This is a genomic window from Armatimonadota bacterium, from assembly GCA_016789105.1.
Classification (GTDB): domain Bacteria; phylum Armatimonadota; class Fimbriimonadia; order Fimbriimonadales; family Fimbriimonadaceae; genus UphvI-Ar2.
Genome location: JAEURN010000008.1, coordinates 1 through 452,024, shown reverse-complemented (window position 1 = coordinate 452,024; position 452,024 = coordinate 1). Strand labels below are relative to the sequence as shown.

Here is a 452,024-nt window from a genome sequence, read left to right as displayed (position 1 = left end):
TTGGCAGGTGGAAAACCATCCGCCAAAAATTGGCACGGCCAAAGTAGCGCGTGCCGGCGCGCATCTCTGCGACTTCTTCGGCAGAAAACCGGTCACAAGTTGGGGCATCGGCAATCGAAGGCAAGGCGTCTTCCCCGGTTACCCGGCAAGTGAACAGGTGCAACGCCCGCAAACCGAGAATTTCCAGGACCTTGATCACCATGCCCTCATTTGGCCGAGAACATCTCGGAACGGCTGAGACGGGGCCGCCACCCTTTGGATGCCGGGGTCTCGGGATTGAGCCAGAGGAGCTCCAGCCGGCCATCGGCGTGTTCGACCACCGCCGTGCAGTTTTCAACAAAGTCCCCGGTGTTGACATAGAGGAACCCGTCTGGTTGCTCCACAATCTGTGGCCGATGGACGTGCCCGCAAACCGCGCCATCGAATCCGGCCTCGCGGGCGTAGTCCATCACCAATTCTTCATAGTGGGTGGCCTTGCCGATGAATTTTTTGATTGAGCGTTTGGTGACCGTGGTGAAGTCAATCGGGTGTTTGCCATCTTCACTGCGTTTGCGGTTGAGACTGGCGTTGGCTAACCCAAGAACTTCATAGGCCCAAGCCCCCACAAAGGCGATGGGCTGGTACTTGGTGCAACTGCGGTCAAAGACGTCCCCGTGGACAACGAGGAGGTCGCGTCCGTCGGCGGTTTCGTGGTGGAAGCTGGGTTCGATGTCGATGTTGCCGAGTTGAACCCCATGCACGCGCCGCATAAATGCGTCGTGGTTGCCGGGCGTGTAACGGACGGTGGTCCCGCGGCTCCCATGCTCCAAGATCTCCCGGATGATGCCGGTTGCGGTCGGACCCCATTTGCGGTCCTTTCGCCCAACCCACCCGTCGATGAGGTCGCCAACGATGTACAGGTACTCCGTCTGGAACGATTCGAGGAACCGGAGGGCCTGTTCCCCTCTTGAGCCGACGGCGCCGATATGGACGTCCGAGATGAACACGGACCGGTATTCGTTGCGTTCCGACATCGGTTGGTGCGCAGTTGCGCCAGCCGGATTGTACGCGATCTGCCCTTTCCGGTCTGAGCGCAAGGCACGGGGACACGATTGCCGTGTAAGATCGTTAACCGATCCAACGCATGGCCACCGCAGCCCCGGCACCGGCACCGACCGCCGCAAACATCCCCCAACCACCCTATTGGGCCGGGATTTGGCCGGTAGCCGCCACAACCTTGCTGATCCACCTCGCTTGCATCGGTGGGTACGGCTATTTCCGGGACGAACTCTATTACCTGGCTTGCGCCAACCGCCTGGATTGGGGGTATGTGGACCACCCGCCCCTTTCGGTGGCCGTGCTCAAACTGTTCACATCGGTTTTGGGGACCCACTTGTGGGCCGTGCGCACCCCAGGGATCTTGGCGGGCTGCGGGTCGGTCATCCTTTACGGCTTGGTTGCGGCACGGCTCGGCGCCGGCCGGCTGGCCCAGACGATGGCCGCCATTTTTGCCGGCCTCACCCCCGTTTATGCGGTTGTCAGCCATTTGTATTCGATGAATGGGATCGACATCGCCCTTTGGGCGGGGGCCGCTCTGCTCTACTTGTGTTCGGCGGACGAGAGCCGCCGGAAGCTTTGGCTTTGGCTAGGGCTTGTCTGCGGCCTAGCGATGCTGAACAAGCTGAGCGGCTTTTGGCTCGTGGCCGGCCTGGGATGCGCCACCCTGTTCAGCCCCCGGCGGGCCGAATTGAAAACGGTTTACCCGTGGGCGGCGGCGGGCATCGCGTTTGCCGTCTTCTTCCCGCACTTCGTTTGGCAGAACGAGCACAACTGGGTCACACAGGAGTTTGTCCGCAACGCCGCCCAGTTCAAAATGGTGCCCCAACCGCCTTGGATTATTTTGGGGGTGCAGGCGGTGGTGACCAATCCGGTCATGGCCACGCTGTGGGTACTCGGTGCTTATTGGGCGTTGCGAAAACCGGAATGGCGCCCCTTTGCCTTGACCTACTTCCTGGTGATCGGCATCCTTTTGCTTTCGATGCGGAGCCGGGAGAACTACCCGGCGCCCTCCTATGTTTTTGTCGTTCCGTTCGGGGCCATCGTCTTTGGCGAGTGGCTCAAGGCCTCAAGGGCCCGGTTCTATGCGATGCTGGCCGTGTTCGTCCCAGTTGGAGTCTTTTGTATTTCCCTTGCTCTCCCATTGTTGCCACCCCCTCGGGTTGAAGAGATTGCCGAAAAGAGCCAGGTGGATGTCCCTTCTGCCGAAAAAGGGGCGAAATCGCCGATGCAAGGGTTCGCGGATATGTTCGGCTGGCCAGAAATGGCTTCTGCCGTCAGAGCCGTTTGGTTGGGCTTGCCCGAGGATGAACGGCTCAGAACCCCGGTTTTTGGCATGAACTATGGTGAGAGCGCGGCCTGTTGGTACTTCAACCGCAATGAACCCGGGTTCAAGGTCATTGGGCGGCACAACCAGTATTGGCTTTGGGGGCCCGGCGATTGGGATGGGCGGACCCTAGTGGTCATCGGCGAACCGACCCCGGCCATCCTCGATTCTTTTGAATCGGCCCACATGGTGGCCCAACTCAATTCTCCCAATTCGGTGCCCGAAGAAGCCCATGCCCCGATCACGATTCTGCGGGGCCTCAAGAAGCCGGTTGTGCAATTTTGGCGGGAAATCCGCCACATTCAATGACCGCAAAACCCCGTAGCCCTGCCTGAGACCGGGTGGGCGGCAAGTTGGAACAACCCTCTTGGAGTCCCATTTAGGGGCTCTGGATGCTTGCCGTTTCATGAAGGCCCAATTCAGCCAAGACCATATCCCCCCAGTACCGGTCCAGCCCCCTCACTTCCAATTGCAGGTGGCGGGGCAGGTTGGGCGCGTCTTGGCACCGGCGGAGGCGAAACAGGCGGAGCCAGACAGCGGCCGACGGCAAGAGCCGGAAGGCGGAGCAAGGGCCGGGAACGCGGCTGGCAGCCCCGCCGCTGAGCTGTCCCCTCAAGCCCTCAAGGCGAAGTCGCAACTCGAAGGGGCGCAAACGACGTTGCACCAACTCGGCGACTTGTTGGACGGGTTAATCGAAGGTGTTGCCGCATCGGGGTTTGGACCCCAAAGCACCCGTCAAAACCAAAGGCTCCTCAAAGGGGCCGTCAGTATCGGCCGGGAAATCCTCGCCCAGGCCGAAGCCGATGGCAACCCCCTGTTCCGCGTAAGCACGGCCGACCTTTACAGCCACTCACGCCCGGTTGCCGTCCGGCAGGCGGCGGCGGCCTATGGGGCGGCGGCTTCGTTTGCAAAGGAAGCGGCGGGCGACCCACCGGTCATCCGCCAGACCCAACAGGTTGTCCAACAGCATATCACTGGACCAGATGGAATCCTTTCTGCCCTCCAAGACCAAGCGGACAATGGCCCCTTTTCAACCGACCGTGTGAAACGAAACCTGAGGGAAGCCAAAGAGACGGTCGACGGAATCCGGTCGGTGGTCGCCCGGTTCCAAGCGCAAGACAGTCAAAAATTCCGTCCGGTCGACCGGGCCGTTTAAGTGACGAGCTTTTTCCATTCGTCGAGCTTGAGCAGCGCCTCGAGCGGCGAGAGCCTGTCCACATCCAACCCCTTGAGGGCTTCGACCACCGCGTGGGGTTCGGCCTCGAATAGGGTGAGTTGCATCCGGTTGAGGGAGGCCGGGACTTCGAGTTCTTGCCCGCGACCCTCCAATGAATTCAGGACTTCTTCCGCACGGCGGAGGACGGGTTGAGGCACCCCGGCCATTTTGGCGACGTGGAGCCCGTAACTCCGGTCTGTGCCGCCCGGGAGCACCTTGTGGGCCCAGATGATTGTGTCGCCCCTCTCTTCAACGGCTACCCGGAAGTTGGCGACCCCCGGGGTTTGCCCGGCGATCTGGTTGATCTGGTGGTAATGGGTGGCAAAAAGTGTTTTGGCCCGGATGCTGGCCAGGTGTTCGACCATGGCCCAGGCAATGGCCAAACCGTCATAGGTGCTGGTGCCCCGGCCGACTTCATCGAGGACGACGAGGCTCCTTTCTCGGGCATTGTTGAGGATGTTGGCGCTCTCCACCATTTCGACCATGAATGTGCTTTGACCAAGGGCAATTTCATCTTTCGCCCCAATGCGGGTGAACACACGGTCGCAAATGCCCATCCGGCATTTATCGGCGGGGACGAAGCAACCGATTTGGGCCATGCAGACGATGAGTGCCGCTTGCCGGAGGTAGGTTGATTTCCCGCTCATGTTCGGTCCGGTGAGGACAATCAGGCGGGTGGGGTCGCCCAAATCCAGGTCGTTGGGGATAAAGGTTCCGACACCGGCATCGACAACGGGATGGCGGCCATTTTCCACGGTCAGGACGTCTTCGTCTACGATTTCTGGCTTGACGTAATGGCGGGCCAAGGCGACTTCGGCAAAGGTGGCGAGAACATCGAGTTCGGCGATGGTCCGAGCGGTTTGGAGGAGGGCGGGGCCGTTGCGGGCAACAAGGTCGCGCAGCCGGCAAAAGATGTCGTATTCCAGTTCGTCGGCTTTTTCTTCCGCCCCCAAAACGGCCGATTCGTGTTCTTTGAGCTCGGCAGTGATGTACCGCTCGGCATTGGCCAAAGTTTGCTTGCGGATGTAATGCCCGGGAACTTTGTCCGCATGTTGCCGCCCAACCTCCAGGTAATAGCCGAAGACGGAGTTGTAGCCCACTTTGAGTTTTTCCAGGCCGGTTGCCGCCCGTTCCTTGGCTTCCAATTGGGCGATGTACCCTTTGCCGTCCCGGGAGAGGCGCCGGAGTTCGTCGAGTTCCGGGTCGAACCCGGGTTTGACGACGCCTCCTTCGCGGGCGGTGGCGGGGGCGTTGTCGGCGACGGCTCGGCGGAGTTGGTCGGCAAGGGGCTCGTGATCCCCAAATCCGTCCTTGAGCGTTTTGAGGTGGCCGAGGGCGATTTTACCGACGGCGTTTTCGATGTCGGGCAGGGCTTCCAGCGAGTCGCGGAGCCCGAGCAGGTCGCGGGGCGTGGCCAGCCCGCCCGCGCAGCGCGACACCGACCGCTCGATATCGCAAAGCCGTTTGAGCGCCTTGCGCAGGTCGCTGCGCACCAACACGTGTCCGCAAAACCTCTCGACCGCCCCCAAGCGGTTGGTGATCGCTTCCGGATTGAGGAGCGGCTGTTCGATCCATCGCCGCATCAGCCGGGCCCCCATGGTCGTGACGGTTTCGTCCAAAACGCTGAGCAGGGTGTTGCGCCGACCGCCATCGGCAAGGTTCTGGGTGAGTTCCAGGCTCCGCCGGGTACCGGGGTCAAGTTGCATGAACCCGTCCGTCGAATAATAGGAAATCGCCGACACATGCCCAAGCCCGATCCCGTTGGTCCGGGCGTAATCCAACACCATGGCCGCGGCGACCGATGCTCCAGGCCGCCCTTCCAACCCGAACCCTGCGAGCCCGCTGACTTCGAAATGCCCGCAGAGGATGCGGTCGGCCTTCCGGGCATCCAGGCTGTCCCTTACTGTCGAAGGGATGCCGAGCCCGTTCGCAACCGTTTCTTCGACCCCGGAGGCCGTCTTTTCGGCGTAGAGCAGTTCTGCCGGCATGAGCCGGGCCAGCTCTTGGAGGATTTTTTCAGCGACGTGGCCGCCAACGACTTCGGTGGCCATGAATTCGCCGGTTGAAGGGTCGAGGGTCGCAATGCCGGCCTTTCCATCGATGACGCAAAGGGCGGCCAAAAAATTATTCGCGCCCGGCGCGAGCATCGAATCTTCCATGAGCGTCCCTGCCGTCAGGATGCGGGTGACCTCGCGCTTGACAAGCCCCTGGGCCTTTTTGGGGTCTTCGACTTGGTCGCACAAAGCGACCCGATGGCCCATCCTCACCAATTGGGCCAGGTATTTCTCAACCGAGTGGAACGGCACGCCGGCCATGGCGATCCTCCCGTTCTTGCCGTCTTCTCGGCCGGTGAGCGTAATTTCAAGGGAATTCGCCGCCGTTTCGGCGTCTTCCCCATAGAATTCATAAAAATCGCCGACCCTCATCGCCATCAACACCCCCGGATGGGCTTCCTTGGCTCGGAAGTACTGTTGGAGCATCGGGGTCTGGGGGGTGAACGCCAAGTCTCTAGTATGCCGGATGGCTGGCCGCCGGCTCGGCGCGCCGACCAGCTAAAATAGGAGTGCGGCGATGAAGAACCTTTTGATCCGATGGGCGGCTTTGGTGGCCTCGATTGTCGGGGCGAGCTATTTGACGAACATGGTGATCCCCAAGGGGATTGAGATCTCGCCGACGTTCAACGGGGTCATGACCCTGTTTGTGGGCGCGGCCCTGCTCGCGGTGGTGAACGCAACGCTTGGCAAGATCTTGAAATTCATTTCCATGCCGATTAGCTGCATGACCTTGGGATTGTTCGCCTTGGTCATCAATGCGGCTCTGTTTTGGGCCGTCGGCAGCCTGGGCATGGGATACAAAGTGAACGGGTTCTTGGCCGCGTTGGTTGGTTCTTTGCTTGTTTCGGCGATCGGGGCCGTGCTCCACATGTTTGTTCCCGATGAGAAAAAAGAGGACTAACCGGCACCTGCAATCCTTTTTGCCCCGGGCCGACCTCTACCGGTATGTCGCCCTGGCGGGCGGGGGCTTTTTCGTTCTGCTGCTCGGGATCCACATGAGCTTCCAGTTTGTCCTCCGGACGGCATTTGCCGGGGTCGGCGAAGCCTGGGATTCGTTTGCCGCATCGTTTTCCAGCACATCGGATGGGCGGCAGCTGACCCACTTGGTGGGCGGGTTGATGATGGCAGTCGGAGGCTACGCCGTCTACCGGGGCGTGCGCGGCTTTTTCAAGCGTTTGGCCATGGGCGGCCCCACCCCGGCGGCGGGTGGCAAGGCCCTGGTGGGGAGTTACATCAAGCGTCAGCAGTTGGCCCGCGGACCCCGCATCGTCGCGCTGGGGGGCGGCACGGGGATGTCCACGCTTCTCCGGGGCCTCAAGCAATATAGTTTGAATATCACGGCCATCGTCACGGTGACCGACGACGGCGGGAGTTCTGGCCGGCTGACCCAAGAAATGGGGATCATTCCGCCGGGCGACCTCCGCAACTGTCTTGTCGCGCTCGCCGATGCCGAAAAGCGGATGACCGACCTCTTCCAATTCCGATTTTCGCAAGGTGCGGGCGCGTTGAGCGGCCACAGCGTCGGCAACCTGATGTTGGCCGGCTTTGTGGAACAGGCAGGCGGCGATTATGACGAGGCGCTGATCCTGGCGAGCGAGGTTTTGGCGATCCGGGGCCGGGTCATTCCTTCCACAACCGACCGAGTGACGCTGCGGGCCCTTATGGAAGGCGGATCCACCTTGCAAGGGGAGACGACCATTGTCGAATCGGATCTCAAGATCCAGCGCATCTACCTTGATCCCCCTCACGTCCGACCGCACCCTGCCGCGATCGAAGCCATTCGAGAAGCTGATTTGATCTGCATTGGTCCGGGGAGTGTTTACACGAGCATCGTCCCGAATCTGTTAGTGCCTGGCATCGCCGAAGCCGTGCTGGAATCCGATGCCTTGAAAGTGTATATCTGCAACGTGATGACGCAACCTGGTGAAAGCGACAAGTTCTCGGCGGCCGAGCACGTCGTTGCCCTGCAGGCAAACGTCCCCAACCGGGTTTTTGACTACGTGTTGGTGAACACGGCCACCCCCCACCAAGACTTGCTGGCCAAATACCGGGCCTCAGACCAAGATTTGGTCGTGGCCGATACAGACCGGATTAAACAAATGGGCTATAAGCCGATTCCGGGCAACTTCATGTCGGAATCCGACTATGTTCGCCACGACCCGTTGCGGATCGCGGCCCGGCTCATGGATTTGCTGAGGAGGCCATGAAAGGGATTGCTGTGATCCTGAGCGGCCCCAGCGGGGTCGGCAAAGACACCGTCATCGACCGCTGGTGTGAATTGGACCAAACGGTTGAACGCGTGGTGGCTTGCACAACCCGCAAACCGAGGCTCGGTGAGGTGGACGGGGTCGCCTACCATTTTATGGATCCGGCTCGGTTTGAAGAGATGGCATCACAGGGATTCTTTTTGGAGTATAAAAACGTCCACGGAAACTATTACGGAACCCCTAGGATTCAGCTAGAAGACATGGTGAGGGCCGGGAAGAAGGCGATTCTAAAAATCGACGTCCAAGGTGCATTGCAGATCATGCAAGCCCAACCCAGCATCCTCTCGGTGTTCTTGCTGCCTCCCAGCCGCGCGGAATTGGCCCTTCGGCTCCGCAACCGTGGGACTGAGAGTGACGAAATGTTGGAGCACAGGCTCAAAAATGCCGAATGGGAGATGGATCAGGCCGTGCATTACCGATATCGGATCATCAACCATTCGGTTGATGCCTGCGTGGCCGAGATCATGCGGATTGTGGAGGAAGAATGCCGGATGTCGTCTTAGGAGTTTGCGGTTCGGTGGCCGCCTACCGCGCATGCGATTTGGCTCGCGACCTGATGCGCGCCGGGTGCACGGTTCGGGTCTGCCTCACCGATGCCGCCCAGAACTTTGTCACGGCGGCCCAGTTCGAGGCCCTAACCGGCCAACCGTGCCTGGCCGATACATTCGAAGAGCCGGAAAGGGGCCGCATGGCCCACATCGATTGGGCCCGCAAAGCCGACCTGGTTTTGATCGCGCCCGCCACCGCCAACACCCTCAACAAGGTCGCCAACGGGATTGGCGACGACATGCTGACCACTTTGCTGCTGGCTTCCACCTGTCCGATTGTGGCCGCACCGGCCATGAACCCGGCCATGTACCAGCATCCTGAGACGCAATCCAGCCTCGCCAAGCTCACCTCCCGAGGCGTTCTGTTCATCGAGCCGCAAGAAGGCGACGTCGCCTGTGGAGAGAACGGGCAAGGGAAACTGGCCGCCAACCGCGAAATTGTCGAATTCGTGGGCACTGTTTTGTGCCGGAGCAAACTCCTTGCTGGCAAAACCTTGCTCTTGACGAGCGGACCGACTCAGGAACCGGTCGATTCGGTTCGATACCTCACCAATCGGTCGAGTGGGAAAATGGGGGTAGCCATGGCCCGCGCCGCAAAGCTGATGGGGGCGGAGGTCACCATGGTCGCCGGGCCAAGCCAGGCAATCGCCCCCCGAGATGTCACCGTCGTGCCCGTGCAGACAGCCAAAGAAATGCTGGAGGCATGCCGCCGTCACGTGGCATCGGCCGACTGGGTCATCGGCTTAGCGGCGGTTGCCGATTATAGGGTGGCGGGGGCGGCTCAGACGAAAATCCGGCGGACAGAAGACGACTTGGTGCTCACATTGACGCCAAACCCGGACATCATCGCCACCTTGGCATCGGAAAACTTGGACAAGACAGTCATTGCCTTTGCCGCCGAACCGGGGATCGACCCAGAATACATTGCCGACAAACTCAAGCGGAAAGGGGTCGCTGCCATGGCCGTCAACGACATCTCCAACCCTGAAATCGGGTTTGGGTCGGACGAAAACGAACTCACCCTCTACTTTGCCGGCGGCGCGGTCGCAAAATCGGGGAGGCGTTCGAAACTGGCCTGCGCCCTTTGGATGTTGGAACAGCTCGCGGAAAAGCTTTAATTCCTGGTCAGGACAAGCTCCGCACCCGCTTCCCCACTGCCAAACAAGCCCTTGACGTGGGCCTTCAGCGACTTCCATCGGCCTGACTGGGCATCGATTTTCCACTCGCCTTTGCCGATTTCAGTGTGCGAGCGATCATCGGACCCAATCGTGAAGGCGACGGTGGCCACGCCGTCGGCAACCGACGTCAGTTTGTAGCTGATGCGGGCCCCTTCGAACCCTCCTTCGGGTTTGTAAGCATATTGCCAGCCCCCGCCAATGGGGACGGGTGATTCGGGAGAGATGAACGTCCGCAAGACGGCGAAAAGCCAAATATCGCCTTCGGGTCCATTGGGCTTCCGCAAGAACTCCTTCACGGCGCCACGTTCGTTGAATTCCACCATCGTCTTGGTGGTTCGGGTGTCTTTGATCTCTTCCCCGCCCATGCGGACAAGCGATCCTTTGCCCACGGTCTCCGCCTCATATCCATCGGCGTCGACTTTCATGACGGTTTGAACCAAAACAGATTCGATTTCCAGCGGATTGGCTTTGTCCAAGCTTTTGAAAACCATCGAAAAGGATGTGGCGTCACCCGCCTTTGGTTCCCATTTGAGGGAGTAATCCTCTGTCGGGGCCAATCTCAAAGCGGCGAAGAAAGCAAGGCTGAACACCGTCATACTCATGGGGTTAGACGGTCAAGGACACAAGTCCGGTACTACCCGAGAGGTCGAATGATGAGGATCCAGGCTTTGATGTGCTGTTTGGCGGCCGGGGTGTTGGCCCTAGGCCAAGTCCCAACTGATTTGCTGCTGCAATATCCCGTGCCCAACTTGTTCGTTTCCGGTGGCAAAGCGGTTTATGTGCTGCCGCCTCGCCAGGTGTTTTTTGGATCGGTGAGCCCGGTGGAAGTCCGGGACGACTCGCAGTACCTGGCCTTTATCGGCGACCAGGATGGCAACCAATCGATCCCCGACCCGTCGCCCTATCGCGGATACACCTTCAATGTTGGCCCCCAAAAGGCCCTTTACCTTTTGAACCTTGCCTCCGGCGAGACGGTGAGGTTGGCAGGCTTACCCGACTCGGACAACTTCGTCATTTCTGATCTCCACTGGTTGACGGGGTCGAAAGAGTTATATCTCTCCGGATACAAAAATGAGGACGCCTTTGCGATCCTCTATGAGCCGGAAAGCAAGAGGCTGGTCGATATCCGGATGGCCGATGCGCCGGCAAAAAACATTTTGCCGCTCCTGGTTGCGGGGCAAGATGCCGTTGTGTTTTTTGAGCCGATCGGCGGCAAAGGGGGAACAACCCGACTTTCAATCTATTCGATTGCCGGGCGAACGTGGAAGACGGTGCAGCTCGATGCCAACGGTGCAAGCTTTTACAGCGATGGCCAGCACATTTATTCCGTGGCATACGACCGGGAAATTGACGACATCCGGGCGATTCAAGAATTCGACGTCGCTTCCGGCCGTTTGGGTCCGGTTGTCCACCCCATGCATGAGGTTCAAAAATATCCGCCCTACAACGTTTGGGTGGACAAAGGCAACGTGATAATCGGCGAAGGGTGGGATGGCCAGCAGTTTTCAAAGACCGAAGGGCGGCCAGCCAACATCCCTGTCCGGATCCCGGCCGAGGCGTTTTGGGCTGGCTGCACCAACGATGGCCGGTTCGCCTACTCCGTGGATCGCAGCGGTTTGAACCTCATCCCGCTCAAGGCGCTGACCGATGCCGAATTCGAAGCCCTGTTCCGGGACAACGTCCGGAACCAAGCCATGAGGCGAGCCAAACAGGTTGCGACCGCCATGATGATCTACGGGTCTGATTACGATGATCTGTTGCCGCCGGTGGACGATTGGCAAAGCCGAATCGACCCTTATATGAAAAATCGGGAGTTGGCCAACGGATTCGTTTACCTGCTCAATGGCGACGATTTGAGCAAGATCTCCGATCCATCCAACACCACGCTCGGGGTGGTAGACACCCCCTTTGGGAGCGCGACGGTTCGCGCCGATGGCTCTGTTGTTTGGAAGGATCGCCCGAAGACGGCAACCCTCCGGTCTATTGGCCAGGATTAGAACGCCAGGCCACAATATTCGGCCAAACCCTTGAGTTCTCGGGCCAGGCTTGTGAACTGGTCGCCATCCAGGGCTTGAGAGCCGTCGCTGAGTGCCTCCTCGGGGTCTGGATGCATTTCGACCATCACCCCATCTGCGCCGGAAACAAGGGCGGCTTTTGCCATGGGGCCAACCAGGCTGGCAACCCCTGTCCCATGGCTGGGGTCGACCACGACGGGCAAGTGAGTCAGGCTTTTGAGGACCGGGACGGCATTAAGGTCCAAGGTGTTGCGCACATATGTCTTGTCCAGAGCAAGCACACCCCTCTCGCACAAGACGACCTGCTGGTTGCCTTGGTTGAGAATGTATTCGCTTGCCAGGAGGAATTCGTCAATCGTTGCCGAGGGGCCACGCTTCAGGAAAACCGGCTTCCCGCTTTTGCCAGCTTCGATGAGTAGCGGGAAATTCTGCATGCTCCTTGCGCCAATCTGCAACATATCGCAATGTTCGGCAACAACTTCGACCTTCTCGGCCGACATAACTTCGGTGATCGTCGCCAATCCGGTCTCGCCGGAAACCTGCTTCATGATTTGGAGGCCTTCTTCTTGCAATCCTTGGAAAGAATAGGGAGATGTACGTGGCTTGAAGGCCCCTCCCCGGAGCATTTTTGCGCCGGCGGCCTTGACGATATCGGCGGCTTTGCGGAATTGCTCGTAGCTCTCAACACTGCAAGGCCCTCCGATCAAGGTGAACGCCCCTGGGCCAAATCGGGCCCCGCCTGCCGAAACCGCCGTCCGTTCTGGCTGGAACTCCAGGCCAGCGAGTTTGAATGGGCTGGAGGTTTGTGTGACCTTACTGACGAACTCCAACCGGCCAAGGACCGCTTCCAGGTCGATCCGCTGGTCGTGGCTCAGGCTGGCCGGGATGCCAACCGCCCGCCGGGGTTCGCCGGGCAGAACCAGCGGCTCGATCCCCCGGTTCCGGATGATGGAGCAAACCTGGTCGATCTGGGCATCGCTTGCCCCCACCTTCATCAAGATCAGCATGGCAATGGTCAGGATACCGATTCAACCCGTGTGGCCCAGGCGGCTGGCAATTGTGCGGAGCAGTCCGGCGACCATCGGTTTGCTCAAACATTCGTTGCGGCTTTCGCAATGGGGAGACAGGGTGCAAAGTGGGCACCCATCGCGGCATCCGCACAAGCTCAAGAGCTGCGCCGCCTGCATGACGAGACCGACTCTCTGTCGGAACAGTTGTTCGGAAAAGCCCAACCCACCCGGCGCAAGATCATACAGATAAACCGTTGGGGACAAAGTGTCGGGAGCGGCGACAAACCAGCTTGAGCCGATGTCCCGCCGGTCGCAACCGGCGATTAGGGGGGCTACAGCCGCCAAAACGTGCTCCAAGGCATGGATCCCAGGAGCCGCGGCTTCTGGGCTCGGCCCGATGCCAAAATCTGCGCCGAGTTCGAACGAAATCCGCATGGCGACCGTGTCCATCGTTCGACTAGCCGGGTCAAGCGGCACCTCGGCCAAAATTTCACTTCCTCGGGAACTGATCATCCGGTAGCCGGTGACGAGGGTCGTGGCGCTCACCGCTTGCAGGGAGAGTTTGAGCCCGTTGCGGGATTCGGCCTCGAGTTCCGCGCGAGGTTCAATCAGGCTTTGGACAATGGGCTGGGTGTGGTAATCGCCGTCGAACTGGTCGCACTGGATGGCTTTGCCGTCTCCGCTCCGGCCCGTGACGATGTAGGATTCGCCCCGGTGCAGGTGCACCGCCCCGGTGTGGGCAAACTGCATCGCCCGCCACTCTTCCATGTCCCCGAGGGAAACCCCGGCGGCAAATAGCGGTACCGAATCCAAATCCGCGCTGCGGATGGAGAACTCGCGCGAGGGCGGGGTGAACGCCGGGTAGAAGAGCATGCCCGCCGATTCTGCCAGTTCCCCGCTATCGATGAGGTCTTGGGCCGCCGGCCGGGCTCCATAAGAGTCGATTTCTGACCAAGTCAGGGGGCGCTCGGCGGCGGCGCACTTGAGTTGCCGGGCCGCGATAAGGGGGTTCCCGACACTGGCGACGCAGGGTTCAGGTTCGCCAACGAGGAGGTTGATCCGCCGAGCCAGGTACTGCTCCATGGGATCCGCATGGGCAAGCATCAACGCCATGCCGGATCTCCCCGCCCGCCCGGCCCGTCCGGACTGTTGCCAAAAACTCGACCGGCTGCCCGGGTACCCGTTCATCACAACAAGATCCAATCCCCCGATGTCGACTCCGAGTTCCATCGCATTGGTTGCCGCCACACCGCGCAGGGAACCGCCGAACAACCGGCGCTCGATCTCCCTGCGTTCGTCCGGCGTGTACCCGCCTCGGTAGGCATCAATCCACGCCGGGTCGCCGCCGACATTGCCGAGTTCTTGCCTGGCCGCCCGCAACAACAGCTCGACTCCGTTCCGGCTCCGGCAAAAGACCATGGTCTTGACGCCGTTGGTCACGGCCTCGGCGAGGATTCCCGCGCACTCGACGGTTGGGCTTTTGATCTCGGCGGCCTCATCGCCCGGGGCTTCCACGACGACGATTTGCCTTTCGCCTTGCGGGGCCCCATCTCCGGCAACAAGGTGCGGTTCTCTCCCGGTGAGGGTCGAAAAGTGTTCTGTCGGGTTGGCAACCGTCGCGGAACAGGCGATGAGTTGCGGGCGGTTGCCGTGCCAGGCACAGAGTCTGAGCAACCTCCGCAATATCCAGCCCATATGACCGCCAAAAGCTCCGCGGTAAACATGGGCTTCGTCGATGACGACCAACCGGAGGTTCTTGAGGAACCGAAGCCAGTTTTCATGCCCGGGGAGCATGGCCAAATGGACCATGTCCGGGTTGCTCAACACAATGTTGGCCTGCCGGCGGATTGCCGACCGGTGCGCCCGTTCGGTGTCGCCATCATAGGTGGCGGCAAGCACATGGTCGCCGGGGATGAGCTTTTGAAGTTTGCCCAGTTGGTCTTGGGCCAAGGCTTTTGTCGGGAATAAGAAAAGGCACCGGGCGGCAGGTTCTTCCAGGCATGCCTTTAGGGCTGGGAGGGTGTAGCACAGCGACTTTCCGCTCCCCGTTCCCGTGACCACCATCAAATCGCGCCCTTGGGCGGCAAGCCGGGCGGATTCGGCTTGGTGAGAATAGAGGCTTGTGATGCCCTGCGCCGCCAACCAATCCTGGATGACGAAAGGCACGCAATCGGGGATCTTCTCGCAACGGCCATCTTGGGCTGGGATGATCGCAGCATGAACCGGCCTGCCGCCAAGAAGTTCCCCGATGCGCCGGGGTTCCACCATCAGTCCAACGCGTTGAGCACGTCGTTGGCCCCATCTTGAGACCGCATGGTCAGCCGGGCGGCGGCGATGCTGCCAAAGGTCAAAACGACCAGCGGGATCCCCATGAGGAGCATCGAAAAAATGTCGCCGCCGGGGGTGATGATGGCGGCAGCCGTCATCACGCCGACGGCAGCCTGGCGCCAATACCGGGTGATCGCTTCCGGACTGATGATGCCCAGCCGTGTGAGGAAGAAGACGATTAGCGGCAGTTGGAATCCGATGCCGAAAGCGAGGACCATTTTCACGCTGAACATAACGATATCCACCGGGTTTTGGTAGATAACCGGGTCTTTGAAATCGGTGGCCATTGAGGCGAACCAGCCAAAGGCCATTGGCAGGATCACATATCCGAGGACCGAACCCATGATGAACAACCCGACGGAAAATGGGACAACCGTTTGCAGGGGTTTTCGTTCATGGGGTCGCAACCCGGGCTTGACAAACCCCCAGAGCTGCATCACGGAAAGCGGGATTGTGAGGATGGCGCCGATGACGAATGCCATTTTGAGGTGGAACATGAATGGATCGCTCAACCCGCTCCAGACGACTTTGTAGGGGAAATCTTTGGGGAGCGAGTCCTTGACCATCGCGTTGATGTTGTCGAACACCGGCGGGGTGAGGAACCACCCGGCGGTCATGCCGATGCAGACGATCACCAAAATGCGGATAAGCCGAACCCGCAACTCTTCGAGGTGCTCACCTAACGTGAGGCGAAGCTCTTCGGGTTGTTCCGGAGAGCTTCGTCCATCTTGTTGGTCGAGCCGTTGCGCCATGCCCTGTATTATTGGCGATTGCGCTGGGGCTCCGGGGCCTTATTGTTCCAGGACGGTTGACCAGCGCGACGTTTGCCGCAGGATCATCTTGACCGGGGGTCCGCCGGCGCTGCCGCTGCCGCGACCGCCGAACCCTTGTCCGCCAGATGGGCCGTCGGGCCCAAATCCGGCGCCGTCGCCACGGCCGTTGTCTCCGCCATTTTCTTGGCCGGCCTGCAACATGAAGTTGAGCGGACCTTGGGACATGGCTTCAAAGTAGTTGTTGGTGAGGAAGATGCCGGGGCCGATGCGCTTGTCTCCGCCCGGAGGTGCGATCCCGCCCGGGTTGCCGCCGCCACCACCGGATTCACCGGCGCCGAGGGGTCCGCGCCGGCCTCCGCCAGCCGCGCCAGGGGCTCCGGCACCGCCGCCGCCTGCCCCGACTTCCACCAGGACTTCCGAGGTGAACCGGGTTTCTTCACGGATCATGATGCCGCGGTCGAGGGCGAACCATTGCACCGATTCAATTTTGAGCGACTGGGCGCTGCCTTGCACGCCTTCGATATTCTTGATGTTTTTGAGGTCGTTGGCGCCGAGCGAAAGTTCAGACCGGATTTTTGCGCAGGGATACCCTTGCTCCCACTCGACGGCTTCGAGGGTGGCCCGGCCGGTCAAGTTTTCGACCATATGTTCGACTTTGTCGCGGTTTTCAAGGTCGATATTGCCGAACGGGATGGCGGCTTCCCAGCTGTCGCCGACTTCCTTGCGGCCAGCCGGAAGGACTGGCGGCGGGAACAGCGCGAACAAGTCGGTGCGGGCGTCGGTGGAATCGCCGTCCCACGGGAAGTAGATGGGGAGCGAGGTGAAGACTTCGCGGCCGGTGTTGGTGATCCGCATAAAGATGGGGTGCATCTCATAGTCCATGAACTTCGTGGGGGTCGGGTTACCGACAGTCACGAGGTAGGCGTAATCTTTGCCCTTTTCCGGAAGGGCTTGCAGGCGGATCAGACCTTCGTTGCCATAGTTGTTCTGGTGGGCGACCAGGTAGCGCACAGATCGTTGGCCAAGCACGATTTCTGCGGCGCGCGAACCGAGTTGCGCCTGCGCTTGGCTGACAACAGAGACGGACGATTCATCCGTGCGGCGGTAGGAATACTCCTTGCCCGGATAGAACTTGTAGCGCATCAAAAAGCCGTTGGGGTTCTGGCCCTGGATCCCGGCGGAGTTGTCGAGAACCACCGTGACGCTAGACCGGTTGCGAACCTGGGGCGCCCCTTGGGTGTAAAAGTAGAGAACTGCTTCGATAGTGAGTTTGCCGTCGGGCAGTTTGTGGGCCTTGGTGTCCAGGCTGTAAACGTAATCGTTGCCTTCAAGGTCGGGCACCACGGCCTCAAGGAATTTGCCATTGACGAGGATGCCGATGTACTCCCCTTCTTGGATGCTGTTCTTGGGGATGCGGACTTTGACGACTTCGCGGACTTTGGAGCCGTCGGCGGGGCGCCGGATCGTAAACGTCCCTTGGGCAAACGCGCTCCCCACGGCAAGGGTCGCCAAAGCCACTGTGATCAAACGGTTCATGTCTTTCAATTCTCCGGTGCTAGTGCAACACCTGCGCACGCACGGCTCAACTGGATATTCTGACGCCAAGGGAGTCGCCGCACGTTACAGGCCCCGTGAGGAAAAACCCGGGTCGCACGGGGAAAATTCTACCCGGGCCGCCACGTTTTTGAGCCACAATTATACGCGACCCATGTCTGCTATTTCGCCTGACCTCGCCTCGCTCAACCCCCGCCAGCTTGAAGCGGTGCGGCACGCGGGCGGCCCCTTGATGATTGTGGCCGGTGCCGGATCGGGCAAAACACGGGTGATCACAACGCGGATCGCCCAATTGATCGCCGACGGCTGCCCCCCTTACCGGATTTTGGCCGTGACCTTCACCAACAAGGCGGCTAAGGAGATGCGTGAGCGGATCGAGGCTTTGGTCGGCCCGCCCGCAAAAGATATCTGGATGGGCACTTTCCACGCCCTGTGCGCCCGCATGCTGCGGATGGATGGCGAATCCGTGGGGCTGGATCGGAACTTTGTGGTGTATGACGATTCCGAGCAACTGAGCCTGGTCAAAGACTTGATCAAAGCCAAAGGGTACGACGATAAAGCCGTCCAAGCGCGGGGGGTATTGAGCGAGATCAGCCGCGCCAAGGAAAAATTGCTGACTCCCGGCAAGTACGGGGAACGGGCCTCCTCTTTCTTTGAGCGCACAGTTGCCGGGATCTACAAGGACTACCAGAAGCGCCTTGCGGCCGCCAACGCATTGGATTTCGACGACCTCCTGTTCCGGGCCGTGCAGATGTTGGAAGAATGCGCGCCCGTTCGCGAAAAGTACCAGGAGCGGTTCCTTCATGTTTTGGTGGACGAATACCAAGACGTGAACTTCACCCAGTATCGGTTGGCCGATTTGCTGGCGGGTAAGCACCGGAACCTGACCGTGGTCGGCGACGACGACCAATCGATCTACGGGTGGCGCGGAGCCGATGTCGGATTGATGATGCGGTTCACCTTGGATCACCCGGACGCCACGTTGGTGACCCTCGACCAAAATTACCGCTCGACTCAGAACATTTTGGGGGGCGCGCACTCCGTCGTGCGACACAACCGCAGCCGCAACGACAAAAAACTCTGGACGGCCAACGATTCTGGCGAACTGATCCAAATCGGCGAAACCGGCACCGAACACGACGAAGCGAGATTGGTTGTTGAGAAAATCCAGCGCGAGATCCGAACAGGCCGCCGGACATACGGCGAGTTTGCCGTGCTCTACCGCACCAATGCCCAATCCCGGGTCGTGGAAGAAGCGTTCTTGATGAACCAGATCCCCCACATCCTTGTTGGGGGCCAACGGTTTTATGACCGCAAGGAGGTCAAAGACATGATCGCCTACCTGCGCGTGGCTTGGAATCCGGCGGATGAGGTCGCGGTGCGCCGCACGGTCAACACTCCAACCCGGGGCATCGGTCCCACGGCCATCCAGAAGGCCGCAGGGTTTGCGACTGGGCAGGGGATCTCACTCTACGCCGCGTTAGGCGATCCCCGATTTGAGCAAGAGCTCCAGAAAAAGGCGCTCCACGGCATCCGTGCGTACCGCAAATGCATTGAGGATGCCCGCGAGATGATGGTGGCCGGGGCCGTCACGCCCGTGCTGAAACACGTGATGCAAGCCAGCGGATATTTGGACGAACTGAGGGCCGAACGGACCGAAGAAGCCCAAAGCCGGCTTGACAACCTTCAAGAATTGGTCAACGTGACCGCCCAGTTCGACAGCGATCCGAGCCAGGATCACAGCTTGGGGCAGTTCCTAGAGACGGTCGCGCTGGTTAGCGACATCGACACGATGAAGGACAGCGGCGAAGGGGTGAAGCTCATGACCCTGCATTCCTCCAAGGGGCTGGAATTTCCTGTCGTCTTCTTGATGGGGTTAGAAGAAGGTGTTTTCCCCCACTCCCGCGCGCTGGGGGACGATGGGGAGCTCGAGGAAGAGCGGCGGCTTTGTTACGTCGGCATGACCAGGGCGCGTCAGGAGCTGTATTTGACCTATGCCCGCCGCCGATCCCAATATGGCCAGGCCAATTTCAACCCCCGATCTCGCTTCATCGACGACCTGCCCCGGGACATTGTCGACCAGATGCCCGGCACGACGATGGAGAATTCTTTGGCCCGGACAAGCCACGCCCCAAGGCTCGAACCACTCCGGACGGGCGGCTATGCGATTGTGGAAGAGCCCAAGGCGGCTCCCAGTTGGGATCCCCCGTTCGGGGTTGGGCAAAAAGTGACCCACCGCAAGTTCGGCGTGGGCATTGTGGTGGCTTGCGCGCCATTGAAAGGCGATGCCGAAGTCACCGTAGCTTTTCCTGGGGCGACGGGGATCAAAAAAATGGTTCAGTCACTTGCCAAACTGGAGGCGGTATGAAAGCATTTGTCGCTCCCATTTTGGCGCTGCTTTTGCTCGCCGGTTGCAATCGGGGTTCCCAGCTCATGCCTTTAGAATCCGGCAACACCTGGACATACGATTGCACGGCTGGGTTGGTGAACCGGGTGGCCACCGTCCGTGTTTCCCGCCCCGCCCCCGTTGGCCAAACCAGCGGCTGGGCTTTGGTTTCAGAAATGGGCACCACGACCCTGGCTTGGCAGGATGGCCGCTTGATTGCCGGGCAACTCGGCAATTCGGAATTCTTCCCGCCGCTCCCGATTTTCTCCGACCAGAAACCGGGGACGGTCAGCAAATGGGCGGGCCGGGTGCGGACGGCGGGCCATACGGTTCCGGCAACGGCGACACTCAAAGTTTCGTCGAGCGAGGAATCGGTGGACGGCAAGAAGACGGTTTTGCCGACGGGCCAAGTGGAGCTGACAGCGGTCGGGGTGATCCATGAGATCGACACGTGGTTCCGGCTTGGCAAAGGGATCCACTTGCAGGAGCACCGGGTCGGCGGCCAGCTCGTTTCCCGGATGCGCTACGTCAGCGGGCCTTAAAAGGCCATTCCCTGGTAGTCCCGCATCAGGCCGATGACCCGGCCGATGACCCGGGTGTTTTGAGGGTCGTCCACCGGGATGGGCTCGTAGGCGGGGTTGCTGGGCATCAATTTGATTTCCCCATCGCGCATGTGCATCCGTTTGACCGTCGCCTCGTTGTCCACCAAAACGGCGACGAGTTCGCCGTGGGTGGCAGTGGCTTGGGGTTTGATGACCACAAGGTCGCGCGGGTTGATCCCGTCCCCCGTCATGGAATCGCCTTTGACGCGGAGGACGAAGGCATTGGCGATATTCCGAACCATTTCGCTCGGCACGGGGATCATGTCTTCAACATAGTCTTCGGCCAGGATCGGTGCGCCCGCGGCAATGGATCCCAGGAGCGGCAACATGCTCACGTTCACAGAATTCTGGAAAGCCGGGTGGACGACTTTGATGGAGCGGGGGGTGTTGGCCCGTTCGATGTACCCTTTTTTCTCCAATGCGTCGAGGTGGACGGTGACGCCCCGGAGCGAACCGATTTTGAACCGGGCCCCAATTTCGCGGATCGACGGCGGGTAACCATGTTCCGCCTGGTAGTCGGCGACGAATCGCAAGATTTCTTCCTGACGTGCGGTCAATCCTTTTGCCATCGGTTTTCCCTGCAGACCCTGACTTGTGTCTGCCAGACGTCTTGATTATTCACATATTTTGTCTACATGTCAAGGTCTGGGCCGGGCCGTGGGAATGGTGTGGTGCCAAAATGTGTTGCCTTTCAGCAGTCAGGGAGCAATCGACTTGTCCATCGTATCAATCCGCAAAGCCATGGAAACCAAAGGGTGTCAAGCCCTGTTGGTCGTCATCGGAACCCTCATGGTCATTGGCATGGTTGCCGGGAGTTGGATGTCCCACAACCAGACTCCGGGCCAAATGTCAGAAGAAACTGTCCTGTTCACCGTAGCCGGGAGGAAGGTGACGGCCAAGGAATTTTCAGAACGCCTGGCCGAGTATTCCCAGCAGCAACAGATGCAAGGCAGCCAGGGAACGGCGATCGGCGAGCTTTCCACCGCGGTTGCCGCCGCCAGCAGCTACGCCCAGTCGGCCGCTATCGGGGCCTTGGCCCAGCAAAAAGGCGTCCAAGTCACCGAAGAAGGGGTTCGGTCGGTTGCCGAGCGGGTGGCCAAGGATCAGATCCAGCAGTACCGTGAGCAGCTGACGCAGATGGGGATGATCAAGGCCGGCGATGCGCCGGATGCGTTTGACAAACGCTTTACCGAGCTGATGAAGAAAACCCCCGCGGAGTTTGAGAAAGCCCAGGTGGACGGCATCATGCAACGGTATGCCGATGCCAAGACCAAGGCTCAGGTCACGACGGCAGTCCAGCAAGAACTTGTCAAAGACGCCTACACGAAATCGGCTGTGGTGTCCGAGGAAGATCTCAAGAAGGGTTTTGAGGAATTCACGTTGGCCACGATCCGCTTCGACGACTTGAAGAAACCGCTTGCCGATCGCGAAGCCCAAGCCAAGGCCATTCAAGCCAAGGCGGCCGGCGGAGGGGATTTTGCCAGCCTGCAAAAGGAAGCTGCCCCGGCCGCAAAAGCCGAAGAACGACAGGTGAAACTCACCCGTGCGATCATGGAAAACACGCCGGAACTCAAGCCTCTGATGGACTTGAAGCCGGGCGAGGTCAGCGGCGTGGTCATGTCCGGGGGATCCCCAGTGATCTTCAAGCTCGTCTCGGTCAACGCCAACCTCCCCAAGGATTTTGAATCCAAAAAGGCGGAACTGCTTGAAAACGCCCGCCGGCAAAGCGGCGCCGAGGCCTTTGCCAAAGATTACAAAGCCAAGCTTGATGAGTTCAAGCCCAAGTTTGCGGATAAGGGGCTGGAAATCGCCTACGACTTCGGTTCCGGCATGAGCGACCCGGAAAACACTCTTTCGCCCGAGAAGCGCAAAGCGTTCTTGGAAGGGATCAAAGCTCGGCTCAGGGATCCCGAGACTTCCAGCGTCTCCTATCCCAATCTGATTGCCGCCACAGAATTTTTGGTTGTGGAACAGCTTTACCAATCGGCCTCCGAACTCGAAAAGCCCGGCATGCTCGACGAGCGGATTGAAGCCGCCAACCGCATGTTGGAATTTTTTGAAGACAGTTCTTTCCGGCTGGATTTTGCCGACGAACTCTTAAAGGCCAAAAGGAACGACGACGCCTTTGCCATGGCTTTGGCGGCGGCGCAAAACAACGGCGACTACAGCCAAACCGGCGAGATGGTCTACCAAAAGCTTTCGCAAATGACCTTGTCGGCGGCCCAGACAAAAGCTTGGACCGACGACCAGATCAAGCAACTGCGATCTGAGCTCGAACGGTGGCAAACAGAACACCAACGGGATCTCGACGATCAGAAGAAGAACGAAGAGGAGCAGAAAAAGGCCACTACCGACCTCGACAAAGATCTGGTGCCTGAGCAGGCTCCAAAGGCAAACGGCGAGACCCCTGCCCCGAAAGACGGCGCCGGCAAGGCGAAATCCGGGAACTGACCGATGGGGCCCGGCCGCCTCTTTGTCGTGGCCGGGCCGATCGGCAATTTGGCCGACTTGAGCCCAAGGGCCAAGGAAACCCTGTCATCGGTGGATTTGGTCTTGGCCGAAGACACCCGGGTAACCGGCAAACTGCTCGCCCATTTTGGGTTCAAATGCCCGATGGGGACGCTGAACGAACACACGTCCCCGGCAAAAATCGAGGGATTTTGCCGACAAGTGGCAGAAGGGGCCAGCATCGCATTATTGAGCGATGCCGGGACTCCGACGATCAGCGACCCCGGAACCCAATTGGTGGATCTTTGCTTGGAATTGGGCCTGACGGTCACGCCGATCCCCGGCCCGAGTGCGGTGGCCACCGCCCTCAGCGTCAGCGGTTTTTTTGCTCAAAGGTTTGCCTTCTTGGGGTTCCTGCCGCGCAAACCGGGACCCGCAGCAAAAATTTTGGAGCCGTTCGCCGATTCCGCCCTGACCCTGGTTTTGTTCGAGAGCCCCCACCGGTTTGAAAAAACTTTAGCCTTGGCGGGCAGCGTTTTGGGCTCAAGGCGTTATGTTGTGGCCCGCGAACTATCGAAATTGAACGAGCAGGTTTACCGCAACACCTTGCCGGCCCTCCCGGCAGAAAGCGACGTTCCGGCAAAGGGCGAGTTCACTTTGGTCATAGAGGGGTGCAGAAAGCTGGCCAGCGACGGATAATTGAGCTATACTGACCAGGATTTTGGAGATGTCGGTGGATTGCGCAACTTGGAAACGGTGGGGCCGTGCCGCCCTGTGCCTGCTGGCCCTTTTCTCGGGCTCGGCATTTGCGCAGACGGCGGGCGAGACCTATCGGCTTAAACCCGAAGATGTCCTTTCGATCCAGATTTACCGCGTTCCGGAAGTGGCCGCGGTGCTCCCCATCGGCCCCGACGGCAATATTTCTGCCCCGTTCATCGGCACCGTGAAGGCGGCCGGAAAAACGATCAAGGAGCTGGAGGCTGACTTGACGGCCGCTTATGCCGACCGCCTCCAATTGAAAGACCCGATCGTTTCGGTCACCATTCGCGAGTTCCGGCGGATGCGGGCTTCGGTCAACGGATTTGTCGGCCGGCCAGGGGTTTACGATATCCGGCCCAATGACCGGCTCCTCGATTTGCTCAGCGCCGCGGGGGGAACCAGCACCGACGGCCGGGCCGACCTCAGCAAAGCCTATTTGGTGAAAAAGTCGAGCGGCGAACGCATCCCCATCGACCTAAGGGCCCTCCTCAGTGGCGACTCCAGCCAGAACTACCCGATTGAAGATGGCGACCTGCTCCAAGTTCCCGAAGAGACGGATAGCCGGATCATCGTAGCGGGACGGGTTCGCACCGAAGGGCCAGTTGGTTACCGCGACCAGATGAAGCTGTCCGAAGTGATCGCGACCGCCGGCAAAATTGAGCGCCGGTCGCGGCTTTCCAAAGTCCAGGTGTTCCGGCCCATCCCGGGAAGACCGAAGGACTTTTTGGTCATCGAAGCCAACTTGGTGGACTTTGAAGCCGGTAAGGATCCCGCGCAAAACATCACCATGAAGCCGGGTGACCTTGTTTACGTGCCGGATAGTGGCAACGTCGATTTCGACATCATCAACTCGGTTGCCAACCTGTTCTTCATCTTCGACCGGCTAGGGTTCCGGCCGTTCAGGCTCGGCGGCGGCAACTAACCCGCAAGGCAAACTGGAATGATATGGCCCCCAGGCGGTTGCCTGGGGGCCATTTTGGTCACTCGACGGTGTAGGTGGATTCGATTTGCGGGGACAGGCGGAGAGTGGCCAAAACGGTGCAGTATTTTTCATCCGAAAGCTGGATGCTCCGGGCAACGGCCGCTTCGTCAAGTCCATCGCCTTGCACGATGTGCCGAACGCTCATTTTCTTGATCGGGCGTGGCCATTCGCCCGGTGGGTCGCGTTCGATCGAGACTTCGATCCGGTAGCTGGTCAGCTTTTGCTGCTTTTTTCGGAGGATGCTGACCACATCCATCCCTGAGCAAGCAGCCGCTGCCGCGAGCAATGCTTCAACCGGAGAGACTCCGCCATCTTCCCCGCCATGGTCTGGATGGGCATCCATCACAAACGACTCGCCATTGGCACCCGTTGCCTCAAACGCCATCCCGCCTTTCCATTCGACTTTCATCATCGTCAACTATGAAGTCGCGGCTGTGGGCAATGATTCCCAAGGCCCACGCCCGGGTAAACCACAGCCATGTTTCCGGCATTGCTGGCCCTGGCCCAAATCAGAGAGCCCGGGCAACTGGCTTTTTCCGACGAGTTTGACTATGTGGGCCGGCCCGATCCAGCCAAATGGGATTTCGAAGTCGGGTTCGTCCGCAACAAGGAGTTGCAATATTACCGGCCGGAGAACGCCCGGGTCGAAGGCGGGTTCCTGGTCATCGAAGGCCGTCGGGAAGAGTTTTCGAATCCGGGCTATGTCAAAGGCTCTGCCGATTGGAAAACCAACCGCGCTTCTGCGGATTACACCTCGGCCTCGGTGGTGACGAGGGGGAAATTCTCTTGGCGGTATGGCCGCTTGGAGGTGAGGGCGCGGTTCCGACCCGAAAACGGGCTCTGGCCCGCCATCTGGACGAAAGGGGCCGACCGTCCGTGGCCCCAGTGCGGTGAGGTCGATGTCATGGAGTTTTACCAACAGCAGTTGTTGGCCAACACGGCCTATGGATCGGCGGACCACCAGGTTTGGGACACGGTCAAGACCCCGATCTCTCACTTTTTTGGTCGCGACCCCGATTGGGGGCGGCATTTCCACACTTGGGTAATGGATTGGACCGCCGAAACGATCCGGCTTTCGGTCGATGGTGAGTTGCTCAACCAGACGGATGTTTCCAAGGCGGAAAACCCCGACGGGTTCAACCCGTTCCACCAACCGCACTGGCTGTTGCTCAACTTGGCGATCGGCTCCACCGGGGGCGATCCGGCCCATACGGAATTCCCAGCCACGCTCGAAGTGGACTATGTCCGGGTTTATGTGCCCTGAAGCCGCAGCACTCGTTGTCCCATAATCGTTGAGGCACAGGGGAGCGGATGGGTGCTGGTGTGCCTCCCGGTCTTCAAAACCGCGTGTGGCGCTTTTGGGCGCCGGGTGGGTTCGATTCCCACACGTTCCCGCCAAATTGTCGATCGATTCTTCGTCTCTTCCAAAGAGACTCCGATGTCGCTAGCCCCCGAATACCGTGCCGCATGCCTGGATCCAACGGGGCGAGTGGTCACGCTCCACCCCGGAGAGCCGTTCCCCGCAAACGGTTTGACGTGGCTATTAGCAGGGCACCCGCTGCCCGATCCGCCGGATCCGTTGGCCGCATTGGCCGCCCAGTTCCCGCTGACGGCCGGGGACTTTGCCGACGGCTTTTTCCGGATCGGAATCGAGAGCCGCCCCGCCGGAATCGCCCTGTTGTGCACCTTCAGCCGGTGCAGTCCAGAACCCGAATACATCCCTATTGCCGTATACGTGACCCAAAGCAGTCTGCTGACTGTGTGCAAGTCCCCGATCCCGGCGTTCGATGAACTGTTCGACGCGTGGTCGTGCGAACCGCAAGAGCACGGATCCACCTCATCGCGGCTCCTCTATTCCGTCCTCGATCTGTGCGTCGATTCGTTTTTCCCGGTTGTGGACGAACTCCACGACCGAATCGACGATTTGGAAGACAGGATCTTTGCCGAAAACGGCAATCACTCCGGCGAAGCGATCCGGATCAAGAAAATGCTGCTGACGGTCCGGAAAAATGTCTCCCCGCTCCGGGAAAACATCAACTCGCTAATCCGCATCGGCCAGCCTTCTGTGCAGCCCGGAGACCTGCCCGAATACCAGGATCTGTACAACCACAGCCTGCGTCTGGCCGAGAACATCGACCTGGGCCGAGACATGGTCAGCGGTTTGATGGATGTCCAGTTGAGCATCACAGGCAACCGCCTCAACGAGATCATGCGGACCCTGACGATCATCAGCACGATCTTGATGACCTCGGCGCTAATCGCCGGGATCTACGGCATGAACTTCAAATTTATTCCGGAACTCGACTGGAAACTCGGCTACCCCTTTGCGGTCGGCCTAATGGTCCTCTCCGGGTTTGGGATCTACTACTGGTTCCGGAAACTGGGATTTGTGGGCCGGGATTAGGAGTCTTCGCGCCCTTCCCACTCCAAGGGGAACCGCCCGTGGTCGTCTTCCGGTTCGACGTGGACGTAGACCCGGCGGACGAAAGGGAGTTGGTTGGTGACGGCGTTGTGGACTTCGTGCGCGATATCGTGGCCAGCGCGGACGCTGATGTCGCCATCGACAAGGACGTCGAGGTCGACAAAGTAATCCAGGCCATGTTTACGGACCCAGCAATGGTGGGTGCCTTTCACGTTAGGCACGGTGCGCGCGATCCGAGCGACTTCGAGAACCAAGTCTTGCCCCGGGTTCGCGTCCGTGAGTTCCCCGACCGCCGGCCTCATGATTTGCACCGCGTTGACCGCGATGACAACGGCGGCGATCAGCGCCGCCCAGGCATCGGCCGATGCAAAGGCGGGGCCCAAAGTCAGAGACATCAGTATGCCGGCGAACGCGGCCAGCGATGTGAACGCGTCCGACCGGTGGTGCCAGGCGTCGGCCTCCACCGCGATGCTGCCGGTTTCGCGGCCTTGCCGTTGGGCAAAGCGGAACATGCCTTCTTTGACGGCGATGACAACGACCAATGTGACCAGAGTGAATGGCTCCGGCTTTTGGTGCGGTTCGACGATGTGCTGGATTCCAGAGATGACGATGCCTGCCGAAGCGGCCAGCATGAGGAGCCCGATCAGCGCGGCTGCCAAGGGCTCGGCGCGGCCCTTGCCATAAGGGTGGGATTCGGTGGGTGGCCCGCCGGCAACCCTAAGCCCCGCATAGACGACCGCCGATCCCACGACATCACTAGCCGATTCGATGGCGTCGGCGACAAGTGCCTGCGAGTGCCCGGCCACCCCGGCCACACCCTTAACCAGCACCAAAACGCTGTTGACCGCCATCCCCGCCAAAACTGACCGCTTGGCCTGTTGGACGGCGGTCGACCGCTCGGGGTGGGGCATCTCTCAAGGTTATCCCATGTCTTTGTCGCCGTACAGGGTTTGGATGTAATTGACTTGCCCGACGTGATAGACCATGTTCCAGTTGTGGAAGTTGAGCACGGCGGCCACGGTCCAGGGTTCTGGCCCCCAAAACGGCATGGATTCCAAGAGATCGGCATCGGGGGTCGCCCGGATCGCCTCGCACAACTTGGCGGTCGCCTCTCTCAGCCGGGACGTCGCGGTTTGCAGATCCATCGACCTCTTGTCACGGTCGAACTGTTCCATCATCTCGGCGGTGAAATCCGGCATTTTGCGGTTGGCGATGATCCCGGGGAGAGATTCGCCGATGAGCGCACATTCCGCGACTTGGTCGAGGGCGGATCGGCCCTCTTCCATCGGGTTCCAACTCGGTTTGCCGTCTGGCATCCTGGTGGCCTGATGGATGAGGGCTTCAGCAGCGCGGGAGGTTTCGTTGGCGATGAATTCTTGTACCGTCACGTTTTATAGTATAGTTATGTCTACTTCCCTTGTCAAGCCTCTTTTCTGAAGCTTTTCGCCTCGCCGTCTGCGACTTTAGGCATTTTTGCGGGCTTTCTTGGGATTTGGCCCCACTTGAGAGGAATTCTGGGATACTTTGACCCGAGGGGATTCCCTCACTTTCCTTTTTCGGAGAAGGTTGACATGATGAAAAGAACGCTTACCCTGGCAGCATTTGCGGCCGTGGCCGCCGGTGCCCATGCCCAGGTTATCTACACCGAGAATTTCTCGACCGACGTCACGGCGAACTGGAACTATTACGGATCGATCACCGGCGATACCGCCTCGATCGGCGACCTCGGCGGGACTGCCGACTTCTTCTTCGACTATTCGACGGTCGGGATCCCCGTCGCCCCGAACGGGACGGACACCCATGGCCTCAAAATGCAGGCTAACGTGGTGGGAACCGGCGTGTTCAGCGGCATGTCCGTCGTTTTGCAAACTCAGTCCTTCACGGGCGATTACACTTTGCGGTTCGACGCTTGGCAAAACATCATCGGCCCCCTTCCGGCCGGTGGGAGCGGTTCGACCCAAATCACCGGAGCTGGAATCGGGGGTAGCAATGTCTCGCAATGGATCGGCTCCCCGATGAGCGGGGTCAGCGTCTATGCCACCGGTGACGGGGGCAGCGCATCGGACTACCGGATGTACAACCAAACGGCCGGCGCCATCGTGGGAACCTATGCGGCTGGATCCCAAAACAACAGCAACGCTTACTATGCCGGCTTCCAAGGCACCGTTCCGGCAGCGCAAACCGCATGGGCAAACGGCCAAGGGTTTTTGAACCAAACCGGCTCTACGCAAGTTGGGGCACTCGGCATGGCCTGGCACCGGTGGGAAGTCGCCAAGGTCGGTTCCACGGTCACGTGGTCGGTCGATGGCTTGCTCATCGCCACGTTGACAAACGCAACCTTCAGCGGCAACCAACTGTTCTTTGCCCACAGCGACATCAACGCGACGTCTTCGACGGATCCGTTCTCGAACCTGTCCTCGTTTGGCTTGATCGACAACGTTCAAGTTGAAGCAGTTCCCGAACCGGCGACCCTCGCCGTCCTCGGGTTGGCCGCTGCGGCCGCCCTCCGACGCCGGAAGAAATAACCCCAACAATTGGAATCAAAAAGGCCCCTGGTCATTGCAACCAGGGGCCTTTTGCTTGCCCAATGAACCCGGGCACGCCTCCGTTCGCTCTGTCAAACTGGAACCATGAGCCGATTCGATGACGTCTTAGCCCGCCTGATCCCAGACCTTGACCAGTATCGGGGCAACGATCTGGCCGTGGCATCGCCCATCGATGGTTCACCGCTGGCCACGCTCCGCAAACACTCGCCTGCCGAAATCGATGCCATCCTCGCCCGATCGGTGGAGGCCTTCCATGCGTGGCGGGAAGTCCCCGCCCCCCGGCGCGGGGAACTTGTCCGCCAACTGGGCAACAAACTCCGCGAACACAAGGAGGGCCTGGCTCAACTGGTCACCATCGAGTGCGGAAAGATCCTCGAAGAGGGCCGTGGCGAAGTCCAGGAGATGATTGACATCTGCGACTTTGCCGTCGGACTCAGCCGGCAACTCTATGGCTTGACAATCCAAAGCGAGCGACCCAACCACTCCATGCAAGAGAATTGGCTTCCCCTCGGCCCCGTGGGAATCATCAGCGCTTTCAACTTCCCTGTTGCCGTTTGGAGTTGGAATGCCGCCCTAGCTTTTGTCTGCGGGGATTCCACGGTGTGGAAGCCGAGCGAAAAAACCCCCTTGACGGCCCTGGCCGTCCAGCACCTGCTGAACGAAGTCCTCGCCGGGTTCCCCGATGCCCCTAAGAATCTGAGCCAAGTCATACTCGGTGCGGTGGCAGAAGGCAACCAAATGGTGGAAGACCGCCGGATCCCTTTGATCTCGGCCACGGGTTCAACCCGGATGGGCGCAGCCGTCGGACCCAAAGTTGCGGCCCGGTTTGGCCGTTCACTGTTAGAACTGGGTGGCAACAATGCGGTCATTGTCACGCCGAGCGCCGATTTGGGGGTCGCGGTGCCCAGCATCTTGTTTGGCAGCGTCGGCACTGCCGGCCAAAGGTGCACCACCACCCGGCGGGTTTTTGTGCACGAATCCATCATCGACAAGGTTTTTGATACCCTGAAGGCCGCTTACCTCCAGATTGGGGCCGGAAAAGTTGGCGATCCCCTTGAAGCAACAACCCTTGTCGGGCCATTGATCGACGGCGCGGCCTTTGACTGCATGCAGTCGGCCATCGACGCCGCCCGGCCCCATGCGGCCGAGATCGTGGGTGGACACCGCCTGCGCGAAGAATCTGGCGGTTACTATGCCCACCCTTGTCTCGTCCGCCTCAAGAACCACCCGGATGTGATCCATACCGAAACTTTTGCCCCCTTGACTTACCTGATCCCCTATTCCGATCTGGCAGGCGCGATGGCGATGCACAACTCCGTTCCGCAGGGCCTCAGCAGCGCCATCATGACGACGGACGTGCGGGAAGCGGAGTTCTTCAAGCGGCACTCGGATTGCGGGATCGCCAACGTGAACACCGGCACCTCGGGGGCCGAAATCGGCGGGGCATTCGGCGGCGAAAAGGAAACGGGAGGGGGCCGGGAATCGGGTTCGGATTCTTGGAAAGCCTATATGCGACGGCAAACCAGCACCACCTATTTCGGCTTGGAAAAGCCCGCGCTCGCCCAAGGGATCAGCTTCGACGCCTAGTCTTGGACTAGGCCCCGGGGAATTAGTGAACGACTCGTTTCGTTATTAACACCATGACCAACCGGATCGAAGGAATCCATCACGTCACCGCGATGAGCGGGAACCCGCAACGCAATGTTGATTTTTACTCGGGGATTTTGGGGCTGCGCCTTGTCAAAGTCACCGTGAATTACGACGACCCAAGCACCTACCACCTGTATTACGGAGATCCGGCGGGATCCCCCGGCACCTTGCTCACGTTCTTTCCCTGGCCCGAAAGCCACCGCGGCACAGTTGGGGCAAGCCAGGCCGAAGCCATGCAGTTTGCCGTCCCTCGCGGTTCGCTGAGCTTTTGGGCGGAGAGGCTGCGAAGTGCTGGGGTGGTTTTCACTGAAAAGGAGATGTTCAATCAATCATTCCTCTCGTTTTCCGACCACGATGATTTTGCGCTGGAGCTTGTAGACAGCGTGGCCTCCCCCAATCCGGCTGTGGCGTGGGGCGGGATCTCCGCAGATCAGGCGATCCACGGGTTCCACGGCGTCCGACTGGCGAGCCTCCACCCGGATCGTTCGGTAGACCTGTTGACCGGCACGATGGGATACGAGTTGGCAGGAGAAGAAGACGGTATCCAACTGCTCCAAAGTCCGGCGGATATCGGTAATTTTTTGCAGTTGAACACTAATAACACACAACTCGGGCGGGGCGGTGTGGGCACCGTCCACCATGTGGCATTCCGGGCCAAGGACGATGCCGACCATGCCGAGTGGCGAGCGAGGTTCGTTGCCGCTGGCATGCGGCCGACCGATTTCATCGACCGGAACTATTTCCACAGCATCTATTTCCGCGAACCCGGCTCGATCCTTTATGAAATCGCCACGGATCCCCCGGGCATGACTTACAACGAGCCGTTCGAAACCCTGGGGACAACCTTGGTACTGCCGCCTTGGTTGGAGCCGCACCGGCCAGAGATCGCCAGCGGGCTGCCTGGATTCACGAGCCGTGAAGGGGCGGTCTTCCCGTGATCGGGCCAGATTTCGCTACGGTCTTCACCCCCTCTGCGCCTGGAAAGCCGGTCGTCCTGGCCCTCCACGGCACTGGGGGGGACGAGCATTCCTTCACTGGTTTGCTCCAGGATGTCTTGCCTGGCTTTGGCGTGTTCGGTATTCGTGGTCAAGTTAAAGAAAATGGTGCAAACCGATACTTTGCCCGATTTGCCGAAGGTGTTTTGGATTATGAAGACCTGGCTTTCCGCACACAACAATTGGGAGAATTTTTAACCAAAAGGTCAGAGTTGGCGGATGGCGAAGTATTTGCCCTCGGTTACAGCAACGGGGCCAATATGGCCGCCAACCTGATGTTGACCGGAGCGTTCCCGATCGCACGTGCCGTTCTGTTAAGACCGATGGCTTTGCCATCTGAGGCCCGGGATTTGGATCTCGCGGGAACCAGGGTTTTGATCTTGGCCGGAGCTCACGATGAAATCTGTCCTCCCAGCCAAGCAGGTGAATTGGCGCGAGCCTTAGAAAGGCAGGGAGCCACCGTCGAACTCCAGGTCGTTCCGTCGGGCCACAATCTGATCCGGGCGGATATCGTGGCCCTGCAATCCTTTTTCAGCTAGAAACCCCAATCGCGGTCACCCATCACGGTCTGCAGGTACTCCAGCTGCGCCAAGTGCCACAGGGTGTGGGCCGCGCCGGCTTCCAGCATGGTTCGACGCGGCGCCTCACCCAAGCCGTAAGGCAATGTGACAGGGTCATCAATCTGACTAGCCGAGAGGGCCGCGACCGTCTCTTTCCATCGAGAGGCGTTGGTGTGCAGCAGCTCCGTAGCTTCCTCCAAGGATTTGAACCCGGCATCGAATTCCCGCATGATCCGGTCTCCTTCTGCCGTCGTCGGCGCCGCAAAGGGGGTCCCAAGGATCATGCGGCGCATTTGTTCCAATGCCCAAGCAGCGTGGGCGACCTGTTCAACGGCATTCCGGGCGCTGGGGCTGGGCGACCAGAGGTGGTGCGATTGGGGGACCCGTTCTGCGGCGGCGATGAGCCTGGCCACCGATGAATCGAGTTCCTGGCAAGCCTTTGAAATCAGGGATTGCGATTCCGCCTCATCAACGAGCCTTCCTGGCGTTCCGCCAAGATCTTGGGCAGCGCTTTTGCCGCCAATATTCGCATCAGATCCTTGACCCATGGTTACCGCTTATACCAGTCCGGCCAGGGGTTGTGCCTTGGCACTATTCCGTTGAGCGGATTGGCCCTGAAGCCAGTCCTTTCTGGTAGCTGTCGCAAAGCCGCCATCTACGGATGGTAGGGCTTCATTAAGACGGCGGCCACTTTGGGGCCCTCTTTGTACAGCGCGAGGATGACCGGGTTGCCTTCGGGGACGTCGAGCTGCCGGATGACTGAGGCTGGTTCGGCCGGAACTCCACGCTTTTTGACCGCCGCCACGTGCATCTCCCGTTGGATGAGGACGTCTTTGACGGATCGAACTCGCCAGGGCCCTCGCCAAAGCACCTCGTAAGACCGCAGCCAGGGGGAATCCATTGGTTTGCGGGAAGAAAGGTAGCCGTTGGAATCCCCGACCCCCGGCAATCCCAGAGCGCCCATGGCGTGGGCTCGGATCATCGCGGGGTCGGCTTCGTGGAGGAATGCATCAGGCTCGGCGACGGTGCCGGGCAACGGCGTCGCGGGGGCGATCTTGCCGCTTTCGATGTGGACAGCGGAAACCTGTCCAGAACCGGGGAAGACGGTCAGCGCCTCCCGGCATTCGCGTCCAAAACTAACGAACTGGATGTCTCCCCCGAGTTTGTGCAAGTATTCATCCCGCATCATGGGTGAAAGCTTCATGACCGCCCGCTTGCACTTATCAAAGTAGAAGGCCAGCTCGTCGGGAGGGGGGTTGAAATCGTCGGGGTTGATATGCCGCCGGCCATCGTCCCGGCGGCCTGGGTCACAGAAGACGTAGTCCCAACCTTTTTTCAAGACTTCTAACGCATCACCCCGGCCGACTTTCCCTTCGAATCCGAAGAGGGCCAGGTTGTGTCGGGCGCAAAAAACGTGCTCGCTATCCGTATCGATGCCAATGACCGGCCCCCTGGCCCCGAGGGCCACGAGGTCAGAACCGATCCCGCATGTCGCATCGAGCACCTCGGCCCCGGGCGGAAAAAGGGAGGCGTGGTAAGCGGCAATGGCGCCATGCGTTGCCATTTCCAGGCCGGCCCGCGTGAACAGCATTTTGTTGGCGCGGGCGAACTTTTCCGTCGCCTTGCGCCGCAACTGCCACTGCGAGATCGCCCATCTGCCGATTTCCGGCGAATACTTGTCGCCCAGCCTCTTGATGTTTTTGGCGTTCGGCTTCATGTCCTCGGCTTCAGCCAAGGCGGCGGCCTGTTCTTCGTTCACTTGGCAGATTATCCCGTTTGCCGCCCAGTCCCTGCCCGGAACCCGGGGTCAGATGTACACTTTTGTTTGGACGGCGCGACCCCACCCAACCCCAAAGCGCCTGATGGATCCAAACCTGCAACTATGGAAACTTTGAACGGGAATGTTGGCCAGTCATCAAAGACTTGGCGCGAAAAGGTCGGCTTGGCAGAAATGCTCAAAGGCGGTGTGATCATGGACGTGGTCACCCCGGAACAGGCCCGGATTGCCGAAGATGCCGGCGCGGTCGCCGTCATGGCATTGGAACGTGTCCCGGCCGACATCCGCAAAGACGGCGGTGTGGCCCGCATGTCGGACCCTGAAATGATCTTGGGGATCAAAGAAACCGTTTCGATCCCGGTCATGGCCAAATGCCGGATCGGCCACTTCGTAGAAGCCCAGATTTTGGAAGCATTGGAGATCGACTTCATCGATGAAAGCGAAGTCCTGACTCCGGCCGACCATGCCAACCACGTGGACAAGCATGCCTTCACCGTTCCTTTTGTTTGCGGGGCCCGGAACCTTGGCGAAGCCCTACGCAGATGCGCCGAAGGGGCGGCGATGATCCGCACCAAGGGCGAGGCCGGAACCGGCGACGTCGTGGAAGCGGTGCGCCATATGCGGACCATCATGTCCGAAATCCGCACCGTGCAAAACGCCCGCGAAGATGAACTTTATGTGCTGGCCAAAGAACACCAAGCGCCGCTGGACTTAATCCGTGAAGTCAAGAAACTGGGCAAGTTGCCCGTCCCCAATTTTAGCGCGGGCGGCATTGCCACACCCGCCGATGCGGCCCTGATGATGCAGCTTGGCGCGGAGACTGTTTTTGTCGGCAGCGGCATCTTCAAATCCGGCGACCCGGTCAAACGGGCTCGGGCCATCGTGGAGGCGGTCTTGTTCTACAAAGAGCCGAAAAAGTTGGCCGAAATTAGCAGAAACCTCGGCGAGGCGATGGTTGGGATCAACTGTTCAACGCTTCCGGAACAAGAGCAACTCGCCGTGCGAGGCTGGTGAACCAAACCTTTGAGGTCACCAATCCGTAAGTAGCGCAGTTGAACAAATCCCAAAAGATCCTCCTCCTCGCTGCATTGGCCGGGGTTGCCCTTTGGGCGGTGCCGGGTCTCAGGATCTTGATGTTGCCTTTCATTTATTTGGGAACTCATATTCATGAGCTCTGCCATGCCGTCATGGCTCTGGCGACCGGGGGACAGCCCGAATCAATCCATGTCTTCATGGATGGCAGCGGGGTCACTCCGGTAAGCGGTGGCAATGTTTTGCTGGTAGCGGCAGCCGGTTATCCCGGGGCAGCGTTTGCCGGAAGCCTCCTAATCCTCTCCGGAAAGACGGAACGAGGAGCCCGTCGGGCCTTTGCCGGAGTTGCGACGGCCCTGGGCCTCTCCCTATTACTCCTCGTTCGGGGCGACTTGGCCGGAGTGCTGAGTGCCCTGTTTTGGATACCCGTGTTGGCGTGTGCCGCCTGGAAGCTGGATGACGGCCAAATCCGGTTCGCTTCCCAGTTCGTGGGCATTGTGGTGGGGCTGAACGCTTTTCAATCGCTCCTGAATCTTTGGAACATCAGCCTCTCTGGCTCAATCCCGACCGATGCCACCATCTTGGCCGAGCATTATTGGATTCCTGCCCCTATTTGGTCGGCCCTGTTCTTTGCTCTTGCGGCAGTGGTGACGGGTGCCGCGTTGGTGCTGACGACCCGGGCCGGCCAAAAGCAAAGCCGTTGAAAGAACCCAACCTGCGGATTGCAATTCCCAGGTCCACCCGGGTTCCCGCGCCGATTCGGCGCGAGAGCCCGTCTTGTTAAGCCAAGGTAAAAGAACAAAAGCTATGCGCGCCGAATCCCTCGATTTCCTCCGAACGCTTTGCAACACCCCGTCCCCCAGTGGATATGAAGAGCGGGCCGCCCAGGTCTATCGCGACTACACGGGCCAATTCGCGGACGAAATCCGCACGGACCGGCATGGCAATGTGATGGCTGTTTTGAACCCGCAGGCTTCGCAAAAAATCATGCTGGCTGGGCACATGGACGAAATCGGCTTCCAAGTCCATTACATCGATGACAAAGGTTTCCTCTTTTTCCGGGGAATTGGCGGGCACGACACCATGGTTCCGGTGGGGAACCGGGTGCTCGTCCACGGTTCTGAGGCGGTGCCGGGCGTGATTGGGCGCAAGCCGATCCACCTTTTGGAAAACGGGGAAAAGGACAAGCGCCCCGACCTGGCCGACATGGTCATTGATATTGGGGCGACAAGCAGGGAGGATGCGGAAAGCGTGGTCTCGATCGGCGACTGTGTGACCTACCAATATGGGTTTGCCGAGCTGCGCAACGGGCGAGCGGTGGCCCGGGGATTCGACAACCGGGTCGGCACATTCGCTGTTGCCGAAGCGCTCCGCCATGCCAAAGAATCGGGCAGCCTCGACCCGGGCGTTGGCATCTATGCCGTGGCAACGGTGCAAGAAGAGATTGGCCTCCGGGGGGCCAGGACGGCGGCGCAGGGCCTTGGCGCCCAATCTGGGATCGCTGTCGATGTCGATTTCGCCATCGACCACCCGGGGCTGAGCCAGACCAAATATGGGGCCTGCGACATCGGCAAAGGCCCGAGCATCACCCGGGGAGCGAATATCAACCCGGTCGTGTTCCGAATGCTCAAGGATGCCGCGGAAAAGGAGGGGATCCCTTTCCAAATCGCAGCCGAACCGGGGGGCACCGGCACCGACGCCAATGCGATGCAGGTGGCCGGGGCCGGCATGGCTACCGGCCTTGTGGGGATCCCCTTGCGCTACATGCACACGCCCTGCGAACTATTGGATCTGGCCGATGCCGAAAATTGCGCCCGGCTAATGGCCGCCTACTGCCTTGGCGTGAAAGCCGACACAGATTTCACTCCCCGCATTTTCTAAGGGAAACGGCAAACCCAGGCAATCCTATCGGAACCGCCGCTAAAATGCCGGTAACGGATATTGACTGATGATTGCCACCCTTGCCCTCGCCAGTGCCTTGCTCAGCCCCGCCCAGGATCCCATGGCCGTGCCTCCGGTCCCCAAAGAGCTTGACCGCATCAAGTTCATGCTCGGCACATGGAAGGGCAAAGGGACGATGACTGGTTCAGACCTCAAATCGATCCCGGTCACCGGCGGCGGGACATGCAAGATGACGATGGACCGCTGGGTGAGTTGGGATGGCGATTACATCATGCCGGGCCAAGGCAAGATGTCCGGCCGGATGATGGCGACCTACAACAACTACACGGGGAAATTCGAGGGCGAATGGTTTGACAACCTCACTCCCTACGCCCTGCACCTCACCGGCTACACTGAAGGGAAGTACCTTGTTTTCATGAGCCAAGACATCCCCGATGGCAATGGCGGCTCGATGAAGTTCAAGATCACCTATGTGAACGAATCCCCGAAGAAGATTGGGTTAACGGTGAAGTTGGCGGCGGGTGGCAACTATATGACGGTGGTCACCTTTTCCTATGACAAAAAATAGTCCGGGCCGCTGACCCGGCGTGGCCATTTGCGATTTTTGGCCGGAAGTCGTTTGTCGGCATTCAGCGGGCACTTCCGTCGATCAAATTGGTACAGGAGAAAACGATGATTGCAACACTCACCCTGACATCGATGCTGCTCAACCGAGCCCAAGACCCCATGATGCCGCCGGTTCCAAAATCGGAACTCGAAACGGTCTCCTTCCTCAAGGGCCGTTTTTCTGGCAAGGGCCAGGGCGTGGACATGCAAGGCAAGACAATTAAGATCACCAGCACATCCCTGGGCAATTTGGAAATGGGCCGTTGGATGAACATCACCTACACATACGACCTCGGTTCGATGGGCAAGATGGAAGGGCGGCTGATCTTCACCTACAACGCCACAAAAAAAATGTATGAGGGGACTTGGTACGACAGCATGAGCGAATCGCCCATGGCGTTCACCGGCTATACGGAAGGGAAATACTTTGTTGCCAATTCCCCCCATGTGATGATGGGTGAGATGGCGATGGACATGAAAATCGTCTACGCCAAGGAATCGGCAAACCATTACAAACTTTCGGTGAAATCCCGCCCCGAAGGCGGAGATTGGATGACCGCCATGGATATGGACTACATGAGGCGATAGGGCCCGATCCTGATCCGGGGGATGGCAAAACCTCCCCCGGTGTTCCTCACGTAGAATGGGGGCAGTGCGCCGCGCATTCACCCTGATCGAACTCCTGGTTGTGATCGCCATCGTCGCGTTTTTGGCGGCGGTGCTGTTCCCCGTGTTTGCTCGGTCCAAGGAAGCCGCCAAGAAGGCCACCTGCACCAGCAATCTCAAGCAACTGGGTTCCTCTTGGGAGTTGTATCTGGCGGACTACGACGACCGGATGCCTGACCGCCGCGACCTGAAGCAAACGGCCCAAGGAGGCTTCCGGCCTTGGTCGAACTGGCCACCCTCAGACCCCCGCGGCGGGTGGTTGCTGGCACCCCTGGCCCCGTACAAAGTCAAGGCCACACTCGCCTGCCCCAGCACCGAGGGAATTTGGAAATCCGACCCCCAAGTGACGCAAGACGGCGTGAACTACTGGCTTTGGCGGTTCGACCAAATTGCCGACCCCGTCCCACTGGACAACGGCTGGGGCAAGTCGCCCGAGCAGCTTGTGCAAGATTTGGCGTCGGCTGCCAACCCTTTCATCGGCATCCCCGATGGGGTGGCGGATGTTGAACTCGCCGTCGACCCCTACTTTCCTTCAACCGTTCCATCAATCCTGTCCGCCAAACGGGGGCGGGCGGTTCATTTCGGCGGCCGGAACCGGCTATTCCTCGATACCCACGTCAAATTTCTGCGCGATGTCCGGACAAATTGAAACCGCCACCGATACTTTGTGGGAAAGTAGAATCCGTTGCATCAAGGCAGTGTGCCGTAGCCGCCGACAGCCTTCTTCCCCGCCCTTTCCAACGACTACGTCTGATTGACCCCATGGCAGAAACGACGCACCACGACATCATTTCCCAGCTTGAAAGCCCGCGTCGGGAGGAGATCCAGCAGCTCCACGACCTGATCTCCGGCATCGTGCCCGAGTGGGAGCAATGGGTGACCAAAGGGATCATGGCTTTTGGCCGCTATAGCTATTACGGCTCATCAAAAAAGTGTTCGGGCGACTGGTTTTATGTCGGCCTTGGCTTGGGCAAAGCAGGGATGAGCGTTTACATCACGCCATCCGACTCTGACCTCACCCTACCCGAACAAGGCAAGGGCAAACTCGGCACTTCGGACATCGGCAAGAGTTGTATCCGGTTCAAATCGGTGGACAAGCTGAACCTCCCCGAGCTTGAAAAACTCCTCCGCCGGTGCAAACAAATCATCGACGCCGGCGGCACCGGCCCCGGCGGAAAAATCAGCTAGCCGTCTTAGGCTTTTCAGCGACGCAGCCTTGCCGGGGGCATTGTTTTTCCGACAATCGGAATATGGATGGCCATCCTTCCAAGGCAGAGATCCTGGCCGCGCTGTCGCTTGCCCTCGACCTTGTGGAAGGGCAGCCCGAGGGCCACGCCGTCCGCACGTGCGCCATCGCTTTGAAACTGGCCGACCTCATCGGATTCAACGAGTTTGAGCGGCAAGATGTCTATTACGCGGCCATCCTCAAAGATTCCGGATGTTCGAACAACTCGGTGAGGATCCAAAAGATCTTTGGCGGAGACGAATTCATTTCAAAGCGGGCCGTCAAAACCGTCGACTGGACATCCCCGCTCGCCAGCATCCGGTTTGCGTTTGAATACACGGAGCGGGGGAACGGCTGGGGGGCCAAGCTCCGTCGCATGGCGGCCAACATCGGCCCTCCGAATGCCGTGATGAACCAAGTGACGTTGGCCCGATGCACACGCGGAGCCATGATCGCGCGGAAATTGGGTTTTGGCGAGACGGTCGCGGAAGCTGTCCACCAGCTGGACGAGCACTGGGACGGCAAAGGGTCGCCGCATGGCATCAAAGGCCGCGACCTCAACCCGGTCGGCCAATTGATCTGTCTTGCCCAAACGGCGGAGGTTTTCGCCGTCACTTATGGGATCCCCGCCGCAATGGAAATGGTGCGGGAAAGGTCTGGGCGATGGTTCGACCCAGAGCTGGCCCGCGCTTTCCTCAGCTTGGAGGAGGACACGGCGTTTTGGAACGCGTTTGGAGCCGCGCATTACCGGGGGATTGTCCCACCGGGGCTCCGGGATGCCGCCGCAGAAGCCGATATCGACGCCATCTGCGAGGCCTTTGCGATGATTGTGGACGCCAAATCATCGTTTACAGCCGAGCATTCGGCGCGGGTCGCCGGATATGCGGCGGGGATCGGGAGCCAAATGGGGCTCGGCAACGACCGCATGAGTTTGCTCACGCGGGCCGGGCTCTTGCACGACATCGGGAAACTGGCCGTTTCAACCGCCATTTTGGAAAAGCCCGGCAAACTGGATGAAGCAGAGTTTGCGGCGGTTCAGTCTCACCCGATGCACAGTTTTGTGATTCTGCAGCGGATTGCGGGCTTCGATTCGATCGCCGAAATCGCCTCTGGCCACCACGAACGGCTGGATGGCAAAGGGTATTGGCAGGGTTTGGGGGCCGACCACTTGCCCCTCGAGACCCGGATCATGACAGTGGCAGACGTCTACGATGCGCTCAGTGCCAAGCGTCCTTACCGCGAGGCCCTGCCCTATGAAAAATGCCGGGCCATCATGGATGCCGACGCGGGCACGGCGTTCGACCCCGAATGCCTCGAGGCGTTGTGGCAATCCTTGGAATCGGTGCCGCTGGCGGCCTAACTTGGGAGAACCCTCAGCATATTGCCTCCCTTTGAAGGCGCTTTGTAGCCGGCGCGTTCCAACCGCTCGGCCATCACCTTTTCGCTGAATGCGATGGCATTGTAAGAACTCCTGATAAACGGGCCGCTTGCGACAAACGCAAAGCCCATGCCCTCGCCGATCTCTTCGTATTCTTTGAACACGTCCGGGTGGATGTATTCAACGACCGGCAGGTGTTTCATTGTGGGGCGCAAGTATTGGCCGATCGTCACCGCATCTACGCCGATTTTGCGCAGGTCTTCGAGCGTTTTAACGACCTCTTGTTTGGTTTCCCCAAGTCCGAGCATGAGGCCAGACTTGGTGTAGATCGCCGGGTCGATCTCCTTGACCATTTCGAGTACCCGCATTGTGCGTGCGTATTTGGCTTGGGGGCGGACGATGGTGTGCAACCGCTCCACAGTTTCGATGTTGTGGTTGTAGATTTCGGGTTTCGCATCGCAAACCAGGCGGATGCAGGTTTCGTCGCCCCGGAAGTCTGGGGTGAGGATCTCCACGATGACATCGGGGAGTTCCTTGTGTAGGGCGGTGATGGTTTTGGCGAATTGTGTTGCGCCCTGGTCTTTCAGGTCATCCCGGGCCACGCTGGTGACGACCACGTGCTTAAGCCCGAGCTCTTTGGTGGCTTTAGCCACATTGAGCGGTTCGAAGGGGTCGAGTTCAAGCCCTTTGCCAACCTTGATCGCACAGAACCCGCAGCTGCGGGTGCACGTGTCGCCCAAGATCATGAAGGTGGCGGTTTTTTTGCTCCAGCATTCCGGCAGGTTGGGGCATCGGGCACTTTCGCACACCGTGTGCAGGTTCTTGCCCCGCATCATCTCCTGGACCTCGTTGATCGTGTCTGGTCGGGGGAGTCGGATCGTCAGCCACTCGGGCAGGCGCTGGGCCATAGTTCGATTGTATCTGACGCCAGGTTGGGGACCCGCGCGGCCCGGGCTCAGTTCAAATGGGCGGTAAAGAACCTAATTAGTTCCTCTGTCGCATCGATCTTCGCCACTTCGGGGCCGATGATCGAGGCCGGGAGTTCTCCTTTTTTGCCGCCGGGCCAGCCGTGGCCGTGACCCAGGCATTCCCACACGTGGACGGACTTGCCAAATTGCATGCGGACCACGCCGCCGCTTTCGGCTTTGGAGGCCAGGCTTCCCTTCCCATCCATCCAAGCGGCCCAATCCTCAGCCGATTCGACGACGGGGGGATTGTCCTTTTCCGTTCCCCAGAGGGGCATTTTCGTCGTTCCGCCTTCGAACGGGGAGAGGGGGTCTTTTTCGCCGACGATCCAAAGGGTTGGGATGGGGTGCAGCGGCTTTTTTGTTAGCGGGAAGAGCCGGATGCCGCTCATCATCCCGACGGCTTGAACCCGGCCCGCCCATTCGTAGGCAACCCGGAACGTCATCCCCGCGCCGTTGGAGTGCCCGGTGACGAACAGCGGGGCCTTACCGATTTCTTTGGTAGCGGCTTGGATCATATTGTCCAAGGCCGCAAGGTCATCGACCTTGACCCGTTGGGAACGGGGGTTGAGTTGACCGGAGTTCCAGACACGGGGATTGGTGGCGAAGCTGGGTTCGGCGTTCGGCCGCGAGGGGAGTCCGCTTGGACAGATCACGGCAAACCCGGCGGCGGTAGCCTTTTGGGGCCACTGCGCTGATTCGGCAAATTGGGGTCCGCTCCCGCCGGCGCCATGCATCGCCAGGATCAATCCCTTTGGTTGGCCGGCGGGCTTGGCGAACACGTATTCCCAGGTGAATCCGCCGCTTTCAACCGATTTGGTTTCGACAGAAGGCATGGCCATGGCGAGCGCCAGGAAGAAGACATTCATTTCAGTTGGCTCCCAAAGAACTTGACGATCTCCTTGGTCGCATCGACCTTGCCGGAATCTTTGCCGGAGTTCCGCCCAAACAACGTGCCAGACCGGCCGCCCGGCCAGACGTGGCCCTGGCCTTTGATCATGATGAGCTTGACATTGCGGCCGTAATCGTAAGTCACAACCCCATCCCCTTCTTGGGGGGCGGCTGTTTGGGCCAACCCGTTCCAAGCCGCCCAATTGCCGACGATCGTCAACACCGGTTCCGTGTGCCGCTTGAGGTTGCCCCAAGGCATGATCTCGACCCCGCCTTCCCAGAGCAGGAGCGGGTCGTTCTCCCCGGCATAGATCAGGCTGGGAATCGGTTTTGACGGTTTTTCCCCCAAATCGCACTTGAGGTCGCCCGCCATCATCCCAATCCCGCCGACCCGGTCTTTCCACCTTGACGCCATCATGTAGGTCATTCCGGCACCATTGGAGTGCCCGGCGAGGAAGACCGGCAGTTTGCCAAGCTCCTGGTCACAGGCGGCAAGGATGAGCGCCAAGGCCTTGGTGTCGTCGATTTTTTGGCGCGGCCCCCTCTCGCCAAATTCGCCCGAGTTCCACACGTTTGGATTGGATTGAAAGCCCGGTTCGCGGTTGGGGAGGATGGGAACCCCGGTCGGCAGGGCAATGGCCAATCCGGCCGAGGTGGCGGTCTCGACCCAGCGGGAGTCGACAGCGAACTGCTTGCCGCTCCCCCCGGCCCCGTGGAAGGCGATGATCAAGCCTTTGGCCTGGCCCTGCGGCCTGGCGAAAATGTATTCCCAGGTTCGTCCCTCGGCCTCGACCGTGCGGGTTTCCTCACTGGTTGAAGATCCAAAGTTACCAGCATGCCGGAGTTCCCGGGTAGGCGAACACGCGGTGACAAAAACAAGGGGGGCGAGGAAGGCAGCCATGATCAACAACCCCCTCACAAGAACATCCGGCGGACTGCCCGGCGGCGGAGGCGGCGGCGGAACCGCCTCCCGCGGAATCCAAAGCCGGCAAGGGCGGCAACAACGGCAACGGCAAATATCACGATCCACATGGGGGTTTCCTGATTGCCCCTTGGCGGGGGCTTGCCGGAACAGACGCACCGGCTGTCCAGGGGTTCAAGGGTCTGGGGCCAGTAGAATCCCGGGGATATGGAGGCAAGGCTGCTAGGCGTCGCCCAAGACGGGGGTTTCCCTCAGCCGGGTTGCCGCTGCTCGAACTGCCGGAATTTGGGGATCTTTCGGAGCCCGGCGGCTTGCCTCGCCATCGTTGACGAATCCAACCAGCGCTATTGGATAATCGATACCCCGCCCCAATTCGGCGAAGCGATCCAACCGCTGGCGGGCTTGGAACTCGCCGGAATTTTCCTCACCCATGGACACGTCGGCCACTACACCGGCTTGATGTTTTTGGGCAAGGAGGCTATGGCAACCCGGGAGTTGCCGGTTTGGTGCAGTCGCCAAATGCGACGACTTTTGGAATCAAACGAACCGTGGGCAAGCCTCATTTCTGGAACGCACATTGCAGTCCAAGAAATTGCAACGCTCGAAACCTATCGGATAGCACCGGGCCTGCAGATCGCACCCGTCGCGGTGCCCCACCGGGGGGAATTCACCGATACCTTCGCTTATTGCGTGATTGGGCCAAAGCAATCACTGTTCTATTGCCCGGATATCGACTTTTGGCCGATCGACAACCCCAGTCTGCATACGCTGTTGCATTTGAACGAGCACCTCTTGCTGGACGCCACGTTTTTCAGCCCCGATGAACTCCCGGGTCGGGATTTGAAGCAAATCCCGCACCCGTTTATCACCGATGCGATCGACCACTTGGGCCCGTATGCCGAAAAGGTCACCTTTATCCACATGAACCACTCTAACCCGATCCTTGACCCAGGTTCCTCAGCATCCAAGATTGTCCGGGAAGCCGGTTTCCAAGTCGGGTCTGTGGGTCAACGTTTCGCTTTGGCATGACGGGCAACCAGCCAAGTTCCGCCCGCAATGGCACCCCAAAGTGGTGAAAAAACCAAGAGCCAAACAGCCACTGTCCCACCCATTTGCAGTACGCCCAAAAAGGCCCCAGTCGCTTGACCCCAGGATTCGTTGAGCCATCCGGCTTGGCCTTGGGTCGCTGGCAAGGTGGCGGCATCTTGGGTAAGGGTGATTTTCAGCTCGCTCATGGCCGCCCGATCGGCCATTGATTTGCGGGTGGCCGAGATCCGCTCAATTTGAGTCCTCACCTCGCCAAGTTTTGACTCAATCTCTGCGATCTGATTGATGTTGTTCGCCTTGTTTAGCAAATCGCGGTATCGGGATTCTTGTGACGTTAGGGTTTTGAGCCGTGCCTCCGCATCAATCAATTGATCGGTCACATCCTCGCTGGAAAGTTGCTTGTCCAGAACCACTCCGTAGGCCGAAATTGTCTCGATGACACCGTCGAGCCGGGCGGCTGGAATCTTCAAATTGAGTTCGACTGTGGGCGATCCCGTTCCATAGCCCGCGCTATGGGAACCGGCAACGTAACCACCAACTGAAGCAAGGTCGCGGGTGAGTTGCTTTTCGGTTTTTTCGACATCCGGCACCCGCACAGTCATCGAGCCGTTGCGGATGACGTTCCTGAGAGGTGTTTCCACCGGTGTCTGGGGAGGCGTGCTTGCCGGGCTTGTTGCCACCCGGCTGCTCTCATGATCTGCATTTTTCGCGCTTACGCCTGCCTCAGGCACTTCATCGGTACACCCGCCAACAGCGAGTGCCAAAACGACGACCAACAACCAAGGAGTCTTCATATCTTTGTCTCACTTGGCCGCGAACCCCGGATCCTCCCCCTTTGCAACCCATCTGGCCGACACCGGGTTCCCCGCCATGTAAACTGCCGGCGATGCTCGTGCAGTTCGGCGCCGACCGGATGGATCCCGAATGGCCGGGTTCGGTTGTTTGCATCGGCACGTTCGATGGCGTCCACCTGGGTCACCAAGCGCTGATCGGCAGGGCGGTTGGAATGGCACGAGAGCGCGACCTGCCGGCGATCGTCCTCACGTTCGACCGGCATCCGGCAGAAACCCTCGCGCCGGCCCATGCGCCAGCCCCATTGCAGAATCTCGGGCAGAACTTGGCGCAAATCGCCAAACTCGGCGTTTCCGCGACAGTTGTGTTGCCGTTCGACAAACATTTGGCGCGGTGCCCGGCGGAACAGTTCTATCAAACGGTTTTGCGCAATACCTTGCGGGCCGAAGCCGTGGCGGTCGGGCATGATTTTGCCTTCGGACGAGGGCGGCAAGGCACTCCCGAATGGCTTGCGGAACGGGTGGAAACCGCGGTCTTGCCCCCTGTCGAATCCGCGGGAATCCGCGTGAGTTCTTCCCGGATCCGCGAGGCCGTTGCATCCGGCGATTGCCAACTTGCATCATCACTTTTAGGGCGCCCGTTTTCCCTTGAAGGCGTTGTCGTCCGTGGTAAGCGCTTAGGGCGCACTCTGGGCTACCCGACGGCCAATTTGGCCCGCCCAGGCCGGGTAGCCGGGCTCCCGTTCGGAATTTACGCAGCCGTGGCCGACACTCCTTTTGGGCGGTTCAAGGCCGCCGTCAGCATCGGCATTCGGCCAACAGTGGACGATTCGGGCGTCCCTTCGGTCGAAGCCTTTTTGTTGGATTACCCGGGCGAGAGTCTTTATGGACGGGTCATCAGCCTAGAATTCCACCAAAAACTGCGGGAGGAGATGCGGTTCGATTCCATCGAAGACCTCTGCGTGCAGATGGGGATGGATGTGGAGTTGGCCCGCCAAGTCCTAGCCGGTGCAACGGCCGACCTGTGATCGGGTGTCCATAACTTAACCATGAACAAGCTTTGGCTGGCCTTTCCCGCTGTCGGGCTCGTGGCATTCCTTGCCAGCGGATACCTGTTTGCCCCCTCCGACCAGCAGATGATCGACAAGGCCCTCAAGGAATCGACGGATGCCGCCGCGAAGGGGGAACCTAGCGACGTGCTCAAGTACTTGAGCCGGTCGTTCACCTATGGGGGCGAAGCGGCCAACACGTTCGACATTTCCAAGGTGATCCACCAAGCCAGGCCCAAGATCGCCATTTTGGAAACCCGCGCCAGCATTCACGGTGAAGATGCCGAGGTTGTGACGCCCGTGGACGTCCAACTGGACTACATGGGCTTTGCGATCAACAAGACAATCCCCAACGTTTCGATCACGCTCAAAAAGGAGTCGTCGTTCAAATGGGGGATCGTGCCCGAACCGCGGTGGCGAATCACCGGGGTAACGGCCGAACAACTCCCGGACTATTGAATCGGCCCAGGGCTGGAGATCTGGGGCCAGACCAGCCGAAAATGTTAGGGAGGCGGCCCGTCATGATCACTCCCAAAAAAAGCGTCCTGGTCATGGTGTACGCAGTCGCCATCGTGCCCCTTGTTGCCGTCGTAGGGGGATCGGTATGGCTTTATTCCGACCTCTATGCGACGGGAGAGCGGTTTGGGCAAGCGGTCGAAAACGGCTCGTCGGATCTGGTGCCGACCGAACCTCAAGCCTTCGAGCGCTCCGATCCTCCCGAACCCGGGCAAGACGCAGCTGTCTTGTTTAAAAGGGCGGCGGCTGAATGGGAGCAATTCCCAGAAGAAGAGCGCACACGCCTTGTGGCCGAATCTCGGCTTTATGCACTGCCCGGGGACAAGCCGGACGGCCGGTTTGGAGAATCGTTTGCCAAGTGCCGCCCCTTTGTGCAAAGCCTTGGGCAGGCAGCCTCGTTGTCAGATAGCCGGTTCCAAAGGCAATGGTCTGGCGACACGGAACTTCTCGAACCCCATTACCACACGACCATCCAATTTGGGCGGCTGATGACGGCATTCGCGCTTGCCGATGCGCGGGATGGCCGATTCGACCAAGCATTCAACCGCCTTGGCCAGTTGCGGCGGATCGGGTGGCACATCTCTCGCGATTCGGGGCTCGACGGCCTGGTGACCCACGTCAACCTGGAAACCCAGGCGCTTGCCGCCGCGGTTGAGATCGCCTTCAACTATGGTGACCGGCCCGGGACGATCGACCGGTACCGGGCCTTCCTTGCCGAGCGGGGCACACGCCCTGATTTGTTCCGGAACATGCAAGGCGAGGCCATGCGAACCATCCACGTCCTCAGCCGGCCCGATTCGTTCAACGACCGGATGTTCAGCGGGAGCCGGCTATCGATCAACAACCCCATGTTCCAAAGGGCCGCCGCCGTTCGGATGGCTGAATTCTGGTCATCGGCCTTGGAATCATCTCAAGAAGACGGGAACGACCCCTTTGCCTCCGCAGATTCGTACCGGTCAGCCGTCCGCGATTTTGCGCGCCTCAAAAGCCCAAGCCGGATTGTTCCGCTTGCCATTGCCGACTGGAACTTAGCCCGGGTTGGGCTGGCGGCATCCTTGGAAGCCCGGTATCTGCTCGCATCGGCCCTTGCCGGAGCTCTGGAAGGATCCCACGGCACTGCTTCGCTCCCAGAATCGCTTGGCACCATTCGGGAGCTCGACCCTTATACCGGTGAAGCCCTGGCCTACTCCAAAACCGCCGAGGGCTGCGCGATCTGGTGCGCCGGATCAGACCGGCGGATGGGATCCGGATCGGGCGATCCTGCCGATGTGAGCCTCTCGATCGCCGGTGGGACGGCCTCGTTCGAGGGGCAGTAGACTAAAGCCGTGGATCAACGGCCCGGACGGCGGATCACGGTCCGCGGCCTCAGCGGAAGCGGCAAGACAACGCTTGCGCGCGATCTTTCGCAAAAGTTGGCGATCCCGCACACCGAACTCGACGAACTCTATTGGCAACCGGGGTGGACACCTTCCACTGACGAAGAGTTCCGGCCCAAGGTGGAACAGTTAGCTTCCCAGCCTGAATGGATCGTTTGTGGCAACTATTCCCGTTGCCGCGAAATGCTTGACCAGCGGGCCGACACCACCATATGGCTGGATTACCCGTTCCCGCTGATCTTGGGGCGGCTCTTGAACCGATGCGTGACCCGGAGTCGGCGAAAGGAATTGTTGTGGGGTCATTGCCAAGAATCGCTTTGGAATGCCTTCTTTGGCAAAGACGCTATTGTTTGGTGGATTTTCCGGGTCCGCCGCCGGCAAAAAAAGCAGATGGAAGCGATCTTTTCATCACCAGAACCAAACAAAACCTACCTGCGGTTCCACCACCCTCGCCAAACGCAGGATTGGTTGGAATCGGTTGGGCCAGGAAACAGGCGCTGAGTTGCCCCGTCAGAGGGTTTGAACCCCAGGGTCGTAACTGGGGTAGCTGCCCAGGATGACGGTTTCGATTGCCACGCTCCGCAAATCGTTGACCGCCCGCATCACGTTTTGATCCGTCCGGTGCCCATCCATATCCATGTAGAACATGTATTGGAACGTGTCCCTAGGGTCGGGCCGCGATTCGATCATGGTCAGGTTGACCTCGTTTTCAACAAAGCAACCGAGCACCCGGTACAGTTCCCCCCGCCGGTTTTTGAGCTTAAACATCAACGAGGTCTTGTCGTGCCCGCTGGCGGCTGGCTCGTTGTATCCCAAAACGACAAACCGTGTCCGGTTGCTGGCATGGTCTTGGATATGTTCGGCGAGTGCCGTCAAACCGTAGAGAGAGAGCGAGACTTCGTTGACGATTGCCGCCCCTTGGGGGTCGGCGAGCGCCCTCTTTGCGGCTTCGGCGGTGGGCACGATGTCGACGATATCGGCGTGCGGCAGGTGGTCTCGGAGCCATTCGCGGCACTGGGCAGCGGGTTGCGGCCCGGCATAAACCCGTTTGACCTCCTCCAATGATCCCGCCACCGATCCCAGGTGGTGGTGGATGTCTAGGAACGTTTCGCTGACGATTTTGACGTTCGATTTGGGGAACATGTCCAGCGTTTCCGGCACGACGCCCGCTACGGAGTTTTCAATGGGCACGACACCATAATCGGCTTGGCTGCGCTCGACGGATTGAAACACTTCTCGGATGTTATAAACCGGGACAAGCGAGACGCTGTGGCCAAATGCCGCGGCCGCCGCCTGGTGGGTGTAAGTCCCTTCGGGGCCCCAGTAGGCGACGTGCAGCGGTTTTTCGGCCGCCCTACCGGCAGAAATGACTTCCCTGAAAATCGCAACCAATTGGTCGCCGGTCAGGTTGCGGTACTTGGAGTTGCGCAACCGTTCATACATTTGCCGTTCGCGTTCCGGGGTGAAAAACGGTGAATTGTCCCGGCCCTTGATGGTGCCAACTTCCCTGGTGAGGTCGATCCTGCGTTCGAGCAGGCGGATCAGTTCGGCATCGACCGTGTCGATTTCGATGCGGACATCGGCAAGTGTCCGTCCATCCTTGTCCCTGCTTTCCACAAGGGCTATTGTGCCTGCTGGCAGCAAACCGGTTCAGGCCCGGTAACCTTTGGCGGTGCGGGCGCTATTGGTGAACCGGGCGGACGCCTACCAGAATTTTGGCGGCGACGTCGTGCAAATGGAGCAGACGGCGGCCTGCCTGGCCGAGTTCGGAGTTGAGGCGGAGATCGCCTTGGGTGAAGAGGCCGTCGACAAAATGGCTGGGGCCGACGTAGTCCACCTGTTCAACCTCCAAACGCCCAAGTTCACCCATTCCATGCTTTTGGCGGCTAAATCCGCTGGCAAGCCCACCGCGGTCAGCACGATCTGGTGGGATTTCATCGCCGACGAAGTCTTGCACAACTCGCCCAAATGGCGGCTTGCCCGGCGACTCATCGGGACATCCGCCGCCCGCACGATGATCCAGCGTCGGATCGAGCCAATGGTCCATGCGGAACGCCAGCCCCACCGGGAGATCATTGCGCGGGCTGATATTCTCCTCCCCAATTCGGAGTCGGAGAGCCGCCACCTCAGGGCACTCGGGCCGTTCCAAACCCCAGTCTGCGTTGTGCCCAATGGGATCGCGGCCGAGATGCCTTCCGATATGGAGAAGGCTTCAGAAATCCTGGCCCGCCACGGCTTGGAGCCCGGCGGGTTCATCCTGATTGCGGGGAGGGTGGAAGCGGTGAAGAACCAAGTTTCTTATATCCAGGCGGTGGCACCACTTGGGTTGAGGGTCGTTTGCGCCGGTGCCATCCGCGAGCCGCAAGGGGAGATCTGCCGTAGCCTGGGAGCGACGCTTTTGGGCCGGGTTGAACCCCCCGTCCTCCACGGGCTTTACCGCCTTGCCAAGGTGCATGCTCTGCCAAGCTTTCGGGAAACTCCCGGCCTGGCGACCCTGGAAGCGGCATCGGTCGGCACGCCTATCGTTTCCACCGACGTGGGTTCGGCACGGGATTACTTTGGCCCCCTCGCCGATTACTGTGACCCCCACGACCCGGTTTCCATGATCCGGGCGACCTCGGCGGCTCTGGCCCGCCCAAAGTCAGAAGATTTGAAGGAACAAGTCCTCTCCCGGTACACCTGGCGCCGTGCGGCCGAGGCGACTTCCCGGGCTTACCGGCAGATCCTCGCTGGCGGATAGCCTAATCCGGGTCCAGTTCAAGCCCAGGGAGTGTTAAACTCAGGCGACGTTGTGGAAGCGATACTCAACCGCTTGGGGGTACTTTTTGAACCCTCTTGGCGCGGGTTGGTGCACGTCGTTGACATCCTCCTTGTCACCTATCTGACGTTCCGCCTGCTCAAGCTGGTCCGTGGCACCCGCGCCTGGCGGGTGGTGCTGGGGATCGGCGTGTTCGTCGCAGCCTTGGCGCTCAGCGATTACCTGGGTTTGCAGACCCTCCACTGGATCTTAGACAAGGCAACCCTTTTGGCCCCGGTTGCCCTCGTCATTTTGTTCTTGCCCGAACTCCGGCAGGCCATCGATGGGTTCGCGCGGCTCGGCCTTTGGTCTGGTCGGTTCATCGGGGGTGAGATCTCGGTTGAAGAAAATGTAATCGAGCAGATTGTGCAAGCCGCGGGCGAAATGTCCGACGAGCGCACCGGGGCCCTCATCGTCATCGAGCGGAACAACCACTTGGACGACATCGCCGCCAACGGCGTTCCGGTCCATGCCGACGTGACTGCCGCGCTGTTGGGGGCCATTTTCTACGAAGGCAACCCGCTCCACGATGGAGCCGTCATCGTGCGGGATCGGGAGGTTTTGGCCGCCGCCTGCCGGTTGCCGGTCAGCGAATCCAGTTCAATCGGCGACAAATACCATATGCGCCACCGGGCTGGAATCGGCGTCAGTGAGCAAGCGGATTGCGTCGTCTTGATTGTCAGCGAAGAACGGGGTTCCATGCAGCTTGCCATTGATGGCGGACTGATCCAAATCCAAAACAAGGAAGAGTTGGCCACCCGCTTGCGACAGGAACTCATTTCCGAAAAACCAAAGCGAAGCATCCGGTCCCGAAAGAAGAGTGTTCCCGGTGAAGAGGCCACCTTATGAAGCGCGAAGACATCCCCTTGCTCATCGCTAGCCTCGTCATTGCCATCGCCCTTTGGTTCCAGGTTCAGCCTCTTTACGAGCCCGGTCGTGAACGCGAATACATCGTGCCGCTCAAGATTGAAGGAAAACCGGACGGTTTGGCTGTGTTCCCCGCCGCCGACAGCGTGACCCTCATCGCCAGCGGGACATTGACCGACCTGGACAAGCTGGATGCCGGGAAAGTGATCGCATATCTGGATCTTTCGACCATCAAACCTGGGGAGAGCAACCAAGTCGTCCAAGTCCGGATCCCGGGGGATTCGAATCTTGAATTCCGGCCCAAAACCCGCACGGTCAAGGTCTCCTGCGAGCAAATCTTGCGGATTCAGCGCGACATCGAGGTCGTGACGACCGGAACGCCCCCGGCCGGGTACGACCTGGCAAGCACCGCCGCCAACCCCAAAACGGTCGAGCTTTACGGGCCGGCAAGCTACGTGAAGCAAGTCAAGTCGCTCAAGGCCACTGTGGATTTGAGCCGCCTGAAACCCGGGCAATCGGCCTCCGTCCCCGTTGCTTTATTGGATGACAAGGGGGATCCGGTTCCATCAACCTACACCAACCCGGCCAACGTGACGGTGGCCGCATCGTTCACGGCATCCCGTGCCACCCGAGAAGTGCCGGTCATCGTGGATTGGACGGGCAAAGTAGCGGCCAAGGTTTTGATCCAGGAGATCACGGTCATCCCCGATAAAGTGGAGATCAGCGGCAAGTCAGAAGACGTGTCGGCCATCAACACGGTGGACACCATCCCCCTTAACGTCGATGGGTTGAGCGGGGATAAAACCTTCACCCTCAAGTTGATCGCCCCCCCGGGCGTCACCCTGAAAACGACGGAAGTATTGGTAAACGTGAAAGTAAAACGGCGATAATGCCAGATCGATGATCGAAATCCGGGCGATCGAAGAAGGCGAAGCGTCGGCATTCCTAGACTTGTTGTGCCAGATATTCGAACTCGACCCCGGCCGGGCGGCGACGGTCTTTTACAGTGAACCGTTTTTCGATTTGAAGCGGAAATGGGCCCTGTTTGCCGAAGGGCAGATGCAGAGCATCCTCACAACGACTCCATTGGACTTTGGGTTTGGCCGCGCGCTGGGGATTGCCGGCGTGGGAACCAGAAATGGGTTCCGGGGGCGAGGTTATGGCCAACGCCTTTTAGAATTCGTCCTGGAAACCGGCGAGCGTGAGGGCGAAGCCGCCGCGATGTTGTTTGCCCACCAAGAGGTGCTCTACACCCGTTGCGGCTTCCAACTGGTGGACGAGGTGGTCAAGGGCCCTCTGGATGCCCATTGCCAGCTACCTTATGCCGGAATGCTGCCCGAAGGTCAAGTGGAAGAAATCTACGCGACTTGGGCGATGGGAAACCCAATGCGCCTGCGCCGCGACGCCCGCCGGTGGCACTATTGGCGCTACGTCTACCGGGAGTGTTATGCCGCACCTGGGGGTTATGTGGCAAGCGAGACGAATCTTTGCCGGGAGGCCCTGTTCAACCAACTGCCGACAACTTGGCCGATACTGCCAGAAGCCGAGTGGTATGGCCTCCGGTCGATGACCGACCTACTGGGAATCCCGATGAAAACCCAAGGGGTGGAACTTCTGGTGATGGCCAGGGGGTTTCCAGCCACCCCCCAAATGTTCATGTCGGATCAGTTTTAGCCGCCCGAAGACCCGCCTTGGCCGCCACCGCTGCTACGGCCGCCGGCACTCCCGCCACCTGAAGAAGATCCCCCGGCACCGGACGTTTGGCCCGCGGCCATGGGGAGGTCGGCCTCCATGAGGCCGATCCGCGAGAACTCGACTTGGTAGGGCGTGATTTCATAGGTTGCGGCTTGGCTTTGGACCAGTGGCGAACTTTGTGCCAGCCGGACGGCAAGATCCGGCGTCCCCTGGACAATGGCCAACCGGCCGCCATATTGGCCAGCCAATACTCCCTCGGTCAGGATGCCGAATTCTTTGCCATGGGCGCGGATGAATTCGCGGTGGGCGTCAACAACTTGCGCCGCGTTGGACGCCTTGATGTTGGGTGTCCATTGCACCAGGAACAACGTGCCTTTGACCGCTGCGCCGCCGGCCATGCCACCGCCACCGGCCGACCCCGATTGGAGACCCCCGCCCCTTGCCGAACCTTGGGCCGAAGCTTGGGCGCTAGCTGAAGCAGACGCCGAAGCCCGTGAACTCCCGCCCGAAGACTGGGTCTGGGTGTTTGTTTGGGTGTTTTGTTGGGTGGACGTTTGGGCAAATGCGGCCAAGCCGGCCATGAGGAGGGCGACGCCGACAGCCGCCGCCGTCAACCGGAATTTTGGTTGTGCCATGTCCTCTCTGACTCTCCCTTGCGTGTCGCAAGTTTCACAACTTGCGTTGTAGCCGGAATTATCTCCTTCCTGCGAGACCGAACTAATCATCGTGGCGTAGTATCAGGCATGAGCCCGCTCGTTGCCCTGGCCTTGCTTTCTCCCCTGCCTCAGCAGGGCCCGATCGTCGCCGATTTCAAGGATCCCAAAGGTGTGAATGCTGTGAGCATCGCAACCGATGGAGCCATGGAGCCATTTTTCGGCATGGCCTCCGGAGTTAGTGGCAAATTGAGGTTCGATCCGGCCAATCCGGAAGCGACGACCGGGGACATCATCGTCAAAACCCAGAGCATCAAGTTGCCGCTCCCCGAACTGGAAGAGAGCATGAAAGCCGAATGGTGCCTGGATGCGGAAAAGTATCCCGACATCGTGTTCTCCATCGACAAAATCTCCGATGTGAAAAAAAATGGCAACCGTTACGACGGCACGGTGACGGGCCGGCTAACGCTGCACGGCGTGACCAAACCGTTGACCACGACGGCTTCGACGACGTTCCTGGCCGGCAAAGCTAAGGAGAGGTTCGGCGACAAACCGGGTGATTTGTTGGTCGTCCGTTGCGATTTCGAGTTCAACCGCTTGGATTTCGGGATTGGGAAGGGGCTGAGCGAACAGTTGGTAAGCAACATGGTCAAAGTCCGTGTCGCCATTGTCGGCACAGCCCTGCATCCGTGATGTTTCTCCGTTAGAGCTTGAGGTCGACGATTCCGCTGACCCCAACCCCATCGACGGCCTTGAGTCCCTTGGCGTCGGTGGGGTTGTCTGTTGCAACCGGGATGAGCGCCTGGATCCGGATTTCATCCCCGAAAAGCCCCGCCTCGGGCGCGGCGACGGATTTGACCTTATCGACGTTGACTTTGGAACCCATTACCTGGGCGGCTCCGATAGCACCGCGGGTGTTGAGCCCGATTTTGATGATGGGCACCACTTTGGTGTAAGAGGCGTTGGTGTCTTTGTGGTCCGTGAGGTTATTGATCGCCTTATTGATATCGGGCCCGAACTGTTTGACGGCCGCACCGACCCCTAGAATCTTGATGATTTCTTTGACCTGGCCGCCGCCGAATGCAAAGCCGGTGCTGCAAATAGCAAGGGCTGCGCTGAGGGCCAGGGTCATCCGGAACGTGCGGGATCTGCGAGAGGCGGGTTTCTGCATGGCTTTATCCTGTTTTTCAGACGTCCAAGCCCCTTTCGCCGTGCCAAAAAATGATGAAGCCCCTGCCAGTTGGCAGGGGCTTTGTTTTCAAGATCGGGTTCTGGTTAGAACTTAATCTTGAGTTGGGTGCCGAACAGGCCACCGCGGAACTTGCCTGCGCCGGGCATACCCGGGAGGAAGATCGCTTTGCCATCAGCATCGCTGAACATGTAGGTGAACATGAGCGAGGTGTTGGTGCTGACGTTGTAGCCGACGTTGAGCGTGTACCAGCGTTGGAACGGATCGTTGGCGACGCCGCTGAAGTTCCAGTCCACGTTTTCGTAGCTCAGGCCGAGGTTGACGTAGTTGTTGAGCTTGTAATCGAGACCGATTTTGATGCTCGTGACATCGTCATCCTTGCCGAGGACGGCACCGGCGATGTTTTGGTCGCCTTCAAGTTGCTCGCCTTTACCCCAGATGGTGAAGTCTTGGCTCGGGTTGAAGTGCACCCCAACGTTCCAACCGCGCACGTTGGTCGGGTTGTACCAGGTACCGATCCGGCCCCAGTCGCCCGCAGCGGCGAAGTTGTTTTCAACGGTGCGGTAGCCCGCTTTGACGCCCCAGTTGCTGCCGTGATAACCCAGCGCCGCGCTCCACGCGGTGTTGTCGTCATCGAGGGCATTGTGGGTGTTTTCGCTGAAGTTGGATTGGCTGTACGCACCGTAGAAGTGGACATTGTTGAACTTCAGGTTGGCTTCGGCACCGAAGACGTTCAACCGGTTGGCCGGTTGGTTGCCCGCAAGGCCGGGGTTGACGTCGGGGATCAAGGTGTCGCTGTCGTGGAACAGGTAGGCCAGCTTGACGTTGCCCATGTCGTTCAACGGGAAGTTGAGGGCCACACCGAGGGTGCGGTCGACAGTTCCGCCGCCAAAGCCGATCGGGTTGATGTCAACTCCGCCTGCACCGGTGTTCAGGGTGCGGTCGCTGTTGCGGCCACCGAACACGGTCAGGGCGACTTTGCCGAACATGAAGTCGACGATTCCACCATCGAAGATGAATTCGCCGTTGTCGCGCCAGTCATTTTGGTAGTAGCCGCTGGTGAAGCTTTGGCGTTGGAACAGGTAAGGACCGACTTTGTAGCCGACGCGCCCGAGTTGGACGTGCATGCCTTGACCGGCCAAGGCCGTACCAAAGGAGACGTTGAGCTTGCCAAAACCGACAGCGGTGTCAGCGGTGTCGTCGAAGTTGGTGCCGAAGGCCATGTTGTCCAGGCCGCCGAGACCGGCAAACGCATTCCCGACGTACAGGACGCCGTTGAATTGCGGTTCGCCTTCTTTACCACCTTGCAGGGTGATGTAGGCTTCGTGGAAGATGTTCAGGTCTTTGTCCATGCCGACGGGGACGCCGGTATAGGAACCAGAACCTTCGCCGAGCACGCGGCCGTCCGGCGTGATGCCGAAGTTGCCGTCGCTGCTGTGGCCACCAAGGATGAGGACATCAACTTCAGCGCCGATCTTGATCGCTTGGGTGCGGTTTTCAAGAGCGGTGACGCGCTTGTCCATTTCGGACATTTGGTCTTTCATGCTGTTGACGTCGACACCGAGCTTTTCGAGCTGCGGTTCGAATTCCTTGACCATCTTTTGCATGGTGTCGATGGAGCTCTTCCAGCTCTTCATCGAGTTGACGTCAGCTTTCAGGTCGGCCAGTTGCTTGGCCAGGTCTTGGTTGCCACCGCTCGGCATGTTTTTGATCATGTTTTCGAGCGAGGTGACCTTACCGTTGAGACCGTCGAACTGGGCCATCATCAGCTTCCAGATCTTGTCGAGCGCCACGGCGAATTCGTAGCGCGAGGTCATGCGGGGGCCGCGGTAGAAGCCGTCCGGGTAGCCGAACAGCACCTTGTCCTTGAGGTTTTCAAGGGCTTGGTAGGCCCAGTGGTTTTCCGGAACGTCCGGGAAGTTGTCTTGTGCGAAGGCCGGTGCAACCAGCGCGACACCCAAGACGGCGCTCAGAGCGAGCTTAAGGGTTTTGTTCATGGTTTTTGTTTATTCTCCATTCACCGGAAATCGGCAATTTCGAACAAACCGCTCAACCCTGGGCGGGGAGTCTTCCCTCACAACTTTCCTTAAGTTCCCTGTGAGTTCCAAGCCCTAGCCCTGACTTGGCGACGCGTCCTAGTTGCGTCATTCCTGTTTGGCAGAGACACGCCCTACCAAGTACGATTATGACCTGCCAGAGCGCAAGGGCAGGCCCCAAATATTAATACTGGGCTAATGGTCCCGGCCGTCAGGTTCAAATTGAATCTGGATTGCCTGTTCTCTATTAGCTTCGGATTAAGGCAAGCAACGCCGCCGTTTTTTCTTCCAACAGAGCCCGGTCGCCCCGCGTTTCCACATTGAGGCGGATCACCGGCTCCGTGTTGCTTCCCCGGAGGTTGAAACGCCAGTTGGGGAATTCGATGCTGAGCCCGTCCGTGCGGTCAATCTCGCCATCCCCAAATTCCGATTCTACTTTTGCCAGGGTGGCCCGCACATCGGCGACCGTACTGTTGACCTCGCCCGAACAGGGGTATTTCTCGATCATCGCCCCCACCAGTTGACCTAGGCTTTTGCCCGTTTTGGCCATCAGCTTGAGCACCAGCAGCATCGGGATCATCCCGCTGTCGCAATACCAGTGGTCGCGGAAGTAATGATGGGCGCTCATTTCGCCTCCATAGACCGCATTCTCGGCCCGCATCCGCTCTTTGATGAAGGCGTGCCCGCTCTTGCACATCACGGCCCGCCCGCCAGATTCCCGGACGATCTCCAGGGTGTTCCACGTCAGCCGGGGGTCATAGATGATCGTTGCGCCGGGGTTGTCTTGCAAAATCGCTTGGGCAAGCAGTCCAACAATATAATATCCCTCAATAAAGTTGCCGTTTTCATCAAGCAAAAAGCAGCGGTCGTAATCGCCGTCCCAAGCGATTCCCAAGTCGTAGTGCCTTGCCCGCATTTCGGCTTCTACCGGTGCCCGCGACTCCTCCAATATGGGGTTAGGAACGCCGTTGGGAAACGTTCCGTCGGGTTCGAACATCATCCGCGTCACCTCGATCGGAAGGTGCGGGGCCAGCGCGTCCATCGCAATGCCGGCGGCCCCATTGCCGGGGCTCGCCAAAACCTTATGCTCGCGCAAGTCGTTCCCCGGGCAGATCTTGAGGAGGTGCTGGACAAAATCTTGGTAGCAATCCTTCAGGCGAATGGTGCCACCTCCAACACCGGCCCGAACACCGCCATCCAGGATGAGCTTGCTGAGCCGTTCGATCTCATCCAGTCCGGTGTCGCCGCTGATCGGCCGGCTTTCTTGCCGGATCATTTTCATGCCGTTATATTGGGGTGGGTTGTGGCTGGCGGTAATCATCACGCCACCGTCATAGTGATAAAAGGCTGTGGCAAAGTACACCATTTCAGTGCCGACCATGCCTAAATCGATGACGTCGCACCCTTCTTCGTTGAGCCCTGCGGCCAGCGATTGGGCAAGTTCCGGACCGCTCAATCGGATGTCGTAACCCACGCAGACCGTTTTGGCTTTGGTGTATTGCGCATAGGCCCGGCCGATGGCGTAGGCGACATCTGGATTGAGCTCATCGGGCACAACGCCGCGCACGTCATAAGCTTTGAAACAGGCGAGGTATTGCCCCATGGATGGCCCAGGTTACCCGCCGCCCATGTCCCGGTTTGGACGGGATGAGTCAAAGTATCAGTACACTTGGGAAATGGCCCTCCGCCCACAACTTCAGGACGGCATGGAGGTTCGGCCTGCCGATCTGGTCCTCATCCACGGCGGACCGGGGGCCCAGGGCTCTCTGCATGGGTTGCGGGCCGCTTTGCCCGCGGATCTCAATGCCCGGGAGATTCTGCAGAGGTATGCGGGTGGTCAGCGGCTTTCGGTTCAAACCCACGTGGACGATATGGCGGCGGTTGTGCAATCCGACGCCAACATCCTTGGCCACAGCTGGGGGGCCATGCTCTCCCTCTCTTTTGCCAGCCAGTTTCCCCACCGGTGCCGTCGGTTGCTCTTGGTCGGATGCGGGACATATTCCGAAGCGTCCCGGCAAGAATACGTCCGCCGCATCCTGTTGCGCTTCGACCCAGAAAGGGCCGCTCTCCTGAAAGAGTTGGTTGCACAAGCCCCAACCGCGGCTGAGCGGGCCGCGGCGTTCCGGGCATACGGCGACTATGCGACGTCGGTCCAAGCCTTCGACCCGATCCCCGACCCCTGCCCGGACCCCGATCCTCAGTATGACCCCGATGGCCACGCCCAGACGTGGGCGGACGCGATGCGCCTGCAAGAAGAAGGGGTCGAACCCGCCCGTTTTTCCAGCATCCAATGCCCGGTTACCCTGATCCAGGGGGCCGACGACCCCCATCCCGGCCGGCTGATTTTCGACGATCTCAAGCCCCACATCCCTCAACTGGAGTTTATCGAGCTGGAACAATGCGGGCACGAACCGTGGCTGGAGCGGCACGCAAGGGAGCGTTTTTTGGAGATTGTCACCCAGCTTTGCCGCTGGTAACCTCAGATCCATGCCTGCCCAGCTGATCGGTGCCCACATGCCCACGGGAAAAGGCTTGCCCGATGCCGTCCGGCGGGGCAAAGCGATCGCGTGTACGGCGGTGCAGGTGTTCACCAGCTCCCCCCAGCAGTGGCAATCCAAACCTCTGGCCGAGGACGCGCCCCAAAAGCTCCAAGAAGCGATCACCGAAACCGGGCTCGACCCCCAAGCTCTGGTCAGCCACGACAGCTACCTGATCAACCTGTGCGCGCCGGAGCCCGAAAAAGCCCAGATGTCTCGCGAGGCCCTGACCCGCGAACTCACCCGCTGCGCCACGCTTGGAATCCCCTATGTCGTCAGCCACATGGGCGCACACATGAAGCAGGGCGAAGAGGCCGGCCTGCAAAAAATTGCCGAACAAACAAAAGCGATCCTGGCGGAAATCCCCGCTGGAGTGACGCTGCTCATGGAAACCACGGCCGGGCAAGGCTCATCGCTCAACTACAAGTTTGAACATTTGGCCGAACTGTTCGACCTCACCGGTTCGCCTTCAAACCTAGGGGTCTGCCTCGACACCTGCCACATCTTTGCCGCCGGGTACGACATCCGCACGCCCGATGCCTACGAAGCGACCTTCGCGGAGTTCGAGCGGCTGGTCGGATGTTCACGCATCAAAGTCATCCACTGCAATGACAGCAAAAAAGACTTGGGCTCACGGGTCGACCGGCACGACCACCTCGGCGAAGGGCTGATCGGGGAAGCGGCTTTCCGGTGCCTGGTTCACGATGCGCGGTTCAAGCGCACGCCGATCGTCGTCGAAACCCCCGATGCCGACACAATGCACGAGGTCAATGTGGGTCGGCTGTGGAATTGGGCTGGCGAAAAGGCACCCTAATCAGGCGGCTACCGGGTCGCCGGTCATTCCGGAACGTCGCTCATGTCCGTCCCCGAAGCCGAAACGTTCTCTTGCTGGATCTGTTCAAAGATCTCTTTGCGGTGGACGGCGACATCGCGGGGGGCTTTGATGCCGATGCGCACCTGTTCGCCCCTCACCTCAAGGACAACGACTTCGATGCCCTCGCCGATGACGATGCTTTGGTTGACTTTCCGGGTGAGTACCAGCATGTTGCCCTCCTTGGCGCTGGCCGCGTGAACTGTCCGTTCAGGCGGCGGTTTGCCCCATCTCTTGTTTGGGGAAGACCCGGTGGCGGATGGCGTAACGGACGTCTTCCACGACGACCTGTTTGGCGAGGCGCTTTTCCAGGTTAATCAGGATCGGCCCAGCCAGGTTCAGGGTCATATCATCGGGTTTCCCTTTCGGAATGGTGACGATAGTATAGACGAGGCGGGGCGTCTCTTCGCCCAATTCGAGTTGGCGGGCAGTTTCGTCGGGCAATTCCGGGGCATAGTCCGGCACATAGTAGGCCGGATCCACAACCAAAAAGGCCAGTGCGCCGTCGTCTGCGCTTTGGAGCCAGCAAAACGGGCTTCCTTCTTTGTGTTGGATTACAAGGTAGCGGGTTTGACCCGGGAAACCCAGGATTCCTTCGGCGAGCGTTACCAGGTCGGCGTCGCAGAATTCGATGGTGCCGAACCGAGCCGTTTCAATCAATTGGGTCGTTTTCATCTCAGGAAGTCCATGAGGGAGAGGTTCATGCCTTGGCTGGCCACTTGCATGGCGGCCTGGTAAGCGGATTGAGTTTGTTGGTAACGGACGATGGCGTCAGAGAGGTCGACGTCCTCGTAGTCGGAGATGTCTTTGGTGAAATCGTCGATCCGCCGCGTGTTCTCATCCTTCAGGCTTTGCACGGTTTGCAGCCGCGATCCGACTTCGGCACGGAGGTTGGTGACCTTGTCCCGGATCCCTTTGATGTCGGCAAGAGACTGGGTGGAAATGGCGACGACATCTTGGTTGGACAAGTTTGTTTTGAGCTGTTCCAACTTGGCGTACATGTCCACAAAGTCGGTGTCGATTCCCGCCAGGTTGATATCCATGTATTCGCCCGACCGGATTTCAGCGCGGATGGGGTTTCCATCCCCGCTGTAAGTCAGCACGCCACCCGAAGCCGAATAGGGGGCCGTCCCGTTTTTTTGTCCAGCAAAAATGTATTGTCCCTGGCCCCCTTGGGTGTTGGCCAGCCGCACCAGGCGCTCTTGCAGTTTGCCGACTTGGTCGGCCAGGCTTTGGGCGGCACCAACATCGATGGCGCTGCTGGCCCCTTGGATCGCCAGTTGGTTGGCTTGGTTGACCACATCGGTGACGTCGGCCAAGGCATTTTCGCTGAACCCGAGGTAATCGTTTGCACCCCTCAAGTTCTTGTCGAACTGTTCGAACCGCGATTTGAGTGTTCGGGTATTGATCGAAAGGCGGGTTGAAAGCGGGTCTTCGCTAGCAGATTCGAACTTTTTGCCCGTGGAGATCTGCCGCTGAACGCGGAAGTACGCCTCCTGAGCGGTGCGGATGCTGTTAGAAAATGTTTCGAATTGGTACGGCGTGCTCACCCTCATGGCTTATCTCCGGCCTAGCGGCCTAGGTTGACGAGCTCCTGGCTGACTTCGTTGAAAATTGAAAGGGCCCGTGCAGCGGCTTGATAGCTGCGCTGCATCTTGACCAGGTTGGCCATTTCATCGTCAATGCTGACCCCGCTGACGGCTTGGATTTGGTTTTCCACTTGCGCCAAAACGGCCGATTCGGTTTCGGCGGCGGCGGCCGCATAGTTGCCGTCGCTGGCCAACCGGCCGACGATGTCGGTGAAGAATCCGTTAAACGTGCGGTTCCCAAGGGCGGCTTGGGCGGTGTCTCGCATTTCGCCGAGTTGTTGGGCAACCGACCCGTCGCCCGGATCGCCAGTGAGCCCGGCAGCGATCGCGTCCGCGCTCGCCATCACCTCGGCACTCAATTGAAAGTCGACCGCGCCGGTTTGCGGCGGGGCCGCCACATCATTGAAGAAATTGACGCCGGTGTTGCCAAGGGCGTTGACCCCTCCGGCGTGGAGGGTATTGACCTGGGTCCGCAGGGTGTTTGCGAGGTTGTCCAGGTTGGACATTTGGGTTTGGGTTTCATTCAACCCAGCCAAGTGGCCGGCCAGGGCCCCGCCCCGGATGTTGTAAGTGATCGCCCCGTCGGTGAACGTGGCCGCCGCCGGATCATAGGAGCTAGGGAAGGTCCTGGCGTTGCTTCCTTGCACCAAGGTGAATCCAGCCGCGTAAATGGCATAGGATCCATCCGGGAAGGTCTCCCGTTGCAGGTTGACGAGCTTACTCAGATCCTCCACCGCGACGTCCCGTTGGTCCATCAGGCTGTTGGCGTTCCCATTGGCCGCGGTAGCGGTCGTGATCTGGGCATTGAGCTTGGCAATGGTTTGGGCCAAATTGTTGATTTGCGTGACCGTGTCGGTGATTTGTGTGGTTTGGCTGGTTTGCAAGTTTGTGAGGTCGGCGTACTTGTTGCGCACCCGGTCAGCCAGGACTTGACCGGCCAGCCGGACTTCGGTGCGCGCGGCTTGGTCGCTGGGGTTAGAACCGAGGCCGGAGAACGCGTTGAAGAACCGGTTGAGAGCCTGGTTGACACCAGAGTCCGATGGCTCGCCATAGATCCCGTCGATCCGTTGCAGATGGGCCCCCAGGGTCGAATACCGGCTCTGGGACGACAGCGCGGCGGAATGGCTACGGTCGAGATAGACGTCTCGGAGCCGGTTGACCGAGGTGATGATGGCCCCTTGCCCAATAGACTTGATACCGTTGTTGTAGAACGGCAACTGGGGGAGAGTGCCAAAATCCACCGTCTGGCGCGAATACCCCCGGGTGTTGAGATTGGCGATGTTGTTGCCAATCGTGTCGATGGCCCGCTGATAGTTGCTCAGCGAAAGCCGCGACATGTTCAATCCAAGGAATGGTCCAGCCATATTGATGCTCCCAGTAATATTGTCGGCATCAGGCAGCCTGATTCATCAGCACATTTGCCTGGGAAACCCGCGGAGCATAGGGGCCGCTGGATTTTTGGGATTCCGTGCAGATCACCGAGATCGAGCCGTTGACATATTCGAGCTCGTTTTCGATGAGGGCCCGGTTCTTGTCGATAACGCGTTGCAGGTTTCGCCCCGCGACGATGACTTTGTTGGCCATGGCTTGCACGCGTTGCGCATCGGCTTTTTCAAGCACACCCACCAAGCTTCGAAGGTTCGGTTCACATCCGAACTGTTCGGCCAGCTCTCTGGCGGATGCCGCGGCGTTAGCATCGATCGATTCCATCGCTGCCATTTCGGCATCGAGAATCGGTTGCAGTTCCTCAATCCTTTCAACTTGCCGCATGGTGAGGGCGGCGGTTTGTTGGTGGAGGATGTTGAGGAGGTCGTCGGATTTGCGGAGCCAATCGGCCCAGAAGTTTTCCAATTGCTTTGTGGTGGTCATGATTTGTTCCCTGATGGAGTGGAGGCGACTTCGGCAGCCCGCTTGCCCATTTCTTGTTGGACAACCGTGGCGGCTTGGGCCATGAAAACGGTTTTGGCGATGCCGAGGGTGGATTGACCCTTGGCGGCCTGGTCGGCGACAGCCTGATCCATGGTGTCTTTGGCAAAATCCATCATGGGCGTGCTGTTTTGGGACAAGCTGGTCTGGCGCATTTGCGACAGCAGCTTTTTGACAAAGAACGATTCGAACTGCTCGCTGGCTTCCTGGAGTTTGTGGAGTTCCTTTTGGGCGGCTTCGGGCAGCTTTTCGATGTCGATCTTGCCGTCGGTCAGGATCGGCGAAAACGCCTTTTCCATGATCTTTCGGGTCTCCGATCCCGGTTGGCCGAGCTTGGGTTGCAACTGGTCGGCAAGCCCCTGGGCAAAGTCTTCCCGCAGCCGGTACCGGTTGTTGGCGACAGGCGTCATTGGATTTTCACCCTTGCTTTGAGCGCCCCTTGCTGGGCAAGGGCCTGGATGATGGCAATGATGTCCCGCGCGGAAACATCCATGGCTTGGAAAATCTTGGCGAGGTCGTCTAATGTGGCATTGGGGGCAACCACGACCACTTGGGGCGGCTGTTCGTTGGCATTGGTCAACGTCGCGGGGGTCACCGTGGTTTGGCCTTGGCTGAACGGCCCCGGCTGGCTCGTCACGAACTCGGTGTCGATCGTCACCCGCAGCGATCCGTGGGCGATTAGGGCTGGGCCGAGCCGGACGTTACCGCCGACCACAATGGTGCCGGTCCGTTCGTTGATGACGACGGTGGGTTCGGTATTGGCGAACACTTCCAATTTTTGAACCTGGCTGATCACATCGACCGCATCATTCGGGTCGTCGAGGGTGATCGCCACGGTGACGCCGTCAATCGCCGAAACTCCCAGACTGGGGAAACTGCGGGCAATGGCGTCCCGGACGCGCTGGACGGTTGTGAAATCAGGCTGATCCAGGTCGAAATAGATGATGTTGCCGCCAAACACAAACTGGGTGTCCACTCCCTTTTGGATATCTGCCCCGTTTGGAATGCGGGCCACCGTCGGGTGGTTTTGGCGCACCGAGCTGCCCGAATTGCCGGCATTGAACCCACCGATGCTCAGGCCGCCGCTTGCCATGGCGTAAATCACCGTGTTATCGGCCATAGCCCCTAGGGAAGTCGGGAGCAAGAATCCCCCTTCCAGGCTCTTGGCGTCACCCAGGCTCTGAACCGTCACATCGACCTTGCGGCCCGGAGCGGCAAAAGCAGGCAGCTCCGCCGTGACGCTGACAATGGCGATGTTCTTGGCCGTGAAATTGGCGGGATCGACCATCGTCCCCCATCGGGACAGGGCGTTGGCCATGGACGTGTTGGTCGCCGCGATCTGTTTGGAATCACCGGTGCCGTTGAGCCCGACCACCAACCCATAACCCAAGATCACGTTTGACCGCGAGCCCCGGAATCCGCCGATGGCCGAAATCTCAACCGGGATGCCGTTGGTTTCTGCATTGCGGATGGCGGCACTGCGCCGCTTTTCCAGATCCTCTTGCTCTTTGCGAGCCTGGGATTCGGATTTCGTGTCCGGCTTGGCGGCAGCGGCACCGGTTTGACCGGTGGTGCCATTCTGGCCCAGGGCCGCCGCGCAAACCGCCGCTAAAAGCAAGGTGAAAAGCAATTTCTTCATTAGAACAACCAGTCCAGGATGGTCGTGAGCACGCCTTTGCGCTGCCTTTGGCTGATTTGGCCTTTGCCTTCCATCTTGATTTCCGCCTCGGCGATTTTTGTGCTGGCAATCGTGTTGTCGGGTTTGATGTCCCGCTGGCGGATGAGGCCGCTGAGGACAAAAGTCTGAGTTTCTTTGTTGGTGACCAGCGACCGGCGGCCTTCGATTACAAGCGTCCCGTTGGGGAGCACGTCCTTGACGACCGCACTCATCTTGGCCGTCATCTTGGAGTTCTGGCTGGTGTTGCCGTCGCCGGAGGTACTGCTAGTGGCCCCGTTGCTGAGCGGCCCGAAAAGCTGGGTCAGGAATCCGGTTAGGATGTTGGGCTGCACCGATGTGGAGTCAGATTTGTTGGCGGTAGTCGATGCGGCAAATGTGCTGACCGACTGTTCGTCGATAAGGATCATCACCACATCTCCCTTGCCGCGGGCAACATCGTCAATAAAAGGATTCTTGACCGAACCTCCATAAATCGATCCGGCATTTTCTTTGCCGCCTTGGTTTTGGGAACTTTGGTCGGCATGGGACCAACAAATCGTCCCCAAAGCGAAGAGCCCGATAAGAATCAGACGTGTTTTCATAGCTTGACCTCTACTTTTCCGGACTTGGTCCAACGGCCGACAAGGGTTTTGCCCGTCGACAATTCGACCGTGACTTGACCCGAGACCGGGTCGACTTTCTTGACCTTGCCGGTCGATTCGATTTGCACGGGGCCGCTTTGCACGCAAACGGTCACCTCGTCACCCGGTTTAACCGAGATCGGGGCCGCCGCATTGGTGAAGGAGAGCGTGCGGGAATTGATCCGCTTGCCATCGATATAGGCGGCAACTGTCACGCTGAGCGCCTTGCCCGATTTGGCCACGTTTTCGACGATGAGCTCCAACTTTCCGGCGGGCGCCTGCAGGTCGGGCACCGGTTTGGCCGATTCCGGTTCAAAGTCCGGGTATTGGCTGGCGATTCCGGCGGTGGCGGCATCTTCGAACATCTTTTGCGTGACGGTTTGCCCGATCCGCTCGATGGTCAGCCTGACGGGGCCGATGATCCGGATTTTGGCGGCCTGGTACCCGGCGCCTTTGAGTTGGGCGATCACCCAATTGCGGTCATAAGTCCGCGGGGCCCCAAACACGGGCGGGTTGCCCATGTCGAGTTTTTCCAAAACTGCCCGGTCGGCGGGGCTGGCAAAGATGTCGGCCAAGTCCCCCAAAGCCATGGCATTGCCGGAGATCTGGCACCGCGCGGGGAAGGCGATTTCAATGCCCCCTTGGGCGATCCAGGCATCGTCGCCTTGGTAATCGGTCTTGTGTGCCGCCAGATTGGAGACGGTGATTTCCGTCCTCTCGCCTCCCGGTTCGCCGTTTTGGTCGAAATGCACTTTGACAAAGCTCTGCTCGCCCTGTCCGGCTGGCTGGCCACTTGGCTGCCATGGGCGGATGACCCCAGCGAGACCTTGGCCCGGCTCCGCCGGTTCACCGTCGCCAAACAGTTTCAGGTAGTTGCCGCTGACAACGGGCCGGATGTCGTCTGGGAAGAGGGCGACCACCAGTCTCCCGGCTTCGATTTGGCGGTCTGGGAAGATGGCGGTCACCCTCCCTTTCAGGTCGACCTGGATGGCCGCAGGTTCTTGTTCGACACGGATTTTGGGCCAGACCGGGTCGCCATCTTGGCTTACCACGAGGCCGTTTTTCCAAGTCAGTTCGGCATGCTTGGCATAAACCAGCGCGCCATCTTTGGCGAACCGCAGGTAGCCGTCGCCATCGACCTGGATCGGGGCACCGGCCACCGAGCCGAGCAGGAGGGTGCAGATCAAAGAGACCATTTGGATTACCGCTTGAGGTTGTTGAGGACAGACAGCATGTCGTCCGAGGTTTGGATCGCTTTGGAGTTGATTTCGTAAGCGCGCTGGGCGGCGATCATCTTAACCATCTCTTCCACCACCTGGACATTGGAGCCTTCCAGGTGGGATTGCAGCAGGGTGCCGCTCCCTTCTTGACCCGGCGTGACGACGGTGGCATCGCCGCTGGATCCGCCGGCCAGGTAGAGGTTCTCGCCAGCCCGGGTGAGGCCGGCCGGGTTGCTAAACAAGGCGAGCTGGATCTGCCCGAGTTCGGTGGGGTCGTTGTTGCCCGGCAAAATGGCGCTCACGAACCCTTCGGGTGAAATCGTCAATGCGCGGGCTCCGTTGGGGATCGAGATATTGGGGATCAACGGGTTGCCGTTACTGGTGACCATGAGGCCGTTCGAGTCGGTTTTGAATCCACCGTCGCGAGTGTAGGCCGTGGTGCCATCTCCCATTTGGACTTGGAAGTAGCCGTTGCCGTTGATGGCCAGGTCGGTCGGGTTGCCGGTGATTTGCGGTGACCCGGTCTGCAGGTTTGTGGTGGATGCCGCAAACCGGGACCCCAAACCGACTTGGAGCGACTGGGGCAGCTTGGCGCTATCCCCGTTGGCGGCCCCGGAAGCCGAGATGTTTTGGTACATCAAGTCTTGGAACTCGGCCCGCTGGCCTTTGAATGCGGTCGTGTTGACGTTAGCCAGGTTGTTGGCAATGACGTCCAAGTTCATTTGTTGGGAGACCATTCCGGTTCCCGCGGTGTTGAGTGCTCTCATCATAAGGGCGGTGTTGTTCCTGTATTGTTTTCCCGTGGTTCACCGGCGCCTTCCTTAGTCCGTTGCCGCCTGGCCGTTCGGGCCTTTGGCGGTGCTCCAGAGGGCTTCATGCCCTCTGTCCAGCATTAACGTCCTTGGAGGATGCCGATCAATCGTTGTGTCGAGTCGTCTTGGCTTTGGGCTGATTTTTGGGCCAGCTCAAAGGCGCGGTTCAGCTTCACCATCGCGATCATTTCTTCGACCACGTTGACGTTGCTTCCTTCAATAAATCCTTGTTGCACGCCGGCTTCGGTTGCCGCGACCGGAGCCGCATCGGTGGAGGCGTAGTTCCCGTCCCCGATTTTGGAAAAGGTGCCGGCGTAGAAGCCGATTTGGCCGACCGTTTTGCCGTCGATGGAAACCGTCCCGTTGCGGTCGATCGCTAATTGGCCGGACGTGATGCGGATGGGATTGCCATCCGTGCCAAGCACCAACCCGCCCGTCGAGGTGCAGAGCTGGTTGTCGGGGCTGACGGAGAGGGCGCCGTTGCGACTGTATGCTTCCCCTTCCGGCGTCGAGACTTTGAACAGGGCGCGGTTGCTGCCGATGGAGATGTCAAAGGGGTTGCCGGTGGGGGTCACCGCCCCGTGTTCCCAAACGGTGATGACGCGGTAGGCCTCTGGCCCGACACCCAGGTTGCCGACTTTGCTGCCGTCTTCCGACGTCAATTGGCGTTCGTAGGCTTCGTTGAATGCCAGCACGTCGCGCTTGTAGGCGGTGGTGGAGGCGTTGGCAAGGTTGTTGCTGATCGTGGAAATCCACTGATCGGCGATGTTCATCCCCGTCGCCGCTGCGTAAAGGCCCCTTTCCATCCTGTTCTGGTCATCGGCACAATTACCGGGAACCTAAGAGCCAGAACTTCGCAATCGACTTGAGGTTTTGGCGTTCAGGCTTTGTGATAGGTGGCTTTGACAGCCCAAATGCCCTCTTCGCCAGGGGGGATGTTGTCCATTGCCATGGTGAGGTTGCCGTCTTTGCTTTCCAAAACGATGCGCCAACCCCATGGCGGACTGTCCCCGACGGAATACTGCCCGAGGGCTTCGACACGGCCATCTTCATAAGTGCCCGTGAAGTGCATGACATCGGTGTTGGAATGCCAGCTGTCGGCCCACCCGATCGAGACCTTCTTGGATTTGGCCCCACCGGCTATGACCATCAACCCTTCTTGGCGCTTTCCTTCATAAGTCCACCAATAAGAGATGGTGGCGAAAGCCTGGTGCGCATCCACCTCGATGTGCATGCCGCTTGGCCCAGTTTGAACCCGTTTGGATTCATCTTCCAACCAGGATAGGTGGAGCGAGGATTCTCCCGTCCACTGTCCGACAGAATTCTTCAGGAAACTGTTTGCCGCCACGCCCCGAGTATATCGTCGGCCCCAGTTAAATGGACCCCGGTAGCCGGAAATCCCTTCGGTATCCTAGCCCCCGACCCCAATGGCAACCTGGAACATCTACACATCTGAGAGTGTGAGCGAGGGCCACCCCGACAAGCTGGCCGACCAAATTTCTGACGCCCTTTTGGACGAGTTCCTGCGCCAAGACCTCGAACTCGGCGTTCCCGAGGGCAAGAAGTGCCGCGTCGCCATTGAAACAATGCTGGCGCACGGCGTCGCCATCGTCAGCGGCGAAGTGACGAGCGAAGGTTACGTCAGCGTCCAGAACATCGTCCGAGAAACGATCAAGCAGGTGGGATACACCAGCACGGACATCGGGTTCGATGGGGACAATTGCGGCGTGTTGGTCGCCATCCAGCCCCAATCCTCAGATATCGCCATGGGCGTCGACACCGGGGGTGCGGGTGACCAGGGGATGATGTTCGGCATGGCATGCAACGAATCGCCGGAGCTGATGCCGCTCCCAATCTCGATCGCCCACGCGCTAACCCGGCGGGCGGCCGAAGTGCGCCGCTCAAACCCCGGCCTCGGGTTCCGCCCGGATGCGAAGTCGCAGGTGTCGGTCCGTTACGAAGACGGCAAGCCGGTGTGCGTGGACACCATCGTTTTTAGCCAGCAACACGAAGAACGGGTCAGCGACACGGTTCGGGGACTCATCCAAACTGAGATCGTCGATCCTGTGCTTGCGGGCTATTCGGAATTCATCCAGGGCGAAATCACAACCCATTACAACCCAACTGGCCGGTTCGTCCGGGGGGGCCCGGCTGGCGACACCGGTTTGACGGGCCGCAAGATCATTGTGGACACCTACGGGGGGATGTGCCCGCACGGGGGCGGGGCGTTCAGCGGCAAAGACCCCACCAAAGTGGATCGCTCGGCGGCCTATATGGCCCGGCACATCGCAAAATGCGTGGTTGCCGCCGGCCTTGCCGACCGGGCCGTGATCGGCCTAGCCTACGCCATCGGGGTCGCGCAACCGGTCAGCGTGAATGTGGAGACCTTCGGCACAGAGACCATGGATGTGGCCGAAATCGCCAAACGGATCAGGGCCAATTTCGACATGTCCCCCCGGGGCATCAACCAACATTTGGATCTGCGCCGGCCCATTTACCTGCCGACCGCCAAAAACGGCCACTTCGGCAACCCGGCCTTCCCGTGGGAAGACACGGCCCCAGCGGCGGCTCTAAAGTAGGCATGGGCTTCCCTCCCCAGCCCTGGGGAGGGATTGATGACCACTGGCTCCACCTAAATGACTCAAACGACACGAACTGAAGTCGGGAGGGAATCACCAAAATGCTTGGGAATTGTGTAAAGTAAGGCCATGAAGAAACTCATCGCGCCCATTGCCACCATTGTCGCCCTGACCGGGGCCGCCATCGCAGTGAGTGCCATGACCGCACCGGAAGCCAAATGCCACAAGTCCGGCCAGTCAGTGGTTTCTGCCCCGGCCGCCGCTGCCGTGGATGCCAAATCGGATTGCTGTAGCAAAGCCAAGCCGGTCGCGGTCGAATCCAAATCGGATTGCTGCGCAGGTAAAGACAAGCCGGCGACTGCCGCAACCCTTTAAAGCAAGCCACCCGCAAACATGCCCCGGTGGGGATTCCCCTCCGGGGCATGTGTTGTTTGTCAGTGGACCCGCAGGCTGGTCAAAGACCCATACCCCGCCCGGTCGGCCAGGGTGACTTGGGGATTCGTGGTCGGATGTTCGTCCCCGAGCCACAACTCCACGGCCTGGAGGGCGGAGGCGACTTGGGAGCGGAACGCAGCGTCGCGGCTCTGGGCATACGCCAGCTCAAAATCTTCGGCCGAACGGCGCAACAGGCCGATGGACATATAAGCCATGCCCCGCGTGTAGCGGTATCCGGGCTCATAAGGGTTCAGCCGCAGGAGGCGTCCGGTTGTGTGGATCACATCTTGGTATTGCCCGGCCAGCCACTGGGCTTTGACCAGGGTTTCAAGGGCGCCCAAATGGTCTGGGTCGTCCTGCAAAACCTCGCGGCACATTTCCATTGCGCCCCGCCAATCAAATGATTGAACCATCGAATCCAAAATCCCCGACTCCCAAACCAACGCCCGGTTTGGGGCCTTGGCGGTTGCCTGAAAAGCAATCGGCGGCTTCACTGCCGGCCACCACACCTTGGGCAGGCGTTCGGCCACCGTGGAACAACTCTATCCGAAGGGAAGGTCAGGGAAGAACTCGTAATCATGCCGTTTCGCACCTTTAGGCCGCGGATTGCCTGGAAACCTGGGATTTTTGCGGGGAGAACGCCGCGACCTTTGCCCGGATTTGCAGGCTGATCCGGTGTCTCCCATCGGGGGTTGTCAAATAGAGTCCGTTGAGCGCAGCGGCCGCTTCGTTCGCCCATTTTTGGGCTGATTCGCCCGACCCTCCGGACAAATACGAAACGAAGTCCCCTTCTTCCCTCCGGCACATGGCCCCTTTGGCCGGGAGCCTTGTCCGGAGCCGGTGGGTGAGTTTGCGCATCGCGGCATCGAGGGCAGGGCGGCCGTAATCACGGGCCACGATCTCGCGGTTGGTGACATCGAAATAGACAAACCACCCCTCGCCGCCTTTCCGGACGGCATCGTAGAATTCCTTGGGAGTCATCGCACCCAGGGGGGCGGCATCGCTTTGACCAGCCCGGGATAGGGCCTGCCCCATTTCTGCAACGATTGCGCGCAGGCTTTCGAGTTTCGCGTTGTCGATCCCGCCGACCCGGTGGGTTGCGGCGGTGACGAACCCGACGGTTTCTTCTCCGGAGAGGATGGGGATCAGGGCAAAGCTCCCGACGCGGCATTTGAGGGCGCTGGCCCGGTCGATCCGGTCATCGTCAAGGGCGTCTGGGGCCACGACTTCGGGGGTGCCGGTGGCAAGCCAACCGGTCATTCCAGAGCCGTAAGCGAACGAAATGTGATCCATGAGCCGGTTTGCCGATCCGATGGTTGAGACTGGGGCGGCCTGCTGCCCATCCACCAAGTAGGCGGCCAGGTGGTCAGCGGAGATGGTCTCCCCGATTTCCCGGAGCACTCGCGAGATCAGGCTCTGCCGGCTTTCGGCACCAATGGAAACGCTGGCCACCCCGTAAAGCACTTCAGCTTCCCGGAGGCGGCGCGACTCATCTTCCTTCTTCCGCACTTGCGAGATGAGCCCTCCGAGGTAATCCATGACGGGCTTGGTGGCCGAAGAAGCTTCTTCCACGGTCAGGTGTTGGGGGTCGAACAGGGCGACGCACCCGTTGGGTTTGCCCTGGTCTTTGATGATCAAGACCTTGATTTTCACAGCCCGGTCTGGATCGCGCAAATCGGTGAGTTGGCGGGTCAGCCGGTCGGCCATTTGAGCTTCGCTCAATCCTTTGCCGATGACCAGGGCGGAATCCCGCGCTTTGGTCGGGACTTCCCCGCTGACCGCCCCGACGACAAACCGCCTTTCCCGGGTGTCCAGGGTGTAAAGCACGACGCCTTCCAGTCCGGAATCCTCACGGAGTTTGGCGGCCATGGCCGGGATAGGCGATTCGTCGCTTTGGTTGGCAGCCATCCAAAGCTTCATGCCGAGCCGCTCCCGCTTGTTGCTCTCTTCCAGTTCGGAGATGTGGGATTTGAGGCTCGCGTAAGACTCCCGCATGCGGATGGACTCTTCAGACTCCACTTCGACATTCCGGGTCACTTCGACCGGGATGTTGCGTTCTTTCACAACGACTTTGGCCTGGTTGGTCAGCAACCCGACGGCAAGGATGCCGAGGGTGTGGAACATCACGGGGAGCGTGAACCCCTCCCCGCCGAAAAAGTTGCTGCTGACCATGACGGTGGCGGCGCAGAGCGGGGCCATGGCGGCGGCATCGGAACTGTATCGCCCGGTCGCCCACATCATGGGGGCGAGGACAAGGAACCCGTACCGGTCAAGCTGGCCGCATGCGGCCAAGGCCACGGCAATGAACGTGGCATCCATGACGGCAACAAAACCGGCGATCCCCGAATTGCGGCCCTTGGCGCGGTCGAGCACAAAAACGCCGCACGAAGCAAGCAGGTAGACCAAACCGATCTCCATTGCGGATTGGGCCGGGGGTTTGCCCAAAGTGATGCCGGCCGCAGCCACTGCCACCGCCAACAAGATCCGGACGCCGAGTTCAACAATCATGCCTTACTCCAGGTTTTCGGGCTTAAAACCTGGAACTGGAGGGTTGTTTTCGGGTGCTGCCCCGATCCCAGAAAATTGCGGGGGTATACCCTCGGGCATTGTGAAACGGATTGCCGGAATCTTGATCGCGGCCGCGGTGGCAGCCGGGTGTTGGGCCCAGGGAGCGGACTTCACCATGACGGTGTTGCACACCAACGACATGCACTCCCACGCCGACCCGAGTGTGGTCAAGGGCAAAAGCATCGGCGGATACGCCCGTCAAGCCAGCGTGATCATCGACCGCCGGTCCAAGGTGGTCAACCCCGTATTGCTGAATGCCGGCGACACGTTCCAAGGCACCCTCTATTTCAACGAATACGAAGGGCTCGCCGACCTCAGCTACATGAACATGATCGGCTACCAAGCTGCGTGCCTCGGCAACCACGAGTTTGACCGGGGCATCCCCGCCTTGGTCACCTTTGCGAGCCTGGCCCGGTTCCCGATCGTTTCGACCAACCTGGATGTTTCGGGATTGCCCGAATTGGCCAAAGTCGTCAAAAAATCGGCCGTCCTAGAAGTTGGGGGCCAGCGGATCGGTTTGGTGGGGGCGGTTCCCGACGACCTCCTCAACCTTGTGTTGCCGGTACCTGGTTTGAAAGTCTTGGACTACACCAAATCCATCCAGGCAGAAGTCGACAACCTCACCAAGCAAGGCGTCGATAAGATCATCTTGCTCAGCCACGGCGGATTGGAACAAGACATCGCCACGGCCCCAAAATTCAAAAACATCGATGTGATCGTCGGTGGGCACAGCCACACGCTGCTCGGCAAAGTGGACATCCCAGGGTTCGATGGATCGCGGGGCGACTACCCGATTGCCGCCAAAGATGCCGGCGGCAACCCGCTGCTCATCGTGCAAGCCTGGGAATGGGGGAAGGTCGTCGGCGAACTCGAGGTGACTTTCAACGACAAGGGCGTTTTGAAATCATGGAAGGGTGCACCGATCCTGGTTGACGAATCGTGGCCGGAGAATCCGTTTGTCAAAGCCCTTTATGCCGCGTTTGCCAAACCGGTTCAAGCCTTGATGACCAAGGAAATCGCCCAACTGGATGTTGACCTGAACCGGAACTTCGGCCAACTGAGCGAGCCCTCCATGGGTTATGTAATCGCCGACGCTGCCGTCGAGAAAACCAAAGGTTTAGGTGCCCAATTCGGGTTTTGGAATGCTGGCGGGGTCCGCAGCCAGCTGTCAAAAGGCAAGGTCACCTATGGCCAACTGGCCGAGGTCTGCCCGTTTGGCAACCAGCTCGTCGTTTTGGATTTGAAAGGGTCGGAACTGCTGGCCGCCCTCCAACAAGGGGTCGGGACGGGGGGCCAACTGTTGCCGAGCAACGGATTTGTTTACACAGTGCAAGGGGGCAAGGTTGTTTCGGCCACCTTTAACGGGCAAGCCATCGAACCCACCAAGTCCTATAAAGTGACGTTCAGCAACTTCACTTCTGGCGGGGGTGACGGCCACACGGTTTTGAAAGAGGCCAAGGGCCAACGCATCGACACGGGGTTTGTGGATTTGGAAGCGCTGATCGCCTACTTCCAAGCCCATTCCCCGGTCAAAGACCCAGGCAGCCGGATCCGGCAATAAGCCGCGAAAAAGCCTATTCCACAACCGGGAATGCGCTGATCCGGAGCCGAGCCGCCCCCATCGGGACGAGCTCGATAGGCTGCTCGGCACCATCGGCATGGATCGGGCTTGGGGGCAATGTGCCACAAAGGCCGTGTTCGTCCAGAGTCCAACCAGGGATCTTCTTTCCGCGGGCGTGGATCGCCAACGGGGCGGCTTGCAGGGTCCAGGGGTAATCATCCTTCGGCCACAGTTTGCGTTCGATATCGAACTGCCTACCGGGCAAAAGCCCAAAGTTCCATGCCGAACCCGGTTTGATCAGGAATGAGGGCCATTTTTCCGGGTCGGCACCGGGTTGCCATTTGCTGTCGCCGATCGCTCCGGAAATGCTATCGGCCCGCTCGTAAATCTCCTCAATCCTCAGGGAGAACGTCAACGGGCCGTAATCGACGCTGACGCTGCCTTTGTTGGCGGTCCAAGTGCGCAGGCTCACCGCCATTGGGAATTTGACTTCCACCTGGTCACCCCGGCTCCATGTCCGGTCAATCTTCAAAAATGGCCCCACCAACCCAGGGAGCGGGACCTCGCGGCCGTTGATTTTGACCTCCGGCGAACGGCACCAGGCCGGGATGCGAAAATAGAAGGGGAAAGCCGTGGGCACGTCGGGATCCACCGCAAACCTCAAAGTCTCCTCGAACGGGTAGTGGGTTTCAAGCGCGATGGCGACCGTCTGCCCGTTGCCGACCTTCACTTTTGCCTCGAACGGGGCATAGACGGCGGCCAAAACCCCCCGGTCGGCGGATGCCATCAGCAGGTTCTTAATCAAATAGGGCCAGCCCATGCCGTGGTTGTGTTGGCAACACCGGGAACTGAATGGGTTCATCATCAAGAACGGGCCACGGTTTTGGATGCCTGGGCTGTGGTTTTGGTCGTCGCTGAGCACCATGTTTGGGGCCGTGAGGTACCTCAGTGACTTCATATCCGGCATGTAGGCCGCGGGCAGGGTGTTGAACACGACATCTTCGACATGGTCTCCCCAAAACCGGTCGCCGGTGATGCGCAGCATTTCCAGGTCAGAGTTGACCTGCTCCACCATGCCGCAGGTTTCGACCGCCTGCCGGGGATCCGAATAGCCGGGACGGGCATCTTCATCGGCTCCGAACATTCCGCCCGGCACCTGCCCAAAATAGCGGCGGACGGTGCGGAACGCATCGGTGCTGGCGGCTTTGTCGCTCTCCTTGCCACTGACCTGGCTGTAAATTGCCGGCTCTCGGAACCCCTGCGCAATGTTGACGTTATGCCAATCCGGCATCGATTCCATGCACTGGTCTGGCGGGGTGTCGCGGGGGGTCCAATCGATCCCGCACCGGTGGATTTTCCGGGCCAGGTCAAGCAGCCATTCCTCGCCCGTGAGGTTATAGAGCCAAAGCACAGAATGGAGGTTGTCCCCAGTCCTCCGGGATTGCCAATACATTTTGAGAAATCGGTCTTCGGGGTATGCCAACTGGTACCGGAAAAACTCCTCCATTAGGTCGATAACCCGTTTGTCGTGGCTGTGCGCGTAATAAGACTGCAGCACATACAGCATGATCATCTTGGGCCAGAAATCTTCCACCCCGTTCTCGTCGGTTGTGACGGGGCCGAAGTTGCCATCTGGCTTTTGGCTGGCCAAAACCGCTTCGATCCAAGTTTGGGCTTCGGCAATGACGGTTTTGTCGCCCAAGATGTATCCCATTTCGGCGTAACCCTTGAGCCAATAGGGAACCTCTTCCCAACCCCAGGCGCCTTTACCCTCCGGGCTGAGCCAGGCGTTGTCGGATTTTTGGAGCCAAGCGCTGATTTCTCCGAGGTTCCCGTTCAACCCATGCCGTTGCCGGTTGAGAACCTCGGCCACCCACCCCCGGGGCTTAACCACCCCGGCCGGAAGTTCCAAGAACGGGGTCGCGGTGAGCGGTGCCCGGTTGGCCAGGTAGTTCCCGTTCTCCCGGGATGGGACGGGGCCAAACGAATAGCCGGCGGATTCTATCGTGCTTGCCATGAGGGTTGCCGCCACAAGCGGGAGCATCGGCAAAGGCTACCGTCTTTGTCGGCGAAACGCTCACCTTTGGGTGAAAGCGGGTAACACCTTGTCCAAGATCCGGCTGGACAAGCACCCTTCGATGGGGTCGAAACTGCTGACGAACCGATAATAGACTGGCCCCCAGATGAGGTCGATCAAGAGTTCGAAATCGGTTTCCGGCGACAATTCACCGCGTTCGACGGCCTCGGAAAATGCGTGCTCAAAAACACGGTGGCGCTTGTCTGTCCACCCTTGGCGGAACCGCTCGGCGAGTTCGGCATCGCTTTGGACAGCGGCAATGACGGCCCGGATCGTTTTGGCTTCTGGCCCGTTGAGGAATTCGACGAGCGCCGAAACCTGCTTTTCCAAATCCCCACGCAATGTCCCGGTTCCTGCCGTGCAGAACTTGCCACATCCGGCCAATTCCATCGCATCGAGCATCAGGTCGGCTTTGCTGTTCCACCGGCGGTACACCGTGGCCTTGCTGACGTGGGCCCGTTGTGAGATCGCTTCCATGCTGAGCGCCTCGTAGCCATGCTCTGCCACTTCGGCCAGCGCCGCTTCGAGGATCTTCTTGTGGGCTTCTTGGCATCTCGGCCGCCCAGGTCGCTTGTCACAGGCTGCGGCTTCGACTTCGCAAACGTCGGTTTTGGTCACTCTTTCCGGTAGTTACTATGACGGTTCGGAACCCTTGCCTGTCGCTTTGTCCCAAAAACCCGTAAACTCACGGACGGTTTGTCCGTATGTTGGCCCCTCTTTGCTGCCTTGCCGCCGTCGCCCGTGTCCAAACCGGAGCCGAAGTGATGGAGCGCAACGGCTTTGCATCGCTGGAAGGCCACCGGGTTGGATTGGTGACCAACCACACCGCCGTTGTTGGCAACCAGCACCTCATCGACGCGCTCTTCGACAACCCGAAAATCAAGCTGGTGGCCCTTTTCGGCCCGGAACACGGACTGCGGGGCGAAGCGGATGCGGGTGCGAAAGTCGGCGATTCGACCGATGCGCGCACCGGTGTCCCGGTGTATAGCCTCTATGGGAGCAACCGCCAACCAACGCCAAAACAGTTGGAGGGCTGCGACATTTTGGTTTACGACATCCAAGACATCGGGGCTCGGTTTTACACCTATATCTCCACTTTGGGGCTTTGCATGCAATCGGCGGCAAAAGCGCACATCCCATTTCTGATCCTCGACCGGCCCAACCCCCTGGGAGGCCAACAGGTCAGCGGGTATGTCCGCGAGGACAAGTACGAATCGTTTGTCGGGCAATACCCCGTACCGATCCAATACGGCTTGACCGCCGGCGAACTGGCTCAGATGATCCAAGGCGAAAAGTGGGTTCCCGGTGTGGAGGCGTTGGATTTGCGGGTTGAAAAGGCCAGCGGGTGGCGCCGGGGCGAGTTGTTTTCGCGAACGGGCCTCAGTTGGGTAGCACCTTCACCCAATATCCCGGACTTCGAAACAGCACTTGTTTATCCCGGCAGCTGCCTTTTTGAGTCGGTGTATGCCAGCGAGGGGCGCGGGACGGACAAACCATTTTTGACCCTGGGCGCCCCGTACTTGGATTCAGCCGAAGCCGCCAAGCGCCTCAACGGGGCCCATCTGCCCGGAGTGGTTGTTTCGGCGATGCCGTTCACCCCCCGCTCAATCAAAGGCATGTCCGAAAGCCCCCGGTTCCAAGACCGTCCGCTCCACGGGATCCAAATCTCGGTCACCGATCCTGCGGCAGTCCGACCCGTCGAGCTGGGCATCCACTTAGTAGCCGAGTTTTTCCGGCAAACAAAAGGGTTGGATCGTGTCCGGTTTTTCAACTCCAGTTGGATGGCTAAGCTTGCCGGGACTTCCCGACTTGAAGCCGACCTGTCGGTCGGAAAGTCGCCGGAACACATCATTGCTTCTTGGCAATTCGAGGTTGAACAGTTCAAGCAGCTGCGGGAGCCCTACCTGTTGTACAAACCGTGACGGAACGGCCCGGCAATTCAGCGGGTATTCCCTGATAACCCCCGGTTTGGAACGAGGTCTGATAAGCTTTTCGGATATATGGTTCTCCTCCTTGCCGCCGCCCTTGCCTCCACCCCTGTCGAGGTCGAAATCAGCTCCGTTGACCGGCATTCGGTAACGCTGGGTCGCCGAGGTGAGCGCATCCGCGAAACATGGACTGTCCGGGTTGCCGGCAAGACGGCGACCGTTTCGTTCGACGCCTACCATACGCGGATGGCCGGAACCCCTCGGTTCCACTCGGCTGGCGACCAAGTCCACCTATCGGTCGATTCCGGCCAGCGCAAAGCCTTGGAAGAAGGCGGGGTTGCCCGCCTCCCCATTAGCGCCGTCCGCGATTGAACGCCCGGCTAGAACCGGGTGCCATAGATCAGCATAAAGCTGTGGCCCTCGGGCTCGCTGGACATATTGGGCCGGCTGAACGACCCGAACAGGGTGAATCCTTGGCCCAGGTCGTACCACACGCCAAAGTTGGTTGCCCCGTCCGCGTTGCCAGAATGGTCGAGTCCCAAAGTCCACCGGTCGACGGAATAATCCACCCCGACAAGTCCGCGGTGGTCGCTATCCCGTGTCCATCCCGCGTGCAGGTTGGCGGGGCCAAAGTTGGCCCGGACCATGGCGAATAGGTCGCTTTGGCCTCCGTTGATGTTCTGAGCCCCGATTCCGATGGCGTACTTGTCGTCCGCACTGCGGATGGGGACGAACTTAAATCCCCATGCCTGGCCCCCCAGGTAGTCGGTTGCCCCGGCGATTTCAAAACGGTCGTGCAACCCCGCCAACACATAAGCGCTGTGGGAGTACTGTTTAGAAACCGCATGCTCGGTGCCCGAAACCGAGTGGCCGAATTCGATTTCCCGCGGGCCGATCGTATCGGCCGTCGGAATCGTGACGAGGCCTGTCACCTGGCCAAAACTGCAAGCGGCCAAGCCGCCAAGTGTCAAAAACGCGATGATGCCCTTTGCCATCCCTTTCACCAAGCGGGTTTGTTCCGCCGGAATGGCCGTTGAGCCACGTGTGAATTACCTGGTCATAGGGCTGAATCTTGTGTTTCGGCAAGCAATCTGGCTTGGTGTTCTTGGACCAAAGCGTCGATGACCTTTTGGATATCCCCATCCATGACTAAGGGCAGGGAGTGGACAGTCAAACCGATCCGGTGGTCGGTGAGGCGGTCTTGGGGAAAGTTGTAAGTCCGGATTTTCTCGCTGCGGTCTCCCGAACCGATTTGCCCTTTGCGGAGTTCGCCTCGTTCTTTGGCGATCCTATCTTGCTCGGCTTCGTAGAGTTTTGCCCGGAGCACACTAAGGGCCCGGAGTTTGTTCTGCTGTTGGCTCCTTTCGTCTTGGCAGGTGACGACCACTCCGGTCGGCTTGTGGATGATGCGGATGGCGGTCTCGTTTTTTTGGACGTGCTGCCCGCCGGCGCTCGAGCTCCGGAACGTCGAGATTTCCAGATCCTTTTCGTCGACTTCGATTTCTGCTTCTTCGGCTTCGGGCATCACGGCCACCGTGACGGTGCTGGTGTGGATGCGCCCGCCAGATTCGGTGGCGGGGACCCGCTGGACGCGGTGGACGCCGGATTCGTGCTTGAGTTGACTGTAGGCCCCGTCTTTGTCGATGCTGAAGACCACCCGGCTGGCCCCGCCGATCCCGGTTTCCTCGAATTCGATCACGTCGTATTTCCAGTTGTTGCGTTCGGCATACCGGGTGTACATGCGGAACAGTTCGGCGGCAAACAGCCCAGCCTCGTCCCCTCCGGCAGCGGGGCGGATTTCGATGATGACGGCCTTGTCGTCGTTGGGATCTTTGGGCAGGAGAAGGAATTTGAGCCGTTCTTCCAGCCCGGGGATCTGCGGCTTGAGGATGGCCAATTCTTCAAGGGCATACTCTTTCATTTCCGGGTCACTGAGGAGTTCTTCAGCTTCTTGGATTTGGAGCAGTACCGATTTGTATTCACGGATGGCGGCGACGACGGGTTCGAGTTCGGCGCGCGTTTTGCCCAGCGACCGCATTTCCTTGGGGTCGGCGACGATGGCGGGATCCATGAGCCGCTCTTGGACCGCTTCGTATTTCTTTTCGATCTCGGTGAGTTTTTCGAGCATCGGGCTTGCCAGGGGCAGATTGTACTTCCCGCCCTTTGCCCCCTCCTGTGCCGGACCAGATCGCCCATACTTACCGTGATGGATCGGATCCACGGCAAAGCAGACGCCCAGGGCAAAAAGATCGGCGTGGTGGTGAGCCAATGGAATGAGTTGGTCACCAATGCCCTGCTCGATGGGTGCCTTTCCACCCTCGCCTCTTCAGGGGGGCCAGAAGTCGTCGTCGTTCAAGTGCCGGGGACTTGGGAGATCCCGGTGGTCGCCAAAAAGCTATTGCGGGATTGCGACGGTGTGGTGGCCCTTGGGTGCATCCTGCAAGGAGCGACTACCCATGCCCAGCTTTTGGCTGGTGATGTCGGTTCGGCATTGATGGGCTTGCAGATGGAGACCGGCAAGCCGGTTTCTTGGGGGATCCTGACCCCCGAAACTCAAGAGCAAGCCCTGGAGAGGGCCGGGCTCAAACTGGGCAACAAAGGCCGGGAAGCCGCCGCCGCGTTGGTAGCTACGCTGAGCTGCCTGGGCCAGATTCCGTAGCAAGCCGGCGATATTCGTCCACCGTGTCGATGTCGGCCATGGCCCACGGATCGCAATCTGGGACGACAATTCCGGTGCCGCTGAAAACTTTGGAAAGGACTCGGATCCCCTCTTCCAGAGTCATGCGGTGTAGGAGGTATTTGGCCATGGGCCACAGTCCGATCCTCAAGAGCATGCCGACCTGGCTTTTGCGGCTCTTGGAAAACCCTTTGAATTGCTCAACCGCATCCAAAAACCCTTCCCGGCTCGTTGCAAAAAATGCCCCGCTCATGTAGTCGCCGTCGGCAAGGCGGATATGCGGGTGCTCGAACCCTGGGAGAACCTTGAGGAACTCTTGGTAGGGGCAGAGCCCGGCCGAGAACCACTTTCCTTGGCCCCCTGCGAGTTGGCGTTCCACGCCGTCCACGAAGTGGCGGATGGCTTCAGCATGCAAAAATGGCGTGTCGGCAGGCAAGAACAGGATCGAATCGCACCCTGGCAAGGCTTCCACCCCGGCCAAGGCGTTTTCCATCTGCCCCGACCCTTCGGGGACGAAAACCGCACCGTCGGCATATGGCCTCACATCTTCTCCGCTCACCACGGCGATGCGGTTGAACCCAGCTTGTTTGACTGCATCCAACGTGCGGGAGAGACAGGCTTCGCCCCCGATCATGGCCAGTGCCTTGCGCGGGGTTCCCAAGGCCGACGCCAGAGGATCCTTGACCAGCCCGCCGGCGGGGATGACGACGCCCCAATCACGCCCCACGGAAAAGCCCCCAGAACAGATACGCGACCATCACGAAGCCATAGAGCACGACGGCAAACCGCAGCTTATCGGCGGCGATTTTTTGGGCAAGAAACGCCGAAGCGTAGCCTCCGAACAAGGCCCCGACCATCATGGCGGCGGCAAAAGGGAGGTCAACCAGCTTTTGGCTGAGGAGGATGATGCTAGCCCCAAAATTGATGACCACGGCCAGCCAGTTTTTGAGGACGTTGAGCCGATGCAGATCCAAACCTTCGTAAAGGGACATAACGGCGAGCATCATGATGCCCATCCCAGCGCCAAAATAGCCGCCGTAAAGGGAAACCAGGAATTGCAGACCTGCAACCTGCCAGGCCTTGAGTTTGAACCCGCTTTGATCTGCGGCCCATTTAATGCGGCCCTGGAAAGCCAGGAGCAGGGTTGCCGCCAGGATCAAGAACGGCACGACCACTTTGAAGGTTTTTTCGTTGGTGGCCACCAAAAAAGCCGAACCGAGGAGCGCTCCGGCAATCGTCGGCGGTAGCAAGGTTTTGAGTTGGGACTTGGTTTCGTCGAAGTATTTATGGAATCCCAGGGCTCCGCTGGCTGAGCCCGGCCAGAGGGCCACGGCGTTTGTGGCATTGGCGGTTTTGGTCGGCAAACCCAGAGCCATGAGGGTCGGAAACGAGATGAGAGTTCCGCCCCCGGCGACCGCATTGACGGCGGAGGCCGCAAATCCGGCGAGCGCGGCGAGCACGTAGGGGAGCAAATTTCCCAAAATCCGGGGGCAGTGTAGCCAATCCCCGTGCCGCAGGCCGTGACATCTGCCTCCCCCTCCATGCTAATCTAGCCAGGACGATGTTGTTGAACCACGTTGCGACCGCCGCCGCTGCCGCCCTTCTGGTCGGTTCTGTGGTTTTGAGCGAGTCCCTGGTCAAGCCCGAGCCCCGCAAAGATGGCCGGGTTGTGGTGACCTATTGGGAAAAGTGGAGCGATTTTGAAGCCGAGGCGATGCGCAAAGTCGTCGACAAGTTCAACAAGTCGCAAGACAAGATTTTCGTCGAGTTTTCCAGCGTTTCCAACGTGGCCGGCAAAACCCTTTTGGCCACCAGCGGAGGGATCCCGCCCGACATTGCCGGCTTGTTCGGGCCCAACGTCGCCCAGTACGCCTACAACAATGCGGTGATCCCATTGGACGAAATGGCGGCCGAAGCGGGGATCAAACGCGACAACTACATCCACCAGTATTACGATTTCTGCACATACCGCGGCCACCTGTGGGCGCTGCCAACCACCCCCGCATCAACCGCGCTCCATTACAACCGCAAGCTTTTGGCCGATTCCGGCTGGGATCCTAATTCCCCCCCTAAGACCCTGGAAGAGCTGACAAAATTGGACGAGATGGCCTTCAAAAAGGAAAACGGGGTCATTGTGCGCATGGGCTTCTTGCCGAGTGAGCCCGGCTGGTGGAACTGGGCTTGGGGCCCGATTTTCGGCGGGAAGTTTTGGAACGGCACCGACAGGATCACGATGACGGATCCCAACAACATCGAGGGCTACACCTGGATGGGGAGCTTTGCCAAGCGTTACGGTTCGGGGACGGTGCAGTCCTTCCAACAAGGGTTCGGGGGGTTCAACTCGGCCCAAAACGCTTTTATGGATAACAAAGTCGCCTGCGTTTTGCAAGGCGTGTGGATGGCCAACTTCATTGAAAAGCACAATCCGGACTTGGATTGGGGTGCGGCGCCGTTCCCTTACCCGGAGAAGCGGCCGGATCTTGCCAATTCCAGCCTGCTGGACCTGGACATTTTGGTGATCCCGGTTGGGGCCAAGCATCCCAAAGAGGCGTTCGAATTCATCAAGTTCGTGCAGCAACAAGAGAACATGGAGCTCCTCTGCCTTGGGCAAAAAAAGCATTCACCCCTGGCGCAAGTCAGCCCTGGGTTCTTTGAAAACCACCCGAACCCCAACATCGAACTCTTCCAGAATCTCTCCAAATCCGGGACGACTTTGGCCCCGCCAAAAACCCCGATCTGGCCGCAATGGAGCGACGAGATCAATACGATGGTGCAGAGCATCAATAGTGGATCCAAAACCCCCGAACAAGCCCTGCGCGACGTTCAAACGAAAATGCAACCGATTCTCGACAATTGCCTGCGCCATGAACGGGCGCTCGGCATCCAACCCCGCTCCGAGGACAACGGCGAATGAAACGCGGCAAGTTGGGCAACCAAACGCTGGCCGGGCTTCTGTTCGCCTCGCCCTGGCTGATCGGATTTACCGTCTTCCTGCTCTTCCCGCTGTTGGCATCGCTTTACAACAGCTTCACTGAGTACACGATTTTGACCCCACCGGTCTGGATCGGGGTCGAAAACTATGCAAACCTTTTGAAAGATGAGCTTTTTTGGAAAAGCTTGATCAATACGTTTCAATATGCCATTGTTGCGATTCCGGTGGGAACCGTTGCGGCCATCGGCATGGCGTTGCTGTTGAACCAAAAGGTGAAGGGCCAAGCGTTTTACCGGACGTTCTTCTTCCTTCCCAGCTTGGTTCCGGCCGTCCCGATGTCGATCCTGTGGCTTTGGATCTTCAATGGAGAAAACGGGATCATCAACTCGTTTGCGCGGCAGATCAACTTTGGCCCGATCGCCACATTGAACAAATCATTCGGCCTTTCGATCCCCCCGATCCCGATGCCCAACTGGTTGGGCGACGTCCACTTGGCCCGGTATGTGTTGGTGGTGATGGCCATTTGGGGCGTCGGCAACGCGATGGTCATCTACTTGGCCGGATTGCAGCAGGTGCCAGTATCGCTTTATGAAGCGGCCGATATCGATGGGGCCACGCCATGGCGAAAAACGTGGAAGATCACTTTGCCGATGTTGAGCCCGGTGATGATGTTCAACATCGTCATGGGCATCATCGGGTCGATGCAGGTTTTTGCCCAGCCTTACATCATGTTCCCGGGCGGAGCGCCAGAGCGCACCACCTACTTCTTCAGTGTGTACATCTATGACACCGCTTTCCGCGACAACAAGATGGGTTATGCCAGTGCCATGGGCTGGGTGATGTTCCTCATCATCATGGCCCTGACCTATTTCGCCATCAAATTCATGGACCGCCGGGTGCATTACGAGACCGCATAACGCCATGGCCAAGAAATCACTCAAACACCAGAACCTGACCAGCGTTGCGGTCGTCCACCTTGTCCTCATCGTCCTTTCGGCAATCTTCCTGATCCCGTTGATCTGGATGATTTCGACTTCTCTCAAAACCGAGCGTCAAGCCTCGGCCTTCCCGCCGGTCTGGATCCCCTCGCCGATAGTGTTGGAGAACTACAACACCGCCTGGACCTACAACCAAGAACAGATGCACGGCCAAGCGCCGATGCTGATTTATGCCCGCAACTCCTTGCTTATCGCGATTCTCGCCGTGAGCGGCACAGTGGTCTCCAACGCGATCGTGGCCTATTCGTTCGCCCGGCTCAAGTGGCCCGGCCGCGACCTTGCCTTTGCCGTGACCCTGGCCACGATGATGGTTCCGTTCCCGGTTTTGATGGTGCCCCTGTTCGGCATGTTCAAAGAATTCGGGTGGGTCGGCACCTTCCGCCCGCTGTGGATCCCAGCGTGGTTTGGTGGCGCGTTCAACATCTTTTTGCTCCGCCAATTTTTCCGCACGATCCCATTTGAACTCTCAGAAGCGGCCAAAATCGACGGCTGCAGCGAATGGGGGATTTTCTACAAAGTCGTTGCCCCATTGGCCAAACCGGCCCTTGCCGTCGTTGCCCTCTTTAGTTTCATGTTCGTGTGGAACGACTTTTTGGCCCCGTTGCTCTATTTGCAAAACCAAGACACCTGGACCTTGGCCATCGGCTTGCAGGCGTTCCGTTCCCAGGCCGGTTCGGCCCCCATCCATCTCCAAATGGCGGCTTCCACCATGGTGGTCGCGCCCATCATCATCCTGTTCTTCTTTGCCCAAAAGCAGTTCATCCAAGGGATCGCGACCAGCGGGCTAAAAGGGTGACCCTGCTCATTGGAGGGGGATCGTGTTCCGGCAAATCCACGTTGGCCCGTGCGATATCGGCGGAAACCGGGTGGCCGGTGATCCATTTGGACGCGTTTTTCCGGCGGGGCCAACTTGGCGCCCCCATGATCGAGATCGATGGGGAATCCGTTTTCGACTGCAACCATCCGGACACTATCGACCTGAAATCGGCTTTGGAAGCCATCCGCAAAACGCCGGAACCCCGGATCATAGAAGGGCACTTCGCCTTGACCTACCCTGAACTGCGTGAGCTGGCCACCCAATCGGTTTTTGTGGATTGCCCAGCAGAAATCCGCGAGGCGAGGCGTTTGGCGCGGGATTGCCCGTCAAAGGGGACGGAGGCGCAGGTATTGGCTTATTACCGGGCGTGCGCCGTTCCTGGATTTGAGAAATACATCTGGCCCTCGCGCCAGCACGCCGACCTTGTCGTGGACGGTTCATCGGCAGCCATGCCGCATCTTGAGTCGCTGACCAAAATCCTGTCCATTTAGCGGTTGACGCCAATGATAAATCGTTGTATCATAGCCGAATGGCGTTAGCTTCCTTGAGTTTGGCGGTCGCCTTGGCATCACCTCTCCCCAAATTGCCGGCTTTGCAAGTTCAAGGTAGCCAATTGGTGAATCCTGCGGGCAATGTAGTGCTCCTTAAAGGGACAAACCTCGGCAACTGGTTCGTGATCGAACCCTGGATGCTAGGCTGGACGGAAGGGGAATCGCAAATCGGCGACCAGTACGAGATCGAAGCGACTTTGGCCAAGCGATTCGGTGAATCTGAGAAGAACCGACTAATGGATCTCTACCGGTCGAACTGGATCCGGCCGCGCGACTTCAAAGTTATCAAATCATTTGGGATGAATGTGGTTCGCCTCCCGATGAACTACCGCTTGTTCGAGGACGATTCCAACCCATACCACCTAAGAAAAGACGCCTTCAAATGGATCGACCGGGCGGTGGACATGGCCGCTGCGCAGGGCCTTTACACGATTTTGGACATGCATGGCGTCCAGGGCGGTCAATCGCCGTATGACCACACGGGCCATGCGGGTCAGAACCACCTGTGGGACAACCCGGAAAACCCCAAAAGGCTGGCGTGGCTCTGGGGTGAATTGGCAAAGAGGTACCGGTCCAACCCGGCCGTGGTCGCCTATGACGTCTTTAATGAGCCCTATGGTGGGTCGCACACCCAAATCAAGGCGGCATTTGCGCCGTGCTATTTGGCCATCCGTCAATTCGACCCCGACAAGTTGATTTTTGCCATGGGGTCGTATGACGGCTTTTCGTTCTATGGCACTCCCACTGAAAACGGGTGGCACAACGTGGGGTACCAAATGCACTATTATCCCGGGCTGTTTGGTGGTGGCGACCCGTCGCCGGAAACCCATGCAGACCACATCGCAGGCCTCGCAAGCGTGGCTGAAGAGGCCAAACGGTTCCAGGGCCCGTTTTTGGTCGGCGAGATGAACGTTGTCTTCAAATCTGCCGGCGGCGGGCCGTTGATGCGGAGATATTTTGATCTCCATGCCGGCTATGGATGGCATACAACAATGTGGGCGTACCGCCTGAACAAGCCGGATGCCAAGCCGGAGGAAGACTCTTGGGGGATGGTCGTTAACCAAAACCCAACGCCCCGGATCTCGATCAAATCCAGTTCAAAGTCGGCGATCGAGACGTTCTTCAAATCCCTCGGTGAGATGGAGCTGAGGGTCAACGAGCCCTTGCGTCGGGCCATGACGGCAAAATCGCCGCCTGCGGTTTCGCTGCCCAAACCGCCAAAGCGCAGAACCGTCGCCCCCAAGGGGGTTATTCCCGGTTGGAATTTAGATGAAATCGGGACGGATATACCAGGCGGGGTGGAAGAATTGGGCCAGGATCGGTTTGCCGTCTACGGCGCTGGGGCCGACATTTGGGGACAGCAAGATGCCTTTGTATTTCTGAATCAGCGGGTGGTCGGTGATTTTTCTATCCAGGTTGAAGTCACCGGCTTGGAACGGATTGAAGCGTACAGCAAAGCCGGGCTCATGATCCGGTCTACGACTGCCCCTGGGAGCCCCCATGTGCTCCTCTCCCTGTTCCCGAGCGGTGAAGTCCAAATGGCCGTGCGTCAAGCCGCCGGTGATAGCACCGAAGGATTTGGGGATGTGGGGAAATTGGAGTTTGGAAAGGCGTGGCTGCGCCTTACCCGGAAAGCCAATTTCGTGATTGGCCAGATTTCCACTGATGGACGCTCTTGGCGCACGGTGAAAAAGGTCGCGGTACCCGGATGGCCGGAAGAAGTGATGGCGGGAGTGGTCTCCCTTTCCCACCGTCCGGGGTGGCTCGCCCGGGCCGAGTATCGGGGCGTGAATATTCAAAAATGACGCACACAATGATGATAAAACGTTGTATCATAATCAAAGAGATGAAGAGTCCAGTTCAAATCGCATTCGGCTGTTTGGTTGCCGTTTCCATCTTCGCGCTATTGGGCGGATGCGACAACTCGGAGGTCAGCCGCACGGTGAAGCCAGCTGAGATTCAAGAATCCAACACTCGCCGGGCCGCTGAGATCGATAAGTTGAACATCCCCCAAGCCCAGAAAGACCAGATGAAGGCCCACTTGGGCGGCAACAGTGCGGCTCCGGCCAACACTGGCCAGCCGGGGGGCCCGGAGGGACGTTGAAAAACCGCCTGCCCGAAACCGTGACCCTAAAGCAAGTCGCCGCGAAAGCCGGCGTCTCGGTCACGGCTGCTTCGAGCGTGCTCAACCGCAAGAACCCCAACATTAGGATTTCTGCCGATAAGGCGCTTTTGATCCAAAAGGTAGCCGAGGATCTCCATTACGTGCCAAACGGGCTCGCCAGTTCGTTGCGCACCAACCGAACCCAGAATATTGGGTTGGTCTTTGAAAACTTTGGCGCCATCACCGACGGCATGTTTTATGTCGAATTGCTGGATGGGGTCGCCCAAGAACTCTTCAAGAACAAATACCGCCTGACGATCTTGCCGGAGGTTGACCGCGAAGCCCCGCTCAATTCCTTGGGCAACGGAACCTTGGATGGCGTCATTTGGTGCAAATTGCCCCAATCGCCCGATGTCCTCAAGATCTTGAAGCATTCAAATATTCCTTTCATCGCCCTCCATGCGCGGCCTTCGAAGGGGCATGAAGCAGCGGCCTATGTCTCTTCCGACAACGTCGGGGGGGCAAAACTGGCCGTGGAGCACCTGGCTTCGTTTGGGCACGAGAAAATCTTGTTCGTCCTCGAACAATTCGAAGAAGACGTTCCTGACGCTGAGGCGCGGTTGGAAGGGTTCCTGGCCGGCTGCAAGGAGCAGGGACTTGCGGTTTCTGCCGAAGACATCCAGGTTTGGGGCCGCGACATGGCTGATTTTGATCAATGGCACGCCGAAAGGCCCCCGCACACTGCGATCATCGCCTGGAACGAGCGCTCGGCAGCGGCCATCCTCTCCCGTTGCCGCGACTGCGGCGTCCCGGTGCCGGACCGCTACAGCGTCATGGGGTTCGACTCCACCCCGTTCGCCGAGATGACCGTCCCGCCTTTGACTTGCATCCACCAGCCTATCCGCCAGATGGCCGGTACTGCCGTCCAGCTCCTACTGGATCGGCTCAACCACGACAACCCCGTCAAAGATGTCGAGTTCCCGATGGAGCTCGATGTCCGCGCCTCGACCGGCCCAGTACGGCCATCCATTTTCACTGCCTGAAAAATCAATCCTCGAAGTAGAGAACTGCTATGAAACGAGCCTTCACACTCATCGAACTGCTGGTGGTTATCGCCATCATCGCCATCTTGGCTGCCATCTTGTTCCCGGTTTTTGCGCAAGCAAAGGTCGCGGCCAAGAAAACCCAGTCCCTCTCCAACGTCAAGCAGATCGCGACGGGAGTCATGATCTATGCCACCGACTACGACGACCTGAACGCGATGAGCGAATATGGTCATGGCGACACCCAGATTTTGTGGTACGCCACCTGCAACCCGTACATCAAAAACGGCCGCACTTACCTGAACCCCGTCTCTGGTGTTGTTCAAAGCGCGGGGGTTGATGGGATTTGGCGGTCGCCGTCTTTTCCGCAAAACGCTTCTGCGAACCCGGCCGATTGGGAGCAGGCGCAAGTCGGCGGGATGAGCTACGGCCTCCACCTGTCGATCTTCGCCTCCAACTACAACTCGGACCAGAGCTGGTACCCCGCCGCCCAGGTGAAGCCTTCATTGAGCCAAACCCAGCTGGACAACCCGGCTGACAAAGTCATGATGATGGAAAAGGGCGCCAACGTCACTTGGGCCTATCCTTGGTTCCACCCGTGGCAACAAATGTGGATTGGTTCCATCGCGACGACCCCGGGTAACGAAGCGACGATCACCCGCGACGGGGTGGATGTTTACACTCCGGGAACTACGGTTTACGATCCTCGGTTCGATACGGATTGCAATGCGACAACCAACGGCAACTGGGAATGCGCCGCCCACGCCCGCTACCGGTTTGCGCAAACCGCCCCCATGACGTTCATGGACGGCCACGCGAAGGCGATCAAGAAAGGGGCCATCAAGTGGTACCAAAACCTCTTTGTGCGGCGCGGCGATGCGGCCGGTTCCTGGACCTACTGGTACTTGGACGGAGCCGTCCCCTACTAGGTTCCCTTCCACCCTTGGACACGGTTGGCCCCTTTGCACCAGGCGGGGGGCCGCCGTTTTTTTGTGGCTCTTGCTGATCTGAGACCATCAATGGTGACCTTCTACCAACGAAAATTGGCGGAACCCAAGGCCATTCAAGATAGAACAAGGGCATGGCCTATCCAAACCGCGTCCGCGCCTTCACCCTCATCGAGCTCCTGGTAGTCATCGCCATCATCGCCATCCTCGCCGCCATCCTGTTCCCGGTTTTTGCGCAGGCAAAAGTCGCGGCAAAGAAGACCGCCGACCTCAGCAACATCAAGCAGATCGGCACGGGCGTGATGATCTATCTGGCCGATTACGACGACACTTACCCTCAAGTGTGCTGGTGGAACTCCCAAACCGGCTCCTATTGGATGTGGAGCAACCGGGCCGTGACCGGGCCGTACATCAAAAACCGGCAGATCTTGTCCAGCCCTTCCCGATCACAATCGACTGTGGCCATTTCCGCCGGTGCCCTGCCCAATGGGGAAACATCGGCCCCCAGCCGCAGCTACTTTGTCAACAGCCTCTTTCGAACGAGTGCCACCCCTAACGGGCAGTTGATGTTCGGCCCCACCTGGCCATCCGGCAAGGAAGTCCAGGGCCCGTTTGGATTCACCAACAATGTGGGGAGCGTTGAAAACATCTCTTCGTCCCAAACGGCCATCGACCAAGTTTCAGACTTGTTCGTCGTCTTGAACGGAGCCGAGGACATCGAATCGGCTTATGGGGCAGCCGCCCCCAACACGGAGATCTATTGGAACAACTACTTTGAGTTCTGGAATGGCCTCGATGCCCTTTCATGGGCTCAAGGGAACTATTACGGCACGGCCAACGCCAGCGCAAAACGGGCCTGGCAGCAGTTTGCCAACGGGAACAATTTTGGCCGGGCTGATTCGAGCGCCAAATTTTTCCGGCCAGCCGCGCTCTTCAAAGGCGCATTTCTGGATCCCAAGTACTTTGTCGTCCAACCCAACTGAGGCGATGGCTGCCCGCCTTGCCCTCATGATTCTGTTTGCCCTCGGGCTGGCCGGTTGCCAGCCCGAACCGGGGCTGGATAAGGGATCTGCTGCCGAAGTCGGCGCCGACACACTAACGGATGCGATGGAGGAATCAGGTGGCATCTGGGACAAAGTGAGCCCGGCCCACCAGCAGAAATTGGCCGAAATCTATGGCAGCGAACAACTTGCCCGGGAAGCCATTGAGCGCACCAAAGCGGTCAAGGATGCGCAAACTCCACTTGGGAGGTGAAATTGGCGACCCCGGCGCGATTCGAACGCGCGGCCAACGGCTTAGAAGGCCGTTGCTCTATCCACTGAGCTACGGGGCCATGCTTGTCAACCTCCCGAGTGTACCAAGGGGTTTCCTGCCGGCCCGACAAGCCGGGATCTCCGCCATGGCGATCTTTTTTATATAAATTTGCAATAACTTGGAACTGCGATAATATTGCATTATGTTGTGCCGTTTTGAGCATTGCGGAAATTGCCGGCAGGCAAGAGGCCGCATCTCTAGGAAGAAACTCATGAACAAACACTTTTGGGCAACCCTGGCCGCCGGTTTGGCGCTGATGTCTTTCGCTGCGGCCCAAACCCAGCCGAAGGGCACGACATCCCCCTCCAAGGGCACGGCCAGTTCCACAACCAAAAAGCCGGCCGCCAGCCCATCCCAAGCGGGCAAGGGCAAACCCGCGGCAACAAACAAACCGGCTTCGGCCAAAAAACCTGCTGCGACCTCCAAGGGCAAATCAACATCCAAATCAACTTCCAAAAAGTCGACCCGTCGGACCCCGGCGCGGGATCCGAAAACCGGAAGGTTCGTCTCTACAAAGAAGCCGGGTACCGCCAAGCCCGCGTCCACAACCAAACCCAAGACATCGGCTAAGCCCACATCCACGGCTAAACCGAAGTCTACGGCTAAGCCCAAGGCGACAGCCCCTAAAACGTCTGGAAACCACTAACCAGTCGGGCGTTCTTGCCTCCACATCAAAGGGTCGGCGGATTCCGCCGGCCTTTTCCAATATCTGGAACATCCGGCACCAGAAACCCATAGACTAGATATATGCCGATATCCCGCCGCGAATTGCTGGCTACCGCCGCCGCGACATCACTGACTTCCCTCCCGGTTCTGTCCATCGCGCAAGATAAACCGGTGCCGCCGCCCCTCAACCCGGATTTGGTGCGGGACTTTGTCATTGCCGCCCACAAGTCGCTGGATGCCGTCAAGCCGCTGTTGGAAGAAACCCCGGCCCTCTTGAACGCAACCATTGATTGGCGGGCGGGAGATTTTGAATCGGCGATTGGTGGCGCGGGGCACATGGGGCATCGGGACATCGCGCAATTCTTAATTGAAAAAGGCGCCCGGACAGACCTTTTTGTTCACACGATGCTCGGCCACACAGATGTGGTGCGCCCTATGCTCACCCGCTACCCGCAGATGGTGGAGTGCAAAGGCCCCCACGGGATCTCGTTGGCCCGGCATGCCGAGGCGGGCGGGGAGCCCGCCAAAGAGCTTTTGGATTTCATCAAGTCTTTGATCCGGTCGGCAAAGCTGTAGACTGCTGGCAATGTCCAAGCTGACGGAACTCGCGGCACGGTGCATCCGGTGCGGCTTCTGCATCGAGTCTTGCCCGACTTTCCAGCTGACGGGCGACGAGAGCCAATCCCCACGTGGCCGCATCTCGCTGGCCCGTCAAGCGGAAGAATCCGGGGTTTGGGATGACACGACGCGTTCGGCGTTGGACACCTGCCTTGGTTGCCGGGGATGCGAAACGGCTTGTCCTTCCGGAGTCCAATATGGCGAGATCATCGAACTCGCTCGGGCGGCGATGCCCAGGCAACGGTGGTTGGAAGAACCCTTTTTGGCCTCTTTGACGAACCCTGCGGCCGCCCGGGCCCAGTTCGCCCTGGGCGGACTGATCCCAGGGGGACGCCTCCCGGGTGTGGTTTCCCGGATGCTCACGGGATCATTGCCGGAAGCCGAGATTCCCCGATTGCCGGATCCGGCCGAGTTCCCCCTCTTGCCCTCTGGTTCTCTGCCACCGGTGGTTGGGGAGGTTTACCTGTTGGAAGGATGTGTGATGCGCGTCCTCTACCCGGATGTGCATCAAGCGTTGCGGCGGCTCCTCCGGCGCATCGGGTTCACTGTCCGCGAGGTGCGGCAAGGGTGCTGCGGGGCCTTGCACGCCCATTCAGGGTTTTTGGATGAAGCCGAATCCCGCGCCCAAGCACTTGGGGAGGCTTTCCCCGACGAACTGCCGCTGCTTGTCGATTCCGCCGGCTGCGGAAGCACCATCAAAGGATACGGGACGGTGGTCGGTAAAGGGCTTGAAGGGTTGGCCGCCCGCACTTGGGATGCCACGGAATTCCTACTGGCCAACGGGCTGGCCCCCATCTTAGCCGAAAGCCCCGGACTCCCCGGCATGCGCATCGCCTACCACGAGGCCTGCCACCTCGTCCACGGCCAAAAGGTAAGCGCAGAACCGAAAACCCTGTTGGCTTCCATCCCGGGGGTCGAGTTGGCACCCTTGGCCGAAGCCGACCTGTGTTGTGGCTCGGCCGGGACATACAATGTCTTCCACCCTCAATACGCCCGGCGGCTTCTGGACCGGAAATGGGCCAACATCGCCGCGACAGGAGCCCAGATTGTGGCCATGGGCAACCCGGGTTGCCAGTCGTGGATAGCCCAGGCCGCCCGGGAGAACGGTTCGGCGATCCGGGTTGCCCACACGCTCTCGGTTCTCGAATCTTCCTTTAGCGGGCTGACAGTCTAGGGTGTGGCCGGGCAATCCGCCCTCCCGCCGGGAATCTTTTGCGGGCGCCCAGGCTTTGGTCACATGGCAGGCTAACCCCTGGTGCATTGCCGGCGTAGGCAAGACTGCGGGTCACCGGCCTTTGGGGCATTACAATGGGTGGCACGACAAATCCGATGGATCACATTCAATCGCAAGACCTCCCCGACATCCAAAAAACTCCGGACAAACGAAACATCGCAATCGACCGGGTCGGGGTGCGCAAAGTCAAGTTTCCGATTGCGGTGCTGGATCGCGCAAATGAGTGGCAGCACACAATCGGCGAGTTCACCCTGACCGTGGATCTGCCAAGCGAGTTCAAAGGCACCCACATGAGCCGGTTTTTGGAAGTCTTGAACGAGCACGGCAAAGAGGTCAGCGTGGAAGCCCTGCCCCGGTTGCTCGAGAAGATGCGAGACCGCCTGAAGGCACAAAAAGCTCATGTCGTCGTGGAATTCCCGTTCTTTATGGAAAAGGCGGCGCCGGTGACCGGCAAGACGGGAATGATGCAGTTCGACTGCGGGTTCAACGCGCAAATCAACGGCACCTACCAAGTCGAGATGTTTTTGAAGGTTCCGGTGGCCACCCTTTGCCCCTGCAGCAAAGAAATCAGCCAATATGGGGCGCACAACCAGCGGGGGTGGGTTTCTGTCCGGCTCAATTCTAACGGCCATGTTTGGCTTGAAGAAGTCATCGAGATGATCGAGTCATCGGCATCATGCGCCCTGTACCCGGTGCTCAAGCGCCCCGATGAAAAGTTTGTGACCGAAACCGCCTACGAAAACCCCCGGTTTGTGGAGGATATGGTTCGGGAAGTCGCCCTCAAGTTCGACTCTGATCCGCGGATCACCCGGTACAGCATAGAAGTGGAAAACGAGGAGTCGATCCATGCCCACAACGCCTATGCCTTTTTGGAACGGGAAAAGTAAAGGCCGCCCGTGGCCGGTAAGGGGAGAGCAAAACCGACTCGGTGCGGCAATCCCTACTATACGGCCATCCGGACCCTGGCGTCTTGCCGAGAGTTGCCGGGAATTCGAACCCGCTTGCCGACTCCCTATAAAAAAGAAAGTTGGGGTGCAAAACATGCTTATATCAAAACATTTTTCGTTCATAGATCTGCAACGGGGGCAAATGGGGAGCCCATCGGATTCAGTCGAAAGGCCCATGTTGGAAGTGATAGGTACACTCGTTCCAATGGGTGGATCGGGCGCAAACGTCGCCCCCCTTACCGGATAGAAGTCAATGGCTGCAGAACGGACCGTCATCGTAGTTGGAGGGGGCCTTGCCGGCCTCATGACGACCATGAAGCTCGCGGAGGCGGGGCACAAAGTCAAGCTGTTCTCGGTTGTCCCGGTCAAACGCAGCCACAGCGTGTGTGCCCAAGGGGGGATCAACGGGGCCGTGAACTTGCGCGGCGAGGGCGACAGCCCCTATCTCCACTTTGAAGACACCATCACCGGTGGCGACTTCTTGAACCACCAGCCGCCGGTGATGCGGATGGCCGAACGGGCTCCGGCGATCATCTACCTGCTGGACCGCATGGGGGTGCCGTTCAACCGCACAAACGAAGGGTTGCTGAGCTTCCGGCGATTTGGGGGGACGTTGAAACACCGCACCGCCTATGCCGGGGCGACGACTGGACAGCAGTTGCTTTATGCGTTGGATGAACAGGTCCGCCGCTATGAAGCCAGCGGGCAAGTCGAAAAATACGAGGGCTGGGAGTTTGTCGGCCTCATCAAAGACGAAAAAGGTGTTTGCCGGGGGGTTGTGGCGCAAAACCTCAGGAACATGGCCATCGAGGCATTCACTGCCGATGCCACGGTGATGGCCACCGGGGGCAACGGGGTGATTTTTGGCCGCTCCACCAATTCCATCATCAACACGGGCTCGCCGGTGAGCATCTGCTACCAGCAGGGCGCGGTTTATGGGAACCCAGAGATGGTTCAAATCCACCCGACCGCCGTTCCCGGCGAAGACAAATGCCGGTTGATGAGCGAATCGGTTCGCGGAGAAGGTGGGCGCTTGTGGGTGCCGCGCAATGTGGACGATAGCCGCAAACCGTTCGACATCCCAGAAGCCGACAGATGGTATTTCTGCGAGGAGCTGGATCCGGTCTACGGGAACTTGCTCAGCCGCGACCTGGTGAGTTTCATCATCTATTGCGTCTGTCGCAAGGGCATGGGTTACAAAGGTCGCCAACAGGTGTTTTTGGACATCACCCACTTGCACCACAAAAAAGGGATGTCGCGAGAACTGATCCAAGACAAGTTGGGCGGCGTCTTGGAAATCTACGAAAAGTTCATGCGCGAGGATCCCATTGACACCCCAATGCGCATCTATCCCGCCGTGCATTACACCATGGGCGGATTGTGGGTGGACTATGAAACCACGGGCAACGAAACGGCATTGGATGTGGATTCTGCCCGCAACCAAATGACCAGCATCCCCGGGCTTTATGCCGCCGGGGAATGCGAATACCAATACCACGGGGCCAACCGGCTTGGGGCCAACGCCTTGCTCACCTGCCTCACCGGTGGCGAACTCACCGCCCTCGGCGTGCTTGCTTACCTCCGTAACCTGGATGTCTCGCATGACGACCTGCCCAGCTCGCTGGCCGAAGAGGCCAAGCGATTCCGGCAGGCCGAATATGAAGGGCTCAAGGCTGCCAAGGGTACTGAAAACCCCTATCAGCTTTCGGCCGAACTGGCCGAAACTATGTGGAACTATTGCGGCATCTGGCGGCTGCAAAGCGAATTGGAAGGGGCAAAATCCAAGCTTGCCGAACTCAAGCAACGGGCCGACCAATGCAATTTGCTCGATGCGGGCAACTGGTCCAATCAGGCCGTTCCCTTCACTCGCACGCTCAAGCATATGATCGAAATGAGCGAGGCGATTGTTGGCGGGGCCCTGTTGCGGGACGAATCTCGCGGCGCGCACTTCAAGCTCGACACGCCGGAGCGGGACGACAACAAATGGTTGGTTACCACCAAGGCGTCGTGGACTCCCAGCGGCCCGACATTCGATTTCAACGAAAAGGTCGATTGCCGCGCCCTTTCGCCCCGCCCGCGCAAATACAAGATCAACCAGAACTCGGTCGCTCGGTTCATCCTCGGCGACGATGTGTTGCCCAAAAAGAAAGAAACGGCGACCCCTGGCGACTAGGCGTCGGTGCCAACGACCGGGCTTTCAAGAATCCCGCCAGGTGCATGTGCGGTCGGCATCGCCGTGGCTACTGGAAGACGACGGCCACGTCAATGCTGGGGCCCTTGAGCCGCCAGGTTGGTTGTCAGATGTCTTTTTGCACGGCTTCCGTCCACGATTTGCCAGATTCCGGCGGGCTTTCCACCCATCGGCGGACAGTCTTGAGCCACTCGATCCGGGCTTTGGTCTCGTAAATGGTCGAGAGGGTGGCCAACACCCCAAAGTAGTCCCCAATTTCCTCGTTTTGCGGCAACAGCGCATAACAAGTCTCCAAAAATTGTTGGAGTCCGGCGATCGACCGGTCGATGAAGTCGAGGCGCTCTCCCGGCTCGACAACTCCCAGGAAGAAAAACCTCAACCGGAGCAGATCGGCCGAGTGGGCGATGTCCCCCATGGGAACGGCAGCCGTGATCCAACGCTTCAATTGCGCGACGCCTTCAGGCGTCACAGAAATGTGATCTTCCTGCACCTTTTCCAAATATCCGAACCCGATCAGCCGCTTTGAAACCGAATAGGCAGCCCCCGCCCGGCCCTTGTGGAACGAAGAAGCCGAAAGAGACAGTTCCTTCATGACGGAGTAGACCGTGCAGGGGCCCCGCAGCCAAGCGAGGCCCAAAAAGGTCAGTTCCAAATTGGAAAGCGGTCGACAAGACATGTCCGAGGTCTAAATTAGCATCTTCAAGCGAAAAAACCGATTGGACGGAACCAAGGCCCTTTGATCGAGTGTATTACAATTTGTAATAAGAGACGCAAATGACTTTCCTCCCGCTCCTTGCCCTCACCCAAATTTCGATTGTCCATCAGAATGCACCTTCTGTAGAGACGCCGCCAGCCGCCGTGGTTGGCCAAGAACTCCAGCAAGACGGGTTGCCGCGCCGCGGGGCGCTCGGTTTGTCGTTCACTCCCATGCCTCCGGAAAAGGCGGCGGGTTTCGGCCTGTCCGAAGGCCAAGGTCTGGTGTCCCAACAGCCTGCCCCCGACCTCACGGCAGACAAGATGGGCGTCAAGGCGGGCGACATCATCCTCCGGTTGAACGGCGATCCGGTATCCGCCCAGTCAATCGGGCGGGTCATTCGGGAGATCCCGGCTGGTTCGGAACTCACTTTTCGCATCGTTCGCAACGGCAAGCAATCAGACCTCAGGGGCAAGCTGCTAGAAAAACCCCGCGACCCGGGCAATGGTAATTTCCAGGTCATCTACAGCCATGTTGTGAGCCACGGGCAAAAGATGAGGACGATCATCACGGTGCCCAAAAGTGCGGGCAAGCACCCTGGCTTCATGTTCATCCAAGGCTTCTCTCCGATTTCTTACGACTATGTGTTAGAAAAGGCGACTGGGGATGTCCAAACTCTCGACGGTCCAATCCTGTTTGAGTTCGCGAACTCGGACTTTGTCACGATCCGGGTTGAAAAGCCTGGCGTGGGCGATAGCGAGGGGGGCCCCTTTGCCGAACTGGATTACATCACCGAGCTCGATATCTATCGGCAAACGCTCTTGCAGCTCAAGTCTTTGCCTAATGTGGATACCGAGAACGTGTTTATTTTTGGGCATAGCATGGGGGGATCGTTCGGGCCGATGATTGCAGCCGAAATCCCTGTCAAGGGGCTCGCCATCTACGGGGCGGCGGCCCGGACGTGGTTCGAGTACCTCTTGGACACAATCCGGTACCAAGGGCTGGTGGGCGGCGACAGCTATGAATCAGCCGATGAGGTGACGCGGCAAGGCGCGCGGATGATGGCCTTGGTGATGCTGGAAGACAAATCTCCCGAAGAGGTTAAGGCATCCCACCCCGATCTGGCCCCGTTGGTGGATTCGTTCTTTCCTGGCGGGATGTTCAACGGCAAGTCGCTCTCGTTTTGGCGTCAGTTGGGCCAAATCAACTTTGCTTCTTACTGGGCCAAGTGCAATGCCCGCGTCCTTGCCGTTAGGGGTCAGAGCGATTTCGTTACCTACGATGCCGATCACCGGCTCATGGCTGACATCGTCAACCGCGCTCACCCGGGCTGGGGGGAATTTGCCATCGCGCCGAATTCCGACCACTTGTTCCACAACTTCCCATCAGAGCAGGAGAGCATGAAGAACTTCCAGCGCGGCAAATTCAATCCCGCCTTTACCAAGATGATGAAGGACTGGATCACGCGGGTCATGGCTTCAGATTGATGGCCTGGCTAACCCGTCGGTGGATTGGTGGTGGAGTTAAATTGCGACGACTTTCCCCGATTTGGCCTAAAATCCAAGAAATGCCCAAAGAAACCCACAGCTATTCCAATGGCGAGGTCACGGTCATCTGGCGGCCCAAGGTGTGCATCCATTCGGCCAAATGCGCCTTGGGCCTGCCTCAAGTCTTCCAACCGCGCGAAAAACCGTGGATCAAAATTGACCAAGCCACTACCGAGCAAATCAAAGCCCAGGTGGATCAATGCCCGTCGGGGGCTTTGAGCTGGGTGCCGGTTCACCCCGGCGATTGATCAGTCGTACCAGCCCACGAGTGTGATCGCCAACTCGACCGAACCCCGTGATGGCGCATCCAGGAGGCTGGTCGAAACAAAACCGCTGCCCCCGCCGGTTTGGCCGATGAAATTGTAGATGCCGTAGTTGAACAGGTAGGCAATCACCGGGTCGCCGTTGCGGTCGTAATCCACGGGGATCGTCGCTTCGACGTGGCGGATTTCACGTTGGTAAGTCCAAGGGTCGACCCAGAGGTCGGTTTCGCAGATGGCAAGGTGGTTTTGGGCGTAATCCGCGAATGTTGAGGATTGCAAGACTTTGCCCAGCTGGCTTGGGCGGGCCATCGAAATGTCGCATTGCGCATAGGCTGGGTACCCCTGAAGGTCGGATTCCACAACGGCTTTGATTTTGATATTGACCCGGACGGCCTTTGTGGTTTGGGGCAATCCGATTTGCTCGAACGACCCGTTGACAAAACGACCCTGCCGGAGGTTGATCAGCCCATATATGCCGTATTGGGATTGGGTCGCGTATTGCTGCGAAACCCAGGGCGTCGCCGAGCTTTCGTGGTATTCAGGATAAGGCATCAAGATCCGTTGCCCGGGGGCCGAAGGGGTCGAAAATGTCCCGATCATGGCCGAATGGTTCGATGGGCCGTCATCCAGTAAGTGGTACACGCCCAATTCCCGGCTAGGTGGCGGCGTCTGGGCAAAGGCGGCAGCCGTGACCAGCAAGGCGGTGAGTGAAGTGAGTCCAAGTTTTTTGGGAATCATCGGCGGATCCTGCTTCCAGTGATATCGGATAAGCCACGAAAATTGCCAGTGCAATTCTTGCGGATTTTCCCAATTGCGGCAAAAGAATGGCGGCCTCTCACGAATACCTCACAGAACCCATAATCCATTCATCGCCATGTCGCTCACCGAGATCGTGACTGTGCTCTTCACTGCCTATATCACGGTGGATATGGCCAAGTATCTGCGTTCGGGCGAATTGCGGACTGATTTCTGGGCGTTCCGCACCCTAAAACGGTGGCGTTGGGTTGGGGCCGTGGCCGCCTGCCTTTTTCTCGCGGCGGCCACGTTTGCCATTGGCATCACCCTTTATTCGCTGGCCGGGCCGTTGGCCCGCTGGAGTTGGCTGCTTCTGTTGCAGAGCCCCGCCCATCCCGAGCCACAAGCGGGGAACCTGATGACGGCCGGCATCAAGATCCCTTGGTTCGCCTTGGCCTTTTTCCCGCTGCTCGCCCTCAACATCCCCCGGCTGGCCAAGCGAGAGGAGGAGGTTTTCCGCCACCGGATCCGGTCAGTGCCGCAGGCCATGCTGAAGAGCGTGAAATTCGGCTTCGTGCATGCGGTGGTCGGCGTGCCTCTTGGGTTTTGTGTGGCCCTGATCCTGCCCGGGCTAGTGTTCAGTTGGGTTTACACCAAAGGGGGAACCCGGCTTTCCACGGCTTGGCACGCCACGTACAACTACATCATCCTGGTGGTGGCGTTCACCTTTCTCTATGGGCTGCCGTTTTTGGGCCAGCTCACAACCCGGCAAAACTGATAGCCCTGCGGATGGCGATGTGGGCGTCCCGCCAGCTGGCAAATTCTTGCCGGATGCGGTAGGCGTCCACCCGCGTCCAACCTGGGAGTTGGGAAGCGGAGTCGGTTTCCTCGCTCCGGTTAAACTCCAGCTCGGCGACGGGGCCCGGATTGGTTTGCACAGGCGCGACGGAGGCCGCCATCGCCGCCCGGGCGGCCGATTCGATCGCCGGGCCGGTCACCGATGGGTGGAGCAGCCGCGCCATGTAACGCCCCATTCCGAACTTGGTGGTGGCCGTTGCGATGTTGGCAACCAAGGACTTTGCTTCCGCGACACCTTTATCATCGGATGTGGCCAAGGCAACCGGGACGCCGTGGCTGCCGGCTTCATAAACTGAGAGGCCCATTTCGCCCCTCTCCCGCCCGTCGATCCACAACCGGTGGACGCGGCCGCTGATCGTGTGTTCCATAACGCCTTCCGTCGAGCCGGCCATTCCGTGGTAGCCGACCAAAAATGCCCGGTTGAATGTCCGGTCGATCCCTTCCATCATGCCGCCGGGGCCGGGCCGTGACCCAGAAATGAGCTCCACCCCGGGCTCAAGTTCATCGATGAGGAGGTTGAGGCCGACATTGTGCGAATCTTTGACGACGATGTGCGTTGCGCCTCCGGCCTTGGCCCCGCGGATTGCCGCGTTCACGTCGTGGGTCATCATCCGTCGGGCAAACGCCCAGTCAAAGCAACTCCCATCCGGGGCCCCACATTGCTTCCAATTGACGACACCCGTCACCCCTTCGATATCCGCCGAAATGTAGACTTTCATTCGCTCTTTGTCACCGTCATCCCCACAATCTCCCACTCTTCCTGTTCTCTTTCCTTGGGTGTCATATTGCGTTCATCCGGGGTGCTTTGCCTCTTGATGACCAAGCTCACGCGGGCGTTCCCTTTCTCGTACTTTCCTGTGAAGTCCACTTCGGCATAGATGACCCCGCGGTCGTCTTCTTCGGCGGCCCGGGATTCGTCGGCGCTGATGCGCTCCGTGGACTTCAAGGGGCCAAGCTCCGTGGCAATCCACTGGAAATCCCCGGCGCGGATTTTGTCGCAGAGCCCGGGATCCGAATAGTCGATCAGGTTGTCGCCCTTGACCATTGCGGGGATGACCTCCCGTTCAACGAACGCCTTTGCTTCGCGTTGAATCTTGGCGTGGCCGTCGGTCCAAAAGTAGACCAGCCCGAGGAGCGGGGTCAACAAGAAGAATGCCAGGAACAAAGCCTTGACAGGCTTGGAATCGGTGTCGGGGATGCGGGTGACGGTGTCTTCGGTCATGGTGTGAGGGCGGCAATCTGTTCAAAAACGATCCATTGGGCAACGAACAGGCCAAGGCAGGCGGCAATTCTCAGCAAGATTTTTGCGGGCAAGGTGAGCGTGCCAAGAGGGATTTTTGTGGTGGCGTATCCGGCAAACAATGTTGTTCCGGCAATCCCTCCGTTGTTCACCGGGCTAAAGGGCAAGCCTTGCAAAAGGTAAACCCGGCCTGGGGTGGGCACCGTCGCGCGGATCAATTCGGCCCAGCCGAGGGCAGCCCCGCCCAAGCACAGGGCAAGAGTCAGGGCGCCCCAGGCTTCAGACTTCTGCCACAGGAAGATCCAGGCGGCCACCGTCAGCACAACCAAAAAATCAATGCCCAAGGAGCTGGCGTGGAAGGCGCGGACAAAAGGCTCCTGAAAATAGTAGCTCAGGGCGGTTTGGGGGTCGGGAACCGTGGTGATGCTCCGCAACTGGGTTCCGGCCAAGATGGTGCAACCGAATCCCAGAAGCCATTCGGGCCAGCCGGGGCCTCGATATTCACCCTTTGCCGGGCTTCCGGGCACAACCAGTTGAATGGGCATCGCCAAGTCCATTGTGCACCCTCCCAGCCAGGGTGCATGGGCGGGGCCTTTTCCCTGATGCCGCCGAGGTCTGCGAGCATAATCCCATAACCTTTTGGCGACCCTTTACGACGTCCTCGGGATATCCCACCGATCCAATGCCAAGCAGGTGCGCGAGGCGTACCACAAGTTGGCCCGCGAGTTCCACCCGGATGTCAACACGGCTTTGGATGCGCATGAGCGCATGGCCGAAATCAACGTGGCTTTCGAGGTTCTCAGCGACCCGTTGCGGCGGTCGCAATACGATTCCAGCATTGGGTTCCAGGCAACCGAACGGGAAACCCGCCAAGGCGACCAGGGCCGCCCGACAGCCGTCCGGGCAGAAATTTTCCGACGTTTGCGCCACCACCGCACCCCGGTTTACGGGATCGCTTTTGAACCAGGGGGACGGATGGTGAGCTCGTCGTTTGACAACGAGGTGATTTGGTGGGACTCGAAAATGGAACACCGCGCACACACCCACCGGTTCGAAGGGGGGGTCGTTAACGCGATCGGCGTTCCCGCCGACGGCCGAGTCGTGGCCGCCGGAAGCACCGAGCAGCTGCTGAGCTGTTGGACCTTGGGCCCGGGGGGCGAGGCGACCAGCTGGCGGCAATCGCCAAAGAGCTGGGTTTGCTGCGTGGCCCCTTCGCCCGACGGCAAACTGTTGGCTTATGGGACGGTCAACCGGAGCGCCCATGTTGCGAGGGCGGCGGACGGTTTTACAGAAGTTTCGGTGTTCAACCATGAAGAGTCGGTGACCGCGCTGGCTTGGCGGGCCGATTCCCGGGTTTTGGCCACCGGCAGCGCGGATGCCACCGTGCGGTTGTGGGACCCGCGCTCGGGGAGGGAGATCCACACCGTGAACCGGATCATCAGCACCGTGACGGCGATCTCGTTCAGTCCCGACGGCCGCTGGCTGGCAGTTGCCGCCGTGGATCTCAGCATCCGGATCGTCAAGCTCAGCGACATGAGCTTGGTCAAGACGTTCCACGGCCACTCCAGGCCGATCGAGGCCATGGCGTTCCACCCCCGCTCCTGGCTTTTGGCAACCGCCAGCCGTGACGGCTCGGTGGGGCTATGGGACGTCAAACGTGGCATCGGCCATGGGCAGATCGAGGCGAGCCACCAACCGATCAGCTGCCTGGCCTTTTCGCCGAATGGGCACTTTTTGGCCGCAGGGGGTTTGGACAAGATGCTGCGGGTGTGGAAACTCGGCGCAGCCTGAGGCTGGCGAAGGCCTAAAGGATCGTGGATCCTTGCCGATGATCCAATTGGGCAAGCCTGCGGATGCAGGTTCAAAGCTCACAAACGGGATCAAGAATGGCTGTCAAAAACATCGAGTGTCAGATCGCGACCGTTCTGATGAAGCGGTTTTTGGACGGGGACAACCTCCCCCAAGGGCTGCTTGATGATTTGGAGCGCCATTTGCGGGCATGTCCCAGCTGTCAAGCGATTTTGAACAACGAGCACAAATCGATTGAGGAAGTGCTCGACGGACCAATGGAAGCTAAAGGCGTGGCCGGGTGGATGTCTCGACTGGGCGCCCAGCCAGCCGGTCTCGCGATGGCCGGCCCAGCCCAGGCGTTTATGCATTCTGGGTCCGCTTCGTTCGCCATCGCCGCCCCGGCTCCCGGGATTGCCGCCCTCAAAAACCCCAAGGTTTTGTTCCTCAGCATCGCGTTGGCTGTGGTGCTGATCGCGATGAGCACCCTTTTGCGCAACCCGACTTCGCTCCTTGGCCCCCGCGCCTCCAATACCGCCGCTGCAACCTACACCGAGCCCAAAGACGAGCATCCGGCCGGGGGTGGAACCGAGGAATCCGGCCATGACACCGAACCGAAGGCCGACACCACCAAGCACCCTGCCCCAACCAAGGAGTCGGAAGCCGAAGCCGTCGAAGATCACAAGCAGCCGGAAGGCGAACCCAACCACTCCACGACTGAGATCCCGAAACAGAAGGGCCCCGAAAAGCTCGTGCCCGATCCCCGCGTGCCGGGCGAACCCACTTTGCAGAACTCCGGAATCATCGTCGCCGGAGGCAACAATCAAAAGAAGCCTCAAGAACCGGCACAAAAGCCCGCGGGCAATGGGGCAAACGCCAAACCGGTGACAACGAAGAAATCCCCGGCCCCAACACAAAGGACTTCGACTTCGCGCAAACCGGCCACAACCCGGAAACCATCCCCCAAACCCAAACCGGCGGCAACCCAACCAAAGTCCAAATCCGGAATCAAAGTTTATGATGAACACGGAAAACCTGTGCATTAACGACCAAACAGAGAGAAAACGATGAAACTAGCCGCACCGATCGCCCTCATCCTGGCTTCCATGACATGCCTGGCCACCGCCCAGGAAGAGGTAAAGCCAAACCCGGTTGCCGTGGATGGCCCGCAAGTGTCGATCTCGGCCAAAGGGGATGATGTCCGCAGCGTCCTTTACGAACTGTTCCGGCAATCCGGACACAATTTCGTGCTGGATGCCGGGGTCCGCTGGGTGCTGTACCTCCACCTGGAAGAGGTCACGTTCCAAGAGGCATTAGATATCGTCGTCCAGAATGCCGAAATCGGATATGAGGTGAAAGGAGGCGTCTATTACATTGGGAAGAACCGTCCCAAACCTCAGGCCAAGCCGACCTCAGCCAAGCCGAACCCCACACCGACCCGCCCGGAAAACACCGGCCAACCAGAAACTCCGGCCAAAGGACGCGTCTCCGACGAAGCGCTTCAGAAGCACCTCACAACCCGGTACAGCGTGACGCCGATCCGCAAAGTCTTTGAAGAGTTCTCCCGGCAGACCGGGGTCAAGATCGAAGTCGGCGAATCGGTGCCCGATTACAAGCTGGACGCCTTTTTGATCGACACGAGCCTCAAATATGCCCTTGACGTGATTTGCGATGCGGCAAAACTCAAATGGTCAAAAACCGACCGGGGCACGATTTTGATTGAGAAGGCCGGTTAGGCAAACTGTTCTAAAAACCGGCGGTCTGCCTGCAGGAGCGATTCCAAACGGCGGTCAGCCAGGCTGAGATCGAACGAGGCTGTGACAGGGTTGGGGATGGCCACAGCCGCCATCCCGGCCCTCTTTGCGGCGAGGAGGCCGTTGGTCGAATCTTCAAAGGCCAAGGTTTCGGCTGGATTTGTCCCGAGTTCGGCGACCGCCGCCAAGTAGACCTTGGGATCTGGCTTTTTTGCCCCCACCCGGTCTGCGGTCCAAATGATCGGGAACCGGTCTCGCAGACCATGGTTTTGCAGATGGCCGTCGACCCACAAATGCCGGGAGCTGGAAGCGATGGCAAAGGGGATCTGCATGTCGTCTAGCAGGGAAAGGATCTCGAAAACTCCTGGCCTAGGTGAGATTTCGAGTAGCCGAGCATCGCGGATACGCCTCACTTCGGCTTCTGCGGCCCGAACGTCGATCCCTGGAACCAGTTCAGCCAGGTGGTCTTCTACTTTCCAGGGCACTTCGCCCCCTCCGACACAATTGGCCCACTCGTTAGGCTCCAGGGTGGCACCGTGAGAGGCAAACACGCACGCCCAGCTTTCGAACTCAGGGGTTTCGGTATCGAGGATGAGGCCGTCAAAATCGAAGACGACCCCCCGGACAGCCACTAGTTGTTGAGTTCCTTGGCCTCTTCGATGTTGATGCGTTTGGGCATGGTGAAAAGGAACGTCGAGCCCTTGCCGATTTCCGATTCAACCCAGATTTGCCCCATGTGCACTTGTTCAACAAGGTGCTTGACCAAGAAGAGCCCGAGCCCGGTTCCGTAGATCTTGCGGTTGTCTTCGTTGTTGACCCGGTGGAACCGTTCAAAAACGCGGGCCAGGTGCTCTTTGGGAATCCCGATCCCGTGGTCTTCGACGCCGACTTTGATCTGGTCACCCTCTGTCCAAGCATGCACGACCACGTCGCCGCCTTCGGGGGAGTATTTGATGGCGTTGTTAAGGAGGTTGGTAAGGATTTGGTCGAACTTGTCTTCGTCGCCGATGATGGTGGCCGGCGCATCGCCATGGATTTGCAACTTGACCTCGTGCCGGTTGGAGGCCTGGTTTTGCACGCGGACAACTTTTTCAAGCAGCGGGACAAACTCGAACTCGGTGTAGTTGGGTTTGAGGCTTTCTCCCGATTCGATCCGGGCGGTGTTGAGGAGGTCGTCGATGAGGCGGCGGAGCCGGTCGCATTCGCCGACGATGATCCCAAGGAACTCCTTTTGGTCTTCTTTGCTGTAGAGTTCGTGGTCAACTCCGTCCAGGAGGGTGCTGGAAAATCCTTTGATGGCGGTGAGCGGGGTCCGCAGTTCGTGCGAGGCCATGGCCACGAACGAACTCTTCATCTTGTCGAGGTTTTTCTGCTCGGTGATGTCGTTGATGATCATCACATATCCGAGTTGCTTTCCTTCTTCGTTGCGGACTTGAGCACCTTGAACCTGGTAGTCGCGCATCGAATGGCTGAGGTCGATTTCAACGTCGATGGCCGCGGGCTCTTCCCCGTTCAACCCCGAAGCCATGAAGGCGCGCAGGATATCGGAATCGGTGACTTCTTCATAGTGGCGTCCGATGACCTCGCCCTCCATGCGGAAGATAGCGCGGGCAGTGGCGTTCATCTGGCTGATTTTGCCTTCTGGCGAAACGAGCACAAGTCCGCTGGTGAGGGATTCGAAGGTCTGCAGGAGCTCTTCGTTTTCCCGCATGACGGCTTTGTAAAGCTGCAGGTTCGCGATGATCGAGCCGACGTTTTTGGCCATCCGCTCCAAGAGCCGCACGTCTTCGTCATTGAATTCTTCGCCGTGGCGTTTGTTGAACGCGTGGAGGACCCCGATGGTTTTGCGGTCGGTGATCCGGTTTTCTTCGTCTCGCTTTTCAATAACCAAGGGCACCGTGACCCCATTGGTGACGTGGAGCAGGGTGACCAGGTCTTTGCTGGTGCGGTCATCGGTGGCGGCGTTGTGGAAGACCGCCGGGATGCCTTCTCGGAAGACTTCGCCAGAAACCCCTTGGGTGGCGCGCACGCGGAAATGGCTGAGCTTTTCGTCGTCGAGGCCATAGGCCGGGGGGATAGCGACGAGTTCGCCGGCCTCGGACTCGAAGAACATGATGACGATCTTCTCGGCCTGGAGGATCATGGCGATCCGTTGCACAAGCCTTCTCAGGGTGACGTCGCCTTCTTGAATGTTGGCGACTTCTCCACTGGATTCGACCGGCGTGGCGCGGACGGCGCTATCTGAGGCCTGGCCCTCTTCTTGGCCACCGCCAGACTTGAGCGAATTATTCTCCTGTCTGAGCCGTTCGAGTTCGGCGGTGAGGTCTTGTAGCTTGCGCTGCAAGTCGTCGGATTCGAAAGTTCCCATATCGGTGATGCTCATGCTGCGGCCCCGCCCCGTTTGACGCCAAAAATCCGCTTGGTTGAGGTTACCCAGCTTTGCCAGGGCCGCGACTTGGCGCAGGGGTTGGACAGCCAACTCCCGGACTTTGTGCCCTCCAAAGACTGTGATCGGACCGAATTGCCCAGGGGCGGCAAGCAGGTTTTTTGCCCGGCCCGGTGGCTATACTCGCTCCTATGCTGGATCAGCTTGAGGAACTCCCGTTGTTTCCTCTCAATGCGGTGCTGTTGCCCCACGCGCGCATGCCGATCCATATTTTTGAGCCGCGTTACCTGGAACTGGTGCGCAATTGCCTCCGCAACGAAACCGGATTCGGGATCTGTCTCAACAAGTCGGCGGGTGGTTCGGGCGGGCTCGACGACCCCCATTTGGTGGGCACGGCCTGCCGGATCCTCTCCGTCCAAACCCATTCGGACAAGACGATGGACATCGTTGTTGAGGGGCGGCGGCGGTTCCGGATCCGCCGGATCGAAGAAGACAAATTCCCTTACCTTGTCGGGCATGTCGAACCGGTGACGGAGGAAGAATCGGCTGAGCCTAACCGCCAAGAAGCCCTTGCGATCCGGGTCCGTGAGCTGATGTCCACCCTGATCGAGCAAGCCCTTCAGCACGCCAACATGCAAGTCGCATCGGTGAAACTGCCTGAAGATCCGGTGGCTTTGTCGTTTGTTGTCGCCGAATTCCTTGGCCTGGAGCCCATTCGGCAACAGCGGTTGATCGAAGTCACCGATACCGTTGAAAGGCTCGCCGAATTAGTCCCCGTGATCGAAGACCACCTTGCCGAACAAGAGCAGCCGCTTTATTCCCGGCTGACCCCTCAAGACTTGGCCGAGTGGATCAACCTGAATTAGGCAGCCGCCTTGTGGGCCTTACCAACCGCCTTGGCCACCGCCACGGGAAGCAGGTGGTCGGTGTCTAAAAGGACTGTCAAATTGTCGCCTTTGCGGCCGATCGCCTCAAAAAAGGCATCATCGGCGTTTTTCAGCATCGCCGGGCTCTCATCGATCTCCCCGTCTTCAAAGGCCTCGATGCCTTGGACGCCATCCACACGCAAGGCCGTCCGTCCGAAAGCCCCGGAGACGACGATGTAGTTGGCGCGGCCATCGCGGGTGGGGAAATCCATCCTCGTGCGCAGGTCGACAGCAGCGAGGGTCTCACCCCGCAGTTCAAAGACGCCCATCACCATTTTGGGTGCGCGTGGGATGTGGGTCGGAGACTGGTTGTCCAAAATCCTTTCGACCCGATCGATCGGGATGCCGTACCGCTCTCCTTCAAGCGTGAAGATGACGTATTTCATTTCTGCCATAGACAGGTCCTCCAGTACTCTGTTCCGTTAAACCCGACCGATATTCCTGTTAAATCCGCCGGAGTATCTGCCATGATGGGATCCAGTGATGATTGCTGCGGTCATGGCGGTATCGGCAATTGCCCAATCGGGCCCGGTCGAGCGCCTCGTCCAGTTTTTGAATGCGGCTGACCGCCGGGGAATCACCTTTTCAGCCACTGCCGGGGCATACCGCCTGACCGCCAAGCTCAGCTACGCTTGGCCAGATCAGCAGATGGCCGCCTTTTCCATGCCGGAGGGAAAGGTGGATTTTTATCAACAGGGCCACCGCGTCCTTTTGGCAAACCATGCCTCCAAAGCGTATTACGAATATGAAACCGGCGCGAAGATGTCGCCTCCCCCGCCGGAAGCCTCTTTTGCCAGCGACCTCTATCCGGGATTCCTGTGGTCGTTCCGCAAAATTGAGAACCTGAAGAAGGCCAAGCCAGATGGCAAGTCAACAATCCAAGGGGTCGAATGCGATTGGATCAAGATGACCGAGCAATCGATGGAAGGGCCGAGTTCGGCCCGCTTTGCCATCGGCCCCGACGGCATGTTGATGCGCGCCGAAATCCAACAGCCGCAAAACCCATTGATGACCTTTGAATTCACCGAGTACACATGGCCTTATTTCGACATTTCGGCATGGGTGTACCAACCGCCGGTCGGATACGTGCTTGGCAATGCCCCCAAAGTCCACTACCCACCCACAACCGGCGCCAAGCTCAACTTGAAATCTTGGAAAGGGGCAGACTTTGCCGGTTTGAACAAGGGTGGCCTCGCGATTCTGGTCACCGCCGAGGGCGGCAATCCAGACAATTTGATCGTCAAGGATGCCCCAGCGCTGGCCGCGACCCTGAAAGGCTTGGGGGTTGCCTTGGTCGAAGTGCATTTGGATGGGCCCGCCCCCAAACGCAAGTGGACGGCGGTGGCGGACCCCTCGGGGGCGATCGAAGGTGAGCTCGACATCCCCGTCACCCCCTACATCTTCTATGTGGGACGCGACGGGGCCGTCATCAGCGGATGGGCCGGATATGCCCCGGATCAAAAGGAAAAGCTTCTCAAATCGGCGCGGGACGCCTTTGCGGGTGAATAGCCATTAGAGGGGTCTGAGCCGTGGCCAGTCCGTCTGGACCCCTGCTCGCCAAAGCCGGTTCCGGAATTCGTTGAATCTCTGTTCGGAGCCATGGATCCCCGCCGGCTCCGTTCCTTGTTGCAGGCACGATGCGGCAAGGTGGGCGGCGGCTTCGCCGATGTTCCACTCGATGGGGTGCAGCCGGTAACACCCGTTGGTGATGTGGGTGACGCCCAAGTTCTTGCCAGCTACGATCAAGTTCCGTACCCGCACCGGGATCAAGCTCCCCAGCGGGATTTGGAAGGGCAAGGTGCTGGTGTCGATGGTCGGGTGCCCATTGGCGCTGGGGTGGAGGTCGATCCGGTAGGCCCCAACCCCGACGCTCATCGGCATTTCGGGCGCCACGGATAGTCCTGGGTTGGTGTAAGCCGCAATATCCTGTTCACACACGGTGTGAAGGGCTTCGATTCGCCGGCTTTCACGGATGTAGGGTTCGGCGGCGAGCCCGTCGTCGGTGCCCGTGTGCTCTGGGGCGAACCGCAAGCCCCGGTACCCATGTTCTTTCTGGAGCCAATAGAGCATCGACCGGGTGAGGTCTTTGGCTGATTCAAAGTGGCTCTCGGCCTCGCGGGGATCGACATCGACCACCGACCCCAAGGCGTAATCGTTCATGGGCCAGTTCATGATCGTGGCGGCCGGCACCCCATCTTTGTGGATTTCGGGATTTGCGATTTGGCGGTACGAAAACAAGTTGAATCCGCCGTTGCCGAACAGGGGGAAGTGCCGGGGCTCCCCAGTCTGGACATTGAGCATGCTGAAGCTCAGAAGTTTGTCCGGCCAATGGGGAGGCTGGTGATCTCGCCAAAAAGGGTAGTTCGCAGGCTCTTCGATGGTGTGATCCGCACCTTCTTCATAAGTGAGGGCCGCGCACCAGGTGAACGACTGGACGTTTCCAGGTTCCGGTTCGCCCGGCAAGGCATTCGGCTCCCCGGTTTGAGCTTGGGACTCTGCTCCCAGGCGGTATTCGGTTCCAGTTGCTCGGATGAGGTCGCCGAGCTCAGTGGCATCAAGGAAGAATGCCGCCTCAACCGTGATATCGTCCGCCCCCGGACGGCTGAAACGCACCGATCTGATCCGGTCACCGGCAACGTCGGCCGCGAGGGGTACCCAGTTGTCCTGCATGGAAATGTCGGCCGGAGCCCCGAGCATGGCGTGCAGGACTTCGACCCCGACTACCGGGGAAAAGCAAAGCCGGCTCACCCAGCCTCCACCTGGGTTCAGGAACGGATCGGCCTGGGCGGCGGGCGTTATGCCGCCATGCAACCGGTAGTGGGCTCTGACCCGGTTCCGGAACTCCCGATAGGTAGCCGTGCATCCTGTGGTCTCGATCCAAGGGTGCTCGTCTGGCGGCACGGCTTGGGAGGTCAACTGCCCTCCGATCGGGCCGGGCCCCGTGATCCACAAGACCCGGACATCTGTTCCGGCCAGGGCCAGGGCGGCGGCCGTGCCCCCGGTCCCGCCACCAACGATGCAAACATCGCATTCCAAGTGGAACCGGTCGCTCACACAACCATCGTACCCACCGGAAACCAGCCCTGGCCGACCCTCAACCCAACGGGGCGAAAAGATCGACCTTATTACCGTCGGGATCGACGACTTGGGCGTAACGCTGTCCCCAAAAAGCATCGAACGGTTCCATCGAGCCTTTGAACCCAGCCGCCAACACCGAAGAGAAAACCGAATCGACGCCGGCCGCATTTCCACAGTGGAAAGCCATTCCCGTGCGCTGGCCGACCGGGGACTGCCAATTCTTGTCCAATTGCTTGATCAGGTCGAGCGAATCCCACATCAACCGGATGCCATTGGGGAGGGTTGCTTCCAAGTGATCCTCGGTCGCGTCGAAGTCCGGTACCGGCACCCCCAAGAGGGCGTAAAATCGCAACGAGGCCGCAATATCGGCGCTCACAATGCCGATGGCGTCAAGCCGAATTTCCATGAATCGATCTTACCCCCGATTAACCGACGTGCGTCTACTATTTTTACAATATTGCGAGGTTCATTTTTGAAACGCCGGGTTTTGTGGATCGCCATCGGGTTGGCCATTTTGTTCCTGGCCCTTTGCGGCGGAGGCGGATTGGCCCTTTATCGGAGCCTGAATTCAGCTTCCAATTCGCTGGAAGCCGAGTTTTCCAAGGCACGGTCGCATGGGATTCCTCTAACCGCCGACGAGGTACCAGAGCCGGTGTCCGTCGAACCGTCACGGAATGCGGCATTGGCCTATAAGGGCGTTTTCGACGAATGGCAACGAGTCCGGCCAAAGATCGACGACAAGCGTTGGCAATCCCTCTCCAACGGTCGGATTTTGGATGAAGACAAGGCCCAACTCCTTTCCGAATGCGGGGCGCTTGCCGACCTTTTTGCCCGGGCCGCTTCCAAGCCGGCAGCCCAATGGTCGATCGACTACCGGTCGGCGGCATTTTCTGATTACCCGGTTTGGTCAGCAATCGGGGACGCGGCCACTGTGTGGGCAGAACGGTTGCCGGCATTCGGCCCCGGTGAGGCCCGGACCGGCTTTGCCGCATCCGGGCACGTGTTGTCATCCCACGACCCCGGTTCGCTGCGCACGGCGAGCCTCATCCGGATTGTGACGCTGAAAGAGATCGCGGAAGGTCTGCCGGAGGGCGACCGGTCCTGGACCAAATCGATGCATGAAGTGCTGGACCAGGCCAAACCCATTGATCCGATCCCGGTTTGGCGGACAACAGCCTTTTTGCAGTACGAGACATGGACCCGCTACGGGGAACTCACCAAGGAGCAGAAAGAGACTTTTGGTGCGGCCATGCGCGAGCAGGGCGTGGTGGTGGATGCCCAAACAGCCGAAATCCTCAAGTTTTGGAACGAAGCCCTGGCCGACGCCGAGGGCAAACCGGCCCTAACGCAATACATCGAATTGGGGGAAAAGGTGCGCAAGCTGCGAGAGCGCACAGACCCCGGGGCCGTGGCCTTGCAAAAATTGTGGGGGCTTCCCTCGGCCAAGGGGGGCGCAGGGTCGCTGGAATGGCTGATCGCCAACGAGCAGCTTGCGCTGATGCAACAAGCCCTGGATATCCTCGTGCAATCGGAAGACCTCCCCGACCGGTTTGATTGCAAACGGGTCAGCGTCTTGGGCCAGGTGCCGTTCACCTACCAAAGAACTCCAGATGGATTTAGGCTTTCCGCCAAACCGGCACCGGTGCTGGCGGCGGATTCCCCGCTCGCTCAGCAAAACCTGGCCTACGAATTCCGTTCCAAATAGTCGGCAAGCCCGGCCAAAGTCGGACTGCCCATGAACCCTTGAACAGGACTTGAGGTGACCCCGGTTAGAACCAACCAAGGCAGGCACCCGGCGTTCAATGCCGATTGGATGTCCGTGTCAGGACGGTCGCCAGCAAAAACCGCTTCAGAGGGTTCGACACCTAGGCTGTGCGCCGCCCACGCGGCCATGGCGGGCGACGGTTTGCCCACGATCTCAGGCGGGATGCCACTGGCCGCCTCGACCGCGGCGACGATCGCCCCCGCCCCGGGGGCGAACCGGTTGCCTTCGAACGGATACGTTTTGTCCGCATTGGTGGCCAAAAACGCCGCCCCCTCACGGATGGCATCCGCCGCCGCCTGCAGCATGGCGTAATCGAAGGTGTGGCAAATGCCGACGACCACCGCTTCCGAAATGCCGAACGGCACGGCGCTCAGCCCCGCTTCGGCGAGTGTTTCAAAGAGTCCCGGATTGCCCACAACCCCGACGGAGCGGATATTCCTCTCAACAAGGGTTTGGGCGGCCACTTGCCCAGATGTGACGACCCACCCTGGTTCGCAAGGGATGCCAAGACCCCGGAGTTTTTCCGTGACCTGGATTGGCCGCGCCGCCGAATTGTTCGTCAAGTACCGGACTGGCAGGCCCATCCGGACGATCCGGTCGATGGCTTCTTGGGCGCCGGGGCAAGGTTCGCTCCCCCGGTAGACCGTTCCATCGAGGTCAAGGAAAACGGCCCGGGCCATGGGTTCAGCTTTGACGCCGGACGACGCCGTAGGTCACCCCAGCCAAAAGCCGCCGCTCGGAAGAATCGGCAAGGGCGGAAAGGCTTTCCCGGGCGCTCGAAGCCTGTTCCCGGGCGTCTTGGTCGGCCCTGGCCAATGCGTTCCGGTCGTTCATCCAACCGAGGATCAGTTGCAGGTCTTCTTCGCTTGCCCCGTTTCCAAATTTTTTGGCGACGAATGCCCGCTCTTCGGTTGAGAGTTCGGTGAGAAGGTAGATCAGTGGCAGCGTGGCTTGGCCCTCGCGGAAATCCCCGGCGACCGGTTTACCGGTTTTGGCGGCATCCCCCCGGAAATCCAAGATGTCGTCAGCTATTTGGAACGCCATCCCCAAATGGTGGCCATAGGTTCCAAGGGCCGTTGTCTCCACGGCCCCGGCGCCGGCGATCAGCCCGCCGATGCGGCAGCAGGCTTCGATGAATCCCGCCGTTTTCATGCGGAGCACGCGGAGGTGTTCGTCCCTCCCCAATTCGATATCGCCCCTGACCCCGATTTCGAGGATCTCTCCTTCCGCCAATTCCACCACGGCCTGGCTCACAAGCCGGATGATCGCCAAATCGCCGTCTTCGGCAAGGATTTTCATCGCTTTGGCCAACAGGACGTCACCTCCGAGGATGCTGGGAGTGATTCCGTGGGCGGAAAATGCAGTCGGCCTGCCCCGGCGGGTGTCGGCATCGTCAATGACGTCGTCGTGGATGAGGGTGGCCATATGCACCATCTCCATCGCCGCCCCTAGCCGCACCGCCCGGCCTTGGTCGAAACCGCCGTTGGCTGCACGGGCGCTGAGAAAGACCAGTGCCGGACGCAACCGTTTGCCGCCACCTTCCAGGGTTGTTCTTCCAACGGCTTCCGCCAACGGGACGGCCGAACCCATTTGGCGTTGCAGTTCCGCTTCGACTTCGGCAATATAGTCTTGCGTGTCGGCAATCGTCTTGGGATCGATCCGGAGCGATTCGAATGCTTCGCCAAGAGAGCTCAGAAATCCGCCGACGGTCATGCCTTCACCCCCCAATGGATGGCGATGTTGCCGAAGAATCGGCTTGTGGAGTGGACTCGGGTGAATCCCGCAGCCTCGATCTCCTTAGTGAGTTGTTGCCTGTCCATGAACCGTTCGGTGCTTTTGGGGAGGTAAGCGTAGGCCTCGGGTTTGCGGAGGATCCGCCCCAACAACGGCACCGAGACGTGGTACGCCCACCGGCTGACCGGCCCGAAGAATCCTTTTGGCTCAGACATATCCACGCTCACAAACCGTCCCCCTGGCTTGAGAACTCGTGCGGCCTCGCGCAAGGTCTTGCCGATGTCGGGGACGTTCCTCAACCCCCATCCGACCGTGACCGCGTCGAATTGCGAACTGGCGATGGGGAGTTCGGTGGCATCCGCCAACATCAGGTCGGCAGAACCTGCGAGCTTTTGTGCGGCGATTGCCAGCATCGGCGCACAAAAATCGAGTCCCGCCACGGAGCCTTTTTGGCCGACGGCCGCCTTTGCTGCCACCAAGAAATCTCCGGTTCCGCAGCAGAGGTCGAGAACCGATTCGCCGTCTGTGAGGCCGATGAGGCGGCAGGCTTCTGCCCGCCACCGGTAATGCCCGCGGGCCGACATGATGGAATTGGCCAAATCGTAAGTGGGGGCGATGTCGGCAAAGAGACCCCGCACGGCTTCCCGTTTTTCGGCCCCCTCGGCTTCCCATGGGGGTGTTTGGGTGGATTGAGCCATATCCGTGTCGAGATACTACCGGTTCGGCTCTGAATTTTCAATATTTATTGAAATTACAGGAATTTTTGTCCTTCTTGCCCTGTATTTTTACCAGGCTTGTTAATATCGTCGGGTTGGAATGTGTTAACCATGCCTAGAGTGTTGGTGAGAATCCGTTCCGCACTTCGTCAGAATGATTGACGCATGGCCAAGATCCCCGACGGTCTCCTGCAATTCTTAGAAATCCTCCCCCCTGTCATCCGCGAAAAGCTGGATTACCACCCCGACCTGCACAGCTTGGTTGAAGTCGTTATGGACTACGGCCGCCCGGCAGAAGCCCGGTTTTTGCGCACGGTCGAACGGTGGCCGGGGACAGTGATTTCTGAGCACGACATCGAATTCACTGTCAAAGCCATCGGTGAATTCGGGGGGGACAACCGCGCCGGGATCGAGCGGACACTGCACCGCATTTCGGCGATCCGGAACCGGCACAACCGGGTGATCGGCCTGACTTGCCGGGTCGGCCGGGCCCTGGAGGGCACGATCGACATCATCGACGACATCGTGCGGAGCGGTCAATCCATTTTGATCCTCGGGCGGCCCGGAGTCGGCAAAACAACCAAGCTCCGCGAGGTGGCCCGGGTTCTTGCCGACGAAGTGAACAAACGGGTCGTCATCGTGGACACCTCCAACGAGATCGGCGGCGACGGCGACGTCCCCCACCCGGCGATCGGGAGTTCGCGCCGGATGCAGGTACCGAATCCGGTGGACCAGCACAACGTGATGATCGAGGCGGTGGAGAACCACATGCCGGAAGTCATCGTGATCGACGAGATCGGCAACGAGTCGGAAGCACAGGCCGCCCGGACAATTGCCGAACGGGGCGTCCAGCTTATTGCCACCGCCCATGGCCAAAGCCTGGAGAACTTGATGCTGAACCCCGCGCTTTGCGACCTGATTGGCGGGATCCAGGCCGTCACGCTCAGCGACGACGAAGCCCGGCGGCGCGGTTCTCAGAAGACGGTTTTGGAGCGCAAAGCCCCGCCAACTTTCGATGTGGTTCTGGAACTACTGGATTTCGACCGATTGGCCGTCCACCACAACGTGCAAAAGACCGTGGACTTGATGCTCCGTGGAGTTGCGCCCCGGCCCGAGCTGCGCGTTCGCACCGAATCCGGTTCGGTTGAAGTGCTCCAGAAGGAGTTTTCGCCCGAGATCGACGAGCCCGGCTTCAACGAGCGGTTCCCGAGCCTGAGCAAAAAGCCCAAAGATCCAGAGGAGCCGAAAACCGCCGCCAAGCCGCCACAAGGGGGCCAAAACCAACGCGACAAGGCTGCCGCCGCCGCCAAAACTGTGCGGATCTACCCCTATGGCATCGCCCGGACCCGTTTGGAGAGGGCGATCCGCGAGCGCAAAGTCCCCGCCCTCATCACCAACGACATCCACCAGGCCGACGTGGTGATCGCCATCCGCAGCGTCCAGCAAAACCAGCCCGGCAAGTTGAAGACGCTCAACAAGAACGTCCAGGTGATCGCGGTCAAGTCCAACACGTTCGGCCAGATTTCGGGAGCGCTGGATGAGGCGATGCGGGGGGTCACCGGTCAGGATATGGGGTTGGATTCGGCGCTGGAAGAAGCAGCCGAAGCCGTCAAATCGGTTTTGCAATCCAACAAGCCGGTTGAACTCGCCCCACGCGACGCCCGCCTGCGCAAGCATCAACACCAATATGTGGAGACTCAGCGCTTAGCCAGCGAAGCGGTCGGCCAAGAGCCCGAACGGCGCATTCGCATCTTGCCAGTCAAGCTCCGGTAGCGGGCTGCTGGGTTGGTCACTGCGGCCGACATGCAGTAGAATCGGGGGAAGGCGTTCCGGTCGCCCCCCCGTCCGCGGAAAGGAGCCCAGCCCACCGGAGAGAAACAAATACAACCACATGGCCTTTCGGCTTTTCCGGCGGCGGACGACGGAATCACAGGAAAGACCATGTCAAAAACACTCCCGACCCGACCGGACCTCGACGTTTTGAAGCGCGAGGCCAAATCCCTCCTCCGATCAGACGGATCCTTGGCCACTTTGGCCCAGGCCCAGCACCAGCTTGCCAAAGGCTATGGCTTTAGCGGCTGGGCCGAGCTCAAATCGCATGTCGAAGCGGTCAACGCGGCGCGATTGGATCCCGAAACTTGGTTGAAGTCGGCCGATTCGCCCCATCCCAAGCCGCGCCACCCCAATCCAAGCCACGATTTTTGGCTTATGCTGGCAAACGGTGACCCGGCCGTCATCCCGTTGTTGCAGGCTTCCCCCATATTGGCCGATACGCCGGGTGGGCCACTCAACCGTTATCCTTTGCATTACCTTTGTTGCCTGAACGTGCAAACATCTGACTTCCTAGGCGTTCTCCGGGCCTTGTTGGAGGCGGGGGCGGATCCCAATGTCCGGTTCGAGCACCATGCCTACAAGGGGAGTTCGCTCAGCCCGGCCTGGGGAACCATCCAATACCACCGCGATCTGGAAGGGCTCCGGATTCTTTTGGAGCGCGGGGCCGACCCCAACGACAACGAATGCGTCTACCACGCCGCCGAATTGTCCGACCCCGCGTTCCTCGAACTCCTCTTCGCCCACGGCGCCACCGAAGTCGGCACCAACGGGTTGGCGAGAGCCCTGGACTTTGAGCGCATTCGGCAAGTCCAAATCCTGCTTGAAAACGGCGCCGATCCCAATGACCGCACAACTGGCGAAACCCGCCTCCACCACGGTCTGCGCCGTGGCCGAACCAAAGCGGTTTTGCAACTCGTGGTGGAAGCCGGGGCCGACCTCAATGCCCTCAGCAAGGAGGGCATGAACGTGGCCGAGCATGCGGCCACCCGCTGCAACTGGGAGACCTTTGAGTGGATGCGGGCGATTTCTGGGCTCCCGGTGACCGGTGAAGCCGAAATGGTTGCCCGGATCCGCGGCGGCCAGCCTGTCGACGTCCGTTTCCACCCCGGAATGTCTCGTTCGACCAAGGCCCTGTTGGCGCACGCCGCCTATTTTGGGGATGCGGAGTTGGTCGACCGGTTGCTTGCCATGGGTTGGCCGGTCGACGAGCCGGACAACGCCAACGCCTCGGGCAGCCGGACCGCGACTCCGTTGGAGTGCGCGGCTTTTGCGGGCCATGTCGAAATCGTCCGGACGTTGATCGCGCATGGGGCTGACCTCGCCCATTACGACCCGCATTACCGCGGCACGCCGTTCACCTATGCCTGCTATGGAAGCGAAGCCAACCCTGGGGGTCGGCAAGTGGAATGCGTTCGCCTGCTTTTGGAGGCGGGTTGCCCGTTGCCAGACTCCCCCTACACCGCTAGCGATGAGGCAAGGGATGCCGTGGCGGCCTTCCTGGCCCAAAAGCGCGGCCAGTGACCGTCATCCCCCGGTGATGCCGAGTTTCAGGCGAGCTGAGACAGAACGGCTTCTGCAGCGGCAAGGGCCTCGTCCACTTTGGCGGGGTCTTTGCCACCGGCGGTGGCAAAATCCGGTCGCCCGCCGCCCCCACCACCGGCGACCTTGGCGGCTTCCCGCACGATGTCTCCGGCTTTTGCCCCGGCGGTGAGGGCGGCAGCACCCACTTTGCAGACGAACATGATTTTTCCGTCTGCGACAGCGGAAACCAACACCACCGCCTCCGGCCGACCATCCACGAGGCGGTCGGCGGCAAGTTTGGCCTCGGCGGGGTCGCAATCTTCGAGTTTTTGGATCCGCAGCACCACCGGCCCGATGGCTTTTTCCGTGGCAGCGGCGGAACCTGCCCCTTGTTGGACAAGCTTCTCCCTCTTCTTCCGCTCTTCGCGGAGGGATTCGAGCATTTTTTCAACAGCAGTGGCTAGGTCGCGGGGTTGCGCTTTGAGCTTGTGGGCCGCCTCGGCGATGAGCGCCTGCTGGCCGTGGAGCCAATCGTACGCCCCGACCCCTGTGACGGCAGTGATCCGCCGGACACCCGAAGCGGCCGACGATTCGTGGAGGATTTTGAATAGCCCGATCTCCCCCGTCGCCGCCACGTGGATGCCGCCACAGAGTTCGCGACTAAAGCTGGGGTCGCCGGGGGGCATGCCCCCGATTTGGACAACCCGAACGTGGTCGGCGTATTTTTCGCCAAAGAGCGCCATGGCCCCCATCGCCCGCGCCTCGTCGATCGGCACATCTTGGTAAGTGACAACCGGGAGGTTCGCGATGATGTGCCGGTAAACCGCGGATTCGACTTCGCTGACCTGTTCCGGGGTCATGGCGGCTCCGTGGGTGAAGTCAAACCGCAGGATTTCGTCGTTGACCAAGGATCCGGCTTGGGTGACATGGGTCCCCAGCGTTTGCCGCAGGGCGGCGTGCATCAAGTGGGTAGCTGTGTGGTTGCGGGTGACCGCTTTGCGCCGGTCGGCATCGACCAGGGCCTGCACCGGCTTGCCGAAATAGAGCTTATTCAGGTGCATGAGGGCTTCGTCTTGGCCCATGCCGAAGGCGTTGGGGCTTTGTTCCGGCTTGACGATGTGGACGAAGATGCCGTCTTGTTTGGTCACATCCAGCACCCTCAGGCGGAACCCGTCGCCGACGATCACCCCGGTATCGGCGACCTGCCCCCCGCTTTCGGCATAAAACGGAGTAGACCGGAGGGCGAGGACGAACTCGTCGCTGGCCCCTTCCGGTTCCATGACTGGGTGGGCGCCAGTGATCTCGGTCTCGGCTTCAGCAGCGTGGTAGCCCAAGAATTCTGTGGGTTCGGGCTTGGTTTCGGCGGCAAAGATGAGCACACCAACGCTGCCATAGACGGTGTCCATGCCGGCACTGGCCCGAGACCGTTCCTGGGCTTCCGCCATGGCTTCCCGGTAGCCTTCGGTGTCGACAGTGACGCCGGCTTCGGCGCAGATTTCTTGGGTGACCTCGAGCGGGAATCCGTACGTATCGTAGAGTTGGAAGGCGAAGTCGCCCGGAAGGGGGGTCGAAGCGGATCGAGATCCATTGTTCCAAGCGGCAAGATGCACGGTCAGGATGTCCGTCCCCTGCTCCAAGGTCCGCCGGAACAGGGCCTCCTCATTCCGCAAGGTCTCTAAAATTGTGTCGCGCCGGTCGGCCAATTCCCGGTAGTGGCCGCCCATGTCCGCAATCAAAACCTCGGCCAGCTTGTAAAAGAACAGATCGCCAAAGCCCAGAGTCCGCGCACCCTTCAACACGGCCCGGCGGATCAGGCGGCGCAGCACGTAACCCCGCCCGGTGTTGGACGGCAACACCCCATCCGCGATGCAGAAACACGCCCCGCGCAAGTGGTCGGCGACAATGCGCATCGCGCGCTTAACTTCGGGCGTGGATTCGTACCCCAATCCGCTGAGTTCGGCGAGCCGCTCCAAAATCGGTTTGAAGGCCCCGGTGTCATAGACCGATTTAAGTCCGCTCAGCACCATCGCCGTGCGTTCGAGCCCCATGCCAGTGTCGATGCTCTGGAACGGCAGGTCGGGCATGCCGGTTTTTTCGTACCCCTTTTCCGGCCGAGATGGTTCGCGCAAAACGCCCTGCCATTCGTATTGGATGAAGACGTCGTTCCAGATTTCGACCCAATTCTTGGCCGCGTCGTCGGCCAGCCAATCTTCGCGGGTGTAGCCGGGGCCGGGCACAGGGTCGTCGCTGGTCCAGTAGAACATCTCGCTGTTGGGACCGCAGGGCCCGGGAGGGCCCTTGCTAAAGGCTCCCGCGGGCCAATAGTTGGTTTCTTCACCCAACCGGAAAATCCGGCTGGCTGGGTCGAGCCCCGCCGAGGCGACGTGCCCGGCCCACCGGTCAAAGGCTTCGTCGTCCGTTTCAAAGACTGTGAAACTGAGTTTGGCCGGGTCGAGCCCGAGCCATTCCGGACTGGTCAAGAACTCCCAGGAATAGTCGATCGCCTGGGTTTTGAAATAGTCGCCGAAACTGAAGTTGCCCAGCATCTCGAAAAACGTGAGGTGGCTGTCATCGCCGACCTCTTCGATATCGCCGGTCCGGAAGCACTTCTGGGCCGTGGCCAATCGCTTGTTGGAGGGTTCGGCAACCCCCCGGAAGTAGGGCTTGAACTGCACCATGCCCGCCCCGTTGAAAAGGAGGGATTCATCGAGCCGGCCCGTCACATCGTAAGGGATCAGCGACCCACTGGGGAATTCGCTGTGGCCCTTGGAGATGAAGAAATCCAGGTATTTGCGTCGCAGGTCGTGCGGGCTCATCGGCGGGATTGATGGTACCTGCCAGGTTCGGGGGTGGGATGGCCGCTCGGTTCCCGGCATCACTGGGGGATCGCCTCCCCAGAATCTCGGGATGCCGAAATCCCCGCCACCCGCCCACGCCAAATGGAGAGGGACTAAACTCGGCCTGTGAACCTCTACGAGATTTGGGTCGATGTCGCCCCTGGCGAGAGCGACCGGGAGCTGGTTGCGGCCATGCGAACATGGCTCGACCACCATGTCGCCCACGGAACGGCCGAGGGGTACCGCATCAGCCGGCGGAAATTCGGGTTCGGTTTCGCCCCTCTCGGGGAATTCCATGTGACGATCGAGTTCAAAGACTTGGCGCAACTCGACCAGGCCTTCTCGTTGGCGGCAGCCCGTGTCGGCGAATCAGAAGCGCTGCATGCGGAGGTGTACCGACGGGTCGTCAATTACCATGCCGCGCTCTATCGGGATTTTCCCGATCCGGAAGACCAGCGTTAGCCCCGGGGCAAGCCCAGGCGGGGGAGGAGATCCCCATCCCCGGTAAACTCCCCTAGTGGAACCCCTCATCGGCAAGACAACCGCCGAACTGGAACAGCTCGCCCTAGCATGCGGCGAAAAGGCGTTCCGGGGTCGCCAACTTTCGGGGTGGATCTATCACAAAGCCGCCCGCAGCCTGGCGGAAATGAACGATTTGCCCAAGGCGCTCCGCACCGCTTTGGCGGAATCGTACACGGTTACCCCTCTCGAACTAGCCGCCCACAAACACAGCCTGGACGGGGTGGACAAACTGCTGGTTCACAACGGAGACGGCCAAGTCTATGAATGTGTTTTGCTGCCTTACGCCAAACGCGTCAGCTGTTGCCTGAGCAGCCAAGTCGGCTGCCCAATGGGTTGCACGTTTTGCGCCACCGGGATGGGCGGGTTCGACCGCAACCTGACCCATAACGAGATCGTGGCCCAATACCTGTGGCTGCAATCGCTCACCGAGCGCCGGATCAGCCATGTGGTGTATATGGGCATGGGCGAGCCGTTGTTGAACTTTGACAACGTCGTGCGGTCGCTCGAGTTGTTCCATTCCGAAGTCGGGTTGAGCTACCGCCACCTCACGGTCAGCACGGTGGGTTTGGTGCCGCAAATCCGGGAACTGGCTAAGCTCAAGTTGCCGATCCACTTGGCCTTGTCGCTCCATAGCCCCATCGATGCGGTGCGCTCAAGGCTGATGCCCGTCAATAACAAGTGGGATGTTGCGGAGACTTGGGCCGCCATGAAGGAATATCACGCAGCAACGGGCCGGAAGGTGACGGTCGAATACCTTTTGATCGACGGGGTCAACGACACCCCCGACCAGGCTTCGGCTCTGGCCAAGCTGGTGCAAGGCACCCCCAGCGTTGTCAATTTGATCCCGTTCAATTGGGTGGATACGGGGAACGGTTTTTCGCGGCCAGGGAAAGACCGCGTCCGGTCGTTCCGGATGGCTTTGGAATCGGCCGGGGTGAACGTGACTCAGCGGGTGGAAAGGGGACACGACATCGCCGCTGCGTGCGGCCAACTCGCCGGTCAGCACAAGGGCCGGTTTGCACGGAGGTCGGCATCGCACCCCTTGCCCGTTACATCGTGAGCACGTTGGCCCTGTCCGCATTGGTCGGATGCGGTGCCAGAGGTCGGCCTCCAAAGCCGAGCGCGGCCGTTGCTGGTTCTGCCGCCAAAGCCAAGGAAAACGCCCCACGCAAGGTCGTCCAAACGGGCAGCGTCATGCTGGAGAGCGCGAACGATGACGGCACAACCGCTTGGAAAGTGCACGGCGAATCGGCCCGAGCCGGGCTACAAGAAGGGGCGCCTTCCGAATTCTTCCTCAGCAATGTGACCGGCGACGTGTACGATGGCAAGAAAGTGGTCAGCACGCTTGCCGCAGAAGAAGCAAAGGCCGAAACGGCTTCCAAGAAGCTCGTGTTGAGCGGCCAAGTCTCGGTGACTTCGACCGAGCAAGACATCGTTCTGCATGCGGACAAAGTCCGCTGGATGGAAGACCGGCGTTTGTTTGCCGCTTCTGGGAACGTCCAAATCGAAAGCCCCGACTTTGCATTGGGGAAAATGGACGAGGTTTGGGCCACCCCGGATCTCCGCCGGATCGGAAACCCCTCGAAATTCAAATGAACCGCCCCCTCACTGCAACCACCCTCTTCATTGCCGCCGCCGTGGTTGTCTTGGCGCAGAACCTGACCGGCGTCGAATTTAAGAGCAAGTCGGGCGACTTCAGCATTGCGAACATTTCTGAACAGATGTTTGAATCGGATGCCGCTGCCAAAGCGATCGACTTCGAATTTTCGGGCAAGCCTTTGCGAGGGCGTTCCGATTCCCAGTCGGCGGCATTTGAATCGTTGGCGGCCAAGGGCCAGATTCGGTCGGGCAGCGGGGGCACGATGTACCTCTTATCTGCCACGCTTTCTGGCGGGGTTATCCTCCGCCAAAACCCGGGCAAACCGGACGAAGTCGTCCTCTCCAGCCCGGCGGTCACGCTCAAGGAAACTCCGAACCGCCTGGCGATGACCGCTACGTTTTCCGGCAACTTGACCGTGTCTGCCAAAGACCCGGATGCCAAGATCACCGCCGGTTCTGGCACGGTGACCTTGAGCGGCCCAGCCGGGCAAAACCGCTCTCTGGACCAAGCCACCCTCCGGGGTGCCGTGTCGGTCACCGCAAATTCTCAGGGCACCACGACCCTCACCACCAACGGCTTGTTGCTGAACCAACGGTCTTCGAGCACGGTTTTCCAAATGGCGAGCCCGTTCACCATCATCCGCACAGCCAAGGATGGGAACGGCCGGCCGGTCCGGGTCGAATTCAAAGGTGCCAGCGGGAATGTGACGACCCCGGATATCACTAAGGCCGGCAAGGGCAGGCCAGTCACTCAGGCCAGCATCCGGGGCCCGGTGACCGTCACGTTCGATGGGAAATCCAAAGATGGCGACGACCTTCACCTTGTCGCCCGTGGCGACCGCATGACGCTGGATCCCGCCGGAAAGTTGTTGTTGACCGGCAATGTTTCCATTGAAGGCGGGGGGCTGGATTATCAGAGCCAAGGTTCGGGCCAAACCGTGTACATCTTGTTGGATGAGAACATGAAACCTACCCGGTATGGCGCGGCCGGAGACCCGGCGAAAATCGATGTCAAGCCAAATGGGGGTGGCCGTTGATGCAAGTTTCCGCCCACGATTTGGTCAAAGTCTATAAGCGCCGCCGTGTGGTGGACGGGGTCAGCGTGGAATTCACATCTGGCGAGATTGTCGGCCTTTTGGGCCCCAACGGGGCCGGAAAAACGACCACCTTCTATATGATCACGGGGTTGATCCGTCCCAACCAGGGGGTGGTCAAACTCGATGGCAAACCGATCACTCGATGGCCGATGCACCAACGGGCGCGCGCCGGAATCGGATACCTGGCCCAAGAATCCAGCGTTTTCCGGCGGTTGACGGTGGAAGACAACATTCGCCTGGTGCTGGAAGCCCGTGGCCTCAGCCGCAAAATCCAGGATGAGCGGATCGGACAACTCAGCGAAGAGCTGCACATCACCAAAATCATGTCGAGCTTTGGCGGTGTCCTTTCGGGCGGCGAACGCCGCCGGGTCGAGATCGCCCGGGCCATGGCGACCGAGCCCCATTTCATCCTGCTCGACGAACCGTTCACAGGGATTGACCCGGTGACCATCGAAGAACTGCAGCACATCATCGCCCGCTTGGCCGCAAAGGGCATTGGCATCCTGATCACCGACCACAACGTGGAAGCCACGCTCAACATCACGGACCGGAACTACATTTTGGTGGACGGCAAGATCATCGCGACTGGCGATCAATCCGCCATCCGCGCCAACGAGCTGGTCCGCAAACATTACTTAGGCCAAGGCTACGACCAGATCGCCAAAGACCGGGGGCCCCGGCCAGTTCGCTCCCACCAAGACGCCCCGGAAGAGCATGAAAAAGATTGACCGCCTGATCATCGGCGAAATTTTCGGCCCTTGGGTTTTCGGGGTTGCCATCTTCACCGTGCTCATCATGGCCGGTTCGTTCCTCTTCACGTTCACGCGGTTTTTGAGCTTGGGTATCCCCCTGTTCCTGGTGATCAAACTCACTGCGCTGCTTTTGCCTGGGATCTTGGCCAAAACGTTCAGCATGGCCATGTTGCTCGGCACCTTGCTGGCCTTTGGACGCCTGAGCGGAGATAGCGAAATCGTCGCCTTGCGGGCTGGCGGGGTGAGTGTGGTGCGCATCATGGCACCCGTTGCCGCCTTTGGGCTTATGGTCTCGCTGCTGACCTATGCCTTCACCGATTACGTGGTGCCGGGGGCCAGCTACCAAGCCTCGGCCATGCGACAGACGGTTGAAAAGAGCATCGACACCTCCCAAAAGCGCCCCACAAGCCGCCCGATTTCGGAAAAAGGGAAATTGGCCGGCTACGTGGTGGCGGAAGATTACAGCCTTGCTGACGGCACCCTGACAAACGCCAAGATCCTCAAGCTGAGCCCGGATGGTCAAGTTGAATCGGTATTGGAAGTTCCCAAACTGATGTTTGACACATTGGACAAATGGCAAATTTATGGCCGCTCCCGCCTGCATTTTTTGAATGCCGGCAACCGCATCACCGTTGACGTGGCCGATGGCATTTGGCCAGAAGGCACGGTCCGCCCGACAGAGAGCCCCAAAGACATGAGCGCTGGGACCGAACAAGACCTTGACACTCGCTCGTCCCACGAAATCCGTCATATCCTTGAAACCACCTCGGATATGGATAAGGCAACTCGCATCAACTGGGAGTTCGGTTATTGGAACAAGTTTTCCCTGCCTTTGGCCGCGTTGATTTTTGGCTTGGTCGGGGCCCCGCTCGGTATTCGCAATCACCGTGCAGGCACGGCGACCGGTTTCTGGTTGAGCGTGATCATCATTTTCGGCTACATGCTGGTTACGAATGCGCTGAGCATCATGGCTCAGGGCGGGGCGATCCCCGCGTGGCTGGCCAGTTTTGGTCCAGTCTTGGTGGGGGGTATTGTGGCGATTGAGCTGATCAGGAGGAAGAACCAGCAGTAACGATGGATGCCGTCCCAATCCTCTTCTTGCTGGCAATGGTTTTGGTGGGCGGGCTTGTCGCGTATTACGGCGACAAGATCGGGATGGCCATCGGCAAAAAGAAGCTCAAAGCCTGGAAGCTTCGTCCCCGGCAAGTGGCCTCGCTGGTCACCTTTCTGGCTGGGGCATTGGGTACGGCCCTGACGATTGGCGCGCTGTTTTTGCTTTCCCAACCCGTGCGCAGTTGGATCACTGAGCGCAAACTCACCGAAGAAAAACTGGCCACAACCAAAGCCGACCTGAGCAATGCCCAACTCAGCGTCCAGGAAACCCGCAACCGGTTGAAATCGGTGGAAGGCGAACGCCAAGCGCTCACAACCGACATTCAAAAGAAGAACCAAGAGCTCAAGGATGCCCAGATCGAGCAAATGACCTTGAACTCGAAGAACAAAGACCTCGACCGCAAGGGGAAAGACCTGTTGAAAAAATTCTCGCGGCTCACCGGTGAATTGAAGTCCGTCAACTCCGAACTGAAGACCACGCAGTCGGAGAAGGTGAAAGTTGAGGAGGAAATCAAAAAGTCGCTCACTCAACAGGGCGTGCTCACCAACAACAACCAGGCGATTCAAGAACGGAACCTGGAACTGACCAAAGAAGCACTTGACTTGGAAAAAAAGGCCGAGGCTCTGCAAAAGCAGATCAGCCAAATCAACGAGGAATACAACGCCCTCATCAAGGCCAGCAATGAGGCCGACGCCAAATTCAACAGCCAGTTGGAAACCTATCGCCAAGAACTCAAGAAGGCCGAAACGGAATTGTCCAAGACTTTGGCCGACTTGCAACGCAGCCGGAATGCCATGGAAGCGGCGGCTCAAGGGGAGACCGGGGCGAACCTCAAGTTGAAATACACGCTCAACAATGCGCTGATTTTCCCGATCGGAGCCGAGGTTTACCGGGCGGTATTGCCGGCAAATATGAGCCTTGGCGATTCGTTGCGGGCCGTTGAAGGATTCAAGCGCCAGCTCCGGGAGGCCGCGCGCGAGGCGGGCGCAAAAGAAGACATCGATGGCCGGATCGCCGACCTATTGCCCGACTATACGCACCCGAAACCAATTTCCCCCCAAGACCAATGGGAGGCCTTAGCCGATGGCATTGCCGGGCATCCCGTCGAATCTCTGGTTGTCGCCACGGCCAAGCTCAATTCGTTTGAAGGCGATTTTGTCCCGATCGAAATCCACGTGTTCGAAAATCTCAAGGTTTACGATCAGGGTGATTTGGTCGTCTCTCTGCAAATCGACGGGCGGAAATCCGTCCCAGATATCGTCGCCCAGATCGCAGCCCAAATCGGCAAAGAGCTGCCAAAAACCCTCTCCCAAAAGAAAATGATCCCCGTTGTCGGGTCCGACCAGCCATATGGGTCGCTCGACACGGATCGCATCATTGCCATTGCTTTGGAGATCAAGGAAGCCGGGATCCCTTTGCGGCTGCAATTGATGGCGGCCAAGGAAACCTACCGGGCCGACCGGATCCAATTCACCTACCGGTTGCGGCCCTGACCCAGGCGGCCAAAAGCCCGATCAGCCACAATCGATCCCGGCGGCAATGACCGGCGAGAAAACAATTTTAGCGATAGATCCTGGAAGCAGCAAATGCGGGATGGCCCTTGTCCGCCGCGATGGGATGGATCATCTGCATTTGGATTGGCATGCGATCGTCCCGACCGTCGAACTGCCAGCCCGGGCCGCCGAATTGCAAGGCAGCCACCCATTCGGATTGATCGTGGTGGGCAACGGTACGCGGTCGCGTGCCGTTGTTGATGCCCTGCGTGAAAAAATGCCGAGCATCGGCATTTTGGTTGTGGATGAAAGGGACACCACGATGATCGCCCGCGAGCGCTATTGGGAGCATAACCCCCGTCGGGGCTGGAGAAAACTGCTCCCGGCCACTCTGCAGGTGCCACCGGAAGCCATTGACGACTACGCTGCCCTCGTCTTGGCCGAACGGGTGCTTACGTCCGATTGATCCGGACGGCGGCGGCAAGCTTTCGAGCGGCTTCGACATTCCATTTGTGGCCGGTGTATTCGGCCACAACGTCCAAATGGGCAACCGGAACTCCAGCAAGGTACATGTCGCCGATGCAATCGAGCAGCTTGTGCCGCGCCGGCTCGTCTGGGAACCGGGCGGAGTTCAAGTAGCCGAGCGGTCCAATGGCGAGGCAACTTTCTCCGTCGAGCCCTTGGCCAAGACCATATTGTTTGGCGACTTCAATTTCTGATTCGAGCACAAAAGTCCGCGCCGGGGCCACTTCGTTGGCAAAAGACTCCGGATTGAGCTCGACTTCAAACTCTTGGCGGCCGATGAACTCACCATCCCTCACGTAGATGCTCCGCCACCACCCTTCGCCAAGCCCGACGGCGAACTTGGTGGGGAGTTCCTGCAAAAAGATCCGGGCAAACGGCCCTTCGATTTCCAATATCCCGCAACCCGTCAACCCAGCGGATCGGATTGCCTCGACATAAGGAGTTGCGCAGCCCGCGGCGGCAGGGAGTTCCCCTCCCTCGACGACGACATCGGCGTCAGTGACCTCCAGCCCGGCAAACGCAGCCATGAGGTGCTCGATGGTTGAAATCGCGCCGAGCCGCGTGCAGCGGGATGTGTCGGTGACGTTCTCTGGTGCGGCCGCGACCCAATCGCCGTCCGGTTCACGGAATCGGATCCCTGCATCGCCCGGCCCGATGCTGGCGGCAGCTGACGCTCCCGAATGCAGACCCGGCCCTTCGATCCTGACTGTGCCGGATACGGTTTGCCGGTTATAGGCCCGCAGCACCCTTCAGCTCCTCAATCTGCTTTTCCAGCTCCCTCATCCGCTTATAAAGGTCGGGCAGCCTGCCCTGCAGGGCCAAGACGCGCATGGCCGTGGAAAGGGGCACGGGTGGAGTCCCAAAATATTGTCCGGGGGTGTCCATGTCCCCCATCACGCCGGATCTTCCCCCAAAAACCATGTCGTTGCCAACGGTGACGTGGTCGCTGGTGGCGGCTTGGCCGCCAAAAACATTGCGCTCGCCGATGACTGTGCTTCCGCTGATCCCAACTTGGCTGGCCATGACGGTGTGGGCGCCAATGCGGCAGTTGTGACCGATCTGGACCAAGTTGTCGATTTTGACTCCGTTGGCGATAACCGTATCCCCGCAAGTCGCCCGGTCGATACAGGAATTGGCCCCGACTTCCACATCGTCTCCCAGGATGACGCCACCCGCCTGCGGGACTTTTTGTTGAGCTTTGCCGTTCCAAAAATATCCGAATCCGTCCGACCCGATTACCGCGCCAGGATGGATTCGGCAGCGGCGGCCCAGGGTGACATCTTGCACCAGCACGGCATGCGGAAACACATCACAGGCTTCGCCTAGCCGGCATCCGGGGCCGATGACGGCGTGGGACATGACCCGGCATTGCGGACCGACTTGGGCGTCGGCCTCTACGACGGCATAGGGACCGATCGCGGCCGTGGGGTCGATCTGGGCCGACTCGTGGATCCTCGCTGTGGGGTCGATTCCCAGGAGTTCCCGTTGGCGTTCGTAAGCGGCCAACACGATTCCAAATGCCATGCGGGGGTGGGCGACCCGGATGCATGGTTTGGAAATCGATGGGGTCTCAGCCGGAACCAAGAGGGCCGCAATCCCAGAATCCAAGGCGGTGCGCAGGAATTTTTCGTTCTCTGCAAACGAGATTCCGGTGTCGTCATCAGAATCCGCCGGAACCGGCCGGTGGATCACGAGGTCGGCCGGGCCAACCATCTCCCCGCCGACCATCTCGGCAAGTTGACTCAACGTGTAACGGCGTTGCGATTCAGCCATTCCCGGAACTCCTCGGTTGCATCGTGGGCCCGGCGGTCTTTCACCATGCGGTATCCCTTCGAATCTAGGAACACCTTGGCATATTTCTCGATTTCCTTCTGGGTGAGCCCCTTTTGCCAGACCGCTGTCGCGAAACCTGGTTGAAGAGCCGCGGGCCCCTTCCCGGTCAGGTTTTTTGCGGGGAGTGCCGCAAGCTCCCGGCTCAGTTCCGGAACTGCGGCGTCGACTTGCCCCATGACCTCCCGGATCGCCTTGTCGGCGTCTTCGGCTGCCCGGGCGACCCCCGCTTGGTCGGCAGCGTAATCGAGCTCTTTGAGTCGAGCCCTCCGGTCGCGCACACCCGATTCATAGGCACCCAACACCTCGCCGAGCTTGGCCTGGAATTCGTCGTCGAGGGTTTGGATCTCCCCTCGGATGGTGGCGATCTTTTGCTCGCGCCATTCCCGGTAGATGGCTTCGCTCCGGGCTGGCGGCGGCGCCTGCCCATTGTCGGGGAATCCGATCCGGGCGGCAAGGTCGACGGCGAAATCAGCACGTCGTGCCGCGTAGTCCTCCACCAACGACCGGGCCTTGGCCAGGGTTGCCTGCCAGTTGGCGTCGTCTTCCAGCTCGGCTTGCTTTTCGGCTTCGATCACCTTTGCCCGTTCTTCACCAAGATATTTGCGCTCCAGGTCGCGCTGCAACCTCTCCCGGCTCCTTTCCCGGTTGGCGCGGAGGGTTTCTAATGCCTCTGCCCAAAGGGCGGCCCCTTCCGATTCTTGGAGGTGCCGCACGGGTCTAGATTGCATAGACGCCGCCAATCCGCCTTGCTTGGTCGGAATCTGGGGGCCATCCACACGGGCAGATCGTTCTTGGGCGTCTGGCTTGAATTGCGCCAGGTCGATCCAAACTTGTTTGGGGGCTGGCGCACAGCCCCCAAACGCGATCAGGATCAAGACAAGTCCAAACCCTTTAGTTGGATTCATCCACGGCTTTGATGGCCGCATCGGTGATATCGTTGGAAGCATAAACTGCAACCGTGGTCGGGAAGATCACGGTATATCCGTCCTTTTTGCCGACCCCTTGCGCCGCGTCGCGGGCCTTTTTGAGCACGTTTGCAAGCATGTCGTCTTGCATGTTGGTCAGCTGTTGGGAAAATTTTTGGTTCCAGTCGTTCAACAAGGCATCGGAACCGCGGCGGAGGTCGGCGAGCTTGTTAAATTCGGCCCTTTCCGCGTCGGAGAGAGAGGGTTTTTGCATCAGGCTCTCAAATTTCTTACTCTCGTTCCGGATTTCTGTCTTGAGCTTTTCGAGCTCATCTTTGTCCGCTTGGGTAGGGGAATCTTTGAGGGTCAGCGATTCCAGCTTGGTGGCTTGCTCGGGCGTGATGACCTTGTTGAGGTTCACGAACTCAAGCAGTCCTTGGCGCAAGTTGACTTGGACCGTCATGTCGTCGCGCACTTTTTTGCCGGCTTTGGATTCGGACAGGATGCGCTGCATATCGACGACGGCCATTTTGTTCTGTCCCGCTTGGAAGCCGGAAGCGAACATGGTCATGGCCATGACCCCCGCCACTAGCCAGCCCAATCCTGATAAGTTCTTGTTCATTTTCTTGTCTTTATCCGTTTGTTAGAAGCTGGATCCCACGGTGAAGTGGGTCCGGTTGCTCCCTTTTTCGTCGAACGCGAGGTCTACGCGGATCGAGCCGAGTCCGGGGACGCGGAACCCGAGCCCAACGCCGTAGCCAAAGTGCAGCCGCGGAGAGTCCGATTGTTCGAAGTTGTTGATGACGCCGTAACCGCCCCATGCCCCACCCCAATCGGTGAACCCGATGATGTTGAAGGATTTCTGGATCGGATACCGGTACTCCAAGGTGGTCAGCATGGATGTGCTCCCCCAGAACCGCTGGTTGGGATAGCCGCGCAGGGAGCTCGCCCCGCCGACAAACAGCTGCTCGAAGAACGGTACGGTGCCGCTGAGGTGCCCGAGTTCGAATTTGAAAGCCAAAACGGGACGGGGCTTGGCCAATCCAATTTCCGGCGTTTCATCCGGGGCCAAGGTGGGCGACTTGGACCAATACTTTTTAACCGTGAGGGTGGAGCGGAGGAACGTCGACTTGCCCAATGTGTCCGAGAACTTGGCGACGTTCCCACCGATCTTGGTGATGTTGCTATAGCCAGGTTCCAAGAGCAGTTGGATAGTGTCGCCTTGAACAGGCTCGGCATAGGGTTGGGCCGTGCTGTAAGTTCCGCCGATTTGCAAGGTGACGAGGTCGCCATCTTGCTGGACGATGTCGCCCGTCGTTGTTGAAGTCAAGTTGATCGTGCGATTGTTGCGGGCCGTCAAGCCAACGTTGGCCCGGTACCGCTCCCCATAGGGTCGGTTGAAGTTGAGCGAAAATCCGGTTTGGCGTTCATCGAATTGGCTGTCGGCCGAACTGCCCGAACCGACAAACCCGTTCCCGGTGAAGTTGTATTGCACCGTCGAGAAAATCTTAAACTGCATCGCCGTGTCTTTGCGGTCGTAAAACCGGTTGCCAAAGACGAACTGGGCGCTGAGCCCCCCGCCGACGGTTGCCATTTCAAATTCTGCGCCCACGGTTTGCCCCATGCCGCGGAAATTCGATTCGGTGTAGCTGGCGGTGCCAACAAGCCGGCTTTGCGGATCCAAGGCAACGCCAGCGTTGATTTGCGCAGTACGAGCTTCTTTGAAATTCAGGGTGATATCGACGACTTCTGGCCGATCGCCAACGCTTTGTCCACCTTTGATATCGTCAAACCAGTACGTAAAGTACAGGTTTTCGATATCATTCTGAATCGTTTTCATATTCAACGGCGCCCCGGGTTTGGATTTCATCATCCGTTGGATGGTTTCGGGTCGCGTCCGAGTGAGTCCTTCCAGCTTCACGTTGCCGAGTACGGTTTCCAAAATTTTAACGGTGAGGGTGCCCTCGGATTCCTCGATGGGGCCGAACTGTTCGAAGTTGATGAGGTAGCCCTTGTCGGTGTAGATCTTCTTGATGGCGTTGGTTAGGCCCTGGGCTTTGTTGTTGTTCCAAATGTTGCCGATGACCTCTTCGGTATCGAAGAGGGGCAAGATCTGGCTGTCGGGCACCACGGTGTTGCCTTCAATCCGGATTTCTTTGATGACAGGGAATTCTTTGACGAGGACGGTGAGGTCGGTGTCGGTTTCGGTGATGTCGCGGCGCAAGATCTCAACTTTGCTGAAGAATCCGAGGGCCCGGATATCCTCTTCGTCGCGCACGATGGAGGCTTGGTCGACCGGCTGCCCCGGCTTGAGCCGCATGACGGCTTTGATCGCGACCTCGTTGATGTTCTTCAACCCCTCTACTGAGACGTTGCGCACGGTGCGGGTTTGCGCCCATGCCCCTCCTGCCAATGCCACTGCTGCAAGCAAAACCCAAATCCGTTTCGTCAAATCCACCCTCGCCCTGTTGTGATTGCTAGTTTAGACGCATGGCCCCAATGGTGGTTATAAAAACTGTGGGACCGGGGAAATTGAGGCCGTTTGCCATCAGAATCTCGTGGAGTAGGAGATCCCGACTTTCCAGGGCACCTGCTCGTTCACCCCGGCAAACACCCGGAAACGCGAAAAGAGGATGTCTTTGGTCGGCGGCCGGTAGCTGAGACGCAGTTCGAACTTCAGTTGCTCCACCCCTTGCCTGGCTACCTGGCGACTCCCTTCAATCATCAGCCCCTTTGCCAACTCGCGGCCCCCGCGGATCACGGCCCCGTCGAACGGGTTGTAATCCAGGGCCAGGTAATCCAGGTCGAGGGCCGTGGCAAGGCTCCCGGTGAACCGCTGGGTCAGAGAGGGAACGGCCAACGAAAAGAGGCTCTGGGTGATTCCGCTCCTTTGGCTGGGGTTCCCAAACGCGGAATCGGCGATCGATTGGATGAAGTCGCGCTGCCCGATGATTGCGCGAATCTCCTCCACGGAAAGGTCTGGCGGGTCGCTGGAGCCGTTGATCCGGACGTTTTCGGGATCCAGCAGGTTCCCTTGGATTTGCAAGTTTAGGCGATACGTCTGGTACTGATCGCTTGTGCGCCGAACCGTGACCACGGTCCAACCCTCGATGTTGAGGTCCGCGCGCGGATCGCTACCCGCGCCAACTGTCACCACAACCGTGCCTTCTTCGAGGTTGATTCGGCTGGACGGCAGATTCATCTCCCCGGATTTAACTGTGAACGGGGCCCGGATATCGACTTCGCTCAAATGTCCATTCAGCACGGCCGCTCCCGAAAGCTTGATGTTTCCAGTTGGGATGTTAAGGGTTGCGCCTGGCCGGGCGACGAGTCGGAAATCTTGGAACTGCGGATCGACCGGAAGGGATCCCCCGCGCTGGGTGGCGGGGAAAGCCGGCGGAAGGGTGATGTTCAAATTTTCTGCTTCCAAGTTGCCCGAAACCGTTGGCGCGCCAAGCGTCCCCCCAATCTTGACCATCCCATTCACAACGGCCTGGGTTGGCTTGTCGGCCGCCAAAACCTCTGGTTCGCCCGGTCCGGCCCCGGGATTGGCCAATTGGATTTTCTCGCTTGCCCGGAGGTTGTCGATCTGGATGATCCCCCCTTCGATGGTTGCTGCCAAGAGGGCATCGAAATCCAATTCACCTTGCAGGAACCGCCTCAGGTTGATATCCCCCTGAACGGCGACCGTTCCGCCTTCGGCCCCTTGAGCCTGGCCGGTGATGGTGGCCTTTTCGCCAGACGTGAGCAAGGCGAACTCAACCCCTTGCAGCAGGAGGTTGGTCGATTGCAGGGCAAATTGTGCCGGCCCGCTGCCATCGGCACCGAACCGTGCTTCCCCACCAAGTGTGTAGCCGTCGCGGTTCCCGCTTGCCCGGATCTGCCCGAAAATCGACCCGTGCGTCCGGCTGAAGTCAATTCCGGGGAAGTATTCGGCCAAGGTCGATATCGGCCTCTTTGTCAAGGTCAGGCTGGCTTCAGCCTGACCGTTGGGGTGCTCTTCAAAAGCGTCCAAGGGGGCCGTGGCCTCGATGTCCCCTTCGATCCCCCGGAACCGAAGTTTGCCAGACGCGGTCAGTGTTTGATTGCTGAACTCGATAGTGTCCACGTTGGCGCTGAGGTCGATAGGCGAGAGTTTCCCGTCCGCTCCTTTCGTTTGGAAATCTGAAGCGGTCAGGCTGGCTTGGCCGGTCAGGTTGTCGGTCTGTCCTTCGGCGACAAAATCGGCATTAATCCGGGCGTGGAACTCTGGCGCATTGTCGATGAACAAGTTGAGCGTATGGGGGTCGAAGCCAACCAGCCGCCCTTCTGCCGTGATGTGGTCAGATCCTTCACCTTTCTTCCAAGTCCCAATCAGCTCAGCAATCGACTCGGCTTCCCCTTCTTCCCCGCCGGCGGGTGCCCGCCAGGAGAACTTTTTGAGGTTGGCTTCGGTGGCGGTGCCGGAACCGGCCAAATCCACCGCCCCCAGCGACCGGCCAAGGGATTCAAGCCGACTGGCCACAAGGCTTTTCACGTCGATCGACCACTGTTCCCCGGTTTGCGTGAAGCCGATTTCGGCGGAGACCAACCCTTCAAGGTCGCGAACAACGCGTTCCGCTTGGATATCCGGGATGCTGATCTGCCGGGAAGCGGCGCGGATGATCCCGCCGATCTCGACATTGGTGGCGATAAGTGTGCCAGCCACACTCCCGTCGTCCAGACGGTAAGCGGCTTCGGGGACTTCCACCAAACCCGAAATCGAACTGACACCGCCCGAGACGGCCAAGACCCCGTTTGCAAGATCGATTTGGAATTGGCCGGAGCCGGCCTCGAACTGGTTGACTTCCATCCCTTCGATGCTGAGGGTGGCTTGCCCAGACCATTTGCCGTTTTCATCGGATTGCGCGGCGCCCGCCACCCCTGCCGTCCCGGTGACATCCAGGAGTTCGGCGTCCACGGGCAGCCTCCCCAGCGGGATTCCGTCAGCCTTGAATTCAAACTTGGCCCGCTTGTCGGCAAGGTCGAATGAGCCAGAGCCGTCAAACGCGCCGTTCCCGATCCGGCCCTGTAGGCTGTCCACCCGGATCCGGGTACCCAAACCTGAGGCTTGCAAGGCCACGGAATCGACCGGCACACCGGCGACGATGAGGTCGCTTGAATGGGCGGTGGCCTGGAACTCGGGCTCATCCAATGTCCCGGAGACCGTGATGGCATCGGAATCGACCCGGCCAACGAACGGCGCATCTGGCAGCAGGTCGGCCAGGAAGATGTCTTTGGCGGCAAGGTTGGCCAGGATTCCGCCCGATTCGATGTCATAAGTCGCTTGGCCAGTCACCCGTCCCAAGCCGAATTGGGAAACGATCCGACTGGCCGAAACCTGCTTGCCATCAAAGGCCAACGTCGCTTCCGTCCTGGGCAAAACCGTGTCCCCTGCGCGAAGGTTGAGCACGGTGGCTTCCAAAACGGCCCTCGGCGACTGGAAAGTCCCCGTGAGCGTCCCCGAGCCATAGGCGACACCTGTGAGTTGGTTTGTGTAGGCCGAGAGGTCAACCCCGCCCGCTTCGACCTCTAGGTTCAGGGCCTGCTTGTCGGTGTTCACAGACCCGCTTGCGCTCAAAACGCCGTTCGGGCCACTCGCAACGGCCCGCTCGATCGTCGCCAACCCTTTGCGCCATCCAATCCGGGCATCGACTTCGCCAAGAAGGTAGTCCTTGTCTCCCAGGCTCAACTGGGCATAGCCGGCGACATCGGCCAAAATCTGCGGGTCAGCGGGGGTTCCGGTCAAAAGGGCCTTGGCCCGGGCGGCCAAAACGAATACCCCGTTGTCCAGTGGGAATTCGAGCGGCACGATCTTGTCTCCCACCGTTTCGACTTCCCCAGCGACAAAATTGCCGCGGTAATCGGCGGTGACCCACCCTTTAAGGGCGGCCGACTGCCAAATCGCCCGATCGATCACAACACTCACCCGCTCGCCGTCTGCAACCACGTTGCCGGCGATCTGGCCGACCCTTTCCCCGGATGCGTCGATCCGGTCTGCAGAAACATTGCCACTCACCGAAACCTTCCCCCGGTCGATGGAAGCCACCCCTTCAAACCGCCCTCCGGCAAGCGCCACGCCTTTGGGGATTGCGCGGGAGATGGCCGGCCAAGCGCGGCGGGAATCGGCCAGGACCGCCACCACCTTCCCCGAGCCGGAAAATCCGCCGGACCAACTCACGGGCCCATCCCAACTGAGCATGCGCCCGGGCTCCTCGACCCGGGCGGTGATTTGGGCGGACTGGGAGTACAAAGAGACCCGGGCGGCAAGGGCCGCCCCGCGGAAGTAATCGGGATCCCTGATCCCTTTCCCCGTCAGGGCCAACTCGCCGTGGATTGAGGAAATGTGTTTTTCGTCGCCGGCAACCGTCGCGTCGCCGGCCAGGGACAGGTCGTCGGCCTGCCAGCGGTCGGCGATCCGCCGGGTTTTGAGGTCGAGAAAGGCATTGGCAAGGGGCCGCATCCGGTTGAGGTTGGCGGCCAACCCCGTGACCTGCGCCTTGAACCGGTTTTCCCGGTCAAACGCGGCGTTGATCCTGGCCTTTGCCGCGCCCCCCCAATCAAAATCGCCAGAAACAACGTTCTGCTTGCCGTCGGAGGAGAACTCGAGCCCCCTGACAATCAAGGATTCTGCAACCGGCCTTTGCCCCGATTGGTCGCTGACCGTGAGTTGGGCGCGATCCACCATCAAATGGATCGGCTTGGGCTTGGCATCCGGGTTGTGGGGGGGCAAGATGTCGAGGGTGTTGAAGGTTCCGTCCTTGCGCCGGACGATGGTCCCCGTGACCGAATACACCCGTGCGTCAAAGGTTTCCGCCTTGCGGGCCACAAAAATCTTCTTTGCCTGGGCCACCACTTCGCCTTGCTGGTTGCGGACGGTGACCCCGGTAGCGCCCAAGGTTTGCGAGACCGGATCGATGGAATAGGATTCGGCGCTGATGTGGATTGTTCCGCCCCGCCCCGTGTAAGCGATATCTAACCCGGTGCCCGGCGCAGCCAGGACTTCGAGGCAGTTGAAAAGGTAGATCGCGCCCAGGACGGTCAAAAGCAGGGTCGGCGACCAAGCGAGCAACGCCCGCCCAAATGCCAAAAAGATGCGCCAGAGCGCGTCGGTCGCCTGCTTGAGCTTCACTGTGTCAATTGGTTAGACGTGGCACCTTGGTCAATTGTCCGACAAGAGCCGGGTGAGGCGTTCGATGTGGTAGAGATCATGCCCGATCACCGTGCAAATCACCGATTCGGCACCCATGCGGCCTTGCTCAGGGTGGATGATGTGCCCGGACCAATCAGTGACGCTACGGACAAAGGCCAGGGTTTCCTCCCGGTCGGCTTTCCAGGCGGCCAACTGCTGGCCAACATCGGATCCGGCGTAATTTTTGTTGACCGCCTCGGCTTCTTCGTCAAACAACTCGACTTCAGATCCGGGGGCTTGCACGGCGGCGGCAAATCTCGCCCGGAGCATCGGTTCGCAATCGGCCAGGTGGGCAACTGTTTCCCTGGGGGTGAAAAAACCTGGTTCGGCCCCGTCCCATTTGTCCTTACCGATGGCTTCCATCAGCCTTGCGACGGAAAGGGGGCCAGCTTCGAGGGCATTGAGCAGGTAGCGGTTGTTCACGGCTCGCTTTTACCCTGGGGCGGGGGCGGTTTCGGCATGGGGCACGGCCAAAGGGGCGGCGAAGGCGACGAGCAGGCACACCCCGCCGGCCACGAGGTAAGGCAAGGCATGCCACCGGTCAAAGAGGGCCCCGCCGATGAGCGGCCCAAGCATGAACCCAATGCTCCGGGCCGATTGGAGAACCCCGAACACTTCGCCTTGCCGGTCTTCAGCCACGGATTTGCTGCACAGGCCGTTGACAGTCGGGTTAGCGACGCTCACTCCGACGGCATAGCACAGGCTGGCGGCAAACAATCCCGCTAAATTAGGCACAAACGGAGTCATGGCGAGCCCCAACCCTTGGAGGATGTAACTGGTCCACAGGAGCCCCCGTTCGGGGAATGCGGCAACCAGCCGCTTGAGGAGTAGGCCTTGGACGAGCAACCCGACAACGCTTTCGAACCCGAACAGCAGTCCAAAATGGAATTCCTGCAGACCCCATACCGCGTTGAGGAGGCGACCGAACGTGCCTTCCAATGTCGCCAAGGCGAACCAGGCCGACCCAGCAAGGAGGACGAGCGGGAGGAGTTTGGGGAATTCCCGGACCAAGGGGCGGAACCCGAACTTCCGCCGGGTGGCCACGGCCTCGTTCTGGGAGAATTCTCCCCACAGGAGGACGGCGGCAACCCCGGTCACGGAAAGCCCCATGGCCACCCATCCAAGCACATGCGACCCAAAGGCGGTGGCGATCACGCCGCCGATGAACGGCCCGGCAATCAACCCGGTGCTTTGGGCCGCACTCAGGTAACCGAGCCCCACCGCCCGGGACTTGCCGTCGGTGGAATCGGCGATGCTCGCCTGGGCGACGGCGACATTGGCCCCACCCAGGCCGGCAATGATGCGGCTGGCAAAGAGCATGGCTGCCGTCCCCGCCAGGGCATAAACCGCCATCGCCCCCGCACTCAGCAAGGTGCAGGCGACGAACACGTTCTTTCGGCCCAAATGGTCGCTTTTGGCCCCCCAGACTGGGCTCACCAGGAACTGCACGATGAACATGCTGGCGAGAATGAGTCCGATGACGACCCCATCGGTCACTCCGGGGGGCAGGCTCCACCGCTCAGCACGCAGGAACAACTCGGCCCGCGTCTGGATGTCGGGGATGATCATGCCGAAGCCCGTCATATCCAGGGCCACGGCGGCGATCAGCGGGATTTGGCCGCGCTTCACAGGTCGATTGTATTCGGTAGGCCGGAATTCAGCGGCAATTGTGTTACCATGCCGGCTTGTCAGTGCCGACGGGGCGGAAGAAAAAGCATCCGCTGGTCATCTTTTCCGGCGCCATCTCCATGTCTAAATTTGCGGGTTGTTTGCCGGATAGCTTGCTCAGCTCCAAGTTCAAATCGTTGAGCATCGTTTTGTTGTATCCCGGCCAAACCTGGACGACGGTGCCTTCTTGGTCGGCCACGTACGTGTAAACCGACTGCTTGGCTCCAAATTCTCGGAAGACGGTATCGGTCTCACTCGCTAAGATCGGATAGGGGACTGAGAAATCGGTCTTGAATTTCTTTGCCGCCTGGCTTCCGGCATCGAACAAGCCGACGAATTGCACATCCGACCCGTAGTGCCGGGCCAACGCGGTGAAGAACGGCTGGGCCTCGATCGAACAAGGGCACCCGTCCTTAGTCATCACAACGACTGCCGGTTTGCCACCGAGCAGTTTTTTGCTTTCAATCTCGGCTCCCTGGGTGTCGGGGAGTCGGAACTGTGGCAGAGGTTCTCCAACGAACGAAGCCGCATCGACTTCCATTTTCTTGGTCACCGGGTGCCGGGGGACATCCTTGATGTTGTAGGTGCTGACTTTGACCCCCCGGAAGGCCGGCTTGGCGGACTGCACCCAAACCCCGGCGCCAACCACGGCAGCGCAGAGCACACCAACGGCAACGGGGAGCATTTTCATGGACCTAGTTTATGGCATTCCTCCCGCGTCCCCGGGGCCAATGTAGAATGGAATCGTGCCAAGGCTGACCATTGAATACTGCGTGCAATGAAACTACCTCCCCCATGCCGCCAGGTTGGCGGCGATGTACCGGGAGGAGTTCGGACTTGAGGCGGAGCTCGTCCCCGGGAAGGGTGGGATCCTGGAAATCTCCTATGACGGATGGGTTGTTTGGACCAACCGCGACAACCGGGGTTTTAAGCCGAGCAATGAAGAGGCTGGGAGTGCCATGCGGGAATTCCTGGACCGGCACTAGGGCCCGGTCGGGGCAGATGCCGGATCGCCTGAACGGATTTTTGCGTATTGGCAGTTGGGTAGGAATCGGACGATGAAGCCAGGACACGTGATTTTGATGGGCGTGGGGTTGTTCGGCGTGGTGTTCGCCGCCTCCTTGGTTGCGTTTAAAGTAGGGGCGGCATCGCAAAGCCCGGCGGTGTACCGCATTGAACCGAGCACCGTTTCCAGCGTGGAGGTCCAGAATGCGGCGAAATCATTGCCCGATTTCCGGGCCGCGGCGAAAAAAATCTTGCCGAGCGTTGTCAGCGTGACGACGTTGATGGAAGGGGAAAACTGGTTTGGCGAACGGTACATCGAGCCCAGCGGGACCGGGAGCGGGGTCGTGCTCAGCACCGATGGGCACATCGTCACCAACAACCATGTGGTGACTGCCGGGGGCAACCGGACGGCCGACAAAATCCTGGTCAAGTTCAGCGACGGCACCACCGCCGAAGCCAAGGTCATCGGTAGCGACGAACGATCCGACATCGCGGTTCTGCAGGTGAAGCACGGGGGCCTCACCCCGATCGAGGTTGGCGACAGCGAGTCCTTGGAAGTCGGCCAGTGGGCCATTGCAGCCGGAAACCCCCTTGGATTTGAACAAACGGTCAGCGTGGGCATCGTCAGCAACACCAAGCGACCGCTGAAAACCGACGACTACGCCATTTTCGTCGACGGCATCCAAACTGACGCGGCCATCAACCATGGGAACTCGGGTGGGGCGCTGTGCGATGCCCAAGGCCGGCTGATCGGGATCAATTCGATGATCGCCTCAACGGACCAAGGCTCGGTTGGGATCGGATTTGCGATTCCCGTGAACCGGGTCAAGACCGTTGTTGACGAAATTTTGAAGTTCGGACGGGCGCGTTATGGTCGCATCGGAATCGCCGTGCGCAGCGACAGCAGCATCCTCGGCATTCCGCAGATCCGGGCACGGCTCAAATCCCAAACCGGGGCCCAGTCTGAACCACCGACGGAAGGCGTCATCGTCAGCCAGGTCTTCCAAGGTCCGGCGGCCCAGGCGGGCATGGCCCCGCTCGACGTCATCACCGAAATCAACGGCAAGCCGATGCACGCCACCGAGGACTACCAAGTGTTCATGGCGGATAAAAAGCCGGGGGCAAAGCTTACGGTCAAGATTTGGTCGCGAGGCGAGACCAAAACACTGACCATCACGCTTGGCGACGATCAGGCTTAGAAAGAAGGGACGATCAGCTTTACCCCGGCCACGGATCCGAGCGACTCGGCAACCCATACGATCGACGACCGGCGCTAAGGCTTTTCGGGAACCGGCGGAGAATCCGGTGCGAGCCTTTTCGCCAGCAGGGGGATCGTCGGGCCTTGCAGGACGGTTGAGAAAACCACCACGAAAAACACGAGATTAAAGATTTCGTGTGCCCGCGGCAAATCGGCGAGAAGGGGGAATGTGGCGAGGACGATCGGCACGGCACCCCGCAGGCCGCACCAGGAGACCAGAAGTTGGTCGCGCCAGGGGATGCGGAAGGGGGCAAGAGAGACAAACACCCCGAGCGGCCTGGCCACGAACATCAGAATCAGCGCGACGAGGGTGCCGGGTCCTGCCACATGGATCAGCTCGCGCGGAAAAACAAGGAGCCCCAGCACCACGAAGAGGCCAATCTGCATCAGCCAAGCGACTCCGTCGAAAAACCGAGCGAGACCCTTTTGCTGGCGGAATTCTCGGTTGCCGAAGATCACCCCCGAGACGTAGGCGGCCAGGAATCCGCTACCCCACAGCATCGCCGTGCCGCCGAACGCCACCAAGACAATGGCAATTCCGAGCCCGTGGTAGAGGCCGACGAATTCGAGCCGGAGCTTGCGCATCGCCAGGACGCCCAGGCGCCCGACCAGCCATCCCCCGGCCCCGCCGATCGCCATTTGCGTCGCGAAGCCGAGTGCGCTGGCTCCGGCGTTGAAGGTCGGTTCGGTCAGCGAGGCAATGAGGGCTCCGGCGAGAAAGATTCCGGTCGGGTCGTTGGTGCCCGATTCCATTTCCAGCGTGTCGCGGAGCTCGGGTTTGATGCGGATATCGCCCCGGCTCAGGGTGCTGAACACGGCGGCAGCGTCGGTGGGGGCGACGATGGCGCCCAGGAGCAACCCTTCGGTGATCGAGAACTTTAGGAAATAGTGAGCCGCCGCGCCGACCACGGCGGCGGTGGCGGCGACGCCCAGGGTCGCAAGCACCAGGGCTTTGGGGAGCTGGGGTCGCGCCGTCCTCCAATCGAGGCCGATACCCCCTGAGAACACGATGAAGGCGAGGGCGACGATGCCGATCTCTTGGGCGAGGCGGGCATCCGAGAACCAGATTCCGCCTGGCCCTTGCGACCCGAGGGCCATGCCGAGCACTAGGAAACTGAGCAACACGGGGACGCCAAGGCGTGAAGCCAACCGGCTGGCGACGATGCTCACAAGCAACGCCAACCCAATGCCGAGCATCCACGCTTCAACCGCCATGGCTGTTCCTACCCCAAATCCAGGCGGCGCAGTGCGCAAAGGGCGAGAAGGGCGGATTCGCTGACTCCGCGCCAAACGACGACCAGGTTTGAAGGGCTTTGGCCCGCAAATTGCGGTTAACCCTTCCATGAAGTCTCGGATGTTCTGGTTGTTGGCTCTGGTGTTGACGGCCTTGGCCGGGTGCGGCGGCAATGGGATCGGCGGGACGGTGACTGACCCGGGCCATTCAGGCTCTTACACCATCGACTGAAAAGCAGTTCGCCGGGAGCCTGATGGCCACCCGGCGAACATTTCGGCCATCCGCCTTCTTACTTCTTTCGGCGGCGCAACGCGGCGAGTCCGCCCAAACCCAGCAGACCGAGGGTCATCGGCTCTGGCACCGGGGTGCCGCTGAACTTTGTGACGATGAAGTTTCCGTTGGAGTTCACGGTCGTGGAGGTGGATCCACTTTGCCACTTGGCGGCGAAGAGGGATCCATAACCGTTGGCGGTGTCAGTGGCCGCAATGGCGTCGAACGCGGCTTGTCCGGCCGTGCCCCCGATGGGGGTTTGGGTGGCGAATCGGATGAGAACCGCCAAATCGCCGCCGTTGTAGGCGTAGCTGCCCAAGTTGAATCCGAAATTGGGCCCAAACCCGTTGGGCGTCCCCCCGGTCGGGAAGTCACCGGGGAAGAACGAAATCGCCCCCGAGCGGACTTGTGTCGCCGTGCCGATGAAGTTGCTGTCGACCGTCGTCGTGATCGCCGTCGGGTCGACTCCTTCCCCAACCCAAATGTCGAACTGAGACATATCGACCTGGACGGGGGGCCAGGTAGCCCCGGAATTCAGCCGGAACGACATGCCATCCAAGTTAGTCCCGACCAGCCCGGTCAACTGAGAAGAATCGATGACCATTTGGTATACGCGGCCGCCGGCCGTGTTAGTGGTCAGCGAAAAAGTTCCTGGGCCCTCGGTGGCTGCGAAGGCATTCGGGGCGACGACATCAACCGCCGAAGCCACAGCCGCACACGCAAAGACCGAGATTATTGCAGTGATTTTCATTTTTTCCTCAACTCCCCAAACAGGGTGCATCAACAGACTATCAGACTTTCCTATTTGATTCACTAATAAATTTGCTAGGTTGCCGGCTGGGAGCGTTGTCTGCTCCCCCGAGCCGTGCAGCCCTTCAAGATCGGGTTAAGGAAATTGGCGCCTCTGTGGCCGCCCCTGAGTCCCTTGATGGCAGAATCGCGCTTTCGGGATACACTAAAGCCCCTCCCCGCCCGTGTTCTATCTCCAACGCCATGGATCGCCCGACCAGGAAGGGCCTTACAGCTATGAGTACCTTTTGCGGATGGCAAAGGGGGGTGGGCTCACGGCCGACGATTTGCTTTTTCCCGCCGAAGGGGGTGAGCCGTTCCGGGCCGGCGACAACCTCGAATTCGGCGATCTGCCCCCGGGTGGGCACGCGGAGCCGGAGGCAGAAGCCGCAGTGCCTGGCGTGATGACCGATGGGGGTGCCCCACCGGTGCTTGGCCCGCAAAAAGCCTCCCAAGGGACGGTTGCCGTCATCGTGGCCGTCGTGGCCATCAGCCTGTGTTGCATCCCTGGCTTCCTGCTGTTCCAAGGGGGCGGGCAAGGGGCCGGCGGGGGCTTGGTCGGCGGCGGAGTTCCCGGTGTTCAGTCGATGGATGCGATCAGTGCCCTCAACCGGGTGACCGAGGCGACGATCCAATATTGCAACGACCACGACGGGTTTTTCCCATCGGGCATGGATTCGGACAAATGGAAGGACCAGATCCGGCCCTACTTGGAACCGGGGAGCCGCTTGGATGCCGGGCCGGGGCTTCCGATTGAAGCCAACCCGAACTTGAGCGTGATCCGCCAGGGTTCGGTGATCGACCCCCGGCAAACCCTGATGTTTTTCATCCGCAAGCCGGTGTTTGGGAACCAATCCGCCGTTTCCAATGTCTCGGGCCGAACCGGTTATGTGGATTCGGAAGGATTGGAGAAGTCGATCCGGGGCAACATTTACAACGTCCCGTTTCGCAACCGCTAGACTAGATTGTTGGGGTCGACATCGACCGTGACGCGGGCCTTTTGGGTTTTGAGCCCCTCCAACGCCTGGGCGACCGGGCCGGGGTCGGCACCGGGTGGGAGTTTGACCAGAATGTGCCTCCGGTGGAGGTTGCTGAGTTTGCTGAGCGGGCAATCGACCGGGCCCAAAACAGGGGCATCGGGGAGGGCGAGCTTGATTTTTTGCCCGGCAACGGCAGATAGGCCATACACCTCGTCCCGATCAGGCCCGACGAACAGCACATTCACCAACCGGACGAAGGGTGGGTACCCCGCCGCTTGCCGTTCTTGGATCAAGTTGGCATAAAAGGCCTCATAGTCGTGGCTTTGGGCCATGACGACCGACGGATGATCCGGAGAAAGGGTTTGGATGACGACCTGCCCGGCCCTTTGGCCGCGTCCTGCCCGGCCGGCGACTTGGCTCAGGAGCTGGAAGGTGCGTTCGCTGGCCCGGAAATCGGGGATGGCGAGGCTGATGTCGGCGGCAATCACCCCAACTAAGGTGACATTGGGGAAGTCGAGGCCCTTGGCCACCATTTGAGTGCCAACAAGCACATTCAATTCTCCCGTGCGGAACCTGGCCAGCGTGTCTTCCAATGCGCCTCGTTTGCGGGCAATGTCTCGATCCAGCCGCGCCACATTGGCCCCGGGGAACTGCTCCGCAACCGACTGCTCGACGCGCTCAGCCCCAATGCCGAAGGCCTTGACGCGGTCGCTACCGCATTCGTCGCACGATTCGGGGGCGGGCATCTGGTAGTCGCAGTGGTGACACCTTAGCTTGCCATCCCGCCGGTGGAGCGCCAATGCGACGGCGCAGTGCGGGCACTGAAACCGTTTGCCGCAGTCGCGGCAAACCACAAACGGGGCAAATGCCCGGCGGTTGAGGAACAAGATGGCTTGTTCTCCCCGGGCCAGCGTCTCATTGACCGCTTTGGAAAGGCGGGGGGAAAATACGCCGGCGGATCGGTCTTTGTAGCCTTCCCGCAAATCTTCGATGAACACCTGCGGCAGCTTGGCGCTTGCTGCGCGGCCCGGGAGCTTCAGAAGTTCCATTTCCCCGCTCAGCGCGGCATGGAACGATTCGATGGCCGGGGTTGCCGAACCCATTACCACTGGGCACGCATACTCTTGGCCGAGGAATCGGGCCAGGCTTTTTGTGTGGTACCGGGGCAGGTTTTCCTGCTTGTAGCTGGCTTCGTGCTCCTCGTCCAAAACGATCAGGCCGAGGTTGTCGAGCGGAGCGAACAGGGCGCTCCGTGGGCCCAGCACAACCGGGGCTTCGCCACTGGCCACTCGGAGCCAGTTTTCCATCCGCTCACGGGCCGATAGGTTGCTGTGCAGCACAGCGACACGGTCCCCAAACCGGTCGCGGAGTTGGGCGACGACTTGGGCGGTGAGGGCGATTTCCGGCACCAAGTAGAGCACTTGGCGGCCACGGGACAAGGCTTCTTCGGCACACCTCAGGTACACCTCGGTTTTCCCGGATCCGGTGACGCCGAAGAGGAGGAAATCCTTGTGACGGCCGCCTTTGACCTCGGCACAGATGGCGTCGATGGCTGCTTGTTGGTCGGGGTTGGGGAGTGGCGGAGGTTTTGCCGCCCTCGGGCCGGATTCCGGTTCGACGAGCAGCTTTTCTTTAACCAAAGCCTTGAGTGTGGCGTCGCTCACTTGTCCAAGGGCCTTGATCTCGTCGGTGGAGAAAGCGACCCCCTCGGACCCTTGCAACCGCATGAGGGTCACGACCTGGGCTGGCCGTTTCTTGGCGTGTTTGGTGATATAGGCATCGACTTTTGCGGCGTCGGCGGTGAGTTGGTATGCCTCGCCGGCCTGGCGGCGAGAGGCAAACGGCTGCACGCTGGCAACGGGCTCGATGAGGCCGCGCGCCCGGAGCGCGTTGAGTGTGCTTTTGAGGCCCCTTGGGATCACCGTCCCCTTTTTTTCGACCAACGGCTTTTCGGCCAGCGCCAACAAGGCTTCTTGTTGGGCCGTGGTCAGCGGTGATTCCGGGGCCTTCCCGGTCGGCCTCCATTCGCGGGTGAGGCGGTCTTTGATCCCTGGGGGGGTTGCCAGGCTCAAACAAACCGGTACGGGGGAGAGGGTTTGGCGGGCGGTTTCATAAACGAGCCCCACCCCCTGCTTGGGAAGCGAGAGGTTGGCGATTTTGGAGCCGAGCGGTTTGAGGTTTTCCACCGGGAAACCAAGTTCGAGGTCGAAGATTTCTTTGACGGCCAAGACGTAACCGACGGTCTGCCGGGGGCCGAGCGGCACCATGTAGGCTTCTCCGACTTGGGTGGCCGGGGTGGCGGCATAGGTGTAGACAGCCTCGGCCCCCGCCATCCGGGAATCCAGTCCGACCTCTGCCACATGGATGCGTTGCGCCATTCCTCAGGGGTTACTGTATCCGCATTTTCTGGCCGGTCTGGGCAAATTTGGGGGGCTATCGCCCGGCATCGCTTACCGTCCAGCCGCCGCGGAAAACTTCATCCGGGTCAGGTTGCGGATCTGGACCAGGGTGAACCCGATGAGGATGGCGCCGAGAACCCAAGCCGCGGCCGTGGCATAGCCGAACTTGAGGTACATGAAAGCGATTTCCCAAACTTCAAGGCCGATCACCCGGGTTGCCCGGTTGGGACCGCCGCCGGTGAGAATGAAGATGTTTTCCATCGCCTTGAACCCCGCAATGAAGACGCCGAGGAAATTGATGAGCATCAGGGCGCGCAACCCGGGGAAGGTGATGAACCAGATCTTTTGGATCCATGTGGCCCCATCCAGATCGGCGGCTTCATAACGTTCGTCGGGGATCTGTTTGAGTGCGGCCAGGTAAAGGATCGACCCCGGGCCGGCTCCAGCCCAGATGCCCGGGATGACCACGGCAAACATCGCCAATTGCGGCGAACCGAGCCAATCCATGGCGAGGGGCACATGTTTGACATGCCACAGCGAATCCCAAAAAGCCAGCGGCAAATCCAGGGCGGAGTTGAGGACGCCGTGCTCGGATTTGTCGTAAATCTGCCGCCAGAGGAAGGAGACGACGATGGCGCTGGTCATGGCCGGGAGGTAGAAGATCGTCCGAAACAGAAGTTTGAACCGCGGGATTTCGTTGAGGGCAATGGCGAGGAGGATCGGGAGCAAAAAACCCACGGAAATGGTCAATCCCACATAGACGAAGCTGTTCCCCAATGACTGCCAAAAGATCGGCTGGGTGAAAACGTCGATGAAGTTGTCGAGCCCCACCCAGCGGGTCTCTTTCATGATCCTGTAGTCTTGGAAGGCGATGGTGAGCCCCTTGAGGAGGGGGTAGTAGGCCCAAACCAACAGGCTCAAAACCGCCGGGGCCAGGCAGAGAGCCACAAATCTCAGGGCGCGGCGGCGGTCGGTTCCCGCCGGCAGGCGGTCTTGGACTTCTTCCAAGTGCTGCGAGGCACTGCGGAACCCGCGGTACACCAATACCCCGCCGATCAAAGTCGCCGCGATGAGGATCCCCAGCGCCCAAGTCCGGCGGACTTTTTGGATCTCAGGCGGGGTGTAACCCAACAACACTTGGTCCATTTCGCCCTGCACTTGTTGCAAAATCTCCATGGCTGGGCGGTCTGGTTGGGTTCGAGCCAAATCCATCGCGGTGTCCAGGACGGTGTAGACCTGGCCGCAATTCCGGCCGTAAGGTTCGGGTTTGCCGTGTTTGAACAGCTCCCGGTTTGCGGCGACGTAGCTTGGGTCGACGGTGGCGGCATACCGTTCGTAACCGAATTTGTTGAGCAGGTCGGGGTTGACCAGGTTCGCCATCCCAAAATCGACGAACTTGTCCGTCGAAACCTTTGCGGCCCTCTGGCTCACAAAGTAATCGATGAACCGCCAGCAGGCGTCGAGCTTTTTGGGGTCTTTGACGTTGGCGTTGATGGCCCACATCCCGGCGTTAATCTCGTTCCAGCTCCCACCGGGGCCGGCGGGCATTTGCGCAATGCCGATGACGCTGGGCGGCAGGCTGGATACATTGAGAACGGTATCTTGGGAATAGGCAAACCACATGCTGGTCTTGCCCGCCGTGATATCTTGCGCATAACTAGTGCCGACGCTGGCGGCGGGGCCATAAGTTTTGCCGCCCGTGACCCATTTAGCGGTCGTCAGCTTCCGATAGAACTCGAGCGCGGTTACCCCGGCTGGGGTCGCAATGGTGGCGCGCCAAGCCCCGCTGGGGGTCGGCTCAACGATTTCGCCGCCCGCCTGCCACATGAAATTGACCCAAAAATACGCCTGCCCCTGGGGTCCTGAGCTAAACCCGAACCCGCTCCGGCCCGGTGCCGATTCCGTCAACTTTTGGGCATAGGCATAGAATTCATCCCATGTTTTGGGTGGCCGGTTGGGATCCAATCCGGCTTCGATGAAATGGTCTTTCCGGTAATAGAGGGCCTGGGCGACTTGGAAATACGGAAGGGCATAGATGTGCCCGTCGTAGCTTTTGATAATGTCGAGGATCGTCGGGTTGACGGGGTCCATGACTGACGGGTCTTTGGCAACCAAGTCGTCCAGCGGGCGGCAGAACCCTTGGTCAATGTAGTTGTAGTACTGGCGAAAGTTGACATAAAAAACGTCGGGGGCCGTGTCGCCCGCCATGGACATCAGGAAATTACTTTCGGCCTTTTCCCCGCTGAGTTCAAGACCTCCGGCATTGATCACCTGGACATCGGGGTTTTGCCGGTGAAATTCTTCAAAAACGGCCCGCCTGGCGAGGGATCTGGGGTCGGTGGCATTGGGCGATGGCAACCCTTGGCCCGAAGCCATCATGCGGATCGTGGTGACTTCCTTGGCTTGGGCAGGGGCAACCGCCGCAAACAAGGCGACGACGACGGCCAGCCACCACTTCATAGGGTTGGATTATACGCAGGGCGGCGGCACACAGGCACCGCATGGGCTGCACCCAACCCTCTAAGGGGTGCGGCCCACGCGGCTTGAATGCCTGATGTCTGGGTTAGCGCGCGCGGCGCCGGGCGGTGAACGCCGCAACCCCAAGGGCCAGCAGGGTCATGGAAGCCGGCTCTGGCACCACGTCGGCCGATGAGGTCATCGAAGCCGTGTAGGTGTGCACGTTGCCGTTGTAGACGGGGTTGGCGAAGGAATAGGCGATGACCTCGTTGGTCAGGTTGCCGTTCAAAGCACCAAGGCCGGAACCGCTGAACGTCACATTGTTCCCGGTCAGGTCGGCCGCTTGGGCCGTCGCGGGTTCAACAAGGGTGGCAGAGTCGAAATTGACTTGAAAGACCGGATTGTTGATGTCGGTGTCCCAGTACCGGATTTCTCCCGCGCCGAGCGTGAGGATCGTCAACGGGCCGACCACTTGGACATTGGTGATGGCCATATTGGCGACCGACATCGTCAGGTTGTTGTAATTGCCTGCCAAGACCGGGATGCTCAGGTTCAGGCCCGGCAACGCCCAACCGCCCATCACGGTGTTGGTGTTGTAGTCGATTGTGAACACCTGAGGCGCTCCGACAGAAGGATCGTCGTGGGTGGCAATGGTGACCGCTTGGGCCGCCGAGACACCGCATAAGGCGACAACGAGGGTTGTGATTTTGAGTGTATTCATTTTTGCTCCTCTCGAATCACGGGCCACCCAAAGAGGGCAGATCCCGTTGCCTCAACAGTATCAGGTCCGGCCAACGGAATGGGAGGAAAACAGGCACCCTAACGATCAGTTAACAAAATAACCGGCAAGATTGCTGGGAATCTTGCCGGTCGGATGGGATGTTTGGGCTCTTGGAGCTTACTTGCGCTTGCGCTTGGCCAGGGCCGCCAAGGCAAGACCGGCAACGGCCATGGTCGCCGGTTCGGGCACCACGTCGGCCGACGAGGTGAACGAGGCGGTGTAGGTGTTACCGTTGGGCGTTTGCACCGGGTTGGCAAAACTGAACGCGAACTGGGCGTTTTGGAATTGCAGCCCGTTGACCGCCGAACCGCTGAAGGTGACGTTATTGCCTTCGATGTAGCTGCCGCCAAGCCCAAACGGTTGGAAAATGGTGGCGGAGTTGAAGTCGATTTGGAACAACGGATTGGCGACGTTGGTGGTATAGAACACGACGCTGCCGGCACCCAGGGTGTTGCCGGTTTTGGTCACCGAGTTCATTTGCATCTTGACGTTATTGAACGATTGAGAAACCACCGGCACGTCGAGAGTCAGGCCGTTGCCGGTCCAGGAGCCAGTGACGCTACCGTTGGCGCCCGGCGTCACAAAGAACAAGGGGGTGGACCCGTTGAGGGCCGGATCTTGATGGGTGGCGATCGTGACGGCATTGGCCGCGGCGAAAGCACCGAAAGCCAGACCGATGATGAGAGCTTGTTTGAGCATTTTTTAGCACCTTCCTCCGCAAAGCGGAAACCGAATCAATGCGCTGTTTCCAGCAACATGGACACGATATCAGGAAAGGCGCAAGATATGCGCCATGCCGTGCCAAATTTGGGAAGAACGGCCTGAATTCCAGTAATATTGACGATGTCGATTTCATGTCTTGCCTTTTGTCTGCTAACTATGTATACTGATGTTTACCAAAAGGAGAATTGAACGTGCCCCCAGAAAAAAACTCCCAATCCGACAAAGACCGCAACCTCGAATTAGCCCTGCAACAGATTGAAAAATCGTTCGGCAAGGGTTCAGTGATGAAGCTTGGCAGCCAGACAGCCGAGAAGATCGCCGCCATTCCCACCGGCTCCCTGGCCCTTGATTACGCTTTGGGGATCGGCGGGGTGCCGCGTTCTCGGATCACCGAAATCTATGGCGCTGAATCGAGCGGGAAGACAACCGTTGCTTTGCAGATCATCGCCGAAGCGCAAAAGCTTGGCGGCATGGCCCTGTTCGTGGACGCCGAACATGCGTTGGACGTGGAATACGCCAAGGTTTTGGGGGTCGACACAGACCGTCTTTATGTTTCGCAACCAACGACTGGTGAAGAAGCCTTGGAGATCATGGAATCGATGATCCGCAGCGGCGCCATGGATGTGGTCGTCCTGGACTCGGTGGCCGCGCTGGTGCCCAAAGCAGAGATCGAGGGCGACATGGGCGATGCCCATGTCGGGATCCAGGCGCGGATGATGTCTCAGGCTCTCCGGAAGCTGGGTGGGGTTGTGAACAAGACCAAAACCTCGGTGATCTTCATCAACCAAATCCGTGAGAAGATCGGGGTGATGTTCGGCAACCCGGAAACAACCCCCGGGGGCCGAGCCCTCAAGTTCTGGGCGAGCTGCCGGCTTGAGGTGCGACGCGGCGAGTTTTTGAAATCGGGGACCGAGGCCTATGGGGCCCGAACCAAGGTCAAAGTCGTCAAGAACAAGGTCTCCCCGCCATTCCGCCAGGCGGAGTTCGACATCATTTTCGGTCACGGGATTTCCACAGCGGGCGACGTTCTGGATCTTGCCGTCATGCATGAGGTCGTGAGCCGGGCCGGAACTTATTACAATTACGGCGAAACGCGGTTGGGCCAAGGCCGGGAAAACGCTCGGGCGTTCTTGGACGAAAACCCGCAGCTCCTGACCGAGCTCGACCAGAAAGTCCGAACGATCCTTGGCTTGCCGACAACTCCGCTCGACCCGCCCGAGCTCGGCGCGCTTGTCAGCCTTGAGGATTGACCTTGGCCGAGCAGTCGGCCCTGCAGGCGGCCCTCTCATGGTTGGAGAGGGCCCACCGGTCGGAACCAGAACTCCGCAACTATCTTGAACGTAAGGGGTTTGGGGCTGCCGAAACTGCCGAGGCCCTTGAAAAGTGCCGGGGCTATGGTTATCTGGATGACGAGGCACTGGCTAACCGCGTCCAATCCGCCATGAAGAGGGGGCTTGCCGGGGACCTTAAAATTTTGGACCGGCTTGAAAAACGCGGGCTCGATGCCGAGGTCGAATCCAGCGATGCCGTCCAGAGAGCCCTTTTGGCGCTGGGCCGCCGCTTCAACGGGCAGGAATCGAGTGCAGACCCGAAAGTCTGGGCAAGGGCTGCCCGCCATCTCGCCGGAAAGGGGTATCGGGAAGAAGAAATTTGCCGGGCGCTAGAGATGTACTTTCCCGGCTGCGAGTTTTGAGCCGGTACCATCTGCCTTGTGGAGAGGTACCGGATTTTGTTCTTGGGCGACGTCGTTGGCCGGCCCGGCCGCGATGCAGTGCTTGCTGAACTTCCGTCCTTGCGGGCAGAATTCGACCCCTTGTTCATCGTGGTTAATGGCGAGAATGCCGCCGCCGGAATGGGGATCACCCCTAAAATCGCCGCCGAGCTGTTTTCTGCCGGAGTGGATGTGGTCACATTGGGAAACCACGCCTTCAACAAACGGGAGATCTACCCCTATCTTGATTCCGGCGCCGCAATCATCCGTCCGGTCAATTTGCCGGAATCGGCACCCGGCCGGGGCATCTGCCATGTTCAAAAAAAGGGGATCGAACTCGCGGTCATGAACATCCATGGCCGAGTCTTCATGGATTCATTTGACGACCCGTTTGCGGCGTTCGACCGGTTGGACGCCCAAGTCCAGACCCGTCACCGTTTTGTCGATTTCCACGCGGAGGCGACCAGCGAGAAAGTGGCGTTTGGGTTCCATTGCGATGGCCGAGCCACCGCGGTGGTCGGCACGCACACCCACATCCAAACCGCCGACGAAAAGGTGCTACCCGGCGGTACCGCCTACATCACGGATGTCGGCATGTGCGGACCCTATCCAAGCGTGATCGGCATGGATCGGCGGATAATCTTGCAAAAGTTCCGCACTTCCATGCCCGCCCGCTTTGAAGTCGCGGACGAACCTGGTGTAATCTGTGGGGTGGTGATAGACGTCCAAGTCTCCACCGGAGCGGCGTTGCGCATCGAGCGAATCCAACGCTAACCTTGCAAGGGAACGGAAAATGAAGCTGATGACAAAGATGATGGGGCTGGCCTGCTTGGTCGCGTTTGGGGCTTTGGCCCAAGCCCAGACGGTTTACGACCCCACGCGCACCGCCGCCGACCAAGGGTTGAAACTTGTTGGTTGGGGGAGCGGTTCCGTGGCCGAAGACGATTCGGTGGCCTATGATGGCGGCACTTCGATCCGCATCTCGAGCCGCAACTTCTTCCAAGGTGGCAAAATCATGCTCCTCAAACCGTTCGATATGAGCGGACTTTTTGAAAATAAAGACAACTTGTTGCGGTTTATGCTCAACATACCCAACCAAGGCTCGCCCACCACGGGCGGATCTAACCGCGGTGGCCGGGGTGGTGGCGGCCTTGCCGGGGCCGGGACTGCCGGCGGCGGCGGGGGTGGTGCTGGTGTCGAAGGAGGCATCGGCGGCGCACCGGGAGGGGCAGGTGGCCCGCAAGCCACCGACCAGTCTAAACCGGTGAGCAAAATCCGCGTCGTCTTTACAACAACCGACGGCAAGCACGGTGAAGTTTATTTGGATGTCTCGACCAGCTTGAAGGACGAACGCGGTTGGTTCTCGGTCGGTGTTCCTTTGCAAGCGATCAACGGATTGGCCAACACGAACAAGGTTCTTGCCAGCATCTCGGTCAGCCTTGATTCGGTTGCAACCGTCTATCTCGGCCAAGCGTCGATTTTTCGGGATTCGACCCCTGTTTTCGCCGACCCTAACGTGCGAGAGTTGAATTTGGGTTATGGTGATGAGTTCACCTTCACTGCCTCTGGTTCGGCCGGGGCAACCCCGGTGAAGTTCCTTTGGGATTTCGACAGCTCGGACGGGATTTCGGTGGATGCCGAGGGCCCCTCGGTCAAGCGCCGGTTCCGGACGGCGGGCACGTTCACCGTGACTTTGACGGCCGTCGACATTTACGGCCTAAAGCAACCCTACAAAACAACGATCCAAGTGACGGTCAACCCGTAGCCGTATAAGGAAAGGATCATGTCATCGGCCGGCGGCCCGCACCTGAGCGCAGATTCGGTGTCGGCCGCCGTTTCCTTTCAAAACCTCTCCAGCCGGGTTCGGACGGCCGTCCTCTTGGCAGCAGGGAGCCTCGCTGCCATCCTGGCAACCCCAGAGTGGCCCATTTACCTGCTTGCGGGGGCCGTGAGTTTATTTGCCGCTTTGGAGATCGACGAAATCCTCGGCGGGCGCAACCGAGTGCTGGCACTTTTGGCCATGGGCGGTTCCCTTGCCGTGGTGTGGCTCCTTAGTTTGTTCATGGCCGCACCTTTTGCGGCATTGGCCGTAGTTTTGGCCGGCACCGTCGGCCTGGCGCTCCGTATCCGGCGGGGCAAGCCCAGCGCTCTGGATGGGCTCTCTTTTGGCTGGATTGCTGGCCCGGTGGCTTGCGCCATTTGGCTCCATAACGCCTCTGCCGATTCTTCCCGCCTGTTTTCCCCCAACCTGCTGGCCGTTGTGGCCCTTCCGCTGTGGCTTGGCGACACGGCCGCCTACTTCTTTGGCAAAAAGTACGGAAAGCGCCTTCTCGCCCCCGGGATATCGCCCAAGAAAACGGTTGTGGGTTCGATGGCGAATTTGGTGGTTTCCGTCTTGGCATCCCTTGCCGTCGGGGCCGCACTCAACCAGCACTTGGTGGAACCGGTTGCCACCCCCATTTTGTTGGCCGTCGGGCTCACGGGGGGCATCTTGGGCCAGATCGGCGATTTGCTAGAAAGCGCCCTCAAGCGGAGCGCGGGGGTCAAGGATAGCGGGAATCTGCTCCCCGGGCATGGCGGAATCTTAGATCGGATCGATTCCTTTCTGTTTGCCTCCGTCCCCGTGTGCCTGATTCTGTGGCTTCTCGCCCGCGGGAGTTTCACGTGAAACACACCTGGCGTCTGAATTGCGGGTCCACCTAACGGTTGGACCCGTTTCACGTGAAACACCGGTGGTAACCTAACCGGGTCTACACGACAGGTAGGTGCACAACATGGAGCAGAAATCAGGTTACGACGCCAAGGGCGTCGAATCCAAATGGTACTCGCGCTGGGAAGAATCCGGCGCTTTTTCGCCGAAATCCGGCAGTGATCCCTATGTGATCACAATTCCCCCGCCCAACATTACAGGGTCTTTGCACATGGGGCACGCCCTGTGTTACAGCATCCAAGACCTGTTGGGAAGGTACCACCGCATGCGGGGCCGGCCCGTTTTGATCTTGCCTGGCCAAGATCATGCCGGGATTGCAACCCAAAGTGTGGTGATCAAGCAGCTCAAAAAGGCTGGGGTCAACCCGTTCAGCCTTTCTCGCGATGAGTTTGTCGAAAAAGTTTGGGAGTGGCGGAATGAGTCGGGTAATGCCATCCTTAACCAGTCCCGGTCGCTTGGTTGCGCTTTTGATTGGTCGCGCACCCGGTTCACGCTCGACCCGCAATACGCCGAAGCCGTGCTTAAGGTGTTTATCGACTGGTTTGATGCGGGCCTTATATACAAAGGGCTACGGGTGGTCAACTGGGATATTGCCCTCAAAACCAGTGTCAGCGATATCGAAACCGAGCGCAAGGATGTGGCCGGCAAGCTTTACCATATCCGTTATCCGTTTGCCGATGGTTCGGGCGACGTCGTGATTGCCACAACTCGGCCCGAAACGATGCTTGCCGATGTTGCCGTGGCCGTGCACCCCAAAGACGCGCGATACACGGGCCTGGTCGGCCGGATGCTGAGGCTGCCGCTCGTCGATCGGGAAATCCCCTTGATCGCCGATGAATACCCCGACCCCGAATTCGGCACCGGGGCCGTCAAGATCACGCCGGCCCACGACCCCAACGACTACGAAGTGGGCCAGCGCCACAACCTGGGCATCCCTTGCATGATGGATGAGTCGGGCAAAGTAACCGAAATCGGGGGGCCCTACGCCGGTTTAGACCGACTTGAGGCGAGAAAGGAGGTTGTCGCTGACCTGGAAGAGCAGGGATTCCTGGTCAAGGTGGAAGACCATTCGATCCCGATCCTGGTTAGCGAGCGGAGTGGGGAGATCATCGAGCCTTTGGCCAGCGAACAGTGGTTCGTCTCGCAAAAGCCGCTTGCTGAGCGTGCCATCCACGTGGTGGAATCGGGTGAGGTGACGTTCCACCCGCCCCGATACAAAGATGTCTATCTGGATTGGATGAACAACATCCGGGACTGGTGCATTTCCCGCCAACTGATGTGGGGCCACCGCATCCCCATCTATTACACTGAGTCGGGCCGGGCCGTGGCCGCTTTGAGTTGGGAGGAGGCAGAGGCCAAAGCCGGTGAACCCATCGCGAGCCAAGAGAAGGATGTCCTCGACACCTGGTTCAGTTCTGGATTGTGGCCCTTTGCCACAATGGGGTGGCCAGAACAAACAGAAGACCTGGAAAGGTACTTCCCCACCGACGTGCTGGTGACGGCGAGGGACATCATCTTCCTCTGGGTGAGCCGGATGGTGATGATGTCGCTCTATTTCACCGGAAAAATCCCGTTCAAAGACGTTTATATCTATGCCACTGTTCTGACGGAAAAGGGCGAGCGGATGAGCAAAAGCCTGGGAACGGGCGTCGACCCCATGGGAGTTGTGGAATCCAAAGGGGCGGATGCCTTGCGGTTCACGCTGCTAAGCCAAAGTGGATACAACCAAGATATCCGGTATAGCGAACGCAAAACCGACGATGCCCGGAACTTTTGCAACAAGATTTGGAACGCTTCCCGGTTCATCTTAATGAATCTGGAGGGGTATGAGGACTCCCAACCAGCCAAATTGGATACGTTGGACAGGTGGTTGTTAAGCCGGCTGGCGCAGTGCGAAGAGACGGTTCGGACATCCTATGAGTCTTATGACATCCAGGCCGGAATGGCTGCTTTATATAAGTTTTTCTGGAGTGAGTTGTGCGATTGGTATATTGAACAGTCCAAAGTCCGGCTCCAAGACCCTGCCAAGCGGCAGACCCCGCAATGGGTTTTGTTGCAGGCCCTCTCCACCTTCCTCAAGATGATGCACCCGGCCATACCGTTCATTACAGAAGAGGTTTATGCCCTGCTCCCCTTGAGTGGCAAGGCCGGGCACCTGATGGATGAAACCTGGCCAAGTGTCCCATCCGAATGGTGGGACCAGGAGTCTGAATCCAAGGTCGAATCCTGGATTGAAATGACCCGGGCCATCCGTGCTTTGCGGGCCGATGTCGGGTTGCAGCCGCTCAAATCATCGCCGCAGCTGTACTGCAGCGAAAGCCTCGGCGATGGCGCCGAATTGATCCGCGGGCAGGCTTGGTTTGATGACCTTTTGGTTGGGCCCGCGCCAGGCACCCATGTCACGGTGACGTCGCATGGGGTTGACTTCCACATCCCGCTCGAAGGGGTCGATGTCACCAAGGAATTGGCCCGGTTGGAGCGAGAGGTTGAAAAGACTGCCGCGGAGCTGGCCAAGCTCTCTGCCCGGTTGGAAAACCCCAGTTTTGTCGAGCGAGCCAAGCCGGAAGTTGTCGAAAGGGAGCGAGCGGCTGCCGCAGATCTTGCCTCAACGTTGGAAAAGCTGGAAAAGCGGCGGGCGGTCTTCGGCGGGGGCTAACTTCAGCCGGCCGCCACCATCGGCAAAGAACCGGACTGACCCGTCCCGGTCTGTGCGGAACACTTGGGCGCCGGATGCTGCGGCCCTTGCCGTTGCTTCCTGGGTCGGGTGGTGCCACTGGTTGTTGCGCCCGGCACTGAAGACGACGAATGCCGGCTTGATGGCGGCAAGCCATTCGGGACTCATCGATTGGCTGCTACCGTGGTGCCCTGCTTTGAGGATTCGCGCCGGCTTTGCCCCCTGGGCAATCCACTGGGCTTCGACTAATGATGAAGCATCGCCGGTCAACACGGCGGAATCAGTTCCGAAGTGGAAAATCAGGTAGGGCGACTGATCGTTGTCGTTTCGGTCGCTTTGCAAGATGCCAGGCATGCATTCGACCGTCAATCCGGGGAAATCAAGGTTTATTGCGCTGCTATAGACAACCAGTTGGTCGGACCTGACGCCAGCCTCGATCAAGAGCTGACGGTGGGCGTCGTCAATACCGGCCGGTGTGACCATGACGACATGGTCGACAGAAACCCGCTTGAGAAGCGATTCCAGCCCACCAATGTGGTCTTGGTCAAAGTGGGTGAGGAAGACGGCATCGAGATGGGTGACCCCCTGCTGGCGCAGTTCCGGCAATACCAACCGAGATCCGGAATCAAACCTCGGGTTGCGTGGACCCACGTCTACCAAAAGGTGGGTGTCTTTCCTGTTAACCAAAATACAGTCACCCTGGCCAACTTGGATAAATGTAAGTCCATCATGTGGTTGGTGGGACCAAATATCGGCAATCAGAATGCCGAGGAGTGCTAGGCTAATCCACCGCATAGCGACCCCAAGCCAGCACCAAGATTCCATAAAGACAGCAGAGGCCAACGACCGAATAGGGCGGTACCGGCACCGTCGATCCCGGTAGGCGGCCCATAGTGTCCACCAAGTCCATGGTCAAGGCCGCAAACGGTTCAATTGCCTTAAATAACGCTCCACCGATAGGTGGGACCAGCACGGTGCTGATCCATGCGACAAGAGAGGCTACAACCAAAAATCCGACGAGTGGCCCGGCGATGAGGTTCCCGGCTAATCCAAGGATGCTAATTTCACCGAAGACATATCCGGTGAGTGGGAACACCGCGGCAGTGGAGGCAAGGGTGGGAACGGTGACCCGCAACGTGGGGCCCCATTCCCGCCATCGCGGCCTGGTCACCACCATCACAAGCCCGAGCGTTGCCGCTACCGAGAGGTGGAACCCCAAATCGGCAATGGAAGCCGGGGCCCAGGCGAGCGTGGCCAATCCCGCCAACGATACGGCGGTCAGCCCATCCGCCTCCCGACGGAACAAGTAGGCCGAAAGCGCAACTACCGCCATCAACACAGCCCTCACAATGGGTGGCTTGAATCCAGCGGCCACGGCAAAAAGGGCTAGAACCGCAAACACGGCGGCCAACTGCACCACGCGCGGAATCGGCAACAAGGAGGCCAGCCAAAGCAGTGCGCCGGCGACGATCGCCACGTGGAAGCCGCTTGCGCTCAACAAGTGGACAACTCCAAAACGCCGAAAGGCCTCCCAGTCGTCCAAATTCAAGCCAGCGGTTTGGTTGAAACACACTCCCTTGACAAGCGCGGCAGAACGTGGCGTCAAGTGCGATTCCACGATAGTCCGGAAACTTTCCGATGCCATCAGGCCCCAGTGCCACCAGGGCGGGCCGGTTGCGATGGCCACAACCGACTTGGCGCGGATCATCCCTTGTGCTCCCCCGCTATAGCCAGAGGCCTCTCCCAGGGGGCCTAGTTCTCCAGAAACCCGGATCTGGTCGCCCAATGTGAACAGGGGGGCGGGCGGCGCGGAGAGGCGGTACCGGACGCCTTGGGATTCAACGAGGCAGCCAACCCCATCCGCATATCGGTCGGGCACGCTGGCAACCGTCACAATACCGTTAAAGGCAAACGTCTCAAACCAGCCGCTGGGCGCGGGCGGTTTCAAGAAACAACCTGCGGCCAGCGAAAGCGCGGCAAATGCAGAGATCTTCCAGTTACGAAGCCAAAGGACGAAGAGAGCAAACAAGACGGCGGGCCAAACGCCGAATGTGAAAGAAAGCCCAGCCGAAAACCCCAAGAAGGCCACAAGCAGCGGCCGGTTGAGGAACTGCGCGCGCACGGGGATTTGATCCCTATCCCAACATTTCCGGCTTGCGGGCCCGGTGGAGCACCCGAACCTCTCGGAAAAGCGGTTCGCCGGCGATTTCGTTCATTTTGTCAACGATGACCCCCTGGGCCATCCGGATCTCTTGCGACCAGGCCGATCCGCTGGTTTCGACCCACAAAACGCCGTGGTCGTAGCGGTCGGGCGACGAGTGGTCGGCCAGCATGTCGCCGACGGCGACTCGCCACTGCCTCATGGCCAAACTCGCCCTCGCCGCATTGGGCACGTCGGAATCGGCAAATGCCGTCCCCAGTACTTCCGAAAGCCGCCTCATACCTCCCTCACACACCCCGATTCTACAGAAAACAGCTTTGCATGTCCAAGCAAGCTTTCCCCAGCTTGTCCACTTTCGGTGCAGGTGACAAAAACCTGTCCTCCGGCCCCCATTGCAGATTCAACAAGCCGGTGCCGACGGCCTTCATCCAGGTCGCTGAAGATGTCGTCGAGCAACAAGACCGGTGGAAAACCCAACGTTTCTTGGGCTGCGCTTTGCACGGCCAACTTGAGCGAGATGACGGCTGTCCGTTGTTGTCCCTGACTGCCAAACTGCCTCGCCGGACGTCCGTCGATCAAGATGTCCAGGTCGTCCCGGTGGGGTCCAAACAGGCTGGCTCCTCGGGCGATTTCGCGGTTTCGGGCCGTGGCGTAAAGATCGGCGAGATCCCCCGGTTCTTTCACGGCATAGCCGACTTCCAACACTTCCCCCAACCCCATAAAGGCGTGGGTTTGGGCGGCAACGGGCCGGATGGCCTCCACCCACCTCATCCGGTAACTGCGCATCTGGCTGCCCGCAGATGCCATCTGAGCCTCCCAACCTTCAAACAGTTCGTTGGGCACAAACCGCTCGTGTGCGGTTTTCAGCAGGGCGTTCCGTTGCTGCAAGGCCCGTTTGTAAACCCCAAAGGCCTTGAGGTAACCGGGATAGATTTGGCTGATTTCGGTATCCAGCATCAAGCGGCGGAACGCAGGGTCGCCCGTTGCCAAGGCCAGGTCGCCAGACCAAAAACAGACGGCGGGCATCCGCCCGATCAGGTCGCTGGCCCGGGGCAGGGCAATGCCGTTGATGGAAGCCTTCTTGCGTTTACCTGCCGCCAGTTCCACTGCAATCGCCGTGGTTCCGGGTTCGATTTCGCCTTTGACGGTGGCCCCATCGGCCCCTTCTTGGATGGCTTCGACATCGCGCGTCCCCCGCAACACCTGGCTGGAGGAGAGGAGGTACACGGCTTCCAAAAGGCTTGTTTTGCCTTGGGCATTCTGGCCGGCCAAAATGTTGAACCGGGGCGAAAACGCCAACCCCGCGGGCTGAAGGTTCCGGTAGTGCGAAACCTCAATTCCCCGGAGCCAGACCGGCTCTTTCCCACCGACGCTTTTCATTAATCATCCAAGGTGATTCTAAAAGAATCAGTAGTTGTTAGGCTTTGAATTTGGTGGATAAACACGTTGGGGCTACCCGACGCCGAAGCTGGTTGGAGTTCAAAAACCGCCCGAGATGGCAACAGGGGAAATTGGTGGAAATCCATCGTGAAACCCGGGGGTTTTTCCTCAGTCCTGGGAAAGGCCCATGATTCCCCCGGATTTCCCCCGATTTCACACAAGGTTTTTCAAGCGGCCAAATTTCATGACGACTGCCTCCATTTGGTAGATCGGGTGGACATTGGCCAGGGGGGCGATCGCATGTTTTTCCCGGAACGGCTCCCAAATCGAGGCGATGCTTTTGTGCTGCTCGGTGTAGGGCAGGTTGGGGAACCGGTCGCAGAGCCTTTTGATGGCGTGGTACTCGGGCAGCGACATCCCGGCAAGGTCACCAACCGAGTATTCCAAAGGGTGGATGCCAACTTTGTAAGGCGCCAATGCGAACCCTTGCGGGACGTCGTTGACTTTGACGACCACCGTTCCCGCGATCAAGTCGCCGAGCCTTTGGGATTTTTCGTTGAGGAACATGGTCACAAACCCCACGCCGTAAAAAATTGGCAACAGATCGGCAATCCTCAGGATGTTGCGCAAAAAGGATCCCCGCCAGCTGAGGGGCGTCCCGTCGGCCATGAGCACCCGGATGTTCATTGCGCGTTTACCGAGGGTTTGGCCACGCCACGCGGCTTCGCAAACGATGAAATACACAAATCCGGCGAAGGAGACGAAAAGCCCGATGAACAGGTTTGCGAGGCCTTGCCCGACGGCGACTGCGGCAATCACACCGGCGGTGAGGGCGAAGAAGTACATGAGAAACACGATGATCAGGTCGATGACCTGGGCGACGATACGGGCCCCGTAGCCGGCATGTTGGTACGAGATCACCACCTTTTCCGGCGTGAGAACCAAGTACCGGTCGTTCACGAGTAACATCGTACCTCTGGCATGGCGACGATCCTCCCGACCCCCCGGCTCTGGCTGGTGCTGGCCTTGGGCATCCCCCTGGCGTTGGGTGGGGCTGTCATCCCCGGTCTGGAACGGTTCGTCTTTTTCTTCGATGTCGGGCTGCTCACCGTTTGGTACTTGACGGGTCGGCAGGCCCGGACATGGGAGGTTGCCCGCGTGACCCGTGTAACCGATCCGGTGCTGTCAGTCCGGGTGAAGAACGTGGTGACGCTGGAGATCGAAAATCTCAGCGGATCGTCCATGACGGTCGCCATCCGGGATGAGCCCCCCGAAAACTGCCATGCCGAAGGGAATGAGTTCCGCATCTTCCTGCCCCGACGCGAGCGGCTCAAGAAGAAATACGCCCTCACGCCCACCAGCCGGGGCGAGTGGGAATTCCGGGGCTTGTTCATCCGCTATCCCGCGTTGCTGGGGTTGGCGCAGGTTCAAAAAATGATCCTGCCACCAACTCCGGTTCGGGTCTATCCCAATGTCAAAGCGATCGAGGAATTTGAACTCCTCAAACAAACGGGCCACTTGAACCACCTGGGGATGCGGCAGTCGCGGCAAAAAGGGTTGGGGATGGAATTCGAATCCCTCCGCGACTATAACGAAGACGATTTCCGGAAGATCGACTGGAAAGCCAGCGCCCGCCGCGGGAAACTCGTCGTCCGCAATTTCGAACAAGAGACTAACCAAGGCGTGGTGGTGTGTGTGGATGTGGGTCGCCACATGTTGGGCGAAGTCGAAGGTGTCCGCAAGCTCGACCACTGCCTGGACGCCGCCTTGTTGTTTTTACATTCGGCCGAACGCGCCGGCGACCAGGTGGGGCTGCTCACCTTCAACGACCGGGTGGAGAGCTATATCGCCCCTCGCCGGGGGAAGACCCAAGTCGCCCGCATTTTGGAATCGCTTTACGATGCCCAAGCCGAGCCGGTGCAGCCGAATTACATCGAAGCGTTCAGTTTTTTGGCGTCCCGGTGGAAGAAAAGGTCGCTTGTTGTTGTGTTCACCGATGCCGAAAATGTTGACCAGGCGGGGATGCTGACCGTGGCCCTCAGCCAAATCCGCCGCCGGCATCTGGTGTATGTCGTCCGGGTTAGCGACCCGAAGTTGCGGGAATTCCTGGCCGCCGACATCGACGGGGAGCGTGAGTTGTTCGACCAATCTGCCGCGCTCTGGTACATCGGCGACAGGAAAAGGGCGGAAGCCGCCCTGCGAGGGGCTGGGCTCAATAGCCTGGAAGCGGAGCCTCAAAACCTTGCCAAAGAGTTGGTGACCGCCTACTTGCGGGTCAAGCGGCTCAGCCTGATTTAGTAGGTAGCTGAGGGCCCATAGGCATAGGCTCCGGGGTGTCGGATCACAATCCCCAACGCCAGGCCGGCTCTCAGGAAATCCCGCGTGGCCAATGCGTTCTCAATCCTGGCTTGCGCCGATCCTTGGTGGTCGCCATGGCCTTCTTTGTCGCATGAGCCCGGCAGTTCCCCGCTGAGTTGGACGAACTGGATTCCCAGCCGGCGCCACGTGAGCAAGGCGTTTTGTCGCCAATGGATCCCGGCAAAACTTTGCCAGCAAACGGGAGAGTCCGCCCCGGCTGTCCTGTCCTTCGGCTCAGCCGGGATTTGACCGAGGTCGGATTCAGTGCCGGCAGCGACCTTTGCTTTTTTCGCCATGGCGACGAACGCCCCGACCGCTTCGATGTCTTCTGCGGTTGGGGCCGACCAGGCGATCCCTGCCGACAGCGGCACCAGGACGGCATCGTATCCTGCTTTGGCCGCTTGCTTCACTTCGGATTCCGAGGCTGGCCAGGCGGTCAGGGTTTTAGCTTTCAGGGCATTCCATGGGCAAAGTGATTCGGCGGTGCGTCGGCGGGTGCCGTCTACCCACCGGCCCTGGGGGTCGAGGCTGTACCAGGCATCGGGGAGCTCGATAACCCGTCCGGGCCGGATCACCCAGTGGAGCATTTGACTCCTGAAGACCTCTCCGGGCCATTGCCCTCCTCCATCCATTTGGTCGATAGAGATGGCGTAGGGCGACCCGTTGCGAATGGTGAGGGTTTGGTTGAGGACAGGTTCCCGGTCCACCATTTGGTATCGCAACTCCACGATGAGGTCAGGCATTTCAGGGTGGTTCCAGGTGAATTTGACCCCCATGCCACGGGGGGGCCAAACGAAGGCGGGCCCTGGTGTTTCCCGGATGTCGAACGGCTTGGCAAACAAAGTTCCTTGGGCGGTCATCGGTCTCAACGGGTTTTCGGCCGTGCCCAGCGCACAGGCCACCCCATTGAGGGTGATGATGGGCATTGGCAGGTCGGCTACCGTTTGCCCAGTAGACCGCACGGAAAACGATTCGATCCGACCGAATGGTTGGACCAATGCCTGGACTTGGACAATGCCGTTATCAATGAACGCCTGACCCGGTTTGGCGCCTCGGTAAACCTTGGCCAGCGATTTGGCCTTGAGGCTGTCGGAATCGGCCAGGGCGATGGTTGGCGACTCGCTGATGGGGGGGAAGAGGTCAAACGCTTTGATGAGCCGTCCATCCACGGTCTGGGCAATCGCCAAAGCGGTCAAAAGTCCGGTCATTGCTCTAATTGGACGCCCGGGCCCGTAACAATGTGCGAATCGTAGCGTGTTGACGGCGATGCCCCGTAAACTGGAACACCAAGAAATGCCGCCCAAAGAACCCGCCCCCTCGCTCGCCGCGCAACTGGAGTTGTCGGTCGGAAGTTGGCCAGACCTGGTCAGCCACATGGTGCCGGATGGCAAAGGGTTCAAATCCTACACGTTCCGCGAATTCCACGGGCTTGTCTTTGAAAGGGCAAAGGCGTTGGCCGCCCTCGGGGCGGAACGGGGTGACCGGGTGGCGATTGTCGGGGAAACGTCGTTTGAATGGGCCCTGGCAGACTGGGCCTGCCAAATGCTGGGCGTGGCCAGCGTTCCGATTTACCCGACCCTCCCGCCGGATCAGGCCCAATACATCGCTAAAGATTCCGGAGCCAAGTTCGCCCTGTGCAGCGATACCCGGCAGGCGGCCAAGTTCCCTGATTTGCCGACTTACACATGGAGGCCCGGAGACGGCGACAACTATGCCGATTATGCCCTGGGGTCTCCGTTGACTCGGGAGGATGTCTCTCGTTTGGCGGCACAGATCCAGCCCGACGATTTGGCCACTTTGATTTACACCAGCGGAACAACGGGCCAACCGAAAGGGGCGATGATCAGCCACCGCAACATCACGTGGATGAATTTCAATGTTCCCAACACGCTGCCGGTGGGAGTGGGCGACCGGTTCTTGAGTTGGCTTCCCCTCGCCCATGTTTTTGAGCGGTATGCGGGCCATTTCTTGCCGGTTTCGATCGGGGCAACGGTGGCATATTCCAACGGGATCGCCTCGCTGGCCAGCGATATGGCAAAGGTCCACCCCACAATCGTTCTGTGCGTCCCGCGCTTTTTGAACAGCTTGCGCGCCAAGGTCTTGGATGGCGTTGCAAAAAAGAAGCCGTTTGAGCAAAAGCTGTTCCATCTGGCCTTATCCCAGGGTTTGGCTAGGTTCCAGGGGAAGTTCGCCCCGCTGGCCGGATTGCTGGACAAGGTGGTGTGCGCAAAGATCAGGGAGCGAACGGGGGGGAGCCTCCGCTTTTTCGTGAGCGGGGGCGCGGCCCTGCCGCCGGCGACCAACGAGTTTTTCAACGCCCTTAACATCCCCGTATTGCAGGGTTACGGGCTCACGGAGACCACGGCGGCCAGCAGCCTGAATTCACCCGACGACAACCGGCCGCACACCGTCGGCGCACCGATCCGGGGAGTCGAAATCAAAATCGCCAGCGACGGCGAAATTTTGATCAAGGGTGACTCGGTGATGTCGGGCTATTTCAACCTGCCGGATGCGACCAAAGAGGCGATCGATTCTGAAGGGTGGTTCCACACGGGCGACATCGGCGAGTTCGAAGGCACCCACTTGCGGATCACCGATCGGAAGAAGGACCTGCTAGTTTTGGGCAACGGCAAAAACGTCGCTCCCCAGCCGGTCGAAAACCGATTGAAGGAGAGTGAATTCATTGCCGAGGCGATGCTGCTCGGCGACGGGCAAGAGCACTGCACGGCCCTCATCATCCCCGAATTTGAGCGCGTGCAAGGGTGGCTCAAAGCTAAAGGGGTCGATGAGCCCGACACATCGAAAATCGTCGAACGGGATGACGTCCGGGATCTGATCCGGAAAGAAGTGGAGGCCGCCAACAAAACATTGGCCGACTTTGAGCGGGTTCGCCGGCATGTTTTGGTGCCGCAGGCCTTCAGCGTCGATGGCGGTGAACTGACCCCCAGCCTCAAAGTCCGGCGGAAGGTCGTCAAAGACAAATACGCCGACTTGATCCAATCCCTCGAAAAGTGATCAGCGCGCCCAGGCAGAGATCAATTTTTCGACATGCTTGGCCAGGGCATCGAATTCGATGTTAACCGGGTCGCCAGGTTGGAGCGAACCCAGAGTCGTCTCGGCAAAGGTGTGGGGGATCACCGCCACCCGGAACCGGCCGTTTTTTGGCTGGATCACGGTTAATGAGACCCCATCTACCGCGACGGATCCCTTGTCGACGAGGTAGCGGTCGCCATCGGCCCCGCATTCGAACTCGAAATCCCAACCGCCCTTCTGCCGGGTAATGGCAACCACTGAACCGACCCGGTCAACGTGGCCCTGGACGATATGCCCCCCGAACCGGTCGACCGGCCGCATGGCCCGTTCGATGTTGACCGGATGCCCGGGCGCAAGGCGGCCGAGCGTCGTTCGGGAGTCGGTCTCGCCGCTGACATCGAATTCCATCCCCGCCGAGAGCCCTGTCAAGGTCAGGCAAACACCGTTGACGGCGATGCTTTCGCCGATCACCCAATCTTCGACCCCTTCAGGGGCGGAGACCGTCAACCGAGATCCGTTGCGGGCGACCACGGATGACCGGGATTGGACGAGGCCTGTAAACATGCTCAGATTCTAGCGGCGGGAGGGGCATGCCAATCGGGCCGGTTGGCAAGAAACCTGGCAATCCTTGGGATGACCGGCGGCCCGGCGAGCTCCAACCATCAACTCAAGAACGATGAACAACGGATTGAGGCAAAATACGCGCGCCGGGCTGGGACAGCACCAGCGCGTTGACCCCAAGGTGGTGCTGGGGAGCCACATGTTGCAGCTCTCGGGCCAAGAGCTGGAGCAAATGATCCAATCCGAGTTGATGGAAAACCCGGCGCTCGACCGGCTCGATGATTTCGAAGACGTGGTCGGGATCGATGAAATCCTGAAATCGGTGGCTCCGCAAGAACTCAAACCGGGGAGCAGCGACCGAGAGTTGTTGCGCAGCATGCCCAACGACACACCGGATGTCGATTGGCTGGATCTGACGGTGAGTGATGATTCGTTGTGGGATCACTTGTTGGCGCAGATGCGGGTCCGCCTGGAAGAAGGGCACCTAGATCTGGCTACTTACTTCGTGGGGTCGGTTAACGACCGGGGATATTTGACCTGCACGGTCGAGGATGCCGCCCTCGATTGCGGGACCAGTTTGGAGGAGGCGCAATTCGTGCTCGACGCGCTCCGTTCCTGCGAACCGGCGGGGGTGGGGGCCTTAGACCTCCGCGACTGCCTGACATTGCAATTGCGCGAGGCCCAAACCGAAACCGAACGTCTGGCTAGGATCATTCTCAAGCGGAATTGGGAGCAACTTGTTGCCCGGGACAAAAAATCGATCTGCAAAAAATACAATTTGGATCCCGAACTCGCCGAAGCGGCGTTCGAGGTCATCACGGGGCTCAACCCGTTCCCCGGCGAGAGTTTTAGCCGGCAATCGTTCGCCAACTCTTCCAAGCACAAAACGGTCTCGGCCCAACCGGATGTGGTGATCACGTTGGAAGAAGCGGGTTACCTGATCGAAGTCCCCGGGCCATCTCCTGTGCACCTCCGGGTGAACCCAGCCTACGAAAAGCGTCGGGCCGAGCTCAAAAAGAAGCGCGGGTTGGATCCCGCCGAAAGCCGACATGTCAACGAATTTGTGGATCGGGCCCAACGGTTTTTAGATGCCCTGACCCAGCGCCGGCAACAGTTGGCTCGGATCGGTAAATACCTGGTTGAGCACCAGGGCGGGTTTGTCCGGACTGGGGAATACCGGTTCTTGAAGCCCCTGACCCGGTCGCAGGTTGCGGCCGACCTGGGCGTGCACGAAAGCACGGTCAGCCGGGCGACCGCCGGCAAATTCGTGCAGATCGTCAACGGCGACACCGTGAGCTTCGAGGTGTTCTTCAAACCGGCTCTCCGGGTTCAAAAAATGATCGAAGAGATCTTGGAAAGCGAGAACCCGTCAAGCCCGCTCAGCGATGAGCGGATTGCCCAGATGCTGGAAGAAAAAGGGGTTTCGGTGGCGCGCCGGACGGTGAACAAGTACCGGGACCGCACCAAACTGCTCAGCAGCCGGTTGCGGAAGTCGGGGTAAGCCCCGGCGCCAGCCTTACCAGCGGATCAGGTTTGCGCCCCACACCAATCCCGCGCCAAAGCCGACGGTGAGAACTACGTCGCCGGGCTTGAGCCTGCCGCCTCGTTCGGCCTCATAGAGGGCCAACGGGATCGAGCCAGCCGAGGTGTTGCCGTATTTTTCAATGTTCAAAAAAACCTTGTCCGGGTCGAGGCCGATACGTTTGGCCGCGCTGTCGATGATGCGGACGTTGGCTTGGTGGGGGACGAATAGGTCAACATCGGCGGCCGTCATCCCCGCCTTTTCCAACACTTTGAAACAGGCGTCGCCGAGCGCGGTGACGGCGAACCGGTATGTTTCGTTCCCGTTCATGTAGAGGTAGGGGGAATCCACCTGTTCGATCTGCATGAACGGCGGGTATTTGGTTTTGCCGCTCAACATGCTGATGTGCGGCCCTCCCGCGCCGTCGCTGAACAAAACCGTCGCAATGACCCCGCGGTCCGTGCCTTCGGCGGCGGAGACGACGGCGGCCCCAGCCGCATCGCCGAACAAGACACAGGTCGACCGATCGGTCCAATCCAGGTATTTGGTTAGGGTGTCCACGCCGACGACGAGGATGTGTTTGGCAAGGCCGGACCGGATTTGGCCGTCGGCGAGGTGCAAGCTGTAGATGAAGCCGGCGCAGGCCGCCCCGATGTCGAACGCCCCGCATGTCGCCCCGATCTCGTTTTGAACCCGGCAGGCAGCACTGGGGAAGATGAAGTCGGCACTCACGGTGGCGACAATGACCATGTCCAGGTCGGCCCCGGTGATCCCCGCGGCGGCGAGGGCTTCTTTGGAAGCGGCCACGGCCAAATCAGAACAGAGTTCGTCCGGGGCACAGATTCGGCGTTCGCGGATCCCCGTGCGCGAAAAGATCCATTCGTCGTTGGTGTCGACGATTTTTTCCAAATCGAAGTTGGTGAGGATTTTCGCCGGGATCCCATGCCCGGTTCCGGTGACCACCGCTCTAGTCATTCAAATTGTGTCCCTGTCAGCTGGGCGGCGACCCTATCCCGAGTTGCGCCGACCACATCCGATTCCACACACTTGGCCGCATTGAGCAAGGCGTTGTGGATGGCTTTGGCGTTGCTGCGTCCGTGGCTAATGATACACACCCCGTTCAACCCCAACAGGGGCGACCCGCCATATTCCGCGTAATCCATTTTGTCGCGCAATGGCCGGAGGGCGCCCCGCATGGGCAAAAACAGCAGCTTTTGCGGCCCATCGGGGATGGCGTTGCGGATTTCGTCCATGATGAATTCGGCAACCCCTTCGCAGGCTTTGAGCAGGATGTTCCCGACGAAGGCGTCGCAAACCACGACGTCCACATTTTTGCGGAAGATGTCTTTGCCTTCGATGTTCCCGGCAAACCAGTCCTGCCCGGCCAGCAGCTTGTGGGCTTCTTTGGCAAAGGCGTTGCCCTTGGCGGGCTCTTCCCCAATATTGAGGAGGTGGACGGTGGGGTTTTGGCGCTGGAGGACTTGCTCTAGGTAGGCGCGGCCCATGATGGCGAATTCGACTATGTGCTCGGGATCGACATCGGGCGATGCCCCGGCATCCAAAAGCAGGAACCGCCCGGTTTGGGAAGGGAAAACCGTGGCGATGGCGGGACGGTGGATGCCTTCGATCTGCCGCCAGGCGAGCAGGGCGGCTGCCGTGCAGGCACCCGTGTTCCCGGCCGAAACCATCGCTTGCGCCTTTCCATCCTTGACCATTTGAGCGCAGACGCTGATGGAAGAGTCCTTCTTTTGGCGCAGGGCGGTGGTCGGCGTTTCATCCATGCCAATGACCTGGGTTGCAGGGACGACCGAGATGTTGGCTGGGCACCCGGCCGGCAAGTACCGCTCGATTTCGGCAGGGATCCCGACGAGCAGGATTTCGCCCTTGATTTGCGTAGCGGCGGTCAGGGCCCCGGCGACGATCGGTTCGGGGGCGTAATCCCCTCCCATCGCGTCAAGGGCGATTTTCAATCCGCATCGCTCCGGTACTGTTCGAGTGCTTGCATAGCGGGGTGTCCCCCAGTGGCGCTCCGAGTGGTAGGTGCTGCATTGGGGCAAGGTGTGTCCCAACTCCCCGAGCAAAGGGGCTGAGTTGGCAAGTTCAGGATTAGGCCCTGTCGAGCATATTTATCAAAGATGAGCCCGTTTTTATCGAACACGGGGTCGGCTTCGTCGCTCACCACTTCGGCGTACCCGTCGGAGGCGTAGCAGCTGGGGACACCTTCCACGGCGAAGTCGTCTTCCATGCCGAATTCGAGGGAGTATTCCAGCGGCTCGCCACACCGGGCGCATTCCACCACTGCCCTCGTTTTGAGGTGTGCGGAAACCAAAAGGGCGTTCCCCGTGCTTACGGCCTCGATTTCCCCGGAGAGGGGTTCCAACAGATCGATGTCCGCCTCATCCGGGAGGACCGTTTCGACGGCAAAGGCCAACCGTTTGCCCGGGTTTTGAACCGCCTCGTTCAAATCGATCAGCCCGTGGCGTTTCATGCGCAGAAGTTTACCAATCTCACTGGGGGTGTGTTGGCGGGCGGGCCCGCGTCCCGGACATCTTCAATATTGTTGATTTCGCAACAACCTCTAACGGTGCCGGATTGGGCAGCAAACCATGATCAGTGGGGGAGGCGATATTCAAGCCCGGTAGAGCAGAGATGAAGAGGGATTCGGCGACAAGGGACAAGCAAGCAGACTCGGGACTGCGCAATGCGGTGTTCAAATCCCTGAGCCATAAATGTGTTGCCGGGGCGGCTTCAAAGCTTTCTTCGATCGTCAACAACGACCAAATCTCACCTGTTCTGATTACGCGGCTGGCCGTGACAACTCCAGAATTCGAGGCGAACATCCGGACGGGCATCTGTTCGGGAACATATTGTCCAGAGCCCATAGACATTGCGGATTTGCGCCAGGCTTTTGCTATGTTCGACCAGGCGACAACGTGGGAGATCGTTGTGGCCGCGGGTTTGGAAACGGTGGTCAGGCCTTTGTTGGAAACGACCGACATTGATATCCGGGAGTTCATGCGGCATGCGATGGCGACTTCGGCGGGTTGTGGAGTGGTGGCCGAATCGCTGAATCTTCCCCGGGCGATGTTCGTTGCTTCGGGTTTGTTCCACAACATCGGTTTGGCCGTCATGGCCCACGCGCACCCGGAAAAGTATTTGTCGGCCCAGTTGGCCCTCCAAGGTTCCGCGACGACGCTGGAAGACTGGGAGTACGGTGAGTTTGGGTTCACGCATGAAGATGCGGGGGCAATGTTCTTGGCAGCGTGCACGATGCCGGACGCCGTCTGGTCCAGCGCGGGGACGCACCATTCGCCAGAGCCGACAAGCGACTTGTTGGTGGCTTCGGTGCGGGTTTGTGCCAACGTTGCCCACCAGGTGGGTTGCACTGTGGGTTTTGCTAATGCCTGCGGTCCAATCCACCCGTCTTTGATCCCCGACATCGGGCTCTCTGAAGCAGACCTTGGCCGGATGGCCGAGCGGATGGGCCAAGCGGCTCTGACGGCGGCAAATATCGCCGCCTAGCTGGTCCCGGCCAGTTTTTTAGCGACTTTCTGAACGAAGGCGGGCATTCGCATCGTCCTTTGGTGTACGCTCTGGCAACGAGCGCATGGTGGTCGTGAGGGTGCCGTGTGCCAGCGTCAGCAACTGTGAGTGAGCGAATGCAGGATTTTGCGATGAAGAAGGGTTGGATCCTATTCTTGGCCGGTGCGATTGTCGCGGGCTGTGCCGGCGGGATCGGCGACCAAGCCAGCACAACCGGGGGCGTGACCACCGGGACGACGACAGGGACGACGACCGGTTCGACGACCGGTGGCCCCGTTCGATCGGTTCCCCAAGTCAACATGCCGTCCGATCAGGCCGATGTGCGCGTGGCCTACCTTTCCGGCCAAGGGCGCCGGGTACCGGGATCCCTTTACTGCCAAGCTAGCCAGATCCGTTTGCGTCTAGGCTCTACTGATATCATCCCGACCGAATTCAGCGGCTCCACCGATGGGGTCAACCTCCAACTGGACGGGTACACGACGAACAAATTCGGATTCGCCCAATCGTTGAACGGTTCATCCGGCAAGGACTACCAAGTCCTTTCGATGAACATCACCAAGATGCTTGAAGAGCAACCGGATGGGACGTTGAACCTGTTGTTCAACGGTTCGTTCGGCATCCCGGATGTCCCGGTCAATGTCCCTGTCCGGCCCGGCCGCCAAACCACGGTTCAAGTTTATTTGAACAACGCTGCACTGGGGTTTGACAACCTGTTCCTGAGCCCGACCTTCGACCAAGCCCAATTTGACTTGGAAAACGGGTTGACCGGATCCAACCGGATCGACGGATTTTTGAGCGACATGGTGTCATTCGACATCTCCAACGTGGCAAGCCGGCCAAACATGAGCTCTGGGGGCACTGCCGACAAATTCATGCTGACCGGCGATTCGATGGGGATTGGGCGTCAATCCGGCTTCGATGGTTCGTTCGACCTCTTCAGCCCCAACTTCGTTGAATCGGGCGTGTTGACCAACCCGGTCATTCTGCCTGACGGGACTGCCCCGGGGACATACAACGTCCTGGAGCCGAACCCGGCGGTCATTCCTCCGGCCATTGTGCGCATCGTCGCCCTCCAGGGGACATGGCGCAACGTCACCGATGTCGTCAACAATCTCGGCGATTCTGGAATCCTGATCTTCCCCACGACGCGAGCTGGCCAGCCGGATATGGCTGTCGCCTATGTCCGGTCCGGCGGTGTGATCACCGGTTTGTGGTTCGGGGATGCGACAATCACATCTAGCGGGGGAAGCGTCAACCTGTGGCCCGTGGATCAGGCTGGGATCGATGCCGGCAGCCGCACTGGTGGCTTCACCGGCACGTTCAGCAACTTGACCAAGGTGGGATCCAAAGTCATCGACGGTGACTTCTCCTTGACGGGCGCCCCTGCGGCGCTTCCGGCAACCGGCACGTTCGCGGTTTACGCCCTGTAACGACGCCAGCGTGACCCTCAGCGGTATCGACACCGAGTACGGTTTCACCGTTGAGGGCCACGGCGTCCAATCTCAAGCTGATGACAGCATCGCCCTCGTCCGGGCTCTGCCGGATGGGGGCGTTCCATTTTGGGATTACCGTGACGAAAACCCGAGGCGGGACATGCGGGGGTTCCAGGTGGATCGCCTGGCGGTAGACCAAGCCGATGCGCAATACGATGTTGGGCGGGCGAGGCCCGGCGGTGCCGAAGAGCGGTCTGACCGTGTTTTGGCGGCCGGCTCCCGGTTTTACAACGACCACGGGCATCCTGAATATGCCACACCGGAGTGTTGGACGCTCCAAGATCTCATCAACCACGAGCAATGGGGCGACCAGGTGGCCTTGCGGGCGGCAGGGGCTTACGCCGCCTCCATCGGCTCCAAAGTCAAGCTTTACAAGAACAACACAGATTTCCATGGGGCTTCTTGGGGAACCCACGAAAGCTACTTGGTCCCCCGGGAGATCCCATTCAACAGCCTCGCCAAGGCGTTGATTCCGGTCTTGATCGCTCGGCAAGTTGTGAGCGGGGCCGGCAAGGTCGGCTCTGAATCACGGGGGCCGGTTCGCTTCCAAATCTCGCAACGGGCCGATTTCTTTGTCGAGGCGATGAACGTGGAAACCCTTTCCCGCCGACCGGTGTTCAACACTCGCGACGAACCGCATGCCGAGTTTTCTCAGTGGCGCCGCGTCCACGTGATTTGCGGCGACAGCAACATGCACCCGGGATGCACGCGCCGCAAGGTGGGGCTGGTCAAACTCGCCTTGCAGTTGCTGATCCAGGACGCGGTGCCCAATTGGGAGATCCCCGACCCTGTCCAAGGGTTCCAGTTGGTGAGCCGGGACGCCACGGGGGAAGGGCGAGTGGATTTGGAAGGCCGGAGTTGGACGACTCCCCGCAACATCCTCGAGTCGTATTGCCTGGCGGCTCAGGCGGCTGGATTGGATGATCGCGAGGTGGCCAATGTGGCCGATGAGACTTTGACGTTGCTCGAGGCCCGGCACTCCGACCCCGATTCCTTTTGGCCCCACGTGGATTGGGCCGCCAAATTGTGGCTGCTCGAACAGTTTGCCGCCGATTCTGGGTGGGAGGAATCGCAGATGCAGGCCCTCGATTTGCAATATCACCTACTTGATAAAGGGGAAGGATTGTATTTCGGGCTTTTGGAAAGCGGATGCCTCCAAATCCCCGAAGTGCCATCACCACCCCCGCTTCCCGCGGGTTCTCGGGCGCGGATCAGAGCGGCGGCCGTGCAAAAGCTCCCGGATCAAGTCGAATCGCTCTCTTGGGGCCGGATCAGGTTCAAATCGGGAGAAGAGGTGTTGCTAGACCCTTCGCGGTGGTACACGGCGAGCCCTGAGGACGTAGAATCGGTTGGAGATTTGATTTCTGCCGCAAAGCCATGATCCACGCCGACCGCCAACAATCCCCGCGCCCATCCGAACCCGAACGCAAGCTCGGCGATGACAGTGGGCCCTCCAAGCCGGATATCGGACGTCCCTCGGTGCCGAACGAGCTTCTTAAGCGCATGAAGAACGTTGATCCGGACCAGGCCAAGAAATACCGCCAGCGGTCAGGGGAATGACGGTTTTGCCAACCCGCGACTTTGCCGAATTGGTGGGGTTCCGTCCCCAGCCGGTTCCTGCCGACCATGTCCACGGGACCACGGTCATTGCCATCCGCCACAAGGAAGGCGTTTTGGTGGTGGGGGATCGCCGGGCCACCATGGGCAACCTCATCATGTATGAGGGTGCAGAAAAGATCGAGGTCCTCGATGATTCGACGGTGGTGGCGATCAGCGGGGCCTATGCGCGTTCGCTGGAAGTCTGCCGGTACCTCCGGCATGCTTTTATGTACTACGAGCGGTTGAACCTGTTCGAGATCTCGACGGAGGGCAAGCTCATGGAGATTTCGCGGGCACTGGCCAACAACCTGGAAATCGCGATGCAGGGCGGGGTGTTTTTGCCGATCGCGGCGACTTATGACCGCAAAGCCGATTCATTCGGGGTCTATTTCTTCGATACGGCGGGGGCACGGTTCATGGGGGCCGATTACGCGGCAGCCGGATCGGGATCAGAGCGGATCCGTGGGGTTTTCGAATATGTGGCGCGGACCAAGGGCCATTGGTCGACCCGGGCTCGGGAAGACGTGTTGGTTGATGTTTTGACGATGTTAGAACTAGCTGCAGACATGGACAGTGCGACCGGCGGGGTTCGGCGGCACCTGCCGGTGGTTGCCGAATTGACCCGGGACGGTGTCCGCCGGTATGGCGAAGACGAAATTTTGGCGGCCGTGCAACAAATCCCGGTCGGTTGACCAAAAAGAACCCCCGGTTGCGGGTGCAACCGGGGGCCTTTCCTCAATCCGGATAGCCGGGTTAGAACTTGTAGCCGAGGTAGAAGCCCAGGGCCGTTGCGCGGGCACCGTTGGCCCCGTCGGAGTAGAAGAAGTTGATTTCCCCGAACAGGGCGTCACCCAGTTCGCGGCCGACACCGACCCGTCCGGCCAAAACCGTTTTGGTTGAGGTCAGGTCGACAATCGCGACGCCAGCTCCGATTTGGAAGTAGTCGCGGTGCTCGGGATCCTTGCCGTCAAGATAGAACCGTTGGTTCAACAAGATCGGGAAGGCGTTGCCTTTTGCGCCCGAGCCGGATTTGCCCATCCAGTCAATCGAGAGCATCGTGGTCGCATCTTGCAGCAACCGGATATCGGTAACGAAGTCGGCACCGACGCCGATATAGCTTGCCGCGATGTCGCGCATGGTTGCGTCGACGGGGTAGACGTACCCGAGCCGGAACGAGACGTTGGTCGGGGGTTCGAGGTAGTTCACTTGGGCCGAGCTGATCGCCGCAAGGCCAATCGCTGTCAGCAGAGTCACATGCTTCATGGTTCGCTCTTCCAATCAGGAAAGCCCAAGGGAGTTGGGCGCCCTTATTCTACTGGACTGGACGCCTCAGGATAAACAGTTGCCGCAATTTTGTGTTCGGTACACTCACTTTTGATGCCGGACCTGTTGTTTGAATTGGGATGTGAGGAGATGCCCGCGACCGCGGTGGACCGCGCAACAAAAGACCTTGCCGACTTGGTTTGTGCCCGGCTCGTTGAATCTGGGATTGAATTCGGGGCGGTCCGCCATCTGGGAACCCCGCGCCGCCTGATCTTGGGCATCGACGGCCTCCCGGACCGGCAGCCAGACCGCGAAGAAGAGGTGCGGGGGCCCCGTCTAGAGGCCGCCTACGGGCCGGATGGACAACCGGCAAAGGCCCTAGAGGGGTTTTGCCGGGGCCAAGGAGTTGAGCCAGGCAGCGTTTTCCGGCGCGACGGCTACGTTTGGGCGGTCAAGCAGATCCCGGGTCAATCTGCCGGCTCGCTTTTGTCATCCGTCCTCCCAGATGCCGTCAAATCGCTGAAGTTTGAAAAGACCATGCGCTGGGGGTTGGAAAAAGCCCGATTTGTCCGTCCGGTCCGGTGGATTTTGGCCCGATTGGGTGACGGGTTGGTTGATTTTGAACTGTTCGGCATCCAGTCCGGGCTTTCGTCCAGGGGTCACCGCTTCATGGGGGATGTGTGGTTTGAACCATCAGGTTGGGATAACCACATGGCGTTGCTTCGGTCGCACTTTGTGGAGCCCGACCCTGCCGAAAGACGGAAGAGGATTGTTTCTGAGGCAAAGAGCGTCGCCCGGGGAGAGCCGGATCTTCCGGAGGCGCTCGTGCAGGAAAATGTGCAGCTCACAGAATGGCCCACCGCCCACGAAGGGGTGTTTGCCGAAGAGTTCTTGGAGCTGCCGGAACCGGTCTTGGTGACCGCCATGGCCAAGCACGAACGGTTTTTCCCCGTCCGCGACCGGGGCAAGGTGACAAACCGGTTCGTCTCCATCCGGAACAACGGCAGCGAGTCCTCCGTCCGCGCCGGCAACGAGTGGGTTCTCAATGCCCGGTTCAACGATGCCCGGTTTTTCTACAACGAAGACAAAAAGCGCACGATGGACGACTTTTTGGCGATGACTGGACGGATGCTGTTCCAAGACGGTTTGGGAACCGTCCGCCAGCGGGCAGACCGGTTGGCCAAGCTCAACCAGCAGGTGGATTCACTGTTTGGCGGGGATGACTCCGACTCAGCCCGGTTGGCTGGCCTCTATGCCAAAGCCGACCTCAGCTGCGGCTTGGTCAGCGAGCTCAGTTCTCTGCAAGGTGTCGTCGGGGGCGAATATGCGGCGCGGGAAGGGTTTCCGGAGTTGGTGAGTTTGGCGATCGGTTCCCAATACCAGCTGCCCGATGAGTTCACGCCATCGACCCGCCCGGGTGTGTCGCTTTTGGTTTCCGACCAATTGGATAAATTGGCGGGGTTCCTTGGGTTAGGGATGGTCCCCAAGGGCAGTAGCGACCCGTTTGGCTTGCGGCGTGCCGCCAGCCTGGTGATCCAGGCGGTTAGGCTGAGTGGCCTGCTGGTGGATTTGGATCCCCTTCTATCGCTGTCGTTTGAAACCTATGCTTCGCAAGGGGTGCAGCTCGACGAACCGGCGGCCCGGGCCGCGCTGGCCGACCTGTTCGATGGCCGGTACCGCTCCCTGCTTGCCGATGTCCCCCACGATGTGCATGATGCGGCATCCGCCCCGGGTTCATGGGAACGGCTCCAAAGCCCCAACTCGTACTCAGCCAGAGTGGAGGCCCTGGCCGCCGCCAAGGGGGATCCGGATCTTGTCCAAACGTTCACCCGGCCGCTCAACATCCTCAATGCGGAGAGGGCCAAGGGGCCGATCGAACCAACTGCGTTGCCCCAGGACGCCTTGACCGGCGCCGGCCGCGACCTCCTTCAAGCGGTTGAAACGGGTGGAGACTTGCGTGGCCCGATCCACGCCTTTTTTGAAGCGACAATGGTCAACGACCCAGATCCCGCGATCCGTAGCCGCAACCTGAGCCTCCTTTTATTGGTGGAAGCTGAGCTCCTGAAAACCGGCGATTACACCAAATTGGTGATTAGCTGACGGGATACGATTTGACGATCTGTAGGATGTCGCGGAACTCATCGGTTCCCGCTTCCCCCATCCACTCATAAACCGCGCTCTCCGTGTGGCAAACCCATGCCCCGGCATCGCGGAGCCGCTTGACGGCGAATTTGGTCGCCTCGGCCGAACGGCTTGTCACCGCGTCCATGGCCAAAAAGACTTCATAGCCAATGGCCAGGAGGTCGAGTGCGGTTTGGCAGACGCAAATGTGAGTTTCGCACCCGGCCAACACGATTTGGTTGGCACCGGAATCCCGGAGTTCAACAAGGAAGTCTTCATTGCCGCAGGCAGAAAAGGCCATTTTGGCCAAGGCCGGTTTGCCGATGAGGGCAGCCAGCGATTCTTCGGTTCCTCCCATGCGTTCGGGATATTGCACCGTGTGGTGGACGGGGACGTGCAGGTGGTTGGCACATTCAACCAAGAACTTGACCCGGTTGAGCGTTTTTTCGTAATCGAGGCAGCCTTGCATGAATTTCGGCTGGACGTCGATGACGGCAACAAAAGATTCGTCGGCTCGGAGCTTCATCTCATGCCTCCGCCGGCTTGATGGTGCCCTCGCATTCCCCAAACCCGATGCGGAAACCATCGCCTTGGGCATAGGCGCGCATGGAGATAGAGTCGCCGTCTTCGAGAAATGTCCGGGTTTTGCCGTTGGAAAGCGCCAATGGCTGAGTCCCTTTCCAAGTCAATTCCAGCATGGATCCGTAACTGCCCGGCTCGGGTCCGCTGATTGTCCCGCTGGCATAGAGGTCGCCAAATTCAATGGGTGTGCCGTTGCTGGTTTGGTGGGCAATCTGTTGGGACATGGACCAGTAGAGGTGTTTGGTGTTGCTGGCGCAGATCTGTTCCCCGTTTAGCCACACTTCCAAGGCGATGTCGAAATGCTGGCGGCCCTGTCGCCGCAAATGGGGCAGGACTTCCGGGTCTTGCTCCATGCCCTCGATGCGGAAGGGCTCCAGGGCGTCCATGGTGACCAGCCAAGGCGAAACAGAAGTCCCGAAAGACTTGCTGAGGAACGGGCCGAGGGGTTGGTATTCCCACCGTTGGATATCTCGGGCGCTCCAGTCGTTGACGATGACCATGCCGAGGATATGTTCGTCTGCGGCTTTGCAGGTGATCCGCTTGCCCATGTCGTTCCCCTCTGCAATGTAGAACCCCATTTCCAGTTCAAAGTCCATTTCCAGCGTCGGCCCAAACGATGGGGCCTCTGCGTCGGCGGCTTTTGTTTGGCCTTTGGGCCGCACGATGGGGGTGCCGCTGGCGACTACGCTTGAACTCCTACCGTTGTAGCCGACGGGCAAGTGTCGATAGTTGGGGAGAAGGGCCGGCATATCGGGGCGGAACATCTTTCCGACGTTGCTGGCGTGTTCGATCCCCGAATAGAAGTCGACGAACGATGTCGGCGGGATGGGCACGGCCATTTGCAGCGACTTGCGATCCAAAACGGCTTTTTTGCGCACCTTGGCATTGTCGCGGAGTTCACTGTGCGAGTCGAGGAGGAGTTCATAGAGCCGTTTCCTCAGGGCGGTCAATGATTCCTTGTCCAAACCCAAAAAGCTGTCGAGCCAGGGGAACTCTTCTTCATCGATCATTCCGTGTTCCATCAAGACTGGCAGGTCAAGCGCAAAATCCCCGATGGCACAGACCATTCCGTCCCCCCGGTTTTTGTGGACGGCAACGCCAAACGGGAGGTTTTGGATGGGGAAATCGCTTTCGGGCGACACCTCAATCCAACTCCGGTCGGTCGGCGGGACGATGAACGGCTTCATGCCGTCCAGTATCCCAGCTTTTTGAGCCCGTCCACGGGTTCGGCAATGCTACAACTGCCAAACCCCCCGAACCAGTCTTTGAAAAGCCGGATGGCTTCTTCATCCGCCTGGTGGCCGCGCCAGATCAACATTTCGCCGCCAAGCTCCAGAGCATCGGGGCTTTCCATGGCCAAGATGTCCCCGATCTCCGCTGTGGAGAGGTCGGCGGCAAGGGCAAAAAGCCCGGCCAGGCACACGTTCAAGAACCCATGCCGGTGGACGCTCAACGATTCGTCCCAATGGCGCAAGGGGTCGTGCAGCCCGGCCGTCATCTTGAACGGGATTTCGATGTTGACGGCGGTATGGATGAAGAGGGCGAGCTGTTCAATGCCGGGGAAGGCGTCGGCGGTTGTCCCGCCGGTTCGGGCTTTTGCTCCGAATTCCGGGTTGATGGCCGCCAGTTCGTGGAGGCAATCTTCGAGGCCGCCCGGCCAACCGAGCTCCACATAGGCGTCGTCGACGAGATCGAGTATGCCGCTGCGGTCCAGGGCTTTGATGGATCGCGCGACCCCGCCTTCGCCGTGGTGTCCGATCCGGACTTCGTAGGCCCCGAATTCAAGGTTGGCGCACCCTTCCATGCGCTGGATGTCCCGTTCAAAGCTGGCGAGTGCCTTGTCGGGGGATTCGACGGGGTTCCCGATGACGGAGACGGCTAATCCGTCGACCCCTTTCCTTCTGGCGAGGGCATCAAGTTCGGCAAGTTTGTTGCTCGGACAGACGAAAAGGTCGGCCAACCACGCAACATCGGTGGGCAGGGATTGGAACTCGCCAAAGGCGTCTTCCAGCCCAAGCTGGGCCGGGGGGAAGAGGCCGGCATAGTCGATCACCCCGTCGAGCAGTTGGCCCAGCAGCGGATTCACGCTGGGGAGTTTATCCCGAGAGGTGGGGGAATTTTGGTATCTTTCATCAACCTCCATTGCGCCACGATGCGGTGTCGTCCCGATTGGGGGTCAAGGAAACACGATGCGTGTACTCATTGCGGATGACGATCCGATTATCCGTTTGGACTTGCGGCAAATGCTCGAAACCCTTGGCTACCAGGTGGTGGCCGAGGCGGAAGACGGCTTAGCGGCCGTTTCGCTGACGAAGAGCGAATCCCCCGATGTCTGCCTTCTCGATGTGAAAATGCCCTCGCTGGACGGCATCGATGCGGCCGGCCAAATCGCCGAAGAAGGCCTTGCCCCCACCGTCTTGCTGACCGCCTACAGCGATTCGGAATTAATCGAACGGGCCAAGGAGGCGGGGGTCTTCGGATATTTGGTCAAGCCGTTCAAACCCAGCGACCTCGGCCCGGCCATCGAAGTCGCCCGGTCACGGTTTGAAAGCAACCAAATCCTTAACCGGGAGATTTCCGACTTGACAGAACGGCTCGAAGCGAGGCGCGCCATTGAAAAAGCCAAAGGCATCCTGATGAAGGATCAAGGCCTGGACGAATCGGAGGCTTACCGGCGGATCCAGACCCAGTCCATGAATGCCCGCAAATCCATGCGCGAGGTCGCCGAGGCGATCATCCTGGCCAGCGAAGTCTGATCCCTGGTCAGCCGGCCACGCTGCTTTGAAACGGTTCGACGGGCACATATTCCAACAAATCGCCCGGTTGGCATTGCAGGCATTCACAGATGGATTCCAACGTGCCAAACCGGATGCCTTTCACATGCCCCTTTTTAAGCAGCGAGAGGTTCACTTCCGAAATTCCAATGGCTTGCGCGAGATCCTTGGAAAGCATTTTCCGCTTTGCGAGGACAACGTCGAGCTTGACGATGATCGGCATAGTCTTAAAGGATCGCCTCAGAATCGAGTTGGTAGGCCAGGGCTTGGTCTGCCTTAGCCTTGAGTCCGGCACAAAGCTGGGCTAACCCAACCAATCCGACAGTGGTCACAACCGTCCGGATGGGGGCACTACCAAGGTCGGCAAACAATGGCCAAACCGAGGGCAGGCCCAACTTAGCGATGACAAATACCGCCGCCGCCGCCAAGAACAATCCTCGTGCCAAAGGCAGGCGATCCCATCGGCGGTCTAGAAATCCCGAACCATTGAAAATCGAACCAAGGCAGAGTATGCCTGCTGCGGCGGCCAGGCAAGCCGGTGCGATTCCTGCGCCAACAAGCCAGCCACCTTCTCCATTGAGTGACCGGATCAGGGGCCAAGCCGCTACAAATGCGGCCATCAAGATGGCCATGAGGGGGACACTTCGGAAAAGTTTTTCGGCGCGCTTGGCCATGCCCTATTGTGGACTGGAAGTGACCTCCCTCCCAGTGACTTGATCGGTGAATCGGATTCGACCGTCATTCTGGTCGGATTCAATTTTGAGGAGACGGGTCTCCCCTGCGGCAAACACGCTGCCTGTTGCCACTGCCTGGATCGTGAATTGCAGGTTGTCGCCCATGAGTTGAGCCGAACCTGTGGCGGAGCCCCCATCGTCCTCCACAATCGTGAAGGGCGCGGCATTTTGAGAGTCGAACACGCCGAACTCCAAAGAGAAACTGCCGAGACTGTCTTTGATTGGATTCCCAACTGGAAACCAATCGAATCGGAACGACTTGCTTTGTAGGTCAGAAATGACAGTGACGCGCGGGTCGATGCCTTCAAACGAGCCGATGGCACCGCCGCACCCAACTAATGCAAAGGTGGCAGCGATGACAATGGTGAAGGAAGCAAATTTTATGTGGGACATAAATAAATTATGGAAAAACAAAATGAATAATCCAATGAGGGCCCAGGCCCTTGATCTGGCAAAATGGGCTGATGGCGGAGCAACTTTGGGCACCGTGGCGGTTCGACTACGTCAAATCGGCTGACCACGAAAGGAAAGGCGGTTGCATCTTCGTCGATCTCCCGGCCTTGCAGAACGATCGAGAAAATTTGATCCTCCACCGGGGCGCAACCGCGTTCGTGATCCTCAACAAATACCCCTACACGAGTGGCCATGTGATGGTCGCGCCGTACCGCCATACGGCTGAAATTGGCGACTTGGCGGATGATGAGCTGCTTGAGGTCCAACAACTAATCCGCGACGCGGTGGGGTGGATCAAGGCGGCGTTTCGGCCGGATGGGTTCAATATCGGGCTCAACATCGGCACGGCGGGCGGTGCGGGCATCCCCAGCCACCTCCATTGGCATATCGTGCCCAGGTGGAACGGCGACACCAACTACATGACTTCGGTCGGCGGCGTGCGGGTGATCCCGCAATCGTTGGAAACCACCTACGACCTGTTGGAGCAAGCGAAGTATGGCGGATCTTGAAGCCCTGAAGGCCGAGTGCGAATCCTGCACCCGTTGCGGCTTGAGCGAGCGGCGGCTAAACGTTGTTTTCGGCGAGGGCGACCCGGCAAGCCCGCTGGTGCTGGTCGGCGAGGGCCCTGGCGACCAAGAAGACCGGTCGGGCCGGCCCTTCGTCGGCCGGAGCGGCCAAATGCTCGACCAAGCCCTTGCCGAAAACGGGCTGAACCGTAAGATGGTTTACATCTGCAACACGGTCAAGTGCCGGGCCGCAGATTGGGGGTCGGGCAAGCCGCAAAACCGCCCTCCCACACCTGCAGAAACGGAAGCGTGCCGTGATTGGCTGATCCCCCAACTGGCGCTGATCGCCCCCTTTGTCATCCTGGCAATCGGCGCACCCAGTGCCAAAAACCTCATCAAGAAAGATTTCAAGATCACAAAGGAGCGCGGACTCTACTTCCCTTGCTCTTACGCAAAAACGGCGATTGCAACCTTGCACCCAAGCTACATCTTGCGGCAACAGAACATTTCCGGCGATGGCGGTTACGGCCTTTTGGTGGCCGACATCGGGAAGGCATGGTCAGCCGCCCAAGAACTTCGGCGAAAAGCCGCCGACACCGTGGCCCCGCGTGCCGTAGATTAGACCGTGCCTGACCGAGCGATTGTCTGGCTGCGACGCGACCTCCGGTTGACCGACCATGCGGCGCTGACCTTTGCCACCCAGCATTGCCGTGAGGTGTGTTTGGCTTTTGTGTACGACGCCAACATTTTGGATCGGCTGCCCAACCGGCAAGACCGCCGGGTTCAATTCATCCACCAATCCCTCGAAGAGATCTTCCGGAAAACGGGGGCCTTGGTCACGCTCGTCGGCGACCCGGTCGAGCTGATCCCGGCCTTAGCCCAAGACCTGGGAGCGGATTGGGTGGTTGCCGCCCATGACGACGACCCCTACGCCGTTAGCCGGGACAGTCGCATTCGGGAGGTGTTGGGGGAGCGGTTCCAAACGGTGCTCGACCATCTGGTGCGGGAAAAGCAACAAGTGGTCAAGGATGATGGGACGCCGTACCGGGTTTATTCGCCCTATCGGCGGGCATGGCAGGCATCGGTGGTCAGCCAAGATTTCGCGCCCAAAGATCCAGATCTATCCCGGTTGAAACGGCCGGCCAGGGTCAATGTCGGCCAGGTCGGCAACCCCACTCTGGAACATATCGGGTTCCAAGGTTGCGGCCGCCTAGTTGTGGAGCCGGGCGAAGACGCCGCGCGGGGCCAGCTTGCGCAGTTTGCGGCGAAGCTCCCCAACTACAAGATTGACCGGGACACCCCATCGCGGCTCGGAACCAGCGGGCTCAGCACGGCCCTCCGGTTCGGCACGATTAGCATCCGGGAATGCTTGCGGGTTGCCCGGGCCGATGGCTCGCCCGGGGCGGAAACTTGGGAGAACGAGTTGATTTGGCGGGAGTTCTATCACATGATCCTCGCCAACTTCCCCGAAGTCGGGGCAGGTCGCGCGTTCAACCCGCAATACCAGGGATTGGAGTGGCCGGGCGACCCCGGCTCATTTGACCTTTGGAAGGCGGGCCAAACCGGGTACCCGTTGGTGGATGCCGCCATGCGTTGCTTTGCCGCAACCGGCTGGATGCACAACCGCCTGCGGATGGTGACCGCGATGTTCCTGACCAAAGACCTCTTGCTAGATTGGCGGCTTGGCGAGGCGTATTTTGCCGATAATCTTCTGGATTTCGACCTGGCCAGCAACAACGGGGGATGGCAGTGGTCTGCGGGGACGGGCGCGGATGCCCAGCCCTATTTCCGGATTTTCAACCCGGTGTTGCAAAGCCGCAAGTTTGACCCGGAGGGTGAATTCATCCGCGAATGGGTTCCTGAATTGCGCGGCCTGGATTCCGAATCGGTTCATTGGCCCTTCTCGCCCGACGGAACCCGAAATTTGGTCACTCCTCCGGGTTATCCGGATCCGCTGGTCGACCATGCGGTCCAAAAAGCAAAGGCCATCGCGTTGTTTCAAACCGAGTTCTGATTGTTCCGCTTTTCTCCAGGTTGCAGAAGGCACTTGCGGCATGCCGCGATTGGTACCTCACTATCGGTTGTGGGGAGGTTCTCGGCAACGGCATCTCCAAGGGCATTCCGTAAGTCCGCGACAGCCTGCTGGAGTTCTCCCGCGCGTCTTTCGAGCCCTTCTACCGGCACACCTGCCGCGATGTCGAGCAAGAAGAGCGTGGAGACCTCGTGGAGTCGGATGGCTTCAAAACTGACGGGGCCGGACTTGACCCTGTTTTTGAGCCGCTCGACAGACCTGTCCATGTCCCCATTGTCGCCAGAAAAACGCTGTTTCCGAGAGGGGGATTTTGCTCAATCTCGGTCAAGTTTCCGGTTCGGGTGCCGGTTCCAGTCGGTCGCGACAGGCACCCCTGCTGGGGGCGGGCAATGCGGCCGACGCCGGCCGGGATGCCCATTTTGGTTTTGGATGATGCCGTTCCCGAGAATCCCTTGGCAGGCATTGAGCAGGTTTTCCATCTGGATGACAGCTCCGCTCAGCCCACCTAGCCGGCTTTGGAGGGCGTCACACCGGACACCGTTTTCCAGGTCAAGGAGCAAAAGTTGGGTTTGTTGGTTCACATGTTTGGCCATTTGCAGGATCGATCGGTTGACTGATTCTCCGTGATTGCTCTGCTGGACATGGGCCATGGTCTTTGCCAAATGATATGTAATGGATTACGAATGTTATTTGGCGATAATTGCGATTTTGGCCGCATGAGGCATAATTGCGGTCGATGGCGCAAAACGGGCGGTGGTACCGGTTCGCAGGGTGGTTTTGCCGGACATTTTTCTTCCGCCCCCTTGGACGGCTGGAAGTCCGCGGCTTGGAGAACGTCCCTGCGGAAGGCCCCCTGTTGGTCGCCCCGATCCACACCAGCCATATCGACCCTCCTTTGGTGGGATCTGTCTGTCCTCGAATCTTACGTTTCATGGCCAAAAAGGAACTGTTCTTTTTCCCGTTGGGCCCGCTGATCCGCAGCCTAGGAGCGTTCCCGGTCGGCCGTGGCGAAGGGGACAGTGCGGCGATCCGTCTGACCTTGGCCGAATTGGAACACGGTGCGGCGATTTTGATTTTTCCGGAGGGGACGCGGGGGGATGGCCGCCGTTTGGGAGACATCCAGATCGGCACGGCGATGATTGCCAAAAAGTCGGGGGCAAAGATCTTGCCGGTCGGTATTGCGGGGGCTGCCGCCATGTTGCCCAAAGGCAAATTGTTCCCTCGGCGGACCAAGCTGGTTGTCTGTTTCGGCCCGGCCTTCACCTATCAAGACACAGCGACAGGATCCAGCGAGCGGGAGAACCGAACCCTGTTTGTCAAGGCCCTCACCGGGCGCTTGCACCAGGCATGCACGCAAGCAGGCCTGGAATTGGATCCCCTGGACTAGAACTTCTTTTGCAGGGAAAACCCGAAGGCCGGCGCCCCCTCACGGAAAAGGTACTTGAGTGAGGCCTCGGGGAATGGTTTGTATTCCACCCCCGCGGTGAGCGTGCCTCCGTCGTGGTCCCCGATCAGGCGAAATTCGTTGGTCAAGGGGATGGAAATGTTGAAGAAAAACCCACCGCCATCGCGCGACCATCCGCCAAATGTCAGGATTGTGGGGGTGTCTTGGTTGAAAATGTCTAGATTCCCAAAGTAGTAGGTAATAGCCAAATAGGCGGCACGCCTTTCGGCGGTTTGGTCGGTGGCGTCCAGGATCCCGGCGCTGACCCCGGGTGCCAAGTCCGTGATGGGAGTGAGGTAGTTGTAAGAGAGGTTGAGGCCGGGTATGACCCGGTCGTTGTTGAATCTCTCGCCGGACAGTTCCAATTCGATGGAATTGGTGAGGCCGAGCCCGATCCACCCGAACGACGCGTCTCGGCCGGGCACGGACAAGAATTCGAGCTTGGCCGCGTTTTGCGGCACTTTTTTGCCCATGGGGGTTGAGATGATCCGGTCTGCGCCGGCAGTGGCGGCGGCAACCGCGGCAGCGATCAGGAAGATTGCTTTGGGCATGGGCGTGGTTTTACCTGTCAGCGCCCCGGCTCACAAGACGGTCGAGGGTTGCCTCCATGATCTCGGTGGTTTGGGCCGATACCGTGTAGACGAGCGCTTCGCGATAGACGCGTTGGGCGTCGTGGTGGATACTGTTGGCAGCACCCGAGCTGGCGGCGACTCCCGCATGGGCGCACCGGGCGGCCATATCGATCGCCCAGGCCCGGGCCCTCAGCCTGGCGTGGAGGTCATCCTCGTTCTGCAAGATTTTTTCCCGGCACCGGGCGAGTTCCGCGTCCAGGGCCTTCCAAGCGGCAAGGAGGAACCCTGCCCCCCGTTTGACGGAAGCGGCATGCACGATGTCCAGGCCCGCCCGGGCGCACCCCAAGGCAAACCAGGCTTGCAGCGTGACGTTGATCATGTCATTGTTAGCCAACCATCCGGCAGGTTTGATGAACGCCGTATCGTCATAAGATATCAACCAATTGGTGAGGGTTGCGGACATTGTCCGGGGAGATTCCATTGCGGCGAGGCGCATCGGCCCTTCAAACACGATGGAACCGCCGTTGGCCTCGGTGTCTTGGAACGGCACAATCCCAAAGAGGGATTCACCCGATGGCAGGGCGGCCCCGACAAGGAATTCGCCAAAGAATCCATGGCCGGTCACCCACGGCACCAAGCCATCTAACCGATAACCCCCGTCTGCCTCCTTTGCCTTTAGGATTGGATCCCCCGGCCTCCTGAGTTGACTGAACCCGATCCCAACCAAGCGGTCGGCTGCCATGTGCGGGAGGAGCCGGGCTTTGAGGGGCTCATTTCCCCACCGGGCCAGCATGCTGACCGCGCTCTGGTGCTGGGTTTGCAAAAATGCCAAAGACCCGCTCCGGCGGGCAACCGACTCTTGGAAAAGCCGGAAAGAGGTTTCGTCCAGGTCGGGCCCGCCATATTCTGCCGGTCGGCGCAGGGCCATCAAACCGCGATCCCTCAGCCCTTGCAGGGCCTGCGCCAAGGCCTCTTCGCTCCCATCGACCGCATTGGCATTGGGTGCGACTTCGGTAGTCAAGTAGTCCTCGGCTTGCTGCAGGATCTGGCTCGGGGTCCGCTTGTCCATCACTCAGAGAATACACCCTGGGGATCCAGGGCTTGCTTCAGGTTTGCCCGGAACCGCGCCGCCAAGGGGCTTTGTTCCCCAAGCATCCGCCCATCTGGGTGTATAGACCAACCATAAGGTGGAAGAGCTATCGGTTCTTCTGTCCACAGCCATTTTCCCGACGGGTCACGGATGCCTTCTCCCCACCCGGTTGGCACGCGACTGGCCCAATGCGGCCTATCGGGCTCTGGCGCCCGGGCGCCATCGGTCTGGCCAGCCGGCTTGAGCCGAAGCGCCACTTCCAGAATCGCGGCAAGGCTTCCCCGAGAGCCAACGAGTGCCCGATGGATATCGAATCCGGCGACGCTTTTGACGACATCTGCCCCCGACCGGACGATGGAACCGTCCCCCGTGACGAATGACATTCCGGTCACCCAATCGCGGACGGCGCCCGTTTGTTCTTGGTGGTAATGCGGCATCCCCGTGGCGACAAGCCCCCCAACCGTCTGACCGGTGTATCCGAGCCACCCACGGTGGATGGGGAGGCAAAGCCCATCTTTGGCCGTCAGTTCGGCCAGTTCGTCGAGCAAGAATCCGGCCCCGACCCGCACCACCAGATCGTCCGGTCGGTAATAAACCAAATGGTGAAAATTCTGCATGCTCAGGGTTGGGGGGTTTTTGCCCAGGCATCGACTTGATCCGCGGCCGCCGATCCGCAACGGCCCTTCCTTCACCGCATCGCAGATGTCTTGGATGTTATCGGCAATGGTCATGTTGCGGCCCCGCTCCACCTCGGCCGGTGTTCCAGGCAGCCCTTTGCGTCGGGGATGACTTTGCAGGGGTTGCAGAGACTCCCTGATTCAAATACGCCGCGCATTCGGCCGTGGACTTCGAGGCTTGCCGGGTCGAACATCTGGGCCAGGAGGTCGGTTTTTTCGACCCCGACCCCGTGTTCTCCGGTGACCGAACCGCCGAGGGCCAGGCAGTGCCGGATGATCTCTTCTCCAGCTTGCACGACGCGGTCCACCGCGCCCTCCTCTCGTTCGTCAAAGTAGAAAATGGGATGCAGGTTGCCATCCCCGGCATGGAAGATGTTGGCCACGCCGAGTCGGTGTCGGCGAGCGGTTTCGTAGACGGCGTCCAACATCTCTGGCAACCGGCTCGGAGGAATCACACCGTCGTGGGTGACGACGGTCGGGGCTAGTCTCCCCAAGGCGCCGACTCCTTTTTTGCGGGCTGTCCACAGTTTGTTTCGTTCTCCGGGGTTTTGGGCTGTCCGGGTTTCGATGGCCCCATGGCGGCGTCCGATTTCCAAAAGGGTTTGGAGCTCGTCCTCTGCTTGGTTGGCTTCGCCGTCGGTCTCTACCAGCAGCATTGCGGCTGTGCCCTCCGGGTATTCGAGACTGAAAGCAGCGCGGACGGCGGCAAGGACGGCGGCGTCCATCATCTCGAGAGCGGCTGGGGTGACCCCGCTCCGGATCATGTCCCCCACACATCGGGACGCGTCTCCTACGGCCGCGAAGCAGATGGTTGCGGTAGCGGTGGCGGCCGGGAGCGGGGTGAGTTTGAGCCAGGCTTCGGTAACGATTCCGACGGTGCCTTCGCTCCCCACGACTAGGCTGAGCAGGTCTGGGTCGCCGCCGAGCGGTCCTCCGAGGGTTGCGATTTCACCCTGGGCGGTCACGATCCGCACTCCAGAAACATGTTGGGCCGTCACACCATATTTGAGGGTGTGGGGCCCGCCGGAGTTCATGGCGATGTTGCCGCCGACCGTCGAAACGCTTTGGCTGCTCGGGTCAGGGGCAAAGTGGTAACCAAAAGGTTGGACCATTTGGCTGACTTTGGCGTTGGCAACTCCGGACTGGGCAAGGAGCCACTCGTCGCGGATCGAATAGTCGAGGATTGCGGTGAGGCGTTTGGTGCTGACCACGACGCCGCCGAGCGCGGGCATCGCTCCCCCGCTGAGCCCGGTTCCCGCCCCCCGGGGGGTGATGGGCACCCCGTTGGCGGCGCACCAGCCCACCACCTGAGCGACCTCGGCTGTTGTTTGTGGCAAAACAACGACAACGGGCTGCGATTGTTCGACCGTGTAGGCATCGTGGGCATAGACCCGGCGGACGGCGTCTCCGCTGAGCACCGCTTCGGCGCCTAGCAATCCTACCATCGCATCTTCCAACTGCTCTGCCACCAGGTTCAGTTTATCCGAGTAACATGGATGCGTGTTCATCGTCTTCGAAGGGCCGGAAGGGGCCGGGAAATCGACCCTGGTCGCCCGGCTGGCCCAGGAGCTCGGAGAACGTGCAGTGGTCACCCGGGAGCCCGGATCTGGGGAGTTCGGGGTGGCCATCCGCCGATTGTTGCTGGAAGGCGAGGGAATACCGCCCTGGTCGGAACTGTTCCTGTTTCTGGCAGACCGGGCCAACCATGTGGAGACCGTGATCCGCCCGGCGTTGCAAGCAGGCAAAACGGTCTTGTGCGACCGTTATGCGGATTCGACAGTGGTGTATCAGGGCCACGCCCGGGGGTTAGACCTAGATTTTCTGCGGACGGCCAATCAAATGGCCACCGGTGGCCTCATCCCAGATATGACAGTCCTGTTAGATTTGGATCCGGCCGTGGGCCTCGGCCGGCAAAGCCGGCAAGACCGGTTGGATCGCGAGCCGATAGAGTTCCACCAAAAGGTGAGAGCGGGGTTCTTGGCCGAAATGTCCCGCGATCCGTCGCGGTGGTTGAAAATCGATGCCGCCCAACCTCCTCAAAAGGTGTTTGAGGAAGTTTGGGCGGCGATCCGTACTCGCGCTTAGGGGAAAATCCCGCGCATCAAGGTGGCTTCGGCCACGCGTTTGACCCCGATGATCATGGCGGCTGTCCGCATGTCGGTGTCGTGGACCCGCATTTCGTGGGCCACAGCGCCATAGGAGTGCTTCATCAGCCGGCTCAGCCTGTCGTTGACCTGGTCTTCTTCCCAGAAGAAGTTTTGGAGGTCTTGAACCCATTCGAAGTAGCTACAAACGACCCCTCCCGCATTGGCCAAGATATCCGGGACGACCAGGATGCCCTTGTCGTGGAGGATCTTGTCGGCTTCGAGCGTTGTGGGTCCGTTGGCCCCTTCCACCACAATCTTCGCCTTGACTTGGTCGGCGTTTTTCTCCGTGATTTGAGCTTGGATGGCGGCCGGGATCAGCACGTCACAATCGAGGGCGAGCAGCTCATCGTTGGAGATCTTGTCGCATTCCGTATAGTTTTGGATTCCCCCGTCGACGCCACTGTATTTGTCGTAAAGGTCTTGGATCGGGAGCCCGTTGGGGTTGGCGATTGCCCCGCTGGTGTCGCTAACCGCGATGACCTTGGCGCCTTTCTGTTCGGCCAGGCGGGCGGCCACCGAACCCACGTTGCCAAAGCCCTGGACAACGATCCGCGAGCCTTCGAAGTTCATGTTGGCGTTGTGGCAGGCTTCTTCGGCGCAGACGATGACGCCGCGGCCGGTGGCTTCAACGCGCCCTTCCGACCCGCCGAGTTCGATCGGCTTTCCGGTGACGACCCCCGGCACGGTGTAGCCGGACTGCATGGAATAGGTGTCCATGATCCAGCTCATCACCTTGGGGCTCGTCCCTACGTCGGGGGCGGGGATGTCGGATCGCTCGCCAATGATCGGGCTGATCTCGGCGGTGAACCGCCTCGTGAGCTTTTCCAGTTCCCGCATGCTGAGCTCTTTGACATTGACTTTGACCCCGCCTTTTGCCCCGCCATAGGGGATGTTGGCAACGGCGCATTTCCAGGTCATCCACATGGCAAGCGCAGTCGTCTCGCCCAAGTCGACATCCGGGTGGTAGCGGATCCCGCCTTTTGTGGGCCCGCGGCTTTGGTTGTGCTGGACGCGGTAGCCCTCGAAAACTTGGACTTCGCCGCTATCCATCACGACCGGGAAATTGACGACCAGGGCGCGTTTGGGGCGCCCCAGGACTTCGATCAGGCCCTCATCGAGGTCGAGATAAGCAGATGCTTGTTGCAACTGCTGCCGGGCCATTGCCTGTACGTCGTAATCGCTCATGTTTCTTTTTTCAAACCACTCTGTTTTGGAACATCCTTGCAGTGAGCGCAAAGACCGGGATGGCGGCAACTCCGTTGTAGACCGCCGAAAGCATTGTAGCCGCTACGGCTGGGAGCAGGGGGTTCGGTGGGGCCAACAGGATGAGTATCCCTTGGCAGAATGCGGTTCCGGCGGCGACCCAGATGACGGCGGTGCGGCCGTCAATCTCCTCATGCCCGCGGGTGGCTATCGCATACCCGCCCAAAATCCGGCTGACCGCATAGTGCATCATGGTCGCCCCGGAAAGCCCCCCGGTCAGGATGCCGCTCAACAGTCCAAACGCTCCGCCGGCGGCCGGGCGGCTCACCAAAGAAACACAAAGCACGACGACAACGGGCAAGTTCGCCTGGGCGCCCAAAAGCGTGTACCGATTGAGGACGCCTTCTTGCAAAACGGTGGCGGCAATGAGCATGACTACGGCAATGGCTGCGCCGACGGGGTTCTTCATTTCAGGATCGTCACCTCTTTGCTGAACCCGATCTGGCTGGAAGGGACGATGAAAGCCCGGCGGACGCCGAATTCACGGTCGTTGACGTACTCGGAGACGGTTCCGATGCGAATGCCTCGGGGGATGAATTCGCTGTACCCGGTTGTCACCACGTCCGCCCCAGGTGTGATTTCAACGTCGTCAAACACGTCCATCACAAGGCGGTCGCTGCGTTGCCCTTTCACCAATCCGGCCACATTGGGCGAACCGATCGCCAAGCAACCGATGCTGACCGTGCTCGATGTAATAAGCACGGCTTGGCACGTGTCGTCCTGGACGGTGCTGACCAGCGCAAGGAGTCCATCTTGCGTGATGACGGGCAGGTTGGGTTTGACCCCGTCGCGGGACCCTTTGTCTAAGGTGATCCGGTTATCGTAGGGCACGTAATGGATGATGTCTGCGTCCACCCGCTCCCTGCCGATGGTGTTGAGGTGCAGTTTGGCCCGCAGGTCGCTGATTTCCCGATCCTTGCGTTGCACGGTTTCCTGGTAATCGGCGGCAGCCCGTGCCAATTGACGAAGCCGGGTGTTTTCGGCCTTGATCCTTTCGGCTGAAAAAACGCCGGCAAAAAATCGGTCGATGTTGCCCATGCTTTGGGAGAGCGAGGCGACCGGCCGGATCAGCAGGGCCTGCACCGTTGTGCTGACAGGATCCAACCTCCCTGCCCCCCTCATGCGGTTTTGCAAGGTGCCGAGTCCCATTGCCGCGGCGAGCAATAGGAGGAGCCAGACCCATTCCCGCCGCGGGGGGTCGGTTAGCCTCTCGATGCGTTCTCCAACATCCGCCGGATCGACGGGTTTTCGTTCAACAAATCTAGCATACGGCCCGTTCCGATCGCGACACAGCTCAAGGGGTCGCGGGCGATGAGGACGGGCATGCCGGTTTCGCGGGAGATGAGTTGGTCCAGCCCGCGGATCAAGGCCCCTCCCCCGGCGATGACGATCCCATGGTTCATGCAGTCGGCGGCAAGTTCGGGCGGGGTCGCTTCCAAGGTGAGCTTGACGGCCTCGACGATTTCTTGGACGGGATCGTGGATGGCGTCCCGGATTTCGACGCTGGTGATGTCGGCGCTCCTGGGCAGGCCGCTGATGAGGTCGCGCCCTTTAATGGACATGGAAAGTTCTTCGTCCATCGGGTACGCGGAGCCGATTTCGATCTTGACTTGTTCGGCGGTCCGTTCACCGATGAAGAGGTTGTAGGCCCTTCGGACATATGCGGCGATGGCTTCGTCGATTTCGTCGCCGGCTGTGCGGACACTGCGGCTGTGGACGATGCCGGCCAGCGAGATCACGGCGACTTCGGTGGTGCCGCCGCCGATGTCGACGATCATGGATCCGACGGGCTCTTCGACCGGCAGCCCGGCGCCGATCGCCGCGGCCATGGGTTCTTCAATGACGTAGGCTCGGTGGGCCCCGGCTTTGCGGGCGGCATCGAGCACGGCGTCGCGCTCGACTTCGGTGACTCCGCTAGGGATTCCGACGACGACCGTGGTTTGGAGGGCAAATCCGCGGCTGGCCTTCTTGATGAAGTGGCGGATCATGGCCAGCGTTTGCTCGTAATCAGCGATCACGCCATCGCGGAGGGGGCGGATCGCGACGATGTTGGCCGGGGTCCGACCAAGCATGCGTTTGGCTTCTTCACCAACGGCATAGACTTCGTTGGTATCTTTGTTGATGGCGATGACGCTGGGCTCACGGATGATGATCCCCCGTCCAGCAAGGTGGACGAGGGTGTTAGCCGTTCCCAGGTCGATCCCGATATCTCGACGGAACCGTGATGTGAGGGAACGGATCCAGGCAGGAGGTTGGCCGTTGGACACTCAGGTGCGGTTCAGCCCGTCTTACCTGCCGCCGGCGTTGTCTGCGGTGATCGGCCCGCGCCGCGGTTGGCCGTTGCCGCCGAGCGCGCCGCCTGCGGCTCCGGCTCCGCCGGTTGCCGCGCCTTTGCCAGCGTTCGGAAGCGCGTTCGCGAAAACGACGGCGCCTTCCTGTGGCGAAACCGGGGCGACTGGCACCGCTGCCGGATCCTGCAGCACAACGGTCTTGCGTTGGCTCAAGGCAAATCCGAGCGTCCAGCCAATCATAAACACGATGGCCACGATAATCACGATCAAGTTCGTTTGGTCTTTCAATTCCGGCTCCTGACGGGGTTCCCTGAGTTTAGCACGGCGGTGCATCGAGTGTGATGCACCTTGCCTGCCAAAAGGTTACGCCCCGCCGGGTCAATGGCGGAAGTGCCGGGTGTCCGTGAATGCCATGGCGATCCCCAATTCGTCCGCTTTAGCGACGACTTCGCCGTCGCGGACACTCCCGCCTGGCTGCACGATGGCGCGGATGCCGGCTGCGGCCGCGGCTTCGATGCTGTCGGCGAACGGGAAGAAGGCGTCGCTGGCCAATACGCACCGGCCCGCAGCTGGCCCCGCTTGTTCAATGGCCAACCTCACTGATTGCACGCGGTTCATTTGGCCGGCACCAACCCCCAAAAGCTGCCGGTTGTCGGCCAGCACGATGGCATTGCTCTTGACATGAGGGATGATCCGCCACGCGAGCCGGAGGGCTTCCGATTCTTCCGGAGTCGGCTGCCGTTTGGTGGCAATGGTCCACTCGTGGCCCGGATCCTCGTCAGAATCTTGGACCAGCACCCCTCCGCGGATCGAACGCAGGGCCAGGTAATTTTGAGCCGGCGAAGGCTCTGCGGCCAATAACCGCACATTTTGGCCCCACCCCTTCCGGGCGGTGAAGACCTCGACGGCCTCCTGGGTGAAGCCGGTGGCGATGACGACCTCCAAGAAGTTTTCCGGCTTCGTCATCTCTTCGGCAGCGTCACGGTCGATCTCCCCCAAAAAGGCCGCGATGCCGCCAAACGCGGAAACCGTGTCGCTGGATCTTGCCAGGGCGTAGCTTTCGGCGAGGCTTGAACCTTGGGCCGCCCCACAAGGGTTCCCGTGCTTGATGATTGCGCAAGATCCTTCGGCCAGGTCGCAAACCAACTCCCAAGCGGCATCGGCATCCAGGATGTTGTTGTAGCTCAGCTCCTTGCCCCAAAGCTGGCGGGCCCGGGCGGCGCCCCCCCGTTGCAACGGGTCGGTGTAGAGCCCGGCTGTTTGGTGAGGGTTTTCCCCGTACCGCATATCCAGCGTTTTGCGGAGGCCGAACGTGGCCGTGGATGATAGGGGCTCCACCCCGGCGGCGGCTGTCAGATAGCGCGAAATCACTGAATCGTAAAACGCGGTGTGCCGGAATGCGGCGGCACTCAATTCCAGCCGGAGGGATTGGAGTCCGCCCGATGCGATGGCATCGGCAACCCTTCCATAATCTGCCGGGTCAACAACGACGGTGACGCTGCCGAAGTTTTTGGCCGCGGCGCGAACCATCGCCGGCCCCCCGATGTCGATAGATTCCACGGCGTCTGCGAGTTCATGGGGGCCCGAAACCGTTTTTTCGAACGCATAAAGGTTAACGCAGACCAAGTCGATAGCCGCGATGCCGGATTCTTCGAGTTGCCGCACGTGGCCCGGGTTGTTCCGGTCGGCCAAGATTCCGCCGTGGATGTGGGGGTGTAGGGTTTTCACCCGGCCATCAAGCATTTCCGGAAACCCAGTCACATCCTTGACATCGGTAACGGGGAGGCCGGCCTCCCGCAAGGCTTTGGCGGTGCCGCCAGTGCTTAGGATCTCAAAACCTGAATCGAGGAGTCTTTGGGCAAATTCAACGACGCCGGTTTTGTCGGTGACGCTGATGAGGGCGCGGGGCATTCCGGAGAGACTACACCCTGTTGCCGCCCGTTACAGGCCGCTTGACTCCCCCGGTGTCGCCCGGGTTGTCCCCACCGGTTCCGGTGGTGCCAGGATCGACGGTGGGCTCTGCCGGTTTCTTCAGCTTGACCGTGATCGTCTTCCGGTTTTCCAGTCCCTGGTCGTCGGTGGCCACCAGTGTGAAAGTGGTCTCCTCGCCCAGGCTGAATTCTCTTTGTCCTTCCAACTCGGTCAAGGATTCCCGCTGATCGCCTTGGATGAGTTCGAGTCGGGCGGCTCCCGCAACCCGCCATCGGATAGTGACTTGGGGGGCTTCCGGGTCGATTTCGGGAGGGTTCGCCTCGAATTGCGAGATGACGGCTTTGGAATCTTTGATGAATTTGACGGAGATTTTTTTGCTGACTTCGTGCCCCTGTGCGTTCCGGGCGATCAGGGTGTAGGTGATGGATTTGACGCCCTTCCCTGGCAGGTCGTCGGGTGGGGAGGGCACTTGGATGGATTGCGCCTTGGGGTCAATGGCCCCGATCGGTTCCAGGTAAGCGTAGGTAGCCGCATCGTTCAGACGGTAGTCGATGACAATCGAAGAACCCAGCGGCACTTCTGACCGGCCGGCCGAAAATGCCAAGATTTCCGGTTCGGGGACAGTGGGGGGTTCCTTGACTTCCACGGAGATCGAGATGGGGTTGCTCCGGACATCCCCGGAGACGGCGATGATCTTGATATCGATCTTCCCGGCCTTGTCGGCGGCAATTGGCAATGTCCCCTTGACCGGTTGCATCTCGTAAAGGGTTTCGCCGAACTCGACGGTGACGCTGGAGGCATTTTTGGCCTCCCAGCCGATTTCGATTTGGTCGCCGACGGTTGCTTGTCGGGGTTGGACGGAGTAGTTGGCGATCGAGGGCGGTTTGGGGATGCTGAGGATCCACCCGACGAGGAGGGCGAGAACGACGAATGCCGCAATCATCGGCCCTGGACTGACGACCGGGCGGATTTCCACATGCAGCTGGCAGTTGGCCGCCACGGCGGGCCGGTCGGTGCTGCGGGTGCTGACGGTGACGGGGGCCACCTGGAGCCCCTGGAGGGCTTTGACCTTTGTCCCGGTGGCCGTCATGGAAACGACTTTGGACTGGCCGGGGGCCAACGTAACGGTGTTTTGGGCGAATTCGAAAGCGATCAGGTCGTCGACATCGCTGGCGTACAGTTGGAGGTTTTCCTCGGTGTTGCCGAGGTTCATGACCGTCACTTCGAACTGGGCTGAGCGGTTGAGGGCTGTGAGCTCGGCGCGTTTGGGCGTGGCCTCAATGCTGACGTGGCTGAAAGGGTTGACGGCCAGGGAGCTCTGGGCCGAGCGGGCCTCCCCGGAATCCATGGACCGCACTTTGATGACAAAGGGGTAAACCCCGGCTCGGCTTTCGGCTTCCCGGGGTGGCTTGATGAAAATCCGGTCAACCCGGGTCTCGCCGGCGGGAACCCACAACGTTGGCACCGGGATGGCCGTCCATTCGGGGTCAAGCCCTTCGACGGAAACCTCAAACTCCTCTTCTTGGTCTCCGTCGTTAGTGATTTCGAAGGCAACCGGGGCGCTGGATCCGGGCTCGACAGTGGACTCGTCATTTGCCAGCCGGACGGAAAAACCCATAACCGGATTGTACACCGGCATTTGCCCCTGCCCAGCAAGGCGTAGAATGGCAGGGCATGACCATCTCTTTGGCGATGGCTTTGGCGTTGCCGGCCTACGGGTTGCAGGCATACAACCAACCGTTGATCCCTCCGGCCGCCTTGCCACTCGGCGGCTACACGGAGCGCGGGGATCGGCTCTGTGAGCCGGGCGGCCAGCCGTTGGCCAGCCACACGCTCATCCTGAGCCAGGGGGGCAAGCAAGTCGCCCTGGTGGCGCTTGAGGGCTTGACGGTTCCCGAAAGCCTTTACCGTGAAGTCCGCCGCCGGGCGGAGATGCCGGTGTTTTTGGTGGCCACGCACACCCACTGCGCTCCCGACACCCAAATGCTGAATGAGCGGATGACCCTGCGTATCCCGGGGATCGCCCCGTTCAAGCGAGAGTGGCTGGATTGGTATTCCCTCAAGATCGCAGGAGGGATCGCCATCGCCGGTCAACAGGCCAAGTTGGAATCAGAATTGCGATTCGGACAGGCGAAAGCGGGGTTGGCCCGCCCAAGGCGGCAGGGCACGACGGTCACCAACCTGCTCACCGTCATCCAAGACGACCAGGGATCCGCAAAGCTGATCGTCTTTGGCGCCCACGCCACATGCCATGGGCCAGACACAGTGGTGGCCGATGGGGATTGGCCCGGTCGGTTGATGAATATGACCGGCGGATTGGTTTTTCCGGGGGCGATCGGCAACGCATCGCCAAATATCGATGGCCCCGATGGCGATGCCAAAGCCGGCGATTTCGCCCGGTTGCTTTCCCAAATCCCGACGCCGGACCGCACCCGGTTGGACGGCTTGGGTTATTGGGAGGAGCCGATCCGGCTCGACCCCGTGAAACCGCACCCGGATTTTGCCAAGGACTACAAAATCAACGACGCCCTCGCCCAGATCGCCGTCTCCAAGTTCGCCCCTCAGCAGGCCAACTTGAGTGCCGTCGTGCTGGGGGAGTTGATCTTGCTCGGTGTTCCGGGTGAGCCGAGCGGCGACTTGGAACTGCAGATCCAAGCGGCGGCCAAGTCCCGGGGTTATGCCTGCGCGGTGGTCAGCCATTGCAACGGCTGGATCGGGTACATCCTCACCCCCGGCGATTACGACCGTGGGGGGTACGAGGCCACCTTGTCGTTCCATGGCCGGGAAACGGGCCAACGGTTGTTCGAAGCCTCAGAGCGGTTGTTCGCGCGGTTGCCTAACCGCGCCAAAGCCGGTACTGCAAGTCGGCGATGACTTTTTTCAAAGTGGCCATCGCGGCATCCCGGTTGGCGGAGATGGATTCCCCCTCTTTGAGGTCTGCCGGTTTGAGGGTGACGAGGGTGCGGCCGTTGCCTTGGATCTCGTCTCCGTTAGATCCCAACTGATACATTTGGGGGACGGTATCCAAAAAGGCATTAAGGCGTAGTACCGAAGCCGCCCCGCGGTCTTTGGCGTCGGAACCCCGGTACGTGGCGATTAGGTAGTTGCCAAACCAAAGCTCAAAACTGCCGTCGTCTTTGGGGATGGATCTCGCGGAGAAGGAAGTGGTGGTGAGGCTACGTTTGACGGCAATGCCGAACTCGTTCATGGATCGGATCATGAACCGGGCCCGTTCTGGGGTTGGCGGGTGGGTCCGGTAAATGCCCCAATCGATTTGCGGAGCGACCCTTTCTTCGTAGCCGAGCCGCTCCATGAATGTCAGACACCCGACGGGGCTGTAGCGCGACTTCATCATGTACTGGAGACCGCCGTAGTCGGCCGCGGTTTCGGCCTTGACGCTCCAACCGCTGCTCAGCCCGGCCCCAACGAGTTGGACGGCGATCAAGGCCTTCATCGCGTCCGGGTTGGAATTGCCGGCCAAGGCTGCAGCGATCAACAACGGGATTTGCGCAATGTCGACTTTGGCTTGTTCGCGGCGCAAGGCGTCGAGGTGGCGGAACGAAGCGTGGGAGATTTCATGGGCCAGCACCCCGGCGAGCTCGTCGTCGGATTCGGTGAAATCGACCAACCCCTCATAGACATAGATGATGCCGCCAGGTAGGGAAAAGGCGTTGACATCTTCCCCTTTGACCAGTTTGAATTCGTATTGAAACGTGTTGTGGCGGGGGTCGCCCCACATTACGTTGACCGTGGAGGCATTGGCGATTTCCGCCATTTCGGCCCCGATCGCCTTAACCCGGGCGACCTGATCTTGGTTTTCGCTGGGCTTGAGTTCTTTGTCAATTTCTGCCGCGGCTTCTTTACCAATTTTGACGTCGTTGGCCAGGTCGTCTTGGTGGCGCTTTTCGTCTTTGGTTTGCGGCGTGTTGGGATCGGGTTGCTTTTGGCTTTGGTCCTGCTCTTGGGCGTGGGCCAGGGCCGTCACCGCGATTTCCGGCATGTAAAAGCCGTAGCTGCAAGCGCAATCCGTGTGGATTGCCGGGGCGGCGAGCACAAAAGCGGCGATCAAGGGGGACATCGGGCTCTCAGCTATGACGATTCGGCCATGGTTTCGTTCCCAAGCAGGATAGGACGGTCTCTTTCCTTGTCGACGACGCAGAGGATGCCGAAGGGCTCGGTGCCCCGGTTCCGGAACTGATGGGGGGCGTGTGGGGGAACGTGCACCACATCGCCGGGGGATACCGTACCCCATGCTCCCTCCAAAAAGACTTCGCCGCTCCCCCTGGCCACGATGACGCAGTGCTCGTGGCCGTGCTTTTCGTGCGAGGTGTATCCACCGGGGGCGATCTCAAAGTACCGGGTCTCGAACTGGCTGTCCGGGGTGGCAAACAACACCCGCCGGCTGACATCTTGCCAGGTACCGGGTTCATTTTTGTAGTCTTGCCGTTCGACGCCTGGCCACTCGAACCCTTTGGAACGGAGGATCATCAGAACCGCACCACCGCTTTCAAAATCTCCCCATTTCGCATCGCGTGGTAGGCGGCGGGCAGGTCGGCAATGGCGACCTCAGTGGTGTAGATCTGGTTTCCCCTGACTTTTCCCTGCGTGAGCCATTCCAAGGACTGCTTGGTGTCGTCCGGCCCGCATGAGTAGCTGTTGATGAGCTCGATATCCTTCATGTACGCCGTTTCGAAATCAAATGGCTGCGGCCCAGGCGGGAGGGGGGCAAAGAGCCCGATCCGCCCGCCCGGTTCGGTGGCTTGCAAAGCAAACACCAGGGCCTCGGAACTCCCCGGGCACAGGATTGTGCACAGCGACCCCCCGCACTCATTTGGTTGCTTCACGTCGACCCCTTGCTTTTTTGCCCATTCGGCCCGGAATGGATTCGGTTCAACCGCGGTGCAACCAGGCATGAGGAGGGCGTGGAGGAGCCCCATGGCTCCGAGGCCGACGACGCAGGCCGGCTCACCCTGCTGGTATCGCACCCGGCGGAGTTGTTTTGCCACGCAGGCGAGGGGTTCGACCAATGTGGCCGTCAGGGTGTCCAAGCCGGTTGTGGCCAGGCAGTCGGCCAGGTTTTCTGCCGGAACGGCGAAGTATTCGGCCATTCCGCCCGGATCTAGGCGCGACCGCTTCCAGGTGTCACAGTGGACAAACGCCCCCCGGCGGCAATATTCGCAATGAAGGCAAGGGGCGTGGTGGTGTGGCGAAACCTGGGTTCCGATGGGGAAGCGACTGTCGTCGGATTCCACGACGATCCCCACGGCTTCGTGTCCCAAAACATGGGGCCCTTTAAGGGCTTTGCGCTCCATGTACCACCCCATGAGTTCCCCGCTGCAAAGGCCGCAGGCGAGGGTTTTGACCAAAAGTCCGCCTGGGGGGCATGGCGGCACCGGGAGGGTGTCTACCGCCACTTGTCCGCCAGAATGGAAACGGACCGCCGCCATCGTGGCCGGCCCGTTAGGGGTGGAAGACATATTTGATCCCCCGCCCTGCTTCCAAATCGCGGAAGACCGCTTCGCCCTCGTCCAGGGCCCGGTCGCCACTGAAGAGAGGCCCAAGGTCGAAATCGGGGTGCATCAGCCAGTTCCGCGCTGTCCGAACGGCCCTGGTCCCAAAGTGGAACGGCGAGAGTACGGTGAGGTCGTCGTAGTGGAGGCGCTGGGTGCTGAACTTGACTTGCGACCCTGCTTTGCAGCCGCCAAACAGGACGAGCGTGCCGCCCCGGCGGACGAAATCAGCCGATTTTTCCCAAATCTCCAATTTCCCCGTGCATTCGATCACGAGATCGTATTCCCCGGTGGCCTCGTCCAGCTTGGTCGGTCGGGCCCCCAGAGCTTCCCCGACTTGCAAGCGGGCCGGGTTCCGCCCGGCAAGGGTCACATCTTTGATCCCGATGTGGCGGAGGGCTGCCACAAACATCAGCCCAATCGCCCCCGGCCCGATGACCAAGACGTCTCCGTGGGTTTTGGGGTTTGCCCGTTCAAGACCTTGCGCCACACAGGCGAGCGGCTCCAGCAAAGCCGCCGTTTCAAAGCTCAGGCGATTGGGTTTTGGGAAGACGTTGGTGCGGGCGATCCGTTCCGGGATCAGCAGGTATTCGGCGTAGGTGCCCAGCACCTTGGTTGCCATGATGGAATCGCACAGATTTTCTTGGTCGTTGAGGCACCATCGGCACTGCTGGCAAGGGGCGGAGTGGACTCCCATGATCTCGTCGCCGATGGCAAAGGGGGCACCCGCGCCAACGCCGACCACCGACCCGCTGTATTCGTGCCCAAACACGCCGGGCATCGGGATTTGCGGGTGTCCCCGCAAAAAGGCTTTGAGGTCGGTTCCGCAGGTCGGGGCAGCCTGAACCCGGATCAGGATGTCGCCTGGGCCTGGTTCGGGGATCGGCACGGAGCAAAAGTCGAGTTCCCCGGGAGCCTTGAGGACCAAGGCTTTCATCATGTCGCGGTGTCCGTTTTGGTTGCTCAATGCCTCACACCTTGGGCGGTACACTCCCGCCGAGCGGGATCCGCCCTAACGATACTCCAACGAGACCTCCATGCCCAAAGTTGCCAATTCGGTTTGGATAAAAGCCCCGCTCGACCGGGTTTATGCGATTGCCCGCGACAACAAGTCTTTTCCCGAGTTCATGGATGATGTGGATTCGGTGACGGTGCTGGAAGAGGATGGGGATGTGGTGGTTTCGCAATGGGCGGCTCGCGTCCCGGCCTTTGGGCTCAAAGTGCGGTGGTCCCAGCGCGACGAATGGTCCCGAGAGCCGGTGATGTGCCGATTCAGCCAAGTTTCTGGCGATTACGATTCCATGTCTGGCACCTGGGAGTTTTCCGAAAAGGATGGCGGCACGTTGTTTGAATCGGTGGTTGACTATGAGTATTCGGTTCCCGGGCTCGGCCCCCTGGTCGGCAAAGTCATCAAGGGCCTCGTCGAAAAGAACATGGATGGGGTCTTGAACGCGATCAAGAACCGGGCCGAATCCGGGGCCGCATCAAGTTGAGAGTCGGCGACCCCCCGGTCGGGCACGTGATGGTCGGCGTCGAGAGCGCCGATTCCGGCAACAGCCTGGTTGCGGTCAGCACCATGTTGATCGATTACGGCGTGCCAGGCATCCCGGTCACCGAAGATGGTCGCTATGCCGGGATGGTGTTTGAAGACGACATCGTCAGCGCGTTGGCCTCGGGCCAGGGCCCCGAGACTTCGGCCCTGGCGATCTGCAAGCCGGTGCCTCCGGTTTCTGGCCGGGGCTCGACGGCTGAAGCACTGCGGTTGATGCATTCCTGCGGCGTTGCCGCCCTCGCCGTCACCGACGATTTGGGCCGGGTGCTGGGGGTCGTGACCGCTTCCCGGCTCTTGGCGACCAACGATCGGTACGCCAAGCCGAAACTCGTCGGTGGCATGGCGACTCCTGGGAATGTGCGGCTTTTGGGCGGCGGCGCAACCGGGGGCGCCAAGAATTGGGAACTCGTCATGACCGGAGCGCTGATGCTCTTGACGTTCCTAGCCGGCAACTATTTGGCCCTGGCGGTGAGTTGGTTCGTGCCCGTCGACATCCGCATCACCGATTGGTATTACTCGTTCCACAACTTCCTTTCGATCGCCTTCTTTTTGGTGTTGTTGCGGCTCCAACCCCTAGCCGGCTACCATGCGGCCGAACACATGGTTGTTCACGCCATTGAGCAGAACGAGCCGTTGGAATTGGAGACTGTTGCCCGCATGCCCCGTGTCCACCCCCGGTGCGGCACCAACATCGCGGTGGCGGCGGGATTGTTTTTTGGCCTCCTCAACTTGCCTGTGATCCCTTGGGAGGAGGTTCGGCTTTTGCTGGCCTTTGTCGTCACCTTGTTCGGCTGGCGCCCGATTGGTTCGTTTATCCAATCGGCATTCACGACCAAACCACCGAACGAAGTCCAACTCCGGGCGGGCATCCGGGCTGGCCGCGAGCTCCTCGAAAACTACCAAACCGCCAAAAACGCTTCGCCCCCCATCCACCTGCGGATCTGGCAAAGCGGGATCCTGCACGCCATGGCGGGCAGTTCGTTGACCGCATCGGCGGCCTATGCGGTTCTCCGAGTCCTCCCGATCCCAGATTACTGGAAGGTAATCTTATAAATCGTCCTTGAGGTTATTGGAACCGTGCAAACCGTCTACAACATCTTGCTCACAGTCGCCGCTTTGGTTGCGGTGGCCATGTCCTTGCTGATTTTTGTCACCGGCAAGGGGGATGCGATGGGCGGCGGTGGCGGCGTGCGCACCACGTTCAAAGGCAAGGCGAGTTTCGACGACCAGATGTACAAGTTCACGCTCGGCCTCGGTGGGGCGTTTTTCGGCCTGATGGTCGTCCTGGACATCATTTCCAGCAAGATCTGAACCTTGGGCCGTGGGCCTCACCATCCTCCACACCAACGACCTCCACGGCAAGCTCACCGCTGGCCGTCTTGATTTTTTGAAGCAGCTCCGCCCAGCGGCAGACTTATTCTTCGATTGCGGGGATTGCATCAAATCCGGCAACCTCGCCATCCCATTGGGTCCCGACCCGGTGTGGCCGATGTTGGCTGATGCCGGGATCACTGCCTCGGTGCCGGGCAACCGCGAATCCCACGTTTTGGAATCTGTGGTGCGGGTCAAAACCGGGGGGGCGGTGCACCCTATCCTCTGCTCGAACTGGTTCCGGAATGATGGTTCGCCGGTTTTTCAGGGGCCGACCCTGCTTGATGCCGGGGGTTTCCGGATCGGCGTTTTCGGCGTGATGGTTCCGATGGTGACCGAATCCATGGCGACGCGGCGGGCAAGCCAGTTTGTCTGGGGTTCGCCGATCCCGGCTGCCGTTGAGGCCGCCAAGCAACTGCGGCCCGATTGTGATTTGCTGGTCGCCTTGACGCATATCGGCTATGGTCAGGACCAAAAGCTGCTTGCGGCGGCCCCCCAAATCGATCTGGTGTTGGGTGGACACAGCCATACAGTGCTGGAAGGCCCTGGCAATATCCGCCAGACGGGTTCCCATGGGCGGTTCATCGGCCGGTATGTTTGGGATGGCGGGCTCGTTTCCGCCGAATTGATCCCGTGGGGTGGGGCATGATCCTCTACGCGTCTGGGCTCGGCCACCGGTTCGAGCAGGGCTGGCTATTCCGGAACGTGGAGATCGGGGCCTCAGCTGGCGACCGGATTCTGGTCCAGGGCAGGAACGGGGCCGGGAAATCGACTCTCCTCAAATGCCTTGCCGGTCTTTTGATCCCGCGCGAAGGTGAAATTGGGGTCTCTGGCCCAGTCGGGTATTCGGCCATCGACCTTGGACTCTACCCAAACCTCTCGGCCAAAGAGCACCTTGAGGCCGCCGCCGAGTTCCGCGGGTGCGCCGGAGATTCAACCAAATGGTTGGAGCGAGTCGGATTATCTGCCGCTGGCAGAAAGCCCTGCCGGACGTTCAGCACGGGGATGCGATCCCGCTTGAAATTGGCTTTGGCCTTGCAACATTCGCCGGCCCTCTTGCTTTTGGATGAACCAACTGCGGCGCTGGATGGCGAGGGCCGCGAGTTGGTGGCCGGTGTAATTTCTGGATTCCCGGGGGCAGTTGTTTTCACCTCCAACGACCCGGCCGACGGGAGGTTGGCGACCCATGCCATCGGGCTCTAACCGGGCATTCGCTTCTGCGTTCCGCAAGGAGTTACAGGGTGAACTCCGGGGAAGGCATGGATTTTTTCTCAGCGGGATGTTCGGGCTGATGGCCATGGCCGCGGTTTCGTTTTCGATGGCCAACCAAAGCCCGTCCCCAATGGTGGCGTCCGGCCTTTTTTCCTTGGTTGTGTTGTTCAGTGCGATGACGGCGGTTCCCCGCCTGTATCTGGCCGAGGATGAACAGGGGACATTCGACCTTGTGCGCCAATGGGGCAACTGCGGTTCCTTGTGGTTGGGGAAGGCCGTGTTTGCCGCCATCCACCAGGGCTTGACGGCACTTTTGCTTTCGTTGCTCTTTTCAGGAGTAATCAACCTTAATGTGGAAAATTGGCTGTTGTGGGTCCTTGGAGCGGGTTTGATCGGGGTGGCCTCGGCCAACGTCCTCAGCCTGACTTCTGCGTTGGTGGTGACCGCGGCGAACCGCTGGGTTTTGGCGGTTGTGGTGGCGTTCCCCCTCCTGTTCCCTCTTTTGTTCTTGGGCATCGGCATGCACCGGGTGGCCTTTGGCCAGGGTTCGTTGGAATCGGCCTACCAAAGTTTGGCGGCCCTCGTCTTGTATGCGGCTGTGCCTTTCGGGATTGGCCCCATGTTGGCGGAAAGCCTGTGGGATGAGCGCCAGACGGCGCGCAAAGGCCCCAGTCCAGGTGGCGGCCCGCCGCAGAATGGGGGTGGTTCATGAAACCCTTCCGCCATGGCGCACTCGGCCTCGCAATGGCCGGGATGCTGGTGTTTTCGATGTTGGTGCCCAACGGGGCCGGATTCCAGGATCCCTATCTGGCGCGGATTATGTTCACGCATGTGCCGTGTGCGATGATCTGCTCGGTATTGTTTTTGATCTCGGCTTGGCATGGGGTTGCATTGCTCAGGTCGTATAACGATTCCAGTGCCGCCAAGATGCACGCCGCAGCGGAACTGGCCTCGATTTTTGCCGCGCTGACGATGGTCACGGGGATGATGTTCAGTCAGGTGCAATGGGGTGCGTTTTGGCACAACGACCCTCGCCAGGTCAGTTTTTTGGTTGTGCTATTCATTTATGGCGGCATGATCGCCTTGCGAGGGGCTTATGCCGACCAGATCCGCCGCGACCGCAACACGGCGTGGTATGCGGTCGGGGCCATTCTCCCGGCATTGTTCTTCACTTTCATCTATCCCCGGTTGAAGTTTGTGGAGCAGCAGTCCCTCCACCCAACAAACACCATCGTTCAGAACCAGCTGGACATTTACTACAAGATCGGGCTGTACGGCTCTTTGGCCGTCCTGGCCTGGCTGACGGCGGAGTTCTTCCGTCTCCGCACCCAAACCGAGCTCCAGGCTCGATTCATCGAAGACTATGGAAACAATCAAATTGGTGGCCGCGATCCCGCCCGTGCTGGTGTGGTTCGCCCTGTGGCTCTATCTCCGATCGATCGCGACTAAGCAGGCCGAAATCGCGGCCCGTTTGGATGATCTCAACCGAGGCGGCTGAGCTCGTCTTTGAGCGCGTCGATGGCTTTCATTTGGCCGGGGTCGCGGTCACCCAATGCGGCCAGGTAGAGCGAAAGCCAGTCGCCGAAGTGGGCAAGGCTGAGCATTTGGGCCAGCCGCGAAGACCCGTGGGCGGCGATGAAATGGAAATGCGCCGCATTGCCGATGAGCCTGCATGTCGATTCGATCCTCTTTTTCAGGCGCTCACCTTCGTCCCCCCCCATCAAGACGACCGATTCCCACGCCGCCACCCCTTGTGACGAGGCTCCCTCCCAGCCCAGGATCTCGTTGTGGCACAGTTCGGGGAATTGGTGGGTCAACGCCATTTCCTTGGCGTTTTCATTGATCTGCCCTCGCCAGCGTTGAGCAATGGCGAACTGCCAGTTTCCAGCCCCATAAAGCGCGGCGATCTTCCCATGCAGGCTCAACGCAAGCTGTTTGGCGGGGTTGTCAGCGGTTGGCGTGCTGAACCCGCACTCTTCGGCGGTTTGCCGGGCAGCGGCGACTGCCCCATCAAAATCCTGGTTGGGGATGAGCCCCAGTTGCCCGCTGGCCACGATGAGAGGCATCAGCATGAACCCCATGGCAGTGCGCGGGGGTTGCCCTCCCGGAACCGTCACGGTGGGGAACCCGTCGGCTTGGGCCATCTCCCCGATTTTGCCGCCACTTGTGACGGCAATGATGGAAGCCCCCTTTTTGCGCGCATCCAAATAGGCTGAAATGGTCTCTTCGGTGTTTCCCGAATAGCTGCACACAAACACCAGCGAGCCGGTGCCGACAAAGTGGGGCACCGTGTAATCCCGGTTGACAAAGAGCGGGATTTTGCCCTGCTCAACAAAAAGGGCGGCCAAAAGGTCGCCCCCTGCGGCACTCCCGCCCAGTCCCGTGACCAAGGCATGGTCGGGGGTGGCAAACGCTTTTGGGAGTGGGGCATCTTGGGCGATTTGCACCGCCCTTGCGCATTGGTCGGCAAACCCCAAAGTGAGACCCGCCATGTCCATCGGGTCATGGCGGGTCAAAAAGCCCAAGTCGTCGAGGTCGGGCATGGGTGGTCAGTCGGCAAAGGGGTCGAACTCATCATCGGCGGGGGCAGCGGATTGCTGCCGTTGGCCGCCTCCGCCCCCACCTTCATAGCCTTGGTCGTCACGGGGCCGATCCAGACCCTGGACGTTTTCGGCCACGATTTCAACGACTTCCCTTTGAGCTCCATCTTGGGTCGTGTATTTCCGGGACTGCAATCGCCCTTCAACGGCGACTAGCCGGCCCTTGCCCAAGTAGTTAGCAACAAAGTCGGCCGAGTTGCCCCAAGTGGAAACGTTGAAGAAATCGACATCCACGCCGTCGTTGCCTTTGAAGCGACGCTGGACGGCGATGCTGAAGTTGGCGACCTGTTTGCCGGTTTGGGTGGTCCGGACCTCGGGGTCGCGGGTCAGCCGGCCGATCAGGACGACGCTGTTGACGCTCATGCTGTTAGTTTAGCCGGTTTAGGCCAACCGGTCAATGCGGTGCCGGATAACGGTGTCGTTGATCCGCATGAGGCGGTTAAGCTCGTTTGGCACTTGGGCGGTGGCGGCGAATTTCATCAGCACATAGTTGCCGTCGCGGTGCCCGTTGAGCTCATAGGCAAGCTTCCGCTTTTCCCATTTTCCGGCCGATTCGACGGTGCCGCCGTTCTTTTCGACGACTTCCTTGAAGTGGTCGGCGACCTCTTGCACTTCGGCGTCGGTCAGGTTGCCGGGGATGATGTAGAAGGCTTCGTAATTCCGTTGATCCATTGAATGTTCAGCTCCTTGTGGACTGGGTTGGCTTTGGCCCCGGCAAACCGGGGCAAGGAGTCAAAGCAGGGCGGGATGGTACCCGGACCCGGCGCGGTTGAGCCGTATCCCCCGGGACTGGTGAGGGACGGAGGGGCCCATTCCCAAAAAAATTGTGGGGCATCGCGGAACCCCCAGGGGCCCGATCCGTGTAATGCGTTTTGTAGGTTTAAGAGGGAACACACTATGAGAGCCGTCACCGCAATCGCAGGAACCATCGTCGTCGCCGGCGCGCTTGGCGTCGCCATCGCCCAGAACAAGGCCGTTGCCGAATCGAATGCCCCCGAGCCGATCTTTGGGAAGCAGGAGATGACGGCCACCCAAATGCTCAATTACATGAAGGAGCAGGGCACCAAATACATTGTCGAAACGACGGAAATCCCGAAAGACAAGAAGTTCGAGGTGAACCTTGCTTCCGCCGACCGCGATGAAATCGCGAGGGCCGTCGCCAAAGCCCTCGGCCTGTCCGCATCCAAAGAAGGCGACGTATGGGTCCTCAAGGATGGGCCCGATTTCGGCGCATTCCCCATGTTGCCAAACGGAGGCAAAGAATGGGATCAGATGACCCCGGAAGAAAAAGCCGAGTTCGAAAAAGGAATGGCCGAATTCCGGAAGTCGATGCAAGAGTTCGGCGAGTCGATGAAGAACTTTCGGTTCGATTTCCATATGCCCGACATGGATTTCCACATGCCTGATATGGACTTCAAGTTCAATGGCAAAGATTTCGACAAGATGACTCCGGAGGAAAAGGCCGAGTTCGATAAGGAAATGGCCAAGATGAAAGAAGAACTCAAGAACATGAAGTTCGAATTCAAAGGATTTGACAAAGACGAGTTCGACAAAGAAATGGGCCGGGTCAAAATCGAGATCGACAAAGCCAAGCAAGAAGCCGGCAAAGCCCGAGAAGAAGCCAAGAAAGCCATGAAGATCCATGTCGAAAACATGGACAAGCTGTTTGCCTCAGTCAGCGACCGGCAATGGGAACTCATGAAATCCCAGGGCTACCTCAAACTTAGCGACCTGACCAAGGAGCAGCGCGAGATGCTGGGGAACCCCCAAGGGGACGACGAGTTCAATATGACCATCGAGCGGAACGGCAAGAAGCTCGTGATCCGCGGCTGAAGGCCCAGCCCGATGGATAAATGCCCTCCGTTGCCACGCCGGAGGGCATTTTGCTTACTCCAAACTCGTGCCGTTGGCGACCAGCGAGAAGTTGTAGCCGAACAGCTTTGACGCCTTGCGACACATGACCATACGGCTCAAAAAGATCTCGAAGTACTCCATCACGCTGGCAAACTGGGTGTCGATCTCTAACACAAGTCGGATTGTTTTCGTTTCCTTTTCCATTTCAACCCGGGATTTAGTGACGGCGTAATTCACCCGGTCATGGATGTCGAAAGTCTCCATCAAAGGGTTCTGCACCCGCGACCGGTGGACATCGCTTTTATCGGCGACGATGAGGGCGGCCGACATCACACTGATGGGGGTGCCAGCTAGCTCTTCGTGGTTGCCAATCGCCCCCAGGATGGGTGCGGTCTCTCGGACATCCATGCCCATTTCGTTCAAAAAGACGAATGCGAGGTTGGCTCCGCTGATGGGATGGTCGACTCGGTTGATGACATTGCCGATGTCGTGCATGTAAGCGGCGATCTGCCCGAGTTCGACCTCGCGTTCGGGCATGCCTAGGGTTTCCATGATGTGTTTGGTGATGCCGCTGACGATGCCGACGTGCCGGTGCCCGTGCTCGGTGTAACCCATGCTGTTCAGGAGCTCGTTGGCGCCATCGATGGCGGCCATGATTTTTGGGTTGGCTTTGATGTCGCGGAGGGTGATGCGCTTTCCGGCCGGTAGGTTGGGTTCGATCATGGTTGGACGTATGGGCTACCCGGGTGGGCTTTGTTGTAGTTTAGCCAGTACGTGATGCCCAGGATGCCGTCATAGGCTTGCACTCGTTGGATGCGGTACCGGTCGAACTTAGGATCCATGGGAGAACGGGCGGGTGCGGCTCCGGCCAAAACGACGTTCCAATACCGGTGGCTCTTCCCGTTGTATCGGAACGATTCCACAAGGTCTCGGTTTTTGGGCAGGATCCCATAGGGCAAGGCCATGGAAGTGGGCTCGAACCCTTGCTTTGCCACGTATTCGTAACTCCGACCGAACTCGGATGTAACTTGTTCATCGGTGAGCTTCGACAAGTTGGGGTGGTTGACAGTGTGGGATCCGACTTCGGAACCCCACTCCCGGAGCATGGCGAGCTTCTTTGCGGCCAGCTTCTTTTGTCCCCAGGGCCCATTCGGCAAAACGAAGAATGTCCCTTTGACGGGGAAATCGGGGTGTTTCTGGGCAAACGCCCGCCAAATCCCGACCATGCACCCGGGGTCGACCGTTCCATCTGGGCGAATGGCGAATTGGCTTGGGTCGGCATCGTCGAAAGTCAAGACGACGGGGCTCGCCCCCCTGGGGAGCTGCATGCTGTTGCTGCAATATTCGGCCAACGTGACGGGCCGGTAGCCCAACCGGTAGAGGCGTTCCAAATCGGCCCGGAAGTGCCGCTGTGACCTCACCATGTACTTTTCGTCCGGTCCGGTCCGGTGGTACATCAGCACAAGCACGGTCCCGAACCGGTTCCCAGGCCGGTTGGTGACCCGTGTCGAGACTTCGGCTTGCCTTGGGGCAGGGCGGGTTGGGCCCAGCGTTTCCGGACCAGACCCCAACAAAGATAGGCATAAAGCGAGGATGGTCACGTTTGCAAACCCTGGAACCGGTGGACTTTCTCTGAGTATTCGCGGACCAGGGCTTGACTTTCAAGCAGGCTCGGACTTTCGGCATAAATATGGAACACCGGTTCATAGGAATCTGGCAGAACCAGGATCCAGGCGTCGCCGTCGTAAAACTTGATGCCATCCAACAATTCCACCTTTTGGTGGGGCAACCGATGTTCTCCCAAAAGCCGCATCACGGTTCCCTTGGCGTCCCAAGGGCACGGCTCGGCATGGTAGGCCAGGTGAAAGTCCGGGAGCTGGGAAACCAATCCGCTGAGGGTGGTGCCAACCCTTTGGAGGAGCTTCACGAGCATGGCCAAGGCCAGCATGCCGTCGAACCCTACATGGAATTCGGGGAAGATGAATCCGCCTTGTTCGTTGCCGGCAAAGACGACGCCCGGGGCCTGGGCCGCGTCGATGATTTCCCGCGTGCCCGATTTGCTACGCACAACCGGAACCCCCCGGCCGGTCAACAGGTCTTCCAGCCGTTCGGGTGCGGTCATGCCCATGAGAATTGTGCCATTTGGTTGAAAGTCCGCCATGAGCCGGCACATCGCGGCAAAGAGCGTGTTGCCGCCTAGGCAGATTCCCTGCTCATCAACAACCACGATGTTTTCGCCTTCGTTCAAAACGAGCGCGCCAAAGTCGCAACCCAGGTTGGCGACGATCTGCTGGAGGCTGGTGGTATGGTCGGTAATCTCGCTGGGCCGACGGGGTGCGGATCGGGCATCGTTGAAGCTGTTGAGGCTGATGGCATCGATGCCAGCGAGTCCCAGGAGTTTGGGCATGATGGGGCTCACGGAGCTGAACCCGTAATCGACCACGATTTTGGGCCTGCGGCCCGGCTGGGATTCGGGGAGTTGGGACAAAAACCGCCGGCTGTAGGATTCGACCGGTTGGTCAGCTTCGGAGATCATTCCGAGGGAATCGGGGTCCGCTCGGTGGAAATCTTCCCGGAAGAAGGCAGCCTCAACTTTGCGCTCCCTAGCTCGATCCATATATCCGCCGGAAGGGTTCAGGCACTCGATGAGGCTCAAACGGTTGTTGCCAGGGAACTTGCGGACGTTGACCCCGCCGGCCGCTTGGGAATGGCCCAGATAGTGCCGCAACACGGGGGTTGGGATTCCGTGCATGTCCGTGACACGGCACCCGGCGCTCAACAGGGCGGCCATCAGGCTCCTTTTGAGCATGCGGCTGCTTTTTGCGCTGTCCCGGCTGGCCAAGATCTCGGTCCCCACGGGAAATTGCGATCCGATGGCGAGTCCGAGGCGGGTGGCGAACTCCGGTGTGAGTTCGATGTTGCTGAGCCCGGCCACGCCGAGGTCGCGGAACAGCGAACCCCGCCACCGGTTGCCGATCACGAGCGACATCGTGACGGTTGTCCCCCTTTCGATTGTTTTGTCGGGCCAAATTTTGACCCGGGGCCGGATGGTGCTGCCCACATCGATCAGGGTCCGGTCGCCGACCACGCAGCCATCTTGCAGCCGGCTGTCGCGTTTGACGGTCACGCGCGACCCGACGATGGCCCCGTGGGCTTCGGTGTCGATCCCCAGGTAGCACCGATCCCAAACCACGCTGTGCCGGACTTCCGCACCCTCCTCGACCAGGCAGCTGTCGCCAAGCACGACCCCCGGGCCCAGCCGGGCCCCTCGCTTAACGCGCACGTTGTCCCCGATCAAGACGGGAGCCGTCAGCAGCGCCCGGTCGTCCACCACCGAGTTGTCACCAATCCAGATGCCTTCGGAAACGGCGTGCCCCGGAACCTGCAATTTGGTCTTGCCTTCCAAAAAGTCGTCATGGGCCTCGCGGTACTGCTCCAGGGTCCCGATGTCGCACCAGTACCCGTCCATCACGTAGCCAAACATCGGTTTGCCTTGCTCCAGCAATTTTGGAAAGACATCCTTGCTCCAGTCCGTGTTGACCCGGTTTTCGATCGAGTCGAAGATTTCGGGCTCCAGGATATACATACCGGTGTTAACGGTGTCGGTGAAAACTTCGCCCCACTCTGGCTTTTCCAAAAACCGTTCGACACGGCCGTCCGGGGCGGTCATGACGATGCCGAATTCGCGTGGGTTGGGTACGCGGCTTAGGATGAGGGTGGCCAGGCTCCCCTTTTCCCGATGGAACTTTATGGCTTCAGTCAGATCGCAGTCGGTGAGGGCATCGCCGCTGATGATGGCGAATGTCCCTCCCCTCAGCAGGATTTCCGCTTGTTTGACGCTGCCCGCGGTTCCAAGGGGGATGTCTTCGAGCGAATGGGTGATGCTGACGCCGAGTTCGGATCCATCACCAAAAACGCCCATGATCTCATCGGCCAGGTAGTGGAGGGTGGTGACAATTTCCGTGATGCCGTGGCTTTTGAGCAGCTGGACGATGTGCCACATGATCGGCCGGTTGGCGACCGGCACCAGCGGTTTTGGGATGTTGAGCGTGATCGGGCGGAGCCGGCTCCCTTCGCCACCCGCCATGACAACGGCCTTGACACCCCCCTGCATCCCCATAGTTAGCGGAATGGACGCCGGCGCCGGCTGGTTTGCGCCAGGGGATGGGCTATTCGGACTGGTGCCCATGCAACTCCTCTTCGGCCAATCGGGTGTAACGGAGTTCGGTCAGCAGGGAGTCGATGGATTCCCGGCCAAGGCTGGTTCGCAGGCTGGAGTCTTCGGCTGGCGCATCAAACGAAGCACTTGCCACCTCGTCGGCGAGCCCCTTGAGCTGTTCAGCCAGCCCTTTGGCGGGTTCAAAAATCTCTTTGGCCCGGGGGCTTTCAAACCGGTAGGCCTTGGGGTGGGTTGCGGCGACCCTCGCCAGGCCGCGGATTGCATCCTCAATTGCCAGATCGGCGAAATCTTCAAACGCGGCCTGAAAATCGTCTTTCCGGTTCTTTTTGGGTTCCCCGACGCACTGGGCCGACAGGATGGCGAGTTCCGCCATCGCCAGGTCGGCGGCTCGGATCGCTTTGTCGCGGAGGTTGGCCCGGTGCTCCGGCAAATCGGCTGAGTGCCATTGACTCCCGGCAAAGGTCTGGCGAACTCGGCCCCAATGGTAGGCACCGGCTTCCAGGAGTTGCAAGGCAATGGGGTCGACCCACTTGGGGATCTTTTTCTCGTTGTCCAGGCGTCGGAACGACTCGACGGCCCCAAACCCTTGGGCTAACAATTGGTCTTCGGCGGTCGGTGCCGCGGCGTTTTTGCGCCCGATCCGCCACCCGGCCGCGGCGGCAGCAAAGGCGGCGGCACCGGATCCGGCAAGGCTGGCGACAACCGCCATCAACGGGCCGATCGCGGGGCTGGCCAAGGCATAAACCCCGACCCCCACAACCAGGCTGGAAACTAAGGCCATCAGGCACCCCAATGCCGGCCCCGCCCCAATCCGGCGGAACAACGGGTTCGGGTGGGGGTGGTCGAGGTATGCGGCGAGCGACGGGAAGTCGCGCTTGATCTTGGTTGAGGCCATGGCTGGGGGTCGTGCGTGCCCTTAGCGTATCACGCCGGCCGGTTGGCCGGGGTTGGCCCGGGTGGGTCTAGCGTCCCCCGATCTTGCCATTGAGCCCTTTGCCGCCAGGGTTCCCGCCCCCGCCTCCGCCAGAACCAGCGGGCTTTTCTGGGAGTTGGTTGTCGTCGATCATCACGGTGCCCTTCAGGTTCTCGGCATCCATGGAATCATCGCCCTTTTTGGTAGAGACTTGCATGAAGGTCGCCGTCATGTCGTCGCCCACGGAGTTTTTGAGCCTCACCGGCTGTCCACCCGAGGATCGCAGAACCAAGAATTCCTTTTCTGCGTCGTACTCGGCCCGGGAGGCGGAGACCTCCCGCCATTTGAGGGCCCCCAATTCTTGCCGGGCAAATGGGTCGATGGTCAAGATGGCTCGCCGCTCGCCTTTCCGGTACCAATATTCGATCTGTCCGGCCCGCATGGCAATCGGGTAATCGCGGATGTTGTCGGAGTTCCGCACGGGATCCTGCTGGTCGTCGGGCGGCGCTTTGGGGCGGTTGCCGGCAATGGAATCGGGCACGATGGGGCTGACCGGCGGGATAGCGGCTTCTTTTGGCGCGGAGCCTTCTGCTTTGACCAGCATGTTGACAACCTTGCCCGTCAAAGTGGCTTTGCCGATTTTGCGTTCGATGACGGCCTTGTCGCAGCTCAGGTTGGCATCGACGCCGAAATATTCGACATGGCCTTCGGCAACGACGATGTCCTTGTCGCGGTCGTAAGACATTTTGTCGGCCTTGACGATGGTTTCCTTGTCTTGGCCTTTGGCAGATTCATAGGTGTAGATGCCGTTGCGGATGGTGGATCGCTTGGCTTCGACTTGCCACGGGGTCTTTTTGCCTTCTTGGATGGCGATCGGCCCGGCCCATTTGATTTCCCCGGTGTTGATGGCGTCCGGTTCCAGCAACAAAACAACGTCTTTGCTGGCCAGCATTCCGCCCTCCATCGTTCCGGTGACATCCCCGTTCACCGTGACTTGACGCGCGGAGTTGTCGTAAAGGAAACCGGCAGACTTGAGGTCGAGCGACTTGTTCCAGATCCGGACCCCTCCTTCGGCGAGGATCGACTTTGAATAGGTTCCGTATTCGGCCCCCGCCGCTTCAAACCGGTACTGTTTGTCTCCCTTGCCATAAAACTGGCCCTGCCGGATACCGTGAAGGGTGATGGAGCTACGGTCGGACCGGATGGTGGCCTCGTCGACCAACGCTTCTGAGACCAGTTTTCCCCCTTGGTATGACTTGATTTGGAATCCTTTAACCAAAACGCCCGCATTCCCGAACGGGCCGTTGTCCTGACCCCGGTATGCCGCCAAGGCGTCCGTGTTCACAACCGATTCGGCATATCGGTAGCCGAACCAGCCGCAGGCGGCGACGAAAGCCCAGCCGAAAAGGCCTAAGGCCAGCCTAGTGGAGGGTGATTTGGACATTGGTAATGGAATTGACGCTTGAAACCGTCAGATTGCTCGTCCCCGAAAGCGATCCCAACGTCGCATTGACGGTGTAAGTCCCTGCCGGCAGCCAAAGGGTGAATTGCCCGAGGCTATCGGCCGTGACGTGGCGGATGACGGTGGAACCACTTAACACCTGGATGTCGGATCCCGCACCGGATACGACCGACCCGTTGACGTTGTAGGGCAACGGTGGGGGGGCGGTGCTACCGGTCGGCACCAAAGATATCTGGCCGACATCCACCACACCTCCCGTCGGGGCGCCCGGAGGGCTAAAAAACGTCGAGAAGTAGCTGGTCCGCTCGACTTTGCCCTGCAGACCCAAAAAGACCGTGAGGGTGTTGCTTGAGTAGGCGACATCTGCAATGGCAAACCGCCCATCGGACCCCGAGAGGGCAGAGCGCCCGGCCAGTGAAACCTTGGCCCCGGCAACCGGGGCGGCACTGGTCGAATCCAAGACCTGGCCCGCGACGGTGACCGATTCCGGCCCTATGTAGATATCCCCAAGGTCGGTGTCCGATGAAATCGCGCCTAGGTCGAATGTGCGCACTACGGCAGGGCCCGAGCTGGGGGTGTAAGTCACCGTCAGGCTCAAGGTACCGGCAGTCGGATCGAGGCTGAAATAGCCGTCTGTTGCATCGCTGAGGGCCGACTTGTCGCCGATTCGGACAGTCGCCTGTGGGGACGGCGCTGAACCGGTTTCGATCCACAGGACGTTGCCCTGAACAGTAACGGTGCCGGCCTGGGTGCCCCCGCCACCTCCCCCGCAGCCCAATATGACGGCGAGCATCAAGGCCAACAAAGCGATTGCCCAACGGCTCACCGGTTCACCACCTGGATTGTTTCAGCAGTGCTGGAGGCGACAAAAGAGGTCTGGCCACCCGGCGACACCATCGTCGAACCACCTCTGATGTAAAGCGAGAATGACTTTTGGCCGAGGGCCGGGACGTTTTTGATCCAGTAGCGCACTCCGGGTGTCAGGCCGGTCAGGGACAAGGTGTAAACCTCCATGTTTTTTGGTGGGCGGACATCCCGGTAAAGGGATTCGCCGTTCAAGAGTTGGGCCTGGAACCCTCCAGGACCGAGGGGGAGCGGTTGATCTTCGCGGTCGTAACCCCGGGATGTGCCGGGAGATTGGGCTAGTTCAACCACCGAATAGTGCCCCAAGGCACTCGTGACTTCGAATCGGGATCGCCATGCCCCCGGAACCGGGTAACCGGTCGGTGCCGCCGGGCTGGCGACCCGCCCCCGCGATCCGGCGCCAAAAACCAAAACGGCCCCGTCGTTGGAAAGCGACCGGACGAAATAGGCTTGGCCAGGTTCGAACGACGTCGCGGGGACAAGCGTTCCGCGATCTGGGTTGACCGGATCTGGGGTGAATTTGAAAAACGTGGCGCCGACCAACGAACCCGCCGCTTCGGCCCAAGTGGAAACGGCCTGTGATGTGGTCGTGACCAGGATATTCGCCGTTGTCACCGTTGAATCCACCGGGGCCGAAACCAGGTTCCACCCCGGGGTGAGGCTGACCGCGAGGGGGGTGTCTTCACTTGTGCGGCCAGGGACGGACAAGGGGGTTGCCGCCGGGGGCCGGACAAAATAGCCGAGCCCTTGGCCGACTTCGCCGTCGTCGGGATAGAACTGATAGCCGCCGATGAAGGCATTCCACCTGCCAATCAGCATCTGGTTGTCGGCCAGGCCGAATATTCGGGCTGGGTTGGGCCGCAACGGTTCGTACGGGATTGAAAAGCTTTGGAGCGCACCGCTCACATTGGTCGAGAAAATCCGGAACGACCCAGGCGACCGGAAGTCGACGGAAAAATCGCCCCGCCCCTTGTTCACGACGGTGCTTGCGACGATTGCCGAAGTCCCGATGTTTTGCAGGTCAACTTGGACCGATTGCTCGAGGGCGAAATTCGGGTCGGAGATTGTGCCGCTAAAGGCACCCTTGACGACGGGGAAGGCCGCCACCCCGCCGGGCCACGTCAGCCGGACTTGGAGGCTGGCCGAACTGCCGTCATAGCCGACGACGGTACCGTAGACGTTTTTCGGCGTCGGGTTTGAACCGGTGGAGTAAGCCCCTGCCGGAAGGTAGAGCCGGACGTTTTTGCCTTGATATGGCAGATCCACGGCGACACGGTAGATGGTGTTGGCGGATTCGTCGGCCAAGAAGTTGGGCACGACCGATCCGTACCCGCCGGCGATCGGAATTTGGTCATCTTGGGCGGTGGTGAAGAACCGAGTGAAGTCGTTCCGCCAGTAGATCGGATAGCTCAACCCACTCAACAAGGTTTCGCTCCCGGTCGGCGAGGTTTTGAAAACGTTGAGCACAATCCCAAAAACCCCGAAGTCGTTGGTGGCGGCGGCACCGGCGATGGGGAACGCCTCGGGGACGAGCTTGAGCCCAGGGTTCAGGTTCAGGTCGAGGATCGCCTGGCGTTGCATCCATTCCGCAAAGCTCAGGCCTTCGACGGTTGCCCCCGGGTTGCCGTTCAGGAGGTTGAGCAGTCCCTGGCCCAATCCAGCGAAATCGGATTCCGAGGTGTATGCGCCTGGGTTGCGTTGGTAATAGTCGTTGAAGGCCGCAATGAACCCGGGGTATTGCACCAAAAGTTTGGCCCAGGCGGTACCCGCCATTTTGTAGCGCAACAGGTAGATACCCCCGGTGCTGCCCCCGATGGGCAGGGGGTCGTTGAGAAGGTTGGCCGCAATGAATGTGGGGGCCCCGAGCCCGGGGTAGTTGCTCCAGTGGTACACGGCACTGGCGTCGTAAAGGCTGTCCAAAGTTTGTTCGACCTCGCCCGAGGTGCTGTTGGGGATGGCACCTGGCACGCGGGCGACCTTCATGGTGGCGGCACGCACAAACCCTTCGTTGAAGGCGTCAAAGGGGTAGCTGTTGGTTCCTGTGTAGGCGAGCAGGAGAGTGTGGATGAAGTTCACGCCGGCGCTGGTCGCGCTCAAATAAACGGGGAAGTGGATTTCTGGGCCATTGGGGGCATTGGGAATGTAGATGCCTCCGGCAACGGCCTGTCGGGCGGGGATGTCGGCATCGTAGTTGAGGACTTTGACGATGCCGCCAACGGCAGCGGGGCCAAAGACGGCATCCATGGCCGATTTGGAAGCCGAGTATGTACCGCTCAGTTGGTTTTGGTAATCCGTGGGAAAGGCCCGGCTCCCGGAACTGTCGAACTGTAAGGTGATATCCCCGCTCCCGGACCGTCCAGAAGCGATGCGGTTGACCGGCAGCGCCTGCCCGTTTTGGGTGAGGATCACGCGGATGGGTTGGCTGAACGTCGGCCGGTTGGGCATCAGGGCCAAGCGGGATTCGCTGAGTTCGGCGAGGCGCTGGTTGGCATTGCGCACTGCTTGCTCGGCCGCGTCTATGTACGTTCCAGGCCCACGGCTGGGCGACCATTCGACGAAAAGGTCGGCGGCTTGGGACAGGCTGCCCAGGGCAAAAACGAGGGCGGCCAAGGCCGCCCTCCCACAATTTCGGGTGATCATTGGGCTTCTATGGAACGAACGTTCCGATCTGGCTAATCGTTCGACTGGTTCCGCCAAACGCCGTTCCCAGGACGATGTAATAGTATGTCCGGCCCGACTGCAAAGGCGGCCCATTATAGGTATAGCTGAGCCCGGTCAGAGTCCCAGATTGGTAAAGGAAGTTGGCGCCCGCAGTGGGGAACCCGTCAAAAATGAAGACCTCGTAATCGGTGGCCCCCGATCCCGACCGCCAGCTGAGGGTTGGGCCTGCAGTGGGGTTGTTGAGTTCGAGCAAGTTTAAGGTTTCGACGACGATCCGGTTGCTCAACCCGCTTTCGGAGTTGTTGTAGTCCGGATAGAGGGTGGCCACGGTCGAAAACGCGTAACTGTAGGTGGAATCTGGTTGCAACCCGATGTCCACGAAATAGTTGGCTAGCGGGTCGAACGCCAAATCGAGGGCAAACACCGAACCGCTGGCCCCATTCCCCCGGTAGACATTGAATCCCAAAAGGTCGGGGAACTGGATGGGGTTCCACTCAAAGTCAGCCTCGACGACCATGTCGGACCGCAAGCCCCGGGTTGTGGCCGGCGGCTGGTGTTCTTTGAGCCCAAAGTGCGACCTGGCCCAGGCGAGCGAGCCGCCCCCTGGCCCGCGTGTCGCATCGGGGTGGCTGACCCAAGTGACGGCTGATGTGATCGTCGGCGGGCTGAGGCTGGGCAAGCCTGGGTTGGTCAAGGTGAAGCTCACGGTGCGGTCTTGGTGGATGCCCAAGTTGAGCGTGGTTTGGCCGCTCCGGTAGTTCCGCCCGGTCGCGCTGAGCTGGTAGTTGCCGGGCGGAACGTCGCGCATCACGTAGTTGCCGTTTTCGTCGGTGACGGCGCGGATGCTTGTGCCGGTGCCCAAGTAGGCGAAGACGCTGGCCCCGCTCAATAGGAATCCTTGTTGGTCGCGGACTTGTCCCCGGATGATCGAGACCTCGCTTTCCCGCCCCATGAGCACGTTGACGTTGTTTTGCTGGGCGTCTTCTAGGTTAAAGATCACGGTGCGGCCGACGAATTTGGTCCCATTAACAAATCCGGTCGCCTGCACTTCGACGTCGCCAGACCGGAGGTTTTCGAGTTGGAATGCCCCGGTCGTGGTCGTTTTCGTGGATTGGCCGTCGGCATAAACGTTGGCATCCCGGAACGGTTGGAAATCGACTCCGATCACGGTTCCGGTGACGGTGGAGGTGCGGGGCCCGTTGAACCCGCCGCACCCGGTCAAAACAGAGAGGGCCAGGGCACCGAGTAGTCCCAACGGAATAGAAATGAACCGATTTTTCATCGCAAACTCATGATTTGAAACGTGCGGGACGGGGCGGCCGTTACCGGCCGAAGTTGAACGAGAACTCAAAATCCAGGGTTCTGGCCCGATAAGCCCCGCTACTGAGGAAGGGATCGCTGTTTTTGTTGTCGCTGAAGCGGTAGCGAACGTTCAACGCCAGCGCTTCCCAAATTTGATACTGGTAAACCAGACTGTAATCCAGCTGCGATTGGGGGAGGTATCCGGTGACATTCCCATAGTTGGCCGAAAAACCGAGGGCGTGCCTCGGGGCCAGCCGGTAGTCGAGGAAGAGGTCGAACGCAACGGAGTCTTGGCCGAATTGGCTTGTGCCCCCGCTGAGCAAAACGCTGCCGCTTGCCCGGTAGGCCAGGTTGCCAAATCGCCCATTGATGAATCCCGAGGCGTTGGTGGTCGCGCTTTTTTGCAATCCGCCGGCAAAAGTCGTCGTGCTGAAGTCGAGGTCGCCGCCCAGGTAATGGCCCCCACCGAGGTCGTAATCCACCCCGAGACTTGCACTTTCGGTTTTGCTGTTGCTGGTGGCGCTGCCCGAAGAGCGGTAAAGGAGTCCGCTTGCCCGGAGCCCCAGCCGGCTGTCTGGCTGCCACCTCAGGGTCAGGCTTGTGTTCTTGCCGGCGCTCCCCCCGTTGCCAAAAGAGGTTCCGGTGCCGGACGTGAACCCGTTTCCGCCGTAACCGGTGCCATAGCCGGTGTCGATCCCGCCTATTGCGGAAACTGCCCCGGAATCATGATCTGAAAAGGAGAGGCGCGCGGAAAAATTGTCAGACGGCCGGTATCCGACGGCCCCGAGATAGTCGTGGCCGTTTCCGGATTGCCCCCCAGATCGGATTTTGCTCAGGCCCGCGCCTAATGAAAAATCCCAAACCTTGCCGGCGGTGTAGCTGGTTTGCAAACGGATGTTGTTGACGTCGGCCGTCTGCGTGCCCGAAACATGCTGTTGATCCACGGTCAGCCCGGCCGTGAAGGCGCCCCAGACCCGGTTGGTCGATAGACCGTAGGTGTCGATTGTGTTATTGATCGATGGGTTCCGGGTTTGGTTCCGGGAAAAATTGAGGGTGACCGGGAGCGCCAGCTTGGGGTCGTTGGCCAGGGTGTATTCCCCGTAGGTCCGCGTTGAGCGGGTGGTCACAAACGAATTGTTCGTGCCCCCCAGGCTGAGGATGCTGGAGTTCACGTTGCCAAAATCGAACTGCCCGCGGTTCCCGGCTTTGACCCCGACCCGCCAGTCGTTCGCCTTTTCGTTCCGGTTGAGGCTTGCCGATTGGATAGTGACGTATCCGGACGGGATGTCCCGGAATCCGGCAGAGAGCGTCCAAGGGCCAACCGCGTATTTACCGGTGGCGCTGCGGGCTGTCCCGCTGGTTGCCGTGGGGGTGTTGACGGATTTGCCCGTGGCCTGGTTGTAAGTCAGTTGCCCGCCCCGGAACGGGAGTGTGTAGTCGAACCCCACCACTTCCCGATCCCCTTGCACCTGGCCGGTCGGCGTCGGCGTATAGAGGACGTCGATGTTGGACGTGGAGGGCATGAACCGCGTGAAGTAAAAAATGCTCGGGTTGTCGGGGTCAAAGTACCAGTCCACGTTCTGGGTTTGCAAAATCCCATCCACGCGGATGACGACGGGTTGGGAAGCCAGCGGTTGGAATTGGAGGAAATAGGGCGTGCTGGGTGCGCCGAATCCTTGGAATTTTTCGAGTCGGGTGCTGAGCCCGCCGTTGGAGCCGGTCACCTGCCTGGCCCCGGTCAGGCCGAGTTGGCCAAACCGCCCAAAATCGTAGACGGCCCCGACGCCTTCGATCCGGCCGGCGGCCCCGGCAAAGTTAAAGGACTCATAGGTGGCCACGATTGTGCTTGTGGGGGGGATGATCCGGCTTTCCAGGGTTTGGCGGTTAAGGAAGAGGATGGCGCCCAGGTCATAGTCGATGGTGTAGTCCCGTCCGAGCACTTGGGCAACACCGTCGACTTCGACCCGTTCGCTCCCTCGGACGATCTGGGAGCTTTGCAGATAATAGGGTCCGGCGGAGTTGGTGCCCTGGATGGAGACTGAGCGGGGTTCGCTCCGTGATTCGGTGCGAATGAGCCCGACTTTCAGCGGCCCTCCCTTGTATCCGGCGGAGACCCCCGAGGTGGAGTTGTTGATCGCGATGAACCGGTTGCGGGTCGGCAAAGTAGCGCGGATGTCGCCGTATTCGGCGGTCCACACTTTGTCTTCGTACCAAAGGCGGTACCGGTCGGCTTGCGGGTCAATGAACCGGGAGTCTTGGATGTTGGCGTCGAAGTTGAGCCAGCCCAAAACGCCGCGGCCTTCGATGCGGAGATATCCGAGGTCAGTGATTTTGCGGTCGCCGAACCCTCCGTCGTTGGAGATGTTGTAGGCCGACCGGTCGCCGCTGACGTCGCGGAGGTGGTAGGCGATGCGGCGTTCGCCAAAGACCCTGATTTTCTTGTAGATCTTTTCTTTGGCGAACTGGACGGCCGAGGATTGCGCCCATGCGGCTTGGCTGGCCAAAGCGGCCAACGCAAACGCGGCAGCCTTATGCGCCAAGGCAGTCCCGCAAGGCTTGGATGTTGCCTCCGGCGGCTGCTTTGAGTTCGCCGAGGCGGCGTTCGACAGTTCTGGCGTGGGGTTCGCGGTCTTTGACAAAGCTTTGGAATTGGGCAAACAGGCGGTCTCCGGTCACTCCTTGCACATTAGGAGGGGCGGGGAGGCCAATCAAGTTCGAAAACGCCGTGACTTTGGGGTCGTAGCTGACCATCATGGGGGGGATGCCCACCGTTGCGGCCAAGATGCCGGCGTGGAGCCGCATGGCGATCACGGCCTCCATCCTCCCGACCCGCTGTTGGAATTGGGCCGGGGTGGCCAAGCCTTTGAGGTCGGGGACTTTGCCGCCATGGAGTTTGGCGATCTCGTCGATGACTTTGGCGTCCTCTTCGGCGTCCATCGGCATGAGAACGGGGACATACCCGTTTTTGCTGAGGAGCATCACCAGGTCGGCAAAGGCGCGGACGACCTCTTTGCTGTTCTTTTTGCCCCAAGGCCTCACCGAGATGCCGATGGTTTTCATCCCCGCTACGCCGAAACTGGTCGAAGCTTCGTCTTTGGGCGGGACCGGGAGCAAGAAGGCGCAATCGGCGGTCACACGCGGAGTCCCTTTGACTCCGAGCGACCGGAGGACACTGACACTGCCCGGGTCGCGGACGGCGATCATGTCGGCGGCATTGAACGCGGCGGCCGCCATCCGTTTGCCCAGGAATCCGTTGAGGGGGCCGACCCCCTGCCCCAAAAGGATGACTTTCTTATTAGCCTTTTTGGCTTCTTTAACCAGGCCGGAATAGTAGGCGACGCTTTTGGTGCTGGTGACATCTTGGAAGATGCTCCCGCCAGGGAAAACCAGGGCGTCACATTCTGAGATCGCGTTTTTGACCGACCCGAGATCCATGCGGGGGACACCCGGAATGCCGAGGTTGCGCATCAATCGCTCAGCTGAACCGGCAAGGGCCCGGTATTGATACGGTGTGTCGCCCAGGCCTTCGGCAAACCCTTTGAGGATTGCGTCGTCGCCCAGGTTGCCTGCCCCGAAATACCCGGCGAGCAACAGTTTGGCCATCCGCTACTGATCTTCCCCGGCCGGGCGCGGCACGATCCGCGCCACCACCAGCCATCCCAAGGCCCCGATTATACACCCGAGCCCGAGCCCAACCCCCACCCGGATGAGGCTTAACATGATAGGGGTGTGCAGGTGGCACATCGTGTTAACAATGCTGGTTTGACCGATGGCCCCGACAACGAGCAGGAACCCAGCAACCGCCCTCCATTTAGCTTCTGGATTCCGGTTCCAAAGCTGGATCCCAATTAGCAGGGCGGGGTGTCCGATCAGGAATTCTTTGGTTCGGGGCCGGACCACCAGCCACCGATCAAGCAAGTCGCGGAGCTTGAGTTCGAGACCACTGACCGCCGCGGGGTTGTCATTGCCAGTCCGGAGGTACATGAACCCCAGGACGCCCAAGATGAAAATCGATGTGAAAAGCGTCCCCCAGACGATGGGTTGGCGCATGGCTTCTCGCCAATCGGTGAGCTTTTGCAAGGTGACCCATGCCACCACGAAAATCGGGAGGAAGACGGCAACTTTCACCCCGGTGAAGACATCCAGGTGGAGCATGTACGGCACCCCCACAAGCAATCCGGCGATCGGGAGCCCGCCGGCCAGGGATATGGCGGACATCCCGAGATAGCTCAACCAGGCTGGGCGACGACCGTCGAAAAACCAAAAGTAAGCGAGAATCGGGAAGAGGATGGCACCGGCCAACGTAGCGTACTCCTTGGTGGCACCCAAATTGACGGCGAGGCCAATCGCGGCGGCCATTGTCCAAGGCACGGCATCGGGCACCTTGAAAGCCGTCGCCAACACCCGGATGAGGGCGTAGGCCAGGGCCGGGATCATCGCCAGTCCCAAAAGCGCCTGGAGGATCGGGGATGTGGTTGGTTCCTGGAACGGCCGCGGGGGTTTGACCTCCAGCCCCTCGTGTTCCAACCCCCTCCGGATGTCCTTCAAAAGGGTGGCAAAGTCATCTAGGCCTCGTTCGGATGTCGTTTCGGGTGCCCGAACGAGCAAGAGCCGGATATTTCGTTCCCGGGCCGCTTTGACGTACCGCTCAACAATGGCCGACTTGGGCATACGGACGAGTTCGGCCGTTTGGGCAGCGTGCAAGCGGATGGCGTTGCCCGGGGCTTTGGCGGTGAGGGGACCGTCGCCGACGGTCTTGACGAATTCTGCGGCGACGTACCGGATGTGGTGCCGCTCAAGGATCTCGCTGACCTCTTTGACTTTGTCCGGTGCGCCCAAGGCGACATCGCCCAGGGGGAGGTAGTAGTCGACGACGCCCGTTTTTTCGAGGTTGTCAAAAACCGAATCGATGTAGTCCAAACTCGCCCCTGGCGGGGTGCCCATGCGGGCCAACAGGCGGTAACCGCCTGACTGGGCGGAATCGATATCTCGTTGCGGCAAACCGACGGGTAGGCTCCGCAAAAGGTCTGGCCTGGCAAACCAATTGTCTTCTTGCCAATCGGTCCCGTACCTTGCCCGCCACGCCTTAATCACCCGCTCGGTTTGGACAGGATCCCCAATACATTCGACAGTTCCGGGCCCAAGGCGACGGGTTTCGATGGAACCACCCGCGATCAAATCCCCTACGGTGGCTTCATTGCTGCTCAGGATCAACAAGGGCTGGTTGCCCCCACCAAGCGCAGAATTGAGTTTCGTCAAGCCTTCTCCAAGGCTGAGCCCCTGAGTGGCGGCGAGTTCGGCAACCGTGTCCGTCTCAACCACGATGCCGACCGCGCGGTTGGATTGTTCGGCCTGGTGCCTGGGGGCGATGTTGGCCAGAGCCAAAACCGCAGTGGCGGCCAGTGAGGCGGCCACCCACCAGGGCTGGTTAGTCGTCTTCGTCGAAATGGGCATCCTCCTCAATCGGGCTGTCGGCCAAGACGGCGTTCCGTCCGCCCATCACCAGCACCGTGACCATACCAGCCAGGAATCCGCCGACATGCGCCCAGTTCGCAACCCCTTCTTGGGGGAACAAGACTTGCCATAGGAACCAAACAACCAAGAGCATCCAACTGGTCACGGTGAAGGGCCAAAAGAAGAAAGGCGGGATGACAACCCGGATCTGCGACCCAGGGAACAGAAGAAAATAAGCACCTAACACGCCACCGATTGCTCCGCTCGCCCCCACTGTGGGGACATCGGAGGCAGGGTTGACGAAAATGTGGGCCGCGGCGGCAAACAAACCCCAAAAGATGTAATAGAGAGCAAAACGGGGCGGGCGGATCGCTTCTTCCACGGCAGGGCCAAAGGCGAAGAGAAACAGCATGTTTCCAACCAGGTGCATCAGGCTCCCATGCAGGAACAGGCTGGTGAAGATCTTGGCCAACTCAATGGGGTCGCCCCGGTTTGAAAAGGCTTTGACCACCTGGATTGGGCGCATCGCGAGGTCGGCAAACCCGATGTTCGGGCCAGAAAAGCCGCCATTGCGATCCCACAAAAAGATCAAGACGTTGAGCCCGATCAGCGTCCAAACGATGACCGCTGGGTTCTTCCGCACCAGGTTGTCGCGGATCGGGATCATAGGTTTGCCATCTTACTCTTGGAACTTCAACCCCTTGGGTGGCTCATTGATCCCAAAAGATCCCTTTCGCCCCAGATGCGTCATGGTCAGTGTGGTTTTTGCCCAAGTTGGCCGCGTAAGGGGCATCCGGGGCGGCAAAGGTATCGGTTCCCTGTTCGTCGAGGAAAAGCCCTAGGCAAAGACTGAGCTGCCGCAACGAGCCTTCTGGCGTTTCATTGGCATTGCCGAGCACGGTCTTGCCCGTGGCGGCATAGATGTCGTCCCCGGCCCGGTCGATGAAAATGCCGAACCCATTGGCGTTCCCTGCCCCCAAAGCCAGGCTGGCGCCCGAATACTTGTCATTGCCGCCTCCCTCCAACAGAAAGCCGATGGAGAAGTCGTGCCCCGCTCCCTGCGTCATGTTGATTTGGCCGGAATAGGCGTCGTCGCCGGCGTCGTCTTGCAAATAGCCGATTGCGAAGTGGGCCGCCGAACCTTGGCCATACCAGACAGATTGGTAAGTGTCGGCACCATCGCGATCCCAAAGCCCGCCAATCCCCATCCAATAACCGCACCCTTGCGCAAAGACCCCCGCTTGGTAGGTGTCGTCCCCTTCCAGATCGAACAGGAACCCCATTCCTCCGGCCAGGCTTTGCCCAAAGACATAGTCGAGCCGGATGCCGTATCCGGCCCCTTGCGACATCGAGGCGTTGTGTTCGGCCGATTGCGGGGATTTGAAGTCGAGGACGGCGTCTTCGGCCACGTATTTGTCGTCGCCCCGGCGGTCCAACAGCCACCCAACTCCGGCGGTCATGCCGCACCCTTGGCCCTGGGTGAAGATCCGGTATTCGTCCGAACCTGCCAGGTCTTCGCAGATCCCGATCCCAAAGAACCCATAACCCAAACTGTTGGTGTAGGCGTCGTAAACATCTTTGCCTTCCGCATCGAGCAAGTAACCGACCCCGAACGTGCCGGAACCGAACCCCTGGGCCGCGGAGCGGTAAAGGTCGTCTCCCTTTTCATCCACAACGAACGCCATGCCGAAGAACCCCCTTGCCGGCCCGGAAGCCAGCCGTTGCTGCGACCGGGTCGCCCCATCCCGAACCATCTTGCCTTTGTAGCCGGGGTCGCTGAGGTAGCTGTCGTTGCCGGATCGATCGATGACGGCCGAACACCAGTTTTTGGATCCGCCGGTGTAGGTGTCGTCGCCCCCAAGGTCGATGACCAAGAATGTGTTTGCCAGATCGGTGGACTGCTTGCCGCCATCTTGGATGACGACATCCCCCCATTTGGTTGCCAATCGCCAAGTGGAGTTCCCAATCAAGCCCGCCGAGTCAACGATAGGCCGCACGGCATTGACGGTGGCCGCGAAGTCTTGGGAGGCGGCCACCAGGTAGCCCATTTCGGTCGACTTGGCCAGGGCCAGCCACTCAGAAAACCGGGCGGGATCTCCCCCATTAAAAGCTTCGGCCTGGGTCAGGGCCCGGAGTCGGTCTGCCCGGGTCGGGTCGGAAAACGTGGCGTCGTAGAGCTTCCGCTGTGCCAAAGCGCAGTCCATCAAAATGGCAACCGCCCGCTTTGCCTCGTCCGGGACGATCCCTTGAGATTCCGGTTGGCCGGCAACCAGTCCGGCCGCCCGATACTTTTCAATGATTCGGTTCAACGACGATCCGTCGGGGTTGGACTGGAGGAAGGGGGCCGACGGGTCGCCGAGGAGATCCCGCCGGGAGCCAAACGGGGTGAGCCGGGAGGCGGCAGCAAGCAATTTGTGGGGCTGGCCGTTGGCGATGAGGGCGTCGCGTTCCACAACGCTGAAAAACCCCGGTGTTTGCCAGGGGCTCGACGCCAGGGCTGATTCCACCGGATTTAGATACAAACCTGTCCGGTAATAGGCCAAGGCGACGGGGTCGAACGTAGCCGTCTGGCGGTTGAGTCCCCCTGCCCCTAGCGCGACATCCAAAGCCTTATCTAAACTATCGGGGCTGGCAAGGGGGAATGCGGTGAGGAAAAGGGCAGTGGCAAGGGCGATCATGGCGTTAGCGGCGGTTTTGGCGGCATCCGCCGCATTGGCGCAGGGCCCAAACCCAGCGCAATTATCAGACGGATTCCCACTGCCTCCCAGTATCGCGTTTTCTGAATGGCGCCAGGTGGCCAGGACCGATTCGTATTCGGAATTCCGGCAAGTGTTCCCTTCGGCGGTGGCGAGCCGGTTCCCGGCAAACGACACTATCGAATTGCAAGTGTTCTTGCCGACAGATGCGGTGGGCTCTCCCCCAGTCGCCATCCTCCTTCACTTTTGGGGGGCGACAGACAATGCGCTCGAGCGGGATTTGGCGGTCGAGCTGGCATCGCGGGGGATCGCCTCTGTGGTGATGCCTTTGCCTTACCATTTGACGAGGACGCCGGCGGGTTACCGGAGCGGTGAGTTGGCGATCCAACCGGATCCAGAGGAACTCAAGCAGACGATGCGCCAATCGGTCTCCGATGTCCAACGGACGGTGGACTGGATCCAGAGCCGGCGCGAGTTCGCCGGTTCCAGCATCGGGGTGACGGGGGTGAGCCTGGGGGCGATCGTTTCCAGCCTTGTTTTCGCGGTGGAGCCGCGCATCAAATCGGCGAGTTTCCTGCTTGGAGGGGCCGATTTGGCGCATATTCTCATGCATTCATCGCGGACGGTCACCCAGCGGCGCATATTGGAATCCCAAGGATGGACTGAGGACAAACTGAGGGAAAATCTGCGCCCCATCGAACCGTTGACGTACCTCTCGCCCGGCGATTTGCGCCCAGCCTATGTCATCGAGGCCCGCAACGACACGGTTGTGCCGCCGGAAGACGCGGACAAACTGGCCTCTGCCCTGGCCAACCACACGGTTCTGACTTTGGAAACCGGGCATTACGGGGGTTTTTTGGTCAAAGACCGTTTGATCCGGAGCATCGCGGCGTTTTTTGACGCCACGCTGAGGGGGCGGCCGTTTTCGGCACCATCGAAGTTCTATTCGCCGACGATCCGCTTCAGCTTAATGGCCGACACGCAGAACGGGCTCCAAATCGGCGCGGGCTTGGATATCTGGCGCTCCAATGACCGCTCCGACATTTTTGCGACCGGCTTCCTGACTCCGACCGGCCCCCAGGCCTATTTTGGGTTCCAGCTTGGAAAAGGCGTGTCACTCGGAGCAATGTTTTCCCGCCGTGGAACGTCTCCTGGTTTGGTATGGAGCACCATCTTCTAGCCGACCTGGCACCGGCGGGGCGGGAAAACGTGGTGCACACGTACATCTCGTTGGCGCAGGGGCTGCCAGGTACCGATGTCTTGCCCCGGGACGGCTACATCCGGGTGACGGGTTCACAACCCTTGTCGTTCTGCCATTTTGCCGGGTGTTTTGAATCGGACCGGGATCCGCGGGAGTTGGCTGCCGAGCTGAGGCAGGAGGCCCGTGGCCCAGATGGCCTTTGGGTGTTTTTGCTGCCGGGCGATCAACCGGATGGGCTGCGGGCCGCCCTCCTGGAGAACGGGTTCTCGCTCCGGCAATGCCTTTGCCAATTTGGCCGGTATGGCCGGGGCCGGCTCTCCGACGGTCTGTACGAGGCTCACGATGCGGATTCGCGCCTGCGGGTCAGCCAATTCATGGCGGAGCAGTTCTTCCCGTTCACGCCAGGAGAATCGCGGATGTTAGTTGCCCGGAGCACGGCGACATCGCTCGCCAACCTGTTCTATATGGGCGTTGGCGGTTCACCTCAGGCCGCCATGATGCTGAGCAAGTCGGAAAAATCGGTTGGGCTTTACAATTTGTGCGTGGAAGGCCAAATGCGGGGCCAAGGATTGGGCACGGCCCTGGTGGAATCGGCGCAGGCACTCGCCGACAAATACGGCCTGCCGCTCACGCTCCAATGCCATGCGAGCCTGCGGAAATGGTACGAGGGCCAGGGGTTCCGGCAGACCGGCACCCTCAATGCGTTTTTTTGTGGGCCGGGACGCCGCTCTGATATACTCTAGGTAGAAAGCCCTCTGTTCGGGTTTCCGCCATGTCGCCGCGCCGCGCCTTCTCCCTGGTTGAACTGTTGGTCGTCATCGCCATCGTTTCCGCGATGGCGGCGGTCTTGTTCCCCGTTTTTTCCCAGGCCAAGATGCAGGCGTTTCAAATTTCGTGGATCGAATCCGCGCGCCAAATTTCGCTTGGCACGGCGCTGTACACGGACGACTACGACCAGCGGTACTTTTTGCCCCGGCATAATCCAGAACCGAGGGCGGATGCCACAAACGACCGCACGTGGGTCCAGTCGCTGTTGCCATACGCCAACAACTTCGAATTGTTCTTTTGCCCGGTTGATGATTCGGCCCCCAAGCCGGTTTCCGTCTTTGATCCGGACCTGACGGCCGGCAACCCTCTTGCGCGCTACTACGAGAAGTCGATGCGCGCCAATTACGGCTACAACTACGCTTACTTCTCCCCGATTTTCAAACAGGCGGGCCAGTGGGTGGTGACTCCGCGTAGCCAGAGCGATGTGGCCGACCCCAGCCGGACGATGCTGTTCGGCGATTCGGCCTGGCAAGTCCGAGGCGGCCGTCCTTCGGGCGGCGGGAGTTATCTGGTGATCCCTCCCTGCCGGTTCCAACGGGAAGGTGGCCAGCTAACGGATTCGTTCGGGTTGCAGTCGGCCCCCAACACGCAGGTGTTCGGCAATGGGTTGGCGTGGCAGGCCAAAGCGGCCGTTTGGGAATCGGACGCGGGGGCGATCTACCCGTGGTTCCACGGCATGGTCACCGTGACCCATGCAGATGGCCACGTGAAGCCGCTACCCTATTCTCGGATGACCAACGGGTGCGATGTCCAACCAGGGTGGCGCGGCCTGATTTACGATACCGGCCGCTACCTGTGGGATCTCCGCTGACCGTCCCGGATTCACCACGACCCCTCTGCCCATAATCTGGGTAGCGCTATGAAGGTCAGCATCATCGGTGGCGGCGGGCGCGTCGGTTCAGACGCGGCGTTTGCCTTGCAACTCGGCGGGATCGTGAGAGAGATCGCCCTCAACGACGTCAACGCGGATATGGCGGCCGGCGAGGCCCTGGACCTCCGCCACGGTTCCAGCCTCTTGAATAACCAGGTCATCACCAGCGGCGATTACGGGGTGATCGATGGGAGCGACTGTGTCGTCATCACGGCCGGCCTGCGGCGCAAGCCCGACGAAAGCCGCTTGGACCTCATCAACCGCAACGTTGGGTTGTTCAACGGCATCTTGGACAGCCTGAAAGGGTGCAAACTCGCCGATGGGGCCACCATCCTTGTTGTCAGCAACCCGGTGGACATCCTCACTCATCTGACGGTTGAATCGGGGATCGTCCCGCCTTCCCAAGTCCTTGGGCTCGGGACGGTTTTGGATACCGCCCGCTTCCGGAGCCTGCTGGCCGACCATTTCAAAGTCGGCGCATCGGATGTCAAGGCCCTGATCTTGGGTGAGCATGGCGATTCGATGGTCCCCATTTGGAGCAGCGCCACCATCAACGGGGTCGGCCTGCATTCGATCCCTGGGTTCACCTCCGAATTGGGCGTTGAAATCTTCGAGGCCACCAAGAAATCGGGGGCGACCGTGATCGCCCAAAAGGGTGGCGCCGGCCGCGCCGTTGGGGTTTCGATCAAAGAAGTGGTCGAGGCCATCGCCCTGGATAACCGCAAGCTCCTTCCCGTCTCGTCGGCCCAGACCGGCAAGGCTGGGATTTCCGGGATTTCGCTCTCCCTGCCAACGGTCGTCGGCCGCCATGGCGTTGTCGAGGTTTTTGAACCGGCTGTCAACGATTCTGAACGGGAGCTGCTGGCCAAAAGCGCCGAAGCCCTCAAAGCGACATTCGCCCAAGTCCAGGGTTAATCGCCAAAAGTTCGACCACCAACCAGAATCTGGCCTAAAGACTCAATTCTTAGGCCAGATTCCATTTCGTGGAACTTTGTTTGGTTTTGAGCCTGGTAAAGGCCGTTGTATGCGACTGGGGCACGTGGAACTCTTTTGTAAAGATTGTCAAAGAACCCGTGACTTTTATGTGCAACAGTTGGAGTTCGAAGAGGCCGAAGTGCCCGGTGGGGATTGCATCTGGTTGCGGTCGGATGGCATCGAGGTTTTGCTCCGGCCGGGCCGCCAAATCAGCCGTTTTGCCCGGTATGACCAATCTCCTGCCGCCCTTGTTGTTTATGTCCGGGATTTGAACGAGGTCTCGGAACGCCTTGGCCAATCTGGAGTTGAAATGAGCGAGCCCGATGGAGCCCCTTACGGATTGACCTTCCGTGATCCGGACGGCCGGTGGCTGCAGGCCGTGGAGGGGGACTGAACCCCGGCCAGGCATGAGGCGTCACGGCTAATGTCAGTTGGTGAGCCGCACAATGCAGATCCGCGACTATGAATCAGGCCGGGACCTTTCCGACATCGATGTCATTTTGTCCCGTGAAGAGGTGGAAGAACTCTCCGCCTACCTGCACCGGTTGTTGGCAGACCCCGGATTGCGCAGCGTCCAGCTAAGCCGAATCAATGGCCTCGGATTCGCCGCCGAGTTTTCGGTCACTCTTTCGCCGCCCCAGTAAGCCGCGCCAACTGCGAAACCGTCTGGCTACCGGGGAATCTTTCGGCCAGCCGGGAGACGGCCGCCTTTTCTTCTGGTCGGTAAGGGAACGGGGGTTCCAGCGGCAGTTTTTCTGCGGCGGCGACGTGTTCGGCAGCCGTGGCCTCCATCGACCGGTGTTCGATGTGGGCGGCAGCGATGAGCAAATGCACCATTTGGTTGGGTCGATGCCTTAAGAGTTCATCGGCGAGCCGTGCTGCGCTCTGCACAAGGCCGTGGCGCAGGTAAGCCCCCACGATTCCTGAAGCTTGCCCGGGGTCGGCGGCAACGCTGGCCAGCAACGGGTTCGGCTCCCGGCCCTGTGCCTGCGGCGTGTTGAGGAAGGCTTCGGCTTTGAGGAGCGGTTCCAGCGGGGCCAGGTAGTGGGCATTGGGGAGTTCTCGGTCGATTTCGGTGCGGTCCAGCCCGGATTCCCGCTTGATCGCGGCCTTAAGCCACCAACCCAAGGGGTCTTCGGCGTTGTAGGCCAGGTACCGTTCCATTTCCGCGTCCGCCCGTTCGCGATCGCCGGCCCGGGCCGCTGCCTCGGCGAGCCAACCATGGGCGGCAGCCTCCATACCTGGGATGCGGCACAAGGCATGTGGGTCAATGCGGCAATGAACCATATGGTCAAAAACTTTGTGATCGAACTTGAGGGGAACCGGCTGCGGCTGGGCGTCCGGTGGCCACTTGGCCAGGGGTGAAAAATCTGCCCCGCGGACCAGGACTCCATCCAGCGAGCTTGCCGGTTGACCGACAGGGGTGGATGTGGTCGGCCCCGGCTGGTTGTCGATCGGGGCTTCCAGGGTTTGGCCGTCCAGGGAGAGGAAGATCTTCCCGCCCTGGATGGTTTGGTGAAATTGGGTCGTGAGCTGGTCGCCGTCCGCGCCGATCGAGATCGCTTGCCCCGAGCAGAGGTGCCTCCCAAGGCCGGTGAAGGGGACAAGGGTGGCCTTCCATGAATCTGCGCGGCGCCCGCCGAGCCGCCCATCGGCCGGGAGGGTTGCCCACACACCGGGAGACCGCAAGGCGAGCCCCCCGTCAGGATCGATGAGGCAAAACCCGTTCCCCTCGCCGTCGTCGCAAACGCCGTCGGAACCCATCCCAGGGCAGGCCACCCCTCCCCGCAACGGCTTTGAGAGCAGGGAACGGTTGAGGAGGGTCTGCTCGAGGGTGACCGTCGCGCCATCGCTTTGCAGGGTAACCGCCCCATGCCAGCTGGTGTCGCCGAACCACTCGAAAACGAACGCCGCCGCTCCGCCGCTACTGTTTTCAACGATTCGGAGGTCGGTTTGGCCGAGCCGGTTCAACCGCTCGGGCCCGCAAAGGAACTCGATCCCGTGATTGAGCTCAACCCCCCGGATCCCGCCTTGTTCCAGATCCAAGCGGTCTGGGAGCGGGATGGCCCAAAGGCCGGTGCGCTTGTCGAACAGGCCGATGATGCGTCCCCCGAGCGAAGCGCACACCCAAACGCGGACGAACGCATTTTCCAAGAGGGCCCCGGCGATCGGATGCGTGACCGTACCCGACCCTGCGCGCAACTCGACTTGCGGATAGCAAGCGGGAGGAGTTTTTCCGAGAGGAACGGCCTCCACGGGCGGCCCCGGGATGGATATCTTGAATTCTGAGGCGGTCACACCCATTTACTCCTCCAGTATTGCCGCAGATGCGTCACAATAGGGGTAGCGTCCGGGATCAGGCCCATGGCGGGCCGGCTTGGAGCGTCTAAAAGTTATGGCATCGGGCGTACTGGTGGGAGCCTTGAAATGGTTGGTGTTGCCGGCGGCAATGGCGGCCGTGGGCTATTACGTCATCGGCCCTAAGATCGGGGGAAATGCCTATTTGGAAAGCCAGGCCGCAACGGCTAAGCAAGCGATCCTTCCCAAGAGCGTGCCGGATTCCCCTCCCGATGATGCCGAGCAGGGCAAATTCTCTAAGGTGAAGATCGACGTCAACGTCACGCCGGACGACCGGAGCAAGCCGGATTCCAAGACTGAGAAGAAGAAGCCGAAGTATTTTTCGCCCGATGCAGGGAAAAGTTATGACGAGATCCCGGAACAGGCTCCCAAGCCCGGCGGGGACGAACTGCCTGTGACCCCGGATGCCGCGCCCCCTGCGGGAACCGGCGACAACGGTTGGCACTAGGGGGTCAGATCCCAAAAAACCGGGCGGCGTTCGCATCGGTGACTTTTTCGACTTCGCTGGCCGGGCATCCCAGCGCATCGGCGACGCCTTGGCAGATGTGCCCCAAATGTTTCGGGTGGTTGGGTTTGCCGCGGAACGGCACGGGTGAAAGCCAGGGTGCATCGGTTTCCAATACCAGCTTGTCCAAGCCGATGTGCCGCAAAATCGCCCGCAAGTCGTCAGCCTTTTTGTAGGTCACCGGCCCATCGACCCCGAACAGGCATCCCAGCGCAACGGCCCGGTCAGCGTCGTTTTTGTCCCCGGCAAAGCAATGCAAAAGGTAAGGGCCCGCACCGCGCCTCTCCAGGGCGTCGAGGAGAGCCGGGTAGGCGTTGCGGCAGTGGAAGACGATCGGCTTGCCCAGTTCGGCGGCCAGGTCGAGGTGGTCGGCCAGGCAGTCGTCCTGCTGTTTTCGGGACGCATTGTCCCAATAAAAGTCGTAACCGATTTCGCCGATAGCAACGCATTTGGGGTGGCTGGCCAAATCGCGGATCGTTTGCAAGTCTTCGGGCTTGTACCGGTCTGCCGACGTGGGGTGCCAACCGACGGTGGCAAAGACTCCTTCGGCCACACTGGCGATCTCGACCGCCAACCGGCTGGATTCGGAATCAACTCCGACAACGACCAATCGGCCGACCCCTGCTTCCATGGCTTCGGCGGCTGCGGCGACAGGGTTCGGGAACGCCTCGGGGTCATTCAAATGGCAATGGGTATCGGTCACGGCGGAAGTAAGTTACACTCGGGGTCTGGCAAGCCGTTGGGCACTGCAGCCCCGCAGCCGGCTAATCCGTAAGAGAGAGAAAGGTTCGCAAACATGCTGGCGCTTTATGTTGTGACGGGGGTGGTCGGGCTCGGCCTGATCATCCTTTCCGCGTTGGGTGCCTTGGGCGGTTCAGATGTCGATCACGATGCCCACTTCGAAATCGGGGGACACCACGAATTCGATGCTAGCCCCGAAGCTCCGCACGGCATTGACCACGACCATGGCCTCGACCACGGCGGGTCAGATTTTTGGCTTCCGTTTTTCAGCCTCCGGTTCTGGACTTACCTGCTGGGTGGATTTGGCGGCTTTGGGATTTTGCTAACGGTGATCGGCCTGAACCAAGAGCCGTTGCGTGTGGTTGCCTCGTCTTGCGTGGGCTTGGTTTCTGGCCTTGGTGCAGCCATCGCCATGCGATATTTCCAAACCCACCGCATGGATAGTTCGATTTCAGAAAAGGACTATCTGGGGGCTTCGGCTCGGGTCACGGTGGCACCGTCACCGGGATCTCCCGGTAAAGTCCGGTTGGTGGTTAAAGACGAGACCATCGATATGCTCGCCCTCCCGTTGGAGGGCCAGGCAATCGCCGCCGGGGATCAAGTCGTGGTGGTGTCCGTGGATGGCACGGTTGTAACCGTGGCTAATGCCGACCAGTATATGGACAGTTAGACAATGCAAGAGTTCAGCCAAATCGTATTCGGGGCCGCGTTGGGGGCGGGGGCGTTCCTGGCCATGCTCATCGCCTTCGCGATCGCCGTGAGGTCGTTCCTCAAGATCGCCCCCCCCAATGAAGTCCTGGTGATCACCGGTGGCCGGGGGATGCAGGGCCAGGGCTACAAGGTCATTTTTGGTGGCAAAGGGTGGGCTTTCCCGCCATTCCAACAGGTTCAGAAAATGAGCCTGAACACGATGGAGGTTCCGATTTCGGTTCGCAACGCCTATTCCAGTGGGGGGATCGCCATGAATGTCGAGGCGATTGCCAACATCAAAATCACGAGCGACCCCAAGTACGTCAACAACGCGATCGAAAGGTTTTTGGATCGCGACATCAACGAAATCCGCCGTGTTGGCAAGGAAACGCTCGAAGGCCACCTCCGGGGCGTCGTTGCCAGCTTGACTCCAGAGCAGGTGAACGAAGACCGGTTGGCGTTTGCCGAAAAGCTCACCCAAGAGACCGAAGAAGACCTGGTCAAGCTCGGGCTCCACTTGGACACGTTGAAAATCCTACACGTCAGCGACGAAGTCGGCTATTTGGATGCCACGGGCCGCAAAGCCATTGCCAATATCGTCCGGGCTGCCGAAATCGCCGAATCCGATGCCCGGCGGGGCGCCTCCCAATCCGAGTCGGAGAACATGGGCCGGGCCAAAGTCACGCAGGCCAATGTCGACACCGCGCTGGTTCAACTCCAGAACGAGCTCCGGAAAATCCGGGCCGAGCTGGATTCCACCGTGAAATCAGAAGAAGAACGGACCACCGCCGCCGCCCGCGAAGCCCGCGCCAAAGCCGAACAGGAGCTCCAAGCAATCCGCGCCGAGTTGGAAGGGATCCGGCTGATGGCTGACCGCGTGTTGCCCGCCGAAGCCAACAAGGTGGCCGAGGAATTCCGGGCCCGCGGTGAGGCCGCTATCATCCGCGAGCGGGGGGCTGCCGTCAGCCAAGCCCTGGAACTCATGCATGAAGCCTGGAAAGAAGCCGGGCCAAATGCCATGCAAATCAGCTTGATCGAAAACCTCGAATCCATCCTGGCGACCGCTTGCCGGGGCGTGCAAAAAGTCAAGATCGACGGACTCAGCGTCATCGATTCCGGCGACGGTTCGACGCTCAAAAACTACATCGCCGCCTATCCGGGAATGTTGGATGCGGTGTTCGATGCGGTCGATAAGACGGTGGGGATCAACATCCCCAAAACCATTGCGGGAGACTCGGCTCAAGGGGGCAAGGCGTGACGGTCTTCCTGTTGGTCGGTGCGGTCGTCGGGTTTTTGGGCACGATGACGGCGCTATTCATCCTGAGCCTCAAATCGCTCCTTTACATTTGCCAGCCCAACGAAGTTTTGGTTTTCACGGGCAAAAACCGGTCATCTGCCGGGCGGATGCTGCCCTACCGGATTGTGAAAGGTGGTCGGGATTTCCGGCGACCGTTCGTAGAACGGGTCGACAAGATCGACCTGACGAACATGATCATCGATTTGGAGGCCCGCAACGCCTATACCAAGGGCGGCATCCCGATCTCGTTGACCGGTATTGCCAACGTCAAGGTGGCGGGGCACGAGCCGATGCTCAACAACGCCATCGAGAGGTTCCTTGGCAAAGCGCGCAATGAGATCATCGCCATTGCCAAAGCCACACTGGAAGGCTCACTTCGAGGCGTCCTCAGCACCATGACTCCCGAGCAGCTCAACGAGGATCGCAATCTTTTTGCCGAGCGTCTGGTTGCCGAAGTCGAGCAAGATATGACCGCCCTCGGCTTGGTGGTGGACACCCTGAAGATCCAAAACATCACCGATGACGTGAAATACCTGGATAGCATCGGCCGGATCAGGAACGCCGAGCTCCTCAGTTCGGCCCGGGTCGCGGAAGCCATCGCCCACGCCGATGCTGATGTCAATGCGGCAGAAAACTTCCAACGCGAGACCGAAGCCAAAATCACCGCTGAAATATCGGTGGCAAAGGCCGAAGCGGAAAAGCAATTGGCCGACGCCAAATCCCGCCGGGCCGCGGTCGTTGCCGAAGAACAAGCCCAGGTTGCCCAACAGGTCGCCAAAGCCAAGGCCGAGCTTGAAGTTCAAAGGGCCCGGATCGAGCAGGTCAGGCGGCAGCTGGAAGCGGACGTGATTGCCCCGGCCAAAGCGGAGTGCGAATCGATGGAGCAAAACGCTAAGGCCCAGGTTGCGCCGATCATCGAAGACGGCAAAGCCCGCGCTGAAGCCCTCCGCCGGTTGAGCAAAAGCTGGACCGAAGCGGGGGATCAAGCCCGGGACATCTTTGTCTTGCAAAAGATCGAACCGATCATCAGCCAACTCACGGACACGATCGGCGACACCCACATCCAAAAGGTCACGGTGATCGATTCGCCAGCGGGGGCTTCCGGCGGGTTCGACCCCCGGCGGTTCATCGCCCTGAACGAACAGGTCAAAGAGCTTTTTGGAATCGACCTGGTTGAAAAGTTTGGATCTTTGGGAACGGGCTCCCGCCCGGTTGAGGTCACGGTCCAATCGCCGGCTCCGGCCCCAGTGGCTCCTCCCCCGCCGGCACCCTAGTGGGAGGGGGGCCGGAACCACCGGGGGCTAAGGACGTCAAATCCTTAAGATGATAATCATCCGTACCTTTTTGATGGCAAGCGTGTTCGTCGGCTTGGCCGGTTGCACCGTGGCTCCCTTGATTCCAGCCCGGGAGGCTTCGCCCGGCGTCCCAGGCGAAACCGCAGTCCGGGTCAACCCCCTCTCGCCGCTCATCCGCAAAGGGGCCTATTACGAAGGGCCGTACGGAAGCCGCTACAAGTTCACAGATGGCGGGGCCACCTATGAAACCGTCGTCCCCGCTCCGGGGCCGTACGCGGTCTCGGTGGGGGACACGTCTGGATGGATGGGGACGAGGGTGGTCTTCAAGGATTCGTCCGGGGGGTTTTTCTATGTGGACGGCAACTTTGCCAGCGATGACTTCGTGTTGTTCGAATCTCAGCCAGTCGATCAGCTGAACCAGGTTGGCGTGGAAACCTGGTCGGATTCCGACGGGCGGATCCATGCCGGTGCAGAAGCTATCAAATCTGCCCGGATCGCCATGACCGGCGAGCTTCTAGAGATCTTGACTTCGGCGGCGGTGGAATGCACCGAAAGCACCGTCAGCGTTTCTTGGTCAGAAGGCGATCCCACGCTTTTTGAAGCCACGGGTTGCGATGCGACGGCCGAGCGGATGAGGATTGAAGACGACGGATTGCGCTTGGTCAGCATCAAAAACGATTCGGTCCAATACATCCTCAAGTAGCGGGTAACTGGGGTGGCTCGGCCACAATCCAGAAATGGCGATCACGTTCCGGACTTTTGCCGTCGATGTCCCCAAGCTCTTCCCGCTCACCATCAGCCGAGGGACGAGCGGCACAACGCGCAACTTGTTCGTGGTGGCCGCACAGGACGGGGTGGAAGGAATTGGGGAGGGGGCACCGGCGACGGGGCTTGCCGCCGACTTCGCTGACACGGCTGGCCAGACCCTGTCCCCCCTGTTCGAAATGGCCCAATCCGCAGAACCGGCCGAGATCTGGGCAGAAGGCCACCGGAGGGGGATCGAGCCGACTGCCTTGGCGGCCCTGGATTGCGCTCTCTATGACCTGGCCGCCAAACGGGCGAAGATGCCGCTGTACCGTTTCCTCGGGTTACCGCTGCCGACCGCGCCGACCAGCGTGACCATTGGGATCGAACCGGTGGCGGTTGTTTTAGAGCGCGTTCCCAAAATCCTGGCCATGACCCAAGGCCGCGCCTTAAAAGTCAAGCTCGGCAGCCCCGCCGGCCGCGCGCACGATAAAGAGATTTGGGATGCCGCCCGCGAAGCGGCAGAACCCTTTGGCGTCGCGATGAGGGCCGACGCCAATGGTGGGTGGACAGCCCAGGAGTCTTTGGACATGGCCGAGTGGTTGAACGGGCGGGGCTGCGAATACATCGAACAACCCCTCGTGAAAGGAGCCGAAGACCAGTTGCCCGACGTGTTCCGTTCTTCGGCTCTACCGATCTACTTGGATGAAAGCATCCGAAGTTCAACCGATGTCGACCGGTTTGGTGACCGGTGCCACGGGGTCAATCTCAAGTTAATGAAGTCCGGCGGAATCAGCGACGGGCTCGCCATCCTGCAAAAAGCCCGGGCGCTCAACCTTGGGACGATGATCGGCTGCATGTGCGAGACCGCGGTCGGCATTGCCCAATCGGCGGCGGTCAGCGGACTTTGCGATTACGTGGATTTAGACACGCACTTCAACCACGACCCGGAACCCGGGGCCGGGGTTGGCTTTTCCGATGGGGTTGTGATGCCCCGGGAAGTTCCGGGGCACGGAGGCTATTTGTTGCCCGGCTTTGCTCAATAGACCACTTTGTTGAGGGGGTATTCGACCAAGCCGGTCGCTCCCGCCCGCTTGAGCCGGGGGATCAAGTCGCGCGAATCATGCTCGCTCAGGATGACTTCCATAGCCACCCAGCCGGGGTCGGCCAGCGGGGAGATCGTTGGGTTTTGCAAGCTCGGCAGAATCGCGTGGACCTGGCTTTGGGCGTCGACGGGGACGTTCATTTTGAGTCCAACCAGGCGGCTGGCATTCATGGCTCCATCCAACAGAATCGCCAGGTTTTCCAACTTTTCGCGTTTGCTTTCGTCGGCCCACGCTTCCCGGTTGGCAACGAACCGGGTTGTGGAGGTCAGGAGGGTTTCGACGATGCGCAAGTTGTGGGCCCGCAAGCTGGAACCGGTCTCGGTGTTGACGACGATGGCTTCGACCAAGTCGGGGACTTTGACTTCGCAGGCCCCCCAGCTGAACTCGACCCGAACATCCACCCCCCGCTCCGCAAAAAACCTTTGGGTAAGGCGCATGTATTCGGTGGCGACGGTTTTTCCCTTGAGGTCTTCAGCCTGTTCATAGGGGCTGTCTTTGTGAACGGCTAACACGACCCGGATGGGGTTCGACGTAAGTTTGCTGTAGCAGAGCTCGGAGATTTCGTGCAGGTCGGCCCCGCAGTCCGAAATCCAGTCGTGGCCCGTGAGCCCGGCATCAATCAGCCCGTCTTCTAAGTACCGGGGGATTTCTTGGGGGCGCAGGAGCACGGGTTCGATTTCTGGGTCGTCGATCACCGGATGGTAGCTGCGGCTGGCCACTTTCACGTCGTACCCCGCCCTTTGGAACAGGGCGAAGGTGGCGTCTTGCAGGCTGCCCTTAGGAAGGCCGAGTCGCAGTTTCATCTCCCTATGGATACCGCACCGGGTTTAGGCGTCCCGGTCTACACGGGGCAAAGCGACCTGCCAACAATGACCTTTGGCGGAGCTTATGGATCGTGTCTCTTTTGCGCGGGTCGGCGCGGTCTTGGCGTCGGCGGACCCCTATTCGGCCTGGTATGGCGAACTTTTGCGCCAAACCGGCCTGGTCTGCGAAATCGGCAGCGAATCCATCCTGGACGACCCGTCGGAATATGATGTTTTGATCCTGTGTGGGCAAGGCAAACTCACCGGGGAACAGCGCAAGGGCCTGGCCGAATGGCTTGCCAAAGATGGGCGGCACGTGGTGGTCACCGGCGGCTTTTGGCACGGGGAATACCTTTTCGACATCGCGGCGACCGGCCACAAGTATTGCCGCTGCCACCTCTGCGCCCCGGAGGCCGTTTCGGTTTTGGCGGAGGATTGCTTTGGCGGCCTGTTCTTTGGCGGGGAGCAAGCAAAAAAGCTCCCGGGCGAAGTTTTGGCGTTGGATTCCCACGGCAACCCTTTGGTGTCAGCGGGCTCCAAGGTCAGCGTGTTTGCCCCGCATGCGGGCATGACCGGGGCCTTGATGGCGATGGGCCGGGGCGTCAGCACCGATCTGGTCGGCCCGTGCGACGGGAGTTGTTACACCCAAGATGGGGTCTTGCGGGCCGAAGATGGCACCGTATTCCTCTGGTCGGATCGGGCGCAGCCGGGAGAGGGTTTGGATCCAGCCTTCCTGACCCCCCACTTGGATATGCTCCGCGAACAGTTCCTGCGGTTGGTGTTGGCCGGGATCGGGCGAACAGGATTAGCCCCCGCCTTGGTGTGGCATCTGCCGGAAAACCACAACGTGGCTTGCACGGTCGATGTGGAATGCGACAGCAGCCTGATCGACCACATCAAAACGTCGGCGGCCTTGATTGCCCGGTTTGGTTTGCGGGCCGCATGGATGGTTCCCCCTCCCGGCCTTCCTTTGGATGTTTACCGGACGTTCAAATCTTGGGGCCACGACATTGGCCACCTCTATAAACCCGAAAAGCACGACGCGTCCACACGCCAGGTCAAGGTTCAAAACACGGCGCTGACCCGGGGGGTCGGCAGCGAACTCAAAGTGATGAAAGGGTGGGATGGCGCCTGGTTTGGGCTGACCCGCATGTACGCCTTGGCCGAAGAAACGGGTGCCGTCGCCATGCTGAGCAAGGGGGGTCGCCAGCCGGGCACGGCCGGTTTCCTGTTCGGCACAGGGCGGCCGTTTGTCCCGGTGACCCACGATGCGAAGTTCCAAGTGGTCGAAATCCCGGCGGTTTCGTTTGCGCCGGGTTGGGTGACCCCGTTCCAAACCACGATGTATCTGGCTCAGAGGATCCAGCGGTTCAACGGGACATTCCGTTTCGACTTCTTGACCTCCCACGCTGCGGAGTCACGGTTCGAGTTGAACCTGCCCCAGATGTTGCGGGGGCTGATCGAATTGGGCTACAAGGCGTTCAGCCCGTCGGAGCTCGCCAAATTCGAGCTGGCCCGCCGCCGCCTGTCTTACCGGGTCGATCGCGGGCAACTGACCCTGAAGTGCGGCGACTCGGTGCGCGGGTTGACCTTGTTGGTTGGCGCGGATGCGCCGATGCGGGTCCGGGGCCACCAAGCCCACCCGGCGCGGTGCGAACGGTACGGCCGGGAGTGGGCGGCCATCGTCTTCGATTTGGATGCCCGATTGCCGATTGAGGTTGAAGCCGACCCCCGCGCCGTTGCCTGAACTGGCCCTGGCCGCTGGGCCTTGGTCTGCCACAATCCGGACATGGTCACGGTCCGTGTGAACATCACTCTCAAGCCCTCGCTCCTCGATTCTGCGGGCCGCACCGTGGCCAAGTCGCTCCGGGATCTGGAGTTCGGCGAAGTGGGGGGGGCCCGGATTGGCAAAACGGTGACATTGGAGCTTGAGCGCTATGATGAATCCCGCGTCCGCGCCATGTGCGAGCGGCTCCTGGCCAATCCGGTCATCGAAGACTATTCGATCGAGGTTGTGCCGTGAAGATCGCGGTGGTGCAGTTTCCTGGTTCCAATTGCGACCAGGATGCGCTGTGGAGCCTTCGCGAAGACTTGGGCGTGCAGTCCGAATACGTCTGGCATGGGGAATCGAGCCTAGCCGGATTCGACGGCGTGTTCATCCCCGGAGGGTTTACCTATGGCGATTATCTGCGGTGTGGGGCCATCGCCGCCCGGTCGCCGGTGATGGCCGCCGTCCAGGAATTTGCTTCCGCTGGGCGGCCGGTGTTGGGGGTTTGCAACGGGTTCCAAATCCTTTGCGAAGCCGGGATCTTGCCGGGGGCGCTGATGCCCAACTTGGGCGAGCGATTTGTTTGCGCAACCGTACACCTGGCGGCGGCCCAACACACCTCCCCTTGGACTGCCGGGGTTGAGGGGGTGCTGCCCATCCCGATCGCTCACGGAGAGGGCCGATATTTGGCTGATGACACCGTTTTGAACCGGCTGGAAGGCGAGGGCTTGGTGGCATTCCGCTATTGCAGCGAATCTGGGGCCGTAGAAGAATTGGCGAATCCAAACGGTTCAGCGCGGAACATCGCGGGGATCGTCAACCCGGCGGGGAATGTGCTCGGCATGATGCCGCACCCAGAGCGGGCCACCCGTAAAATTCTGGGTTCTCAGCCGGGACTACCGATCATTGCGGGGTTTTTGCGCGTCTTGGCAACGGTGTAGGGCTCTTCACCAGCCAGAAAAGGACCATAATCAAAAGCAATGCTCGACCAGATCCGAAAAAATGTTAGGCTGATCGGGATCGTGACGGCTTTGGCCGTTGCGCCTCTTGCCGGTGCCCAAGCCAAAGCCAACGACGGCTCTGCGCCCGCCGGTTCCGATATGGTCAAGGTGGGGCGGCTGGGCCAATCCATCAAAGAATCCAAAATCTACTCGAACATGAGCACGGGCTCCACCAAACTTTGGAGCTTGAAGGCGTACCAATATCTGGTCATCAACGACACCAAGTACGAAAAATGGCTCGCAGTGCTGCTGCAAAACGGTCGGACCGGTTACGTCCTGCGTGAAACGGTTGCCGAACTGCCCTATGATGTCGAGATCCCCAAGGATTACCAGTTCAGCCGCAATGGCACCCAGATGAGCAGCCGGGGCGGGGCAAGGACATCTGGAACCGCCGTGAGCAACCCCAAAGACAAGCAGGAAATGCTCCAGTACAGCTATAAGTTCATTGGGACAAAATACGTTTGGGGCGGGAACAGCCTGACCAACGGGATCGACTGCAGTGGATTCGTGCAACAGCTTTTTGGGAAGATCGGCGTCGACCTGCCGCGGACCGCGGCCGAACAGGCCAAAGTCGGGCAACCGGTGGAACGGTTAGAGGATCTGCAACCCGGCGACCGGCTCTATTTTTGGGATAAGAAACGCGGGAAGATTGGCCACACGGGCATATTTTTGGGCTACTTCCAAGATGGCGGGGCCTACTTCATCCACAGCAGCACCAACAACCACGGTGTGGACACCGACGACCTGCGGAGCAAACACTGGCTCGACATGTTGGTCGCCGCCCGGCGCTGAGGGTTACACGTCGCGGTGAAAAATCCACCGCTGGGTGGTGGATTTTTCTCTGTTTTGAGGTAAGTTTATGAAAGCATGGATGCATACGTCGGCCGTGGGATTGCGGCAAAATTCCAAGAGGCGCTCGCCGACACCCCCGTCCTCGTCGTCCAAGGGCCACGCCAAGCGGGCAAAAGCACACTCGTCCAAAAGGTGTGCCGGTTACCCTATGTGACCTTGGATGATTCCCTGGCCTTGTCGGCGGCCGTTTCCAACCCGGAAGGTTGGCTCCGCACATTCCCCGATGGTGTCGTGATCGACGAGGTGCAGCGCGCGCCCCAACTCATGCGCAGCATCAAAAAGGTGGTCGACGCAGATCGCCGCCCGGGCCGGTTCGTTTTGACTGGTTCGGCCAATGTGATGCTGCTGCCTAAACTCAGCGATTCGCTTGCCGGCAGGATGGAGGTGTTCACTCTATTTCCGTTTGCCCAATCGGAGCTTGCCAACCAACCCAAGGCATTTGTGGATCGGTGGCTGTCGGGCTCATTGGCGCCCGGAGCCGACCGGATGGTGGAATCTGGCGGGTTCCCGGAACCCGTTGCGCGCGCCAGCGCATCCCGGCGGAACGCCTGGTTTTCATCATACATTCGCGCCCTGATGGATCGGGACGTGCGCGATTTGGCGCAGATCGAGGGGTTGCACAGCTTGCCCAACCTCTTGCAGGTTCTGGCCCGCAACCCCTATTCGGTGCAAAACATCACCCAGCTCAGCCGGGACACCGGGATTCCGGCAACCAGCTTGACCCGCTATCTCGGCCTGTTGCAAGCGGTCTACCTGGTTCACCCGGTGCCTGCGTGGTCGGCCCTGCACGGGGGCAAGGCGGCCAAAACCGCCCGACTGGCTTTTGTGGACACGGGCATTTGGCATCACCTCTCGGGCCGAGCCATGGATCAAGATGCCTGGGCGCAGTTCGTGGCCATGGAATTGGTCAAAGAATCAGGTTGGTCTGATATGCCCTATGAAGTAATGCACTTCCGGTCCACCCGGCACCATTCGGTGCCCATTGTGGTGGCTTTGGGGGATGGTCGGATACTGGGTTTGACCGTCCTGGGGCATGGCGATCCCACCCCGGCCGATTTTGAGGCGCTGAGATACTTGCGGGAAGTGAGCGGCCAGGCACTGACCCACGGGTTGGTATTGCATCAGGGCGTCAATTCTGGGACTGTGGACGAATGGCTGGGTCACGGCCCGGTCTCGACCGTGTGGGCCTGATCAAAAAAAGTCCCCGACGAAGCCCAATGAGAGGTTTTAAGATCCAAAAATGATCTCAAGCAAAAATAATGTGCGGGGGGGGGGGGGGGTATTTTTTCTGCATGGACTTCATTGCCGCCGTCCTCACTGCTGTTCAAGTGCGCTTAAGCCTCCAATAGATAGATCTGCAGCCTGTGGAATTTGCAATCTTCAATATCTCAGACCATGATATCGTTTTAGATCCACCGGCCGGTGTTTGGAACTGGTTGGATCGCAATATAGAGACTTTGGGAGAAGCCCCGATTCCAGAGAGCGTCAGTTGGGGTCAACCGTTCGGTTCGGCACTCGGTCGATTCAATAGAAGTTTCTCTTACGACCCTGAGCCGGTTCTCATTCCTCCGGACTATGCCCTAGAGGTTCAAATTAGGTACAAAGAGTGTCGAGCGGAAGAAGCATCCGAGGACGGCCTGAAGTTGCCATGGCAAGTGCCAATCGGGAGTAACCAACCGGCATACAAGGCATTCTTTGTAATCGAAGGTGGACAAAGCGAATATCAGCTGGCTGTACGACGCGACACGAAAATTCAAGTTGATCATTTTTGCTATCCGCTCGTTTATCGATACCGCTTTGGCGAGTAATTCAGCGTAAACAGTCCTCAAAAAAGCATTGAATCATGACATATTTGGCATTGGCTCTGATTGGCATCCAACAATCACTACAAAAGGATACAATTGTGTGGATTGCTGGCAATGACGCCGTAAACATTAAGTTTTCTGAATCAGACTTCACGATTTGGCAAGGCTTCGAACTAGGCATTCACGAGCAAGAAGAAAAGCACTTGCTCATTATTCGGGAGCCCGGATCTGTAGTCCTAGTGGATACCTCATCCACAGGCATCGAAGCATTCCGAACTCTCCTCAGCCTATACGAAAGGACTATGAGTGAGGACAAAGGGGACTGTGATATTGATACAGGTACCTATCGTCTGTCGCCAGCAGATCAGTCGATGTTGACTTCATATGTAACAAGGCCCTGGATAGGCAACAGAATTGTCGGGTTTGGCAACCTGATTGTTGAGCCTATCACAGAGCTAACATTGGAGGACAGCCATGCAAGGGCCAAGCTCCGGGCCCCGTCGCGCATCTACCCGGAGACGACGCAGTTCCATCGGTTTTCCGAGGAGAGCGCACGGGAAGCCAAAGTCCTGGACTCGCTTGTTCCTATGACACTGACCCAGAAAATGCTGAACAGCCCAAGGAGTGCGGGTGAACTGAAGGATTGTCTGGCCCGCGGTGCTGAATCCTACTGGAAACTGTATGAAGAATTCAGACAGTATTACAATGCCAAATTTGTTGAATTTCAAAGATGGCTAACAAGTAAATGCGGGGCAGACCCAAAGGCATTCGATGAAATGATCGGCAAAAACCTTGCGGATCTGGTGTCGAGTGGCCCCTCTAAAGAATTGCAGAGACTTGAACTCATGCCGGGATCTCCTACACTTGACCGGGATGCACGGCTGGTTGGTATCCGCCGCAAGGTCGTGATATCGTGCACGTTGCAGTTTTCAAACGGAAAGACACAGTTGGTTGGAGTTGAACTTCCCGGTGTCATCCCATAGCGATTAGTCGAATGCGTCTATGGTTGTCTCTGCCTCCAACTCCCGCTCCGCTTCGACCAGGGCCTGAAAGCGTTTTTGAATAAGGTTGACCCGGAGGTCGCTCAGTTCGCCGGCCGCCAAGGCTGATTCGCAGAGCGCCCTGACCTCGTCACGGATTTCCCCCACTGCCGCCAGGGCATCCCGCCCGAAAGCCGGGTCAGCACATCTCGACCGAAAGGTGGAATCGCGTTGCCCTTTCCCCCGAAAGAGGTGCCTGCCGATGAAGACCGAGTCGTATAAGGCGGTTTGAAGCACAACTTCGATATCACGGATCGTCTGGGCGCCTTCCGGCGTGCGGGCGCGGTCTTTCCATGCCCCGGACCTGAGTGCAATAAGGGTGGTCCGCCGGGATTCGGCGATTTCTTCAAGCAAATCCCGGAGTTCGGGATGCGTTCTCATGCTGAGCTCGCGCCGGCTGGCCATCCATCGGAGCAAGCCCCAAACCTCGGTCAGTTCTCCAGGAATGTCCGCCGCAAGTTCCGAAGGTTTGACCCTTGTGACGAGTTGCGAGAAGAGCAAAACAATTCCCAAAAGCAGCCCCGCGAACCCGGACGGCACAGAAAACGGCATCGCAATAAGCGAAGCGATGACGAGGCTGGCGCCGACAATTCCCCACAATCGGCTCGCATAGTGGCGCTTTGGTTCATGCTCCATCAAAAATCTAACAAAATGGTTGAAGACTTGGGGCATCGTCTCACCGGGGTTCGCGGGTTGCCATTTTGATCGGGATCAACCGTTTGGCGTTCGGGGTGAAGCCCTCTAACACGCCGATCAGGTCGTGCTCTTTAGCTTCCGTAACCCGCACGCGGGCGAGGGAACCAGGTTCCACGGCGCCTTGGGCATAAACCCATCCGTCGATCTCCGGGGCATCGCGATAGCTCCGACCCGCAATCCATCCATCTTTTACCTCATCCGCCAACACCGTCAACACTTGTCCGACAAATGACTTGTTGCGGGCCAAGGAGACCGGTGCTTGGGCCCGCATCAGACGGTCGTACCGCTCCTTCTTGACCCGCGAAGGCACTTGTCCGGGCATATCGTGGCTCGGCGTGCCCGGCTCTCGCGAGAACTGGAACGCCCCGACCCGGTCGAGCTTGGCTTCACGGACAAAATCAACCAAATAGTTAAATTCCGTTGAAGTTTCTCCGGGAAAACCTACGATGAACGTTGTGCGGATCGCCACATCCGGAATCGCCGACCGGACTTTTTCGAACAACTTCAAGTAGCGTTCCCCATCCCATGGTCGCTTCATGCGCCTCAGGGTGTCGGGGTGGGCGTGTTGTAGGGGGATGTCGATGTAGTGGCAGACTTTGTTCAATTCCGCCATCGCCTGGATGACCTCGTCGGTCAACCGGTTGGGATAGAAATAGAGGATCCTGATCCACTCAAGCCCATCCACTTGGTTGAGTTCGGCCAGGAGTTTGGGTAGTGTGAACGCGCCATAAAGGTCATAGCCGTATTGGGTGACATCTTGGGCAATGAGGTTGACTTCTTTACAGCCGGATCTCGCCAAGATCCGCGCTTCTTCCACCACTCGGTCGATCGGTTTGCTGGCGTGGGCCCCTCGAAAGGATGGGATGGTGCAAAACGTGCATCGATGGTCGCAGCCTTCGCTGACTTTGAGGTAGGCGCTCCACGGCCGGCCCGTGCGGGCCCGGGTGGCCAGGTCTGCCCAGCGGTGGTGCGGGGGTGCGGTGTCGACCCACGGCTCGTGGTGGGAAAACACCTTGTCAACGATTTCGGCAAAGGCCCCCATTTGTCCCACTCCGACATAAGCGTCGGCTCCTGGGGCCAATCGGGCAAGTTCGGCACCGAGGCGCTGGGCCAGGCATCCGGCGACAATGACTTTCCCGGAGCCTTTTTCGGCCACGGCTTTGCGGATGGCGGCAATCGATTCGTGTTTGGCAGATTCCAAAAACCCGCAGGTGTTGATGACGGTCACATCGGCCACTTGCGAACCATCCACGGTGTGTCCGGCGTTGCGCAGAACACCCGCGATTTCCTCGCTGTCCACCTCGTTTTTTGCGCAGCCCAAGGTGATGAGCCGCACGTTGCCTTTGCTTTCCGCCACTTGAGCCTGATTTTGACAGGCGGGTCCCCAAATGGTTGGGAAGGGCGCATGGCCCGTTGCCAGCCAAGCCGATAATAAGGGGGATGACGACGCTCGACCGCAGGAGCACGGTACTGGCTGTGATGCTTTCTGCCTTGGCGGGTTATGTCGATAGCATCGGATTCCTCAACACGGGCGGGTTCTTCGTGTCGTTCATGACTGGCAACTCCACCCGGTTGGGGGTTGCGGCGGGCACCTGGCAAATCCCACACGTCCTGATAGCGGCGGGGGTGATCCTCTGCTTTGTTCTGGGGGTTGCCGGCGGCACGGTAGTTGCCGGCCGCTCCACGCGGAGAAAGCGCCGTCGGGTGCTGCTTTTGGTTTCGTTGCTGCTGGCCCTGGCCACTTTTGCGTGGATTTTCCATGTGCCTCGCTTGGGCTTGGCGTCGGTTGTGATGGCGATGGGGGCGGTCAACGCGGTCTTCCACCAAGAAGGCGAAATCTCCATCGGGCTCACCTATATGACCGGGGTCATTGTCAAGCTTGGCCAGTTGGTGGCCGGGCTCTTTCTGGGCAACCCACGGTGGGAATGGCTCCGCTACCTGCTGCTGTGGGCCGGGTTGGTCACGGGTGCGGGGTTGGGGGCTTGGGCCTATTCTGTGTTAGGAACCAACAGCCTGGCCTTTGCGGTGGGCTTTTCGCTTGTTTTGGCCGTGGTTGCCGGGAGCCCGGGCTTTGCGGATGGGAATTCCGGATCTGGAGCCCTCGACGAGAATTGAACTCGTGACCTCTCCCTTACCAAGGGAACGCTCTGCCGCTGAGCTACGAGGGCGTCTCTATCTTCTGGTGGGCAGTGCAGGATTCGAACCTGCGTAGGCTCTCGCCGACAGATTTACAGTCTGTTCCCATTGGCCACTCGGGCAACTGCCCAGAAGCAGAGGGGGATGATACCAGATGGCCCAGCCCCAACTCTCCTTGTGCCCGAACCGAGGGCCCCGGGCGGGTCCTCTGTCCCCCATTCCCCGCCAGTTCTGCCCACAGCGTAGAATAGCGTTGCACGCATGGCAAAGACGCTGTTCGAAAAAGTTTGGGACAACCACAAGGTCGCCGACCTGCCCGGGGGCGGTACGTTGCTCTATATCGACCGGCATTTGGTGCACGAGGTGACATCCCCCCAAGCCTTCGACGCGCTCCGGGTGGCCGGCCGGCCGGTGCGTCGCCCCGACCTGACTTTTGCCACGGTGGACCACAATGTGCCCACCGACGGCCGCGAGATCGATGCCAGCACCCTGAGCGGGCAGCAGTTGGCCGCCTTGGATCGCAATGCCCGGGAGTTCGGAGTCCCCTTGTTTGGGTACCACGACCCGCGCCAAGGGATCGTCCACATCATCGGCCCCGAGTTGGGCATCACGTTGCCGGGATTGACCATCGTCTGCGGCGATAGTCACACCTCCACGCATGGCGCGTTCGGCGCGCTTGCCTTTGGGATTGGGACAAGCGAGGTGGAACACGTGTTAGCCACTCAAACGCTGCGGGCCGCCAAAAAACCCAAAACCCTCCGCATCAACGCCGATGGCACGTTGGCCCACGGCGTCACGGCCAAAGACGTCATCTTGGCCATCATCCGCAAACTCGGAGCGGGCGGCGCAACCGGCTTTGTGGCTGAATATGCCGGCTCGGCAATCCGATCCCTGCCCATGAGCGGGCGCATGACCATTTGCAACATGAGCATCGAAATGGGGGCCCGCGCTGGCATGGTCGCACCGGACGACACCACATTTGAATACATCGCGGAAGGCAACCGGCCCTTCGCCCCCAAAGGAGCGGACTTCGACCGAATGGTGGAACATTCGCGATCTTTGGCCACGGATGCTGGGGCAGTCTTCGACCGGGAAGAGCATCTGGATGTCGATGCCCTCAAGCCCCAGGTCACTTGGGGCACAACCCCGGCGATGACGGTGGACGTGGATCAAGCCATCCCCGAGCCGCAAGACAAAAACGAGGAACGGGCCCAAATGTATATGGGGCTCAAGCCGGGCACCCCGGTCGCCGAGTTGGAGGTCAACACCGTTTTCATCGGCAGTTGCACCAACGCCCGGATCGAAGACCTGCGGGTTGCCGCCGGTTTGGTCAAAGGTCGCCGGGCCGCCCCAGGGGTGCGGGCGATGGTTGTCCCGGGCTCGGCTTCTGTCCGCGCTTTGGCCGAACAAGAAGGGTTGGACCAGGTGTTCAAAGAAGCCGGGTTCGAATGGCACCACGCCGGGTGCAGCATGTGCCTGGGCATGAACGGCGACATCTTGCGCCCGCAACAACGCAGCGCAAGTACCAGCAACCGCCCCTACGAGGGACGCCAAGGCCCCGGTTCGCGCACTCATTTGGTCAGCCCGGCCACCGCCGCCGCCACGGCCATCAAGGGACGCATCGCCGACCCGCGCGAACTCTAGCAATCCCCTCCCCAGTTTTGGGGAGGGCGAGGCAGGGATCGACAATCATGGCGTACCGGCATTTCGCCCATGAAGCGGAAACCATGGTTGGAAGATTTCAGGATTTCTCTCGCGGATGTGCCCCTAAATTGGATCCAGTCTCAGAGGTGGCATGACGAAGAGACCAGGCCGGGGTGCCATGGGCATTGCGAGTGCTTGTTACGTTCGCACCGCATACAAATCGACACCCTTCTCCCGACCCTTAACTTGGCGCTCACCTAACGCAACCAAAACCGGAGAATCCGGCAACCGCCCCGCCAATTCCCCGGAAACCAAGAACATTTCGCCCTCCGGCCCGCAGAGTCCCTGGATCCGGGCCGCCGTGTTGAGCGTGTCTCCATGGAGGACAATCTCGCTCTTTATCTCGCCGACCTCGGTGGCCACCACCATGCCGATGTGGGCACCTGCTTTGAACTCGGGAACCAAGCCGTAAGCCGCTTGGTAGTGGCCGGAGCGCGACTCCAAGACGCGCCGGAACTCTGGCACTAGATTTAGACAGCCTCCCTTCTTAAGGCCCCGCGATGGAGACCAGGTGATGACGGCTTCGTCGCCGATGTAATGACTCACCCGTGCCCCTGTCTTTAGGAGTGGGCCGGTCAGGTCAGCGAAAAAATCCTTGACCAACTGGCTGAAGGCTATCGTCCCCAACCCCTCGGCAAGGGTAGTCGAATCCTTCATGTCCAAAAACATCACCACCATCTCTTCCTCGCGCGGGGCGTAGTATTTTCCCGTCATCCAACTCCACATCACCCCCGGGCCGAGTTTGCGGCCGATGGCAAAAAAGAAGTTGATGGCGAGCGACATAGTGAAGCCTGCCGCCAACCCGGCCGCCGCTTGCTGGGGTGTCAGAAGCCGCCCCATTCCTGCCAGCAAAACGGGGTCGAACGGGCTCCGCCCAGCAATAATTGCGCCCGATCCGACCATCACTGTCGCAGTGGAAACCACAAGCGTTGTCAAAATCGAAAGCGATTGCAAAATCAGTTGTAAGGCAAAAGACCGCAAGCGGATGCGCCTGGTGATCTGGCTCATCAGGTAGAACGACGAACCGACGACAAACCCCGACAACAAATAGATGACAAGGCACCCCAGAATCCCAAAACGGCTGAAGTACAGCGTCGGTGGAATCGACATACAGTAGGCAACCAACAGGTAGCGCTTGTACTCGCCGGGGTTGGGCATGGGGCCCATGTTACTAGGTGGGCAGAATCAACGCCCACCTATCTGCCGCCTAAATCACCGGCTTGCGGAACTTCTCGCCAATCCGTTCCTGGTGCACGGGCCGTACGTCCACAACCGATTCCGGCTCGATGTCCAAAAGTTTCAACCAGTCTTCGACCGCGTCCGATTTTGGAAAGATTTCGTTCTCACGGTACTCCGCTTCAACCGCTTGGTGGAGATCTTCGATCTTGAGTCCGTGCTTGGCTCCTGGCTCCAGGATCGCCCGCTTGATGGCCGAGTCTTTAGCCCGGTCGACAATGGATTTCAGGAGCGCCCCGCTCACCATGTCCCGCCAGTGGAGGGTTTCAGAAGTGCCGTCCCGTTTGGAAATGGTGAGGAACTCGGTTTCTTTGTTGGCCCGCCACAAAAAGGCCAACGTGGATTCCACCAAGGCTTTGCGCGCGCACGCTTCCCCGTCTTGCTCTTTGGCCAATTGGGGGTCAATCGGCAAGCCGTCGCGCAGGTAGATGCCCAAAATGTCCCGGGATTCGTCGTGGCCCGGGCGCTTGATTCTAATCTTCCGGTCGATCCGTTCGGGCCGCAAAATCGCCGGGTCGATGTAGTCCGGCCGGTTGGAAGTCAAAACGATGACGACGTTCTCTATTGCCACCAGCCCGTCCATTTCGGCACAAAATTGCGGCACAACGGTGTTGCTGATGTTGAGCCAACGCCCGCTGGACCGGGTCCGCAATACCGATTCCGCTTCGTCGATGAACACCACAACGATTTGGCCTTCCGCTGATTTCTCCCGCGCCGTGGCAAAAATCTCGCGGACCATGCGCTCGGTCTCGCCCAGCCACATGTTCAAGATCTTGGGGCCACTGATGTGCAAAAAGCACTCTTTGGCGTCTTGCTTTCCGGTCCGGGCGCGGTAGTCGGCGGCAAGGTTGTAGGCGATGGCCTTGCCGATCAGCGTTTTTCCGCAGCCTGGGGGGCCGTAAAGCAAAATTCCCTTGGGGGGCTTTTTGTCAAAAGCGTCGTAAAGCTCGGGATAGAGTAGCGGTTGCTCGATCGATTCCTTGATGAGGTCAATGGCATCTTTTTGACCGCCGACGACGCTCCAGGGCGTTTCCGGGATCTCTTCGATAAAGTAGTTTTGGGCCCCTTGCCGTGGCAGGTGCTCCACGGCGACCCGTCCGGTCGAATCCAAAACGACCTCATCACCCGGCTTGATGTCAGCCTCCGACAATTGGTGGGACCGCACGATTAGCCTCCCTTGCTGGCCTTGCCCATCGTTGGAAACGCGAAGTCGCCCGTCTTCCAAAGCCTGGCTGACGGGGATCACCTGTCCGCCGATGCCGTTTGGGGCGGGGCCGACCACCGCGTAAGCTTCGTTGAGCCGGAGCCTGGCCCCCGGCTTGAGGATTTCGGGCTCCACGTTGGGGTCGACCAAAGCGACGTACTCGGTTTCGCCATGCAGAACCTGGGCCAAGCCGTCATCGAGCAACCGGATTAGCACGCCGATGCGGTTGGCCGGTTGGGTAAGTTTTTGGTACGCCTCTTCGTATTGCGCCAGCAATTCCGATTGGGCGTTGCCTTCTTGTGCGGATTTTTGGATTTCCGATTTGAGGGCGGCCAAGTAGTTTCTCGTTTTGGCGTCGGCGTCGGGCAGCGACTGCTCGATCCGTTCGGCGAGTTCGGCCAATCTTTGGAATCCGGGCGATGGCATACACCCGATACTACGCCCCTTTGCCCGGATTTGCTACCGGGGGCTCAACAAAGCAGGGCCCCTTCCCACACCGCTTCTTGGATCGCCTTTTCCAAGTTCGCACCGATCATCCGGACGGCGCGGAAGGTGTGCTCGCGCCCACCGACGGTGCTGATGCCGGTGATGACGACTTGTTGGACGTTATCGTCATCCAAAACGAACAGCGTGTCCAAGATCTCGATCCGGCAGTCGCCGGCTTCTCCGGCCTTGCGCGCGGCCTGGTTGGCGATCTCGTGCCAGTCCGAGGTTTCCGGTTGGGCAGCGTCCCGCTCGGTTCCCACCTTGCCCCGATGGGGTTTGCGGGCTAGGCAGTCTTTGCTGGCCAAAGAGATCAAGTTGTCGAGCGTGGCCGCAACGTGATCCCGGCTCGGTTCGGTTGTGCGTTTGCCGCCCGAGAGCCCGTAGCTGAACCCGACCGGGGCCGGCATGCCTGGAACCGTGAAAGTGAGCCCACCCAAAGTCCCGAGCAAGGCTTCGACTTCGCCGCGTGGGCGCATCGTGGCCAGGGCAAACTCGTCTCCGCCATAACGGACGAGGACGTCCTTATCCCGGTCGACGATGCCGCTGAGCAAGGCGGCAAACTCCTTGAGGACGCTGTCGCCCAAGACATGCCCATACCGCTTGTTGTAAACCCCAAAGTCGTCAAGGTCAAAAAACGCGATGCAAATCTCCTGGCCTGCCTCCAACCGGTCGACTCCCCAATCGCGCAGCGCGTCGCTCCAGCTGAGCCCGGTGAGCGGGTCATAGCTCCGGCCGAGCTCGGTGATGAGCATCAACGCGCTAAGGATGCCCAAAAAGCGGTCACCATCAAAAACGGCGAGGAAATCGGCTTGCTGTTGGACGAACCGTTTGCTGGCCTGGCGAACCGGATCTTCGGCCTGCAAGTGGAACGAAGCACTGCGGAGGAAATCACGAACCGGTGTTTCTGGGTCGCTCAATATGGCCGATTCAATGGTGACGAAACCACAAAACCGCTTGCCGTCCAAAACGGCGGCGGCAGAGGCCCCAGCCTTTTGCATTGCAAGGAGTGCCGACCCCATATCGCTTCCATCGGGGATCGTCAAGCGGTTGAGATTCAGGTCGGCGAGCCGGCGCATAAAACGTGTCCTCTAACGGGCCAACCCTGCAAGATCCATGCCGTCTTCCCCTATTCGAGCCATTTGGCCGAATCTGCCAAAGACCAATAGACGTGATCGCGGACGATGCTGAGGAAGGCAGCGGTTTCGCCTTGATCCAGCCGGTCGTTGACGTTTCGGCAATGGCGGTAGACCTGCCCGGTCTTGATCCGCAAGAACCCGGCCACATCCTCTTCGGCCAGCCGGAGCACTTTGTGGAGGGCGTAAGCAATCGTGGCCCGTCTCCCGACCGGCGGTGTCTCCGGCCAGGCCAAAAAGACGTAGTTGACGGCTTCTTGGACCACGTCCCGGGGATCCCAGCCGTCTTCCCCGATCAGGAAGGGGCCCAGCCGCCCGCACGCTTCGGCAAAGTCGGCGTCTTGCTGCCAATCAGATCGCAGGATTTTCAGCCGGAGCATGGCCCCGCGGATCGAGCGGCCGTTGCCATTGAGGTGCGTGGCGATCAACGATTCGATGGACGGATGGAGCTTGAGCCCCTCTTCTCCGGCGATCTGGTGGGCGATGCGTTGCCGCTCGCTTGGAGTCGGGGCCAGAATTTGGACTAGGTGCCAGCGGTTCGAGGCCATCACCCGGAGACGCTGGGCTTCGGCAAAGTCGCCGGTTTTGGCGACCATGGTCGGCAAATTCCGCCTCAGCCGCTGTTCTAGTCGGATGCGGAGGAGGTGCCTCATCCGGGGCGACCGCACCGCGTCTTGAAGGTCGTCCAAAATGAGCACGCCATCCGAAGCCGCCGCCGATTGGCTCAACGCCCATTCAGAAGCATCCCGCACCTTGACGGGTCGTTCGCGGATTTGGCTCACGGCCTGGGCCACATGGGCCAGTAGCTCCGATTTCCCCCAACCGGATGGTCCCCCGATGCCCACAAAGCGCCGCTTGCCACAGGCAAAGTCGAACCCCACCGAAAGGGCGTTGCGGTTGCTGGGCAGCGCGGCGATGGAAACCGGCACGGCCGTGGCTCCCAGTGAAGGCGTGGCGAGTCCTTTCCCGGCATCAACGGGATATCCCAGTGTTTCAGTATCGAAACGCGGTTCAGCCACCATCACAATCCCCCTCGCAGTTCTTCTATGGGGTTCGGAGTGTATGGCCCCGGGGCGCTTGTTGGCAAGGTCCCCCTTTTTGGCGATTAGTATAAGCTAACAGTCAAAATAATAAACAGAAAAGACAAAATCAGGTGTAACCTAGCCCAGCAGGAATCTCGACGATTTTTCCACCTGCTTTCCACCCGTCAATGCTTGATCTTTTCCCAATACTCCTTGAATCGGAAATTAGGGCTGTTTTGCAGCTTGTGGCAACCGGCGCATGACTGTTCGCCGGCTTTGGGGAACGGGTTTGCCTCCGGCATGGTGATGTGCGCCTCGCCGGATCCGTGACAACTTTCACAGCCGACTTCGGCCAGGCGCGGGGTTTTCTCTTCAATCAAAAAGCCGCCCGTGCTCTGGATGCCGGTTGTGTGGCAGGGGACGCAATCCGGGTCGGCGTCGTGACCATCCTGTTTGAGCGTCGGCCAGGCGTGGGCGTGTTTGGACTCCGCCCACACCGCATACTCAGCTTGGTGGCAGCTTTTGCAGGCCTTTGAACCGGAATACGCCTCGTTCGAGGTCTTGGGCATCATCTCGACCAAGTTCTCCCCCCGGAGCCGATCCAGGTATTGGCGGTAGTACCGGGCGGTTTCTGGGTCGTCTTTAATGTCCGGCCCCAAGTCGTAGACGGAAGGGGCTTCGAACCCCGCTCCAGTGAAGGGGAGCGAGACCACAAACCGGCCCTCGTCGGCGGCCGTGACAATCCAGGTCTTGCCGATCCGCTCGGCCTGTCCCCTGGGGTTGCTGGTAGTGGCAAACACGATGGCATCAAGTTGAGGCACCGCCCGCGCGATTTCCCGGGCCGCCTCCTTTGCCAAGCCGGTGACATAAACGCGGGCCAAACCACGGCCTGGTTGGTCGGCCAGTTGCTTGGCCCGACTAATGGCCTCAGCAATCGCGATTTCGCCGGGGTCGGAGCCAATCAGGCAGTGGGAAACTGGTTCAGGCCCGCCATCGATGAGTGGGGCGCCGCTGAGGCGGGAAATCGCCTCCAATACCCCCGGCCCCAGCCCCGCATCCCCCTTGCCCAAGGTCACCGCCGAGACCCCCATGTCTTTGAAAGTCTGGGCGAGCGTTTCGGCCTTGATCTCCATCTGCCGGCCCAATTGGCCGGTCATCGGCCCGGTTTCCAAAATGACGTCTCCCGGCCCGGCGATCTGTTTGACCACGGTTGCCCGGCGGCGGATCCCGCCCGACATCGGCGACGTGCAGCCGCAAGGCGAAAGGTACCCCTTGGTCGCCCCGCCGATGACCAACTTCCACGAGGGCGGAGCCGGCTGGGCAAAGAACACGGCGGCGAACGGGGCTAGGCTGGCCAAAAGCAGCCCCAGCCCAGGCCTATTTGACATAACCCTGGACCGCCACCACGATGGTCGGGGAATCGGGGTCGTTCGTCTTGACCGTCACGGTCCCCGCCAAGCTGCCCTTGAACCCGCCGGGTTTGACGGTCGTGCGCAGCCTCCACACACCAGGCTTGAGTTTTTCGAGGGTGGGCACGATTCGGGGGTCAGCGGATTCGGCGGAAACAGCTTCGAACTTGTCGTCCATCCCGGTGAGGATCGCCCAAGCTTCGCCGATGCCTTGAATGTCGCCGAGGTAGATCGATTTTGGGCTCACGTCGACGCCCTTTTGGACAAAGAAGTTGGCGGCGACGGTGGGAAAGACTTCAGAGTCTGTCTGCACGACGATCGCCCCAAGGTTCCGGCCGACCGGCGAGGAAGGGCTGACCAAAATTTCGAACCGGTAGCCTTTGACATTGCCTTCGACACCGGGCACCGGGCCTTCGTATGGGGCGAATGTTGTTGCGGCGGCAACCCCGGAAACGGCGACTTTGCGGGGTTCAAACGGCAACGGGCCGTCCGCATAGAGGAAGTATTGGATTTTCACGCCGGAGGGGGTCATGGCGAACGTCTTCTCGGTCGGCCATCCGGTTGTGAATTGGTAGGCCGGCTTGATGGTGCCGTGCACGCTGATGCGACGGGTGGGCGTTTCGGCATCGTTGGTGTAAAGGAACAGCCCCTTATCCTGGTGCCCCTGGAATTCGGTTGTGGACATGGCGATCGAGACGATCCCGGTTTGCCCGGGCTCCACAACGGGGTTGTAATCGATCCGGAAGCAGGAGCAATCCGGCTGAATGACAAAGGTCAGCGGCGCCCGCCCGCGGTTGACGACCTCGAATTGGAAATATTGCGGTTCGCCTTGGGTGACCGTCTTGAAATCGATGTCCTGGGTGGCGACGAAGCAACCGGGAAAGGCGGCCTCGACTTTTGTTTTAGACTTTGCATGGCCGCGAAGAATCTGCGATTGGGCCAGCGTTGTTTTGGCAAGCTGAGCCGCCGTTGAATCGACCTTGAGACTCCGGACCCCAAACCCGTCGATGCGGAACATGGTCGCCATCGGCGACGGCACCTGTTCGAGCCCAAGATACTGGCCGATGGCGAAATTGGCTTCCGCCGTCATGATATTGGAGTCGATGACGGCCTTGGTGCTCAACCGTTTGACCGCCACGACGGCTTCTAGGGCAGGCTCCGCCGGATCCGGGCTCGGGAAGAGGGCAAGAGTCTTGGTTCCATCGATTTCGCCAACCAAAGTGATGAGGAGGTCGGCTTTGGCGGCAAAGGAAACCTTGAGCCCCGGCACGGCCCTTTGCCAGGCATCGATTGACGCATCGACCGATTTTTTGAAGAGGGCGAGAGTGTCGGCATCGACGCCATCTGATTTGACGGCGACCGTGAATTCGGTCTTTGGCAAGTTCGATGCCCGTTTGGCAGCATCTGCGAACTGGCCGTTTTCGAGCAGGCCGGCGACTTCCTTGACGCCTTGCTGGTAGGCCTGGTTGGTCCCGATTGGGGGCAGGGGGGCCGGTTCCGGCCCGGCGAGGGCGATGGCGAATCCAAGGAGGGCGGGGGTCATGCGGGCTTATTCGATAAACGCATCGGGGTCGGGGGGCCGTTTCAGGAACGCCTCGATGAACCCGTCGATTTCCCCGTCCATCACGGCAAGGACGTTTCCAGTCTCGTGCCCGGTTCGGTGGTCTTTGACCATCGTGTAAGGCTGCATCACGTAGCTGCGGATTTGGCGCCCCCATTCGGCCGGCCCGATGTCGCCACGGATATCCTTCATCTTCTTTTCGTCTTCCAGTCGCTGGACTTCGGCGAGTTTGGAAGCGAGCATCTTGTAAACAGAGGCGCGGTTTTTGTGTTGGCTCCGCTCGTTTTGGCACTGGACGACGATCCCGGTGGGGATGTGGGTGATGCGGACGGCGCTTTCGGTTTTGTTGACGTGCTGGCCCCCGGCCCCGGAGGCGCGGAGGGTCTCTTCCTTGATGTCGTCGGGGTTGATTTCGACTTCGGTGGCCTCGACTTCGGGCAGGACTTCGACTCGGCAGAAGGATGTGTGGCGTCGGGCGTTTGAGTCGAATGGAGAGATGCGTACCAACCGGTGGACGCCGCCTTCGGCCTTCAGGTAGCCATAGGCGTTGGCCCCGTTGACCTCAAACGTGATGTTGCGGTAGCCGACCACGTCTCCGGGTGTTTCGGAGATCACTTCGACTTTGTATTTTTTGAGTTCGGCCCACCGGGTGTACATCCGGTAAAGGATGCTCGCCCAGTCGCAGGCTTCGGATCCCCCGGCGCCAGCGCTGATTTCGACGATGCAGTTGCGATCGTCGTACTCTCCGCTGAGGAGGGTTTGCAACTCATAGGCATCCAAGTCGGCCAAAAAGGCCAGGGCCTGCTTGTCGGCGTCCTTTTCAAGTTCCGGCTCGGGCTCGAGTTTTAAGAGTTCGTAAAATTCGAGGATTTCATCGAGCTTGTTTTGAAGTGACTCGAAGGGCTGGATGGTGCCTTTGTTGCGTGAGATTTTCCGCAGGTGGGTTTGCGCGGCTTGCGGATCGTCCCAAAAATTTGGTTGTCCCGCTGCTTCTTCTAGTTCAGCGAGTTGGGTTTTAAGGCGGGGGAGGTCAAAGATGCCCCCTAATAGCGTCGAGGCGGCCGCTCGCCTCCGACAGCGCTTCCTGTTGCTCATGGGTCAACATGGCCGTCAAGTTACCGCTTTCAGGCGGTCTTGCGCTTGCTTTTGAGTCGGCTGGGCCGACATAATTGAGGGGAATGGGCCCTTGTCCGGATGATTTCGGCATGGGGTCGATCCATCAAGGTGCACACCATGGGATTTTTCAGTAAGACACGGGGAGCTGTGCGGGCTTCTCTCATCGCCTTTGGAGCGGCGGCGTTGGCTGCGGTTTCGATGGCGCAACCCCGCCCAACCGTCGATCCGGCGCGCATGCAGGTCACGCCGTTTGGCAAGCCTGGCGAAGTGCGGCCGATGCAACGGGCCACGGGCCGGGTGACTTGGTCCCAAATCGACACCACGTCCAAGTTCCCGCAAATTGCCCGCATGGTGACGGCCAAGGGTGTGAAGCCGAGTAATCCTTCGGTTCTATTCCAACCTTCGCTCACGTTGGAGGAAATCCGGCAGCGGCAATCCAAAGCGGCCCAGCAAGAAAGCGTTGAGCTCGGCTCCGCTTCTGGGGCCTTCAACCTGCTGATGGATTCCAAATTCCCGGGTATCGGTTTCAACGGCTCGTTCCCGCCGGACACCCACATGGCGGTCGGCCCGACCCACATCGTGCAGATCGTCAACACGATGGTCGCCTTTTACAACAAAAAGAACGGGAAGCTGGAATATCTGCAGCCGTTGAGCGCCAGCGGCTTTCTGCCCCGTGCTGGCGATTTTGCCTTCGACCCACGCGTTGTTTACGACTACGACACCAACCAATTCGTGATTTGCGTGTTGGATGTCGACTTCAATAACAACAAGTCTTACTACCACCTCGCCATTTCAGACGACTCCAACCCCAACGGCAACTGGATGATCGCCAAAGTGGACAACATCACCAACGATAGCGGCAACCGCCCTCGCTGGGGTGACTACCCGACCTTGACAACCAGTCCGGACAGCTGGGTTTGCACGTTCAACGCTTTCCCGTTTGCCAACGGCAATGTCTCCGCCGTCCTGTTCATGATCCGCAAAACAGATCACGAACTGTTTGTTGCGGATTTGGGCGGCTTTTCGGTTTCGTTGGCCAAAAAGTACTTGGCTGGCCCCGGTACCCCGGTTGGTGTGATGCTCGGGTTCCCATTCTTGTTCGGTGGGGTGGTTCCGGTCGATCCGACCTGTGAAATGGTTGGGTTGAGGGACGATGTCGATCCGCCGACCCTGACCTTCGATTCCGTTTCGTTCCCAGTGTTTGTTTGGCAAGCCGAAGGTGCCCAAACCGGCGGGTTCATGATCGACACGATCGGCGACCGGATGATGGATGTCTCTCGCACCGGCGATTTCCTGCAGTTCGCCTTTACCTGCAACAACGGGATTGATGCCGACGGATACGACAGCAGCAGCTTGGATGAACCGGCACCCCGGCAAACCAAGGTCCGGTGGGGCGAACTCAGGCTCAACAGTTGGCCCGCCGCCAACAACCCGACCTTGCGCCAAGCCGGTGATGTGAAGAGCACCATGGGCAACGGCCGGTCGTTCCTGATGCCGGCGATCTCCCGCAACTCCCAAGGTTCTATTGCCATCGTCCTGACCGACGCCAGCGAAAATGGGACTCCCAAAGTTGCCGCAGTCGGCCGCAAAGACACTGACCCCCTTGGCCAGATGGGAACACCCCAGGTGTTCGCCTCCTCGCCGAACTTCACGATTGCCAACGCGACCGACCTGACCAGCCGCTGGGGTGACTACGCGGGGATCGGCGTCGACCCGTCTGCCGCAGATTCCTTCTGGGCCAGCCACGAGGTGTTTTCCAATGCTTCGCTCCGGTGGGGCACCGAAATCTTCAAGTTCCGGGTGAAATCGAGCACCGTCGCGATCCGCAACGTCCTCTCGGTCACCCCGATCTTTGGGAACCTCGTTTCCGGGAATGCAGCGAGCTTCAATGCACTCGGCGACAGCGACCAATATGTCCTCAACAGTGGCGTCCAAACCAACCGGGGCAACTATGCCGGTTACGAGGCGGTCATTCCGACCAACGGGTTGGTTGACGGTGGCCGGTTGGATCTGAGCTTCTCGGCGTCGATCGAAGGCGTGAGTGCCTTCGTCTATGCAAAGAACGACCAGACCGGAAACTTCGACCTTCTATCGTCGATCCGGGCCAAGACCACGCCGACCGCGTTCCAACGGGTCTTCACCACAGCCGAGATCGCCAAGTACCGGGCCGGGGGCACCGGCAACATGACCATCCGGGTCGTGTTGCTCAACACCATCCCGCGCCGGGGCGGTGTCCCGGATGCCTTTGATTTCAGCACCGACTTCGGGCAGCTGACAATCAACGAACTGTAAGGTTAGTCCGCAACGAGGAAGGCCCCGCCAATTGGCGGGGCCTTCCTCGTTTTGATCAATCGGGTCTTCAACCCGTCAATTCGTAATGCGGTTTGGCTTCGTCTGAGTAGGCCCGCCGGGATTGGCGGCGGCGCGATTGTTGCCCTGCTTCCAACCTCAGATCGGTCTGCAAACGTTGGATCACGGCTTGCGTGTAATCATCCTGTTGGGCAAGGATCTGTTTCTGTTTCAGGGTCAAGTCATGGCCCGATGCGGTCAGTTCCTGCAGCCGGTCAAGGCACTTTTGCCGTTGGCTGAACAGTTCTTGCAAGCCGTCCAAATCGGGGCCCAAGAGCTCCTCGTCAATGAGCAGCGAAAGCGCGACAAACCGGTCGACTTGATGTTGGAGTTCGTCAGCTGGCATTGGCAAGCCCCTGTTTGGCCCCATTGGACATCTGTTCAAGCTGGGACCAGCTTTCCCGGAGTTCGGTGAGGACGCGCATCGCCTGATCCAAGTAGTTCACGTCGTCCTGGAGGTTGGCTTGCACAATCCGGTCGAAGACGAACGAATAGAGCGAAAACAAGCTGGAAGCCACTTCTCCGCCACGCGCAGTGTCCAGGCAGCAAATCAGCTCAGAAACAATGTCTTGGGCGCGCAGGCAATATTCATTCTGCTTTTCCAGGTTGTGGTGTTGCATGGCCACCCGGGCCTGGTTCAGGAACCGAATGGCCCCGTCGTAGAGCATGACGACCAACTGGAGTGGGGTCGCGGAATCGATCGATGCTTTTCGATATTGCTGAACCGATGCATTTGGGTACGCCACGCGCAATCACTCTCCGGCCTAAGCCTATCAGGATGATCGGTGGATTCAGCCTTGGCCTTCAGTGTTCCGCCCCGGATTTCCGTAGGCAAAAAGCATAACGACCAGCCCAACCAAAAACCAGGCGAGCGGGACGATCCACCGCCAAACATCCGGGTAATCGGGACGGGGCGCGTCGGGCGAATTCGCACCGGCGAAATTGATGTTGAGGTTAAGAAACAGGAACATCGCCCCGGCAAACATCCCCGCGGCAAAGGCGATCGCCCCCGTGAGTTTGGCCAAACGGGTCATGACGGCACCAGCGATCAAAACGGGCACCAAGGCAAATCCAACCGCGCCCAAAAGCCGCTCAAGCGTCAACGTGTCGCCAGTCAAAAATGGCCACCAGGTGAGGAGGAAAATGAGGACGCTCCCACCCAGGATAGTGAAACACCCCCCGACGAGCTCGTTCTCAAAGCTCTTTGCGCGCCGGGGGGTGTTGGATTCCTCTCGGGGTTCGTCGGTTCCCAGAGGTTCGAATGGCATTTAAAGTCCTTTGTCGGCGATGAACTTTGTCAAATCGGCTATCCGGCAGCTGTAACCCCATTCGTTGTCATACCACGCCACGGCTTTGACCATCTCGTCGATGGCGACCGTGTCGACCGCACTGAAAATGGAGCTGTGCGGGTTACCCCGCAGGTCGCTGGAAACCAATTCTTCGTCCGAATAGAGCAAGATGCCCTTCATCGGGCCCTCGGCGTACTCCTTCATGGCCGCATTGATCTCCTCGACCGAGGCGACTTTGCTCAATACCGCGGTGAAGTCCACAACGCTCACGGTGGGGACCGGTACCCGGAATGCCATGCCCGTGAACTTCCCTTTCAGTTCTGGGATGACGAGCCCGACCGCTTTGGCGGCACCAGTGCTGCTGGGCACAACATTTTCGGCGGCTGCCCGGCTGTCGCGCAGCCCTTTGCGGGCCGTGTCGACCGTGGCTTGGCTGTTGGTGTAGGCGTGGACGGTTGTCAGGAGGCCTTTTTCGATCCCGAACCGCTCATGCAACACCTTAGCCACCGGGGCAAGGCCGTTGGTGGTGCAGCTGGCGTTGCTGACCACGTGGTGGCTGGCCGGGTCGTACATGTCGTCGTTGACCCCCAAGACGAGTGTGACGTCTTCATTCTTGGCGGGGGCGGAGATGATGACTTTTTTGGCCCCGGCATCGCGGTGGGCTGCGGCCTTGGTTGCATCGGTGAAGAATCCGGTGCACTCCAGCACGATGTCGGCTCCGACATCTCCCCAGGGGATGTTGCCCGGCTCGCGCTCGGAGAAAACCTGGAACCGGTCGCCGTCGACGGTGATGCTTTTCTCGTCGTGCGAGACCGTGCCGTTGTAAGACCCGTAAACGGTGTCGTATTTGAAGAGGTGGGCGTTCGTTTCCGTATCGGTCAGGTCGTTAATGGCAACGACATCGATTTCGCCTTTGCACCGTTCCAGCATCGTGCGCAGCGAAAGCCGCCCGATCCGTCCAAATCCGTTGATTCCAACTTTGACAGCCATGGTGTTCCTTGAAACCCGAGTTTACTGCGGCCCTGTTAAGACCGCTGGGGTCCGGGATGCCGGGCCGCCTTTGGCGGCCCGGCCCCACTGTGTTAGCTGGCTTGCGTGCGCCAGGTGTCCATTCGGCTGATGGCCGAAAGTTCGCGTCGGCTGAACGAGGCGAGGCGCTTGGCGGTGGTGCAGTCCAGGTCGCCGGTGATGACGCGGGTCATCGCATCGTAGGCCAGCGGGAGGTATCCGGCAAATCCGGCTTGGGTGGCAATCTGCTCGGCGGGGGCCTTGCCGTTCACCAGCAGGCTCACGTCGCTGCTGACCGGCATGACTTCGCTCAGCACGATCTCACCCGAAACTCCGGTTTGGTTGCACTGGTCGCACCCTTTGGCCTCAAAGACCTGGGTGACCTGGCGCTGACCGTATTGATCCAAGAGTTCCCGTTGGGAGTCAGTGAGGGCTTGGCCGCACCGGCAGTGCAAGCACAGCTTGGGCGCAACCGCTTGGCACCAAACGCCGTTCAAAACCGTGGCCAGCAGGTACGGGTCGGCTCCGTTGCAAATCACTTGCTGGATCGCGGTGGGCGCATCGTTCGCCGTGGTTTCGGCAATGATGAGGTGTCCGGATGAGGCGGCTTTCACGGCGGCCCGCACATCTTCCTCCAACTGCAGTTCGCCAACCAAAATCACTTCGCTTTCCGATGTCACGGCCAGTTGGATTTGTTCGGCGATCGATTCTCCTTCGTTGGCCCGCGTGACGGCGCGGCCTTGCCGTTCTAGTTCCTGGGCAATGGCCATGCTGGTGGCTTCTTTGCCGCTCCGGGCGGATCCCGTGACCAAGAACAGGCCGTACGGCCGGTCGATCAGGTCGCGGAGGAGTTTGAGGTTTTCTGGCTCGATGTCCATGGCCTCGAGTCCGACAACTTCGCGGGCTGCTTGAGGCAGCGTCAAAACAAAGTTCTCACCTTGTTTGCCCGTGGTAAGGGCGACCTTGCATCCGGCCCCGATTTCAAAGGGGGTCTGGCCCTCTTCCATGGCGGACTTGGCATTTGCGACGATGCTGTTGGCCAAAGAGGCTGGGATCTTTTGCACGGGGCAAAGCCGCCCGTGGATCCGGTAGAGGATTTCCCCCATGTCGGCACCTTGGGCGACGGTGATCGACGTGGCGCCTTTGCGCTTTGCATCGGCCGAAAGTTCGCGGAAGAGTGCCGAAAGGTGGTCGGGTCGTTCCGGGTTGACGATATCGCCGTCGCTGAGGTTAACCTCGTGTTCGTGGGCGATCTCAACCATTCCTTCAACGATGGTGGAATGGTGTTCCCGGGCGACGCCATAAGCCATGTCGATTGTTGAAGCCAGCCGGGCCTCGTCCGCCAAGACCGGCTCAACTCGCTTGCCAGAAGCTGTCCGGACTGCCGCAAGGGCTTCATGGTCGTCGCTGTCGCGCATTGCCAGCAGCAACAAATCCCCCCGCACCGCAACCGGCAAAACCTGGAAGAGCCGGCATGTTTCGTGGTCGACCAGCGCCAAGGCGTCCTGGCTCGGTGCATCGTCTTCCAAGTGCCAGGGGCTGACCCCCTTTTGCGTCGCCAAAACTTGGAGCAGGCGGCGTTCGCTGATCAAGCCCATGCTGACCAACACCTGGCCGAGCTTTTCTTTTGAATCGCGTTGCCGGGCCAGGGCACGTTCCAACTGGGCCGGGGCGACAAGCTTGTGTTTGAGCAAGACGTCGCCAATCCGGAGTTCCCGTTCTGAATCGGCTTGGGCATCGATGGCCTCCATGGATGCATCCGGTGCTTGTGCCGGCTCCACAATCGGCTCTGGCGCAACCGCCAGGGGTTCCGGCGATGCGGCGGTACTGGTTTGCGGTTTGGCCGAGGCGATGCTAGCCCAAAAGTCGTTGGGGTTGGATTGGGCCACCAAGCCGTCAGTCGGCGGGGCATCGGCGGCTTGCGGTTCATCCAAACTGGGCTCTGCCATGGCTTCCGCCCCATGCACTGCCGGTTGGTCGGTCCAGGATTCGGGTTCGGGCGTGGCCAAATCTGCCGTAATGGAGGGGCCAACCGGACTGGCAAGCACGGTTTCCGGCTCGATTTCTTGTGATTGCGGTTCAAACACCGGGGGAGCCACAGGGGGCACCACCGCATCCGCGCCTTCTGCCAGTTGCGCAAGGGGCTCAGGCCCAAAGGCTTCAGTAGGGTTCGACCAAGATTCCAGGCTGGATTCTTGGGAAGGCGGTTGGATCGGGTTATCAGGCACGCCATTCATTGAATCGCTCCAGATTTGGTCTGGTTCGAGCGACGCGTCTTCTTGGACATCAATGGATTGCGCCTCAAGATGGGTATTCTCGGCCGTCTGTTCGAGCACGGTTGTTTCGCCGATGACCGGTGGGGTCGAAAACTCGACCGGTGCCGATATTTCCGGTATTGCAGGTTCCGGGGTTTGCGGGGCAAATTCGGGCGCCGGGCTGGTTGCCGCCGGGCTTGACTCAACACCGTTCAGCCAATCGTCCATATCCACCGACTCCTTGGTGGGGATTGCCCTCAGGCCGGTCGGAGCCTCCACCGCAGGTGTTTCGGCAGCTGGAGGTTCCGCGTCTGGGGCGACGGGTGGCGTGTGGGCCGCAGGGGCGGGAGTTTCAAAAACGGGGGGCTGAACCGGTTGCTCGGGGGCAGCCGGCTGCTCGTCCCAAAGTGGACTGGTTGCGATGGCGTCGGTTTTGGTGCGGATTTCTTCTTCGCTGGGCCGGATATAGGGCGTTTCGATGGGTGCATAGCTTTCGGCCGGACGGGTGCCCGCCATCAAGCTGCTTTCGGTGGGAGTTTGGACAGGGTCGACTGCCGGGGTGAGTTCGACGTCGGTCCAGCCGGTGATTTCCGGAGTCGGCTGGGATTCCGGTTGGGTTGCCATGGCCGAGGTTGTTTCCTGGCCCAACCGCTCCCAGAATCCGATTCCGGAAGGGGCTCGCCCCGCAGGAGGTTCGATCGGAATCGGAGCCAACGGTTCAGTGGGCTCGGGGGCTGAGCTTTGGAACTCGTCCCACTCGATGACAAGCGGGGCTCGGTTTGCCGGTGCTTGGGCGGGCGGAGCCGTGGCGGCAACTGGAGCTGGTTCCGCTGCGGGTGCCGGGAACGGGTTGGACGCTTGCAGCGGGGCGATTGGGGCTCCCGGCGGTTCGGTCGGGAGTTGGATCGTGTTGTCCTGTTCCTTCTCCGGTTTGCGCTTCAAAAGCCGATCCCAGTTGAATCTTTCACCCATCGTAGCTGTTTCCTTGCGGTTTTGCTGTCAAGCCCCGCACTTTGTTGTGGATGGCTTCCCGGCAAAAATGCGGAAGCCTCCGAATTTGTTCTCGGAGGCTTCCTTGAGGTTTTTGAGGGTGCGAAGTTAATTTCCGCCGACTTTTGGGAAGGGCGGCCGGGTCAGCGGCTTGGGCCCTCCCTTGATTTGACCTTGCAGGACCTCGACGGCTTTGGCCAGTTGGGGATCTTGCCCTTTTGCGGCGAGATCTGGCCGGTCGTCGATGTCGATGTCAGGGTCGACCCCTTTGTTTTCGGCGATCCACTTGCCGGTGTCCGGGTCAAAGATGCCGAACGCCGGAGCGGTCAGCCCGCCGCCTCCAACAAGCGGATAGGTGCCTTGGATGCCGACCAGGCCGCCCCATGTCCGTTTCCCGATCAGCGGGCCGATGCCGGCCTTTTTGAACAGGTAGGGGAACAGGTCGCCACCCGAGCCTGCGTGCTGGTTGATCAGCATCGCTTTTGGCCCGTTCAACGACGGCTCCAGGCCCGTGTTCGCGCCATAGCGGGGTGCGATCACGTTGGTGAAGTGGGCGGACAGGTAGTTGATGTAGAAGGTCGGGATCCAGCCGCCCCCGTTGTACCGTTCATCGATGACCCAAGCTTCTTTGTCGAATTGCGACAGGTAGCCGCGGAGGAACAGGATCATGCCTTGCACATTGGTGTCCGGCACGTGCATGTAGCCGATCTTGCCACCGCTCATTTTGTCGACAAAAGCCCGGCGCTCTTCAACCCAACTCTCGTAGCGCAGGTTGGTTTCGCTAACCGTCGGGTAGACCGTGTACTTCCGGGCACCTTCCATCGAAGGTGAGGAATTGACGGTGATTTCCACCCCTCGGCCGACCTTGCCCATCAGCATTTCGGTGATGCTTTTGGCCGGGGTGACGGCCTCCCCGTCGATGGCCAGCAGGAAGTCACCGTCGTTGACATCGACTCCAATCGCCCCCAACGGGCCCCGGACATCGGGGAGGTAATCGACGCCTCGATAGACCTTGGTGATTTTGATTTTGTTGCCAACGGCTTGATAATCCGCCCCCAACAATCCGCATGGCGGGGTCATCGGGTCGCTTCCGCCCGCGCCGGGCGTGATGTAGGAGTGGCCGGTACCGAGTTCGCCGATCAATTGGCCGAGGATGTAATCAAAGTCGCTGCGGTCGCCGATGTCGGGGAGCAAAGCGGCATATTTGTCGCCAATCGCCTTCCAATCGAGCCCAAGCATCCCTTCGTCATAGAAGTTGTCGCGCTCGTAGCGCCACGCGTTCCAGAACATCTGCTTGTACTCCTTAGCGGGGTCGATCACGCGGCCGACCCGGTTGAGGGCCACGGCCCCATCGCCCGGCTTGTTGCCCGGCCGGACATCGACGATGCCGATCGTGCTGCCCAGGGAGTAAGCCATTTTGGTGCGGTCATAGTTGAAGGTCGCGCCTTGGAGTTGCGGCATGATCGGTGCAATCGACTTGCTGACGAGGCTGAACGACGTGGCCGCATTGCCGGCAAACACCATCACCCCGTTCTTCAATCCGACCAGACCTTGATAAGATCCGACCGGATAGGGCAGGGAAATGGTGCGGGACTCGATTCCCGCAAAGTCGATCCCCTTGCCGGTTTCCGGGTTGGAACCCTCTTCCCCACCCTTGACCGGTTCTTCGTCGCCGGTCGGCAACAGCGGGTTCGGGTCACCCTTGTGAAGGGTCGTCATGTAGACGCGTTGGATGTCCCCGGTTTGTTCCAGTGTCGGGCCGAGCACGCCGTTGTTGGGGGCGTAATCGCGGGCCGAGATGAAGTAGAGGTACTTGCCCGTGAGGTCGAATGTGGGGGAAGTGTCGGCAAACATGCCCCGGTTCACCTCGTGCTCCATGCCGTTCGCCAGGTCATAAATGCAGACCGCGCTCAAAAGGTTGGGCAAGGTTTTGGTGTAGGCCAGGTATTGGCCGTCAAACGACCAATCGGCGTTGACCGGGCCGCCCATGTCCCGGATGACCAATTTAGACTGCTTGGTCTCCAAGTTGATGGTGTAGAGGCTAAAGTCGATGCCATAAAGGGCGATGTGCTTGCCGTCCGGACTGATGTCAAACCGTGAAGGGACAACCCCAGCGGGGATGGGGATGGATTCCTCCGGCCCACCCATTTGGGCGCGCCGCGCCAACTGGACATTTCCAGACCGGTCAGTCAAGTAATAGATATGCTGACCGTCCGGGCTCCAGACGGGGCTTTGCTCACGCACGCCGTCGGAATCGGAGAGGTTGCGGGTTTCGCCGCTGGTGGCTGGCACGCTGAACACATCGCCCCGGGCTTCGACCGCGAGCCGTTTGCCCGTCGGCGAAAGCGCAAAGTTCGAAACCTGGTTGCCAAGGTTGACATAGCGCGGTCGCATGGAAAGGTTGTCACCGCTCACATGCGGGTCGAGCGCGGTCACTTGCCCGCTGGCCAAATCCATCGACCAAAGCCGCAGCTTGCGCTCGAACACCAGCGTTTTGCCGTCGGTGGAAGGCCAACGCATGTCGCCGTCGGTGTAATTGGTGACCTGGCTGACCTTTTTGGACTTGGTGTTGTATTTGTAGAGGTTGATGTTGGCGAGATTCCGGTCGCTCAGGAAGTAGACGTCCTCTCCCACCCACATCGGGAAGTAGTTCTGCTCGCGGTCGGCCGGGATTTCCGAATAGGAGCCGGTCTTGAAGTCCCAAAACGAGATGCGGCCTTGGGTCCCCCCGCGGTAGCGGCGCCAGTTGAACTGGTGGCTTTGGGCCCGGTTGTAGGCCATCATCGAACCATCGGGGCTGAAGGAGAGGTCGGCAACCTCGGAGATATCGGTCCGTTCAGGGTTGCCGCCTTTGGCATCGACGAACCAAAGCCGGGCCATCCGGTTGGTGTGGTTGCCGTAGTTGGAGCTGAACGCGACCTTTTTGCCGTCGGGTGTCCAGCCTTCAACCGATTCGTTGGCCGGTTCAAAGGTCAGCCGTTTGGGCACGCCGCCATCGACCGGGATCGTGTAGACGTTGTTGGCCCCGTCGTATTGGCCGGTGAAGGCGATGGTCTTGCCGTCCGGAGAAAACTTTGGCAGCGATTCCAGACCCGGGTGCGAGGTGAGCCGCCGAGCGGCCCCGCCCTTGAGGTCAGCCACCCAGATATCGGAGGCATAGACGAAGGCGATCTTGTCGCCGTGGACATCGGGCCAGCGCATCAGGCGGACCGGATCGGTGAGCGCTTGCCCCATTGCGAGGGCTGCGAGCGATGAAATCAACATGACTTTCCCAGTTATGGCACGGATGCCACTTCCCGGAATGGTTACCGGGCTGGTTGGCCTTCTGGTTGCTTGATTGCTTCTTGTTGGGACTTTGCCCTCATTTTCCGCCCGGGTCGTTCGGAGTCACTTCGATATCAACCGAAACCACCCGCCCCCCGATCCACGCGCTCACGGTAGCTTTCCCGACCCCGAGAGTCCGCAACGTGCCAGATTGGTCGATCCAGCCGGATCCCTGGGCGGCCCAGATCACTTTGCTCAAAGACACGCGCTCACCCTTTGAGTCGATGACGGCAAAAGAGGCCGAGGTGCCTTCGGACACTTTGGGCGCCCCTTTGATCACATAGGCGGTGTCGGGCGCGGGTTCGGGGAGTTCGCCGAACAGCAACAGGCTGTTGCAGATGGCGCGTTCGATGCCTTTGTCGCTTGGTCGGTTGACCACCAACCCGCCCAGGGCCAGCGTGGAACTCCCGCCCCCATCCAGGTTCATCGCTTCGACGCAACCGAGGCCTTGCATGATCGCGGTGAGTTCATCAAGGGTTGCCCCGCGGCTCATTGCTTGCCGCCCTTCCACAACCACGAACCAAATGTCCCCATCCTTGGTGGAACCGATCGCCGTCCTCGGGTGCATCGTGGTCGAAAAACTCGGTTGGATGCCTTCGGCGGCGAGGTCCATCGCCGGTTTCCCGCCCGAAATCAGCCGGGGCCCGCCACCAATGGTGTGCAGGGCCTTGGTGAAATCAGCCCCCTGTGAGACGGTTCGAATGGAAAGCGATTGCCCAACGGAAAGGGAACTGACGGCCCCTTTTTGGTTGCCGGTGCCGACCAAAACCATTTGGCCGGGCTTGACGGCCGCAGATTTGAGATCTGGGGTGATCAGCTCCACTTTGGTCTGCACAACCCCGCTCGGCTTCAGGATATCTTCGGTGGAGAGGACAGCGTAAATCCCGTCGACGGAAGACCGAGCCGATGCCGCGACCGGCGTGAAAAGCCCCAGCTGGTTATCCCCGACTTCGGCATTGAGCAGGTCGATGGTCTTGAGCGAGTTGTTGAGTTGCAGGGCGAGGGTTGTTTCCACAGGGCCGCAAGCAAAGTAGCCCGCCCCCCAGCTGAACGACGACCGCTTTTGATAAGGCAGGCTGATGAGCTCGCCTTTGCGCACCATCATGCCGATCGGGTCGCCCGTCCAGGGGAAGAAATCGGCGTTCACCCCGGCGAGGGCGCCGACCGACTCCATCGTCCTGGTCAAGGGCTCGCGGCCCTTGGTGTCGTTGTCGGGAACAAACACTTGGGATCCCGCCAGCTCAGGTGCTGAAAACACCTTGCCTGAACCCGGCACATAGCGAAAGGCATGGATGACCCGGGGCAAGGCAAAGTCGACCTCCATCCGGTAGGAGAGTCCGGGCACGATCAGCTTCTCCCAGCTTTGAGACTGGGCGGTCGCAAATTGGGCCGCTAAGGTTGCGGCCACCGTAATGAGGATGGTTTTCGAACGCATCGGAATCTTGGCTCCCGGCCGATGAGAGACTACCTAACCCACCGCCTGCCAACCCAGCGGTATTCTGGCAGACCTATGCGTTTGACGCACCTCGTATCTTGCTCTGGTTGAGCGGGCAAATTGGGCCCGGCCCAATTGGCGGAGGTTCTCCGCCGCTTGCCTTTGCAGACGCATCCCGACCTGCTTGTCGGTTTCGACACCCGGGACGATGCGGGGGTCATCCGTGTGTCCGGGCAACCTGGCCTGGCTCTGGTGCAGACGGTCGATTTCTTTACCCCGGTTGTGGACGACCCCTACAGCTACGGGGCCATTGCCGCCGCAAATGCCCTGAGCGATGTTTACGCAATGGGCGGTCGCCCAATCACGGTGATGAACATCGCCTGCTTCGACCCGGAAGCGGCCCCGGCCGAAATCTGGGCTCAGATCCTGGTCGGGATGGCCGACAAGTGTGCGGAGGCCGGGGCCGTGGTGGTCGGAGGGCATAGCGTCGAGGACCGGGAGCCGAAGTTCGGCCTGAGTGTCACCGGCATCGTTGAAGAAGGCAAGGTCTTTGCCAACACGGCCGCCCGGCCTGGTGACCGGTTGTTCTTGGGCAAACCGCTCGGCACCGGCATTGCGAGTACGGCAGCCAAATTCGACAAAGCTAGCGCGGATGAAATTGCCGCGGCCACCGCATCCATGGCCCGGCTCAATCGGGAGGCAATGGAGTTTGCCCATGCAGCCGGGGTCCGGTGTGCGACTGATGTCACCGGGTTCGGGTTGGTCGGGCACTTGCTCAACATCGCGCGGGGTAGCGGGGTAAAGGTGGTGGTGCAAGCATCAAAGCTCCCGATTTTGCCGGGTGTGGAACGCATGGTGGCCGAAAACTGCCTGACCGGCGGGAGCCGCAAGAACCGCGAAGCGGCGGGCGGGATGTTTGTGTGCGACAACGGGGTTCCTGGATGGTTGGTGGAAGCCGCCTTTGACCCGCAGACCAGTGGGGGTCTGGCTTGTTGTTCCCAAACCGAAATCCAGGGCTCAGCGGAAATCGGATGGATCGAACCCGGCGAGCCGGGCTTTGTGCTGTTGCCTTAGCTTTCCACGTTGCCGTGGTAGAACTTCCACGGCTTCAATTCTTTTTCGATCTTTTCACCGCTGAGCAGTTGTCGGACCAGCGCCCAAGGCATGTTGCCGTATTGCAGGATCCGGTCGTGAAATTCCTTTTCGGGGATTTTGCCCGTGTCTACCAATTCGCGTCGGATCTGCCAGAGTTGCAAGGCTCCCAACATGTAAGCGGCTTGGTAAAGCGGCGGATAAGCCCCTCCAAACGAACGCCGGACTTCGCCTTCGGCGGTGCTTTGTTCGTGCCCGACGACGTCGGTGAGCATTTTCACGCATTCCGGGGCGGTCATTTGGCCAAGATGGAATTTGAGGGAAAAGATGATTCGCGCGCAGCGGTGCTTGCGCCAGAACAGGAACCCAATTTTTTCTTCCGGGGTCGCGGCAAAGCCCCGCTTGTACAGCAGGAACTCCCAATAGAGCGCCCAGCCTTCCACCCAGAACGGGGTTCCCGAAACGCCTTGCCGATGCGTGTTGTACCGGGAGGTCATGAAGAATTGGAGGTGATGTCCCGGGATGAGTTCGTGGTGGACGGTGGCCTTGGCAAAGTAACGGTTGTTTGCCCGCAGGCTCATGAGTTTTTGGTCGTAGGTCATCTCGTCGGTCGGGAATGAAATGAGGATCGATTCGCCGCCAAGGAAGAACGGGCTGGTGAGTTGCCGTTCTGGCGACATCATGTCCATCCGCCACACGTCTTTGGCCAGTGGCGGGATGGTAACAAGGTCGTTCTTTTCAAGGTAGTCGGTTGCTTCGTCGGCCAATTCCCGGATGAGCCTAGGTTGCTGGCCGGGATCGACGTACAGGTTTTTAACGTGCTCCAGGGCCGCCCGCCAATCGTCGCCGTAGCCAAGTTCTTTGGCCGCCTTTTTGAATTCTTTGTCCACCCAGGCCATTTCGTTTTCGGCAATTTCGATCAATTCTTCTGGGGTGTAGTCGATCATCTCCCGTTTGAGGGCGGAGACGAGGGCTTCCCGGCCCACAGGGTCGCCGACGATTTTGTTGGGGTCAGCTTCCCGGCCGGTGAATTCGCGTTTGACAAACGCCGCGTAGCTGTCCAGCTCTTTGGCGCAGTCTTCGTAAGAGCGTTTGCACCACCAGGTGAATTGGGGGTCGTAACCGGCAAAGTGGGTGTACCAGCCATCGAGGGCGCGCCGGCAGTTTTGGAGCGTCCCCACGGCGCGGAGCGCCACATTTTCGGGAATCAGTTTGCCAGCCGGCTCGTCCTTGAGCTTTGCCGCCCATTGGTCATGGGCTTCCTTTATTTCTTTGCCGAGTTTGTCGAGGCTGGCGGCGAATCCGCGGGAGTCGGGGATGGTCCGGCTGATCCTTTGGTCGTGGAATTCGGCGACATGGGCCAAAAACGGGTGCAGGGGTTGGGATTCTTCAAGGTCGCTGGTCAGTTCCCGCAGGCTTTGCCGTTGGCGATCAATGTCCAGGCGCATCAACACCCAATCGGCCCGATCATCTTGGGTGAGTTGGCTGAACGGCACGTTTTGGAGTTCCCGTTCCACGGTGTCGAGATGGGTGGAGAAGGCTGCGATGGCCGACGGGGCTTCTGGAAAGGTGTGCAGGCGTTGCAGGGCGTCTCGGTCGGCCGAATAACGGATCATGAGGTCCTTCATGGTCGGGGTTGCGGGGGCTGTAGCCATTGCCAAGGCGATGATGCCGGTGAGGAAGCCCATGTGCGGGAGTATAGCTTTGCCGCCAATGGACCCGCCTGATGCCGCGCAGGTTTCCGGCTCAGGTTCGCGCGGGTATATTGCCAGGTTCAGATTTCTCGCCCGTCCCGGCGGATTGACAAGGATCAGGTCAATGAAACGAACTTTTCAACCCAACAACCGCAAGCGCCACAAGAAGCATGGCTTCCGTGTTCGCATGCGCACCACCGACGGTCAAAACGTCCTGAAGCGCCGCCGCAGCAAGGGCCGGCACCGATTGGGGGCGTAAAGGGCCCCCGCCCGGCCCGGTTCCAGCAGATTGTTTCTGAAGGGGTGCGAGCCGGTCGGAACCACATGACCCTCAGCGCCCTCCCTGGCGAAGGATTGGTCGGGGTTGCCGCCAGCCGGAAGATCGGGAGCCACGCGCGCCGGAACCGGGTGAAGAGGCGGATCCGCGAAATTGCCAGGTTGGTGCATGGGAGGCTGAAAGGGCTGGACACCGTGGTGATCGCCAAAACAGCAGCCGATGGGGCGGGTTTCGAAGAACTGCAAAACGAATTTTTGGAATTGATCGATGAATTGGAACGGCGATGGGAAAAGCGATAGGGATTTTCCTGATCCGTTGCTATCAAAAGACCACCAAGTGGGTTCCCCCGACGTGCCGGTTCACGCCTTCGTGCTCCCAATACACTCTGGAAGCCATCGAACGGCATGGCCTATTGAAGGGCAGTTGGCTGGGGCTCAAGCGGATCGGGCGCTGTCACCCGTGGAGTCCCGGCGGGCACGATCCGGTTCCGTAGTGAAAAGATAGATGAGCACGCCACAGCCTCCCAAACAGAACTTCATGACCATGCTGATGCTCGGCGTCATGATCTTTTTGGGCATCCAACTGGTGATGGGCCCCAAGCAGGGCCAACAAGACACTCGCAGCGCCGACGAGCTTTGGGCGAAGATGCTGCAAGAGAACGCCGACCTCAAAGACGTCAGCGTGATGGCCGACTTGCGGGCCTATGAGGCCAAATACAACGCCGAAGCGGATCAAAAGAAGATCCCTCAAGAAGTCCGGCAAGCCCAAATCCTTCGCGCAAACCTGCTGGTTGTCGACACCATGGTCAAAAGCGGGCAATACCGGGGGCAGTTGTTCCGGGACGGCAAAGTCAGCGAAAACTGGGAATACCGGAAGCTGGATAAGGCTTATACGTTCTTCAAACCCAAATACGAAGCCTATTTCCACACCCCCATGTGGGAATCGGTGGCCGTTGAGGTGACTCCATCGGCCAAATACCCGGCAACCCAGCGCACCGCCAAGGAGGTTTATGACAGCCTCGTTGTGGATCTCAGTCCATTGGCGGAAAAAGAGCCGGTGTTCGGGTTCATCCCGGGCTATCAACTCATCGATTCATTGGTTCAGGCCACCAAGGCCCAGCCTGGGTTCAGCTATTGGTTCGCCGCCTTTTTGCTCGCCGTGGTGGTTCGGGGCGTTGTTTGGCCGTTGGCCCAGCGCCAAATCATGCACGGCCGGCAGATGATGAAGCTGCAACCGCGCATCAAAGAACTGCAGGAAAAGTACAAAGACAAGAAGACGGGTCAAATCAAAGACCCGCAGGCCTTGCAGGTCGAGCAGTTCGCAATTTACAAGGAATACGGCCTGAACCCCTTTGCCGGATGTTTGCCGATGGTCGTGCAGTTGCCGCTTTTTTGGGCGGTGTACCAATCGATGCACCACTACAAATTTGAATTTGTCAAAGGAACATTTTTGTGGATTCACCCGGGGGCAACCAAGTTCCTCGGGATCCCGCTTGCCCCCAACCTCGGTGAAAAGGATTACATCCTGATCGCCATTTACACCGTCAGCATGGTGGTTTCGACCCTGTTGATGCCAGTGAACGACCCGAGCAACGTCAAGCAACAGCGGCTCATGGGGGTCGGGGCGGCCTTGGTCGCCTCCATATTCATGTTCTTTTATTCGTTGCCTTCGGCATTTGTGTTGTATTGGATCTTCACCAACGTTTTGTCGACAGCTCAATCGCTGCTGAGCTATCGATTGCCCCTCCCGGAACTCACCAAGGTCCAAACGCCGACCGGTGGCAAAGTGATCGACGCTTTGTCTAATGCCGTATCCCAGAACGGCCACGCCAACGGTCAGGTTAGCGAGAACGGGGTTTCTCCGGACTTCTTCGGGAAGAAAGGCACGCCTAAGGCGAACAAGCAGCGAAAGCGGAAAAAGTAGCCGCACACCATCTATTGAGCAAAACCATGGAAACCATCGAAGTCGTCGCAAGCAGCGTTGAAGAGGCCATTGAACGGGCCGCACAGCAGTTGGGGGTCGAAGCGTCAGCCGTCAAATCCGAAGTCATCGACGAAGCCAAGGGCCTTTTTGGCAAACCGGGCAAAGTGACCATCCGCGCCAGCGCGGTTGCCAGCCCCAAATCCAAGCCGGAGCCCACGGCTGCGCCTGTGGCGGAAGCACCCGCCGCAGAAGCCCCGGCGGAAGAAGAAGAAAAGCCCAAACGCCGAACCCGCACCAAACGCGAGGACAAACCGGTGGAGAAAGAAGCAGCCCCGACCGCCGAAGCCGAGCATGAAGAGGCCAAAGAAGAGGCGGGCCCCGATGTGGTGGCCAGCCAGGAAGACGCCGACCGGCTCCTCGAAATTCTCACTGGGATGCTCAAAGCCGGCGACCTGCGCGCCGATGCCACCATCAGTGCCCTCAATGGCCGCTACGTCCATATCGATGTCGATGGCCCAGACGTCGGCTACCTGATCGGCCGGCGCGGTGAAGTCCTCAACTCCATCCAATACATGATGAATGTGATCTCGGCCCGCAAACTCAACAATGGGGTTCGCGTGGTGGTGGAAGGCGACAACTACCGCGAGCGGCGGGCCGAAATGTTGAGCGACATGGCCCGGCGGATCGCCGCCCAAGTCTTGGAGCGCGGCGAGGAAGCGGTTCTGGATGCTTTGCCAGCCTTTGAACGGCGGGTCATCCACCAGGCCCTGGTTGAAATCGAAGGCATCAGCACCTATAGCGAGGGCGAAGAACCGGAACGGTATGTCGTCATCGCCCCGGCGGGTTGATCCACACAGGTGCCCCAAAGTCGATAGAAACGGCTTGGGGCATTTTTGCGTCCGGGTAACGTGTGCGCCATGCCCACGCAGGTCAAGCCGCGCGCCCTTCGGCCCGGCTCGCATATCCGCATCGTTTCGCCGGCTTCTCCTCTAACTCCGGAGAAAATCGACGATGGGGTCAAATGGCTGGAATCAGAAGGGTACCGGGTCAGCCTAGGCGACCACGTGTTTGACAAACACCACTATTTGGCCGGAACCGATGAAGACCGGGCCGGGGACTTTATGGCGGCTATCGGCGACCCAGATGTTGACTGTGTCATGTGCTCGCGGGGGGGATACGGGTGTGCCCGGACGATCCCATACCTGGACTTGGATGAGGTTGTCGCGAGCGGCAAGCAGGTCTGCGGTTTTAGCGACGTGACGACCCTCCACCTGGCCTTGAACAAGCGGGGGTTGGTGACGCTACACACCCCGATGATGATCACCCTCAGCGTGCCCCGAGTGGAATGGGTTTACAAGTCGATGTCCAACATTCTGAAGGGAGAAAACCCTTTCCCGGCGGCACACACTCCAGCCGAAACCCTCGTCGGTGGCGTTGCCGAAGGCGTCATCACGGGAGGGTGCCTGTGCTTGATGACGGACAGTTTCGGCACCGGGTACGAATTGGATTGCCGGGGCAAGATCGTGGTGATCGAGGACGTGGACGAACATGCCTACCGCGTCGACGCCATGCTGACAAACCTAATCAACAACGGCCAGTTGGCCCAAGCTGCCGGCATCGTGATTGGCGAGATGACGGGGACGGATGAGATGTCGGAGGACAAGATGGGCACGTGGCCCTGGCGGGAACTGGTGGCCGACCGCATCAAACCGTTGGGCATCCCGGCGGTGGTCAACTATCCGTTCGGGCATATGAAGACCATGCTCAGCCTGCCGATGGGGGTTGCCGCCCGGCTGGATGCCGATGCGGGCCGGTTGGAACTCCTGGAAGGGTTCACCGCCTGACGGTACAATCGGTGCCGAGCTGGCCGGGTGGCGGCCGGCCTGGCGCAAGCCGGGCTGGAGGAAAGTCCGGACTTCGCAGGGCAAGGCACCTGGCGCAAGCCAGGGCGGGGCGACCCGACGGAAAGTGCCACAGAAAACAAACCGCCCCGCACGCGGGGTAAGGGTGAAACGGTGGGGTAAGAGCCCACCAGCGGGCCGGGTAACCGGTTCGGCTCGGCAAACCCTGCCCGAAGCAAGGCCAAATAGGGGGAGGATGACGCGGCCCGCCGACTCCCCGGGTTGGCCGCATCAGCCAAATCGCCACACAAAGACAGAATCCGGCTTATAGGCCAGCTCTCAATACTTCACCGAAAACGGGATCACGGCCTTGATAACGAGCCGGTTGGTGAATGAATCGGCCCTTGGATCCCCGACCAAGATGAAGTATTCGGCACCTCTTTTCCCGCTCATCCGGTAGCTGAGATACCAGTTGGATTGTCCGTTTTGGATGACGAGCCTCCCTCCGACCGATTCGAACTTGCCGATGTCGAAGTTGGCGCCGAGGATGTGCAGGGTTTCGTCATCGTCGGAAAGTTGCCACTGGGATTTGAGCGAGAACTGTAACCGGCCAAACACGCGGTAGACGGCGGAAACATCGTAGGCTTCATAGGGATTGCCAAGAAATGTCCCGGATTCATAGTTGGCGGCAACGGCCCGGTAGGGGTTGTTGTAAGGGTATGCGGCACCGACCCCGAACGTGCGGTCGGCGATCCCGAGGAATTGGGAAAACCCGGTGGAAGCTCCAAAAGAGAATCCTTTGCGGTCGCTGGCTTGGACAGAGAAGTTGGCCTCGTTGCGGTAGAACCCCCCCGAATAACGGTCGTAGGTGACGGCATCGACGCCGAAACTGTAGGAATTCCAGTTCCCGTGGGCCGGGGTCGCCTCGTGGGACAAATCCATCGAGTACCCCTTCAAGTCCGACTCCCGGTTGAACCCAATCCTCGGAAAGAAATCGGGGGTGATGGAAAGGTATTCGATCGAGCCGTTGTAGCCGCCCTTGTTGTACGTGACTCCGATGTTGTTGCGGAATCCCGCACCCCTGGTTTGGTCGGTTGTGTACTGGTTGGTAAAGAAATAGCCGACATCACCGGTGCGCGTGAAGATGTTGGCCAATCCAGCCGTGCTGTTCTGACCGTGGCGGCTGTTGTTGACAATCCCGATTTCGGCCGAGGTTTTGTCGTCAAACCGGTAGTTCGCGCTGGCCACGGTGGCGGTGCGCTCGCCAAAATCAATAGTCGAAAGGGCGCCAAAGGTTAGTTTGCTATTGGCTTGGCCATAGATGTTGAACCCGGCGTCGAATGTCGGGATGCGCTGGGGGGCAAAGAGCCGGGTGCTGTAGCCGACCCGCAGGAACTGGGAACCTTCGTTGAAGAAGGGCCGGTTTTCACTGGCCAGCCTTTCGAAGTAGCTGAAATCCAAGGACAGGATCGAGGACTCCACATTGCGGAAATCCGGGTTCAGAGTCCCGACGAATTGGATGGAATCGGTGAGGCTTGTTTTGAAATCGAGCCCAGCGTTGGCGATCGGCCCGGCCCCTTTCTGGATGCCCCCGTAGGCATAGGGGAGGAAGCTGACCGAACGGCCCCGGTCGACTTTAGGGACTTCGACATCCACCCATGCCGGGGTGAGCTCATTGTTCTGCCCGGTGAATCGGTAGGCATAGGTGTTGGATTTGGCCGACCGGTACCACGTGATGTTGAACCGGGGGCTGCGGATGCCTTCTGGCGGCAGGCTCATCACCGACCAGGGGATGCGCATTTCGCACTCCCAGCCGGTTTCGGTGAGGCGGCCGTTGGCCTCGATCTCCCCAAGCCACTCGGTTTTTGCCGCCCGCCCGCCGGCAAGGTTGATGCTGGTTGCGCCGTTGGCGTTTGTTTGGAACAGGTTGAAGTTGCTGTTGCCACCAAACGGGTCAATGATCAGGCCAAAGTTGTCGTTGCCGCCCATGCCGACATTCGGCCGGTACTCGTCCCGGACGACCTTGCGGGGGTTGGTGGTGGCCCTTCCGGCGAAATAAATGTATCGTTCGTCGTACCCGATCCAAAATTCGCCGAGTTCATCGCTTTCGAGGTTCGTGTCCTTGTCCCGGAATCCGCTCCGGTGGATTTCTTCCGGGTACTCGCCGGGCTGGATGACGCCATCGATTTTGGGGGCCTGATCCAAGCGTTTTCCCGGGATGTCGTAAGTGGAATCCGGCAAGGCGCGGGCCATGCTGGCCAGGCAGGCCAGTAAGGTCATCGGCAAGAATCGGCAGATCATGGGCTCTGAACCGGCATTCTCCTGCCAAAAGTTGCCTTGTTGCGCGGCAACTGGGCCTGTTGCCCATGTTTCCAGGCATGAATTCCAGGGACCTCTAGCACGGGCGGGAACGGAATCCGTTCCGGTGCGCTCATAATAGGCGTACAGGCGGCCAATGCCGAAATGGATTCCGATCCTGATCGTCCTGCTCACCCAAGGGGGGGCAGGGGCGGTTTCCCCGGCGCATCCCCACGAGTTGGTGCGGATGCTCCGCTACGTGGCGTTTTTAGAAGACGCCCGGGAGATCCGCAACGCCCCTGGATTGGAATCCGACACCGAAGAATCGGCTCTGGCGGTTTCGCCTGCCGTCAAACGGGCTTTCGCGGCCCGATCCGGCCTGCCTTCCCCTCGTCATTGGCCGGGTAGCGGACTCACCCGGGACGGCCCGGCGGCTTAATTTCCCCACCTGTTTTCCGCTTTGGCGCTTTATCGCGCCCCTTTCACCGTTAACCAAACCCCCACAAAACAACCATGCTTCAATTTTTGAGAAAACTCCTTGACCAAAGCCACAAGGAGGTCGCCAATCTTCAACCGATCGTCGAGCAGATCAACCAGCTCGAACCCAAATTTGAAAATCTTTCCGATGAGGAGCTCAAAGCCCAAGGAGCCCTGTTTAAAGAACGGGTCGCGGGCGGGGACACATTGGAACAAGTCCTCCCCGAAGTGTTCGCCTGTGTCCGCGAAATCTCCCGGCGCACGCTCGGCATGCGCCAGTTCGACGTGCAGATGGTCGGCGGGATCGTGCTCCACCAGGGCAAGATCGCCGAAATGCGGACAGGGGAAGGGAAAACCCTGGTCGCCGTCGCCCCGTTGGTTTTGAACGCCCTGACCGGCAAAGGTGCCTGTTTGGTCACCGTCAACGACTACCTGGCTCGCCGCGACGCGGTGTGGATGGGCCCGATCTACCACACGATGGGTCTCAGTCTCGGCATCGTGCAAGGGCAAGGCGCCGATTCCGACGAGCTGGGCGGCAGCTTCATCTATGATCCCGGGTTCCAGCACGAAGACCCGCGGTACCACCACTTGCGGCCCTGCACCCGCCGCGAGGCCTATCTTTGCGACATCGTTTACGGCACGAACCACGAATTCGGGTTTGACTATCTGCGCGACAACATGGCCTTCGAGAAAGAACAGCTGTCGATGCGGGAGTTGAATTACGCCCTGATCGACGAGGTGGACTCGATCTTGATCGACGAGGCCCGGACGCCGCATATCATCAGCGGCCCCAGCACCGAAGATATCTCGGTTTATGCCCACGTGGACAAGATCGTCCGCGAAATGGTGCCGGAAGAGCATTACACGGTCGATAAAAAGAACCACTCGGCAAGCTTCACCGAAGAGGGCATGGACTTCTTAGAGCAAGCCTTGGGCATCGAAAACATTGCCGATGAGCCGATGCTGTTCCACCACGCTGGCGCAGCAATCAAGGCCTACGGCATTTTTGAGAAGAACGTCAACTACGTGGTCCGGGGGAACGAAGTCGTCATCGTGGACGAGAACACGGGCCGCATGATGTTTGGCCGGCGCTACAGCGACGGTCTCCACCAAGCGATCGAAGCCAAAGAAGGGGTCCCCGTCCAGCGGGAAAGCCAAACCGTTGCCGTCATCACGTTCCAAAACCTGTTCCGGATGTACAACAAGCTTGCCGGAATGACCGGGACGGCCAAGACGGAAGAAGACGAGTTCCGAAAGATTTACGGCTTGGAGGTCGTGGCGATCCCCACCCACCGGCCGATGATCCGCAAAGACCTGGAAGACATCGTCTACAAATCCACGGATGCCAAGTACCGGGGGGTCGCCCGCGAAATTCTTCGCGTTTACACCAAGCAACAACCGACCCTGGTCGGTACGCGCTCTATTGAAACCACAGAAGTGGTTTCCAAGCGGTTGGAAGCTGAAATGCTCCAAAAACTGGTGTTGACGGATTACGTTCTCGACAAGGTCACCAACGAAAAAGGCACAGGATCGCTCAAGAAGGAATCGGAAGTGTTGTTCAACACGCCACTGACCGAACTGAAGATGCAAACGATCAAGAACGTGCTTTCTGGCGCCGGGTTGCCCACCGACCCGCACAGCCAGGAGATCGCCGACTGGTTTTTGGGCAAACACGGCTTGCAAGAGAACGCCGAATTCTTCAAAGAGGCCATCAGCCACGGCGTCCCGCACAACATCCTCAACGCCAAGTTCCACGAAAAAGAGGCGTTAATTGTTAGTGAGGCGGGCCGGAAAGGCGCAGTGACCATTGCGACCAACATGGCTGGGCGCGGGGTGGACATCTTGCTTGGCGGGCGTGTCCAAGACGACGAAGTCAGCCGCGCTCGCGAACGCGACCACGAAGACGGCGGGGTCATCAGCGACTACGACGACACCTTCATCTCGTTCCGGCGAGGCGGCAAAGAGCGAGCCGCCCCCCCGTTGCCGCTGGACGACACCGAACGGCGAGCCGCCGCTGAAGAAGTCCGCAACCTCGGCGGCCTTTTCATCCTGGGGACGGAACGTCACGAAAGCCGGCGCATCGACAACCAACTCCGGGGACGGGCCGGTCGCCAAGGCGACCCGGGCGAAAGCCGTTTCTTCGTTTCGCTAGAAGATGAACTTTGGCGGATTTTCAACAAGAACATGATGGAAAACCCGGTCCTCAAGGCATGGCCGGAAATGGAGGAAGTCCGGGCCAAGTTCATCAGCGGGATGATCCAAAAAACCCAGGAGCGGATCGAAAACCACTTCTTCGAGGCGCGCAAGCACATCTTGGAATACGACGACGTGCTCAACGCCCAACGGGAGCACATCTACGGGATGCGCCGGGAAATCCTTCTGGGCAAGCCGTGCCGGGAAGAGATCACCAAAGGGATCGGCGATTTCATTGCTGAAACCGTCGAATCGGGTCGGCAGTTTGATCCGGCCACCGGTGAATTCACCTTTGACCACGACAAGGTCTATGAACGGCTGAACGAGATGATGCCGCTCATCGACCACGTTTCGCCGAGCGACTTTGCCGAAGCCAAATATGGCCAAGGGATGGTCAACGAGCTGACGGAGATCGCTGGCGAGGAATATGAAGCCAAGCGGGTCAAGTTTGGCGACGAGATCTTTGAACAATTGGAGCGGCAAGTGATGCTGCGCGCCGTCAACGATGCCTGGATGGAGCACCTCAAGATGATCGACTACATCCGCGAAGGCATCGGGCTGCGGGGTTATGGTCAAACCGATCCGCTGGTTGCCTACAAAAAGGAAACGTTCGACCTCTTCCAGCACACGCTCAAACAGATCCGCGACCAGGCGGTGAAGATGGTGTTCTACGCCCAAATCCGCACCGAGCAACCGCAGGTGCCGGCGGCCCACCAATCACCGGAACCCGAGATGGCGATGCTGGCCATCGATGACGAACCATCTGCCCCCAAAGAGGTGGATGTGGACAGCATCGATTGGAGCCGGGTTGGCCGCAACGACTCTTGCCCGTGCGGAAGCGGCAAAAAGTTCAAGCAATGCCACTACCCGCAATTGCGGGCCGCCGGCAAAATCTAAGCCGACCTGAGACAATCCCCCGGACAAATCAAAAGCCCGGGGGATTGTTGTTTATCAGTAGAGCCAGCCGCGTTCCTTTTGGCGCCGGAGCCCGAGCTTGTCCGCCAACTCGACAAGGCCCGGGTAGTCGGGTTTGTGTTCGGCCAAATCCCGGAACAGCCGCTTGGCTTCTTCGTATTCGGTCATCCGGTATTTCAAGTCGACCATTTGGGCCAAGGCGTCGGGGTCGTGTTCGTCCAATTCCAACTGGTCTTGGATCATCTGCTCGGCCCAAACAAAGTTCTTTTGTTCGAAAAGCTCCTTGGTATGTAGCACCAAGGCCTTTTTGAGCATGTCTCGGCAGACGCGGTGTTCCGGTGCCAGCTCCAAGGTCCGTTTGAATTCACGGATCGCCCGGTAGGGATCCCCTGTTTCCATCAAGGCGAGCCCGTGGCCAAAGTGGAGTTCCGCCTGGTTCGGGTTGATGGTGAGGGCTTCTTGGAACGCGCACAAAGCCGCCCCCGGGTTACCAGAGGCGTGAAGGGCGAACCCCAGGCCCATGAGAGGCTCGACCGACCGGGGGGCCAAGTCGACGGCGGCCCGAAAGCTCTCGACCGCCGGGCGGAACTGCCGGGCGTGCAGGAACTGCTTGCCCTGGGCGATATGCTGTGTGGCATCCATTTTCCAAAACCTCAAATTGAGTGACGTTTCCGCCCCCCTTGGGTTTACAGGTCCTGGTTAACGCACTGTCAAGCCCCCATGTCGGAGATCTTGGAGATCGCCCACATGGTTGCCGCGTTGAGTGCGAACGAAACCGCATTGGAAATCAGCCCAGCGGGGGAATTGAAGGTGAGGGCGTTGAATATTCCCCAAATGGCGGCGCAACAGCCCAAAAGGCTCCCCCAGTAGACCAACATTTGCACCCATTCGGCTTCGGCGAGCAGTCCAATCCCACTCAAAACGAACCAGGCTCCTGTGATCATCAAAAGAGCACCGACTACCGGCAAAAAGAAACCGGTCACGAGCAGAGCCACTCCGGCGACGATGCGGAGGATCGAAAGGGCCCGGTAAACGATTTCGGCTTGGGAGGCCTTGATCTGGTCGGCTTTGCCGCTCAAAACCGCTCCGGTGGCCGGGTCGACCATCTTCCCGCAATGGGGACAAAGGCGCGACCGGCCCGGCATCATCTGACGGCAGGCTGGGCAGGGCACCATGACCGGCATCCCGCCCGCGGCAAATGGTTGGCCAGGAGGCGGGGCGTGCGGATTGTGCGTCTGGCTGATTTGGCCCTGGGAGTGACCTTGCCCTTCCCTTCCCAGCTCACCACCCTCATTCCCTGCCTGATCCACTGGGATCCCCCTTGTCCATGTCAGCGCACGGTGGCGGCGGCGGTTGCGGCCAGGATGCTGAGCAGCATCAAAGCCATCATCACGCCCCCACAACCCGAGCGCTTGCCGGCCGAGCCAGCTGATTCCGGTTTTTTCTTCTTATCGGATTCGTTGCCGCGAAGAATAGTCCCCCCGATGGCGTCAACGAGCCGGGAGCAATGGGGGCACGTGCGCGACCGAGAGGGCATCAGCTGTTTGCAGCCAGGGCAGGGCAGCATGGCGGGGATGTCCGAGACTTGTTGGGTGGCCGTCGTTTTCGCCGGCTCGGGTTCCCCCTCGCGCTGGTACTGTTTTTCTTGGGGCAGCAACAGGTCGTCTGAGGTGTTGTCGGGAGGAGTGTTGGCGGCAGCGGCTTCTTCGGCCGAGACGATCCCGATTTCTTGGCCGACTTTTGCCGCTTTTGAACCTTGCCCAGTTTCACGGTAGTAGTCGAACAGCTTTTGCCCGACCACGTGGTCCGACGGGTCGATTTTGAAGGCCTTTTCCATGAACTGCTCGATGGCGAGCAGGTTGCCGATCTCCCGCATGTGGTCACAGTAACCCAGGTAGGAAGTTTTGAGGGCCGCCTTGGCATCTGGGTGTTGGGGGTTGTGCCTCAGGGCTTCTTCAAAAGCGTGGATGGCGTGGTTGTGATCGTTCATCCGCTGAAGGCTGAGCCCAAAACCGTATTGGGAATCGGCGTCGTCGATGCGGACGACGGTCGCCTTCTTAAAAGCATCGTGGGCTCCTTGGTTGTCGCCGGATTCCAAGAGGGCGAAACCCAATTTTCGCCAGTTTCGCCAATCCTCGCCGTTTTCGGCGAGGTGGGCGCGGAGGGCATCGACGCCATCGATTTCAACGGCGGCTTCGGCCGCCCTCTCGCTGGGCATATGGCCGACTTCGCTGGGCTTGGCCGGTTCGGGCACAGGGAGCCCGTGCGCCTCTAAATCCTTGATGATCACGTGTTTTTTGCCGCCCTGCCCGGTTTCGTCGTAGTAGCCCATCAGCTGGGCGGTGACGTTGGCATCGGAGATGTCGTTTTTATGCGCCCGCTCCAGGTATTGCTCGACGGCGAGCAAGTTGCCGATCTCCCGCATGTGGTCAACGTAGGCCATCAGCGATTTAGTGAGCGATTTTTTGGCTTGGGGGTGGTTCTTATCGTGTCGGAGGGCTTCTTCAAAGGCGTGGATGGCGTGGGAATGCTCGCCAAGGTCTTGTAACGCCTGGCCAAAGCCGTATTGGCTGTCGGCGTCGTCTGGCCGGATGACGGTGGCTTTTTTAAAGGCGTCGTGGGCGGCTTGGGGTTTGCCGGCATCGAGCTGGAGGTTGCCGATGGCGCGCCAAGCTTGCCAGTGGTTGGGGTTCGCCGCCGTCAGGGCTTCGAGTTCGGCGACGGTTTCTGGTAATGCGGCCGCAGCCGCTTCTTCTACCGGGGCATAGTCCGCGGCCTCAGGGACGGGGATCTCGTGCCGCTTCATTTCGGTGATCGCGGAGTCGAGTTTGACGGCCTGCCCGGTTTGTTGGTAATAGCGGAAGAGCTGGATGGTGACGTCCTGGTTTTCCGGGGCAAATTTGTGGGCCTTTTCCAGGTACTCCTCGACGGCGAGGAGGTTGCCGATGTCCTTCATATGTTGGACTTGGGCGAGCAGTGAGACGCAGATGGCCTCTTGGCTGGGCTTGTGTTTGTGGTTGTGCCTCAGCGATTCTTCAAAAGCTTTGATGGCCTTGGCATGGTCGCCGTTGAGTTGATAGGCGACCCCATAGCCGTACTGGCTGTCGACGTCGTCGGTCCTAATGAGGGTGGCTTTGCCGAATGCTTCGATGGCTTCGGCGGTTTTCCCTAGGCCGATGTTGGCAAACCCCAGCCCCCTCCAGGCCATCCACTTCTCTGAGTTTTCGTTGACGACCTCGGTGAAGATCCGGTGGGCTTCTTGGTTGTCTCCCTGGTCCAAAGCGGACTGCCCCAGTCCGATTTTTTCGTCGATCGATTGCATCCCATCTGACATTCTAGTAGAACAGAAGTCCTATTGGTTGCCCGGGAGCCCGTCTATTTTTGGCGATTTATCCGGGACTCCTGGCTCAGATTCGCCGGATTTCCCCGGGCAGCGGGTTCCTCGGGGGTACCATCCGCTCCTGTCCCGCTTGCGCGGGGCGTCACAACCAGGCCACAGGCCAGGTGAGGGGGTGTTGCAAAGGCCCGCCCCGCTCAAACCAGTCTGGGAACGGTGGGTGGATATATGGCCAAAGAATGCCTCATCAACAAGCATAGCAAGGTGGAAGCGCGCTGGGCGGATTACGAAGCCAAGCTTTCCGCAATCGAGCTCGATCAATCGCTGAACAAGGAGCAGCGCGCCCAGGCTTTGGCAGCCTTGGAAGAGACGCGGATCAAGAACCGCCTGTTCAAAGCGCGCCGCTACAACCGCTGCGCCGAAACCGGCCGCGCCAAGGGGTACTACCGGTATTTCGGCGTTTGCCGCCAGACCTTGCGCGAAAAGGCGCACCTCGGGCTTTTGCCAGGAGTGAAAAAGTCCAGCTGGTAAGCGGGCTGTTTCAAGGAGCACTATGCACAGCGACCCCATCGCCGACCTCCTCACGCGCATCCGCAACGGTTTGACCGCCAGCCACATGCACGTCGATGTCCCCATGAGCAAGATCAAGCTTGAGATCGTGAAGATCCTTGAGCAGGAAGGGTTTGTTTCCAGTCACGAGTTGTTGACAGACGAGAAGTTCCCGGTTTTGCGCGTTCATTTGAAGTACGATTCCCGCCGCAAATCGGTGATCCGCAGCATCAAGCGGGTCAGCACGCCCGGTTTGCGGGTCTACCGAGGTGCCGGCGAACTCCGCCCCGTGCGCAGCGGTTTGGCAACGCTGGTGTTGACCACCAGCCAGGGAGTCATGTCCGACCGGGAGGCGCGCCGACGACGGATCGGCGGCGAAGTCCTCTGCCAGGTGTATTAAGGAGGATTGAAGAATGTCCCGTATCGGATTGAAACCCATCAAGATCACAGACAAGGTCACGGTCGACGTTTCCAATGCCGTCGTCACCGTCAAGGGCCCCAAAGGTGAGCTCAAGCAACACATTCACCCCAAGCTGACGGTCGTCCAAGAGGCCGGCGAGCTCCGCGTGGAGCGTCCGGACAACGAACGCGAAAACCGGTCCCAGCATGGTTTGGCGCGGACCCTGATCCAAAACATGGTTGTCGGCGTCACCGAAGGCCACAGCAAATCCCTTGAAATCCATGGGGTCGGCTACCGGGCTGCTGTGCAGGGCAACGGCTTGTTGCTCAACCTCGGCTATAGCCACCCGGTCGAGATCGCCGCGCCCCAAGGCATCACTTTCGATGTCCCCAAGCAAGAAAAGGGTCAAGCCCTGACGATCAACGTCAGCGGCATCGACAAAGCCTTGGTTGGCCAAATCGCCGCCGACATCCGCAAAGTGCGCAAACCCGACCCCTACAAGGGCAAAGGCGTTCGCTACAAAGGCGAGGTCGTCCGAACCCGGCCGGGTAAGAGGGCCGGCAAGTAACCAGGAGCGAAACAATGTCAGTCAAAACCCGATCTTTTATGCGCAAGGTGCGGCATGAGCGCATCCGCAAATTCCTTGCTGGCACGGCCGAGCGCCCGCGTTTGGCGGTCTTCCGCAGCACCAAGCACCTTTACGCCCAGGTCATCGACGACGTGAGCGGCCACACGTTGGCCGCGGCAAGCACGACTGAGAAAGACCTGAAGGCGACCGACACCGTCGAGGGGGCAAAGCTCGTTGGCCAGGCAGTGGCCAAGCGCGCCTTGGAAAAAGGGGTGAAAGCCGTGGTGTTCGACCGCGGCGGATTCCAATACCATGGCACGATCGCTGGCCTTGCTGACGGAGCCCGCGAAGGCGGATTGGAGTTCTAACATGGCACGTGGACCACGCATCGTCGGCCGGCGCCAGTCGGCCCTGAGGAATACGGACGGCCCGCAATACGACGTGCGCGTTATCCGATCCAACAAAGTCTTTAAGACCAACAAAGGCGGGAAGACCGCCTCTTGGTCGATGACCGTCGTCGTTGGCGACAACCGGGGCAAGGTGGGGCTCGGCATCGGCAAAGCCCGCAACATCCCAGATGCTTTGCGCAAGGCCGAAGAAGCCGCCCGCAAAAACATGTTCGACGTGCACCTGATTGGCGAGACCATCCCGCACGAGATCGAGGCTGAGCACGGTTCGGCCCGCGTGATCTTGCGCCCGGCATCGCCGGGGACCGGCGTCAAGGCCGGTTCGGCCGTCCGCCAGTGTCTGGAAGCCGCCGGGGTTCACAACGTTCTGGCCAAATGCCTGGGCAGCCGCAACGGCGTCAACCTCGCCTATGCGACGATCAAAGCCTTCCGGGAGATGGAAGCGCCGGAAGATGCCGCCAAGCGGCGCGGCGCCGATGCCAACGAACTGGTGCCCTGGCTCGCCAAGGCCCGCAAAGAGGAGTCTGACAACCGCCATGCTTAAGGTCACCCTTGTCAAAAGCAAAATCGCCAACACCCCGCGCAACCGCGCCACGGTCAAGGCATTGGGGCTCAACAAGATCGGGAGCAGCAACACGTTCGACGACTCCCCGTCCATCCGGGGCATGATCCACAAGGTCAAGCATCTGCTGCTCGTCGAAGAACTCGCCGAAGGCGAAGTCGTCCGGCGGCGCCGCGACGGCAAGGCTGCCTCAGAAAAGAAGGCCGCCCGCCTGGCAAAAGCTCCTGCCGCCGTCAAAGCCGTGACATCTCCCGAGATGAAACCGGCAAAGAAGGTAACCAAAGCGGCTGCCCCCAAGGCGGAAAAGGCTGAAAAAGCCGAAAAGACGCCGGCCAAAAAAGCAGCCCCCAAGAAGGCTGCCGAATCCGCCGAAGCCAAGCCGAAGCGCACGACCAAGAAAAAATCTGAAGAGGCTTAAACCATGAATTTGAACGATCTGACCCCCAACCCGGGATCCACCAAGCGCAAGCGCCGGATTGCCCGCGGTATCGGCAGCGGGAAGGGCAAAACCGCCACCCGGGGCACCAAAGGGCAAAAAGCCCGGCGGCAAATCCCCAACTGGTTCGAAGGTGGGCAAACCCCGATCCACCGCCGGCTCCCCGTCAAAAAGGGCTTCCGGAACATCAACCACAAGGAATACGCCATCGTCAACCTAGACGACCTGGAGAAGTTCTTCAAGGCCGGCGAAACGGTGACTCCCCAGCTCGTCGTCGAGAGGGGTGTCATGAGCGACCTCAAAGACGGGCTCAAAGTGCTCGCCTTCGGTACGCTCAGCCACAAACTCACGGTACAAGCCCACAAATTCAGCAAAACAGCTCAGGCCGCCATCGAAAAAGCCGGCGGTGAGGTCGTCACCCTGTGAGCTACGCCGGGTCGGGGTCTAAGCGGGGGGCTGGGGATAAAGGTCTCCGGTTCTCTCTGTTCGAGACGCTCCGCCTCGCATGGGCGGACGATGATCTGCGGTCTCGGCTGCAGTTCATCTTGTTGATCTTGGCGGTGTACGCCATCGGCGTCAACATCCCCGTCCCCGTCCCCGGCATCAGCCCAACCGCCATCGAAGATTTGGTTCGGAACAACCCGATGTTCCAGATCATCAACACCATCGGCGGCGGGGCGTTTAAACGCATTTCCATTTTTGCCCTCGGGCTCAACCCTTATATCGTCGCCTCCATCATCTTGCAAGTTCTCACTTATGGGATTCCGCAATGGAAAGAAGAGATGAAAGAGGGCGGGGAATATGCCCGCCGCCAACAAAACCGGCGAACCCGGTTCCTCACCATCGGCCTTTGCGTGTTTCAAGGTCTCGGCCTTCTCACCGCGATGGGTCCAGCGCTCTTGCAGGTTCAACCGCTCCACCGAGCGTTGATCATCCTGTTCTGGACGGCGGGTTCCATGCTGCTTTTGTGGCTCGGCGAGCAGGTCAGCGAGCGGGGTGTGGGCAACGGCATTTCGGTTTTGATCTTCACCGGGATCGTGATCTCGCTCCCCGCGATCGTCCAGGGCCTTTTTGAAGGGGTGACGACCGGCCAAGTCCAAATCTGGCAGGTGGTGGCCCTTATTGCGATTTTCTTTGCCACGACTTGGTTCATCGTGCTGTTCACGATCAGCCAAAGGCGCATCCCCATCCAGCATATGCGCCGGAACTTCGGCACAAAAGCCATGGGTGGGCAGGTCAGTTACCTGCCGATCGCCGTGGCCATGGCCGGGGTCATCCCCATCATCTTCGCCATCACGTTGGTGTACCTGCCGGCGCAGTTTTCGGCGATGTTCCCGACCGATTCGGCCCCGCACCAGATTTTGACGACGATCGCAGAGTTCATGTCCCCGAACTTCACGACACCCAAAGGGTATCTCGGGGCGGCGGTTTACCTGCTCATGATCTTCTTCTTCACCTATTTCTGGACTGCCCTCCAATACAACGTTGAAGACATTGCCGACAACCTCAAGCGCGGCGGCAGTTACATCCAGGGGATTCGGCCGGGCAAACAGACTCGGGATTACCTCAATGGTGTCGTCTCGCGCATCACGTTCATCGGCGCGGTGTTCTTAGCAGTGGCGGCTTTGACGCAGTTCATCCTGCCCGTCGTCATCCCGCAGCTCGCCCGGACAATCGGTTTGGTTGCCGGCACGTCGCTCCTCATCATGGTCAGCGTCGCCCTGGAAACCATGCGCCAACTTGAAGCGAACCTGATCACCAAACAATACGAAGGGTGACCCGGTGCCGGTGCGCCTCATCCTTGTTGGCCCGCCCGGAGTTGGTAAGGGCACCCAATCGGCCCTCATTGAGGCGAAGTACGGAGCAAAGCCCCTGTCTTCCGGCATGATTTTTCGCGCCGAAATCGAGGCGCAGACCGACCTGGGCGAATTGGCCAAAAGCTACATCGACCGGGGCGAATTGGTGCCCAACGGCGTGACCATCCAGATGATGCTCAAGCGGTTGCGGTCACCAGAAGTCCAAGACAAGGGCTTCATACTGGACGGCTTTCCCCGCACCGTACGCCAGGCCGAAGCCTTGGACGAAGAACTCAAACGCGAAAAAATCTCGCTCGACAAGGTCGTCTCGCTGGAAGTCCAAGACGATGTCATCATCGGGCGCCTGGCGGGCCGGATGGGTTGCACCAAGTGCGGCGCGATCTACCACCGCATCAACAAACCACCGAAACGCGAAGGGTTTTGCGACAATTGCAACAGCCCAATCATCATCCGCGAAGACGACAACCCAGAGACCATCCGGGAGCGGTTGCGGGTATTCCACGAGAACACGGCGCCAGTTGTCGGCCACTATGAGGCGCAGGGCAAGCTCTTGCGCGTGGAATCGAGCCGGGATCCGGCCGAGGTGTTCGGGGATATCGAACGGGGTCTTGGCCTGTGATCCACATCAAGGACAGCTCCGAAATCGCCAAAATGGAGCGTGCCGGCCGCATCATTGCCAAAACAATGGCCGAAGTGAGCCAATCGATGGTGGCAGGCAAATCGACTCTTTCCGAACTCGACGCCCTTGCGGAGAAAATCATCTTGGCCGAAGGCGGGGTCCCAAGTTTCAAAGGCTACCGGGGCTTCCCAGCGGCCGCTTGCATCAGCGTGAATGACCGAGTTGTGCACGGCATTCCCGATGGCACAGTTGTCCAGGAAGGCGATATCGTTTCGCTGGATTTTGGGGTGATTTGGGATGGTTGGCATGCGGATTCTGCCTGGACGTTCCCGGTGGGGACAGTTTCGGAACGGGCCCGCCGGCTATTGAACGTCACCCGGGAGTCCCTGATGCAGGGCATAGCCAAAGCCCGGGTTGGAAACCGGGTCGGCGATATATCGGCGGCTGTCCAGACTTATGTGGAACGGAACGGATATTCGGTTGTGCGCGACTTGGTGGGGCATGGGATCGGGCAGAGCTTGCACGAGGAGCCGAGCGTGCCAAATTTCGGCAAACCGCGCAAGGGGCCTCCGCTCAAGGCCGGAATGACGTTTTGCATCGAGCCGATGGTCAACGAAGGCGGCTATCAAGTCGTCACTTTGGAGGACGGCTGGACGGTTGCGACCCGAGACGGTAAACTGTCGGCTCACTTTGAGCACACGGTGGCGGTGACGGCCGATGGGCCGCTGATCTTGACCGGCTCGGAGTGAACTAAGGCGATTTATGGCGAGAAGCTTTTCAGGCGGGCGTGGCGGACGGGGTCGGGGGCGTGGCCCAGCCAAGAAAACGACCGAAGAGAGCACCAAGGAAGAAGGAATCCAGTTGGAAGGGATCGTGGTTGAAAACCTGCCCAACCAACTGTTTCGCATCAAATTGGTTGAAACCGACCAAGAGGTTTTGGCCTACTTGGCGGGAAAGATGCGCCGGGGTTGGATGCGCATCATGACCGGTGACAAGGTCACGGTCGAGTTTTCTCCGTACGATATGGAACGGTGCCGGATCGTGTACCGCCACCGGGGCTGATTCTGGCCGGTCGGGTCCTTTCTCCCGAAATCGGCACAGGGGCAACGGAGCGTGCCCCGGGTTGGTATAATTCCTCCTTGCGTCGGGCCTCAAAGGCTCCAGACGCAACCTACCCAACTGTCTGATTTGACGTTGTCAATCAGGCAATCGATTCGCGGGAAGGTGAGTCAAGTTATGAAAGTCCGGGCCAGTGTGAAAAAAATGTGCGAAAAGTGCAAGGTTATCAAGCGGAAGGGCGTGGTGCGCGTGATTTGCATCAACCCCAAGCACAAACAACGGCAGGGCTGATCGGCTAAGGATTCGAACGGAAAAAGAGTAAGCAGACATGGCGCGTATTGCAGGTGTTGACCTCCCACGGGACAAAGGCGTTTATTACGGCATCCAGGCCATTTATGGCATTGGGCCGGCCAAAGCCACCGAAATCATTGAAAAATCGGGTTTGGACCCGCGCATCAAAGTCCGTGATTTGACGGAAGAGCAAGTCGGGATGTTGCGGAACATCATCGACGAGGGCTACCAAGTCGAAGGGGATTTGCGCCGCGAGGTCTTTTCCAACATCCGCCGCCTGATGGAGATCGGCTGCTACCGGGGGCTGCGCCACCGCCGGGGCTTGCCTGTTCACGGCCAGCGCACGCGGAGCAACGCCCGCACCCGCAAGGGCAAGGCCAAGACGGTCGCCGGCAAGAAGAAGGCGAAGAAGTAAGGATTTAGATCATGGCACGCAAGAACACAACCCGTGGGGCAAAGGCAAAGGAAAAGCGGCAGGTCGCCCATGGCCACGCCTATGTCCATGCCACGTTCAACAACACCATCGTCACCATCACGGACCCGCAGGGCAACACGCTTTGTTGGGCGAGCGCCGGCCATGTCGGATTCAAGGGGAGCCGGAAAGGCACGCCGTTTGCCGCCCAGCTGGCAGCCGAAAGCGCCGCCAAAAAAACCTCGGCCCACGGGATGCAATCCGTGGACATTTTTGTATCGGGCCCCGGCGGCGGCCGGGAAACCGCGATCCGCTCGCTGAGCCAAAACGGGCTGGAAGTCAAATCGCTCCGCGATGTGACCAGCGTGCCCCACAACGGATGCCGGCCTCCCAAAAAGCGCCGCGTTTAACCTGTCCCCTCCTGTAAGCGAAATCCCATGCCCCACATTCAAACCCTGGACATCGAAAGAGATTATGCGAAGTTCGTGCTGGAGCCGCTTGAGCGCGGCTATGGCCAAACCATCGGCAACGCGCTGCGCCGCGTGCTGCTGAGCTCCATCGCGGGGGCGGCCGTGACCGCCGTTCGGATCGAGAAGGTCTTCCACGAATTCGCCGAAATCCCCGGGCTGAAAGAAGATGCAACCGAATTTCTCCTCAATTTGAAGGATCTGGCCATCCGGGTCGATCCCGATATGGCGATCCCCGAGGAGATCATCCTCAAGATTGATGTCAAAGGCCCGGGCCGGGTGACCGGTGCAGACATCGAATGCCCAGAAGGGGTCAGCATCGTCAACCCCGAATGCTATCTGGCCACGATCAGCGACAAAGGTGCAACCCTCACCGCCGAGCTCTACGCCAGCTGGGGAACGGGCTACGTGTTGCCGGAAAAGCAAGAGAAGTACAAGGGGATGATCGGCATCCTCACCACCGGCAGCCAATTCACTCCAGTCAAAAAAGTCAATTACACGGTAGAAGCCACCCGGGTCGGACAACGGACGGACTACGAGCGCATGGTGCTAGAGGTCTGGACCAACGGCGCGCTGGGCCCCAACGATGCGGTCACCCAGTCGGCGCAGATCCTCGACCGGTACTTCCGCATGTTTTTTGACCTTGGCCGGGCGAGCATCGAAGACATCATGGATGAAGGGTCTGCTTCGGAAGAAGAAGTCAGCAACGTCCCTGATATCAAGATCGAAGAGTTGGATTTCAGCCAACGGACGTTCAACTGCCTCCGCCGGGCCGGCATCCTGAACTTGCGCCAATTGGCACTGGTGACGGAAATGGACCTCAACGGCATCCGCGGATTTGGCCGCAAATCGCTCACCGAAGTGCGCGACCGGCTCGCCGAACACGGCATCGACCTCAAGCCGAGCAAAGGCGGCTACATCAACCTCGACGCGCTCGAGGATGACGATTTCTAAAAAGGAAAAGATATGCGACACAAGGTGGATCGACGAAAGCTGGGGTTGCCCAGCGACCAGCGCAAAGCTCTCTTGACGAACCTGGCCCGCCAATTCGTGCGGCACGGCTATGTGCACACCACCATGGGCCGCGCCAAAGAACTCCGGCGGATCGTCGAGCGGCTCATCACCCTGGGCAAAAAAGACACCCTGGCCAGCCGCCGCGAAGCGCGCAAAGTCCTTGTTGGGCATTCTTCCAGCAGCGCCAAGCCGCAACGGTTGTTGGCCGGCAAATCCGATGCCGAAAAAATGCAGATTTTGGTCGACCGGAGCCTGATCAATGGTGAAGACCTTGTCAAGCACCTGTTTGACAACGTGGCCCCGCGCTACGCATCGCGCAACGGGGGCTACACCCGGCTAACTCGCACCGGGCAGCGGCGGGGAGATGCGGCCGAAACCGCCGTCCTCGAACTTGTCGATTAAAAGAACGAAACTCACCGTCGCCTACGACGGAACCGACTTTTGCGGCTGGGCGCCGCAACACGGGCTGAGATCAGTCCACGGCACATTGAAAGATGGGCTTTGCCAGGTGACTGGCAAAGAGGTTGAGCTTTACGGGGCGAGCCGCACAGATAGCGGCGCCCACGCCCGGGGGCAGGTCTGTCACTTCGACCCGCCGGTTCCCATACCGGTCGATAGGTGGGTTGGGGCATTGAGCCGAGTCTTGCCCAGGGATCTTTCGATCTTGAAGGCCGAAGAGGTGGCGCCAGACTTCGATTCCCGGTTCATGGCCCGCAAACGCCATTACCGATACCGGATTTTGACCGGCCCTCGCGACCCCCACCGGATGAGGTTTGCCCATTGGCATTGGACCGTCCTGGATGCGCCGCAAATGCACAGGGCCGCACAGCTCCTGGTTGGCGAACACGATTTCTTGGCATTCAGCCAAGAGTTGGAAGGCACGGAGAATACGGTTCGGACGTTGTTCCATCTCCAAGTCCGGCAAGTGCGCGACGAGGTGTGGCTGGATGTCCAGGGCACGGCCTTCGTCCGGGGGATGATGAGGCGGATCGCCGGATGCCTGCTGGAAATCGGGCGCGGCAAACGTGAGCCGGATTGGATCGGCAACCTGCTGACCGCAACCGACAAAAGCTCGATCGATTGGCCCCCGGTGCTCCCCGCGTGCGGCCTGACCCTCATGCGGGTGTCCTATGGCAGGCACCCCAAAGACCACAGATTTGAATGAGGCGGCGATAAAGCCGCCCGAACCCAAAAGGAAAAGGACACTATGAATAGAACAACAACGACCAAGCCCGCAGAAGTCGAGCGGCAATGGCACGTGGTGGATGCAACCGGGATCCCGGTTGGCCGCCTCGCCGCCGCCGTGGCGCAAGTGCTGCGTGGCAAACACAAACCGACTTTCGCATACCACGTGGATGCCGGCGACTTCGTCGTCGTCGTCAATGCCGGCAAAGCCGCCCTCACCGGCACCAAAGGCAAAGAACTCGTTTATTGGCACACCGGCTGGCCCGGCGGAATCCGCAACATCAGCCGAGAAGATTTGCGGGAAAGCAACCCAGTTCGCATGATCGAAAAATCGGTTTGGGGCATGTTGCCCAAGGGCCGCTTAGGACGCCAAATTGTGAAAAAGCTCAAGGTGTATGCTGGGGCCGATCACCCGCACGCCGCTCAAAACCCGGTTCCCATGGAGATCAAGTAACCCGATGCGATTTGCCAACCCCAACCAATCTTACGGCACTGGCCGCCGCAAAAGCGCCATCGCCCGCGTGTGGGTCGAACCCGGCGATGGGTCGATCACCATCAATGGCCGCGACTTCAAAGCCTATCTCTGCCGCCCGGTCCTGGAAATCCTGGTCAAAAGCCCGCTGGTCGCCATCGATAGCGATGCTCAGTACAACGTTCGCGCCCTTGTGAAGGGTGGCGGCGTTGTCGGCCAAGCCGGCGCCATCAAGCTGGGTATTGCCCGCGCCCTTTTGCAACGGGATGAAAACACCCGCAAAGAACTCCGCGCTGGCGGCTTCCTGACCCGCGATGCCCGGGTCAAGGAACGCAAGAAGTACGGCCGCAAAAAAGCCCGCCGCGGCTTCCAGTTCGTCAAGCGCTAAGCGCTTTGTCCTTTTCCTGCAAAGGCCGGCGGGTGATTTCACCCGCCGGTTTTCTTTTGCATCCGACTCTTCCGCCGTTCCACGATCTTCGCTTCGTAGCCGTGGGCACTTGGTTTGTAATAGGGAGTTTTCAGCCCGTGGCCCTCAGGAAGGTAATTCTCTTCGACCCATCCGCGCGGGTCGTCGTGCGGGTACTGGTATCCCTTGCCGTAGCCGTGTTCTTTCATGCCCGAGTGGGCGGCATTGCGCAGGTGCATGGGGATCGGGCCGATTTTCCCCGCCCGCACATCGGCCAACGCCTGATCGACGGCCAAGTAAGCGCGGTTGCTTTTGGGGGCTTCTGCCAAAAAGGCCACGCATTGGGCCAGAATGATCCGGCTTTCGGGCATCCCGACAGCGGCGACCGCGTTCAAAGTTGCGGATGCGATGACCAGGCCCTGCGGTTCGGCATTGCCGATGTCCTCGCTGGCCAGGATCATCAACCGCCGGGCGATGAACCGGGGGTCTTCGCCAGCTTCGATCATCCGGGCCAGGTAGTGAAGCGCGGCGTCGGTATCGGAACCCCGGATGCTCTTGATGAAGGCACTGATGGTGTCGTAATGTGAATCCCCTTTTTTGTCGTAGCGGATCGCCTGGCGTTGCAGGACTTGCTCGGCGGTTTCCAGGGAGATTTCGCCGCCGATAGGGGTGATGGTGGCGGCGGTTTCAAGGGCATTCAATGCCAGCCGGGCATCACCGTCTGCGAGTTGCAGCAGGAATTCCTTGGCCTCGTCAGCCAGGGTGTACCGCCCGTTGCCAATGCCGCGGTCGCCATCGGAAAGAGCCCGGTCGATCAACAATGAAACATCGCTCGATTGCAGTGGCTTGAGCGGCAATACGCGGGCGCGCGAGAGCAAGGCATCATTGAGCGCAAAATACGGGTTTTCGGTTGTGGCCCCGATGAACCGGAATGTGCCATCTTCCAGGTAGCCCAGCAACGAATCTTGTTGGGACTTGTTGAAGTGGTGGATTTCGTCCACGAGCAGGAGGGTGGGTTTTTGGGTGAGCTGGTAACGGGATTTGGCTTCGGCGGCGGCTTTTCGGATGTCGGCGACCCCGGCGGTGACTGCGCTCATCGACACCAGGGCTGAATGCGAATAATAGGCGATGATCGAGGCCAAAGTGGTTTTGCCGCATCCGGGTGGGGCCCAAAGCACAACCGATCCCAGCTTTCCTTGCCGGATGGCTTGTTCAACTGGGGAACCCGGGGCAAGCAAGTGACCCTGCCCCACATAGTCATCCAGCGTTTGGGGGCGCATCCGGCTGGCCAGCGGGAGGTCGCCCGGCTGGATGTTTGGCGAATCTCCTTCGAAGAGGCTCATTTGCCGGCTGGCGGGTCGTCGCGCTTGATGACCCAACTCCCCACGGTCGCGTCATCGGAGGGCGGCTCGTCCGGCTCTTCGGCTTCGGGCTGGCCCATTGGGAGTTCAACTGTGTTGTTGGCTTCCAGTCCGTCCCCCCCATCCAGCACCGGGGGGATCCAATCTGCCTTGGGCGAAGCCTCCAACAAATTGCCGAGCACACCGTTGACAAAACTGCCGCTTTCGGCCGTTCCAAAACGCTTGGCCAAATCGACGGCTTGTGAAATGGTTACCTTTGGCGGAATGTCCGGCTGGAAGAACATTTCATAGGCGGCAAGCCTCAAAACGATCAGGTCGGAAACGGCAATCCGAGAAAGAGTCCAACCTTTGGCCAAAAACGGCTCGATCTGGTTATCCAAAAAAGTGGTTTCCGAATCGACACCAGAAACGACCATGTCGACAAAAACGGCCGCGTCCTCGGCCATGGGCTGCCGGACAAGGGCAGTTTCGATGGCGGTCTTGCGGTCTACCGAACCGATATGCCGCATATAAAGGGCTTGAAACGCCAGCTCCCTGGCCAACCGCCGGGAATGGCTTTGGTTGGCGGCCGCATCGTCAGGCATGTGTGGCCGTCTCTTGCAAGAATTCGCCGACAAAGGCGGTGCTCACCCTTCCGGAAACGTAATCCGGGTGCCGAACCAGCCGGCGCAAGAACGGGATATTGGTCTGGATCCCTTCGACATTGAATTCATCGAGGGCAACCTGGAGCCGGCGCACGGCGAGCTCGCGGGATTCGGCGGTGACGATGAGCTTGGCGATCATCGGGTCGTAATAGGGCGAGACCGTGAACCCGGCATAGACGTGGGTGTCCAAGCGGATACCACGGAATCCGGGCGGATCCCACCGGGTCAGCGTGCCGGTGGAAGGGGCAAAATCTTTGTCTGGGTCTTGCGCGGTGATGCGGGCTTCGATGGAATGCCCGGTGAGTTGGATATCGCTTTGGGAAAAGGGCAGTGGTTCCCCGCTGGCGATCCGGATTTGCCATTGGACGAGGTCGAGCCCGCTGACCATTTCCGTGACCGGGTGTTCGACCTGGATTCGCGTGTTCATTTCAAGGAAGTAGAAATCCCCGTTGGCATCAAGCAAGAACTCAACCGTACCGGCGTTGGAATATCCGACTTGTTTGGCCACGCGGACGGCCGCATCCCCCATCTTTCCCCGGAGTTCTGGCGTAAGAACCACGCACGGGGCTTCCTCGACGATTTTTTGATGGCGCAGATTTTGAACCGAGCACTCCCGTTCGCCAATGTGGAGGACGTTTCCGTGCTCGTCGCCAAGGATTTGGATTTCCACGTGGCGGGGTTTGACGACGCACTTTTCAACCAGCATCTCGCCGCTGCCAAAACTGGCTTGGGCTTCGGCCTGGGCGGTCCTGAAAGCGGGGGGGAGTTCTTCGCGGTTGTCGACGCGCCGGATTCCCCGACCGCCTCCGCCGGCGACCGCTTTGAGCAAAACCGGGTAGCCAATTTTTTCGGCCCAATCCAGGGCGTCTTGTTCGGTGGGGACGGCGCCGGTGGATCCGGGGACGACCGGGCAATCGGATTCGATGGCGGCTTCCTTAGCCTTGGCTTTGTCCCCCATGGCCTCGATGGCGGCGACGCTGGGCCCAATGAATTTGATTCCCATGGAGCCGAGCGCTTCGGCAAATCGGGGTCGTTCGCTAAAGTAGCCGAAACCGGGGTGGACGGCGTCGGCCCCGGTGATTTCGCAAGCCGAAAGGACGTTGGCGAGGTTCAGATAGCTGTCGGCGTTGGTTCCGGCGCCGATGCAAATCGACCGGTCGGCCATGTGGACGTGTCGCGAATCCCGGTCGGCTTGGCTATGCACGGCAATGGCCTCGATGCCGAGTTCGTGGCACGCGCGGATCACACGGCAGGCGATTTCGCCGCGGTTTGCGATGAGCACTCTTTGGAACATCAGTATTTTTCGTGTCCTTTATGGGGGCAGCGGACCTGCCCGGTTGCGGGATCGTATCGGTACGGTTCTCCGCCTACGGGGCAGGAATAGAATTGTGCGCCGAGTTTAGTTTCTTCAATGGATTGGGGGTGCGTCCCTTCAACTTGGTCGGTCGCGATTTCAATCCCCATCCGGAGTTGTTTGAGGTTGCTGATGCAGACGTCGTCTTTGCCGGCATAAATCGACTTGCCGATCAGGGTCTCGCCCTTTCCGTCGGCCCGCTCCTCCGCTTTCCCGCCAAGGAACTTGCCGCCGGTGGTGAAAAAGAGGATGGCGAGGATCACGATGGCGACCGCCGCGAGGAGCCCGACCAAACTGTTGCCGCGAGATTTCATGAGAGTTGCACTTCCAACAAAGCTTGGCCATATTCTACGGCGGCTCCGTCTTCGGTCAAAACGGCTTTGACTTTTCCAGCATGGGCACTGACGATCTCGTTCGCAATCCCTAACGCCAGAACTTCCCCAACGGCCTGCCCGACCGCGATCTCCGCCCCGACCTCCGTGCCTTGCGCCCACCGGACGATCCCGACGACCGGGGCTTCCACTTGGCCGGATCGGGGCCCTGGATCTGGTTCGCCTTCTTGTTCGGCAAACGATTCACCCCAACTCAGGGCTTCCGCACTGAACACGGCTTGGAACGATTCGTCCCCTGATTTGAGTTTGACCGAGCGGAACCCTCCCTCCCGTGCAGTGACCAGGGCCCGGCGGATCGATTCGGAATCGAGAGGTTTCATGTCTGCGGTATCGGCAGAGTGTACCGTGGCGGCGAAAAACAGGGGGTCTAACAAAAAAGTGGGACACGACTGGAGAGGAGCAACGTCGCGTCCCAAATTTTGGGAGGAGTCTGTGAGATACGTCCTGTCCGTAAACTGATGACGGGCTGTCGCAACCCTTGACTCTTGGAAGGCATTGTAGCATAGATTTGGATCTTTTGTAAGCGATAACGATTTCATTGACAAAAATGTCGCAATTGTAAGCGGTGCCAAGCGGGGTCGCAAAGGGCAAGTAGCCTGAGGGTTTGGCTCGGCCATTCCGATAGTTATCCAGGGAAGGCCCTATTGCCATGTCGAGTGAACCGCGCGAATTAGGATTGATGGAGATGTCGGCCGTCCGGGAGATGGCGAACATCGGGCTTGGGCACGCCACAACGGCCTTGGCCACCGTGACCGGCAAAGCCTTCAATATGGAGATTCCGAAAGTCGAGACGGTTTCGCTGGAACAGGTTCCGATGATGATCGGCGACCCCGAAGAGGTCACGGTTGGCATCTGCATGCCGTTCGAAGGCGATATCGAAGGCCACACCGCATTCCTCTTCCCGTGGGCAAGCGCTCAAGACCTGTGGCGCATGTTGATCGGCACTGCCCCGGAATCCCCCGCCGAAATCGACGAGTTGGCGGCCAGCGCGATGTTGGAGATCGGCAACATCGTTTCTTCTAGCTTTTTGAATGCGATTTCCGATATGTCTGGCCAAAAGCTCCATGCGACCCCACCGATGGTCTCCGTCGACATCGCCTACACGATCGCCGCGACGATCGTTGCCGAGGCGGAATTGGAAGAAGCCGTCGCCCTAGCCCTGGAAACCCGGCTGTTCGGGATGGACGATTCCCAAACGACCGGCTATTTCCTCTGTGTTCCCACGGTGAGCGGTCTCAACCGGCTGTTCGGTGCGCTCGGGATCCCGGAGGCGGCCTGAGGATGGCGGTCGGTAGCCAGCATTTGGTGGGCATGGCCGAGATCAAAGTGGCCTCTGGCCCGGCCAAATTCACCTGCTTGGGCTTAGGTTCCTGCATCGGCCTGGTGGCATTAGATGAGCAGGCAGACGTGTGCGGGATGATCCACATCATGCTCCCAGAGGCGTTCAAAGACAAACCTGTGGACAAGCCGGGGAAGTTTGCCGACACGGGCATCCCGGAATTGCTGCGACAACTGGAAAGCCTTGGCGCCCAACGCAACCGGCTTGTCATCTCTTATGCCGGCGGGGCCCAGGTTTTCAAATTCGGGTCAGATTCCAACTCCCGCATGGATGTTGGACTCCGCAACGCCGAGGCGGTGGCAGTGATCCTCAAGTCGCTCGGGCTGCGGCCCTTGGCCTCCGATGTCGGCGGGTCGAGCGGACGGACCGTGACGGTGCTTTCGGAAGACGGCCTGGTCAACGTGCGAACCGTGAACGGCGGCGAAAAGAGCCTTTGCTGCCTGCGGCGGAACAAGAAGGGGGCAGCGGCATGAGCCACACCGTCACTATCGAACAAATTGTTGCAAAAACGACGGACTTGCCCACGATTCCCGCTGCCGCCATCAAGGTGATGCGGGAAGCCCAGTCGTCGAGCGCCAGCGCGGCGACGGTTGCCAAGATCATCGTCACCGACCAAGCCCTTAGCGCCCGGGTCTTGCGCCTGGCCAACAGTGCCTTTTATGGATTGAGTCGCCGCATCGTCGATTTGCCGGAGGCCGTCGTCGTGCTCGGCATGAAAACGGTCAAAAACCTAGCCCTGGTGGCCGGAACCTATCCTTGGATGCAACGCCCTGTGACGGGCTATTGCCTGGGCCCGGCCGAAATGTGGCGGCACGCCTTTGGCACCGCCGTCGCCAGCCAATTGATCGCCACCGCCAGCCGGAAGGCGCCCGAAGACGTCGCGTTCACAGCCGGCCTGCTCCACGACCTTGGAAAAGTGGCGTTGAGCGTCTGGATCGAAGAGAAATTGGGGGCGATCCTTCTTTACGCCGGAAGAGAGGGGATTGCGTTTGACGAGGCAGAACGGCGAGTTTTGGGATACGACCACTGTCAAGTCGGTTTCCATTTGGCGACAAATTGGAATTTGCCCGAGGAGATTTGCGAAGCTGCCTTGCACCACCACGCGCCCAGCCAAGCAAGGGAACACCAGAATGTGGTCGATTGCGCCCACGTTGGCGATTACATCTGCTCGGCAATGGGGTTCGGTCTGGGCGGGGACGGGCTTTCCTACCGGTTCGATGAATCGAGTTTGGCCCGCTTGGGGCTCATCGCCGAATCGTTGGACAAGTTAACCGACGAATTCATCGAAAAATTCGAAGAGTACGAATCTCTCTTCAAGGAAATTGCCGCATGACCAAACAGAGGATCTTGGTAGTTGACGACTCGCCGTTTGTGCGACGCATGATGACGGATTGGATCGGCGCAGAACCGGATATGGAAGTCGTCGGCGTGGCCAAAAACGGCCAAGAAGGGGTCGAAATGGCTTCCGTCCTCAAGCCAGATCTGGTGACCTTGGATGTCGAGATGCCCGTGATGTCGGGGCTGGAAGCCCTGCCGTTGATCGTTTCCGGCGGAACCAAGGTGCTCATGGTTTCATCGGTCACCCAAAAGGGTGCTGCCGCCACAATGGAAGCGCTCGAGAAGGGGGCATTCGATTTTGTTGCCAAGCCGAACAACTCGTCGAGCTTGCAGTTTGTCGAATGCAAGGCAGAAACGCTGGAAAAAATTCGGGCCGCCCGCTATGTCCGCGCCTTGGTGAGCCGGAAGCCGGTCGTTGCCGCATCCCGCCCGATGGGCCGGACGGACAAAGTCATTTTGATCGCCAGTTCCACGGGTGGCCCCTCAACTCTGCGAACTTTGTGGGAAGGACTCCCGAAAGGGTTCCCGGCCCCCATCGTCATCGTGCAGCACATGCCCGCCGGGTTCACGGAATCTTTGGCCAAGCGGCTGGATTCAACCGGGACCGTCCCGTGCCGCGAAGCGGCCGACGGCCTGCCGTTGGTTCCCGGACAAGCTGTTTTGGCTCCGGCTGGCAAGCACTTGGTTTTAGATCAGCACCTGCATTTGCGGATGACTGACGAAGACCGGATCCACGGGGTCAAGCCGGCAGCCGACTATTTGTTCAATTCGGCGGCCAAATATCTGGGATCCCGCTCTGTCGGGGTTGTGCTCACCGGCATGGGGCGCGATGGTGCCGCCGGGGCCGTCGAGATCAGGAAGGCGGGGGGCGTCGTCTTGGGCGAATCCCAGGAAAGCTGTGTGATCTACGGAATGCCGAAGGCAGCGAAGGAAGCGGGCGGCATTGACCGGGAGTTCGATTTGGCGGAAATGGCAGCGGCCATTGTCGCTACATTGACGGGGAAGGTGGCGCGTGCTTCCTAAGGCGGCTGAGTGGCAGGAGTTCTACTCCCACTTCAAACGGCGCTCCGGCCTGGATCTGGACCTCTACAAGGCCAACCAGCTTCAGCGGCGGATCCTTTCGATGATGGAATCGAAAGGGTGCAAAGACCTTGCCGCCTTCGGTGCTTTCGTGTCCGCGAGCCCGGCAAACACTGAATGGTTTTTGGATCGGCTGGCCATCAACGTGAGCGAGTTGTTCCGCAACCCTGAAAAGTGGCGGGAAATGGAGAATGAATTCCTGCCGATGCTCTTGAAGCAGAGCCCGAGGCTAAAGATTTGGAGTGCGGGCTGTAGCTATGGGGCCGAAGCCCACACCTTGGCAGCGATATTGGACAAGAAATTCCCGGGTCAACATCGCATCGTGGGGTCGGACATCGACACCGCTGCGTTGAACCAGGCGAAAGAAGGCCGGTTCAGCGCAAACGATGTGCGCTGTGTCCCTGCTGAATACAAAAGCTACTTTGTCCCACAAGGGAACGATTTTGTTGCCGACGCGAGGCTGAAAAAGTACCTGGCGTTCCAAAAGGGCAACCTTTTGGGTGACCGGTTTGAAACCGGTTTTGACCTCATCATGTGCCGGAATGTGGTGATTTATTTCACCGAAGAGGCAAAGGATGAGCTTTACGAAAAGTTTTTCCGATCATTGAAACCAGGAGGGATCCTCTTTGTGGGGAGTACCGAACGGATTTCCCGGTCGGAAGAGATTGGGTTCAAAACGGCCAAGCCGTTTTACTACCAAAAACCCACCACGGGGGATAAAGAATGGCGAAACGCATCCTGATCACAGACGACGCGCTCTTCATGCGGGTCACCTTGAAAAACATCCTCAGCTCCAACGGCTACGAGGTCGTTGGCGAGGCTGAAAATGGGGCTCAGGCGGTTAAGCTCTATGGCGAGCTCAAGCCGGATCTGGTCACTATGGACATCACCATGCCGGAAATGGACGGCCTGGAGGCCCTTAAGCAGATTAAGGCCTTGGATTCCAACGCCAAGGTAGTGATGTGCACGGCCATGGGTCAAAAGAACATGGTTGTGGAGGCGATCCAGAGCGGCGCCAAGGACTTCATCGTCAAGCCGTTCCAGCCCGATCGAGTTTTGGAAGCCGTTGGCAAACTCTTGGCCGCCTAATGGCCCGATAGGGCATGGATTGAAATGAAAGTCGAGTACGTGACCCCGCTTGTCGCCGCATCGGTGAATGTGATCAACACGTTGATCGCAACAACTCCCGAGCGCGGCAAGCTTTCGGCGCGTCCGCAACTCTTCACGTCCCAGCAGGTCAACATCGTGTGCGGGATCACGGGCGAAATCGAAGGCCAGGTGATTTACGGGATGTCGCTGTTGACGGCCAAGAATATGGCGAGCAAAATGCTGGGCGGTATGGCCGTCAAGGAGTTCGACCAGCTGGCGGCATCGGCCATTGCCGAACTTGGCAACATGATCAGCGGCGGATCTTCGAGCAAGCTATTCGAATCGGGATTCAAAACCGACATCACCCCGCCGACCATCGTCAAAGGCCCCAACATCTCGATGTCAAACCTGGACATCCCAACCTTGGTGATCCCCCTCGCCATTGCGGATGTCGGTGAACTGGAAATCGCGGTCAGCCTTCGCGCCCGCCAAGCCCAAGCCGCGTAAAAGGTCAAACCTCGGCTTGTCCGGCGACGAGGATGCGGGCCGTCCCGCCGATTTTGACCCGCTGTCCCTCCAACTGGGACTCAAACATCCCTTGCCGCTTGGAAAGCTGGAGGCTCGTGAGTGTGCGTTTGCCGAGCCGTTCCGCCCAAAACGGGACAAGATAGGTTTGCGCCGATCCGGTGGCATAGTCTTCATCGACCCCGGATTGCGGGGCAAAGAACCGATAGGCGAAATCAGAACAACTGCCGGGGGCTGTGATGGCCAGACCGCGTTGACCCATCTCCCGCAAAACAGGGAAATCAGGCTTGTAATCCGCGACGGCGGATTCGTCTGGCAAGACAACCATCCAGTCATCCCGATCCTTCCAAAGTTCCAAGGCATTGGGGAACGCCGGCCGGGCTTCTCCGACGTCGGCAGGCTCTGGCCGAAACGCTGGGAAATCCAATACCAAGCGGTCGTTTTCTTGCCCAACGGTCAGCAAACCGGATAGCGACTGGAATTGAAAGTGGTCAGCCGGTTCGAGCGACGCTAGAAACGCCGCGCTGGCCAGCGTGGCGTGGCCGCAAAGCCGCACTTCCACAGTCGGGGTGAACCAACGGATTCGCTTCCCTGATTGGTCTGGGCCGATAAAGGCGGTTTCCGCCTGGTTGAGGGTGCCGGCCAACCGCTGCATTGCTTGGTCGGAGGGCCATTCCCCGAGCAAGACCACCCCGGCGGGGTTCCCGGAACCGGGTTGCGGGGTGCAAAAGGCTTCGACCAAGGCGAATGGGTGGGGATTCTGCATTGCTGGCACCTGGTTCGGCAACCTGAATCGCCGCCAAACGTATTTACGGTTACCCCATGGCCCAGCGTGCCCAATCTTCAACCCGGCGAAAGACCTTTCCCGACCTCAGTGCCGAAGCCTTTTTAGCCGAAACCGACCGCAAGGCGCTGGCCGCGCTGCAAAAAGTGCCCCTGTTGCCCTTGGTCATCAAAAAGTTCCACGAGAGCGGGTTGGATCGGTGGATTTATTGTTGGAACATGGCGATGAGCGTACGGTGCGGCCCCAAACAGTACGGCACGTTGCACCGCATCACCAAAGAGTGCAGCGACATTTTGGACATGCCGATGCCGGAGCTCTACCTGACCAACAACCCGTTCCCCAACGCGCATGCGGGCGGGGTGGACCGGCCCTATATTGTGTTGCGCTCCGGAATCGTGGATACGCTGGACGACGAGCAGCTTTACCACCTGATTGGGCACGAATTGGGGCACATCAAGGCCGGACATGTGCTGTATCAAGAGGTGGCTTGGGTTTTGATCCCGATTTTGGAGATGATCGGGCGTCGGACGCTTGGGGCGGGCGATGTGGCCCAGGTCGCCCTGACGGCGGCATTCTTCGAGTGGTCCCGACAAGCCGAGGTCACCGCCGACCGGGCCGGGTTGCTGTGCTCCCAAGATTTTTCGACTTCGGCCAGTGCTAACCTGATGTTGACCGGCGGCCCCAACCGCCTATCGCATGAGGCGAGCGAATCACAATTCTTGGACCAGGCCCGAACCTACCAAGACATGAACCTGTTGGACAGCATCGGCAAGATGATGGTGTTCATGTTTTATGGCATGCGTTCCACCCACCCAATGCCCGTGCACCGCGTGCAGCAATTGGAGCGGTGGTACGAGGGCGGGGATTATGGCCGCATCCTCAGCGGCAAGTATCCCAAATCTGACCCGGTCACCAATCCCGGCTGACGGCATAGCGGGCTAGTTCCGCGAGCTGGCTTGCTGGCGAGCCGAACGGCTTGATCAATTCCAGAGCCTCTTCAACGGCTTGATCGGCGATGCGGCGACTCTCTTCGAGCCCCACCAGCCTGGGGTAGGTGAGCTTGTCCAGCTCGGAATCAGAGCCGACTGCCTTGCCCAATTGTTCAGGCGTCGAGGTCTCGTTAAGTACATCGTCGGCGACTTGGAACGCCAGGCCGACTTTGAGCCCGAACCCCCGCAGGTTCGCCTGCCCTTCGCCATCGGCCCCACCGAGGAATCCGCCGATTTCGCAACAAGCCCCCAGCAGAGCCCCCGTCTTCCGCGCATGGATGGTTTGCAAAAGTTCCATATCACCAGCTTGGCCCTCGGCCAGGATGTCGAGGACCTCGCCCCCGACGAGGCCGTGGGAACCCGTTGCCTGGGCCAGAATGCGGACACAGGGCCCCGGTTCGCGGCTCATGATTTCAAAGGCGAGGGCAAAAAGCGCATCGCCGGCCAAAATCGCCATCGCTTCGCCAAAAACCTTGTGGCAAGTGGGCCTGCCCCTTCTCAGGTCATCGTTGTCGATGGCGGGCAAATCGTCGTGGATTAGGCTAAAGCAATGCACCAGTTCGATGGCGCAACCGGCATCGAGAGCAACATTTGGGTCGGCCCCAGCGGCCTCCGCCGAGGCCATGGCAAGTGCCGGCCGCAGCCGTTTCCCTGGTGCCAGCCCGGAGTAGCGCATCGCCTTGTGCAACGGTGTGGGGATGTCGTCCTCGGGCGGCAGGATCGCATCGAGCCGGGCATCGACCAAGTTGCGGATGGGCGTCAGGGGATCGGCGCCGGGCACGGGGGGAGTGTACCGCTGGGCCTTTGCCTGGCCCACGCATCTGGTTGGAACCAGTGGTACCTTCGAGAACGTTATGGCAACGATTCGGCCGTTCCACGGCTTGCGGTTCAATGTCGATCCCAATCGTTTGGCAAAGATCGTGGCACCTCCCTACGATGTGATTTCTCCCGATCAGCGCGAAGTTTTGGCGGGCCAAGACCCCCTCAACGTCGTCCGGCTGACCTTGCCCGAGCAGGAAGACGGCGACCGGAGCAAATTCGTCAAATATGCCCGCAGCGCCAGCCAGCTTGAACAATGGCGCCGGGAAGGGGTTTTGAGCGCAGAGCCCGAGGCCGCCTATTATCGTTACACCCAGCGGTTCGGCGTTCCCGGTTCGCACGAGGTTTTTGAACGCACCAAGCTGGTGGCCACCATCAAGGTCGAGCCTTATTCGGCCAAGGTCGTGTTGCCCCACGAGCAAACTTTTCCCAAGCATAAAGAAGACCGCATGCGGATCTTGGAGGCCACGCGTAGCCATTTGGAATGCATTTTCGGGCTATATGAGGATGCCGACCAATCCCTTCATTCCCTGGTTTGTGCAGCCCCGGCCCAACTTCTCACGGAGTTCACAACTGCCGACGACGGCATTGCCCACAGATTCGAAAAAATTAGCGATCCGGTGGCATTGCAGGCGATCACGGCCAAAATGGCCGACAAATCCGTTTGGATCGCCGACGGCCACCACCGGTATGAAACCGCGTTGGCCTTCCGCGAGAATTTGGGTGCACTGCCCGGGCTGGTGGCCGAGGACTTCATGATGATGGCCTTGTGCAGCATCAGCGACCCCGGGTTGGTCTTGTTGCCCACCCACCGGATTCTGAAGTCGATGCCCCTGGGCCCCGCCGAGCTGAAGTCCCGGATGGCGGAACAGTTCACCGTGCGCGACGTCCCAAATGAGCAGCTTATGGCCGAACTGCAAAAGATCGAACGGTCTGGTGGCCGGGCCCTTGGGGTCGCACTGCCCGGAGGGGCCGGCTTTGTTGCCGAGGTTGAGAACTTGGATGCCTTGGTCGCCGAAATGGCGGGCACGGGTGGGCAAGATCTGCAGCGGTTGGATGTGAGCATTTTGCACGGCTTTGTTTTCGCCAAGCTCCTTGGCCTCACCGGCCACGACTTCTTCACTTACACCCGGTTGGAGCACGAGGCCCTGGATTCTGTCGAAAGCGGTTCTCCTGCGGCCTTCTTGATGAACCCGCCGACTGTTGACGATATGCGCCGGATCGCACTGGGCGGCGACTTCATGCCGCAAAAAAGCACCTATTACTATCCCAAGCTGTTGAGCGGGATGGTGATGTGGTCGTTAAAGGACTTTGAGGCATGAACATCCGCCTGCTCGGCACGGGCGGGGCGGATGGGGTTCCCGGTCTCTATAGCGATTCGCGCGTCAGCCAATACGCGCGCAAGCACGGGGGCAAGGATGTGCGGTCGCGGAGCAGTGCCCTGATCGACGATTGCATCAAGATTGACCTTGGGCCGGACACCTGGTGCCAACTGGCCCGTTCTGGCCTGGACGCCCGCGATTGGACGGCCCTGATGTTCACCCATTCGGATGCCGACCATTTTGCGCCGGACGAGTTGATGTACACCCTTTACCCGTTCAACGATTTTGAATTCGTCGGGTTTGTCGTTTACGCGAACTTGTATATCTGCCGCCGGATCTTGGAAAAGTTCCCTGAATGGCCGGTGGAAATGCACACGACCAAGAGCTTCGAAAAGTTCCGGCACGGCGGGTACGAAGTGTTACCGATCCATGCCCACCATCTGCCGAGCGAAGACGCCCACAACCTGGTGGTTTCTGATGGCAAGAGCACCGTCCTATACGGGACGGACACCGGGGTTTGGGACGAGCCGACCTGGGAAGCACTGGCGGATGTAAAATTAGACTGTTTAGTCTTGGAATGTTCCGAGGCGTTTGCTAGCACGGCCTACGACGGCCATTTGGATGTCCGCGAGTTCGATTTGATGTTAGACAGGCTTCATAAAATCGGAACGATCGATCAAAAAACCCAGGTGTGGACGACCCACCATAGCCATCAAGGTGAAGGAACCCACGCCGAATTGACGGCCCATTTCGAACCACGCGGCGTCAACGTCGGTTACGACGGCGTCGTGATCGAGTTTTAAGAAAACGACTGAAACTTTTCTGGTTGGCCGGATGGGTCGCGGAAGACCCACCACAAAACGACCCCGACCCCGGCAACGGCAGCGAGCGTCCCGCCAATGGCGAACAGCCCCCCGCCATCCATGGTGCCCAAAAAGGCCCCAAAGGGGAGCAATCCGGCGATGAGGGCCCAACCGATGACGAGCTTGGCAAAGGCTCCGGTGCGGGTGCCGACATTGCGGCTCAGCAGGAGGAGGTAGGGAGTTTCGCACTTGATGCAATTAATGGTGCCCGGTTGGTTCTTTTGCCCGCACTTGGGGCAGGCGATGGGCATATGCCGCTTGGGGTTGGTGGCATCGCGCCGCCACTTTTTGATCATGATCTCCTCGCTCCGGTACATGTCGCGCATCGACCGGTTGTGGAAGGGATCCATATTGTTGGGGATGCGCTCCAGCGTCTGTTCGGCCAAGGCGATGGCGTGCCCGTGATATCCGGCGGTGAACAGGCTTTCGGCTAATTTGAACCAGGCTGGGAAGTTGTCGGGTCGGATGGAGAGTTCCAAGATCGTCTTGTCAATGTGCTCGGCATTGATTTCGCGCAGGTCGTGACGATCCAGGTAGTTCGCCGCAAAGGGGAACATGGCGATCAGCGAGATCGCGCCGACGACGGCCACGCCTTGCATCACTTGGTTCTTGGTGGCCAGCGAAACGAACATCGTCCCCACCAAGACGAACATCGCGAGGACCCCGGCGAGGGGGTCGATGTCTCCGCTGATCGTCCACTTGAGCACCACCAGGGTGCAACAGGTGAAGATCGGCAACAAAAACACCAGGCTGACCAAAGTGGATAGCGCATCGCCGGCAACGCCCATTGCCACAGTGTATACGGAGCCAGCCGGATTCGGGTCAGGCTTTTTCGAGGTCTGCTTCGCGGACCAGCAAAACGTAGTGGGGCGTGAACTTCTGTTCGTCCTTGGTCAGCAGCTTTTTGATCTCCTCGTTAGTGTTCTCGTTGAACTTCTCCCGGATTCGCTCGGTAGCGATTCGGTGGACGTCTTTCGGGATGTCGACGAGAGAATCGAGGTCGATTTCGACCGCCACTTCATCTTTGTTATAGTGGTTCGAAACCGTGCCTTCCAGGCCTTGCATATGCTCAAAGAACATATGGACTTTTCGGTCTTCTTCGGTGACGGGCCGGACTTTGATCCGAACCCTTTCCCCTTCCTGGAATTTGGCCATTTTGTTGAGTTTACCTTTGGTCTCCGCGCCCGTTTTTGCCGTGGTAGAGCCGTTCCATGAAGGCGATAAGGTAATCGACCTCATCAGTTTGAGGAACCTCCCTCCGGACGATCTCGATGGCGTTGCTGAGGGCGAGTTTTGATTTGAAGATGAGTTTGCACGCCTTGTGGAGGGCGAGCCTCGCCTCGGGTTTGATACCGATGCGGCGGAGGCCGATGGCATTGATATCCCAAACGGTTTGCTCCATCCCTTCGGTGATCAGGAACGGGGGGCAATCCCGCGTGATTCGGCTCATGCCGCCAACCATGGCAAACTTGCCGATGCGGACGAATTGGTGGACTCCGGTCATGCCGCCGATGGTCGCACGCTCTTCGATTGTGACGTGCCCGGCCAGGGCGACGTTGTTGGTGATGGTGCAGTCGTCGGTGATGGTTCCGTTGTGTCCCATGTGGACAAACGCCATGATGTAGTTGCGGTCGCCGATGACGGTTTTGTTGCCGGCCCCAGTGGCCCGGTGGATGGTGACGTATTCACCAAAGAAGTTGTCGTCCCCAATTTCCAGGAACGTTTCTTCCCCCTGGTATTTGCGGTCTTGCGGGTCGCCCCCCAAGATGGCCCCTTGGCAAACTTTATTGTTGTCCCCCATGACGACGTTGCCCTTGATGGTGACGTGTGGCTGGAGGATGCACGCTTTGCCGATGACGGCTTTGGGTTCGACGACGCAAAACGGCCCGATGTCCACGTCGTCGGCGACATGGGCTTGCGGGCTGACCTGGGCGGTGGGGTGGATGTTGGCCAAATGCGTGTTACCCGCGTGGGATGAGTTTGAAGACCATGTCCATTTCGGCAGCGGTTTGTCCTTCGACGGAGGCGACGGCGTGGATTTTCCCAACCGCCCCTTTGAATTTGACGAGTTCAATCTCCATCCGCAACTGATCCCCGGGCACGACTTGCCGCCGGAACTTGACATTGTCGATGCCGCCGATGACGGGGAGGAGCCCGCTGAGTTCGGGGTCGCTAAGGAGGATGACGGCCCCGGCCTGGGCCATCGCCTCAATGATGAGCACACCCGGCATGATCGGGGTTCCGGGGTAGTGGCCCTGGAAGTGGGGCTCGTTCATGGTGACGTTTTTGATTCCAACGCACCGTTTGCGGGGTTCAACCTCCACAATCCGGTCCACCAACAGGATGGGGTACCTGTGGGGCAGGTGCTGCATGATCTCTTGGATGTCCATGGCCGCTGATCCGGTGGATTATGGCCGGATTCAGTCGTTTGCGTTCAGGTCCGCAGCCACAAGGGTTGCATTTGCCTTTTTCCGGCTGAGCCGTTCGCGCCAAAGTTCCAACGCGATGGCCACAACGCTCAACACGACCACGCCGAGGATGACGAGTTCAAAATTCTTGCGAACCCACGGGATCTCGCCAAGCACGTAGCCAGCCCCCACGCAGATCCAGACCCACAGGAAGCTGCCAATGATGCATTTCGGCAGGTAATCGCGGAACCGCATGGCATCCATACCGGCCACAAAGGGGGCCACGGTCCGGACGATCGGCACGAACCGGCCCAAGATGATGGTTTTCCCCCCGTGTTTGGCATAGAACTCTTGGGTTTTTTTGAGCCACGCCGGGTTAAAGAACTTGGCTTTGAACAGGAAGTGCTCGCCCAGGTACTTGCCGATGTGGAAATTGACGGTGTCGCCCAGGATCGCGGCAAAAGGTAATCCGAGCATCAGGAGGGGGAAGCTGAAGCCGTTCCTTTCTGGGTGAGCAAACAGCCCGGCGGCAAATAGCAGCGAATCTCCCGGCAAAAACGGCATGAAGACCAGTCCGGTCTCCATGAAAATCACGGCGAACAAGATCAGGTGGACAGCCGGTCCATATTGGTGGATCAAAGCTTCCAAATGCCTGTCGATGTGCAGGAGGGATTCGATGAATGGGGGCATTTCGCGGGCGTGAACGGCTAGTATGGTGCGGGACGGGGGTGGGGCACCCGCCGGTCCCGTGTCACCCCAAATACTCTTTTGTTCTTCGGCGGGATGCAATCTGCCGAAGTTTTTTGATCGCTTGGATTTCGATTTGGCGGACCCGTTCGCGGGTGATCCTCAGTTCTACGCTCAATTCGTCGCGGAATCGGCTGGTCCCATCGTCGTTGCGGAGCCGGTATTGCACGATCCGTCGTTCGCGGTCGGTGAGGAGGTTGAGGAATTCGTTGAGCTCTTCGATCACCTCGCTGTCGATGATCGCCTCTTCGGGGTCGCGGTTGGCGGTGTCAGGCAACAGGCTCCCCAGAGTGGAGCTTTCGCCGTCGCCGACACGGATTTCGAGGCTGATGAGCTCCTGCGATGCCTGCATCAGGCTGGCGAGTTTGCGCAGGCTGATCCCCATTTCCCGGGCGATCTGCTCATGGGTGGGGTCGCAGCCCGTTTTGGCCATGATGTCCGTCCGGGTTTTTTCGATCCGCCGCAGGGTTTGGCTGATGTGGGCGGGCAACCGGATCGTTTTTGATTTACTATCAACGGCGCGGCCGATGGACTGTTTGATCCAGTGGGTCGCATAGGTGGAAAACCGGAAGCCCTTGCCGGGGTCGAACCTTTCGATGGCAGTGATGAGCCCGATCGCCCCTTCTTGGATCAGGTCTTCCAATGGGATTTGCCGGGAATGGTAACCCTTGGCGATGTTGATGACCAGCCGGATGTTGGATTCGACAAGGCGTTCCCGGGCGGCCGCCGACCCGTTTTGGGCGGCGACCGTGAGCACCCGCTCTTCTTCAGCCGAGAGCAAGGGGGCCTGCGTGAGGCGGCTCAGGTAGCTGCCGATCCCAGGGTCGGAGGCGGTCGATTCTCGGGTCATGGCCTCTCTTCATTCCACGTCCGGCACGGCTTCCGGTTGCGCGGTCTGTTCTTTGTGCGGCAAAGCGTGTGCCAAATGGGCGGGATTCCCAATTCCATGGCGGGCGGATACTTCTTTGACGCCAAGCATTGGGCAAAGTTCTCGCCGGGGCATCCGTCGTTCCAAGGTCCGTCTAGAATAAGGCGGGTGGTTTTCAACGAAGAGGAATACATGGGTCGGCGGTACGACGGGTGGCAGCGGCTCTCCCTATTGTGCAACAAGGCCCACAAATCGTTCCGCGACCTGACGGGGGCGGAGATCGTGGAATATGTCCGCCTCTATCGGCAGGCCTCTGGTGATCTGGCTTATCTGAGCGCCCATTCCAGCAACCGGGATGTCGTCGCTTATTTGAACACGTTGGTCAGCCGGGCTTATGGGCAGTTGTATCGGAACCGGGCCGCCCCATTTGGCAAAGTGATCCAGCAAGCGGTTTGGCTGGGTGCCGATACGTTCCGGCGGCGGTTCTGGGCGTTTTTGATCGCGGCAACCGTGTTTTTCGCCGGAGCTTTTTACGCGGCGACAATGATGACGGTGCGGCCGGAGACCCGGCCTTATTTTGTGAGCGCCGAAATGGAGCCGCTGTTCAAGGAATGGCAAAAGGGCGGGTTCGACCCGCGGACCGTGGATGAGAGCACGATGATGACCGGGTTTTATGCCAGCAACAATCCCAGGGTCGGATTGGTGACGATCGGGGTGGCGGCGGGAACGGCGGGGATCGGTTCCACTTTGATGATTTGGCAGAACGGCGTCATGGTCGGCGCCTTGGGCCGCGACATGCTGGATGTCGGCTTGCTGCCTTACCTGATCGCATCCATCGCCCCCCACGGCATCAGCGAAATTGGGGGGATCTTCGTTGCCGGTGGTGCCGGTTATGTCCTGGCCGCGGGCTTGCTGTTCCCTGGGCGGCGCCGGTTAGTGGATTCGCTCAAACATGCGGGGAAGGATGCGTTTGTCCTCACCGTTTTGGCTTTGGTGATGATTTTTGCCGCGGCGCCGATTGAAGGGTTTTTCAGCTTCAACCCGAACATCTCGATCCCGGTGAAAGTCGCGTTTGCCCTGGTCGCTCTCACGGCCTGGACGGCGTACCTTGGTTTTTATGGCCGCAACCTGACCGCCGAAGATGTCGGTTTGGCTTAGAGGAGTTTGCGAAAAAAGGATTTGGGCAGGTAGCTGGCGCAGATCCTGGCGCGACTTTTCCACCGTTTGGGGTCGATTTCCAGAGAGCGGCGGTAATATTCCCGGCCCTCTTCTGCCTCGCCGCCCAAAACTTTGACGGTGCCCAGGCAGGCATAGTTGTGGGCTTCGGCTTCTTGCAGATCCTCGGGCGAGAACCGGCCTCGGTAGTTTGGGATCCTCTCGGCAATCCATTCCCGCAGCAGGGCGTCATCTTGCCAGATGCGATCCAGTTTGTGGCTCGCGTTGGCCCCATGAACCCGGTAGAGGGTCAGCGGCTCCCCGATGTAGCCGGCGTCCCACTTTTCACAAATCCGGTACCACATCTCCCAATCGCCCGATCCGAAATACCGCTCATTGAACCCCCCGAGTTCGTCAAAGCAAGTTTTTCGCGCCACGACGGCGCTGGCGATGATGGCGTTGGCATGGATGAGGGCGAGGAGGATGTCCCCGGTTTCGGTGCGGGGGAATTCAAAACCGAGGGGGGAATCCTGCCTTTGGCGGCCCTCACCGTCGATGAACCAGCCGTCGGTGTGCACAAGGCCGATTCGGGGGTTGGCGTCCAGCATGGCGACCTGGCGTTCCAGTTTTGTCGGCATCCAAATGTCGTCGTCATTGAAAACGGCGATGTATTCGCCGGTGGCGTGATGCAGACCGATGTTGAGGGTCGCGTAAGTGCCAACGTTTTGCGGATTGAAGACCAACTTGGCCCCCTCTTGACTGGAGAGCCATTCTCGGGTGCCGTCCGTAGATCCGTCGTCCAAGGCGATCACTTCAAAATCTTGGAACGTTTGGTCTAAAATACTTTGCCATGCCGCCTTAAGGTATCGGAGGTGGTTGTAGCAGGTGAGGAGGATCGAGACTTTCGGCATCGGAGTGCCCCTTCCGGATCACTGGATACGGACTTCGACCGACCAGTCCACAATGTCCAAGTCTGGGTCGGCCGCATCGCCTTGCGGTTCGGTGAGGATTTGGTTTTGATTATTGTAAACCTGGCTGCTGTTGAGGCGCACGGTCAGCGGCGAATTGACCTGAGTCGGGATGTTCCCATCCCCCAAGGCATCCCAAACCCTTCCCCCGCCCGAAGTGTTGGTGTTGTTCATGGTGAGGAAGTTGATTTGCACCGATTTGTAATCGTCGATAGTCCCGGCGGCCACAAGTTGCGAGAGGTCGACTTCGAACTGCAATTCGCGATCCCCTTCGTTGGTGGGGGTGTAAACAACCGGCACGCCGGTCTGGAAGTAGGTGTTGAGGGTCGAGTCGCTGAATTGGAAGATTTGGTATTGGGGCTGGGCGAGGGGGTTCCAAAGGATGAAGTGGGTTACTTCGCCGGCCACGATGCCGTTACCGCCGGGGATCACGACCGGAATCGGGCCGGTGGTTGTCGGGATATCGCTTTTTGAGAGGTTGAGGGCAATGACATAAACATAGGGCAACCCGGATTGGCCAGTGCCCTGCCCGGTCCTCAACTGCCCGTCCACCCGGAGCTTGAACACAAGACGTTTCGTGTTGCCGACGGTACCGGAGCCGGGGAACTTGGCGCACCCGGCCATGAGAATGGCCAAACTGATCAAAACGGCGAGTTGTTTCATGCCGGGGCCTCTTCCCGGAAGAACAGGATGCGGCGGCACGATTCGCACTGTTGCGTTTTGCCGATCCGGATGGCGTCGCGGGTCCGTTCCGGCACGGGCACGCCGCACCCGGAACACCGGTTATCGGGGGTGACCAGCGCCAGCCCGGTGGTGCCGCTGCGCTTGCGGGCCGCATTGTAAAATTTCAAGAGTTCGGGCTCGACTTCGGCCTCCTTGGCCGCCCTTTGCCCGCCGACTTCGCTGAACTTAATTTTCAGTTCGGCATGTTCAGTTTGGGCCTTAGCGCGTTTTTCGGCCGCAGCTTGTTCCAGTTCGGAAATTTTGGCGTGGATCTTCTCAGTCTTTTTGGCTGAAGCTTTGAACTCAGCTTCCAACTCCTCGACCCGGCTTTCGGCTTGCAGGCCGAGTTCCTCGAGCATGGCGACTTCTTTCTGCAGGTTCTCGACTTCTTTGGCGGAGACAATTGATCCGTCGTAGAGTTGCTGAGAAAACTTTTTGATCTTCTCCGCCGCCTGTTCGGCCTTGAGTTTCTCGGCGGCCAATTGTTTCTTCAGGTCGTCGTGGTGAGAAAGGTCTTCGGCGTAGTCGTTTTGGATTTTCTTGACTGCGGCGAGCTCCCGCTTGCCGAGGTCGAGGTTTTCCGCTTTGCTTTTGATGGCCAAGAGCGCCTCGTCGATCTCATGGAGTTTGAAGACGCGGTAGAGTCGCTCGTCGGTCATAGGGTTATTATGCTTCTGTTAACCTTGGGGGGCGTGCCAATCCGGCGCCGGGTGGCCAAACAGGGCCTCGGCTTCGGCTTCCAGCCTCCTCATTTCGTTTTCAATGGTCAGACGGATCGATTCACACTCTTCGTCCGTGGCGTTTGGGGGAACGGTGACCGGTGTGCCGAAAATCATGACTCCGTGGGCAAAGGGCTTAGGGATCATGTAGCGATCCCAACTCTTGAACAGCCATCTGCGGTCAGTGCCGACCCCGACCGGAATCAGCGGTTTGCCCGACTTTTTGGCCATGGTGACGGCCCCCATTTGCACGATGCCGCTCGGCCCGCGCGGCCCATCGGGGGTAAATGCAAAGATCGCCCCGCCTTTGAGGGCTTTGATGCATTCGATCAGGGCTTGGGCTCCTCCCCTGCCGGTGGAACCCCGAATGACTTTGAATCCAAATCGGGAAAGGATGCGGTTCTGCATCTCGCCATCGCGGGATTGGCTGACCATGATCCAATATCCCCGGTTCCGAAAACTCTTGGTAGCCAAGATGATCCGGCCATGCCAGCCCAGGAGGATGCCGCCGCCGACCGGTTCGTGAAAGTTGCGGAGTTCGACTTTGACCGTACTCATGATCAGCCGAATGAGCGCGTAAACGAGGGGCGGAAGGAGGTGGGGGCGAACCCGCCTCCACCAGGCTTTCATGGGATCAAACCTCGTTGCCGGGCGGCCCGGGTGGCGTCATGGTCGGGATAGGTTTCGGAGAGGGTTTGGGCGAGTGCGGCCGCCGATTGGGGATCTGTTTCGCGCAAGAGCCCGGCCAAACTGGCGAGGGCATCGGGTCGCCGGGGGTCGAGTTTGTCGGCCGCGACGGATTCTAGGATTGTTCGCTGGGTTGCGGGGTCGGATTCGGCCAGACGGTCGGCGTATTTGAGCCGGGTGACGGATCGGATCGAATCCAGGCTGCCATGTTGGGCCATGAGTCCGATGACCTTGGCGAGTTCGGAATCGTCGGCTTGAACTAAAAACTTTTCGGCGGCGGCCCGGAATTTTTCTGATTCATGGAGTTCGAACAAGGCTTCGACTTTCTCCCACTGGGCCGTTCGGTTCCGGGGTTGTTGCCGCAAGATGGCTTCGGCGGCGGCCAAAACGGCGGCCGGCCCCCGCTCGTTCATTTTGGAAAGAACCTCATGGCCATATTCGTGTCGAGCCTCCCGGAGCCCTCCGAAGAGCAGGGCGGCGGCCAGGCCGGCCAAGAATCCACCCAAATGGGCCCAATAGGCGACTCCGCCCCTCATTTGCTCGCCGACCTGGAAGATCGACCCGGCCCCTTGCAAGAGCAGCCAGGCAAGGCCGATGGCGGCAACCGGGACCCCGAAATTGGGCACGACGGGCACCTTTGTCCGTGCAAACCGGATCGTGCAATAACCGACGCAAGCGGCAACCGAACCACTGGCCCCGAGTAGGGGCGACCCTGGAGGGGCGAGCCGGGCAAAAAACCAGTGGGCGGCGACGCCGGAAAGGCCGCCGAGGACATAGATGACGGCAAACCGCCAACCGCCCCGGGTGAATTCCACAAGTGGGCCGACCGCCGCCAAAAAAACCATGTTCGCCAGCAGGTGCAACAGGTTTTGATGGGAAAACAAGCAGAGCAGGGCCGAAACGGGGAGAACATGGGCCGGGTCGAAAACGGCGAGGTCGGCAATGGCGGGCGAGAACGGGAGCGCGAACGCCACCGCCAAATTCAGGGCGATCAGCGCGAGCGTCACCCAGGGGATCCGGCCTTGATTCGCCACAACGGCAGTTTAGCTACTCTTCGTCGAACAGGTCGTCGGGGATGTCGACGTTGATGTAGGTTTCTTTGACGTCGTCAAGGTCTTCCAAGGCGTCAAGGAGCTTGACGACTTTGAGGAGGTCATCCTTGTCAAGGTCGACTTTGTTGGTCGGCATGTAAACCAGCCCGACCTCGCCGGTTTTGATTCCCGATGCGGTGAGAAAATCGTTGCAAGCGTGGAGCTCGGCCACTGAGGTGACGACGGTAAAGGTTTCGCCGTCATCGATGACGTCTTCTGCCCCGCCTTCAATGGCGGCAAGGGTGATTGATTCTTCATCGCCTTGGTCTTTGGAGATCGAGATGTTGCCGCAGTGTTTAAACTGCCAGCTCACCGAGCCGTTTTCGCCGAGGGCTCCCCCGTTTTTGCTGAAGGCATGGCGGAGTTCGGGGACGGTCCGGTTGCGGTTTTCGCTATAGACTTCCACCATCACACCGACGCCCCCGGGCGCCTTGCCCTCGTAGACAAGCTCTTCGTAGTTTTCACCTTCCAGATCCCCTGTTCCTTTGGCAATGGCCCGGTCGATGTTGTCTTTGGGGACGGACGCCTCTTTTGCCTTGTCGATGGCAACGCGCAGCCGGGCATTGGTGGCAGGGTCGCCCCCGCCCATTTTGGCGGCGACGATGATTTCTCGGGCAAGTTTGGTAAAGAGCTTGCCCCGAATCGCATCCTGTTTGCCTTTGCGGATGCGGATGTTCTTCCACTTGCTATGGCCGGCCATACGGCGGCTATTTTGGCATGGCGGAGCCGTTTTGCGGCGGGAGCCCGGCAGGGTTGCGGGGAATGTTGGGACGCTCTGCCAAATTTATGGAATCAACCTGTGGAATCGGAGAGCCCTGAGCCGACAATCTGTGTTGGGTCGGGGCTGCCTAATTGGCGCTCCGAGGAGATTCTGGCCAGATGCCGTACTTCGCATACACAGCAGTCGATCCGACAGGGAAACAGGTCAAAGCCGTTATGGAGGCTGACCATGAGGCCCTGATATTGAACCGCTTGCGCGAACAGCAGTTGCAGATTCTGGACATCAAAGAGATCAAGAAGAAGAAAGTCGCGACGATCGGCAAGGGCAAGGTCAAGATGAAGTCGATCGTGGTGTTTTCACGCCAGTTCGCGACCATGATCGACGCCGGGATCCCGATCCTCCGCTGCTTGGAAATCCTCAGCACCCAATGCAAAGACCCGGTGTTGAAGCCAGTTTTGGACATGGTGGCGAGCGATGTCAAAAGCGGGATCACGCTGAACGAGGCGCTGGCCAAGCACCCGACGATTTTCTCGAAGCTTTATGTAAACATGATCCGCGCCGCCGAAATCGGCGGGATCTTGGATACGATCCTCGACCGCCTCAGCGGGTTCTTGGAGTACGAATCCGAGGTCAAGGGCAAGATCAAGTCCGCGATGATGTACCCGGTCTTGGTTTTGTGCTTCAGCCAAATCATGCTGTTTGTGCTGTTCAGTTTTGTCCTTCCCAAGTTCAAAGAGATTTTCGATGGGATGGATGTCGAGCTACCCGCCATCACCGCCGCTTTGTTTGCGATGGGTGATTTCATGCAGAAATCCTGGTGGATGATCCTGATCGCGATGGGGGCCGCGTTCTTTGGCCTCAAATCCTATTCAAAGACCCCCAAGGGCAAATACCAAACCGACTTCATCAAGCTCAAGGTCCCGGTGATGGGCGAGCTGGCGCTCAAGATGAGCGTCGCCCGGTTCTGCCGGACATTGGGAACCTTGATCAATTCAGGTGTCCCAATGATGCGGAGCCTTGAGATCGTCGCTGAAACGCTGGGCAACCAGGTGTTGACCAATGCAGTGGATCAAACGCGCCTTGCCATCCGGGAAGGGAACAAACTGAGCATGCCGCTGGCCAATTCCGGTCTTTTCCCCGCAATGGTCACCCAGATGATCGACATCGGTGAAGAATCGGGCCGGCTGAGCGAGATGCTCGTCAAGGTGGGCGACTTCTATGACAGCGAGGTTGAACAAACGGTCAAAGGCTTGACTTCGATGATCGAGCCACTGCTCATCATCTTCCTCGGGGTGGTCGTTGGTTTCATCGCCATCTCAGTCATGACGCCGATTTTCAAGCTGGTCAACAGCGTCAAGTAACGGGTTCAGACGGACCGGGGCTGCAACGACGGCCCCACGACAAAAACCGAATATCCGCCTGGCGCGCAGGATGCGCAAAGGGCCGGGGGACGAAAGGATTCTTCTCCCAAAGCAATTCAATGGAGTGAACATGTCAGAGTCATCGGCAAAAAAACCTAACGATGCGGAGGCGTTGGTCCAACGGTACTTGGAAGACCCGCGGCCCGACACAAAAGACCTCATCATCGTGCACTATTCGGGGATGGTGGAGCGCATCGCCCGGCGTTATGCGGGCAGCGAGCCGCTGGACGACCTTGTCCAAGTGGGCTACATCGGCCTGCTGAACGCCCTGAGCAAATTCGACGCGGGGGTCGGCGTGCAATTCAACACGTACGCCACGCACCTCATCGCTGGCGAGATCAAACACTATTTGCGCGACCGGGCCCAAACGATCCGGCACCCGGCTTGGTTGCAAGAACTCCGCCACAAGGTCAACAAGGCCAGCCAAGCGCTCCAAGCCGAGCTGCAACGCCAACCGACCGAGCGGGAAATCGCCGAGCGGATCGGCTCTAGCGAATCGGCGGTTCAAGAAGTCATTGCCAGCCTGGAGACCGTGAAGCTGGCCTCGCTCGACGTGACGGCGGGCGACGACGGCGAAGGGGACAGCGACCTTGAAAAGCTCGACGCGGCCCTGAGCAGCATCGAGCAAGTGAGCGTGGAAGACCGCGTGCTGCTGGAATCGGCAATGGAACAGCTCCGCGACCTTGAACGCGAGGTTTTGTGCCTGTTCCACTTCGATGCGCTCAACCAAACCGAGATCGCCAACCGGCTCGGCATCAGCTGCAACTACGTCTCCCACATCCTGCGCCAATCCCTCACCAAGCTCCGCAAGATCCTTAACAAAGATGACGCGGAAGAACGGAACCTGCGCAGCTCTTCGCCCGAAGAGCGGACGGTGTTGGATCCCGAGTTGGGGATTTACGACGAAGACTATTTCCGGGCGCGGTTGAGCGAAGAAGCCCACCGGGCGGTGAGTTTGGAAACCACTGTCAGCGTAATTTTGGTCGAAATCGACGGGCTACGGGAACTCCGCGGCTTTTATGGCGAAGACACGGCGCGCGATTTCTTGATCGATTCCGCCGCCTTCCTCAAGCAGAGCCTGCGGGCACTGGACCTGGTGTGCCGGAACGGATCCACGGGTTTTGGGCTCATCCTGCCCGGGACGGGCGGCAATATCGAAGCCGTCAAGGATCGCGTCCAACGGAGGGTCGACCAATGGTTGGTGTCGCGCATTTCTGGCCAAGGGGCCGTCAAGTTCCACTTTGGCTGGGCTTCGGCACCGGATGACGGCCGCGGCGGCGCAGACTTGATCAAGGTAGCGATGCGCCGCATGGGCGGCGGATCTGGCCAAATCGCTGCATAAAATTCAGTTCCGACTCTGCTTTTGCCCGGATGCTTTGTTGCATCCGGGCATTTTTGTTCCGCGGCAGGTGGGCCGGTCGGCCTCATGTTGGCCCACGGTGCCGATGATGGCCGGTGGCAGACCGTCAGAATAGAACCGTGACGGTCAAGGTGGCGCACGACTACAACTGTGGGTGGTGCTGGATCGGCATTTTGCAGATCGAGCGGTTGCAGGCCGAGTTTGGGGTGGAGTTTGAACTCATCCCCTACGAGCTCTACCCGCTGGAAATGGAATGGCCGGATGCCCCACCCCGACCGGAACCCCCGGCAAACCGGCCGCCGACTCTCAGCCGGTTCCAACTCGCCTGCTACGCATCTGGAATGGCACCCCCGGTCCAAAAGGGGCCGCCGAAGCTGCGGACGCACAATTGCCACCTCGCGACCGAATTCGCCAAGCAAGAGGGCGTGCATTTGGAATACGCCCGCCGGCTTTATGACGCTTATTGGGTGGAAGGCACCGACATCAGCCAGGTGGAAGAACTCTGCCGTTTGGCCAAGGGGTTGGTGTCAAATATCGCGGGCCTGAGGGAATCCGTTAACCAGGAGGTGTTTGCCGACCGCATCACCGAGTTCAACACCCCCGCCTACGAATCGGGGGTTTATAACGTGCCCACGTTCTTCATCGGTGGCCAACGGTATGCCGAACAACCCTATGCCGTTTTGGCGGCCGCGCTGCAGCGAGAGCTCGGATGAAAGGCGTCTACCCTGATTTGGCATTTCCGGACCCTCCCGGGGGCCGGCCCTATGTTCTGTTAAACATGGTCTCGACCATCGACGGCAAAATCGTCACGGGCACCCGGGAGGAGCCGGTCCAGGATCTGGGGTCTGAAAGAGACCACCTCACAATGAGGCAGATCCAGCAGGCGGCGGACGGGGTTTTGATCGGGGCCGGGACATTGCGATCCACGCCAAAAATGCGATACCCGCTCGGGAAATTTCGTTTTGTCGCCAGCCGCACCGGCGCGGTCGACCCATTTGTGCCGTTTTTCACCGAAGACCCGGAGCGCGCATTTGTCGTTGCCCCCGTTTCTGCCCGCGACCGAATCCCGGAAGACGTCCAGGCGGTCTGCATTGGAGAAGGGGAACTGGATTACCGGGGGCTGTTCAAGTGGATGCGGGACGAAATGGGGATCCGATACCTGTTATCGGAGGGTGGGAGCCATTTGAACGGCGATTTGTTCCGCGCCGACTTGGTCGATGAGATTTTTTTGACGGTTGCCCCAAAAGTCAAGTGCGGCGATGGGATCCCGACGGTCGCTGGGGGAGAGCCATTGCCCCGGGGCTCGCTCCGCCAGTTCCGGTTGGTGGGGGCGATCCCTTGTGAAGATGAAGTCTTTTTGCGCTACCGCCGGATTGGCCGAGATGGGGAACCCAAGTGATCTCGAACCCCCTGGCACCGGTCGTCTACCTCCGCCGGAACCTTTCCAAAACCGCACCTCTGATGGGTGTGATTGTGTTGGCCGTGATGCTGATTGCCGGCATCGTGAGCCTAATCAATTCAATCCCGCTCTCGATTAAGGTGATCTACCGCTACAGCCGGCAATATGTCGCGGTGACCCCGCGTGGGAACCCTTGGCTCACCCCCCTGCTCCGCAAGGTGGTGGAAGAACAGACGCCGGTGCCATTAGAACGAGTGGCGACCATCCGGGGAACGGGGATTCAGGTCAAGAGCATTGTCGGCAAATGGCCATTTGTGGTGCTGGGCCTGCAATCCCAAGATATGGACTATTACTTGGGGCGTATGTCAGGCCGGCTGATCCAAGGCCATTTACCCGCCCCGGGCGAGCCGGAAGCCGTCATCAGCACCCCGTTGGCGCGGAACTTGGGGCTGAAAATTGGCGACGCCCTGCAAAAGCCCGACGACACCGACAATTTTTCGATCAAGGTCGTGCGCGTGGTGGGGATCGCCGAAAGCGAGAACTGGTTTGCCTTCACCAGCTACGAATACCAGCAGGCAAACCATTTCCCTGATATCGACGCATTCATGGCTTTTGCCAAAACCCCCCAAGACCAAGCAAAGCTCGACAAATGGGTGGAAGATCAACTCAAAGGTCAAAACGCCCAGGTTTTCACCTACGACCAATTGGAAAAACAGGCCGACACGATGTTCACGATCCTCTATCAGATATTGAATGTGGTCATCGGCACTTTGGTAGTGGTCATCACTCTAATGATGGGGATGCTGGTGAACATCTTTTTGACCCAGAGGATTCAAGAATTCGGGTTGTTGCAAGCCCTGGGTTACACAAAGCGGTCATTGCTCCGCCGAGTGCTTGTGGAGACAACGATATTCGTTGTCGGGGGCTGGATTCTTGGCCTAGCGGTCGCTTTCGGGCTGCTCTATTTGGTCAAGGTCGTCCTGATGGATCCGCATTCGTTTTCGCTGAACACATTGGATTTGCGGGCCTACGCTTATTCGATCCCGGTTCCGGTTGCGATCTTCGCCGTCTCGCTGTACACGGTATGGGCGCGGTTCAAATCGTTCGACCCGGTGGGGGTTGTGGAACGGAGGTTGGTGTGATCCGGCTTGAAGGCGTTTCGTTGGTGTATCAAGACCACGGGCGTGAGGTGTTTGCCTGCCGGGATGTGGATTTGGCAGTCGCGCCGGGTGAGTTTGTCGGGATTTTGGGCCCGAGCGGGAGCGGCAAGAGCAGTTTGCTTTACTTGATGGGCGGGCTCAAAGTGCCGACAGCGGGCCGGGTGTTGTGGGATGGCCGCCCGTTTGAACAGATGGGCGACGCGGAGCGGGCGCAAATCCGGCTGTCGGAATTCGGATTCGTCTTCCAATACCCCTACCTCATCGGTTATCTGACGGCCATGGAGAACGTTTTGGTGGCCCTGCCCGGCGAAGATCGGCGGGAGGAAGCGGCCAAGATTCTGGCGGATTTGGGATTGGAGGGCTTGGCCGACCGATACCCCCACCAATTGAGCGGCGGCCAAAAGCAGCGGGTTTGCATCGCCCGGGCCCTTTTGGGTCGCCCAAAGGTGGTTTTTGCCGATGAACCGACGGCGGCACTCGACCACAAAAACGGGCGGGGGGTGATGGATTCCCTCCAACTCCACCGGGGATCTGGCGCGTTGGTCGTGGTCACCCACGATCCGGCGATGCTGGAAGGTGCCGACCGCATCGTCCGAATGGAGGACGGAGTCGTCGCCGGCTGAGCTTCTTTAGTCCCACCGGTCCGCCATCTGGCCCCGAATTTGCATCTAACAAAATCAGAGGCGGGACCGTGTTGTTGGTTTTCCACAACCCGGTATCATCTCAAAAGAGCGTTAGCAATCGGCTTGCCGAACGCGACGCCAAAAGGTAAGGGCCATCTCCGCTTAATCGAGTGGGGAACAGGGGCCGGAACTGGTGCGTTATCGTCCGGGGTTCCGTTTTCTGTCGGGCTTCACGAACGGCTTGCAGGGCCTTGCCTTTTCTGTTCGGTCGGCGCGGCCTGCTTGTCAGTGCCGCATAGGCAAGGCAAATCCACAGGAAACACGATTGTACGAAACCATTGCGCTCGCAATTCCCATCGCTTTAGCGGTGGCGATCCCGTTCGCGGATCGGAAAAAACCGCTCTTGGGCCGGATCCGGCAGATGTTCGCTCGGCCCAAAGTGGCGGCGGCGGCCCCACCCCTCATTGATAACGACGCCGGCTGGGCCTTGATCCACAGCAATGACGTCCGCGCGTTTGAAGATTGGATCCAACGCGATCCGGATGGGCTGCCCCGGCTGAAAGGCGAAGAACCATCCTTGGGAAGCCACATCCTCATCGAACTGTTCGGGTGCGACCCGAAATCGTTGGAGTTGGAAAACACGGTGGGAAAAGCCATGCGCGACGCGGCCGTGGCTAGCGAAGCAACCGTCGTCACCGATTCGTTCCACGAGTTCAAGCCCTATGGGGTCAGCGGCGCGGTCATCATCCAAGAATCGCACTACACGATTCACACGTGGCCCGAGCACGGTTATGCGGCAGTGGACTTGTTCTATTGCGGTGGCACGATCTACGTGGACCGGGCGATTGAAGAGCTCCGCACCCAGTTCCAACCGCAACGGATGAAATTTTTGGTCGTGCGGCGGGGATTGCAAGGCGACGTGCAACCGGCTGGCTAAAGCCCGTCGAGGTCTTTGAGGATTTTGCACGCGGCCAGTTCGTGCTTGACTTCATCAACCGTCATGTTCAGGGCGTGGGCGATTTCATCCAGCCGCTTCCCTTCGGCATAAAGTGAGCGGGCGGTTTTTAGCCCGCCCATGCCCTGGCGAACCTCCCGCACGGCGTCGACTAATTGGGAAGCGAGTTCTTTCGCCTCGGGCAAGGTCAAGTGGATGGTGAAGGGTTGGCCCCCCGGCACCTGTTGGACGATGACGACGCCGGTTCCGACCGGACAGGGCCGGACGGACATGCCACGGTCTGACAACTCGGCTGCGTTCCTGACCGGCCTTTTCCCCTGCCCCATTTGTTTTATGATAGTGGAGCGGACGCCAGCCAGTCAAGACCAAAAAAATCGGTGAAATCCGTACGGAATTCACCGATTTTTCATGACTATGAACTCTATTTCCGTCGTCGGGAGGTCGTGGTGGCCTCTCCCATGGCGTCGGTCAAGGCCGCCCGCTCGGCACTCAGGGTCGGGTTGGCGAAGATTTCCTTGGTGGCCTCAAATACTTGGGGGAGCCTTTTGGCCGCTTCGGCAATCTGCCAGGTTTCGACTTTGGCGCTGGGGTCCATATTCCACCAGGGCACATAGAACTGCCCTTCCGAGAGGGCTCTGACTCGGGCGTTGAAGGCCCGTTGTTGGTCGTCGCCGACTTTCAGGTCGTAGTCTCCAAACAGGCGGTAGAGCCAGGTTTCGACCGAGGAGACGGAGATGACGAGGTCTCGGAGGGCATCGGAGTCAAGCCCTTCGGCTTTTTCGACCCATTCCAACGATTCGGCGGCGGTACCCATCAGGCGGTAGGCCTCGCCGAGCTGGCTCCACACTTCGGGCGGATGTTGTCGCCGCATGCTGAACCCGTAAAAGGGGATATCGGGGTTCTCTTCTTCAAACCGATCCTTGAGGTCGCGGAGCGCATCGGCGATCTCGTTGGTTTCCAGCTCGAGCGACAAGGCTTGAATGAGCAAGGCGCGCAGGTCGCAGACGTTGGCTTTGCAGCGGCAGGTGTCGGCTTGTTGCCAAGTGTCCATGCCAAAGAGTTCGTCCGTGAGGTTGAGCGCGTCGTCGATTTGTTTGGTGACGATCTCCACCCGTTCTTCCTTTGAGAGCGGGGTGCTGGAGACTTCGTTTGGCGCGGTTGCGGCAAGTTTCGCAATCTTGTTGCGCGTGTCTTTGATCGCCAAAATAACTTGTTCAACTTCCCGCCATTGATCGGTGAGCCGTTCAACAAGCCGTGGGTCTTCGGCTTGGAAAGCCTGAGCGCCAAGGAGTTTAAGGTGGTCTCTGTAGGTTGCGAGTTCTCCGGTGATCTCGTCCCAACCGGAATGGCTGACCAAGCCGTTCAGTTTCTCGTTCATGTTAATATCACGCCAAAAGCAATTTTTTTAGACTACTCGAATGAGACGCTCCGTTGCCGTATGGGAACGTTCCCATAGGTCCCATAGCCAAGCTCGCCTGCTTGTCTCTACGCCAGATCCGTACCGGACTTCGCCGGTGTTTTTCAAATAGGTAGCATGGATTTTGAAAAATGTCGGATCGCCTGTTTTCCCAAAGCACCGGGATGTTCATTGCCGAAACCCACACGGATGCCGTGACCTGGTTTTTCTCCGTCGATCGGTTTTTGGTGGAAGGCCGCACCAAGTACCAGCAGTACCAGATCGTCGACATGCCGACTTTCGGCAAAACCCTGTTCCTGGATTACAAGATCCAGTCGAGCCTATTGGACGAGTATGTGTATCACGAGAGCATGGTCCAGCCCGCCATGACTTTGCACCCGAACCCTAAAAAGGTTCTGGTGTGCGGCGGGGGCGAAGGCAGCACGTTGGCCCATGCGCTCAGCCACAACACGGTGGGATCGGCGACGATGGTCGACCTGGACGAAGAGCTGATCGACATGGTCAAAATCCACATGCCGGAATGGCACCGGGGATCGTTTGACGACCCCCGCACCAAGCTTGTCCATCAAGATGCCCGCAAATGGGTAGAAGACCACAAGGGCGAAGGTTACGACGTCATCCTCAGCGATTTGCCCGGCCCGATCGAAGGCGGCCCCGCGCTGTACCTGTACACCAAGGAATACTTCGAACACGTGGCGGCCGCGCTGAGCGAGGACGGCGTGTTTGTCTTGCAATCCGGCGCTTGCAACGAGACCTACCCTTACTGCTTCGCGTGCGTCCACAAAACCTTGGAGTCGCTCAAGGAGCATTTCCCGGTGGTGCGAGGTTACTACGGGCTCGTCACAACCTTCCAAATGCCGTGGGGATTCATCCTGGCCAGCAAAAAACATGACCCCTTGGACCTGACCCCCGAGATGGTTGCCGAAAGGCTAGCGGCCCGCGGGGTTGAAAACCGGTATTACACGCCAAGGTTCCACAATGCGATGTTCACGTTGCCCGAATACATGCTCACGGCGATTGAACAGCATGGCCGCGTGCTCACCGATGCTGAGCCGTTCATCTGGGACGCCTGACCGCCGCTGGTAGACTCCGACGGTTGCACAGAGGCAATTGGGACAATGAAGTTTCGCAGGTTGTATTGGGTCACTGAGCAGGTCGCCGAATCGGGCGAATCCTGTGTTATCGGCGTTTTCACATCCATCCACGACTTGAGAGTGAAGGGTGTCAAGTGGTGCGATGGGTGCGCGCACAAAGGCTCGTTCCGGGTCACGTTGGTCAAGCTAGACAGCCCCGAAATGCCGCTTGGCAAATGGGAAGGTCCGGATTTTGCCGGGATCGAAGGCGACTTGCACACGTTCGTCGAAACCGGTGAGTTCGACGAGCCGAGCATTATCCAATTAGCCAGCGACTTGCGGGCTTTTTCGGCCTAACAGCCGGCCAGTCAGGCGAAAAAGCCTCCCAAGTGACCTTGGGAGGCTTTTTTGTTCTCTGGTGCCTGTCGGGCGGGGCCGTCAGTTGCCGGATTGTCCGCCGGTCGGAACTTGGGTTTGATCCGCTTGTTCCTTCAGCTGGGTTTCAAACCGTTCCCACATAGGCTTGAGTGTCTCGTCGCTCACATCGATTTTCGCTTTTTTCAGGAGTTCCGAAAGTTTTTCTTGAATGTCCTTGGTTTGCTTGCCCCGGTCGGCTTGGATGGCGGCCTTGAGCAGCTTTTTGCGGGCCGCCGTAATTTCGATCTTGCGGGCCTCGGTTTTGCGGACGATGTAGAACTTGGCCGACATATCGGGGACTCCGGCTTGGCTGCTCGGGACATCGATCCAATCGGTGGCTTTGCCAGATTGTGTTTTTTCGATCGAGGCTTTCAGGGTTCCGGATAGGCCGGTGAGGGGTACGCCGGCCGGAAACCGTTCGGGTTCATATTTGCCGCCGTATTGCTTGGCATATTTGTCCTTGCTGAACTTTGCCGCGATGTCGCCGAACTTTTCACCGGTCCCGATGGCCGCATCAACGGCCGGTTTTTCGGAGGTGGGCACCAAGATCCAAAGCATGTCGGCCTTGGCGGGCTCTTCAAACTGTTGCGGGTTGGCTTTAATGAATTCGTCGACTTCTGCATCCGACACCGTGATGCCTTTGGAGAGGATGTTTTGTTGGGCCAGGTCGACGAGCACGCGGTCGCGGATCCCTTGCATAGAAAGCCCCAAGAGCTGCATCTGCTTGATGTAGGTGGGTTCGACCTCGGTCATCAGCTTGATGCGTTCTTCCACGTCTTTGGATGACGGCATAACGCCCTCGGATTTGGCCAATTGAAGCATGAGCTTGCGCACCATCAGGTCTTGCAAAGCTTGGAAGGCCAGGGTGTCTTGGACGTTGACCGTGACCTGTTGCCCGTTGACAACGGCGCGGACAGTCGGCTTGGTTTCAAGGTATTCGATCAGCTCTTTGTTGGTGATCGGAACTCCGTTGATGGTGGCGAAGCCCTTTGATGATTCTCCGCAGCCAGCCGTCGCCATCAAAAGGGCGGCGGCCGCTGCAGCCGCAACGACATGGGATGTTTTCATGGTGTGGTTTTCCGACAGGTTTTGGCACCGGGTGAACAACCCTGTGCCTGTGGTTCAACGCCTGAACCGCAAAAAGTGTGCCATATCGTCAGGCAGAGATATCGAGACCGTAGGAGTCGTCGGTTTGGGGCGGTGTTTGGTTCAAGTTTTCCGCATCGCCATCCAGTTCGGTTTCATGGAGTTCCACGGCGTCGGCCGTTTGCTGGTGGCCGCTGTGCCCCGGGTGGCTATCCCGTTCTTTCCGCCGGTCAGGTGAGGCCGGTAGGATCCGCGTTTCTATTCGTTGGGTACGGTTGACTTCTCGGATATCGCCCATTGCTGGGCCTCCGGCGTGCTAGTTACGCCACGTGCGGGATGCCTTCGTCCTTGAGGAAGTTGCGCAAGCGCCCCATTGCCTGCGTGTGGAGTTGGTAGACCCGGCTTTCGCTGACCCCCAACACCTTGCCAATTTCTTTGAAGGTCAAACCTTCGAAGTAGTAGAGGGCGATGACGAGCCGTTCCCGTTCCGGGAGCCGGTCGACTCCTGCGGACATCACGCGGCGGAGTTCCTTTCCGTCCATCTGTCCTTCGGTGTCGGCGTCCCCGTCGACGATCATTTCGATAAAGTGGATGTGGTCGTCGCCGTCGCTGGATCCGCCGACGACGTCGTCCAAGCTGTAGACGTTGGTTTTGCCGACGCGGACCAGCAAGTCGCTGACTTCTTGCTCACTCATGCCCATGAAGTTGGAGAGCTCCCGTTGCGAAGCGGGGCGGCCGTATTCCTTTTCCAATTCCTTTTGCGCTTTGTCGAGGGCTTTGAGCTTTTCGCGAATCGACCGGGGCACCCAGTCCTCGTCCCGGAGCATTTCCAAGATGGCGCCACGGATGAGGGCGATGGCATACGTTTCAAACTTGACGTCGCGGGTCGGGTCGTATTGGTCGACGGCTTTGATGAGGCCGATCACGCCGGCCGAAACCAGGTCGTCGCGATCCAACCCTTGAGGGACGCTGGTGACCAGCCGGCCCGAGGTGATCTTGACCAGGTAGCTGTAATGGTTGATCAGCTCGACCCGGGCATCCTGGCTTTTGTAGACCTTGTATTCGATCCAAGTGCGTTGCAACGTTTCCGGTGAAAGGGCCATGACTCTGCGGGTTCTCCAGTCTTATGCTGCGGTTTCCTCTCCAACCTGGTCTCCGCCATCGGCGGGATCGGCTTCTTGCCGACTCTGCACGTCCAATGCATCGGCTTCGATCACTTTGCCGGCAGGGGCTCCAAAGAGTCCTTCCCAGATCGATCCGGCAATGTGCCCGGCGGCAAAGGCCAACAATCCACGGACGGTGGCCGTCCATGGATCGATTCGGTTTAGGATGCAGACGCTGAGGGCAGCGAACGCAAACAGGCCGCCAAGAAGTTTAGGCAACCTGTCCCCCAATGGGTGCGCAATCCGCGATCCTCACAGTATTGATACTGGCAGAAGGTCTTTGGAACTAGAGGGGAAGTTGAAAAATTGCTTCAGCTTTCGCAGTTGCCGAGTTGACAGCCAATTTTGATTTTGAGCCCATCGTAAGCCAGTCGGATGTTGGGCGGCAGTTGGGATTCGCTCTCGTCGTGGTCGTAATCGTCCGACAAGTGGGTGAAAAATGTGGTCTCGGCCGCCAGGCCGGCCGCCACCTCCATCGCTTTTTCAAAATGGAAGTGGTTGGGGTGGGGCTTAATCCGGACTGCATCGAGGATGAGCGTTTTGAGCCCGGTCAGCCGTGGCCTAACGTTTTCGGGGATGTGGCTGACATCGGTGACATAAGCAAAGTCCCCTACGCGCACAGCCAGGCAGGGGATGGGGCCATGCTCAACCCAAAGGGTTTCAACGGAAAGCCCGGCTTCGTGGATGAAAGGCGGAACGTCGCGGAGTTCGAATCGGGGCACCCAAATGCCGGCCGGGAACTCCTGGAACGCGTAATGGAAAATCCTTTTGATGTCCTCTTGGTAATCCGGGGAGGTGTAGACGGGCATGGCCCGCCCATATTTTTGGCAAAAGGCGCGTACATCGTCCATCCCCATCACGTGATCCGCGTGGGTGTGGGTGATGACGACCGCCTGGAGATCCATGATTCCTTCGCGCAACAGCTGCAGCCGCATTTCCGGCGCGCAATCGATTAGGATGTTGCCGCCGGGCCCTTGCAGCAACAGGCTGGGCCGGGTGCGGTGGTTTTTTGGATTTGCCAAAAACCGTTCGGGATAGGCCTTGCCAAGGGACGGCACGCCGTTGCTGGTGCCCGACCCCAGAACAATGGCCGTCGCGGTCATCCGGTGAAGGATCGGTCGAGGACGCGGAGGGCCACAAACGTGCTGGGGAGCTCGGTGTATTGCGCGATGCGCTCCAGGCACCTGGCATAGTTGCGCTCGGCCAAGTCGTCGTTGATTGGCGTGTCCAACAAGGATTGGGCGACGATCTCGACCGCTTCGTTGAAGTATTTGGCGCGGTTTTGGGGGAGCGAGCGGTTGGGCAAAGCGGAATAGGCGCGGCTGAGTTGGTCATAAACCGTGTCCCAGCTTTTGCCGGCGGCCACTTCGGCCTTTTGCCGGGCCAACGCCTGATCCTGGAGCTTTCGCCGTTCCATTTGGCGGCGTTTCTCGGTCTCCCAATCGGCTTCGGCGGTGCCGTTGATGACTACGAGGTTGACCCGCATGTTGAGCCGGTGGCCCATCAGGCTTTCGACGGCATTGCGGACTTGAGGGAGTTTGAGGTGGCCGATCAGTTCGCTGTCTGAAGAAGGGACGCCCAAGACGAGCGAATCATCTTCAAGTGCAACCGGCACGGAAGATTTCAGCGCCGTCCACACACCCACCCCGGTTACCCGGTTCATGATTTCTGGGAGGGTCTCGCTCCACGCCTGGGCCAATGCCGCCATGGTTCCTATTATGGTGTCTCGGGCGGCTTTCCGGCTATGCCGTTCGGGGCCGCTGTCCTCCGGATGTGAGGTTGGACTTTGTCAGGTTCAAAAGCGAGGATCTGGTCGCCCAAGATCGTCGCCGTGCCAATCATCCCGGGGGCAAGGGTCCCAACGATTTCGGAACCGGCCTGGAATTCGTGGGTGTCGCCATTGCGGACCCGCAAGGTGACGGTCCCGCCCATGCCCTTGGCTCCCGGCATCCTCAAGACCAGGGATTGGGTCTCTTTTGACGGCGCGCGCGTGCGGTCGTAGGTTCCCTGGATCCGCCAACCGAGGATGGCGCCGGTGGCAAAGCAAATGGCCCCAATCGCGACGAGGCTGCCGGAAACCACGCTAAAGGTCGGATCCGTGCTTTTGATACCGTCGGTGCGCACAACATGGGCAGCATTGGTCACCCCGCCGGCAATGCAGAAAACAAAACCGCCGATGGCGAGCCCCGTAACCAGTTTGCGGCGCACGTCGTGATGCACGGTGCCCCTAGTCTACGGGTTGCACCGGGAAAGCTCGGGACTCACCGCGATGCAAGGGATTGCACGATGGCGTACAAGGCGATGAACACGACCACGCCGGTGAGGAGGTAGGCGATGATCCGCCCTAAAAGATCGCTGGACTTCTCGTTCCGCAATTCCTGGTCCGACTTCACCCGTTTTGGGATCAAAGGCTGCCCCATTTTGTCCAGGATCGTTTTGACTTGGCGGTCGCGGAGGATGTGTTCGACAGAGCCCGGGGGATGGTGCCCTGGCCGTTCGACGCGGTAGAGGGGCTCTTCCAGTTCCCTCAGGCGGCCAGAAATGCGGGCCGCCAGATCCTCCCGCCGCAAGGCCAACACAATCCCTTCGATCTCGGCCCGGCTCCGGCCGGTGACTTCACAGATCGAATCGACGGTCGCCCAGTCGTCGTAAGGGGATGCTTGGTGAGCGGGTTCCCCGAGGTCTTCTTTGGCTATCGCTTGGAGGACGGCTTGCAGTTCGGCGTCCGAGACGACCGGGGAGTCCAAGGTCTCTTCTGTGCCGTCGAACGGCTTTTGCCCAAGGTTCATCCCTCGTCTGCTGGCTCCCCCGTCATTATGGCCCGGGAGGGTATTTTGCGGACGATGCGCCTCTTTTTCTCGGCCGGCGAGGCTAGTGGGGACGCCTACGTGGCGGCCCTGGCCGCGCGATTGGCGGAGGACGGTGTGGTCATGCAGGGGATTGTCGGGGCCAAAGGGGAATCCGCCGGCGTGCAGGCGGTGGCCAGCAACCGAGATTGGGGGGCGATTGGCATATATGAGAGCCTCAAGGTAGCTCCCCGGATCCGCCGAGGGTACTACTCTGCGCTTTCTGCCTTAGCCCAAGGCACCCCAGGGGTTTGTGTCCCGGTTGATTTCGGATACATGAACATCCGGCTTGCCCGGCAGGCCAAGGCCATGGGGTGGAAGGTGCTCTATTTCAGCCCTCCTGGGAGCTGGCGGCGCGACAAGCAGGGAGCCGACCTCCCTCAGGTGGCCGACGAGATCGTGACCCCGTTCCCGTGGAGTGCAGAAATTTTGCGGCGCATGGGGGCCAGCGTGCATTGGTTCGGGCATCCGCTTAAGCAGATGGTCGCCGAATCTGGTTCCCCTGAAGGCCCGCGCTCCGGTATTGCGGTGCTTCCGGGCAGCCGGTTGCATGAGGTGGAAAACAACGTCCCCGCGGTGGCCAAGGCGTTGGAAGGTTTTGCCGGCCGGATCCGGCTGAGTTGCGCGCCCAATGTTTCTGCCCCAGAACTTTTGGCCCTATGGGGGCGGCACAGCCCGCTGGTGGCCACAGCAGAACCAGACTTGTATCCCCTTCTTAAATCGGCCGAGGCCGCCATTGTTTGTTCCGGAACCGCGACTCTGGAGAGCGCCTTGTGCGGCTGTCCCACAGTTGTGGTTTACCGGGGGGGCAAAGCCATGGAGCTGGAATACCGGATCCGCCGGCCGAAATTCGACTTCATCAGCCTGCCGAACATTCTGCTTGGGCGCATGTTGCTGCCCGAGCTCATCCAATGGGATGCATCCCCTGCGGCGATCCGGGAGGCCGTCACCGCCCTGTTGCCGGATGGTCTGGCCCGCCGAGACCAACTTGCCGGGTTCGACGAACTCGGATCCCTGCTGGGGCCCGCCGACGCCCTGGACCAGACGGCCCGGCTGATCCGGGAAATGGCCTAGGGAATGGTCCCGGGCGGGAACCGGCAGTGTCCGGCCCCGGTTGTTATTGTCAAGCGAAGTGTAAAGGTCCCGCAAGGGAGCCAGGAACAGCGCAAAGCAGAGCAAGCAAGATCATGGCGGGGAGGCCGGCAAGCCCCCCGCACTTTTTTTTGATCCTGCAGGAGTTACCGGCTTTTGGCGGTATGCCCTTGAGAATTGCGGATTTCTGCCAATTCTGATACTCGGAAGACGTCCGGGCAGATCACCCGTCTTGAACGGTGTGAGTGACTCGGAAGAAGTGAACCACACCAACGCAATTCGCCGGCTGAGATCTGTCCTCTCCTTCTCAGCCGGTGCTTTTTGTTTCAGGGTCTGAAAATTCCGGGTCTCACGGCAAGGTCGCCGTCAAAAGCTAAACTTTGGGATGGCTACCGGATGGGAAGGCGGCCGCATCCGGCTTGTGCCGATGGATGCGGAAAGGCATTTTAAGAATATCTGCCGTTGGGTGAACGACCCTGACGTGAACGAATGGATCCTTGTGGGGGATTTCCCGATGGGTGAAGTTGCCGAGCGGGAGTGGTTCGACTCCTGCCTCAAAGGGTCAGAGTCAAATGTTGTTTTCGCCATCGAATTGCTCGATGGCACCCACATCGGCACAAGCGGGATCCACGGCATCAATCACCGGCACGGCTTTGCATCCACGGGGAGCTACATTGGCGATCCCGGTCATCGGGGCAAGGGCTTGGGTACTGAGGCCAGCAAGCTCAGGGCCTGGTATTGCTTCCATGTTTTGGGGTTGCGATTGGTCACCAGTGGCTACATCGAAGGCAACGAAGGCAGCCGGGTTATGAACGAACGGGCCGGATATTTGCCGGTGGGGTGCATCCCTAAACAGTTTTGGAAAAGGGGAATGTTCCGCGACCACTACGAAACGGTGCTCACCCGGGAGCGGTGGCTGGAACTCAGCGGGGGCAACCGGGTTTGGTGATTTCCGGGGCCCTCCCTTTGCGGGCGGGGTGATACACTGGCCCTGCCGCAATGACCGGATCCGCCACCCGTACCGACCAGACCCTGATTAACGCCCTGCGATGCCTCTCCATGGATATGGTGCAGGCCGCAAACAGCGGCCACCCTGGGCTGCCGCTGGGGGCCGCCCCTATGGCCTATGCGCTGTTTTCGCGCCATCTCCGGTTCGATCCAGGTCGTCCGGATTGGTTTGCCCGCGACCGGTTCATCCTGTCGCCCGGCCACGGTTCGGCCTTGCTGTACAGCCTGCTCCACCTCTTCGGCTACGAAGTGTCGCTGGATGATCTCAAGACTTTCCGACAGTTGGGCTCCAAGTGTGCCGGGCATCCAGAAGCCGGCCTTGTGCCCGGGGTGGAATGCACGACGGGGCCGCTGGGCCAAGGTTTTGCCAACGGGGTCGGCATGGCCATTGCCGGCAAATGGTTTTCTGCCCGGTATGGGTCGATTGCTGACCATATGGTTTATGGCTTAGTCAGCGACGGCGACCTGATGGAAGGGGTGGCGGTGGAAGCCGCCAGCCTGGCCGGCCACTTGGGACTCGGTAACTTGGTCTACCTCTACGACAGCAACGACATCAGCTTGGACGGCCCTTGCGACAAGGCGTACACCGAGGATGTCCGGGGCAAATTTGAGGCGATGGGTTGGCAGGTGCTGGAAGTCGCCGACGGGAATAACTTAGAAGAAATCAACCAAGCGGTAGATTTTGCGAAGGCAGAAGTTGGCCGACCTTCGCTTGTGATTGTGAAGACGGTGATCGGGTTTGCAAGCCCGCTGGCCGGGTCGAGCAAATCGCACGGAGCGCCGTTGGGGGCAGAAAACGTGTTGGCCACCAAGCAGGCGCTCGGGGTGCAAGAAACTGGCCCGTTCGCTTTGCCCGATGGGTTTGGCGAAGCGGGTCTTCAGGCGCGATCCCGCGGTTCGGCCCTCACGGGAGAGTGGGAGGAGCGCTTTGCGGCTTTCCAAATGGAAAAACCCGCCCTAGCCAAGGAACTGGCCTGTTTAATCGATGGGGGCCTCCCCGATGGCTGGGATTCCGATCTCGAAAACCTTGCGTGGCCCGATGGTTCGGTGGCCACAAGGGAATCTGGCCATGCGGCCTTGAATGCCATCGCATCCAATCTGCCTTGGATGGCGGGCGGGGCCGCCGATTTGGCAAGCAGCACAAAGGCGAGCATTGCCGGGGGCGGGGATTTCAACCCGGCAGACTTTTCGGGCCGGAATATCTGGTTTGGTGTCCGGGAGCACGCCATGGGCGCCATCGTGAACGGGATGGCGTTGAGCGGGATGCGGGCCTTTGGCTCCACCTTCTTGGTGTTCAGCGATTACATGCGGGGGAGCATCCGTCTGGCCGCCCTTTCAAACCTGACCAGTTGGTTTATTTTCACCCACGATTCGGTTTTTGTCGGCGAGGACGGGCCAACCCACCAACCGATCGAGCATGTTGAGGCGTTGAGGCTCATCCCTGGGCTGCAGGTTTACCGCCCAGCCGACGCGCTGGAGTGCAAGGCTTGTTACCTGGCGGCCATGCGGGGCGGCCAGCCCGCTGCCTTTGCCCTCACAAGGCAAGGGGTGCCCGTGTTGAACGCTTTTGCATCCCAAATCGCTGCGGGCACGCCCAAAGGGGCTTACGTTCTGAGCTCCCGGCAAAATGCGGTGGCTACCTTGTTAGCAACGGGTAGCGAGGTCGCGTTGGCCCTGGAAGCTCAAGGAAAGCTGGAATCAGAAGGCATTGGAGTCGATGTGGTGTCCATGCCCTGCCGCGAGTTGTTTTCCGCCCAAGATCAGGGATATCGCGACTCTGTTTTGCCGCCGGGGAGGCCCGTGGTTTGCATTGAAGCCGGGGTGACGCAGGGTTGGCTGGGAATGGGCCGCGGCAACGTTGCCGCTGTGGGGATTGACCGGTTTGGCGAATCTGGCCCCGGCGGCCAAGTCTATTCCCACCTGGGCATGAAAGTCGACCATGTGGTGGAAACGGTCAGAACCCTAATCAAGCCCTAGGAGCGCGGATTCCGCCGCCATGGCATCGATGCAGTTCTGGATGTGTTGATCCAAGGGGATACCGAGCAGCTCGGCGCCCCGGCTGACGTCTTCCCGGTTCACTCCGGCGGCGAAGTTGGCCGTTTTGAGCTTTTTCTGGACGCTCTTGGGGGTCAACCCGTTGATGCGCTCCGGGCGGACATAACAGCAAGCGGTGATGAACCCGCTCAATTCGTCCACGGCAAACAAGGCCCGTTCGATCGGTGATTCCGGTTCGATTCCCGTCTTTGCCGGATAGTGGGCGGCAATCGCCCGGACGACCACTTCATCGGCTCCCATCCCCTGTAGCAGTTCCATGCCCCAAAGGGGATGGTCTTCCGGGTGCAGTTCGTAATCAAAGTCGTGGAGGAGCCCGGCGATGCGCCACTGGGCTTCGTCGCCGCCTAATTCTTTGGCGTAAAACGCCATGCAGGTTTCGACGGCGAGCATGTGCTTGCGTAGCGATTCGCTCGGCGTGTGGTCGCACATCAGGCGGTAGGCGTCCTCGCGGGTCATGGGGGCCAGTTTATCCCCTGGTGCGCAGGAAATCTTCGGCGTCACTCCCGCGTAGATTGAGTGTCCGGTTGCCGTCTCGGACGGGAACCACCTTCTCACCGTCGAGTTCCATCCAGTGTCTGTGGGGGCTGGGACTCACGTGGATGACTGCTATCTCAAGTAAACCATAAGGTTGAATTTGGATTGAAACCAGGCCAACTGGGTTTGGTGCGATGGACACCTTGACCGCCTCATGGACGACTTGGGCAAATGCGTCGGCCGAACCGCCGTCGGCGATGAGGGAGAGGTCACCTTCCAGCCCGACAGCTTGTCCTGAATCGTCCACCCCGATGACGACTGTGCCGCCCTGAGCGTTGAGCATGCCGCAGATGGCCTTGAGGCAGGCGGTCTGTTGACGCCGGTTCTTTTGGCAGCCGACTGAATCCCACCTAAAGGTGGATTTGTATTCCCTGGTCTGGCTCTCGGGTGGGAACCGGGAGACCTTCAGTGTCTGATGAGGGTCTTCCACCGCCATCCGGGCGGCATCTGGATGGCCATCCAGAACGGCCAAGAACATTTTGAGTCGGAGGGCATTCCGATCTGGTCCGGTAAGGGGGCCAGGGCTATCGAATTCAACCCGCGTGTATTGCGGGAAGAGCGCGTAAAGGGATTCCCGTTGGCACCCAGCCAGTTCAACCAGACGGCGCTGGGCCGGTTCGGCCATGTGGAAGGCCCCAGCATTGTTTGCCAGCGTGGATGTCCACCAGGGGGTGGGTTCCAGGGGCGGGCCGGAATAGGGGGTTTGGATCGGGCCGAACGGGTTGCGGCCCCTTGTCCCCGGTTCGTGGAGCCCACGTTCATAAACAAGCCGAACCAATTGGAAGAACGAGTAAGGGCATTCCGGCTCTAAGGTCGTGTGGAAGACCGATTCAGGCAATCCGGCTTTGACCTGCCCCAAAAGCCAAAGCCGCAGGAACCAGGCCAAGGTGGCATCGTAGGCGGCTTCGGATCCGAGGGGAACGATCTCCCGGGCTTTGGCAACACCCATTTCGCCAGCAAGGCCGCGGATCGATAGCCCAGGCATTCTTCCACCAAAAGGTTACTTTGGCCAGCGGGTGAGGGTGCGGAACGATACCGGGGAATAGAGGGCGGCGACTGTTGGGGCCGTTTTCGGAGTCCAAAGCAGGATTCCGGAATCGACGGCTTCTATCCCGCATCCGCCGGGGAGTTCCAGTTCGGCTCCTGTTTCCAGGTTCAGCAGTCGTTGTCCCGATCGGTCGCCGTAATGGAGCAGGGCGGGCGCATACAACCCCAAGATCGACCCCCGGATTTCAGCGGCGGGCGTCACTTTTGCCTTTTCGCGGTCTAGCAGGCTCACAACGGTCGTGCCCGCGGGGGTCCGCTCCAACCCCATGCCGAAAAGGCTGCCTTCGATCAGCTTGGAGTCTGCGAACTTTGTCCCGAGTGCTTTTTTTTCAAACAGGCCGGTGGCCATGTCAAAAGATTCCAACAGGCTGGATTGGGCCCCGTGGGTGACACAGATCAGTTTGCCGTTTTCGGCAATGAGCTTGTCGTTGACCCGTCCCGTTGCTTGGGTCAGGGAATCGAACCGCCCCAGGTAAGTGGCCCGAGGTTTGCCGTTGGGGAAGTCGAACCGCATCAGGACCTCCAGCCACGGCTTTTTTTGTTTGTCGTCCCATCGCAAAATGGCGAAGACCGAGTCGCCCACCTTTTCCCAACCGGAAACGGCACTGACTTCAAGGGTTTTCTTTTCGGCGGCAACGTCACGGTTGATCTGATCCGCCTGCTCTTTGGTGAAGATTTTGTCGGATGTGGCGATGGACGAATAGGTGGCAAAGGTGGCGCGGTTGGACTTGCGGAATCCGACCCCCTTGTCGTCAAAGGTCAACACATGCCCGGCGACCGGAATCCACAAGCGGCCGGTTTGGGTGTTCATCGGCTCGAATCCGGGCTTTATGGAAACTTTTGTCTGTCCTTCTGGGCCATTTATGGTAAACAGACCGTCTTTGAAGGTGATTTCGCGCGTCTGCGGTTGGGTTTGCGACAGCAGCGCGGCCAACGCGAAACTTGCCCAAGTCATGGAACCAGTATGACGTGTCGCGACTGTCCCAGGTATGACGGAGAAAAGCGGATTTGTCTGGATGGCAAGCTCAACCCGCACCGTTATGAACAGGCCCAAGAGGTTGTCAAACTGTTTGGCCTCCGGGTGGTTTGCCCCTTCAACGACCACCGGGAACGACTGATTTACAACCGGTCAGCACCGCTCAGCCGCAAAGCGGAATGAACGCAAGCTCACCAGTACTTTTTTTGCTGCCTGTTGGCAAGGTGATTGATGGCCGCGTTGGCACCGGAGTATGAAACGATTCGTGCCGCTGCAACGGCAAGGGCGCTTGCGCAGGAATAGACAATCGTGCCCGGGGCCATCGGCCACGGAATCTGATACCGAACCATTCCGATCCCAAAATTGACCAAATAGTAAGCCAGGCCCACAGCCAATGACAAAAGGATGATTGTTGCCAGATTCGGGTTCCGCAGCCGGGATTCAATGAAAATCAATATGGCCGCAGAGAGGATCCCCCGCATCGAATAAATGGCCAGGCGGCCCCAATCCAATTCAACGACTGTTCCCATAAAAAGGCTGTAAACGGCGTTTAGCACAACTTGAACAATGATGTTGAGAAAAACAAATGCAATGTATTCGGCAATGTGCCGCTTATCGGATTTCGTTGAGGGTTTGTTCGGCATGATCCAAAAACAGCATGGCCGGCAGACGCATTGTCCCTCCATCCCGTGCGATGCTGAAATGCTGGCGAGCCACAACAGACGTATCATAGCGGAGACGGCGGTAGGAACCTTCTGAAAAGAGGAGTGATTCGGGAAATCCTGTGCGCTTGCTAGACGACAGATCGACCAACCACCCTCCCGGTTGCTCCTCAATCTTAAATTGGACAATTCGGGAAATCTCCCACACTAGATATCCGCCGTAACTGTTCTTGTATGGCGCAGGATTGGGGCGTCCGCCATTTTCGTATCCGGCAAGCAACGCAGTGTTGCCCAACCCAACATCGGTGGAATCATTCGGATTATCCAATAACTCCTTTGGCACGGCCCCACAATCAACCAGGAACTTTGCCGAAATTGGCCATCCGCCGCGATCTTCGGCGTAAATGGCAGCCGCTTGTCCCAACTGGCGCATTTGGCTGATTCCAACCGTACTTTTGGCCGCCCCTTTGCCTCCTGCCATCGAAGCCAATGCGATTGCCATCAGCAAGGCAATGATGCCGATCACGACTAAGAGTTCAACTAAACTTAACCCAGCTTGGTTCAAAGATCGGTGGAAGCGCATGTGTCTTGAGGGCAACGTTCGCGGAAGTATGTGTGGCAAATCGTTGGTTCAACGTCATAACACCTCCAAGTGTAACCGTGTTCATGAAGACGCTTCTTCTTTTAAGGGTTGTGGGCACGATACGATTTGCCGTCCTCACTACCGCCTTGATCATTGCAAACGGAATCCCATACCGTGGCATTTGTGATCGGGCCCCATGTTTGGCTGTTGATGAATTCGCCGCAGGCAGGCAGGGGATCCTCAATCCCATCGGTGGGAATCAGCCCGACTGCATTGTATGATTGTTCCCAGCTGATCGATTGCTGCTCTTTGGGGCTGAGGGTTCCGCCCGTCACGACTGTTAGTGAGATTGATACGATGCTGAATAGGTGGGAGAGAGTTGCCATGTTAGCACTATTGTACGGGGGGGGTGATTGTCAAACATAGGATCAAAACCTTAACAAAGCAGGTTGATTGGACCCGTGAACCCTTGTCTCGAACTCAAACCGCGCTTTCGATTGCCAGGGGCTCGATTTGGAGTCGCAAGATGCGCCGTCCGTCACTTTCTTCGATATAGAACGTGCACCGGTCGTCGGAGATCCGCTCGCCGACGGCGGGTTGCCGGCCGAACAATCCGAACACATAGCCGCCGATGGTGTCGAACTCTCCGCTTTCAAAGTCGGTCCCGATCGCCTCGTTCACGTCGTCAAGGTGGAGCTTTCCGCTGACGGAGTGGCCGTTGGCGGTTTTTTGGATTTCGGGGGGCGCGGTGTCGTACTCGTCGATGATTTCACCGACCAACTCCTCAACGATGTCCTCGATCGTGACCAACCCTGAAGTTCCGCCCAGTTCGTCTTTGACAATGACCATTTGGGTTTTTTTGCTGCGCATGTCGGCAAGCAGCGAGTGGAGCTTTTGGGTTTCATGGACGCTGTAAGCGGGCCGCATGATCTGGTCGATGGTCACGTTGTCTTGGTTGCGGGCCAGGGCAAGCAACACGTCTTTGGCGTGGACGATGCCGATGATGTTGTCATCGGTGTCTTGGTAAATGGGCAGCCGCGAGTGCCCGGTGGCTTCGATCAAGTCGGCAATGGCGTCCAGGTTCGTGTCGGCCGGGATGCTTTCCATGTCGACCCTCGGGGTCATGATTTCGCGGACGACGGTGTCTCCGAATTCGAAAACGGATTCTAGGAGCTCACGTTCTTCTTCTTCGATTCCGCCGGCATCTTCATTGCTTTCCAGGATCTCCTTGATTTCTTCTTCAACCCGGTTGTGGATCGTGAACCGGGCGCTTGTATTGAACCGTTTGGCGATGACGTCAGCGACGCCGACGGCCAACACGCCAGGGAGCCGGAAGGCCAGGTTGAACAGTTTGAGGATCCACCCAATTCTCATCATCGTGTCCATGGGGTGGGTGACGGCAACCGATTTGGCAACCAGTTCAGCCACGATGACATTGACCCCCATCACGGGAATGCTCAAGGCTGTTGCCGCCAAAACGGAGGCGAAATAGAATTGGCTGGGGTGCACAGGCGAGGCGATCCACCCGAGCCTTTCGGCGATGGCTGGGGCGGGCAACAAGCACAGCAAAACCAGCCAAGCCCGCATTGTTTGGGCACCCAGAACACAGGCTGCCACGATGGAGTCTTTGTTTTCGATCAGGCCGGAGAGAACCCGGTTTTCGCGCGAACCTTCGTCGTGGGCGCGGGCGTGGCTGGCCCGGAGGACTTCCAAACCTGACGAACCGGCCACGCAGACAGCGTTGACCAGCATGACGGCGACAAAAGCGGTCAAGAGTAAAGCGAGGTTGACAGGGTCCGTAAAGATCCCGATCGCTTCGGGGCGGTTCGCAGCGGATAGGCCTTGGGCGAATGCGAGAACCGGAACCACTATGGCCGCACTTGTGAGGGCCAAGGTCGTGCCGGTGCCCGCGGGGCCTATTCGCCGCCGACGTTCACTCGGGTCGCTGTTCATTTCGAACGGTTGCTTTCCATTGTATCACTTGGGGATGAGGGCGAAAAACACGATTCCCACCGTGGTGCCGACGGCGGCACCCAAGGCAAGTTCAAAGATCGAGTGGAATTTGGCCTCCCACCGGCTCTGCGCGATGACCGCCGCCAAAAGGATGGCAATCCCACCGACAAGGACATTATCGGCGAGCAAAAGGCAAGCTGTAGCAAGGAAGAATCCAAGGGCCGCATGCCCGCTGACGAGTCCACCCTGCATGACCTGGCCCCGGGATCCGATGCCCTTGCCGATGATGACCGCGATCAGGGTCACAAACAGCCCCACGATGATTTTTCCCACGACATTGAGCCCCACCCCATCGGCCATCAAGGAAAGGCGGATACGTTCCCACTGTCCCTCTCCCAATGCGATGAGCGAACCAACGATGATCGCCATGATGGTGGTGATCAGCACGGCTCCGGCGGCGATGTCTTTGGCAAATTTGGCCAGGGGGTGGTAATTGGGGCTGGCCAGATCCACGGTCGCCTCAATGGCGCTGTTGAACATTTCGGCCACCAAGACGAACGTGATCATGAACAGCAGGACCAGAATCTCGCGCAATTGAAGCCGGAAGAACATAGCCGCCATCAACGTCACAAACGTGACGTAAAGGTGGATCCTCATGTGCCGCTGGGTGCGGAATGTGTGGATGATGCCGCCGAACGCCACCTTGAACGGGGCGAGCAGATCCCGGTTAGCGGCCAGCCGGAGCCTCCATGCCGTGCGGGAGCGACGACCAATCGGAATCCTCGGGCAATCCAGCGGCCCGCATGGCTTGGTTCATGGCATCGACCATGGCGATCCGGTCGGAATCGGAATGGTCGTCAAACCCCAGCAAGTGCAGGGTTCCGTGCACCGCCAGCATGGCCGCTTCGTCCACCGGGCGCACCTTTCTTGATTTTGCTTGGGTTTCTGCCATCTCCCAGTTCAGAATGACGTCTCCCAACAGGCCCGAGAACCGTTCGGGGGCAGGAAATGTGAGCACGTCGGTGGTGCCAGCGATCCCTCGGAATCTCTGGTTCAGCTCGGCCAGTTCTCGCGGATCGGACAAAACCACGGTCACTTCGCCGGCTGGCGCCTTAAAAATCCGGAGTGCGGCAAGCACGGCCTCGCGGATCGGCTTAGCGGCTTTCCGCTTGGGCAGGTGGTTCACCACGCTCACGCGATGGGGGTTCTTCACTTTCTCGGCCTCCATGGTCGAGTTGAAATTCGGCGCCGATGGCGCTCACAGGGGAGTCGGTCGGGTAATCGATGCGCTGGTGGCGCACGGCCCGGAGTGTCCGGCAGAACGATTCGCAGATGACCCCGAGGTCTTTAAAGGTTAGGTCGGATTCGTCGAGCTGCCCATCGGCCCGGGATTTCTCGATGAGGTTAGCCACAAACAGGTCAAGGCTTTGGTCGCGCGGCGCAACCCGGCTGGCCGCTTCAACCACGTCGGCCAAATGCAAAAGGGCCGCTTCTTTGGTTTGGGGCTTGGGGCCAGGGTAGCGGAACTTCTTTTCAGATTCTTGGCTGGGTGCCAGCACTTTCTCCTCTACCGCCCGGTGGTAAAAATAGGTGATCAGGCTGGTGCCGTGGTGCTGCTCGATCCCGTCGACGATGGTTTGGGGGAGTTTGTGCTTTTTGGCCAGGTCAACCCCATCGGTGACATGGGCGGCGATGATTTGGGCGCTGAGGGAAGGCGAAAGGTCGTCGTGGACATTATCTCCGACCTGGTTTTCGATGAAATAGCCGGGCCTTGCCGTTTTTCCGATGTCGTGGAAGTAGGCCATGGTGCGGCAAAGCAATGGGTTGGCGTCGATCTCGCGGGCGGCCGATTCGGCCAAATTCGCCACCCCGACGCTGTGGGCATAGGTTCCGGGTGCCCGCAAAACGAGTTCCCGGATGAGGGGATGCTCGGGTGAGCCGAGCTCGAGCAAAGTCCAGTCGCTGGTGATGCCGAACATCTTTTCCACGACGGCGACACCCAACCAAAACACGGCAGTGGCGATGACGGCGGCGATAGCTCCCCAAAGGGCGGCCTCCCACGGGGCCAGCGTGAATTGGGGCATCACAAATGCCATGCAGGCGCAAATCAGGGCTTGTACGGCGGCTTGCACGCTCATGGCCCTAATCAAGTCGCTCCGCTGCTTCAGCGGGTTCACGGCGTGGGCGGCGACCGCCCCCGCGAGGAAGGTCCCCGCCGCCAGGTCGATTGGCAAGGCACCGATCAGCCCCAAAAGCAGGACGCTCATGCTCAGGCCGGCCATGCCGATTCCCGGCGTCGCCAGCGAGCCCACCAGCATTGCCTGGGCGACCAACGGGGCCATGAGCAGGAAGCCAACCCGGCTTTGTGCTTCGGGGTCGATCGAAAGGTTGGCCACTTGGAGCCCGCCGACGGCGATGAGGCTCGTAAACCAGACCAACTGGTCTATTTTGTTGCGTTTCGCTCTGTCAGGCTCAACGGTCTTAAAGTGCGCGTGAAGCATCATCCCGCCAATCAGCGAGAGCAGGAGTGTGCCCACAACGGTTGCGGCCGGCACCGGCCACGTGCGGTGCAACAGCAAGAGGGCGGCCATTGCGGCCGCGCCGGCCAGCCGGTAGCCCGATTGAAGGACGACTTTGCCAAGATCTGACTTTCCTTTTGCGAAAAGTCTCGTCCAATTTTTGATGCTGAAATCAGCCATAGGATGCCCCGTGCTCCAGGGCGGTGAGCCGCGTTAGCCGCGTTGGGGGCGTCGGCGTTGGGCTTTCCGGCGCTTTTCGCTTGGTTTTTCGTAGTGCGAGTGGTCTTTGAGTTCGCGCAGCAACCCGGATTGTTGGATTTTTAGGTTGAACCGCTTGAGCGCTTGGTCGATCGATTCGCTTTGGTGGACGCTGATGTAGATCATGGCAAAATCTCGGAGGGCAAAAGATACCGCATTTGGCCGGTCACTGGCGGGTCCCCCCTCCGGTTGGGGCAGGAGGCAGTTCCCCGACAAACGCATAGTCGGCCAATCCCCGGCGGACTGGACGGGGGTCGTCGTGAACACACACGACGCAGAGGCTTTTTGCCCCTTCCAGTTGCATCATCCGATAGGCGATTCCTTGGCCGTACATCACGTGGCCGGCCCCGGCCATGATGACCATGATGTTCTTGGATCCGGGCCAAGACCGCCGCCAATCCAAGGCCGTTTTGGCCATCCCGGTGTCCCAGGTGACCTGGCCCGCGTAGATGTTCACCCCGCCCATGGCCGGCGGGTGCCCCCCCAGCAAGGCGTCGAACACCATTTCATGGTCTTTGTTGGTCAGGTCGAGCATCGGCACCCATTTGCGCTGCATTTCGTCGAACGAATCGTAACCTTGCTTGGAGGCTTGGCTGACCCACGCCCGTGGAACGTTGAGCGCGACCATCGGCAAGTGCAGGTCGCGGACCGCTTCCATGACGGGTCGGTAGGCCGCATAGCTGTGGCCCCATTGCGTTTTCCAATCCGATGCGGTTTCGAACTCCTCGATCGTCTTAGTGCCATAGCTCAATCCGTTGATGTAGAGTTGATGGTCACGGGTAAACATCTCCAACCCGACTGAGACATGACGGCCCCGCTTGGCGAGGGCGCGCATCAAGTCGGCTTGGGTTTTGTGGTGGCTCGGCGTGGCGTGGCTCTCACCGACCAAAAGGTATTGGACTCCATCGCAGGCGGCGGCGATGTCGTCTGCGGTGACCGCTTTTCCCGTGCGGGTGTCGGTGAAACCCATCTGGGCCATCACCGTGCCGCCCCTGCCAATCGGCAAGTTGTAGGCGTCGGGGGCGTCTTGGGCGGGGGCGGCGTGTTGGGCCGCCAAGAGAAGGGCCATCCAAACGGGCATGCCCTATTGTACGTCGCCCGGCAAGCCTTTGGCCGCAAGGCGCCGGCAGATTTGCGCCGGGAGGGCAACCGAGCCATAAACCCAACCTGAATAAATCTGAACCAAATCCGCACCGGCCTCCATACGTTCCGCGGCTCCTTCCGGATCCATAATCCCGCCGACGCCGATCAGCGCCAGCCCTTCTGGGGCGTTTTGCTTCAGGTGCTTCAGGGCGGCAAGGGCCTTCCCTTTCAAGGGCGCCCCCGATAGCCCGCCTTGAATCCCCGGGTCGGCCGGTAGCATGTCCCGGGCGGTTGTCGTATTGGTTGCGATCAGGCCCGCAAGCCCAAAGTCATCAGCCGCTTCAAGCACCTCGTCCAAACCAGCCAAATCCAAATCGGGGGCAACCTTGACGAAGATCGGTTTTTGGTCGTCGATCTCCTTGAGCCGCCAAAGGATCTTGCTGAGGGCGTCACGATCCTGGAGGGAGCGCAGCCCTTCGGTGTTGGGCGAACTGACATTGACAGCGAAGTAGTTGCCGTGCTCCCGCAAAAGCTTGAAAGAATAGGCGTAGTCCTCGGCCGCTTGCTCCAGAGGTGTCGCCTTGCCCTTGCCGATGTTGATCCCGAGCGGGATCCTGGGTTGCGATTGCTGGAGCCGGGCGAGCAGGGCGTCCGCGCCACTGTTATTAAAGCCCATGCGGTTGACGATGGCTTTTTGACCAGGTATTCTAAAAAGCCGAGGTTTGGGGTTACCGGGTTGGGCGTTCCTCGTGACGGTTCCGATTTCCACAAACCCGAAGCCGAAATCGGCCCACCGGTCAATCGCCTCGCCATCTTTGTCGAACCCGGCGGCGAGCCCGACCGGGTTGGGGAACTTGATTCCGGAGACTTCCTTTTCGAGGCTTGGGTGGTGGAACTGGTCACCCTTGACCCATCCTTTGGCCACCGCATGCATGCCCAGTCGGTGAACCCGTTCCGCATCGAGGCGGAAGAGCGCCGGACGCAGGACGTTTTCGTAAAGGCCCGCCTTCATTTGCCGTCCCCGGATGCCTGGACGGTGACCCGGGGCTTGGGTTGCATGGCCGGGACGACCCAAAAAACGACGATGCCGACGAGGAGGAGGGCGAGCGGGAGCCAAGGGAATCGTCGGGAGGCGCGCTCGGGCATCGGACAAAAGTATATCCCCCGGTATGATGGCGGCATGGCGCAGGCGGTTGGCGGGGTCGAACGCATCCTCAGAACCCCGGCCCTACGCTGGCTTTATGAGGCGTTGACCTTTGTCGGTGAGGTCACGGTCCTAGCTTGGCAGGGTTTTGCCCGCATCTTCCACCGACCTTTTGAACTGAAAGAAACCCTGAACCAAATGGCGTTCGTTGGGGTTTCCTCCGTGCCAATCATCGCGCTGACGACGTTCAGTTCCGGCGCGGTGATCGCTCTCTATTCGGCAAACCTGTTGCAAGACTACGGGGCCTCGGGCTTGGCGGGCGGGACTGTTGCCCTGAGCGTCACCCGCGAACTGGCCCCCGTGCTGGTGGGGATTATGGTGGCAGCGCGCTGCGGCTCGGCGATGGCCGCCCAAATCGCCACGATGGCGGTGACGGAGCAAATCGACGCCCTGAAATCGTTGAGGGTCTCACCGGTCAGCTACCTGGTCGTGCCGCGTCTAATCGCCTGCCTGACGATGCTGCCTGTTTTGGCGGTGGTGGGGATGTACGCCGGAATTGCCGGAGGCTATCTGGTCGCCGTCCCCGTCGCCGGGATCCCGCACGGGCTGTTCATCCACAGCCTCCAGCAGTTCACCACGATGCACGATGTCGGCGGCGGGATCCTAAAAACGGTGGTTTTTGGGCTGATCGTCGCGTTGGTCGCATGCCAGCAGGGGCTTCGGACGGAAGGCGGGGCGGTCGGTGTGGGGCACGCGACAACGCGGACGGTTGTCCTCACGATGGTGTTGATTTATGTAGCCAACTATTTTTTGACCGCCGCCCTCTATTCGTGACCGGCGGCGAGATGGCCCCAATCGGCTACACCGCCGCGGGTTGGCCGCTCTGGGAAACGGACTCGTAAGCCTTGATGGCAATTTGCGATGCCCAAAGTCCGTCGCGGAGCGTGGACATCGGCGGCCTCTTGTCCAAAATTGCTGAAAGGAAATCGTCGACCATCAGGGCGTCCAGGTTGCTCCCGGTTCCGATGGTTTTCATTCCGTCGGCCCCGGTGAGGGAGGCACCTTGGCTGAAAAGGTCGAGTTCAATGACGCCCTTTTCGCCGACAAGGTTGAGCTTGACGTTGCCCCAAGTGTGGTAGGCGTCCGGCCGGTTCCAACTGGAATCGATGCTAGCAAAGGCCCCGCTGTCAAAACCGACGGTCACCATGGCCGTGTCGTCCCATTGCTGGCCGTAGTGGCCGTTGCCGATTTGGGCTTGGACATGGGCGACTTCCGGGCCGAACAACCGCCGGAGCAGGTCTGCAACATGCACCACGTGGTCGATCATGGCCCCGCCTCCGCTAAGCGCTGGATCCGTGAACCAGCCAAAGGGGCACCGGCCCTGGTTGGTACAACAGGCGGCGAGCAGAGTCCCAATGTCCCCGTTTTCCACGCGGGATTGGGCAGCGGTGAAGTTGGGGGAAAACGGGCAAGGAAAAGCGGTGGCCAAAACCAGGCCAGGGGAATCGGCCAATACCTCGATTTGCTGGGCATGGTCGGCGTTGGGCGCAATCGGCTTTTCGCACAGGGCATGTCGGCCCGCTTTGACAGCTGCCTTCAAATGCTCCAGGTGGCGCATGTTTTCGCTGGCGATGCAAATGGCGTCCACCTGGCCCAGCAGGGTCCCGAGGTCGGCCGTGTAGTGGGTGTCGAATTGGGCGGCAAGGGCTTCTCCCCGTTCTGCCTGGTCATCCCAGATCCCGACGAATTCGGCCTTTGGATTCCCTTGCAGGCTGGAGATGAAAGATGGGGCGTGCACGTGGGCGGCACCGACAAGCCCGACTCGGATCGACATGCCCTGAGTATGCCCCAGCGGTAGACTCCTTCCACAATGCCCGACTCGAATCTGGTCATTATCGACGGCTACAGCCTCTTGTTCCGGGCGTTTTACGGAACCCGGTTCCTCAGCACGAGCGACGGAAAACCGACCAACGCCCTTTTCGGGTTTGTGAGCATGCTCTTCACCCTGCTTGAAAGCTACAAACCCCACGCCGTGATGGTTGCCTTGGATGCGCCGGGCAAGACATTCCGCCATGCCGAATATGCCGAATACAAAGGCACGCGTCGGGAAACCCCGGCGGAACTCATCAGCCAGCTCGAATTTTCCCGCCAGCTAATCGAAGCGCTGAACATCCCGGTTTTCGAGCTCACCGGTTACGAGGCCGATGACATCGTCGGCACGATCAGCCGCCTTGGCGAGGAGAATGGGTATGCAACAACGATCGTCACCGGCGACTTGGACAGCTTGCAATTGGTCGACCATTGCGTCAGCGTGATGACGACGAAAAAGGGTGTGACCGATGTCGTGGTCTACGACCCGGCGGCCGTTGTGGAGCGTTATGGCTTCGGCCCGGAATTCGTTCCGGATTACAAGGCGTTGGTCGGGGACACCAGCGACAACATCCCCGGGGTACCCGGCATCGGGGACAAATCTGCGAGTCTGCTGATCAAAGAGTTCGGGCCGATCGAAGAGATCATGCGCCGGATCGACGAGGTGCCAGAAAAGTTCCGGAAGAAGATCGTCGGCAATGAAGACCAAATGGTCAAAAGCAAATGGCTGGCCACCATCATCCGGGATGTCCCCTTGACCTACGACTTTGCCCGGTACCGCATGGATCCCGAGCATTTAGAAGCGGCGTCAAAGATGCTCACGGCTCTTGAGTTCCGTGGCCCGCTGCGGAAATTAGAGCAGGTGATGGCCCCTTACATGAACGGCGGGGGCCCCGCGGTTTCAACCCCCAAATCGTCGGCAATCGAGATCAGTTACGACGACGACGTGATGGACTATGAGGAACTTTCCAACTGGGTGGGAACCTCGCGCTACGCTTTGCTAATGGCCGATGCGTCCGCGCAAGGGTCGTTGTTGGAAGAGAATGAAAAGCTGGCGTATGTCGCCGTCAGCCGCTCGGTCCGTCGCGCCGACCCGCAAGCCGCGCTGGAGTTGTTCCGCCGGGATCCTGCCCAGGCAATCGGCCATGAGACCAAACCGTTCTACCGGGGTTCAAAGGTGGATGCCCCCCCGGGGTTCGATGCGACCCTCGGAGCCTATGTTTTGCAGACTGGTCGGTCAAATTATTCGCTCCCAGATCTTGCCATGGGATATCTGGATCTCGATTCCCCTCCCCCGACGCCGCAAGACCAGGCGGCTTGCCTTTATGCATTGGAATCGGTGATGCGGGGTCGGATCGAAGCGGAAGGGCAATCGCGGGTTTTGGATGGCATCGAACTTCCGCTCGTGCCGATCTTGGCGCAGATGGAGGATCGCGGCATCGAACTGGATGCGGCGATCCTGCAGGAGTTCAGCGCCGACTTGGAAGCCGAGATGAAGCTCATCCAGGCCAAGGCTTATGAACTGGCTGGTCAAGAATTCAACATCCTCTCTCCCAAGCAAATCGGCGAGGTTCTTTTTGACCAGATGCAGCTCCCGGGAGGGAAGAAGACGAAGACCGGCTGGGCTACCGGGGCCGAGATTTTGCAAGAGCTCGAGGTTGAACATGAGATCGCCGGGACGATCCTTCAATACCGTGAACTTGCCAAGCTCAAAAGCACATATGCCGACTCGCTACCCAAGATGAAGGGCCCGGATGGCCGGGTGCATACGTCGTTCAACCAGGCAGTAGCCGCCACTGGCCGTCTCAGCTCCAACGAGCCGAACCTTCAGAACATCCCGATCCGCACGGAATTAGGCCGCAAGATCCGCAAGGCGTTTGTGGCGGCCGAGGGGTTCACGCTCGGTTCGTTCGACTATTCGCAGATCGAGCTCCGGATCCTTGCGCACATGTGCCAAGACCCCAATTTGGTTGAAGCGTTCCAAAAGCGGGTCGACGTGCACACGGTGACCGCGGCTTTGATGTACGGGGTTCCAGAAGCCGAAGTTTCTAAGGCGCAACGGGGATACGCCAAGCTGCTCAACTATGCGGTGCTTTACGGGGTAACCGGCTATGGCTTGGCGGCGCAGCTTGGGCGCGGTTTTAGTGTCGAAGATGCCAATGCCCTGATCAAGCAGTACAACGAACGGTTCCCCAAGGTCAAAGCGTTCACTGAGGCCATGGTAGATGAAGCCCGGAGCAAAGGGTTCACATCGACCATGTGCGGGCGGCGGCGTACATTCCCGGATATCCATGCCGGCAACCGGACCACAAGGGCTTATGCGGAAAGGCAGGCCATGAACGCCCCGATCCAGGGCACGGCCGCGGATATGATCAAGATCGCCATGATTGACGTCCACAAAACCCTCAAGGGAGCCCAGTCCCGAATGCTCTTGCAAGTGCACGACGAACTCGTGTTTGAGTGTGCCAGCGACTTTGCCGACTATAAAGAGACCATTAAGTCTCAAATGGAGGAGGCGATCCCGATGTCGGTTCCCATTGAGGTGGACAGCAAGTATGGCGACAACTGGATGGAGATGACCCCCGCCTAGCCTTGGGCTTTGACGGGGATGATCTTGATTTCGCTGACTTTGGCGGGTTGCTCGCCCCGGTTAATCAGGCGAACATAGCGCATCCTCATGGCGGAATGGACAACCGGGATAGTCACCCCCCCTTCCACAGGAGTTCCGAAAATTGCCCCGAGCCGGTCTAGCGAGGGCAGGGCGACCCAGCGGATGGCGGCGTCGGAGTTTTGGGAGGTGCCATAGGCCCAGATCTCGAGGTTCGGGTAGTTGGAGCCCAGGAGGGTGAGGTCGACTTCGCCGACGACACGGTCGCGCCCCAGGTCGATTTCAACCCATTGCCTTGAACCCAATTCAAACCCTCCGGCTGGGTTCCCGTCAACCAGTGCGGCCAGTTGGGCGGGGAATTTGCCGGTGGAGTCGGACACGCTCTTATCCGTGGCCAGATTTTGGGACAGATCCAGCTCTTGGCTCGGCAAATTGAACCTCAGCTCGACGTTGGGGAGGTTTCCGTTGCCTCGGACTGACCAGTCCAAAAGTTGCCAAGCGGGCAGCCAAGTCGCCGCACTCGCCCCATTCCGGGCCGCTTTGACGAGGATCCAGGCGTCGGCACCGGATTTAGGGTCGGCAAACAGGGGCTTGCCCCCCATTTGATCGGGGGTGAAGAAGGCGAATCCGCCGTTGGCGCTGTCCACTGTGGCCAAGGGTGTGGCAGATCCCGGCCGGTAGAGGCTGATCTGGGTTTTGACGAGGTTCTCGCCGTTGGCCCCGACGGCATGGATGAGGAGTCCGGGTTGGATAGCCTTCCAGGGGAAGGCCCAGTCTTGCGGGCGTTTGCCGATTTGGCTTTGTAGGTACCACGCCTCGCTCCGGCTGAGCAGCCCGTTGTCCCAAAGCGGGACCGGAGAATCGTCCGCAAACCCCAACGCAGGCAATTCAAGCCCCGGGATGCGGAGCCCGTCGTCGCGGGTGTCCGGCAACCATCCAAACGACGTGCCGTTTGTTTTTGGCCACGGGGCGGCGTCACTGGGGGGGACGGCAAAACCGTTGGCAAGCGGAACCAAGGCCCGGACGCCTGCTCTTGCCACATCGTCGGGATTGGCCGCAGGTTGGCCGTCGAGGGCAACCCGGAAATCGGCGGTAGCAGGATCCAAGGCGACATTGACTCTTTGGAACACCCCTTCCGGCAGGGTCACAAACCGGCTGAACGGCAACAGGAAGTGGTTGATGCGTGCCGCCGTGAGTTGGTAGAGCAACAGCGGCTCCCCAGAGGGGCTGACCGACTTGATGTGAGCAAGAGTCTCTGCCCCGGCTTCAAACGCGACGGAAACCCCGGAGGGGAAGTATTCAAGGCTGTTGTTGCCCAAAGAAACATCGCCAGCCGCATCCACAGTCACTTGGATGACAGATTTCCGCGGGTCAGTGGGATCGGCGGCGACCGGCAACGTGAATGCTGCTGATTTCGTGCCACCCGGGGCGATCGGGCCGGGGACATCGATGGAAACGGGGGCCTGGCCCGATGCGGAAGCGGTCAATCTTGCCGTTTCAGCCGGTGCCGATCCGACGTTTTTGAGGATGGCCGAATAGCTACCCTTTTCGGCTCCTGGGACAACGGCCATGACGGCGACATCTGCGCCAGCCGGAGAGGAATCGGCCCATGTGATTTCCAGCCGCGGCCGTTCGGCGGACCACTCGCCGCTGAAAAAGGCGTATTCGGCGCTGGATTCAAGGCGGAATCCAAAGGCGGAGAAGGGGTGGTCGAGCCGATCCTGAACGGCGGCGCCAAGGCCGGAAACGATGACTTCCCGACCCTTGATTTCCGTTGAAGCCGATGCAATGGGGGTGGAATCGGTGGCGTTCCGGGCTCCGCCATCGGCCCATTTCAGGCCGTCGCGGCCCTGCCGGGCAAAGGCCCAAGTGGCCGACCCCCAAGCCGGGACGGCGGGGTCGAACTTGTCGAACCGGTAGGCCCTCCCCGGCCCTTCCATCCACTGCTTTCTGATGGATGAAACGCTGAGCGGGATGCTGCCCGTGCCTCGGCTAATGGTAAAGACGAGGCTGGCGGAGGCGACTTTGCGCCCGTTGAACCGTTCCCAATCGAGTTCCGGGAAATCGACCAAAACGGCCCGGCCGCTCCCCAAAACAAGCGAAGGTTCGCGCCCGTAATTGGTGGTTGGCGCGCTTTGTTCGATGGTTGTGTCGAGGACTGGGGCCAGGCGCGCCCGCAGGGGCAGGGTGGAGGTGGCCGGCTGGCCGATCGCCCCCAGCAGGAATGCCGGCATCAACATGGCCTGAGTTTAGCGCAAGGCGCTCCCGTGGGCCCGATCAAAAAGGCATGAGGGCAACATAGTGCACCCGGTCGCTCCGCACCCGGGGCCTGTCCAAGGAGTAGCTGTCGTATGCCGTGCACGATGCAAATCCAGACGCGTGGAGGGCCTCCCGGATTTCTTCATCGGAGTGGGCCCGCTGGACGTGGGTCTCGTGGAACGTCTCGCCGCTACGCTCGAACTCCATGTCGACGCGGATGATCCGGCTTGCGGGGTCGTAATCGCCTTTCCACGAGTACTTGATGAGGGCCCGCTTGCGTTGGTCTTCTTGGTCGAACATGTGTTGTTCAAATGCATAGGGGGTATTGACGTCGAAAACAAAGCTCCCGCCGGGTTCCAGGTGGGCGGCGACGCACCGGGTTGCCGCTTGCAGGCCCTCCAGACAGGTGATGTAGTTGAGGCTGTCGAAAAATGAATAGGCGCCTTGGAACGATTCTCCCAGGTTGAAATCGGTGGCGTCGGCAACGTGGTAGCGGATATCCAGCCCTTGCCGGAGGGCTTTTTTACGGGCTTCCTCAACCATGGGGGCGCTGAGATCAAACCCGGTGACCCGGTATCCGGCTTCCGTCAGTAGTTCGGCCAAGGTGCCGGTTCCACAGCAGACATCGAGGAGGGTGTCGGGGTCGAGTTCATGCCGCGTAAGGAGCAGGCGGTAGTAACCGGCCCACATGTCGTAGGGCACGTTGGCCATCAAAAGGTCGTAGTGGGGCGCAATCGGCCCAAAGCTCGCCATAGGGTTTTGCCGGGATTAAACCTTGCTTTGGTATCGGGCCCTGATAAAAATCGCGACCGAATTGAGCACAATGAGCATCCCCATCAGGACGAGGATTGCGGCGGCGGCGGCGATCCGGAAGTCTTCTCGGGGCTGGCCGATCCAATCCAGGATCTGCAGGGGCAAAACGGTGTACCGGCTCTGCAAGCTGTCGGGCAGGAAGGTGACTAGACCGACCGCCCCGACGACGATGAGGGGTGCGGTTTCGCCGATGGCTCGGCTGGCGGCAAGGATGATGCCGGTCAGGATCCCGGGCATTGCCCTCGGGAGCACGGCCTTCTGGATGGTCTGCCATTGGGTGCTACCAAGGGCCAGCGAGGCTTCGCGGTAACTGTTGGGGACGGCTTTCAGAGCCTCTTGTGTCACCAGAATGACCATGGGCAAGACAAGGATGCCCATGGTGAGGGCCCCGGTCAGGATGCTTTTGCCCAGATGCATGGCCGTGACGAACAACGAGAGGCCGAGCATCCCAAAAACGATGGAAGGCACCCCGGCCAGATTGCCGATGTTCACTTGGATGAACCGGACAAGTGGCCCTTTGCGGTAATTGAATTCTTGCAGGTAGATGGCGGCGGCGATCCCGACGGGAACCACAAACAGAATGGTGAGGACCATCACGGCGACAGAACCGGCCAGGGGGCTGAGGATCCCGGCCTTCTTCGGAAAGATGCGGGACGGGAATTCAGAGACGAAGTGCCAATTCACCCGGGGCGCGCCGTCGGCGACCACTTTGGTGATGAGCGTCACCAAAATGGCCACCGCTGCAACGGCCGCAAAAAGGCAAAGAAATTGGAAAACCCGGTCTTGCCGTCGCCGCCGTTTGGTGTGGGCCGAAGGTTGAAGGAAGGCCGGCGAACTCATTGCGCCCTCGATTTGTGGCGGACGAACTGATACGCCAGGATGTTGAGGGCAAAAGTGATGATGAAGAGCAGAAGGCCAATGGCAAAAATCGACTGGTATTGGATATCCCCACGGGAGACATCCCCTTTGCTGATGTTGACGATCTGGGCCGTCATGGTCATCACCTCATCGCCGGGGTTGAGTGTGAGCTGGGGTCTGGCACCGGCGGCAATGGTAACGGCCATGGTCTCCCCGACCGCCCGCGAAAGGGCGAGGATGAAACTGGCCACGATTCCGCTAACGGCCGAGGGCAGCACGACTTTTCGGATGACTTCGCTTTTGGTGCACCCCAGTCCGAACGCGGCCTCCCGCAGTGCTTTGGGGACGGCGGTGATGGCGTCCTCACACAGGCTGCTGACGAGCGGCAACGTCATGAACCCCACAACGATGGCGCCGGCAGCCGCATTGGCGGGCCGAAAATCGGGAAGCATCGGGTTGAGGGTGGGCAACGTTTGGTGCAACCAATCAACAGATCCCCGGAGGGCGGGTGTGACAAGGGTCAATGCAAAGTAGCCAAAGACGACCGAAGGCACGCCGGCTAGGAGTTCCAGCACCGGCTTGAGGATCCGTCGGAGCTTTTCCGGCGCGTATTCGCTGAGATAGATCCCGACCCCGAGCCCGAGCGGGATCGAGACGAGCCCCGACCCGATGGTGATCAAAAGGGTGCCGCAGAGCAGGGGCAAAATGCCGAACTGCTTCTCGGACCCCATCATCTGCCATTTGTCGCCGGTCAAAAACGACCAAAGCGGGACGCTCTGGAAGAACGGGACGGATTCGGCAAACAAGATCGCGAAGATCCCGGCGGTGGCGACTATGCAGACAAGCGCGCAGACGAGGCAAAGGATGCGCACGGCCTTTTCAGTGGCTGTGCGCATCCGGCTCTTGGCATTCCCGACTTGGAAACTCCGCGCCTTTGCGGGATTGATTCCAACGGTTGCCATAGGGTCGATACCTTACCGCAGGCTATTTCGCGTTTTTCAAGATGTCGGCAACCGAGGAACCCGGTGCCGCCGCGGAAAAGATGCTGCCGGTAGTGCCCGCCTCGACGCGGGTTTTGACCATAGCGGCGATATCGGCCGGGAGCGGCAGGTAATCGCCGGCTTTGACGGCTTCGGATCCGTGTTCGCCGAGCATGAAGGCCACAAAGTCGGCGAGCAATTTAGATTCACCCATTTTGGCTTTGTTGACGTACATAAACAGCGGCCGACCAAACGGCGAATAGGTTCCGTCGGAGATGGAGGCTTCGCTCGGTTCGACAGGGCCCTTGCCGCCATCGACCGGCACGGCGCGGACTTTGTCCTTGTTGCCGTCGTAATAGGCGAACCCAACATACCCAAGCGAATTCTTATCGCCAGCCACACCGGCGATCAGCGGGTCATATTCGGATTGCTGCGAATAATCGGGGCGGACGTTGTCCTTTTTGCCGTTCACAACTTCGTTAAAGTATTCATATGTGCCGTGGGCGTCGGTCGGCCCGTAAAGTTTGATTTCTTCTTTTGGCCAGGAGGGATCCACTTCGCTCCACATCTTGACTTTGGAATCCTTGTCCCAGATTTTGTGGAGTTGCTCGATGGTGATGGACTTGAGCCAAGTGTTTTCTTTGTTGACGATGATGCAGAGGCCATCGAGAGCAACGGGCATTTCGATGAATTCGATCTTGGCCTTTTCGAGTTCGGCGATTTCGTCGGCTTTGATCGGGCGGCTGGCATCGGCGATGCCAATTTCGCCCTTGACGAACATTTTCATGCCCGAGCCGGTGCCGGATTTGCCGACCGTGATTTTGGCCTGGCCCATGGTGGAATTGAACAGCTCGGTTGCGGCGGCGGCGATCGGGAATACGGTGCCCGAACCGTCGATGCTGAGTTCTTGGCCCGAATAGTCGGCCTTGGATTCGCCGCCGGATTGAGCGGTCGATCCGGTCGTCGCGGTGCTGGACGATTCCCCTCCTTTGGTTTCGGGGGCGCATCCGGCGAATGCCGCAATCAGCCCGGCGAGCAAAAGTGTTGTACCGGTCAAGCCGGCGATTTTGACCAATTTCATGGTTTGCCTCGCAACGATGTTGGGGTCCCTTTGTTAACAATTCGTTAACAAAAGGACCTTGGCAGCTAGGGTGTTTCAAGGATGGCGACGGCGACCGCGAAGTCCTTTTCGTGGCTGATGGTCAGGTGGATGCGGTGCCCCGCGGGGTTGGGCATAGGGATGAGCAGAGTCGCCGAAACCGGCTGCCCGGGTTCGGCGACGATTTCGACGTGTTGCCATGATGCCACTTGCGGCAGGCACTTTTTGACCGCTTCCTTTGCCGCCCACCTTCCGGCAACGTATTGGGCGGTCAAGGCCCGCCCCCGTTCCCGCTCGGTCAAAATCCGCTGGACGAACCGGGGATTTTGCATGGCTTTGGCCACCCGGTCGATGCTGACGATGTCGGTGCCAATTGCTTGGATCACCGGTTTGCCTCGTGGAGCAGTTCGGCAAGGTCGACGAGGTTGATGGGCTCGTCGGTGACTTGCTTGATCCCGGCATCGAGCATGATGCGGCAGAACGGGCATCCGACGGCGATGGTTGTCGCCCCGGTGGCCAGGAGTTCTCCGGCCCGGCGCTCCGACGGGCGTTGGCTGGGTTCCTCTTCCATCCACATGCGTCCCCCTCCGGCGCCGCAGCACAGCGTTTTGCGCCCGCGGTTTCCAGGCTCGGCCAAGATTTGGGCATGGGCTTGTTCGGTCGTGATTTCCCTGAGCAAAAGTGGGATGTCGGAATCTAAGTCCGACTTTTGCCCAACAAGGCTGCGGGGGGCATCGCTGACATTGTTGACGCGGGCCAGGTAGCACGGGTCGTGGTAGGTGACCTGGCCTTGGGCCGGGTTCGCCGACTTGAGCCGGCCTTCCGTGACGAGTTGACTTAAGAGCTCAGTGTGGTGCAAGACCTCCAACGGCCTTTCCCCCCTTTGCTCGTATTCGTTCTTTAGGGTGTTGAGGCAGTGGGGGCAAGCCGTGACGACACGGCGAACTCCATACTTTTGAAAGGCTTGGGCATTGATCCCCTGTTGGTGCAGGAATGCGGCTTCGTCCCCGATCCGTCGCATGGGATCCCCGGTGCAGGATTCTTCTTGCCCTAAGCAGGCGAACGCCACCCCCGCTTTTTGCATGAGTTGGGCAAACGCCCGGGTCGTGCGGATGGCGGCGGGGTCGGTCGCGCCGGCACACCCAACCCAAAAAAGGATGTCGAAGGGGGTTCCCTCCCGCGCCAGGGGTATGCCCAGGCCAGCCATCCATTGCTCCCTTTCTGCCGGATTCTGGCCCCAGGCTGAACCCGTTCCGGCGGCTTGCTTCAACGGCAAAACGGCCGATCCGGTGAGCCGCCCGGCCTCGACAAGGTGGCGACGGGATTCGACGATGATGTCCACGTGGCGGATGAGCACGGGGCAGGCCTCGACGCAGGCGTTGCAGGTGGTGCAGGCCCAAAGCGCGTCTTCTGAAATGGCGTCGGCAAGGGGGATCCCGGTGCGTAAAGCCCGGTGCGAATCTTGGACGACCTGTTTGGGGTTGAGGGATTTGCCCACGTTATGGGCCGGGCAGACTTCGGTGCACCGGCCGCAAGACATGCAGGCGTCGAGGGTCAGGAGGTGCCACCGAGAGAGGTCCGTGGCCGCCGCGGCGCCGATCGGTTCGCCGGTTTCCAGTTTGGCGGGGGAGGTTTCCGGAAGCCGCCCCATCGGGCGTTCGGCGGTCCCGGCGGCGGCAAGGGTGGCGACTACGATGTGCTTGAGCCTCATTTGGGGCAAGGTCGCAAAAAAGAGCCAGACCCAAACCATGTGCTGCCACCAAATGACCTGGTAGCCAGTCGGTGTGAGTTTGGGGAGGATTTGCGCCAAGCCATATCCGACGAAGCTCGCGCCGTCCCACGGTTGGGGGTTTGCCGAAATCCTGGCCGCCTCCAGCAGGTAGCCGCTGATCCCCAAGGCCAAGAGGAGGTAGAGGACGGCAAAATCCTGCCAAGTTGTGGTTGCTGGGTTTGCCGCCCGGCTAAGTTTCCCAGTTGCGGGGTCGGGAATCGGTTGACCCAGCTCGCGCGAATCACGGTACCGCCGGCGCAACGCCCAAACGATGCCGGCCACGTAGAGCAGCCCCAAGGCGTCAAAAATGGTTTCGTAGGCAAGGTAGTAGCCCCCTTTGTGGAAATGGGGCAGGCCGACAAGCGGCCCGTAGGTGGAGATTGCCAGGAGCGTGGTCGCCAGCAGCAGGCTCAAAAACCCGTAGAAGATGAAAAGGTGCAGCGGGGCGCCTTCTTTGGGGCGGGACCCCATCACTTTTCTTTGGGCAAGCACGTATTTGGCGACCCCCGCCAGGTAATTCGGGCGCCAATCGATTTTGGAGCCCCGCATCCAGTGCCTCGCCGAGCCCAAAATTTGCCAAGCCATGATGCCGAGGCTCAAAAAGGTCAGCGTGTAAAAAACGGCCTTGGGCAGGGGGCCGTCCAGGAACAGGAATTCGGTGCGGGTGGGTTCCACCGGGCTTATTGTGGCGGATGACTTGCCCCGGTTGCGCGGTCAGACGAGCTTGGCGGTTTGGCCCTGGCGGTTCAGCATCTGCGCCGCGCGGATGACGGGCAGGATTTCCACGAGGTCGGCGTTCTGGGCCAAAAAGTCAAGGAGTTGGACGTGGGCGGCGTGGTCAATTGACCGGCGGCCGCTCCCAATGCCGTCGAAACCGAAGACGATCCAGGTCGGGTTTTGAACGGTCTGGCGCGCAATCTGGGCAAGCTGGTTCCCATTGAGGTCGCTCGGGTCGATGACTTTGAGCGAGTTGGCCGATGACAAGGCGGCCGCATTGACTCCCGTCTCACCCAGGCGGATCACGCTGTAGCGGCTTTGGAGTTCCGGGACGTAGTCGGCCCGGTCGGCGCATTGCGGGTTCCCGAATGGCAACGCGATGGAGTCCTCGCCTTGCATGGGGAACAACTCATCCAACAGGTCGTCGGCCTCGCTGAGGTCGTCGAGGATCATTTCGGTCGTCCAAGCGGGGAGAGATCCGTCTGGGAGGGCGGCTCCGATCAAAGACCCGTTGCCGATCTCGTGCCCGGCGGCTTGAGCCTGCTTCCAGGTGGGATAGTGGTCCAGCAAGGTCGCTGGTTCGGCGTAAAAGGTTGCCGTCAACCCGGCCCGTTGCAAGTCGGGCAATGCCGTTTCGACATGGCACAGCTGGGTGCCATCGTATGTGAGTGAAACGATCCCCCTTGTGCGTGCCATTCCAGATCTAATGTACGCGGAATCGGCGGAATGTGCAAGTGTTTTTCAAGTGCCCCTCGTGTCGCCGAACAAATCGATTTGCAGGCGGGGGGCGAGTCGGAAACCGGTTTGCTGGCAGTGGGGGACGAGTCGGCGCATGCGGCGCAAAATCGTGGCCGCATCCCGGCCCTCGGGCATAAGGAAAACATGTTCATTGGGGATTTCCGCCTCCAAGCATCCCGCGATGTCCCGGAGCATGGACTGGACTTCGGCGATCGAATCTTCTTCCTCCGGCTTGACGACGAATTTAAGCTGGTAGGGGTGGGCTTGCATCAATCGGGCAACGACCGCTGGTTGGAATCGCGCCGCTTCGTGGCGGGCGGCCCACCCGCCGGGGGTTTCGGGTGGCGGCGTGGAGTGGGCGGGTTTGGGGCTGATGCTCATCAGGGCCCCGGGCAAAGACCGAAAGACCGTCCCGGCGGTTTCGACCGTGACCTTCCGGCCGTCTTGGGCCAGTCGGGCCGCCAGTTCTTCGATGGGGTCAAAGAGCATGGGCTCCCCCCCGGTGAGGACGACATGCGTGTTGCCGATCTGCCGGGCCTGCTCGACCAAGTCGCCGACATCGACTTTTGGTCCTTCAGGCTCCCAACTGGCATAGGGCGTGTCGCACCAGGTGCAGCGCAAGTTGCAACCGCTGACCCGGATAAACGTGGTGGGGACGCCAATGAACCCGCCTTCACCCTGAACGCTGCCGAAAACCTCGGAGATCCGGAGCTTGCTCATTGGGCCGGATCCGCCATGCCCAATTCGGCAAACGCGCTTTGCCGAATCAGGCAACTGTCGCAGTGTCCGCAGGCGCGGCCACCTTGCGGGTCGTAGCAAGAATGGGTGAGCCCGTAGTCCACGCCGAGTTCCAAACCCCGGCGGATGATGTCGGGCTTTGAAAGGTGGATCAGGGGGGCATGGATGGTGATCTGGCTACCTTCCGACCCGGCCTTGGTCGCCACCCGCGCCAAATCCTGGAAAGCGGCAACGAACTCGGGACGGCAATCGGGGTAGCCGCTGTAATCGATTGCGTTGACCCCGATGTAGATGTCTTCGGCTCCGCGGGTTTCGGCATAAGCTAAGGCGAGGCTGAGCATGACCGTATTCCGGGCCGGGACGTAGGTGACGGGGATCCCGTCACCGAGGCTGTCTTTGGGCACGTCAATGTCGTCGGTGAGGGCACTGCCCCCAAAGGCCCGCAAATCGACAGAGAGTGTGGTGTGCTCCCGGGCACCAATCGCGGCGGCAACCCGCCCGGCGGCGTCGAGTTCCACCGCATGCCGTTGCCCATATTGGATTGTCAGGCAATAGGCATCAAACCCGTCATGGCGGGCGATGGCCAGGCATGTGGCGGAATCGAGCCCACCGCTCAACAGAACGACCGCGTTTTTGACACTCACGCAGGGCCAAGGTACCAGGGCCATGGGGACTTCGGATGGGGACCGGCCGTCTGAAGAATCGTGGTCAGTCTGATCGCCTCACTCGCTTTGGCCCAGCCGGCCGGGGTTTTCCCTTTCGCCTGCGAGCGGTTCCGGCCCGGAGGGACGAAAGATGTCGTGCTTGTTAAAGATTCCCGCGACAAAGGGCAGGTATTGGGCCAAGGTTCCCAAGTCAGCCAGATTCCCTTGAACGGCGGGTGCGCTTTTACGGTTGACGGTTCGGCCCGCGTGGTTGCTTTTGATGCGGAAGGGACCAAGCTGCTCGACCATTCGCAATTGGGTTTCTTGTCGGCCGGGCGCCCGGTCGTCGATCCGAGTGGCTCGTTCCTGGTCGCCGAATTTGTCTCGGGCGAAGGCTCGGAATTGTGGCGCATTCCACTCAAGGGGAAAGGGCCGGCCACGATGCTGAGTTCAATCAACAAGGGGGATGGCTCGGCCAATCCCTCGTTTGAGATGGACGGGCGGACATTGCTTTGCAAGGTGGGTTCGAGCTGGGTGCGGCTCGATGTCTCGACGGGCCAGACCCGGGTGCTGGATATCCGGGCTTTAGTGCAGGATTTGCCCGAAGCGACTGAGGTTTTGGAAGTCCGGCCTTCTCCGTTGATGCCGGATTTGGCGGCGGTGACCGTGGTGATCCCCAGGGCAAGTGCCTTTCGTTGGACGATGGTTTGGGATCGAAAAACGGGCCGGGTCAGCCGGCTGAGCCCCGAAGGGGCAGATTGCGATCAAGTGGATTGGTCGCGGGATGGCCGTTGGATCCTTTTTCGGGCCAAGGACTTGGAATCGGGGCGGGTGACCTTGCAAGCGGCCCGGCCGACGGGTGGCGACCCCCAAGTGATTGCCGTGGTTAAGGAACCGGGTAGCTAGCGAAAACAGGGGCACCGATTCGCTAGAATCGGGACATGAGCTTGCCATACAACCGCGTTTACAATTTCTCGGCTGGGCCGGGGGCAATCCCGGTGCCGGTTTTGGAAGAAGCCCGCGACAACATGCTGAACTGGAAAGGGTCGGGGGTCGGGGTGATGGAGATGAGCCACCGGGGCAAGCACTATGGCCAGATCGCGGCCGAAGCCGACCAATATTGCCGCGAGTTGATGGGGGTTCCGGACAACTACAAGGTTCTTTTCTTGCAAGGCGGGGCCAGCCTGCAATTCACGATGTTGGCGATGAATTTCCTCAATGGCGGTTCGGCGGATTATCTGCGGACCGGCACCTGGGGGGCCAAAGCGGTTGATTCGGCCAAGCTCCATGGTTCGGTGAACTTGGCGCACGATGCAAAAGGGTCGAACTACGATGTTGCCGGTTACGACCTGGCGACGTATGCCGACGATGCCGCCTACACCCACTTCACAATGAACGAGACGATCCAGGGCGTCGATTTCTTGGGCGACCCGCCTGCCGACGGCAAGGATTGGATCTGCGACATGAGTTCGTGCATTGCGAGCCGGCCGTTCGATGTGTCCCGCTACGCCATGATTTATGCCGGTGCGCAGAAAAACTTGGGCCCAAGCGGGGTTGCCTTGGTCTTGATTCGGGAAGATCTCTTGGAGCGGGTTCCCGATGGATTGCCGCCGCTCCTGGATTACAAGGTCCAAGTGGAAAACGAGTGGATGTACAACACCCCCAACACGTGGGGTGCCTACATCATGAGCCTGGTGTTCAAGCATTGGATCGACTTTGGCGGGCTGGAAGCGGTGGCGGGTTACAACGCGGAAAAGGCGGCCCACATCTACGAGGCCATCGACGGGTCAGGCGGATTCTTCAAAGGTCATGCCCAACCGCAGAACCGGTCGCTGATGAACATTTCTTTCACGCTCCCGGATGAATCGCTGACCGAGAAATTCTTGGCCGAATCCAAAGCGGCCGGCTTTTATGAGTTGAAAGGGCACCGTTCAGTTGGGGGGTGCCGGGCAAGCATTTACAATGCCTTCCCTCGAGAAGGTTGCGTCGAGCTCGGCCAATTCATGAAAGGTTTTGCCCAAGCCAATGGCTGACCGGTCACGGCTTTGAGCCAGGGCCACGGCGGGGTGATCCGGCCGCTTGCTGGATTCCGGGCGGTGGCGGCACTGTGGGTCGTGGTCGTTCACATCGAATCCCTCCATCCGCCGGGGCTCCCAGAATCGGCTCTGCGGTTCTTGCGCGGCTACGGCGTATTGCCGGTGGTGTTCTTTTTTATCTTGTCCGGCTTTATCCTCAGCCTGGTCTACCACCACCGGGCCGGGGGCGGGGTTTTTGACCGGGATGGGGTCAAGAAATACGGTTGGGCCCGTTTTGGGCGCATCGTCCCCCTTTATGCGGCAAGCCTGGTGCCCGGGATTGCTTTCCATCTCGTCTGGACGGTGCAGGGGGGCGCGAACCCGATGCCGTTCACCCAGAGCACAGCCCCGGGGGAATGGAGTTTATTCCGGACTGACGGTTGGGCCTTCAACGCGCTGTTCCGCAGCAATGTCCCCGCCTGGACCCTGTCGGCGGAATTGCTTTTCTATATTCTTTTCCCGTTTTTGCTCCCCCGTTTGATGGATTGGGATCGGGGGCAATTGCGGCGGGGCGTCGTTTGGTCGCTTGCCCTATATGGCGCTATCCAGGTTGGATTGGGGTTTTTGCAATTGTTGGGCCACGGGTGGATCAAGCAGGTGGGGTTCGGGGTCGGCCATTTCGGTTCTCCGATTTTTGTCCCGGCTTTCTTTGCCGGGATGTGTTTGGGGACCTTAGTTTCGCGGGGTTGGATCTGGGAATGGGTGGCCAGTCACTCCGACTGGGTTTATGCTGGCATCGTGGCCTGGACGGTGATTTTGGCGCAGGTGCCCAACCCGACTTGGCCGCCATCGATGGTAACGGCGTTTTTGGCTCCGGCGTTTTGCCTGGCGATCGCGGCCGGGGTCGGGGGTCAGGGCTGGGTGAATTCGTGGCTCAGTTGCCGAGCCGTCCAGGAACTGGGCGCGGCGAGCTACGCCATCTACATCACCCACTGGCCGACCAAGGAACTGATGCAGTTCTATTTCAACCCGGTTGGCTGGCCGGGGATCACGCCAGGGTTGGCGGTTCTCGCCGCAGTGTTGGCGGTGGGGTTTGCTGGGCACGAGTTGGTGGAAAAGCCCCTGCATGCTTGGGTCAGGGCGCGGACGGGATAAGATTTTGTTCTGCGTGCTTCCCGAAACACCGTTGCGCTGGTTTTCAACTTGGCTCGCTGTGTCACCGCTCGCCAGGCAACACGATCCCCCGCATGATCACGTTCTGGGCGAGCAAGAACACCACCAGGGTTGGCAGCGCGGCCAAAGTCACCGCCGCCATGACCATCGATTTGGGAGCGACTAGTTGCAGTTGGTAAATAAAAACCATCAGGGTCCAGATGTTGCGATCCTGCGCCACCAAAAAGGCGTAGATGAACGCCCCGTAAGCCCCCATGAAGGCGAGGAGCGCGAGATACCCGAACACCGGTTTGGACAGAGGGAAAGCGATGCGCAACATCATCTTCCATTCGGGGGCCCCGTCAATCTGGGCCGATTCAAAAACGTCGGCAGGAAGCGAATCAAAGAACCCTTTGAGCAAAAACACCATGTACCCCGATGCCGCCGCCGGGAGCACGAGCGCGGCAAACGTGTTCAGCAGGTGCAGGTCTTTGAGCAAAAGGAACGACGGGATCAGGGCAACTTCTGCCGGAAAGGCCAAAGTCGCCAATAGGAAGATCAGGATCTTCCCAGTGGCTTTCATCGGGTACCGGCTGAGGGCGTAAGCCGCGATCGGGTTCACTGTTAGCTGCACCAGGATGGTCAGCAAGCAGAAAATCACCGTATTGGCCACGGCCCGCCCGTTGATCAGCACGTAGTCGAGGACGTAGGCGTAATTGCGCCACGTGAATTCGCGGCGGATTTCTGACTGGTGGGCGTGGAGGTAGGCAGAATCGAACGCAGCGATGGGCAATGTCAGCGTGGGCGAGCCTTCTTTTTGGGTGCCGAGCCCGGCAAATGCCGCCCACTGCCGTTCCAAGGTGACCCCATTAGCAAACACCTTGGGAAGGCCCTTTGAATAGAACTCCGATTCGTCGGGGGGCAAAGCATCCTTCCAATTCGGCGAGAGCCCCGCATTGGAAAAATCAGGCTTCCCGTTGAACGCGACGGTTTTGGGGACGTCGCCGATTTGGTTCTTATATTTGACCCGCAGGAACTCTTGGTAAAGGCGGTTGCCGGTGACTGGGATCCGGAATTCGGCCGGCAGGGTGGACTTGAATTCCAGCCAGTCGCGCCATTTTTGGTCGTTTTTGGGGTTCCAAGCCGGGTCTTCCAACCGCTCGGGGGGCGGGGTGATTTGCTGGAATGCCCCATTGAATTCGGTGTAGGCGTCGTTGACCTTTTCGACGGTGTGGTAGCGGGTGCGGAGCCAATCCTGCCACACGCGGTTGAGGCGGCTGGTGACATTGGCGCTGGGAGTGCTGAACCCGGCCACCCAGGCATCGGGCGGCAGTTGCATCAAAAACTTTTGGTAGGTTGCCAATTCCGCGGTGTCGGCAGGGGACGTGTTTTTGGTGCTGGCGATCAGGTTCGCATTGCCGGCATATTTGTCATCGATGTACTTTTTCAGCAATTCGGCATCGTCGGACCAATAGCCGGGGACCAGCTTGTTGTCGTCTTGGTCGGTTGTCCCTTTGAACCCGGTGGTGACCATGGTGGCAAACGGGTAGAGGGTTGTGAGGGCCCCCAGAACCAGCACCAGGTAGACCAACGCCATGGCGAACACGGCGCGGGGGCGCCGCCGGCCCACCTTGCCGAACAAAGACATGGGGCTATTGTAATCCAAGGCGCGGCTGGGTTCGCCTGCGACTTGCGGCTAAACTGCGGCTGAGATGTCCGTCGGCCGGTTCATGTTGGTGTTGCACTCGCACATGCCCTATGTCCTGAGCCACGGCAAATCGCCTCACGGGACCGACTGGCTGTTTGAAAGCGCGGCCGAGTGTTACCTCCCCCTCCTTGACGTTCTCGAACGGTTCCGCCAACAAGGCATCAAACCCCGCTGGACGGTGAACGTGACGCCGATCCTGGGTGAGCAGCTTGATGACCCCGCTTTCAAATCCGGGTTCATCGACTATTGCGAAGAGAAAATCGCCTTCGCCCAGCAGGACAAGGAGATGTTCGAAGCGCAGGGCGAGTTGTGGATGACCGGCCTTTCGGCGATGTGGGAGCGGTGGTACCGAAACGCCGTGATCCAGTTCAAGCACCGTTGCGGGCAATCAATCACGGGGAGTTTCCAGAGTTTTGAAGAAGATGGGTTGATCGAGTTGATCACGTGCGGGGCGACCCACGGGTATTTCCCTTTGGCGGGCACTGATGAGTCCATTCAGGCCCAAGTCAAGCTGGCTGTGGCCACCCACACCCGCCGTTTTGGCAAAGCCCCCCGCGGGATTTGGCTCCCCGAATGCGCCTACCGCCCTGGATATCCTTGGAAGGCGCCGGCGGGCGATGACGCACAGGTCTGGGATCGCAAAGGGGTCGAGCAGTTCCTGCAAGAAAGCGGGATTGAGTACTTTTTTGTGGACAGCCATATGATCCGGGGTGGCGAGCCGCTGGGGACGTATTGGCAAAAGTTTCCGCAGTTGGCCGAGCTTTTTGCCCGCAGCAAGCAATTGTTCACCCCGCCCGAAGAGTATCGGAGCGAATACGAGCATTACATGATTCCCGAAGGGGTGACCGTGTTCGCACGCGACCCCCAAAGCACGGTCAAGGTGTGGAGCGGAGATGTTGGATACCCCGGCAACGAGTACTACTTGGAGTTCCACAAGCAGCAGTACCCCGGCCGCCACAAGTACTGGCGCATCAGCCAGGACAAAGCCAACTTGGGGGCCAAGCAACCATACGACCCGTGGCGAGCGCACGAGCTCATCGCCGAGCATGCCGAAGACTTTGTGAACATCGTCAAAGGCACCCTGGCGCAATATCGGGGCCTTTCGGGTCGGGAGGGCAGTCTGGTTGCCATGTACGACACTGAATTGTTCGGCCACTGGTGGTGGGAAGGGCCGGAGTTCCTGTACGAAGTGGGATGCCGGATGGCCGCCGCCGAAGAAATCGAGATGGCGAGCGGGGGCGACGTTTTGGATGCCGAGCCCGCGCGCCACATGATCCACCTGCCCGAAGGCAGCTGGGGAGAGGGTGGTTACCACAACGTTTGGCTCAACGAGGACAACATTTGGACCTGGGAAAAGCTCTACCCCTGCCAAAAAAGGATGCGGGGGCTCGCCCAACTCAACCCATCCGGGAAAGTGAAAGAAGTGTGTGAGCAGGCGGCCCGCGAACTGCTGTTGGCCGAAGCCAGCGACTGGCAGTTCTTGATCTCGACCTTTTCTGCCCGGGATTACGCCGAAGCGCGTTTTGCTGACCACATCGAACGCTTTGAAAAGCTGGCGGACTTGGCTGAGCGTCTCTACGGCGGTGGCGCGACTTCCCCCGAGGACGAGGAATATTTGGCCGATTGCCAACTCAAAGATGCGCCATTCCCCGAACTGGATCTCGGGTTTTGGGCCCGATTGGACCACCCGCTCGTGCCGCCGGAGGCCTACGGGGCATGATCGGGAGCAAACGAATGCAGTCATATGTTGCGTCTAATGACACGATGAAGGTTTGGGTTTTGGCGGCATCGGCGATGGCGGCATTGGCTTTGGCGGCATTGTCGGGGTGTCAACCGAACGACACCTTAACGCCACAAGGCGGGGGCAAACCGTCCGGCACCACGTCGTCCAATCCGGGCCAAACAAACCCCGGCGCCCCAGATGGCGGCAATACCCCCCACAAGCCCGACCCCGCCGACGTCCAAAAGGGCATCGATCAAAACCGCACGCCCTCGCCCGATGTCCATGTCAGCGAGAACCCTCCGAGCTGGGAGAATGCCAAAGAAGCCCCGCCGGAAGTCGAAGAGACCCTTGGCAGCAAGATCGATGAGGCCCTGTCCCACCTGCCGCCGGCTTTTGTCGCCGTGACGATCGAAGTCTCGGACAAAGGAAGCCTGCTGAGGTCGGCCCCGGTTATCAAAATCCAAGACAAAACCCGGTTCGATATCCAGTACGCATTGCCAGAAACCAAGGCCGACGTCAACCGGTTGACCGGAGACGGAACAAAACGGGTGAAGTTGGAAGGCGGCAAGGTTCAAGCGCTCCCACCGCTATCTGCGGGCAAGCCGACGGCAAAGATGTCCCGCAAGCAAATCGAAGAGTTTGCCAAACGCATGCCCGGCGACGGATTCGGCTTTTATGCCGACGGCAGCCACCCGTGGTCAGCGTTTGTGGAGGGGTTGAACGACCCGGGCAACGGGTTCAAGGTCACCACAGAAGTCCAGAACGCGAAGCCGGTTGGCGACGAACGCCCGTTCTACCGGATGTACGCCGAATCGACAACGGGTGACAAACTCAAAATCGAATTCGTCGTGGACTCCAAACGCAACGTCCCCGTGCTGTTCCGATCCAACTTCATTTTCCCCGATGGCAAAACCCGGGACATGGTTTGGCGGGGGAACTGGAGCTTTGGCGGCACCCACGACAAGAAGGACTTCGTCCTGCCCAAAAGCCCACAAAAATAGAGTTTGCTCCGCCGGCAAATGTATCGGGCTAGACCTCTTGTTCGTCTGCCCTAATGGAAGGCAGATGCGATGATGACAGCGATGACTTTGGCCGCGGGGATGGCGATAGGGCAAACCGCGCCCACCCTCAAAAAGGTAAAGGCCCTTGACGGCGTGAGGGCCGTTTGTTTGGCGGCGAGCCCTGTGGATAGCCGGTTTGTTGCTGGTATGGAAAATGCCCAAGTCAGGGTGATGGATGCCGCCGGAAAGGCCGCAACCGTCACGTTTACCGGGCATGCCCAACCCGCCTATGGCGCGGCAATCTCTCCTGATGGGAAGTATGTTCTTAGCGGTGATGAGCAGGCCAAGATCTTTTTGTGGGATGCCAAAACGGGCAAATTGATCCGCGAATACCCTCGGGCCAAGGGCCACACGCGGGGCATCCAATCAATCGCGTTTAGTGCCGATGGCAAACAGTTTGTTTCGGTGGGCAAAGATGACGCGGTTTGCCTGTGGAACGTCTCGGGTGGCGACCCGGTGGCAAAAGTGATCGGCGAGCCGGCCAACTATTACGGGGCGGGCTTCACCAAAGCCGGATCGGTTTTTGCCGGAACCCAAGCCGAAGGCCTCCGCTTGTTGGCACCCAAAACGCTGAAAACGGTACAAAAAATGGTTCTGCCCGGCGGCCAAGGGGCCAACGGCTTTGCGATGAACCGGGCGGGTAGCCGCGGCGTGACGTGCGGCCGGGACGGAGTGGTCACCGTTTTTGATCTGGTCAACAAAAGCCGCCTCAAAGCCTTGACCGGCCACACCGATTTTGTGACGGCAGCCGACTTCACCCCGAACGGAAAGTTCGCGGCGACGACTTCGATCGACGGAACCCTCCGGCTTTGGGATATGTCGCTTTACAAACAAGTGGCGGAAGTGGACGGCCGCAGTTATGTCGGATCCCCAGTGGCGTTCACTGGCGATGGCAAGTACATGGTCAGCACAAATGCCTCTGACACGGTGGAGATCCACATCGTGAGTCCAGCCCAGCCGGTGGCCAAAGCCCCCAAACGCCGCTGAAAGTGTTAAGGGGCCCGCAAGGGCCCTTTACTCTTCTTCGATCAAATATTCGGCAATCAGTTGGGCCGTGTCTTTGAGGGCGTCGATGTGTGTGCGCTCGTAACCGTGGGACGTGTCGACCCCGGGGCCAATGAGCCCGACCCTCGCCGTCCCCCCGCTCCGCCAATAGGCGCTTCCATCGGAGCCGTAGTGAGGGTAGATATCCCGCTTCAAGTCGATCCCGGCCCGGCTGGCTACCGCCATGATCTTCTGGTTCAGTTCCTTGCTGTATGGCCCGCTGGAATCTTTCACGCACAAGGTGCAGTGGGATTCGGAACCGGTCTGCCCGTTGCCCACAACCGCCATGTCCAGCACCAGGTATTCGTGCAGGTCGGCGGGCAAGGAGTCCATGCCGCCGTGCCCGACTTCTTCGTAGTTGCTGATGAGGATGTGGGTTCTTTGGGCCGGGCTCACCCCGGCTTGGTGGAGGGCTTTGAGGGCGGCGATCAGGCAGGCGACACAGGCTTTGTCGTCCAAGAACCGGGATCTGATGAAGCCGGATTTGCTTTTTTCGAACCGAGGGTCGAGATAGACGAAATCCCCGACTTCGATTCCCAGCAGCCGGGTTTCTTCGGCGGAGTTGGTCCGTTCGTCGATCCGGATTTCAAGGTTGTCTGCGTTCCGAGCGGCCGTTGTCGCCTCCCGGTTGACGTGGGCGGCTCCGTTGACAAAGACCACGCTGCCCCTGATCCCGTTGCCCGCTTGGGTTTGGATGGTGACCCCTTCGCTTTCGATCGTCGGCCACATGATGCCGTTGAGGGCCGAAACCCGGAGCCGGCCGTTGGCTTTGATTTCGGCGACCATGAGCCCGAGGGTGTCGACATGGGCGCTGAGGGCGCGGGGCCGGTCGTCTTTGAGCCCTTCGTATTGGGCGACCAAGGCACCTTTGGGGGTGACAAACGTCGTAGCCCCCAGGCTCTCGAGTTCGTTTTGGGCAAACGAAACCGCCCACGCGGTGTCCCCGGTTGGGCTGGGGGTGTTGATGAGGTCTTCCAACACCGATGCAAGGTAGTCGGTGTCGATCTGGAACCGGGGCATGACCGTATTTTAGCCTGTCATAAAAATCGTTGGCCATTTTCCTGGGAGTTGGGTTAATATGAAATTGGATCGAAACAGTTTTCGCCTGTCTGCCGGTCCATGGATTCTCTCATGCGCAATGCATTCACCCTGATCGAACTGCTGGTCGTGATCGCGATCATCGCGATTTTGGCGGCGATCCTTTTCCCCGTCTTTTCGCAGGCAAAGGTCGCAGCCAAACGCACAGCCTATCTGTCCCAGTCCAAGCAGGCGGGGACGGCCATCATCATCTACCTTTCGGATTACGACGACCTGATGCCCCTGGGCACGGTGCCCGACCTCACCCAGACTATCCAGCCGAGCTACCGGAATTCTGCCAACTATTCGGCCAGTCCCGACAACTGGTGCAACTTGGCCAGCCAGCCGACCTTGCAACGGGAATCGGCCTTGGTTTGGCACAATGCCACCAACCCTTACCGTAAGAATTACGAAATGCTGAATCCGGGCAACGACCGCCGAACGTTCTCTTCGGGAACTCTGGCAGGGTGCTTTGCCTCCGGAGCCAGGGTCGCCGAGCCCAAAGGGTCCAATTTCAGCTACAACGGGTTTTTGCAGGGGATGAGCCAGAACTCGTTCACGGCCATCAGCAAACTCACGATGATTTGGCCCGGGATGGGGACATACACTTATGACGGCTTTGTGGCGGTGAGTCCCCGGCTCAACTGCCCGATCCAGGGTGTCGTTTGCCAATACAACCCAGCCGGAAGGCCGCAGGATGCGCCTTCAGGTTCGGCATATGGCATGGCCTTTGAGATCGAAGGCCCCTCTTGGCACGCCTTTGGTCAAGGATCGGTGCACGTGATGGCGGATACCAGCGCCAAGTACATTCCCTATGGCAACGGCAACCAATCGAGCGGGAACGAGAGGTTGCGGGCCCAACAGCCGTGGCAGTTCTTGAACAGCAAGGGCCAGATCCCGGCGGTTCCCGGCGCGTTCATCCGAGGGTGGATTGCCGGGCCGACTTTCTATCCGGCGGCTTTCGTCCCTGACAACCCATTTGACGGGACGACCGGTTGATGGCAAGTCGCGTTTTGATCCTGTTGGCGTTGTTGGGAGCGTTGGTTGCCTGCCAACCGGCGGCCGAGCCCGCCCCCAAAAGCCCGGCGGTCACACCCCAGCCGCAAACCCAGGCGCAGCCCTCCGCTACCCAACCGACAGGTGCCGCGGATGCCTCTGGTGCAGCCCAGGCCGATTCCTCGAACTCGGGTCTGCAGCAACTGAACCACGGCGATTCAGGCGGCTACTAGGGCTCAGTTCCCGAGTTGGTCGGGGTTCAATCCGGCCAACTCGGGCAACGTGAACAAGCCGTCTTTGCGGATCAGCACGTCGTCGAACCACACCTCGCCGCCCCCATATTCGGGCCGCTGGATGCAAACGATGTCCCAGTGAATGGCACTGTGGTTGTTGTTCCCGCCGGGGCCTTCGTAGGCATTGCCCGGCGTTAGGTGGAATGATCCGGCGATTTTCTCGTCGAAGAGGGTGTCTCGCATCGGATGGAGGACGTGCGGGTTGTATCCCAGGCTCCATTCGCCAAAGTACCGTCCGCCTTCGTCGGTGTCCAGAATGTCGTTCAGCTCCTGGGTCAAGGCGCCCGCCGTGGCATCAATGATCTTGCCGTCCTTGACTTCGAACCGGATGTCTTTGAAATCTTTACCTTGGTAGAGGCTGACCGTGTTGTATTGCACCACGCCATTCACGGAATCTTTGACCGGGCAGCTAAAGCACTCACCGTCGGGGATGTTCCGCTCGCCATGGCAGCTTTTGGATCCGATTCCCTTGATGCTGAAGCTCAGGTCAGTCCCAGGGCCGACCAGCCTGACCCGATCCGTCCTGTCCATGAGTTCGGAGAGGGGCTTTGCGGCCCGCTCCATTTTTTTGTAATCCAGAGTGCAAACCCGGAAGTAAAAGTCCTCAAACGCATCGGTCGGCATGGAAGCCATCTGGGCCATGCTGGGGTTGGGCCACCGGAGGGCGGCCCATTTGGTGTGGGGAACCCGCTGGCCGTGGACCACGGGGATGCCGTACCGGGTTTGCCACATGGCGTTGGTCGCGGAGGGGACGTCGCTGAGTTCGGCGGAGTTGTGCCCGCCCCGGAGTGAGATGTAGGCGGTCATCTGCTTCATCTCGTGCAGTTCGATCTCTGCGATCATATCGGCGTTCGCTTCGGTCATCCCGTGCATCAATTGTCGCCGGATCCGGTTGGATTCGAGCCTGAGGGCCACCTTTGCTCCTTTGGATTGGGCGACCCGGACGAATTCGGCGACGCATTCTTCGGGGATGTCGAATGCGTGGATGAGCACGCTGTCCGCAGGTCCGAGGGAGGTCGAATGGCCGCAGATCAGTTCGGCAAGTTGGGTGACGCGGGGGTCCAGCATTTTCAGACTTTACCGGTTGGCGGGCCAGTCACACCCTTGCCACTCGTCAACCGGTAAGATAAGCGGGTCCGGTGCGGGCTCGGCAAGCCGCGATGACCATCTGTCCTTCCGCCACGCCGATCGACCCCGGACGAAAAACAACAAGGATTCACACCGGTGAAAAAACAGACAACCCGGAGCCGGAGCCGCTCCCCCAAAACAACGACCGGCCGCCCCGTGCGCGCCACTGCCGCCACCCGCAGCCGGGCTCCCGGCCAAATCGACATCGTCGTGAACTCGGCGAACCGCGAAACCCGGATCGCCCTCCTTGAAGACGGCAAGCTGATGGAGTACCGCGTTGAGCGGGAAGAACGCGTCGTGGGCTCGATTTTCAAAGGCATCGTCCAAAACGTCCTGCCGGGGATGGATGCGGCATTTGTCGACATCGGCTTGGAGCGCAACGCCTTCCTCTACGTCGGCGACATCGTTCCTGAAGAAGGCGACGACACCAGCCCGGCCAGCGTCAAGCGCAGCGAACTGCGCCGCCGCAAGATCAAAGAATTGATTCGGCCCGGGCAAGAGCTCATGGTCCAAGTGACCAAGGGCCCTCGGGGCACAAAGGGCGCCCGGGTCACAACGCGCATCAGCCTGCCGGGCCGCTATGTCGTGTTGGTTCCCGAAGGCGGCCATTTGGGCGTCAGCCGCAAGATCGAAGACCGAAAGGAGCGCGAACGGCTCCGCAAGATCGGCGAAAGGCTGCTCACCACCAACTTCGGGCTCATCATGCGCACCGAATGCGAGGGCCGCACGGAAGCCGAACTCCGCGCCGATGTCCTGTTTTTGCAACAGCTTTGGATTCAAGTTTTGGAAGCGGCCAAAAAGCTTCGGGCCCCGGCCGTAGTCCACCGCGACCAAACCCTCCTTTACCGGACGATCCGCGACGTTTTTGGCGACGAGATCGACCGGCTTGTCATCGACGACCCCGACGAGTACGAAAAAGTCTCGTTGGTGGCTGGGATGGTGGCCCCCAAGCTGAAGGACAAAATCGTGCTCTACGACAAGGAAGAGCCCGTTTTTGACCATTACAAGATCGAGAAAGACCTCGACGACCTGATGGAGCACCACGTGCGGCTCCGGAGCGGTGGCTACCTGGTCATCGACCAGATGGAGGCGTTGACCGCGATCGACATCAACACCGGCAAGCAGGTCGGCAGTAAGAGCCTAAACGACACCATCCTCAAGACCAACATGGAGGCCGCCGATGAGGTGTGCCGCCAGCTGCGGCTCCGAGATATGGGCGGCATCATCGTCATCGACTTCATCGACATGGAAGATGAAAACGATAAGAAAAAGCTCCTTGACCATTTCACAAAGGGGTTGGAGCGGGACCGGGCCCGCACCCGGGTCGGCAAAGTCTCTAGCCTGGGGTTGGTTGAAATCACCCGCAAGCGCACCGGGGAAAGCGTGACCGAATTGATCACTACCGTCTGCCCGACTTGCGAGGGACGGGCGAGGATCCCGAGCGTGGACACTATCAGCTTGTGGATCGAGCGCGAAATGCGACGCCGGGTCGGCGAACCCGGCAACGCCTTTGCCATCCATTGCCACCCTGCCGTGGTTGAAAATGTGATCGGGGCCGACGGGGAGGGGATTGAAGAATTGGAGCACGAACTCCGGCGGGGCCTTTACCTGCGCGCGAACTTTGATTTTGAAATCGACGAGTTCGAGGTGATGGGGGGCACGATCGAAGAATTCGATGCCGAGCACATGGGGTTCCGACGCACCCAGGTTGTCGAGTGCAATGTGCGGTCATCCCATGCCGAAGGTGATGCCCGGGCAATCGGATGGACCGACAAAGGCTATTACGTCGAACTCCTCGATGGGCACGACCTCGTCGGCAGCCGGGTGAAAGTGGTTTTCCAAGACATCCGCCGGGCCTTTGCCGTTGCGGATGTCGTCATTCCGGGCAAAGGCGCGTTGCGGGGTTAGACGTCAACTCCCGACCGGAACTGGGATCACATCCGTACCCATATACCGTTGAAGCGGCTCGGGGATCAAAACCGATCCATCAGGTTGCCGATAGGTTTCGAGCAGGGCCACCATCAGCCGGGGCACGGCAAGTCCGGATCCGTTGAGGATGTGGGCAAATTCCGGAGCCGCCCCCGGTTCGGGCCGGAACCGGATGTTGGCCCTCCGCGATTGGTAAGCCTCGAAGTTGGTGCAACTGCTGACTTCGAGGTATCGGCCTTCTCCCGGTGCCCAGACTTCCAAGTCGTAGCATTTCGAACCTTTGTCCCCCATGTCGCCGGCACAGAGCAATAAAACCCGGTAATGGAGCCCCAGGGCCTGCAGGACTCCTTCGGCGTCGGCCACAAGCTCCTCCAGGTGGTCGTAGCTGGTTTCGGGGCGGACGAACTTGACCAACTCCACCTTGTCGAATTGGTGCATGCGCAAAATCCCGCGGGTGTCGCGGCCGGCGGCCCCGGCCTCCTTGCGGAAACACGGCGTGTATGCGGCATATTTGACCGGCATCATCCACGGTTCCAAAATCTCATCCCGCAGAAGGTTGGTGACCGGGACTTCGGCAGTGGGGATCAGCCAGAGGTCGTCGCTGGTTTGGTAGAGGTCTTCGGCGAACTTGGGCAAATTGCCCGTTCCCACCAGGCTCTCGGTCAAGACCAGTGCCGGGGGATACACTTCTTTGTAGCCGTTCTGCTCGGTCTGAAAGTCGAGCATGAAACTGATGAGCGCCCGGACGAGCTTGGCGCCCCAACCGGTGTAAACCACAAATCCCGAGCCGCTAACTTTGGCCCCGGCGGCAAAATCGACCAATTGGAGCTCTTCGGCGATTTCTTGGTGGGGTTTGAACGTTCCGGTAGGCTGCTGCCCCCATGTCCTGATTTCGGCGTTGTCGTCGGCAGTTTTGCCGTCAGGGACAGTTTCGTGGGGGAGGTTGGGGAATCTGAGCTCCAGGTCGCGCAGGGCATCTTCTTGCTCCTTGACCTTTGGTTCCAACGCCTTGATGGCTTCCTTCAGTTCGCCGGTTTGGGCCTTGGCGGCATCGGCCCCGGCCTTGTCGCCTTGCCCCATCAGTTGGCCGATGGACTTGCTGAGGCGGTTCATTTCGGCCTTTTTGAGTTCCAGGTCGTGGATGGTTGCCCGCCATTCGGCATCCAGGGCCAGGAATTGGTCGACCGGGGCATCCACCCCTTTTCGCAGGGATCCGGCCCGCACGAGGTCGGGGTTTTCGCGGATAAGTTTGCGGTCGAGCATAGGCGGGAATGTACCAGCCTGCCGCCCGGCGACCTATTCGCCTTCGCCGGTGAACACCCGTTCCACCGGGTAGAAGCCGATGCGGGTAATCCGGCTTTTGGCCGCCTGCTCCACGCGGAGCCGCCCGATGGCGATTTCGACCGTGTCGCCCAATTTGGGAGTCCGCTCCAGTTTTTCGACGATGATTGCGGCCAAGGTCTGTCTGTTGAACCCGGCATCGCTGTCGTCATCCCATTCCAAAAAGTCGATCAGCTCGTCGTAGCGCACATCGGGCCGGAGGCTGATCCGGCTGGGGCTGGTGCGTTCGATGGCGGGCCGATCGCTTTCCAGCCGATCTTCCAAATCGCCAAAAATCTCTTCGATGACGTCTTCCAGGGTGACGAGGCCTTGGGTTCCGCCGTATTCGTCCTGGACAATAACGATCTGGGTCTTCGTCTCCCTCATAACTTCGACCAATCTGTTCAAGGTCAGGCTCTCTGGAACATAGACGGCGGGCCGTGCGATTGCTTCGAGGTTGAAATCCGGTTTTTGCAAATGGATGACGATGTCGTTGAGATAGGCGATCCCGACGATGTCGTCGACATCCCCCCGGCAGACCGGGATCCGGCTGTGCCCGATCTGGGCCAATTGCTCCAAGACCTCTTCCTTTGTGGCACCGGCATCCAGCCATTTGATGTCGAGCCGGTGCAGCATGGCGTCTTCGGCGTCCAGTTCGTCGAGCCGCAGGGCCTTAGAAACGACGTCGGCATGGTCTTCGTGGATCCCGCCCGATTCCTCCCCGCTCCGGATCATGAAGTGCAGTTCTTCGCGGCTGATGGCCGCACCACCGTCGTCCGTGGGGATGTTGAGGACCCTGAGAACCAACTCGCCAGATTTTTGGAAGAGCCAAATGACTGGCTTGAGGAGGGTGACAGCCCAGCCGAGCGGTCGGACCACGAGCCGGAGGATGGCTTCAGGGAATTTGAGCGCGAGGTATTTGGGAACGAGTTCGCCAAGCACGACGAGCGGGTAGCTGACAATGACAATGCTAAACAGGCTGATCGCCCATTCGGGGAACGAAAGGGGGAAGAGCGGTTCGAGCTTGCGGCTCAGCCACGGTTCCAGCACCGCGCCGATGGCGATGTTGAGGAAGGTAATCGCGACCTGGTTACCGGCAACGTACCGCGATTGTTCGCTGATCGCTTTGAGGGCGAGTTTATCGGCCGAGCTCCCCTTTTTTGCCGCAGGGGCGATGCGGCTCTCGCGGGCCGAGACCAAAGCGTATTCCGCAGCGACGAAAAAGGCCGATCCGGCAAAGAAAAGAAGCCCGACGAGGGCAAAAACCAAGTCGCTCATGGCCGGGGGGCCATGGCGGATGTCCGGCGGCGGGGCCGTATCGGAACGGGGTCGTCGCTCATTGGCGGCACTATTGTAGCAGATCACCGGATTGGGCTTGGTTAAACTGGCACCGTGGACATGCACGGCGTTTGGCCGGCGGCGGTGACGCCGTTCGATTCGGAGGGGGCGGTCGATGGGCCGAGCCTCATCCGGCTCCTCTCATTTTTCCGCGCCTCTGGGTGCCAAGGGGTTGTCGTCGCCGGTACGAATGGCGAAGGGCCGAGCCTGAGCGCCGTGGAAAAGCGAGACCTCTTGCGGTTGGCGGTCAAATCGGAGATGCCTTGCCTGCTCGGGATTGCGATGCCCAGCCTCACCGAGGCCGTTTGGCTGGCGGAACAGGCCGGGAAGTGCGGGGCCGCTGGAGTTTTGCTGATGGCCCCCGGCTATTTTCGGAATGCTTCCGCCAAAGGTGTGGTGAATTGGATGTTGGCCGTCGCCGATTCCAGCCCGGTTCCGGTGGTGGCCTACAACTTTCCCAAATACACCGGGTTCACGTTCGATGCCGACGTGGTCAAGGCGTTGGCCCGGCACCCCAACATTCAGGGGTTCAAAGATTCTAGCGGCGATCGGGCCAATTTGGCGATGTTCCGGTTCATGGCCCCCGATGCCGCCTTGATGGTCGGCGACGAGACCTTGGCGGTCGAAGCTGGGCAAGCCGGTTGGCAGGGATGCATCAGTGGGGCCGCCAACCTGATCCCCAATTGGCTGTGCCAGTGCGTCAGCGAGCCGAAGGGCGTTTCGTTCGAGGTTGTTCTCCCGGTGGTCCAGGCCATTCGGGCGGAAGTCCAACCGGCCGCCAACAAGGCAGTGCTCCACCGGTGGGGCGTGATCTCCCGGCCCGATGTCCGGCTCCCCCTGCTCGCGGATAGCGAATGCCTCTTGGCGGAAACCATCGAGTCACGCTTGGGGATGAACCGCAACAACCTCGGGATCCCCCCGGGAGAATACGGGGATTGAAAAAACCCCGCAAAATCACCTAATACTAGTAATTATACTAGGTGTACCCGTAGTTTTGACAGGGAACAAGACTCGTGTTGACCCCCTGAGGGCACAAAAGCGGAGCCAATGGAGTGGCGACCGCGCCGCCAGGGATCACGGAGGAAAACACACATGTCTTTTCGCATCAACTCGAACACGGCCGCCATGGGTGCCTTGCGCAACCTCGACATGACCGGCACGCTTTTCAACAAAAGCATCAACCGACTTTCCACTGGCATGCGCATCACCAGCGCCGCCGACGACCCCGCTGGCTTGATCGTCAGCGAGAACTTCCGAGCCCAGATCGGGGGCGTGACGCAAGCCATCCGCAACAACCAAGATGCGTTGAACTACGCGAAAACTGCGGAAGGGTCACTGGACGAAATCGCCCGACTCCTGCGGGATGGCCGCGAGCTTGCCGTCCAAAGCGGCAACTCGGCTTTGCTCGATGCCAACCAGATCCAAGCCAACCAAAACCAATGGAACTTGATCGTCCAATCGATCAACCGCATTGCCACAGAAACCCAATTCGGCCGCAAACGGTTGTTGGATGGTTCGAGCGGTGTCAATGCGAGCGTCGTCGACTTGGCTAATGTCAAGAACATCAGCCTGACCGGCGTCTTCAACGGCAAATCGGTCACCACCAATGGCGCAATCGGCGTCGACATCACCACCGTTGCCAAAAAGGCAACCGCCCAAGGCACAAACGGCGTGGCCGCGGCCAACATTGGGGCCTATCTCGGAACTGCGGTCGGGACGTCTTCCGGTCAGTTCTCAATCAACGGGACGACCTTTGTGGTCGGCGCCAACGAAACCTGGGGCGACGTCGTGGCCCGGATCAACGAACGGAGCGCCCAAACCGGCGTTGTGGCCGAGGCCCAATATGGCGTCACAGCGGCTGGCGAAGGTTCGATCAAACTCAGCAGCACCACGTTTGGCACCAAAGGCGACTTCGTGGTTTCGGATAGCGGCGTGCTGTTGAGCTCTGCCGGGCTGATTGAAACCAAGACGACGGCGACCAAAGGTGTGGATGCCGTTGCCGACGTCACTATCGGCAGCGACACCGTGACGTTCACCGGCGGCCTGATGGGCCACGACGGCTTGACCTTGACCGATGCCGATGGCAACGTGATCTCGGTCCAACCGATCGCCGCCCCGGTGACCATTGCCACCGCTGGCTATGTCCAAGTGGGTTCAGCCCAGTTCCAAACCGGCGGCAACGCCGGCCAGCGCGCCACGCTCAGCATTGGCAGCTTCCTCAGCTCGACCTTGCAGATCGATGGCCTGGACCTGACCACCGCCAACGGGGTGAACACGGCCATGGGTGCGATTGAGAACGCGATCAGCGAACTCAGCCGCAAACGGGGCGAGATTGGCTCGTTCATGCGCAACGTCTTGGAAAGCAATGTCCGTTCGCTAGGCATCGCCAAAGAAAACCTGACGGCCACCGAATCGGCAATCCGCGACGTGGACGTTGCCGAAGAAATGACCAACTACACCAAGCTGCAGATCCTCCAGCAAAGCGGCCTGAGCGTCCTTGCTCAAGCCAACCAGGCGCCGCAAGGCGTGCTCAGCCTGCTGCGAGGATAATGATGCAGTGAAATTTCAACCACCCTATAACGTGAAAAGACCGCCCGGGACACTCCACCCGGGCAGGTCTTTTTTTGCGTTGGGTTAGACTTTTGCTCCTGTGGATACGCGGTTTGTCGGTTCGGAGCGGGAAATGGTGGCCCTTGGTCAAGAGCTTTCGGCGTTGTGGCATGCCGGAGATATTGTTTTGCTGTTTGGCGATTTGGGGGCAGGCAAAACGACGCTTGTCCGGGGAGTGATGGAAAGCCTTAATTGGGAAGGTGCCGTCCGGTCGCCGACTTTCAACCTGATGCAGATATATCCAACCAAAGTGCCGGTGATGCACGCCGATTTGTACCGGGTTGCTTCGGCAACGGGAATCGGTTTGGAGGAGTACTTTGACGACCACCTGTGCCTGATCGAATGGCCAGACCGGTTGGGGGATCTGATCGATGGGGCAAAGTGCTGGCGGATTCAGATCGAGTTTGAAGGGGATGGGAGGCTCGTTTCGGTCGCCGACCCCCACAAGTGACGCCGCCAAAAGCCTGGATGGAATCTCTGCCGGGATATTGACCCGATCCAGGAACCCCGGATACGCTGACTTGCAAATGCCCAGAACCCTCCCGTTTGTCGCTTTGGCTCTTGCGGCCGTTGTCCTTATTGCCGCTGTCCCTGCCGGATCCCAAGTCCAACTGGCCAAGTCTGGCCCCAAATCAAAACTGATCAAGGTGACTTATGAAGACCGGGTGTTTGCCATCAACCCGGATTTGGTCGACAAAGTCGACTCCTACAAGACCGACGAGGCCATGTACGAAGTGCACCTTTCGATGATCAGCGAGTTGACGGGTGAAGAAAAGGAGATCGTCCAGCTCAACATGAATCAAGCCGCCGTGAACCAATTGATCGACCAGATCAACAAGGGGCGGGAATGATCCCCCGTCAATAGTGCCAGTCGAGGTCTTCGGCTTCCTTGGCGTGGCTCATGATGAAGTCGCGCCGGGGTTCGACTTTGTCTCCCATAAGCCTCATGAACATCTGTTCGACATCGCTGTCGAACTCTTTTTCGTAGCCGACTTTGATGAGCCGGCGCGATTCGGAGTTCATGGTCGTTTCTTCAAGCTCTTCGGCGTTCATTTCACCAAGGCCTTTGAACCGGGTGATGGTGTAGTTCTTCTTTTTGAGTTCGCGGACGATGTTGTCGCGTTCTTCTTCGTCCATCGCGTAGAACCGCTCGTCCTTGCCGGCCCGGATGACGAACAGCGGCGGCTGGGCAAAGTAGAGATTGCCGTGGGTGATCAGCGGCTTCATGTACCGGTAGAAGAATGTGAGGAGCAGGGTGCGGATGTGTTCGCCGTCCACGTCGGCGTCCGTCATGATGATGATTTTGTGATAGCGGAGCTTTTCGATGTTGAAGTGCTCGCTTTGTTTTTCGTCGGCGGGTTGTTCCCCGTCGACATCGGTGGCCCGGCTGGTGTGGATGTCAACCCCGGCGCCGAGGGCGGCAATGAGCGACTTGATTTCCTCGTTATCCAGGGCTTTGTCGATGCGGGCCCGTTCGACGTTGAGGATCTTGCCGCGGAGGGGCAGGAGGGCTTGGGTCATGCGGTCGCGAGCTTGTTTAACCGTGCCGCCGGCCGAATCCCCTTCAACCAGGAACAGTTCGCACTCGGCTGGATTGCGGCTTACGCAGTCGCTAAGTTTGCCGGGCAGGCCAAAGGCCTCCATTGCAGAAGACCTCTTGACGGCTTCGGCCGCTTTGCGGGCGGCTTCGCGGGCTTGTTGGGCGAGTTGGGCCTTTTCGACGATGCGCTTGCCGACAGCGGGGTTTTCTTCCAAATAGGTGCTGAGCCCGTCGCCGACCAGTGAGTTGGTGGCACCCTGGACTTCCGGGGTGACCAGTTTGACTTTGTCTTGCGAGTTGTAGCTGGGGTTTTGGATTTTGAGCGAGATGACGGCGGTGACCCCTTCGGCCACGTCATCGGCGGTGAAGTTACGATCCTTCTCTTTGAGGAGGTTCATCTTTCGGGCGTAGCTGTTGATGACCCGGGTCAGGGCCTGTCCGAATCCGGAAACGTGAGTTCCACCATCTGGTTGGTGGATGTTGTTGCAATAGGCGAGGATGTTGGTGTGGAACCCGGTGTTGTATTGCAGGGAGACTTCGAGCTCCATGTCTTCTCGGACGCGGTGGAAGTAAATGGGCTTGTGGATGACCGTTTCGGCATCGTTCACATCTTCAACCAATTGGACGATCCCCCGTTCGAAGAAGAAGGTTTCTTTGGCCTCTTCAGACCCTTGGATTTCCAGGGTGAACGTGACTTTGGGATTGAGGTAGGCGAGCTCCTTTAGCCGGCGGCGGATGATGGTGGGGTCGTGTTCCACCGTGGTCAGGGCGGTGGGGTCGGGCTTCCAATGTTGTTTGGTGCCGTGCTTTTTGGATTTACCGATGACTTCGACCGAGGTCACCGGGACACCGGCTTCGAACCGCTGTTGGTGGATTTCGCCCTTTTGAGTGACGGTGGTGACCATCCATTCCGAGAGAGCGTTGGTGCAGCTAATCCCGACCCCGTGCAACCCACCGGAGACTTTGTAGCCGCCGCCGTCGCCGAATTTTCCTCCGGCGTGGAGCTTGGTCATGACGACGGTAAGGGCCGAGATCCCTTCTTTTTCATGGATGCCGACCGGGATGCCGCGGCCATTGTCTTCCACGCTGATCGAACCGTCGGTGTAGAGGATGACGTCGATCTGGTCGGCGTGGCCGGCCATGGCCTCATCGACGCCGTTATCCAGCGCCTCGCGGAACATTTGGTGGAGGCCTTTCTTGCCGTTGTCGCCCACGTACATGCCGGGGCGTTTGCGAACCGCCTCCAACCCTTCCAAAACAGTGATGCTGCTGGCGTCGTAGGTGGCCTCGACCTTTTTGGTGAGCTTGTCCTCTTCAGTGGCCTCTCGGCTCGTGACCTCGGGTTGTCCGGGGTTTAGGTCGATGTTCTCTTCGGGCGTTTCGCTCATGGAAAATGTCCAGATTCCGCAGTCGGGAAATCAGGTTGAAATGAACCTGAATTCTACCTGGTTCCCGAGGCATTGGAAGGGACGTTGCAAAGTCCCCGGGAGATGCGCCGATTGGCTTTGGGCCGGCGTTAGTCGACGACTTTCCAGCGGGCGGTGCGGACGAATCCCGATTTGCCTTTGAGCACGTTTTCCAAGGTTACGCCCGACATTGTCCGGGTGATGGAAGTCTTCTTCCAGACCGTGAAGAACCCGAGTCCGCCCCGGGCAATGGTGACGGGCATGGCAACGTCGTAGTTTTGCTTCGGATTCAATTCGGCGCCGTTGACCATGACCGCCTTGATCCGGCTTTCGGCCGGGGCCGACTTGGAGAATGAGACCTCGAGCCCCGAGACTTGCAAAAAGCTGGGGTTGGGCGAGGGGTAAAGGTTGGCGGATTTTTCAAGCGCCAGCTTGACCTGCTCGCCAGTGAGGGAGACGACAGCGATTTCGTCGGTACCGAATTTCAAATAAGTGGAAAGGTCGCCCTTGGCTTCTTCTTCCAGCATCCCCGCCGGGATCCAGGCGATGTCGGCCCCCGCGACGGTCTTAATTTCGTCGGCAATGGCTTGGCCCGGGCCAAACGACTCGGTGTCCGGCCCGCCGAAGGCGGCGGCAACCAGCGCGAGTGTCGCAAAGGCGGTGAGCGGGATGCGCATCTTTGTTCGAACCGGCAGTTAACGGGCCAAAACCACCGGCCCTTTCATCATATTGGATGTTTATCCGGTGGTTTTGTTATCGTTGTCGGGACCTTTTTGGTTGCAATCCGCTTAGAAGTTGGTGTCAATACCCATCGACCGGGCAGTTCCGGCGACGATTTTGATCGCTTCTTCGACATCGTCGGTGTTCAGGTCGGGCATTTTCAATTTGGCCACTTCGATCGCCTTTTCCTTGGTGAGGATTGCGGCGGTCTCTTTGCTCGGGTTGCTGCTGCCCTTTTGGATGCCGACGGCATTTTTGATGAGGGCGCTCATCAGGGGTTCTTTAACGACAAAGGTGTAGGATCGGTCTTCGAACACCGTGATTTCGACGGGGAGTTTGAACCCCATCTGCTTGGCGGTCATGTCGTTGAACTTCTTCAAAAATTCCATCATGTTGATGCCGGCTTGGCCGAGTGCAGGCCCGACCGGCGGCGCCGGGTTGCCTTTACCGGCGTCGATGTTCAACTTGATGACAGAAAGGATCTTTTTTGCCATGGCGATTTCTCTGTACTGTGTCCGCCTAGGGCCATGGGCTGTGGAAGCGTCAGCCTGGTCGCTCGATGCGGGGTCGCAACCCGGGATTATGCCTCTTTAGGGGCTCGGCTTGCGGGACCCGGCGGCCAAGGCGTGTTGCCCGCGCATTCCGAGATAGACTCTGGGGCATGCCGACCATTTTTTCCAAGATCATCTCGCGGGAGATCCCAGCCGACATCGTCTATGAAGACGAGTGGGTCGTGGCGTTCCGGGATATCCAACCCCAAGCCCCTGTCCACATCCTCATCGTCACCAGGGCCGAGATCTCGGGTTTGGCCGAAGTGCCGGTAGAAGGCGACCACACCCACATCTTCAATGCTGCTCGCAAAATCGCCTTAGAGCAGGGGATTGCTGGCGAGGGATACCGGTTGGTCATCAACCAGGGAGAGAACGCGGGCCAGACCGTGCCCCACCTCCACGCCCATTTGCTGGGTGGCGGCCGCCTCGGCGGGTTCGGCGTCCCGGATTCGGGCTCTTGAGGGCCCTTTCCGCTGTGCCAAACTAAAACCAGTTCCAGGGAGCAACGATGCCAGAGATTCAACTATCGATCCCCGCCATCGGCGAAGGGTTGCAAGAGGCGCGGGTTGTCGCGCTGCTCAAGCAGCCCGGCGAAATGATCGCGCGCGACGAAGCGATCTACCAGATGGAGACCGACAAGGCGGTGATGGACGTCGAGTCTTCGGTTTCCGGCCGGGTAGTGCGTTGGCTTGCCGCCCCCGATGACGTGTTGGCGATCGGCGCGCCCATCTTGGTCGTGGATTCATCGGAATCCGATTCATCCCAACCTGCGCCCGCGCCGGCAAGGGAACCTGCGGGCACAGTCAGCCTCCGCATCCCGGCCATCGGGGAAGGTCTCCAAGAAGCGCGGCTGGTGGCGATTTTGAAGCAAGTGGGCGAACCGGTCAGGCGGGACGAGGCGGTCTACCAAATTGAAACCGACAAAGCCGTCATGGATGTGGAGTGCCCTTATGAAGGTGAGGTCATGGAATGGCTTGCTCAAGTTGATGACGTCTTGCCGATCGGGGCCGAAGTCGCCCGCTTCCGGACCGGCGATGCTGTCGGGGAACCAAGCTCTGCTGCCGCGCCCGCCCCGGCATCCGCGCCATCTGCCCCTCCAGCCCAATCGGCAGCCACTGGGGGGCGCCGGCGCGATATCCCGCCCCGCACCCGATCCTATGCCAAAGAAAAAGGGTTGACGGCCGAACAGCTGGAATCCGTTCCCGCAGCGGGGGCCAAACTGATGCCCGCCGATATTGACGCCTTTTTGGCCGGAGGTGCCAAATCCGCCGCCCCAAGCCGTGGCGGGAACTATTCCGAACAGCCGATGGGCGGCAAACAAAGGGTTTTGGCGAGCCGCCTGCAGCGGGGCAACCAGATCGTTGTGCCGGGCATGATGTCGGTGGTTGTGGATTGGGGGCAGATCGAAACACTCCGCGAAGAGCAAAAGGCCAAAGGCGGCGACTTCCAGCCCAGCAGTTTCACTTACTTCGCCTATGCCGTCGCCAAAACCGCGGCATCCCACCCCGTCATGCGGTCTACCCTGGTCGGCGACAACGTCATCCGGACCTATGACAACCTGCAACTTGGAATCGCGGTGGCGTTGCCCGGGGATGAATTGGTGGTGGCCGTCGTCCGCGATGCCGACTCCCTGGGTTGGGAAGAGTTTGCCAGCCAAGCCCGCGAACGGATCAACGAAGCTAGGGGCGGCAAGGACCAAGCCGACGAATCGGTGACGCTGAGCATCACCAACATGGCCGGGCATGGGATCCGCGAGGCGATGGCCGTTGTCGTCCCCCCCGGTGTCGCGACCATTTTCTTGGGCGAAGCCTATAACGGCCTGGCCAATGATGTCCCCGGCGAGTTCAAAGTCATGCGCTGCGCCAACGTGGGCATCACCATCGACCACCGGCTCATCAACGGAGTCGGCGGGGCTGAGTTCCTGAATGCGATCCGGGACAACGTGGCGGGGATCCGCGGGCTCTGTTCGTGAAACCGATCATTGGGATCACCTGCGCCACAATGACAAGCCCCCGGACCGGGCTCGAAAACGGGCGCATCTACATCGAGCGGAACTATGTGGATCGTGTCGCCGCCGCCGGCGGCGCCCCGGTTCTGATTCCGCCGGGGATCGATGGCGCGGCCATCGGACCCCTGCTTGACGGGTTGGTGATCCCCGGTGGCAATGACATCGATCCGGCCGCGTGGGGGGAACCGCTCCACCCCGAGGCCGATTTGGAATACCCCGGGCGGACCGCCATCGAACAGGAAGTCTTCGCCAACCTCCGGCCGGAAGCCCCGGTATTGGGGATTTGCTACGGGTGCCAGTTGGTCAACGTGATTTTGGGCGGCTCACTGGAACAACATATGCCCGACCGCCTGGGCCACGACGACCACCGCAAAGTCGGGATGCAGGATTACAGGGTCGTGGAAGGCTCGCGATTGGCCGGCATTGTCGGCCCCCAAGCCCGGGGAGATAGCTCGCACCACCAGGCGGTGGCGCGTACCGGCCGGGGACTCGTGGTCAGCGCCTGGCACGAAGATGGGACCGTGGAAGCGATCGAAAGCACGGAAGGCCGCTGGTTTTTGGGTTTGCAATGGCATCCGGAGCGCAGCGACGTGCCGGAATCCGACCTCTTGTTTGAGGCCTTTGTCCAAGCCGTGATTGCGGCCAAGGCGGCCCGCGTATGAAAGTCTTGGTGAACGGAGTTGAGACAGAGCTGGGTGCCGTAACCGGGGCAAAGGTGACCCGCGACGGCGACCGGTTGCGGATCGCCACTCCCCAGGGCGTCAAAAGCGCGGTTGCCGTCACCCATGGCGACTCCACGTTTGTGAGCGTCGACGGCCGCGTTTACGAAGTGGCAAAAGCGTCGTCGGCCCGCCTGAAATCGCAAGCGGCAGGAAATGGCGAAGGGCGCGCCCCGATGCCCGGCCAAATCGTGGAAGTGCTGGTGAAAAATGGCGATCAGGTGATTGCCGGCCAAACCTTGATCGTGATGGAAGCGATGAAGATGCAGCAGCCCGTCAAGGCCGATTTCGACGGGGTCGTCGAAGGGCTCGGCGTTAAACCCGGCGACCAGGTGACCGATGGGCAGGTTTTGGTCAAGGTGGCCAAGGCCGATGCCTGACCAGATCCGCATCATCGAAGTTGCCCCGCGGGATGGGCTGCAAAACGAGATTGAAGTCGTCCCAACTCCAGTCAAAGCCGAATTCATCCGGAGTCTGGCGGCAGCCGGGCTCCGAGAGATCGAAGCCACGAGCTTTGTCCACCCCAAATGGGTGCCGCAATTGGCCGATGCCGCCGACCTGCTGACCGGGCTCGGCCCCATTCCGGGAGTCCGCATTTCGACCTTGGTTCCTAATGAGAAAGGGCTCGAACGGGCCGTCGGCCTGGGAGTCCAAGCGATTGCGGTGTTCACGGCGGCCAGCGAGGCATTTGTCCAAAAGAACATCAACATGACCGTGGACGAGTCGCTTGCGGTTTTTGACCGTGTGATCCAAAGTTATCGTGGCCAGATCCCAAACGGGTTTGTCCGGGGGTATCTCAGCACGGTCGTCGAGTGCCCTTTTTCGGGCCGGGTCTCTCCGGGCCGCGTTGCCGAACTCGTGGCGAAGCTCTTTGAATTGGGTTGCGACGAAGTCAGCCTCGGCGAAACCATCGGCGTCGCGATCCCAGCCGAGGTGGTGGGAGTTGCTCGGGAGGTTGAAAAAGTGACCAGTCAGTCTAAGATTGCTTGGCATTTTCACGACACCCGGGGCACGGCCATTGCGAACGTGTCTGCGATGTTGGACCGCGGTTACCGCTCATTTGATTCGAGTGCTGCGGGCTTGGGCGGGTGCCCTTATGCCCCCGGTGCCGGCGGCAATTTGGCGACCGAAGATTTGGTCTACTTTGCCGAGCGGTCCGGCCTTGCTACCGGTGTTGACCTGGAAGCGTTGGCCCGGTGTTCTGCCCCGGTTCTCCAGGTGCTTGGCCGTCCGGCGACGGCAAAGAGCCAGCTGGCGGTTTTGGCGGCTTGTAAGTCGCTTTAGCGTAGGCCCCGTAAGCGGCCATGGCGAGGGCGATGGCCAAGACCAAGCCCGTCGCGGCCTTTTCATCTTTTGAAAGGCGGAACTCCTTCCAGTTCACGATGAGCGCGGTCAGGCCGATCGGCACAAGGGCTGGCAAGGGCATATGCGTCAGCAGGACAAGGAACAGGTAGCCGACCAAAACCGGGATCAGCCAGGTTGCCGTCTGCCTGGCCCTCAACCCATAGCGGAACATGGCGGCAAAAAACATCGCGCTAATGAAGAGGTCTGCCGGCCCCACGAACAAGATGTCGTTAACGGCAAGCGGCAGTTGCTCGGCTCCGCTCGATTTGACGGCAGGCACCTTGAGCCCCAGGTTGCCGACGACCTGCGGATTGTTCATGGCGATTTGGGCTTGCGGAGTGAAAGGCGTGAGGATCAGGAGGGCATCCATGCCGGCCAGGAAGATCGCAATGGGCAGCAGCATGTTGCGTTCTTTGATGAGGATGGAAACCAACGCCCCGAGCCCCAGTGTCCACCCGAGCATCCCAACTTGCATGAAATTGCCCAAGACGAGGGCAGTTGCCGGCGGGGGTTTGAGACTTTGGAGGGCGGCAAGCGATCCGCCGTGGAGGATGATTCCGGCCAAGGTCAGAACCCAGGCTTGCGGGGGCCTCCAGGCAAAGGCCGCGCCACAGAACAGGCCGGCAAACGGGACAACGATGAAGATGCCGGTTGTGAACACGCTGGCCACGGCGGCAGCGGCCGGGGGCAATGCGACATAAGCCAGAACCGCCCGGAGGATAAACAACAAGGCGGCGCAACCAAAGAACCAGGCAAGCGGGGCCTTTGGTCTCCAAGTGGGGGATTCGTCCGGCGTCCCGATTTGTGTTTGGTCTGGGGTTTCAGACAATTGCAACCTCCCGGGCGTGTTGCCCGCGCGCTTGGTAGTACACCCCTTCGATCCGGGCGACCATCTGTCCCACCGTGTGCTCCCGGAAAGTCGTCAACGCTCCGGCACTCAGCCTTTGCGCAAATCGGACGTCGCTGAAAACCCTATGGGCGGCAGCGGCGAATTCGGTGCTGGAATTGGAGGTCACAATGCCGTTCTCATTGCTAATGACGGTGTCGTCGGCCCCTCCGCCTTCCACAACCACGCAAGGCAGGCCATAGGACATCGCTTCTTGGATGACGAGACCCTGGGTTTCGGTTTGCGAAGCAAAACAGAAGAGGTCGGCCGCCGAGTAGAACTGGCCGATGCGATCCCGGTCGATGAACCCGAAGAACCGGACGACGTCGCCGACGCCGAGGTCTCGGGCCAGCCGGCGGTATTGTTCCCGAGCCGGGCCATCACCTACCACCCAAAGTCTGAGCTTGGGGTTGGTGTGGGCGAGTTTGGCCACCGCGTTGATCAACAAGTCAAGGTTTTTTTCAACGGCAATGCGCCCGCAATAAAGCGCGACGACCAGGTCCGGGCTCGTCTTTAAGGCTGCCCGTGCAACGTTGCGCGGGATCGGATCGGGCTCTGGCACCCCGGTGGGAACGACGGTGATGGGTGTGCGGATCTGGTGTCGCAGCAGCCAATCCCGGCTAAATTTGCTGGGTGTGATGACTTGGGCAAACCGGTTGTAATAGTAGTTGGTGTGTTTGGCGATTTTGTATTTGAGGTAGGGATCCGGCACCAGTGGGATGTAATGGGTGTACTTGTCGTAAATGGTGTGGTAAGTCGAAACCAAGGGGATGCCGTGGGATTCGCCCCACCGCAAGCCGACAAACCCGACGGTGAAGGGCGTGTGGGTGTGGATGATGTCGAACCGGTGCTGGCGGAACTCGCGGAGCATCGGGAAGAAGGGCGGCAAAGTCAACGGATACCCTTTGGCAAAGGGGGTGTAGGCGGCAAAGAACCGGTGAATGTTGGGGTCTTGGTCGCGGTGCCCGGGGTAACCGGATGTAAAGAGGTGGACGGAATGGCCACGCTCGCGCAACCCTTCAACGAGCGCGTGGACGCTGACGCTGACCCCGTTCAAAATCGGGAGCGCACTATCCGAAAAGATCGCGACACTCAGGGGGCCGCTGTCCACAGGTGGGATTATTCCTCAGGCAGGCGGCCGTGTTCTTCGACAAAGCGCACAATGCCGCTGAGGCGGAACCGCCGTTGCCCGCCCTTGGTCCGGTGATGGGCCAGCCATCCCCGGTTGGTGTATCGCCGCACGGTGGCGGGGCAGACCCCGAGCAGACGGGACGCTTCTTCCAAGGTTAATTCTGGATTGAGCAGTCTTCTAATCAAGTCTTCCCGGGATTCTTTGAAGTCACCTTGGTAGTACTTGCTGGTCACGGAGTCGGTAAAAAAGGTGCCGAGGAATTCGATGTTCTTGGGGAGGCTTTCCAGGATAAACCGGAGGTCGTCGTCCAGGACGGGTGCGGCTTCGGTCGCTTGGGCGGCTTTGCGGGGCCGGGGGGCGCTGAGTTTGGTCTTGCGGAACTTCGATCCGTGGGCGCTGCCGTTCTTGGCGACCCCATTTGTGGCCTTGGGGGCCTCCTCGAAAGCGTTCTCAATATAGGCCAGCGGGTCAAATTCCTTTGTCGGCATGGTCGAATCCGTATATTACACAAATCACCGAGGTCAAAAAGGGACGATCTTTACAGGATCAGCATGGAATCGCCGAACGATAGAAAGCGATATCGCTCCTGGACTGCCTGTTTGTAAGCAGATCGCACGGGATTGGCCCCTGCAAGGGCGGAAATCATCAAAAGCATGGAAGTCCTAGGCATATGGAAGTTGGTGAACATCCCGTCTACTATTTGAAACTCGTAGCCTGGGGTGATGAACAGCTTCGAAGTGGTTTTGCCGGAAGCCACCGTCTTTTTCCCGGTAGCAAAGGTTTCCAGCGTCCTGACAGTTGTTGTGCCGACCGCAACTATCCGACCGCGACATTTGCCTACTGCTTCTGCGGTTTCTGGCGGGATTTCGCAAATTTCCCCGGTCATTGAATGATCTTCGACCCGTTCCGTCTGGATTGGTCGAAAGGTGTCCAGTCCGACGTGGAGGGTGACATCTGCCCGGCTGACCCCCTTTTGGACTAAAGCTTCTAAAATAGAATCGGTGAAATGGAGCCCCGCCGTTGGGGCTGCGGAGGATCCGCCTGGCCCGGCATACACGGTTTGGTACCGGGTTTGGTCGGCAAGTGGGGTTTGGATGTACGGCGGCAACGGGGCCAAGGAGACGTCTTGCAAGCGCTCTTTCCACCCGGGCGAGTCGTCGAACCGGATGACGCGTTGGCCTCCATCCTCTTCACGCACAACCGAGGCGGTGAGGCCGCCTTCAAAGACGATCGGGGAGCCAGGCTTCAACCTTTTGGCCGGCCGGAGCAGGCAGAGGTATTCCCCGGGGGCGGTTTCGCGGAGCAACAGCGCCTCGACGTTTCCGCCGGTTGATTTTTTGCCAAACAGCCTTATGGCCGTCACCCGGGTGTTGTTGGCGACCAAGAGGTCGCCTGGTTGTAAGAGGCTGATGCAATCGCGGAACATCCGGTGGGAGATCGTTCCGGTTGCCCGCTCAATGTGGAGCATCCGGCTGGCATCCCGTTCGGCTAGGGGCGTTTGGGCGATCAACTCCTCGGGCAGCGCGTAGTCGAGGTCGTTGGTTTTCAAAGGTGGCTTGCCACCTCCCCAAGCGATTGGATTTGACCGGGGGCGGAGGGGCTCCATCGATCCAGCAAAAGGGCATCCCAACCAAACGAGCGGGCCCCGTGCACATCGGCAAGCGGGTCGTCCCCAATGTGGAGCACCGTGGATGTGCCGACCCGCTCTTGGGCGATTTGGAACAGCCCGGGATGCGGTTTTTCCACCCCTTCTTCCAAACTCGCGATAACATGGTCGAAGAAAGGGGTGAGCCCAAGCATGCCGCAAACCCGGTGCAAACTAACATCCCAATTGGAGAGGAGGATCATCGGCACGCTATGGCTTTTGATTTCCGCCAAGCACCCGAGGGTGTCGGGGAAGAGGCGGAAGACTTTTGACCCCGGCCCAAAGATGAGCCGGTCGGCAATGGCCGAAACCGTTCCGATGGCCTCCGCGGGTTGGCCGATCCGGGCGAGCCAATCGACCCCGAGCTCGCGCCAAAAACCGTCACAGATCTCGGGTGACCGTTGGCGGTTGAGTTCTTGGAATGTTCCCCACCGCGAGTGGAGCATGCGGCCATAGGTTTCGCCGGCTCCCTGCCGGTCGGGCAGGTCGAGCCCGGCCAGGAGGGCGGATTCCACGGCGATAGCGGCGGGATCCCAGGCGACATCGATCAACGTTCCTGCCGCATCGAAACTGACCGCCCCGTACTTCATTCCCCCATAAGATACCGACCGGTTAAACCGCGCCTTTGAGCCCGCGCGCTCAATTCCGGCCCCGAGGGGTTCCGAACCAGGATTATGGAGGGAAAAACCTGTCATCCCGCACCATTCGGCAAGGCTAGGTTGCGGTGTGAAATCGCCGGCCTGGCAAAACGTCCCAATTGAAGGCCGAGTCGCAAACCGGTGAACCCCCCATCCGGTAAGACGGATTGACTCGCTTGCGCAAGGAGTACCCGACATGATGCTGAAACGTGCACTGGTTTTGGCCGCAATTGCTGCGGCAATGGGGGCGGTCGCCGCCACCAAAGAAGACACATTCGACCTGAAATGGAACCTCAAAGAGGGTCAGTCTTACAAGCAAAAGGTCTCTGCCAACATCGATTTTCAAGGCACGCCGATCGACGTGACGGCAACCGCTATCACGACCTGCAAATCGGTGAAAGATGGGATGATCACCCTGCTCAGCCAGACCAAGGATCTGGTAATCGACATCGGCGGCGGGCAAACCATGGAGCAACCCGACACCGAATCGACCGCAGTACAAACCGAACGGGGGCGCCTGGTCAAGGTGACCGGCGAATCGTTCGGCGGCGGTGATGAAGCCCGTTTGGGCAATGCGTTCAGTTTCTTCTTCCCGGATAAACCGGTGAAGGTGGGCGAAACCTATGAATTCACGATCCCGGCCGACGAGAAGCTCGGCCTTGTCGAACTGAAATGCAAGTACCAAGTCGTTGAGCGCAAAGACATGAAAGGCAAAGATGTCTTGGTGTTCAAGGTCGACCAAATGGAAACTGGCGCTTCTCCGATTTCGATCTCCGGAACCTTTGCAGTGGAAATCAAAACCGGGATCTCGGTTTTCAGCGATTTCACGTTCAAAAACATGCCGCAACAAGGCATGTTGCTGGACGGGAAGTGGAAGGCCGAACTCGTCGAATAGGTTGAGTGGCAAATGCCCCCGACCCCTTTCGGGTCGGGGGCTATTTTTTTGGCGCGTTAATGCGGTGGCAGGCTCGGCAACGCGCCTCATAGCTTTCGGTGGCCCCGATCAGGACGATGGGGTCATCCCACTTGGCCGGCTTGCCATCGATGATCCTTTGCGTGTGGCTGGCAGGCCGTCCGCACTGCATGCAAATGGCTCTGAGCTTGACGACTTCGTCGGCAGCGGCCAAGAGTTCGGCCATCGGGCCGAATGGTTGGCGCCGAAAATCTTGATCCAACCCGGCGGCGACGACTTCCTTACCGGAATCGGCGAGCTGGATCAGGATCTCGACGACCGACCGGTCAAAAAATTGGACTTCTTCGACGCAGACGACGTCGCTGTCCTTATCGATGAGTGACGCAAGTTCCGCCGCACCGCCCACCCTCCGGCTGGGATGCTTGACGCCCATGTGGGTGACGACATGCTCTTCGTCGAAGCGGTTATCGATGGCGGGTTTAAAGACTTGGACCTTCTTTTTGGCATAAAGCGCCCTGCGGGCGCGCCGAATGAGTTCTTCCGATTTACCAGCGTACATGCTGCCGCAGATGACGGCCAGGTGCCCACATTTTTTCATTCGTCGCCCATGGCCCCTTCGAGGTCTGCTTCGAACATTTCTTCCAGTTCCCCGCTCATGTCGTCATCAGTGGCGCGGCCCATTTCTTTGACGTATTCCCGCATTGCGGAAGCCGATTGTGGCTCATCCATGGATTCCAGTTGGTCGGCTATGGCATCGATCCGGTCGTTTTCGGACCTCATGCGTCGGAATCGACTGACGAGTTTGGCGCACCCTGTTGCGCCGCAACCAGGGCAGGGCTCGGCCGCGGGGTCTTCGTTTGCTCCAAGGAGCGCTTCAAATTTTTTGCCGCATTCCCGGCATCGAAACTCAAAAATGGGCATCTCCCATCCGATGGTACCGGGCTGGTACACTACCGGCATCATGAAGCTCTAACCCATTTGTGCAGGCTGGATCGGATATTGTCGTCGAATTTTGGGCCTGCACACCTGTTCCAATGGAACGGCATGGGTTTATGGGGCATCTTACGTTCAGCAGGTGCCGCCGGGCCCGCGCCCCCGTCCGCAAATCCCAACCGAGGCTCCATGCCTGAAGAATCAAACAAGAAAGACAAGCAGTTTCAGATCAATTCAGAAGAGCGCGAAAAGCTCTTGCTCGTTTACGTGAATCCCGAGGCCGAAGAAGATGCCTATGCCGAGGCCGAACTGGAAGGCCTGGTCGATGCCGCCGGGGGGGAACCGGTCGGGCAAATCCGCCAGCGGATCGAACGGCCGTACAAGGCGGCCTACATTGGGTCGGGCAAAGTTGGCGAAGTCGCCGCGATGGCGGCCGAACTGGGCGCCGACGCCGTGGTGTTCGACTGCGAGCTCAGCGGCATCCACATCAAAAATCTGGAAGAGCAAATCAAACTCCGGGTCTTGGATAGGACGCAACTGATCCTGGACATCTTTGCGAACCGGGCCCGCACCCGGGAAGGGATGCTCCAAGTGGAGCTGGCCCAATACACCTACCGGCTGCCCCGACTGATGAGTGTTTACACCAAGTTCGAAAGGCAACGCGGGGGCATCGGGATGCGCGGTCCGGGGGAGACGAAGCTAGAAAGCGACCGCCGCATGGTGCGCGACCGCATCGCCCGGCTCAAACGGGAGATCGACGTGGTCAAACAACACCGAACCTTGCAACGCGAAGGGCGGCGGGATCAACCGTATCCGGTGGTGGCGATCGTCGGCTACACGAGTGCGGGCAAATCGACGTTGATGAACCGGTTGGCCCAAACCGACCTGCTTGCCGACGCCATGCCGTTTGCCACCTTGGACCCGACGACGCGCCTCGTGGACTTGCCGGACGGCTACCGGTTCTTCCTCAGCGATACCGTCGGGTTCATCCGCAACTTGCCGACCCTGTTGGTGGCCGCGTTCCGGGCGACCCTGGAAGAACTCCTTTATGCCGACCTGCTGATGCACGTGGTGGATGTGAGTAACCCGGAATGGGAGATGCAGGTCGAGGCCGTGTTGCAGACGGTCTCCGGCATTGGTGGCGATGACATCCCCGTCCTGACCGTCTTCAACAAGATTGATGCGGCCGAAGACCCACAGGGAGTCCGGCGGTTGGCGTTGGAACATCCGGACGCGGTGGCCATCAGCGCTTTGACCGGCGAAGGGATCCAAGATCTTTTGGCCATGGTCCGGCGCCTGGTCAGCGACCGGCTTTCAATCGTTAAGGTTTTGGTTCCTTATTCAGAAACCAATTTGGTCGAACGCGCCTACGACTTTGGCCGCGTCTTAAAGAAGGAATACCGCGACGACGGCATATACCTGGAAGCCGAAGTGGTTGCCGAACACCGGGGGAAACTGGAGGCGTACGCGGTCAAAGAACGATGAGGCTGGCGGAATGGATCCATAGCGCGGCAGAAGAGCTGGCTGAAGCCGGTGTCGATTCGCCCCGTCTGGATGCCCAGATTCTGGCCGCCCACGCCCTGGGCCGGGATCGGAGCTGGGTTCTTTCCCACCCAGAAGAATCGGTTGCCGATTCCGGGCTCAGCAGTTTGCTCCGCCGACGGCTCAACCGGGAGCCGTTGGCTTACATCACGGGCAAACGCGAGTTTTATGGGCGGGAATTTTTCGTCGACCCCGATGTCTTGGTCCCCCGCCAAGAAACCGAATTTGTGGTTGAACGGGCCAAGCTCTGGATGCACGGGGGCGGCGATTGGACCGTGTTGGATGTGGGCACCGGCAGTGGTTGCATTGGCATCACGCTGGCCCTCGAGTGCCCCGGCTGCCGGGTGACCCTCTTGGACAAATCGATGAACGCCCTCCGGGTCGCCAGCAAAAACGCGGATGCCTTGGAAGCCCGGATCGACCAATTCGTCCATTCAGACCTGTTCCACAAGCTTCCAAAGCGGAGGTACCAGCTGGTGGTGAGCAACCCGCCCTATGTTGCTCATGCCGACGACCTTCCCCCGGAAGTCCGCGATTTTGAACCGCACGACGCCTTGTTCGCCGACGCCAACGGATTGGCCATGTACCGCCGTTTGGCCGCCGAGACCTATCTGGCAACGGGGTGCGAGGCCTTGATCGTCGAAATTGGCATGGGCCAGCAACCGGCTGTGGAAGCGGTTTTTGCCGAATACGGGTGGCAGTTGGTGGATGCGATGTGTGACCTGGGGCGGATCGTTCGCACCCTCACGTTCATCCCCGCAGACGTTGTCGGGCGGCTGTCATAATTCCCACTGCCCGATGGAGATCGTCGTCCCAGCCGAATACGCGCACCTCTATGAAACAAGCGCGGAACGCCCGGTCGTTAAGATCCCGGCCCCTGTTTTGCGGCAAAAGGCGGCGCCAATCGAGAAAATTTCGAAAAGGCACACCAAACTCGCCGAAAACATGATCCGCATCATGAAGGAGGCGCGCGGGGTCGGCATCGCTGCGCCCCAAGTCGGTGTGAGCGAGCGGATCATCGTCATCGCCCCGGAAAAGAAGCCGATCGTATTGGTCAACCCGCGCATCACCGAAAGTTCGGGGACGCAAATCGGCGAAGAAGGGTGTCTCAGCATCCCTGGACTTTATGGGGATGTGGAGCGGGCGCTTTCTGTTGTTGTGGAAGCCTACGACATCAAAGGCCGCCCCGTAGATTACGACATGGAAGGGTATGCCGCGATCATCGTGCAACACGAGATCGACCACTTGGATGGGGTGCTTTTCATCGATAAAGTCGATGAAAAAACTCTGCATTGGCAAGACCCGAATCCGGAGAACCGCTGACCGTGCGGATTGTTTTCTTCGGCACGGCCGATTTTGCCGTTCCAGCCTTGGAAGCGGCATCGCCGGATGTCAAATTGGTCGTCAGCCAGCCGGATCGGCCAAAAGGCCGGGGGATGGCCCTGCAGCCCTCACCGGTCAAGGCCAAGGCCCTTGAACTGGGGAAGCGGGTGGAGACTCCGGAAAAGAGCCGGTCCCCAGAGTTCTTGGAGGTTTTGGCGGCGGAAGAGGCGGACGTTTTTTTGGTTGCCGCATACGGGCAAATCCTGAGCCAGGCGGTTCTGGATATCCCCAAAATCGGGTGCTTCAACCTGCATGGCTCCGTATTGCCCCGGTGGCGAGGGGCCGCCCCGATCCAAAGGGCTATCGAAGCCGGGGACACCGAAACGGGGGTGACCCTCATGCAGATGGACAAGGGCCTGGACACCGGCGACATCGTGGCCATCACAAAAACCGTTATCGAGCCGGATGCCACGGCCGGCGAGGTCTATGGCGAGCTCGCCCAACTGGCGGGGTTGATGACGATCAATTGGATGCCGCGGATTTGGTACGACGACTACTTTTGCACTCCCCAGGATGATTCGCTTGCAACGCACGCGCCCAAAGTGGAAAAGGCCGAGGCAGAAATCACGGCTGACCTTGGGTTGGCGACGGCCTACAACCGGTTCCGCGCCTTCACCCCGGTTCCGGGGGCATTTGCCACGACGGAGCTTGGGGTGGTCAAGATCCACCGAGCAAGGGCCCTGCCGGGGGAATTTGGCCAGCCGGGTTCCGCCACCATCTCCGATGGCCGGATAATGGTGGCACTAGCCGGTGGGGCCTTGGATATCCTGGAACTGCAGGCCGAGGGCCGCAAGCGCATGGACGCGGCAGAATTCTTGAACGGGGCACGACTGGCCTCAGGCATGCGTTTTCTGCGATAGGAAATCCTTCACAATGAGTGTCACCCATCCATGAAAGACCAGATCACGAAGCGGTTCATCATTGGCGCGCTCATCATTGCGGCGCTTTTGATCTCGTTCAATTTCATCAAGAGTTTTGTCCAGGATCCCGATGTGGGGGCCTATGATTCTTCCGGCCAGATCGTTGCCATTGAGCAAACGCGCGATGGGGGCCGGCTCGCCTTGTTTGACGAGGCCGGCAAACGGATCGACCCGCCCAAGCCCAGCAAGGCCACCTACGACGACCGGGAGGTCAGCTGGGCGGTGGACGGCAGCCGGATCTTTGTCAGCTCCAACCGGGAGACCAATGCCTACAACGTTTACCGATGGAATCCCGGAGACCAGAAATTCATGCGGCGCTCTAAGGGCACCCGCAGTCAAGGGGCCCCGTGGTTCGGCCCGGCGGGCGACCCGGACGCCAAGAATCTGGGGCTGCTCCAAACCGGGGGTCAGATTTTCGAACTCGACGTGAAGACGGGCGACTTGGGCCAAATTTTGCCACCGCCCGGGGAGCGGATTTCGGTTGGCGAGGAGGGTGCCAAGGGGTCGATGGAGGGGTACGACCGCTTTGGCACCGCCTTCACCAAAGCGCGGTATGCCGGTTCAAAAGAGATGATCTACGGGCTGATGCGCAACGACGAGGGGTACACGATGGTCTTCCAGCCGGTCGGTGTCGATGCGATGGGCCAGCCCTTGCGCCCGATCGAGATGTATCGCGGGCAGATTGTGGATTTTGAAACCGACCCCAACGGGGTCGGGGCTGTCCTCGTCCGCGGCTTCCAATTCCCGCCCTACCAAGATGTCCCCAAAGAGTTCATCAAGGGCGGCAAGGTCGTGAAGCCGTTCAGTTCGGCTCTTTTCCGGGTGACGATCGGCCCGGATGGCAAACCGGCATCCGAAGCGGTGATCGTCGTCGGCCCCGATGCCCCTGAGGCAGTTGGCGACTTTGCCATCTCCCCCGACGGGTTGCAGATCGCGGTGGTCGTTGGGGCAAAAACCGAAGGGGGCGGCTTTGAGCCGGCCGTGATGCTGGTGATGCCGTTCAAGGTCAATGGCGGGGCCGAGGCAAAACCGGTTGTGCAGGGCCGGGTCAGTTCACCGAGTTGGTCTGGGGATGGCACCAAGCTCGCCTATCTCAAACAGGATGGCAAGGACATCGACATCTACCGGGTGAACGCCGACGGGTCTTCGGAGACCAAGGTCACAAGCGGGGGTACTTGGCTATCGCCGCGGTTTAGTCCGGCAAAATAGTTCCGCGGATCTTTTCGATCACGGAGGTTGTTGACTTTCCGGTCAAAAATGGAAGGATGACAACTTTTCCGCCGTATCCTTGCACCAGCGGGGATTCGGGTAGTTGGTCGATGGTGTAGTCGCCGCCCTTGACATGGATGTCTGGCTTGATTTGGGCGATGAGGGTTTCGGGGGTGTCCTCGCTGAACGGAATGGCAAAATCCACAGCCCTCAATGCGGAAAGCACGGCAATTCGGTCTTCTAATGGATTCACGGGTCTATCCGGTGCTTTGCCTAGGCGCCGGACACTTTCGTCGGTGTTGACGCCGACGACGAGGAGGTCTCCCAATTCCCGAGCTTGCGCCAGGTAGCGGACATGCCCGGCATGGAGGATATCGAAAACGCCGTTGGTGAAGACCAGGGTTTTCCCCCGGCGGGCGGCTGCGATTTGGGCCAAGGTGTCGGTCATGCCAGGATCTCCCGGGCCGTTTCGACCACGGCATCCAAACCGAGCTCGCGGCATCGCCCTATTTGTCCAAAGGGGCAAGACCGTTCGGGGCGCGTCAAGGTGTAAAGGCCGATGCAGGGCGTGCCGAGTGCGGCCGCAATGTGGATGCTGCCGGTGTCTCCGGCAATATGCAGGTCTGCCCGGGCAAGCAGGGCCGCCAGGGTGGGGATGTCGGTTTTGCCAAGGAGGTCTACGGGCATATGGACTGATTGGTCTAAGACCTCACGGACGGCTGGGCCATCGGCCTTTGTCCCGATGAAGCAGATGTTGGCCTGGCCCGACAAGGCATCCGCAAGGGCAGCAAAGTTGGCGGCCGGCCATCTTTTGGTTGCCCATCCCGCCCCGGCGTGGCACACAACGAGCTGTTTCCCGGACGGGAGTTGGCCGATAAGGGCTTCGGCGTTAGCGACGGCCTGGGCATCTGGCACCAGGCCAAAATCAACGGTGTCGCCCCCACCGGCGGCGCGGGCGACATCGAGGTATTGCTCGACGACGTGGATTGAGGTCGGGCAAGGGATCACGGGCTGCGTGAACAGTCGGGATCCTTCGCGCTGCCAGTGGTACCCCAGTTTGGATTTGGCGCGGCTGAGGGCGACGGGGAGAGCCGATTTCAGCAAGCCTTGCAAGTCGATGGCGCAATCGAATTCGCCGAGGGTCGCAATCTGGGCGCGCCATGCTTTCCAATCCTTTTCGAGTTCGACAACGTGCGAAATATTCCGGCAGAGCCGGGCCAAGGGGGCAAACCGCCGGTCGCATAGCCAAATGATTTCGCAATCGGGATGGGTTTGCCGTAGCGAACCGGCCACGGGCAGTGAGCAGGCGACATCGCCAAGGGCGCTTAGTCGACTAACAAGGAAGCGGATGGGCGACCTCCCAAATAGGGCATGGCGGCACGGATGATTTCGCCGGCCGTCACGGCATCGGGATCTGGCCCCGGCCGGATCACGGTGGTTTGGGGCCCAAAAGGCCGATAGCGGTTGGGGTCGGTGCGGCCGAATACCGTGACAACCGGAACACCATAAGCACTAGCCGCATGGGCCGTGCCGGTGTCAGCGGAAATGTGGATGCGGCAGTTGGCAACCAAGTTGAGTGATTTTTCGAGGCTGAGCTGGCCGACGAGGTTGGTGACACCCTCGGTATAGACCGGGTCGTCGCCGGGTCCGCCGATTGCAGTGACCGGGAACCCCAGCGTGAGGAGCTCTTTGGCCACTTGGTGCCACCGGCCTTGGGAAAGTTTTTTGTGGGGGTGGCCAGAACCGGTTTGGATGACGACTTGCCCATTCGGCATTTCGTGCACGGGCGGCATCAACGGTTTGGCGGGGATGGGGCATTCGTGCCACTGGCTCAGCAGCCGATGGGCCGCCTCGACCTCGTGGACCGATCCCGAGAGGCAATCGAATGCCGGGTTCAGCCTGCGAGCCATGCCGTCGGCCGTTTGAGTGGCGATCCGCCGCTTCGCCCCCGAAAGCCGGAGGCACAGGGCCGTTTTGACTTGCCCTTGCAGGTCGAATCCAACGTCAAAACCCTCTTTGCGGAGCCCGGCGAAGGTCCGGAACTGGGCAAGCCAGGTGGTGGGGGCGGCCCGCCGCCGCTTCCAAGCGGCCGTGTCGGCAAAAACAACATCGTCGACGAGCCGCGACCGGTCGATCACGGGAGCAAACCGATCCATGGCGGCCCAAGTGATGTGGGCTTGGGGCAAAACGTTCCTGAGGCCCGTCAGGGCCCATGCCGCCATCACACAATCGCCCATGGCACTGAATCGGACGACGAGGATTTTTGGTTTCAAATCAACCCCTTCCGGCGGGCATTCCTCCACCGGTCGTGCATCCAAAGCCACTGCTCAGGGGTTTCCCGGATCCGATCTTCCAACCAGGCGTTGATGGCCCGCATCAAACCCTCGCCCGGGGATGTTTCAGGTTGATGGGGTTCGAGCGGCGGATAAAAGGTCATCGTGTACCGGTTTGTAGCATTGTAGACGCATGCAACGGGCACGACGGTCGCCTGGGTCCGGGATTGGAAGACTCCTGGGCCGAGGGCTGTGCCGGCCGGAACCCCGAAGAAGGGGATGAAGATATCTGAGGCGTTTTGGTCGGGCAGGATCCCGACGATCTCGTTACCCCGGAGTTTGAGCAGGACTTGGCGGGCGGCCTGCCCCCTTGAGATCACCTTCGTCCCCGGCCGTTTTCGGATTTCGTTGACGATGCTGTTGACGCCTTCGTCGTCGGCATCCCGGGCGATGACGTTGAGCGGGTAGCCGCTCAGGCTGAGCCAGGCGGAAACTCGCTCCCAGTTGCCCAGGTGCCCGGTGATCAGCAAAGCCCCTTTCCCTTTGGCCAGGGCGGCATCCAGGTGTTCTAATCCTTGGATGTGGGTCGTGGCTTCGATCTCTTCCTTGGTGCGGTTTGCGCCGGCCAAAAAGTCCATGGAGGTCCTCCCGAAATGGATGAACACGCCACGGGCGATCTGCTCGATTTCCCGGCTGTCCCGGTTGGGGAATGCGAGCCGAAGGTTTTCGCGTGTCCTTTGCCGCCTTTTACCGGCGAATGACCACATGAGCTGGCCATACCGCCGGCCCATCTGCTCGACCTGGGCCGGTGATTTGCCGCCGACCCGGCGCACCAGATACCGCATGAACGACTCGGCGGCTTTGCCCAGGGCCGCTTTCCTAGCGGAGCTCTTGGATTTTATGTTCGAGCCATTGGAAGAACTCATCGGGTTCGCGGGGGGCCACCCGGTAATCGACCAAGGCGGTCAAAAAACGCGCCAGATCCGGATGGTGCTTGAGTTTGACGTAATCTTTTGCGGTGACGGCGAGCGGGATGCCCGGTTCGAACCGTTCAAGCAGGTTACCAGCATCCATCGGGTCATGGTCGGTGAGGGTCACAGCCCGTTTGGACGGGTATCCCGCAAGGGCCAGGCTGTCGATCAGCCTTTGCGGGTGGGCTATGGCACAAAGAACCTGCACAGGCCCTTTGGGAAGGGTCACCCCGTCGGGCGTCCTTACGGTGAGCGGCAGTGGGTGGATGTCCCGATCGTAGGTCAGCACGCGGCTGGCCCGTTTTGCGCCCAGCCCCGGAGGTTCCCGGTAGGGGCCGGCGGGGAAGCAGAAGTCGTTTTCGAGATGGGGCTCGATGACCAGGGAAATCCAAGGCTCCAAGGGAAGGTGTTGGAACCCGTCATCCATCACAAGGATGTGGTCAGGGAACCCATCTTCTGCGATTTTTGCCGTTTGCACGCGCGAATGCCCCACAATGAGGGGCGTATCGGGGAGCAGTTCTCGGAACATGGTCGATTCGTCCCCCCATTGCCGGACATCCAGCGGGCCATCGGGGGCCAGGGTTGCCCCGGAATAGTGCGGCGACCCATAGCCAGAAGTGGAGACCACAACGTTGTGTCCCCTTGTGACCAGGTTTTCGGCCAGATACAAAGTGAATGGGGTTTTGCCGGACCCTCCGGCCGTGCAGTTGCCGACGCAGACGGTGGGGACTGTGGGCCGGTACCTTATTTTCAGCCCGAGCTGGTAGGTGGCCAGATACCCACGCCAGCCCGTTTGGTAAATCAGGGAGAGCGGCGAAAGAATCCAAGCCGGGTGGCCCTTTTGCTCCCAAATGCGTTCAAAAAACTGCTTCACGCGCAAGGCGGATTGTGGCATGATTGCTCTGATGGAACGGCATGCGGTTGTGTCGGCTTACGTGGAAGGTGGCTGGGATCAGGTTCTTGCGACGGTGACGGATTTGCCGCTTCCAGAAGCGATCCAGGGGTTGAACAAGTTGATGATCCATTTCCGCTGGGAGGAAAAGGATTTGACGGGTGTGATCCGGGCTTGCGAGATGGCCGAACGGTTTGCCGGGGATTCCGCTGATCCGGAAGTCCTTGCGGGGCTCAAGGCCGTGTGTTTCAACCGGGCCGCTTTTTGTTGGCGCGGCTGGGGGGATTCCGATGTCACGGTTTCGCCGGAGATGGAGCGGGATGCGGCCCGTTATGCCGAACGCAATATCGAATTGGCTCGTCGGCTCGGCAAAACCGGGGTGCCCTTGGGGCGCGCCGAGTGGCTGGTGGGTGCTTTCGATTGGGCCAGTGGCGATGCGGAAACCGCCGCGGAACGGTTTGACCGGGCTGCCGAGCTGACCGCCGAAGGCGACGACCCCTTGGAGGTGGTCATGGGCCGGGCATACGCCGCAGCTGCACGGGGGCAAGACCCCGCCGACCTTTTGGCCCAACTGGATGCGGCGGAAAACGGGTCGTTCTACTCGGGGCAGGTGCGTTCGGCCATGCAAGTGTACGGGACTTCCGCCGACTGATCCCGTAAACTAGGGGGCGCAGATGCCCAAGGCTGCCTTCACGACGCTCGGTTGCAAAGTCAACCAGTACGAAACCCAACGGATCCTCGACTCGTTTGTCGAAGATGGTTTCGAGGTGGTCCCGTTCGAATCGCCGGCTGACGTCTACGTGGTCAACACGTGCAGTGTAACCAGCCAAGCTGAATCAAAGAGTTGGTATGCCGTCCGCAAAGCCGCCCGGACCAATCCGGCCGCCAAAATCGTGGTGACCGGGTGCGCGGTTCAGATGGGGATCAACAAGGGCACGGGGTTCGAAGTAGGGGATGTGTTCGTCCCCAACCCGGAAAAGCTGGAAGCCAAGAAGCACTTTTACCGGGCGTTTCCGGAAATGGAGGCATGGGCCAAAGCGGAGCCGTTCCCCACCGTGCCCGACCCGAGGGCGAATCGCACCCGCGCGACCCTCAAGATCCAGGATGGGTGCAGCGTGATGTGCAGCTATTGTTCAATCCCCTTCACTCGGCCGGGAATGGTCAGCCGCCCTGCTGATGAGGTTCTAGAGGAAGCCAAGCGCCTGGCCGAAATGGGCTATCACGAAGCGATCCTGACCGGCGTGCTGATCGGCGCATATGGCCCCGAAACCGGGAGCGGCGGCCCGGAATTCGAGGAACTCGTCACCCGGCTGAGCAAAGAAAGCGGTCTCCCCCGCATCCGCATCAGCAGCATCGAAATGCACCAGGTCACCGCCCCGATCATCGACCTGGTCCGGCATGGATCCGTCGTCCCGCACTTCCACATCCCCTTGCAAAGCGGGGACACTGGGGTGCTGAAGGACATGAACCGCCGGTACGGCCAGCAGGATTATCTGGATCTTTGCGACCGGCTTTACGCGGAGCTTCCCGATTTGCAGATCACGACCGACATCATGGTCGGCTTCCCCACGGAGACCGAAGAACGGTTCCAAAGCAGCTTGGCGGTGTGCGAGCACGTGCGGTACCTCAAAGCGCACGTGTTCCGGTTCAGCCCGCGGTTCGGCACCCCAGCTGACCAGTGGGGTGACCCGGTGAGCCCCCAGGAAAAACAGGATCGCGCCCGGCGGCTGAGCGCGCTCACCGAACAAACTGGGCGCGAGCAGGTCCGGCGGTTCTTGGGGCGTTCGGTGCGGGTACTGGCTGAACGGCGCGGCAAGGATGGCTTGCTCGAAGGCACCAGCGACAACTGGATCACGGTCAAGTTCGCGGGGCCGGATTTGATGAAGAAGTCGCTGCAGTGGGTGCGCCTGGACGACGAGCGGGACGGGGTCGCTTATGGGGAGCTTTCGGTTCCCGAGCGGCCGGGTTCGTTGGTGTTAGTGAACTAGCGAACTCAAGAAAAGGCGATTGTGCCAGTCCAAGAAAGGCTGATCGCCACGGTCAGCGGCAACATCAGGCCAGCGAGGGCGAACCCCTTCCAATCTTGGTTGCGGCTCAGCCAAGGCAAAACAAGGAGCCAGATGCACCCAGCGATCCCTGCAAAAAAGGGGAAGTAGGACATCCTCGGGTCGAGGCGTGAGCCTAAATCGGGTTTGAAAGCCATTTGCGGGGCGAGGCAGCAGATGCCGATGGCGATCCAAGGGGTGAGGTAAAGCCCCGATACATGGCGCAAGGCAGACTGGCGATAGTTTGCAAACGCAAAGAACACACTGCCCACAAAAAGAGGCACGACCCAAAACGCAAGGCCTGGCGTCGACCAAACCGTGAACACCCCGGACACAAAACCGATGCTGGCCACGAGGAGATTCGCGATGGCCTTCCAAGGGATGCTGATTTGAATTGGGCGGAATAAAAACTCCACTGAGTGAGAGTCTATCGGCAAAAGGCGAATCCTGAAAACAAAAAAAACGCCCGGCTAGCTGAGACAACCGGGCGCTTTCGATAGGTCAGGCGTTAGAACTTGACGATGCCATAGCGGAGCGAGAAGCTCAGCCCGTCAAAGTTGAAGCCGTCGTAATCCGGCGAGATGTCGTACCGGGCCGCGACCGTGAACCGGTCGCCGAACTGGATGCCGAATTCCGCATTGGCGTTGTATCCCAGATTTTTGCCGCCCAGCCGCTGGCTGTTGAACGTGATGGCATAGTCGGTGTAGTTGAGCCCCGCGCGGACCGCAAAGTAGGGTTGGAAATCGGAATTGGCCTTGCGCATGTCTTGGTTGAACGGCACAACGATCCCGAACGTGTAGCTGCCCATGAACACCTTGTTGCCGTTTTTAGACTGGCTGATCAAGTTCATGTTTGTGCCGACCTTGCGGGTCAGCATGGTGCCTTGCTTCATGGTGGAGACCCCGATCGACCACCATTGGCTGCCGAGGGCGCCGCGCAAGTTGCCATCGGTCGGGAGGAAGACACCGACTTCGGGCCCCACATATTGGTCGTATTGGGCTTGGGCGGCCAGGGGGGCGATGGTGAGGGCCGCGGCGGCCAAGAGGCAGAGTCGGTTGCGCATGATCATAAAGTTACCCAAATGACGCCCGGCAACGTTGCCAGGGTTCACTGATCGATGCCGAGGTAGGCAAACCCGGCCGAGAAATCCCGGACGGCTTGGGCACCGTTTTGGATGATGGAAGCCCAGAACGCCTCCCCTTTTTGGGCCGAAGCCAGGGTGGCAAAACCATAGGAGCCTTGCTCGGTGATTTCGTCAAAATTGGAGACCAAGCCTGGGATGTCGGGGTAGGCGGCAAGCCCGTCGTTGCGGAGTTTCTCCACCTTCACCAAAGAAGGGTGCTTGTGCATCATGAGGCTCGTTTCGGCTTCGCACGCGTGGCGGATGGATTTGAGCGCCCCCTCCATGGTGGAATCGAGGAGTCCGGGTTCGATGAAATCGAAGTAGTTAGCGGCCGCAAGTTGGAGCGTCGGGCGCTCGTGCCGGAGCTGGCGGAACACGATGCGGTTGCTGTCGCAGTTGCCCCCATGGCCGTTGACGGCCATGAATTTGATGAACCCATGGTCAGCAAGGCTGGTCACGGCCCGACGCAGAGCTTCGGCATATCCCTCAAAACTGGCGCTGACGGTCCCGGCAAACGGCATATGGTGGAGCGAGGCCCCCATCCAAAGGCAGGGGGTGACAAGGGCGATATCTGGGCAAGCGGCAGCAATCTCCTGGGCGGCTGCCGTGGCCAGATAGGTGTCGGTTCCGAGCGGCAGGTGGGGCCCATGCTGTTCCACCGCCCCGGTGGGGATGAGCACGACGGTGGACGCCGCATCGAGGGCGGAGACTTCTGGCCAGGTCAGCTCGGAGAGCACCATGTCATTGGTTGGGGTAGAGGTCGCTGATGAGGGCCCGGACGCTGGCGTTCATTTCCCGGCTTTGGTTCATCATGGCGCGAACCTTTTTGTACCCGTGCATCATGGATGTGTGGTCTTTGTTGCCAAACAAGGACCCGATCTGTTTCCAGCTGTCCCCGAGGATTTCCCGCGTGATGTAGATGGCCACGTGCCGTGCTTGGGCGATGTGGGCTTTGCGGCTGATGCCAAGGATTTCTTCCCCATCCACGCGGTAATGCTTACCGACGCTGGCGATGATTTGATCGAAAGTCGGCTTGGCGATGACGAGGTTGGCGTAGTAGCGTTCGACAATCTCGTTGGCCAAGGCGGCATCCATGGGTTGGCCGGTGAGGCTGGCCTGGGCGGCAAATTTGTGCAGGGCGCCTTCCAGGTGGCGCACGGTCCCGTTCACGCCCTCGGCCAAGATCATGGCGGTTTCTTGATCCAAGGCGATCCCTTCAACTTCGGACCGTTTGAGTAGGATGGCGCACTTGGTTTCGGTATCGGGGTGTTGCACGTCCACGACGAGGCCGCTTTCGAACCTGGATCGCAGGCGCTCATCCATCAGGAGCAGGTCGCGCGGGGGCCGGTCGGAGCAGAGGACGATTTGCTTGCCAAGCGATTGAAGGTAGTTGAACGTGTGGAAGATCTCTTCCAGAGTTTTGTCTTTGCCAGCAACGTATTGGATGTCGTCCAAAAGCCAGACGTTGACGCCCCTTTGCTGCCGCCGGAACCGCTCAATCTGGTTGTTCTTGAGCGCGGTGACGAAGTCCTCCATGAATTGGGCGGCCGTCACATACATGATGCTGTGATAGGGGTCGCGTTCCAGGATTTCGTTGGCGATGGCGTGGAGGAGGTGGGTTTTGCCCAACCCGCTGGGCCCATAGATGAACAAGGGGTTGTACCGGGTACCGGGTGCGCTGGAAACGGCCTTTGCTCCCCCCACCGCCATCCGGTTGGATTGCCCGACGACGAAATTTTCAAACGTGAGCCGCTCTTGGGGTTTAAACCGGCCAGGCTCGGACGCCCGGGGGGAAACGCTGGCGACCGCATGGGTGCTAGCGGCCGGTTTTTGGCTGTTGGCAACGACTATCTCTAATTTGACTGCCCGGTCAAGATGTTGGTTGAGGCTTGCCTGGAGGTTGTCGTGGTACCGCTCTTTGACCCATTCGTAGACAAACCGTCCGGGGGCGGAAAAGACCGCGCAATCTTCGCGGAGTTCCACCGGGACGAGCCGCTGCAAAAAGCGGTTCATCACGGTTTCGGGGACTTGGCCGTTCAGGCCGTCAAGGACTTTGTCCCAGGCGGTCTTGAGGGCGACGAGGTCTTCGTGGTCCATGAGCGTGTGCTGGTCTGACATTTCTGCAAGCAAAAACCCCGGATATCGGGGCAATCAAGTGGGGGCAGTATACACAGACCCCCCCATGGATTTTCGTTGCAAAAGCAAGGTTGGCCGGGGTTTTCGAAGAACCTCTAAGCTGGGCCGAAACATCTCGTGCCTGGGGGGGTGAACAGGTTTAATGTCAACCCCTCAAAAAGAAAACAAAATTCGACAAACGGCTACCCATCCCCATGTCCCTGGGCCCTACCTATCCTTTGCTTAACACAAAAGTTGCGAGTGATGCATTTTGCGGCAGAACTGTTAAACTGCGGTGAGCGATGGGTTTGCGGGTCTTGTGCGTCCTTGCCGGGGGAACCCCTCCGTTCCAATCTTTGGCCGATTTAGCGCAAGGGGCCGATGCGGTCTGGGCGGCAGATTCGGGCCAGGATGTCTGCCTGGCCAACGGGTTCTTGCCCCATGTGGTCGTGGGCGATTTGGACAGTGTCTCCGAACGCATGCCCGGGGTCGAATATCGGGAGCGCCCCGACCAAGACCACAGCGATTGCGACAAGCTGCTGGCCGAAGTCCGCGGCCTGGGAGAAGTCGACTTGGTGATGGCGGGGCTTGAAGGCGACCGGTTCGACCATGTGGTCACCAGCCTTTCAAGCATCGCCCGTAGCGGCCTATCGCCAAGGATCCTTCTCCAACAGGGTTTTGGTGTCTTTTGCCGGGCTGGGGCCGGCCTCGCCTTCCGGGCGTCCCCGGGCCAGGTTTTTTCGCTTTTGTCGCTGGATGGGGCGCTTGTCTCAACCCGGGGCGCCAGGTGGGAAATGCAAGACCGCACAGTCTCATTTAGTTCCGGGTTCAGTTTGAGCAACGAATTCGCTGGAGACCGGTTGGAAATCCGGGTGGATCAGGGGGTGGTCATGGCGATTTTGGATTCCTTGCCGTTGGCGTGGCATTGACCCGATTTGAAACACCTGGCCTTTTGGATTACGTCCTAATACCGATAGACTTAACAGGACGGCCCCGCCGCAACAGTACGAGACCATGACCACCCCGCACGACATGACTGACCACGAACCCCAAACCGAGCCGACCGTCGATCCCCAAGATTCTGCAGTTGCCGAAATGGAAGCCGATTCCAGCGGGGCTGAGGCAGTCGAAGAATCGATTGAATCGGCAACCGAGCCGAGGCCGCGCCTTATTGTCAAACGCCAGGGAGTGGAAACCGGCGAGGAGTTCCCGATCGCCGCACCGGCGACTATCGGCCGGTTCGACCCCAGCGTCGGCCCGATCGACGTGGATTTGGGGAACATCGAGGAAGGCGGCTATGTGTCCCGCAAACATGCCAAGATCACCGAGGACGCGGGCGTCTTTTCGATTCAGGATCTGGGGAGCTCAAACGGGGTGTACATCCTCCGCGACGGGGAATTCCAGCGGGTAGCCGAATCCGAACTGGCCGACGGCGATGAGATCGCGTTTGGCAATGCCCGGTTCGTCTTCCGGGTGAGCTGAACCGGGGTGGACCGGTTTTCAATGGGCTCAGACGATCTGGACGTCTTGCGGCCCGGATTGGAGTTTGCCGATTTCTGCGGCGGGGATCCCAGACTCGTTGACGGCCTGAACGACTGATTCGGCATTGTCGGAGTCGACGACGAGCACCATGCCGATGCCCATATTGAACGCCCGGTACATTTCGGCGTCGTCGATGTTGCCGAGCGCCTGGATTGCTTCGAACACCGGCAAAGGCTGCCAAGCCCGGCGGTTGATTTTGGCTTGGACATTCAGCGGGAGCACCCGGGGGAGGTTATCGGTCAGCCCCCCGCCGGTGATGTGGGCGGCCGCCTTGATCAGGCCCTGGCCGATCAGGCTATGGACGGCGTCGAAATAGCACGTGTGAGGCCGCATGAGCACGGCACCGATCGTGGAATCCGGGTCTCCGGGCAGCGGGTCGCGAACCGAGAGCCCGTGGTCGCCGAAAAAGACTTTGCGGGCCAGGGAATAGCCGTTGGTGTGCAAGCCGTTGCTGGCCAATCCGATCAACCGGTCGCCCGCCACGACCGGGGGCCGAGGCAGCCGCAGGGCCTCATCGACCACGCCGACGATGCATCCCACGATATCGACTTCGGCATCCAGATAAACGCCGGGCATTTCGGCCGTCTCCCCGCCGACTAAGGCACACCCAACTGCCGCGCAGGCATCGGCAGCGCCGGTCACGACCTGGTTGAAAACAGCCCGCTCCAGTTTGCTGCACCCAAAGTAGTCGAGGAAGAAGAGGGGCCGCGCCCCTTGGCAAAGGATGTCGTTGACGCAATGGTTGACGATGTCGTGCCCAAGCCCCGAATAATCGCCCGTCATTTGGGCGACTTTGGTTTTTGTGCCGACCCCGTCGATCGAACTGACGAGGATCGGCCGATCCATGCCACCGAACTCGGCGCGGAACATGGCCCCGAATGCCCCAATGCCGCCGATGACTTGCTCCGTATGGGTGGCATTGACGGCCTCGCGCACGGAATCCAGGGAGGCCTGTGCCTCTTCGATGTCGACACCGGCAGCGGAGTAGTCCTGGCCCGATTCCATGGTTGGACTGTACCCCTGGCCCGGCCCAGGAAAGCCCCAAATCCCCTGGGCCGTTGGACGGGTTGGGTATCGTACTGGGGCGTGAGTCGTTAGCTCAGCGGTAGAGCAACGCCCTTTTAAGGCGTGGGCCCTGGGTTCGAATCCCAGACGACTCACCACTTTTGAATGGAAATGGCCCGGCTGCCAAAGTAGCCGGGCCATCGTTGTTCAAGATCCCTGTCAGACGATTTTGGCGAACCGGTCAAACCCGTGCCGGTAGTGGGGGAACCCGTCTTCGGCCGGCCGGCCCATGGCGACGATGGCGGGGATCTGCGCTTTTTCGGGCAATCCCAACAGGGCTTTGACCTTTTCCGGGTCGAAACCGAGCATCGCGCTGGTGGCATAGCCGTGAGATTGGGCGGCAAGCAGCAGGAATCCCATGAACGTGTAGCCTTGGGCTCGCCCCCACCAGTGGAAATCAGACTCCGAATAACCCGCAAAGTGGTCGCGGATTGACTTGGCGGTTTCGGCTTCCCGTTCCTTCATGCCGGGGTGGATGGTGTCTTCCACGTTGTCGATCGCTTCGGCCATGTCCGTCCAAATGACAAACGTGACGGCAGAAGCGCCAACTTGGGGCTGGCCATAAGCGGCTTCCATCAGTTTGCCTTTGGTTTCGGGGTCTTTGACGGCGACCACGCGCCAAGGTTGGATGTTCCAGGGGCTCGGAGCGAGCCCGGCGACGGAGACGAGTTCCCGGATCGTGTCGTCACTAATCGGCTCGTCGGTGTATTTGCGGATCGAATTTCGGGCGTGGGCCGCCTGGGTTACGGTGAGTTCCTGTTCCATCAAGGCGGTTCTACGCCATACAGGTGCCAAAAGTAAACGCTGCGTTTCGTATTTTGTGAGAAAAGTCCCTACCTTTCAATGGTGACCAATCCCGGGGCACCTTCCGTACCCTTGATGGTAATGGCAATGGGCAGGAATTGCTTGACGACCCAAGCCATGGTTTTGAGCCGACGGGTGATGTTGGGCGTTGTGTAGGTGGTGAGCCCTTCAGCCAGGCAAGCGGGCACCAGGAGCTGGTCCGCTAAGTGCGGGTCGGCAGTCGCCTCGGACCGGAGGAACGCCTCAAACTCCGCCCACGCTTTTTCGATCGTGCTGGCAATGCTCCCCCCCCGGCTCCAGCAGGCAGAGGCCGACCCGGCGCCCCGTTCGAACCGGGCCCAAAACGTGATGCTGAGTCCAGGTTCCGGGCCGGAAAGCTCGATCTGGTCGACCTGGTCGCCCAGGCCACGGTCTTGCAGGAGTTTTAGGCAACCGGAAACGGCGTCGGCAACCGCCTGGGAATGGACTTCGCACGCCGAAACCCGGGCACCGGCGGCGGCCAAGGATCCCCGATTCGGCCAATGGATGGGCACGATCTCGGACGGCTCGACTTCAACGACCACCTTTCCCCGCCCGGCGTACCCGAATCCCGCCAGGTGGATGTGTGGGTAGATGCCGATCCCTTGGGCGAGGTGGGCCGGGGCGGAGCAGAGTTCGAACGCATCAAAGCCCAGGGTGTTGTTGTTGTGGGTTTCGCCGAACAGGGTCAGGGTCGAATAGGCTCCGGATCGGGCCAACAAGGGGGCCAGGGTTTCGGCCGCAACAAGCGTGTTGCCGGGTGACCGGCCCGATCCGGAGCGGGGGATGTCGTGTTCGAAGTGGATGGGTTTTGGCAGCCGTTTGGGCGAGAATGCGACTTTGGCATCGCCGATTTCCGCCTCGGTCGGCGCGTTGCAAGCCTGGGAAAGGGCGGCCAAGACGGCAAAATCTTCCGCCGCGAGCCCCGGCTTGCGGGTGGCCCCCCTGATTTGGTCAACGACAACGGGCTTTTGGGTCAGGGCGCTCAGGCAGAGCGCCGTCCGGAGCAGGGCTCCCCCGCCTTCGCCATGGCTGCCGTTGAGAGTGATCGGGTCATCGGCCGTGCGCATGGCGGGCAATTTGGCCTCAGACTTTGAGTTTCCAGACCAGGAATTCGAGGACTTTGATCGCGTAGGCCATAGCGACCAGGGTCAAGACAAACAGAATGATCTCGTTGTAAGGAATTGTCCCACCGGTGATGGACGTGGCCTGGACGGAGGGATCCACGGGCTTCCCGTTTTGCAAAGTGACGCCCTTGTAGATGTTGTCAATGGTTTGCAGCCCTCCCTGGATAACGCCGGCAAGGACAGGGCGGAGCCCGATGTAAATGGCGGCGACACCGACCACGATGATGGGCAAAAACAGCTTATATTTATGCTTTTGGTGCTCGTTGTAAATCACGCATTGGCGGCACCGTTCGGCCTTTGCGGCCGCACTGAGTTTGCTGTTTTGGGGGATGAATTTGGCGGCGGCAACCATGTCTTTGGAGAGGGTTTTGCCCTCCATCGCCGTTTTGATGACGCTTTCCTCGCACATGCAGCCGACCCGCTCTTTCCAGCAGGTGCGCTTGGTGTGGTAGATGGGGCACCGTTCGCGGACGAATTTGCGGCAATAGGGGAGCTGCCAGCACTTGCCCATGAAGACGTCGCGGACATCTCGCTCTTCCTTCATGCCTTTGCCGTACTTCATTTGTTCGGCTTTTGCGCCTTCAATCATGCGGATCCGGGCCCGCGTGATGACGTCGGCGACAATCAGGATGATCCCGACCAAGATGGCGGGGTATCCGGATTGCGAAAGGAAGTTGACCGCGTTGGTGTTGAGTTGGTTAACCCCGCTGCCGAGTGCGGCGGGCATATAGGCCTGGGCAAAGGCCAATGCGAGCCCGATGATCAGCATGATCGGGCCTGCGACTTCTTCCCCCCAGAACAGCCACGCAGCCCCCAGTGACATGGAAAGGACACCCCAAAGGGCGGACATGCGGAAGTAGTCCTGGTACTTGAGGGCTTGCTCGATGGCTTCTGAGCCGGCGGTGCCGGATCCGAAGATTTGATAGAGCAGAATTCCGACTCCGATGACCGTTGCGACCGCCCCGCCGTAGAAGAGGGCTTTGGCCAGCCCATCCATGAACCCAGCGGCTGAATCGCCGATGGGGTTGTTGTTGAAATTCTGGGGGTTCGGTCTGGCCATCGAGGGTTACATCACTTTTTGACGCGTTCCAGGTATTCGCCGGTTCTGGTATCGACCTTGACGACCTCTCCTTCTTTGACGAAGAAAGGGACGTTGACGACGGCCCCGGTCTCCAGTGTGGCGGGTTTGCCGCTGCCGCCAGTCACGGTGTCGCCCTTGTGGGCCGGGTCGGTTTGGACAACTTCGAGTTCGACGAAGTTGGGGATTTCGTAACCGATCATCTCGTCGCCCACGCGGGTTGCCATGACTTCCATTTCTTCCTTCAGAAATTTCGCCTGGTCGCCAAACACCGATTCGTCGACCGGGAATTGTTCGTAAGTGTCCAAATCCATGAGGACGAGTTCATTCCCTTGCCGGTAAAGGTATTGGTAATTCACCTTTTCAAGAAAGGCGTCATCAAATTTCTCGCCCGAGCGGAAGGTTTTTTCAAAGGTTGCGCCGGTTTTGAGCCGTTTGAGTTTGGTCCGCACGAACGCGGGCCCCTTGCCCGGTTTGACATGTTGGAACTCTAAGATCTGGTGCACTTCGCCATCAAGATAGAAGGCGACGCCGGGCCGGAAGCTGCTGGTATCGATTGCCACAGTGGATCCCTTGTTTGGTTAGGCAGAATGTTACTCGATCCACCTGACTGGGCTCCAGGTTGGTCAGATACGCCCGAGCGGGTTGACCGGCTTGCCGTTGATGCGGACCTCGAAATGGAGGTGGGGGCCAGTGCTGTACCCGGTGGAGCCGACGGCCGCGATCTTTTGGCCTTGGCTGACGGTTTGCCCAACCGAAACAAACAGCCGGCTGCAGTGCCCATAAAGGGTGGAGACGCCCCCGCCATGGTCGATGACGACGGTGTTGCCGTACCCGTTGAGGTAAGCGGCGGTGATGACTTTGCCAGATCCGGCGGCTTTGATGGCCGTCCCCGATGGGGCCGCGATATCTTGACCGGTGTGCATTTTCCGCACTCCGCTGATCGGGTGGACTCGGTAGCCGAAGCCGCTGGAGAACCGGCCGTTAACCGGGAGGATGAACTTGCCGCTGAAAATCGGGGTCGAGCCAGATGCTTTAGCTTGGAGGGCGGCGATTTGCGCCTCCAGCTTTTGGCTCTCTTTGAGCATGTCGTCGTACCGGTCTTCAAGATCGTTTTCTTCGGCCTTGAGTGAGGCGAACATGGCTTTCTTTTCGGCCCGGACTGATTCAAGTTCGGCCAATTGCTTCGTTCTTTGCTCAATCAGCGCGGCGACTTGGATGACTTTGGCGTCGCGTTCCTTTTTCTTGGCGAGGACGGTATCCCGGAGCACACGCGCTTCGGTGAAGATTTCACGGTCTTTGTCGGCGATGCGCTCCAGCAAGGCTTTGCGGGCAGCGAGGTCGCTGAGGTTTTCCGATTCGGAAAGGAGGGCGATGGGTGAGCCGTCGCCTTGCACATACATGGCCCGGATGCGGTGACCGACCCTGATTTTGATCTGTTCTAGCTTTTCGGTTTGTTCGCGCAATTCGGTCGCCAGTTTCTGTTGCTCGCGCTTGGCGGATTCCAATTCCCTCTCGGTTTTGTCGAGTTGGTCTTGGACGGATGACATTTTGTTGTCAACCGCATGGACGGCGTCCATGGCGTCGCCGACTTCGGCGCGTTTGGCGTTGAGCTGTTTTCGGAGTGCGTTTCGCTTGTCTTTGACTTTGTTAAGGGATTGCGAAAGGCTGGTCTTTTTTTTCTTTTCCGTTGCGGAAAGTTGGGCAAAGGAGACCATTCCTGCGGTGAGCAGGAGGGCAAGAGCTATGGAGGCGATTCGTTTCATCTGGGGATGGCTTCCTTTTGATTTTCACGAATGGCGAGTGCGCCACAAACGTAGCCGTAGGCGGCACCGGCCAAAGCCAGGGACGCGGTCGTCCACGCGGCCGGGAAGGGCTCTGTATGGATCATCGGCATGGTGCCGATGGCTTTGGAGACGATCCCAAACCCCACCCACAATACCAGGGTTGCGATGAGGGAGCCGAGGACGCCGTGGGTGATGCCTTCAATGAGCAGCGGGATTTCGATGGTGGATCGGTTCGCGCCGACAAGCTCCATGATCCGGATTTCGCGGCGGCGGGCGTTCATGGTGAGCCGGACCGTGTTGTAAATAAGGATCCCGCCGGTGAGGAGGGTGACGATGCCCAGGCCGATTCCCAGCCACCGGATGGAGTTGATGACGCTTTCCAGCAGGGATTGGACTTCTCCCATGAGCTGGACGCCGTCTTTTGGGGCGACTTCGGGCATGTGCCCGACGAGCTTCGAGACGGAATCGACTTTGCGCAGGTCTTTGAAGGTCACCACAAAGGTGTCGGGCATGGGGTTTTCAAGTTCCAGACCACTCGTAATGGAGGGGTTTTTCTTTTTCCATTCCGCCCAGACCTCGGCCTTACTTTTGAAGGTGACTTTGTCAACGCCATCGAGTTTGCCGATGTTGTCGCCGAGGGTGCGCACCTGGTCGGGGGTGGCGTCGTCACGGGCGAAGACGCTCATTTCAAAGCGGGATCCCTGGGCGGCGACATATTTGGAAAGGCCGATATAGGTGAGGGTGAACCCGCCGACGATGACCAGGGCCAGCGAAGAGGCGATGATGGAGGCAAAGGTCATGCCCCGGTTCCGGCGGAGGCTGACGATGGCCTCGCTGACCAAGAACTCCAGCCGGTCAAGCATGGCTTCCCCCTTGGCTTCCGTTGGCGCCTTGGTCTTCCCGGTCTTCCTGGTGTTCCTGGGTTTCCGTTGCGGCTATGGTCGTGTCGTCCCCCTGCTCCTCGATCAACCCGGCCGACATAAGGATGACCCGTTTGTTGGCCCGGGCGACTTGGGTGATGTCGTGGGTGGCGACGATGACGGTCGTGCCCTGGGAGTTGAGCTCCAAAAGGATGTTGATAATCTCGTCGCTGTGGGCGGGGTCGAGGTTGCCGGTGGGCTCGTCGGCCAAAAGCAGCGGAGGATTGTTGATGAGCGCCCTGGCGATGGCGACGCGTTGCTGTTCGCCCCCAGAGAGCTCACCGGGATAAGCGTCGGCCCGGTGGAGGATATTGACTCGTTCCAAGATTTCCGGGACTTGTTCCCTGACTTCGAGTTTGGTCCGGCCAACGGCGCGCATGGCGTAGCCGACATTTTCCCAGACTTTTTTGTTGGGGAGCAGCCCGAAGTCTTGGGGGATGATCCCAATTTTGCGCCGGATCTCCGGGATGTCCTCCGGCTTGAGGAGGCTGAGTGGGCGCCCGTCCAAAACCGCTTCGCCTTTGGTTGGCTTGATTTGCCCGCTGAGGACGCGGATGATCGTGGATTTGCCGCTCCCGGTTTGCCCGCAGAGGAAGACGAATTCCCCCCGTTCAACGGTGAGGCTGACCCCGCGCAATCCGGCGACGTAATCGTTGTAGGCCACCTCCACTCTTTGGAGGGCGATGTAGGGGTCGTTCGCCATGTCGTCTGGATCCCGAGAGATGCTACCCATCGGGACGCCTGGAGGTTCCGGAAGGGTGTGCCGGTCCGGGTAAACCTGGTTGGATGGGGCAACGGACGGTCGAGCGGATCCGGGTCCGGTATGGGGAGACGGACATGATGGGGCACGCCTACTACGGCAATTACATGCTCTACTTTGAACAGGCCCGTGCGGCCTGGTGCCGCGAACGGGGATTTTCCTATTTGGAGATGGAGCAGTCGGGCTTCAAGCTTCCGGTTGTGGAGGTGTGGGCCAAGTACCGGGGGGAAGTGAAATACGACGACGTGATCGCGGTGGCGATTTGGGTCGGCGAGGTCCGCCGGGCGGCCATCCAGTTTTTGTATGAGATCACCAACGAATCGACCGGAAAGGTTGTGACAGAGGGTTACACCTGGCAGGTGTGCGTGGACCAAAGCATGAAAGCGGCAACAATCCCGCCGTTCTTTCGAGAATTGGTTGAAAAAGGCGCCAGCTGACGCGGTTGGCGCACTCGGGTCGGGTCAAACCAGCTAAAGTAAGGGATGCAGTTGCGCGTCTGCGTTTGGGCCCTGGCAATGGCCCTTTGTGTTTCCCCTGCCCTGGCCGGATCGGTCAAACGGCAAGAAAAGGTTCTTTTGGAGTTCAAACCGGAGGCGGGGCAGTCGGCCAAGTCCAAAGACGCCTCCAAAATCACCTTTTCAGCCCAGGGCCAGCAAATCGTGATCGAAGACAGCAGTGTCTTTGAGACCGAGGTTGTCTCGTCCGATGCCGAAAAATCCGTTTTGCGGTCAAAAACGGTTTCTTCCAAGACGACGATCAACGGGGATCCGCTCGAATCCGACCCCGACGACAGCACAACGGATACCACCTTTGCGCGCAACGGCCAGATCTTGGCGGTCAAGCACAACCCGGAGATCGAAGACGAACTCCAAATCCGTTTGGAGAACTCCGTGGCCGTCGGCACTGCCCTCATTTTCAAATCGGAGCCAATCGGGGCGGGCGACACTTGGACCCACGATTACCCAGAGTCGGCGGACTTGAAGGTTGCGGCAGCTTCGGCGACATTCACCGTGATCGGGTTTGAAGAGGTGGATGGGGTCGCCTGCGCAAAGATCAAGATGGACTGGTCCGAAAAATCGGGCAGCCCGGCGATGAAGGTCTCTTCAACGCAATGGATCGAAATCGCAAGCGGCGACGCGATAAAAATCGAGTCCAAGGTCACCGGGGCGAAGTTCGATTTTGGACTGGGCGAACCGGTTGTTTTGTCCATTGAGAGCAAAACCGGGCGGACAAGCGGGGGCCTGGTCAAATCTGACACCAACAAACCGGAAGGTGGCCAGGATGCCGGCGCGATCGACCAAGCCGTTGAGGGTTTTGAAAAGCTGGATGGCGCCTTGACGCTCTATAAAAAGTCCGATGGCGGCAAAACCGTTTTGAAGCTAGAAGTCAAAAAGTCGCAGTTCGGCACGGCCATGATGCTGCAAACGACCGCTTCGACCGGGTTGGCCGATGGCCGGCTGACGGCCGGCGACCCGATCAACGACCTTGTCTTCGAATTCCGCCGTTTGCCCAACAACCGGCTTGCGATGTATGTGCCCAACTACCTTTACCGGGCCGACAACAATTTGGCGATCGCCCGGGCGGTGCGCCGGTCATTCCCCGATTCGCTGGTCGAAAGTTTCGACATCGAAGCGGAGCAAGCCGACCGTGATTCGGTGTTGATCGATGTTTCGGACATGTTCCGGGGCGACTTGGGCCGGGTCGCCGAGATCCTCGCTGGCGGTGGCAACCCGATCCTGGGTGGGGGAGGAACCCCCTACATCCTGGATCGGGAGAATTCCTACCTCGCGTCCGTGGCAAATTTCCCAAAGAACCTTTCTGTTCGGGCGACTCTCAACTTCATCGGCCGCGGGGGTGGGGGTCTGGGATCCCTCTTGAGCACGGGTGGCCGCCCGGCTGATGACCGCAGCGTCGTCCTTTCTGTTGAATACAACCTTTTTGCCTTGCCGGTGGAAAATGGGTACCAACCCCGGATGTACGACAGCCGCGTCGGGTTCTTCACCACCGACTTCACATCGTACGACGACCCGACCGCCAATGATTTGAAGGTCCAGTACATCAACCGTTGGAACCTGGTCAAAAAAGACCCCTCAGCAGCGGTGAGCGACCCGGTTGAGCCGATTGTGTTTTGGATCGACAACGCTACTCCGCCGGAATACCGCGAAGCCGTCAAGGCTGGAATCGAAGGGTGGAACGCCGCGTTCCTCGAAGCCGGGTTCAGCAATGCCGTCATCGCCAAGCAGATGCCGGACGACGCCGACTTCGACCATGCCGACATGCGCTATAACGTTGTGCGGTGGGTGGCTTCCCCGGATGCTGCCTATGCGATTGCGCTGATGCGGGCGAACCCGTTGACGGGTGAAATCCTCAATGCTTCGGTGACCGTCGACGCCAACATCGTCCGGACATTTGCCGGGGAATATGGCGTGTTCATCCGTCCAGAAGCCTGGCAGGCCCGGGTGAAGCGCCGCTTGGCTAGCTTGGCCGCCAACGGCTGCAGCCCTAACCGGTGCGATTTGCTCACCGATGGCAACCTGTCCATGCTGACGGGGATGACGGCCGCCGCTCAAATGGCGGGGGTTTCCCGGAGCGAGTATGTCAACCAGTTCGTCCATTGGGTTGTCAGCCACGAAGTTGGGCACTTGATGGGCTTGCGGCACAATTTTGTGGCCTCCACGCTCCTCTCGCTCGACCAACTGGGGAACCCAGCAACCGTCGATAAAGAAGGCACGGCGGCCTCGGTGATGGATTACGTCGCGTTCAACCCTTCGGCTTTGAAGAATCCCGAAGCGGACTTCTTCAGCCAGACGGTTGGCCGGTACGACAAGTGGGCGATCAAGTTCGGCTACACGCCGTTTGCCGGGAAATCGACCGGCGGGGAGCGTTACGACCTGTACCAGATTGCGCAGCAAGGCGCCCGCGAAGGGCTGGCCTGGCTGGGCGACGAATATGCTGATGGCGTCGACCCGTATGTCACCCGGTTCGACCTGGGTGCCGACCCGCTGGCCTATTGGACGAAGATGGGCTCGGTCAGCCGCCAGCTCATGCTGGATCTTCCGGCGACAACGCTGAGGCCGGGCGAAAGCTACTACACCTTCACCCGCGAGTTCGACAGGCTGTTCAGCATGTATGGCCAGTCTGCAATCGAACTGACTCGGTTTATCGGGGGTGTCCGGCGCAGCCCGTCGTACCCATCAGACCCTGGCGGGAAGAAGCCGATTGTGACGATCCCGGCCACCACGCAGAAGGCGGCATTAGACCAAGTGGTCAAAATGGTGTTCGCAAAAGATTCCTTGAGTTTTCCCAAAGGGTTCTTCAAGAATTTCACGGTTAACCCAAAGGCCGACTTTATCGAACAAATGTTGGCCGGTTCCGACGACTACCCGGTTCGAGACGTCTTGGGCGGATTGCAATCGGCCGCCCTTGATTCATTGCTGGATCCTGGCACGATGGCCCGGTTGGTCAACCAGGAGTACAAAGCCGAACCGAATGAGAAGGTCTTGACGATCGTCGACCTGTTCCAATCGTTGCACAAGGCAATTTGGGTGGAATTGGGTGGCAACGGTGCGGTTGACCCCTTGCGGCGCGATTTGCAAAAGAGCTATGTGGACTCTTTGATCGCGATGGTGCTGGAAAAACAGGTCGTGCCGGCTGACGCGTTAATCCTCGCTCGCTATGAGCTCACTCAATTGCGGGGCAGCTTGGCGACAGCGGCAAAGGCGAACAAAGATCCCCAGACGGCTCTGCACTACGCTGATCTGTCCACACGAATCGGCATGGCATTGGACGCAAAGCCGACCGTCGGGGCATCGGGTGGGGGTTCTCCCAGTCTGCTCGATCTGCTGCGGGGCGGCTAGCCGCAAAAACCCGGGCCGATCGGCCCGGGTTTTTTTTGGTGCTTTCGCCCAATCTTGACCGTCTAGTCCGTTATGTCCGCCGGCCGCCCGCGAACCTTCGACGAGCAAATCGTGCTCGAACGAGCCACCGAGATCTTTTGGCGGCGCGGTTACGAAGGAACTGGCCTGACGGCGCTTTTGGAGCATATCCAAATGGCCCGGCAGAGCCTCTACAACGTTTTTGGGGATAAGCGGGGACTCTTCTTGCTAGTCCTGAAAAAGTACGGGGAAAGCGAATTGGACCGGCTCGACAAGCGGTTGGGGGTCGCCAGTTCGGCCTATGATTCCCTGTGCGACTGCCTGTTGGCGATCGGCGGCGGGCCCGACCCAGGAATGCCGCCAGGCTGCTTGATGGTGATTGCGGCCTGCGAATTTGGCGGGGAAGATGCCGAGGTCGCCAGCTTGGTCCACGAGTTTTGGGACGCCTATGCGGCGCGGTTCCAAAAGAGTCTGGAATCGGCAGTGGCGTCCGGCGACCTGCCAGCCGGGGTCGATTGTCGGCGGAGTGCTTGGGCTTTGGCGCATGCGGTAACGGCGATGCGCGTCCTTCAAAAAGCCAAGGTGCCGCGCGACCGGGTGTTCGAGGTCGCCAATTCGGCGATCGAAGGCATCGCGGTCAACACCGGTTTTTAGGGAGCGGACGCGATGTGCAGGGCATCGCTGAGCTGGGCCAGGGCCCGTTCCACATCGTCTGTTTTGAGATGAACATGCACCACGCGCCGGCCATTGGCGCGCAACGCGCCAATATCGCCGATGGCCTGGGCCATTTTGAGTTGCCCGAATGTCGCGCCCATCCCGGGGATGGCGGGATCCTCGGCATCTTGGGCGGTGAGGACGATAAAGAGGCCGTTGTTGGGCCCGCCTTTGTGATATTGGCCGGTGCTGTGCAGGTAGCGCGGGCCATAACCGAACGCGGTTGCCAGGTTAAGGCGGTCGCGGATCGCGGCCCGCATCGTTTGGATGTGGGCGGTGGTTTGGGGGCTTTCGGGCAAAAAGGCCAGGAACGTGGCGACGTCGCCGATTTGGCCCTGGTTAATGAAGGCAGAAAGCGCCTGTCCGACGGTTTGACCGTTCGATCCAGAAATGGCGAGGATGTCGTCCTCGATGTCGAATCGCACGTCGGGCAACCGCCCAGATTGTTGGATCTTTACGAGTTCGCTTTTGGCAATGTCTTTGGCCGCTTGGACATTGGGCTGATCGAACGGGTTGACACCGAGCACGGCCCCGGCGGCCGCAGTGGCGAGTTCCAGCCACATGAGGACTTTGCCCAGCTTTTGTGGGGAGTCGATATGGGCGGTCACTTGGGGCGATTGAACCGGGCCAGGAATGGGTTGTGAGGCGTGGCTTCCATCGGTCACGGCGAAAAACAGGCGGTCTGGGCCGTAGGATTCCGGTTGACCTAACGGTTCGGTGGCCAAAGGCAAGACACCAACCCCGTTTTTCCCAGTGGATTCGGCAATGAGCTGCTCGGCCCAGAGGGCGACGCCTTCCAAATGTTTAGGGGTGGCAAATGTGACCTTGTCGACTCCGGCTTTTGCCAGGACGCCGAAGAACAGGCCGCTTTCGAATCCGTGGGTGTCATGGGATTCGAGCAACCCGCAAACGTCATCCAGGATGCTGGCAACTGGCAGCCCGGCCAGGGCCGCCGGCACCATCCCAAACACGGTGAACACGCTGAATCGGCCGCCGACTTCCGGTTCCCCGAGGAAGACATGCCGGTAACCACGTTCCTTTGCCCGGGCTTCCATCTGCGAGCCTGGATCGGTGATGGCGACCATGTGGGACGGGGCATTCCTGCCCACTTCTTCTTGCAAGGCGGCGAAGAAGTACTCTTCAAAAGCCAGCGGTTCGATGGTTGTCCCGGACTTGCTGGCGACGAGGATCAAGGTTCTTTTTAGATTGACCGATCTTTTGACCCGGAGGACATCGCCCGGAACGGTGCTATCCAGAACGTGGAGCTTGAGCCCGCCGCTATCGGGGAAGGCATGGGCAAACATCAAGCTACTGAGGCTGGAACCGCCCATTCCCAAAACGACGGCGTCGGTGAATCCGGCAGTCTTGGCTTCTTCGGCAAAGCCCACGATATCTGGCACGAGCCGGCGGGTGCGCAACGGGGCATCGACCCAACCCAAGAAAGCGGCGATGTCCCGCTGCACCGCAGGGTCGCTGCTCCAGAGTGAGGGATCTTTGGCGTAAATCTTGTCGGCGGTTTGTTGCAGATCCCAACCGGATTCCGCGACGAGGGCCAGGGCCTGGTCTTGGTTCATCGGCTTAGCCCACCACGATGGATTCTTGTTTGGCTTGCAGGGCGGCCAGCAGCTTTTCAAACGGCTCGACAAACTTTTCAATGGCTTGCGTTTGCAGGGTTGCCGCCACATCTTCGATATCGATTCCGGCTTTGGCAAGCTGGTCCATTAGGTCCTTTTGGGCCGGGTATTGGCCAGTCAGGCGGTCGGCCGGGCTCCCAGATTCGAGGTAGGCGTCGATGGTTTCGATGGGCATCGTGTTCACGGTGTCGGGGCCAACGAGAGTTTCAACATAAAGCACCGGCGAATACGCCGGGTTTTTTGCCGAGGTGGACGCCCAAAGCAGCCGCTGCGGCCTGGCCCCAGAATCGGCAAGCGTTTGGAACCGTTCGGTCTTGAATAGATGATTGTAGACCTGGTAAGCCATGTGGCAGTTGGCGATGGCGATTTTGCCGGCAAGCCCAGGGGCGATTGTTTCGAGTTGTGGGTCAAGGAGGGTGTCGACGCGGCTGACGAAGAAACTGGCGACGGAGGCTTGGTTGAGGGGTAGCCCGTTCGCCTGCCGGTGTTCCAACGCCTCGATGTAGGCGGTGGCGATATCGCGATACCGTTCAACGCTGAACAGCAGTGTGACGTTGACATTGACGCCTTCGGCGGTCAGCTGCCGGAAGGCCTCCACTCCAGCACGGGTCGCGGGGACTTTGATCATCACATTGGGCCGGTTCAGAGCCTGCCAAAGCCGGAGTCCGTCGGCAACCGTGCCATCGGCATCGTCGGCCAAATGGGGGCTCACTTCCAAGCTGACATAGCCGTCCAACCCCCCGGTGCTTTCATAGACCGGTCGGAAAACATCGGCGGCCCGGCCGACGTCCTCAATGCTCAGCGTGTCCAGGATCTGCTCGGGGGTCAGCCCTTCTCCGGTGAGGGTGACGATGGCCCCGTCATAGTCTTGGCTGCCGGCAATGGCTTTTTCAAAAATCGCGGGGTTGCTGGTGACGCCCCGGATGCCGAGTCCGACCATGCGTTGCAGGCTGCCATCTTCGATATACCCACGCCGGATGAAATCGAGCCATGGCGATTGGCCGAACTGCGGGAGCATTTGGATGGGGTTCATGGGCGTCTTGGTTATTTTACGGTCCTTGCCAAAAAGGGGGGGCGGCTTTTGCCACATATCGCGCGTCTGGAACCATGGCCAAGGGAATGGCGGGCGAGCGGCCAAGGACGGCTTTTGTTTTTTGGACGGGCCAGCCGAGAATTGGCATTGGGTTCCAATGGCTTTTGTGAGCAAATGGTTTGGTTTTGGCCACGATGCCGCGTTTGACGACGGTGTCCGGGCGTTTGAGCGCGGAGAGTTTGAAGAGGCGGCGGGTTTCTTCCGCTCCAGTGCCATGGGGGCGGCTGATCGTTCGATCCGTGACCGGGCCAAAAGCTACTTGGCGGGATCGCTCGGCCGTTTGGCCCGCCGGATGTTCGAGGCGCGGGATTTCGATTCGGCCCATCGGCTGGCTGCCGAGGCGACGGAGACGCGGCCGGGGTTTGCCGACCTGTGGTTGTTGCGTTCGCGGATCGAAAAGGCTCTTGGCCGTTGGGACGAGGCGCGCCAGTCGGTGGAGCAAGCGCTTTCCATCAACCCGGAATATGGGGCCGCCTTGGTTTTGCGCGGCGTGATTTTGATGCACGCTGCTGAACCCCAATTGGGGTTCCTTTCGGTGGAAGAGGGGGTGCGGATTGACCACCGGTTGGCAGGCAAGGAATGGGTGGACGGTGAGCGGGCATTCCGCGAGGGCGATTATGCGGCGGCGGAATCAGCATTCGCCCAAATCGAACCGCGCGGATCAGATATCCACCAACTACTTTCAGAAGGGGATGCCCTGGCCAAAAAGGGGGATTGGCAAGCCGCGGCCGAATTGTTTCAAGCGGTCTCGTGGATCGCGCCGTCTTATGCGGATGTGCATATCCGGTTCGGCCAAGCCCAATTGGAATTGGACAACCTCGATGGGGCGAAAAAGGCTTTCCAAACCGCGATTGCCGCAAACCCCGATTACGCCGAAGCCTATGCGTTGATGGGGGTCGCGTCCCGCCGGATGGGCGACGAGGAGGCGGCCATGTCCGCGTTCCGCCGGACATTGGAGATCGACCCGCAACACCCGATCGCCTCGCAAGAAGTCCTTTACCGCCGCAAAGTTTGACTTGAAGGCGGGAACCGTCCGTTCTCCTTGGCCCGGGTCAACAGGAGCCCATCATCCATGGCCAAAAGCCGCATTTGGGGATCGCAGTAAAAAACGATGTAATCGACTTCGTTGGGGAGGTTGTCTGCCAGGCCCCCTTCGGCTCGGTAGAGGGGAACCCGGCAATATTCGGCCAGTTTTGCGAATTCCTGGCCGCCCTGGCTGTCAAACAGGGTTGCCGAGACCAACCGGGAAGTTCCTTTGGAAGCATCCGCCAGCCGGGCCAACCGCTGATAGCGGATCGGGGCGCGGGCAAGCAGAACCGTGACGGGGAGGTTTTGGACGGCCATGGCTTTGGGCGTCCCAGGCCATGATTCGAGCCTCATCGGCAGCACTTTCCCAATTTGGGCGCAGGCTTCCCAGGCAAACCGCAGGTCGGCCTTTTCAGTCTCAATGACAGTCTTGGTTTCGGCCGCACGGGCGAGGGCCGATTGCCAGTCGGGCGAGCGGTCGAGTTGGCCAAACGCCAAGAAGATGGGCAAAAGCCTGCCGGTGGACCGGTTGGACTTCACCATGGCTTCAAACATGCGCAAGGCGGATCCATACTGCCGCGGCTCAAGGCGGAACCCTTGGCCGCATCGAGCAAATAAGGCTTCTTGGAGGGCGCTGTCGCACCCCCCGCGGCCGCCGACCAGGTCGAGCATGCGGTCGATGCCCTCAAAGGAGTCGACCAAGTCTCCGGCCGTAGCATCCGATGCGTCGATCTCTCGGATCAGGTCGAGGGCCAAAATGGAGGCGGTCGGAAAATTCTTGTACTGGTCGTGATAGCCGCAAATCGCGGCGACTTTTGACGCACAGGCTTTTTGGTCGAACCGCCCGGCAGGGGCAACCCGCATTTTTGAGACGACGCCCGATGCCTTTTTGGGAGAGGGTTCGGATGCGATGATGGCGATGAGCCCGGCAAAGGCGATGCTCGTGACGGCAAGGATGGCCAGCCCCATGCTCTTGCGCGTCATGAAATCCGGAACGCGAAAGGGGCCGGGAAGGTTTCAATCGGTCACGTCGATTTTCGCCAGGTTGTGCCTTCGGGAGAATCCCGGAGTTCGAACCCAGCCGATTCGACGGCAGCGCGGATGGCGTCGGCCCGGGCAAAGTCTTTGGCCGCTTTGGCCTCGGCCCGATGCACGATGAGTTCGCTGATCGGGTGCCCGTCAATCACCGGTTCGGCCTCATCAGGGCCTTCCGTTTCTGCCGCTTGGGTGTTATAAGCGATTCCCAAGAGGTCGTTGATTTTTTTCAAGAACCAGGCTGCGTTTTGGGCGGAGTGCGGGGTGAGCGGGTCGCGGAGGATAAGTTTGTTGCCTTCCAGCGCCTTGGCAACGGCAACGGATGTGTTGAGGTCGTTGAGCATGGCCTCTTGGGCCTCTCCGTAGAGGTCGGCAAAGAGCGGTTCGGGCGAAAAGGTGTCCTCAAGTGCTTCGGGGTCGACGCCTTGGGCGGCAATCCTGGCGAGGGATTCTTGGAACCGTTCGAAGTGGTTTTGTGAGTCGCGCAGGGTTTGCCGGGTGAAGTTGTGCGGTTTGTTGTAGGGGACGCTGATCAGGGCGAGCCGCAACGCCAAGGGGCTGAATCCTTGTTCAAAAATATCCCGGGCCGTGAAAAAGTTGCCCTTGGATTTGGACATTTTTTCGCCCTCGACCTGCAAGAACGTGACGTGGAACCAGTGGTTGCAAAACGGTTTGCCGGAACCGGCTTCCGATTGCGCGATCTCGCATTCGTGGTGGGGGAACCGGAGGTCTTCGCCCCCACCGTGGAGGTCGATGGTGTCGCCAAGGTATTTCTGGGCCATGACGGAACATTCGATGTGCCACCCGGGGAACCCCCAACCCCAAGGGCTAAACCATTGCATCAGGTGCTTGTCGTCCTTTTTCCATAGGGCAAAGTCGGCGGGGTTGCGTTTGTTGTCGTCTTGGACGATGTCCCTCACGGCCACCTGGAGGTCTTCCCGATCCCGGTTGCCGCTGAGTTTGCCGTAATCGCCAAAGCTTTCGACGCTGAAGTACACGCCGGTCGGGGTTTCGTAGGCGTGCCCCTTTTGGATGAGGTCTTGCACAGCCAGGATTTGTTCGCGCATGTGCTCGGTGGCGCGGGGGCGTATGGTGGGTGGCAGTAGGTTGAGGCTGGCCCAGTCTTGCTCAAAGGCGTTGGCATAGTATCGGGCAAGATCCCAAACGTTGGCAAAGTCCTCGCCGTCTTTGGATTGGAGGGCCCGGGCCATTTTGTCTTCGCCGGTGGCGTCGGCGACGTTGTCTTCGGTCAGGTGCCCGACATCGGTGATGTTGCTGACGCTCGTGACACGCCAACCGAGGGAGCGGGCCGTCCGGACAATCAAGTCGGTGGTGACGAACGTGCGGAAGTTGCCGATGTGGGCGTACGAGTAGACGGTAGGCCCGCAAGAGTAGAGGCGAAGGTGTCCGGGTTCAGCAGGCGTGATCGGTTTGACTTGCCGGCTGAGAGAATCGTAGAGTCGGAATTCCTTGGCGCTCATGGGCTTGGGCTTTATTGTGAAACGCCCCGTTTTGGATACTCTGGGACGGGCGCGGCCGTTGCCCTGTCAGAAGCCGCGGGATTTGGCGTCGTTCCGGATGAGGGCCATCAGCATGAGGGCGTCGCGGACGGAAAGGCCGGTTTGTTTCCGGACATATTTGACAGTCTCGAGCCATCCCGGTTGTTTAAGGCGGTTCGCCACGTCCCGGTAAAGCGGGGAGCCCCGGTCGAGCAGGAGCTGCCTTGGATTCCTGATGGCAACAGTCGGCATGCGCCGGATCCGGTCCAAAAAGAGCAGGGGCAAGGTGGCAAGCAGCGTGGCGAACAAAACGGGATCCGGAAAGTCATCGACCGCCCCCATCAACGCCCCGAGCCAAGTGAGGAACAGCGCATGGGGGGCACCGCGGAGGGCAATAGCCAAGAAATAGATGGCCGCGGTGACTCTTTCGCCCGGCATGACCCCGAGTCGGTCGCTCGTCGCCAAGTCTATGAAACCTCGTGAGATGAACCGTGTGGCAACCATCCCCAAACCGTAGAGCCAAACGATCTTGGCTGAATCTCCGGCCATGCGATGGGCAATCCCTTGGGCGAGCGCGACGGCCAAATAGGCCCCTACCATTTGGATCACCACCACACTGCAGAGGATTCCCAAGCGGTAGCCGACCGTGCGGCTGCCAACCGGGCTCCAATAGGGGCTGGGGTCGACTGCCATTGAATCCCGGTCAGTCTTCCAAGCCGAAGACGGTGGATTGGCTCCGGGCTTCCGATTCTGGCGTGTCTTTGATGGCCTCGGCAATCAGTTTGCCCTGCCACTCGCGTGGGGGGTCGATGCTGTAAAGGTACGCGATGGTTGGGGCGATATCGAGCAGCGAAACCGGCTGCTCGACCTTGATCCCCTGAACCATGCGGTAACCCCACATGTAGAGCGGAAGGTCTTCGTCGGCCTCACCGCCACCGGAGTGGTTGCTGGCCACAATAAAGTCGACCGGCTGGTGGAGGGCGATGATGGCATCGGTGAACTTGCCGATGCAGGCATCGGTGAATGTCATGGCCTGGATGTATTCGTCGGAATGCCAGCCGTAGTGAGCACCCACATAACCTGCATGGCCCAAATTGACGAACAGGAAGTCGAAGTCTTCCATGGCGGCGGTGCGGATGGCCATTTCGACAATGTGGTTGTCGCCATCGCTGGTGTGGGTCCGGGCATTGCAATAGTTGACGGAGGACGAATCGGGGAGGCTGACTTCCCGCAAGCTGGGGATGGTATAGAACATGCCCACCTTGAGGTCGGCGGCCGCCAGCGTGTCGATCAGGCTTGGGATTGTCCGCTTGAACCCGTTGAGTTCGGCTCCGGTTGCCCCATGGACATCCGGTGGAACGCTGCGGAAGAGCGATTGTTGCCCGGCCAGCGGCAAATTGGGATGGACAGGCTGCATATGGAAGCAGACCGACCCCTCATGGCCAATCCGGTCGAGGTTGGGCGTGGCCGCGCGGGCGATGCCATCGGGCCGGGCTCCGTCGACGCAGATAAGGACAACCATGGGAAGATTCTACTGGTTATCTGCCGGCTAGGTTGTGGAGAGCCTCCCTTGCCTGGGGCGGGTCGAATCCCCGGGGCCCCTTTTCCCCGGCGTAGGCGATTTTGCCGTCTTTGCCAACCACATAAAGCCGGTCTGGCCAGCCTTGGTAGGCTTTTTCGGTTTTGTCATCCATGCTGTCCATGAGGATGGGGATTTTGAGTCCGAGTTCTGCGGCGCAATGTTTGGCGGCTTCTTCCCGTTCCTCAATGGTTTTGTGGTTGGCGACCAAAACGCCGTCGCGGATGTTTTGTTGGGCTTGTTGGCCGTCGGTCGCATGGGCTTCGCGGACGTAGACGATCAGGAATTCGGCTTTGGATTTTTCTTCGCTGAACCACCGGTTCAGATACTCGGCATGTTGCCGGAACGGGGGTCACGTATAAGAACCGAAGATGAGCACAACCGGGCGTTTGCCTTTGAAATCGGCGAGGCTGACGTTTTCTTTGCTCCCCATCCGTTTGAGCGTGAAACCGGGAGCAAACTCGCCGACTTGCGGGGTCTGCGCCCTTTGGGTGGCGATCAATCCGGCCAGGGCCGCAAGTGTCATGGATGGGTTGACGCGTTCCCGGGGTGAGGGTTCGCTAATCTTCTTCTTCGATGATGGGCAGGGTTCGGCGGACGCGGCGGCCCACCTGTTCGGTCGGCAGGTTGGGGGTCTGCTGCCGGAACGCCTGCATATGAGGGAGCCCGGCCTCGTTTTCAGCGATCCACCCGTGGGCAAACTGGCCCGATTGGATTTCGGCGAGGATTGCTTTCATTTCAGCCCTGGTCTGATCGGTGACGAGCCGCTTTCCGGCCAGGTATCCGCCCCATTCGGCGGTGTCGCTGATGCGCTTGTTCATGTGGGTCAGCCCGCCCCGGTAGAGCAGTTCGACGATGAGCCGGGTTTCGTGCAAGCATTCGAAATAGGCGACTTCCGGGGTGTATCCGGCATCGATGAGCGTTTGGACTCCGGCTTCGATGAGGGCGGGGATCCCTCCGCAAAGGACGGCCTGTTCCCCAAAGAGATCGGTTTCGGTTTCCTCGCGGAATGTGGTGCGCAAAATGCCCGCCCGCGCCGAGCCGATCCCCCAGGCGTAGCTGAGGGCGAGGGCTTCGGCCTGGCCGGTGGCATCTTGGTGGACGGCGACCAGCGCGGGCAGGCCCTTCCCAGCCATGAATTCGGCCCTCAGCCCCGGCCCCGGCCCTTTGGGGCTGACCATGGCGACATCGATGCCCGGTGGCGGGGCGATGGTGCCATAGACGATGTTGAAGCCGTGGGCAAACAGCAGGGTCATGCCGGAGCGGAGGAACGGGGCCACATCCTCGCGGTAGATCTGCGCCATCGGCACATCGGGGGTGCAAAGCATCACGACGTCAGCCCGCTGCACCACTTCGCAAGTGTCCTGGGTGGGGAAGCCATCGGCTTCGGCTTGGGCGCGGGATTTTGACCCGGGGTAGAGGCCGATTGTGACTTGTACTCCGCTTTCGCGGAGGTTGAGGGCTTGGGCACGGCCCTGGCTCCCGTAGCCGATGACGGCTACTTTTTTGGCCTGGATGAGTTCGGGATTTGTGTCGGGTTCGAAGAGGAAGTCGGCCATTTGTTAAATCTTGTGCGGGATTTTCCGAGCGGGTTGACAGTCAAGGGCGGTTGCCACTACTATTGTGGTGCATGAGGGTTCCGCGTATGGTTTTGTCGGGTTGTCGGGTTGTCGGGTTGTCGGGTTAGTCTGCGCCATTAGTTTTTGCGTCCAGGCTTTTGCCGGGCACTATGAATTTTCCTCAAGCTCAGGAGGGGTTGCAACAAATCCAAGCGGCACCGCCGGATATTCGCATGTTTCTCCTAACTGTATTGGCGAGGCGTCTTATCTGTCGCCGAACAATTCCACGGCGTCTTTTGCTACCTGCACCGGCGAGATTTCAATGATCTTCCAGTGGGTACCAGACAATCTGCCCGGAACGCAGACACCAGATTCCAACGACAAGCCTCCCGCCACCGTCGTCATCGAGGAGTACTGTAATGCCCAATACGAGGCGGATCCGATGGTTGGCAACGGCACGGGCAGTTGCGATAACGGGATGGGTTCGCCGCTCGTCGAAACAGGTATGGGCAACGTGGTTGCAGGGTACAGGGCTGGCCGCCGGGTCCGGTCTCTTGCCGGTGGCCAACAGGTCACGGTGACATTTTCGCCCTCGGCATCGGCCTCCTGCGCAACGGCGGGCCGCTGTTCTGCCCGGGTGGATTACCAGTGCCGGGTGTTGGCCCCGGTCGTGACTCTCAGTGGGTATACGCACTTTAGTACCGGTGACAAATTTTTGACCGGTCAAGAGATCAAGGCGCGAACCGCTTTGGCCCCATCCGACCCCAATGTCGTGTTGCCCGGGCTTTCTGGGGTCGCGGTTGCCGACCGCGTTTGGGTGGCTCCTGGTTTAAACCTCAAAGTGTTCAAAGGCTACTTCCCTGAGCGCTTATCCAATCCGCTTGATTTGTTCGTTTCTAACGACTACCACGCAACAGATTTCAATTTCTACACTGCTGCGGGTGGCAAATTGCAGGTGCAATGTAATGTCTTTATTGACGAACCAGGCATGTGGCTCCCATTCCTTGCGAAATCAAAAATAGTCGTTTCCGTCAAACCGAGTACCAGTAGTAACGCAGTTGTCGCAGGAGAAGTCAAACGCTACACAAACAATTCGCAAGATGGGTTTGGGCCGATTGGGCTGGTGCCGCAGGGGGCAAGCGTGCAAGTCGGGGCTGAAGTCCTGTCTACGTTCAACGACATCCCAGATTTTGGCAATGTCGGCAAAGCTTGTTTTGCGCAAATGGCGAATTTCAGCCGCTCGAACACCCGCAAACTCATCAGTGGCGCTTCCCAAACATATATTATCAGTCCGGCAAACGGCCTCCAGTGGCTTGATATTGGCTATCCGTACACATTCACAAAGGGACATTCTTTCTCGGGTGAATTTTCGAGTATCGGGTCAGAAATTTCGATCACAGATAATCCCCTACAAACATTTTCGCGTCCAGTGAGCGATAACTTAACCGACTATTGGAGCGGGGCGACTGCGAACGATTCTTTTACGGATTACATCATGTACTTGCCTCCTCCGATTGATGGCCACAACGTCATGTGGGTGCCGATTCGGACACACGAATGGAGTTGGAACGGAAACGCTTCTCGGACAGAAACGACAGACTGGGATGTAAACGGGATGCCATCTGCTTCTACTAGCGGACAAGATACCGATGACCATCCAACGTGGGTTCGGATCATGTATTTCCAAGGATTTCAGTTCTATGTGCCGTAACAAAAGAAGAAGGAAAGGACAATGAAAAAAGTCAAACTCAAAACCGCAGCTCTCGCAATTATTGCAACCTTGGCCTACAACCCGGCCTTAGCACAAGAATTGACCTCGGCGGAAAAATATGAGCGGCTCCAGCTTGCCAGTCACGAAGAAAGCTTGATGTATCTACTTTTATCAGACAAAAAATATCAAGAAGTGATTTCTCACAAAGACGCGGCCTTACGCTATTACAAGGAAAGCACATGGTTTCCAAGTACCACATTCTATTATTACCTCGGAACAGCCTATGAAGGGTTGGGCATGGATGCCCATGCGGCCCGGGCATACAAATGGGCATTGCGGGGGGATAGCTTTTACGGCATGGGGGGGGGCGGATCGACTTTCCAGTTCTATCCGCAGTACATCAGGCTCTTGCTTCGGCAGAACCGGCTACAAGATGCGCAGGACGTTTACACGGTGTTCTTGGACACGCTTTCGACCCGGGTGAACAGCATGAGGAAAAGCCCGCACGGGTATGACGCTGACCCGTTCCCGATATTGGTGCTCTTCCACGATGACCCCAAAGCGGATGTTTGGGCGTTCACCCCCAACCGGTTGGAGGCAGCGGTGACGATGTTGGAGGCGATGGAAGGGGATTGGGATGCGCAACTGGCGGCGGCGAACAAAGCCCACGCCTTGTTCCCAGAGTGGTATGTGCCGGTTGCCTACCAGGCGTTTTACGTGGATTACTTCAACGATTTGAAGTGCGATGAAGCCCTTTATGCTCAAGCGGTTGCATTGGCGCGCACGGATGAGGAGCGGACTTGGCTTTCGACATTCCACCTTTACCATTCCAAACCCCGCTACCTTGCGCGTGAGGATCCGAACTTCCCAGAGTTGGTGGATTCTTACAAGCGGCGGGCCCAGATCGCCTACTTGGGGCGCCGGAGCCTGGATCTGGCGGCCCTCACCCCATCATCAATTGCCATCCGGAACGGCGGCCCCTACCGGGAGATCGACGACGACCCGCTGGGCGGGTGA

Annotated in this window: 461 protein-coding genes, 5 tRNA genes, 1 other RNA gene and 1 pseudogene (1 of these 468 running past the window's edge); 224 read left to right on the top strand and 244 right to left on the bottom strand. The window is 59.7% G+C overall.

Translation table 11 applies throughout. From position 1 onward, the window contains the following. Window positions 1-202, bottom strand: partial view of a hypothetical protein gene (locus tag JNM28_10735; protein MBL8068916.1) — the start only. It extends 590 nt beyond the left edge of the window; the window shows 202 of its 792 coding nt (coding positions 1-202); it begins with the start codon at window positions 200-202; its stop codon lies off the left edge, out of view. A 4-nt stretch (window positions 203-206) separates the two neighbouring features. Further along, on the bottom strand, window positions 207-1,013 hold the full coding sequence (locus JNM28_10730; GenBank protein ID MBL8068915.1) for a metallophosphoesterase: 807 nt from the start codon (window positions 1,011-1,013) through the stop codon (window positions 207-209). A 110-nt stretch (window positions 1,014-1,123) separates the two neighbouring features. Here JNM28_10730 and JNM28_10725 point away from each other — a divergent pair, with 110 nt between their 5' ends. Further along, window positions 1,124-2,671 (top strand): glycosyltransferase family 39 protein, encoded by a 1,548-nt coding sequence (locus JNM28_10725; GenBank protein ID MBL8068914.1) that lies wholly within the window; start codon window positions 1,124-1,126, stop codon window positions 2,669-2,671. A gap of 97 nt (window positions 2,672-2,768) precedes the next feature. After that, entirely contained in the window at window positions 2,769-3,518 is a 750-nt protein-coding gene (locus JNM28_10720; protein MBL8068913.1) for a hypothetical protein, read from the top strand. Here JNM28_10720 and mutS read toward each other — a convergent pair. Then, a complete protein-coding gene (mutS, locus tag JNM28_10715; GenBank protein MBL8068912.1) occupies window positions 3,515-6,082 on the bottom strand; it encodes a DNA mismatch repair protein MutS in 2,568 nt (855 codons plus the stop codon). The genes JNM28_10720 and mutS overlap by 4 nt on opposite strands. Before the next feature lie 67 nt (window positions 6,083-6,149). Here mutS and JNM28_10710 point away from each other — a divergent pair, with 67 nt between their 5' ends. Genes JNM28_10710 through coaBC form a run of 4 tightly spaced genes read left to right on the top strand, consistent with a single transcriptional unit; the run spans window position 6,150 to window position 9,565 of the window. After that, window positions 6,150-6,533 (top strand): phage holin family protein, encoded by a 384-nt coding sequence (locus tag JNM28_10710; protein ID MBL8068911.1) that lies wholly within the window; start codon window positions 6,150-6,152, stop codon window positions 6,531-6,533. Further along, window positions 6,514-7,839, top strand: coding sequence for a YvcK family protein (locus JNM28_10705; GenBank protein MBL8068910.1), 1,326 nt, complete (start codon window positions 6,514-6,516; stop codon window positions 7,837-7,839). Before JNM28_10710 ends, JNM28_10705 begins: the two co-directional genes overlap by 20 nt. Then, window positions 7,836-8,402 (top strand): guanylate kinase, encoded by a 567-nt coding sequence (gmk, locus tag JNM28_10700; protein ID MBL8068909.1) that lies wholly within the window; start codon window positions 7,836-7,838, stop codon window positions 8,400-8,402. The genes JNM28_10705 and gmk overlap by 4 nt, the downstream gene beginning before the upstream one ends. After that, entirely contained in the window at window positions 8,384-9,565 is a 1,182-nt protein-coding gene (gene coaBC, locus JNM28_10695; protein ID MBL8068908.1) for a bifunctional phosphopantothenoylcysteine decarboxylase/phosphopantothenate--cysteine ligase CoaBC, read from the top strand. Before gmk ends, coaBC begins: the two co-directional genes overlap by 19 nt. Here coaBC and JNM28_10690 read toward each other — a convergent pair. Next, the gene (locus JNM28_10690) at window positions 9,562-10,221 is read right to left on the bottom strand and encodes a hypothetical protein (protein ID MBL8068907.1); all 660 of its coding nucleotides are present in this window, start codon (window positions 10,219-10,221) and stop codon (window positions 9,562-9,564) included. The two genes, coaBC and JNM28_10690, sit on opposite strands and share 4 nt — an antisense overlap. A gap of 54 nt (window positions 10,222-10,275) precedes the next feature. Here JNM28_10690 and JNM28_10685 point away from each other — a divergent pair, with 54 nt between their 5' ends. Further along, entirely contained in the window at window positions 10,276-11,622 is a 1,347-nt protein-coding gene (locus JNM28_10685; GenBank protein MBL8068906.1) for a hypothetical protein, read from the top strand. On the opposite strand, the gene aroF is transcribed toward JNM28_10685, so the two are convergent. The 4 genes from aroF to JNM28_10665 are packed head-to-tail and all read right to left on the bottom strand — an operon-like array spanning window position 11,619 to window position 17,287. Beyond that, window positions 11,619-12,647, bottom strand: a complete 1,029-nt coding sequence (gene aroF / locus JNM28_10680; protein MBL8068905.1) for a 3-deoxy-7-phosphoheptulonate synthase — start codon at window positions 12,645-12,647, stop codon at window positions 11,619-11,621. The genes JNM28_10685 and aroF overlap by 4 nt on opposite strands. A 21-nt stretch (window positions 12,648-12,668) precedes the next feature. After that, entirely contained in the window at window positions 12,669-14,918 is a 2,250-nt protein-coding gene (locus JNM28_10675) for a DEAD/DEAH box helicase (GenBank protein MBL8068904.1), read from the bottom strand. Beyond that, complete coding sequence (gene tatC / locus JNM28_10670; protein MBL8068903.1) at window positions 14,918-15,730, bottom strand: twin-arginine translocase subunit TatC; 813 nt, start codon at window positions 15,728-15,730, stop codon at window positions 14,918-14,920. Before tatC ends, JNM28_10675 begins: the two co-directional genes overlap by 1 nt. A gap of 39 nt (window positions 15,731-15,769) precedes the next feature. Further along, window positions 15,770-17,287, bottom strand: coding sequence for a hypothetical protein (locus JNM28_10665; protein MBL8068902.1), 1,518 nt, complete (start codon window positions 17,285-17,287; stop codon window positions 15,770-15,772). A gap of 172 nt (window positions 17,288-17,459) precedes the next feature. Here JNM28_10665 and JNM28_10660 point away from each other — a divergent pair, with 172 nt between their 5' ends. Together JNM28_10660 and JNM28_10655 are read left to right on the top strand one after the other, a co-directional pair. Beyond that, a complete protein-coding gene (locus JNM28_10660) occupies window positions 17,460-19,673 on the top strand; it encodes a UvrD-helicase domain-containing protein (GenBank protein MBL8068901.1) in 2,214 nt (737 codons plus the stop codon). Beyond that, window positions 19,670-20,233: a hypothetical protein gene (locus JNM28_10655; GenBank protein ID MBL8068900.1), complete on the top strand. Its 564-nt coding sequence runs from the start codon at window positions 19,670-19,672 to the stop codon at window positions 20,231-20,233. Before JNM28_10660 ends, JNM28_10655 begins: the two co-directional genes overlap by 4 nt. On the opposite strand, the gene lexA is transcribed toward JNM28_10655, so the two are convergent. Then, a complete protein-coding gene (gene lexA / locus JNM28_10650) occupies window positions 20,230-20,862 on the bottom strand; it encodes a transcriptional repressor LexA (GenBank protein ID MBL8068899.1) in 633 nt (210 codons plus the stop codon). The genes JNM28_10655 and lexA overlap by 4 nt on opposite strands. 145 nt (window positions 20,863-21,007) lie before the next feature. Between lexA and JNM28_10645 the strand changes: the two genes are divergently transcribed. Genes JNM28_10645 through JNM28_10635 form a run of 3 tightly spaced genes read left to right on the top strand, consistent with a single transcriptional unit; the run spans window position 21,008 to window position 24,422 of the window. Continuing rightward, entirely contained in the window at window positions 21,008-22,744 is a 1,737-nt protein-coding gene (locus tag JNM28_10645; protein ID MBL8068898.1) for a peptidyl-prolyl cis-trans isomerase, read from the top strand. Between the two features lie 3 nt (window positions 22,745-22,747). Beyond that, the gene (rsmI, locus tag JNM28_10640; GenBank protein MBL8068897.1) at window positions 22,748-23,440 is read left to right on the top strand and encodes a 16S rRNA (cytidine(1402)-2'-O)-methyltransferase; all 693 of its coding nucleotides are present in this window, start codon (window positions 22,748-22,750) and stop codon (window positions 23,438-23,440) included. 28 nt (window positions 23,441-23,468) lie between these two features. Then, window positions 23,469-24,422 carry a polysaccharide export protein gene (locus tag JNM28_10635; protein MBL8068896.1) on the top strand — a complete coding sequence of 318 codons (954 nt, stop codon included), beginning with the start codon at window positions 23,469-23,471 and terminating at the stop codon, window positions 24,420-24,422. 58 nt (window positions 24,423-24,480) lie between these two features. On the opposite strand, the gene JNM28_10630 is transcribed toward JNM28_10635, so the two are convergent. After that, window positions 24,481-24,894, bottom strand: coding sequence for an OsmC family protein (locus JNM28_10630; protein ID MBL8068895.1), 414 nt, complete (start codon window positions 24,892-24,894; stop codon window positions 24,481-24,483). Window positions 24,895-24,960: 66 nt separating this feature from the next. On the opposite strand from JNM28_10630, the gene JNM28_10625 reads away from it, so the two are divergent. From JNM28_10625 to JNM28_10615, 3 genes are all read left to right on the top strand, one after another. After that, entirely contained in the window at window positions 24,961-25,746 is a 786-nt protein-coding gene (locus JNM28_10625) for a glycoside hydrolase family 16 protein (GenBank protein MBL8068894.1), read from the top strand. A 39-nt stretch (window positions 25,747-25,785) separates the two neighbouring features. Then, a tRNA-Sec gene (locus tag JNM28_10620) sits at window positions 25,786-25,880 on the top strand. Between the two features lie 40 nt (window positions 25,881-25,920). Then, window positions 25,921-26,886: a magnesium transporter CorA family protein gene (locus JNM28_10615; protein ID MBL8068893.1), complete on the top strand. Its 966-nt coding sequence runs from the start codon at window positions 25,921-25,923 to the stop codon at window positions 26,884-26,886. On the opposite strand, the gene JNM28_10610 is transcribed toward JNM28_10615, so the two are convergent. Together JNM28_10610 and JNM28_10605 are read right to left on the bottom strand one after the other, a co-directional pair. Continuing rightward, a complete protein-coding gene (locus JNM28_10610) occupies window positions 26,883-27,815 on the bottom strand; it encodes a cation transporter (GenBank protein ID MBL8068892.1) in 933 nt (310 codons plus the stop codon). The two genes, JNM28_10615 and JNM28_10610, sit on opposite strands and share 4 nt — an antisense overlap. A gap of 9 nt (window positions 27,816-27,824) precedes the next feature. Beyond that, window positions 27,825-28,292, bottom strand: a complete 468-nt coding sequence (locus tag JNM28_10605; GenBank protein ID MBL8068891.1) for a DinB family protein — start codon at window positions 28,290-28,292, stop codon at window positions 27,825-27,827. A 186-nt stretch (window positions 28,293-28,478) separates the two neighbouring features. Between JNM28_10605 and JNM28_10600 the strand changes: the two genes are divergently transcribed. The 4 genes from JNM28_10600 to JNM28_10585 all read left to right on the top strand — a co-directional run bounded on the left by JNM28_10600 (window position 28,479) and on the right by JNM28_10585 (window position 32,634). Continuing rightward, window positions 28,479-29,429 carry a PEP-CTERM sorting domain-containing protein gene (locus JNM28_10600; protein ID MBL8068890.1) on the top strand — a complete coding sequence of 317 codons (951 nt, stop codon included), beginning with the start codon at window positions 28,479-28,481 and terminating at the stop codon, window positions 29,427-29,429. A 105-nt stretch (window positions 29,430-29,534) separates the two neighbouring features. Beyond that, window positions 29,535-31,037 carry an aldehyde dehydrogenase family protein gene (locus tag JNM28_10595; protein MBL8068889.1) on the top strand — a complete coding sequence of 501 codons (1,503 nt, stop codon included), beginning with the start codon at window positions 29,535-29,537 and terminating at the stop codon, window positions 31,035-31,037. 53 nt (window positions 31,038-31,090) lie between these two features. Next, window positions 31,091-32,038: a ring-cleaving dioxygenase gene (locus JNM28_10590; protein MBL8068888.1), complete on the top strand. Its 948-nt coding sequence runs from the start codon at window positions 31,091-31,093 to the stop codon at window positions 32,036-32,038. After that, on the top strand, window positions 32,035-32,634 hold the full coding sequence (locus JNM28_10585; protein MBL8068887.1) for an alpha/beta hydrolase: 600 nt from the start codon (window positions 32,035-32,037) through the stop codon (window positions 32,632-32,634). Before JNM28_10590 ends, JNM28_10585 begins: the two co-directional genes overlap by 4 nt. Here JNM28_10585 and JNM28_10580 read toward each other — a convergent pair. Together JNM28_10580 and JNM28_10575 are read right to left on the bottom strand one after the other, a co-directional pair. Next, window positions 32,631-33,203: a DinB family protein gene (locus JNM28_10580; protein MBL8068886.1), complete on the bottom strand. Its 573-nt coding sequence runs from the start codon at window positions 33,201-33,203 to the stop codon at window positions 32,631-32,633. The genes JNM28_10585 and JNM28_10580 overlap by 4 nt on opposite strands. Before the next feature lie 107 nt (window positions 33,204-33,310). Next, complete coding sequence (locus JNM28_10575) at window positions 33,311-34,414, bottom strand: hypothetical protein (protein MBL8068885.1); 1,104 nt, start codon at window positions 34,412-34,414, stop codon at window positions 33,311-33,313. Window positions 34,415-34,537: 123 nt separating this feature from the next. Between JNM28_10575 and pdxS the strand changes: the two genes are divergently transcribed. The 8 genes from pdxS (at window position 34,538) to JNM28_10535 (ending at window position 41,223) form a co-directional block, all read left to right on the top strand. After that, entirely contained in the window at window positions 34,538-35,446 is a 909-nt protein-coding gene (pdxS, locus tag JNM28_10570; protein MBL8068884.1) for a pyridoxal 5'-phosphate synthase lyase subunit PdxS, read from the top strand. A gap of 38 nt (window positions 35,447-35,484) precedes the next feature. Beyond that, complete coding sequence (locus JNM28_10565) at window positions 35,485-36,168, top strand: M50 family metallopeptidase (protein ID MBL8068883.1); 684 nt, start codon at window positions 35,485-35,487, stop codon at window positions 36,166-36,168. 103 nt (window positions 36,169-36,271) lie between these two features. Beyond that, complete coding sequence (locus tag JNM28_10560) at window positions 36,272-37,345, top strand: M42 family metallopeptidase (GenBank protein ID MBL8068882.1); 1,074 nt, start codon at window positions 36,272-36,274, stop codon at window positions 37,343-37,345. Between the two features lie 67 nt (window positions 37,346-37,412). Continuing rightward, window positions 37,413-37,934, top strand: coding sequence for a DUF1579 family protein (locus JNM28_10555; GenBank protein MBL8068881.1), 522 nt, complete (start codon window positions 37,413-37,415; stop codon window positions 37,932-37,934). 104 nt (window positions 37,935-38,038) lie between these two features. Then, a complete protein-coding gene (locus JNM28_10550) occupies window positions 38,039-38,560 on the top strand; it encodes a DUF1579 family protein (GenBank protein MBL8068880.1) in 522 nt (173 codons plus the stop codon). A 55-nt stretch (window positions 38,561-38,615) separates the two neighbouring features. After that, window positions 38,616-39,287, top strand: a complete 672-nt coding sequence (locus JNM28_10545) for a prepilin-type N-terminal cleavage/methylation domain-containing protein (protein ID MBL8068879.1) — start codon at window positions 38,616-38,618, stop codon at window positions 39,285-39,287. Between the two features lie 113 nt (window positions 39,288-39,400). Beyond that, complete coding sequence (locus JNM28_10540) at window positions 39,401-39,826, top strand: DUF1801 domain-containing protein (GenBank protein ID MBL8068878.1); 426 nt, start codon at window positions 39,401-39,403, stop codon at window positions 39,824-39,826. 62 nt (window positions 39,827-39,888) lie between these two features. After that, window positions 39,889-41,223 (top strand): HD domain-containing protein, encoded by a 1,335-nt coding sequence (locus tag JNM28_10535; GenBank protein ID MBL8068877.1) that lies wholly within the window; start codon window positions 39,889-39,891, stop codon window positions 41,221-41,223. On the opposite strand, the gene lipA is transcribed toward JNM28_10535, so the two are convergent. From lipA to JNM28_10520, 3 genes are read right to left on the bottom strand one after another with little or no spacing between them, the layout of a single operon-like run. Beyond that, window positions 41,220-42,149 carry a lipoyl synthase gene (gene lipA / locus JNM28_10530; GenBank protein ID MBL8068876.1) on the bottom strand — a complete coding sequence of 310 codons (930 nt, stop codon included), beginning with the start codon at window positions 42,147-42,149 and terminating at the stop codon, window positions 41,220-41,222. The two genes, JNM28_10535 and lipA, sit on opposite strands and share 4 nt — an antisense overlap. A 47-nt stretch (window positions 42,150-42,196) precedes the next feature. After that, a complete protein-coding gene (locus tag JNM28_10525) occupies window positions 42,197-43,075 on the bottom strand; it encodes a hypothetical protein (protein ID MBL8068875.1) in 879 nt (292 codons plus the stop codon). Further along, a complete protein-coding gene (locus tag JNM28_10520) occupies window positions 43,072-43,998 on the bottom strand; it encodes a hypothetical protein (GenBank protein ID MBL8068874.1) in 927 nt (308 codons plus the stop codon). Before JNM28_10520 ends, JNM28_10525 begins: the two co-directional genes overlap by 4 nt. 228 nt (window positions 43,999-44,226) lie before the next feature. Between JNM28_10520 and JNM28_10515 the strand changes: the two genes are divergently transcribed. Next, window positions 44,227-45,048 (top strand): pyrroloquinoline quinone biosynthesis protein PqqB, encoded by an 822-nt coding sequence (locus JNM28_10515; protein MBL8068873.1) that lies wholly within the window; start codon window positions 44,227-44,229, stop codon window positions 45,046-45,048. Here the strand turns inward: JNM28_10515 and JNM28_10510 are convergent. Then, window positions 45,027-45,860, bottom strand: a complete 834-nt coding sequence (locus tag JNM28_10510) for a DUF4349 domain-containing protein (GenBank protein MBL8068872.1) — start codon at window positions 45,858-45,860, stop codon at window positions 45,027-45,029. The genes JNM28_10515 and JNM28_10510 overlap by 22 nt on opposite strands. 92 nt (window positions 45,861-45,952) lie before the next feature. On the opposite strand from JNM28_10510, the gene ribF reads away from it, so the two are divergent. The 4 genes from ribF (at window position 45,953) to JNM28_10490 (ending at window position 49,299) form a co-directional block, all read left to right on the top strand. Further along, the gene (gene ribF / locus JNM28_10505) at window positions 45,953-46,885 is read left to right on the top strand and encodes a riboflavin biosynthesis protein RibF (GenBank protein ID MBL8068871.1); all 933 of its coding nucleotides are present in this window, start codon (window positions 45,953-45,955) and stop codon (window positions 46,883-46,885) included. A 21-nt stretch (window positions 46,886-46,906) separates the two neighbouring features. Further along, a complete protein-coding gene (locus JNM28_10500; GenBank protein MBL8068870.1) occupies window positions 46,907-47,365 on the top strand; it encodes a hypothetical protein in 459 nt (152 codons plus the stop codon). Between the two features lie 62 nt (window positions 47,366-47,427). Continuing rightward, on the top strand, window positions 47,428-48,738 hold the full coding sequence (locus JNM28_10495; protein MBL8068869.1) for a hypothetical protein: 1,311 nt from the start codon (window positions 47,428-47,430) through the stop codon (window positions 48,736-48,738). Window positions 48,739-48,747: 9 nt separating this feature from the next. Further along, complete coding sequence (locus tag JNM28_10490; GenBank protein ID MBL8068868.1) at window positions 48,748-49,299, top strand: adenylate kinase; 552 nt, start codon at window positions 48,748-48,750, stop codon at window positions 49,297-49,299. A 9-nt stretch (window positions 49,300-49,308) separates the two neighbouring features. On the opposite strand, the gene pheA is transcribed toward JNM28_10490, so the two are convergent. Next, window positions 49,309-50,415 (bottom strand): prephenate dehydratase, encoded by a 1,107-nt coding sequence (gene pheA / locus JNM28_10485; protein ID MBL8068867.1) that lies wholly within the window; start codon window positions 50,413-50,415, stop codon window positions 49,309-49,311. Window positions 50,416-50,470: 55 nt separating this feature from the next. Between pheA and JNM28_10480 the strand changes: the two genes are divergently transcribed. From JNM28_10480 to JNM28_10465, 4 genes are read left to right on the top strand one after another with little or no spacing between them, the layout of a single operon-like run. Continuing rightward, window positions 50,471-51,538 carry a glycosyltransferase family 4 protein gene (locus JNM28_10480; GenBank protein MBL8068866.1) on the top strand — a complete coding sequence of 356 codons (1,068 nt, stop codon included), beginning with the start codon at window positions 50,471-50,473 and terminating at the stop codon, window positions 51,536-51,538. A 51-nt stretch (window positions 51,539-51,589) separates the two neighbouring features. After that, on the top strand, window positions 51,590-52,444 hold the full coding sequence (locus JNM28_10475) for a TIGR00159 family protein (protein ID MBL8068865.1): 855 nt from the start codon (window positions 51,590-51,592) through the stop codon (window positions 52,442-52,444). Continuing rightward, window positions 52,441-53,352, top strand: a complete 912-nt coding sequence (locus tag JNM28_10470) for a hypothetical protein (protein ID MBL8068864.1) — start codon at window positions 52,441-52,443, stop codon at window positions 53,350-53,352. The genes JNM28_10475 and JNM28_10470 overlap by 4 nt, the downstream gene beginning before the upstream one ends. A 10-nt stretch (window positions 53,353-53,362) precedes the next feature. Continuing rightward, complete coding sequence (locus tag JNM28_10465; protein MBL8068863.1) at window positions 53,363-54,136, top strand: GNAT family N-acetyltransferase; 774 nt, start codon at window positions 53,363-53,365, stop codon at window positions 54,134-54,136. Here JNM28_10465 and JNM28_10460 read toward each other — a convergent pair. Next, the gene (locus JNM28_10460; GenBank protein MBL8068862.1) at window positions 54,133-54,792 is read right to left on the bottom strand and encodes a hypothetical protein; all 660 of its coding nucleotides are present in this window, start codon (window positions 54,790-54,792) and stop codon (window positions 54,133-54,135) included. The genes JNM28_10465 and JNM28_10460 overlap by 4 nt on opposite strands. Window positions 54,793-54,900: 108 nt before the next feature. Between JNM28_10460 and JNM28_10455 the strand changes: the two genes are divergently transcribed. Next, on the top strand, window positions 54,901-55,503 hold the full coding sequence (locus JNM28_10455; GenBank protein MBL8068861.1) for a YceI family protein: 603 nt from the start codon (window positions 54,901-54,903) through the stop codon (window positions 55,501-55,503). A gap of 10 nt (window positions 55,504-55,513) precedes the next feature. Here JNM28_10455 and JNM28_10450 read toward each other — a convergent pair whose 3' ends face one another. The 3 genes from JNM28_10450 to JNM28_10440 all read right to left on the bottom strand — a co-directional run bounded on the left by JNM28_10450 (window position 55,514) and on the right by JNM28_10440 (window position 59,638). Next, window positions 55,514-55,981, bottom strand: coding sequence for a hypothetical protein (locus JNM28_10450; protein ID MBL8068860.1), 468 nt, complete (start codon window positions 55,979-55,981; stop codon window positions 55,514-55,516). 104 nt (window positions 55,982-56,085) lie between these two features. After that, window positions 56,086-57,996, bottom strand: a complete 1,911-nt coding sequence (locus JNM28_10445; GenBank protein MBL8068859.1) for a hypothetical protein — start codon at window positions 57,994-57,996, stop codon at window positions 56,086-56,088. A 286-nt stretch (window positions 57,997-58,282) separates the two neighbouring features. Continuing rightward, on the bottom strand, window positions 58,283-59,638 hold the full coding sequence (locus JNM28_10440; GenBank protein MBL8068858.1) for a phosphomannomutase: 1,356 nt from the start codon (window positions 59,636-59,638) through the stop codon (window positions 58,283-58,285). Between the two features lie 73 nt (window positions 59,639-59,711). Between JNM28_10440 and JNM28_10435 the strand changes: the two genes are divergently transcribed. Together JNM28_10435 and JNM28_10430 are read left to right on the top strand one after the other, a co-directional pair. After that, window positions 59,712-60,512 (top strand): alpha/beta hydrolase, encoded by an 801-nt coding sequence (locus JNM28_10435; protein ID MBL8068857.1) that lies wholly within the window; start codon window positions 59,712-59,714, stop codon window positions 60,510-60,512. A 10-nt stretch (window positions 60,513-60,522) separates the two neighbouring features. Continuing rightward, the gene (locus JNM28_10430) at window positions 60,523-61,386 is read left to right on the top strand and encodes a deoxyribonuclease IV (protein ID MBL8068856.1); all 864 of its coding nucleotides are present in this window, start codon (window positions 60,523-60,525) and stop codon (window positions 61,384-61,386) included. Between the two features lie 23 nt (window positions 61,387-61,409). Here the strand turns inward: JNM28_10430 and csrA are convergent, their stop codons facing one another. The 12 genes from csrA to JNM28_10370 form a co-directional block, all read right to left on the bottom strand. Then, a complete protein-coding gene (gene csrA / locus JNM28_10425) occupies window positions 61,410-61,616 on the bottom strand; it encodes a carbon storage regulator CsrA (GenBank protein MBL8068855.1) in 207 nt (68 codons plus the stop codon). A gap of 37 nt (window positions 61,617-61,653) precedes the next feature. Continuing rightward, window positions 61,654-62,118: a flagellar assembly protein FliW gene (locus JNM28_10420; GenBank protein MBL8068854.1), complete on the bottom strand. Its 465-nt coding sequence runs from the start codon at window positions 62,116-62,118 to the stop codon at window positions 61,654-61,656. After that, the gene (gene flgL, locus JNM28_10415; GenBank protein MBL8068853.1) at window positions 62,115-62,999 is read right to left on the bottom strand and encodes a flagellar hook-associated protein FlgL; all 885 of its coding nucleotides are present in this window, start codon (window positions 62,997-62,999) and stop codon (window positions 62,115-62,117) included. Before flgL ends, JNM28_10420 begins: the two co-directional genes overlap by 4 nt. A 14-nt stretch (window positions 63,000-63,013) precedes the next feature. Next, window positions 63,014-64,396, bottom strand: a complete 1,383-nt coding sequence (gene flgK, locus JNM28_10410) for a flagellar hook-associated protein FlgK (GenBank protein ID MBL8068852.1) — start codon at window positions 64,394-64,396, stop codon at window positions 63,014-63,016. 28 nt (window positions 64,397-64,424) lie between these two features. Beyond that, window positions 64,425-64,901: a flagellar export chaperone FlgN gene (gene flgN / locus JNM28_10405; protein MBL8068851.1), complete on the bottom strand. Its 477-nt coding sequence runs from the start codon at window positions 64,899-64,901 to the stop codon at window positions 64,425-64,427. Further along, window positions 64,898-65,368: a rod-binding protein gene (locus JNM28_10400; GenBank protein MBL8068850.1), complete on the bottom strand. Its 471-nt coding sequence runs from the start codon at window positions 65,366-65,368 to the stop codon at window positions 64,898-64,900. Before JNM28_10400 ends, flgN begins: the two co-directional genes overlap by 4 nt. After that, window positions 65,365-66,597, bottom strand: a complete 1,233-nt coding sequence (locus tag JNM28_10395; protein ID MBL8068849.1) for a flagellar basal body P-ring protein FlgI — start codon at window positions 66,595-66,597, stop codon at window positions 65,365-65,367. The genes JNM28_10400 and JNM28_10395 overlap by 4 nt, the downstream gene beginning before the upstream one ends. Then, the gene (locus JNM28_10390; GenBank protein ID MBL8068848.1) at window positions 66,597-67,217 is read right to left on the bottom strand and encodes a flagellar basal body L-ring protein FlgH; all 621 of its coding nucleotides are present in this window, start codon (window positions 67,215-67,217) and stop codon (window positions 66,597-66,599) included. Before JNM28_10390 ends, JNM28_10395 begins: the two co-directional genes overlap by 1 nt. Next, the gene (locus JNM28_10385; GenBank protein MBL8068847.1) at window positions 67,214-68,452 is read right to left on the bottom strand and encodes a flagella basal body P-ring formation protein FlgA; all 1,239 of its coding nucleotides are present in this window, start codon (window positions 68,450-68,452) and stop codon (window positions 67,214-67,216) included. The genes JNM28_10390 and JNM28_10385 overlap by 4 nt, the downstream gene beginning before the upstream one ends. A gap of 5 nt (window positions 68,453-68,457) precedes the next feature. Then, window positions 68,458-69,246, bottom strand: coding sequence for a flagellar basal-body rod protein FlgG (flgG, locus tag JNM28_10380; protein MBL8068846.1), 789 nt, complete (start codon window positions 69,244-69,246; stop codon window positions 68,458-68,460). A gap of 122 nt (window positions 69,247-69,368) precedes the next feature. Beyond that, complete coding sequence (locus tag JNM28_10375; GenBank protein ID MBL8068845.1) at window positions 69,369-70,094, bottom strand: flagellar hook-basal body protein; 726 nt, start codon at window positions 70,092-70,094, stop codon at window positions 69,369-69,371. Window positions 70,095-70,168: 74 nt separating this feature from the next. Continuing rightward, on the bottom strand, window positions 70,169-70,636 hold the full coding sequence (locus tag JNM28_10370; GenBank protein ID MBL8068844.1) for a hypothetical protein: 468 nt from the start codon (window positions 70,634-70,636) through the stop codon (window positions 70,169-70,171). Window positions 70,637-70,715: 79 nt separating this feature from the next. Here JNM28_10370 and JNM28_10365 point away from each other — a divergent pair, with 79 nt between their 5' ends. Together JNM28_10365 and JNM28_10360 are read left to right on the top strand one after the other, a co-directional pair. After that, window positions 70,716-71,867 carry a methionine adenosyltransferase gene (locus JNM28_10365; GenBank protein ID MBL8068843.1) on the top strand — a complete coding sequence of 384 codons (1,152 nt, stop codon included), beginning with the start codon at window positions 70,716-70,718 and terminating at the stop codon, window positions 71,865-71,867. A 129-nt stretch (window positions 71,868-71,996) separates the two neighbouring features. After that, window positions 71,997-72,242 carry a hypothetical protein gene (locus tag JNM28_10360; protein ID MBL8068842.1) on the top strand — a complete coding sequence of 82 codons (246 nt, stop codon included), beginning with the start codon at window positions 71,997-71,999 and terminating at the stop codon, window positions 72,240-72,242. Window positions 72,243-72,301: 59 nt separating this feature from the next. Here JNM28_10360 and JNM28_10355 read toward each other — a convergent pair whose 3' ends face one another. Together JNM28_10355 and JNM28_10350 are read right to left on the bottom strand one after the other, a co-directional pair. After that, window positions 72,302-72,832, bottom strand: coding sequence for a hypothetical protein (locus JNM28_10355; GenBank protein MBL8068841.1), 531 nt, complete (start codon window positions 72,830-72,832; stop codon window positions 72,302-72,304). 64 nt (window positions 72,833-72,896) lie between these two features. Continuing rightward, window positions 72,897-74,810 (bottom strand): GAF domain-containing protein, encoded by a 1,914-nt coding sequence (locus tag JNM28_10350; GenBank protein MBL8068840.1) that lies wholly within the window; start codon window positions 74,808-74,810, stop codon window positions 72,897-72,899. A gap of 100 nt (window positions 74,811-74,910) precedes the next feature. On the opposite strand from JNM28_10350, the gene JNM28_10345 reads away from it, so the two are divergent. Then, complete coding sequence (locus tag JNM28_10345; GenBank protein MBL8068839.1) at window positions 74,911-76,431, top strand: 5'-nucleotidase C-terminal domain-containing protein; 1,521 nt, start codon at window positions 74,911-74,913, stop codon at window positions 76,429-76,431. Between the two features lie 13 nt (window positions 76,432-76,444). On the opposite strand, the gene JNM28_10340 is transcribed toward JNM28_10345, so the two are convergent. Further along, complete coding sequence (locus tag JNM28_10340) at window positions 76,445-78,448, bottom strand: glycoside hydrolase family 127 protein (GenBank protein MBL8068838.1); 2,004 nt, start codon at window positions 78,446-78,448, stop codon at window positions 76,445-76,447. Window positions 78,449-78,508: 60 nt separating this feature from the next. After that, a complete protein-coding gene (locus JNM28_10335; protein MBL8068837.1) occupies window positions 78,509-79,126 on the bottom strand; it encodes a TetR/AcrR family transcriptional regulator in 618 nt (205 codons plus the stop codon). 86 nt (window positions 79,127-79,212) lie between these two features. Here JNM28_10335 and JNM28_10330 point away from each other — a divergent pair, with 86 nt between their 5' ends. Both JNM28_10330 and JNM28_10325 read left to right on the top strand, forming a co-directional pair. Then, window positions 79,213-80,430 carry a DUF1343 domain-containing protein gene (locus JNM28_10330; GenBank protein MBL8068836.1) on the top strand — a complete coding sequence of 406 codons (1,218 nt, stop codon included), beginning with the start codon at window positions 79,213-79,215 and terminating at the stop codon, window positions 80,428-80,430. Window positions 80,431-80,508: 78 nt separating this feature from the next. Continuing rightward, window positions 80,509-80,808 (top strand): hypothetical protein, encoded by a 300-nt coding sequence (locus tag JNM28_10325; protein MBL8068835.1) that lies wholly within the window; start codon window positions 80,509-80,511, stop codon window positions 80,806-80,808. Window positions 80,809-80,816: 8 nt separating this feature from the next. Here the strand turns inward: JNM28_10325 and JNM28_10320 are convergent, their stop codons facing one another. Beyond that, window positions 80,817-81,431 (bottom strand): hypothetical protein, encoded by a 615-nt coding sequence (locus JNM28_10320; protein ID MBL8068834.1) that lies wholly within the window; start codon window positions 81,429-81,431, stop codon window positions 80,817-80,819. Window positions 81,432-81,493: 62 nt separating this feature from the next. Then, the gene (gene prfA / locus JNM28_10315) at window positions 81,494-82,564 is read right to left on the bottom strand and encodes a peptide chain release factor 1 (GenBank protein ID MBL8068833.1); all 1,071 of its coding nucleotides are present in this window, start codon (window positions 82,562-82,564) and stop codon (window positions 81,494-81,496) included. 78 nt (window positions 82,565-82,642) lie between these two features. Here prfA and ribH point away from each other — a divergent pair, with 78 nt between their 5' ends. Further along, the gene (gene ribH / locus JNM28_10310; GenBank protein MBL8068832.1) at window positions 82,643-83,095 is read left to right on the top strand and encodes a 6,7-dimethyl-8-ribityllumazine synthase; all 453 of its coding nucleotides are present in this window, start codon (window positions 82,643-82,645) and stop codon (window positions 83,093-83,095) included. Here ribH and JNM28_10305 read toward each other — a convergent pair. Then, window positions 83,064-83,840 carry a nucleotidyltransferase family protein gene (locus JNM28_10305; protein MBL8068831.1) on the bottom strand — a complete coding sequence of 259 codons (777 nt, stop codon included), beginning with the start codon at window positions 83,838-83,840 and terminating at the stop codon, window positions 83,064-83,066. The two genes, ribH and JNM28_10305, sit on opposite strands and share 32 nt — an antisense overlap. Continuing rightward, window positions 83,830-84,594 (bottom strand): sulfite exporter TauE/SafE family protein, encoded by a 765-nt coding sequence (locus JNM28_10300; GenBank protein ID MBL8068830.1) that lies wholly within the window; start codon window positions 84,592-84,594, stop codon window positions 83,830-83,832. The genes JNM28_10305 and JNM28_10300 overlap by 11 nt, the downstream gene beginning before the upstream one ends. A gap of 80 nt (window positions 84,595-84,674) precedes the next feature. Here JNM28_10300 and JNM28_10295 point away from each other — a divergent pair, with 80 nt between their 5' ends. The 10 genes from JNM28_10295 to JNM28_10250 all read left to right on the top strand — a co-directional run bounded on the left by JNM28_10295 (window position 84,675) and on the right by JNM28_10250 (window position 93,759). Continuing rightward, on the top strand, window positions 84,675-86,027 hold the full coding sequence (locus tag JNM28_10295) for an ABC transporter substrate-binding protein (protein MBL8068829.1): 1,353 nt from the start codon (window positions 84,675-84,677) through the stop codon (window positions 86,025-86,027). Beyond that, a complete protein-coding gene (locus tag JNM28_10290) occupies window positions 86,024-86,962 on the top strand; it encodes a sugar ABC transporter permease (GenBank protein MBL8068828.1) in 939 nt (312 codons plus the stop codon). The genes JNM28_10295 and JNM28_10290 overlap by 4 nt, the downstream gene beginning before the upstream one ends. Before the next feature lie 4 nt (window positions 86,963-86,966). Further along, window positions 86,967-87,839 (top strand): carbohydrate ABC transporter permease, encoded by an 873-nt coding sequence (locus JNM28_10285; GenBank protein MBL8068827.1) that lies wholly within the window; start codon window positions 86,967-86,969, stop codon window positions 87,837-87,839. After that, window positions 87,836-88,351 carry an AAA family ATPase gene (locus tag JNM28_10280; protein ID MBL8068826.1) on the top strand — a complete coding sequence of 172 codons (516 nt, stop codon included), beginning with the start codon at window positions 87,836-87,838 and terminating at the stop codon, window positions 88,349-88,351. The genes JNM28_10285 and JNM28_10280 overlap by 4 nt, the downstream gene beginning before the upstream one ends. A gap of 38 nt (window positions 88,352-88,389) precedes the next feature. Further along, window positions 88,390-90,216: a cellulase family glycosylhydrolase gene (locus JNM28_10275; protein MBL8068825.1), complete on the top strand. Its 1,827-nt coding sequence runs from the start codon at window positions 88,390-88,392 to the stop codon at window positions 90,214-90,216. 41 nt (window positions 90,217-90,257) lie between these two features. Next, window positions 90,258-90,515, top strand: coding sequence for a hypothetical protein (locus JNM28_10270; GenBank protein MBL8068824.1), 258 nt, complete (start codon window positions 90,258-90,260; stop codon window positions 90,513-90,515). Further along, window positions 90,512-91,558, top strand: coding sequence for a LacI family DNA-binding transcriptional regulator (locus JNM28_10265; GenBank protein ID MBL8068823.1), 1,047 nt, complete (start codon window positions 90,512-90,514; stop codon window positions 91,556-91,558). Before JNM28_10270 ends, JNM28_10265 begins: the two co-directional genes overlap by 4 nt. Before the next feature lie 29 nt (window positions 91,559-91,587). After that, window positions 91,588-92,487: a prepilin-type N-terminal cleavage/methylation domain-containing protein gene (locus JNM28_10260; protein ID MBL8068822.1), complete on the top strand. Its 900-nt coding sequence runs from the start codon at window positions 91,588-91,590 to the stop codon at window positions 92,485-92,487. A gap of 152 nt (window positions 92,488-92,639) precedes the next feature. After that, the gene (locus JNM28_10255; GenBank protein ID MBL8068821.1) at window positions 92,640-93,488 is read left to right on the top strand and encodes a prepilin-type N-terminal cleavage/methylation domain-containing protein; all 849 of its coding nucleotides are present in this window, start codon (window positions 92,640-92,642) and stop codon (window positions 93,486-93,488) included. Window positions 93,489-93,492: 4 nt separating this feature from the next. Continuing rightward, window positions 93,493-93,759, top strand: coding sequence for a hypothetical protein (locus JNM28_10250; protein MBL8068820.1), 267 nt, complete (start codon window positions 93,493-93,495; stop codon window positions 93,757-93,759). Between the two features lie 3 nt (window positions 93,760-93,762). On the opposite strand, the gene JNM28_10245 is transcribed toward JNM28_10250, so the two are convergent. After that, a tRNA-Arg gene (locus JNM28_10245) sits at window positions 93,763-93,838 on the bottom strand. Between the two features lie 206 nt (window positions 93,839-94,044). Between JNM28_10245 and JNM28_10240 the strand changes: the two genes are divergently transcribed. From JNM28_10240 to sdhA, 5 genes are all read left to right on the top strand, one after another. Further along, window positions 94,045-94,389 carry a hypothetical protein gene (locus tag JNM28_10240; GenBank protein ID MBL8068819.1) on the top strand — a complete coding sequence of 115 codons (345 nt, stop codon included), beginning with the start codon at window positions 94,045-94,047 and terminating at the stop codon, window positions 94,387-94,389. Between the two features lie 267 nt (window positions 94,390-94,656). Next, on the top strand, window positions 94,657-95,061 hold the full coding sequence (locus JNM28_10235) for an ankyrin repeat domain-containing protein (GenBank protein ID MBL8068818.1): 405 nt from the start codon (window positions 94,657-94,659) through the stop codon (window positions 95,059-95,061). 10 nt (window positions 95,062-95,071) lie between these two features. After that, complete coding sequence (locus JNM28_10230) at window positions 95,072-96,277, top strand: (Fe-S)-binding protein (protein MBL8068817.1); 1,206 nt, start codon at window positions 95,072-95,074, stop codon at window positions 96,275-96,277. A gap of 155 nt (window positions 96,278-96,432) precedes the next feature. Beyond that, window positions 96,433-97,224: a GTP cyclohydrolase I FolE2 gene (locus JNM28_10225; protein ID MBL8068816.1), complete on the top strand. Its 792-nt coding sequence runs from the start codon at window positions 96,433-96,435 to the stop codon at window positions 97,222-97,224. A gap of 313 nt (window positions 97,225-97,537) precedes the next feature. Further along, complete coding sequence (sdhA, locus tag JNM28_10220) at window positions 97,538-99,457, top strand: succinate dehydrogenase flavoprotein subunit (protein ID MBL8068815.1); 1,920 nt, start codon at window positions 97,538-97,540, stop codon at window positions 99,455-99,457. Window positions 99,458-99,581: 124 nt separating this feature from the next. Here sdhA and JNM28_10215 read toward each other — a convergent pair whose 3' ends face one another. Next, complete coding sequence (locus JNM28_10215) at window positions 99,582-100,151, bottom strand: hypothetical protein (protein ID MBL8068814.1); 570 nt, start codon at window positions 100,149-100,151, stop codon at window positions 99,582-99,584. Between the two features lie 98 nt (window positions 100,152-100,249). On the opposite strand from JNM28_10215, the gene JNM28_10210 reads away from it, so the two are divergent. Continuing rightward, the gene (locus tag JNM28_10210) at window positions 100,250-101,656 is read left to right on the top strand and encodes a PDZ domain-containing protein (GenBank protein ID MBL8068813.1); all 1,407 of its coding nucleotides are present in this window, start codon (window positions 100,250-100,252) and stop codon (window positions 101,654-101,656) included. A gap of 80 nt (window positions 101,657-101,736) precedes the next feature. Then, window positions 101,737-101,964, top strand: coding sequence for a (4Fe-4S)-binding protein (locus tag JNM28_10205; GenBank protein MBL8068812.1), 228 nt, complete (start codon window positions 101,737-101,739; stop codon window positions 101,962-101,964). On the opposite strand, the gene JNM28_10200 is transcribed toward JNM28_10205, so the two are convergent. Beyond that, window positions 101,965-102,717, bottom strand: a complete 753-nt coding sequence (locus tag JNM28_10200) for a hypothetical protein (protein ID MBL8068811.1) — start codon at window positions 102,715-102,717, stop codon at window positions 101,965-101,967. Between the two features lie 136 nt (window positions 102,718-102,853). Here JNM28_10200 and JNM28_10195 point away from each other — a divergent pair, with 136 nt between their 5' ends. Further along, window positions 102,854-103,492 (top strand): hypothetical protein, encoded by a 639-nt coding sequence (locus tag JNM28_10195; protein ID MBL8068810.1) that lies wholly within the window; start codon window positions 102,854-102,856, stop codon window positions 103,490-103,492. Here the strand turns inward: JNM28_10195 and JNM28_10190 are convergent. From JNM28_10190 to JNM28_10180, 3 genes are read right to left on the bottom strand one after another with little or no spacing between them, the layout of a single operon-like run. Next, window positions 103,473-104,291, bottom strand: coding sequence for a M55 family metallopeptidase (locus JNM28_10190; protein MBL8068809.1), 819 nt, complete (start codon window positions 104,289-104,291; stop codon window positions 103,473-103,475). The two genes, JNM28_10195 and JNM28_10190, sit on opposite strands and share 20 nt — an antisense overlap. Further along, a complete protein-coding gene (locus JNM28_10185) occupies window positions 104,288-104,794 on the bottom strand; it encodes a hypothetical protein (GenBank protein MBL8068808.1) in 507 nt (168 codons plus the stop codon). The genes JNM28_10190 and JNM28_10185 overlap by 4 nt, the downstream gene beginning before the upstream one ends. Continuing rightward, the gene (locus JNM28_10180; GenBank protein ID MBL8068807.1) at window positions 104,791-105,357 is read right to left on the bottom strand and encodes a hypothetical protein; all 567 of its coding nucleotides are present in this window, start codon (window positions 105,355-105,357) and stop codon (window positions 104,791-104,793) included. The genes JNM28_10185 and JNM28_10180 overlap by 4 nt, the downstream gene beginning before the upstream one ends. Window positions 105,358-105,451: 94 nt before the next feature. Between JNM28_10180 and JNM28_10175 the strand changes: the two genes are divergently transcribed. From JNM28_10175 to JNM28_10165, 3 genes are all read left to right on the top strand, one after another. Next, on the top strand, window positions 105,452-106,603 hold the full coding sequence (locus tag JNM28_10175) for a DnaJ domain-containing protein (protein MBL8068806.1): 1,152 nt from the start codon (window positions 105,452-105,454) through the stop codon (window positions 106,601-106,603). A gap of 95 nt (window positions 106,604-106,698) precedes the next feature. Next, window positions 106,699-107,646 (top strand): zf-HC2 domain-containing protein, encoded by a 948-nt coding sequence (locus JNM28_10170; protein MBL8068805.1) that lies wholly within the window; start codon window positions 106,699-106,701, stop codon window positions 107,644-107,646. 21 nt (window positions 107,647-107,667) lie between these two features. Then, window positions 107,668-108,336 carry a hypothetical protein gene (locus tag JNM28_10165; GenBank protein MBL8068804.1) on the top strand — a complete coding sequence of 223 codons (669 nt, stop codon included), beginning with the start codon at window positions 107,668-107,670 and terminating at the stop codon, window positions 108,334-108,336. On the opposite strand, the gene JNM28_10160 is transcribed toward JNM28_10165, so the two are convergent. Together JNM28_10160 and JNM28_10155 are read right to left on the bottom strand one after the other, a co-directional pair. After that, window positions 108,333-108,986, bottom strand: a complete 654-nt coding sequence (locus JNM28_10160) for an HAD-IA family hydrolase (protein MBL8068803.1) — start codon at window positions 108,984-108,986, stop codon at window positions 108,333-108,335. The two genes, JNM28_10165 and JNM28_10160, sit on opposite strands and share 4 nt — an antisense overlap. Then, window positions 108,986-110,833 carry a GAF domain-containing protein gene (locus JNM28_10155; protein ID MBL8068802.1) on the bottom strand — a complete coding sequence of 616 codons (1,848 nt, stop codon included), beginning with the start codon at window positions 110,831-110,833 and terminating at the stop codon, window positions 108,986-108,988. Before JNM28_10155 ends, JNM28_10160 begins: the two co-directional genes overlap by 1 nt. Window positions 110,834-110,931: 98 nt before the next feature. Here JNM28_10155 and JNM28_10150 point away from each other — a divergent pair, with 98 nt between their 5' ends. Continuing rightward, window positions 110,932-111,606: an LON peptidase substrate-binding domain-containing protein gene (locus JNM28_10150; protein MBL8068801.1), complete on the top strand. Its 675-nt coding sequence runs from the start codon at window positions 110,932-110,934 to the stop codon at window positions 111,604-111,606. Here JNM28_10150 and JNM28_10145 read toward each other — a convergent pair. Next, window positions 111,603-112,061: a purine-binding chemotaxis protein CheW gene (locus JNM28_10145; protein ID MBL8068800.1), complete on the bottom strand. Its 459-nt coding sequence runs from the start codon at window positions 112,059-112,061 to the stop codon at window positions 111,603-111,605. The two genes, JNM28_10150 and JNM28_10145, sit on opposite strands and share 4 nt — an antisense overlap. 88 nt (window positions 112,062-112,149) lie before the next feature. On the opposite strand from JNM28_10145, the gene JNM28_10140 reads away from it, so the two are divergent. Continuing rightward, a complete protein-coding gene (locus tag JNM28_10140) occupies window positions 112,150-113,175 on the top strand; it encodes a hypothetical protein (GenBank protein ID MBL8068799.1) in 1,026 nt (341 codons plus the stop codon). 3 nt (window positions 113,176-113,178) lie between these two features. Here JNM28_10140 and JNM28_10135 read toward each other — a convergent pair whose 3' ends face one another. Continuing rightward, window positions 113,179-114,840, bottom strand: a complete 1,662-nt coding sequence (locus tag JNM28_10135; GenBank protein ID MBL8068798.1) for an FAD-dependent oxidoreductase — start codon at window positions 114,838-114,840, stop codon at window positions 113,179-113,181. Further along, the gene (locus JNM28_10130; protein MBL8068797.1) at window positions 114,761-115,150 is read right to left on the bottom strand and encodes a VOC family protein; all 390 of its coding nucleotides are present in this window, start codon (window positions 115,148-115,150) and stop codon (window positions 114,761-114,763) included. The genes JNM28_10135 and JNM28_10130 overlap by 80 nt, the downstream gene beginning before the upstream one ends. A 66-nt stretch (window positions 115,151-115,216) precedes the next feature. Between JNM28_10130 and JNM28_10125 the strand changes: the two genes are divergently transcribed. Further along, a complete protein-coding gene (locus JNM28_10125) occupies window positions 115,217-116,449 on the top strand; it encodes a hypothetical protein (protein MBL8068796.1) in 1,233 nt (410 codons plus the stop codon). Here the strand turns inward: JNM28_10125 and JNM28_10120 are convergent. From JNM28_10120 to JNM28_10110, 3 genes are read right to left on the bottom strand one after another with little or no spacing between them, the layout of a single operon-like run. Continuing rightward, window positions 116,428-117,189, bottom strand: coding sequence for an HAD-IIA family hydrolase (locus JNM28_10120; protein ID MBL8068795.1), 762 nt, complete (start codon window positions 117,187-117,189; stop codon window positions 116,428-116,430). The two genes, JNM28_10125 and JNM28_10120, sit on opposite strands and share 22 nt — an antisense overlap. Before the next feature lie 4 nt (window positions 117,190-117,193). Next, window positions 117,194-118,222: a polyprenyl synthetase family protein gene (locus JNM28_10115; GenBank protein MBL8068794.1), complete on the bottom strand. Its 1,029-nt coding sequence runs from the start codon at window positions 118,220-118,222 to the stop codon at window positions 117,194-117,196. After that, complete coding sequence (locus JNM28_10110; protein MBL8068793.1) at window positions 118,219-118,941, bottom strand: ubiquinone/menaquinone biosynthesis methyltransferase; 723 nt, start codon at window positions 118,939-118,941, stop codon at window positions 118,219-118,221. Before JNM28_10110 ends, JNM28_10115 begins: the two co-directional genes overlap by 4 nt. A 183-nt stretch (window positions 118,942-119,124) precedes the next feature. Here JNM28_10110 and JNM28_10105 point away from each other — a divergent pair, with 183 nt between their 5' ends. Then, on the top strand, window positions 119,125-120,732 hold the full coding sequence (locus tag JNM28_10105; protein MBL8068792.1) for a hypothetical protein: 1,608 nt from the start codon (window positions 119,125-119,127) through the stop codon (window positions 120,730-120,732). 168 nt (window positions 120,733-120,900) lie between these two features. Beyond that, window positions 120,901-122,313 (top strand): ankyrin repeat domain-containing protein, encoded by a 1,413-nt coding sequence (locus JNM28_10100; protein MBL8068791.1) that lies wholly within the window; start codon window positions 120,901-120,903, stop codon window positions 122,311-122,313. Between the two features lie 26 nt (window positions 122,314-122,339). Here JNM28_10100 and alaS read toward each other — a convergent pair whose 3' ends face one another. Further along, entirely contained in the window at window positions 122,340-125,129 is a 2,790-nt protein-coding gene (gene alaS / locus JNM28_10095; GenBank protein ID MBL8068790.1) for an alanine--tRNA ligase, read from the bottom strand. 147 nt (window positions 125,130-125,276) lie between these two features. Between alaS and JNM28_10090 the strand changes: the two genes are divergently transcribed. The 8 genes from JNM28_10090 to JNM28_10055 all read left to right on the top strand — a co-directional run bounded on the left by JNM28_10090 (window position 125,277) and on the right by JNM28_10055 (window position 132,193). Continuing rightward, a complete protein-coding gene (locus JNM28_10090) occupies window positions 125,277-125,612 on the top strand; it encodes a hypothetical protein (GenBank protein MBL8068789.1) in 336 nt (111 codons plus the stop codon). A 55-nt stretch (window positions 125,613-125,667) separates the two neighbouring features. Beyond that, window positions 125,668-126,732, top strand: a complete 1,065-nt coding sequence (gene rlmN / locus JNM28_10085) for a 23S rRNA (adenine(2503)-C(2))-methyltransferase RlmN (GenBank protein ID MBL8068788.1) — start codon at window positions 125,668-125,670, stop codon at window positions 126,730-126,732. Beyond that, window positions 126,729-127,268: an LPS export ABC transporter periplasmic protein LptC gene (lptC, locus tag JNM28_10080; GenBank protein ID MBL8068787.1), complete on the top strand. Its 540-nt coding sequence runs from the start codon at window positions 126,729-126,731 to the stop codon at window positions 127,266-127,268. The genes rlmN and lptC overlap by 4 nt, the downstream gene beginning before the upstream one ends. After that, window positions 127,265-128,308, top strand: coding sequence for a hypothetical protein (locus JNM28_10075; protein MBL8068786.1), 1,044 nt, complete (start codon window positions 127,265-127,267; stop codon window positions 128,306-128,308). The genes lptC and JNM28_10075 overlap by 4 nt, the downstream gene beginning before the upstream one ends. After that, window positions 128,308-129,096, top strand: coding sequence for an LPS export ABC transporter ATP-binding protein (gene lptB / locus JNM28_10070; GenBank protein ID MBL8068785.1), 789 nt, complete (start codon window positions 128,308-128,310; stop codon window positions 129,094-129,096). The genes JNM28_10075 and lptB overlap by 1 nt, the downstream gene beginning before the upstream one ends. Beyond that, window positions 129,083-130,192 carry an LptF/LptG family permease gene (locus JNM28_10065; GenBank protein ID MBL8068784.1) on the top strand — a complete coding sequence of 370 codons (1,110 nt, stop codon included), beginning with the start codon at window positions 129,083-129,085 and terminating at the stop codon, window positions 130,190-130,192. Before lptB ends, JNM28_10065 begins: the two co-directional genes overlap by 14 nt. 2 nt (window positions 130,193-130,194) lie before the next feature. Further along, window positions 130,195-131,727, top strand: a complete 1,533-nt coding sequence (locus JNM28_10060) for a DUF3084 domain-containing protein (GenBank protein MBL8068783.1) — start codon at window positions 130,195-130,197, stop codon at window positions 131,725-131,727. A 100-nt stretch (window positions 131,728-131,827) separates the two neighbouring features. Continuing rightward, window positions 131,828-132,193 (top strand): pre-16S rRNA-processing nuclease YqgF, encoded by a 366-nt coding sequence (locus tag JNM28_10055; protein ID MBL8068782.1) that lies wholly within the window; start codon window positions 131,828-131,830, stop codon window positions 132,191-132,193. Here the strand turns inward: JNM28_10055 and JNM28_10050 are convergent. From JNM28_10050 to JNM28_10010, 9 genes are all read right to left on the bottom strand, one after another. After that, the gene (locus tag JNM28_10050) at window positions 132,180-132,998 is read right to left on the bottom strand and encodes a UDP-3-O-acyl-N-acetylglucosamine deacetylase (protein MBL8068781.1); all 819 of its coding nucleotides are present in this window, start codon (window positions 132,996-132,998) and stop codon (window positions 132,180-132,182) included. The two genes, JNM28_10055 and JNM28_10050, sit on opposite strands and share 14 nt — an antisense overlap. After that, window positions 132,982-134,025: a UDP-3-O-(3-hydroxymyristoyl)glucosamine N-acyltransferase gene (gene lpxD, locus JNM28_10045; GenBank protein ID MBL8068780.1), complete on the bottom strand. Its 1,044-nt coding sequence runs from the start codon at window positions 134,023-134,025 to the stop codon at window positions 132,982-132,984. The genes JNM28_10050 and lpxD overlap by 17 nt, the downstream gene beginning before the upstream one ends. Next, window positions 133,995-134,990 (bottom strand): hypothetical protein, encoded by a 996-nt coding sequence (locus JNM28_10040; protein MBL8068779.1) that lies wholly within the window; start codon window positions 134,988-134,990, stop codon window positions 133,995-133,997. Before JNM28_10040 ends, lpxD begins: the two co-directional genes overlap by 31 nt. Then, window positions 134,977-135,612: an OmpH family outer membrane protein gene (locus JNM28_10035; protein MBL8068778.1), complete on the bottom strand. Its 636-nt coding sequence runs from the start codon at window positions 135,610-135,612 to the stop codon at window positions 134,977-134,979. The genes JNM28_10040 and JNM28_10035 overlap by 14 nt, the downstream gene beginning before the upstream one ends. A gap of 21 nt (window positions 135,613-135,633) precedes the next feature. Then, window positions 135,634-137,448: a BamA/TamA family outer membrane protein gene (locus JNM28_10030; protein MBL8068777.1), complete on the bottom strand. Its 1,815-nt coding sequence runs from the start codon at window positions 137,446-137,448 to the stop codon at window positions 135,634-135,636. A 90-nt stretch (window positions 137,449-137,538) separates the two neighbouring features. Continuing rightward, window positions 137,539-142,140: a hypothetical protein gene (locus tag JNM28_10025; protein MBL8068776.1), complete on the bottom strand. Its 4,602-nt coding sequence runs from the start codon at window positions 142,138-142,140 to the stop codon at window positions 137,539-137,541. 30 nt (window positions 142,141-142,170) lie between these two features. Beyond that, window positions 142,171-142,623, bottom strand: coding sequence for a DinB family protein (locus JNM28_10020; protein MBL8068775.1), 453 nt, complete (start codon window positions 142,621-142,623; stop codon window positions 142,171-142,173). 9 nt (window positions 142,624-142,632) lie between these two features. After that, window positions 142,633-143,829 carry an MFS transporter gene (locus JNM28_10015; GenBank protein MBL8068774.1) on the bottom strand — a complete coding sequence of 399 codons (1,197 nt, stop codon included), beginning with the start codon at window positions 143,827-143,829 and terminating at the stop codon, window positions 142,633-142,635. A gap of 43 nt (window positions 143,830-143,872) precedes the next feature. Continuing rightward, complete coding sequence (locus JNM28_10010; protein ID MBL8068773.1) at window positions 143,873-144,559, bottom strand: redoxin domain-containing protein; 687 nt, start codon at window positions 144,557-144,559, stop codon at window positions 143,873-143,875. Between the two features lie 115 nt (window positions 144,560-144,674). Between JNM28_10010 and JNM28_10005 the strand changes: the two genes are divergently transcribed. Both JNM28_10005 and JNM28_10000 read left to right on the top strand, forming a co-directional pair. Next, the gene (locus tag JNM28_10005; GenBank protein ID MBL8068772.1) at window positions 144,675-144,854 is read left to right on the top strand and encodes a hypothetical protein; all 180 of its coding nucleotides are present in this window, start codon (window positions 144,675-144,677) and stop codon (window positions 144,852-144,854) included. A 72-nt stretch (window positions 144,855-144,926) separates the two neighbouring features. After that, window positions 144,927-146,072: a trypsin-like peptidase domain-containing protein gene (locus tag JNM28_10000; protein ID MBL8068771.1), complete on the top strand. Its 1,146-nt coding sequence runs from the start codon at window positions 144,927-144,929 to the stop codon at window positions 146,070-146,072. Window positions 146,073-146,146: 74 nt separating this feature from the next. On the opposite strand, the gene JNM28_09995 is transcribed toward JNM28_10000, so the two are convergent. Then, complete coding sequence (locus tag JNM28_09995) at window positions 146,147-147,346, bottom strand: potassium/proton antiporter (GenBank protein MBL8068770.1); 1,200 nt, start codon at window positions 147,344-147,346, stop codon at window positions 146,147-146,149. A 308-nt stretch (window positions 147,347-147,654) separates the two neighbouring features. Beyond that, window positions 147,655-148,386: a PEP-CTERM sorting domain-containing protein gene (locus JNM28_09990; protein MBL8068769.1), complete on the bottom strand. Its 732-nt coding sequence runs from the start codon at window positions 148,384-148,386 to the stop codon at window positions 147,655-147,657. 223 nt (window positions 148,387-148,609) lie between these two features. Here JNM28_09990 and JNM28_09985 point away from each other — a divergent pair, with 223 nt between their 5' ends. After that, window positions 148,610-149,383 carry a hypothetical protein gene (locus JNM28_09985; protein ID MBL8068768.1) on the top strand — a complete coding sequence of 258 codons (774 nt, stop codon included), beginning with the start codon at window positions 148,610-148,612 and terminating at the stop codon, window positions 149,381-149,383. Here JNM28_09985 and priA read toward each other — a convergent pair. From priA to JNM28_09965, 4 genes are all read right to left on the bottom strand, one after another. Further along, entirely contained in the window at window positions 149,380-151,782 is a 2,403-nt protein-coding gene (gene priA, locus JNM28_09980; protein MBL8068767.1) for a primosomal protein N', read from the bottom strand. The two genes, JNM28_09985 and priA, sit on opposite strands and share 4 nt — an antisense overlap. Window positions 151,783-151,854: 72 nt before the next feature. Further along, entirely contained in the window at window positions 151,855-154,263 is a 2,409-nt protein-coding gene (locus JNM28_09975) for an extracellular solute-binding protein (GenBank protein MBL8068766.1), read from the bottom strand. Between the two features lie 103 nt (window positions 154,264-154,366). Further along, the gene (locus tag JNM28_09970; GenBank protein MBL8068765.1) at window positions 154,367-154,981 is read right to left on the bottom strand and encodes a PEP-CTERM sorting domain-containing protein; all 615 of its coding nucleotides are present in this window, start codon (window positions 154,979-154,981) and stop codon (window positions 154,367-154,369) included. A gap of 177 nt (window positions 154,982-155,158) precedes the next feature. After that, a complete protein-coding gene (locus tag JNM28_09965; protein ID MBL8068764.1) occupies window positions 155,159-155,740 on the bottom strand; it encodes a PEP-CTERM sorting domain-containing protein in 582 nt (193 codons plus the stop codon). Window positions 155,741-155,955: 215 nt separating this feature from the next. On the opposite strand from JNM28_09965, the gene recA reads away from it, so the two are divergent. The 6 genes from recA to JNM28_09935 all read left to right on the top strand — a co-directional run bounded on the left by recA (window position 155,956) and on the right by JNM28_09935 (window position 162,841). Further along, the gene (gene recA, locus JNM28_09960; GenBank protein MBL8068763.1) at window positions 155,956-157,014 is read left to right on the top strand and encodes a recombinase RecA; all 1,059 of its coding nucleotides are present in this window, start codon (window positions 155,956-155,958) and stop codon (window positions 157,012-157,014) included. Continuing rightward, window positions 157,011-157,457: a RecX family transcriptional regulator gene (locus JNM28_09955; protein MBL8068762.1), complete on the top strand. Its 447-nt coding sequence runs from the start codon at window positions 157,011-157,013 to the stop codon at window positions 157,455-157,457. Before recA ends, JNM28_09955 begins: the two co-directional genes overlap by 4 nt. A gap of 18 nt (window positions 157,458-157,475) precedes the next feature. Beyond that, window positions 157,476-158,249: a TIGR00282 family metallophosphoesterase gene (locus JNM28_09950; GenBank protein ID MBL8068761.1), complete on the top strand. Its 774-nt coding sequence runs from the start codon at window positions 157,476-157,478 to the stop codon at window positions 158,247-158,249. 28 nt (window positions 158,250-158,277) lie between these two features. Then, window positions 158,278-159,240, top strand: a complete 963-nt coding sequence (locus JNM28_09945; GenBank protein MBL8068760.1) for a PKD domain-containing protein — start codon at window positions 158,278-158,280, stop codon at window positions 159,238-159,240. Window positions 159,241-159,258: 18 nt separating this feature from the next. Further along, the gene (locus JNM28_09940) at window positions 159,259-160,143 is read left to right on the top strand and encodes a phosphatidate cytidylyltransferase (GenBank protein MBL8068759.1); all 885 of its coding nucleotides are present in this window, start codon (window positions 159,259-159,261) and stop codon (window positions 160,141-160,143) included. 106 nt (window positions 160,144-160,249) lie between these two features. Next, window positions 160,250-162,841 carry a valine--tRNA ligase gene (locus JNM28_09935; protein ID MBL8068758.1) on the top strand — a complete coding sequence of 864 codons (2,592 nt, stop codon included), beginning with the start codon at window positions 160,250-160,252 and terminating at the stop codon, window positions 162,839-162,841. On the opposite strand, the gene JNM28_09930 is transcribed toward JNM28_09935, so the two are convergent. The 5 genes from JNM28_09930 to JNM28_09910 form a co-directional block, all read right to left on the bottom strand. Then, window positions 162,791-163,546 (bottom strand): MBL fold metallo-hydrolase, encoded by a 756-nt coding sequence (locus JNM28_09930; protein ID MBL8068757.1) that lies wholly within the window; start codon window positions 163,544-163,546, stop codon window positions 162,791-162,793. The two genes, JNM28_09935 and JNM28_09930, sit on opposite strands and share 51 nt — an antisense overlap. Window positions 163,547-163,640: 94 nt before the next feature. Further along, entirely contained in the window at window positions 163,641-164,981 is a 1,341-nt protein-coding gene (locus JNM28_09925) for a ComEC/Rec2 family competence protein (protein ID MBL8068756.1), read from the bottom strand. Between the two features lie 13 nt (window positions 164,982-164,994). Continuing rightward, window positions 164,995-165,300 carry a DUF721 domain-containing protein gene (locus JNM28_09920; protein ID MBL8068755.1) on the bottom strand — a complete coding sequence of 102 codons (306 nt, stop codon included), beginning with the start codon at window positions 165,298-165,300 and terminating at the stop codon, window positions 164,995-164,997. After that, on the bottom strand, window positions 165,297-166,400 hold the full coding sequence (locus JNM28_09915; protein ID MBL8068754.1) for a DNA replication/repair protein RecF: 1,104 nt from the start codon (window positions 166,398-166,400) through the stop codon (window positions 165,297-165,299). Before JNM28_09915 ends, JNM28_09920 begins: the two co-directional genes overlap by 4 nt. 213 nt (window positions 166,401-166,613) lie before the next feature. Beyond that, entirely contained in the window at window positions 166,614-167,360 is a 747-nt protein-coding gene (locus JNM28_09910; GenBank protein MBL8068753.1) for an RDD family protein, read from the bottom strand. Between the two features lie 21 nt (window positions 167,361-167,381). Here JNM28_09910 and JNM28_09905 point away from each other — a divergent pair, with 21 nt between their 5' ends. Beyond that, window positions 167,382-168,698, top strand: a complete 1,317-nt coding sequence (locus JNM28_09905; GenBank protein ID MBL8068752.1) for a DUF58 domain-containing protein — start codon at window positions 167,382-167,384, stop codon at window positions 168,696-168,698. Here JNM28_09905 and JNM28_09900 read toward each other — a convergent pair. Beyond that, entirely contained in the window at window positions 168,695-169,966 is a 1,272-nt protein-coding gene (locus JNM28_09900; GenBank protein ID MBL8068751.1) for a hypothetical protein, read from the bottom strand. The two genes, JNM28_09905 and JNM28_09900, sit on opposite strands and share 4 nt — an antisense overlap. Window positions 169,967-170,051: 85 nt before the next feature. On the opposite strand from JNM28_09900, the gene JNM28_09895 reads away from it, so the two are divergent. Then, window positions 170,052-171,773 carry a long-chain fatty acid--CoA ligase gene (locus JNM28_09895; GenBank protein MBL8068750.1) on the top strand — a complete coding sequence of 574 codons (1,722 nt, stop codon included), beginning with the start codon at window positions 170,052-170,054 and terminating at the stop codon, window positions 171,771-171,773. Here the strand turns inward: JNM28_09895 and JNM28_09890 are convergent, their stop codons facing one another. Continuing rightward, window positions 171,774-172,355, bottom strand: a complete 582-nt coding sequence (locus JNM28_09890) for a riboflavin synthase (protein MBL8068749.1) — start codon at window positions 172,353-172,355, stop codon at window positions 171,774-171,776. Between the two features lie 112 nt (window positions 172,356-172,467). Between JNM28_09890 and rpoN the strand changes: the two genes are divergently transcribed. Then, window positions 172,468-173,853, top strand: coding sequence for an RNA polymerase factor sigma-54 (gene rpoN, locus JNM28_09885; protein ID MBL8068748.1), 1,386 nt, complete (start codon window positions 172,468-172,470; stop codon window positions 173,851-173,853). A 15-nt stretch (window positions 173,854-173,868) separates the two neighbouring features. Here the strand turns inward: rpoN and JNM28_09880 are convergent, their stop codons facing one another. Genes JNM28_09880 through JNM28_09870 form a run of 3 tightly spaced genes read right to left on the bottom strand, consistent with a single transcriptional unit; the run spans window position 173,869 to window position 176,362 of the window. Continuing rightward, entirely contained in the window at window positions 173,869-174,849 is a 981-nt protein-coding gene (locus JNM28_09880; protein MBL8068747.1) for a ketoacyl-ACP synthase III, read from the bottom strand. After that, window positions 174,846-175,844 (bottom strand): phosphate acyltransferase PlsX, encoded by a 999-nt coding sequence (gene plsX / locus JNM28_09875; GenBank protein MBL8068746.1) that lies wholly within the window; start codon window positions 175,842-175,844, stop codon window positions 174,846-174,848. The genes JNM28_09880 and plsX overlap by 4 nt, the downstream gene beginning before the upstream one ends. Beyond that, window positions 175,841-176,362: a DUF177 domain-containing protein gene (locus JNM28_09870; protein ID MBL8068745.1), complete on the bottom strand. Its 522-nt coding sequence runs from the start codon at window positions 176,360-176,362 to the stop codon at window positions 175,841-175,843. The genes plsX and JNM28_09870 overlap by 4 nt, the downstream gene beginning before the upstream one ends. A gap of 161 nt (window positions 176,363-176,523) precedes the next feature. On the opposite strand from JNM28_09870, the gene JNM28_09865 reads away from it, so the two are divergent. The 5 genes from JNM28_09865 (at window position 176,524) to JNM28_09845 (ending at window position 181,201) form a co-directional block, all read left to right on the top strand. Continuing rightward, window positions 176,524-177,396, top strand: a complete 873-nt coding sequence (locus JNM28_09865; GenBank protein MBL8068744.1) for an HDOD domain-containing protein — start codon at window positions 176,524-176,526, stop codon at window positions 177,394-177,396. A gap of 152 nt (window positions 177,397-177,548) precedes the next feature. After that, entirely contained in the window at window positions 177,549-178,847 is a 1,299-nt protein-coding gene (locus JNM28_09860) for a hypothetical protein (GenBank protein MBL8068743.1), read from the top strand. Window positions 178,848-178,857: 10 nt separating this feature from the next. Then, entirely contained in the window at window positions 178,858-180,291 is a 1,434-nt protein-coding gene (locus tag JNM28_09855) for a proteasome accessory factor PafA2 family protein (protein MBL8068742.1), read from the top strand. Next, window positions 180,288-180,470, top strand: coding sequence for a ubiquitin-like protein UBact (locus tag JNM28_09850; GenBank protein MBL8068741.1), 183 nt, complete (start codon window positions 180,288-180,290; stop codon window positions 180,468-180,470). The genes JNM28_09855 and JNM28_09850 overlap by 4 nt, the downstream gene beginning before the upstream one ends. Further along, entirely contained in the window at window positions 180,467-181,201 is a 735-nt protein-coding gene (locus JNM28_09845; protein ID MBL8068740.1) for a proteasome subunit alpha, read from the top strand. The genes JNM28_09850 and JNM28_09845 overlap by 4 nt, the downstream gene beginning before the upstream one ends. A gap of 61 nt (window positions 181,202-181,262) precedes the next feature. Here the strand turns inward: JNM28_09845 and JNM28_09840 are convergent, their stop codons facing one another. Then, complete coding sequence (locus JNM28_09840) at window positions 181,263-181,772, bottom strand: hypothetical protein (protein MBL8068739.1); 510 nt, start codon at window positions 181,770-181,772, stop codon at window positions 181,263-181,265. A 114-nt stretch (window positions 181,773-181,886) separates the two neighbouring features. On the opposite strand from JNM28_09840, the gene glyS reads away from it, so the two are divergent. Then, window positions 181,887-183,872 carry a glycine--tRNA ligase subunit beta gene (gene glyS, locus JNM28_09835; protein MBL8068738.1) on the top strand — a complete coding sequence of 662 codons (1,986 nt, stop codon included), beginning with the start codon at window positions 181,887-181,889 and terminating at the stop codon, window positions 183,870-183,872. Here glyS and JNM28_09830 read toward each other — a convergent pair. From JNM28_09830 to JNM28_09820, 3 genes are read right to left on the bottom strand one after another with little or no spacing between them, the layout of a single operon-like run. Next, window positions 183,865-184,419, bottom strand: coding sequence for an isochorismatase family protein (locus tag JNM28_09830; GenBank protein ID MBL8068737.1), 555 nt, complete (start codon window positions 184,417-184,419; stop codon window positions 183,865-183,867). The genes glyS and JNM28_09830 overlap by 8 nt on opposite strands. 1 nt (window position 184,420) lies before the next feature. Then, on the bottom strand, window positions 184,421-185,662 hold the full coding sequence (gene fahA, locus JNM28_09825; protein ID MBL8068736.1) for a fumarylacetoacetase: 1,242 nt from the start codon (window positions 185,660-185,662) through the stop codon (window positions 184,421-184,423). Next, window positions 185,659-186,561, bottom strand: a complete 903-nt coding sequence (locus tag JNM28_09820) for a hypothetical protein (protein MBL8068735.1) — start codon at window positions 186,559-186,561, stop codon at window positions 185,659-185,661. The genes fahA and JNM28_09820 overlap by 4 nt, the downstream gene beginning before the upstream one ends. Before the next feature lie 103 nt (window positions 186,562-186,664). Here JNM28_09820 and JNM28_09815 point away from each other — a divergent pair, with 103 nt between their 5' ends. Further along, window positions 186,665-187,231 carry a response regulator gene (locus JNM28_09815; GenBank protein MBL8068734.1) on the top strand — a complete coding sequence of 189 codons (567 nt, stop codon included), beginning with the start codon at window positions 186,665-186,667 and terminating at the stop codon, window positions 187,229-187,231. 7 nt (window positions 187,232-187,238) lie between these two features. Here JNM28_09815 and JNM28_09810 read toward each other — a convergent pair whose 3' ends face one another. Genes JNM28_09810 through JNM28_09800 form a run of 3 tightly spaced genes read right to left on the bottom strand, consistent with a single transcriptional unit; the run spans window position 187,239 to window position 188,376 of the window. Next, window positions 187,239-187,472: a helix-turn-helix transcriptional regulator gene (locus JNM28_09810; GenBank protein MBL8068733.1), complete on the bottom strand. Its 234-nt coding sequence runs from the start codon at window positions 187,470-187,472 to the stop codon at window positions 187,239-187,241. A gap of 4 nt (window positions 187,473-187,476) precedes the next feature. Further along, the gene (locus JNM28_09805) at window positions 187,477-187,923 is read right to left on the bottom strand and encodes a hypothetical protein (GenBank protein ID MBL8068732.1); all 447 of its coding nucleotides are present in this window, start codon (window positions 187,921-187,923) and stop codon (window positions 187,477-187,479) included. Window positions 187,924-187,926: 3 nt separating this feature from the next. Further along, complete coding sequence (locus tag JNM28_09800) at window positions 187,927-188,376, bottom strand: hypothetical protein (GenBank protein ID MBL8068731.1); 450 nt, start codon at window positions 188,374-188,376, stop codon at window positions 187,927-187,929. Between the two features lie 71 nt (window positions 188,377-188,447). Between JNM28_09800 and JNM28_09795 the strand changes: the two genes are divergently transcribed. From JNM28_09795 to JNM28_09785, 3 genes are read left to right on the top strand one after another with little or no spacing between them, the layout of a single operon-like run. Beyond that, complete coding sequence (locus JNM28_09795; protein ID MBL8068730.1) at window positions 188,448-188,945, top strand: HIT domain-containing protein; 498 nt, start codon at window positions 188,448-188,450, stop codon at window positions 188,943-188,945. Next, window positions 188,932-189,564: a uracil-DNA glycosylase gene (locus JNM28_09790; GenBank protein MBL8068729.1), complete on the top strand. Its 633-nt coding sequence runs from the start codon at window positions 188,932-188,934 to the stop codon at window positions 189,562-189,564. The genes JNM28_09795 and JNM28_09790 overlap by 14 nt, the downstream gene beginning before the upstream one ends. 3 nt (window positions 189,565-189,567) lie before the next feature. Next, window positions 189,568-190,956, top strand: a complete 1,389-nt coding sequence (locus JNM28_09785) for a deoxyribodipyrimidine photo-lyase (GenBank protein ID MBL8068728.1) — start codon at window positions 189,568-189,570, stop codon at window positions 190,954-190,956. On the opposite strand, the gene JNM28_09780 is transcribed toward JNM28_09785, so the two are convergent. Beyond that, entirely contained in the window at window positions 190,941-191,240 is a 300-nt protein-coding gene (locus tag JNM28_09780; GenBank protein MBL8068727.1) for a hypothetical protein, read from the bottom strand. The genes JNM28_09785 and JNM28_09780 overlap by 16 nt on opposite strands. A gap of 48 nt (window positions 191,241-191,288) precedes the next feature. Then, the gene (locus tag JNM28_09775; protein MBL8068726.1) at window positions 191,289-191,624 is read right to left on the bottom strand and encodes a hypothetical protein; all 336 of its coding nucleotides are present in this window, start codon (window positions 191,622-191,624) and stop codon (window positions 191,289-191,291) included. Between the two features lie 86 nt (window positions 191,625-191,710). Here JNM28_09775 and JNM28_09770 point away from each other — a divergent pair, with 86 nt between their 5' ends. Continuing rightward, window positions 191,711-192,361, top strand: coding sequence for a 1-acyl-sn-glycerol-3-phosphate acyltransferase (locus tag JNM28_09770; GenBank protein ID MBL8068725.1), 651 nt, complete (start codon window positions 191,711-191,713; stop codon window positions 192,359-192,361). Here the strand turns inward: JNM28_09770 and JNM28_09765 are convergent. From JNM28_09765 to JNM28_09750, 4 genes are read right to left on the bottom strand one after another with little or no spacing between them, the layout of a single operon-like run. Next, on the bottom strand, window positions 192,358-192,969 hold the full coding sequence (locus JNM28_09765) for a hypothetical protein (protein ID MBL8068724.1): 612 nt from the start codon (window positions 192,967-192,969) through the stop codon (window positions 192,358-192,360). The genes JNM28_09770 and JNM28_09765 overlap by 4 nt on opposite strands. 10 nt (window positions 192,970-192,979) lie before the next feature. Next, entirely contained in the window at window positions 192,980-194,059 is a 1,080-nt protein-coding gene (locus tag JNM28_09760) for an acyl-CoA dehydrogenase family protein (protein MBL8068723.1), read from the bottom strand. Beyond that, on the bottom strand, window positions 194,059-194,811 hold the full coding sequence (locus tag JNM28_09755) for an FAD-binding protein (protein MBL8068722.1): 753 nt from the start codon (window positions 194,809-194,811) through the stop codon (window positions 194,059-194,061). The genes JNM28_09760 and JNM28_09755 overlap by 1 nt, the downstream gene beginning before the upstream one ends. Then, a complete protein-coding gene (locus JNM28_09750) occupies window positions 194,808-196,226 on the bottom strand; it encodes an FAD-binding protein (protein ID MBL8068721.1) in 1,419 nt (472 codons plus the stop codon). The genes JNM28_09755 and JNM28_09750 overlap by 4 nt, the downstream gene beginning before the upstream one ends. A gap of 31 nt (window positions 196,227-196,257) precedes the next feature. Here JNM28_09750 and tmk point away from each other — a divergent pair, with 31 nt between their 5' ends. Further along, window positions 196,258-196,842, top strand: a complete 585-nt coding sequence (tmk, locus tag JNM28_09745; protein MBL8068720.1) for a dTMP kinase — start codon at window positions 196,258-196,260, stop codon at window positions 196,840-196,842. Here tmk and JNM28_09740 read toward each other — a convergent pair. The 7 genes from JNM28_09740 to JNM28_09710 are packed head-to-tail and all read right to left on the bottom strand — an operon-like array spanning window position 196,839 to window position 204,008. Next, the gene (locus JNM28_09740; GenBank protein MBL8068719.1) at window positions 196,839-198,089 is read right to left on the bottom strand and encodes a Glu/Leu/Phe/Val dehydrogenase; all 1,251 of its coding nucleotides are present in this window, start codon (window positions 198,087-198,089) and stop codon (window positions 196,839-196,841) included. The two genes, tmk and JNM28_09740, sit on opposite strands and share 4 nt — an antisense overlap. Before the next feature lie 10 nt (window positions 198,090-198,099). Beyond that, window positions 198,100-198,576, bottom strand: a complete 477-nt coding sequence (locus tag JNM28_09735) for a hypothetical protein (GenBank protein MBL8068718.1) — start codon at window positions 198,574-198,576, stop codon at window positions 198,100-198,102. Further along, complete coding sequence (locus JNM28_09730; protein MBL8068717.1) at window positions 198,573-199,331, bottom strand: rod shape-determining protein MreC; 759 nt, start codon at window positions 199,329-199,331, stop codon at window positions 198,573-198,575. The genes JNM28_09735 and JNM28_09730 overlap by 4 nt, the downstream gene beginning before the upstream one ends. 38 nt (window positions 199,332-199,369) lie before the next feature. Further along, window positions 199,370-200,407, bottom strand: a complete 1,038-nt coding sequence (locus tag JNM28_09725) for a rod shape-determining protein (protein MBL8068716.1) — start codon at window positions 200,405-200,407, stop codon at window positions 199,370-199,372. 48 nt (window positions 200,408-200,455) lie between these two features. Then, on the bottom strand, window positions 200,456-200,791 hold the full coding sequence (locus tag JNM28_09720; GenBank protein MBL8068715.1) for a hypothetical protein: 336 nt from the start codon (window positions 200,789-200,791) through the stop codon (window positions 200,456-200,458). Between the two features lie 45 nt (window positions 200,792-200,836). Continuing rightward, a complete protein-coding gene (gene purH / locus JNM28_09715) occupies window positions 200,837-202,369 on the bottom strand; it encodes a bifunctional phosphoribosylaminoimidazolecarboxamide formyltransferase/IMP cyclohydrolase (protein MBL8068714.1) in 1,533 nt (510 codons plus the stop codon). A gap of 10 nt (window positions 202,370-202,379) precedes the next feature. Then, a complete protein-coding gene (locus JNM28_09710) occupies window positions 202,380-204,008 on the bottom strand; it encodes a hypothetical protein (protein ID MBL8068713.1) in 1,629 nt (542 codons plus the stop codon). Between the two features lie 56 nt (window positions 204,009-204,064). Between JNM28_09710 and JNM28_09705 the strand changes: the two genes are divergently transcribed. After that, complete coding sequence (locus tag JNM28_09705) at window positions 204,065-205,264, top strand: hypothetical protein (GenBank protein ID MBL8068712.1); 1,200 nt, start codon at window positions 204,065-204,067, stop codon at window positions 205,262-205,264. On the opposite strand, the gene JNM28_09700 is transcribed toward JNM28_09705, so the two are convergent. From JNM28_09700 to JNM28_09685, 4 genes are read right to left on the bottom strand one after another with little or no spacing between them, the layout of a single operon-like run. Next, window positions 205,227-206,468: a M48 family metalloprotease gene (locus JNM28_09700; GenBank protein MBL8068711.1), complete on the bottom strand. Its 1,242-nt coding sequence runs from the start codon at window positions 206,466-206,468 to the stop codon at window positions 205,227-205,229. The genes JNM28_09705 and JNM28_09700 overlap by 38 nt on opposite strands. Window positions 206,469-206,479: 11 nt before the next feature. After that, a complete protein-coding gene (locus JNM28_09695; GenBank protein MBL8068710.1) occupies window positions 206,480-206,878 on the bottom strand; it encodes a cupin domain-containing protein in 399 nt (132 codons plus the stop codon). Beyond that, a complete protein-coding gene (locus JNM28_09690) occupies window positions 206,878-207,867 on the bottom strand; it encodes an alcohol dehydrogenase catalytic domain-containing protein (protein MBL8068709.1) in 990 nt (329 codons plus the stop codon). Before JNM28_09690 ends, JNM28_09695 begins: the two co-directional genes overlap by 1 nt. Continuing rightward, on the bottom strand, window positions 207,851-208,840 hold the full coding sequence (locus JNM28_09685) for an alcohol dehydrogenase catalytic domain-containing protein (protein ID MBL8068708.1): 990 nt from the start codon (window positions 208,838-208,840) through the stop codon (window positions 207,851-207,853). The genes JNM28_09690 and JNM28_09685 overlap by 17 nt, the downstream gene beginning before the upstream one ends. A 97-nt stretch (window positions 208,841-208,937) precedes the next feature. Between JNM28_09685 and JNM28_09680 the strand changes: the two genes are divergently transcribed. The 7 genes from JNM28_09680 to ccsA are packed head-to-tail and all read left to right on the top strand — an operon-like array spanning window position 208,938 to window position 213,484. After that, on the top strand, window positions 208,938-209,393 hold the full coding sequence (locus tag JNM28_09680) for an SRPBCC family protein (GenBank protein MBL8068707.1): 456 nt from the start codon (window positions 208,938-208,940) through the stop codon (window positions 209,391-209,393). Next, on the top strand, window positions 209,390-210,505 hold the full coding sequence (locus JNM28_09675) for a DUF1385 domain-containing protein (GenBank protein MBL8068706.1): 1,116 nt from the start codon (window positions 209,390-209,392) through the stop codon (window positions 210,503-210,505). The genes JNM28_09680 and JNM28_09675 overlap by 4 nt, the downstream gene beginning before the upstream one ends. Window positions 210,506-210,529: 24 nt before the next feature. Then, complete coding sequence (secG, locus tag JNM28_09670) at window positions 210,530-210,763, top strand: preprotein translocase subunit SecG (protein ID MBL8068705.1); 234 nt, start codon at window positions 210,530-210,532, stop codon at window positions 210,761-210,763. A 10-nt stretch (window positions 210,764-210,773) separates the two neighbouring features. Further along, window positions 210,774-211,472: a metallophosphoesterase gene (locus JNM28_09665; protein ID MBL8068704.1), complete on the top strand. Its 699-nt coding sequence runs from the start codon at window positions 210,774-210,776 to the stop codon at window positions 211,470-211,472. Next, a complete protein-coding gene (locus JNM28_09660) occupies window positions 211,469-212,026 on the top strand; it encodes an ABC transporter ATP-binding protein (GenBank protein MBL8068703.1) in 558 nt (185 codons plus the stop codon). The genes JNM28_09665 and JNM28_09660 overlap by 4 nt, the downstream gene beginning before the upstream one ends. Continuing rightward, window positions 212,010-212,747 carry a heme exporter protein CcmB gene (locus tag JNM28_09655; protein ID MBL8068702.1) on the top strand — a complete coding sequence of 246 codons (738 nt, stop codon included), beginning with the start codon at window positions 212,010-212,012 and terminating at the stop codon, window positions 212,745-212,747. The genes JNM28_09660 and JNM28_09655 overlap by 17 nt, the downstream gene beginning before the upstream one ends. Beyond that, a complete protein-coding gene (gene ccsA, locus JNM28_09650; protein MBL8068701.1) occupies window positions 212,744-213,484 on the top strand; it encodes a cytochrome c biogenesis protein CcsA in 741 nt (246 codons plus the stop codon). The genes JNM28_09655 and ccsA overlap by 4 nt, the downstream gene beginning before the upstream one ends. 32 nt (window positions 213,485-213,516) lie before the next feature. Here ccsA and JNM28_09645 read toward each other — a convergent pair whose 3' ends face one another. Genes JNM28_09645 through rpsF form a run of 3 tightly spaced genes read right to left on the bottom strand, consistent with a single transcriptional unit; the run spans window position 213,517 to window position 215,307 of the window. After that, complete coding sequence (locus JNM28_09645; protein MBL8068700.1) at window positions 213,517-214,578, bottom strand: bifunctional phosphoglucose/phosphomannose isomerase; 1,062 nt, start codon at window positions 214,576-214,578, stop codon at window positions 213,517-213,519. Between the two features lie 6 nt (window positions 214,579-214,584). Then, on the bottom strand, window positions 214,585-214,998 hold the full coding sequence (locus JNM28_09640) for a single-stranded DNA-binding protein (GenBank protein ID MBL8068699.1): 414 nt from the start codon (window positions 214,996-214,998) through the stop codon (window positions 214,585-214,587). 18 nt (window positions 214,999-215,016) lie between these two features. Continuing rightward, window positions 215,017-215,307, bottom strand: a complete 291-nt coding sequence (gene rpsF / locus JNM28_09635) for a 30S ribosomal protein S6 (protein MBL8068698.1) — start codon at window positions 215,305-215,307, stop codon at window positions 215,017-215,019. A gap of 225 nt (window positions 215,308-215,532) precedes the next feature. On the opposite strand from rpsF, the gene JNM28_09630 reads away from it, so the two are divergent. After that, window positions 215,533-216,468 carry a hypothetical protein gene (locus tag JNM28_09630; protein MBL8068697.1) on the top strand — a complete coding sequence of 312 codons (936 nt, stop codon included), beginning with the start codon at window positions 215,533-215,535 and terminating at the stop codon, window positions 216,466-216,468. Between the two features lie 54 nt (window positions 216,469-216,522). On the opposite strand, the gene JNM28_09625 is transcribed toward JNM28_09630, so the two are convergent. The 13 genes from JNM28_09625 to JNM28_09565 form a co-directional block, all read right to left on the bottom strand. Further along, window positions 216,523-217,212: an HD domain-containing protein gene (locus tag JNM28_09625; GenBank protein ID MBL8068696.1), complete on the bottom strand. Its 690-nt coding sequence runs from the start codon at window positions 217,210-217,212 to the stop codon at window positions 216,523-216,525. Next, the gene (locus JNM28_09620; protein MBL8068695.1) at window positions 217,209-218,090 is read right to left on the bottom strand and encodes a polysaccharide deacetylase family protein; all 882 of its coding nucleotides are present in this window, start codon (window positions 218,088-218,090) and stop codon (window positions 217,209-217,211) included. Before JNM28_09620 ends, JNM28_09625 begins: the two co-directional genes overlap by 4 nt. Then, complete coding sequence (locus tag JNM28_09615) at window positions 218,087-220,603, bottom strand: NTP transferase domain-containing protein (GenBank protein MBL8068694.1); 2,517 nt, start codon at window positions 220,601-220,603, stop codon at window positions 218,087-218,089. Before JNM28_09615 ends, JNM28_09620 begins: the two co-directional genes overlap by 4 nt. A gap of 55 nt (window positions 220,604-220,658) precedes the next feature. Beyond that, window positions 220,659-221,564 carry a hypothetical protein gene (locus tag JNM28_09610; GenBank protein ID MBL8068693.1) on the bottom strand — a complete coding sequence of 302 codons (906 nt, stop codon included), beginning with the start codon at window positions 221,562-221,564 and terminating at the stop codon, window positions 220,659-220,661. A gap of 67 nt (window positions 221,565-221,631) precedes the next feature. Further along, complete coding sequence (locus tag JNM28_09605) at window positions 221,632-223,026, bottom strand: hypothetical protein (GenBank protein ID MBL8068692.1); 1,395 nt, start codon at window positions 223,024-223,026, stop codon at window positions 221,632-221,634. Beyond that, the gene (locus JNM28_09600) at window positions 223,004-223,870 is read right to left on the bottom strand and encodes a hypothetical protein (protein ID MBL8068691.1); all 867 of its coding nucleotides are present in this window, start codon (window positions 223,868-223,870) and stop codon (window positions 223,004-223,006) included. The genes JNM28_09605 and JNM28_09600 overlap by 23 nt, the downstream gene beginning before the upstream one ends. After that, entirely contained in the window at window positions 223,867-226,548 is a 2,682-nt protein-coding gene (locus JNM28_09595; protein MBL8068690.1) for a hypothetical protein, read from the bottom strand. Before JNM28_09595 ends, JNM28_09600 begins: the two co-directional genes overlap by 4 nt. A 7-nt stretch (window positions 226,549-226,555) precedes the next feature. Further along, the gene (locus JNM28_09590; GenBank protein ID MBL8068689.1) at window positions 226,556-227,851 is read right to left on the bottom strand and encodes a carboxypeptidase regulatory-like domain-containing protein; all 1,296 of its coding nucleotides are present in this window, start codon (window positions 227,849-227,851) and stop codon (window positions 226,556-226,558) included. 40 nt (window positions 227,852-227,891) lie between these two features. Further along, window positions 227,892-230,411, bottom strand: a complete 2,520-nt coding sequence (locus tag JNM28_09585; protein MBL8068688.1) for a hypothetical protein — start codon at window positions 230,409-230,411, stop codon at window positions 227,892-227,894. Further along, complete coding sequence (gene csaB / locus JNM28_09580; GenBank protein MBL8068687.1) at window positions 230,401-231,474, bottom strand: polysaccharide pyruvyl transferase CsaB; 1,074 nt, start codon at window positions 231,472-231,474, stop codon at window positions 230,401-230,403. Before csaB ends, JNM28_09585 begins: the two co-directional genes overlap by 11 nt. 3 nt (window positions 231,475-231,477) lie before the next feature. Further along, window positions 231,478-233,325, bottom strand: coding sequence for a hypothetical protein (locus tag JNM28_09575; GenBank protein ID MBL8068686.1), 1,848 nt, complete (start codon window positions 233,323-233,325; stop codon window positions 231,478-231,480). Continuing rightward, complete coding sequence (locus JNM28_09570; GenBank protein MBL8068685.1) at window positions 233,300-233,992, bottom strand: rhomboid family intramembrane serine protease; 693 nt, start codon at window positions 233,990-233,992, stop codon at window positions 233,300-233,302. Before JNM28_09570 ends, JNM28_09575 begins: the two co-directional genes overlap by 26 nt. A 43-nt stretch (window positions 233,993-234,035) precedes the next feature. Beyond that, window positions 234,036-236,003 (bottom strand): hypothetical protein, encoded by a 1,968-nt coding sequence (locus JNM28_09565; GenBank protein ID MBL8068684.1) that lies wholly within the window; start codon window positions 236,001-236,003, stop codon window positions 234,036-234,038. Between JNM28_09565 and JNM28_09560 the strand changes: the two genes are divergently transcribed. From JNM28_09560 to JNM28_09535, 6 genes are all read left to right on the top strand, one after another. Further along, window positions 235,987-237,201 (top strand): alpha/beta hydrolase family protein, encoded by a 1,215-nt coding sequence (locus JNM28_09560; GenBank protein ID MBL8068683.1) that lies wholly within the window; start codon window positions 235,987-235,989, stop codon window positions 237,199-237,201. The two genes, JNM28_09565 and JNM28_09560, sit on opposite strands and share 17 nt — an antisense overlap. Continuing rightward, entirely contained in the window at window positions 237,183-237,965 is a 783-nt protein-coding gene (locus tag JNM28_09555; protein MBL8068682.1) for a GNAT family N-acetyltransferase, read from the top strand. Before JNM28_09560 ends, JNM28_09555 begins: the two co-directional genes overlap by 19 nt. 29 nt (window positions 237,966-237,994) lie before the next feature. Next, a complete protein-coding gene (locus JNM28_09550) occupies window positions 237,995-238,861 on the top strand; it encodes a type II secretion system protein (GenBank protein MBL8068681.1) in 867 nt (288 codons plus the stop codon). Between the two features lie 48 nt (window positions 238,862-238,909). Next, window positions 238,910-239,836, top strand: coding sequence for a lactate/malate dehydrogenase family protein (locus JNM28_09545; protein ID MBL8068680.1), 927 nt, complete (start codon window positions 238,910-238,912; stop codon window positions 239,834-239,836). A 109-nt stretch (window positions 239,837-239,945) separates the two neighbouring features. Further along, window positions 239,946-240,290, top strand: coding sequence for a VOC family protein (locus JNM28_09540; GenBank protein MBL8068679.1), 345 nt, complete (start codon window positions 239,946-239,948; stop codon window positions 240,288-240,290). Between the two features lie 40 nt (window positions 240,291-240,330). Continuing rightward, window positions 240,331-240,540: a hypothetical protein gene (locus JNM28_09535; protein ID MBL8068678.1), complete on the top strand. Its 210-nt coding sequence runs from the start codon at window positions 240,331-240,333 to the stop codon at window positions 240,538-240,540. Here the strand turns inward: JNM28_09535 and JNM28_09530 are convergent. Then, window positions 240,518-242,200, bottom strand: a complete 1,683-nt coding sequence (locus JNM28_09530) for a hypothetical protein (GenBank protein ID MBL8068677.1) — start codon at window positions 242,198-242,200, stop codon at window positions 240,518-240,520. The genes JNM28_09535 and JNM28_09530 overlap by 23 nt on opposite strands. A gap of 91 nt (window positions 242,201-242,291) precedes the next feature. Here JNM28_09530 and JNM28_09525 point away from each other — a divergent pair, with 91 nt between their 5' ends. Next, entirely contained in the window at window positions 242,292-242,702 is a 411-nt protein-coding gene (locus tag JNM28_09525) for a hypothetical protein (GenBank protein MBL8068676.1), read from the top strand. Window positions 242,703-242,706: 4 nt separating this feature from the next. Here the strand turns inward: JNM28_09525 and JNM28_09520 are convergent, their stop codons facing one another. Next, a complete protein-coding gene (locus JNM28_09520; GenBank protein MBL8068675.1) occupies window positions 242,707-243,462 on the bottom strand; it encodes a TatD family hydrolase in 756 nt (251 codons plus the stop codon). 93 nt (window positions 243,463-243,555) lie between these two features. On the opposite strand from JNM28_09520, the gene JNM28_09515 reads away from it, so the two are divergent. From JNM28_09515 to JNM28_09495, 5 genes are read left to right on the top strand one after another with little or no spacing between them, the layout of a single operon-like run. Continuing rightward, window positions 243,556-244,170 (top strand): hypothetical protein, encoded by a 615-nt coding sequence (locus tag JNM28_09515; protein ID MBL8068674.1) that lies wholly within the window; start codon window positions 243,556-243,558, stop codon window positions 244,168-244,170. A 3-nt stretch (window positions 244,171-244,173) separates the two neighbouring features. Further along, window positions 244,174-245,448, top strand: coding sequence for a flotillin family protein (locus tag JNM28_09510; GenBank protein ID MBL8068673.1), 1,275 nt, complete (start codon window positions 244,174-244,176; stop codon window positions 245,446-245,448). Window positions 245,449-245,492: 44 nt separating this feature from the next. Beyond that, window positions 245,493-246,761: a flotillin family protein gene (locus JNM28_09505; protein MBL8068672.1), complete on the top strand. Its 1,269-nt coding sequence runs from the start codon at window positions 245,493-245,495 to the stop codon at window positions 246,759-246,761. A 49-nt stretch (window positions 246,762-246,810) separates the two neighbouring features. Next, window positions 246,811-247,485: a hypothetical protein gene (locus JNM28_09500; GenBank protein ID MBL8068671.1), complete on the top strand. Its 675-nt coding sequence runs from the start codon at window positions 246,811-246,813 to the stop codon at window positions 247,483-247,485. Between the two features lie 34 nt (window positions 247,486-247,519). Beyond that, window positions 247,520-248,572 (top strand): dipeptide epimerase, encoded by a 1,053-nt coding sequence (locus tag JNM28_09495; GenBank protein MBL8068670.1) that lies wholly within the window; start codon window positions 247,520-247,522, stop codon window positions 248,570-248,572. On the opposite strand, the gene JNM28_09490 is transcribed toward JNM28_09495, so the two are convergent. Next, window positions 248,566-249,435, bottom strand: coding sequence for an ATP phosphoribosyltransferase (locus JNM28_09490; GenBank protein ID MBL8068669.1), 870 nt, complete (start codon window positions 249,433-249,435; stop codon window positions 248,566-248,568). The genes JNM28_09495 and JNM28_09490 overlap by 7 nt on opposite strands. 85 nt (window positions 249,436-249,520) lie before the next feature. On the opposite strand from JNM28_09490, the gene JNM28_09485 reads away from it, so the two are divergent. The 7 genes from JNM28_09485 (at window position 249,521) to JNM28_09455 (ending at window position 255,844) form a co-directional block, all read left to right on the top strand. Then, window positions 249,521-251,182 carry a hypothetical protein gene (locus JNM28_09485; GenBank protein MBL8068668.1) on the top strand — a complete coding sequence of 554 codons (1,662 nt, stop codon included), beginning with the start codon at window positions 249,521-249,523 and terminating at the stop codon, window positions 251,180-251,182. Window positions 251,183-251,224: 42 nt separating this feature from the next. After that, window positions 251,225-251,458, top strand: coding sequence for a phosphoribosylformylglycinamidine synthase subunit PurS (gene purS / locus JNM28_09480; protein MBL8068667.1), 234 nt, complete (start codon window positions 251,225-251,227; stop codon window positions 251,456-251,458). Beyond that, window positions 251,455-252,144 (top strand): phosphoribosylformylglycinamidine synthase subunit PurQ, encoded by a 690-nt coding sequence (gene purQ / locus JNM28_09475; protein MBL8068666.1) that lies wholly within the window; start codon window positions 251,455-251,457, stop codon window positions 252,142-252,144. The genes purS and purQ overlap by 4 nt, the downstream gene beginning before the upstream one ends. A 39-nt stretch (window positions 252,145-252,183) precedes the next feature. Next, on the top strand, window positions 252,184-252,996 hold the full coding sequence (locus tag JNM28_09470; GenBank protein MBL8068665.1) for a C40 family peptidase: 813 nt from the start codon (window positions 252,184-252,186) through the stop codon (window positions 252,994-252,996). A gap of 75 nt (window positions 252,997-253,071) precedes the next feature. Further along, entirely contained in the window at window positions 253,072-254,247 is a 1,176-nt protein-coding gene (locus tag JNM28_09465) for an ATP-binding protein (protein MBL8068664.1), read from the top strand. Window positions 254,248-254,420: 173 nt separating this feature from the next. Beyond that, window positions 254,421-254,864, top strand: coding sequence for a hypothetical protein (locus JNM28_09460; GenBank protein MBL8068663.1), 444 nt, complete (start codon window positions 254,421-254,423; stop codon window positions 254,862-254,864). A gap of 35 nt (window positions 254,865-254,899) precedes the next feature. Continuing rightward, window positions 254,900-255,844, top strand: a complete 945-nt coding sequence (locus JNM28_09455) for a hypothetical protein (GenBank protein ID MBL8068662.1) — start codon at window positions 254,900-254,902, stop codon at window positions 255,842-255,844. A gap of 3 nt (window positions 255,845-255,847) precedes the next feature. Here JNM28_09455 and JNM28_09450 read toward each other — a convergent pair whose 3' ends face one another. Together JNM28_09450 and rimO are read right to left on the bottom strand one after the other, a co-directional pair. After that, the gene (locus JNM28_09450; protein ID MBL8068661.1) at window positions 255,848-256,537 is read right to left on the bottom strand and encodes a hypothetical protein; all 690 of its coding nucleotides are present in this window, start codon (window positions 256,535-256,537) and stop codon (window positions 255,848-255,850) included. A 40-nt stretch (window positions 256,538-256,577) separates the two neighbouring features. Continuing rightward, window positions 256,578-257,954: a 30S ribosomal protein S12 methylthiotransferase RimO gene (gene rimO, locus JNM28_09445; GenBank protein MBL8068660.1), complete on the bottom strand. Its 1,377-nt coding sequence runs from the start codon at window positions 257,952-257,954 to the stop codon at window positions 256,578-256,580. An 83-nt stretch (window positions 257,955-258,037) separates the two neighbouring features. Here rimO and JNM28_09440 point away from each other — a divergent pair, with 83 nt between their 5' ends. Continuing rightward, window positions 258,038-258,712 carry a DUF1275 domain-containing protein gene (locus tag JNM28_09440; protein ID MBL8068659.1) on the top strand — a complete coding sequence of 225 codons (675 nt, stop codon included), beginning with the start codon at window positions 258,038-258,040 and terminating at the stop codon, window positions 258,710-258,712. Here the strand turns inward: JNM28_09440 and JNM28_09435 are convergent. Both JNM28_09435 and JNM28_09430 read right to left on the bottom strand, forming a co-directional pair. Continuing rightward, a tRNA-Thr gene (locus JNM28_09435) sits at window positions 258,691-258,765 on the bottom strand. The genes JNM28_09440 and JNM28_09435 overlap by 22 nt on opposite strands. 12 nt (window positions 258,766-258,777) lie before the next feature. After that, a tRNA-Tyr gene (locus JNM28_09430) sits at window positions 258,778-258,863 on the bottom strand. A 131-nt stretch (window positions 258,864-258,994) separates the two neighbouring features. Between JNM28_09430 and leuC the strand changes: the two genes are divergently transcribed. Next, window positions 258,995-260,377 (top strand): 3-isopropylmalate dehydratase large subunit, encoded by a 1,383-nt coding sequence (gene leuC, locus JNM28_09425; GenBank protein MBL8068658.1) that lies wholly within the window; start codon window positions 258,995-258,997, stop codon window positions 260,375-260,377. A gap of 198 nt (window positions 260,378-260,575) precedes the next feature. Here leuC and JNM28_09420 read toward each other — a convergent pair whose 3' ends face one another. From JNM28_09420 to prfB, 7 genes are all read right to left on the bottom strand, one after another. Then, the gene (locus tag JNM28_09420; protein MBL8068657.1) at window positions 260,576-261,595 is read right to left on the bottom strand and encodes an adenylate/guanylate cyclase domain-containing protein; all 1,020 of its coding nucleotides are present in this window, start codon (window positions 261,593-261,595) and stop codon (window positions 260,576-260,578) included. 49 nt (window positions 261,596-261,644) lie between these two features. Then, window positions 261,645-263,303 (bottom strand): AAA family ATPase, encoded by a 1,659-nt coding sequence (locus JNM28_09415; protein MBL8068656.1) that lies wholly within the window; start codon window positions 263,301-263,303, stop codon window positions 261,645-261,647. Window positions 263,304-263,347: 44 nt separating this feature from the next. Beyond that, window positions 263,348-264,439, bottom strand: a complete 1,092-nt coding sequence (locus tag JNM28_09410; protein MBL8068655.1) for a diguanylate cyclase — start codon at window positions 264,437-264,439, stop codon at window positions 263,348-263,350. 50 nt (window positions 264,440-264,489) lie between these two features. After that, window positions 264,490-265,518: a hypothetical protein gene (locus tag JNM28_09405; GenBank protein ID MBL8068654.1), complete on the bottom strand. Its 1,029-nt coding sequence runs from the start codon at window positions 265,516-265,518 to the stop codon at window positions 264,490-264,492. A 185-nt stretch (window positions 265,519-265,703) separates the two neighbouring features. After that, a complete protein-coding gene (locus JNM28_09400) occupies window positions 265,704-266,906 on the bottom strand; it encodes a cytochrome c family protein (protein MBL8068653.1) in 1,203 nt (400 codons plus the stop codon). Then, a complete protein-coding gene (locus JNM28_09395; protein ID MBL8068652.1) occupies window positions 266,896-268,470 on the bottom strand; it encodes a DUF1573 domain-containing protein in 1,575 nt (524 codons plus the stop codon). The genes JNM28_09400 and JNM28_09395 overlap by 11 nt, the downstream gene beginning before the upstream one ends. A gap of 6 nt (window positions 268,471-268,476) precedes the next feature. Beyond that, window positions 268,477-269,583: a peptide chain release factor 2 gene (gene prfB / locus JNM28_09390; GenBank protein MBL8068651.1), complete on the bottom strand. Its 1,107-nt coding sequence runs from the start codon at window positions 269,581-269,583 to the stop codon at window positions 268,477-268,479. Between the two features lie 138 nt (window positions 269,584-269,721). Between prfB and JNM28_09385 the strand changes: the two genes are divergently transcribed. Further along, window positions 269,722-271,896, top strand: a complete 2,175-nt coding sequence (locus JNM28_09385) for a hypothetical protein (GenBank protein MBL8068650.1) — start codon at window positions 269,722-269,724, stop codon at window positions 271,894-271,896. A 67-nt stretch (window positions 271,897-271,963) separates the two neighbouring features. Here the strand turns inward: JNM28_09385 and JNM28_09380 are convergent, their stop codons facing one another. The 7 genes from JNM28_09380 to JNM28_09350 form a co-directional block, all read right to left on the bottom strand. After that, entirely contained in the window at window positions 271,964-272,299 is a 336-nt protein-coding gene (locus tag JNM28_09380) for a hypothetical protein (protein ID MBL8068649.1), read from the bottom strand. Next, complete coding sequence (gene fliS / locus JNM28_09375; GenBank protein MBL8068648.1) at window positions 272,289-272,699, bottom strand: flagellar export chaperone FliS; 411 nt, start codon at window positions 272,697-272,699, stop codon at window positions 272,289-272,291. Before fliS ends, JNM28_09380 begins: the two co-directional genes overlap by 11 nt. Window positions 272,700-272,744: 45 nt before the next feature. Beyond that, a complete protein-coding gene (locus JNM28_09370) occupies window positions 272,745-273,221 on the bottom strand; it encodes a hypothetical protein (GenBank protein ID MBL8068647.1) in 477 nt (158 codons plus the stop codon). Continuing rightward, on the bottom strand, window positions 273,222-274,232 hold the full coding sequence (gap, locus tag JNM28_09365) for a type I glyceraldehyde-3-phosphate dehydrogenase (protein ID MBL8068646.1): 1,011 nt from the start codon (window positions 274,230-274,232) through the stop codon (window positions 273,222-273,224). Window positions 274,233-274,324: 92 nt separating this feature from the next. Beyond that, window positions 274,325-277,477, bottom strand: coding sequence for a hypothetical protein (locus JNM28_09360; GenBank protein ID MBL8068645.1), 3,153 nt, complete (start codon window positions 277,475-277,477; stop codon window positions 274,325-274,327). 126 nt (window positions 277,478-277,603) lie between these two features. Then, on the bottom strand, window positions 277,604-280,759 hold the full coding sequence (locus tag JNM28_09355) for a PD40 domain-containing protein (protein MBL8068644.1): 3,156 nt from the start codon (window positions 280,757-280,759) through the stop codon (window positions 277,604-277,606). 97 nt (window positions 280,760-280,856) lie between these two features. Then, window positions 280,857-282,254, bottom strand: a complete 1,398-nt coding sequence (locus JNM28_09350) for a phosphodiester glycosidase family protein (GenBank protein MBL8068643.1) — start codon at window positions 282,252-282,254, stop codon at window positions 280,857-280,859. Window positions 282,255-282,329: 75 nt separating this feature from the next. On the opposite strand from JNM28_09350, the gene selD reads away from it, so the two are divergent. Further along, window positions 282,330-283,328, top strand: a complete 999-nt coding sequence (gene selD / locus JNM28_09345; protein MBL8068642.1) for a selenide, water dikinase SelD — start codon at window positions 282,330-282,332, stop codon at window positions 283,326-283,328. Here selD and JNM28_09340 read toward each other — a convergent pair. Further along, window positions 283,325-285,034, bottom strand: a complete 1,710-nt coding sequence (locus tag JNM28_09340; protein ID MBL8068641.1) for a DUF885 family protein — start codon at window positions 285,032-285,034, stop codon at window positions 283,325-283,327. The genes selD and JNM28_09340 overlap by 4 nt on opposite strands. A 130-nt stretch (window positions 285,035-285,164) precedes the next feature. Here JNM28_09340 and rpmH point away from each other — a divergent pair, with 130 nt between their 5' ends. The 7 genes from rpmH to rnpB all read left to right on the top strand — a co-directional run bounded on the left by rpmH (window position 285,165) and on the right by rnpB (window position 289,425). Next, entirely contained in the window at window positions 285,165-285,299 is a 135-nt protein-coding gene (rpmH, locus tag JNM28_09335; GenBank protein ID MBL8068640.1) for a 50S ribosomal protein L34, read from the top strand. Window positions 285,300-285,343: 44 nt separating this feature from the next. Further along, entirely contained in the window at window positions 285,344-285,616 is a 273-nt protein-coding gene (gene rnpA / locus JNM28_09330; protein ID MBL8068639.1) for a ribonuclease P protein component, read from the top strand. Further along, window positions 285,601-285,810 (top strand): membrane protein insertion efficiency factor YidD, encoded by a 210-nt coding sequence (yidD, locus tag JNM28_09325; protein ID MBL8068638.1) that lies wholly within the window; start codon window positions 285,601-285,603, stop codon window positions 285,808-285,810. The genes rnpA and yidD overlap by 16 nt, the downstream gene beginning before the upstream one ends. A gap of 11 nt (window positions 285,811-285,821) precedes the next feature. After that, complete coding sequence (locus tag JNM28_09320) at window positions 285,822-287,240, top strand: membrane protein insertase YidC (protein MBL8068637.1); 1,419 nt, start codon at window positions 285,822-285,824, stop codon at window positions 287,238-287,240. A 26-nt stretch (window positions 287,241-287,266) separates the two neighbouring features. Then, entirely contained in the window at window positions 287,267-288,088 is an 822-nt protein-coding gene (locus JNM28_09315; GenBank protein ID MBL8068636.1) for a KH domain-containing protein, read from the top strand. Between the two features lie 69 nt (window positions 288,089-288,157). Then, a complete protein-coding gene (locus JNM28_09310) occupies window positions 288,158-289,084 on the top strand; it encodes an LD-carboxypeptidase (protein MBL8068635.1) in 927 nt (308 codons plus the stop codon). A 15-nt stretch (window positions 289,085-289,099) separates the two neighbouring features. Then, window positions 289,100-289,425: RNase P RNA component class A (gene rnpB, locus JNM28_09305), an RNA gene on the top strand. Here the strand turns inward: rnpB and JNM28_09300 are convergent. Next, window positions 289,421-291,382, bottom strand: a complete 1,962-nt coding sequence (locus JNM28_09300; GenBank protein ID MBL8068634.1) for a hypothetical protein — start codon at window positions 291,380-291,382, stop codon at window positions 289,421-289,423. The genes rnpB and JNM28_09300 overlap by 5 nt on opposite strands. Before the next feature lie 154 nt (window positions 291,383-291,536). On the opposite strand from JNM28_09300, the gene JNM28_09295 reads away from it, so the two are divergent. After that, on the top strand, window positions 291,537-291,818 hold the full coding sequence (locus JNM28_09295; GenBank protein ID MBL8068633.1) for a hypothetical protein: 282 nt from the start codon (window positions 291,537-291,539) through the stop codon (window positions 291,816-291,818). A gap of 86 nt (window positions 291,819-291,904) precedes the next feature. After that, complete coding sequence (locus JNM28_09290) at window positions 291,905-294,946, top strand: SEC-C domain-containing protein (GenBank protein ID MBL8068632.1); 3,042 nt, start codon at window positions 291,905-291,907, stop codon at window positions 294,944-294,946. 54 nt (window positions 294,947-295,000) lie between these two features. Here the strand turns inward: JNM28_09290 and JNM28_09285 are convergent, their stop codons facing one another. From JNM28_09285 to JNM28_09275, 3 genes are all read right to left on the bottom strand, one after another. Beyond that, entirely contained in the window at window positions 295,001-295,606 is a 606-nt protein-coding gene (locus JNM28_09285) for a tetratricopeptide repeat protein (GenBank protein ID MBL8068631.1), read from the bottom strand. A 68-nt stretch (window positions 295,607-295,674) separates the two neighbouring features. Next, window positions 295,675-296,274, bottom strand: a complete 600-nt coding sequence (locus tag JNM28_09280) for a hypothetical protein (protein MBL8068630.1) — start codon at window positions 296,272-296,274, stop codon at window positions 295,675-295,677. 20 nt (window positions 296,275-296,294) lie between these two features. Then, complete coding sequence (locus tag JNM28_09275) at window positions 296,295-298,286, bottom strand: tetratricopeptide repeat protein (GenBank protein ID MBL8068629.1); 1,992 nt, start codon at window positions 298,284-298,286, stop codon at window positions 296,295-296,297. A 243-nt stretch (window positions 298,287-298,529) separates the two neighbouring features. Here JNM28_09275 and rpsN point away from each other — a divergent pair, with 243 nt between their 5' ends. The 19 genes from rpsN to rpsI all read left to right on the top strand — a co-directional run bounded on the left by rpsN (window position 298,530) and on the right by rpsI (window position 308,947). Continuing rightward, entirely contained in the window at window positions 298,530-298,832 is a 303-nt protein-coding gene (gene rpsN / locus JNM28_09270; GenBank protein MBL8068628.1) for a 30S ribosomal protein S14, read from the top strand. Between the two features lie 22 nt (window positions 298,833-298,854). Further along, window positions 298,855-299,250, top strand: coding sequence for a 30S ribosomal protein S8 (rpsH, locus tag JNM28_09265; protein ID MBL8068627.1), 396 nt, complete (start codon window positions 298,855-298,857; stop codon window positions 299,248-299,250). 13 nt (window positions 299,251-299,263) lie between these two features. Next, complete coding sequence (gene rplF / locus JNM28_09260) at window positions 299,264-299,818, top strand: 50S ribosomal protein L6 (protein ID MBL8068626.1); 555 nt, start codon at window positions 299,264-299,266, stop codon at window positions 299,816-299,818. 14 nt (window positions 299,819-299,832) lie between these two features. Next, window positions 299,833-300,186 (top strand): 50S ribosomal protein L18, encoded by a 354-nt coding sequence (gene rplR, locus JNM28_09255; protein MBL8068625.1) that lies wholly within the window; start codon window positions 299,833-299,835, stop codon window positions 300,184-300,186. A gap of 1 nt (window position 300,187) precedes the next feature. Further along, the gene (rpsE, locus tag JNM28_09250) at window positions 300,188-300,769 is read left to right on the top strand and encodes a 30S ribosomal protein S5 (GenBank protein ID MBL8068624.1); all 582 of its coding nucleotides are present in this window, start codon (window positions 300,188-300,190) and stop codon (window positions 300,767-300,769) included. Beyond that, window positions 300,762-301,205, top strand: coding sequence for a 50S ribosomal protein L30 (gene rpmD, locus JNM28_09245; GenBank protein ID MBL8068623.1), 444 nt, complete (start codon window positions 300,762-300,764; stop codon window positions 301,203-301,205). The genes rpsE and rpmD overlap by 8 nt, the downstream gene beginning before the upstream one ends. A 3-nt stretch (window positions 301,206-301,208) precedes the next feature. Beyond that, complete coding sequence (rplO, locus tag JNM28_09240) at window positions 301,209-301,649, top strand: 50S ribosomal protein L15 (GenBank protein ID MBL8068622.1); 441 nt, start codon at window positions 301,209-301,211, stop codon at window positions 301,647-301,649. Continuing rightward, window positions 301,646-303,001 carry a preprotein translocase subunit SecY gene (secY, locus tag JNM28_09235; protein MBL8068621.1) on the top strand — a complete coding sequence of 452 codons (1,356 nt, stop codon included), beginning with the start codon at window positions 301,646-301,648 and terminating at the stop codon, window positions 302,999-303,001. The genes rplO and secY overlap by 4 nt, the downstream gene beginning before the upstream one ends. Window positions 303,002-303,005: 4 nt before the next feature. Further along, window positions 303,006-303,659, top strand: coding sequence for an adenylate kinase (locus JNM28_09230; GenBank protein ID MBL8068620.1), 654 nt, complete (start codon window positions 303,006-303,008; stop codon window positions 303,657-303,659). After that, a complete protein-coding gene (map, locus tag JNM28_09225) occupies window positions 303,656-304,408 on the top strand; it encodes a type I methionyl aminopeptidase (protein ID MBL8068619.1) in 753 nt (250 codons plus the stop codon). The genes JNM28_09230 and map overlap by 4 nt, the downstream gene beginning before the upstream one ends. 13 nt (window positions 304,409-304,421) lie before the next feature. Further along, on the top strand, window positions 304,422-304,721 hold the full coding sequence (infA, locus tag JNM28_09220) for a translation initiation factor IF-1 (protein ID MBL8068618.1): 300 nt from the start codon (window positions 304,422-304,424) through the stop codon (window positions 304,719-304,721). Between the two features lie 174 nt (window positions 304,722-304,895). Then, complete coding sequence (gene rpmJ / locus JNM28_09215) at window positions 304,896-305,009, top strand: 50S ribosomal protein L36 (protein ID MBL8068617.1); 114 nt, start codon at window positions 304,896-304,898, stop codon at window positions 305,007-305,009. Window positions 305,010-305,046: 37 nt separating this feature from the next. Further along, complete coding sequence (gene rpsM / locus JNM28_09210) at window positions 305,047-305,424, top strand: 30S ribosomal protein S13 (GenBank protein ID MBL8068616.1); 378 nt, start codon at window positions 305,047-305,049, stop codon at window positions 305,422-305,424. 11 nt (window positions 305,425-305,435) lie between these two features. Continuing rightward, window positions 305,436-305,831 carry a 30S ribosomal protein S11 gene (gene rpsK, locus JNM28_09205; GenBank protein ID MBL8068615.1) on the top strand — a complete coding sequence of 132 codons (396 nt, stop codon included), beginning with the start codon at window positions 305,436-305,438 and terminating at the stop codon, window positions 305,829-305,831. 27 nt (window positions 305,832-305,858) lie between these two features. Then, complete coding sequence (locus tag JNM28_09200) at window positions 305,859-306,842, top strand: DNA-directed RNA polymerase subunit alpha (GenBank protein ID MBL8068614.1); 984 nt, start codon at window positions 305,859-305,861, stop codon at window positions 306,840-306,842. A gap of 12 nt (window positions 306,843-306,854) precedes the next feature. Beyond that, the gene (gene rplQ / locus JNM28_09195; GenBank protein MBL8068613.1) at window positions 306,855-307,304 is read left to right on the top strand and encodes a 50S ribosomal protein L17; all 450 of its coding nucleotides are present in this window, start codon (window positions 306,855-306,857) and stop codon (window positions 307,302-307,304) included. Then, a complete protein-coding gene (gene truA, locus JNM28_09190; protein ID MBL8068612.1) occupies window positions 307,267-308,067 on the top strand; it encodes a tRNA pseudouridine(38-40) synthase TruA in 801 nt (266 codons plus the stop codon). The genes rplQ and truA overlap by 38 nt, the downstream gene beginning before the upstream one ends. 42 nt (window positions 308,068-308,109) lie before the next feature. Further along, the gene (gene rplM / locus JNM28_09185; protein MBL8068611.1) at window positions 308,110-308,541 is read left to right on the top strand and encodes a 50S ribosomal protein L13; all 432 of its coding nucleotides are present in this window, start codon (window positions 308,110-308,112) and stop codon (window positions 308,539-308,541) included. 4 nt (window positions 308,542-308,545) lie between these two features. After that, window positions 308,546-308,947, top strand: coding sequence for a 30S ribosomal protein S9 (gene rpsI, locus JNM28_09180; GenBank protein ID MBL8068610.1), 402 nt, complete (start codon window positions 308,546-308,548; stop codon window positions 308,945-308,947). A gap of 38 nt (window positions 308,948-308,985) precedes the next feature. Here the strand turns inward: rpsI and JNM28_09175 are convergent, their stop codons facing one another. The 5 genes from JNM28_09175 to JNM28_09155 are packed head-to-tail and all read right to left on the bottom strand — an operon-like array spanning window position 308,986 to window position 313,036. Then, complete coding sequence (locus tag JNM28_09175; protein ID MBL8068609.1) at window positions 308,986-310,308, bottom strand: replication-associated recombination protein A; 1,323 nt, start codon at window positions 310,306-310,308, stop codon at window positions 308,986-308,988. Beyond that, window positions 310,305-310,910, bottom strand: a complete 606-nt coding sequence (nusB, locus tag JNM28_09170; protein ID MBL8068608.1) for a transcription antitermination factor NusB — start codon at window positions 310,908-310,910, stop codon at window positions 310,305-310,307. Before nusB ends, JNM28_09175 begins: the two co-directional genes overlap by 4 nt. Further along, on the bottom strand, window positions 310,903-312,264 hold the full coding sequence (locus JNM28_09165) for an acetyl-CoA carboxylase biotin carboxylase subunit (GenBank protein MBL8068607.1): 1,362 nt from the start codon (window positions 312,262-312,264) through the stop codon (window positions 310,903-310,905). The genes nusB and JNM28_09165 overlap by 8 nt, the downstream gene beginning before the upstream one ends. Beyond that, window positions 312,264-312,638 carry a hypothetical protein gene (locus JNM28_09160; protein ID MBL8068606.1) on the bottom strand — a complete coding sequence of 125 codons (375 nt, stop codon included), beginning with the start codon at window positions 312,636-312,638 and terminating at the stop codon, window positions 312,264-312,266. The genes JNM28_09165 and JNM28_09160 overlap by 1 nt, the downstream gene beginning before the upstream one ends. Then, complete coding sequence (locus JNM28_09155; protein MBL8068605.1) at window positions 312,635-313,036, bottom strand: hypothetical protein; 402 nt, start codon at window positions 313,034-313,036, stop codon at window positions 312,635-312,637. Before JNM28_09155 ends, JNM28_09160 begins: the two co-directional genes overlap by 4 nt. 329 nt (window positions 313,037-313,365) lie before the next feature. On the opposite strand from JNM28_09155, the gene JNM28_09150 reads away from it, so the two are divergent. The 7 genes and pseudogenes from JNM28_09150 (at window position 313,366) to JNM28_09120 (ending at window position 318,069) form a co-directional block, all read left to right on the top strand. Further along, a complete protein-coding gene (locus JNM28_09150) occupies window positions 313,366-313,995 on the top strand; it encodes a chemotaxis protein CheC (GenBank protein MBL8068604.1) in 630 nt (209 codons plus the stop codon). 2 nt (window positions 313,996-313,997) lie between these two features. Continuing rightward, a complete protein-coding gene (locus tag JNM28_09145; GenBank protein MBL8068603.1) occupies window positions 313,998-314,528 on the top strand; it encodes a chemotaxis protein CheD in 531 nt (176 codons plus the stop codon). Continuing rightward, the gene (locus JNM28_09140) at window positions 314,525-315,388 is read left to right on the top strand and encodes an HDOD domain-containing protein (protein ID MBL8068602.1); all 864 of its coding nucleotides are present in this window, start codon (window positions 314,525-314,527) and stop codon (window positions 315,386-315,388) included. Before JNM28_09145 ends, JNM28_09140 begins: the two co-directional genes overlap by 4 nt. Then, a complete protein-coding gene (locus JNM28_09135) occupies window positions 315,385-316,416 on the top strand; it encodes a chemotaxis response regulator protein-glutamate methylesterase (GenBank protein MBL8068601.1) in 1,032 nt (343 codons plus the stop codon). The genes JNM28_09140 and JNM28_09135 overlap by 4 nt, the downstream gene beginning before the upstream one ends. Window positions 316,417-316,453: 37 nt before the next feature. Next, window positions 316,454-317,215: pseudogene (locus JNM28_09130) on the top strand (protein-glutamate O-methyltransferase CheR). Then, window positions 317,197-317,562, top strand: a complete 366-nt coding sequence (locus JNM28_09125) for a response regulator (GenBank protein MBL8068600.1) — start codon at window positions 317,197-317,199, stop codon at window positions 317,560-317,562. Before JNM28_09130 ends, JNM28_09125 begins: the two are co-directional and overlap by 19 nt. Window positions 317,563-317,586: 24 nt before the next feature. Continuing rightward, window positions 317,587-318,069 carry a chemotaxis protein CheX gene (locus JNM28_09120; protein MBL8068599.1) on the top strand — a complete coding sequence of 161 codons (483 nt, stop codon included), beginning with the start codon at window positions 317,587-317,589 and terminating at the stop codon, window positions 318,067-318,069. 4 nt (window positions 318,070-318,073) lie between these two features. Here the strand turns inward: JNM28_09120 and JNM28_09115 are convergent, their stop codons facing one another. Next, on the bottom strand, window positions 318,074-318,853 hold the full coding sequence (locus JNM28_09115) for a PhzF family phenazine biosynthesis protein (protein MBL8068598.1): 780 nt from the start codon (window positions 318,851-318,853) through the stop codon (window positions 318,074-318,076). 56 nt (window positions 318,854-318,909) lie between these two features. Here JNM28_09115 and JNM28_09110 point away from each other — a divergent pair, with 56 nt between their 5' ends. Then, window positions 318,910-319,797, top strand: a complete 888-nt coding sequence (locus JNM28_09110; GenBank protein ID MBL8068597.1) for a M48 family metallopeptidase — start codon at window positions 318,910-318,912, stop codon at window positions 319,795-319,797. Here JNM28_09110 and JNM28_09105 read toward each other — a convergent pair. Further along, a complete protein-coding gene (locus tag JNM28_09105; GenBank protein MBL8068596.1) occupies window positions 319,781-320,536 on the bottom strand; it encodes a polyprenyl synthetase family protein in 756 nt (251 codons plus the stop codon). The two genes, JNM28_09110 and JNM28_09105, sit on opposite strands and share 17 nt — an antisense overlap. A gap of 178 nt (window positions 320,537-320,714) precedes the next feature. On the opposite strand from JNM28_09105, the gene JNM28_09100 reads away from it, so the two are divergent. Both JNM28_09100 and JNM28_09095 read left to right on the top strand, forming a co-directional pair. Further along, on the top strand, window positions 320,715-322,001 hold the full coding sequence (locus tag JNM28_09100; protein MBL8068595.1) for a DUF1015 domain-containing protein: 1,287 nt from the start codon (window positions 320,715-320,717) through the stop codon (window positions 321,999-322,001). Then, entirely contained in the window at window positions 321,998-322,804 is an 807-nt protein-coding gene (locus JNM28_09095) for a hypothetical protein (GenBank protein MBL8068594.1), read from the top strand. Before JNM28_09100 ends, JNM28_09095 begins: the two co-directional genes overlap by 4 nt. On the opposite strand, the gene JNM28_09090 is transcribed toward JNM28_09095, so the two are convergent. From JNM28_09090 to JNM28_09065, 6 genes are all read right to left on the bottom strand, one after another. Further along, window positions 322,801-323,652 (bottom strand): hypothetical protein, encoded by an 852-nt coding sequence (locus JNM28_09090; protein MBL8068593.1) that lies wholly within the window; start codon window positions 323,650-323,652, stop codon window positions 322,801-322,803. The genes JNM28_09095 and JNM28_09090 overlap by 4 nt on opposite strands. 34 nt (window positions 323,653-323,686) lie before the next feature. Beyond that, window positions 323,687-324,019 (bottom strand): hypothetical protein, encoded by a 333-nt coding sequence (locus JNM28_09085; protein MBL8068592.1) that lies wholly within the window; start codon window positions 324,017-324,019, stop codon window positions 323,687-323,689. A 10-nt stretch (window positions 324,020-324,029) separates the two neighbouring features. Beyond that, entirely contained in the window at window positions 324,030-324,818 is a 789-nt protein-coding gene (gene lpxA, locus JNM28_09080) for an acyl-ACP--UDP-N-acetylglucosamine O-acyltransferase (protein MBL8068591.1), read from the bottom strand. 7 nt (window positions 324,819-324,825) lie between these two features. Next, the gene (gene fabZ / locus JNM28_09075; GenBank protein ID MBL8068590.1) at window positions 324,826-325,254 is read right to left on the bottom strand and encodes a 3-hydroxyacyl-ACP dehydratase FabZ; all 429 of its coding nucleotides are present in this window, start codon (window positions 325,252-325,254) and stop codon (window positions 324,826-324,828) included. Window positions 325,255-325,284: 30 nt separating this feature from the next. Beyond that, window positions 325,285-325,962 (bottom strand): VTT domain-containing protein, encoded by a 678-nt coding sequence (locus JNM28_09070; protein MBL8068589.1) that lies wholly within the window; start codon window positions 325,960-325,962, stop codon window positions 325,285-325,287. Window positions 325,963-326,023: 61 nt separating this feature from the next. Next, a complete protein-coding gene (locus JNM28_09065; protein ID MBL8068588.1) occupies window positions 326,024-326,869 on the bottom strand; it encodes an RNA polymerase sigma factor RpoD/SigA in 846 nt (281 codons plus the stop codon). A 186-nt stretch (window positions 326,870-327,055) separates the two neighbouring features. Between JNM28_09065 and JNM28_09060 the strand changes: the two genes are divergently transcribed. Beyond that, the gene (locus JNM28_09060; GenBank protein MBL8068587.1) at window positions 327,056-328,045 is read left to right on the top strand and encodes a stage II sporulation protein M; all 990 of its coding nucleotides are present in this window, start codon (window positions 327,056-327,058) and stop codon (window positions 328,043-328,045) included. On the opposite strand, the gene JNM28_09055 is transcribed toward JNM28_09060, so the two are convergent. The 6 genes from JNM28_09055 to JNM28_09030 are packed head-to-tail and all read right to left on the bottom strand — an operon-like array spanning window position 328,042 to window position 332,930. Beyond that, window positions 328,042-328,953: a glycosyltransferase gene (locus tag JNM28_09055; protein MBL8068586.1), complete on the bottom strand. Its 912-nt coding sequence runs from the start codon at window positions 328,951-328,953 to the stop codon at window positions 328,042-328,044. The two genes, JNM28_09060 and JNM28_09055, sit on opposite strands and share 4 nt — an antisense overlap. 18 nt (window positions 328,954-328,971) lie before the next feature. Next, window positions 328,972-329,673 (bottom strand): hypothetical protein, encoded by a 702-nt coding sequence (locus tag JNM28_09050; GenBank protein MBL8068585.1) that lies wholly within the window; start codon window positions 329,671-329,673, stop codon window positions 328,972-328,974. Beyond that, window positions 329,670-330,392 carry a hypothetical protein gene (locus tag JNM28_09045; GenBank protein MBL8068584.1) on the bottom strand — a complete coding sequence of 241 codons (723 nt, stop codon included), beginning with the start codon at window positions 330,390-330,392 and terminating at the stop codon, window positions 329,670-329,672. Before JNM28_09045 ends, JNM28_09050 begins: the two co-directional genes overlap by 4 nt. A gap of 18 nt (window positions 330,393-330,410) precedes the next feature. Beyond that, complete coding sequence (locus JNM28_09040; GenBank protein MBL8068583.1) at window positions 330,411-331,082, bottom strand: lysophospholipid acyltransferase family protein; 672 nt, start codon at window positions 331,080-331,082, stop codon at window positions 330,411-330,413. Further along, window positions 331,079-332,173 carry a rhomboid family intramembrane serine protease gene (locus tag JNM28_09035; GenBank protein MBL8068582.1) on the bottom strand — a complete coding sequence of 365 codons (1,095 nt, stop codon included), beginning with the start codon at window positions 332,171-332,173 and terminating at the stop codon, window positions 331,079-331,081. Before JNM28_09035 ends, JNM28_09040 begins: the two co-directional genes overlap by 4 nt. A gap of 13 nt (window positions 332,174-332,186) precedes the next feature. Next, window positions 332,187-332,930 (bottom strand): YebC/PmpR family DNA-binding transcriptional regulator, encoded by a 744-nt coding sequence (locus JNM28_09030; GenBank protein MBL8068581.1) that lies wholly within the window; start codon window positions 332,928-332,930, stop codon window positions 332,187-332,189. A 179-nt stretch (window positions 332,931-333,109) separates the two neighbouring features. Here JNM28_09030 and JNM28_09025 point away from each other — a divergent pair, with 179 nt between their 5' ends. From JNM28_09025 to speD, 7 genes are all read left to right on the top strand, one after another. Further along, entirely contained in the window at window positions 333,110-334,312 is a 1,203-nt protein-coding gene (locus JNM28_09025; GenBank protein ID MBL8068580.1) for a type II secretion system F family protein, read from the top strand. A 130-nt stretch (window positions 334,313-334,442) separates the two neighbouring features. Beyond that, window positions 334,443-335,714: a sigma-70 family RNA polymerase sigma factor gene (locus JNM28_09020; protein MBL8068579.1), complete on the top strand. Its 1,272-nt coding sequence runs from the start codon at window positions 334,443-334,445 to the stop codon at window positions 335,712-335,714. A 137-nt stretch (window positions 335,715-335,851) separates the two neighbouring features. After that, window positions 335,852-336,445, top strand: coding sequence for a DsbA family protein (locus tag JNM28_09015; GenBank protein ID MBL8068578.1), 594 nt, complete (start codon window positions 335,852-335,854; stop codon window positions 336,443-336,445). Between the two features lie 65 nt (window positions 336,446-336,510). Beyond that, window positions 336,511-337,131, top strand: a complete 621-nt coding sequence (locus JNM28_09010) for a dihydrofolate reductase family protein (protein MBL8068577.1) — start codon at window positions 336,511-336,513, stop codon at window positions 337,129-337,131. Next, complete coding sequence (locus JNM28_09005; protein ID MBL8068576.1) at window positions 337,128-338,273, top strand: ABC transporter permease; 1,146 nt, start codon at window positions 337,128-337,130, stop codon at window positions 338,271-338,273. Before JNM28_09010 ends, JNM28_09005 begins: the two co-directional genes overlap by 4 nt. Continuing rightward, window positions 338,216-338,914, top strand: a complete 699-nt coding sequence (locus tag JNM28_09000) for an ABC transporter ATP-binding protein (GenBank protein ID MBL8068575.1) — start codon at window positions 338,216-338,218, stop codon at window positions 338,912-338,914. Before JNM28_09005 ends, JNM28_09000 begins: the two co-directional genes overlap by 58 nt. Before the next feature lie 556 nt (window positions 338,915-339,470). Next, on the top strand, window positions 339,471-339,851 hold the full coding sequence (gene speD / locus JNM28_08995) for an adenosylmethionine decarboxylase (GenBank protein ID MBL8068574.1): 381 nt from the start codon (window positions 339,471-339,473) through the stop codon (window positions 339,849-339,851). On the opposite strand, the gene JNM28_08990 is transcribed toward speD, so the two are convergent. Both JNM28_08990 and JNM28_08985 read right to left on the bottom strand, forming a co-directional pair. Then, window positions 339,848-340,141 (bottom strand): hypothetical protein, encoded by a 294-nt coding sequence (locus JNM28_08990; protein MBL8068573.1) that lies wholly within the window; start codon window positions 340,139-340,141, stop codon window positions 339,848-339,850. The two genes, speD and JNM28_08990, sit on opposite strands and share 4 nt — an antisense overlap. Before the next feature lie 149 nt (window positions 340,142-340,290). Continuing rightward, window positions 340,291-341,247 (bottom strand): hypothetical protein, encoded by a 957-nt coding sequence (locus JNM28_08985; GenBank protein ID MBL8068572.1) that lies wholly within the window; start codon window positions 341,245-341,247, stop codon window positions 340,291-340,293. A gap of 170 nt (window positions 341,248-341,417) precedes the next feature. On the opposite strand from JNM28_08985, the gene JNM28_08980 reads away from it, so the two are divergent. Both JNM28_08980 and JNM28_08975 read left to right on the top strand, forming a co-directional pair. Continuing rightward, window positions 341,418-342,359: a spermidine synthase gene (locus JNM28_08980; protein MBL8068571.1), complete on the top strand. Its 942-nt coding sequence runs from the start codon at window positions 341,418-341,420 to the stop codon at window positions 342,357-342,359. Between the two features lie 45 nt (window positions 342,360-342,404). Then, window positions 342,405-342,716 carry a hypothetical protein gene (locus JNM28_08975; GenBank protein ID MBL8068570.1) on the top strand — a complete coding sequence of 104 codons (312 nt, stop codon included), beginning with the start codon at window positions 342,405-342,407 and terminating at the stop codon, window positions 342,714-342,716. 81 nt (window positions 342,717-342,797) lie between these two features. On the opposite strand, the gene JNM28_08970 is transcribed toward JNM28_08975, so the two are convergent. The 8 genes from JNM28_08970 to JNM28_08935 form a co-directional block, all read right to left on the bottom strand. Further along, the gene (locus JNM28_08970) at window positions 342,798-343,844 is read right to left on the bottom strand and encodes a SurA N-terminal domain-containing protein (GenBank protein ID MBL8068569.1); all 1,047 of its coding nucleotides are present in this window, start codon (window positions 343,842-343,844) and stop codon (window positions 342,798-342,800) included. Between the two features lie 88 nt (window positions 343,845-343,932). After that, window positions 343,933-344,160: a hypothetical protein gene (locus JNM28_08965; protein ID MBL8068568.1), complete on the bottom strand. Its 228-nt coding sequence runs from the start codon at window positions 344,158-344,160 to the stop codon at window positions 343,933-343,935. A gap of 22 nt (window positions 344,161-344,182) precedes the next feature. Then, window positions 344,183-344,965: a FliA/WhiG family RNA polymerase sigma factor gene (locus JNM28_08960; protein MBL8068567.1), complete on the bottom strand. Its 783-nt coding sequence runs from the start codon at window positions 344,963-344,965 to the stop codon at window positions 344,183-344,185. Between the two features lie 21 nt (window positions 344,966-344,986). Beyond that, window positions 344,987-345,244: a hypothetical protein gene (locus JNM28_08955; protein MBL8068566.1), complete on the bottom strand. Its 258-nt coding sequence runs from the start codon at window positions 345,242-345,244 to the stop codon at window positions 344,987-344,989. Between the two features lie 92 nt (window positions 345,245-345,336). Beyond that, entirely contained in the window at window positions 345,337-346,128 is a 792-nt protein-coding gene (locus JNM28_08950; GenBank protein ID MBL8068565.1) for an MBL fold metallo-hydrolase, read from the bottom strand. Further along, window positions 346,125-346,733, bottom strand: coding sequence for a hypothetical protein (locus JNM28_08945; GenBank protein ID MBL8068564.1), 609 nt, complete (start codon window positions 346,731-346,733; stop codon window positions 346,125-346,127). Before JNM28_08945 ends, JNM28_08950 begins: the two co-directional genes overlap by 4 nt. An 8-nt stretch (window positions 346,734-346,741) precedes the next feature. Then, window positions 346,742-347,245 carry a hypothetical protein gene (locus JNM28_08940; protein MBL8068563.1) on the bottom strand — a complete coding sequence of 168 codons (504 nt, stop codon included), beginning with the start codon at window positions 347,243-347,245 and terminating at the stop codon, window positions 346,742-346,744. A gap of 41 nt (window positions 347,246-347,286) precedes the next feature. Further along, window positions 347,287-347,814: a hypothetical protein gene (locus JNM28_08935; protein MBL8068562.1), complete on the bottom strand. Its 528-nt coding sequence runs from the start codon at window positions 347,812-347,814 to the stop codon at window positions 347,287-347,289. A 54-nt stretch (window positions 347,815-347,868) separates the two neighbouring features. Between JNM28_08935 and JNM28_08930 the strand changes: the two genes are divergently transcribed. The 3 genes from JNM28_08930 to tkt all read left to right on the top strand — a co-directional run bounded on the left by JNM28_08930 (window position 347,869) and on the right by tkt (window position 351,948). After that, window positions 347,869-348,945 (top strand): hypothetical protein, encoded by a 1,077-nt coding sequence (locus JNM28_08930; GenBank protein ID MBL8068561.1) that lies wholly within the window; start codon window positions 347,869-347,871, stop codon window positions 348,943-348,945. Window positions 348,946-349,348: 403 nt separating this feature from the next. Beyond that, complete coding sequence (locus JNM28_08925) at window positions 349,349-349,912, top strand: GNAT family N-acetyltransferase (GenBank protein ID MBL8068560.1); 564 nt, start codon at window positions 349,349-349,351, stop codon at window positions 349,910-349,912. 50 nt (window positions 349,913-349,962) lie between these two features. Continuing rightward, window positions 349,963-351,948 (top strand): transketolase, encoded by a 1,986-nt coding sequence (gene tkt, locus JNM28_08920; GenBank protein ID MBL8068559.1) that lies wholly within the window; start codon window positions 349,963-349,965, stop codon window positions 351,946-351,948. Here tkt and JNM28_08915 read toward each other — a convergent pair. From JNM28_08915 to JNM28_08905, 3 genes are read right to left on the bottom strand one after another with little or no spacing between them, the layout of a single operon-like run. Next, the gene (locus JNM28_08915) at window positions 351,934-352,482 is read right to left on the bottom strand and encodes an HDIG domain-containing protein (GenBank protein ID MBL8068558.1); all 549 of its coding nucleotides are present in this window, start codon (window positions 352,480-352,482) and stop codon (window positions 351,934-351,936) included. The genes tkt and JNM28_08915 overlap by 15 nt on opposite strands. 10 nt (window positions 352,483-352,492) lie before the next feature. Continuing rightward, window positions 352,493-353,545, bottom strand: a complete 1,053-nt coding sequence (locus JNM28_08910) for an ATP-binding protein (GenBank protein MBL8068557.1) — start codon at window positions 353,543-353,545, stop codon at window positions 352,493-352,495. Window positions 353,546-353,560: 15 nt separating this feature from the next. Next, the gene (locus JNM28_08905) at window positions 353,561-354,562 is read right to left on the bottom strand and encodes a hypothetical protein (GenBank protein MBL8068556.1); all 1,002 of its coding nucleotides are present in this window, start codon (window positions 354,560-354,562) and stop codon (window positions 353,561-353,563) included. A gap of 9 nt (window positions 354,563-354,571) precedes the next feature. Here JNM28_08905 and JNM28_08900 point away from each other — a divergent pair, with 9 nt between their 5' ends. Then, a complete protein-coding gene (locus tag JNM28_08900) occupies window positions 354,572-354,766 on the top strand; it encodes a hypothetical protein (protein MBL8068555.1) in 195 nt (64 codons plus the stop codon). Window positions 354,767-354,774: 8 nt separating this feature from the next. Here JNM28_08900 and JNM28_08895 read toward each other — a convergent pair whose 3' ends face one another. The 11 genes from JNM28_08895 to JNM28_08845 form a co-directional block, all read right to left on the bottom strand. Continuing rightward, on the bottom strand, window positions 354,775-355,227 hold the full coding sequence (locus JNM28_08895) for a hypothetical protein (protein ID MBL8068554.1): 453 nt from the start codon (window positions 355,225-355,227) through the stop codon (window positions 354,775-354,777). After that, on the bottom strand, window positions 355,196-355,771 hold the full coding sequence (locus JNM28_08890; GenBank protein MBL8068553.1) for a hypothetical protein: 576 nt from the start codon (window positions 355,769-355,771) through the stop codon (window positions 355,196-355,198). Before JNM28_08890 ends, JNM28_08895 begins: the two co-directional genes overlap by 32 nt. A gap of 158 nt (window positions 355,772-355,929) precedes the next feature. Continuing rightward, entirely contained in the window at window positions 355,930-356,214 is a 285-nt protein-coding gene (locus JNM28_08885) for a hypothetical protein (protein ID MBL8068552.1), read from the bottom strand. A 94-nt stretch (window positions 356,215-356,308) separates the two neighbouring features. Continuing rightward, window positions 356,309-357,781, bottom strand: coding sequence for an HlyC/CorC family transporter (locus JNM28_08880; GenBank protein ID MBL8068551.1), 1,473 nt, complete (start codon window positions 357,779-357,781; stop codon window positions 356,309-356,311). 24 nt (window positions 357,782-357,805) lie between these two features. Beyond that, on the bottom strand, window positions 357,806-358,483 hold the full coding sequence (locus JNM28_08875; GenBank protein ID MBL8068550.1) for a diacylglycerol kinase: 678 nt from the start codon (window positions 358,481-358,483) through the stop codon (window positions 357,806-357,808). A gap of 25 nt (window positions 358,484-358,508) precedes the next feature. Then, on the bottom strand, window positions 358,509-358,994 hold the full coding sequence (ybeY, locus tag JNM28_08870; protein ID MBL8068549.1) for an rRNA maturation RNase YbeY: 486 nt from the start codon (window positions 358,992-358,994) through the stop codon (window positions 358,509-358,511). Next, entirely contained in the window at window positions 358,936-360,480 is a 1,545-nt protein-coding gene (locus tag JNM28_08865; protein ID MBL8068548.1) for an HDIG domain-containing protein, read from the bottom strand. The genes ybeY and JNM28_08865 overlap by 59 nt, the downstream gene beginning before the upstream one ends. A 33-nt stretch (window positions 360,481-360,513) precedes the next feature. Further along, a complete protein-coding gene (gene rpsU, locus JNM28_08860; GenBank protein ID MBL8068547.1) occupies window positions 360,514-360,684 on the bottom strand; it encodes a 30S ribosomal protein S21 in 171 nt (56 codons plus the stop codon). Window positions 360,685-360,724: 40 nt separating this feature from the next. Then, entirely contained in the window at window positions 360,725-361,639 is a 915-nt protein-coding gene (locus JNM28_08855; GenBank protein MBL8068546.1) for a ChaN family lipoprotein, read from the bottom strand. Between the two features lie 3 nt (window positions 361,640-361,642). After that, on the bottom strand, window positions 361,643-362,653 hold the full coding sequence (locus JNM28_08850) for a quinone-dependent dihydroorotate dehydrogenase (protein MBL8068545.1): 1,011 nt from the start codon (window positions 362,651-362,653) through the stop codon (window positions 361,643-361,645). Beyond that, complete coding sequence (locus JNM28_08845) at window positions 362,650-362,787, bottom strand: hypothetical protein (protein ID MBL8068544.1); 138 nt, start codon at window positions 362,785-362,787, stop codon at window positions 362,650-362,652. Before JNM28_08845 ends, JNM28_08850 begins: the two co-directional genes overlap by 4 nt. Window positions 362,788-362,821: 34 nt before the next feature. Here JNM28_08845 and JNM28_08840 point away from each other — a divergent pair, with 34 nt between their 5' ends. Beyond that, window positions 362,822-363,619, top strand: a complete 798-nt coding sequence (locus JNM28_08840) for an ABC transporter permease (GenBank protein ID MBL8068543.1) — start codon at window positions 362,822-362,824, stop codon at window positions 363,617-363,619. A 25-nt stretch (window positions 363,620-363,644) separates the two neighbouring features. On the opposite strand, the gene JNM28_08835 is transcribed toward JNM28_08840, so the two are convergent. After that, window positions 363,645-364,619 carry a Gfo/Idh/MocA family oxidoreductase gene (locus JNM28_08835; GenBank protein MBL8068542.1) on the bottom strand — a complete coding sequence of 325 codons (975 nt, stop codon included), beginning with the start codon at window positions 364,617-364,619 and terminating at the stop codon, window positions 363,645-363,647. Window positions 364,620-364,655: 36 nt separating this feature from the next. Here JNM28_08835 and polA point away from each other — a divergent pair, with 36 nt between their 5' ends. Then, window positions 364,656-367,244, top strand: a complete 2,589-nt coding sequence (gene polA / locus JNM28_08830) for a DNA polymerase I (GenBank protein MBL8068541.1) — start codon at window positions 364,656-364,658, stop codon at window positions 367,242-367,244. Here the strand turns inward: polA and JNM28_08825 are convergent. From JNM28_08825 to queC, 10 genes are all read right to left on the bottom strand, one after another. Further along, window positions 367,241-369,496, bottom strand: coding sequence for a hypothetical protein (locus tag JNM28_08825; GenBank protein MBL8068540.1), 2,256 nt, complete (start codon window positions 369,494-369,496; stop codon window positions 367,241-367,243). The two genes, polA and JNM28_08825, sit on opposite strands and share 4 nt — an antisense overlap. Before the next feature lie 43 nt (window positions 369,497-369,539). After that, entirely contained in the window at window positions 369,540-370,274 is a 735-nt protein-coding gene (locus JNM28_08820; GenBank protein MBL8068539.1) for a methyltransferase domain-containing protein, read from the bottom strand. 15 nt (window positions 370,275-370,289) lie between these two features. Then, window positions 370,290-371,174 carry a phosphate ABC transporter permease PstA gene (gene pstA, locus JNM28_08815; protein ID MBL8068538.1) on the bottom strand — a complete coding sequence of 295 codons (885 nt, stop codon included), beginning with the start codon at window positions 371,172-371,174 and terminating at the stop codon, window positions 370,290-370,292. Next, on the bottom strand, window positions 371,171-372,154 hold the full coding sequence (pstC, locus tag JNM28_08810; protein ID MBL8068537.1) for a phosphate ABC transporter permease subunit PstC: 984 nt from the start codon (window positions 372,152-372,154) through the stop codon (window positions 371,171-371,173). Before pstC ends, pstA begins: the two co-directional genes overlap by 4 nt. A 22-nt stretch (window positions 372,155-372,176) precedes the next feature. Next, window positions 372,177-373,253 (bottom strand): PstS family phosphate ABC transporter substrate-binding protein, encoded by a 1,077-nt coding sequence (locus JNM28_08805; protein MBL8068536.1) that lies wholly within the window; start codon window positions 373,251-373,253, stop codon window positions 372,177-372,179. 65 nt (window positions 373,254-373,318) lie between these two features. Further along, on the bottom strand, window positions 373,319-373,657 hold the full coding sequence (locus JNM28_08800; protein ID MBL8068535.1) for a holo-ACP synthase: 339 nt from the start codon (window positions 373,655-373,657) through the stop codon (window positions 373,319-373,321). Continuing rightward, window positions 373,654-375,717 carry a (Fe-S)-binding protein gene (locus JNM28_08795; protein MBL8068534.1) on the bottom strand — a complete coding sequence of 688 codons (2,064 nt, stop codon included), beginning with the start codon at window positions 375,715-375,717 and terminating at the stop codon, window positions 373,654-373,656. The genes JNM28_08800 and JNM28_08795 overlap by 4 nt, the downstream gene beginning before the upstream one ends. Window positions 375,718-375,756: 39 nt before the next feature. Further along, entirely contained in the window at window positions 375,757-376,455 is a 699-nt protein-coding gene (locus JNM28_08790; GenBank protein MBL8068533.1) for a polysaccharide deacetylase family protein, read from the bottom strand. A 45-nt stretch (window positions 376,456-376,500) separates the two neighbouring features. Further along, window positions 376,501-377,217, bottom strand: coding sequence for a 7-carboxy-7-deazaguanine synthase QueE (locus JNM28_08785; GenBank protein MBL8068532.1), 717 nt, complete (start codon window positions 377,215-377,217; stop codon window positions 376,501-376,503). After that, window positions 377,214-377,903: a 7-cyano-7-deazaguanine synthase QueC gene (queC, locus tag JNM28_08780; GenBank protein MBL8068531.1), complete on the bottom strand. Its 690-nt coding sequence runs from the start codon at window positions 377,901-377,903 to the stop codon at window positions 377,214-377,216. The genes JNM28_08785 and queC overlap by 4 nt, the downstream gene beginning before the upstream one ends. Window positions 377,904-377,939: 36 nt before the next feature. On the opposite strand from queC, the gene JNM28_08775 reads away from it, so the two are divergent. From JNM28_08775 to JNM28_08765, 3 genes are read left to right on the top strand one after another with little or no spacing between them, the layout of a single operon-like run. After that, the gene (locus JNM28_08775; GenBank protein MBL8068530.1) at window positions 377,940-378,785 is read left to right on the top strand and encodes a hypothetical protein; all 846 of its coding nucleotides are present in this window, start codon (window positions 377,940-377,942) and stop codon (window positions 378,783-378,785) included. Between the two features lie 41 nt (window positions 378,786-378,826). Further along, complete coding sequence (gene serC, locus JNM28_08770) at window positions 378,827-379,912, top strand: 3-phosphoserine/phosphohydroxythreonine transaminase (GenBank protein MBL8068529.1); 1,086 nt, start codon at window positions 378,827-378,829, stop codon at window positions 379,910-379,912. A 12-nt stretch (window positions 379,913-379,924) separates the two neighbouring features. Next, window positions 379,925-381,049, top strand: a complete 1,125-nt coding sequence (locus tag JNM28_08765) for an acyltransferase (protein MBL8068528.1) — start codon at window positions 379,925-379,927, stop codon at window positions 381,047-381,049. Window positions 381,050-381,110: 61 nt separating this feature from the next. On the opposite strand, the gene JNM28_08760 is transcribed toward JNM28_08765, so the two are convergent. Beyond that, the gene (locus tag JNM28_08760) at window positions 381,111-382,694 is read right to left on the bottom strand and encodes an ABC transporter permease subunit (protein ID MBL8068527.1); all 1,584 of its coding nucleotides are present in this window, start codon (window positions 382,692-382,694) and stop codon (window positions 381,111-381,113) included. A gap of 64 nt (window positions 382,695-382,758) precedes the next feature. Here JNM28_08760 and JNM28_08755 point away from each other — a divergent pair, with 64 nt between their 5' ends. From JNM28_08755 to JNM28_08745, 3 genes are all read left to right on the top strand, one after another. Next, window positions 382,759-384,474, top strand: coding sequence for a DUF1957 domain-containing protein (locus tag JNM28_08755; GenBank protein ID MBL8068526.1), 1,716 nt, complete (start codon window positions 382,759-382,761; stop codon window positions 384,472-384,474). A gap of 44 nt (window positions 384,475-384,518) precedes the next feature. After that, complete coding sequence (locus JNM28_08750; protein MBL8068525.1) at window positions 384,519-385,478, top strand: hypothetical protein; 960 nt, start codon at window positions 384,519-384,521, stop codon at window positions 385,476-385,478. A 69-nt stretch (window positions 385,479-385,547) separates the two neighbouring features. Beyond that, window positions 385,548-386,525: a WD40 repeat domain-containing protein gene (locus JNM28_08745; protein MBL8068524.1), complete on the top strand. Its 978-nt coding sequence runs from the start codon at window positions 385,548-385,550 to the stop codon at window positions 386,523-386,525. A 27-nt stretch (window positions 386,526-386,552) separates the two neighbouring features. On the opposite strand, the gene JNM28_08740 is transcribed toward JNM28_08745, so the two are convergent. Further along, window positions 386,553-387,602, bottom strand: coding sequence for a M42 family metallopeptidase (locus JNM28_08740; GenBank protein MBL8068523.1), 1,050 nt, complete (start codon window positions 387,600-387,602; stop codon window positions 386,553-386,555). Between the two features lie 111 nt (window positions 387,603-387,713). Here JNM28_08740 and JNM28_08735 point away from each other — a divergent pair, with 111 nt between their 5' ends. Together JNM28_08735 and JNM28_08730 are read left to right on the top strand one after the other, a co-directional pair. Continuing rightward, window positions 387,714-388,658, top strand: coding sequence for a prepilin-type N-terminal cleavage/methylation domain-containing protein (locus tag JNM28_08735; protein ID MBL8068522.1), 945 nt, complete (start codon window positions 387,714-387,716; stop codon window positions 388,656-388,658). Continuing rightward, window positions 388,658-388,888 carry a hypothetical protein gene (locus JNM28_08730; GenBank protein MBL8068521.1) on the top strand — a complete coding sequence of 77 codons (231 nt, stop codon included), beginning with the start codon at window positions 388,658-388,660 and terminating at the stop codon, window positions 388,886-388,888. Before JNM28_08735 ends, JNM28_08730 begins: the two co-directional genes overlap by 1 nt. A gap of 3 nt (window positions 388,889-388,891) precedes the next feature. Here JNM28_08730 and JNM28_08725 read toward each other — a convergent pair whose 3' ends face one another. Then, complete coding sequence (locus JNM28_08725) at window positions 388,892-390,016, bottom strand: aminopeptidase (protein ID MBL8068520.1); 1,125 nt, start codon at window positions 390,014-390,016, stop codon at window positions 388,892-388,894. 156 nt (window positions 390,017-390,172) lie between these two features. Here JNM28_08725 and JNM28_08720 point away from each other — a divergent pair, with 156 nt between their 5' ends. Next, window positions 390,173-391,984 carry an Rne/Rng family ribonuclease gene (locus JNM28_08720; GenBank protein MBL8068519.1) on the top strand — a complete coding sequence of 604 codons (1,812 nt, stop codon included), beginning with the start codon at window positions 390,173-390,175 and terminating at the stop codon, window positions 391,982-391,984. 3 nt (window positions 391,985-391,987) lie between these two features. On the opposite strand, the gene serS is transcribed toward JNM28_08720, so the two are convergent. Both serS and JNM28_08710 read right to left on the bottom strand, forming a co-directional pair. Continuing rightward, window positions 391,988-393,268 (bottom strand): serine--tRNA ligase, encoded by a 1,281-nt coding sequence (serS, locus tag JNM28_08715; protein MBL8068518.1) that lies wholly within the window; start codon window positions 393,266-393,268, stop codon window positions 391,988-391,990. 33 nt (window positions 393,269-393,301) lie between these two features. Further along, window positions 393,302-394,690, bottom strand: a complete 1,389-nt coding sequence (locus JNM28_08710) for an HlyC/CorC family transporter (protein ID MBL8068517.1) — start codon at window positions 394,688-394,690, stop codon at window positions 393,302-393,304. Window positions 394,691-394,723: 33 nt separating this feature from the next. Here JNM28_08710 and JNM28_08705 point away from each other — a divergent pair, with 33 nt between their 5' ends. The 4 genes from JNM28_08705 (at window position 394,724) to JNM28_08690 (ending at window position 398,124) form a co-directional block, all read left to right on the top strand. Then, entirely contained in the window at window positions 394,724-395,602 is an 879-nt protein-coding gene (locus tag JNM28_08705; protein ID MBL8068516.1) for a dihydrodipicolinate synthase family protein, read from the top strand. A 153-nt stretch (window positions 395,603-395,755) separates the two neighbouring features. Beyond that, the gene (locus JNM28_08700; GenBank protein MBL8068515.1) at window positions 395,756-397,213 is read left to right on the top strand and encodes a hypothetical protein; all 1,458 of its coding nucleotides are present in this window, start codon (window positions 395,756-395,758) and stop codon (window positions 397,211-397,213) included. A 100-nt stretch (window positions 397,214-397,313) separates the two neighbouring features. Beyond that, on the top strand, window positions 397,314-397,724 hold the full coding sequence (gene tsaE, locus JNM28_08695) for a tRNA (adenosine(37)-N6)-threonylcarbamoyltransferase complex ATPase subunit type 1 TsaE (GenBank protein ID MBL8068514.1): 411 nt from the start codon (window positions 397,314-397,316) through the stop codon (window positions 397,722-397,724). 76 nt (window positions 397,725-397,800) lie between these two features. Continuing rightward, window positions 397,801-398,124 carry a hypothetical protein gene (locus tag JNM28_08690; protein MBL8068513.1) on the top strand — a complete coding sequence of 108 codons (324 nt, stop codon included), beginning with the start codon at window positions 397,801-397,803 and terminating at the stop codon, window positions 398,122-398,124. 7 nt (window positions 398,125-398,131) lie between these two features. Here JNM28_08690 and JNM28_08685 read toward each other — a convergent pair whose 3' ends face one another. The 3 genes from JNM28_08685 to rplK form a co-directional block, all read right to left on the bottom strand. Further along, window positions 398,132-400,201 (bottom strand): DNA gyrase subunit B, encoded by a 2,070-nt coding sequence (locus JNM28_08685; GenBank protein ID MBL8068512.1) that lies wholly within the window; start codon window positions 400,199-400,201, stop codon window positions 398,132-398,134. A gap of 128 nt (window positions 400,202-400,329) precedes the next feature. Then, complete coding sequence (locus JNM28_08680) at window positions 400,330-400,896, bottom strand: 5'-nucleotidase C-terminal domain-containing protein (protein MBL8068511.1); 567 nt, start codon at window positions 400,894-400,896, stop codon at window positions 400,330-400,332. 111 nt (window positions 400,897-401,007) lie between these two features. After that, window positions 401,008-401,433 (bottom strand): 50S ribosomal protein L11, encoded by a 426-nt coding sequence (rplK, locus tag JNM28_08675; protein MBL8068510.1) that lies wholly within the window; start codon window positions 401,431-401,433, stop codon window positions 401,008-401,010. Between the two features lie 167 nt (window positions 401,434-401,600). Between rplK and JNM28_08670 the strand changes: the two genes are divergently transcribed. From JNM28_08670 to JNM28_08650, 5 genes are read left to right on the top strand one after another with little or no spacing between them, the layout of a single operon-like run. Then, entirely contained in the window at window positions 401,601-401,951 is a 351-nt protein-coding gene (locus JNM28_08670; protein MBL8068509.1) for a histidine triad nucleotide-binding protein, read from the top strand. Between the two features lie 47 nt (window positions 401,952-401,998). Then, a complete protein-coding gene (locus JNM28_08665) occupies window positions 401,999-403,462 on the top strand; it encodes a 2-oxo acid dehydrogenase subunit E2 (GenBank protein MBL8068508.1) in 1,464 nt (487 codons plus the stop codon). A gap of 29 nt (window positions 403,463-403,491) precedes the next feature. Further along, window positions 403,492-404,160 (top strand): gamma-glutamyl-gamma-aminobutyrate hydrolase family protein, encoded by a 669-nt coding sequence (locus JNM28_08660; GenBank protein ID MBL8068507.1) that lies wholly within the window; start codon window positions 403,492-403,494, stop codon window positions 404,158-404,160. Further along, window positions 404,157-404,597, top strand: coding sequence for a biotin/lipoyl-binding protein (locus JNM28_08655; GenBank protein ID MBL8068506.1), 441 nt, complete (start codon window positions 404,157-404,159; stop codon window positions 404,595-404,597). Before JNM28_08660 ends, JNM28_08655 begins: the two co-directional genes overlap by 4 nt. Then, on the top strand, window positions 404,557-405,501 hold the full coding sequence (locus JNM28_08650; GenBank protein MBL8068505.1) for a hydroxymethylglutaryl-CoA lyase: 945 nt from the start codon (window positions 404,557-404,559) through the stop codon (window positions 405,499-405,501). The genes JNM28_08655 and JNM28_08650 overlap by 41 nt, the downstream gene beginning before the upstream one ends. On the opposite strand, the gene JNM28_08645 is transcribed toward JNM28_08650, so the two are convergent. From JNM28_08645 to JNM28_08625, 5 genes are read right to left on the bottom strand one after another with little or no spacing between them, the layout of a single operon-like run. Next, a complete protein-coding gene (locus JNM28_08645; GenBank protein ID MBL8068504.1) occupies window positions 405,383-406,390 on the bottom strand; it encodes a hypothetical protein in 1,008 nt (335 codons plus the stop codon). The two genes, JNM28_08650 and JNM28_08645, sit on opposite strands and share 119 nt — an antisense overlap. After that, on the bottom strand, window positions 406,383-407,558 hold the full coding sequence (locus JNM28_08640) for a glycosyltransferase (GenBank protein ID MBL8068503.1): 1,176 nt from the start codon (window positions 407,556-407,558) through the stop codon (window positions 406,383-406,385). The genes JNM28_08645 and JNM28_08640 overlap by 8 nt, the downstream gene beginning before the upstream one ends. Window positions 407,559-407,566: 8 nt before the next feature. Further along, on the bottom strand, window positions 407,567-408,067 hold the full coding sequence (locus JNM28_08635; protein MBL8068502.1) for a helix-turn-helix domain-containing protein: 501 nt from the start codon (window positions 408,065-408,067) through the stop codon (window positions 407,567-407,569). A 50-nt stretch (window positions 408,068-408,117) separates the two neighbouring features. After that, on the bottom strand, window positions 408,118-409,128 hold the full coding sequence (queA, locus tag JNM28_08630; GenBank protein ID MBL8068501.1) for a tRNA preQ1(34) S-adenosylmethionine ribosyltransferase-isomerase QueA: 1,011 nt from the start codon (window positions 409,126-409,128) through the stop codon (window positions 408,118-408,120). Beyond that, window positions 409,125-409,814 (bottom strand): HAD-IA family hydrolase, encoded by a 690-nt coding sequence (locus JNM28_08625; protein ID MBL8068500.1) that lies wholly within the window; start codon window positions 409,812-409,814, stop codon window positions 409,125-409,127. Before JNM28_08625 ends, queA begins: the two co-directional genes overlap by 4 nt. Window positions 409,815-410,061: 247 nt before the next feature. Here JNM28_08625 and JNM28_08620 point away from each other — a divergent pair, with 247 nt between their 5' ends. Beyond that, window positions 410,062-410,757 (top strand): hypothetical protein, encoded by a 696-nt coding sequence (locus JNM28_08620; protein MBL8068499.1) that lies wholly within the window; start codon window positions 410,062-410,064, stop codon window positions 410,755-410,757. Between the two features lie 40 nt (window positions 410,758-410,797). On the opposite strand, the gene JNM28_08615 is transcribed toward JNM28_08620, so the two are convergent. Next, on the bottom strand, window positions 410,798-411,373 hold the full coding sequence (locus JNM28_08615) for a thymidine kinase (GenBank protein ID MBL8068498.1): 576 nt from the start codon (window positions 411,371-411,373) through the stop codon (window positions 410,798-410,800). Beyond that, on the bottom strand, window positions 411,370-411,735 hold the full coding sequence (locus JNM28_08610) for a zinc ribbon domain-containing protein (protein MBL8068497.1): 366 nt from the start codon (window positions 411,733-411,735) through the stop codon (window positions 411,370-411,372). The genes JNM28_08615 and JNM28_08610 overlap by 4 nt, the downstream gene beginning before the upstream one ends. A 162-nt stretch (window positions 411,736-411,897) precedes the next feature. Here JNM28_08610 and hflX point away from each other — a divergent pair, with 162 nt between their 5' ends. Genes hflX through JNM28_08585 form a run of 5 tightly spaced genes read left to right on the top strand, consistent with a single transcriptional unit; the run spans window position 411,898 to window position 416,762 of the window. Beyond that, window positions 411,898-413,193 carry a GTPase HflX gene (hflX, locus tag JNM28_08605; GenBank protein MBL8068496.1) on the top strand — a complete coding sequence of 432 codons (1,296 nt, stop codon included), beginning with the start codon at window positions 411,898-411,900 and terminating at the stop codon, window positions 413,191-413,193. Continuing rightward, a complete protein-coding gene (gene prmC, locus JNM28_08600; protein MBL8068495.1) occupies window positions 413,190-414,035 on the top strand; it encodes a peptide chain release factor N(5)-glutamine methyltransferase in 846 nt (281 codons plus the stop codon). The genes hflX and prmC overlap by 4 nt, the downstream gene beginning before the upstream one ends. Before the next feature lie 13 nt (window positions 414,036-414,048). Next, a complete protein-coding gene (gene def / locus JNM28_08595) occupies window positions 414,049-414,573 on the top strand; it encodes a peptide deformylase (protein MBL8068494.1) in 525 nt (174 codons plus the stop codon). Between the two features lie 2 nt (window positions 414,574-414,575). Continuing rightward, window positions 414,576-415,493, top strand: a complete 918-nt coding sequence (locus JNM28_08590; protein ID MBL8068493.1) for a methionyl-tRNA formyltransferase — start codon at window positions 414,576-414,578, stop codon at window positions 415,491-415,493. Between the two features lie 30 nt (window positions 415,494-415,523). Further along, window positions 415,524-416,762 (top strand): PD40 domain-containing protein, encoded by a 1,239-nt coding sequence (locus JNM28_08585; protein ID MBL8068492.1) that lies wholly within the window; start codon window positions 415,524-415,526, stop codon window positions 416,760-416,762. Here the strand turns inward: JNM28_08585 and rfaE2 are convergent. The 5 genes from rfaE2 to lpxK are packed head-to-tail and all read right to left on the bottom strand — an operon-like array spanning window position 416,746 to window position 420,901. Beyond that, a complete protein-coding gene (gene rfaE2, locus JNM28_08580) occupies window positions 416,746-417,210 on the bottom strand; it encodes a D-glycero-beta-D-manno-heptose 1-phosphate adenylyltransferase (protein ID MBL8068491.1) in 465 nt (154 codons plus the stop codon). The genes JNM28_08585 and rfaE2 overlap by 17 nt on opposite strands. Further along, window positions 417,207-418,055, bottom strand: coding sequence for a glycosyltransferase family 9 protein (locus JNM28_08575; protein MBL8068490.1), 849 nt, complete (start codon window positions 418,053-418,055; stop codon window positions 417,207-417,209). The genes rfaE2 and JNM28_08575 overlap by 4 nt, the downstream gene beginning before the upstream one ends. 32 nt (window positions 418,056-418,087) lie before the next feature. Then, the gene (locus JNM28_08570) at window positions 418,088-419,086 is read right to left on the bottom strand and encodes a glycosyltransferase family 9 protein (protein ID MBL8068489.1); all 999 of its coding nucleotides are present in this window, start codon (window positions 419,084-419,086) and stop codon (window positions 418,088-418,090) included. Next, entirely contained in the window at window positions 419,032-419,961 is a 930-nt protein-coding gene (locus tag JNM28_08565) for a lysophospholipid acyltransferase family protein (protein MBL8068488.1), read from the bottom strand. The genes JNM28_08570 and JNM28_08565 overlap by 55 nt, the downstream gene beginning before the upstream one ends. Next, window positions 419,915-420,901, bottom strand: coding sequence for a tetraacyldisaccharide 4'-kinase (gene lpxK / locus JNM28_08560; protein MBL8068487.1), 987 nt, complete (start codon window positions 420,899-420,901; stop codon window positions 419,915-419,917). Before lpxK ends, JNM28_08565 begins: the two co-directional genes overlap by 47 nt. Before the next feature lie 10 nt (window positions 420,902-420,911). On the opposite strand from lpxK, the gene JNM28_08555 reads away from it, so the two are divergent. Beyond that, a complete protein-coding gene (locus JNM28_08555; protein ID MBL8068486.1) occupies window positions 420,912-421,550 on the top strand; it encodes a hypothetical protein in 639 nt (212 codons plus the stop codon). Window positions 421,551-421,572: 22 nt separating this feature from the next. Next, on the top strand, window positions 421,573-422,886 hold the full coding sequence (gene mtaB / locus JNM28_08550) for a tRNA (N(6)-L-threonylcarbamoyladenosine(37)-C(2))-methylthiotransferase MtaB (GenBank protein MBL8068485.1): 1,314 nt from the start codon (window positions 421,573-421,575) through the stop codon (window positions 422,884-422,886). Window positions 422,887-422,891: 5 nt separating this feature from the next. On the opposite strand, the gene JNM28_08545 is transcribed toward mtaB, so the two are convergent. From JNM28_08545 to dnaA, 4 genes are all read right to left on the bottom strand, one after another. After that, window positions 422,892-423,359, bottom strand: a complete 468-nt coding sequence (locus JNM28_08545; GenBank protein ID MBL8068484.1) for a hypothetical protein — start codon at window positions 423,357-423,359, stop codon at window positions 422,892-422,894. 92 nt (window positions 423,360-423,451) lie between these two features. Further along, a complete protein-coding gene (locus JNM28_08540; GenBank protein MBL8068483.1) occupies window positions 423,452-424,006 on the bottom strand; it encodes an outer membrane beta-barrel protein in 555 nt (184 codons plus the stop codon). A 44-nt stretch (window positions 424,007-424,050) separates the two neighbouring features. Next, a complete protein-coding gene (locus tag JNM28_08535) occupies window positions 424,051-424,806 on the bottom strand; it encodes a creatininase family protein (protein MBL8068482.1) in 756 nt (251 codons plus the stop codon). A gap of 1 nt (window position 424,807) precedes the next feature. Next, window positions 424,808-426,184 (bottom strand): chromosomal replication initiator protein DnaA, encoded by a 1,377-nt coding sequence (dnaA, locus tag JNM28_08530; protein ID MBL8068481.1) that lies wholly within the window; start codon window positions 426,182-426,184, stop codon window positions 424,808-424,810. A gap of 299 nt (window positions 426,185-426,483) precedes the next feature. On the opposite strand from dnaA, the gene JNM28_08525 reads away from it, so the two are divergent. Both JNM28_08525 and JNM28_08520 read left to right on the top strand, forming a co-directional pair. After that, window positions 426,484-427,110 (top strand): thiamine diphosphokinase, encoded by a 627-nt coding sequence (locus JNM28_08525; GenBank protein MBL8068480.1) that lies wholly within the window; start codon window positions 426,484-426,486, stop codon window positions 427,108-427,110. 85 nt (window positions 427,111-427,195) lie between these two features. After that, window positions 427,196-427,663: an FHA domain-containing protein gene (locus JNM28_08520; protein ID MBL8068479.1), complete on the top strand. Its 468-nt coding sequence runs from the start codon at window positions 427,196-427,198 to the stop codon at window positions 427,661-427,663. 27 nt (window positions 427,664-427,690) lie between these two features. Here JNM28_08520 and JNM28_08515 read toward each other — a convergent pair whose 3' ends face one another. Next, window positions 427,691-428,728, bottom strand: coding sequence for a phosphoribosylformylglycinamidine cyclo-ligase (locus tag JNM28_08515; protein ID MBL8068478.1), 1,038 nt, complete (start codon window positions 428,726-428,728; stop codon window positions 427,691-427,693). An 83-nt stretch (window positions 428,729-428,811) separates the two neighbouring features. On the opposite strand from JNM28_08515, the gene JNM28_08510 reads away from it, so the two are divergent. Further along, a tRNA-Lys gene (locus JNM28_08510) sits at window positions 428,812-428,886 on the top strand. 61 nt (window positions 428,887-428,947) lie between these two features. On the opposite strand, the gene JNM28_08505 is transcribed toward JNM28_08510, so the two are convergent. The 7 genes from JNM28_08505 to JNM28_08475 form a co-directional block, all read right to left on the bottom strand. Beyond that, window positions 428,948-429,553, bottom strand: coding sequence for a nitroreductase family protein (locus JNM28_08505; protein MBL8068477.1), 606 nt, complete (start codon window positions 429,551-429,553; stop codon window positions 428,948-428,950). Window positions 429,554-429,621: 68 nt separating this feature from the next. Beyond that, the gene (locus tag JNM28_08500) at window positions 429,622-430,680 is read right to left on the bottom strand and encodes a hypothetical protein (protein ID MBL8068476.1); all 1,059 of its coding nucleotides are present in this window, start codon (window positions 430,678-430,680) and stop codon (window positions 429,622-429,624) included. Between the two features lie 16 nt (window positions 430,681-430,696). Then, window positions 430,697-431,797: a hypothetical protein gene (locus JNM28_08495; protein MBL8068475.1), complete on the bottom strand. Its 1,101-nt coding sequence runs from the start codon at window positions 431,795-431,797 to the stop codon at window positions 430,697-430,699. Between the two features lie 11 nt (window positions 431,798-431,808). Further along, window positions 431,809-432,372, bottom strand: coding sequence for an elongation factor P (efp, locus tag JNM28_08490; GenBank protein MBL8068474.1), 564 nt, complete (start codon window positions 432,370-432,372; stop codon window positions 431,809-431,811). A gap of 69 nt (window positions 432,373-432,441) precedes the next feature. Further along, a complete protein-coding gene (locus tag JNM28_08485) occupies window positions 432,442-433,581 on the bottom strand; it encodes a peptidoglycan DD-metalloendopeptidase family protein (protein ID MBL8068473.1) in 1,140 nt (379 codons plus the stop codon). Further along, complete coding sequence (locus tag JNM28_08480; protein ID MBL8068472.1) at window positions 433,578-434,465, bottom strand: hypothetical protein; 888 nt, start codon at window positions 434,463-434,465, stop codon at window positions 433,578-433,580. The genes JNM28_08485 and JNM28_08480 overlap by 4 nt, the downstream gene beginning before the upstream one ends. Then, window positions 434,458-435,225 (bottom strand): ATP-binding cassette domain-containing protein, encoded by a 768-nt coding sequence (locus tag JNM28_08475; protein MBL8068471.1) that lies wholly within the window; start codon window positions 435,223-435,225, stop codon window positions 434,458-434,460. The genes JNM28_08480 and JNM28_08475 overlap by 8 nt, the downstream gene beginning before the upstream one ends. An 83-nt stretch (window positions 435,226-435,308) precedes the next feature. Between JNM28_08475 and JNM28_08470 the strand changes: the two genes are divergently transcribed. The 3 genes from JNM28_08470 (at window position 435,309) to JNM28_08460 (ending at window position 439,811) form a co-directional block, all read left to right on the top strand. After that, complete coding sequence (locus JNM28_08470; GenBank protein MBL8068470.1) at window positions 435,309-435,719, top strand: acyl-CoA thioesterase; 411 nt, start codon at window positions 435,309-435,311, stop codon at window positions 435,717-435,719. 45 nt (window positions 435,720-435,764) lie between these two features. After that, on the top strand, window positions 435,765-439,139 hold the full coding sequence (locus JNM28_08465; GenBank protein MBL8068469.1) for a zinc-dependent metalloprotease: 3,375 nt from the start codon (window positions 435,765-435,767) through the stop codon (window positions 439,137-439,139). Window positions 439,140-439,211: 72 nt separating this feature from the next. Next, window positions 439,212-439,811, top strand: a complete 600-nt coding sequence (locus tag JNM28_08460) for a TetR/AcrR family transcriptional regulator (protein ID MBL8068468.1) — start codon at window positions 439,212-439,214, stop codon at window positions 439,809-439,811. Here the strand turns inward: JNM28_08460 and JNM28_08455 are convergent. Then, window positions 439,808-441,445, bottom strand: a complete 1,638-nt coding sequence (locus JNM28_08455) for a hypothetical protein (GenBank protein ID MBL8068467.1) — start codon at window positions 441,443-441,445, stop codon at window positions 439,808-439,810. The two genes, JNM28_08460 and JNM28_08455, sit on opposite strands and share 4 nt — an antisense overlap. Window positions 441,446-441,449: 4 nt before the next feature. Further along, entirely contained in the window at window positions 441,450-442,538 is a 1,089-nt protein-coding gene (gene tal, locus JNM28_08450) for a transaldolase (protein ID MBL8068466.1), read from the bottom strand. Window positions 442,539-442,704: 166 nt separating this feature from the next. Here tal and JNM28_08445 point away from each other — a divergent pair, with 166 nt between their 5' ends. After that, entirely contained in the window at window positions 442,705-443,613 is a 909-nt protein-coding gene (locus JNM28_08445) for a tetratricopeptide repeat protein (protein MBL8068465.1), read from the top strand. Here JNM28_08445 and JNM28_08440 read toward each other — a convergent pair. From JNM28_08440 to ilvC, 7 genes are all read right to left on the bottom strand, one after another. Next, window positions 443,595-444,608, bottom strand: a complete 1,014-nt coding sequence (locus JNM28_08440) for a hypothetical protein (protein ID MBL8068464.1) — start codon at window positions 444,606-444,608, stop codon at window positions 443,595-443,597. The two genes, JNM28_08445 and JNM28_08440, sit on opposite strands and share 19 nt — an antisense overlap. A 41-nt stretch (window positions 444,609-444,649) precedes the next feature. Next, on the bottom strand, window positions 444,650-446,140 hold the full coding sequence (locus JNM28_08435) for a cysteine--tRNA ligase (protein ID MBL8068463.1): 1,491 nt from the start codon (window positions 446,138-446,140) through the stop codon (window positions 444,650-444,652). A gap of 66 nt (window positions 446,141-446,206) precedes the next feature. Further along, complete coding sequence (locus JNM28_08430) at window positions 446,207-446,851, bottom strand: hypothetical protein (GenBank protein ID MBL8068462.1); 645 nt, start codon at window positions 446,849-446,851, stop codon at window positions 446,207-446,209. A gap of 10 nt (window positions 446,852-446,861) precedes the next feature. Continuing rightward, on the bottom strand, window positions 446,862-447,680 hold the full coding sequence (locus JNM28_08425; GenBank protein ID MBL8068461.1) for an alkaline phosphatase family protein: 819 nt from the start codon (window positions 447,678-447,680) through the stop codon (window positions 446,862-446,864). Window positions 447,681-447,696: 16 nt separating this feature from the next. After that, complete coding sequence (locus JNM28_08420) at window positions 447,697-448,062, bottom strand: deiodinase (GenBank protein MBL8068460.1); 366 nt, start codon at window positions 448,060-448,062, stop codon at window positions 447,697-447,699. A gap of 27 nt (window positions 448,063-448,089) precedes the next feature. Beyond that, window positions 448,090-448,263, bottom strand: a complete 174-nt coding sequence (locus tag JNM28_08415) for a hypothetical protein (protein MBL8068459.1) — start codon at window positions 448,261-448,263, stop codon at window positions 448,090-448,092. Window positions 448,264-448,297: 34 nt separating this feature from the next. Beyond that, complete coding sequence (ilvC, locus tag JNM28_08410; GenBank protein ID MBL8068458.1) at window positions 448,298-449,296, bottom strand: ketol-acid reductoisomerase; 999 nt, start codon at window positions 449,294-449,296, stop codon at window positions 448,298-448,300. Window positions 449,297-449,360: 64 nt separating this feature from the next. On the opposite strand from ilvC, the gene JNM28_08405 reads away from it, so the two are divergent. Beyond that, window positions 449,361-451,007, top strand: a complete 1,647-nt coding sequence (locus tag JNM28_08405) for a hypothetical protein (protein MBL8068457.1) — start codon at window positions 449,361-449,363, stop codon at window positions 451,005-451,007. Window positions 451,008-451,028: 21 nt separating this feature from the next. Next, a complete protein-coding gene (locus JNM28_08400) occupies window positions 451,029-452,024 on the top strand; it encodes a hypothetical protein (protein MBL8068456.1) in 996 nt (331 codons plus the stop codon).

Excerpts from the sequence above, each read along its gene's own strand:
- JNM28_10730 (MBL8068915.1), bottom strand. The coding sequence starts at position 1,013 with ATGTCGGAACGCAACGAATACCGGTCCGTGTTCATCTCGGACGTCCAT.
- JNM28_10725 (MBL8068914.1), top strand. The coding sequence starts at position 1,124 with ATGGCCACCGCAGCCCCGGCACCGGCACCGACCGCCGCAAACATCCCC.
- JNM28_10720 (MBL8068913.1), top strand. The coding sequence starts at position 2,769 with ATGAAGGCCCAATTCAGCCAAGACCATATCCCCCCAGTACCGGTCCAG.
- JNM28_10710 (MBL8068911.1), top strand. The coding sequence starts at position 6,150 with ATGAAGAACCTTTTGATCCGATGGGCGGCTTTGGTGGCCTCGATTGTC.
- JNM28_10705 (MBL8068910.1), top strand. The coding sequence starts at position 6,514 with ATGAGAAAAAAGAGGACTAACCGGCACCTGCAATCCTTTTTGCCCCGG.
- gmk (MBL8068909.1), top strand. The coding sequence starts at position 7,836 with ATGAAAGGGATTGCTGTGATCCTGAGCGGCCCCAGCGGGGTCGGCAAA.
- coaBC (MBL8068908.1), top strand. The coding sequence starts at position 8,384 with ATGCCGGATGTCGTCTTAGGAGTTTGCGGTTCGGTGGCCGCCTACCGC.
- JNM28_10690 (MBL8068907.1), bottom strand. The coding sequence starts at position 10,221 with ATGACGGTGTTCAGCCTTGCTTTCTTCGCCGCTTTGAGATTGGCCCCG.
- JNM28_10685 (MBL8068906.1), top strand. The coding sequence starts at position 10,276 with ATGATGAGGATCCAGGCTTTGATGTGCTGTTTGGCGGCCGGGGTGTTG.
- aroF (MBL8068905.1), bottom strand. The coding sequence starts at position 12,647 with ATGCTGATCTTGATGAAGGTGGGGGCAAGCGATGCCCAGATCGACCAG.
- JNM28_10675 (MBL8068904.1), bottom strand. The coding sequence starts at position 14,918 with ATGGTGGAACCCCGGCGCATCGGGGAACTTCTTGGCGGCAGGCCGGTT.
- tatC (MBL8068903.1), bottom strand. The coding sequence starts at position 15,730 with ATGGCGCAACGGCTCGACCAACAAGATGGACGAAGCTCTCCGGAACAA.
- JNM28_10665 (MBL8068902.1), bottom strand. The coding sequence starts at position 17,287 with ATGAACCGTTTGATCACAGTGGCTTTGGCGACCCTTGCCGTGGGGAGC.
- JNM28_10660 (MBL8068901.1), top strand. The coding sequence starts at position 17,460 with ATGTCTGCTATTTCGCCTGACCTCGCCTCGCTCAACCCCCGCCAGCTT.
- JNM28_10655 (MBL8068900.1), top strand. The coding sequence starts at position 19,670 with ATGAAAGCATTTGTCGCTCCCATTTTGGCGCTGCTTTTGCTCGCCGGT.
- lexA (MBL8068899.1), bottom strand. The coding sequence starts at position 20,862 with ATGGCAAAAGGATTGACCGCACGTCAGGAAGAAATCTTGCGATTCGTC.
- rsmI (MBL8068897.1), top strand. The coding sequence starts at position 22,748 with ATGGGGCCCGGCCGCCTCTTTGTCGTGGCCGGGCCGATCGGCAATTTG.
- JNM28_10635 (MBL8068896.1), top strand. The coding sequence starts at position 23,469 with ATGTCGGTGGATTGCGCAACTTGGAAACGGTGGGGCCGTGCCGCCCTG.
- JNM28_10630 (MBL8068895.1), bottom strand. The coding sequence starts at position 24,894 with ATGATGAAAGTCGAATGGAAAGGCGGGATGGCGTTTGAGGCAACGGGT.
- JNM28_10625 (MBL8068894.1), top strand. The coding sequence starts at position 24,961 with ATGTTTCCGGCATTGCTGGCCCTGGCCCAAATCAGAGAGCCCGGGCAA.
- JNM28_10615 (MBL8068893.1), top strand. The coding sequence starts at position 25,921 with ATGTCGCTAGCCCCCGAATACCGTGCCGCATGCCTGGATCCAACGGGG.
- JNM28_10610 (MBL8068892.1), bottom strand. The coding sequence starts at position 27,815 with ATGCCCCACCCCGAGCGGTCGACCGCCGTCCAACAGGCCAAGCGGTCA.
- JNM28_10600 (MBL8068890.1), top strand. The coding sequence starts at position 28,479 with ATGAAAAGAACGCTTACCCTGGCAGCATTTGCGGCCGTGGCCGCCGGT.
- JNM28_10595 (MBL8068889.1), top strand. The coding sequence starts at position 29,535 with ATGAGCCGATTCGATGACGTCTTAGCCCGCCTGATCCCAGACCTTGAC.
- JNM28_10590 (MBL8068888.1), top strand. The coding sequence starts at position 31,091 with ATGACCAACCGGATCGAAGGAATCCATCACGTCACCGCGATGAGCGGG.
- JNM28_10580 (MBL8068886.1), bottom strand. The coding sequence starts at position 33,203 with ATGGGTCAAGGATCTGATGCGAATATTGGCGGCAAAAGCGCTGCCCAA.
- pdxS (MBL8068884.1), top strand. The coding sequence starts at position 34,538 with ATGGAAACTTTGAACGGGAATGTTGGCCAGTCATCAAAGACTTGGCGC.
- JNM28_10560 (MBL8068882.1), top strand. The coding sequence starts at position 36,272 with ATGCGCGCCGAATCCCTCGATTTCCTCCGAACGCTTTGCAACACCCCG.
- JNM28_10555 (MBL8068881.1), top strand. The coding sequence starts at position 37,413 with ATGATTGCCACCCTTGCCCTCGCCAGTGCCTTGCTCAGCCCCGCCCAG.
- JNM28_10550 (MBL8068880.1), top strand. The coding sequence starts at position 38,039 with ATGATTGCAACACTCACCCTGACATCGATGCTGCTCAACCGAGCCCAA.
- JNM28_10545 (MBL8068879.1), top strand. The coding sequence starts at position 38,616 with ATGGGGGCAGTGCGCCGCGCATTCACCCTGATCGAACTCCTGGTTGTG.
- JNM28_10540 (MBL8068878.1), top strand. The coding sequence starts at position 39,401 with ATGGCAGAAACGACGCACCACGACATCATTTCCCAGCTTGAAAGCCCG.
- JNM28_10535 (MBL8068877.1), top strand. The coding sequence starts at position 39,889 with ATGGATGGCCATCCTTCCAAGGCAGAGATCCTGGCCGCGCTGTCGCTT.
- lipA (MBL8068876.1), bottom strand. The coding sequence starts at position 42,149 with ATGGCCCAGCGCCTGCCCGAGTGGCTGACGATCCGACTCCCCCGACCA.
- JNM28_10525 (MBL8068875.1), bottom strand. The coding sequence starts at position 43,075 with ATGAATGTCTTCTTCCTGGCGCTCGCCATGGCCATGCCTTCTGTCGAA.
- JNM28_10520 (MBL8068874.1), bottom strand. The coding sequence starts at position 43,998 with ATGGCTGCCTTCCTCGCCCCCCTTGTTTTTGTCACCGCGTGTTCGCCT.
- JNM28_10515 (MBL8068873.1), top strand. The coding sequence starts at position 44,227 with ATGGAGGCAAGGCTGCTAGGCGTCGCCCAAGACGGGGGTTTCCCTCAG.
- JNM28_10510 (MBL8068872.1), bottom strand. The coding sequence starts at position 45,860 with ATGAAGACTCCTTGGTTGTTGGTCGTCGTTTTGGCACTCGCTGTTGGC.
- ribF (MBL8068871.1), top strand. The coding sequence starts at position 45,953 with ATGCTCGTGCAGTTCGGCGCCGACCGGATGGATCCCGAATGGCCGGGT.
- JNM28_10500 (MBL8068870.1), top strand. The coding sequence starts at position 46,907 with ATGAACAAGCTTTGGCTGGCCTTTCCCGCTGTCGGGCTCGTGGCATTC.
- JNM28_10495 (MBL8068869.1), top strand. The coding sequence starts at position 47,428 with ATGATCACTCCCAAAAAAAGCGTCCTGGTCATGGTGTACGCAGTCGCC.
- JNM28_10470 (MBL8068864.1), top strand. The coding sequence starts at position 52,441 with ATGAAGCGCGAAGACATCCCCTTGCTCATCGCTAGCCTCGTCATTGCC.
- JNM28_10465 (MBL8068863.1), top strand. The coding sequence starts at position 53,363 with ATGATCGAAATCCGGGCGATCGAAGAAGGCGAAGCGTCGGCATTCCTA.
- JNM28_10460 (MBL8068862.1), bottom strand. The coding sequence starts at position 54,792 with ATGGCACAACCAAAATTCCGGTTGACGGCGGCGGCTGTCGGCGTCGCC.
- JNM28_10455 (MBL8068861.1), top strand. The coding sequence starts at position 54,901 with ATGAGCCCGCTCGTTGCCCTGGCCTTGCTTTCTCCCCTGCCTCAGCAG.
- JNM28_10450 (MBL8068860.1), bottom strand. The coding sequence starts at position 55,981 with ATGCAGAAACCCGCCTCTCGCAGATCCCGCACGTTCCGGATGACCCTG.
- JNM28_10445 (MBL8068859.1), bottom strand. The coding sequence starts at position 57,996 with ATGAACAAAACCCTTAAGCTCGCTCTGAGCGCCGTCTTGGGTGTCGCG.
- JNM28_10440 (MBL8068858.1), bottom strand. The coding sequence starts at position 59,638 with ATGGGGCAATACCTCGCCTGTTTCAAAGCTTATGACGTGCGCGGCGTT.
- JNM28_10435 (MBL8068857.1), top strand. The coding sequence starts at position 59,712 with ATGGCCCTCCGCCCACAACTTCAGGACGGCATGGAGGTTCGGCCTGCC.
- JNM28_10430 (MBL8068856.1), top strand. The coding sequence starts at position 60,523 with ATGCCTGCCCAGCTGATCGGTGCCCACATGCCCACGGGAAAAGGCTTG.
- csrA (MBL8068855.1), bottom strand. The coding sequence starts at position 61,616 with ATGCTGGTACTCACCCGGAAAGTCAACCAAAGCATCGTCATCGGCGAG.
- JNM28_10420 (MBL8068854.1), bottom strand. The coding sequence starts at position 62,118 with ATGAAAACGACCCAATTGATTGAAACGGCTCGGTTCGGCACCATCGAA.
- flgL (MBL8068853.1), bottom strand. The coding sequence starts at position 62,999 with ATGAGGGTGAGCACGCCGTACCAATTCGAAACATTTTCTAACAGCATC.
- flgK (MBL8068852.1), bottom strand. The coding sequence starts at position 64,396 with ATGGCTGGACCATTCCTTGGATTGAACATGTCGCGGCTTTCGCTGAGC.
- flgN (MBL8068851.1), bottom strand. The coding sequence starts at position 64,901 with ATGACCACCACAAAGCAATTGGAAAACTTCTGGGCCGATTGGCTCCGC.
- JNM28_10400 (MBL8068850.1), bottom strand. The coding sequence starts at position 65,368 with ATGACGCCTGTCGCCAACAACCGGTACCGGCTGCGGGAAGACTTTGCC.
- JNM28_10395 (MBL8068849.1), bottom strand. The coding sequence starts at position 66,597 with ATGAAGAAATTGCTTTTCACCTTGCTTTTAGCGGCGGTTTGCGCGGCG.
- JNM28_10390 (MBL8068848.1), bottom strand. The coding sequence starts at position 67,217 with ATGAAAACACGTCTGATTCTTATCGGGCTCTTCGCTTTGGGGACGATT.
- JNM28_10385 (MBL8068847.1), bottom strand. The coding sequence starts at position 68,452 with ATGGTCTCTTTGATCTGCACCCTCCTGCTCGGCTCGGTGGCCGGTGCC.
- flgG (MBL8068846.1), bottom strand. The coding sequence starts at position 69,246 with ATGATGAGAGCACTCAACACCGCGGGAACCGGAATGGTCTCCCAACAA.
- JNM28_10375 (MBL8068845.1), bottom strand. The coding sequence starts at position 70,094 with ATGGAAAGGGGCCTTTACGCAGCGGCGACGGGGATGAACATCGCCGAT.
- JNM28_10365 (MBL8068843.1), top strand. The coding sequence starts at position 70,716 with ATGGCAACCTGGAACATCTACACATCTGAGAGTGTGAGCGAGGGCCAC.
- JNM28_10360 (MBL8068842.1), top strand. The coding sequence starts at position 71,997 with ATGAAGAAACTCATCGCGCCCATTGCCACCATTGTCGCCCTGACCGGG.
- JNM28_10350 (MBL8068840.1), bottom strand. The coding sequence starts at position 74,810 with ATGATTGTTGAACTCGGCGTCCGGATCTTGTTGGCGGTGGCAGTGGCT.
- JNM28_10340 (MBL8068838.1), bottom strand. The coding sequence starts at position 78,448 with ATGGCAAGCACGATAGAATCCGCCGGCTATTCGTTTGGCCCCGTCCCA.
- JNM28_10330 (MBL8068836.1), top strand. The coding sequence starts at position 79,213 with ATGTTGGCCCCTCTTTGCTGCCTTGCCGCCGTCGCCCGTGTCCAAACC.
- JNM28_10325 (MBL8068835.1), top strand. The coding sequence starts at position 80,509 with ATGGTTCTCCTCCTTGCCGCCGCCCTTGCCTCCACCCCTGTCGAGGTC.
- JNM28_10320 (MBL8068834.1), bottom strand. The coding sequence starts at position 81,431 with ATGGCAAAGGGCATCATCGCGTTTTTGACACTTGGCGGCTTGGCCGCT.
- prfA (MBL8068833.1), bottom strand. The coding sequence starts at position 82,564 with ATGCTCGAAAAACTCACCGAGATCGAAAAGAAATACGAAGCGGTCCAA.
- ribH (MBL8068832.1), top strand. The coding sequence starts at position 82,643 with ATGGATCGGATCCACGGCAAAGCAGACGCCCAGGGCAAAAAGATCGGC.
- JNM28_10295 (MBL8068829.1), top strand. The coding sequence starts at position 84,675 with ATGTTGTTGAACCACGTTGCGACCGCCGCCGCTGCCGCCCTTCTGGTC.
- JNM28_10290 (MBL8068828.1), top strand. The coding sequence starts at position 86,024 with ATGAAACGCGGCAAGTTGGGCAACCAAACGCTGGCCGGGCTTCTGTTC.
- JNM28_10285 (MBL8068827.1), top strand. The coding sequence starts at position 86,967 with ATGGCCAAGAAATCACTCAAACACCAGAACCTGACCAGCGTTGCGGTC.
- JNM28_10275 (MBL8068825.1), top strand. The coding sequence starts at position 88,390 with ATGGCGTTAGCTTCCTTGAGTTTGGCGGTCGCCTTGGCATCACCTCTC.
- JNM28_10270 (MBL8068824.1), top strand. The coding sequence starts at position 90,258 with ATGAAGAGTCCAGTTCAAATCGCATTCGGCTGTTTGGTTGCCGTTTCC.
- JNM28_10260 (MBL8068822.1), top strand. The coding sequence starts at position 91,588 with ATGAAACGAGCCTTCACACTCATCGAACTGCTGGTGGTTATCGCCATC.
- JNM28_10255 (MBL8068821.1), top strand. The coding sequence starts at position 92,640 with ATGGCCTATCCAAACCGCGTCCGCGCCTTCACCCTCATCGAGCTCCTG.
- JNM28_10250 (MBL8068820.1), top strand. The coding sequence starts at position 93,493 with ATGGCTGCCCGCCTTGCCCTCATGATTCTGTTTGCCCTCGGGCTGGCC.
- JNM28_10230 (MBL8068817.1), top strand. The coding sequence starts at position 95,072 with ATGTCCAAGCTGACGGAACTCGCGGCACGGTGCATCCGGTGCGGCTTC.
- JNM28_10225 (MBL8068816.1), top strand. The coding sequence starts at position 96,433 with ATGGATCACATTCAATCGCAAGACCTCCCCGACATCCAAAAAACTCCG.
- sdhA (MBL8068815.1), top strand. The coding sequence starts at position 97,538 with ATGGCTGCAGAACGGACCGTCATCGTAGTTGGAGGGGGCCTTGCCGGC.
- JNM28_10215 (MBL8068814.1), bottom strand. The coding sequence starts at position 100,151 with ATGTCTTGTCGACCGCTTTCCAATTTGGAACTGACCTTTTTGGGCCTC.
- JNM28_10210 (MBL8068813.1), top strand. The coding sequence starts at position 100,250 with ATGACTTTCCTCCCGCTCCTTGCCCTCACCCAAATTTCGATTGTCCAT.
- JNM28_10205 (MBL8068812.1), top strand. The coding sequence starts at position 101,737 with ATGCCCAAAGAAACCCACAGCTATTCCAATGGCGAGGTCACGGTCATC.
- JNM28_10200 (MBL8068811.1), bottom strand. The coding sequence starts at position 102,717 with ATGATTCCCAAAAAACTTGGACTCACTTCACTCACCGCCTTGCTGGTC.
- JNM28_10195 (MBL8068810.1), top strand. The coding sequence starts at position 102,854 with ATGTCGCTCACCGAGATCGTGACTGTGCTCTTCACTGCCTATATCACG.
- JNM28_10190 (MBL8068809.1), bottom strand. The coding sequence starts at position 104,291 with ATGAAAGTCTACATTTCGGCGGATATCGAAGGGGTGACGGGTGTCGTC.
- JNM28_10185 (MBL8068808.1), bottom strand. The coding sequence starts at position 104,794 with ATGACCGAAGACACCGTCACCCGCATCCCCGACACCGATTCCAAGCCT.
- JNM28_10180 (MBL8068807.1), bottom strand. The coding sequence starts at position 105,357 with ATGCCCATTCAACTGGTTGTGCCCGGAAGCCCGGCAAAGGGTGAATAT.
- JNM28_10170 (MBL8068805.1), top strand. The coding sequence starts at position 106,699 with ATGGCTGTCAAAAACATCGAGTGTCAGATCGCGACCGTTCTGATGAAG.
- JNM28_10165 (MBL8068804.1), top strand. The coding sequence starts at position 107,668 with ATGAAACTAGCCGCACCGATCGCCCTCATCCTGGCTTCCATGACATGC.
- JNM28_10150 (MBL8068801.1), top strand. The coding sequence starts at position 110,932 with ATGCTGGATCAGCTTGAGGAACTCCCGTTGTTTCCTCTCAATGCGGTG.
- JNM28_10145 (MBL8068800.1), bottom strand. The coding sequence starts at position 112,061 with ATGGCAGAAATGAAATACGTCATCTTCACGCTTGAAGGAGAGCGGTAC.
- JNM28_10140 (MBL8068799.1), top strand. The coding sequence starts at position 112,150 with ATGATTGCTGCGGTCATGGCGGTATCGGCAATTGCCCAATCGGGCCCG.
- JNM28_10135 (MBL8068798.1), bottom strand. The coding sequence starts at position 114,840 with ATGCTTTTTGGGGACAGCGTTACGCCCAAGTCGTCGATCCCGACGGTA.
- JNM28_10130 (MBL8068797.1), bottom strand. The coding sequence starts at position 115,150 with ATGGAAATTCGGCTTGACGCCATCGGCATTGTGAGCGCCGATATTGCG.
- JNM28_10120 (MBL8068795.1), bottom strand. The coding sequence starts at position 117,189 with ATGGCCCGGGCCGTTTTCCTTGACCTCGATGGAACGGTCTACCGGGGG.
- JNM28_10115 (MBL8068794.1), bottom strand. The coding sequence starts at position 118,222 with ATGACCGTCGGCGGATTTCTGAGCTCTCTTGGCGAAGCATTCGAATCG.
- JNM28_10110 (MBL8068793.1), bottom strand. The coding sequence starts at position 118,941 with ATGGCTCAATCCACCCAAACACCCCCATGGGAAGCCGAGGGGGCCGAA.
- JNM28_10105 (MBL8068792.1), top strand. The coding sequence starts at position 119,125 with ATGGCCAAGATCCCCGACGGTCTCCTGCAATTCTTAGAAATCCTCCCC.
- JNM28_10100 (MBL8068791.1), top strand. The coding sequence starts at position 120,901 with ATGTCAAAAACACTCCCGACCCGACCGGACCTCGACGTTTTGAAGCGC.
- alaS (MBL8068790.1), bottom strand. The coding sequence starts at position 125,129 with ATGAGCCCGCACGACCTGCGACGCAAATACCTGGATTTCTTCATCTCC.
- JNM28_10075 (MBL8068786.1), top strand. The coding sequence starts at position 127,265 with ATGAACCGCCCCCTCACTGCAACCACCCTCTTCATTGCCGCCGCCGTG.
- lptB (MBL8068785.1), top strand. The coding sequence starts at position 128,308 with ATGCAAGTTTCCGCCCACGATTTGGTCAAAGTCTATAAGCGCCGCCGT.
- JNM28_10065 (MBL8068784.1), top strand. The coding sequence starts at position 129,083 with ATGAAAAAGATTGACCGCCTGATCATCGGCGAAATTTTCGGCCCTTGG.
- JNM28_10060 (MBL8068783.1), top strand. The coding sequence starts at position 130,195 with ATGGATGCCGTCCCAATCCTCTTCTTGCTGGCAATGGTTTTGGTGGGC.
- JNM28_10055 (MBL8068782.1), top strand. The coding sequence starts at position 131,828 with ATGGCCCTTGTCCGCCGCGATGGGATGGATCATCTGCATTTGGATTGG.
- lpxD (MBL8068780.1), bottom strand. The coding sequence starts at position 134,025 with ATGGCTGAATCGCAACGCCGTTACACGTTGAGTCAACTTGCCGAGATG.
- JNM28_10040 (MBL8068779.1), bottom strand. The coding sequence starts at position 134,990 with ATGAATCCAACTAAAGGGTTTGGACTTGTCTTGATCCTGATCGCGTTT.
- JNM28_10035 (MBL8068778.1), bottom strand. The coding sequence starts at position 135,612 with ATGAACAAGAACTTATCAGGATTGGGCTGGCTAGTGGCGGGGGTCATG.
- JNM28_10010 (MBL8068773.1), bottom strand. The coding sequence starts at position 144,559 with ATGAAAATGCTCCCCGTTGCCGTTGGTGTGCTCTGCGCTGCCGTGGTT.
- JNM28_10000 (MBL8068771.1), top strand. The coding sequence starts at position 144,927 with ATGAAGCCAGGACACGTGATTTTGATGGGCGTGGGGTTGTTCGGCGTG.
- JNM28_09995 (MBL8068770.1), bottom strand. The coding sequence starts at position 147,346 with ATGGCGGTTGAAGCGTGGATGCTCGGCATTGGGTTGGCGTTGCTTGTG.
- JNM28_09990 (MBL8068769.1), bottom strand. The coding sequence starts at position 148,386 with ATGAAAATCACTGCAATAATCTCGGTCTTTGCGTGTGCGGCTGTGGCT.
- priA (MBL8068767.1), bottom strand. The coding sequence starts at position 151,782 with ATGGCGCAACGCATCCATGTGGCAGAGGTCGGACTGGATTCCCGGATG.
- JNM28_09975 (MBL8068766.1), bottom strand. The coding sequence starts at position 154,263 with ATGAAGTGGTGGCTGGCCGTCGTCGTCGCCTTGTTTGCGGCGGTTGCC.
- JNM28_09970 (MBL8068765.1), bottom strand. The coding sequence starts at position 154,981 with ATGAATACACTCAAAATCACAACCCTCGTTGTCGCCTTATGCGGTGTC.
- JNM28_09965 (MBL8068764.1), bottom strand. The coding sequence starts at position 155,740 with ATGCTCAAACAAGCTCTCATCATCGGTCTGGCTTTCGGTGCTTTCGCC.
- JNM28_09945 (MBL8068760.1), top strand. The coding sequence starts at position 158,278 with ATGACAAAGATGATGGGGCTGGCCTGCTTGGTCGCGTTTGGGGCTTTG.
- JNM28_09940 (MBL8068759.1), top strand. The coding sequence starts at position 159,259 with ATGTCATCGGCCGGCGGCCCGCACCTGAGCGCAGATTCGGTGTCGGCC.
- JNM28_09935 (MBL8068758.1), top strand. The coding sequence starts at position 160,250 with ATGGAGCAGAAATCAGGTTACGACGCCAAGGGCGTCGAATCCAAATGG.
- JNM28_09920 (MBL8068755.1), bottom strand. The coding sequence starts at position 165,300 with ATGAGGCGGCTTTCGGAAGTACTGGGGACGGCATTTGCCGATTCCGAC.
- JNM28_09915 (MBL8068754.1), bottom strand. The coding sequence starts at position 166,400 with ATGAAAAGCGTCGGTGGGAAAGAGCCGGTCTGGCTCCGGGGAATTGAG.
- JNM28_09905 (MBL8068752.1), top strand. The coding sequence starts at position 167,382 with ATGGCGACGATCCTCCCGACCCCCCGGCTCTGGCTGGTGCTGGCCTTG.
- JNM28_09900 (MBL8068751.1), bottom strand. The coding sequence starts at position 169,966 with ATGACCGGACTTTTGACCGCTTTGGCGATTGCCCAGACCGTGGATGGA.
- JNM28_09895 (MBL8068750.1), top strand. The coding sequence starts at position 170,052 with ATGCCGCCCAAAGAACCCGCCCCCTCGCTCGCCGCGCAACTGGAGTTG.
- JNM28_09890 (MBL8068749.1), bottom strand. The coding sequence starts at position 172,355 with ATGTTTACAGGCCTCGTCCAATCCCGGTCATCCGTGGTCGCCCGCAAC.
- rpoN (MBL8068748.1), top strand. The coding sequence starts at position 172,468 with ATGAACAACGGATTGAGGCAAAATACGCGCGCCGGGCTGGGACAGCAC.
- JNM28_09880 (MBL8068747.1), bottom strand. The coding sequence starts at position 174,849 with ATGACTAGAGCGGTGGTCACCGGAACCGGGCATGGGATCCCGGCGAAA.
- JNM28_09870 (MBL8068745.1), bottom strand. The coding sequence starts at position 176,362 with ATGAAACGCCACGGGCTGATCGATTTGAACGAGGCGGTTCAAAACCCG.
- JNM28_09865 (MBL8068744.1), top strand. The coding sequence starts at position 176,524 with ATGAAGAGGGATTCGGCGACAAGGGACAAGCAAGCAGACTCGGGACTG.
- JNM28_09860 (MBL8068743.1), top strand. The coding sequence starts at position 177,549 with ATGAAGAAGGGTTGGATCCTATTCTTGGCCGGTGCGATTGTCGCGGGC.
- JNM28_09850 (MBL8068741.1), top strand. The coding sequence starts at position 180,288 with ATGATCCACGCCGACCGCCAACAATCCCCGCGCCCATCCGAACCCGAA.
- JNM28_09845 (MBL8068740.1), top strand. The coding sequence starts at position 180,467 with ATGACGGTTTTGCCAACCCGCGACTTTGCCGAATTGGTGGGGTTCCGT.
- JNM28_09840 (MBL8068739.1), bottom strand. The coding sequence starts at position 181,772 with ATGAAGCATGTGACTCTGCTGACAGCGATTGGCCTTGCGGCGATCAGC.
- glyS (MBL8068738.1), top strand. The coding sequence starts at position 181,887 with ATGCCGGACCTGTTGTTTGAATTGGGATGTGAGGAGATGCCCGCGACC.
- JNM28_09830 (MBL8068737.1), bottom strand. The coding sequence starts at position 184,419 with ATGAAGCTCCGAGCCGACGAATCTTTTGTTGCCGTCATCGACGTCCAG.
- fahA (MBL8068736.1), bottom strand. The coding sequence starts at position 185,662 with ATGAAGCCGTTCATCGTCCCGCCGACCGACCGGAGTTGGATTGAGGTG.
- JNM28_09815 (MBL8068734.1), top strand. The coding sequence starts at position 186,665 with ATGCGTGTACTCATTGCGGATGACGATCCGATTATCCGTTTGGACTTG.
- JNM28_09810 (MBL8068733.1), bottom strand. The coding sequence starts at position 187,472 with ATGCCGATCATCGTCAAGCTCGACGTTGTCCTCGCAAAGCGGAAAATG.
- JNM28_09805 (MBL8068732.1), bottom strand. The coding sequence starts at position 187,923 with ATGGCCAAGCGCGCCGAAAAACTTTTCCGAAGTGTCCCCCTCATGGCC.
- JNM28_09800 (MBL8068731.1), bottom strand. The coding sequence starts at position 188,376 with ATGTCCCACATAAAATTTGCTTCCTTCACCATTGTCATCGCTGCCACC.
- JNM28_09795 (MBL8068730.1), top strand. The coding sequence starts at position 188,448 with ATGGCGGAGCAACTTTGGGCACCGTGGCGGTTCGACTACGTCAAATCG.
- JNM28_09790 (MBL8068729.1), top strand. The coding sequence starts at position 188,932 with ATGGCGGATCTTGAAGCCCTGAAGGCCGAGTGCGAATCCTGCACCCGT.
- JNM28_09780 (MBL8068727.1), bottom strand. The coding sequence starts at position 191,240 with ATGGACAGGTCTGTCGAGCGGCTCAAAAACAGGGTCAAGTCCGGCCCC.
- JNM28_09775 (MBL8068726.1), bottom strand. The coding sequence starts at position 191,624 with ATGGCCCATGTCCAGCAGAGCAATCACGGAGAATCAGTCAACCGATCG.
- JNM28_09770 (MBL8068725.1), top strand. The coding sequence starts at position 191,711 with ATGGCGCAAAACGGGCGGTGGTACCGGTTCGCAGGGTGGTTTTGCCGG.
- JNM28_09765 (MBL8068724.1), bottom strand. The coding sequence starts at position 192,969 with ATGCCCAAAGCAATCTTCCTGATCGCTGCCGCGGTTGCCGCCGCCACT.
- JNM28_09760 (MBL8068723.1), bottom strand. The coding sequence starts at position 194,059 with ATGGACAAGCGGACCCCGAGCCAGATCCTGCAGCAAGCCGAGGACTAC.
- JNM28_09755 (MBL8068722.1), bottom strand. The coding sequence starts at position 194,811 with ATGACCATTGCCGATAACATCCAAGACATCTGCGATGCGGTGAAGGAA.
- JNM28_09740 (MBL8068719.1), bottom strand. The coding sequence starts at position 198,089 with ATGAGCGATTACGACGTACAGGCAATGGCCCGGCAGCAGTTGCAACAA.
- JNM28_09735 (MBL8068718.1), bottom strand. The coding sequence starts at position 198,576 with ATGAAGAACCCCGTCGGCGCAGCCATTGCCGTAGTCATGCTCATTGCC.
- JNM28_09720 (MBL8068715.1), bottom strand. The coding sequence starts at position 200,791 with ATGCACCGCCGTGCTAAACTCAGGGAACCCCGTCAGGAGCCGGAATTG.
- purH (MBL8068714.1), bottom strand. The coding sequence starts at position 202,369 with ATGCCCCGCGCCCTCATCAGCGTCACCGACAAAACCGGCGTCGTTGAA.
- JNM28_09710 (MBL8068713.1), bottom strand. The coding sequence starts at position 204,008 with ATGGGTTTTTCCGTCCGGCTGGCAAATGACGAGTCCACTGTCGAGCCC.
- JNM28_09705 (MBL8068712.1), top strand. The coding sequence starts at position 204,065 with ATGACCATCTCTTTGGCGATGGCTTTGGCGTTGCCGGCCTACGGGTTG.
- JNM28_09700 (MBL8068711.1), bottom strand. The coding sequence starts at position 206,468 with ATGTCCCCCTTGATCGCCGCTTTTGTGCTCGCCGCCCCGGCAATCCAC.
- JNM28_09695 (MBL8068710.1), bottom strand. The coding sequence starts at position 206,878 with ATGATCCTCCGTTCCAAAGGGTTCGAGTGGCCAGGCGTCGAACGGCAA.
- JNM28_09690 (MBL8068709.1), bottom strand. The coding sequence starts at position 207,867 with ATGTCTTCCACCCCTAACGGGCCGGCCACGATGGCGGCGGTCCGTTTC.
- JNM28_09685 (MBL8068708.1), bottom strand. The coding sequence starts at position 208,840 with ATGATGAAAGCCTTGGTCCTCAAGGCTCCCGGGGAACTCGACTTTTGC.
- JNM28_09680 (MBL8068707.1), top strand. The coding sequence starts at position 208,938 with ATGCCCAAAGTTGCCAATTCGGTTTGGATAAAAGCCCCGCTCGACCGG.
- JNM28_09660 (MBL8068703.1), top strand. The coding sequence starts at position 211,469 with ATGATCCTCTACGCGTCTGGGCTCGGCCACCGGTTCGAGCAGGGCTGG.
- JNM28_09655 (MBL8068702.1), top strand. The coding sequence starts at position 212,010 with ATGCCATCGGGCTCTAACCGGGCATTCGCTTCTGCGTTCCGCAAGGAG.
- ccsA (MBL8068701.1), top strand. The coding sequence starts at position 212,744 with ATGAAACCCTTCCGCCATGGCGCACTCGGCCTCGCAATGGCCGGGATG.
- JNM28_09645 (MBL8068700.1), bottom strand. The coding sequence starts at position 214,578 with ATGCCCGACCTCGACGACTTGGGCTTTTTGACCCGCCATGACCCGATG.
- JNM28_09640 (MBL8068699.1), bottom strand. The coding sequence starts at position 214,998 with ATGAGCGTCAACAGCGTCGTCCTGATCGGCCGGCTGACCCGCGACCCC.
- rpsF (MBL8068698.1), bottom strand. The coding sequence starts at position 215,307 with ATGGATCAACGGAATTACGAAGCCTTCTACATCATCCCCGGCAACCTG.
- JNM28_09630 (MBL8068697.1), top strand. The coding sequence starts at position 215,533 with ATGAGAGCCGTCACCGCAATCGCAGGAACCATCGTCGTCGCCGGCGCG.
- JNM28_09625 (MBL8068696.1), bottom strand. The coding sequence starts at position 217,212 with ATGATCGAACCCAACCTACCGGCCGGAAAGCGCATCACCCTCCGCGAC.
- JNM28_09615 (MBL8068694.1), bottom strand. The coding sequence starts at position 220,603 with ATGCAGGGGGGTGTCAAGGCCGTTGTCATGGCGGGTGGCGAAGGGAGC.
- JNM28_09610 (MBL8068693.1), bottom strand. The coding sequence starts at position 221,564 with ATGGCCTCAACCAAGATCAAGCGCGACTTCCCGTCGCTCGCCGCATAC.
- JNM28_09605 (MBL8068692.1), bottom strand. The coding sequence starts at position 223,026 with ATGTCCAAATCACCCTCCACTAGGCTGGCCTTAGGCCTTTTCGGCTGG.
- JNM28_09595 (MBL8068690.1), bottom strand. The coding sequence starts at position 226,548 with ATGATCACCCGAAATTGTGGGAGGGCGGCCTTGGCCGCCCTCGTTTTT.
- JNM28_09590 (MBL8068689.1), bottom strand. The coding sequence starts at position 227,851 with ATGAAAAATCGGTTCATTTCTATTCCGTTGGGACTACTCGGTGCCCTG.
- csaB (MBL8068687.1), bottom strand. The coding sequence starts at position 231,474 with ATGGCCAAACTGTTGCTCGCCGGGTATTTCGGGGCAGGCAACCTGGGC.
- JNM28_09575 (MBL8068686.1), bottom strand. The coding sequence starts at position 233,325 with ATGCCCATTTCGACGAAGACGACTAACCAGCCCTGGTGGGTGGCCGCC.
- JNM28_09570 (MBL8068685.1), bottom strand. The coding sequence starts at position 233,992 with ATGATCCCGATCCGCGACAACCTGGTGCGGAAGAACCCAGCGGTCATC.
- JNM28_09565 (MBL8068684.1), bottom strand. The coding sequence starts at position 236,003 with ATGATCGCCCTTGCCACTGCCCTTTTCCTCACCGCATTCCCCCTTGCC.
- JNM28_09555 (MBL8068682.1), top strand. The coding sequence starts at position 237,183 with ATGGAGCACCATCTTCTAGCCGACCTGGCACCGGCGGGGCGGGAAAAC.
- JNM28_09550 (MBL8068681.1), top strand. The coding sequence starts at position 237,995 with ATGTCGCCGCGCCGCGCCTTCTCCCTGGTTGAACTGTTGGTCGTCATC.
- JNM28_09545 (MBL8068680.1), top strand. The coding sequence starts at position 238,910 with ATGAAGGTCAGCATCATCGGTGGCGGCGGGCGCGTCGGTTCAGACGCG.
- JNM28_09540 (MBL8068679.1), top strand. The coding sequence starts at position 239,946 with ATGCGACTGGGGCACGTGGAACTCTTTTGTAAAGATTGTCAAAGAACC.
- JNM28_09530 (MBL8068677.1), bottom strand. The coding sequence starts at position 242,200 with ATGGGTGTGACCGCCTCAGAATTCAAGATATCCATCCCGGGGCCGCCC.
- JNM28_09525 (MBL8068676.1), top strand. The coding sequence starts at position 242,292 with ATGGCATCGGGCGTACTGGTGGGAGCCTTGAAATGGTTGGTGTTGCCG.
- JNM28_09515 (MBL8068674.1), top strand. The coding sequence starts at position 243,556 with ATGCTGGCGCTTTATGTTGTGACGGGGGTGGTCGGGCTCGGCCTGATC.
- JNM28_09510 (MBL8068673.1), top strand. The coding sequence starts at position 244,174 with ATGCAAGAGTTCAGCCAAATCGTATTCGGGGCCGCGTTGGGGGCGGGG.
- JNM28_09505 (MBL8068672.1), top strand. The coding sequence starts at position 245,493 with ATGACGGCGCTATTCATCCTGAGCCTCAAATCGCTCCTTTACATTTGC.
- JNM28_09500 (MBL8068671.1), top strand. The coding sequence starts at position 246,811 with ATGATAATCATCCGTACCTTTTTGATGGCAAGCGTGTTCGTCGGCTTG.
- JNM28_09495 (MBL8068670.1), top strand. The coding sequence starts at position 247,520 with ATGGCGATCACGTTCCGGACTTTTGCCGTCGATGTCCCCAAGCTCTTC.
- JNM28_09490 (MBL8068669.1), bottom strand. The coding sequence starts at position 249,435 with ATGAAACTGCGACTCGGCCTTCCTAAGGGCAGCCTGCAAGACGCCACC.
- JNM28_09485 (MBL8068668.1), top strand. The coding sequence starts at position 249,521 with ATGGATCGTGTCTCTTTTGCGCGGGTCGGCGCGGTCTTGGCGTCGGCG.
- purS (MBL8068667.1), top strand. The coding sequence starts at position 251,225 with ATGGTCACGGTCCGTGTGAACATCACTCTCAAGCCCTCGCTCCTCGAT.
- JNM28_09470 (MBL8068665.1), top strand. The coding sequence starts at position 252,184 with ATGCTCGACCAGATCCGAAAAAATGTTAGGCTGATCGGGATCGTGACG.
- JNM28_09465 (MBL8068664.1), top strand. The coding sequence starts at position 253,072 with ATGGATGCATACGTCGGCCGTGGGATTGCGGCAAAATTCCAAGAGGCG.
- JNM28_09455 (MBL8068662.1), top strand. The coding sequence starts at position 254,900 with ATGACATATTTGGCATTGGCTCTGATTGGCATCCAACAATCACTACAA.
- JNM28_09450 (MBL8068661.1), bottom strand. The coding sequence starts at position 256,537 with ATGGAGCATGAACCAAAGCGCCACTATGCGAGCCGATTGTGGGGAATT.
- JNM28_09440 (MBL8068659.1), top strand. The coding sequence starts at position 258,038 with ATGACGACGCTCGACCGCAGGAGCACGGTACTGGCTGTGATGCTTTCT.
- leuC (MBL8068658.1), top strand. The coding sequence starts at position 258,995 with ATGGCAAAGACGCTGTTCGAAAAAGTTTGGGACAACCACAAGGTCGCC.
- JNM28_09420 (MBL8068657.1), bottom strand. The coding sequence starts at position 261,595 with ATGCCCAACCCCGGCGAGTACAAGCGCTACCTGTTGGTTGCCTACTGT.
- JNM28_09415 (MBL8068656.1), bottom strand. The coding sequence starts at position 263,303 with ATGCCATCGCCCGGATTCCAAAGATTGGCCGAACTCGCCGAACGGATC.
- JNM28_09410 (MBL8068655.1), bottom strand. The coding sequence starts at position 264,439 with ATGCGCCGGCTCGCCGACCTGAATCTCAACCGCTTGACGATCCCCGAT.
- JNM28_09405 (MBL8068654.1), bottom strand. The coding sequence starts at position 265,518 with ATGGTGGCTGAACCGCGTTTCGATACTGAAACACTGGGATATCCCGTT.
- JNM28_09400 (MBL8068653.1), bottom strand. The coding sequence starts at position 266,906 with ATGTCAAATAGGCCTGGGCTGGGGCTGCTTTTGGCCAGCCTAGCCCCG.
- JNM28_09395 (MBL8068652.1), bottom strand. The coding sequence starts at position 268,470 with ATGACCCCCGCCCTCCTTGGATTCGCCATCGCCCTCGCCGGGCCGGAA.
- prfB (MBL8068651.1), bottom strand. The coding sequence starts at position 269,583 with ATGAGCAACAGGAAGCGCTGTCGGAGGCGAGCGGCCGCCTCGACGCTA.
- JNM28_09385 (MBL8068650.1), top strand. The coding sequence starts at position 269,722 with ATGGGATTTTTCAGTAAGACACGGGGAGCTGTGCGGGCTTCTCTCATC.
- JNM28_09380 (MBL8068649.1), bottom strand. The coding sequence starts at position 272,299 with ATGCCAGCTGACGAACTCCAACATCAAGTCGACCGGTTTGTCGCGCTT.
- JNM28_09370 (MBL8068647.1), bottom strand. The coding sequence starts at position 273,221 with ATGCCATTCGAACCTCTGGGAACCGACGAACCCCGAGAGGAATCCAAC.
- gap (MBL8068646.1), bottom strand. The coding sequence starts at position 274,232 with ATGGCTGTCAAAGTTGGAATCAACGGATTTGGACGGATCGGGCGGCTT.
- JNM28_09360 (MBL8068645.1), bottom strand. The coding sequence starts at position 277,477 with ATGGGTGAAAGATTCAACTGGGATCGGCTTTTGAAGCGCAAACCGGAG.
- JNM28_09355 (MBL8068644.1), bottom strand. The coding sequence starts at position 280,759 with ATGTTGATTTCATCGCTCGCAGCCCTCGCAATGGGGCAAGCGCTCACC.
- JNM28_09350 (MBL8068643.1), bottom strand. The coding sequence starts at position 282,254 with ATGCGTTCGAAAACCATCCTCATTACGGTGGCCGCAACCTTAGCGGCC.
- JNM28_09340 (MBL8068641.1), bottom strand. The coding sequence starts at position 285,034 with ATGGGCTTCCTCACCGGCATCATCGCCTTGGCAATGGCTACAGCCCCC.
- rpmH (MBL8068640.1), top strand. The coding sequence starts at position 285,165 with ATGAAACGAACTTTTCAACCCAACAACCGCAAGCGCCACAAGAAGCAT.
- yidD (MBL8068638.1), top strand. The coding sequence starts at position 285,601 with ATGGGAAAAGCGATAGGGATTTTCCTGATCCGTTGCTATCAAAAGACC.
- JNM28_09320 (MBL8068637.1), top strand. The coding sequence starts at position 285,822 with ATGAGCACGCCACAGCCTCCCAAACAGAACTTCATGACCATGCTGATG.
- JNM28_09315 (MBL8068636.1), top strand. The coding sequence starts at position 287,267 with ATGGAAACCATCGAAGTCGTCGCAAGCAGCGTTGAAGAGGCCATTGAA.
- JNM28_09310 (MBL8068635.1), top strand. The coding sequence starts at position 288,158 with ATGCCCACGCAGGTCAAGCCGCGCGCCCTTCGGCCCGGCTCGCATATC.
- JNM28_09300 (MBL8068634.1), bottom strand. The coding sequence starts at position 291,382 with ATGATCTGCCGATTCTTGCCGATGACCTTACTGGCCTGCCTGGCCAGC.
- JNM28_09295 (MBL8068633.1), top strand. The coding sequence starts at position 291,537 with ATGCCGAAATGGATTCCGATCCTGATCGTCCTGCTCACCCAAGGGGGG.
- JNM28_09285 (MBL8068631.1), bottom strand. The coding sequence starts at position 295,606 with ATGGATGCCACACAGCATATCGCCCAGGGCAAGCAGTTCCTGCACGCC.
- JNM28_09275 (MBL8068629.1), bottom strand. The coding sequence starts at position 298,286 with ATGCAATCGATCGACGAAAAAATCGGACTGGGGCAGTCCGCTTTGGAC.
- rpsN (MBL8068628.1), top strand. The coding sequence starts at position 298,530 with ATGGCCAAAGAATGCCTCATCAACAAGCATAGCAAGGTGGAAGCGCGC.
- rpsH (MBL8068627.1), top strand. The coding sequence starts at position 298,855 with ATGCACAGCGACCCCATCGCCGACCTCCTCACGCGCATCCGCAACGGT.
- rplF (MBL8068626.1), top strand. The coding sequence starts at position 299,264 with ATGTCCCGTATCGGATTGAAACCCATCAAGATCACAGACAAGGTCACG.
- rplR (MBL8068625.1), top strand. The coding sequence starts at position 299,833 with ATGTCAGTCAAAACCCGATCTTTTATGCGCAAGGTGCGGCATGAGCGC.
- rpsE (MBL8068624.1), top strand. The coding sequence starts at position 300,188 with ATGGCACGTGGACCACGCATCGTCGGCCGGCGCCAGTCGGCCCTGAGG.
- rpmD (MBL8068623.1), top strand. The coding sequence starts at position 300,762 with ATGCTTAAGGTCACCCTTGTCAAAAGCAAAATCGCCAACACCCCGCGC.
- rplO (MBL8068622.1), top strand. The coding sequence starts at position 301,209 with ATGAATTTGAACGATCTGACCCCCAACCCGGGATCCACCAAGCGCAAG.
- infA (MBL8068618.1), top strand. The coding sequence starts at position 304,422 with ATGGCGAGAAGCTTTTCAGGCGGGCGTGGCGGACGGGGTCGGGGGCGT.
- rpmJ (MBL8068617.1), top strand. The coding sequence starts at position 304,896 with ATGAAAGTCCGGGCCAGTGTGAAAAAAATGTGCGAAAAGTGCAAGGTT.
- rpsM (MBL8068616.1), top strand. The coding sequence starts at position 305,047 with ATGGCGCGTATTGCAGGTGTTGACCTCCCACGGGACAAAGGCGTTTAT.
- rpsK (MBL8068615.1), top strand. The coding sequence starts at position 305,436 with ATGGCACGCAAGAACACAACCCGTGGGGCAAAGGCAAAGGAAAAGCGG.
- JNM28_09200 (MBL8068614.1), top strand. The coding sequence starts at position 305,859 with ATGCCCCACATTCAAACCCTGGACATCGAAAGAGATTATGCGAAGTTC.
- rplQ (MBL8068613.1), top strand. The coding sequence starts at position 306,855 with ATGCGACACAAGGTGGATCGACGAAAGCTGGGGTTGCCCAGCGACCAG.
- truA (MBL8068612.1), top strand. The coding sequence starts at position 307,267 with ATGCGGCCGAAACCGCCGTCCTCGAACTTGTCGATTAAAAGAACGAAA.
- rplM (MBL8068611.1), top strand. The coding sequence starts at position 308,110 with ATGAATAGAACAACAACGACCAAGCCCGCAGAAGTCGAGCGGCAATGG.
- rpsI (MBL8068610.1), top strand. The coding sequence starts at position 308,546 with ATGCGATTTGCCAACCCCAACCAATCTTACGGCACTGGCCGCCGCAAA.
- JNM28_09175 (MBL8068609.1), bottom strand. The coding sequence starts at position 310,308 with ATGAGCCTCTTCGAAGGAGATTCGCCAAACATCCAGCCGGGCGACCTC.
- nusB (MBL8068608.1), bottom strand. The coding sequence starts at position 310,910 with ATGCCTGACGATGCGGCCGCCAACCAAAGCCATTCCCGGCGGTTGGCC.
- JNM28_09165 (MBL8068607.1), bottom strand. The coding sequence starts at position 312,264 with ATGTTCCAAAGAGTGCTCATCGCAAACCGCGGCGAAATCGCCTGCCGT.
- JNM28_09160 (MBL8068606.1), bottom strand. The coding sequence starts at position 312,638 with ATGAAATCTCGCGGCAACAGTTTGGTCGGGCTCCTCGCGGCGGTCGCC.
- JNM28_09155 (MBL8068605.1), bottom strand. The coding sequence starts at position 313,036 with ATGAAACCTCTCGATTCCGAATCGATCCGCCGGGCCCTGGTCACTGCA.
- JNM28_09150 (MBL8068604.1), top strand. The coding sequence starts at position 313,366 with ATGTCGAGTGAACCGCGCGAATTAGGATTGATGGAGATGTCGGCCGTC.
- JNM28_09145 (MBL8068603.1), top strand. The coding sequence starts at position 313,998 with ATGGCGGTCGGTAGCCAGCATTTGGTGGGCATGGCCGAGATCAAAGTG.
- JNM28_09140 (MBL8068602.1), top strand. The coding sequence starts at position 314,525 with ATGAGCCACACCGTCACTATCGAACAAATTGTTGCAAAAACGACGGAC.
- JNM28_09135 (MBL8068601.1), top strand. The coding sequence starts at position 315,385 with ATGACCAAACAGAGGATCTTGGTAGTTGACGACTCGCCGTTTGTGCGA.
- JNM28_09125 (MBL8068600.1), top strand. The coding sequence starts at position 317,197 with ATGGCGAAACGCATCCTGATCACAGACGACGCGCTCTTCATGCGGGTC.
- JNM28_09120 (MBL8068599.1), top strand. The coding sequence starts at position 317,587 with ATGAAAGTCGAGTACGTGACCCCGCTTGTCGCCGCATCGGTGAATGTG.
- JNM28_09115 (MBL8068598.1), bottom strand. The coding sequence starts at position 318,853 with ATGCAGAATCCCCACCCATTCGCCTTGGTCGAAGCCTTTTGCACCCCG.
- JNM28_09110 (MBL8068597.1), top strand. The coding sequence starts at position 318,910 with ATGGCCCAGCGTGCCCAATCTTCAACCCGGCGAAAGACCTTTCCCGAC.
- JNM28_09105 (MBL8068596.1), bottom strand. The coding sequence starts at position 320,536 with ATGCGCTACTCCGGGCTGGCACCAGGGAAACGGCTGCGGCCGGCACTT.
- JNM28_09100 (MBL8068595.1), top strand. The coding sequence starts at position 320,715 with ATGGCAACGATTCGGCCGTTCCACGGCTTGCGGTTCAATGTCGATCCC.
- JNM28_09095 (MBL8068594.1), top strand. The coding sequence starts at position 321,998 with ATGAACATCCGCCTGCTCGGCACGGGCGGGGCGGATGGGGTTCCCGGT.
- JNM28_09090 (MBL8068593.1), bottom strand. The coding sequence starts at position 323,652 with ATGGGCGTTGCCGGCGATGCGCTATCCACTTTGGTCAGCCTGGTGTTT.
- JNM28_09085 (MBL8068592.1), bottom strand. The coding sequence starts at position 324,019 with ATGGCCAAATTCCAGGAAGGGGAAAGGGTTCGGATCAAAGTCCGGCCC.
- fabZ (MBL8068590.1), bottom strand. The coding sequence starts at position 325,254 with ATGGACATCCAAGAGATCATGCAGCACCTGCCCCACAGGTACCCCATC.
- JNM28_09070 (MBL8068589.1), bottom strand. The coding sequence starts at position 325,962 with ATGCCCCCATTCATCGAATCCCTCCTGCACATCGACAGGCATTTGGAA.
- JNM28_09065 (MBL8068588.1), bottom strand. The coding sequence starts at position 326,869 with ATGACCCGAGAATCGACCGCCTCCGACCCTGGGATCGGCAGCTACCTG.
- JNM28_09055 (MBL8068586.1), bottom strand. The coding sequence starts at position 328,953 with ATGCCGAAAGTCTCGATCCTCCTCACCTGCTACAACCACCTCCGATAC.
- JNM28_09050 (MBL8068585.1), bottom strand. The coding sequence starts at position 329,673 with ATGAAACAACTCGCCGTTTTGATCAGTTTGGCCATTCTCATGGCCGGG.
- JNM28_09045 (MBL8068584.1), bottom strand. The coding sequence starts at position 330,392 with ATGACCGACGAGCGACTCTACCGCGTCTTCAAACTCCATGAGATCGAC.
- JNM28_09040 (MBL8068583.1), bottom strand. The coding sequence starts at position 331,082 with ATGAAAGCCTGGTGGAGGCGGGTTCGCCCCCACCTCCTTCCGCCCCTC.
- JNM28_09030 (MBL8068581.1), bottom strand. The coding sequence starts at position 332,930 with ATGGCCGGCCATAGCAAGTGGAAGAACATCCGCATCCGCAAAGGCAAA.
- JNM28_09025 (MBL8068580.1), top strand. The coding sequence starts at position 333,110 with ATGCCGTACTTCGCATACACAGCAGTCGATCCGACAGGGAAACAGGTC.
- JNM28_09020 (MBL8068579.1), top strand. The coding sequence starts at position 334,443 with ATGTCAGAGTCATCGGCAAAAAAACCTAACGATGCGGAGGCGTTGGTC.
- JNM28_09010 (MBL8068577.1), top strand. The coding sequence starts at position 336,511 with ATGGTCTCGACCATCGACGGCAAAATCGTCACGGGCACCCGGGAGGAG.
- JNM28_09000 (MBL8068575.1), top strand. The coding sequence starts at position 338,216 with ATGGGCGCGGTTCAAATCGTTCGACCCGGTGGGGGTTGTGGAACGGAG.
- JNM28_08990 (MBL8068573.1), bottom strand. The coding sequence starts at position 340,141 with ATGTCCGTCCGGCCCTGTCCGGTCGGAACCGGCGTCGTCATCGTCCAA.
- JNM28_08985 (MBL8068572.1), bottom strand. The coding sequence starts at position 341,247 with ATGAACGAGAAACTGAACGGCTTGGTCAGCCATTCCGGTTGGGACGAG.
- JNM28_08980 (MBL8068571.1), top strand. The coding sequence starts at position 341,418 with ATGTCGGATCGCCTGTTTTCCCAAAGCACCGGGATGTTCATTGCCGAA.
- JNM28_08975 (MBL8068570.1), top strand. The coding sequence starts at position 342,405 with ATGAAGTTTCGCAGGTTGTATTGGGTCACTGAGCAGGTCGCCGAATCG.
- JNM28_08970 (MBL8068569.1), bottom strand. The coding sequence starts at position 343,844 with ATGAAAACATCCCATGTCGTTGCGGCTGCAGCGGCCGCCGCCCTTTTG.
- JNM28_08965 (MBL8068568.1), bottom strand. The coding sequence starts at position 344,160 with ATGGGCGATATCCGAGAAGTCAACCGTACCCAACGAATAGAAACGCGG.
- JNM28_08960 (MBL8068567.1), bottom strand. The coding sequence starts at position 344,965 with ATGGCCCTTTCACCGGAAACGTTGCAACGCACTTGGATCGAATACAAG.
- JNM28_08950 (MBL8068565.1), bottom strand. The coding sequence starts at position 346,128 with ATGACCGCGACGGCCATTGTTCTGGGGTCGGGCACCAGCAACGGCGTG.
- JNM28_08945 (MBL8068564.1), bottom strand. The coding sequence starts at position 346,733 with ATGGCGGCATTGGCCCAGGCGTGGAGCGAGACCCTCCCAGAAATCATG.
- JNM28_08935 (MBL8068562.1), bottom strand. The coding sequence starts at position 347,814 with ATGAACCTTGGGCAAAAGCCGTTCGACGGCACAGAAGAGACCTTGGAC.
- JNM28_08930 (MBL8068561.1), top strand. The coding sequence starts at position 347,869 with ATGCGCCTCTTTTTCTCGGCCGGCGAGGCTAGTGGGGACGCCTACGTG.
- JNM28_08925 (MBL8068560.1), top strand. The coding sequence starts at position 349,349 with ATGGCTACCGGATGGGAAGGCGGCCGCATCCGGCTTGTGCCGATGGAT.
- tkt (MBL8068559.1), top strand. The coding sequence starts at position 349,963 with ATGACCGGATCCGCCACCCGTACCGACCAGACCCTGATTAACGCCCTG.
- JNM28_08915 (MBL8068558.1), bottom strand. The coding sequence starts at position 352,482 with ATGACCCGCGAGGACGCCTACCGCCTGATGTGCGACCACACGCCGAGC.
- JNM28_08910 (MBL8068557.1), bottom strand. The coding sequence starts at position 353,545 with ATGCCTGGGCTATCGATCCGCGGCCTTGCTGGCGAAATGGGTGTTGCC.
- JNM28_08905 (MBL8068556.1), bottom strand. The coding sequence starts at position 354,562 with ATGACTTGGGCAAGTTTCGCGTTGGCCGCGCTGCTGTCGCAAACCCAA.
- JNM28_08900 (MBL8068555.1), top strand. The coding sequence starts at position 354,572 with ATGACGTGTCGCGACTGTCCCAGGTATGACGGAGAAAAGCGGATTTGT.
- JNM28_08895 (MBL8068554.1), bottom strand. The coding sequence starts at position 355,227 with ATGCCGAACAAACCCTCAACGAAATCCGATAAGCGGCACATTGCCGAA.
- JNM28_08885 (MBL8068552.1), bottom strand. The coding sequence starts at position 356,214 with ATGGCAACTCTCTCCCACCTATTCAGCATCGTATCAATCTCACTAACA.
- JNM28_08880 (MBL8068551.1), bottom strand. The coding sequence starts at position 357,781 with ATGAACAGCGACCCGAGTGAACGTCGGCGGCGAATAGGCCCCGCGGGC.
- JNM28_08865 (MBL8068548.1), bottom strand. The coding sequence starts at position 360,480 with ATGGCTGATTTCAGCATCAAAAATTGGACGAGACTTTTCGCAAAAGGA.
- rpsU (MBL8068547.1), bottom strand. The coding sequence starts at position 360,684 with ATGATCTACATCAGCGTCCACCAAAGCGAATCGATCGACCAAGCGCTC.
- JNM28_08855 (MBL8068546.1), bottom strand. The coding sequence starts at position 361,639 with ATGCCCGTTTGGATGGCCCTTCTCTTGGCGGCCCAACACGCCGCCCCC.
- JNM28_08850 (MBL8068545.1), bottom strand. The coding sequence starts at position 362,653 with ATGAAGGCGGGCCTTTACGAAAACGTCCTGCGTCCGGCGCTCTTCCGC.
- JNM28_08845 (MBL8068544.1), bottom strand. The coding sequence starts at position 362,787 with ATGCCCGAGCGCGCCTCCCGACGATTCCCTTGGCTCCCGCTCGCCCTC.
- JNM28_08840 (MBL8068543.1), top strand. The coding sequence starts at position 362,822 with ATGGCGCAGGCGGTTGGCGGGGTCGAACGCATCCTCAGAACCCCGGCC.
- JNM28_08835 (MBL8068542.1), bottom strand. The coding sequence starts at position 364,619 with ATGTCGATCCGAGTCGGGCTTGTCGGTGCCGCCCACGTGCACGCCCCA.
- polA (MBL8068541.1), top strand. The coding sequence starts at position 364,656 with ATGCCCGACTCGAATCTGGTCATTATCGACGGCTACAGCCTCTTGTTC.
- JNM28_08825 (MBL8068540.1), bottom strand. The coding sequence starts at position 369,496 with ATGCCGGCATTCCTGCTGGGGGCGATCGGCCAGCCGGCCACCTCCACC.
- JNM28_08820 (MBL8068539.1), bottom strand. The coding sequence starts at position 370,274 with ATGGCGAGCTTTGGGCCGATTGCGCCCCACTACGACCTTTTGATGGCC.
- pstA (MBL8068538.1), bottom strand. The coding sequence starts at position 371,174 with ATGAGTTCGCCGGCCTTCCTTCAACCTTCGGCCCACACCAAACGGCGG.
- pstC (MBL8068537.1), bottom strand. The coding sequence starts at position 372,154 with ATGGCAACCGTTGGAATCAATCCCGCAAAGGCGCGGAGTTTCCAAGTC.
- JNM28_08805 (MBL8068536.1), bottom strand. The coding sequence starts at position 373,253 with ATGAAATTGGTCAAAATCGCCGGCTTGACCGGTACAACACTTTTGCTC.
- JNM28_08790 (MBL8068533.1), bottom strand. The coding sequence starts at position 376,455 with ATGGCACGCACAAGGGGGATCGTTTCACTCACATACGATGGCACCCAG.
- JNM28_08785 (MBL8068532.1), bottom strand. The coding sequence starts at position 377,217 with ATGAGCAAGCTCCGGATCTCCGAGGTTTTCGGCAGCGTTCAGGGTGAA.
- queC (MBL8068531.1), bottom strand. The coding sequence starts at position 377,903 with ATGGCCCTGGTACCTTGGCCCTGCGTGAGTGTCAAAAACGCGGTCGTT.
- JNM28_08760 (MBL8068527.1), bottom strand. The coding sequence starts at position 382,694 with ATGTCTTTGTTCGGCAAGGTGGGCCGGCGGCGCCCCCGCGCCGTGTTC.
- JNM28_08755 (MBL8068526.1), top strand. The coding sequence starts at position 382,759 with ATGTCCGTCGGCCGGTTCATGTTGGTGTTGCACTCGCACATGCCCTAT.
- JNM28_08750 (MBL8068525.1), top strand. The coding sequence starts at position 384,519 with ATGAAGGTTTGGGTTTTGGCGGCATCGGCGATGGCGGCATTGGCTTTG.
- JNM28_08745 (MBL8068524.1), top strand. The coding sequence starts at position 385,548 with ATGATGACAGCGATGACTTTGGCCGCGGGGATGGCGATAGGGCAAACC.
- JNM28_08740 (MBL8068523.1), bottom strand. The coding sequence starts at position 387,602 with ATGCCCCGGTTCCAGATCGACACCGACTACCTTGCATCGGTGTTGGAA.
- JNM28_08735 (MBL8068522.1), top strand. The coding sequence starts at position 387,714 with ATGCGCAATGCATTCACCCTGATCGAACTGCTGGTCGTGATCGCGATC.
- JNM28_08730 (MBL8068521.1), top strand. The coding sequence starts at position 388,658 with ATGGCAAGTCGCGTTTTGATCCTGTTGGCGTTGTTGGGAGCGTTGGTT.
- JNM28_08725 (MBL8068520.1), bottom strand. The coding sequence starts at position 390,016 with ATGCTGGACCCCCGCGTCACCCAACTTGCCGAACTGATCTGCGGCCAT.
- serS (MBL8068518.1), bottom strand. The coding sequence starts at position 393,268 with ATGCTCGACCGCAAACTTATCCGCGAAAACCCCGACCTCGTGCGGGCC.
- JNM28_08705 (MBL8068516.1), top strand. The coding sequence starts at position 394,724 with ATGCACGGCGTTTGGCCGGCGGCGGTGACGCCGTTCGATTCGGAGGGG.
- JNM28_08700 (MBL8068515.1), top strand. The coding sequence starts at position 395,756 with ATGTCTTTTCGCATCAACTCGAACACGGCCGCCATGGGTGCCTTGCGC.
- JNM28_08690 (MBL8068513.1), top strand. The coding sequence starts at position 397,801 with ATGCCCAGAACCCTCCCGTTTGTCGCTTTGGCTCTTGCGGCCGTTGTC.
- JNM28_08685 (MBL8068512.1), bottom strand. The coding sequence starts at position 400,201 with ATGAGCGAAACGCCCGAAGAGAACATCGACCTAAACCCCGGACAACCC.
- JNM28_08680 (MBL8068511.1), bottom strand. The coding sequence starts at position 400,896 with ATGCGCATCCCGCTCACCGCCTTTGCGACACTCGCGCTGGTTGCCGCC.
- rplK (MBL8068510.1), bottom strand. The coding sequence starts at position 401,433 with ATGGCAAAAAAGATCCTTTCTGTCATCAAGTTGAACATCGACGCCGGT.
- JNM28_08670 (MBL8068509.1), top strand. The coding sequence starts at position 401,601 with ATGCCGACCATTTTTTCCAAGATCATCTCGCGGGAGATCCCAGCCGAC.
- JNM28_08665 (MBL8068508.1), top strand. The coding sequence starts at position 401,999 with ATGCCAGAGATTCAACTATCGATCCCCGCCATCGGCGAAGGGTTGCAA.
- JNM28_08660 (MBL8068507.1), top strand. The coding sequence starts at position 403,492 with ATGACAAGCCCCCGGACCGGGCTCGAAAACGGGCGCATCTACATCGAG.
- JNM28_08655 (MBL8068506.1), top strand. The coding sequence starts at position 404,157 with ATGAAAGTCTTGGTGAACGGAGTTGAGACAGAGCTGGGTGCCGTAACC.
- JNM28_08650 (MBL8068505.1), top strand. The coding sequence starts at position 404,557 with ATGGGCAGGTTTTGGTCAAGGTGGCCAAGGCCGATGCCTGACCAGATC.
- JNM28_08635 (MBL8068502.1), bottom strand. The coding sequence starts at position 408,067 with ATGCCGACAAAGGAATTTGACCCGCTGGCCTATATTGAGAACGCTTTC.
- JNM28_08625 (MBL8068500.1), bottom strand. The coding sequence starts at position 409,814 with ATGAAGTACGGGGCGGTCAGTTTCGATGCGGCAGGAACGTTGATCGAT.
- JNM28_08620 (MBL8068499.1), top strand. The coding sequence starts at position 410,062 with ATGCTGAAACGTGCACTGGTTTTGGCCGCAATTGCTGCGGCAATGGGG.
- JNM28_08615 (MBL8068498.1), bottom strand. The coding sequence starts at position 411,373 with ATGAAAAAATGTGGGCACCTGGCCGTCATCTGCGGCAGCATGTACGCT.
- JNM28_08610 (MBL8068497.1), bottom strand. The coding sequence starts at position 411,735 with ATGCCGGTAGTGTACCAGCCCGGTACCATCGGATGGGAGATGCCCATT.
- hflX (MBL8068496.1), top strand. The coding sequence starts at position 411,898 with ATGCCTGAAGAATCAAACAAGAAAGACAAGCAGTTTCAGATCAATTCA.
- prmC (MBL8068495.1), top strand. The coding sequence starts at position 413,190 with ATGAGGCTGGCGGAATGGATCCATAGCGCGGCAGAAGAGCTGGCTGAA.
- def (MBL8068494.1), top strand. The coding sequence starts at position 414,049 with ATGGAGATCGTCGTCCCAGCCGAATACGCGCACCTCTATGAAACAAGC.
- JNM28_08585 (MBL8068492.1), top strand. The coding sequence starts at position 415,524 with ATGAAAGACCAGATCACGAAGCGGTTCATCATTGGCGCGCTCATCATT.
- rfaE2 (MBL8068491.1), bottom strand. The coding sequence starts at position 417,210 with ATGACCGACACCTTGGCCCAAATCGCAGCCGCCCGCCGGGGGAAAACC.
- JNM28_08565 (MBL8068488.1), bottom strand. The coding sequence starts at position 419,961 with ATGAGTTCTTCCAATGGCTCGAACATAAAATCCAAGAGCTCCGCTAGG.
- lpxK (MBL8068487.1), bottom strand. The coding sequence starts at position 420,901 with ATGCCACAATCCGCCTTGCGCGTGAAGCAGTTTTTTGAACGCATTTGG.
- JNM28_08555 (MBL8068486.1), top strand. The coding sequence starts at position 420,912 with ATGGAACGGCATGCGGTTGTGTCGGCTTACGTGGAAGGTGGCTGGGAT.
- mtaB (MBL8068485.1), top strand. The coding sequence starts at position 421,573 with ATGCCCAAGGCTGCCTTCACGACGCTCGGTTGCAAAGTCAACCAGTAC.
- JNM28_08540 (MBL8068483.1), bottom strand. The coding sequence starts at position 424,006 with ATGCGCAACCGACTCTGCCTCTTGGCCGCCGCGGCCCTCACCATCGCC.
- JNM28_08535 (MBL8068482.1), bottom strand. The coding sequence starts at position 424,806 with ATGGTGCTCTCCGAGCTGACCTGGCCAGAAGTCTCCGCCCTCGATGCG.
- dnaA (MBL8068481.1), bottom strand. The coding sequence starts at position 426,184 with ATGTCAGACCAGCACACGCTCATGGACCACGAAGACCTCGTCGCCCTC.
- JNM28_08525 (MBL8068480.1), top strand. The coding sequence starts at position 426,484 with ATGGGTTTGCGGGTCTTGTGCGTCCTTGCCGGGGGAACCCCTCCGTTC.
- JNM28_08520 (MBL8068479.1), top strand. The coding sequence starts at position 427,196 with ATGACCACCCCGCACGACATGACTGACCACGAACCCCAAACCGAGCCG.
- JNM28_08515 (MBL8068478.1), bottom strand. The coding sequence starts at position 428,728 with ATGGAATCGGGCCAGGACTACTCCGCTGCCGGTGTCGACATCGAAGAG.
- JNM28_08505 (MBL8068477.1), bottom strand. The coding sequence starts at position 429,553 with ATGGAACAGGAACTCACCGTAACCCAGGCGGCCCACGCCCGAAATTCG.
- JNM28_08500 (MBL8068476.1), bottom strand. The coding sequence starts at position 430,680 with ATGCGCACGGCCGATGACCCGATCACTCTCAACGGCAGCCATGGCGAA.
- JNM28_08495 (MBL8068475.1), bottom strand. The coding sequence starts at position 431,797 with ATGGCCAGACCGAACCCCCAGAATTTCAACAACAACCCCATCGGCGAT.
- JNM28_08485 (MBL8068473.1), bottom strand. The coding sequence starts at position 433,581 with ATGAAACGAATCGCCTCCATAGCTCTTGCCCTCCTGCTCACCGCAGGA.
- JNM28_08480 (MBL8068472.1), bottom strand. The coding sequence starts at position 434,465 with ATGCTTGACCGGCTGGAGTTCTTGGTCAGCGAGGCCATCGTCAGCCTC.
- JNM28_08475 (MBL8068471.1), bottom strand. The coding sequence starts at position 435,225 with ATGGCGAACGACCCCTACATCGCCCTCCAAAGAGTGGAGGTGGCCTAC.
- JNM28_08470 (MBL8068470.1), top strand. The coding sequence starts at position 435,309 with ATGGGGCAACGGACGGTCGAGCGGATCCGGGTCCGGTATGGGGAGACG.
- JNM28_08465 (MBL8068469.1), top strand. The coding sequence starts at position 435,765 with ATGCAGTTGCGCGTCTGCGTTTGGGCCCTGGCAATGGCCCTTTGTGTT.
- JNM28_08460 (MBL8068468.1), top strand. The coding sequence starts at position 439,212 with ATGTCCGCCGGCCGCCCGCGAACCTTCGACGAGCAAATCGTGCTCGAA.
- JNM28_08455 (MBL8068467.1), bottom strand. The coding sequence starts at position 441,445 with ATGAACCAAGACCAGGCCCTGGCCCTCGTCGCGGAATCCGGTTGGGAT.
- tal (MBL8068466.1), bottom strand. The coding sequence starts at position 442,538 with ATGAACCCCATCCAAATGCTCCCGCAGTTCGGCCAATCGCCATGGCTC.
- JNM28_08440 (MBL8068464.1), bottom strand. The coding sequence starts at position 444,608 with ATGACGCGCAAGAGCATGGGGCTGGCCATCCTTGCCGTCACGAGCATC.
- JNM28_08435 (MBL8068463.1), bottom strand. The coding sequence starts at position 446,140 with ATGAGCGCCAAGGAATTCCGACTCTACGATTCTCTCAGCCGGCAAGTC.
- JNM28_08430 (MBL8068462.1), bottom strand. The coding sequence starts at position 446,851 with ATGGCAGTCGACCCCAGCCCCTATTGGAGCCCGGTTGGCAGCCGCACG.
- JNM28_08425 (MBL8068461.1), bottom strand. The coding sequence starts at position 447,680 with ATGGTTGTCCTTATCTGCGTCGACGGAGCCCGGCCCGATGGCATCGCC.
- JNM28_08415 (MBL8068459.1), bottom strand. The coding sequence starts at position 448,263 with ATGACACTTGCGGCCCTGGCCGGATTGATCGCCACCCAAAGGGCGCAG.
- ilvC (MBL8068458.1), bottom strand. The coding sequence starts at position 449,296 with ATGGCCGACTTCCTCTTCGAACCCGACACAAATCCCGAACTCATCCAG.
- JNM28_08400 (MBL8068456.1), top strand. The coding sequence starts at position 451,029 with ATGAAAAAAGTCAAACTCAAAACCGCAGCTCTCGCAATTATTGCAACC.